This window comes from Phaeodactylibacter xiamenensis, from assembly GCF_965229835.1.
Taxonomy (GTDB): domain Bacteria; phylum Bacteroidota; class Bacteroidia; order Chitinophagales; family Saprospiraceae; genus Phaeodactylibacter; species Phaeodactylibacter xiamenensis.
In genome coordinates this window covers 5,392,789-5,854,161 of the sequence record NZ_OZ245931.1, presented here as the reverse complement: position 1 = coordinate 5,854,161, position 461,373 = coordinate 5,392,789, and the positions used below count along the sequence as shown (strand labels likewise).

Annotated in this window: 339 protein-coding genes, 6 tRNA genes, 3 pseudogenes and 1 CRISPR repeat array (2 of these 349 cut by a window edge); of the genes and pseudogenes, 143 read left to right on the top strand and 205 right to left on the bottom strand. The window is 51.1% G+C overall.

The window, feature by feature from the left end:
• From ACO08I_RS22215 to ACO08I_RS22180, 8 genes are all read left to right on the top strand, one after another.
• Positions 1-1,831, top strand: partial view of an ArnT family glycosyltransferase gene (locus tag ACO08I_RS22215; protein WP_421947146.1) — the 3' portion only. 260 nt of this gene lie to the left of the window's left edge; the window shows 1,831 of its 2,091 coding nt (coding positions 261-2,091); the start codon falls outside the window, past its left edge; it ends in the stop codon at positions 1,829-1,831.
• Positions 1,832-1,842: 11 nt separating this feature from the next.
• The gene (locus ACO08I_RS22210) at positions 1,843-3,243 is read left to right on the top strand and encodes a hypothetical protein (protein WP_421947145.1); all 1,401 of its coding nucleotides are present in this window, start codon (positions 1,843-1,845) and stop codon (positions 3,241-3,243) included.
• Positions 3,244-3,341: 98 nt separating this feature from the next.
• Positions 3,342-3,815, top strand: coding sequence for a MarR family winged helix-turn-helix transcriptional regulator (locus ACO08I_RS22205; protein ID WP_421947144.1), 474 nt, complete (start codon positions 3,342-3,344; stop codon positions 3,813-3,815).
• Between the two features lie 86 nt (positions 3,816-3,901).
• Positions 3,902-5,065, top strand: coding sequence for a homogentisate 1,2-dioxygenase (locus ACO08I_RS22200; RefSeq protein WP_421947143.1), 1,164 nt, complete (start codon positions 3,902-3,904; stop codon positions 5,063-5,065).
• A complete protein-coding gene (locus ACO08I_RS22195) occupies positions 5,044-5,196 on the top strand; it encodes a GxxExxY protein (RefSeq protein WP_421947142.1) in 153 nt (50 codons plus the stop codon). Before ACO08I_RS22200 ends, ACO08I_RS22195 begins: the two co-directional genes overlap by 22 nt.
• 16 nt (positions 5,197-5,212) lie before the next feature.
• Complete coding sequence (hppD, locus tag ACO08I_RS22190) at positions 5,213-6,337, top strand: 4-hydroxyphenylpyruvate dioxygenase (protein WP_421947141.1); 1,125 nt, start codon at positions 5,213-5,215, stop codon at positions 6,335-6,337.
• Between the two features lie 365 nt (positions 6,338-6,702).
• The gene (locus ACO08I_RS22185; RefSeq protein ID WP_282784508.1) at positions 6,703-7,083 is read left to right on the top strand and encodes a hypothetical protein; all 381 of its coding nucleotides are present in this window, start codon (positions 6,703-6,705) and stop codon (positions 7,081-7,083) included.
• Entirely contained in the window at positions 7,080-7,469 is a 390-nt protein-coding gene (locus tag ACO08I_RS22180; RefSeq protein ID WP_044216208.1) for a type II toxin-antitoxin system VapC family toxin, read from the top strand. The genes ACO08I_RS22185 and ACO08I_RS22180 overlap by 4 nt, the downstream gene beginning before the upstream one ends.
• A 180-nt stretch (positions 7,470-7,649) precedes the next feature.
• Here the strand turns inward: ACO08I_RS22180 and ACO08I_RS22175 are convergent, their stop codons facing one another.
• On the bottom strand, positions 7,650-7,955 hold the full coding sequence (locus tag ACO08I_RS22175) for a LytTR family DNA-binding domain-containing protein (protein WP_282784510.1): 306 nt from the start codon (positions 7,953-7,955) through the stop codon (positions 7,650-7,652).
• Between the two features lie 102 nt (positions 7,956-8,057).
• Between ACO08I_RS22175 and ACO08I_RS22170 the strand changes: the two genes are divergently transcribed.
• Positions 8,058-8,828 carry a tetratricopeptide repeat protein gene (locus ACO08I_RS22170; protein ID WP_421947140.1) on the top strand — a complete coding sequence of 257 codons (771 nt, stop codon included), beginning with the start codon at positions 8,058-8,060 and terminating at the stop codon, positions 8,826-8,828.
• A 123-nt stretch (positions 8,829-8,951) separates the two neighbouring features.
• Entirely contained in the window at positions 8,952-9,839 is an 888-nt protein-coding gene (locus ACO08I_RS22165) for an ester cyclase (protein WP_421947139.1), read from the top strand.
• Positions 9,840-9,997: 158 nt separating this feature from the next.
• Here the strand turns inward: ACO08I_RS22165 and ACO08I_RS22160 are convergent, their stop codons facing one another.
• Positions 9,998-10,654: a hypothetical protein gene (locus tag ACO08I_RS22160; RefSeq protein ID WP_421947138.1), complete on the bottom strand. Its 657-nt coding sequence runs from the start codon at positions 10,652-10,654 to the stop codon at positions 9,998-10,000.
• A gap of 118 nt (positions 10,655-10,772) precedes the next feature.
• Between ACO08I_RS22160 and ACO08I_RS22155 the strand changes: the two genes are divergently transcribed.
• The 4 genes and pseudogenes from ACO08I_RS22155 to ACO08I_RS22140 all read left to right on the top strand — a co-directional run bounded on the left by ACO08I_RS22155 (position 10,773) and on the right by ACO08I_RS22140 (position 16,369).
• Complete coding sequence (locus ACO08I_RS22155; RefSeq protein WP_282775265.1) at positions 10,773-11,114, top strand: hypothetical protein; 342 nt, start codon at positions 10,773-10,775, stop codon at positions 11,112-11,114.
• Positions 11,115-11,335: 221 nt separating this feature from the next.
• Entirely contained in the window at positions 11,336-14,242 is a 2,907-nt protein-coding gene (locus tag ACO08I_RS22150) for a T9SS type A sorting domain-containing protein (protein WP_421947137.1), read from the top strand.
• Positions 14,243-14,308: 66 nt separating this feature from the next.
• A pseudogene (locus ACO08I_RS22145) lies at positions 14,309-15,208 on the top strand (YCF48-related protein); the annotation flags it as partial.
• A gap of 72 nt (positions 15,209-15,280) precedes the next feature.
• On the top strand, positions 15,281-16,369 hold the full coding sequence (locus ACO08I_RS22140; protein WP_421949748.1) for a T9SS type A sorting domain-containing protein: 1,089 nt from the start codon (positions 15,281-15,283) through the stop codon (positions 16,367-16,369).
• 647 nt (positions 16,370-17,016) lie between these two features.
• Here ACO08I_RS22140 and ACO08I_RS22135 read toward each other — a convergent pair.
• A complete protein-coding gene (locus ACO08I_RS22135; RefSeq protein ID WP_421947136.1) occupies positions 17,017-18,693 on the bottom strand; it encodes a gliding motility-associated C-terminal domain-containing protein in 1,677 nt (558 codons plus the stop codon).
• A gap of 253 nt (positions 18,694-18,946) precedes the next feature.
• On the opposite strand from ACO08I_RS22135, the gene ACO08I_RS22130 reads away from it, so the two are divergent.
• Positions 18,947-20,251 (top strand): flavin-containing monooxygenase, encoded by a 1,305-nt coding sequence (locus ACO08I_RS22130; protein WP_421947135.1) that lies wholly within the window; start codon positions 18,947-18,949, stop codon positions 20,249-20,251.
• Here the strand turns inward: ACO08I_RS22130 and ACO08I_RS22125 are convergent.
• A complete protein-coding gene (locus ACO08I_RS22125) occupies positions 20,211-20,762 on the bottom strand; it encodes a hypothetical protein (RefSeq protein ID WP_421947134.1) in 552 nt (183 codons plus the stop codon). The genes ACO08I_RS22130 and ACO08I_RS22125 overlap by 41 nt on opposite strands.
• 28 nt (positions 20,763-20,790) lie before the next feature.
• On the opposite strand from ACO08I_RS22125, the gene ACO08I_RS22120 reads away from it, so the two are divergent.
• Both ACO08I_RS22120 and ACO08I_RS22115 read left to right on the top strand, forming a co-directional pair.
• Positions 20,791-23,769: a M1 family metallopeptidase gene (locus ACO08I_RS22120; protein WP_421947133.1), complete on the top strand. Its 2,979-nt coding sequence runs from the start codon at positions 20,791-20,793 to the stop codon at positions 23,767-23,769.
• 23 nt (positions 23,770-23,792) lie between these two features.
• Complete coding sequence (locus tag ACO08I_RS22115; RefSeq protein WP_421947132.1) at positions 23,793-26,825, top strand: M1 family metallopeptidase; 3,033 nt, start codon at positions 23,793-23,795, stop codon at positions 26,823-26,825.
• A 227-nt stretch (positions 26,826-27,052) separates the two neighbouring features.
• On the opposite strand, the gene ACO08I_RS22110 is transcribed toward ACO08I_RS22115, so the two are convergent.
• Positions 27,053-28,642 carry a PspC domain-containing protein gene (locus ACO08I_RS22110; protein ID WP_421947131.1) on the bottom strand — a complete coding sequence of 530 codons (1,590 nt, stop codon included), beginning with the start codon at positions 28,640-28,642 and terminating at the stop codon, positions 27,053-27,055.
• Entirely contained in the window at positions 28,635-28,997 is a 363-nt protein-coding gene (locus tag ACO08I_RS22105) for a PadR family transcriptional regulator (RefSeq protein ID WP_044216239.1), read from the bottom strand. Before ACO08I_RS22105 ends, ACO08I_RS22110 begins: the two co-directional genes overlap by 8 nt.
• A 204-nt stretch (positions 28,998-29,201) precedes the next feature.
• Here ACO08I_RS22105 and ACO08I_RS22100 point away from each other — a divergent pair, with 204 nt between their 5' ends.
• The 3 genes from ACO08I_RS22100 (at position 29,202) to ACO08I_RS22090 (ending at position 31,838) form a co-directional block, all read left to right on the top strand.
• Complete coding sequence (locus ACO08I_RS22100; RefSeq protein WP_282780464.1) at positions 29,202-30,335, top strand: T9SS type A sorting domain-containing protein; 1,134 nt, start codon at positions 29,202-29,204, stop codon at positions 30,333-30,335.
• Between the two features lie 79 nt (positions 30,336-30,414).
• Entirely contained in the window at positions 30,415-30,915 is a 501-nt protein-coding gene (locus ACO08I_RS22095; protein WP_421947130.1) for a hypothetical protein, read from the top strand.
• Positions 30,916-30,923: 8 nt separating this feature from the next.
• Positions 30,924-31,838, top strand: a complete 915-nt coding sequence (locus ACO08I_RS22090; protein ID WP_421947129.1) for a hypothetical protein — start codon at positions 30,924-30,926, stop codon at positions 31,836-31,838.
• A gap of 5 nt (positions 31,839-31,843) precedes the next feature.
• Here the strand turns inward: ACO08I_RS22090 and ACO08I_RS22085 are convergent, their stop codons facing one another.
• Together ACO08I_RS22085 and ACO08I_RS22080 are read right to left on the bottom strand one after the other, a co-directional pair.
• Positions 31,844-32,809 carry a D-2-hydroxyacid dehydrogenase gene (locus tag ACO08I_RS22085; protein ID WP_282780470.1) on the bottom strand — a complete coding sequence of 322 codons (966 nt, stop codon included), beginning with the start codon at positions 32,807-32,809 and terminating at the stop codon, positions 31,844-31,846.
• 320 nt (positions 32,810-33,129) lie between these two features.
• Entirely contained in the window at positions 33,130-33,600 is a 471-nt protein-coding gene (locus ACO08I_RS22080) for a hypothetical protein (RefSeq protein WP_044216244.1), read from the bottom strand.
• A gap of 247 nt (positions 33,601-33,847) precedes the next feature.
• Between ACO08I_RS22080 and ACO08I_RS22075 the strand changes: the two genes are divergently transcribed.
• Positions 33,848-34,441, top strand: coding sequence for a CvpA family protein (locus ACO08I_RS22075; protein ID WP_282780490.1), 594 nt, complete (start codon positions 33,848-33,850; stop codon positions 34,439-34,441).
• On the opposite strand, the gene ACO08I_RS22070 is transcribed toward ACO08I_RS22075, so the two are convergent.
• From ACO08I_RS22070 to ACO08I_RS22050, 5 genes are all read right to left on the bottom strand, one after another.
• A complete protein-coding gene (locus ACO08I_RS22070; RefSeq protein ID WP_044216246.1) occupies positions 34,438-35,256 on the bottom strand; it encodes a mechanosensitive ion channel family protein in 819 nt (272 codons plus the stop codon). The genes ACO08I_RS22075 and ACO08I_RS22070 overlap by 4 nt on opposite strands.
• 62 nt (positions 35,257-35,318) lie before the next feature.
• Positions 35,319-35,708 carry a hypothetical protein gene (locus tag ACO08I_RS22065; RefSeq protein ID WP_421947128.1) on the bottom strand — a complete coding sequence of 130 codons (390 nt, stop codon included), beginning with the start codon at positions 35,706-35,708 and terminating at the stop codon, positions 35,319-35,321.
• 50 nt (positions 35,709-35,758) lie between these two features.
• Positions 35,759-36,505: a tetratricopeptide repeat protein gene (locus ACO08I_RS22060; RefSeq protein WP_044216250.1), complete on the bottom strand. Its 747-nt coding sequence runs from the start codon at positions 36,503-36,505 to the stop codon at positions 35,759-35,761.
• A 149-nt stretch (positions 36,506-36,654) separates the two neighbouring features.
• Positions 36,655-37,161: a hypothetical protein gene (locus ACO08I_RS22055; protein ID WP_044216251.1), complete on the bottom strand. Its 507-nt coding sequence runs from the start codon at positions 37,159-37,161 to the stop codon at positions 36,655-36,657.
• A 33-nt stretch (positions 37,162-37,194) separates the two neighbouring features.
• Entirely contained in the window at positions 37,195-37,581 is a 387-nt protein-coding gene (locus ACO08I_RS22050; RefSeq protein ID WP_160213627.1) for a ribonuclease P protein component, read from the bottom strand.
• A gap of 160 nt (positions 37,582-37,741) precedes the next feature.
• Here ACO08I_RS22050 and ACO08I_RS22045 point away from each other — a divergent pair, with 160 nt between their 5' ends.
• From ACO08I_RS22045 to ACO08I_RS22035, 3 genes are all read left to right on the top strand, one after another.
• Positions 37,742-37,984 carry a DUF3276 family protein gene (locus tag ACO08I_RS22045; protein WP_282780475.1) on the top strand — a complete coding sequence of 81 codons (243 nt, stop codon included), beginning with the start codon at positions 37,742-37,744 and terminating at the stop codon, positions 37,982-37,984.
• An 88-nt stretch (positions 37,985-38,072) separates the two neighbouring features.
• Positions 38,073-38,771: a RadC family protein gene (radC, locus tag ACO08I_RS22040; protein ID WP_044216254.1), complete on the top strand. Its 699-nt coding sequence runs from the start codon at positions 38,073-38,075 to the stop codon at positions 38,769-38,771.
• A gap of 68 nt (positions 38,772-38,839) precedes the next feature.
• Entirely contained in the window at positions 38,840-40,609 is a 1,770-nt protein-coding gene (locus tag ACO08I_RS22035; protein ID WP_044216256.1) for an ABC transporter ATP-binding protein, read from the top strand.
• Here ACO08I_RS22035 and ACO08I_RS22030 read toward each other — a convergent pair whose 3' ends face one another.
• Entirely contained in the window at positions 40,610-41,560 is a 951-nt protein-coding gene (locus ACO08I_RS22030; protein ID WP_282780479.1) for a succinylglutamate desuccinylase/aspartoacylase family protein, read from the bottom strand. It lies immediately after the preceding gene.
• 121 nt (positions 41,561-41,681) lie between these two features.
• A complete protein-coding gene (locus ACO08I_RS22025; RefSeq protein WP_282780481.1) occupies positions 41,682-42,149 on the bottom strand; it encodes a GNAT family N-acetyltransferase in 468 nt (155 codons plus the stop codon).
• Positions 42,150-42,709: 560 nt separating this feature from the next.
• On the opposite strand from ACO08I_RS22025, the gene ACO08I_RS22020 reads away from it, so the two are divergent.
• From ACO08I_RS22020 to ACO08I_RS22005, 4 genes are all read left to right on the top strand, one after another.
• Positions 42,710-44,494, top strand: coding sequence for a S8 family serine peptidase (locus tag ACO08I_RS22020; protein ID WP_421947127.1), 1,785 nt, complete (start codon positions 42,710-42,712; stop codon positions 44,492-44,494).
• Positions 44,495-44,640: 146 nt separating this feature from the next.
• Positions 44,641-45,687, top strand: coding sequence for a rhodanese-related sulfurtransferase (locus ACO08I_RS22015; protein WP_421947126.1), 1,047 nt, complete (start codon positions 44,641-44,643; stop codon positions 45,685-45,687).
• Positions 45,688-45,756: 69 nt separating this feature from the next.
• On the top strand, positions 45,757-47,457 hold the full coding sequence (locus ACO08I_RS22010; protein WP_421947125.1) for a mechanosensitive ion channel family protein: 1,701 nt from the start codon (positions 45,757-45,759) through the stop codon (positions 47,455-47,457).
• Between the two features lie 84 nt (positions 47,458-47,541).
• On the top strand, positions 47,542-48,696 hold the full coding sequence (locus tag ACO08I_RS22005) for an LLM class flavin-dependent oxidoreductase (RefSeq protein ID WP_421947124.1): 1,155 nt from the start codon (positions 47,542-47,544) through the stop codon (positions 48,694-48,696).
• A gap of 60 nt (positions 48,697-48,756) precedes the next feature.
• Here the strand turns inward: ACO08I_RS22005 and ACO08I_RS22000 are convergent, their stop codons facing one another.
• Positions 48,757-49,470 (bottom strand): KilA-N domain-containing protein, encoded by a 714-nt coding sequence (locus ACO08I_RS22000; protein WP_421947123.1) that lies wholly within the window; start codon positions 49,468-49,470, stop codon positions 48,757-48,759.
• Positions 49,471-49,859: 389 nt separating this feature from the next.
• On the opposite strand from ACO08I_RS22000, the gene ACO08I_RS21995 reads away from it, so the two are divergent.
• Positions 49,860-51,407: an SLC5 family protein gene (locus ACO08I_RS21995; protein ID WP_421947122.1), complete on the top strand. Its 1,548-nt coding sequence runs from the start codon at positions 49,860-49,862 to the stop codon at positions 51,405-51,407.
• Positions 51,408-51,757: 350 nt separating this feature from the next.
• On the opposite strand, the gene ACO08I_RS21990 is transcribed toward ACO08I_RS21995, so the two are convergent.
• Entirely contained in the window at positions 51,758-51,985 is a 228-nt protein-coding gene (locus tag ACO08I_RS21990) for a hypothetical protein (RefSeq protein WP_421947121.1), read from the bottom strand.
• The gene (locus ACO08I_RS21985; protein WP_421947120.1) at positions 51,963-52,187 is read right to left on the bottom strand and encodes a hypothetical protein; all 225 of its coding nucleotides are present in this window, start codon (positions 52,185-52,187) and stop codon (positions 51,963-51,965) included. The genes ACO08I_RS21990 and ACO08I_RS21985 overlap by 23 nt, the downstream gene beginning before the upstream one ends.
• A 155-nt stretch (positions 52,188-52,342) precedes the next feature.
• Here ACO08I_RS21985 and ACO08I_RS21980 point away from each other — a divergent pair, with 155 nt between their 5' ends.
• Entirely contained in the window at positions 52,343-57,217 is a 4,875-nt protein-coding gene (locus ACO08I_RS21980) for a PKD domain-containing protein (RefSeq protein WP_421947119.1), read from the top strand.
• Positions 57,218-57,414: 197 nt separating this feature from the next.
• Here the strand turns inward: ACO08I_RS21980 and ACO08I_RS21975 are convergent, their stop codons facing one another.
• Positions 57,415-58,335: an oxidoreductase gene (locus ACO08I_RS21975; RefSeq protein WP_421947118.1), complete on the bottom strand. Its 921-nt coding sequence runs from the start codon at positions 58,333-58,335 to the stop codon at positions 57,415-57,417.
• Between the two features lie 113 nt (positions 58,336-58,448).
• Here ACO08I_RS21975 and ACO08I_RS21970 point away from each other — a divergent pair, with 113 nt between their 5' ends.
• A complete protein-coding gene (locus ACO08I_RS21970; RefSeq protein WP_421947117.1) occupies positions 58,449-59,216 on the top strand; it encodes a DUF3667 domain-containing protein in 768 nt (255 codons plus the stop codon).
• A 31-nt stretch (positions 59,217-59,247) separates the two neighbouring features.
• Here ACO08I_RS21970 and ACO08I_RS21965 read toward each other — a convergent pair whose 3' ends face one another.
• Complete coding sequence (locus tag ACO08I_RS21965; RefSeq protein ID WP_421947116.1) at positions 59,248-59,697, bottom strand: hemerythrin domain-containing protein; 450 nt, start codon at positions 59,695-59,697, stop codon at positions 59,248-59,250.
• A 103-nt stretch (positions 59,698-59,800) separates the two neighbouring features.
• Here ACO08I_RS21965 and ACO08I_RS21960 point away from each other — a divergent pair, with 103 nt between their 5' ends.
• On the top strand, positions 59,801-60,616 hold the full coding sequence (locus ACO08I_RS21960; protein WP_421947115.1) for an alpha/beta hydrolase: 816 nt from the start codon (positions 59,801-59,803) through the stop codon (positions 60,614-60,616).
• Between the two features lie 66 nt (positions 60,617-60,682).
• Here the strand turns inward: ACO08I_RS21960 and ACO08I_RS21955 are convergent, their stop codons facing one another.
• Positions 60,683-64,159, bottom strand: a complete 3,477-nt coding sequence (locus ACO08I_RS21955; RefSeq protein WP_421947114.1) for a M12 family metallo-peptidase — start codon at positions 64,157-64,159, stop codon at positions 60,683-60,685.
• A gap of 446 nt (positions 64,160-64,605) precedes the next feature.
• Here ACO08I_RS21955 and ACO08I_RS21950 point away from each other — a divergent pair.
• Positions 64,606-64,677 (top strand) — tRNA-Gln (locus ACO08I_RS21950).
• A gap of 175 nt (positions 64,678-64,852) precedes the next feature.
• Complete coding sequence (locus ACO08I_RS21945) at positions 64,853-66,010, top strand: phage integrase SAM-like domain-containing protein (protein ID WP_421947113.1); 1,158 nt, start codon at positions 64,853-64,855, stop codon at positions 66,008-66,010.
• A 237-nt stretch (positions 66,011-66,247) separates the two neighbouring features.
• On the opposite strand, the gene ACO08I_RS21940 is transcribed toward ACO08I_RS21945, so the two are convergent.
• From ACO08I_RS21940 to ACO08I_RS21930, 3 genes and pseudogenes are all read right to left on the bottom strand, one after another.
• Positions 66,248-69,355 (bottom strand): type I restriction endonuclease subunit R, encoded by a 3,108-nt coding sequence (locus tag ACO08I_RS21940; protein WP_421947112.1) that lies wholly within the window; start codon positions 69,353-69,355, stop codon positions 66,248-66,250.
• A gap of 114 nt (positions 69,356-69,469) precedes the next feature.
• Positions 69,470-69,850, bottom strand: coding sequence for a GxxExxY protein (locus ACO08I_RS21935; RefSeq protein WP_044216282.1), 381 nt, complete (start codon positions 69,848-69,850; stop codon positions 69,470-69,472).
• Between the two features lie 71 nt (positions 69,851-69,921).
• Positions 69,922-70,947: pseudogene (locus ACO08I_RS21930) on the bottom strand (restriction endonuclease subunit S); the annotation flags it as partial.
• 64 nt (positions 70,948-71,011) lie between these two features.
• Here ACO08I_RS21930 and ACO08I_RS21925 point away from each other — a divergent pair.
• Positions 71,012-72,229, top strand: a complete 1,218-nt coding sequence (locus ACO08I_RS21925) for an ISL3 family transposase (RefSeq protein ID WP_282777646.1) — start codon at positions 71,012-71,014, stop codon at positions 72,227-72,229.
• Here the strand turns inward: ACO08I_RS21925 and ACO08I_RS21920 are convergent.
• From ACO08I_RS21920 to ACO08I_RS21760, 33 genes are all read right to left on the bottom strand, one after another.
• Entirely contained in the window at positions 72,226-72,483 is a 258-nt protein-coding gene (locus ACO08I_RS21920; protein WP_421947111.1) for a hypothetical protein, read from the bottom strand. The genes ACO08I_RS21925 and ACO08I_RS21920 overlap by 4 nt on opposite strands.
• Complete coding sequence (locus ACO08I_RS21915; protein ID WP_421947110.1) at positions 72,480-73,481, bottom strand: virulence RhuM family protein; 1,002 nt, start codon at positions 73,479-73,481, stop codon at positions 72,480-72,482. Before ACO08I_RS21915 ends, ACO08I_RS21920 begins: the two co-directional genes overlap by 4 nt.
• Entirely contained in the window at positions 73,478-75,025 is a 1,548-nt protein-coding gene (locus ACO08I_RS21910; protein ID WP_421947109.1) for a type I restriction-modification system subunit M, read from the bottom strand. Before ACO08I_RS21910 ends, ACO08I_RS21915 begins: the two co-directional genes overlap by 4 nt.
• Positions 75,026-76,485: 1,460 nt before the next feature.
• Positions 76,486-77,505, bottom strand: coding sequence for a phosphoadenosine phosphosulfate reductase family protein (locus ACO08I_RS21905; RefSeq protein ID WP_421947108.1), 1,020 nt, complete (start codon positions 77,503-77,505; stop codon positions 76,486-76,488).
• A gap of 32 nt (positions 77,506-77,537) precedes the next feature.
• Positions 77,538-81,557 carry a zeta toxin family protein gene (locus tag ACO08I_RS21900; protein ID WP_421947107.1) on the bottom strand — a complete coding sequence of 1,340 codons (4,020 nt, stop codon included), beginning with the start codon at positions 81,555-81,557 and terminating at the stop codon, positions 77,538-77,540.
• A 13-nt stretch (positions 81,558-81,570) separates the two neighbouring features.
• The gene (locus ACO08I_RS21895) at positions 81,571-85,707 is read right to left on the bottom strand and encodes a helicase-related protein (RefSeq protein ID WP_421947106.1); all 4,137 of its coding nucleotides are present in this window, start codon (positions 85,705-85,707) and stop codon (positions 81,571-81,573) included.
• A 1-nt stretch (position 85,708) separates the two neighbouring features.
• Positions 85,709-89,791 (bottom strand): GNAT family N-acetyltransferase, encoded by a 4,083-nt coding sequence (locus tag ACO08I_RS21890; protein WP_421947105.1) that lies wholly within the window; start codon positions 89,789-89,791, stop codon positions 85,709-85,711.
• Between the two features lie 10 nt (positions 89,792-89,801).
• Entirely contained in the window at positions 89,802-90,041 is a 240-nt protein-coding gene (locus tag ACO08I_RS21885) for a hypothetical protein (protein WP_421947104.1), read from the bottom strand.
• On the bottom strand, positions 90,041-90,853 hold the full coding sequence (locus ACO08I_RS21880) for an Eco57I restriction-modification methylase domain-containing protein (RefSeq protein ID WP_421947103.1): 813 nt from the start codon (positions 90,851-90,853) through the stop codon (positions 90,041-90,043). Before ACO08I_RS21880 ends, ACO08I_RS21885 begins: the two co-directional genes overlap by 1 nt.
• A 3-nt stretch (positions 90,854-90,856) precedes the next feature.
• Positions 90,857-91,084: a hypothetical protein gene (locus ACO08I_RS21875; RefSeq protein WP_421947102.1), complete on the bottom strand. Its 228-nt coding sequence runs from the start codon at positions 91,082-91,084 to the stop codon at positions 90,857-90,859.
• Positions 91,085-91,168: 84 nt separating this feature from the next.
• Entirely contained in the window at positions 91,169-91,363 is a 195-nt protein-coding gene (locus ACO08I_RS21870) for a hypothetical protein (protein ID WP_421947101.1), read from the bottom strand.
• A 104-nt stretch (positions 91,364-91,467) separates the two neighbouring features.
• On the bottom strand, positions 91,468-91,842 hold the full coding sequence (locus ACO08I_RS21865) for a hypothetical protein (RefSeq protein WP_421947100.1): 375 nt from the start codon (positions 91,840-91,842) through the stop codon (positions 91,468-91,470).
• Between the two features lie 76 nt (positions 91,843-91,918).
• Positions 91,919-93,466, bottom strand: coding sequence for a S8 family peptidase (locus ACO08I_RS21860; protein WP_421947099.1), 1,548 nt, complete (start codon positions 93,464-93,466; stop codon positions 91,919-91,921).
• Between the two features lie 3 nt (positions 93,467-93,469).
• Positions 93,470-94,924 (bottom strand): sulfatase-like hydrolase/transferase, encoded by a 1,455-nt coding sequence (locus tag ACO08I_RS21855; RefSeq protein WP_421947098.1) that lies wholly within the window; start codon positions 94,922-94,924, stop codon positions 93,470-93,472.
• Positions 94,925-94,934: 10 nt separating this feature from the next.
• Positions 94,935-97,118 carry a hypothetical protein gene (locus ACO08I_RS21850; protein WP_421947097.1) on the bottom strand — a complete coding sequence of 728 codons (2,184 nt, stop codon included), beginning with the start codon at positions 97,116-97,118 and terminating at the stop codon, positions 94,935-94,937.
• Positions 97,119-97,153: 35 nt separating this feature from the next.
• Positions 97,154-98,338, bottom strand: a complete 1,185-nt coding sequence (locus ACO08I_RS21845; protein WP_421947096.1) for a hypothetical protein — start codon at positions 98,336-98,338, stop codon at positions 97,154-97,156.
• Between the two features lie 36 nt (positions 98,339-98,374).
• A complete protein-coding gene (locus ACO08I_RS21840) occupies positions 98,375-99,013 on the bottom strand; it encodes a hypothetical protein (protein WP_421947095.1) in 639 nt (212 codons plus the stop codon).
• A gap of 56 nt (positions 99,014-99,069) precedes the next feature.
• Positions 99,070-100,434, bottom strand: coding sequence for a hypothetical protein (locus ACO08I_RS21835; RefSeq protein ID WP_421947094.1), 1,365 nt, complete (start codon positions 100,432-100,434; stop codon positions 99,070-99,072).
• Entirely contained in the window at positions 100,418-100,702 is a 285-nt protein-coding gene (locus ACO08I_RS21830) for a hypothetical protein (protein ID WP_421947093.1), read from the bottom strand. The genes ACO08I_RS21835 and ACO08I_RS21830 overlap by 17 nt, the downstream gene beginning before the upstream one ends.
• A gap of 11 nt (positions 100,703-100,713) precedes the next feature.
• Positions 100,714-100,986 carry a hypothetical protein gene (locus tag ACO08I_RS21825; RefSeq protein WP_282783432.1) on the bottom strand — a complete coding sequence of 91 codons (273 nt, stop codon included), beginning with the start codon at positions 100,984-100,986 and terminating at the stop codon, positions 100,714-100,716.
• Entirely contained in the window at positions 100,986-101,348 is a 363-nt protein-coding gene (locus ACO08I_RS21820) for a hypothetical protein (protein ID WP_282783430.1), read from the bottom strand. The genes ACO08I_RS21825 and ACO08I_RS21820 overlap by 1 nt, the downstream gene beginning before the upstream one ends.
• 4 nt (positions 101,349-101,352) lie before the next feature.
• A complete protein-coding gene (locus tag ACO08I_RS21815) occupies positions 101,353-101,883 on the bottom strand; it encodes a hypothetical protein (protein ID WP_421947092.1) in 531 nt (176 codons plus the stop codon).
• A complete protein-coding gene (locus ACO08I_RS21810) occupies positions 101,880-102,449 on the bottom strand; it encodes an N-acetylmuramoyl-L-alanine amidase (protein WP_421947091.1) in 570 nt (189 codons plus the stop codon). The genes ACO08I_RS21815 and ACO08I_RS21810 overlap by 4 nt, the downstream gene beginning before the upstream one ends.
• Positions 102,446-103,123 (bottom strand): glycoside hydrolase family 19 protein, encoded by a 678-nt coding sequence (locus ACO08I_RS21805; protein ID WP_421947090.1) that lies wholly within the window; start codon positions 103,121-103,123, stop codon positions 102,446-102,448. The genes ACO08I_RS21810 and ACO08I_RS21805 overlap by 4 nt, the downstream gene beginning before the upstream one ends.
• 33 nt (positions 103,124-103,156) lie before the next feature.
• Positions 103,157-103,297, bottom strand: a complete 141-nt coding sequence (locus tag ACO08I_RS21800; protein ID WP_282783422.1) for a hypothetical protein — start codon at positions 103,295-103,297, stop codon at positions 103,157-103,159.
• 116 nt (positions 103,298-103,413) lie between these two features.
• On the bottom strand, positions 103,414-103,968 hold the full coding sequence (locus ACO08I_RS21795; RefSeq protein WP_421947089.1) for a hypothetical protein: 555 nt from the start codon (positions 103,966-103,968) through the stop codon (positions 103,414-103,416).
• Positions 103,968-104,525, bottom strand: coding sequence for a hypothetical protein (locus ACO08I_RS21790; RefSeq protein ID WP_421947088.1), 558 nt, complete (start codon positions 104,523-104,525; stop codon positions 103,968-103,970). The genes ACO08I_RS21795 and ACO08I_RS21790 overlap by 1 nt, the downstream gene beginning before the upstream one ends.
• 16 nt (positions 104,526-104,541) lie before the next feature.
• Positions 104,542-104,928 (bottom strand): hypothetical protein, encoded by a 387-nt coding sequence (locus ACO08I_RS21785; protein ID WP_421947087.1) that lies wholly within the window; start codon positions 104,926-104,928, stop codon positions 104,542-104,544.
• Positions 104,928-105,068, bottom strand: a complete 141-nt coding sequence (locus ACO08I_RS21780; RefSeq protein ID WP_282783414.1) for a hypothetical protein — start codon at positions 105,066-105,068, stop codon at positions 104,928-104,930. Before ACO08I_RS21780 ends, ACO08I_RS21785 begins: the two co-directional genes overlap by 1 nt.
• Before the next feature lie 155 nt (positions 105,069-105,223).
• Positions 105,224-105,505: a hypothetical protein gene (locus ACO08I_RS21775; RefSeq protein WP_282783412.1), complete on the bottom strand. Its 282-nt coding sequence runs from the start codon at positions 105,503-105,505 to the stop codon at positions 105,224-105,226.
• A 2-nt stretch (positions 105,506-105,507) separates the two neighbouring features.
• Complete coding sequence (locus ACO08I_RS21770; protein WP_282783410.1) at positions 105,508-105,804, bottom strand: hypothetical protein; 297 nt, start codon at positions 105,802-105,804, stop codon at positions 105,508-105,510.
• A gap of 15 nt (positions 105,805-105,819) precedes the next feature.
• The gene (locus ACO08I_RS21765; RefSeq protein WP_282783408.1) at positions 105,820-106,476 is read right to left on the bottom strand and encodes a hypothetical protein; all 657 of its coding nucleotides are present in this window, start codon (positions 106,474-106,476) and stop codon (positions 105,820-105,822) included.
• A 556-nt stretch (positions 106,477-107,032) separates the two neighbouring features.
• Complete coding sequence (locus ACO08I_RS21760) at positions 107,033-108,430, bottom strand: HYR domain-containing protein (RefSeq protein ID WP_421947086.1); 1,398 nt, start codon at positions 108,428-108,430, stop codon at positions 107,033-107,035.
• Positions 108,431-108,592: 162 nt separating this feature from the next.
• Here ACO08I_RS21760 and ACO08I_RS21755 point away from each other — a divergent pair, with 162 nt between their 5' ends.
• The 4 genes from ACO08I_RS21755 (at position 108,593) to ACO08I_RS21740 (ending at position 115,030) form a co-directional block, all read left to right on the top strand.
• Entirely contained in the window at positions 108,593-109,717 is a 1,125-nt protein-coding gene (locus ACO08I_RS21755) for an IS701 family transposase (RefSeq protein WP_421947085.1), read from the top strand.
• Positions 109,718-110,163: 446 nt separating this feature from the next.
• Positions 110,164-111,663, top strand: coding sequence for an IS5 family transposase (locus tag ACO08I_RS21750; protein ID WP_421947084.1), 1,500 nt, complete (start codon positions 110,164-110,166; stop codon positions 111,661-111,663).
• Positions 111,664-112,677: 1,014 nt separating this feature from the next.
• Positions 112,678-113,880 carry a transposase gene (locus ACO08I_RS21745; protein ID WP_421947083.1) on the top strand — a complete coding sequence of 401 codons (1,203 nt, stop codon included), beginning with the start codon at positions 112,678-112,680 and terminating at the stop codon, positions 113,878-113,880.
• Positions 113,813-115,030 (top strand): ISL3 family transposase, encoded by a 1,218-nt coding sequence (locus tag ACO08I_RS21740; protein WP_421947082.1) that lies wholly within the window; start codon positions 113,813-113,815, stop codon positions 115,028-115,030. The genes ACO08I_RS21745 and ACO08I_RS21740 overlap by 68 nt, the downstream gene beginning before the upstream one ends.
• Before the next feature lie 79 nt (positions 115,031-115,109).
• Here ACO08I_RS21740 and ACO08I_RS21735 read toward each other — a convergent pair whose 3' ends face one another.
• The 14 genes from ACO08I_RS21735 to ACO08I_RS21670 form a co-directional block, all read right to left on the bottom strand.
• The gene (locus tag ACO08I_RS21735; protein WP_421947081.1) at positions 115,110-115,802 is read right to left on the bottom strand and encodes a hypothetical protein; all 693 of its coding nucleotides are present in this window, start codon (positions 115,800-115,802) and stop codon (positions 115,110-115,112) included.
• 516 nt (positions 115,803-116,318) lie between these two features.
• A CRISPR array of direct repeats spans positions 116,319-120,358; the repeat unit is 30 nt; unit sequence GTTTCAATTCCAATCTGGTGCGATTAAGCG.
• Between the two features lie 212 nt (positions 120,359-120,570).
• Positions 120,571-120,834, bottom strand: a complete 264-nt coding sequence (gene cas2, locus ACO08I_RS21730) for a CRISPR-associated endonuclease Cas2 (protein ID WP_421947080.1) — start codon at positions 120,832-120,834, stop codon at positions 120,571-120,573.
• Complete coding sequence (gene cas1b / locus ACO08I_RS21725) at positions 120,834-121,844, bottom strand: type I-B CRISPR-associated endonuclease Cas1b (protein WP_282780316.1); 1,011 nt, start codon at positions 121,842-121,844, stop codon at positions 120,834-120,836. Before cas1b ends, cas2 begins: the two co-directional genes overlap by 1 nt.
• Before the next feature lie 11 nt (positions 121,845-121,855).
• Positions 121,856-122,350: a CRISPR-associated protein Cas4 gene (cas4, locus tag ACO08I_RS21720; RefSeq protein WP_421947079.1), complete on the bottom strand. Its 495-nt coding sequence runs from the start codon at positions 122,348-122,350 to the stop codon at positions 121,856-121,858.
• Complete coding sequence (cas3, locus tag ACO08I_RS21715; protein WP_421947078.1) at positions 122,347-124,722, bottom strand: CRISPR-associated helicase Cas3'; 2,376 nt, start codon at positions 124,720-124,722, stop codon at positions 122,347-122,349. Before cas3 ends, cas4 begins: the two co-directional genes overlap by 4 nt.
• Positions 124,715-125,608 (bottom strand): type I-PGING CRISPR-associated protein Cas7/Csp1, encoded by an 894-nt coding sequence (cas7p, locus tag ACO08I_RS21710; protein WP_282783953.1) that lies wholly within the window; start codon positions 125,606-125,608, stop codon positions 124,715-124,717. The genes cas3 and cas7p overlap by 8 nt, the downstream gene beginning before the upstream one ends.
• A 33-nt stretch (positions 125,609-125,641) precedes the next feature.
• Positions 125,642-127,168 (bottom strand): hypothetical protein, encoded by a 1,527-nt coding sequence (locus tag ACO08I_RS21705; protein WP_282783951.1) that lies wholly within the window; start codon positions 127,166-127,168, stop codon positions 125,642-125,644.
• Positions 127,158-127,973, bottom strand: coding sequence for a hypothetical protein (locus ACO08I_RS21700; RefSeq protein WP_282783949.1), 816 nt, complete (start codon positions 127,971-127,973; stop codon positions 127,158-127,160). The genes ACO08I_RS21705 and ACO08I_RS21700 overlap by 11 nt, the downstream gene beginning before the upstream one ends.
• Before the next feature lie 35 nt (positions 127,974-128,008).
• A complete protein-coding gene (gene cas6, locus ACO08I_RS21695; RefSeq protein WP_282783947.1) occupies positions 128,009-128,665 on the bottom strand; it encodes a CRISPR-associated endoribonuclease Cas6 in 657 nt (218 codons plus the stop codon).
• A gap of 209 nt (positions 128,666-128,874) precedes the next feature.
• On the bottom strand, positions 128,875-129,078 hold the full coding sequence (locus ACO08I_RS21690; RefSeq protein ID WP_282775755.1) for a DUF433 domain-containing protein: 204 nt from the start codon (positions 129,076-129,078) through the stop codon (positions 128,875-128,877).
• A 120-nt stretch (positions 129,079-129,198) separates the two neighbouring features.
• A complete protein-coding gene (locus ACO08I_RS21685) occupies positions 129,199-129,663 on the bottom strand; it encodes a type II toxin-antitoxin system VapC family toxin (protein ID WP_421947077.1) in 465 nt (154 codons plus the stop codon).
• The gene (locus ACO08I_RS21680) at positions 129,653-129,910 is read right to left on the bottom strand and encodes a DUF6364 family protein (RefSeq protein WP_421947076.1); all 258 of its coding nucleotides are present in this window, start codon (positions 129,908-129,910) and stop codon (positions 129,653-129,655) included. The genes ACO08I_RS21685 and ACO08I_RS21680 overlap by 11 nt, the downstream gene beginning before the upstream one ends.
• 121 nt (positions 129,911-130,031) lie before the next feature.
• Positions 130,032-131,000: a helix-turn-helix transcriptional regulator gene (locus ACO08I_RS21675; RefSeq protein WP_282780293.1), complete on the bottom strand. Its 969-nt coding sequence runs from the start codon at positions 130,998-131,000 to the stop codon at positions 130,032-130,034.
• Positions 131,001-131,423: 423 nt separating this feature from the next.
• Positions 131,424-144,761 (bottom strand): SdrD B-like domain-containing protein, encoded by a 13,338-nt coding sequence (locus tag ACO08I_RS21670; RefSeq protein ID WP_421947075.1) that lies wholly within the window; start codon positions 144,759-144,761, stop codon positions 131,424-131,426.
• Positions 144,762-145,392: 631 nt separating this feature from the next.
• On the opposite strand from ACO08I_RS21670, the gene ACO08I_RS21665 reads away from it, so the two are divergent.
• Entirely contained in the window at positions 145,393-147,084 is a 1,692-nt protein-coding gene (locus ACO08I_RS21665; protein ID WP_421947074.1) for a tetratricopeptide repeat protein, read from the top strand.
• A 661-nt stretch (positions 147,085-147,745) separates the two neighbouring features.
• On the opposite strand, the gene ACO08I_RS21660 is transcribed toward ACO08I_RS21665, so the two are convergent.
• The 6 genes from ACO08I_RS21660 to ACO08I_RS21635 all read right to left on the bottom strand — a co-directional run bounded on the left by ACO08I_RS21660 (position 147,746) and on the right by ACO08I_RS21635 (position 152,946).
• Complete coding sequence (locus ACO08I_RS21660; RefSeq protein ID WP_421947073.1) at positions 147,746-148,114, bottom strand: T9SS type A sorting domain-containing protein; 369 nt, start codon at positions 148,112-148,114, stop codon at positions 147,746-147,748.
• Positions 148,115-148,119: 5 nt separating this feature from the next.
• On the bottom strand, positions 148,120-148,584 hold the full coding sequence (locus ACO08I_RS21655) for a hypothetical protein (protein ID WP_421947072.1): 465 nt from the start codon (positions 148,582-148,584) through the stop codon (positions 148,120-148,122).
• 367 nt (positions 148,585-148,951) lie between these two features.
• On the bottom strand, positions 148,952-149,386 hold the full coding sequence (locus ACO08I_RS21650) for an NUDIX domain-containing protein (protein WP_421947071.1): 435 nt from the start codon (positions 149,384-149,386) through the stop codon (positions 148,952-148,954).
• A gap of 503 nt (positions 149,387-149,889) precedes the next feature.
• Complete coding sequence (locus ACO08I_RS21645; protein WP_421947070.1) at positions 149,890-151,584, bottom strand: tetratricopeptide repeat protein; 1,695 nt, start codon at positions 151,582-151,584, stop codon at positions 149,890-149,892.
• A gap of 604 nt (positions 151,585-152,188) precedes the next feature.
• Positions 152,189-152,671 carry a hypothetical protein gene (locus ACO08I_RS21640; RefSeq protein ID WP_282778563.1) on the bottom strand — a complete coding sequence of 161 codons (483 nt, stop codon included), beginning with the start codon at positions 152,669-152,671 and terminating at the stop codon, positions 152,189-152,191.
• The gene (locus tag ACO08I_RS21635) at positions 152,668-152,946 is read right to left on the bottom strand and encodes a hypothetical protein (protein ID WP_421947069.1); all 279 of its coding nucleotides are present in this window, start codon (positions 152,944-152,946) and stop codon (positions 152,668-152,670) included. The genes ACO08I_RS21640 and ACO08I_RS21635 overlap by 4 nt, the downstream gene beginning before the upstream one ends.
• Before the next feature lie 72 nt (positions 152,947-153,018).
• Here ACO08I_RS21635 and ACO08I_RS21630 point away from each other — a divergent pair, with 72 nt between their 5' ends.
• From ACO08I_RS21630 to ACO08I_RS21605, 6 genes are all read left to right on the top strand, one after another.
• The gene (locus tag ACO08I_RS21630) at positions 153,019-153,285 is read left to right on the top strand and encodes a hypothetical protein (protein ID WP_282778567.1); all 267 of its coding nucleotides are present in this window, start codon (positions 153,019-153,021) and stop codon (positions 153,283-153,285) included.
• Positions 153,260-153,625 (top strand): hypothetical protein, encoded by a 366-nt coding sequence (locus ACO08I_RS21625; RefSeq protein WP_421947068.1) that lies wholly within the window; start codon positions 153,260-153,262, stop codon positions 153,623-153,625. Before ACO08I_RS21630 ends, ACO08I_RS21625 begins: the two co-directional genes overlap by 26 nt.
• Positions 153,588-154,199 carry a hypothetical protein gene (locus tag ACO08I_RS21620; protein ID WP_421947067.1) on the top strand — a complete coding sequence of 204 codons (612 nt, stop codon included), beginning with the start codon at positions 153,588-153,590 and terminating at the stop codon, positions 154,197-154,199. The genes ACO08I_RS21625 and ACO08I_RS21620 overlap by 38 nt, the downstream gene beginning before the upstream one ends.
• Positions 154,162-154,770, top strand: a complete 609-nt coding sequence (locus tag ACO08I_RS21615; RefSeq protein WP_282778573.1) for an ATP-binding protein — start codon at positions 154,162-154,164, stop codon at positions 154,768-154,770. Before ACO08I_RS21620 ends, ACO08I_RS21615 begins: the two co-directional genes overlap by 38 nt.
• Before the next feature lie 225 nt (positions 154,771-154,995).
• Entirely contained in the window at positions 154,996-156,270 is a 1,275-nt protein-coding gene (locus tag ACO08I_RS21610) for an AAA family ATPase (protein ID WP_421947066.1), read from the top strand.
• The gene (locus ACO08I_RS21605) at positions 156,263-156,817 is read left to right on the top strand and encodes an RloB family protein (RefSeq protein ID WP_421947065.1); all 555 of its coding nucleotides are present in this window, start codon (positions 156,263-156,265) and stop codon (positions 156,815-156,817) included. The genes ACO08I_RS21610 and ACO08I_RS21605 overlap by 8 nt, the downstream gene beginning before the upstream one ends.
• Positions 156,818-156,874: 57 nt before the next feature.
• Here the strand turns inward: ACO08I_RS21605 and ACO08I_RS21600 are convergent, their stop codons facing one another.
• The 15 genes from ACO08I_RS21600 to ACO08I_RS21530 all read right to left on the bottom strand — a co-directional run bounded on the left by ACO08I_RS21600 (position 156,875) and on the right by ACO08I_RS21530 (position 164,161).
• The gene (locus ACO08I_RS21600; protein WP_421947064.1) at positions 156,875-157,402 is read right to left on the bottom strand and encodes a hypothetical protein; all 528 of its coding nucleotides are present in this window, start codon (positions 157,400-157,402) and stop codon (positions 156,875-156,877) included.
• 26 nt (positions 157,403-157,428) lie between these two features.
• Positions 157,429-157,722 carry a hypothetical protein gene (locus ACO08I_RS21595; RefSeq protein ID WP_282773957.1) on the bottom strand — a complete coding sequence of 98 codons (294 nt, stop codon included), beginning with the start codon at positions 157,720-157,722 and terminating at the stop codon, positions 157,429-157,431.
• A 2-nt stretch (positions 157,723-157,724) separates the two neighbouring features.
• On the bottom strand, positions 157,725-157,910 hold the full coding sequence (locus ACO08I_RS21590) for a hypothetical protein (RefSeq protein ID WP_282773959.1): 186 nt from the start codon (positions 157,908-157,910) through the stop codon (positions 157,725-157,727).
• Positions 157,907-158,209 carry a hypothetical protein gene (locus tag ACO08I_RS21585; RefSeq protein WP_421947063.1) on the bottom strand — a complete coding sequence of 101 codons (303 nt, stop codon included), beginning with the start codon at positions 158,207-158,209 and terminating at the stop codon, positions 157,907-157,909. The genes ACO08I_RS21590 and ACO08I_RS21585 overlap by 4 nt, the downstream gene beginning before the upstream one ends.
• Positions 158,206-158,739, bottom strand: a complete 534-nt coding sequence (locus ACO08I_RS21580; RefSeq protein WP_421947062.1) for a hypothetical protein — start codon at positions 158,737-158,739, stop codon at positions 158,206-158,208. The genes ACO08I_RS21585 and ACO08I_RS21580 overlap by 4 nt, the downstream gene beginning before the upstream one ends.
• Complete coding sequence (locus tag ACO08I_RS21575; RefSeq protein WP_421947061.1) at positions 158,732-159,184, bottom strand: hypothetical protein; 453 nt, start codon at positions 159,182-159,184, stop codon at positions 158,732-158,734. The genes ACO08I_RS21580 and ACO08I_RS21575 overlap by 8 nt, the downstream gene beginning before the upstream one ends.
• Positions 159,185-159,287: 103 nt before the next feature.
• On the bottom strand, positions 159,288-159,770 hold the full coding sequence (locus ACO08I_RS21570; RefSeq protein ID WP_421947060.1) for a hypothetical protein: 483 nt from the start codon (positions 159,768-159,770) through the stop codon (positions 159,288-159,290).
• Between the two features lie 6 nt (positions 159,771-159,776).
• Positions 159,777-160,541, bottom strand: coding sequence for a hypothetical protein (locus ACO08I_RS21565; protein WP_421947059.1), 765 nt, complete (start codon positions 160,539-160,541; stop codon positions 159,777-159,779).
• 28 nt (positions 160,542-160,569) lie between these two features.
• The gene (locus ACO08I_RS21560; protein ID WP_282773970.1) at positions 160,570-160,716 is read right to left on the bottom strand and encodes a hypothetical protein; all 147 of its coding nucleotides are present in this window, start codon (positions 160,714-160,716) and stop codon (positions 160,570-160,572) included.
• Positions 160,713-160,946 (bottom strand): hypothetical protein, encoded by a 234-nt coding sequence (locus ACO08I_RS21555; protein ID WP_421947058.1) that lies wholly within the window; start codon positions 160,944-160,946, stop codon positions 160,713-160,715. Before ACO08I_RS21555 ends, ACO08I_RS21560 begins: the two co-directional genes overlap by 4 nt.
• A gap of 24 nt (positions 160,947-160,970) precedes the next feature.
• Complete coding sequence (locus tag ACO08I_RS21550; protein ID WP_421947057.1) at positions 160,971-161,261, bottom strand: hypothetical protein; 291 nt, start codon at positions 161,259-161,261, stop codon at positions 160,971-160,973.
• Between the two features lie 18 nt (positions 161,262-161,279).
• Positions 161,280-162,476 (bottom strand): hypothetical protein, encoded by a 1,197-nt coding sequence (locus tag ACO08I_RS21545; protein WP_421947056.1) that lies wholly within the window; start codon positions 162,474-162,476, stop codon positions 161,280-161,282.
• Between the two features lie 209 nt (positions 162,477-162,685).
• Positions 162,686-163,132, bottom strand: coding sequence for a hypothetical protein (locus tag ACO08I_RS21540; RefSeq protein WP_421947055.1), 447 nt, complete (start codon positions 163,130-163,132; stop codon positions 162,686-162,688).
• Between the two features lie 325 nt (positions 163,133-163,457).
• Entirely contained in the window at positions 163,458-163,760 is a 303-nt protein-coding gene (locus ACO08I_RS21535) for a hypothetical protein (protein ID WP_282773980.1), read from the bottom strand.
• The gene (locus tag ACO08I_RS21530; RefSeq protein ID WP_421947054.1) at positions 163,757-164,161 is read right to left on the bottom strand and encodes a hypothetical protein; all 405 of its coding nucleotides are present in this window, start codon (positions 164,159-164,161) and stop codon (positions 163,757-163,759) included. The genes ACO08I_RS21535 and ACO08I_RS21530 overlap by 4 nt, the downstream gene beginning before the upstream one ends.
• A gap of 266 nt (positions 164,162-164,427) precedes the next feature.
• Here ACO08I_RS21530 and ACO08I_RS21525 point away from each other — a divergent pair, with 266 nt between their 5' ends.
• Complete coding sequence (locus ACO08I_RS21525) at positions 164,428-164,823, top strand: helix-turn-helix domain-containing protein (RefSeq protein WP_421947053.1); 396 nt, start codon at positions 164,428-164,430, stop codon at positions 164,821-164,823.
• A gap of 135 nt (positions 164,824-164,958) precedes the next feature.
• Positions 164,959-165,480, top strand: a complete 522-nt coding sequence (locus ACO08I_RS21520) for a hypothetical protein (protein ID WP_421947052.1) — start codon at positions 164,959-164,961, stop codon at positions 165,478-165,480.
• 39 nt (positions 165,481-165,519) lie between these two features.
• Here the strand turns inward: ACO08I_RS21520 and ACO08I_RS21515 are convergent, their stop codons facing one another.
• From ACO08I_RS21515 to ACO08I_RS21505, 3 genes are all read right to left on the bottom strand, one after another.
• Entirely contained in the window at positions 165,520-168,393 is a 2,874-nt protein-coding gene (locus ACO08I_RS21515) for a T9SS type A sorting domain-containing protein (RefSeq protein WP_421947051.1), read from the bottom strand.
• Between the two features lie 55 nt (positions 168,394-168,448).
• A complete protein-coding gene (locus ACO08I_RS21510) occupies positions 168,449-175,303 on the bottom strand; it encodes a LamG-like jellyroll fold domain-containing protein (RefSeq protein WP_421947050.1) in 6,855 nt (2,284 codons plus the stop codon).
• A 125-nt stretch (positions 175,304-175,428) separates the two neighbouring features.
• The gene (locus tag ACO08I_RS21505; protein ID WP_421947049.1) at positions 175,429-176,340 is read right to left on the bottom strand and encodes a hypothetical protein; all 912 of its coding nucleotides are present in this window, start codon (positions 176,338-176,340) and stop codon (positions 175,429-175,431) included.
• Between the two features lie 1,947 nt (positions 176,341-178,287).
• Here ACO08I_RS21505 and ACO08I_RS21500 point away from each other — a divergent pair.
• Positions 178,288-182,433, top strand: a complete 4,146-nt coding sequence (locus tag ACO08I_RS21500; RefSeq protein WP_421947048.1) for an ATP-binding protein — start codon at positions 178,288-178,290, stop codon at positions 182,431-182,433.
• An 87-nt stretch (positions 182,434-182,520) separates the two neighbouring features.
• Here ACO08I_RS21500 and ACO08I_RS21495 read toward each other — a convergent pair whose 3' ends face one another.
• The 5 genes from ACO08I_RS21495 to ACO08I_RS21475 all read right to left on the bottom strand — a co-directional run bounded on the left by ACO08I_RS21495 (position 182,521) and on the right by ACO08I_RS21475 (position 189,774).
• Entirely contained in the window at positions 182,521-184,332 is a 1,812-nt protein-coding gene (locus tag ACO08I_RS21495; RefSeq protein WP_421947047.1) for a hypothetical protein, read from the bottom strand.
• A gap of 38 nt (positions 184,333-184,370) precedes the next feature.
• Entirely contained in the window at positions 184,371-185,540 is a 1,170-nt protein-coding gene (locus ACO08I_RS21490) for a DUF4249 domain-containing protein (RefSeq protein WP_421947046.1), read from the bottom strand.
• Positions 185,530-188,298, bottom strand: coding sequence for a TonB-dependent receptor (locus tag ACO08I_RS21485; RefSeq protein WP_421947045.1), 2,769 nt, complete (start codon positions 188,296-188,298; stop codon positions 185,530-185,532). Before ACO08I_RS21485 ends, ACO08I_RS21490 begins: the two co-directional genes overlap by 11 nt.
• The gene (locus ACO08I_RS21480; RefSeq protein WP_421947044.1) at positions 188,285-188,989 is read right to left on the bottom strand and encodes a hypothetical protein; all 705 of its coding nucleotides are present in this window, start codon (positions 188,987-188,989) and stop codon (positions 188,285-188,287) included. The genes ACO08I_RS21485 and ACO08I_RS21480 overlap by 14 nt, the downstream gene beginning before the upstream one ends.
• An 86-nt stretch (positions 188,990-189,075) precedes the next feature.
• Positions 189,076-189,774, bottom strand: a complete 699-nt coding sequence (locus ACO08I_RS21475) for a TIGR02117 family protein (RefSeq protein WP_421947043.1) — start codon at positions 189,772-189,774, stop codon at positions 189,076-189,078.
• Positions 189,775-190,095: 321 nt separating this feature from the next.
• Here ACO08I_RS21475 and ACO08I_RS21470 point away from each other — a divergent pair, with 321 nt between their 5' ends.
• The 7 genes from ACO08I_RS21470 to ccsA all read left to right on the top strand — a co-directional run bounded on the left by ACO08I_RS21470 (position 190,096) and on the right by ccsA (position 208,029).
• The gene (locus tag ACO08I_RS21470) at positions 190,096-190,965 is read left to right on the top strand and encodes a hypothetical protein (protein WP_282782897.1); all 870 of its coding nucleotides are present in this window, start codon (positions 190,096-190,098) and stop codon (positions 190,963-190,965) included.
• An 18-nt stretch (positions 190,966-190,983) separates the two neighbouring features.
• Positions 190,984-192,312, top strand: coding sequence for an NAD(P)-binding domain-containing protein (locus ACO08I_RS21465; protein ID WP_282782895.1), 1,329 nt, complete (start codon positions 190,984-190,986; stop codon positions 192,310-192,312).
• Positions 192,313-192,353: 41 nt separating this feature from the next.
• Entirely contained in the window at positions 192,354-194,192 is a 1,839-nt protein-coding gene (locus ACO08I_RS21460) for a cytochrome c family protein (protein WP_421947042.1), read from the top strand.
• A gap of 230 nt (positions 194,193-194,422) precedes the next feature.
• Positions 194,423-202,282 (top strand): hypothetical protein, encoded by a 7,860-nt coding sequence (locus ACO08I_RS21455; protein ID WP_421947041.1) that lies wholly within the window; start codon positions 194,423-194,425, stop codon positions 202,280-202,282.
• Between the two features lie 51 nt (positions 202,283-202,333).
• Positions 202,334-203,971, top strand: a complete 1,638-nt coding sequence (locus ACO08I_RS21450) for a hypothetical protein (RefSeq protein WP_282775722.1) — start codon at positions 202,334-202,336, stop codon at positions 203,969-203,971.
• A 118-nt stretch (positions 203,972-204,089) separates the two neighbouring features.
• On the top strand, positions 204,090-204,887 hold the full coding sequence (locus ACO08I_RS21445; RefSeq protein WP_052456577.1) for a GW dipeptide domain-containing protein: 798 nt from the start codon (positions 204,090-204,092) through the stop codon (positions 204,885-204,887).
• A 19-nt stretch (positions 204,888-204,906) separates the two neighbouring features.
• Positions 204,907-208,029 carry a cytochrome c biogenesis protein gene (gene ccsA / locus ACO08I_RS21440; protein WP_282775723.1) on the top strand — a complete coding sequence of 1,041 codons (3,123 nt, stop codon included), beginning with the start codon at positions 204,907-204,909 and terminating at the stop codon, positions 208,027-208,029.
• 94 nt (positions 208,030-208,123) lie between these two features.
• Here the strand turns inward: ccsA and ACO08I_RS21435 are convergent, their stop codons facing one another.
• From ACO08I_RS21435 to ACO08I_RS21415, 5 genes are all read right to left on the bottom strand, one after another.
• A complete protein-coding gene (locus ACO08I_RS21435) occupies positions 208,124-208,972 on the bottom strand; it encodes an NmrA family NAD(P)-binding protein (RefSeq protein ID WP_421947040.1) in 849 nt (282 codons plus the stop codon).
• A 471-nt stretch (positions 208,973-209,443) separates the two neighbouring features.
• A complete protein-coding gene (locus tag ACO08I_RS21430; protein ID WP_421947039.1) occupies positions 209,444-209,932 on the bottom strand; it encodes a DUF1772 domain-containing protein in 489 nt (162 codons plus the stop codon).
• Positions 209,933-209,945: 13 nt separating this feature from the next.
• The gene (locus ACO08I_RS21425; protein WP_421947038.1) at positions 209,946-210,302 is read right to left on the bottom strand and encodes a hypothetical protein; all 357 of its coding nucleotides are present in this window, start codon (positions 210,300-210,302) and stop codon (positions 209,946-209,948) included.
• Positions 210,303-210,398: 96 nt separating this feature from the next.
• Positions 210,399-211,388 (bottom strand): AraC family transcriptional regulator ligand-binding domain-containing protein, encoded by a 990-nt coding sequence (locus tag ACO08I_RS21420; RefSeq protein ID WP_421947037.1) that lies wholly within the window; start codon positions 211,386-211,388, stop codon positions 210,399-210,401.
• Positions 211,389-211,624: 236 nt separating this feature from the next.
• A complete protein-coding gene (locus ACO08I_RS21415) occupies positions 211,625-211,804 on the bottom strand; it encodes a hypothetical protein (protein ID WP_421947036.1) in 180 nt (59 codons plus the stop codon).
• A 487-nt stretch (positions 211,805-212,291) separates the two neighbouring features.
• On the opposite strand from ACO08I_RS21415, the gene ACO08I_RS21410 reads away from it, so the two are divergent.
• The gene (locus ACO08I_RS21410; protein WP_282775195.1) at positions 212,292-213,389 is read left to right on the top strand and encodes a DUF2911 domain-containing protein; all 1,098 of its coding nucleotides are present in this window, start codon (positions 212,292-212,294) and stop codon (positions 213,387-213,389) included.
• A 140-nt stretch (positions 213,390-213,529) separates the two neighbouring features.
• Here the strand turns inward: ACO08I_RS21410 and ACO08I_RS21405 are convergent, their stop codons facing one another.
• The 5 genes from ACO08I_RS21405 to ACO08I_RS21385 all read right to left on the bottom strand — a co-directional run bounded on the left by ACO08I_RS21405 (position 213,530) and on the right by ACO08I_RS21385 (position 216,682).
• The gene (locus tag ACO08I_RS21405) at positions 213,530-213,904 is read right to left on the bottom strand and encodes a DUF805 domain-containing protein (RefSeq protein ID WP_282775196.1); all 375 of its coding nucleotides are present in this window, start codon (positions 213,902-213,904) and stop codon (positions 213,530-213,532) included.
• 132 nt (positions 213,905-214,036) lie between these two features.
• Positions 214,037-214,702, bottom strand: coding sequence for a response regulator (locus ACO08I_RS21400; protein WP_421947035.1), 666 nt, complete (start codon positions 214,700-214,702; stop codon positions 214,037-214,039).
• Positions 214,699-215,493 carry a sensor histidine kinase gene (locus ACO08I_RS21395; RefSeq protein ID WP_421947034.1) on the bottom strand — a complete coding sequence of 265 codons (795 nt, stop codon included), beginning with the start codon at positions 215,491-215,493 and terminating at the stop codon, positions 214,699-214,701. The genes ACO08I_RS21400 and ACO08I_RS21395 overlap by 4 nt, the downstream gene beginning before the upstream one ends.
• A complete protein-coding gene (locus ACO08I_RS21390) occupies positions 215,460-216,128 on the bottom strand; it encodes a hypothetical protein (RefSeq protein WP_421947033.1) in 669 nt (222 codons plus the stop codon). Before ACO08I_RS21390 ends, ACO08I_RS21395 begins: the two co-directional genes overlap by 34 nt.
• Before the next feature lie 65 nt (positions 216,129-216,193).
• Positions 216,194-216,682, bottom strand: a complete 489-nt coding sequence (locus tag ACO08I_RS21385; RefSeq protein ID WP_282775200.1) for a hypothetical protein — start codon at positions 216,680-216,682, stop codon at positions 216,194-216,196.
• 213 nt (positions 216,683-216,895) lie between these two features.
• Here ACO08I_RS21385 and ACO08I_RS21380 point away from each other — a divergent pair, with 213 nt between their 5' ends.
• The 3 genes from ACO08I_RS21380 to ACO08I_RS21370 all read left to right on the top strand — a co-directional run bounded on the left by ACO08I_RS21380 (position 216,896) and on the right by ACO08I_RS21370 (position 219,710).
• On the top strand, positions 216,896-217,684 hold the full coding sequence (locus ACO08I_RS21380) for a hypothetical protein (protein WP_282775201.1): 789 nt from the start codon (positions 216,896-216,898) through the stop codon (positions 217,682-217,684).
• Between the two features lie 115 nt (positions 217,685-217,799).
• On the top strand, positions 217,800-219,092 hold the full coding sequence (locus ACO08I_RS21375) for a T9SS type A sorting domain-containing protein (RefSeq protein WP_421947032.1): 1,293 nt from the start codon (positions 217,800-217,802) through the stop codon (positions 219,090-219,092).
• A gap of 171 nt (positions 219,093-219,263) precedes the next feature.
• On the top strand, positions 219,264-219,710 hold the full coding sequence (locus ACO08I_RS21370; RefSeq protein ID WP_282775203.1) for a GIY-YIG nuclease family protein: 447 nt from the start codon (positions 219,264-219,266) through the stop codon (positions 219,708-219,710).
• Here ACO08I_RS21370 and ACO08I_RS21365 read toward each other — a convergent pair.
• Both ACO08I_RS21365 and katG read right to left on the bottom strand, forming a co-directional pair.
• Positions 219,707-220,402 (bottom strand): DUF4386 domain-containing protein, encoded by a 696-nt coding sequence (locus ACO08I_RS21365; RefSeq protein ID WP_421947031.1) that lies wholly within the window; start codon positions 220,400-220,402, stop codon positions 219,707-219,709. The two genes, ACO08I_RS21370 and ACO08I_RS21365, sit on opposite strands and share 4 nt — an antisense overlap.
• 150 nt (positions 220,403-220,552) lie before the next feature.
• Positions 220,553-222,805 carry a catalase/peroxidase HPI gene (gene katG / locus ACO08I_RS21360; protein ID WP_421947030.1) on the bottom strand — a complete coding sequence of 751 codons (2,253 nt, stop codon included), beginning with the start codon at positions 222,803-222,805 and terminating at the stop codon, positions 220,553-220,555.
• A 215-nt stretch (positions 222,806-223,020) separates the two neighbouring features.
• Between katG and ACO08I_RS21355 the strand changes: the two genes are divergently transcribed.
• From ACO08I_RS21355 to ACO08I_RS21340, 4 genes and pseudogenes are all read left to right on the top strand, one after another.
• Entirely contained in the window at positions 223,021-224,106 is a 1,086-nt protein-coding gene (locus ACO08I_RS21355; protein ID WP_421947029.1) for a flavin monoamine oxidase family protein, read from the top strand.
• A 407-nt stretch (positions 224,107-224,513) separates the two neighbouring features.
• Positions 224,514-228,869, top strand: coding sequence for a BspA family leucine-rich repeat surface protein (locus ACO08I_RS21350; protein ID WP_421947028.1), 4,356 nt, complete (start codon positions 224,514-224,516; stop codon positions 228,867-228,869).
• 210 nt (positions 228,870-229,079) lie between these two features.
• Positions 229,080-229,187, top strand: a pseudogene (locus tag ACO08I_RS21345) (hypothetical protein); the annotation flags it as partial.
• 53 nt (positions 229,188-229,240) lie between these two features.
• Complete coding sequence (locus tag ACO08I_RS21340) at positions 229,241-230,053, top strand: 3-keto-disaccharide hydrolase (protein WP_421947027.1); 813 nt, start codon at positions 229,241-229,243, stop codon at positions 230,051-230,053.
• 203 nt (positions 230,054-230,256) lie between these two features.
• On the opposite strand, the gene ACO08I_RS21335 is transcribed toward ACO08I_RS21340, so the two are convergent.
• Entirely contained in the window at positions 230,257-230,817 is a 561-nt protein-coding gene (locus ACO08I_RS21335) for a hypothetical protein (protein ID WP_282783185.1), read from the bottom strand.
• Positions 230,818-230,963: 146 nt separating this feature from the next.
• Positions 230,964-231,509, bottom strand: coding sequence for a hypothetical protein (locus tag ACO08I_RS21330; protein ID WP_282783184.1), 546 nt, complete (start codon positions 231,507-231,509; stop codon positions 230,964-230,966).
• Between the two features lie 128 nt (positions 231,510-231,637).
• Here ACO08I_RS21330 and ACO08I_RS21325 point away from each other — a divergent pair, with 128 nt between their 5' ends.
• The gene (locus tag ACO08I_RS21325; RefSeq protein WP_421947026.1) at positions 231,638-232,408 is read left to right on the top strand and encodes a DUF6090 family protein; all 771 of its coding nucleotides are present in this window, start codon (positions 231,638-231,640) and stop codon (positions 232,406-232,408) included.
• A gap of 52 nt (positions 232,409-232,460) precedes the next feature.
• On the top strand, positions 232,461-232,970 hold the full coding sequence (locus ACO08I_RS21320; RefSeq protein ID WP_421947025.1) for a DUF3124 domain-containing protein: 510 nt from the start codon (positions 232,461-232,463) through the stop codon (positions 232,968-232,970).
• A gap of 16 nt (positions 232,971-232,986) precedes the next feature.
• Here ACO08I_RS21320 and ACO08I_RS21315 read toward each other — a convergent pair whose 3' ends face one another.
• Positions 232,987-234,066, bottom strand: a complete 1,080-nt coding sequence (locus ACO08I_RS21315) for a glycoside hydrolase family 43 protein (protein ID WP_421947024.1) — start codon at positions 234,064-234,066, stop codon at positions 232,987-232,989.
• A gap of 168 nt (positions 234,067-234,234) precedes the next feature.
• Here ACO08I_RS21315 and ACO08I_RS21310 point away from each other — a divergent pair, with 168 nt between their 5' ends.
• Positions 234,235-234,735: a hypothetical protein gene (locus tag ACO08I_RS21310; protein WP_421947023.1), complete on the top strand. Its 501-nt coding sequence runs from the start codon at positions 234,235-234,237 to the stop codon at positions 234,733-234,735.
• A 132-nt stretch (positions 234,736-234,867) separates the two neighbouring features.
• Positions 234,868-236,004: a hypothetical protein gene (locus ACO08I_RS21305; RefSeq protein ID WP_421947022.1), complete on the top strand. Its 1,137-nt coding sequence runs from the start codon at positions 234,868-234,870 to the stop codon at positions 236,002-236,004.
• A gap of 275 nt (positions 236,005-236,279) precedes the next feature.
• On the opposite strand, the gene ACO08I_RS21300 is transcribed toward ACO08I_RS21305, so the two are convergent.
• Positions 236,280-237,548 carry a serine hydrolase domain-containing protein gene (locus ACO08I_RS21300; RefSeq protein WP_421947021.1) on the bottom strand — a complete coding sequence of 423 codons (1,269 nt, stop codon included), beginning with the start codon at positions 237,546-237,548 and terminating at the stop codon, positions 236,280-236,282.
• Between the two features lie 106 nt (positions 237,549-237,654).
• Here ACO08I_RS21300 and ACO08I_RS21295 point away from each other — a divergent pair, with 106 nt between their 5' ends.
• A complete protein-coding gene (locus ACO08I_RS21295) occupies positions 237,655-238,824 on the top strand; it encodes a hypothetical protein (protein ID WP_282777925.1) in 1,170 nt (389 codons plus the stop codon).
• Positions 238,825-238,954: 130 nt separating this feature from the next.
• Positions 238,955-239,467 (top strand): hypothetical protein, encoded by a 513-nt coding sequence (locus tag ACO08I_RS21290; RefSeq protein ID WP_421947020.1) that lies wholly within the window; start codon positions 238,955-238,957, stop codon positions 239,465-239,467.
• Here the strand turns inward: ACO08I_RS21290 and ACO08I_RS21285 are convergent.
• The 4 genes from ACO08I_RS21285 to ACO08I_RS21270 all read right to left on the bottom strand — a co-directional run bounded on the left by ACO08I_RS21285 (position 239,464) and on the right by ACO08I_RS21270 (position 242,197).
• Positions 239,464-240,609 carry an adenylate/guanylate cyclase domain-containing protein gene (locus ACO08I_RS21285; RefSeq protein WP_421947019.1) on the bottom strand — a complete coding sequence of 382 codons (1,146 nt, stop codon included), beginning with the start codon at positions 240,607-240,609 and terminating at the stop codon, positions 239,464-239,466. The genes ACO08I_RS21290 and ACO08I_RS21285 overlap by 4 nt on opposite strands.
• Before the next feature lie 95 nt (positions 240,610-240,704).
• Complete coding sequence (locus ACO08I_RS21280; protein ID WP_282783636.1) at positions 240,705-241,091, bottom strand: hypothetical protein; 387 nt, start codon at positions 241,089-241,091, stop codon at positions 240,705-240,707.
• Positions 241,092-241,108: 17 nt separating this feature from the next.
• A complete protein-coding gene (locus ACO08I_RS21275) occupies positions 241,109-241,309 on the bottom strand; it encodes a hypothetical protein (RefSeq protein ID WP_421947018.1) in 201 nt (66 codons plus the stop codon).
• Positions 241,310-241,456: 147 nt separating this feature from the next.
• Entirely contained in the window at positions 241,457-242,197 is a 741-nt protein-coding gene (locus ACO08I_RS21270; RefSeq protein WP_282783632.1) for a DUF3667 domain-containing protein, read from the bottom strand.
• A gap of 483 nt (positions 242,198-242,680) precedes the next feature.
• Here ACO08I_RS21270 and purL point away from each other — a divergent pair, with 483 nt between their 5' ends.
• A complete protein-coding gene (purL, locus tag ACO08I_RS21265) occupies positions 242,681-246,346 on the top strand; it encodes a phosphoribosylformylglycinamidine synthase (protein ID WP_421947017.1) in 3,666 nt (1,221 codons plus the stop codon).
• Positions 246,347-246,595: 249 nt separating this feature from the next.
• Here purL and mscL read toward each other — a convergent pair whose 3' ends face one another.
• On the bottom strand, positions 246,596-247,045 hold the full coding sequence (gene mscL / locus ACO08I_RS21260; RefSeq protein WP_421947016.1) for a large conductance mechanosensitive channel protein MscL: 450 nt from the start codon (positions 247,043-247,045) through the stop codon (positions 246,596-246,598).
• 480 nt (positions 247,046-247,525) lie between these two features.
• On the opposite strand from mscL, the gene ACO08I_RS21255 reads away from it, so the two are divergent.
• The 14 genes from ACO08I_RS21255 to ACO08I_RS21190 all read left to right on the top strand — a co-directional run bounded on the left by ACO08I_RS21255 (position 247,526) and on the right by ACO08I_RS21190 (position 266,996).
• Positions 247,526-248,872, top strand: a complete 1,347-nt coding sequence (locus ACO08I_RS21255) for an ATP-binding protein (protein ID WP_421947015.1) — start codon at positions 247,526-247,528, stop codon at positions 248,870-248,872.
• 124 nt (positions 248,873-248,996) lie between these two features.
• On the top strand, positions 248,997-249,425 hold the full coding sequence (locus ACO08I_RS21250; protein ID WP_282776930.1) for a hypothetical protein: 429 nt from the start codon (positions 248,997-248,999) through the stop codon (positions 249,423-249,425).
• Positions 249,426-249,670: 245 nt separating this feature from the next.
• Positions 249,671-251,950: a TonB-dependent receptor gene (locus ACO08I_RS21245; protein WP_421947014.1), complete on the top strand. Its 2,280-nt coding sequence runs from the start codon at positions 249,671-249,673 to the stop codon at positions 251,948-251,950.
• Positions 251,951-252,028: 78 nt separating this feature from the next.
• Positions 252,029-252,697: a hypothetical protein gene (locus ACO08I_RS21240; RefSeq protein ID WP_282776927.1), complete on the top strand. Its 669-nt coding sequence runs from the start codon at positions 252,029-252,031 to the stop codon at positions 252,695-252,697.
• Between the two features lie 266 nt (positions 252,698-252,963).
• Positions 252,964-253,713: a LytR/AlgR family response regulator transcription factor gene (locus ACO08I_RS21235; RefSeq protein WP_421947013.1), complete on the top strand. Its 750-nt coding sequence runs from the start codon at positions 252,964-252,966 to the stop codon at positions 253,711-253,713.
• A 29-nt stretch (positions 253,714-253,742) separates the two neighbouring features.
• On the top strand, positions 253,743-255,740 hold the full coding sequence (locus ACO08I_RS21230) for a tetratricopeptide repeat-containing sensor histidine kinase (RefSeq protein WP_421947012.1): 1,998 nt from the start codon (positions 253,743-253,745) through the stop codon (positions 255,738-255,740).
• A gap of 250 nt (positions 255,741-255,990) precedes the next feature.
• Entirely contained in the window at positions 255,991-256,401 is a 411-nt protein-coding gene (locus ACO08I_RS21225; protein WP_282776921.1) for a response regulator, read from the top strand.
• Positions 256,402-256,621: 220 nt separating this feature from the next.
• Positions 256,622-256,921, top strand: coding sequence for a hypothetical protein (locus tag ACO08I_RS21220; protein WP_421947011.1), 300 nt, complete (start codon positions 256,622-256,624; stop codon positions 256,919-256,921).
• 22 nt (positions 256,922-256,943) lie between these two features.
• Complete coding sequence (locus tag ACO08I_RS21215; RefSeq protein WP_421946841.1) at positions 256,944-257,264, top strand: transposase; 321 nt, start codon at positions 256,944-256,946, stop codon at positions 257,262-257,264.
• The gene (locus tag ACO08I_RS21210; RefSeq protein ID WP_421947010.1) at positions 257,264-258,271 is read left to right on the top strand and encodes a transposase; all 1,008 of its coding nucleotides are present in this window, start codon (positions 257,264-257,266) and stop codon (positions 258,269-258,271) included. Before ACO08I_RS21215 ends, ACO08I_RS21210 begins: the two co-directional genes overlap by 1 nt.
• 198 nt (positions 258,272-258,469) lie before the next feature.
• Positions 258,470-261,226: a thiol-activated cytolysin C-terminal domain-containing protein gene (locus ACO08I_RS21205; protein WP_421947009.1), complete on the top strand. Its 2,757-nt coding sequence runs from the start codon at positions 258,470-258,472 to the stop codon at positions 261,224-261,226.
• 128 nt (positions 261,227-261,354) lie between these two features.
• Positions 261,355-263,268 carry a discoidin domain-containing protein gene (locus ACO08I_RS21200; RefSeq protein ID WP_421947008.1) on the top strand — a complete coding sequence of 638 codons (1,914 nt, stop codon included), beginning with the start codon at positions 261,355-261,357 and terminating at the stop codon, positions 263,266-263,268.
• Positions 263,269-263,461: 193 nt separating this feature from the next.
• Positions 263,462-265,426, top strand: coding sequence for a TonB-dependent receptor plug domain-containing protein (locus ACO08I_RS21195; RefSeq protein WP_421947007.1), 1,965 nt, complete (start codon positions 263,462-263,464; stop codon positions 265,424-265,426).
• A 217-nt stretch (positions 265,427-265,643) separates the two neighbouring features.
• Complete coding sequence (locus ACO08I_RS21190) at positions 265,644-266,996, top strand: OmpA family protein (RefSeq protein ID WP_421947006.1); 1,353 nt, start codon at positions 265,644-265,646, stop codon at positions 266,994-266,996.
• A 214-nt stretch (positions 266,997-267,210) separates the two neighbouring features.
• On the opposite strand, the gene ACO08I_RS21185 is transcribed toward ACO08I_RS21190, so the two are convergent.
• From ACO08I_RS21185 to ACO08I_RS21165, 5 genes are all read right to left on the bottom strand, one after another.
• A complete protein-coding gene (locus tag ACO08I_RS21185) occupies positions 267,211-268,467 on the bottom strand; it encodes a cation:proton antiporter (protein ID WP_421947005.1) in 1,257 nt (418 codons plus the stop codon).
• A gap of 160 nt (positions 268,468-268,627) precedes the next feature.
• A complete protein-coding gene (locus tag ACO08I_RS21180; protein WP_421947004.1) occupies positions 268,628-269,491 on the bottom strand; it encodes a helix-turn-helix domain-containing protein in 864 nt (287 codons plus the stop codon).
• Positions 269,492-269,512: 21 nt separating this feature from the next.
• Positions 269,513-270,307 carry a hypothetical protein gene (locus ACO08I_RS21175; protein ID WP_421947003.1) on the bottom strand — a complete coding sequence of 265 codons (795 nt, stop codon included), beginning with the start codon at positions 270,305-270,307 and terminating at the stop codon, positions 269,513-269,515.
• Positions 270,308-270,311: 4 nt separating this feature from the next.
• Positions 270,312-271,097: a hypothetical protein gene (locus ACO08I_RS21170; RefSeq protein ID WP_421947002.1), complete on the bottom strand. Its 786-nt coding sequence runs from the start codon at positions 271,095-271,097 to the stop codon at positions 270,312-270,314.
• 74 nt (positions 271,098-271,171) lie between these two features.
• On the bottom strand, positions 271,172-272,263 hold the full coding sequence (locus ACO08I_RS21165) for a T9SS type A sorting domain-containing protein (protein WP_421947001.1): 1,092 nt from the start codon (positions 272,261-272,263) through the stop codon (positions 271,172-271,174).
• Positions 272,264-272,848: 585 nt separating this feature from the next.
• Between ACO08I_RS21165 and ACO08I_RS21160 the strand changes: the two genes are divergently transcribed.
• Positions 272,849-275,806 carry an aminotransferase class III-fold pyridoxal phosphate-dependent enzyme gene (locus tag ACO08I_RS21160; RefSeq protein WP_421947000.1) on the top strand — a complete coding sequence of 986 codons (2,958 nt, stop codon included), beginning with the start codon at positions 272,849-272,851 and terminating at the stop codon, positions 275,804-275,806.
• A 235-nt stretch (positions 275,807-276,041) separates the two neighbouring features.
• Complete coding sequence (locus ACO08I_RS21155; RefSeq protein ID WP_421946999.1) at positions 276,042-276,995, top strand: c-type cytochrome; 954 nt, start codon at positions 276,042-276,044, stop codon at positions 276,993-276,995.
• 41 nt (positions 276,996-277,036) lie between these two features.
• Here ACO08I_RS21155 and ACO08I_RS21150 read toward each other — a convergent pair whose 3' ends face one another.
• Positions 277,037-277,687 carry a response regulator gene (locus ACO08I_RS21150; protein WP_421946998.1) on the bottom strand — a complete coding sequence of 217 codons (651 nt, stop codon included), beginning with the start codon at positions 277,685-277,687 and terminating at the stop codon, positions 277,037-277,039.
• A complete protein-coding gene (locus ACO08I_RS21145) occupies positions 277,684-279,654 on the bottom strand; it encodes an ATP-binding protein (RefSeq protein ID WP_421946997.1) in 1,971 nt (656 codons plus the stop codon). The genes ACO08I_RS21150 and ACO08I_RS21145 overlap by 4 nt, the downstream gene beginning before the upstream one ends.
• 84 nt (positions 279,655-279,738) lie before the next feature.
• On the opposite strand from ACO08I_RS21145, the gene ACO08I_RS21140 reads away from it, so the two are divergent.
• The 11 genes from ACO08I_RS21140 to ACO08I_RS21090 all read left to right on the top strand — a co-directional run bounded on the left by ACO08I_RS21140 (position 279,739) and on the right by ACO08I_RS21090 (position 313,084).
• Positions 279,739-280,479 (top strand): hypothetical protein, encoded by a 741-nt coding sequence (locus ACO08I_RS21140; RefSeq protein ID WP_282782548.1) that lies wholly within the window; start codon positions 279,739-279,741, stop codon positions 280,477-280,479.
• Positions 280,480-280,510: 31 nt separating this feature from the next.
• On the top strand, positions 280,511-281,599 hold the full coding sequence (locus tag ACO08I_RS21135) for an endonuclease (RefSeq protein WP_421946996.1): 1,089 nt from the start codon (positions 280,511-280,513) through the stop codon (positions 281,597-281,599).
• A 626-nt stretch (positions 281,600-282,225) separates the two neighbouring features.
• Complete coding sequence (locus tag ACO08I_RS21130; protein ID WP_421946995.1) at positions 282,226-284,085, top strand: sensor histidine kinase; 1,860 nt, start codon at positions 282,226-282,228, stop codon at positions 284,083-284,085.
• Positions 284,051-284,767, top strand: coding sequence for a LytR/AlgR family response regulator transcription factor (locus ACO08I_RS21125; protein WP_282782542.1), 717 nt, complete (start codon positions 284,051-284,053; stop codon positions 284,765-284,767). Before ACO08I_RS21130 ends, ACO08I_RS21125 begins: the two co-directional genes overlap by 35 nt.
• Before the next feature lie 462 nt (positions 284,768-285,229).
• On the top strand, positions 285,230-286,132 hold the full coding sequence (locus tag ACO08I_RS21120) for a hypothetical protein (protein ID WP_421946994.1): 903 nt from the start codon (positions 285,230-285,232) through the stop codon (positions 286,130-286,132).
• Between the two features lie 242 nt (positions 286,133-286,374).
• Positions 286,375-287,004 carry a fibrobacter succinogenes major paralogous domain-containing protein gene (locus tag ACO08I_RS21115; RefSeq protein WP_421946993.1) on the top strand — a complete coding sequence of 210 codons (630 nt, stop codon included), beginning with the start codon at positions 286,375-286,377 and terminating at the stop codon, positions 287,002-287,004.
• 654 nt (positions 287,005-287,658) lie between these two features.
• Positions 287,659-302,478: a hemopexin repeat-containing protein gene (locus ACO08I_RS21110; protein ID WP_421946992.1), complete on the top strand. Its 14,820-nt coding sequence runs from the start codon at positions 287,659-287,661 to the stop codon at positions 302,476-302,478.
• A gap of 132 nt (positions 302,479-302,610) precedes the next feature.
• Positions 302,611-304,587: a hypothetical protein gene (locus ACO08I_RS21105; RefSeq protein WP_421946991.1), complete on the top strand. Its 1,977-nt coding sequence runs from the start codon at positions 302,611-302,613 to the stop codon at positions 304,585-304,587.
• Between the two features lie 37 nt (positions 304,588-304,624).
• Complete coding sequence (locus ACO08I_RS21100) at positions 304,625-308,467, top strand: hypothetical protein (protein WP_421946990.1); 3,843 nt, start codon at positions 304,625-304,627, stop codon at positions 308,465-308,467.
• Between the two features lie 153 nt (positions 308,468-308,620).
• Positions 308,621-309,940 carry a DEAD/DEAH box helicase gene (locus ACO08I_RS21095; RefSeq protein ID WP_421946989.1) on the top strand — a complete coding sequence of 440 codons (1,320 nt, stop codon included), beginning with the start codon at positions 308,621-308,623 and terminating at the stop codon, positions 309,938-309,940.
• A 345-nt stretch (positions 309,941-310,285) separates the two neighbouring features.
• The gene (locus ACO08I_RS21090) at positions 310,286-313,084 is read left to right on the top strand and encodes a hypothetical protein (protein ID WP_421946988.1); all 2,799 of its coding nucleotides are present in this window, start codon (positions 310,286-310,288) and stop codon (positions 313,082-313,084) included.
• A 105-nt stretch (positions 313,085-313,189) separates the two neighbouring features.
• On the opposite strand, the gene ACO08I_RS21085 is transcribed toward ACO08I_RS21090, so the two are convergent.
• The 13 genes from ACO08I_RS21085 to ACO08I_RS21025 all read right to left on the bottom strand — a co-directional run bounded on the left by ACO08I_RS21085 (position 313,190) and on the right by ACO08I_RS21025 (position 332,536).
• Positions 313,190-313,543, bottom strand: a complete 354-nt coding sequence (locus ACO08I_RS21085; protein ID WP_421946987.1) for a hypothetical protein — start codon at positions 313,541-313,543, stop codon at positions 313,190-313,192.
• A gap of 599 nt (positions 313,544-314,142) precedes the next feature.
• Positions 314,143-314,463: a hypothetical protein gene (locus ACO08I_RS21080; RefSeq protein WP_282783084.1), complete on the bottom strand. Its 321-nt coding sequence runs from the start codon at positions 314,461-314,463 to the stop codon at positions 314,143-314,145.
• Positions 314,464-314,541: 78 nt separating this feature from the next.
• Positions 314,542-316,023 carry a redoxin domain-containing protein gene (locus ACO08I_RS21075; RefSeq protein ID WP_282783083.1) on the bottom strand — a complete coding sequence of 494 codons (1,482 nt, stop codon included), beginning with the start codon at positions 316,021-316,023 and terminating at the stop codon, positions 314,542-314,544.
• A 70-nt stretch (positions 316,024-316,093) separates the two neighbouring features.
• Positions 316,094-317,695, bottom strand: coding sequence for a hypothetical protein (locus ACO08I_RS21070; protein ID WP_282783082.1), 1,602 nt, complete (start codon positions 317,693-317,695; stop codon positions 316,094-316,096).
• 150 nt (positions 317,696-317,845) lie between these two features.
• On the bottom strand, positions 317,846-320,116 hold the full coding sequence (locus tag ACO08I_RS21065; protein ID WP_282783081.1) for a family 16 glycosylhydrolase: 2,271 nt from the start codon (positions 320,114-320,116) through the stop codon (positions 317,846-317,848).
• Between the two features lie 190 nt (positions 320,117-320,306).
• On the bottom strand, positions 320,307-324,485 hold the full coding sequence (locus ACO08I_RS21060) for a two-component regulator propeller domain-containing protein (RefSeq protein WP_282783079.1): 4,179 nt from the start codon (positions 324,483-324,485) through the stop codon (positions 320,307-320,309).
• Between the two features lie 163 nt (positions 324,486-324,648).
• Positions 324,649-326,187: an MFS transporter gene (locus ACO08I_RS21055; protein ID WP_421946986.1), complete on the bottom strand. Its 1,539-nt coding sequence runs from the start codon at positions 326,185-326,187 to the stop codon at positions 324,649-324,651.
• Positions 326,188-326,213: 26 nt separating this feature from the next.
• Positions 326,214-326,570 (bottom strand): MerR family transcriptional regulator, encoded by a 357-nt coding sequence (locus ACO08I_RS21050; protein WP_421946985.1) that lies wholly within the window; start codon positions 326,568-326,570, stop codon positions 326,214-326,216.
• A 45-nt stretch (positions 326,571-326,615) separates the two neighbouring features.
• The gene (gatB, locus tag ACO08I_RS21045) at positions 326,616-328,061 is read right to left on the bottom strand and encodes an Asp-tRNA(Asn)/Glu-tRNA(Gln) amidotransferase subunit GatB (RefSeq protein ID WP_421946984.1); all 1,446 of its coding nucleotides are present in this window, start codon (positions 328,059-328,061) and stop codon (positions 326,616-326,618) included.
• A gap of 41 nt (positions 328,062-328,102) precedes the next feature.
• Positions 328,103-329,167 carry a DUF3667 domain-containing protein gene (locus ACO08I_RS21040; RefSeq protein WP_421946983.1) on the bottom strand — a complete coding sequence of 355 codons (1,065 nt, stop codon included), beginning with the start codon at positions 329,165-329,167 and terminating at the stop codon, positions 328,103-328,105.
• A 355-nt stretch (positions 329,168-329,522) separates the two neighbouring features.
• A complete protein-coding gene (locus tag ACO08I_RS21035; RefSeq protein ID WP_282775654.1) occupies positions 329,523-330,332 on the bottom strand; it encodes an alpha/beta fold hydrolase in 810 nt (269 codons plus the stop codon).
• 8 nt (positions 330,333-330,340) lie between these two features.
• On the bottom strand, positions 330,341-331,537 hold the full coding sequence (locus ACO08I_RS21030) for a CapA family protein (protein WP_282775655.1): 1,197 nt from the start codon (positions 331,535-331,537) through the stop codon (positions 330,341-330,343).
• A 21-nt stretch (positions 331,538-331,558) separates the two neighbouring features.
• Positions 331,559-332,536, bottom strand: coding sequence for a M23 family metallopeptidase (locus ACO08I_RS21025; protein ID WP_282775656.1), 978 nt, complete (start codon positions 332,534-332,536; stop codon positions 331,559-331,561).
• 555 nt (positions 332,537-333,091) lie between these two features.
• Here ACO08I_RS21025 and alaS point away from each other — a divergent pair.
• Entirely contained in the window at positions 333,092-335,719 is a 2,628-nt protein-coding gene (alaS, locus tag ACO08I_RS21020; RefSeq protein ID WP_421946982.1) for an alanine--tRNA ligase, read from the top strand.
• Between the two features lie 107 nt (positions 335,720-335,826).
• Here the strand turns inward: alaS and ACO08I_RS21015 are convergent, their stop codons facing one another.
• The 3 genes from ACO08I_RS21015 to ACO08I_RS21005 all read right to left on the bottom strand — a co-directional run bounded on the left by ACO08I_RS21015 (position 335,827) and on the right by ACO08I_RS21005 (position 337,702).
• A complete protein-coding gene (locus ACO08I_RS21015; protein WP_282775658.1) occupies positions 335,827-336,243 on the bottom strand; it encodes an HPP family protein in 417 nt (138 codons plus the stop codon).
• Positions 336,240-336,620 (bottom strand): hypothetical protein, encoded by a 381-nt coding sequence (locus tag ACO08I_RS21010; RefSeq protein ID WP_152604901.1) that lies wholly within the window; start codon positions 336,618-336,620, stop codon positions 336,240-336,242. Before ACO08I_RS21010 ends, ACO08I_RS21015 begins: the two co-directional genes overlap by 4 nt.
• Positions 336,621-336,778: 158 nt before the next feature.
• The gene (locus tag ACO08I_RS21005; RefSeq protein WP_421946981.1) at positions 336,779-337,702 is read right to left on the bottom strand and encodes a universal stress protein; all 924 of its coding nucleotides are present in this window, start codon (positions 337,700-337,702) and stop codon (positions 336,779-336,781) included.
• A gap of 147 nt (positions 337,703-337,849) precedes the next feature.
• Between ACO08I_RS21005 and ACO08I_RS21000 the strand changes: the two genes are divergently transcribed.
• Positions 337,850-338,479 carry a trimeric intracellular cation channel family protein gene (locus tag ACO08I_RS21000; RefSeq protein WP_282775659.1) on the top strand — a complete coding sequence of 210 codons (630 nt, stop codon included), beginning with the start codon at positions 337,850-337,852 and terminating at the stop codon, positions 338,477-338,479.
• Between the two features lie 14 nt (positions 338,480-338,493).
• Here the strand turns inward: ACO08I_RS21000 and lspA are convergent, their stop codons facing one another.
• Both lspA and ACO08I_RS20990 read right to left on the bottom strand, forming a co-directional pair.
• Positions 338,494-338,994 carry a signal peptidase II gene (gene lspA / locus ACO08I_RS20995; RefSeq protein WP_282775660.1) on the bottom strand — a complete coding sequence of 167 codons (501 nt, stop codon included), beginning with the start codon at positions 338,992-338,994 and terminating at the stop codon, positions 338,494-338,496.
• Entirely contained in the window at positions 338,994-339,464 is a 471-nt protein-coding gene (locus ACO08I_RS20990) for a nucleoside deaminase (protein ID WP_282775661.1), read from the bottom strand. Before ACO08I_RS20990 ends, lspA begins: the two co-directional genes overlap by 1 nt.
• A gap of 81 nt (positions 339,465-339,545) precedes the next feature.
• Between ACO08I_RS20990 and ACO08I_RS20985 the strand changes: the two genes are divergently transcribed.
• From ACO08I_RS20985 to ACO08I_RS20965, 5 genes are all read left to right on the top strand, one after another.
• Positions 339,546-340,946: a DUF819 domain-containing protein gene (locus ACO08I_RS20985; protein ID WP_044216471.1), complete on the top strand. Its 1,401-nt coding sequence runs from the start codon at positions 339,546-339,548 to the stop codon at positions 340,944-340,946.
• A gap of 263 nt (positions 340,947-341,209) precedes the next feature.
• Positions 341,210-341,318, top strand: a tRNA-Asp gene (locus ACO08I_RS20980).
• Between the two features lie 42 nt (positions 341,319-341,360).
• Positions 341,361-341,469: transfer RNA gene (locus ACO08I_RS20975), tRNA-Asp, on the top strand.
• Between the two features lie 42 nt (positions 341,470-341,511).
• A tRNA-Asp gene (locus tag ACO08I_RS20970) sits at positions 341,512-341,620 on the top strand.
• Positions 341,621-341,662: 42 nt separating this feature from the next.
• Positions 341,663-341,771: transfer RNA gene (locus ACO08I_RS20965), tRNA-Asp, on the top strand.
• A 109-nt stretch (positions 341,772-341,880) separates the two neighbouring features.
• On the opposite strand, the gene nqrF is transcribed toward ACO08I_RS20965, so the two are convergent.
• The 14 genes from nqrF to ACO08I_RS20895 all read right to left on the bottom strand — a co-directional run bounded on the left by nqrF (position 341,881) and on the right by ACO08I_RS20895 (position 358,405).
• A complete protein-coding gene (gene nqrF, locus ACO08I_RS20960) occupies positions 341,881-343,197 on the bottom strand; it encodes an NADH:ubiquinone reductase (Na(+)-transporting) subunit F (protein ID WP_282782853.1) in 1,317 nt (438 codons plus the stop codon).
• A 106-nt stretch (positions 343,198-343,303) separates the two neighbouring features.
• A complete protein-coding gene (gene nqrE, locus ACO08I_RS20955; RefSeq protein WP_282782855.1) occupies positions 343,304-343,915 on the bottom strand; it encodes an NADH:ubiquinone reductase (Na(+)-transporting) subunit E in 612 nt (203 codons plus the stop codon).
• 33 nt (positions 343,916-343,948) lie between these two features.
• Positions 343,949-344,659 (bottom strand): NADH:ubiquinone reductase (Na(+)-transporting) subunit D, encoded by a 711-nt coding sequence (locus ACO08I_RS20950; RefSeq protein ID WP_044148960.1) that lies wholly within the window; start codon positions 344,657-344,659, stop codon positions 343,949-343,951.
• Positions 344,660-344,715: 56 nt separating this feature from the next.
• Positions 344,716-345,450 carry an NADH:ubiquinone reductase (Na(+)-transporting) subunit C gene (gene nqrC / locus ACO08I_RS20945; protein WP_282782858.1) on the bottom strand — a complete coding sequence of 245 codons (735 nt, stop codon included), beginning with the start codon at positions 345,448-345,450 and terminating at the stop codon, positions 344,716-344,718.
• A 30-nt stretch (positions 345,451-345,480) separates the two neighbouring features.
• The gene (locus ACO08I_RS20940; RefSeq protein WP_282782860.1) at positions 345,481-346,806 is read right to left on the bottom strand and encodes an NADH:ubiquinone reductase (Na(+)-transporting) subunit B; all 1,326 of its coding nucleotides are present in this window, start codon (positions 346,804-346,806) and stop codon (positions 345,481-345,483) included.
• Positions 346,807-346,849: 43 nt separating this feature from the next.
• Positions 346,850-348,505 carry a Na(+)-translocating NADH-quinone reductase subunit A gene (locus ACO08I_RS20935; RefSeq protein ID WP_052515728.1) on the bottom strand — a complete coding sequence of 552 codons (1,656 nt, stop codon included), beginning with the start codon at positions 348,503-348,505 and terminating at the stop codon, positions 346,850-346,852.
• A gap of 265 nt (positions 348,506-348,770) precedes the next feature.
• The gene (gene pnuC / locus ACO08I_RS20930; protein ID WP_421946980.1) at positions 348,771-349,403 is read right to left on the bottom strand and encodes a nicotinamide riboside transporter PnuC; all 633 of its coding nucleotides are present in this window, start codon (positions 349,401-349,403) and stop codon (positions 348,771-348,773) included.
• Between the two features lie 82 nt (positions 349,404-349,485).
• On the bottom strand, positions 349,486-351,954 hold the full coding sequence (locus ACO08I_RS20925) for an OmpA family protein (RefSeq protein WP_044216481.1): 2,469 nt from the start codon (positions 351,952-351,954) through the stop codon (positions 349,486-349,488).
• 190 nt (positions 351,955-352,144) lie between these two features.
• Complete coding sequence (locus ACO08I_RS20920) at positions 352,145-353,293, bottom strand: PorP/SprF family type IX secretion system membrane protein (protein ID WP_421946979.1); 1,149 nt, start codon at positions 353,291-353,293, stop codon at positions 352,145-352,147.
• A 249-nt stretch (positions 353,294-353,542) separates the two neighbouring features.
• Complete coding sequence (locus ACO08I_RS20915; protein WP_421946978.1) at positions 353,543-354,544, bottom strand: glycosyltransferase family 9 protein; 1,002 nt, start codon at positions 354,542-354,544, stop codon at positions 353,543-353,545.
• Positions 354,541-355,302 (bottom strand): DUF6503 family protein, encoded by a 762-nt coding sequence (locus ACO08I_RS20910; protein WP_044216488.1) that lies wholly within the window; start codon positions 355,300-355,302, stop codon positions 354,541-354,543. Before ACO08I_RS20910 ends, ACO08I_RS20915 begins: the two co-directional genes overlap by 4 nt.
• A 95-nt stretch (positions 355,303-355,397) precedes the next feature.
• Positions 355,398-355,646, bottom strand: coding sequence for a UPF0175 family protein (locus ACO08I_RS20905; RefSeq protein WP_282782868.1), 249 nt, complete (start codon positions 355,644-355,646; stop codon positions 355,398-355,400).
• A 154-nt stretch (positions 355,647-355,800) separates the two neighbouring features.
• On the bottom strand, positions 355,801-356,991 hold the full coding sequence (locus tag ACO08I_RS20900; RefSeq protein WP_421946977.1) for an ATP-binding protein: 1,191 nt from the start codon (positions 356,989-356,991) through the stop codon (positions 355,801-355,803).
• Positions 356,992-357,082: 91 nt separating this feature from the next.
• The gene (locus ACO08I_RS20895; protein WP_282782871.1) at positions 357,083-358,405 is read right to left on the bottom strand and encodes an alkaline phosphatase D family protein; all 1,323 of its coding nucleotides are present in this window, start codon (positions 358,403-358,405) and stop codon (positions 357,083-357,085) included.
• 138 nt (positions 358,406-358,543) lie between these two features.
• Between ACO08I_RS20895 and ACO08I_RS20890 the strand changes: the two genes are divergently transcribed.
• A complete protein-coding gene (locus ACO08I_RS20890; protein ID WP_421946976.1) occupies positions 358,544-360,865 on the top strand; it encodes a DUF7594 domain-containing protein in 2,322 nt (773 codons plus the stop codon).
• The gene (locus tag ACO08I_RS20885) at positions 360,814-360,996 is read left to right on the top strand and encodes a T9SS type A sorting domain-containing protein (RefSeq protein ID WP_421946975.1); all 183 of its coding nucleotides are present in this window, start codon (positions 360,814-360,816) and stop codon (positions 360,994-360,996) included. Before ACO08I_RS20890 ends, ACO08I_RS20885 begins: the two co-directional genes overlap by 52 nt.
• Positions 360,997-361,371: 375 nt before the next feature.
• Here the strand turns inward: ACO08I_RS20885 and ACO08I_RS20880 are convergent, their stop codons facing one another.
• Together ACO08I_RS20880 and ACO08I_RS20875 are read right to left on the bottom strand one after the other, a co-directional pair.
• On the bottom strand, positions 361,372-361,911 hold the full coding sequence (locus ACO08I_RS20880) for a helix-turn-helix transcriptional regulator (RefSeq protein WP_282782874.1): 540 nt from the start codon (positions 361,909-361,911) through the stop codon (positions 361,372-361,374).
• Entirely contained in the window at positions 361,898-362,368 is a 471-nt protein-coding gene (locus tag ACO08I_RS20875; RefSeq protein WP_421946974.1) for a hypothetical protein, read from the bottom strand. Before ACO08I_RS20875 ends, ACO08I_RS20880 begins: the two co-directional genes overlap by 14 nt.
• An 88-nt stretch (positions 362,369-362,456) precedes the next feature.
• Here ACO08I_RS20875 and ACO08I_RS20870 point away from each other — a divergent pair, with 88 nt between their 5' ends.
• Positions 362,457-363,533, top strand: coding sequence for an NADH:flavin oxidoreductase (locus ACO08I_RS20870; RefSeq protein ID WP_421946973.1), 1,077 nt, complete (start codon positions 362,457-362,459; stop codon positions 363,531-363,533).
• 5 nt (positions 363,534-363,538) lie between these two features.
• Here ACO08I_RS20870 and ACO08I_RS20865 read toward each other — a convergent pair whose 3' ends face one another.
• The 16 genes from ACO08I_RS20865 to ACO08I_RS20790 all read right to left on the bottom strand — a co-directional run bounded on the left by ACO08I_RS20865 (position 363,539) and on the right by ACO08I_RS20790 (position 384,629).
• Entirely contained in the window at positions 363,539-364,537 is a 999-nt protein-coding gene (locus ACO08I_RS20865; protein ID WP_421946972.1) for a T9SS type A sorting domain-containing protein, read from the bottom strand.
• A gap of 53 nt (positions 364,538-364,590) precedes the next feature.
• Positions 364,591-365,655, bottom strand: a complete 1,065-nt coding sequence (locus tag ACO08I_RS20860; RefSeq protein ID WP_421946971.1) for a T9SS type A sorting domain-containing protein — start codon at positions 365,653-365,655, stop codon at positions 364,591-364,593.
• A 73-nt stretch (positions 365,656-365,728) separates the two neighbouring features.
• Positions 365,729-366,706 carry a T9SS type A sorting domain-containing protein gene (locus ACO08I_RS20855; RefSeq protein ID WP_421946970.1) on the bottom strand — a complete coding sequence of 326 codons (978 nt, stop codon included), beginning with the start codon at positions 366,704-366,706 and terminating at the stop codon, positions 365,729-365,731.
• 52 nt (positions 366,707-366,758) lie between these two features.
• Positions 366,759-367,820: a T9SS type A sorting domain-containing protein gene (locus ACO08I_RS20850; protein WP_421946969.1), complete on the bottom strand. Its 1,062-nt coding sequence runs from the start codon at positions 367,818-367,820 to the stop codon at positions 366,759-366,761.
• A 73-nt stretch (positions 367,821-367,893) separates the two neighbouring features.
• Positions 367,894-368,901, bottom strand: coding sequence for a T9SS type A sorting domain-containing protein (locus ACO08I_RS20845; RefSeq protein ID WP_421946968.1), 1,008 nt, complete (start codon positions 368,899-368,901; stop codon positions 367,894-367,896).
• Positions 368,902-369,013: 112 nt separating this feature from the next.
• Positions 369,014-371,695, bottom strand: coding sequence for a hypothetical protein (locus ACO08I_RS20840; protein WP_421946967.1), 2,682 nt, complete (start codon positions 371,693-371,695; stop codon positions 369,014-369,016).
• Between the two features lie 291 nt (positions 371,696-371,986).
• Entirely contained in the window at positions 371,987-374,635 is a 2,649-nt protein-coding gene (locus tag ACO08I_RS20835; RefSeq protein WP_421946966.1) for a carboxypeptidase-like regulatory domain-containing protein, read from the bottom strand.
• 8 nt (positions 374,636-374,643) lie between these two features.
• A complete protein-coding gene (locus tag ACO08I_RS20830; RefSeq protein ID WP_421946965.1) occupies positions 374,644-375,612 on the bottom strand; it encodes a FecR domain-containing protein in 969 nt (322 codons plus the stop codon).
• Positions 375,613-375,617: 5 nt separating this feature from the next.
• On the bottom strand, positions 375,618-376,091 hold the full coding sequence (locus ACO08I_RS20825) for a putative metallopeptidase (protein WP_282780771.1): 474 nt from the start codon (positions 376,089-376,091) through the stop codon (positions 375,618-375,620).
• A 276-nt stretch (positions 376,092-376,367) separates the two neighbouring features.
• On the bottom strand, positions 376,368-380,249 hold the full coding sequence (locus tag ACO08I_RS20820; protein ID WP_421946964.1) for an AsmA-like C-terminal region-containing protein: 3,882 nt from the start codon (positions 380,247-380,249) through the stop codon (positions 376,368-376,370).
• Positions 380,250-380,351: 102 nt separating this feature from the next.
• Entirely contained in the window at positions 380,352-380,834 is a 483-nt protein-coding gene (locus tag ACO08I_RS20815) for a biotin/lipoyl-containing protein (RefSeq protein ID WP_044216508.1), read from the bottom strand.
• Between the two features lie 22 nt (positions 380,835-380,856).
• Positions 380,857-381,258 (bottom strand): hypothetical protein, encoded by a 402-nt coding sequence (locus tag ACO08I_RS20810; RefSeq protein ID WP_282780773.1) that lies wholly within the window; start codon positions 381,256-381,258, stop codon positions 380,857-380,859.
• Positions 381,255-381,509, bottom strand: coding sequence for an AtpZ/AtpI family protein (locus ACO08I_RS20805; protein WP_044216510.1), 255 nt, complete (start codon positions 381,507-381,509; stop codon positions 381,255-381,257). The genes ACO08I_RS20810 and ACO08I_RS20805 overlap by 4 nt, the downstream gene beginning before the upstream one ends.
• Positions 381,496-381,981 (bottom strand): bactofilin family protein, encoded by a 486-nt coding sequence (locus ACO08I_RS20800; protein ID WP_282780776.1) that lies wholly within the window; start codon positions 381,979-381,981, stop codon positions 381,496-381,498. The genes ACO08I_RS20805 and ACO08I_RS20800 overlap by 14 nt, the downstream gene beginning before the upstream one ends.
• A 195-nt stretch (positions 381,982-382,176) precedes the next feature.
• A complete protein-coding gene (locus tag ACO08I_RS20795; RefSeq protein ID WP_044216512.1) occupies positions 382,177-383,229 on the bottom strand; it encodes a PorP/SprF family type IX secretion system membrane protein in 1,053 nt (350 codons plus the stop codon).
• Between the two features lie 302 nt (positions 383,230-383,531).
• Positions 383,532-384,629 carry a trypsin-like peptidase domain-containing protein gene (locus tag ACO08I_RS20790; RefSeq protein ID WP_421946963.1) on the bottom strand — a complete coding sequence of 366 codons (1,098 nt, stop codon included), beginning with the start codon at positions 384,627-384,629 and terminating at the stop codon, positions 383,532-383,534.
• A 93-nt stretch (positions 384,630-384,722) separates the two neighbouring features.
• Between ACO08I_RS20790 and ACO08I_RS20785 the strand changes: the two genes are divergently transcribed.
• A complete protein-coding gene (locus ACO08I_RS20785) occupies positions 384,723-385,517 on the top strand; it encodes an Fpg/Nei family DNA glycosylase (protein ID WP_421946962.1) in 795 nt (264 codons plus the stop codon).
• Between the two features lie 35 nt (positions 385,518-385,552).
• Here ACO08I_RS20785 and ACO08I_RS20780 read toward each other — a convergent pair whose 3' ends face one another.
• A complete protein-coding gene (locus ACO08I_RS20780; RefSeq protein WP_421946961.1) occupies positions 385,553-385,765 on the bottom strand; it encodes a hypothetical protein in 213 nt (70 codons plus the stop codon).
• 119 nt (positions 385,766-385,884) lie between these two features.
• On the opposite strand from ACO08I_RS20780, the gene ACO08I_RS20775 reads away from it, so the two are divergent.
• Complete coding sequence (locus ACO08I_RS20775; protein ID WP_421946960.1) at positions 385,885-386,463, top strand: T9SS type A sorting domain-containing protein; 579 nt, start codon at positions 385,885-385,887, stop codon at positions 386,461-386,463.
• Positions 386,464-386,507: 44 nt separating this feature from the next.
• Positions 386,508-388,022, top strand: a complete 1,515-nt coding sequence (locus tag ACO08I_RS20770) for a T9SS type A sorting domain-containing protein (protein ID WP_421946959.1) — start codon at positions 386,508-386,510, stop codon at positions 388,020-388,022.
• A 216-nt stretch (positions 388,023-388,238) separates the two neighbouring features.
• Here ACO08I_RS20770 and ACO08I_RS20765 read toward each other — a convergent pair whose 3' ends face one another.
• Positions 388,239-390,089 carry a hypothetical protein gene (locus ACO08I_RS20765; RefSeq protein ID WP_282775242.1) on the bottom strand — a complete coding sequence of 617 codons (1,851 nt, stop codon included), beginning with the start codon at positions 390,087-390,089 and terminating at the stop codon, positions 388,239-388,241.
• A gap of 54 nt (positions 390,090-390,143) precedes the next feature.
• Entirely contained in the window at positions 390,144-392,549 is a 2,406-nt protein-coding gene (locus ACO08I_RS20760; protein WP_044216522.1) for an amino acid permease, read from the bottom strand.
• 300 nt (positions 392,550-392,849) lie between these two features.
• Here ACO08I_RS20760 and ACO08I_RS20755 point away from each other — a divergent pair, with 300 nt between their 5' ends.
• The 4 genes from ACO08I_RS20755 to ACO08I_RS20740 all read left to right on the top strand — a co-directional run bounded on the left by ACO08I_RS20755 (position 392,850) and on the right by ACO08I_RS20740 (position 398,190).
• Positions 392,850-394,259, top strand: coding sequence for a hypothetical protein (locus tag ACO08I_RS20755; RefSeq protein ID WP_282775243.1), 1,410 nt, complete (start codon positions 392,850-392,852; stop codon positions 394,257-394,259).
• A 124-nt stretch (positions 394,260-394,383) separates the two neighbouring features.
• Positions 394,384-397,401, top strand: a complete 3,018-nt coding sequence (locus tag ACO08I_RS20750) for a fibronectin type III domain-containing protein (protein ID WP_421946958.1) — start codon at positions 394,384-394,386, stop codon at positions 397,399-397,401.
• 109 nt (positions 397,402-397,510) lie between these two features.
• On the top strand, positions 397,511-397,825 hold the full coding sequence (locus ACO08I_RS20745) for a response regulator (protein ID WP_421949729.1): 315 nt from the start codon (positions 397,511-397,513) through the stop codon (positions 397,823-397,825).
• An 80-nt stretch (positions 397,826-397,905) separates the two neighbouring features.
• Positions 397,906-398,190 carry a LuxR C-terminal-related transcriptional regulator gene (locus ACO08I_RS20740; RefSeq protein WP_421946957.1) on the top strand — a complete coding sequence of 95 codons (285 nt, stop codon included), beginning with the start codon at positions 397,906-397,908 and terminating at the stop codon, positions 398,188-398,190.
• On the opposite strand, the gene ACO08I_RS20735 is transcribed toward ACO08I_RS20740, so the two are convergent.
• Complete coding sequence (locus ACO08I_RS20735; protein WP_421946956.1) at positions 398,127-399,989, bottom strand: sensor histidine kinase; 1,863 nt, start codon at positions 399,987-399,989, stop codon at positions 398,127-398,129. The two genes, ACO08I_RS20740 and ACO08I_RS20735, sit on opposite strands and share 64 nt — an antisense overlap.
• Positions 399,990-400,095: 106 nt before the next feature.
• On the opposite strand from ACO08I_RS20735, the gene ACO08I_RS20730 reads away from it, so the two are divergent.
• The 3 genes from ACO08I_RS20730 (at position 400,096) to ACO08I_RS20720 (ending at position 407,169) form a co-directional block, all read left to right on the top strand.
• Complete coding sequence (locus ACO08I_RS20730; protein WP_282775247.1) at positions 400,096-405,819, top strand: fibronectin type III domain-containing protein; 5,724 nt, start codon at positions 400,096-400,098, stop codon at positions 405,817-405,819.
• A gap of 77 nt (positions 405,820-405,896) precedes the next feature.
• Positions 405,897-406,436 (top strand): carboxypeptidase-like regulatory domain-containing protein, encoded by a 540-nt coding sequence (locus ACO08I_RS20725; protein WP_282775248.1) that lies wholly within the window; start codon positions 405,897-405,899, stop codon positions 406,434-406,436.
• A gap of 88 nt (positions 406,437-406,524) precedes the next feature.
• The gene (locus ACO08I_RS20720) at positions 406,525-407,169 is read left to right on the top strand and encodes a hypothetical protein (RefSeq protein WP_421946955.1); all 645 of its coding nucleotides are present in this window, start codon (positions 406,525-406,527) and stop codon (positions 407,167-407,169) included.
• A 21-nt stretch (positions 407,170-407,190) separates the two neighbouring features.
• Here the strand turns inward: ACO08I_RS20720 and ACO08I_RS20715 are convergent, their stop codons facing one another.
• Entirely contained in the window at positions 407,191-409,818 is a 2,628-nt protein-coding gene (locus ACO08I_RS20715; protein ID WP_421946954.1) for an OmpA family protein, read from the bottom strand.
• Between the two features lie 259 nt (positions 409,819-410,077).
• Here ACO08I_RS20715 and aspS point away from each other — a divergent pair, with 259 nt between their 5' ends.
• The 3 genes from aspS (at position 410,078) to ACO08I_RS20700 (ending at position 414,520) form a co-directional block, all read left to right on the top strand.
• Positions 410,078-411,847: an aspartate--tRNA ligase gene (gene aspS, locus ACO08I_RS20710; RefSeq protein WP_282783786.1), complete on the top strand. Its 1,770-nt coding sequence runs from the start codon at positions 410,078-410,080 to the stop codon at positions 411,845-411,847.
• A gap of 21 nt (positions 411,848-411,868) precedes the next feature.
• Complete coding sequence (locus ACO08I_RS20705; protein ID WP_421946953.1) at positions 411,869-413,398, top strand: aldehyde dehydrogenase family protein; 1,530 nt, start codon at positions 411,869-411,871, stop codon at positions 413,396-413,398.
• 216 nt (positions 413,399-413,614) lie between these two features.
• Positions 413,615-414,520, top strand: coding sequence for a hypothetical protein (locus ACO08I_RS20700; RefSeq protein ID WP_282783782.1), 906 nt, complete (start codon positions 413,615-413,617; stop codon positions 414,518-414,520).
• A 458-nt stretch (positions 414,521-414,978) separates the two neighbouring features.
• Here ACO08I_RS20700 and ACO08I_RS20695 read toward each other — a convergent pair whose 3' ends face one another.
• The 4 genes from ACO08I_RS20695 to purH are packed head-to-tail and all read right to left on the bottom strand — an operon-like array spanning position 414,979 to position 420,010.
• Positions 414,979-416,388 carry a hypothetical protein gene (locus tag ACO08I_RS20695; RefSeq protein WP_282783780.1) on the bottom strand — a complete coding sequence of 470 codons (1,410 nt, stop codon included), beginning with the start codon at positions 416,386-416,388 and terminating at the stop codon, positions 414,979-414,981.
• 3 nt (positions 416,389-416,391) lie between these two features.
• Positions 416,392-417,759, bottom strand: coding sequence for a hypothetical protein (locus ACO08I_RS20690; RefSeq protein WP_421946952.1), 1,368 nt, complete (start codon positions 417,757-417,759; stop codon positions 416,392-416,394).
• The gene (locus ACO08I_RS20685; RefSeq protein WP_421946951.1) at positions 417,740-418,474 is read right to left on the bottom strand and encodes a type III pantothenate kinase; all 735 of its coding nucleotides are present in this window, start codon (positions 418,472-418,474) and stop codon (positions 417,740-417,742) included. The genes ACO08I_RS20690 and ACO08I_RS20685 overlap by 20 nt, the downstream gene beginning before the upstream one ends.
• Before the next feature lie 6 nt (positions 418,475-418,480).
• Positions 418,481-420,010, bottom strand: coding sequence for a bifunctional phosphoribosylaminoimidazolecarboxamide formyltransferase/IMP cyclohydrolase (gene purH, locus ACO08I_RS20680; protein ID WP_421946950.1), 1,530 nt, complete (start codon positions 420,008-420,010; stop codon positions 418,481-418,483).
• A gap of 336 nt (positions 420,011-420,346) precedes the next feature.
• On the opposite strand from purH, the gene ACO08I_RS20675 reads away from it, so the two are divergent.
• Complete coding sequence (locus tag ACO08I_RS20675) at positions 420,347-421,024, top strand: carboxypeptidase regulatory-like domain-containing protein (protein WP_421946949.1); 678 nt, start codon at positions 420,347-420,349, stop codon at positions 421,022-421,024.
• Positions 421,025-421,029: 5 nt separating this feature from the next.
• Here the strand turns inward: ACO08I_RS20675 and ACO08I_RS20670 are convergent, their stop codons facing one another.
• The 4 genes from ACO08I_RS20670 to ACO08I_RS20655 form a co-directional block, all read right to left on the bottom strand.
• Positions 421,030-421,929, bottom strand: a complete 900-nt coding sequence (locus ACO08I_RS20670; protein WP_282783627.1) for an aminotransferase class IV — start codon at positions 421,927-421,929, stop codon at positions 421,030-421,032.
• A gap of 9 nt (positions 421,930-421,938) precedes the next feature.
• A complete protein-coding gene (locus ACO08I_RS20665) occupies positions 421,939-423,840 on the bottom strand; it encodes a tetratricopeptide repeat protein (RefSeq protein ID WP_421946948.1) in 1,902 nt (633 codons plus the stop codon).
• A gap of 263 nt (positions 423,841-424,103) precedes the next feature.
• A complete protein-coding gene (locus tag ACO08I_RS20660; protein WP_282783622.1) occupies positions 424,104-424,847 on the bottom strand; it encodes a hypothetical protein in 744 nt (247 codons plus the stop codon).
• Positions 424,848-424,938: 91 nt separating this feature from the next.
• The gene (locus ACO08I_RS20655; protein WP_044216558.1) at positions 424,939-425,277 is read right to left on the bottom strand and encodes a YegP family protein; all 339 of its coding nucleotides are present in this window, start codon (positions 425,275-425,277) and stop codon (positions 424,939-424,941) included.
• A 243-nt stretch (positions 425,278-425,520) separates the two neighbouring features.
• On the opposite strand from ACO08I_RS20655, the gene ACO08I_RS20650 reads away from it, so the two are divergent.
• Entirely contained in the window at positions 425,521-426,249 is a 729-nt protein-coding gene (locus tag ACO08I_RS20650) for a hypothetical protein (RefSeq protein WP_282783621.1), read from the top strand.
• Positions 426,250-426,323: 74 nt separating this feature from the next.
• Complete coding sequence (locus ACO08I_RS20645; RefSeq protein ID WP_282783619.1) at positions 426,324-426,698, top strand: rhodanese-like domain-containing protein; 375 nt, start codon at positions 426,324-426,326, stop codon at positions 426,696-426,698.
• Positions 426,699-426,737: 39 nt separating this feature from the next.
• Here the strand turns inward: ACO08I_RS20645 and ACO08I_RS20640 are convergent, their stop codons facing one another.
• The gene (locus ACO08I_RS20640) at positions 426,738-427,421 is read right to left on the bottom strand and encodes a head GIN domain-containing protein (RefSeq protein ID WP_421946947.1); all 684 of its coding nucleotides are present in this window, start codon (positions 427,419-427,421) and stop codon (positions 426,738-426,740) included.
• Positions 427,422-427,575: 154 nt separating this feature from the next.
• Between ACO08I_RS20640 and ACO08I_RS20635 the strand changes: the two genes are divergently transcribed.
• The 4 genes from ACO08I_RS20635 to ACO08I_RS20620 all read left to right on the top strand — a co-directional run bounded on the left by ACO08I_RS20635 (position 427,576) and on the right by ACO08I_RS20620 (position 432,709).
• Positions 427,576-428,829, top strand: a complete 1,254-nt coding sequence (locus ACO08I_RS20635; protein WP_282783615.1) for a hypothetical protein — start codon at positions 427,576-427,578, stop codon at positions 428,827-428,829.
• A 114-nt stretch (positions 428,830-428,943) separates the two neighbouring features.
• The gene (locus ACO08I_RS20630; protein ID WP_421946946.1) at positions 428,944-430,500 is read left to right on the top strand and encodes a glycine--tRNA ligase; all 1,557 of its coding nucleotides are present in this window, start codon (positions 428,944-428,946) and stop codon (positions 430,498-430,500) included.
• A gap of 95 nt (positions 430,501-430,595) precedes the next feature.
• Complete coding sequence (locus ACO08I_RS20625) at positions 430,596-431,699, top strand: aminopeptidase (protein WP_421946945.1); 1,104 nt, start codon at positions 430,596-430,598, stop codon at positions 431,697-431,699.
• Between the two features lie 278 nt (positions 431,700-431,977).
• Positions 431,978-432,709, top strand: coding sequence for a hypothetical protein (locus ACO08I_RS20620; RefSeq protein WP_044216565.1), 732 nt, complete (start codon positions 431,978-431,980; stop codon positions 432,707-432,709).
• A 129-nt stretch (positions 432,710-432,838) separates the two neighbouring features.
• On the opposite strand, the gene ACO08I_RS20615 is transcribed toward ACO08I_RS20620, so the two are convergent.
• The 4 genes from ACO08I_RS20615 to ACO08I_RS20600 form a co-directional block, all read right to left on the bottom strand.
• Entirely contained in the window at positions 432,839-434,242 is a 1,404-nt protein-coding gene (locus ACO08I_RS20615; RefSeq protein ID WP_421946944.1) for an MBL fold metallo-hydrolase RNA specificity domain-containing protein, read from the bottom strand.
• Between the two features lie 66 nt (positions 434,243-434,308).
• Positions 434,309-435,481, bottom strand: a complete 1,173-nt coding sequence (locus ACO08I_RS20610; protein ID WP_421946943.1) for a hypothetical protein — start codon at positions 435,479-435,481, stop codon at positions 434,309-434,311.
• The gene (locus ACO08I_RS20605) at positions 435,465-436,025 is read right to left on the bottom strand and encodes a hypothetical protein (protein WP_421946942.1); all 561 of its coding nucleotides are present in this window, start codon (positions 436,023-436,025) and stop codon (positions 435,465-435,467) included. The genes ACO08I_RS20610 and ACO08I_RS20605 overlap by 17 nt, the downstream gene beginning before the upstream one ends.
• A gap of 74 nt (positions 436,026-436,099) precedes the next feature.
• A complete protein-coding gene (locus ACO08I_RS20600; RefSeq protein ID WP_421946941.1) occupies positions 436,100-436,690 on the bottom strand; it encodes an RNA polymerase sigma factor in 591 nt (196 codons plus the stop codon).
• A 120-nt stretch (positions 436,691-436,810) separates the two neighbouring features.
• Here ACO08I_RS20600 and ACO08I_RS20595 point away from each other — a divergent pair, with 120 nt between their 5' ends.
• The 5 genes from ACO08I_RS20595 to pbpC are packed head-to-tail and all read left to right on the top strand — an operon-like array spanning position 436,811 to position 442,142.
• The gene (locus ACO08I_RS20595) at positions 436,811-437,449 is read left to right on the top strand and encodes a viroplasmin family protein (RefSeq protein ID WP_421946940.1); all 639 of its coding nucleotides are present in this window, start codon (positions 436,811-436,813) and stop codon (positions 437,447-437,449) included.
• A gap of 42 nt (positions 437,450-437,491) precedes the next feature.
• The gene (locus ACO08I_RS20590) at positions 437,492-438,517 is read left to right on the top strand and encodes a hypothetical protein (protein ID WP_421946939.1); all 1,026 of its coding nucleotides are present in this window, start codon (positions 437,492-437,494) and stop codon (positions 438,515-438,517) included.
• Between the two features lie 34 nt (positions 438,518-438,551).
• Positions 438,552-439,283 carry a YqjF family protein gene (locus ACO08I_RS20585; RefSeq protein ID WP_282783598.1) on the top strand — a complete coding sequence of 244 codons (732 nt, stop codon included), beginning with the start codon at positions 438,552-438,554 and terminating at the stop codon, positions 439,281-439,283.
• Positions 439,284-439,339: 56 nt separating this feature from the next.
• Complete coding sequence (locus tag ACO08I_RS20580; protein WP_282783595.1) at positions 439,340-439,795, top strand: hypothetical protein; 456 nt, start codon at positions 439,340-439,342, stop codon at positions 439,793-439,795.
• 25 nt (positions 439,796-439,820) lie between these two features.
• Positions 439,821-442,142, top strand: a complete 2,322-nt coding sequence (gene pbpC / locus ACO08I_RS20575) for a penicillin-binding protein 1C (RefSeq protein WP_421946938.1) — start codon at positions 439,821-439,823, stop codon at positions 442,140-442,142.
• On the opposite strand, the gene ACO08I_RS20570 is transcribed toward pbpC, so the two are convergent.
• Positions 442,143-443,300 carry an NAD(P)/FAD-dependent oxidoreductase gene (locus ACO08I_RS20570; RefSeq protein WP_421946937.1) on the bottom strand — a complete coding sequence of 386 codons (1,158 nt, stop codon included), beginning with the start codon at positions 443,298-443,300 and terminating at the stop codon, positions 442,143-442,145.
• Between the two features lie 95 nt (positions 443,301-443,395).
• Between ACO08I_RS20570 and ACO08I_RS20565 the strand changes: the two genes are divergently transcribed.
• Entirely contained in the window at positions 443,396-443,836 is a 441-nt protein-coding gene (locus ACO08I_RS20565) for a DUF4293 domain-containing protein (RefSeq protein ID WP_044216578.1), read from the top strand.
• A gap of 312 nt (positions 443,837-444,148) precedes the next feature.
• Here the strand turns inward: ACO08I_RS20565 and ACO08I_RS20560 are convergent, their stop codons facing one another.
• The 7 genes from ACO08I_RS20560 to ACO08I_RS20530 form a co-directional block, all read right to left on the bottom strand.
• Positions 444,149-444,625: an ExbD/TolR family protein gene (locus ACO08I_RS20560; protein WP_044216579.1), complete on the bottom strand. Its 477-nt coding sequence runs from the start codon at positions 444,623-444,625 to the stop codon at positions 444,149-444,151.
• A 99-nt stretch (positions 444,626-444,724) separates the two neighbouring features.
• Positions 444,725-445,279, bottom strand: a complete 555-nt coding sequence (locus ACO08I_RS20555; RefSeq protein WP_044216580.1) for an ExbD/TolR family protein — start codon at positions 445,277-445,279, stop codon at positions 444,725-444,727.
• A 9-nt stretch (positions 445,280-445,288) separates the two neighbouring features.
• Positions 445,289-445,774, bottom strand: a complete 486-nt coding sequence (locus tag ACO08I_RS20550) for a hypothetical protein (protein WP_044216581.1) — start codon at positions 445,772-445,774, stop codon at positions 445,289-445,291.
• A 15-nt stretch (positions 445,775-445,789) separates the two neighbouring features.
• Positions 445,790-446,629 carry a MotA/TolQ/ExbB proton channel family protein gene (locus ACO08I_RS20545; RefSeq protein ID WP_044216582.1) on the bottom strand — a complete coding sequence of 280 codons (840 nt, stop codon included), beginning with the start codon at positions 446,627-446,629 and terminating at the stop codon, positions 445,790-445,792.
• Between the two features lie 107 nt (positions 446,630-446,736).
• A tRNA-Ser gene (locus ACO08I_RS20540) sits at positions 446,737-446,824 on the bottom strand.
• A 147-nt stretch (positions 446,825-446,971) separates the two neighbouring features.
• The gene (locus ACO08I_RS20535) at positions 446,972-447,766 is read right to left on the bottom strand and encodes a TatD family hydrolase (protein ID WP_282783585.1); all 795 of its coding nucleotides are present in this window, start codon (positions 447,764-447,766) and stop codon (positions 446,972-446,974) included.
• Between the two features lie 163 nt (positions 447,767-447,929).
• The gene (locus ACO08I_RS20530) at positions 447,930-448,958 is read right to left on the bottom strand and encodes a tetratricopeptide repeat protein (protein ID WP_282783583.1); all 1,029 of its coding nucleotides are present in this window, start codon (positions 448,956-448,958) and stop codon (positions 447,930-447,932) included.
• 106 nt (positions 448,959-449,064) lie between these two features.
• On the opposite strand from ACO08I_RS20530, the gene ACO08I_RS20525 reads away from it, so the two are divergent.
• Positions 449,065-450,678, top strand: coding sequence for a T9SS type A sorting domain-containing protein (locus tag ACO08I_RS20525; RefSeq protein WP_282783581.1), 1,614 nt, complete (start codon positions 449,065-449,067; stop codon positions 450,676-450,678).
• Between the two features lies 1 nt (position 450,679).
• Here ACO08I_RS20525 and tsaB read toward each other — a convergent pair whose 3' ends face one another.
• A complete protein-coding gene (gene tsaB, locus ACO08I_RS20520) occupies positions 450,680-451,414 on the bottom strand; it encodes a tRNA (adenosine(37)-N6)-threonylcarbamoyltransferase complex dimerization subunit type 1 TsaB (RefSeq protein WP_282783579.1) in 735 nt (244 codons plus the stop codon).
• 165 nt (positions 451,415-451,579) lie between these two features.
• Between tsaB and prfA the strand changes: the two genes are divergently transcribed.
• From prfA to ACO08I_RS20480, 8 genes are all read left to right on the top strand, one after another.
• Entirely contained in the window at positions 451,580-452,656 is a 1,077-nt protein-coding gene (gene prfA, locus ACO08I_RS20515; RefSeq protein WP_282783577.1) for a peptide chain release factor 1, read from the top strand.
• An 81-nt stretch (positions 452,657-452,737) separates the two neighbouring features.
• Positions 452,738-453,793: an Rpn family recombination-promoting nuclease/putative transposase gene (locus tag ACO08I_RS20510; RefSeq protein WP_421946936.1), complete on the top strand. Its 1,056-nt coding sequence runs from the start codon at positions 452,738-452,740 to the stop codon at positions 453,791-453,793.
• A gap of 624 nt (positions 453,794-454,417) precedes the next feature.
• The gene (locus tag ACO08I_RS20505) at positions 454,418-454,972 is read left to right on the top strand and encodes a hypothetical protein (RefSeq protein WP_421946935.1); all 555 of its coding nucleotides are present in this window, start codon (positions 454,418-454,420) and stop codon (positions 454,970-454,972) included.
• A gap of 274 nt (positions 454,973-455,246) precedes the next feature.
• On the top strand, positions 455,247-455,474 hold the full coding sequence (locus ACO08I_RS20500; protein WP_421946934.1) for a hypothetical protein: 228 nt from the start codon (positions 455,247-455,249) through the stop codon (positions 455,472-455,474).
• 783 nt (positions 455,475-456,257) lie between these two features.
• A complete protein-coding gene (locus ACO08I_RS20495) occupies positions 456,258-456,806 on the top strand; it encodes a hypothetical protein (protein WP_421946933.1) in 549 nt (182 codons plus the stop codon).
• 76 nt (positions 456,807-456,882) lie between these two features.
• Positions 456,883-457,974, top strand: a complete 1,092-nt coding sequence (locus ACO08I_RS20490; RefSeq protein WP_421946932.1) for an Rpn family recombination-promoting nuclease/putative transposase — start codon at positions 456,883-456,885, stop codon at positions 457,972-457,974.
• Between the two features lie 627 nt (positions 457,975-458,601).
• Positions 458,602-459,150 carry a hypothetical protein gene (locus ACO08I_RS20485; protein WP_421946931.1) on the top strand — a complete coding sequence of 183 codons (549 nt, stop codon included), beginning with the start codon at positions 458,602-458,604 and terminating at the stop codon, positions 459,148-459,150.
• Between the two features lie 396 nt (positions 459,151-459,546).
• On the top strand, positions 459,547-461,373 hold the beginning of the coding sequence (locus tag ACO08I_RS20480; RefSeq protein ID WP_421946930.1) for a choice-of-anchor I family protein. The gene runs 5,982 nt beyond the window's last position; 1,827 of the gene's 7,809 nt are visible here — the first part of the coding sequence; its start codon is at positions 459,547-459,549; its stop codon lies beyond the right edge, outside the window.

Sequence of the window (461,373 nt, the reverse complement as noted above, 5' to 3'; positions counted from 1 at the left end):
CCTCGCCACATTGGGCATTCTGGCTTTTCAGAAAATCATGGCCCGGCTGGAGTTGCCCGGTTGGTGGCAGTTAGTAGCGCTGCTCACACTGATTTTCAACCCTGTCTTTTTTGAACTGTCGCTCACCTTTATGACGGATGTGCCTTTCCTGAGCCTGATGGCGATGAGCCTTTATGCCTATCTGAGGGCGTTTGAAAAAGACCAATGGCGATGGTGGGCTGCCGCCACGCTGTTCAGCAGCCTTGCCATCCTGTTGCGCCAACCCGCTTTGCTTCTCCCCCTTGCGATGGGCATTGCAGGATTCCTGGGCAGGCCCGGCTGGCGGCGACTTGGACTGGCATTCCTGAGCATCGCCATTGTGTACCTGTTCCTGCAGGGCTATATCCTCTGGCAGCAGAGTACGCCTTCCGGTCTTCCCGGTGCTTTCAGTCAGCCCGGTAGTATACGGCACCTGCTTACCCCGGAGCATGTGGCAGGCAGCATGCAGAATTATGGCGGCTTGTACCTGATGTATGCAGGCTTTATGCTGCTCCCGGTATTGTTGCTCAGCCCCTGCCGCCCCCGTCCAAAAAGCGCATGGGCCCTCACGGGGCTGCTGAGTGCTGCCGGTTTAGCCCTCATTGCTCTATCCTGGGACGAGGGGCTGCTTGGCAACACGCTCCACCACCGTGGATTAGGGACGATCCCTTTGCAGGGCGTCCATCATGACGAGCATTGGCCATCCCTTCCTTCCTGGCTGGGTTTGCCGGCAAAGTTACTGGGAGTGACCGGCCTGCTCCTTCTCATCAGCCATGGAAGTATTCGGACAATCCAATTGATGCAGCAGTTCCTCCCGTCTCGAAATAACGGATGGCTGGGATTAAATCCCGCACAGACCCTGCGCCTTGGGCTTTGTGGCTTCCTGCTGCCTTATGTTTTGTTCCTGCTGGTTAATTATGTACACTTTGACCGGTATCTGCTGCCTGTACTCTTGAGCGGACTGCTGATTATACGCCCCGTGGGGCACGCTCGCCCACAAAAGAGACTGGCGGCAGCTGCCGTTTTGTTGCTGCTTTGGTATTGTTTCTCCATCGCTGGTACTCATGATTATTTTGCGTGGAACCGGGCCAGGTGGGCCGCGCTGAATGAAGCGCTGGAAAGCGGCATCCCCCCTGAAAAGATTGATGGAGGATTTGAATTTAATGGCTGGTACCGGACGGGGCCTCTGCGGTCCAAACTGCCCTATGCTCAAAGCTGGTGGTTTGTCGGAGAGGATACCTACGTAGTCAGCTTTGGGCCTTACCACAATTACACCCCGGTTGCGGTTTATCCGTTTCAGCGCATTCTACCGCCCGGAAAGGATACCATCTTCCTTTTGCAAAGGCCGGAATGGATAGCCCGTGACACAATGGTTTACGAAATGGAGCCAGACGGATGGCCGGAAGAGCCCGGCTTTGTCCAGCTAAGAAGTGCTGAAAAAACAAGCCTTTACCCGGATAGTTACAACGGGACATTTGCCTATCGTATGGCACCGGGGCAGGAGTATGGGCTTACGCACCGGGTGTTTCCTGTAGCACCCTTTGACGAGTTCGAATACCGCTTACAGGCCAGGCAGGATAGAGGCACGACCAGGCTCATTTTTTCAGCCCCCGATGCCGGTCAGTTCCACTTCACTCATCAAATCCACCCTTCTTCAGCAACCGGGAAAGGCTGGCAGCGCCATGAAGGAAGCTTTCGCATCCCCCCTTCTTTCCCTTCTGACACCCTTGCCTTCTATTTCTGGAAACGCCCACAGGATACTATCTTTATCGACGACTTTCAGGTCATTTGGAAAAAAAGCTCACCCCGCTAAAAGTCAACCTCATGCGAATTACCCTTATGCTGCTTTTTTTTAGCCTTTTGCTTAGCAGTTGCAACAAAGCCCTTTATCCTGACCGTAGCCACTTCCTTCGGGATGGGGAACTAGCTCCTACTATAGACCTTAGTACTTACAAAAGTGTGCAGGAAAGGCCCGGCCAAAATCCAGACCTTTGCATAGCGGTGGCCATCTCCGGCGGAGGATCAAGAGCCGCAAACTTCGGAGTTGGCATTATGCTTGGGCTGGAAGACTTTGAAGGCATGCGGTATCAGAACCTGCTCAAGGAAGTCGACTACCTGTCTACCGTTTCCGGAGGAGGCTTTGCCGGCGGGTCTTATGTGGCCGCCCTCTACGACCACAACCGGCTGCGCCCCGATGCCCCTTTTGTTTTTGAAGATTATGTGAAGTGGCGTGTACGGGAAGCCCTGGCCTATTCCTACGTGGGCACTCTAGTCCGCGCCAATTTCAACCCCCGCCTTTGGTTTACACATGTAGACGACGGTGATGCTCTCGAGCGCGCCATTGACGATCAGGTGCTGGGCTATAAAAGCCGCCGGAAAGACCTGGGCTCTGATGCGCCAAGTATTCGGCTGGGAGATATGTTTATTCCTAAAGATTCAGATCTACCGGTACGCCTGCCGATGCACATCACCAATAGTTCTACCGTCAATACCATGCAAATTTTTCCCTTCACGCCTGATGTGCTGGAAGAATACGGCGTGGTAGGTTACACACACCGGATGCAAAAGGAGGTCAATGAGTTCCCGGCTTCCTACATCGTGCCCTTATCGGTCGGCATTAAGTCGAGTGGCAGTTTTCCCGTTTTGATTTCCAATACCACTCTGGTCAGCAGCTACAGCTCAGAGCGCCCTTTTTTGCACCTGTTTGATGGAGCGATGACCGACAACACCGGTTACTACTCCGCCTTGCAGGTGCTGAAACAGGAGACTACCCGGCATAAAATATTGATCGTAATCGATGCCGATGCAGTTGGCAACCGGTATACCTTCTCCGAAAAAGAAGGTGCCTTGTTCTCTCTTGGTGTAGCTGCCCGCCTGCCCTCCAGTGGGCTTGATGCCCGCCGTGCCACGCTTGTACGGGATATTATGGATGCCTGTATGCCCGCTAAAATTGAGCCGGTTTTCTTTGGTTTCAATGTGCTTCTTGAAGGCAATGAAGCAGAGCCACCCACTGTTATCAAAATCCAGGACGAGCAGGAGCGGATGATCCGGGTCTTGAAGTCAGGCGCGGAAGTATCCGACCGCGATAAGCAAATCCTGTATGAATTACTCACCTACATCGGCACAAAGTATACGATCGAGCCCGCTGAGCAGGAGCTGCTGCTGCTGGGCGGGCAGTTGATTGTCCGCCTCAGACAGAAGCAACTGGAGGCGGCGCTTCGGTAAACTTCCGGTCAAACTGTGCCAACCGGGACAGAAAAAGAGCAGAAAGCTTTGAATTAGTTCGTACAACAATTATTTTTACAGAAACTAATTTCACAGCCGTGCCAGAGACACAAACACAGCCAAATTCGATCACTGAACGCCCCGACATGCCCGGCTTTACGCTGGAGCGCACTGCCAAGCGGATGAAGCAGTTTTTTCAGCAAACGCTGGCTGCTGCCGGTACTGAAATCACCATTGACCAATGGGTGGTGCTGCAGACGCTCAACCAGCAAAATGGCCTGAGCCAGCTGGAGATTGCCCGGGCGACCTTCAAGGACCCGCCCACCATCACACGGATTATCGACTTACTGTGTCAGAAAGGGCTTACCGAGCGCATCACGGACCCGGATGACCGGCGGCGGTTCCGCATTCAGCTTACCGATGGTGGCTATCAAAAAATCGACGAGGTGCTGCCTATCATCCACCGTGCCCGGGGCAAAGCCTGGGCAAAGCTCGAAAACGGGCAGATCGATCAGTTGATGGGCATGCTCAATACCGTATTCAACAACCTCAGCTCTGAGGATACCAAATAGAACCAATTGTAGCTCAGCAAAGCGGGTGCGGCAGTTTGCCCGCCCGGCTTTGCCCACTTTTGCCAAAACCAAAAAAACTGAATTTTATGCATTACCACAGCTTAGGACAAGTACCGCCCAAGCGGCATACGCAGTTCCGGAAGCCTAACGGGGAGCTCTACCATGAGGAGCTTTTCTCCACCGAAGGCTTTAGTGACCTGCACTCTCTGCTCTACCATGTGAATGCGCCCACTCAAATCGTTCAGGTGGGCGAGCCTTACTCCGTAGCGCCTAAAGTAGTGGCGGACAAGCAGCTCAAGCACCGTAGCCTGAAGGGGTTCGAGGTGGCGCCGGAAGAGGACTACCTCAAGAGCCGTAAGCCGGTACTCGTCAATAACGATTGCAAGATCATCCTGGCTGCGCCCCGCCAAAGCATGACGGATTACTTTTTCAAAAATGCGGATGCGGACGAGTGTATTTTCATCCACAAAGGTACAGGCCGGCTGAAGACCATGTACGGCGTGGTGGAATTTGAGTATGGCGACTATGTGGTAGTTCCAAGGGGCACCGTTTACCAACTCGAATTTGATCAGGAGGACAACCGCCTCTTTATCGTGGAGTCCTACAGCCCCATCATTACGCCCAAGCGTTACCGCAATGACTATGGCCAACTGATGGAGCATGCCCCCTTCTGCGAGCGGGACATCCGCAAACCAGAGTTGCTGGAAACCCACGATGAGCAGGGCGAGTTCCTGTTTTACATCAAAAAGCAGGATCAGGTTTATCCGTACACTTATCTCAATCACCCATTCGACCTGGTTGGCTGGGATGGCTATGTGTACCCTTATGCCTTCAGTATTCACAACTTTGAGCCTATCACAGGGCGGGTACATCAGCCGCCGCCCGTGCATCAGACTTTTGCGGCGCGCAATTTTGTCATTTGTTCTTTTGTGCCCCGGTTGTATGACTATCATCCGCTGGCCATCCCTGCTCCTTACAATCACAGCAATATTGACAGCGATGAGGTGCTCTACTACGTAGATGGGGACTTCATGAGCCGTAAGCATGTGGAGAAAGGCATGATCACCCTCCACCCCGGTGGCATTCCGCACGGGCCACACCCGGGCACTGTTGAGAAGAGTATCGGCAAACAGGGCACCCATGAGTTGGCAGTGATGGTGGACACTTTTAAGCCGTTGCAGCTGACTGAGCATGCAGTGGGTATTGAGGACCGGGATTATTATAAGAGTTGGCTGCCGGAAGAGGCTTAACTCCAGAACACGAAGCCCAACTCCTAAACTACCTGAGGGCCACCGAAATAGAGGTAGGGTTACTTCTCAACTTCGGAGAAGAGCCCAAACACCGGCGTCTGATCATGACAAACGACAAAAAAATATTTTAACAAAAAACTAAAATTCATGGATGCACTAACCAAACCAACCACTGAGACGATTCAGGACACCTTCCCCATCAACGGGACGGACTACATAGAATTTTACGTAGGCAATGCCAAGCAGGCTGCCCATTACTACCAAACGGCTTTCGGCTTCAAACTGATTGCCTACCGCGGGCCGGAGACTGGCGTGAAAGATACCGCCTCCTACGTGCTGCAGCAAGATAAAATCCGCTTTGTGCTTACCGCTGCCCTAACGCCCGATCATGAGGTAGCCAGGCATGTGCTCAAGCATGGAGATGGGGTAAAAGTCCTGGCGCTGTGGGTGGACGATGCCGAAGAAGCCCACCGTATCGCGGTAGAACGCGGTGCTAAATCCTTCGCAGCGCCTCAGCGCATCGAGGATAAAAACGGGCATGTCGTTACGGCCTCCATTTATACCTACGGGGAGACCATTCACACTTTTGTGGAACGCAGCAGCTATGCCGGCCCATTTCTGCCAGGATTTGTAGCCATGGAAAGCCCAATGGAAGTTAAGCCGATTGGGCTAAAATACGTCGACCACTGTGTAGGCAACGTCGAGCTCGGGCAGATGAACGAATGGGTAAAGTTTTACCAGGATGTAATGGGCTTCAAACTGCTCGTCACCTTCGACGATAAGGACATTTCCACCAAGTACACTGCTCTGATGAGCAAGGTGGTCTCCAATGGGAATGGCTACATCAAATTTCCCATCAATGAACCCGCTCAGGGGCTGAAGAAATCTCAGATTGAAGAGTACCTGGATTACTACCGCAGTGCCGGCGTACAGCATATCGCCATCGCCACAGATGACATCATCCATACGGTAGACGAACTGCGCCGCCGGGGCGTAGACTTCCTGCGTGTGCCGGACACTTATTACGAAACGGTACTGGATCGGGTAGGTGAAATCAACGAAAGCCTGCAGGAACTCAAGCGCCTGAATATCCTCATTGACCGGGATGACGAAGGCTACCTGCTGCAAATCTTCACCAAGCCAGTGCAGGACCGCCCAACGGTATTCTACGAAATCATTCAGCGGGAAGGGGCCCGTTCTTTCGGCAAGGGCAACTTCAAGGCCTTATTTGAAGCCATCGAGCGGGAACAGGAGTTAAGGGGGACGTTGTAGGCTGTTAGATCGTGGTGATTTCCAAAATCACCACGATCTTTACTCTCTTGGGAGCGACTAATACTAGCTCGTCCCTCCCGCTGCGTGATGGCTTTGTGGGCGGCGATTTGCATTTCGTTGAGCTGGGTGGTGCCCAGCTTTTCTAGCATGGTTTGTGGGTCTTTTTGTTTGGACATGGGGCTGAGGTAGGGAAAAAGTAGACGGGAGTCGATTGAAAAAGCGCCCACCCACATCCTAATGTAGCCTTACCCTCGGGGGATTATCCGAAAGCGATCGGCCATAAAGCCCGGGAAGGGAAAGGCAAAGGTTATACCAACGACATAATAGCTTGCTCCAGTATCACACATCTTAATTTCCCAGAGACGATGAATATTTGGATCAACGACCCACCATTTATCCCCAATGATCGCTGGGTTGAGCGTATATTTCAAATTTTGGTTCACTTAATGAACTGTTTTGAACCAAAAGCGGTTAATCCAACAAAATACAGTCTTATGAAATCCCTGACCATCCACAATCTGGATACTGAGGTGTCAAATGCGATTGAAGATATTGCCAGGCGCACGGGCTTAAGCCAAAACAAAGTAATAAAAAAACTCCTTAGAGAGGCCTTAAACCTTGAAGACACTAAAGAGCCCCGACAGGATTTTGCAGAATTTTGTGGGTTGTGGTCAGGCGGAGAAGCCGAATCTTTCAGTAAGGCGGTCGGTACCTTCGATCAAATTGACGAAGAAATGTGGCAATGAGAAAAATCGTTTTAGACACTAATGCCTATAGCCACCTGATGGAGGGAGACAAGCAAGTACTGGAAGCTTTGAATGAAGCCGACAAAATTTACTTACCTGTTTTTGTAGTGGCGGAGTTGTTGTTTGGATTCAAAAATGGAACCAGAGAAGCATGGAATCGGGATACCCTGAAAAAATTTGAATCCAAAAGTATTGTTGAACGGTATTTCCCCACAGATGAAACTATTGAAATATTTAGCGATGTTTTCTCATCCCTAAAAAAGGCAGGCAACCCAATTCCCATTCATGATATCTGGATAGCTGCTATCGCTATCGAAACGGGCAGTGTTATTGTTACTTACGACAAACATTTTCTGCAAATAACTCAAGCAAGGGTTTGGAGCTGATTCGCATACGCCGATTACCAGATCAAACCTTACTATATAAAATTAAGCTTGATCTTATGCATTAGAAAGGCCTATTTCAGGAAACTTGAGCAAAACACAGTCCCCGAGAGCCGGCTTTACAGGCAGTTATAGTCTGACAACAGGGGCAGCACATCCCTTCACGCTGCAAGCTCTCACCTCCTAATTCAACAGCCGCTTCATAAGCGCCTCGCGCCAATTGCTCCCAAGTGGCAGTCGCTTGTCACCGATAATCAGCTCGCTTTCTACCACCTCCTCAATATGGCGCAAATTGACCAGGTAGGATCGGTGCGTACGCTGGAACCACTCAGCAGGCAGCAGCGCTTCGAAGTTTTTCAAAGCCATCGTCAGCTGAAGGTCCTTGGTGAACGCGATGTCGGTCATTTGCGCAAGCAGTTCCAGGCGCTGCTCTGGCTCGGTAGTGGCGCTGTAAGCTTGCTCCAAACATGCACCAAGGACCGTTCCCACTTAGCGAAGGGGAAGTTGCATTTTATCAAAGCACCGGGTAACCTTTTCGGAGCTTATAAAATAGACAGTCGATCAATCATTTCAACACTAAAATTCATTATCGTGAAAACCACATTCTTTTTTATCGCCCTGTTTTTGGGTAATATGATGATCCTGAACGCGCAGGAACTACTCCTGCCCGTGTCCACTCCATCGGAAACGGCGAAAGCCGAGTACGTAAAGGCATTAAGAGCAGCTGAGGACGCCAACATACCCGTCTTTTTCGAAAGGCTGAACGCCGCTGTAAAAACAGACCCCAACTTCTTCATGGCTCATGCTTACATAGCCCTGGCACAAACCTCCTTTGGGCAGTACGAAAATGCAGTCCCAAGTATCAAATCCGCCCTCGCAGTTGATGCGGAAGGCCTAAATAAAGGGGAGCGTATTATCCGGCAGGCTCTGCAAACGCTTGAAAAAGATCCCAAAGCGGACATCGCCGAATCTATGGCCTCGCTGACGGAAGCTTACCCGGAAACCGCACAGGCCTATGAACTCGCTGCAGTGTCTGCTTCCTGGATCAGCAAAGACGCTCAGGCTGCCAAGGAGTACAATCTCCGCTTGCTTGAACTGCGCCCCGGTCACGGTGGCACTTACAATGCCCTGGGGTACTCCTACATGGCACTCGGAGAAATGAGTGAGGCCAAAGCTGCTTTCGACAAATACCTTGAAGTATCGCCCGATGAACCCAATGCCTGGGACAGCATGGGCGAGTATTACATGGTCGCCAAGGACTATGCCAAATCGGCGGAATACTACGATAAAGCCGCTAAAATGGGTATGGAACTTGCTAAAGAACGGGCTGAGAAGGCACGGGCAGCCATCACTAAAAACTAATAAATGCCTATACGGTGCAGGGCAGGGCGGAATGATCCTGTCCGGCACCAACCCTTGAATATCAAGTTTATCTTATCAAATTATGCGTTGATCAACGCTACCCATCTTGTAAAACCACCAACCATGAAAAAACCACCCTTCTTTTTAGCCCTATTACTAAGTTGCCCATTGCTGTTAAGCGCACAGACCGCCTCCAATGAGGCCGATATGCACACCTTCGCACGCCAGTTTATGGCCGCCTATAACTCAGGTGATCATACTGCGCTGGAAGAAATGTACACGACAGATGCCATACGCATTGATACCGATGGCGAAACGACCAAAGGGGCGAAACAGATCGCTGCTGAACACGCAGAACAGCTACGGGGCAACAACGTCACCCTGCTGATCCGGCAAAACAGCCTCCACTGGTCCGATGCCGAGCACGCCTGGGTAGCCACAGGCACCTATGAAGTGTACGGCAAATCTGTGGTGTACGATATCGACATTGATTTCGCGGGCCACTATAGCAACACCATGCTGGAACAAAATGGGGAATGGAAAATCGCCAAAAGCGTGCTACAGCCGCTGGCACACAAAGACCCCAAAGTGGCCGCCAATATCAAGTTGTACACCGAGACCTGGGATGCCATCATCAACGAAGGCAGGTTCGAGCTTTTCAATGAGGAGCATTTCATGCCCGATGTAATCATGCATGCAGAGCCGGAAAACGTAGTCGGCATTGAAGGTATGAAGGGTTATTACAAGTCGCTGCTATCGGCTTTCTCTGATGGCCAATTCACCGTCAACAACATCTTTGGAGAGGGTGACCAACTGACCAAGCACTGGACCTTCCGGGGCAGGCACACGGGCGACTTTTTTGGCGTTCCGGCCTCGGGCAACGAAGTTGTCATGACCGGCAGCACCATCGTCCGCATGAGCCCCGATGGGCGGATTGCCGAGGAGCGGGACTTCATGGATAACCTGTCGATACTTTCGCAAATGGGCTTGGTCTTATCACCAGAAAAGTGATCCGATGAAGCTAACGGATACCAACGGGCGGCCTATCACCAAGCTGCCCGTTAGTGCTCCGCCACCATTTTATTGCCCAATAGAAAGCGGTCAGTCTGCTTACCGGCTTAAGCTAAGGGAGGAGCAAAATTGCATGCGCAACCGCATAGCCAATCAAATTACTCCCCCTCCGTCAACGGCGTAATCATAATATGCGCCCGGTGCGTGCCCGGGTTCATAATCCAGGGGTGGTGGGGCTCCACAGGGCGCTCTGGTAGTCCGGTGGAAGCAGCGGTGGCGAAAGGCATATAGACCACGTAGCGGTACTGCGCCTGATTCACCTCTCCCGTAGCCGGATCGTACTGCGCTTCGGGGCCATAGTAGATGTGCAGGGTAGCTCCTGTCTCTCCCATGTCAAGTTCGCCCGCCTTCACTTCCTTCTCGCGGATATCGAAGATTTCGTTGGCATTTTTGCCTTCGGCACGGAGTTCGCGGCCACGCGCCATAAAAGGCTCAAGGCTGCGGTGGTAGCAGGCGGCATTGAAGCCCTCCTGATTGGGGTTATCAACCAGGCAGATGAATTCGTTCGTCCCTTCCTTAAAGGTGACAAACTCTCCCGCCATATTGTAACCGATGACTTTAGCGCCTTCGCGGCTGGCTTCGGGGGCGGCCATCAGGGCAGTGGCCATCAGGGCTTCATCTGTGTCAATAGGCTGGTAGGTTACCGGGGACTCTTCCGGTTGAGTTGCGGTGGCTGCTTCCGTTTCCTGCGATTCCGGGGCATTACAGGCAAACAGCAAGCCCGACAGGGCAAATAGACAGATTAAGTTTTTCATGGCTTTGATTTTAGCTGATTTCCCTGAAGATAAGGGTTTTGAGGATAATAGGGGCTGATCTTTGGCGTCTTTTCCAAATCGTGCTACCTTGCGGCGTAGAAAGCAAAAACCGAACGGAATGGCAACACCGGAAGACCTGCAAGGCACCAAGGAACTGATCCTGCGCGATTTCGAGCTGCAGGAAGGCGACGAGCCTATTGCAACCGAAGAAGACCTCCTCCGCCTGCTGGCCGATCAGATCGCCGGGATGATTGAGTACAACCTGGAAGTGCTGCTCAGCAACCTCTACCGCCTCGATGTGCAGGAAACCAAAGTCAACTATGCCCTCTCCCCCCACTGTCCGGAACCTGCCAACGTTGCCCTGGCCCGCCTCGTATTGGAGCGCCAAAAGCAGCGGGCCTATACCAAAAAGCACTTTCAGCAGCCGGATTTGGGGGATTTGGATGGGCTGGAGTTGTGAGCCTCTTGCATGGAGCGGGACAAGCCCAACCTAGCATCTATTGGAAAGCAAGATCATAACCAAATTTACATCTGACTTCGAAGCTAAAGCACAAATGTTAATTAACCTAAACTTATTCCGCCGGAATTGGCACTATCCTGTTTTTTGCCTAGATTGTAACCATAACGCGTTCCAGCCACTTGCTCGAATGCGCCTTCTGTAACTAAACACCGTGTTATATTATGAAAAACTTATTTTTCCTTTTATCCCCCCCCCCTGCACTAGCTGTACATCAGAGCAGGGGTATGTTGGTAACTCTATTGCTTAGCGCTATGATGTTTTCCTTACAAGCACAAACAGTTTGTGACGATATTATGGTGAGAGTCAGTGCACCTATACAAATTGACTGTTACACCGTAAAAATTCCAGTTTTCTTTGGAGGTGGGAACAATTTTGATGCCTGTGATATGTTTGTTGAGGGCAATGTAACGGGTGCAAATGCTACCATTGACCGAGTAGAGTATCATCCTTCATTTAGCTCCTCTTTTGTAAATCTGTCTTCATTCTCCATTGAAGGTCCGTCCTCGTCAACCACGTATTTAAGTAATGTTAGTGCACCGCCTATTTTTGAAATCTATGTAACTACAGACCCCGGAGAATCGTTCACGCTAGAGTTTGATGAAATTTCATTTGACCTGGATGCAAATTGCTCTGGCACCCCATGTATGTTAGATGTAGAAATCGCAAGTGGTCATCCCGATGTATCTTATGACATCAACTCACCTGTAATGAGCGGTCCAACTTCTGCAGCGTGTGATATCAGCGCCAGCCGCGATATCGATATCTTTCTTGATTACAGCAGCCCGATCGCCGCGACACCTGGCGAATTGGTCGAAATACCAATCAAAGTCAGAGATAATGACAACCCCACTGCTGCGATGCTTAAATTGGAACGGCTTGACCTCGAGATTGCATATACTGATGTATATGGTGGGCTAGCATTTGAAATCGTAGAACCATTGACGACATTATCAAACACTTCTTTCAACTTTGGAGAAGACCTAAATACAGTGAGGGTAAATCTTAGTCCAACAATAGGAAATAGCTTCACGATTCCGCTAGACGGTACTAGTGGTGAAGGGCAATTCGGAATTCTTGAAGTGCAGCTACAAGAAGAACCTTTCGCGGATGGAGAAGCTATTTTTGCCTTTGAATACGCCCGGTTTAAGGAATACGATGCGGGCGGTGCCGGAGCTTGCTGCAGCCCCTCCACTCAAGGTGACGGTACAGTAACCTTCGATGCCGATGAAGGCTTCCCCTGTCAGGACAATGACCCGGAAGTGCTCATTTCCATTCAGGAGCCTACAGCCCTTGAAAACGGGGACCTATCTTTTCCCATTTTCCTGGAGGCTGCTACTGGCGTTCAGGATATCGTCTCCTTGACAGAATTATTGGTAGAGTTAGAACTGGATGCTGATGGAGGGCTGACTATTGATTCCGATACAGAAAACACGGTGGACCCTAATTATTGTCTGTCTACTTCTTGTTCAGCATTGGGCGGAGAATATCCTCAAAACGGAGACTGTATTGAAGTGAGGACAGGAGGTACAGAAGTATCTTTTGCCTTTTGTACCGGCCCGACAACAGCTGGGTACCCGGTCAGGCTTTTTAACCTTATTGTCAGCGGCGGTTCCTGTGGATGTGTAAACGATATCCGTATCAAGAGAGCACGGTGGGACTTTCCCGAAACAACAAATAGTAAATGTGTCTTGTCTATTGATAAATCGATTTTTGACAACAACCAAACCTTTTGTGCACCGAGCCACCAAATTGAGATCGGGTGTACATCCACTGTACCTGTACCTGGGAAAGTGAATTTATGCCAGTTGTCCCCTTCCAGCCCTGAATATGACTGTACTTCATCTCCACCCTGTAATGACGAAGTCTCAAGCTACGATTTCGGATGGTTCACATCTCCTGCTTGCAGTACTTCTGGCGACTATCAGCTCGCGGCCTGCAAGAATGACTTTTTAAGGTGCGGGGTATCAACTTTCGATATCTTTTTAATTACTCGCCACATCCTTGGATTGGCTCCTATTTCTGACCCTAAAACGCTAATTGCAGCTGATGTCAATGGGAGCGGCAGCATTTCTGTAACGGATCAAATTGCGATACGGAAAGTTATTCTGGGCATTGAAACTCAATTTAACCCCAACGTCCCAGCTTGGCGCTTTATCACTTGCGGCTATTCTTTTACCAATCCCAGCTCGCCCTGGAGCCAATTGCCTGATGCCTCTGTCTTTGACTATGTTGCTCCAAGTTTGGACGAGCCTTGCTTTGAAGCGATTAAAATGGGGGATGTCAATTGTTTTAACTTGCTTAATTGCGGAGATGAAGAGGTAGACGGTGAAATGGTTTTATTCCTGGGTGAGGAGACTACGGGCCTAAACCCTGGTGAAACAAGGGTTTATTTGGAGCCTGACTCCTTCAGAAATGTCGCTGCATTTCAGTTTGCCTTGCAGTTTGACGGTACTAAATTTGACTACGATACCCTGGCTCCACGAGACCTGGCCTATTCAGATGGAGACAACATCGGGCAATCTGAGGGGGGCAATAGCCTGCTCAGGTATGCCTGGTACGATGAGAGCGGCTACAGCAAAACACTCTTAGCCGGAGACGATGTTATTGCCTTATCCTTTGATAAACTCGTAAGCGGCAGTGCAGATTTATCCGGGTTTAGCCTTGATACTGCTGCACTACAGCCCATTGCTTATATGGCAGATGGGACGAAGCAAAAGATCACGCTTTCCATCCGTTCCGGGGGGAAGCTGGGCAACGGTTTCTTGCAGCAATCGGATAACACTCCTCTGGAAGAAAGCAACGAACAGAAATCAGCATTAGATGCACAAGTGTTGGTTGCCCCTAACCCCTTCAGTCAAAAGCTGCTGATCGACCTTGGGAGTACTCCTTCAGGCGCACAAGCCTCAGTTACTATTTTCAACAGTATTGGCCAGCAGGTCTGGCAATGGCAGGGCCTAACGGTTGGTGTTTTGGAAAGTTCTACCGCTTCCTGGCCGGATGGTGTGTACTACTATCAAGTAAAGATAGGTGAAGACATGACTTCTGGTAAGGTTATTAAAGGCCAATAAGACTTTAATATAGTTTAATTACCCAGCCCTTCAATATATGCAGGGCTGGGTATATATCCTTTTATTATGCGTACCATATTCCTCATTTTACTGATAATAGCCAGCATAAACAAGGGCAAAAGCCAATGCTGGGAAATCATTTACGATGGAGGTAATGATAATATTGTTTTTACAAACCTTGAAGTCTTAAATGACTCCGTATTTTGGGTAGTTGCCGGACTTGTAGAACAAGGGCAAAGCCTAGGGCTAAGAACAGAAGACAAAGGGGACTCCTGGAGCATCGTGACTTGGCCAAGCTCCATTTCTCACCCAAGTTCCATTGAACTCATTGATCATAACTCCGCTTTTATTGGGTCCTTTAAAAATAGCGTATATAAAACAGAAGACAAGGGCTGGTCATGGGGTGATGTAGATCTCCCTCCAGAGGGAGGTGGGACCCAAATCCGTTATATTGTTTTTAACAACGAAAATGAGGGCTGGCTCACTGTTGACAAAGGCTCTATTTTTCATACTCAAGATGGAGGGTCAAATTGGGTAGAAAAAGGAAACAATGTAGAAGATGGAATTCCTTTTTTTAGAGGTTTTCAGGCTCTAACAGATAGTGTAGCCTTTTTTTTTGGCTACCATGCATTCAGCAGCGCTAATTCAGCCCGAGTGTGGAAAACTATCAACAAGGGGGATACTTGGAATATTCTGAATTTAGGACTACCTACGAATGAAATAGGTTTCTTTTTCCTCAATCAAGACACAGGGTGGGTCGCAAGCCAAAACAACACCATTTATAAAACAATGGATGGGGGGGACACTTGGTCAGAATATACAGTTACGGACAACTCTGAAACTTATGGTTCTGCAATCCAATTCACTACCAATAGTATAGGCTGGGCAGGCGGAGCAATTTTAGATTCTCCAAACTTTTACAATGCATTTATTTCTTATAGCGAAGACGGGGGCGAAACCTGGGCAAGGCAACATTTAGCAATTGATACCTCTTATGTTCTTGACTATGAAAACGAAAATAGAATAAGAGAACTCCAAATGGTCAACGACACATTGGGTTATGCCATATCCAGCAGAGGCCGCATCTACCGATACCGGGGGCGCGCTGCCGAATGCGGGCCTGCCCCCGTATTGCTCGGCACTAACGTCTTGTCCCCCAGTTTCTCCTGGGCTGCCGCCGAAGGCTGCTTCGATGGGTACTATTTCCAAATAGGCAGCAGCCCAGGGGAGGATGACCTCCTGCCTCCAATTGATGTCAGGCTCGACACCTTTTTCCACGCTACGGCACCGCTCCCTGAAAACACCACCGCATACGCCACTGTGCGCCCCTATAACCACCAATTTGGGCCAGCACAAAGCTGCGAGTCTACCGTTTTCCTAACCCCGGACTGCCCTCCAGCCCCTATCGTCATCGATACCGGCTACTGTGCAGGCAGTCCATTGCTTTGGGGGGACAGCCTCATTAATGCGCCCGGCACCTATACCTTCCCGGCACAGGCGCTGACGGGATGCGACAGCACCACCGTACTCAAAGTAGAAGCCTATGCCCCTGATACCAGCTTAATCGATACTTTTTTCTGTAGTGGCAGCGATGGGCTGCTTTGGGGGGACAGCCTGTTGCCACAGCCAGGGGCATACACCTTTGCCTACCTCAATGCACAGGGCTGTGACAGCACCCTGCAAGTCATGCTCCAAGCCCGGAACAATAGCTATGTTGAGCTGGACACTGCCCTTGTGCCAGGAGCTTCCCTTATGGGCAACACCTTCTATACAGACACCACTTTCACGCAGCTACACCCTGCCGCTAACGGCTGCGACAGTCTCACCACCATCCACATAGAGATCATCTCCAATACCAGAGCTGCAGCCCAGCCTTCGCCCTGGCGTTGTTACCCTAACCCTGCCCGGGGCCTCCTCTGGGCGGAAGGCCCTTCACCCAATGCCCGGCTTCAGTTATGGTCTGCCGGAGGGCAGCGGACTGGGCTTCCCAAGCAAAGCCTCCCTGCACCTGAGAGGGCAGGGCGGTACAGGTATGCTTACAACATCTCCCATTTGCCGCCGGGGCTGTACTGGCTGCAGATCACCTGGGAGGGTGGGACAGCTTTGGAGAAGGTGGTGAAGATGTAATAGCCTGGTACGACCAGGGCGCTGACCTGGCTAGTGCGACTAGACCGAAATAGTTGACAGTCTTTTCACGCTTGAGCGCTTACTAGCGTTGGGCGTTAACTGTCAAGTATCTACGGCTCAATCCACTAGAAATATATTATATAGATTGCCCGTTATTTAATACTTGACAGACCACTAAATGCTCCGGGGCGTTGTAGGGCTCAAATGCCTTTAGCTTGCCCTGGCCCGCCTCGTACTGCAGGCCGCCTACATCAAAAAACACTTTCAGCAGCCGGATTTGGGGAATTTGGATGGGATGGAGTTGTAATTATACTGACGATTAAGTGGTTTGCCACAGCAAACCTACTCAATGCTTGCCCGTGTCTCCTCACTTGTGGGCTTTGGCCACTGGAGACTATACTTAAAGGCAGGAGGGTCAGCATTTACGCTGGGAAGTGGCTTGCGCCTGTCCTGACAAGCTACGCTTCGTCACGGGCTGATGTCGCAAATCCAAGATCCCAGACGATGAATGTCTGGACTGTAAGCCCCAGACGATGATGTCTGGATCAACGACCCCAGACGATGAATGTCTGGATCAAAGACCCGACATTTATCGTTCCCCGTGCTGGCCGTTAGCGCCAGTAGGTGACCACTTCGTATTGCGTATATCACCGTACCAACGTCACATCCCCCTGCAAAGTCTGCAACGTTTCCTGCCGCTCTACCTGATACTGCATGAGGTAGAAATAGACCTCCGTAGGCGCAGGCTCCCCGTCCTGTTCGCCATTCCAGGGCAGGGTGGCGTCTGAAGTCTCATAGACCAGATTGCCCCAACGGTTGTAAATGCGCAGCAGGAAGTTCAGGAAGACCGGTTCTTCGCAGTCGCTCAGCGGACCGAAGGTATCGTTGGTATTGTCGCCGTTTGGGGTGAAGGTGTTGGGCAGCGCAATCATACAGATACTGGTGTCACAGTCTATGGTCGCAATGGCCATGGTATCCGCAACCGTCTCACATGCTGTGCTGATAGTCAGGGCGTACAGGCTGTCCAGGCCCACTTCGATCTCCGTGGCCGTATCGCCCGTAGACCAGGCGTAGTCTGCATTGGGGAATTCCGGGACGGAAAGCGTTGCCGGTTCATCTTCGCAAAGGGTCAGGGTGTCCTGCTCAAAGGCGAATTCGAGTGGCTGTGTAGCAAAAATATGGTCGGAAAAATTGGGCAGGCCGGAATAGGGGATATCCTCACTCCCCGGCAGCATATAAACATCCGGCATAAACAGCGGCTCGGGCGTATCCGGGCATTCCAGAACAGACAGGGTTGGCCCGCCGCCCAGGAAAAAGTCGCGCTCCAGCAGGTAAAGATTCCCATCTACAGCCATTTGCATATGCCCGGTCAGGCGGTTCTCCGGCAGGTTAGCGATTATTAAACGGCTGTTGGCTACCTCTTCTGACTCCAGATCATACTGTGCTAGTACCCGGCCGGAAGGTGTATTCTCCACAAAGTATAGGAAGCGGCTGTTGGGCGAAAAGGAGGCGGCGTTCAGACTAAAGTCCGGCATAGGCGTCAGGTCGATGATGTTCGCCGTATCAAGCTGCCCCGTGGCATTATCGAAGGGGAAGACGGTGCCCGCGCAATGCAGCCACTGCCCGTTGGGCGAGATATCGAGCTGTCCGCTAATGGTGCCGTCAAACGGGAAGGAAAGCGTATCCGTAACACCTTCATTCGTGACCGGGAAGACCAGCAGCCGGTTGTCCTCCGGGGCCGCATCCACGATCGCCACCCAATAATCTGAACCGTTCTGATGGATGGTGCCTGTAAGCCCCTCGAAGGCAGGCACGTGCACCCGTTGGTCGACCACGGTGACGCCGCCCAGCCCATTATTGAGCGCCATATCTACCTCAAAGTAGGACAAGCCCCGCCCCTGCGGCTGCCCCGGCACACTACCGCCAATGTTAAACTCCACTTCTTCCATTGTGAACAGGTAGTACACCTCATCCTCCCCCGGTTTTGGCAGTATCAGGGCGGACTGCATCGCACTAAATCCACCGCCCTCAGTGCCACCCATGTCATACATGATCTCGTCATTACGGTTCCAGATTTTCCCGGAGGTCTGCCCAGATTGCTCCGGGTCCCGGCCACCACCATTGGTGTAGAAGAGCACATTGCCCTCCGCATCCGAGACAATAGCGCAGCCTTCAAAGGTTTCCATTGCGCCACCAGGCACCTGTACCGGGGTTCCTCCGGAAAAGTCCAGCCCGGCAGCTGCACCGAAGTACCAAACGGTACCTGCATTCTGGGCAGAGAGCAACAGTGGGGACAACAGAAAAAAGCAGAGTAGTTGTTTCATAGTCATTTTCGCGTTTATGGCCACAAAGCTACGGTATATTCCCGTTGCACTCCTCGAATTCTGCTTATATTAGTAACGAGTGAATAATAAGTTCCGCATTTTGACCGAGGAGATTTTGCTTCAAGACAAGGCGGAAAACGTAGGCGTCCATACGGACGGCGAGGCTTTTCAACGAAGTATTGGAACAAAAGACCCCGTCATAAATCGAGAAGTTATTATTTAATCGTTACTTAACCGTCAAAAATCAGGCACTATGCCAAAAAGTGTAGCGATTATCGGGGCGGGCTGTTCGGGCCTGGCTGCCATCAAAAACATGCAGGATGCCGGTCTGACGGATATCGTCTGTTACGAGAAGAACGATCAAATCGGCGGCAACTGGGTCTTCACCGCCGGAGAGTCCCACTCCAGCGTTTGCGAAACCACCCATATCATTTCTTCAAAAGAACTTTCTGCTTTTGAGGGTTTCCCTATGCCCGATCACTATCCGGACTATCCTTCGCACAAGCAGGTGCTGGCTTATTTTCAGGATTATGCAAGGGCATTCGGGCTGGAACAGTACATACAATTCAATACGGCTGTTGAACAAGCGGTTGAGCTTCCTAACCACCGGTGGCAACTCACCCTTAGCAATGGTACCGAACGCACCTTTGACTACCTCCTGGTCGCCAACGGACACCACTCCGTACCCCGCTGGCCCGACATACCGGGTACTTTTACCGGAGAGTATATGCATTCGCACAGCTTCAAGACCAATAGGCCCTTTGCGGGAAAGCGGGTGCTGGTCATCGGGGCTGGCAACTCGGGTTGCGACTGTGCAGTGGAAGCCAGCCGGGTCGCCGAATCTACGGCCATCAGCCTGCGCCGCCCCACTTACATCATCCCTAAATTTCTCATGGGGAAGCCCACCGATACGTATAACGCTTTGCTACAGCGTATTCCAGGTTTCCTTCGGGCGCCCATACAAAAGCTCAGCCTTCAATTACAAATTGGGAAATATGAGCGCTACGGGCTGAAGACCCCCGAATACCCGATCACAGCCGCTCACCCCACCCTCAACTCGGAACTTCTTTACCGCATCCGGCACGGGCGGGTAAGCCCCAAAGCCGGTGTGGAGCGCTTTGAAGGCCAAACGGTCCACTTTTCTGATGGCAGCAGCGCGGAATTTGATACGGTCATTGCCGCAACTGGATACAAAATTGCCTTCCCCTTTTTCGAGCCGGGGCTGTTTGACTTTGAAGATGCCTACCGCATTCCGCTCTACCTGCGCATGATGGCGCCCGGGCACCCCAACGTCTTTTTCATTGGGCTGGTGCAGCCGCAAGGGTGCATCTGGCCCTTGTCTGACTTACAGGCCCAACTGGCGGCCTTGCACATCACAGGCAGGTGGCCGTTGCCGGACAATCTGGAACAACTGGCAGAAGCCGAGTGTGATGAAATCGAGCAGGAGTTCAAACAAGCCCGGCGGCACAGCCTGGAGGTTCATTTCCACCCCTTTGCCGAAAAAATCCGGGCGCAAATCAGAGCCGCCGCAGGTAAGCGACCTGCCGTACCTGTATAGGAAAAGAGTTGACCTCGGGGATGTCCTCCCCTTCGAAGGTTTGGTTGCCGGTAGTACGGATGGCTTCGAGTTTCCCGGAGATGATTTCGTAGGTCATCACGCCCTCTTTGACTTCGGCTGTGCTCAGCAATAAGCTGCCCATCACATCAAACCGGCTGTACATTTTGCCATTGAGCAGATATACATCCATTTCAATGGTATTCTGTTCATCGATTTTATACCAGCCCATTTCCGGGCGGACCGGCTTGAGCAGGTAGTCCCGAAGCCCTTCCGCTTTATCCGCTCCGTAGATGATACTGTAGGTGTAAAAGGAGTCTCTGGGCAGAATGTGCAGTTCCATCGGCAACTCCTGCTGCTTGCCCTGCAGGCTGTAGATTTCCAATGTGCCTCCCCATTTCCCAATCCATTCCTGAGGCAGCCCCAGGCTATCTGACGTATCCTGAGCGGCAAGCGGCTGACAAAACGCGAGGAACAATAAAACAGTACTGATTGATTTCGCTATCTTCATCATTCATTATTTAATGCCCACAAGATAACGTATGCGTCTCAACTTCCTGATCCCAATCCTGCTCGTTGGTACTTTTAGCAGTGCTGCTCAAGCCCCCTACTTCCAACAGCAGGCCGACTACCGTATTGATGTACGCCTCGATGATCAGGCGCATGTACTGCAGGGGCACCTCAACCTCATTTACCACAATAATGCCCCCGAGGCCCTCGACACCCTCTACTTCCACCTCTGGCCTAATGCTTACCGCAATCAGCAAACCGCTTACGCGAAGCAGGCCCGGCGCATGGGCGAGACGGATTTCCACTTTGCCCGTAAAGATCAGCTCGGCGGCATAGACTCCCTCAGCTTCACTGCGGATGGCGAGGCCGTAACCTGGAGCTACCACCCCGAGCATATTGATATTGCCATTCTGGTGCTTCCCCAGTCGCTGCCCCCGGATGCGCAAGTGGAAATTAACACTCCATTCCGGGTGGACTTGCCCTATATCTTCTCCCGCCTCGGCCATGTGAACCAAAGCTACTCCATCACACAGTGGTACCCCAAGCCTGCGGTGTATGACAACGAAGGCTGGCACCCCATGCCCTACCTCGACATGGGCGAGTTTTATTCGGAATTTGGCAACTACGAAGTCAGCATCACGCTGCCGGAAAACTATCAGGTGGGCGCCACCGGCACTTTGCAAAATGAGGCCGAGCGCAAACGCCTGCTCGCACTCAGCCGGCAGCCGCTTCCTGAGGACGCAAACGGGGCTTTTCCACCTTCCGCTAAAGCCTTCAAAACCCTGATGTACACGGCCGAAAATGTGCACGACTTCGCCTGGTTTGCCGATAAGCGCTTTCAGGTGCGCCACGATACGGCTACCCTGCCTTCCGGCAAAACCGTGGAGGCCTGGGCATTTTTCGCAGCCGAAGATCAGGACTACTGGGACAAAGGGGCCTTTTACGTCAAGCGGGCACTGGAGTTTTATTCTGAGAAAGTCGGGGAGTACCCCTATCCGCAAGCTACGGCCGTGCAGAAGACTACCCTGGGCGCGGGCGGCGGCATGGAATACCCTATGGTCACCAATATTGGCGGGGTGGGCAGTGCCGAGTCGCTGGACATGGTCATCACGCATGAGGTGGGGCACAACTGGTTCTATGGCATCCTCGCCTCCAATGAGCGCGACCACGCCTGGATGGATGAGGGGCTGAATAGTTATTATGAAGAGCGGTACCGACAGGCGTTTTACCCTCAACCGGAAAGGCAGCTACCCCGGCTGTTGATGGGCAACTCCGGTATTCCTGAAGAAGAGCTGCCCTATCTGATTCAGGCCCGGCGCGGGCAGGATCAGGCTCCCGATACTCCCGCAGAGGCATTCAATCCGGTCAATTACTACATTGGGGCCTACCAAAAGCCGGCACAGAGCTTTCGGCTGCTGGAAGGTTTTCTCGGCAAGCCCACCTTCGATCAGGCCATGCAAGCCTACTATAAAACCTGGCAATTCCGGCATCCGAAGCCTGGAGATTTACGAAAAGTGTTGGAAGCCGAGAGCCAAACCGAACTAAGCTGGCTGTTCGACGGGCTGATTGGCTCCAATGCAAAGGTGCGCTATAAGATAAAAAGCATCTCCTCCACCGGTCGGTCTATCAGCCTGACTGTGCGGAACAATGGGCAAAGTGCACCGCCCCTGCCCATAGGGTTAGGCACGCGGCGGGAAAGCATCAGTCAGATTATCTGGAAAGAAGGATTCACCGGTACCAAGACTTTCAGGTTGCCCAACCGCGGTCAGGGCCTGATGCTCGACCCGGAACGGCGCATCCCCATGCACAACCGCAGGCGTACTGCTAACTTTGCCCGGCCATTCCACTTCAAGTGGCTGGCAGGTGTACCCGATGATGAGCGCCCTACGCTTTTCTGGAGCCCCCTGCCGGGGTATAACTATTACGACCAGAGTATGGCGGGGCTGTTGTTACATAATGTCTCCCCACTCGCCCAGAAGCTGGAGTGGATGGTGATGCCATTTTACAGTACTAAAGGCCAAACAATTGTGGGCCTACTTGGATTACGGTATAACTTTTTTCACTTGAACAACAAATGGCTACAACGTACCTCCTTTGCAATCAATGCACGTCAGTTTGGCCATCAGCCAGCAAATGAATTCATAGGCGTACCCATGTACCAGCGCCTGGCTATATCCGCAAGCCTCAACAGTAAACCACTGGGCAAACGCGGTCTTACGCTCAATTTCAAACCTGAAATTATCTTTCTGGATACAGAAGCCTCACAAATCGATCCTGATTTTGGCTGGTTTGCTCCAGGTCACACTACCGGAAGCGGCTTTTACAGGTTCAGCTTCGAGGCCGTGCAGAAACAGGCTGTCCGTCCATTCAGGCTTTCAGTAATTCACGATGGTGACTGGCGTACCAACCGGCTACACCTCTCCTTTGAGCAAACCCTGCCCTACTGCCCCACCGCAGCGGTTGATTACCGTTTTTTTGCAGGGTACCGCTGGTCCGAGACGACAAGCCCTTTCCTGTCTCTGAACCTCATACCTGCCGCTGGGAACGACTTCTTTTACGATGAGCTCTACATTGACCGGCAAAATTATGCACGGCAGGTCATTCAACAAACCTATACCCGGGAAGGTGGATTCCGGTCCATACCTCCACCGAGATTCTTCCGGTCCACCCCTCCAACACGATTCCACTCGTTTGGACAGAGCAACCACTACATTCTAAGCCTCAATCTGAAAGCCGGACTGCCCCGTAAAATGACATTCGGTATCCCCATCAAGCCTTACTTTGACATCGGAATTTATGATTCGGAAGGGGAAACGGCTGAGCCGCTCGTCTGGAGTGGTGGTGTTATGCTGGATATTGCCGATGAGACCCTGGCGATCTACTGCCCGCTTGTTTTTTCGAGCAACTACAACGAAGCCCTCCAAAGATTGAATTTTGGAGCGCGCATCTCCTTCCAGATTAATTTACTGCGGCTCAACCCCATGAACCTTTCAGGAATTGACCTATTTTAGCAGTCCACTTGAATACTGAAGCTATGAAAAAAATAATCGTGCTCTTCGCCCTGCTGTGGTGTACTCTGCTGCAAGCACAGGCCCCCTACTTCCAACAGCAGGCCGACTACCGCATTGATGTACGCCTCGATGATCAGGCGCATGTACTGCAGGGGCACCTCAACCTCATTTACCACAATAATGCCCCCGAGGCCCTCGACACCCTCTACTTCCACCTCTGGCCTAATGCTTACCGCAATCAGCAAACCGCTTACGCAAAGCAGGCTCGGCGCATGGGCGAGACGGACTTCCACTTTGCCCGTAAAGATCAGCTCGGCGGCATAGACTCCCTCAGCTTCACTGCGGATGGCGAGGCCGTAACCTGGAGCTACCACCCCGAGCATATTGATATTGCCATTCTGGTGCTTCCCCAGTCGCTGCCCCCGGATGCGCAGGTGGAAATTAACACTCCATTCCGGGTGGACTTGCCCTATATCTTCTCCCGCCTCGGCCATGTGAACCAAAGCTACTCCATCACACAGTGGTACCCCAAGCCTGCGGTGTATGACAACGAAGGCTGGCACCCCATGCCCTACCTCGACATGGGCGAGTTTTATTCGGAATTTGGCAACTACGAAGTCAGCATCACGCTGCCGGAAAACTATCAGGTGGGCGCCACCGGCACTTTGCAAAATGAGGCCGAGCGCGAACGCCTGCTCGCACTCAGCCGGCAGCCGCTTCCTGAGGACGCAAACGCGGCTTTCCCACCTTCCGCTAAAGCCTTCAAAACCCTGATGTACACGGCCGAAAATGTGCACGACTTCGCCTGGTTTGCCGATAAGCGCTTTCAGGTGCGCCACGATACGGCTACCCTGCCTTCCGGCAAAACCGTGGAGGCCTGGGCATTTTTCGCAGCCGAAGATCAGGACTACTGGGACAAAGGGGCCTTTTACGTCAAGCGGGCACTGGAGTTTTACTCCGAAAAGGTTGGGGAATACCCCTATCCGCAGGCTACGGCCGTGCAGACTACCCTGGGCGCGGGCGGCGGCATGGAGTACCCTATGGTCACCAATATTGGCGGGGTGGGCAGTGCCGAGTCGCTGGACATGGTCATCACGCATGAGGTAGGGCACAACTGGTTCTACGGTATCCTGGCCTCCAATGAGCGCGACCACGCCTGGATGGATGAGGGGCTGAATAGTTATTATGAAGAGCGGTATGCACAAGACTATTATTCAGATAGCGATGGCGACGGCGTCATTGACTACCTGTTGCGCAGCACCCCCATGAATGAGCGGGAGTTTGGTTACCTTTTTCAGGCCCGCCGACACCTGCATCAACCTCCGGAAACCCACTCCAATGCGTTCAAGCCTATCAACTACCTCGTAAGCGCGTACATTTTGCCACCACTGGCTCTGGATTTGCTGGAAGGCTACGTAGGCACTCAAGCCCTGGACAGCGCTATGCATGCTTACTACCAAAAGTGGCAGTTCCGGCATCCGCAGCCCGGGGATTTGCAGCAGTCTTTGGAAGATGCCCTGGAGCAAGACCTGGACTGGCTATTTGAAGGGCTGATAGGAAGCAAAGGGCACATCGACTATGCCATTACGAAGGTTGAAAATCAAAGTCAGTCGTACCGGGTGGAAGTCGCCAACCGTGGCATTATTGAAAGCCCGGTTGCGCTGTCCATTGTAAAGGGTGATACGGTGGTGGCCACGACATGGTCCAAAGGCTTTAGCGGCAAGCGTATGCTGCGCATTGATAAAACAGCCGGCGATTTGCTGGTCATTGATGCGGAGCGGCATGCCCCGGAGCTCTACCGCCGCAACAACTACTACCGGCTGGATGGCCCGCTGAAAGGGATTCGACGCCCGGATTTCACCTTCCTTCCCGCAGCCACCAATGACACCCGGGGCAATATCCTCCGGAGCCCCGCCCTGGGCTGGAACAACTATGACAAGCTCATGGCGGGCCTCGTGCTGAGCAACCACACCCTGCCCGAACAGCGGCTGGAATGGCGGGCAGCGCCCATGTATGGCTTTGGTAGCCGTGACCTGACTGGCCTGGGGGCGCTACATTACAATTTTTATCCCCGAAAGCAGGGGGTAGTCCACCGCATCCGTTTAGGCCTTACCGGGCAGCGTTTCAATTCCAATATCATCTCCCGCTTTAATGAGCAGGAGCATATCGGTTACGATCGTCTTCAGCCTTACCTGCGCTTTGATTTTGCGCCTGACCCCACAGACAACACCTACGCCCGCCTTCAATTGCGCGGTATTTGGTTGCGGTCGGAGACCCTGGACTTCCGAAGCCCTACCGAACCGCTGGCAAGAGACTATGAGACGCAGTGGCTGCAGGAGGCCCGGTTCACCTATGAGCAACGCCGGAAAATCAATCCCTATCAGTGGTCTGCTGCTTTGGAGCATCAGGCCTTTGAGAATGTCTTAGGAGCCGATGACCGCTATGTGAAAGCCGCTTTTGAGATCGACTGGAACTTCAATTACAGTAAGCGGGAGGCGGTGCACCTCCGTGTGTTTGCCGGCTACTTTTTGTACAGCACCTTCCGGGAATCGCAGGTGGTTAGCCCGGTCGCTTTCAACCTATCCTCCAACGGTACCAACGACTACCGCTTCGATGACCTTTACCTGGGCAGGACCGAAACGTCCGGTATTTGGTCACAGCAGATTAGCCGCAGAGACGGTGGGTTTAAGGTGCCGCTGCCTCACAATCCAGGACTGGGCCGCAGCAATAACTTCATCCTTGCCGCCAATTTCAAAGCAGACCTGCCCAGTCAGGCGATGCTGGGGATCCCACTCAAGCCCTATCTGGATATCGGCTACTTTAGTGACCAGCATTCCATTGGGGGCGACCCTTCTTTTTCCGATCAGTTCATGTGGAACGGAGGCCTGATGCTGGAACTGTTTGACGAGCGCCTGGCGGTCTATTTCCCGCTCATTAGCTCTAAGAATATCGCTGATCAGCTTGAGGAGCGGGGGGATTACTTTACCCGCATTGGTTTCCAGCTGGACCTGCAGCGGATGAACCCCTGGAAGCTGCTGGACCGGCAGGAGTTGTAGCAAAAATACCCATTGCATCCCTTCACGGGGCAATGGGTACTCGGTTTCAGTCGGGTGACTTTATACTCCCCCCGGGCACAATAAGTGATTTTTGACTTTTTCTTTTTGCGCCCTGCGGCGTTAAAAATGCTCGCCGTCCGTAAGGATGCCTGTGCTTTTTGCCTTGCAGGGCATAAAAATAAAGTCGTCAAAATTTCACCTCTCGTGACCGAGGGGAGTATAGCTTGTTATTCTTCTGTGCAATCCAGGCACTGCAGCCCCTCTTCGGTCATTTGCCAGGTGCTGCCGGGGTTATCGTAGATGCGGGGGCGATAGTTTACTTTGTCGGCATCATCGATGTAGAAGCGGGTTTCCCCATCAAAGCGGATGAATTTGCCCACCGGTATTTCCACTATAGCCCGCACGCCCTGCACGCGCCACTTGGTACCACGCGGAATATGGAAGTAGGTCGGTACGGTCAGTGCATCAGCCGTTACCCGCTCCTGGTAGTTGATGGCAGCAGCGAGTTCTTCGGCCATCGCCAGGTTGGTGCCCCGGGACTCCAGCCGCTCTTCCAGCACAAAGCCTTCGCTCTCGCCCTTCCGGATTTCAATGTCCACATTATCGCTGATCAAGGCATCGTGGTAAAAGAAAAGTTCGCCATCAATATTGAATTCATCATTGCCCGGCACCGTTTCATCAATCCGGAAATTGAGGGTATCGGTGGTGATGGAGGTGAGCTCCACGCGGCGGTCCAGGTGAGCTTCGTTGCTGAAATCACGTGCCATAAAGGCCATGACCCCGAAAAAGCTGACAATATTCAGCACCCAGAATGCGGTAAGCCCGATTTGCCAGGGCCGGCTCATACGGGTTCCGTACAAGGTGCGCAGTATGGAAAGCCCGGCACTAAGGAGCACCACACCGATAATCATCAGGATGTTGAAGGCGCCCAGCATCGTCACCATAGGCCACTCCGGCGCAAAGTAATCCACATAAGGCCAGAAGAAGACGCCGCCGGTAAACATGGCGATCCAGGAAGCCAGCAAACCCAGTGCAATCAGCGCACCAAACAGGATAAGCAAAGGCTTCCAAAGGTTACTGATCAACTTAATCAGTATGGCTACAACTTTACCAATGAAAGAGACGATTTGCCGTAATACCTCACCTAGCGTTCCACCACCGGTTGCGCCTTTTTTTTTACCGCCAAACTCATTGCCAAATTCAGAGACCTTACTGGAGATATGCTCAATCTCTTCCTCTATGATGCGGCCGATATTGGAAACATTGATCGGTTCTCCGCGCATAGCAAGGCGGTCACTGGCCGTTTCCGCTTTCGGCAAAATGGCCCAGAGAATAATATAAGCTGGTATGCCAAATCCTCCGGAAATCGTTACGACAATGAATACCAGCCGGATCCAAAGCGGGTCACTGATACCAAAGTAGGCGGCGATACCAGAACACACCCCACCGATGACTTCATCCTCGGGGTTGCGGAACAGGCGGCGACCTGTCCGGTAATCATGCGTGCGGCGGTGCGCCCGCTCGGGGCCTTCTTCTGACAGGGTTTCATCGATAGGCTCTGCGCCGAAGTCTTCGGGCGTGCCCATGATGACTATAGCATCCCTGACATCCTTCAGCGTGACAATCTGCCGTTGCCCCATGCCTTCCTGAAAAAGCTCTGCCATGCGGGCTTCGATATCCTGAGTGATTTCTTCGTACCCGTCAGATTGCCTGAAGTGGGCGTGTATGGTATCGAGGTACCGGGTAAGGTGTTCGAGGGCATCCTCATCAATAGTAAATGGTACACCGCCCAGGTTGATTTGCTGTACCTTATTCATCGTGGTTGAAGTTTTGCGTGGAATGATCGACCGCCTGCACCAGGGAGCCCCAGGTCTGCAGTAATTCGGCAAGGAATGTACGGCCGGTTTCGGTAATGGAGTAGTATTTGCGGGGCGGGCCCATATTGGACTCCCGCCAGTTGTACTCCAGCAGCCCCTGATCTTTCAGGCGGCTGAGCAGCGGATAGAGTGTCCCCTCCACGACGATGAGTTCTGAAGCTTTAAGCTCGGCGATGATGTCGGAAGGGTATGCCTCCTTCTTCGCTGCGATCGCCAGAACGCAAAGCTCCAGAACGCCACGCCGCATCTGTCGGACCAGCTGCTGTCGGGTTTTATTCAGATCTTTAGCTTTCATGTCCACAAATATACAACCTAACCAGGTACTATGCAACACAAGGTACCTGCTAACACCTAGTATCTTCTATGAACGACTACTGCTTATCGATGAAATAAATAGCCCTTTCCGACCGGGCGGCCAAAAATCAGGGCCGGCGGCCGCTTTCGGCGTATTGCTTTAATGCTTACCTTTGCAGTTCCGGACCACTAAGAAATCATCCTTATGAAGCATTCTGTACTATCCACTATACTTGCTGTTTTTAGTTGTATTGGACTGGCCGCACAGCCCGTCATACAAAACGGCACCTTCCCACAGGTTGGGGACTCCCTGCGTGTCTTTGTAGACAATCTGCCTTCCGGCATTGACCTGGAGGACGCTGCGGCTAACCAAAGCTGGAATTTCACCACGCTGCAATCCGCTTTTGTCAACACCACTCCTGTAGTGACGGTGCAGCAGGCAGATGGCTACTTTGGCTTCCCCGGAGCAGACTATGCGGTGGTGGGAGATAATGCCAACTTTTTCTACCGGACCACCGCCGGTAAAGTGGAACTGCTGGGCTTTTACGGAGAAGACCCTGCTGGGCTGGGCATCGAAGGCATTTTCCGCTACGAGCCCCCCCTCATTGAACGGCGGGCACCTCTGCAGTACCTGGATGTCAATACGTCAGGCACCAATATCAGCTTTGCTTTCTCTGCCGATGATTTGCCGGATCAGATAACGGACTTACTGCCCATTTCTCCGGACTCCATTCGTATACGCCTTAATTCCGAGCGCACCGAAGAAGCAGATGCCTGGGGTACTTTGACCATTCCCGGAGGCATCTATGATGTACTGCGTGAGAAGCGGACAGAAGAACAGCAGATCCGCCTGGATGCCAAGATTGGTTTCTTCAACTGGTTTGACATTACGGATATTGCGCTTGAATTACTACAGCTGGAAGCGCTTGAGCCCCGCACCACGATCAGCTATCGCTTCTTCAGCAATGAAGCGGTAGAGCCCATTGCTGAAGTACAAACGCTAAACGAAGGAGCCACCATTAGCAGCGTCACTTATAAGGCGGGAACGATCTCCAGCCTGCGCCCGGTAGAAACCGCTCTGCCTGGCGTCTACGCCTACCCCAACCCGGCGATTGTGAATGTCCGTTTTGAGTTTGCCAACCTGCCAGCCGACAACTACACTGTGAGTATCTTCAACATTCTGGGTGTGAAGGAATGGTCCCGGCGTTATTACGTAGACGGCGGGCGCACGGAGAAAGTGGATATTTCTGCATTGCGCAAAGGCACCTATTTTTACAGCATCGCGGATAGCCGCGGCAAGACACTCGTTACAAAACGGCTAATCGTTGTACGCCCCTAGACTTTAGCCTTTTTGTATACTTTTGCCCCACCCTGAAATACCTCCGGGGCAGAGAAGCAACTTGAAACCAGCAAAGCTCATGAATAGATACCTCTTAACTGTTTTACTACTGACGAGCCTGCTTTACAGCTGCAGCAGCGATACAGCAAGTGAAACAGATTCCGCTACAGCGAACAACACTACTGCGCCACCTGCCGAAACCACCCAGGCGCCTACCTACCCCAGCATACCCGCTGATACGATCAGGGCTCTTTTTAATGAGTGCGACTACATTGATTATGTATTCTACTATACCAACTTCAGTGTCAGCCAAAAGGAGAAGCGGGACATTCAGACAGCGATTACCTACATCGCTTCCGAAACACCGCAAATCAACCCCAGCTGCCAGGCAGTCGGGCGGGTGTTCTACCAGGTAGATGGTGAGAACCGGTTGGAAGCAGACTTATATTTCAACCCTAATCAGGGCTGTATCTATTACCTCTTTTTCCAGGATGGGAAGCCCGCTTATGCCAACCGCATTATGCCTGCCGGGATCGATTTTTATACCAAAATATTCCAAAGCGCGCAATCGGCGCAGTAAACCCGCTTATGGACCAGGAACAGTATGCCGTTATTGACCTCGGCACCAACACTTTCCACCTGCTCATCGCGCAGCCTGGTACCCGTACACCCATAAAGGAAGTTTACCGGGAGCGCCAATTTGTACAGCTGGCAGAAGAAGGGATTGCCACAATTGGCGCTGCCCCTTACCAACGGGCGCTGCAGACCCTCCACCACTTCCGTGCCGTACTGGATCAGCATCAGGTCCCCGTTGAGCAGGTCAAAGCCTTTGGCACGGCTGCGCTGCGCACGGCCAGCAACGGGCCGGACCTGGTTCAAAAAATAAAAGCAACCACCGGCATTACCGTCACTACGATCAGTGGGGATGAGGAAGCCAGGCTGATCCACAAAGGCGTTCAGCTGGCAGTGCCTGATGTGGAGGACCGCCTGTTGATCATGGATATCGGTGGAGGCAGTGTGGAGTTCATTATTGCCGAGCAGGACCGCGTACTGTGGGCGCAAAGCTTCCCTATTGGTGTGGCTGTCCTGTACCGCGATTTTCACCGGAGTGAACCGATCAGCTCTTCCGAGCGCGAGCAGCTACGCTCCTTTTTGCAGGGAAAACTTCAGCCGCTACGCACTCATTTGTCTGAGTGGCCTACCCCTTTCCTCGTGGGGGCCTCCGGCACTTTTGATGTACTGGAACAGTTTGTGGGGCAACGCCCGGAGACCGGCTACAGCAGCCGGGTTTCAAAGGGGGCGGTTCAGCCCTTTTACGAGCAGGTAACTGGTATGACTCTGGAAGAACGTTATGCCCTGCCGGGGATGCCTAAAGCCCGCGCTGCCATGCTCAGCGTTGCGCTCATCTTGGTAGATGAGGTAATAAAAATGGCGAATACAGAGGACATTATTATCTCTGCATTCGCCATGAAGGAGGGGATGCTCAGTGAACTAATGCAATAGCAGCCTTACTTATCATCTCCAAAGAAGGCCAGAATTTTATCCGCCAGCTCCAGCCCGATATTGGCCCGTGCTTCCAGGGTGGAAGCGCCGATGTGAGGGGAGCAGGAAATTTTAGGGTGTTCCATCAGTTCCTGCCGGGGCATGGGCTCATTTTCAAAAACATCAAGGCCGGCACCGCTTAGTTTGCCACTGTTGAGTGCATCAAGCAGGGCATCTTCATCAATAGCACCGCCGCGTGCGGTATTGATGAGTACAGCCCCGTCCTTCATCTGGGCAATTTCCTCTGCGCCGATGATTGCCTTACCGCCTTTGAAAGGCACATGGATGGTTAGGTAGTCTGAGTTAGCCAGCACTTCCTCCCACTCGTAGGTATCAAGGCGGACAGAGAGGCGGACATTCCCGGAATTGTAAACATTAATACCAATATCGGCTTCATCTACAACAAGGTCCACTGGCATAACCTTCATGCCCAGCCCGACTCCAATACGTGCCACTTCCCGGCCAATCCGGCCAAAGCCGACGATTCCAAGCGTGCGGTTATTCAGTTGCAGGCCGTGGGAACAAGCCTCTTTCATTTCCTTAAATTCACTGCCTCCACGCTGCTTCATTTCCCGGTGTGCCAAATGCAGGTTGCGGCTAATGGAAAACATATGTGCGAAAACCAGTTCTGCGACAGACTTGGAAGAAGCCGCAGGAGTGTCCATAACAGTAATGCCTTTCTCACGGGCATATTCTACATCTATGTTGCTCAGTCCAACCCCTGCCCGGGCAATAATTTTGAGATTCGGGCACTGATCGATGAGGGCCTGCCGGATTTCCGTAGCACTACGCACAATCACAACATCGTAGTCAGGCATCACTTTTGGCAATTGATCGGCTTCTACTTTTTTGACGTCCACCGTGTAGCCGGCTTCATGCAATAGAGTTATGCCATCCTGGTGCAGCCCATCCGTAGCCAATATCTTTACCATGTATTTTCAACATTTAGGTGATTGAAATAGGGTTGTTACCTAAGGGGATCCACGCTGATGAAAGCATTGGCCCCCATTGAAACCAAAATCACCCGAAAACGGGGGTGGTTTTGGACACCCCGCCCGGGCTTAGAATACACCGAATAATAGGTCTTTTTAGGGAAAACAACTAGTGTTTGCCCTAAATTCTGCCTTACAGCATCCAATCTGCTAAGGCTATTGGGCAATTTAACCACAGCAGCACCCTCTCCGGCGCCGGAGAGGGTGCTGCAAGAAGTATTTTTGCTGATTCCTTGAGGCACCACGCAACGGGAGCCCGGTTAATTATCGACCTTTTCGCTGTAGATGGGGAAGTTCGCCCCGGTATAATGGCTGAATTTTTTTCCGGAGGTTACCGGAAAGGAGTACTTTTTCATAAAGGTTTTGAGGACGGCTGCCAGTTCAAGCTCATCCACATTACGGCTGTCCGGGCGCAACAGGTAGCCCAAATGGTCAATACTGCCATCGGTATTCCAGAAGGCATGCAGCCAGATTTTCACGCCTTTAAGGTCAATATCCAGCTTATCAGCATGCTTTTGCAGTTCCTGCATCATGGACATCCAATGGTTAAAAGCGTTTTGTGTGTCATAATTAGCTACTTCAAGGAGTGTTTGCTGGTATTCCTGTTTGGCAACTTCGTACCCTTCTTCATTTTGCCCTAAGCGGAACACCGCTGGCAAATCAGCAGATTGCGCCGTGGCTGCAGCAACCCAAAGAGAGGATACCAGGAGAAATGAGCATAGCAATTTCATACGGTAAGTAATTTTTTGGCGCCCCGTCAAACCGGAACTCCATTTGTTTAAGTTTTTGAATTATGATTACTTTGAGACATAGTGTAAAGTTAGCAATATATAACAGTCGAAAGGCTTTTCAACCTGTTAAAATCACTTCAGCACCTTCCCTCTGACCAGGCATCAGGCGCAGTATTTTATCGATTTTGGCAGGGTTGTGGTCTAAAAAACAGGCACGCAAACCAGATAATGCCTTTATTTGCAGCTTATGGTAATTGATGTCATATTCGCGGTATTTGCCCTTTGGGGGTTTTACCTTGGGTTCTCCCGGGGTATCATCAAAACGGTCTTTACGATCCTTTCGGTCGTATTTGGCCTGATGATCGCATTCCGTTTCGGGCCGGATATGACGAAGTTCCTGGAGTCTGCCGTTAATGACAACGCGCTGATGTTCCTGGCTGGTTTTCTGCTCACTTTTGTGCTGACGATGGTCATCATCCGCCTGTTTGCCAGTTTTCTGGAAGGCGCCCTCGAGTCTGCCAATATCAACTTTATCAATCAGGCGGTTGGGGGTGTTGTCATGGCCGGGCTTATGGTATTACTGTACAGTGTGCTCCTTTGGTTTGGTGACCGTTCCCACCTCATCAATGAGGATGCCAAGCAGGAATCCATGACCTACACTTACCTTGAGGAATATCCGGAAATCGTGTGGTACTACGGAGGCAAAGCCAAGCCTATTTTAGAAGATTTCTGGGACCACTCTGTGGATTTCATGGACCGTCTGGAAGACGCCAAAGTGCAGCGGGAGGAAAGCGACCCGGTCATTTATGACTTGCCAGACGAGGACGAACCAAGGCGTTAAGAGCCAATCTTCCCCATTTCCACCCCTTCGGAGTAAGCTACGCTGATATTGTGGCTGTGAAATGCAGCTTTGATCCGGCGGTAAACCTCAAACTTAACTTCCCAAAAATCATCCGGCACCACATACGGCCGTACGGCCACGACAATACTATGGCTGTCGTATGCTTCAATGCCTACCTCCGGCGCGGGGTCTTCCAGCACTTTTGGTATGGATAGTAACTGCTCCATGATAATCTGTTCCACCCGTGGGAAGCTCTCGCTGTAGGGCATCGTCACACTCAGCTCAATACGGATGTAGCCCTTTCGGGAGTAGTTGGTCACAATATTGTCCACCACCTGCGCATTGGGGATGATGAGGGTTTTGCGGCCCGGCGTCACCATGAGCGTATTGAAAATCTGGATTTCCTCTACCTTCCCGAATTTGTCGTCCACCTCAATCCAGTCTGCTACTTTATAAGGTTTAAACAGCAGGATGATAATGCCCGCTGCGAAGTTGGACAGGCTTCCCTGCAGCGCCAGTCCTACAGCAAAACCAGCCGCTGCAAGAACAGCAAGGAAGGAAGCCAGTTCCACTCCTATTAGACCAGCAGCCGAAAACACAATCAGTACTTTCAGGGAAACACCCGCGAGTGAAGTCAGGAAAGGGATCAGGCTTTTACTCAGGCCAGCCTTTTCCATAGCCAGTGCGAGGCCTTTTGTCATACGGTTGACCAGCTTGAAGCCGATCCAAAGCACCAGGCCCGCCAGTGCGACCTTAGGGAGGTAACCAATGAGCAGGCGCCCGCCTTCTTCCAAATAAGCAGCAATCTTTTCCATAGGAGCTCAAATTAAAGCCCCAAAAATAGTTGTGCGATTTGGAAAATCAGTATTCCCGGCAACTAATCTTCCTTAAATTCTATGGAAATGGATTCGGGTACTGTATCGCCACTGATTTGCACCAGATAAGTGTAAGCGCCGCTGTCATAGGCAGTCGCCCCCACGTAGTCAATAGGTTGAAGAACCAAGGTATCTCCCTCCACAATGGCTTCCAGGTAGGCGTAACTGTAAATAAAATCGAAGGGAAGATAGGCTGTGGTTGCCCCCGGAGCGATGTTTTCAAACACCTGACTACCACCACCTCCGGGGATCACTTTCAAGGCTGTAATGACAAAATCACTGATATTGGTGATGCGCAAGGCGACACCATCGTGCCCTGGCAGCACGCTGTCTTCCGATGTATCGCAGGCTGTGATGGTTGCCAAAAGGGCGAACGCTAGCACTTTTTTCATCTTCAGGTTCTTTTACTGGCAAAGAAGAAAGATAAAAAAAATCAGGACTGCTACTTCAGTTTGGACAACATTTCCCGTGCATTGGCATTATCGGGGTTAATTTCCAGAGAGCGCTGATAACATTCTCTGGCTTTAGCTTCCAGCCCGTTTTGGTAGTAGGCCTCTGCCAGGCTGTCGAAGGCATTGGCGGAACCGGGGTGTTGCTCTGCATTGTAGGCCATTACCTGCAGTGCCTCTTCCTTATGCCCTTCACTCAGGAAAAAGTACCCGATTTGATTGACTTCCCATTCTCCAAGGTAAGCCTCTCCGGAATCGACGAGGTCATTAAAATGCTTAATGGCAGCTTTGGCACCTTCCTGCTGCAGGGTTTCCCGTACAACACGGGCGCCATCGGGCAAAGATGGCAGCAACTCAAGCAATTCCATCTCCCAGGTCACTTCTGTTCCGGGAAGGTTGAGGGCTTTTTTGGTCCGCATCGCTTTTTCGAAATCCTTTATCGGGATGTGGAACCGGTACTTGCCCCCTTCGCGCATCACCGAAAAGGCTTGCTGAAGCTCAGGAGAAAGAGCGGAAATACGCTGATAATCCGGCACTCCAATCTGATAGGTGGAAACGAGCACCTGCCCGTTGGAAGCAAGGAGCTGATTATGCGTCAGTGCTCCGTGCCCGGAGGTCAGAGCAGGGCCACTGCCCGGTTTAAGTTCGTCATATACCCAGCCGTTGGGCGTTTGTTGCTGGGCATGCAGCCCAAGGCTCAGGAAAAAAAACAGGCATAGGGGGGATAGCCAATTCTTCATCGTGTTGCTTTTTGGTGTTGGTTCTGAAAATGACTGGATTTGCCAGACATATTATAAATTTTCCTATAAAAATAGACTAATTATACAGCCTTCGCCATTTTTTGTTCAACTTTAACATACAGAACCACACAAAAGACTTTCACTCAATGTTAGGCGCGTGGATCTACACTGAAGCGCAAATCCAGCAAACGCAAGCGGTAGCGCCTGCCTATACGTACTTTCCTGTACCGCACTAATTTGGCAAGGGCATACCCCAATCCCGCAGAAATGACTGTGACAGCAGCATCCCTTCCACTGTAACTTGTTTCGGGGTTGCCATCGGTAGCATAGCCCAAAAGTGCGAACCCCGACCAGGAGCCTCCGAATATCATAAGTGATGTACCCACTGCTTTTCCCCATCCCCGGGCAAAGCGCAACTCCGCGATATCATGAACATTCACATACCGGTCGCCAAAAACGATCAGGCTGTCTTCTACCCTGATGTCTTCAATATAGCCTTCTCTGAAGGACTCCTCTCCTGCCAGCCGGTAGTCAATGACGGACCCAATGTGGATTTTCTCCGTTTTCGGGCTTCCGTATTTCTCAATCTGCAGTACCTTCTGTGCGGACAGGGCACCGGTGGAGCAGAGTATTAACATCAGGGTAAACAGACGCATATCAAAGAGTTCAGTTTATCAAAAGAACATTTATCAGGCACTTGGGTTGGCTGGCCGCTGTTTTTTAAGAAACCGCCGGATCATAATCTGAACGGACTGCTCAATATGTGCGAAAGGTAAAGGCTCCCGGGCCACGTAGAGCAGTACGAAGTCATAACCTGCCGTATCTGATGGCAGCTTTTGATAGAGCCGGTGCTTGTTGAGCCGCCAGGCTTCCCTGACCTGCCGCCGGATGCGGTTGCGGTCCGTGGCTTTAGGGAATTTGCGCTTAGGCACACTAACGGTCACACGGACCGGCAATTCGCCTCTTTCCTCGCTTTCGCGAAAAATCAGGCGCACGGGGTACTGTGCAAAAGAGGGCGACTTTCCGGAAAACAGCCGTTCAATGGCTTTTCGGCTCTTGAGTCGCTCGGCTTTCAAAAATTTTTTTTTCGGTTTCATTGCCTGTAATTACTGGGTTTTTCCGGGTTTATTAAAATTTTTTTTCGCTCCGGTTATGGAATTTGTGCTTTTCTCCGACAAATAAGTAGAAGCCCTGCTGAAACGGGCTGCATTTTTCACCCATTAAACCAAACCACTTATGGAAAAGCAAGTATTATTTACGGAAACTGTTAAAGGCGAAGGCCGTACGTATTTCTTCGACATGAAAGAAGCCAGCAACGGCAAGCCCTACCTTTGCATCACTGAGGCCTCCAAGAATAAGGAAGGGGAGTTTCAGCGCAACCGTACCTTCGTATTCGAAGAGGACTTTGAAAAGTTCGCTTCTGCCGTAGCCAATACCATGAAGGCTTACGCCGGGCTGGAAGGCGCAAAGGCAGCGTAAGCAAGAGAGCTCCCTTACGCGAACAACTCTGTTAACACTCAGTGCCCTGCTTCCTATTTTTGAAGCAGGGCCATCAAAAACACCCCAAATGACTTACCCTCCTCAAAACCTATCGATCAAAAGCTGGGCTGAAGCGGACCGCCCGCGCGAAAAATTGCTGCATCAGGGCAAATCAGCGCTGTCTGATGCTGAATTACTTGCCATTCTCATTGGCTCAGGTACCCGGGAAGACTCCGCCGTTAACCTTGCCAAAAAGGTACTAAAGTCCGTTGGCCACAACCTCAATGACCTGGGGCGCCGCAGTATTGCCGAGCTATGTACCTTCAGAGGCATTGGCGAAGCAAAAGCCGTTACAATCGCTGCCGCCCTGGAACTCGGCCGCCGCCGGCAGCTTTCGCGTATTGCGGATAAGCCGCAGGTAAACTGCAGCCGCGATGCGTTTGATGCCATTGCCCCGATTCTGGTCGATTTGCAGCATGAAGAATTCTGGATCCTTAACCTCAACCGGGCCAACCGGGTCATGGGCCGCAGCCGCATCAGCACCGGTGGCATGGCAGGCACGGTGGTGGATGCCAAAATTCTGTTTCGCAAAGCGCTTCATGCGGAGGCCAGTGCCATCATCCTTTGCCACAATCACCCCTCTGGCAACCTGTTCCCCAGCCAGGCCGATCTGGACCTCACTAAAAAATTAGTAAAGGCCGGACGGGCGGTAGATATCCCAGTATTGGACCACCTTATTGTTTCGGAACGCGGCTACTACAGCTTTGCTGATGAAGGTAAACTCTAACCCGCTGCAACTTATCGCCTACTGCCGTGTTTCTAAGACTATCCTGAAAATAATGTGACAACACCGGAATGGCATCAAGTGATAAGAATAAGGTAGACTACAAATTACTGGGCAGGGTCTTTGCAATGGCGAAGCCCTACCGGTCGGTTTTCATTACCGCAGCAACCCTCGCGGTGCTCCTGGCTCCAATATCAACGGCACGCCCTTACCTGATTAAAGTGATGGTAGATGATTATATCTTCGCCAGCGATATCCCGGGCCTTTCCAGGATGGCCATGGTCCTGGTGGGGCTGTTATTCCTGGACTCCCTGTGCCGGTACTGGTTCATCTATTCAACTAACTTGCTCGGGCAGTCCGTCATTCGGGACCTCAGGGTTAAGGTCTTCCGGCATATTACCAAGCTCCGGTTAACTTACTTTGACCGTACGCCAATCGGGACGTCAACCACAAGGACGATCAACGATATTGAAGCCATCAACACCGTATTTTCTCAGGGGTCCATCACCATTATCGCGGACTTGCTAACGCTGGTGACCGTACTTGGTGTGATGTTTTACACCAGCTGGAAACTGACACTAATCTGCCTGACAACGATGCCCTTTCTGATTCTGGCAAGCTACATCTTCAAAGAGAAAGTCAAAAAGTCTTATCAGCGGGTCCGCTCCCATATATCTGCCATGAATGCCTTTCTGCAGGAACGCATCTCAGGAATGCGGATCGTGCAAATCTTCAACTCGGAACGGGAAGAGATGGGCAAATTTAAAACCATCAACCGGGACTATACTCAGGCTAACCTGGACAGCATCCTGTATTATGCTGTATTCTTCCCGGTGGTGGAGATTATCTCAGCGGCCTCCCTTGGCCTGATGGTATGGTGGGGCGCTCAGGATGCCCTGAAAGCCAGTGGCGTCACTTTGGGAGCGCTGATTGCCTTTCCGGTTTACCTCGACATGCTGTTCCGCCCTATTCGTACAGTAGCCAACAACTTCAACAACCTGCAAATGGGCCTCGTCGCTTCGGAGCGGGTCTTCAACCTCATTGATCAGGATGACCGGATTGAGGATCAGGGGGAAATCAAACCTGAGAAACTGAAAGGCCATATTGAGTTCGAAAAGGTGCATTTTGCCTATCAATTGCCAGAGTACGTGCTTAAGGATATCAGCTTCGAAGTAAAGCCGGGAGAGACGCTCGCTATTGTTGGCAGCACTGGCTCCGGTAAGTCTACAATTATTAATATCCTCAACCGGTTTTATGAGATACAAAAAGGGCGAATCAAAGTTGATGGCACGCCCATTGAGGATTTTGACCTGGAGGCGTATCGCAAGCGTATCGCCATTGTCCTGCAGGATGTATTCCTTTTTTCCGGTTCCGTTATGGAGAATATCACGCTCAGGGATGACCGTTTCTCCCGGGAAGAAGTCGTTAATGCTGCAAAGCTCATCGGTGCGCATGAATTCATAGAAAAGCTGCCGGGTGGATATGACTACAAAGTAATGGAGCGGGGCGCCACGCTCTCTATGGGCCAACGGCAACTCATATCATTTGTCAGGGCGCTGGTTTTTGACCCGGATATTCTCATTCTGGACGAAGCCACTTCCTCTATTGACCCGGAAACAGAGTCTGTCATTCAATACGCCATCGAAAAGCTGATAGCCAGACGGACCTCTATCATTATTGCGCATCGCTTATCGACGATACGGCACGCCAATAACATTATGGTGCTCAGCCGGGGAGAGGTTCAAGAGTTTGGGCCGCACGAAAGCCTGCTGCAAATCGAAGATGGCAAATACCGGAATCTGTACGAGATGCAGTTTCTGCAGGTCGCCGAAGGAGAATAACTATTGGAAAACAGCCTGTGATACTGCCCTGATCAGGAAGAAACCATCCTCTCCCTGCTTTTGATAGAGTGGCATTAGGATCAGCCCGTCTTCAATCGCTTCGATAGGCCCGTTGCGGTCGAACGCAAGAATTTCACCCTGCTTTACCTTCTGGAAATTTTTGTAATCCGGAACCATACGGAAATGGTCCTCCGGCTCAATGGAGTGGGTGGTGATCAGTTCAGATACTTTCGGTAAGCCCCGGGCGTACTCTATGAGCAAAGCATCGTGCCGGTTCTCCACATCCTCAGAGCGCACGCAGCCGATGGTACGCATACAATTGATGATCGCTGCAATAGCCCGGTTTACTGATAAGGTTTCTTCATGCTGGCCGGACTCAAAACAAACGGTAGTGGTTTCCACGCCTATGTTCTCCGTATTAAAGTAGTGAAGGGTCGTGCCCTGAATACCTTCCAGCAATCCTGTGATAACCGGGGCATGCAGTTCAACAGCAATATTTACACTTTTAGGGTCGTCGGTAGCGATAGAAAAAATCCCCCCGTAGGCTGTGGTGGTGTGGAGGTCGAGGACGATAACTTCATCGGGCTGATAGTCCTGAATTTCCTCCATAACAGCTGTATGCAGCTCCAGAATTTCGAGCTCTTCGTGCCGGAGCTTACTGACCGGGGTATTGAGCACATACTCCACGACTTCAGGACGCCACTGACGATTGAGGTCCCGGTTAAGAAAGCGGACACCATTCTCAATCGCCCGCAGGTTGCCTTTAAACCCAACGATGCGGCCCCGGAAACGGAAGTCAGGGTTTGATTCGGGCTCCAGTTCCAGTAATTTGAAAAGAATACTAAGCGCCTGAATGCCTGCCGGCTCATTGCCGTGCATGCCGCCGAAACAAATCAAAAGCGGCCCTTTTTCCTGCCCGGTATGCCTGCCTATTAATCGCTTTTCCTTCATTGCTTCTTGGTCTCGTATTCGTTTGCCGGCACCCACCGGGCCCAATCACCCGCCCGGCAAACCTGTTTTGGCAATATACGAGAGTTCGCTAAAAAAAGGAAGGCTTAGGCTGATTGCTATTTCAGGAAGCTACAGCAGGTGAAGATTTGGGGTTGGGGAGCCGGAGTTCCAGGTATTGCGCTTTAAAGCCAAGCTTCTGATAGATGGCAAGTGCCGGATTGTCGGATTTGACATGCATAGCGATATCACCGTCAGCATATTTTACGCCCTGATCAATCAGCTGCTTCACAAAAGCTTCCTGTCTTCGGTAACTGGCTTCAACGGTCACAAAAACAAAAATATTTTTGGGATTATAGGCTTCCATGCCGGTGCGATTAGCAATAATGGCCCCGATGATCTGCTTGTTGTGCCGGGCTACCAGTACAAAACCACCAAAGGAAGGTTTGAGCTTCATAGCATACTCTATCGCTTCCCGGATACTGTCACACTCACTATGCCCCTCCTGCTCCGTAAGGAATCGGATCACCTGGCTTTTCTCCATTGGGCTCATACCTGAAAAGGCGTCGTACAACTGATACTGATAATCCATTTTAAATCGTCTTTTCGCTCTCTCAAAGCAGTAAATAAATAACTGTTGAACCTGTTTTCCCGGAGCCGACCGATGCATAACGCAAAGATCAGGCGATAGATTGTCAACCGTTAACGAGTGTTGGTCCTACCAGGGTTGCTGACCTGACTACGGGGAAGTCCCTGTTAGAGACCATTGGAAATAGGTTCCGCTACAAAAGGGATTATAGTCTTGCCTGAAAGTTTTTGGGGAAGTGTTTGCAAGCCACTTGGCCTACATCACTAATCAGTGCTCTGTTTGGGGCTCCGTTGAGGAGCAGATAGCGTAGATAGTTAGGAATGTTCAGGGTTACCTTAATTTGACAGAGGTCTTTATCTGCCATTTCGCTGCCTAAGTTCACAGACCTTTGCGGAAAAACAGCAATAACCGGTGTCGAATCAGTTAAACAGAGTGTTGATCATAAAGTGAAGTTTTGTCGCTCTAAGAACGAACAATAGACAAGTTAAAGATTATCTTTAGGATTTCAAATTTTCAGCTTGCTTCTTTCTGATTTTCAGCAGAGTATCAAAACAAACAATAATATGAAAGCGATTTTAAGCCTTCTTGTCCCTACCCTCAGCCTTTTCCTGCTGCTCCCGGCCTCCCCTCCTACTCGATGGCAAGACAAGGTGGAGCCTGCGCTGATGACAGACCTGGAACGCGATGGCTATGCTTCCTTCATTGTATTGTTTGAGCAGCAGGCAGAGGTATCCGCCGCCCGTCAGCAAGGCAGCAAGGTGCAAATGGGAACTTATGTATTTGAGCAAACCCGGGCCGTAGCCACTGCTGCACAAAAAACCGCCATCGGCCTCCTCCGGTCACAGCAGTCCCCTTACCGTAGCTTTTACATTGTTAATGCCATTCAGGCTAAAGGGAGCTTGTCGCTCGTGAAGGCTCTTGCTGCACTGCCGGAAGTCAGGGCCATTCAGCCGAATCCTACAGTAGCGGTGGACCTTTTGCCCGAAGAGCGCGAACAACAAGCCCTCGATTTCCGCGAGGGGGTGGAATGGGGCATTGCCGCCATCGGTGCTGATCAGGTGTGGGATATGGGCTTCACCGGGCAGGGTGTAGTCATTGGAGGACAAGACACCGGGTATGAATGGGACCACCCCGCTATCAAAGAGAGCTACCGCGGTTGGGACGACACGCTTTCCCAGGCCGACCACAACTACAACTGGCACGATGCCATACACGAAATCGACTCCATGAACGGCCCGCCCTACATCGCTGAAGCCAACCCCTGTGGGTTGAGCAGCCTTGTGCCCTGCGATGACCACAACCACGGTACTCACACGATGGGTACGATGACCGGTACCGTTAGCGATGAAGGCAAAAGCATAGGCGTGGCGCCCGGTGCCAAATGGATAGCCTGCCGCAATATGGAGCGTGGATACGGCAGCCCGGCTTCCTACATTGAATGCTTTGAGTGGTTCCTGGCCCCCACGGACCTGAATGGAGAAAATCCGGACCCTTCCAAAGCACCGCACGTTATTGCCAACTCTTGGAGCTGTCCCGAGATTGAAGGCTGTACGCCTGCCAATTTTGAGACCATGCAGATTGCCGTGGACAACCTCAAGGCTGCCGGTGTAGTTGTGGTGGTTTCTGCGGGCAACAGCGGCAGCCAGTGCCATACGGTAAGCACCCCCGCTGCTATTTTTGAGAACAGCTTTACCGTTGGTGCTACCCGGCAAACAGATACGATTGCCAATTTCAGCAGCCGGGGCACGGTCACGGTGGATAGCAGCAACCGGCTGAAACCTAATATCGCTGCACCGGGCGTAGGTATTCGCTCCAGCATCAGGAACGGAGGCTTTGCCACCTTCTCAGGTACAAGCATGGCAGGCCCGCACGTAGCCGGCGCCGTTGCCCTGCTGATTTCTGCCAACCCTGAACTGGCCGGTCAGGTGGAAGCTATTGAAGACCTACTGGAAAGTACAGCCCGCCCCATGCTCAGCGATCAGGACTGCGGTGGCGTATCCGGTATGGAAGTACCCAATGCGGTCTACGGTTATGGCCGGATGAACATTCTGGCTGCTGTGCAGGAAACGGTGAGTACTTCCAGCAGGGAAACGCTAACAACGGCACTGACTTTGCAAGCTGCCCCCAACCCGGCACGGGAAATAGTATTGCTGACGAGTAGCATCGCCCCCAAAGTCCCGGCCACGGTACAGTGGATGGATGCCCGGGGCCAGCTGGTTAAAACCATGAACTGGCCTGCACAAGCTTCCCAACTGGAGGTGGACCTCCGGCATTTGCCAAAAGGCGTCTACATCGTACAGGCCCGGATTGGTGCACAACTTTACATCACCCGGGTCGTGAAACAATAAGGCTTGGCAGGGTGTGCAGAAAGTTATTACCTTTGCACCCGCGAAAAGTCAGGTATAGCCTGATCTTTTGCATAGTATGGTTAGCAGCCGGGAGCAATCCCAGCAAGCCTGCAACTTGTGATTCGTTAACGTACTAACAAAACAACATGCCGATATTACACAACCGCGTCAACAACGACGAGCTGAAACGCCGTATGCTGGAAAGTGACGAGGCGCGCGTCACCCTTTCTTTTTACCAATACCACAACCTGGAGGACCCGAAGCAGTTCCGCAATGAGCTATTTCTGCGCTGGAATAAGCTGGATGTTTTTGGCCGGATCTACGTGGCGAAAGAGGGCATCAACGGGCAAATTTCCGTGCCCGAATCCAAATTTGAAGCCTTCAAAACGGATATGTACAGCATTCCCTGGCTGAATGGCGTCCGTCTGAATATTGCTGTAGACGATGACGGCAAGTCCTTCTACAAGCTAAAGATCAAGGTGCGCGACAAGATCGTAGCCGATGGGCTGGACGACGAAAGCTTTGATGTAACCAAGCGCGGCAGCCACCTGAGCGCCGAGGAGGTCAATACGCTGATGGACGACCCGGATACGGTGGTGGTGGACATGCGCAACCACTACGAGAGCGAAGTGGGCTACTTTGAAGGTGCGATCCGCCCGGATGTGGAGACCTTCCGAGAAGCCCTGCCTCTGGTGGAGGATATGCTGGAGGACCAAAAAGACAAGCCGATCATCATGTACTGCACTGGTGGCATCCGCTGTGAGAAGGCGAGTGCATATTACCTGCACAGAGGCTTCAAAAAAGTGCACATGATCGATGGCGGCATCATTGAATATGCCCGGCAGTGCGATCAGAAGGGGTTACCGAAGAAATTCATCGGCAAAAATTTTGTCTTTGATGAACGTATGGGCGAGCGCATCACCAATGATGTGATCTCCCGCTGCCATCAGTGCGGCGCGCCCTGCGACACGCATGTCAACTGTGCGAATGACGCCTGCCATATCCTGTTCATTCAGTGCCCGGCCTGCGCCGAAAAGTATGATGCCTGCTGCTCAAAAGCCTGCAACGACTTTAAAGCGTTACCCGAAGCGGAGCAGGAAGCCCTAAAAGGCAAGGTGGAGTTCAATGGTACTAAGTTTGGGAAAGGCCGGTACAAAGCCCTGCGCAAAGATGAGCCGCTGGATGTAAGCTAAGCTGGCAAACATCTGCCTGCTTCATACCTTCTACAGGAAATAGCGGACCGCTATCCCAAAATGACTGGTATGAAGACCCTCAATAAGCTACTATTTATTCTTGCACTCCTGCCAGGTACTTCCCTCACAGGCAGTGCCCAGATTCCTGTGGACAGTACGCAAGCCAAAACCGATTACCAGAAAGCCCGGCCTCAAATTAAGGGGTACAACAGCGCCTTTTACCTGCTCAGCGATCTCAATACCGGTCTGCCCGAGCGGCCGCCCGGCGTGAATTTACAGACCCCCAGAGCCTGCCTGGAGCACTTTGTCCGGGCCTGCCGGGAAGAGGCATTCCACAAAGCCGCTCATGCATTAAACTTCAACATGATGCCGGCGGCACAGCAGCAGGAGGTGGCAGAAGCCCGGGCCCGGGAGCTGTTTTACATTCTGTCAAAAAGCGTACGCATCGACTGGGACTTGCTATCTGATCGCCCGGACGGTCAGATTAATCAGGGAATAACTGCTCAGCAATCTATAACCGGTCAACCTCTGCGCAGTATCAACTTTGGCAGCCTTGACCTGAACGGGCAGACCCTGCCCCTGCGTATTCAGCGGGTGCGGGTAGAGGAGCAGTCTCCGGTATGGGTGGTCTCTGCCAATACTGTTGAAAACATCATACCGCTGTACAAAGCCTATGGCCCCAGCCCTTTGGCTCAGCGCATCCCGGCCTGGGCCAAAACGGAAATAATGGGTATTGCCTGGTGGAAGATCATCGGCCTGGCAATATTGATTACTCTGTGCCTTTTGATTGCCCGGCTGAGCCAGTACCTGATCAACAAAGCAGTGAAGCGCTCTGAACAACCATGGGTAAACGAGCTGGGGGAAAAGATGGGGCAGCCTGTAGCTCTGGCCATCAGCGCTTTGCTATTTTATGCCGGCATGAAACAGGTCCTGTCCATTTCCGGCACTTGGTCACCTTATCTCTACGCCCTGTTGCTAATTATTGTGATCGGCTCCGTCACCTGGCTTTTGATGCGCTCTATTGACTACCTCATGGACCGGGTGGCAGAACGGAAGGTCGGGGACATCACTAATGAGGAAAACCTGGAGTCCAAGCGGTACCTTACCATGATCTCTGTTGCGCGAAAGGTAATTGCGTTCGTTGTGATTGTCCTTGGCATTGGCGCGATAGTTTCTCAGTTCCCTTCTCTGCAAAACCTCGGTTTGTCCCTGTTCGCTTCCGCAGGTATCGCGACAGTCATTCTGGGTATTGCTGCGCAGGCAACCCTGGGCAACATCATTGCAGGCCTGCAGATTGCCATCACCAAGCCCGTACGTATTGGGGACTGGGTATTATTTGAGGGGGAGTACGGAGCCGTGGAAGACATCCGCTTTACCTATCTGGTCATCAACACCTGGGACAAGCGCCGCGTGGTGGTCCCGCTCCGGTACTTCATCACCCACCCTTTTGAAAACTGGACCATGTACGATGCACATTTGCTCAAACCCATTGTGCTGCATGCCGATTATAAGATTGATGTCAACCTCGTGCGTAATAAGTTTGCCGAGCTGTTGCGCGCTGCCGACGCCTATGATGAAACACTGCCCCCTAAGGTGCAGGTGGTAGACAGCTCCAAAGAGTCGATTGTAATCCGGGCTTTGTGCAGCGCCAGAAATGCCCCAATTGCCTGGGACTTGCACTGCCAGTTGCGGGAGGATATGGTCGCTTACATTGCCAGACTGGAAGCAGGAAAGTATCTGGCGAAGGAGCGGGTGAAGCTACAGCACTGAAGCCATTTTTTATCTCCATCTTAATTAGGCTCCTCTTGCCAGAACAACAAAAATGCTTAATTTGATGGCTCACAAATAAAGCCAATGAGTATCAACGTCCGTTCCCGCCACCTCGAAGGCGCTGAGGTCGCCTGGTTCGCCCCGCTTTGCAATGGGGATGATGAGTTTTTGAGCCGGCACGACTTCCGCTACAAAAGCAACTGGAGCAATACCTCCAACGTGTTGCTAACCGCCGACCGGCTTGGCTACCGCAACATCCTCTGCCCTTCTTCCTATCAGGTGGGGCAGGATGTGTGGACTTTCGCCAGCGCGGTTGCCCCGCTTACGCAGCAAATTAATATCCTGACGGCCATCCGCTGCGGAGAGCTGCACCCGCCCATGCTGGCCCGCTCCATCGCTACGCTGGACCACATCCTGCGCGGCAGGCTCACCATCAATATCATTTCCTCCAATATGCCGGGAGAAGAGCTGGAATCCGCAGCCCGCTATCAGCGCTCGCGGGAGGTGATTGAAATCCTGAAGCAGTGCTGGACGCAGGACCATATCGACTTTAAAGGCGAGTTTTACAACATCCAGCTGCCGACCACCGATCCGGTAAAGCCCTATCAGCAAAACGGCGGCCCTCTACTCTACTTCGGCGGCTACTCCCCGCCCGGTGTGGACCTCTGCGCGGAGCACTGCGATGTCTATCTCATGTGGCCGGAAACAGAAGACAAGCTTCAGCAGCTCATGCAAAACATGAGTGACAAAGCTGCTGGTTATGATCGGGAAGTCGACTTTGGGTTACGCGTGCACGTCATCGTTCGGGAAACAGAGGCTGAAGCCCGCGCTGCCGCCCGCCGCCTTATGACTTACGTAGACGACCAACGGGGCGAAGAAATCCGCCTCCGCGCCCAGGACGGCAAATCCTATGGCGTCTCCCGCCAAACCGCCGTGCGCGAGCAAGCCGATGACGAAGGCTTTGTGGAAGACCACCTTTGGACGGGGATTGGCCGGGCGCGTTCCGGTTGCGGCGCGGCTATCGTGGGTGATCCTGATCAGGTACTGGCTAAGATTCAGCGGTACATGGATATGGGTATCCGCGCTTTCATTTTCTCCGGCTACCCGCATTTGGATGAGTGTAATCTGTTCGGGCGCTACGTTTTGCCGCGAATTAAAACGTTTTCTATGCCTGTAATGCAGGGGCGGCAGCCGGTGGGGATGCCGGAGACGCCGCTGGGGGCGGGGGAGCGGAGGTGAGTTTGGATAGTAAGCTGTTGCGCGAATTATTGTAATATTGTGATTGAATGGTAAAGTGCCTCAGCCGATCACCGCCTTGAGAATTTCTTCATGGTAGGTCCTGACTTTACCATAGCGTTCATCATGAGCAGTACCGGTTGGGATGTTTTTCTGGCGGCTTAAAGCCGTGGCTGTTTTTCCCCAAGCCTTAGCCTGATGTAACGGGCAAGGGACTTTATGCAGGTTGCAATAGCCGGCTATCGTGTAGTAATGATCATCGACGCTGACAATCTTTGCCTCCAACTGATCGAGCCGCTCAGCAGTTTGATCCAGCTCATCACGCACTTCTTCGTTGATTTGTTCTTGTTTTTCCCACTGCTCAGCCAGTAATCTAAGCGTTGCTGCGAAGCCGGAAGGGGGAATATCCTGTAGCCGCGTCTCACCACGAGTCAGTAATTCCTGAATGCGGTCATAAACCCAAAGCTCAAATCTGGGACTAAGCCAAGAGGCAAATTTGAGAGCGAGCTTTTCATCCATCCAAGTGCCTTGGAGCCCTTCGGTAACATCCCCGCCCTTGACAACCCGTAACACTTCGCGTTTTTGACCGATATTCACATCTGAATATCGCTCCTCTAGAATCTGAATGTACTGCTTTGTTTCTTTAAGGCGCAGGAAGTTCCCGACTGGCTTTCCAAACGGTCTTGCCATCTGTGTGGCGTTAACCATTTTATTTCCATCAGCAAACTCGAAGCTGATATCCTGGCCTTCGTAGTCGAATATAGTAATGCCGCTCATGTAGTAAATATAGCGAATCTGTGGAATAAACAAGGAAGACCTGAACCTCGTATCCTGTCTGGAAGCTAAATATGTTACATCCTTTAGACAAGGTGCGGTAAAAGTGCCGACCTTCTCGTTTTATTTAAAGAAAGAACGGAAATCTTTACATTTGAGATGGGCTGTGTAAAGAAAATCCACTTTTCTTTACACAGCTGGATATACCGACGACGAAGTAGTTTGGGACCAACCATGACTTCGTGCCTGCCCGCCGTGCTTAGGCAGGCGGGTCGGCATACCTGTGCGTACCGGCATACTCGTGCGTCGGGTTTGTGCATTACGCCCAAACCTCTCCGTTCCGAGTACATCTGAAAAAACAGAACCTAAATAAGAGTAACAACTACGCCCCCGTGATCGACCTCCTAATCGTCTTGGCCTACTTCACCCTCATTTTCCTGGCAGCGCTCAGCGGCCGTACCGGGGCAGATGTCACCACCGAGGAATACTTCCTCAGCAACCGTAATCTCCGCTGGCCCTCCGTCGCGCTCTCCACCATCGCCACCAACATCAATGGCTATCAGTTTTTGGGCATGATGGGCTCGGCTTACCTGTACGGACTGGCGCAGGCGAGTTTGGAGATCAACGCCATTCAGGGCATACTCATGGCTGCCTTCATCTTTGTGCCTATGTACCTGAGTGAGCGGGTGGTGACCATCACGCAGTTTATCAAAAAGCGGCTGGGGGAGCGGGTGGCACTGTTTTACACCGGGGCTAATATTGCGCTGTTTTCCACCATTACCCTGGGGGCGGCGCTGTTTTGGGGGGCGTACGCGGCAGATTTGGTGTTTGCGGAGTACATGAGTTACCTGCATCCGGACCGTATCACGCGGATTGCGATACTGGTCATTGGGCTGGGCGTTTTCTCCGCCACTTACACCTATCTGGGTGGGCTGAACGCGGTAGTCAAAACCGACATCATTCAATTTACCATACTGCTGCTGGGTGGTTTTGTGGTGCTCTTTGTGGCTATTCATCATTTGGGCGGCTGGCGACAATTGTATGTCAAAACACCGGAACTTATGCACCTGCACCTCCCAGCTGACCATGAGAAGCTCCCCTGGACGCACATCTTCGGCCTCTTTCTGCTCAACATCAACTACTGGTGCGCTAATCAAACCGTCATGCAGCGCTCCCTGGCCGCCAAAAACCTGAAGCAAGCCCAAATCGGCCTGATGGTGGGCGGGCTGACCAAGTACGTGATGGCGGTGCTGATCGTTATTCCGGGGATCGCCCTGGTGGGCATACTGGGGGAGAATGGCCTGGCAGAGCCTGACCTGGCCTTCCCTTATTTGGTGAAAACCTACCTGCCGGTGGGCGTAAAAGGCATTATTCTCTGCGCCCTCTTTGCCTCCCTCATGAGTACGGTGGACTCTACGTTCAATTCCCTCGCCACGCTATGGTCGATTGATATCTACAAGACTTACATCAAGAAAGATGCCACCGATTTAGAGGTGGTCAATGCCGGGCGGCGGGTCATCCTCGTCACCCTTTTTACCGGCGTGTTGATGGGATTGGTGCTGCTTTACGTCAAGTTCGAAAACCCACAGGCTGCCTTCACCCACACGCTAAACGAGCTGCGATACTACATCAACTGTGGCATCGTGGTACTCATCTGTGGAGCGGCTTTCCTGCTGCTGCCCAACCACCGGTTTGCGCTGATTGCCTTTTTGAGCACGATTCCGCTGCACCTTATCTTCCAGTACTTCTTTCCGGAGATGAACTACTTCGTGCGGGCGGGTTGGGTGATCATCATTGCTTTTGCGCTGCTCAGCCTGGGCAGCTGGCGGGGTGGCTGGCGCTCCTGGCGGGAATTGCTGCATCCCGGCTCGCGCCGCATCCGGTTGATTGGCTGGGGGTTGCTGGGGTCTTTGGTGGTGTTGCATGTGGTGTTTCATTAGATTTGGGGAAACACATAGGCACATAGTTTAGCGGTTTTTGATTGAATGGGTTTGAAAAGAATACTCCTTGAAGCTGCCGCTGATTGGAAATACATAGGCATATAGGGTACATAGTTTTGCAGCCTCCGCATGGATAATGCACGCCTATGTGTGCTATGTGCCTTTGTGTTAATTGACAAAGCACACTGTGTTCTGCTCTGCTCCCTAGCTCGTAACCCATTACTTTCCTCCATGACAGGCGACGCTGCCGCTGATTGGAAACACATAGGCACATAGGGGTATATAGTTTGATGTACGCCTATGTGTGCTATGTGCCCTATGTGTTAAATAAGAAAGCCCCGACAAAGCTGCTAACCACCATCCCGGCCTGCCATCTCCGCCCGCACTACATTCAAACGTGCCTGAATGCTTTGCCCGCTTTTCATAATTACAGCAATAATGAGCAGAGGGATAGCCGTATAGACCAGCCCAAACCCATTCTTGACCAGCCCGTAAATCATTACCCCGGCTAGCAGCCTGTCGGAGAGGCGCTCAATGGTCTGCGAACGGCAAATATTATTCTGCACTTCGTTGCTCATCAGTCACGTAGCTCAGGCTATGTTCCTTCTTCGCGCCTTGTTCAGAACAATATTTGCTCGCTCTCGCCGCATCAGCACATCTCCGACAGGCTGCTAGGAAGCCGATAAGCACATTGCCTGTGAGGCTTTGTCTTTTCAGCTTATTTTCCTCTGCACGCAGGGCTTCCAAAGTCCACTGAGCGTAGTCCATTTTGTTTGTCATAATACTGTGTTTTTGTCAACGATTGGGCAGTAAGACGTAATTCCAGAACCTTTAAGAACCAATAATTTTTTGGCTCGTTACCTAAATGCTAATATTAAGCATCCGTTTTGAAACTTGGCACAAAATACATTTGTAATCTTTCAACAGACCCTGGCATGAAATACCTCTACCTTCTTACTGTACTTTTGTTCTCCTTTGCCTTGTGCGCACAGACTTCCTACAATGCTCCTGAATTCGGAGACTTGGAAATCAATGATTGCAATGGTATTCTCTACGACTCCGGTGGCCCCGATGCGCCTTACACCGATGATAATGAAGCCTACATTTACATCAATGGAACCTCCGGTGAGGCACTGTCCCTTACTTTCACTCAATTTGATGTAGAGGGTCACTTTGACTTTCTTACCATCTATGATGGCTCTTCGATAAACAGCCCTTTGGTGGGCACCTATACTGGTTTGAACCTACCTAACAATGGTAACCCTATATTGCTTTCGGGCAACAGCTGCCTGCTGGTATTCACCAGTGATTTCACCATTACCGGCGCAGGGTTTGCCATGAATTTCGATTGCATCGACTTTACGGAGCCTCCTGTGGCAGCAGCGGCCTTCCCTGCACTGAGCTGTACCGGCACCGTCGCCTTTGCGGATGCCTCTACCTTTTTCCCGACCAGTTGGACATGGGACTTTGGGGATGGCAACACCTCCACCGAGCAGAACCCCATCCATACCTACGATGAGCCCGGCACCTATGATGTGCAGCTGGAGGTTTGTAATGAAAACGGCTGCGACACCTTCTCTGCCAGTCAGGCGATCACCTTCGATCCGGAAAGCTTTGCCTGCACCAATGGCATCAGTATGCCCACCCATGGACTGGAAACTACTACGCTGTGCAATGGCGTTTTGTACGACGATGGCGGCCCCGATGGCAACTACACCGAAGGCAGCAACGGGCAGTTCCTGATTGCACCTCCGGGGGCGACGAGCATCACAGTTACTTTTACAGCTTTTGACTTAGGCGCTTCTCCCACCAATAATGATCAATTATCACTATTTGCGGTGAACAACGACATCTACACACCGCTGGCTACCTACTTAGGTGACAACCTGCCCAACAACGGGCAGCCCATTACTTTTCAGACCCAGGCGCTGGGACTCTTCTTTTTTGCCGACCACCAGGGCAATTTCCCTGGATTTGAAATGATCTGGGAAGCCAATGGTATCGCTAATCCGCCTACTGCTTCCTTTACCGCTAATGCCACGGAAGTACCGTTCGGTACGGCCATTCAGTTTACGGACAGCAGTACCGAAAACCCCGGCGCATGGTTCTGGGATTTTGGTGATGGGAACACCTCAAATGAGCAAAACCCGAGTTATGTTTACCCGGAAGCCGGCACCTATAGCGTTGTCCTGACCGTAACCAACTGTAATGGCTCAGACACAAGCGTGCCCCTGGAAATCACTGTGCAGGAGCCGCCCGCCCTGACGGTTGACCCGGGCAGCTTCCTCATTGAGTTGGAGGCCGGCAGCAGTACCACCGAGATACTCAACCTCTGTAATGTGGGGCAAGGTGACTTGGTTGCCGCATTGAGCGGTCAGAGTGAGGACAACCAAACGGGCTACGTATTGGATTTTACCACCTCTGCGGCGGGGGGAGGATTCGGCTGGCAGCTATTTGACGAAGATAACGTCGTGGTCGCCGAAAACAGCCAGACCTACGCGGCTAATTCAACCTACAGCGAAACCATCAGTGGTCTAGATGCTGGTGTTTTTTATTATTTCGGGATTACGGGAGTACCCGAAGACGTGATCGCTTTCCAATCATTTACGCTTAGCGATTTGGGAACGGGTACTGTTTGGTTCTCTGGTTTTGTAGCGTTTGTCCCTGACGAATTGTATTACTTTCCCTCGCTTACTACGGGGACTGGTGGTAGTCCGGAATGGCTGTCACTCGGTGAAATCAGCAATTCGCTCGCGGCAACTGCCTGTGAAGAGGTAATGATCACCTTCGATGCGACGGAACTGGTGGACGGCACCTACGAAGGGTCGATCATCATCAATAGCAATGACCCGGATCAGCCATCCGTTACCATCCCGGTGACGCTGATTGTGAATGGGACACCAGAACTGAGTATTTCCACCAACGATCTCGACTTTGGAGAAGTCCAGGTCGGCGCTACCTCTACGCTGAGCTTTTCTTTGGAGAATACAGGCACCGCACCAACCGAGATAAGCGGGTTGGAATCGGCTCTCGCTGACTTTGAAGTGCTTGGCTCTGAGAGCCTTACCCTCGCCCCATTTGCAGCACAGACCATCAGCGTTTCCTTCACGCCGGGCGAGCTGGGTGCTTTAACCGAAACCCTGACGCTTGCCAATAATGCCGGAGATGACCTCCTGGTTAACCTTACCGGCACGGGCATAGCTGCTCCGAGCCTGACCGTCAACCCTACTGCGTTCACGGTTGAGCTAATTGAAGGGCAGGATACCACTTTGACCGTAGATGTAGGGAACATTGGAGAAGCGCCCCTTGATTTTACGATCAATACACAGTCCGGCAATACCGGTTTTGTATTCAACTTCACCACCGACAACTGGGGCGAGGAGTTTTCCTGGGTCCTCATGGACAGTGGAAACAACACGGTTCAAAATTCTGAAGGCATCGTATATCAGTCGAATACAGCGTACAGCGTAGAACTGTCCGGGCTATTGGCGGATGAATCCTACACGCTTCAGCTGCTGGATAGCTGGGGAGATGGTGCACTGCCTAATTACAGTGTGGTTGACCTGATTTCCGGGCAGGAAGTGGCCTCTGGTACCTTCATTGGGGACGGCTTACTGCAGGAACTGGTTCCTCTTGGCAGCCCGGCCGCAGCTGATTTCTCAGGTATTTCGCCCACAAGCGGTACTGTAGCGGTCAATGAGAGCACTGCGCTACAGATTGATCTGGACGCCACAGGACTCGCCACCGGAGTTTACAATCTGGTGTACGAGCTGGAAACCAATGACCCGCTTCAGCCTATGGTGCCCATCAATGTGACGCTCTTTGTCATTGCTCCGGTGACTGCTGGCATTGAAGTGCCCGCATTCATCTGCGGCGCACTGCCGGTGCAGTTTACGGATGCCAGTACGAATCAGCCTACAAGCTGGACCTGGAACTTTGGGGACGGTACGACTTCCAATGAACAAAACCCGATGCATACGTACACCGAGAGCGGCACCTATACCATCACCCTTGAAGCCTGCAATGCGCTGGGCTGTGATGTGGCTACGCTGGTCAGCTTCCTGGAGGTAGACCTCGGCTGCTTCTCTCAGAATATACCACAGCATGGCAATGAAACCATCACGGTTTGCTCCGGCAATCTTTACGACTCAGGTGGCCCTGATGCCCCTTATCTGGAAGGCAGCTTTGGCAGTGTAACTATTGCTCCGCCGGGTGCTACCTCTGTGAGCATAACTTTCAGCTCATTTAACTATCAGGAGCATGCTGATTTTGTTTCTGTCTACGACGGTCCACTTAACGGAGGAACACTTATCGGTACATTTACCGGAACAGAACTTGCAGGTCAAACTTTTACCGCGGCATCTGGTGTACTCACCGTGCAGGAACATACCGACCACTTTACCAACCTGAGTGGATTTGAAGCCTCCTTTACCTGTTCTGCCACGCCACCACAGCGGCCTAAGCCTCAGTTTTCGCTGGCAGACACTATTGTTTGCGCCAATGAGCCCATCGTGTTTATTGACGAGAGCCTGCAACTTCCCACTTCCTGGTTCTGGGAGTTTGGTGATGGCGGCGTCTCAAATGAGCAAAACCCTGTCTATTTCTACCCAGAGAGCGGAACATATACCGTAACGCTCACCGCCTGCAATGCAGAAGGCTGCAATACGATTGTGCAGAATATTTCCATAACGGTAGACCCCGGCTGTGTGATTGAAAATATGCCTGTAAATGGGCAGCAAGTGATCCAGGGGTGTTTCGGAAGCTTGTATGATTCAGGTGGGCCAGACAGCAACTACGTAGACAACAATACGGGAATAACAACGATCATTAGCCCGGTCGGCCCTATCACTTTAGAGTTTGTAGCTTTCAATTATGAGAATGGGTTCGACGGTGTAGCTGTTTTTGATGGTGCCGATACTGATGCTCCTCTGCTGGGTTTCTTCACAGGCAATGAGCTACCGGGTCCCATCACCTCCAGCGGTACGGCGATTACCATCGTGGAGAATACAGACTTTACTATAAATGAGAGTGGCTTCCAGATTAACTACAGCTGCCAGGGTACACTGAATTTATCCGGCTCTCGGATTACCGTTGCCAATGCAGAAATGTGCGATGGGGTGCGCTCCTTCGGCATTAATTCCACGGCAGACGTAGACAGCTGGAGCTGGGACTTTGGAGATGGGCACACTTCCACGGAGGCCAATCCGGAGCATACACTCGGGCACAACGGCATTCACCACATCGAGGTAACGATTTGTAACGGGGAAGGCTGTGAAACACTCGAGACCATGATCTACTCCAATAAGCTCACTCCTGAAATTGATGCCCCGGATACGGTGGCACCAGGCCAGGAAGTCCACTTCCATGGTCTAACCGAAGAAGCCACCCACTGGCACTGGGACTTTGGCAACGGAGAGACTGCCGATCATGCGACGCCAATGACCATCTACGAGGAACCGGGATGGCACGAGGTACAGATCAGCCTCATAAATATGGATGTCCATGAGACTTGTGATGCCAGTCATACCCACTCCATTTATGTAGATGCTAATCTGACCAACACCAGAAATGCCACGGTACAAGATTTCACGGTATTCCCTAACCCTACCACCGGGCAGCTCAATATTCGTGGCCTGGAGGCGCTGGGAGATGGCTATGAAATCCGTATCCACTCTGCAGTCGGGCAATTGGTGAAGGCACAGCCCTTGACGCCGGCGCTATCCATAGCAGAGCTCCCTTCAGGTATTTACGTCCTGGAAGTAGTCAACGGACAGGAGGTAATTGGCCGACAGAAGGTAATTAAAGAGTAAAAGGCAAGAGATCGGCTTGATAAGAGGCAGCATCCTGTTGGGGTGCTGTCTTTTTTTAGGAGGGGCTTCTTTTTCAAAACGTCAGTTAAGTTTCCACGGCAAAAACTTAACTAAACAGGATTTCAGTTAAGAGAAACACCTCAAAACTTAACTCAACACTTTTTCAGTTAAGCTCTGGGCGGACAGCCCTCTCCTGCCTATACCGCTTGAGACAGGAAAGACACTCCCGTCAGCTCCTCCGAAGCCACCCACAGAGCAGACCAGTCAGCCGGCTGCCCGATGGAAGGGGGCAATTCAACAAGTTTGGGCGGGCCAGCGATTTCCCCCCACTTACCGGGGCCGTAGTAATGATCGGATTCTACGGTCTCTCCGACAGCAGCGTAGAGTTGAGGACGAGCATTTTGATCGGGGGTGGGCAGCAAAGGCAGGAGTACCTTTTCGGCGATAAACTGGAAAACGGCGTTGCTCTTCACATTGCGCCCCAGATTAGTGGAAGCACCGCCGGGATGGGCTGCCACGGCGATGGTCTGACCTTCCGGCAGGCGGCGGTTGAGCTCCAGGGTGAACATTAGGTTCGCCAGCTTACTTTGCCCGTAGGCTTTCCAAGGCTGATAGTTGTTGGGATCCTTGAACGAAGAGATATCCATCTGACCATTACGGGCCGCCAAACTGGAGACATTGACGATGCGGCTTCCGGGAGTGCCCAGCAATACCGGAAGCAGGTGGCCCGTCAGCGCAAAGTGGCCAAGGTGGTTGACACCAATTTGCTTTTCGAAACCATCCTCAGTAGTGCCGTAGGGCGTGGCCATGATGCCGGCATTATTCATCAGGACATCGAGCTGGTCATAGTTTGCTTTGAAGTTTTTGGCGAAAGCCTGTACCGACTCCAGGCTGCCCAGGTCCAGCAGCATAAGGCGGGCAGGTGTCGTTTGTACTGCTTCCACCTCCTTCAGGGCAGCAGCGCCCCGCTCTTCTGACCGGCAGGCGAGTATGACTGCTGCACCATTCTGAGCCAGCGCTTTGGCGGAAGCGAGCCCCAGCCCACTGTTGGCTCCGGTGATGATGACGACTTTGCCTTTGAGGTTGGGCATATCGGAGAGTGTCCAGTTCTTTTTCATGGTGCTTGATTTAACGGTTAAAAGGCAGACAGCGATTGATTGTTGAGTTTTTACTTCGATTATTAGTGTAGCGCCTTCCAGAGGCTCAATTATTTAGTATTTTTCGGGTAAAAATGCTAACCTGCCGTAACTGTGGGCACCCCGTCATTGTAGAAGGACGATTCTGCCATCATTGTGGAGCAAAAATTGTCCAGGAAAGGCTGACACTCTGGGTTTTTTTTGCACAGCTTGGCCAAACAGTTTTTAATGCTGACTCCAGCCTCTGGCGAACGGTTGGGCATTTGTGCTATGCGCCGGGAAGGGTGTGCAGGGGCTATATCGAAGGTGTTCGGAAGCGCTACCTCAGGCCAGTAGCTTACCTGTTCTTTGTCGCCAGCCTTTACGGATTAACGCTTTTACTGGCGGATGGGGATATCCGCTACTTCCATGAGGATTTTGCGCTGGGGTTTACCGACTACAATGATGCCACCGGACTAACAATAGAAGAGCGGGCACGGCAACTGCGGCCTCTGGCTCTGATATTTATTTTGCTTTCGATACCAATTTTATCACTCATCAGCCGGTTGATCTACCGGCGGGCAGGGTTTAATTTAGCAGAGCACCTGGTAATCAATGCCTATTATATGGGGCAACTCCTTTTCCTGAACTTAGTGCTCAACTTTTTGAAGGTACCTTTCCCTTCACTTGAGGAGAACACGATTTTTTATTACCTGTTTATGATTGTATTTCTGGGCTACGCCTGGGTGCTGCAGGTTCCGACTTTTCAGCTTCGTGGGGTTTGGACGGTTATCAGCCCGTTGTTATTCCTGCTGATCATGCTTTTTATTTTGGGGCTGTTTTATGGGTTTGGCGCTGAACTGCTATTATCAAGAGCAGGCTAGCCTGGACGTGCGATGATTGTCTGCTAAAGTATCAGGCTTCCAGCGGTGGCAGTTGGGATAGCACGGTCTCCGGGACTTCCCGCTGTATGGCAGCAAACCAGACTCTTTCCTCAAAACGAATGTGCTGCTCCAAAAGTCGGCCGAGTTCATCTAAATCATCGGGCGTGGCTGTATCAGAGAGCTGTTGGATTTGCGCCGAAATTTGCCGGTGTTCCGCCTGCACCTGATCGCTCATAGCCTGCAGCTGTTCGTGGCAGGCGCGGGTGGCGGGGATCAGCACGGTGGCTTCCCAGTCAAAATGCCGGCTCAGCCGTTCTTCCAGCTCCTTTTTGGCGAAAGCCACCTTGCCCGGAACATCTGTGGGCAGGCCTTTATAATCTGGCACATCGCTCTTCAGCAACTGTGCCAGTATCAGCCCTTTGTGGTGCTGTCTTGACAAAGGAATTAATGCGGGGTGGCGTTTGAGTGGTTTTCGGTCCATGCAGGGAAAATACAAATTTTCTTACCTTTCGAGGTAGAACCTTAAGCCGCTGAGCTTTGATTTTCCAAGTATTGGCGACTCAATCGACCAAAGAAGTATGCTAATGTACCTGCTTTACGGTGCCGGGATTTACCTTTTGATTTGCATTGTCTTTTATACCATGCAGGACTACTTCTTTTTCCGGCCGGAAATACTGCCCGGAAACTTTAAGTATGAGTATCCATTCCCGTTTGACGAAGTGCACTTTGAAATGGAGGATGGCGGCTACATCAACGGGCTGCACTTCCGGGTGCCCAATGCCAAGGGCGTCGTCTTTTACCTCAAGGGGAATTCCCGGAGTTTGAAAGGCTGGGGTAAGTTTGCCAAAGACTTCCTCGGCAAGGGCTATGACTTTTTTATGATTGACTACCGGGGGTTCGGTAAGAGTGCCGGTAAGCGGACGGAAGCGACCCTGTACAACGATGCACAGACGGTTTACAAATGGCTTAGTGAGCGCTATCCTGAGGACCAAATTGTGCTTTACGGCAGATCCCTCGGCAGTGGCATTGCAGCGCGGATTGCGGCCTGGAATAAGCCACGTCTGCTCATTCTGGACTCACCTTACTATTCATTTCTGTACCAGGTGCGGCAGTATGGGTTCTGGTTGCCCCTGAAGTGGGTGTTGCGATACCAAATCCGGACTGACTTTTTCATCAAAAAGGTCACCTGCCCTATTTTCATCCTGCATGGTACGAGTGACCGGCTGATCCATTTCCGCCAAGGCAAAATGCTGCACGAAGATGCGCCCAACAGCGAGCTCATTGCATTGGAGGGGGGCGGGCACAACAACCTGCCCGACTTCCCCGAGTACCATGAGGCCCTTTACGAAATCCTCCACGATGAAGATCGCTACGCCCGGCTCGTGCCCCCCTCAAAATGAAAAACGCACTCGCTCACGAAGAACGAGTGCATTTCCAAACAAACGTGCTAAGACCAGGCCGCAGAATTAACGGCTGATCACTAACCTTTGACTAACAGGCTGTTGCCCCTCTGAGTAGATAGTCACCAACAATACCTGATTATTGCCCCACTCATTGGTATTCAGGGTGAGCTGACCGGCATCACGCATCATATAGGTACCAAGCGTTTGCCCCATCATATTGCGCACCACTACGGTGGAGGCGACAGTTGGGTGATTTAGAGAAACCGTCACCTGATCCCGGGCTGGATTAGGGAACAAGCTAAACTGAATATCCGTATCGAAAATCTCAGCACCGGGAGCGCCCATCGGGAGGCTGCCCGCCAGCGTGACGGAAGAACCGTTGGTGAAGCCGGAGTTTTCGTTGCTGCAAAGCGCTTTTACCCGCCATTGCACCGTACTGCCCGCTGGCAGGTTATCGTCGGTATAGGTGACTGCTGGAATATCTATGGAAGTCGGGCTGAAGCCAATTGGCCGGTATTGCAGGCGGTAGGCGTTCGCGTTGGGTACAGGGTCCCATTCAAAGGTTGCACTCGTAGCCGAGTTCGCAAAGGCATTAAGTCCCGTTGGGTCAGAGCAGCCTTCATCCAGATCGCAGATGTCGTTGTTGTTGGCATCGATCAGCGTACCGGCACAGTTACAATCCGCGCCGATCACATCATTCTCCGTACAGTTATCGCCATCATCACAAGGCGTGCCAATGAGATCATCATCCATTCCGGGGCATTGATCGTCGCCATCACAGACCCCATCGTTGTCTGAATCCGGGCAGGCGTCATCAGTGGTGGTAAAGTTTTCAACTGATGAATAGGGAGAATCTTCGCTACTGCAGAGCGCCTTCACCCTCCACAGGTAGGTCGTGCTTGCGCTCAGCGTAGTCAGCTGCTCGCTGTTGCCACTGATGAAGAGCGTGACAACGCTATTCATAGGCATTCCCTGCTCAAGGTACTGCAACTGATATTCGTTAGCACCGGATACCGGGCTCCAGCTCAGCAATGCGGTATTGGCGGTCAGGTTGGTGACCTGAAGGTTGGTTGGAGCCACACAGTCGTCAACTTCATCCAAATCACAGATGTCGTTGTTGTTGGCATCAATCAACGTACCGGCACAGTTACAATCTGCACCATACACATCATTTTCCGTACAATCATCCCCATCATCGCAGGGCGTACCGATGAGGCTGTCATCCATTCCGGGGCACTGATCGTCGCTGTCACAAACCCCATCGTTATCTGAATCCGGGCAGGCATCATCCGTGGTGGAAAAGTTTTCAACCGATGAATAGGGAGAATCCTCGTTGCTGCAGAGTGCCTTCACTCTCCACAGGTAGGTAGTACTGGAAGCAAGTGCAGTCAGCTGCTCACTGTTGCCACTGATGTAGAGGGTAACGACGCTATTCATGGGCATCCCCTGCTGCAGGTACTGTAATTCGTACTGATTAGCGCCGGACACCGGGCTCCAGCTAAGCAATGCGGTATTAGCGGTTAGGTTAGTGGCCTGAAGGTTGGTTGGGGCTGTACAGGGCGGTGTGGCGGGCAGGCAAAAAGCGGTAGTCTCCTGGCTATCGAAGCTACCCCCACTGGCTAACACGGTATTTGTGGCGTTGTCGGTGAGCACGTAGCTGCCGTTACCATGCCCGCAGCAAATACCGTCGCCATAGGAATCGAATATATTGAAGCTGAAGCATCCATCTGTCAGACAGATTTGCTCGTTCACGGTGGTATTTTGCTGACCGCTGTAACTGCCTCCTGATGCCAGGACATTATTGCTGTTGTCCGTTACTGTCCAGGTGGTTTCAGCCGGATAGCCATCCAGCGTGATTGAAAGTGTAAGGGTATTGTCGCCCGTCGAGAAACTGGAAGTAGCCTCGTTATTGGCAGGCTCATCGTCCGCCCCACCGTTAGGTGAGCTGGTGGATACGGTAAAGGTATGGCTGCCGTTAGAGAAATTGACCGCAGGGAGAGTGACTTCTGCCGCCTGATTGCTGCTCAGGCTCCCCGTCCAGTTGTAGTTTTGGGCAGGGTTGCCATCCAGCGAATAGTTGATTGATACCGAGGTTAAAGTTTCGGAACCATAATTATACAGGGAAACAACCGGGCTTACCGAATTGCCACAGACGACTCCTTTGGGCATTTCCACAGATGCAATGCCGGCATCGGTGGTACTGACTGCACTGCAGGGGTCCAGACAGGAAGCGTTGTAGACCTCGCTCCTAATCAGGTCGCCAGGCTGCGGGCCAAAATTTTCTGTAAAGGAAACACCTACACTCCCCAGCAGGTGGCAGTAGCTCATGATAGTGCCCTCATCAGGCGTTTGCCCGTTATCATAACAGCCGCTTGGTGTGTAGCCTGCTGCCGGGCCACAGTTGTCAATAGGCGTATTATCTCCATTCCAGGCACAGTCGTGCGTATGAGGAGAGCCCAGGTTGTGCCCGATTTCGTGGGTCACTACATTGACGGTCCAGCTATAGGTAGGTACGGTACTGTAACTGGAGTGAATATCGCTATAGGCTACACCGAATGTGGAGCTGCAGATTACATCAAGGTAGGCAATTCCGCCGCCGCCCTCATACCCAACAAGGTGAGCCAGGTCCGCACCATTGTAATCGCCGTTGAGGTGCTGCCGGAACTGCACCAGGTAATCCAAGGTAGTAGGTCCCGTATAAGGGTCGGTCGTATCCCAGACAAAAATTTCATTAACGACCAGGTTGATACTTTCATCAGCGTACAGGGTACTGACCTGGCTAAAGACTCCGGAGACGTAGTTTGCAGCCTGCGTTACCCCTCCTTTGCCATCGTGGATATCCTTATCTACCTCCACGTACATCTTCACGCAGTTATTCGGATTGGGTGAACGGGTGCCCCCCGGCTCTCCCCCACCAGGGCGGTAACCGGGCAATTCTTCGGCATAGCAACCTTTCAGAGGGGGCTCCGCCAGTGCCTCAGAAGGGTAAAGGATGTGGATACCCGCTGCATTTTCCACCTGCCCGAGGTTGTACTGTTGCCCCCGGAATTCAATGACTCCCAGGATTTCGTCAGGCAGGATCAACAGCATGGCCAGGGAGTGGGGTTCTCCATTGACAATGCCCCGGTAATGCAGCCCCGGATCAAAAGGTACTGCCCGGTTCGGGTCAGAAGCTTTCCGCAGTTTGAAATCGGGAGACAGGTATTCAGCCTGGTACAATTCGAGCAACAGGGGCTGCCCGTTATGGTCTTCCAACCGGAGTTTCAGTTCCTGCGGTTCGTCCCGCCTGACCTGATGCAGGTTTTTTCGGTGCAGTGAAAAGTAAGCCGCCTCTTCGACTTGCTCTTTGACCCTTGCTGCCCAGGGGCCGCCGGGGACCTGGGGCAAAAGCAGTGGTATTTCGGGTACGACCGCAAATGAGGCTTCACGGCGGGCGACCTCATCAGCGATAGGGTGGTTGTGATTTTGCGCAACAACAGAAGTGTACGACAACAAAGCGCTGAGCAATGCCCAGCAAAGGGTAAGGGAGATTCTGTGCATCTTTGTTTTGTTTAGGTTAAGTAGATTTCAAGGCTTGCCTGCCGGAACTTCGTCACACACGGCCCAAGCCTTTCATCCATTATATTAAGCTATACCAGATTGATAAATTTTGCAAGCCAATCTCTGAAAAAAAGCAATCTCAGAAGCTCATTTACGATAATTCGGGCTTCCCGTGCACATTATACCCTGCCGGGGATTGCAGGATAGAGCCTGCACAGAGGCCATCAGATATACGGCTCCACTGCCAATCAGGTTTCACCCTGTCACAATTTTACCGTTTTCTATGGGAACTTCATTTCAATCTCCTCCGTTATACTCATCACAAGTGGAAATGCGGTATCAAATGATTCACTAAAAAAATTTCACGTTTTTTCTTGCACATCAATTTGAAGCCGATTATCTTTGCAATCGCAATTGAGAAAAACACTTCTCAAGCTGGTTTTTAAAGACCCATGGTGTAATTGGCAACACAGCAGATTTTGGTTCTGTCGTTCTAGGTTCGAGTCCTAGTGGGTCTACTAAAACAAAACAAATCGATTTACGAAAAAGCCAGATTCCTCGGGGGTCTGGCTTTTTTATTGCCTCGAAGCCCTACCCACTTATTGTTTCAACTTGCACCTTCTTGTTTTATTTTTCGATTTTTTGGCTTATATTTCACACCTATTTCACACATCTCAGTTAAATCAAGTAGGCGTGAATATCAAGAACGTTCTCAACGGCCAGATTAAATCTGATGGTACAACCACCATACGGATATACGTTTCCCAGGGCCCCAAAAGGAGGTATCTTCCCACCGGGATGTCTATTGACCCAAAATATTGGGATAAGAAAAAAGGAGAGGTTAAAAAGAATTATGCCCTTTCCAGTAAGTACAACAGACAATTATTGATCCAAAAGCGCAAGATAGAAACCTTCCTTCTCGATGGCGGCAATCTCGACCTGTATGGAAAAAAGGAAGAGAAAGGCAGTATAATCGACTTCATGGAAGCCTATGCCAAAAGTAACAACGGGCTGCGCCCCACGACAGTCAAAATGTACAATACGGCAGTAAGGAAGTTTCGGGAATACGCACAGGATCGAGGGAAAGATGATTTGCTTTGGTCTGAAATCACTCAGGACTTCTATTACGACTTTTCCGAATGGGTCCTTTCTGCTGGAGTGACCAATAGCGCCTTAGCGAAACACCTGAAAGTGCTCAAAAAAATAATGCGCCTCGGAAAAGAGAAGGGGCTGCACGATAATGATGCCCATCAACAAAGGTGGTTCAAGGTGCAGGAAAATCAAAAACTGAACAAGATCTACCTCAACCAGGAAGAAATGCACAAGATTGAGGCACTGGATTTATCTTCCATGCCTTCCCTGAAAAAAGAGCGCGACCGGTTTCTTCTTGCCTATTACTTCCTGATGCGCTATTCAGATGTTGCGGCATTATCCAGAGCCAACTTCTTCGAGCAGGATGGAGATGTGTACCTAAACTACACCAGCCAAAAAGAAAATATAACGGCTACCGTTCCTGTAAAGAAGTCAGCCTGGGCTATCTGTCAGGAATACGATTTCAACTTCAGTTTTACGGCAAACCAGGTCGCTAACCGGATACTCAAACAAGTTGCCAGCATGGCTGGCATTACTCAACTGGTCAGACAAGGGGCAAGAACGGAGCCCAAGTGCCAGTTCGTGACCTTCCACACCGCCCGCAGATCAGGAGCAACTAACCTCCGGCTCATGGGAGCTTCTTTAAAGACCATTGCCGATATCGGCGGGTGGAAAAAACTCAATACCGTGGAGCGGTACCTTCGGGCCAGCGGGATGGATAGTGCGAAGCTGGCTAAGAAGCTTGGGTTTTTTGATTGAGTTTTGGAGGTGATGGGATGGCCGTAGATTTATGGCATGGTTTGGCTTTTGTATATTGGATAAGTACTCCGGTACCATTGGTTCTTCGTCAATTTAGGTGGAGTTCATAAGCACCCGCTTTCGCAATAGCTAAAAGCTTGCCCGTCCATACATTTGGCGCTTGATCATCTTTAAACGATTCACCTGCCCCTCTACTTGACCGTTGTGTATATTCCGGAGACCGGAATACACATTAATTCATATCTCCCCGCCAATCCCCTTAAACTTCTCCACAAAGGCAGCCACTTTCTGGAAGACACGCTGCTTGAGGGTCAGGTATTGAGGGTTCAGGGGGCTCATTCTCGGTAGGAGTGCGTTGAGCTCTGTCCCGTTTTCACTGGCATAGCTGCGCCTCAGGGAGGTGGCAATGTAACGCCTGGCTGCCTCTACATTCAGGTTTTCCTCAGTTATCAGCTCGGTGGCTTCACTTTTCTGCCTTTCCTGTGCGTAGGTAAAGAACGATTCCATGATGCCCGCCTTGTCCGGAATGGAGTCCAGGTTGGTTTCATTGATGTAGTCTACAATGAGGCTTTCCTTTGCTCTGTTGCCTATGCTTGCGCGGATGATGCGCCGGATTTCATCCACTAACGAAGCTTTGTCTTTCGTTTTCTTGTTGTGCTCAAAAATCAGCTCCAGGATATAATCCAGGTTGATCTCTTGTGATTTGAGCAAGTCAACCTCAAATACGACATCATCCCAGTCGATGCCCGATTCTTCAGTTTCTTTTCCTTTTTTCTCCCGGCGCAGCCAGTCGCGGATATCGTTGTAGGTGGATCGGTAGTCTTGTACGGTACGCTCAGGCAAGGTTTCTATCGTTTGCATGATGGCGATGTCCTCATCGGTCACGAAGTAGGTTTCCTTGAAGGCTTCAATGGCTTCCGTATCGTTGAGGTCAATGTCTTGCAGTGCGTTTAGGTGGGTGAACTCATCGTAATTCTGAAGGATGTTTTCTACCCGTAGATACTCTCCGAAGAGCTTGACAAACTCTTTTTTATCGCTTTCCCTGATGATTTCGTCCGGGTCGGGGAATTTTTCATTCAACTCGTTAACCACTTCTATATACCCCCGGCGGGCTTTGCCGGTAGCGATATCTGTAAAGCCTTCCAGATACTCTTTGTAGCTCTTCTCAAGCACTACATTTTTGGTATTCCGGTCTCCAAACAGCGTAATAGCATCGATGGTGGCTTTTTCTAAATCCCGGAAGGTGACGATATTGCCGAAGGTTTTGGTGGCATCGTATATTCGGTTGGTGCGTGAGAAGGCTTGCATCAAGCCATGATACCGCAGGTTTTTGTCTACAAAAAGGGTATTTAGCGTAGGAGCATCAAAGCCGGTGAGGAACATGCCGACGACAATCAGCAAGTCTACTTCCTTGTTCTTTACCCGCTTGGCGAGGTCCCGATAGTAGTTTTGAAACTCTTTGCTTTCCACACCAAAGCTGGTCTTGAACAGGGCATTGTAGTCTTGAATAGCCGCCGTCAAGAACTCTTTGGCACTCAGCTCCATGGCAGAGGGCTCAAAGGTTTCGTCTGCTATTTCCCCTATGGCTCTTTGCTCTTCGTTGGCGGCGAAGGAGAAGATGGTGGCTATTTTCAGTGGCTTGTCGCTATCGGCCTGCAGCTTGTTTAAAGTCTCATAGTAGCTTTTTGCGGCATCTACACTATTGACGGCAAACATGGCATTGAAGCCTTTGTTGCCCCCTTGCGTCCGGTGGGTTTTTATCCTGAAATTTTGCAGGATGTGCTCCGAAATCTCTTTGATCCGCGTGGGGTGCAGCAAGGCGGTTTTATTCTCCGCTGCCGTCAGTTTCTTTTCATCCAATTCTGTTTCAATGCCTTTGAACTTCGGCCGTACATCATTGTAGTCGACTTTAAACTTGAGCACTTTTTCGTCTCTGATGGCGTCCGTAATGACATAAGAGTGCAGTTCGCGCCCAAATACGCTGGCTGTGGTATCCGCACCCAGTGCATTTTGCGGAAAAATGGGCGTACCGGTAAACCCAAACTGATAGTACTTTTTGAACTTTTTCTTCAGGTTCTTTTGGGCTTCGCCAAACTGTGAACGGTGGGCTTCATCAAAAATGAAAACGACTTGCTGCTGGTATACCGGCAGATCGCGCTCGCTCTTCATCAGGTTGTTCAGCTTCTGAATGGTCGTGACGATGATCTTATTGTCGTCTTTGTTAAGGTTTCTTTTTAAGCCCGCTGTGCTATCGGACCCATTCACGCTATCCGGAGAAAAGCGCTGGTACTCTTTCATAGTCTGATAATCCAAATCTTTACGGTCTACCACAAAGAATACCTTATCAATAAAATCCAGCCCGGTAGCCAGCCTGGCGGCTTTAAAGCTGGTCAGCGTTTTGCCCGATCCGGTCGTATGCCAGATGTAGCCGCCCCCTTCTGTGGTTGCCCATTTTTTGGCTTCATAGGCACTCCTGATCTTCCATAAAATCCGCTCGGTAGCGGCAATCTGATAAGGGCGCATGATCAGCAGGACATCATTGACATCAAAAACGGAGTAATGCAGCAACACCTGCAGCAGCGTATTTTTCTGGAAAAAGGTAGCCGTGAAATCCTTCAAATCCCTGATCAGCTTATTGTCTGCCTTTGCCCAGTTCATGGTAAAGTCATAGCTGTTCTTATTGCGCTCCACGGTGTTGGCGAAGTACCGGCTGTCGGTGCCGTTGGAGATCACAAACAACTGCAGGTATTTGAAGAGGGAGTTTTCCTTGTTGAAACTCTCTTTGGTATAGCGGTGTACCTGATTGAACGCTTCCCGGATAGCCACGCCCCGCTTTTTTAGCTCGACTTGTACCAAAGGCAAGCCATTGACCAGTATCGTGACATCATACCGGTTGGCGTGGGTGCCCCGTTGTTCAAACTGTGAGATCACCTGCACCTTATTGCGGGCAATCTGCTGTTTGTCTACGAGGTATATGTTCTGTATATGCCCGTCATCGAAGACAAAGTCATGTATATAATTATCGTGTATTTTCCTGGTCTTATCAATCAGGTTTTCCCCGGGCCGGTCCAAATACTCCTCCACGAAACGAGCCCATTCAATATCCGTAAAGGCCATATCGTTCAACTCCTGCAGCAGGGCCCTGACGTTGGCCAGCATGGCTTCAGCGGTATTAAGTTTGGGCAGGTGTTCATAACCCTGATTGACCAGGTCCTGTATGAGCTCCCGTTCCAGTGAGGCTTCTGATTGATACGTTACAGGGGCTTCATGCACTTCTGAGTACTTGGTGTAGTGCTCAAGTACGATAAAGTGGTTGGATTCTGCTATGGTGTTGTAGTTTGGCATATTTTGTTGGTTAACTACGAAAGACACGGCGTGTTTGTTTCTTTACCACGAAAGACACGGAATGCAGGGCGTGTTTGTTTCTTTACCACGAAAGACACGGAATACACGAAAAACCTACAGGGCGAGTCTGACGATGTCTGCTTTAGGGTAGCTTCCAAAGTTGACAAGTAACCCTAATTTCATGTTCGTTGCTTTGAGATAATTGAGGAGTTGCGCCTGGTGTTCCGGAGCGATTTGCCTCACGGCTTTTAGTTCTACGATGATTTTTCCGTAACAAATCAGGTCGGGCCGGTATCTTTGTTGCAGCGCCTCACCTTTATAGGACAATTGCAGCTCTGCCTGGGCGATGAAAGGAATTTGACGCGAGGTCAGTTCTCTTTCCAAGCACTCCTGATAAACCGTCTCCAGGAATCCGCAGCCCATTTCCCGATAGACTTCAAATATGGCACCCTGTATTGCATAACCTTCTGCTTTGTATATGATTCGGTCACTCATAACGTGTTAGATTACTACCTCTAATAAGGCAAAATGGACGAACAAAGAAGTACCCTACTTTTGTGCGCCTTTTAATTTTCGTGCCTTTCGTGCCTTTCGTGGTCTGTGTTCGGGAAGCTCAACAACAAATCCCGATAATATTCATACTGCTTCTCCCGCAGCTCAATCTCCCTCGGCAACCCCTCGCTGATGGAAGTGGTCAACGTATCGAACTTGTCAAGGATGGAGACGATGCGGGCTTGTTCTTCTGGCGAAGGAATGGGGATTTTCAACTTTTTAAGCTTACCTACTGCAAGACCTGGCTGTGCAGATTGGGAAGCATATTGGTTCAAATTCATAACAGTGAGCATATGAAACGCCCAATCAATATTAATGTCGTCTTTTGCAGTTACTACTACTGCATGTTCTGTAGCATAAAACATACCTTTAAACCGTTGTACATTTCCACACAACGCACCTTGACGACCGATCATTAGATGTTCGCCGTTGTGGCTATGCTTGGCAACATAACCGCGAATGCCATTTCCTCCAAAACATGGAAAAGAATTTACGTTATCAAAAGAAGGGGATATTTTGCTAGAAGGAATGTGTTGACCAGCACGCATGTCAAATACCTCCCCCAACGCCTTCCACACCACACCTTCCGTGTTTTCCGTGCCTTCCGTGGTCTCAAAGCTCAACAACGCCTCCCGATAATACGCATACTGCTTCTGCCGCGCCGTCAGCTCCGCCGTCAGTTCCGCCGTCAGTTCCGCCGTCAGCTCGGTGAACGTATCGAGGATGCGGACGATTTCCTGCTGTATTTGTAGGGACCGCTCGGGGTCGTTTGGGCAGGGGATGGGGATTTCTACCTTACTTAACCCCTTTGAATTAATGGCTGAAATTTTACCCGAAGATATATGTCTTCTTATTTGGTCGTGAAACTCCCTAGTACGTGAAAAGAAAGCAATATACTTAGGGTTTAATGGGCTTCTATAGGAGAAGCAAGCATCGTGGATAACAACACCTTCTTCACCTAACCAAGCAGTTCCCATTCCGATATCTTCAATTGTTTCACCCGCAGCAACGATAACGACATCACCCTTTTCAGCAATTCTTAATTTTTTGCTTTCTACTAATTCGGCTCTTCGCCATTAATAGTGGGTTTCGTATTTTTAGCAGATGAAAGACACCGAACTATTTGCAGCAGCCTTAGCGCTAAAATCACCTTGGTATATCAAGAAAATTGACTTTCGAGATACAGCACAGGGAGAAAAGGAACTCCATATCGAAGTAGACCACCATAAGCGGGTCAAATTTGAGTACGAGGGCGAGCTGTGCCCTGTGCACGATCATCAATTGCGGAGTTGGCGGCATCTGCGTTTTTTCCAACATGACTGCTATCTGCACGCACGTGTGCCGCGGGTGAAGACGGAGTCAGGAGAGGTACGCCTGGTAGCTGTGCCCTGGGCTGAGCCGGGCAGCTCCTTTACCCTTTTGTTTGAGCTTGACGTTCTAAAGCTTATGGATAAAGGCATGAGCGCCTCTGCAGTTGGCCGCCACTACAGCTTTGATTCCCGTATAGCTAGCCGTATAGTGGGCCGCCATGTAAGCAACGCTTTGGCTACTCAGGAGCTAAGAACGGTCAAGGACCTGTCTGTCGATGAGACCTCACGAAAGAAAGGGCACAACTACCTGACCATCCTATGTGACCGGCAAGCTAAAAAGGTAGTAGGCGTATCTCGGGGCAAAGACCAAAAAGCTGTAGGCCAAGCACTTATCGATATGGAAGCACGTGGCGCAGACAGGGCTACAGTACGGTCAGTGACTCTAGATATGTCACGCTCCTATATCGCGGCCTGTGAGTCCTACCTTCCACAAGCCGAGATGGTTTTTGACCGCTTTCATTTAGTCAAAAAGCTTAATGAAGCTATTGATACTATTCGAAGAGCAGAACAAAAGCAGTTTAAGGAGGCGCTCAAGCACAGCCGGTATTTATGGCTGCGCAATGCCAGCAAGTTATCTCAAAAGCAGCAACAACGCCTGGACTTGTTAAAAGAAGCATTCCCCAATCTAGGCCAGGCCTACCGGCTCAAAGAGCTATTCCGGGAAGTTTTCGATGCGGCTCAGTTCACCAAGCGCCTCAAGCCGCTCAATGAGTGGATAAAGATGGCTTGGGACAGCGGGATCAAGCCCATCCAGGAGTTTGTCAATATGCTCCATGACCATTGGTACGGTATTAAGACCTACTTCAAAAGATTGGCAAATAATGCTTTCGCTGAAGGGGTGAACCTAAAGATTCAGGAAATAAAGAGAATTGCCAGAGGCTATCGGAACCCACACAATTTCATCCTGATGATCTATTTCAAACTCGGAGGACTTGATTTGAAAATCCACTAAATATGGCGAAGAGCCACTAATTCTTCACTAAGAAACGACTTGCTCTGATCTGCCCAAATGCCATAATGCGTGTACATTTCACCATAATGAATACAAGGGGTTCCCTCTAAGATCATATCTTTTTTTACAAAGCGCTTTCCTCGCTGAAATTCGCCAATCTCTCCTAAAGCCTTCCACTCAACCTCCCCTCCCTCTAGTAGTTTTTCTATAAACGGCAGCCGCCGGTCGTCCTTTATATTTGGTGTTTTGCTCATTTCTTTTTACTTCCTTTTTTAGCTTTTTGCTCCAGATCAGAGATGGTATTCAGGTATGCTTTTTCCACCTCACTCAGCGTTTTGGCTTTATACTTTTTGTATTCTGCCTTCGCCTTTTCCTTAGCCTGCGCACTGGATACTTTGCCGGCATTATCTAAAACTTTGCGCCCCGCAGAGGCCAGGATGGTATCTAACTCGCGTACATAGTCAGCCATGCGCATTTCCCGTTCTTCTATGGCGTTCAACTCTGCCAGATCGAAGTAGGCAGCCACGAGGTTGTTAAGCACACGCAGCTCTTTCTCTTCCAGGAAATTTTTGGCAATCATGGCTTCGGCCTGCGTGGGTTGGCTGCCCTTAAAGTTGGTCAGGCCCACGAAGGGTTTATTGCTATCCACCCGCAGATAGATGACCTCGCTAGCCGTATTGCCATGCGCAGCGTAGTGCAGTTTGTTCTGTACGATTTTAAAAAAGATGATGCTTTCCTGGCTTTTGGGGTCGTAGTCGGTAGCCGTAGCGTACAGATCCAGCACCTGCCGGTACATGACCTTTTCGCTGGAACGAATATCGCGGATCCGGTCCAGCAGTTCTTTCCAGTAGTTGCCACCGCCCAGATTTTTCAGGCGGTCGTCGTCCATGGTGAAGCCTTTTATGATGTACTCTTTCAGTCGAGCAGTAGCCCACTGCCGGAAGCGCGTGGCAATTTTTGAATTGATCCTATACCCCAGGGCTATAATCATATCCAGATTGTAATAATCCAGATTGCGTGTTACCTCCCTGTCCCCCTCTTTTTGAACTGTTCGGATTTTCCGAACAGTTGCTTCAGGGGTCAGTTCTTCGTCTGTATAGATATTTTTAATGTGTTCACTTATGGTTGATTTGGCTGCCTGGTACAGTTCAGCGAGCTGTTTTTGCGTTAGCCAGACATCTTCATTCTCCAAATGTACCGAAAGCTCAGAAAGCCCGTCCGCACTTTTATAGATGATTACTTCCTTGCTCATGCCTCAATCTCCTTTACGATCGCATCAATATCTGCCCGCAGCACATTGATCTTGCCCACCGTAGCGGCAATTTCCTTGTTGAGTTCATCGATGTCAATTTGCTCCCGGGTGTCTTTGGGCTCTACGTAAGAGCTGACGGAGAGGTTGTAGTCGTTTTCGGCAATTTTGCTGTTGTCTATAGTGGTGGCGACATGTGCAACCTCTTCTTTGGTATCGAACATACCCATAATCTGCTTAATGTGGCCATTAGTCAGCACATTATTGTTGGTCTGTTTCTTAAAGAACTCTTCACCGGTGGCATCGATGAACTGGGTTTTGGTATCCGTCTTATGTTTGGATAGCACCAAAATATTCACGGCAATGGAAGTGCCGTAGAAGAGGTTAGGCGCGAGCGCGATCACCGACTCCACATAGTTGTTATCGACCAGGTACTTCCTGATTTTCTGTTCCGCCCCACCCCGGTAAAAGATGCCGGGGAAACAGACGAGGGCAGCCCTGCCTTTACTGGAGAGGTAGCTCAGGGCATGCAGCACAAAGGCGAAATCTGCTTTGGACTTGGGCGCTAAAACGCCAGCCGGGGCAAAACGGTCGTCATTGATCAGGGTAGGGTCGTCGCTACCAATCCACCTTACGGAGTAGGGCGGGTTAGACACGATAGCATCAAAAGGCTTTTCATCGTGCAGTTTAGGCTCTGTAAGCGTATTGCCCAACTCAATATGGAACTTATCGTAGTTGACATTATGCAAAAACATGTTCATACGCGCCAGGTTGTAGGTCGTATGATTGATCTCCTGCCCGAAAAACCCCTCTTCAATGATGTGATTGTCGAAGTGCTTTTTGGCTTGCAGGAGCAAGGAGCCGGAACCCACTGCAGGGTCATATATTTTATTGACCTTTTCCTGTTTGTGCATCGCCAGCTGTGCGATGAGCTTGGAGACATGCTGAGGCGTGAAAAACTCGCCACCGGACTTCCCGGCATTAGCCGCGTAGTTGGAGATCAGAAACTCGTAAGCATCTCCAAAAAGGTCAATCTCATTGTCCTCAAAATTTCCAAACTTCAACCCTGCTACCCCCTTAAGGACGGCAGCCAGTCGGCTGTTTTTGTTTTCCACCGTATTGCCCAGTCGACTGCTCGTCGTATCAAAATCTGCAAACAGCCCTTTGATGTCCTGTTCGGATGGATACCCGCTAGCCGAGCTTTCGATGGCTCCAAAAATAGCTTTCAGGTCCGTATTGAGATCAGGATTGGTATTCGCGTTTTTGGCCACATTCACAAAAAGCTGGCTGGGATAGATGAAATACCCTTTGGTCTTAATGGCATCCTCCTTGATTTCCGGAGTGATGACACTATCGGGCAATTCAGGATAATTCACACTATCATCACCCCCTTCGATATAGCTGGTAAAGTTTTCACTGATAAAGCGGTAGAAGAGCGTGCCCAGTACGAACTGCTTAAAATCCCAACCATCTACAGAGCCCCGCACGTCGTTAGCGATCTTCCAGATTTGGTTTTGTAGTTCTTGTCTTTGATTAATGCTTGTCATGATGTGTTTTGTGGCTCTGCTTTTTCCTGCTATTGCTAGAGGAGGACTAGTTATTTTTGAATACCGACATTTAAACACTGTTGTTTATTTGTATGCCTTCAGCCCTAAATATCCATAATTCCGGAGAGACTTTAAAGGGGACCTATACCAAATTGTCGTATGAGCGGTCCTCAAAGGAAGCATACATGATCGGCTAAACCGGGAAATCAGCGCCCGCTTACCTGTGTACTTGCCTATGCACGGAGCTGTCTGTCGCAATACCAGAGCGTGAAGGCTTGGTATTCAGGTGGTTTTTACTCTTAATTGTTGTAGTCAGTATTTGTTGAATCTAAGAGCATATAAAAGCCGACGTGTATAAAAAGCAAGATTTTTTATACACGTGAACAGTGATCTGTATGAATTATTGGCTTTCCTATAGTCGATGTATTGGCTGATTGCAGGAAAATGTCCTTTTAGAGCGCTCTATCAGGGAAAGGACAATGTCACTCATATTGTAGTATTTTTAATATTTATAAGACAAAGAGAATACCAATTGGGAACTACCCGCCCAATCGAATAGAATAATATTTTGCTTTGTATGTAAAAAATAAACTAAACAGGCTTTTAAAAAGGCTTTTTCGGAGCAATAGACTGCGCTTTACTGTCACAAAAAATAATAAGTCACATGATACCCTCTTGTAATTCTTTTATTTTTGATTTGAAAGAAAGGGAATGAGGTACATTTCGTGTAGTGTGTGTCCGTTTGTATCTTCTCTTTCTTTCAATCCAAATATACTTTAGATGGACTAATGAATGCATTAGCCTTGTGAGACTTTCGGTTCCAACTTCAATACTTCGACAATTTTCATAAGGTGCATTTATATTGAGTTTAGTTTTTCCAGATTATGTAGCTAAGGAACCGTTAGTCTCACTAAATACTTCGACGATCCAAGATAAAATCAGTAGAACCCCTAGAACTCAACCAACTGATTGTCATTTAATTCTGCCTTTATAACTCTAGTATAGTTAGTTCACTTGTTTAGTTGTCATGGGTATGTTTAGGTTTGTAGGAAGAAAATAAAATTGTTTGTACGGCAATTTCTCTCAACACTATCGAGCTGGTTCCCCCAGTGTGTTTATTCTTCCAGTCTCCCAGTTGAACCGATACATGCTCATGACGTTTTTAATTCAAGGCAAAAGCACATAGCGCTCCAATCAGACTTTTTTCTTTACATCCTTTTCAAGCAGTAGCCTTTGTCTACTACTTTTTGCATCATTCGCTTGTTTGGTCTTCCAGTACATCAAACCTGTAGTTAGCGTAAAACTAGAACGCAGCCAGGTTATCGTAGTCCGGCAAAAGCAGCCATCAAACGTACTAAAGAAGCGGATCCAGATCAAAATCAGGAATACCCCCCCGTCCATGGTTACAAGGGGTACCAGTTGGTCGAAGCGATACATGCATTTATGCAATAATCAGGCCTTCACACCGCCCCCGCCATCTCCGCCCCAAATGCTCCGGCTGGCAGTTCCCACTGGTCCGGGAAAATGGGGCTGGTGAATTCGCCCATAGCTTCTGTTTTCCAGCGCTGTAGCATATCGGGCGGGATAAAGCTGCGCCCTCTGCGCGCTTTTTCCCGGATACGCATGCCGTGGTAAAGGGTATGCCCGAGGTCGTTTTCGATGGCTTCCATGTAATCGATCTTCCAGGGGGCAATCTGTTGTATGGCAGCCCAGGTGTTGGGGGAAGAGAAAATGCAGGTTTGGCAGGAACAGCGCGGCCAGCCCAGCATATAGCATGGGTGTGGCTGTACGTTGTACTTTTCGTAGAGCGCCCAGACTTGCTTTTCCCGGAAATCGATCACGGGGCGCCACTGTATAGCGGTTCTCTTTTTGGTATTTGCCCGGTACTTTTCATAGGCTTTGTAGGTTGCCCGGCCTGGGCTTTCTTCCCGCCGCTCCCCGGTACAGATGATGAGCTGCCCGCCTTCCGGATAACTGTGCGCAATGACCCTGGACAGGACATCAATTTTGGCCACTGAACTGCACCACCGGGTGCGCAGGTCGGCGGCCACTGCGGGGAACTTCCGGCGAGTGGAGCTGCCGGGGCGGCTGGCCAGCACTACAGCACTTCCATCCTGCTGTTCGTAGCGGACATCCTGCAGCCCTTCGTTTGTCCGGTACATCTCGCGCAGAATACCGCCTTCGCGCCAGGAAAAGACCAGCGGCAGCTCAAAGGCGGCGGCAAAGGCTTTGCAGTAGCTGGGCGTGCAGGGCCAGTCGAACAGGTGCTCCCCGCGCCCGTCTACTTCGTGGTGGTGCAGGATGATCCGCTCTTTGGGGATGCCCAGGTCCAGCAGGTACAAGACCATAGCGACGCTGTCCTTGCCGCCGGAAAAGGCGACAAGGATTTCGGTAGCTTCATCGTAAAGTAGTTCCGCAACGGCTTCGGGCACAGTAGGCGGTGCCTCCTCCGGCTCGAACAAAGGGAGCTGATAGTTCATCGTGTTTTCATAGCGTATTGCAGGTGCTCCAATCACAGACCCAGCAGCTCAAAAATAGCTGGCGACTTTGGCTTGCGGGCTTTGACGGTAGGACCCGTTTCAGTGGTGTCTACACCGATCAGGTCGTAGCCGCCGGGGTTTTCTGTCCACCGCAGCAAGTTCTCGTAGGTCGGTTTCAGCCGCTTTTTGTTGGCGCCCAGGATATCCTGCAAGGCCCCCAGCTCGCTTTGGAGCAATGGCTGTATCATCTGCCCAAGCTTTTTGACCTGTGCTTCGCTGAGCTTTACGCCATCTTCTTCAGCGCTTTTGAGCTGCTTTTTGATGTAGGCCAGATAGTACTTGTGGGCTTTCTTTTCGGCCAGGTCTGCAAACTCGGCCCGGAAGGCTGACCGGGCAGTTGCGGTCATCGGCTTTTTCTGGGCCCGCCGCAGGTCTTTGATCTCCGCCTCTACTGCAGCGATAGGGCTGGGCTTGGATGGAGACGGTTTAGCCTTTGGCTTAGTGCCCACCTGCTTTTTAGGCATAGGGGCAGCCTTCTGTTTGGGCTCGCTTTTGGCTGGCTTTGATGCCTCCATCTTCTTCTCCGTCAGGTACTGTTTGAGCGCCTTAGGGTCTTTCAGCACCGGGTCGATCTTCTTCATGGCCTCCTGATCGCCTTTGTCTGCCTGATTGGCCAGGAGCATCAGCGCGCCCAGCTTTTCGGCATCGTCTTTGCCTTCCTTGTAAAGGGTGTGGTTGGCTTTGGCGATCTTCTTCACCCGCTCGGTCTTAGCTTGTATTTCCACCGGCGAGCCTTTATAGACGACATTCCAGTGGTAGGCGCGGTAGCCGGCCTGTGGCTTTTTGTAGTAGTCATCGAATTCCAGGACTTCGCCCAGCTTCCCGGCATTGACCTTATCTTTGAAATCTTCCAGGCTTTTCTGGTCCGGGAAGACGACCATCGTGCCGATCACATCTGTTAAGCCCTTTTTGCCGGCCAGCCGCTTTCTTCGGAGCTTGTTGATGATAGAGTATGGCGTTTTGGTACGGCTGAGGATATCCGTCTCGCCCTCTGCATGCTTTTTGAGGATCTCCACAAACTCATTTCGGGCAGTATCGTAATCCTTTCGGAAGTCGATGATCTTTTCGATCTCATCGGCCAGCTTAACTTCTTCCACGGTTGTCCCGTCGCCTGGCGTGTAGGGGTCGGGGTCGTCCACGTTCAGTACGCCGTCCCCATCGTAATCCCCGAATACGCCCCGGTATTTTTCCAGCGCTTTGGGCAATGGCCGGTCATTGGGCTTGGGCGCGGTTTGGTGCTTCTCCTTCAGGTGTTTTTCGAGAGTAGTGTTTTCGATGCACTTGCGCTTGAAGCTTGCCGCATTCATCACGTAGACCAGATGCCCTTTATCGTCGAAGATCAGGTATTCCCCTTTCTGGGCGGTTACCGTTATGCTTTCCTTACCGGTGCCTTTGAGCTGCACGGGCAGGTCCTTGTCTACCTTCAGGGCGTACTCCTGGCAGTGGTTGAGAATAGGCATCAGCTTGGAGGTGTCCGCAGCGGTACGCCAGGAAAAGGAAGGCTTAGTGCCTGCTGAAGGCTCAGCGCCTGTGCTTTTTCTCAAATTGGAAAGATCGTCCGGGTTATGCAATACCTTGCCGATAGTAACGATGCCCTCATCGTACTCATACCCTCCGCCCCGGATTTCGGTTTTCAGGTCATCCACAGACTGTATTACAGGAACCGGGCCGCCCTCTTGTTTGAGCCTGTCCAGCCATTTTGCGGCTTTGAAGTCCAATTCTACCGCCCACTGGCCTAAATCCTTCGCTGTTTTAACGACAAGGCCCTTGTTGAACTCGATTGACAGTGTATCGTATTCATAGTAATCTTCTTCCTTGTCTACGAAACTAAGCACCCCGTAGGCTTTGATGCTTTCCGGTGGCGTGTACTCCGGGTAATCAATTTCCTCCTCAATAGACACCACACCATCCCATGACCAGCCCGGTTGCTGCACTTCTTTCAATAAGTCTTTTTCAGACTCGAAAGAGAGTTCGTTGTCTTCCATCCACTGTTCAATATCGAGCGAAGCCATCACTGCTATGCCTTCGTCTTTATTGGACAGGGCTTTTTCTTTGGACAGGTAGAGGTCAGCATCTTCCAGATCATACTGCCCCGGCTCTTCCGGCTGGTCCATGACCAGAAAGACTTCCATGGAAGGAGGTGGTGTGAACCCTTTAGGCTTTTGGGCCGTGCTGCCTTTTGGCAAATGCACGCTGACGTAAGCCTCCGCATACTCTGACGCTTTTTTTGCTGTAAGCCCCATATCCTTCGCGCCCTGTTCCAGCTTGTCCATCAGCGCTTCGTAGTCCTTTTGCTTCATGCCTTTGACCTGGGCTTTGCTGAGCCCCGGATGGGCTTTGTCCATGGCGGCGTAGTAGTCTTTTTTGTAGACCTTTTTGGCTTTTTTGCCGGGCTTGGCTTTGCTTGTTTTTTGGGACGGCTGATCGTCCAGCTTGCTGTAGTCCCGGTCATCGGGGATTTCTGCCCCGCCCTTTTCCAGCACTTTTTGAGTTTTGCCGTCGATCAGCACGTAGCCGTCTACCATGCCTTTGAGCTCTTCAAAAGCCGTTAGCCCATTCTGTACGCCCTCTTCGATGACAAAGCGGGGGACGTAGCGCCCGGACTTCTGATAGCGCCCCATTGCCCGTTCCAGGCTGGTGGCTTTATCGACTTTCAGGAACATGATGAATACCCGGTAGCCTTCCTTTTTGAGCACTTCGATGAGGGGCTTATACTTTTTGGACTTGTTCATGGTGCCATCGTAAATGACATCATAGCTACAGCCGAACTTGCCTACTTTGCCGAGCAGGGTTTTGACGATATCCTGCGTTTCGCTGTGGGTCTGAGAAGCATTCCACCCTTCGTATTCCGGTAGTTTGGCTCGGATGTCGTCTGCATCAACTTTGAAGATGGCCGGGTTGTCCATCCAGTCTTTGTTATTGCGGATGTAGGTCGACTTGCCGGAGCCCGGCAGCCCACCGGTCAGTATGGCGATGGGGGCTTCGCGGCGGATGCAGGTGTTGCCTTCAACTTCTTCCTTGATGATCTTATCGTGCAGCTTTTTCCGCTCATCGGTGTACTCCCCGTACTCCGAGTGCAGGTCTTTGGTCTGCGGCAGCTTTTCCAGGTGCGCCTCCAGGGCATCCAGGGCTTGGCTGTCAATACGGCGGTTGCCCTTTTCATCCACCGGGGGCATGGTTTCGGGGCGCTCTTCAAAGAAGCCACGGGGGCGTGCGCGGATCTCCGCTTCAGTTGGCGCGTGGGTATGGTAGTAAGGCTCGCCGTCGTTTTTCCAAAGCTTGGCCTCCCGGTCGTAGTATTCCAGGAAGGTGAGCTTGTGCCCATCGTCTCTTTGGTGGCGGGTGGAAATGGCAAAGGGGACATCATCGACAACCATATAGACTTTATGCTCTCTGCCTTTTACATCGACGATTTTGTCGCCCTTCATGTAGGGCAGTGAATCGGGGAGCTTTGTGATTTCGCTATCCCGCTTCTGTATGTATTGCCGGAACTCACGGTTGACATTGGCCAGCCCCTCTTTTTCCTCCGGGTTGGGCGTCTTGGCTTTCACCCACTGCGGTGCGCGGGCGAGCAGTTCCTGTATTCTTTTATCCTGCCCGGGGAATTCGATATCGCCTTCGCCTACTTTTTCGTAAGTGGCAAGCTTGCCCTCAGCAGGTTTGGGCAGCATAATGTAATACCGCCCGGCTACGTACCGTTCGGGGTGGTCCCAGTCCACCCGCACTTCTTCCCCTTCCTTGACCCAGTTCCAGCGCAGGGTGCCCCCATAGCCTTGCTGGGCCGGGTAGTCCCTTTTCAATGCCGCGAGGATCTGCTCGTCGTAGTCCTCCCACTCAGCGAGGGCTTCCCTGTAGTCTTCAGAACCGGGCGCCGCGATATCGAGTATTTCCTCGAAGTCCCGCATGGCTTCAAAGTTTTCCTGGTATTTCTGGGGCAGGCTTTCGGTGTCCATGCCCATCGTTTTGATGTACGCTTGTGCCTTAGATTTCATAGCTGTTCAAGTTTTAGGCTGCGAGCTGCAGCAGTTTTAGTTTTTTGCGTTTTCTGGCTTTGGCCAGCAGGATCCTTGTCTTAGCATTAGCCATTTGCGGCAACTCTTTTTGCACGCCGCCCATCTGCCGGGCTTGCAGGCGTTTTTGCTGAGTTGCGTTGTTCGGGGACAGCTCTGCCTCAAGGGCCAGCTCTACATAGGAGCTTTGTTTGACCAGGTAGTAAAGCTTCCCATTGCTGCCCCGGTAAGCCTTCTCAACACGGGCTTTTTTACCGGCATAGCCTACGGTTTCTCCTGCCCGGTACAGGGCATCCGCCGCTTCACCGGCGATGCTTTCCTGGGGCTCTTCCACCCGTAGCTCATCGAGCAGGTAATTGAGCTGTGCAAACTGTGCCACCCGCGCTTCGATAGAAGCCGCAGCGATGCCCTCGGCTTCCTTTTTCAGCCTGATCTCTTCGGCTCTTTCCTGCAGGCGCTCTGCTTTGAGCAAGCCCTCCTTTTCTTTTTTCTTCTGTTCTTTTTCTGCCTGGAGCTGCTCAACCGCTTGTTTGATGGCCTCTTCGGAGTCGTCCAGCCCTTTCGGCTTTAGGATTTCCACCACGGCCCGGTTGTACTTTGCTACGCTCTTTTTCCAGTTGGAGTACCAATAGGGGGGCGTTACCCCGGCAGGCTTGATCCAGGCATCTTCGTAGGGGTTGCGGTAGTAATGGCTGATTTTATAGCCCCGCTCTACCTCTTCGCGCAGCGTTTCTACCAGCCGCCCGTCTTTGAGCTTTTTGGCGCGCAGGATATAGGAAACCTGCCGCCGCATCTCGTCGGGGTCTTGCGCTGCGCCCTCCGGCAGGCCGCGGTAGTAGCTTACCGCCTCTGCAACCTCTTCCAAACGGTTGAATGCCTGATAGCGGTCGTTGCGCAGCCCTTCCAGGGTGGTGAGCTGGGAGTCAATGGCAACGATCTCGTCTTCCAGTTCCAGGCTGCGCTCTTTGGCTTCCAGCTCCGCGATACGGAAGGGGTCTTTGATCAGGACGTACTTAAGCTCTGACGGGTCAAAGTCGCGGGTGTCCAGCGTGCTCTGGTTGTTGTCAAAGTCCCAAATGGCGTTGATGCGGGCAGTTTTCTCTTCCAGCTTTTGGAACATGAAGATGTCCATGCTGTCCTCCATGAGCGGGTTGACGATGCGCACGCTGCGGTGGATATTGCCCTGCCGCCAAAGCCGGCCTTCGAGCTGATTGACGTCCGTGGGGTTCCAGGGCAGCTCCAGGATGTAAAGGCAGGAAGCGTAGCGCTGAAGGTTGATGCCCTCGCGTATGGTGGCGCTGCCGATGAGCACTTTGCAGCGGAACTCGTGGGGGATGTCTTCATAATCGCGTGTTACCGGGTTGAAACGGCGGCCCAGGAAGGCATTCTGTACCGTCTGCTTGTCCTTGAAGCCCATCTTTTTCATGCGGCTTTCACTGACGATGATGCCCACCTCGTGCGGCTGGAAGCCTACTTTTTCGATCAGGTAATCGCGCAGCAGGGGGAAGAACTCTACGCCCATATTGCTGTAGATGATCTGCCCGGACATAGGCGAGCCCTGCTGCTCATGGTAGGCTTTCACGCTGCGGATGCAGCCGGTGATAAACTCCAGCTTTGCTGAGCTTTCTATGAAGGCTTTGGGGGAGCCGGGGTTTTTAGTCTCCTCATCGCACTCCAAAATGTAGGGAGAGAAGGCTACTTTTCTGGCCATGCCTGCCGCACGGAGCATGCGCACGCCGCCCCCGTTGTCGTCTGAGTCCACCTTGGCATTTTGGCAAGCCTCATTGACGCTAATCTGCCCGGCAGCGTAGGCCAGGATGCTGTCCATACGTTCCTTTTGGTAAGCGTTGAATGGCAGTACCGTTTCAATCGTCTCGTTCCCGCCGAGCCTGATCTCCATGCCGTTGACCACCTTGCGGCGCAGGGGCAGGACGATCTTGTTGGGCCGCTTGAGGTTTTTGGTCGACTGCTTGTACAGGAAGAACCGCCGGATGATGGACTGTAGGGCATCGAGGTTGGAAAAGCCCACGAACACGTCCTTGAACTCCGGGTTGAGGGCAATGGTGAAGACCAGCTCATTGGACGTATTGACAAACTGGTCGAAGAACTGCTTGAGGTTCTTCAGCTGCAGCTCCTGCAAATAGCGCAGCCCCACCAGGCTGATCATGGAGTAAATTTCCATGGGCGAGTTGGTAAAGGGCGTGGCGGTCAGCAGCAGGACGTTGCCGGTGGGGTTCACCTTTTGGACGTACTGTGCGACCATAAAGGTTTTGAGCCCCATAGCCGAGGGCTCCCCGGAGCTGATATCGTAGCGCTTGATGCGCTTTTCGTTGTCCAGGTTCTCCTCCTCCTCGGCCTTTACGGTGGTGAAGATCTTCTTGGCGCTGTGCGCTTCGTCCACCACCATCATGTCGAGCCCCATGCGGTCGATATTGGCCCGGGCGCCCATCTGCGATACGCCGATCAGCCCCCCGACCTTGTTTTTGAGGCGCTCGTAGGCTTTATCGGCCGCTTTGCCCGTTGCAAGGTGGTCTTCCTGGTCAAGAATAGACATCAGCTCCCCGAAGAAGTTCAGTTCCTGCATATCGTCCAGCCCCACCCGCTTGAAGCCCTGATAGGTCAGGAAAGTGATGGAGCCTTCGGGCATGGGCCCCTCCTCCGGGATATTTTCAAGGTACGCTTCGCTGAGGTTGTACAGGTCATTTTGGGGGATGTGCGGGAGTATGCCCCTGCACTCGCCCATAAACTGTTTGTAGACCTGATTGGGCAGTACAAAGAAGGGCCGCTTGCACCAGCCGTTTTCGAGGAACTGGGCGGCGATGAAAATAGCGCACCAGGTCTTGCCCAGCCCCACGCCGTAGGCCAGGCAGCCCGCGCCCCTGATCTGGGCAAAAGCAACGGCCTCCCGCTTTTCCGGGCGGATGTCCATTTCCATGCCGTTATAGATGCGGGCCATGGTAAAGCCGATGGGCACCTGGTCTAAATCTACCGGCACTTCGCTATTGTAGCGCTCATTCCAGATGCGCTCAATGGCTTGCCGGTCTTCATCGGTGATGGCTTTGGCAAGGAAGTCCGAGAACAGGCGGATGCCCTCTTGCTGGGCAGCGGACTTGTTGCGCTTGAACTCCTGCACGTCTTCGTCTTTCCCGCGCTTGCGGCTTTCCAGGTAGAGCTCCTTGATGGAACGCCAGGTCAGCCCGCGCCGGATGCCCAGCTCCCGGGCATTCTCGCTCATCCACAGCACGAACGCGCCCTGCAGGGAAATTGGCTCTTTGAGCTCCTGCTGTATGCCTCTTTGCAAAGCACGGCTGTAGTCGATCTGCCCGTTTTGCCGGATTTTGGCTTTGAGCCGGACTTCGCCTTTCAGGTGCCTGATGGTGTATTTTTTGGCCAGGTTGCTGACCGGCTTAATGATCAGGCGGTCTTCCATCCGCTCAGCATCGAGGCGCTTGCGGCGCAGCGCAACCCGGTTCCATACCTGGTCAAGGGCGGCAGACTGCTGCTCAAAGATGGTTTTGACATCTTTCATGCTTTCAATCTTGGGCCGGTCCTGGCCAAGCATCTCGCGGCGCTCAGCGATATTGCCGGACAGGTAGATGAAGGCTGGCAGGAAACCATCGTCAAACCAGTACACGAGCTCTTGTTTGGCCCACTCCAGGGGCACTACTTTTTTGGACAGAGCAGCCGGGTTGTAGTATTTCTTCCACCCGCCTTCCATAGCACGCCCCAGCACCTTCGTTTGGTACCAGACAAAGACTTCCTTTTGGGCATCCGTCAGGTGTTTGTTGTACCGCTGGTCGATCTCGTCAAAGGTGATTAAATCCAGCTCACCGGCTTTGGCCTGATTGCGGGCGCTTTGCTCTTTTTTGGAAACTTTCAGGGCGCGGCGGACATTGCCGGTTTGCACTACTTTGAGCCTTGCCGCATCTGTATCGGTATGCTCGCTGGATATATGGGGCGAGAGCATGTCTGCAGCCTCATAAGCTATGCCCGGGATGCGCATCACGTCTTCCATCGTGCCCCGGTACTTCGTGACGTTGTCAGAGAAGCGCCCGGTGGCCTGGTAGGGCGTGCCAAGTATCTTTTCCGGGTTCTGGACATACCAGTTGTCGTTAATGATTGCTTCTATCATGCTATGCCAGTTTTAGGAGTTGGAGCTTCTTTTTCTTTTTGGCTTTCGCCAACAGCAGTTTGGTGGAGGCCTCTTTGGGCGAAGGTTTCAGGCTGACCGCTATATGCCCCCATGTTTCCCAGTCAATAGGGTCGAATTGAGAAATCCAGGAGTCGGTGACTTCAAAGCCTTCTGACCTTAGCCTTGCTCTAAGTTGCTCAAAAGCATCTCTGACTTGCACGTGCCGTTTTTCATCGGAATTCCGCTCATGAAACTCCAGTTGGAAACGGTCAGGAGCTTCGGGGCCAGGCACATGAACAAATTCTACAGTATTTACGACGTAGCGCTCAAAGGGCTTCTTTACGGGCTCAACGGGTTTCTCTTTGGCGAACATCTCCCGGCTGAGTTGCTGCAAATACTTGTAACCTTCTTCGCTGCGCTCATACTCATAGGATTGAAGCTGGCTCCTGCCGCGCCGGATTAGCTCTGCCCGGCTGACGTCATCAAGGGGGCTGCCATATTCATATACTGCCCGCTGCCATATTTCATGAGCTACGGCTTGAGAAATGCCAAATTCGTCCATGAATATCTCTTCGTAAGAAGTCATGACAGGGGGAGGGAGGATATCGCCTATATAGTTGATTTTGTAGTAAGCACGCCCGCAAGTGAGGGTGTGTGAGCCCGTCAAAATTTCGATAGATGGCTTCCCGTTTTCTAATGCCCCGCCCTTCAGTTTATTGACAATCTCTTGTAACGGGCCATCAATTTCGTAATATACCCCGCCGTACCTTCGGGCGGCTTCGCAAACGGCTTTGTAATAGTCCTGCATGTAGGGGTTGCTGCCGGACGTGGCTTGCAGGCTTGAAATCCGGAAACCGCCTCCGGGCATCCGGCATTTGTTCTCTCTTCCGCCGTGGTCAGTAAGCTTCACTTGTATGCCGTGGGACACAATAATTTCTGTCTTTCTTGGTATTCCGCTTTCCATAGGTAGTTGGTTAACTGGGCCGTAGCCCAGGCGGTTATTTAGTGATCCATTATTGCCGCTGCCTTCTTCCTGCCGGGCTGTGCCGTAGCCATAAAAATGCCCTTGGGGGTCAGCCTCCAGCATATATTGCCGGACTGCCTCTACCTGGCTGATGGCCTCTTTGTGGGTTTTAAAAGGGCCAAGAGCCAGCCTTGGCTTTTGCCCCTGGCCGTGCACGGAAACAAAGTAATCGCCGGGGCGGGTATCAGGAGTTATGTCATCGCCATATCGCTCATCTTTTGGCAAATCAACTTTTCCGTTGAAATAGGCTTTAAAGGCTTCCTTACTGTCGATCTGCTTCAGCTCGCTCAGCATTTGGCGGGCTTCTTCCACCTTTTCGGGCGAGGTTATCCGGGGCAGGGTGTCTTCATAATACCGGAACGGGGCAGCAGCGTAATCTTTGTGCAGCCGCATCAGGAGAGAACGTGCTTCCTCCCGCAGGGCTTCGCCCTCTTCTTCCAGGCTGGAGAGCCTTTCGTTTTCTGTTCCGATCATTCCGTTGGCCTCCATTTCCACATAGTCCATTATGTAGTCGCGGATATGGTAGCCGGTACCGTTATATTTACCATAATCAGGCAGGCCGGGGTTTAGGCCTTCCAGCGTTTCATCGAGTGCCGCTTTTAGGTCTTTTACAGTGAACTGCCCTTCAAATATCATGGGGGCCAGCGCGTGTACCATTTGTTTTTTGACCACTTCGTCTACCATCAGCCCCCTGGGCTCGCTATCCAGGTATCTCTGCAAAATATCCCATGCTTCCGATTGGAGCAATGCGCCAAACTTTTCGGTGAGCATATCCAAAAAATAGCGGTAAACGCGGTAGGTTTCTATAGCCTCCTCAGCCGGTTGCAGGCCAGTCTCATATTTATAGCTTTTGTTGTCCCCAAACCGAACGATGTAGGCAGGTGTTACCACATCTTCATTATGCCCGTCAGTGACTGGCTTTATGATTTCGCCCTGCTTGCCGTTTTTGTCGATGACCTTATCGCCTGCTTTGTACTTTCTTTGCGCAGGCTTTGGCGGCTGCTCGCTTTCTATTAAATCATCTGCTTTTTTAAGCAGCCGTTTAGCCCTTTCCGACAATGGTTTTTTGGGCTTCAGCTCAGCCCCATCCTCTTCCGCGAGCTGGTAAACGAGTTCATAGTCTTGGCTGTAATCCTTGTCGGTTGGTTTGATCAGCCGTGTGGCTTCGCCGTTGTACGGGTTGAGGTGGGCAATGCTCAGGTAGTCGCCGTTTTTGCGTTTTCGGCGGTCGGCGTAGACCGTGCTGCCGCCCATGTTGCCGACAAAGAGCCAGTCCGGGTAGCGGCTTTTGGGCAGTTTGGGGGCATTGGCATACGCTTCGATCAGCCGGGCTTCCTCTGCCGGTATGTGATCAATTACATAAGCCTGAAATGCTTCTTCAGGGGTAACGTTTTCATCAGAAAACAGCGCTGCACCCGTGTTGCGCCGGACGCTCTCATTGAAAGCCTTGATGGCGGTTTTAAACTTGCGCTGCCCCTGGGACATCAGGCGGCTCAGGTAGATCGCCCTTGGGTGCCATTCTTTTTCTGAGAACAGAGCGCCCTGATTGATAAACTGGTCGAAAGGGAGCCCGCTGGCTTTCATCTCGTTTAGGTACAGAATGGCATCGTTGATGTGGGGTATCAGGTTAGCGCTGCCGGGCAAAGTGCTGTTGCTGACCAGTACGGGCATGGCGTACACCACCACCCGCCGGGCTTGCTTGATGCCGTCACGCTCGGCGGCTTTCAGTGCCGCCTTTTCCAGCACTACGCCCGCCAGGACTGACTCTACGAGTTCTTTTCCGGCGTTTGTGAAGTAGCCCTCGTCATAATATTCGGGGACGGACTGCTCCGTGATGATGTTGCACTGTAGCAGGGCTTCGAGCATCTGTTTTTGGGCCGTCCGGTCGGCGTAGAAATCGCTCATGCGGTCGTGCTGGTCGAGCATAGCCGGGATGCGGGTTTGACACAGCGGGTTTTCCCTAAGGCTGTTGCTGCGCTCGATGGTTTTGTCCACCGCCCGCTTGCCCTTCATCGTGCTTTGGTTGTACTTGGCCAGCTCCCGGGTCTGAAAAGCCGGGAAGCCGTAGTCGATCCGCACGAGCAAAGGCTGCCGGAATTGATAGGCATCGTTGTTGATGCTGAAATCGTCGCCCGTGGGCAGGTAAATCAGTTTGCCGTTCTGGCAGTCTATCCTTTCGGTTTTGCCCGTAGTTGAAAAACCAAAGGCTTCCAGTTCTTCGCACAGCGCATCCACGTAGGCTTTATAGTTCTCCGGGTGCCGGCTTGCCGCAAGCTTGGTGCTCATGGTGCGGTTGTTGCCGGAGACGACAATCCACTTGCCGCCAATCTGCTGCCCGGCGACGATGGGGCTGCCCGATGGTGTCCGGCTCGTAGTCAGCAGGCGGTAAGGGTCAAGCCTGCGGGCATTGTCCCGCACCCGCTCCTGTGCCGCTACGTCGTCCTCGTAGTTGCGGTCGTTTACGTTCTGCCCCTGCTCGTTTACCGGGTAGCCGGGAGTAGGCGCAAAGGTCTGCTCATTGTGGGAAGCCAGCACGCTGTCCAGCTCCACAATAGCGAACCGGGCATCGCGCTTCTCGCCGTTGGGCATGGAAAGCACAATGGTTTTGCCTAAGGCCTCAGCTGCTGTTGCTCTGCTCTTCAGCTTCGCTTCCGGCAATTTATTTTGGATGGCAGGCAGTAAGCGGTATAGCCGCGTTTCCATTGGCTTTTTACTTCCTAGTTTATAGGAAATAACCCCTTCTGATTCAAGCTTTGCTAAAATAGCAGAGGATGCCTCGTTGGGTGCTGTCACGAATAAGTCAACCCCTTTCGAGTAAATATATCTTAGCGCGAGTGTTATCAAGACCGTGCCAACGCCCTGGCCCTGTTTGTCTTTCGCCACACCAACAGAAAACAGGTGGCCCGTTATATCTTCCTTTCCCTTCCAATCAGGGAATGCGCCGCCCTGGCTGAAACCTGAGACATAGGTTCCCTCGTCTGCACCCTGCTGTATAACAAAGTCAAAGCCAGTGATTTCCCCTTCTTTCAGAAGGTGATAGTCTTTATATAGGTAGCGCATTGGCAACTGATTAGTGTTCCATTAGATTATCATTAAAGTCGCGCTCGATGTGGTCAATCGCCTCGGCAATGGTCATGCCTTCCTCTGCCACGTAGTTGACCACGAGCTGCACGATTTTCTCCCGCCCGCCGGGCTTGTTGATGAAGGTGCACACCTTTGGCGTGAAGGTGCCGGTCTCGTCTTCCTCGCACTGGTCCAGCTGCTCGTTGATGGCGATTTTCAGGTCATTGAGTAAGTCTTGTGCGTCCATTATGCTGCGTTTTTGGTGAAACAAACGATGTCGCTCAGTACGTCGGTGCGGTCGAATACGCCGTTGGGCAGGCGGTAGGCATCCGAGAGGGTGGCGCGGGCCGCAATTTCCTCCTTTACCTGGCTGTTGCCCCGCTGAAGAAAGGGCACGCCGCCGTTGGCCACTTCTGAGCCGATGATGTAGATCAGGATGCCGCCGGGCTTGAGCAAGTCGAGCCCGCGCCGGATGAAGTATTCGTCGTAGGCATGGGCTTTGGTGTACTGCTTTTCGCCCATGTTCATGTACTTGCCGCCCGATAGCCCCCGTATAGAGCCGTAGGGCGGGTTGCCGATGATGAGGTCATAGACGGGCTTTACATTGCTGCGCACGCTTTCGTTAATGCGCTCATTGATAAACTGCTGCTCGAAGACGCCCTGAACAGCCCGGGCTTCGGGATAAAGGATACGGAGAATAGCATAGCTGTACTGCTGCGGCTCGATGGCAGTCACCACGGCATCCCGTTCCAGGTATTGCCGGGCGGGCACCTGAGCAAGGAATACCCCATTGCCCGCTGCCGGTTCCAGGACTTCGCCTCCGTTGAAACCAAGTTTTAGTGCCAAGCCCCACATCTTTTTGACTATAGGTATGGGAGTGAAAAACTCGTAGAGGATCCCCGCGTTCGATTCTTCCAAAAACTGGTCTAGCCCGCCGTAGCCGGAATACTGGCTAAGCATGGCTTTCTCATCTGCTGAATATGCAGTTGGGTTTATGCCTTTTTGGTCAATCAAGGCTTCGATCTGTCGGTTGAGCTCGTAGGCTTGCCGGTTGGTCATAATTTATTTCTTTGCTCCGATTTCACTAGTGCCCAGCAGGTTGATGAGGATCAGTAGGATAAATAGCCCTATCAAAATCCGGCCTGCAAGCAGGTGCCCCCGCCGGTACAGTATTATTCCCGCAACGGGCAAGCCCAAAAAGAAGGCGTATGCCCATTTGAGCCAGTTGTCCTGGTTAGGCAGCAGGTTTTCCCGTACCCAGCTTTTCCCCTCTGTTTTTGGTAATGCCATATCAGTCTCCTGTTGGTGGCCCGAAATTTCATTTATACTGACGATTAAGTGGTTTGCCACAGCAAACCTACTCAATGTCAGCATTTACGCTGGAAAGTGGCTTGCTCCGATGTCGCAAGCCACTTCGTATTGCGTATAACTGGCCATGATGTCTTTTTGAGTGGCCGCAATGCGTTTTTGAGTGGCCGGGCTTGGCTCTTTCCCCATCATGCCCACCGTTTTACCCACATTGCCCACCGTTTTACCCACATTGCCCACCGTTTTGCCCACATTCCCCATATTTTTTCAATTTTTTACCCACATACTTGCTTTTGATCAGGCAGAGCCCATGCCCTGCCTGACCGTTTGAAGCTTCGCCCACCCTGCTGAGGGCAAGCGCATAATTACTGTGGGGCTGTGCCTGTTGCATTAGGCTTGCGCTGCTCAGCCAGGCGGTCAATAGCTACGCTGAAATTGAGCAGGTGCTTGATGGCACCGCGCAGGTCAGTATTCCCGACCTTCTCAATCAGGATGGCGTCAATCTCAGCAAGCTCCTCATCGCTGAGGTCGTCCCATTCCTTGCCGAGCTGCCCGGCTTTATTGATAAATTGTACCAGGCTCGCCCCCGCAGCAGGGCCCAGGCGGACCAGGTCTACCAGGTCTTCTCCATTGACTTTGCGGTCATCGAGGTAGATGGCCTCATAGAGTTTCCAGAAGTCTTCAGAGGCTTCTGCACCGGCCCGGAAGGCATCGATGCCAAATTGATTTTGAGTATTCATAGCTTTATTTCAGGTTTAATAATAGCTGCCGTTCCGCCCGGGGGCTTCCCGGCAGCCGGATTGAACAACACATGTCTTAATCGGTGCTCTGTACGCTTACGTGCATCGGGCTGCCCTCCAGGTAGCACTTGGCTTCTATGCTGTAGGCTGCAAAGCCCTCGCGCTTGGCGAACATTTTGGCAAAGTGCATGCACGCCCAGCCGCCTTCCTGATGGTCGGCAGGCGGGGCCAGGAGGACACCGCGCCGACCGTCGGGCCAGTGGCTGCGCAGAAATGCAATAAGCTCCTGCTCTACCTGTGCCGCTGTTTTATCAGTCTCCAGATACACCCGGACATCACGCAGGTAGAGGCTTTTCCATTCGTAGGCTGAAGCTTGCGGCTTGTCAAGGTCGATAAGCTGGGGCGCTGCCGCCAGGGTCCCCGCTGCTGCTGCCTTTGCCCTGTCCATCACCGCCCACTTGACATGGAAAGCCTCGCCGGGCGCTGTTTGAAAAGCCAGGCGGCGCAGCGGCATTTCCGGCTCCGGGACAGGGTTGTCCGGCTCATCGCCTGGCTCGTCTGGCTCGTCTGGCTCATCCGGTTCGTCCCCGGGCAGATCGTCTTCGGCAAACTTGTCCATGCGGATAAGCCCGCGCCCGTAGTCCTTGTCTTTGCCGGGCGTGCCCAGGTCGGTAGCGCCGGAAGTAAGGACATACTCCAGGTCTGCCATATTCTCAATTTCCGGGAACACCCCAAGGAGCAGGGCTGTGCAGCCTACTGCAAAAGGCGTGGAATAGCTGGTGCCGCTGCCGGTGCGCATTTCATTCTCGCCCGGCCCAGCGCCCAGGTTGGACACGCCATAGCTCATAAAGTCCACGCCTTCCCCACGGCTGCTGAAGGGCGCTACCTGGTCATTGCGGTCTACTGCCCCAATGGCGAATAAGGCCTCGCCCAACTGATCAGGCGTGATATTGCCCGGAAAGTTGACGCCCCCCTGCCCGGAATTACCCGCAGCTGCAAAACTAAAGTGCCCGCGCTCCCGGAAGGCTTTGAATAAGTCCTCCACCTCCTGATTGCGGCTCCGCCCCCCATAGCTGTTGCTGATAATGACAGATTGGCCTTGTGCTTTGAGCTGATCGGCAATAGCCAATGCATGCTCCAGCCCACTGCTGATCCAGGCGTACATGCCGGAGCCGCCCCGGTTGAGCAGCTTCTCGCCCGACCAGCTCCACCAGTTGTCCGGCACGCCCGGATAGCGCAGGGCACCTACCGGGTTCTCATTGAAGCCTACCACCTGGCTGGCACAAAAGGAAAAATGCCCGTGCTCGTCCCAGGGGTTATTATCGGTGGTGTGGTCACGCCCCAGGTCACGGAAGTTTTTGGCGATGTACTTGTTGCGGCTCTTGGCACCGGTGTCCAGCACAATGATGTGCACTTTTCGGCGGATACCATGCTTTTTCAGCACCTGCTTGACGAACACCCCGATCTGAGCTTTCTCAATAGGGTAATTGGTATTCGTCGTGGCATAGAACTGGCTGGCCGGCAGTACCGGCTCGGGCGGCAGCACCACGTCGTAGCCTTCTTCCAGTTGGCGTTTGTAATGTTCCCGGGCTTGCTTTTGGAGCAAGCGGTGAAAGTGTTTCATAGCTTAATTTTTCGGATTTCGGTAATAGAAATAGTCAGGGTCGTAGAAGGTCTCGGGCACGGCCCACTTCTGTATGGTATTCCAGCCCGATGGCGGGCTGATGGCGTTGTTGTTGCTGCGGTTGACCACGTCGCCCTGATAGCTTTGGGCGAAGTTGAGCATGGCTGAGCGTATGGCCGGCTGTGCGCTGCTCAGGTCGGTAAATTCGTTGGGGTCCGTAACGACGTTGTAAAGGTTGGTGCCCGCCCCGCAGTTGTTGCACAGCTTGTAATCGCCGTTGATGACTGCCCAGCTGGCAGAAGTGGAATTATTCACCGGCTGGTACTGCTTGAGGAACATCCGGGCGGGGATGCCATTGCCCTGCACCAGCGGGTAGATGTCGGCCCCGTCCAGGCTGGCTTCGATATCGGAAATGTCCCGCCCGGCAAGCTTGAGCAAGGTGGGGTGGAAATCTTCGATTTGTACCGGAGTGACGATATCCAGGTGTGTTGTAACAGTATTTTTATGGTACCAAATGGCAGGCACGCAAATGCCGCCTTCCGTCAGGTCGCCCTTTTCGCCCCGGAACGGGGTGTTGTCCCCGGCGTAGTCCACGTCCCCGCCGTTGTCGCTGGCAAAAATAATGATGGTATTGTCTTCTATGCCCAGGCTGCGCACCTTATTGACGATGCGGCTGACGGCATAATCCAGCTGCTTCATCATTACCCAGTAGCGCTTTTGGGTAGTGGTCAGCGTAGCGGGCGCATTAGCCAGGCTGTCGGCGGGTATCTGCAGGCGTGCTGCCCCGCTGCCGTAGGGCGCGACGTGGGGCGCCGTGAAGGGCACGAACAAAAAGAAGGGGCTGGAGCTGCAATCCGCCCAGCTGTCGAGGTAGTCTTCGCATTTTTCAGCGATGACGTCCGTGAAGTATTTATTGGCGCCGGGGTGCCGGGAGGGCGCATAATGGCTCCCGTTCTCCTTGCAGTCCTCGGCATTCTCATACGACCAGTCGTAGTAGTCCAGTAAGCCGTAGCTGCTGCCGAACTGGTAGTCGAAGCCCCGGGCGTGGGGCAGGCATTCGGGGTACATATGCCCGAGGTGCCATTTGCCGATAATGGCGGTCTGATAGCCCGCTTCCTTGAGCAGGCGGGGCAGCATGTACCGGTTTTCGCTCTGCGGCAGGCAGTAGTCGTCATACCGCCCAATGACCACCTGCCAGAGCCCCTGCCGCAGGGGGTGGCGCCCGGTCATCAGCGCACTGCGGGTGGGCGTGCAGCCGGGGTAAGTGTAGAAGCGCTCGAAGTACACGCCTGCTTCTGCCAGAGAATCGATGCTGGGCGTATCGTACTTGGCCTTGTTGTAGCTCAGGTCCCCATTGCCCAGGTCGTCCGCCATCATAAAGATGATATTCGGGGCGTCCTGGGACAGGGCGGGCAGCGCTGCCAGTAAGCATAAGCTAAGGGTATAGAGCAGGTGCATTTGTTTTGGGTTATAGTGATTGAAAATAGTCGCCCCATTCATCATCCAGCTGCGCCAGCTTGGAGGGGCCGGCTACCCCCAGCAGGAAAATGGAGACTTCGGTTGCAGAGAACTGCCCGGCTGTACCGCCGGTATTGTTGGCCAGGATGAACAAGTCCTGATTGGGCAGCAGCCCGGTCGTCACGCTGGTATTGTCGGTGCCGTCCAGTGTTTTATTGCGGTAAGCCGACAGCGTTGTCCAATCGTCCCTCGACCAGAAATACCGGCCCGACAGCCCGCTTGGCGTGACCAGCAGGTACTCGTGGTCGCCGGTCGTCTCGGAGTGGGAATTAATGCGCACCAGCGTCTGGTTGCTGGCGTTATTTTGTATCAGGACCTGCTGGTCATTGTCCACGGTTGCGTCCAGCCTTGCCCCGCATGCCGCAGAAGCAGCCGGCCAGGTCTCGTTCAGGTGCATGTAGATCTGTCCCCTATCCGCTGAGAAGTTCAGGCTGGCGCTATCGGCATTCAAATTAAGGTTGGTGTTCAGGTAGCTGCTCGTGCCGTTGCCCTTGAAGCCTTCATTCGCCGTAAAGGTTGGCGAATTGACTTCTGTACAGTTGTAATTGCCGTCCGGGTCCTTCCAGTTGATTTTAGCAAAATCCCGCCCGCCATCAGTGGCAAAGACATAGAGCACATCAAGGCTGTCCCATACGCCAATGGCCTTCAAGTCTTCGACAAAAGCATTGCCGGAGTCCCGCACCGTCTGGCTGGGCAGCGTATAGCCCTGCGTGGTGGCATAATCCAGTATCGCCTGATAATCGGCATCGTAGCCCGGCCCGCCACCGCCACAGGAAGACGGGCAGCTGCCGCCGCAGTCCACGCCGGTTTCGTCCCCGTTCTGTACGCCGTCCGAGCAGGTCGGCACGCCTATGAGGCTATTGCCCAGGCTGCCGTAGGTCCAGTAGTACTGCCCATCGTACCAGAAGTCCTGGATCAGGCTGCTTTTCAGATTTATGCTGCCGATGGGCATGCTGTCCAGCACATACAGGAACTCTTCCGGGAAAGTCACCGTATCGTTGAGCCCGACTTCGGTAAACATCAGGGAATACTCCGCTGCCACGCCGGATGCCGGGTTGGAAGGCACGACCTCCCAGCGGTCGCGGGTGCCCATATTGACTTTGAACAGCCCCTCTTCCTGCCCGCCGAAGTCGTAGCGCAAGGTGAGGCTGTCGTTGGGGACCTGCACGGCCGGGTAGCCGCTGCCACCGCCCGGCGTGACCGTAGCAAATTCTAAGGCAGTGCCGCCTGCGTTTACGCGCACATACTTGCTGCCCTCCCCGCTCAGGGAAGCGGGCGTATCGCTCAGCCCGGTGAAGGCGCTGGCCCCGCCACCGGCTACGGCAGCAAATTCCAGCCCGTTTTCTGTGGCATTCACGCGCACATACTGCCCGCTCTGCCCCGTATAGCTGCCCGGCGTATCCGACAGGGCGGCAAAAGAAGTGTTGCCGCCCGTGCCAGAATCCGTGATCAAATAGCCGTTGGCGTCAAAGGCCAGGTAACCGGCGGCGGTGCCGGTGAATGCCGTGCTGGACGTGTACTGGTTGAGCCGGGCCTGCCCGCTGGCGAGCAGCTCCAGCTTGACTGTGGCGTCGGTGCCAAACTTCAGCTTGCCGGCCGCCAGGTTGTTGATAAATGAAAAGTCGTTGTCTGCGCTGCTCAGGTAGCCCACCCGCCCCAGCAGGCTCGTATTGCGCCCCCGGTAGAACTCCAGCAGGGGCGTCGCGCACTGATCGGTACTGCAGCTGTCGCTGAGGCGCATGGTCATATTCGGGCTGTACAAATGGAAGCTCGCGCCAATGGTCGTGCTGCTGAAGTCGCCAATGCCAATACTGCCCCGGTGGTAGTTATTGGAGGTATTATCGGCAGCCAGGCTGGTGGAGTTTTGTACCTGCCAGATACCGCCGCCGCTGCCGGAAGGGGCATAGACCTCCCACCGGCTGCCTATGGGCGCTGTAGCGTCATAGACGTACACTACGCTGTTGACGGTGTCAAAAGCGATAGAGCAGCCGTATTCCTGGTTCTGCGTCTGCATGCTCAGGATGTTGTCGGGGTCGCCGGTGGTCTTGCACACCCCAGCGCCCCCGGCCAGGGCCTGCCCCTTTACCTGGAGGGCCGAAAAGCAAGCCAGCAGAACGAAGGCATAAAACTTCATGGATGAGTGTTGCCCGGTTAAGAAATATTCTTGTGCTAAAATGCGCGGCGCACCTTGGTGCCGGCCGGCAGCCCCATGGTATTGCCTGCGGAGGTGTAGAAGTACTCCCCGATGGCTACGCCCTGCACGCCTGCATCGGCATGGTCATCGGCTTCCACCGCCGCGAATTCGGTATTGATGATATTGGCGCCGTTACTGCCGTTGGAGGTGATCTGTATACCGTCCCCTTCGATGAAACTGACGGTGCCCCCGTCGATGGCGTCCACGTCTGAAAGGCTCACCGCGGCGGTGCCCGTAGCCACGCCGATCGAGATGGTCTGTGCCTCGTTATTGGCATCGCCGTCAATGGTCACGGTGCCGCCATCGGTCAGGCTCAGGTCGTTGCCGGAGATGGACAGGTCCTGCGTATCGGTATTGTCCAGGTAGGCGCTCAGGTCGACCGGGGTCGCATCCTGAGTCAGGCTCAGGGTGTTGCCGGCCAGGCTGAGGTCCTGCACCTCATCCGTAGCATTTGAGGGGCTGCTGTTGGTGATCGTAAAGTTGGGGTACGTGCCGGATACGCTGATGCCGGTGCCCCCGGTAACGCCCACTGTTTGGTCGGGCGCGGTGTTGGTGATCTGTATATTGCCGGACCCGTCATCGGCGATGTCAATGGCGGTGCCTTCCACCACGTCTACGCTGCCGCCCCCGTCGCTGAGGGTGAAACGCCCGGTCGCCCCATCGGGGAAGGTATTGGACAGCGTCTGCAGCTCGTCCGTGCCGTTAGAGGTAGCTGTATTGGTAATGGTGAAGTTGCCGTTGCCGTCATCGGTAATGCTGATGCCCGTACCGGCAGTTACCCCTTGCACAGGCGCGATGTCGATAATAGGCACAGAGATGTCCCCGATGTCGGTATCGGTCTTTTCATCGTACAGGTCAAAGACCAGGTCGGTGCCGGATACCCGTGGGTTGTCCAGGCGGGTGTCGGTATCCACCACATCAGACAAGGGCACGGCGGTCCACCGGTTGCCGGAAGTAGCTGTGGAGTCATAGAGGTAGAGGGCCTGATTGGTATTGTCCCAGGCCATCACGCACTCGTAGCGCGCGTCCTGCTGCTGCATGGAAGGGATGTTGTCCGGGTCGCCGTCGACCACGCAGACCCCGGAACCGCCGGTAATGCTTTGTGCAAAAGCCATTTGAGCGAAGAGCAGTAGCACGGCAATAGAAAATAGCTGTTTCATAGTTTGATTCAGGTTGATATTGTCAGGATGAAAAAATCAATATGCCCGGATGATGAGCATACCCCAGGGGGCGCCCATGGTGTTGCCCAGCTGAGCTTTGTAGGCCCCGCCGAGGGGCACGCCATTGCCTGCTGCATCCGGGTGGTTGAGGTAATAATCGTAAAATCCGTAGGGCGCTGCTTTGGTGCCGTCACCCCGGAAAGCCCCGCTAAAATGAAGGTTGCCGGGGGGCTGTGGGGTGCCCGTTACCCGTGCGTTGTAGGTATCGATAGCCGCCTGCAGCTGCGCGGTACTGCCCGTGCTGCCGAAGGGGTTTTGCGGCACCGTCTCCCGCCCGTTTGGATCAAATGCCAGCACCTGCCCGATTGGCGGGCCATTGGTAGCCGTATATTCATTGGTGATTTCGGTAACAGTCAGATCCGCACTGAAAAAAGTGGCGTTCTCTACCGCAACCACCTGGTACAACTGCTCTGTGCCCGTGAATAACCGGAAAGTGTCTGCAATTGCCAGGGGCAGGTAGCCAAACCCGGTCTGGTCTGCATGGAAGCTGACCGTTGCCGTGTAGGTCGAATCGTCTACAACGGACCAGGCAGGGATTCCATTGGAGACGAGGCGGAACTGTGCCTGGGCAGTGAAGCCCAGGCATAGCAATAGCGCTGTTGCGAAGTGTTTCATAGCTTTATATCTGTTTCATTCCCGGCCTGGCATGGCCTTGCCGGGGTGTTTTTTCCTTACCGGAGCTCCACGTAAAACCCAGCTGAGCCGAAGCCATTCAGCCCCGGGATGGTTATCGTGGTGATGTTGCCGGATACCGACTGTGTATGTACTGTTGCAGTAAGCTGCTGGTCGATCAGCGCACCGGCAGCGCTATAGAGCTGTACCAAAAAGCGGCGCCCGTAGCCGTTTGCAGTATTGTCCACCCGTAGCGTCATTTCCTGGCTGGCATTCAGGGTAGTGTTATTGCCGTAGACGGTCAGGGTACTGAGGTGGGCGCCCGCTTGTGCAGCGAGTGTATATTCTCCCGGTGCCGGGTTGCTCAAGGCTGAAGGGATGCCGCCCAGCCGCCCGGCTTCCACCGTTAAGGCTCCGGCGCTTAGGCTGTCCCTTTCAAAAGCGCTGCCACCGCCCGCCTGCCCGGTTATGGTATATGGGTCGGCAGCAGTGCCTGAACCGGAGATGGTGATGTTAGCCCCGGCGTTCAGTTTCGTCTCCGAGCCATCGGCGATATCATTGGCAACTGCAATAACATACGGGTTGGCAGTAGTGCCTGAGCCCGTAAGGGTGATATTAGCTCCGGCATTCAGTTTCGTTTCTGAGCCATCGATAGAGGGGCTGATGGCATTAATGATGTAAGGGTCCGGTCTTGTGCCCGAGCCGGTAACGGTGATGTTGGCACCGGCGTCCAGAATGGTTTCTGAACCATCTGCAACATCATTGTCCGCTTCAATAAGGTACGGGTCAGTGGCTGTGCCTGAACCGGTGATCGTGACATTTGCCCCGGCGCTGAGCTTGGTCTCTGAGCCATCGGGCGCCTGTACCGCTGCATTGATAATGTAGGGGTCGGCTGTGGTGCCAGAGCCAGTAACGGTGATATTAGTACCAGCATCCAGGATAGTTTCTGAGCCATCGGGTGCCTGTACGGCGGCATTGATAATGTAGGGGTCGGCGGTAGTGCCCGAGCCGGTGACCGTGATATTCGTTCCGGCATCCAGTTTGGTTTCTGAGCCATCCGCAGTGCCCCCACCAGCTGCGATTACATAAGGGTCAGCCGCTGTGCCCGAGCCGGTGACCGTGACATTCGCACCAGCGCTCACCTTAGTCTCAGAGCCATCAGCAGAAGAGCCGCTGGCGGCGATAACATAAGGGGACGCAGCGGTCCCGGAGCCGGTAACCGCCACATTAGGCCCTGCGCTGAGCCTGGTCTCAGAACCGTCCGGGGCAACCGACAGGTTCAGCCGCCGGGTGATTTCCTGGAGCAGCGCCCGGAGCGTGACTGGCTCGTCCAGCCCTTCTACGAAAAACCACTGGTCTTCGTAAGCCCGCTGGTTGCGGCCGCTGATCTTTAGGCCTGTGATCTGGTCAATTGTTTTGCTCATCCTTTTTGTCTTTTATCGATTGGTGGTGCCGCTCCTGGTCCTGAGACAGCCCCTGCCGGTGCCATTCTTCTTTACGGCGCTCGTCGTTGCGTATTGAAATCACTTTGTACACATGGTAGGCAATGGAACTGGCGACCATGCAGACGGACATTACCGCCCCAAAAACGACCTCGTGGTTCTCAAAGAGCCAGTACAGGGCGGTGCCTGAAAACCCCAGCTTTGTGCTGCCATAGGCAAAGAATTCATGTATTTTCATTCTGCTAACCATTCCGGGCCTGTTTACTTTCTGGCTGCGATAAATGCAATCACCCCAACCAGTACTACGAATGCAATCACGATGCCCCCAAGGAGGATCTCCAGGGTGTAATCCTCCTGCTGGAAATCCGCCGGGCTCAGCCATTCAGGCAGGTTCTCCCACCTGGCGCGCATCGGCGTGGTGACCGCTTCAACAGCGGTGTTGTAAAACGTAAATACCGAATCCACCGCACCGGCTACCGCGCTAATCGGGTCAGCTGCCATACCGCCCCCGCTTGCTACTATCTGCTCCTCCATCAGGCTCGTATTACCATGATCAAAACCACCAGTGCAGCGAGCAGCATCAGGCCGCCACCAAGGATCACAGGCGCATACTTTTTCAACTCCTCATCCTGCCGCCCCCGGTCGTCCAGAGGGTCGAGCAGGGCTTCCACCGAACTGCCCGCTCCCGGGCAGGGGTCATAGCCATAGCTGAGTATGATCAGGGCATCATCCACATAGTTGCCCGAGCACAGGAACTCCTCCCGCGAGAAGCTAATGTTGTTATTGCACAGCTTCCGGCACTGCCGCTCTATATCGGGCTGCTGTCCAAACCAGCTCCGGCAGCGATTGCGGCACTCCTGCGCCCGGCACCATTTCCCGCCTATGCAAAATGCCATGCCTTTATGCTTTTTTCATGATCACCGCCATCAGGGCAATGAGCAGGATGAACAATAGCAGGTAGCCCATTTTAATGCGGCAGAGCCAATCCGGGAGCACATCCGCACAACCGAAGTAGGCCCCCAATGGGCTCCCTAATCGGAACCCCGGCCTGGAAGGCAGATTGATCTGTACGTCAGGCTTTCCATCCCCATCTTCATCAGAAAAACCGCTGCCTGAATCCATGTCAAATACCGCCCGATAGGCATCCTCGATCTCGCTCAGAATCTCATCCGTGCTGAGTTCTCTGCCTTCAATTTTCTTCACCATCACGGCATCCTCTGATGCACCGTCAAGCCTGCGCAGGAAAACGTACGCAGGGTAAATGTCTACTCCGAACTGCCCGGGCTGCACAACGCAGTCCGACAGATTATCGAGCGCACATGACATGCCCGGCCAGCTTTGGTCTGTATAGAGGCTTTCTCTCAGGGCATCCTGAAAGGCGTTACTGGCATCGTGTTCGCGCTCGTAATAGAATAAGACCGGGAATATCATGCTGCGGTGTTTCGTACGCGGTTTTCAATTTCTTTCACATCCAGGTTGCTCCCCGGGCAGCTTTTCGAGCTGTGCTCGTTATGCCCGGTAATGCGCAACTGCCGGCCAAGCCGGCCCTGCAGGTATCGTATCAGCTTCACCGCTGCGCCGACCTGCTCCGGGGGCGGCTGCTGTATGTCGTAATTGCCCGTCAGGCAGATGCCCACACTGCGGGTGTTCTCTCCGCTCGTGTGGTTACTAACGGTCTTCAAAAGCTGGGACTGCTCGATGCTGCCATCCTTGCCGATCACGTAATGGTAACCGATGCCAGCCCAGCCGTTTTCCTCCACGTGGTACCGGGCGTATGCCTTCGCATTGCCCGATGTTGTCAGGCTGTGGTGAATGACTACGCTATCAATCTGTGACAAGTCGCGGATATCGTAAGTCTTCCACCAGTGGCGCTTCAGCCGGTACACTACATTCGTGATTGGTATGCCGTAAGCCTTTGGGCGTACGATCTGGCCAATCAGGTAGAGCATGAGCAGCGCCACCATAGCAATCATCAGGTATTTCTGCCAGGGCTTCATACCGCTTTGCGGACCTGGGCTTGTAGCAATACTGCATAATCCCGGATCAAATCTGCCCGGTCGGTGCCATTGACTACCCGGCGGGCATTGTAATAGTCCGTTTGTACCAGGTTGATGTAGCGGCTCAGGGCCCGGCGGGTGAATTCCCCCTTTATCATGCCGTACACCAGGATATCCGCTGCGTAGCGGGGCTCCAGTGCAAGGTCAGGGCTGCCTACCAGGTCAATGCCCAGGAAGTTGCTCATCTTTTGGTAATTGCTCTTCCAGGTCAGCTGTACAAAGCCACGCCCGTAATAGCCCGATGCCCAGTACCGGTCTTGTAACTGCCGCAGCCACGTTTGGCTGCTGCCGGCCCGGCGCTCCCGCACCGGCTTGAGCTTGCTTTCATGCCAAGCAGTAGCCAGGATGTAAACCAGCTTTCTGTAGTCCCCATCACCGTATTCCCGGAAAGCCCGGAGAATCTGCTCCACGCTGTCCCGCTGTGCACTGCCCAGCTTTTGCCAGGCCGCCTCTGCCGCGTCTATCCAGATGTCATTGCGCATGAATAGCTTGTTGTCGAGCTGCCGCGCCTTTGCTATTGCTGATGTGGACACCAGCAGCAGGATGAGCACGAACACTCCGATGATGGTATGTTTTTTCCAGTTCTTCATAACCCAAAGCAGCCGCGCTTCCATAGGCCGGGCAGCTGCCCCTATCCGGCGCTTTTGTTACAGCGGGCCTAGCTCCCCGCCCGCTTTCTGCTTGCCGCCGCACCCGCAGTCCTCTTTGCGGGCTGCGAAGTAGATCACTGCCCCAATCAGGGCCAGCCCGATCAGGATAGCAGGGCCGTATTTCCAGATGAATGCCATAGTGTTGTCCTATTTTTCCACCGAACGGCGGTAGCTTAAAAATTGTAAAGCCAGCCCAATCAGGGCAATGGCGATCGTTATGATGGCCGCATACTTTTTGATAAATGCCATGACGGTTATTTTAAGGCCGCGCGGACATATAGCCGGTAGCGGCCCAGGTTGGCCAGGAACGTATTGTTCACGTTGCGCTTGCGGGCATCAACGAAGTACGTTTTCCCACCGGTAACCGGGAAAAAGCCAGACTTGACCGCTGCGTCCAGCGCACTGCCGGAAAGATTACCGGTGCCTTCACTGCCCGCGACAACGCTATTGTCAGACAGGTCGAGCACCCGGATATCCAGTGGGTCGCCACTACCATTTGGGTCGGCAGCTTCCACCACAGCCATCGCTTCCAGCGTGTAATTGCCGTCCAGCCCGAGTTCTTCGAGCGTGGGCACGTACACGCCCCGTATGCCGCTGACCCCCGGGTTTGTGCTGATCCAGGCTTCACCGGCGAGCGTAAAAATGTAGCTCGGTGCCGGGGCATACTGCGTATGGATAGCCAGTGCCATCTGTTTGCCGGCCGCAGCCCCTAGGGCTTTGATATAGTCTATCAAGCTGGCCACTTTGCCGTTAGACAATTGAACCTGGCTGATGTAGCCGCCGTTGGCTTGTTGCTTGATCCTTTGCATCACGCTGCTTTTTTCAAAATTTGGATAAGCAGGCTCTTGCTTTGCATGACAGCGTTATCTGTCCCGGCAGCTGTTACCAGCCGGATGTCATGCGCATAAGCTTGCCCGGGCACAATAGCGAAAGCCGCCGGGCTTTTCACGATTACGTCCTGGGAAGAAGAAGTCAGGGTTGCAGCTACTTCGCTTGCCGCGACCGCTTTGCCCGACGCCGTTACCAGGCGTACCCGGACCTCTTTATCGGGGTTATTGGTACGGGCATTGACGATCAGGACCGCCTTCATCTCGTAGTTCCCGGCATCGAAGCCAAGCTCTTCGAGGGTGGGCACATGCAGTACCTTAGTAGGCGGCTGGGCCTCAGAAAAGGCGTAAGTGTCAGCGGTAACAGCAGCGCTGCCTACGCTGTCACTGATGTGCAGGGCGTCTACTATCTCGCCAGGGTTGCCCGTGGCTGAGGCGCTCAGCGTCTTCACGTAGTCGACCAGGCCGACCACTTTGCCATCAGACAGCTGCACCTGCGGTTCATATCCACCTGGGACTTTGCTCTGGATGGTATCCATTTTTCGTTGTAGTTGATCAGCACCGCATATACCCGGCTACCGGAATTTCCCAATGCGGGAGTGCTGAGGTTGAAGTAATGTAAGCCTTGATCTCCCTTTCGAAGTGCTTCACGTAACTGCTGCGGGGCTCTACGCCGATAGCCTTGAAAAAGCCATCTACGAAATGCCGCCGGGCTTCATCATCAGGGTCGAGCCCTAAGTATTGCTGCCGGGCCGCACCGTATGCCCCCCAGTCCGTTGACAGGAAGCTGCCTGACCATCCGATGAAATCTAAAGGCACAGAAACACAGCCGCTTCCAGTAGCCGGGGCGCCCTCCCCTCCCCTTTCACGGCGGTAAAAGATCAGGCCCAGCCCAAGCAAGGCAATGGTTACTGCGATAACGATGCCTACAGTCTTGCTCATCAGGTCAGGATTTTCGCATAAACAGCCATCACCAGGATGCCTGCCAGCAGGAGCACCAGCCCCAATATGACAGCGCTTTCCACATCGAATGCGATGTTGACGGTAATGCCGTTTTGGATCAGTTCAAGGATATCGCCCATCAGGCTTTGATTTTAAATTAAGGGCTGCCCGGATTATTACCTGGCTTTCTTCGCTTCTACTTTGTCAGCGACGTACATCGCTGTCAGGGTCCCCAGCACGACAGCCAGGAAGACCGGCACGAATGCCTTTAAAATGGTATTTGCGCTCATTTCGCTTAGATTTTGATGATTTTGAATTTGATCAGCAGGATCCCAATCAGCGTAACCCCGATAGCAATGCCTGCGATCTTCCAGTTTTGCTTGCTCTCTGCCCGCTCATCCTTAGTCAGCGTATTAGGCACTGGGCCAGATATAGAATTATCCAGCTTAGCCTGGGCAATGAGCCTGTCGTCGCTAGTCGTGCTCCCGCTTTGGTAGGCATAAGCACTGTTGCTGTTGTTGTTCAGCGCGTCAAGGTGCTGGTTTTTCAAGGCGACCTCCTGTTGCAATCTGTCCATGCCTATTTTTTCAGTATGACGATGAGCAGGATCGCCACGACGACGACCACTGCCAGGATGATATAGATTGAAGGGCCAGAAGATGGTTGCTGTGGGGGTGGCTGTACCACCGTAGCGCCCTGGGGGCACTTTTCCGGGTTGAACAAGCAGGCAACACTTACTGCTGTATCGGCAAGGTCCTTGTAATTATTCCCCAGCCAATTGAGCAAGCCCCTGCTCCGGCCCGTGCCCGGGGCTGGGCTTACCGCATCAGGATTTTGAAGGTCCAGTGCACCGCTTGTATCAATGATATAGCTCATTCTTCCGGCTCTCGGTTATTGCTTACGGCCCAGCTCTGCTACCTGGTAAAAGCCCCAGGTGACCGTGATACCAGGCTCCTGCATGTACACGAAGGCAGTCCGGTTGGTAATGATGATGTCGTTGGCGAAGGTGTTGATGTTGAGCTGGTATTGCCCTTCATGCACGCCCATGTCCGGGAAGATCGTCTTCAGCAAGCGGGGCTTGGAGCCCTTGCTCGCATCATAGATTTCAATCGGGCGGGCATACTGCTCAAGCGCGTTGGTAGCGCAGCAGTTGCTGTTCTCATTGGCATGCTCCGTGATGCGCATTTTCAGCATGTCCAAATAGGAGCTGTTGTGCACCATATCGTTCAGCAGGAACTGATAATGAGAGGTCAGGCCAGTGATTTCTACATCCGGGCCTATAAATTGGTTATAGCCCAGCTGATAGCCCTGGGAGCCGTCGAACAGGATAACCTGCTGAGGCTCTTCGGCCTCTTTGGTAGAGACCTTAACAGCGAAGTAGGGGTCAGTCTGTACAGACTGGATTACCCGCGTGTCAGCGCGCTCGCTGACGTTGACCGTCGGGCGGCCGATCATATTGCTTTGCGCCTCAACGGTCTTCTGCTGGACAGCGCCGTTGGCCGGAGCAGCAGCGGCAAGGTTTGCCGGGAGTTTCGTGCGTCGAACCATTTTTCTTGTGGTTGGTGAACAGTCGATTATTGACGTAATAATGAGACCACAATATCACCATACGGGCACCGCACCTGCAATACTTTCACGGCAACGGTAGCCGTGCAGGTACCGTCCGCCCTGCGGTGCGCAGTAGAGGGCATACGAGCGCGGGGAGGGATGTCGGTGTGACACAGGTTTTCTCAATGCTACCTTTGTATCTCATCCGGCGCAACTGTTTGTGCAAACCTTTACAGCATGCCTGCTCGCGCATTTGGTTCATAACCAAACAGCAAGGAGATTTACCACACCTCGTAGGATGCCTGTCTCCGCCGTTGATTAAGCCTCATTGTTCTTTGCCCCATATCAAAGATTTAATCAATCAGTATGAGGAAACTGCCACCATTTACTTTAGCCCCTGCCCATAGCAAACCTGGCTTAGTGTGCCGAAATAACTAGATAAACTCATTTCAACAACATGAAGCCAGACTCTACTTTTTTTACAAAGTTACCACCCTGCCAAGCCTGTCTCAGTCCGCTCGCGCTATATTCTCCATACTTGACTTGCCTGGGCTTCTTACAGCCCTGTGGAATTACGCCTGCATGCTATGCAAACAAAAAGCCCCACACCAAATACCGGTGCGGGGCGCTTTAAATGAGCACAAACTGTTACGTAATCAGTCAGGAGCAAAAGCGGGGCGTAAAAGCACCTTACGCCCCGCATGCTAATACTCGTAGTAAAACATCTTACAATCGCTATTCCACGATTACCATGCGCTTCGTCGCGCTGTGCGTACCGGTGCTGACCGTGTACTGCACTACGCCTGTCGCCATCGCAATCTGCATCAGCCCATGCTTCGCCTTTTGGCAGGGTGACCGAACTATATACGTAGTCACAGATTTCCAGCGGGCTGCTGCTATCAACTACTTCGGAACCATCTGTGACACCATCCCCATCGGTATCCGCTTCTAACGGATTGGTACTGTATGTATCTGCCTCCTCGGCATTCGTAAGCCCGTCGCCGTCACAGTCCGTATCAGGCCCGGAAACGGTGACCGTTACCTCACAGTTGTTGCTGTTGCCACTGCCGTCCGTTGCCGTCAGGGATACGGATACCTCACCGATATCCGAGCAGCTAAAGGAGGTCTGCGACAGTTGCAGCATCGGTGTGCCACAGTTGTCTGTGGTTCCTGTATCAACGTCCGAAACGTCAATCGAAGCAATGCCCATTTCATCTAGTTCGACTGACAGGTCAGTGCAGGACATCACTGATAAAAGCGTATCTTCCACCGTCACCGTGCACGTGCACGTAGCTGTATTGCCAGCGGGGTCCTCTACCGTCAGGGTCACCGTGTTGTCACCAAAGTCCGAGCAGCTGAAGCTCGTCACGTCAAGGGAGCGGGACTCTATGCTGCAGTTGTCGTTGCTGCCATCGTCTATGTCATCAACTGTGACCGATGCCGTGCCCGATGCGTCAAGGTACACCGTATGGTCCGTACACAATGCGTCAGGGTCTATATTGTCTTCCACTGTCACGGTTGAATTGCAAAAGTCTTCATTCCCGCACTCGTCAGTGACAGTGAGGGTAACCGTCATCTCACCAATGTCATTACAGGTAAAAGAGTACTCTGAGAGTTCAAAAGTCAAATTTGCTGAATCTGTAATATCATCTGTAGTTGCAATCGATGCATTTCCGACGGCATCCAAAGATACTGTAACGTCGTTGCAAAGTGACGTGGGAGCAACCGTATCTTTATAAGAGTTATCCGAAACTTGAGGACCGGAACCCACCCACAAAGTAACAGTTAAGTCCCCGTCAATAAGTGACGAAACATCAGCAGAAATAGACTGTAAGCTGCTAGATACAGTCCCAATAACGACTACCGGATCCCCTCCATCGCTATCCGTAATGACTGCACAATAATGATCACCTATTGTCGCTCCGGACAAAGAGAGAGAAATGTCATCTTCCATATCACTATTTATACAATCATCATCAAAACTGACACTATATGCCGAAACCTGAGATAACGTGCTTTTTTCAGTAACATCATCACTGACCTTTCGCACGCGAAAGATTTGGAAAATTGATTAATAATGTTGGGGCAGTTATCTTGCAGCTCAAAGGAGCGCAAGATGAAAGACCCAAAGTTACTTGACTTGTATTCGGACTATCTGCTGGCATCGTTTCGCATGGCGACAGCCACCGGCTTGTCCGAGCTGACCGATCAGGCACTGAGCCATGACAAGATCAGCCGTTTTTTAGGGCAGGAAGCCTTCACGGCAAAGGACTATTGGCGTTGCATAAAGCCTTTGGTACGTAAAGTGGAGCACCCGGACGCGGTCATCAAGATAGATGACACGATCGAGGAGAAGCCGCACTCTACGGAGAATGAAGTGGTCACTTGGCACTGGGACCACTCCAAGAAGCCGAAAGCGGGGCACACCAAAGGGATCAACATCCTGAATTTCCTTTACCAGAGCCCACAGGGCATAGAGCTGCCTGTTGCTTTTGAGATCGTGCGCAAGTCGCAAGAATACGTGGATGCCAAAAGCGGGCAGGTAAAGAAGCGCAGCCCCCGCAGCAAGAACGAGATGCTGCGCGACCAGCTTTTTGCACTTGTCAAATACAACCGCGTGCCCTTCCGCTATGTGGTATGGGACACTTGGTTTGCTGCCAAGGAGAACTTCGAGTTCGTGCATTATGAGCTGGGCAGGCATTTCATCAGTGCCTTGAAGAGCAACCGCAAGGTCGCCCTTAGCATGGAAGACAAGCTGGAAGGCAAGTTCCACCGAGTCGACGGGCTAGAACTGCAAGCAGGCCAGGCCATTACTGTTTACCTCAAAGGGCTGGATTTCCAAGTCCAGTTGGTCAAGCAGGTCTTTATAAACCAAGACGGCTCAACTGGAGACTTGTACCTGGTCACCAACGATCTGGAGCTAAGCGGCCCAGCTATCTGCACAACCTACGGGACACGCTGGGGAGTGGAGGTATTCCACAAATCGCTCAAACAAAACGTGGGGCTGGAAAAGTCCCCCACCAAGCACGAGACATCCCAGTGCAACCATGTTTTTGCTGCCATGATTGCCTGGACCAAACTGGAACTGCTGGCTGCAAAAGAGCAGACCAACCACTTTGCCCTCAAAACCAAAATTTATGTCAAAGCCCTCAGGGCGGCTTTCCAAGAGGTGCACAGGCTCAAAGCCTATGTCCCTAAAATTGGACCGCCGGATGGGCTAGCCACCCCTCTTTTGGGGTAAGGCCTTGATTAACTTGTTCATGCGAGTGCTTTTTCAGTGCCACGCACTGGGCGGGCTTGCTGTGCCAAGCACCCTGAGTACTGCTAATTTTTTCAATTGTCATAACCTTTCGCGTGCGAAAGGTCAGATCATCATTCCCGTTCTCAGAAATGGATACTTCGCAATTGACCTTAACAGGTTTATCTAGGGCATCCTCAAAAAGTCTGACAGCCTCTGCATCCCTTTGCTAGCAAAGCGTTGCAAGTATCATAAATTGCCAAGTAAAGGCCAAAAGTGCAAGGAAAAAGCCCTATTTTGGCAAAAATCCTTGCACTTCGATGATCACCTATACACCAGCCAGCGAGCGTACATTGTCACTGTTTAAGACCCCTTTCGAGCAGAAGCTCGACCCTTCCAACCGATGGGTAAGGATGGCAGGGGTAATGCCCCCATGACGAAACATTCGTTTGTCAGGGTCAGAGACATGGGACGAGATGGCCCAGGTGTTCTTCAAGCACATGAGCGAAGGGCACGGCCGTGCGAGCATAGACCTGCGCATCATCCTCGGGGCACTGCTGGTCAAGCATATAGAAGGCATCTCCGACGAAGACACGATACAGTATATCCAAGAGAACATCTATGCCCAGTACTTTGTGGGCCTGCCTAGTTTCCAGACGGGCCCGGTGTTCGTGCCGAGCCTTTTCGTGGAGGTGCGCAAGCGGCTCGGGAAGGAAGGTGCCAGGCAGTTGAACGATTTAGTGCTGCGCCAAGCTAAGCGTGCCAAGGCAATCAAGCACCGAAAGAAGCCGTCCAAGGGCGGCGGCCAAGGCCCTGTGCCCCCTGCCGGCACAAGCGCCGAGGAAGAGGTTAGCGGGACAGGGGCAGAAGCCAAGGTGCCGAACAAGGGGACCCTGAAAGTAGATGCCACGGTGGCTCCGCAGCATGTGGGCTATCCGACCGACACCCGGCTTTTGGCCGAAGCGCGACAGTATAGCGAAGAGCTCATTGACAAGCTCTACAAAGGCGGGCTGTGGCAAAAGAAGCCGCGGACTTACCGCCGCCAAGCCCGCAAGGAGTATTTGGCTTTTTCTAAAAAGCGCGCACCGAAAAAGCAGACGGTCAGGCAGGCCCGCGGCAAGCAGCTGCGCTACCTGCGGCGTAACCTGAAGACTATGCACAAGATGCTGGACATGCTGGAAGCAAAAGGCATCGCACCCAGCTGGCAGCACCGGGACTGGCAGCGGCTGTGGGTCATACAAGAACTGTACCGGCAGCAGGATATCATGCACCGCGACGGGCGGCGGCGCATAGACAACCGTATCGTGAATATCGCTCAGCCCTACGTGCGCCCCATCCAGCGGGGCAAGGCGGGCAAAAAGACCGAGTTTGGCGCAAAACTCAATATGTCAGAGACGGAAGGCTTCGTCAGGGCCGACCAAATCAGTTTTGACAACTTCAACGAGGGTGGCTTCCTTATGAGCCAGGTAGAGGCTTATAAAGCCTTGTTTGGCTATTATCCCGAACTGGTACTTGCAGACCGGATATACCTGACCAGAAAAAACCGCAAGGCGCTAAAAGACAAGGGTATACGCAATAGCGGCCTGCCGCTGGGCCGTCGGCCGGCCATGACCCGCAATGAGAAGCAAAAACGCAAAAAAGAACAAAACAAAAGATCAGAAATAGAAGGCAAGTTTGGGCAAGCAAAATCAAAATATGGGCTCGATGATATTAAAACAAAGAGGCAAGACACCTCCATGGCCTGTATAGCCCTGATCCTTATGGCGCTTAATGCCATCAAGCTCGGAAGGGTTTTTTTATGCCCTTTTTATGGGCGTGCCGCAGCCTTGACAAGCAACCTTGGCCGACGATTAATATTAAATCTTACACAGGGCTGCAACCAGGTGCTTTCCAGAACCCAAAACTTAATAATACTTCATCGGCTAGTGCCTGCGGCGCTGACTTTTTGAGGATGCCCTATCTACTTTTCCACTTCCAATTAGCTTGCCATAAGAATGAATAGGCCCAAAACCTATCGAAGAAAAACCAAGTAGCGTACTGATAGCTCCTACTAAGACTTTGTTTAGTAGATTCTTTCTCATGTTCACTTTAATGATTTGTTATCAGATATATATCTTAAAAGAAATATTCAGAGCCTTAAAACCTCATTTCAATTGACAGTTTTTTAAGCGTCTACGCAATAGTAGCATCAGTGAATTGCAGAATCCGAAAAATGTGGAATTTGGTAATAAATTGAGTACCAAATCAGAAAATCGATAATCGCTAAACCCTAATAAACAGAACTTTGCAACATTAATCCACTTGAAACGACAACCCACCTAAACAGGATCATAAAAGTTGGCTGGTTTAGTCTGATGGGCAAGTTGAGAGCCTCAAATGATAAGCCCTCCTATTACTAAATCAAAAGAGCTGTCTCCCCAAAAGGAAGATCAGCTCTTAAGAATAAACAGTACATAAACATATATACTTAACTCCCTCCAACAAAGTAAGAAACCGCCCGGTTTCGGGCGGTTTCCCTTTGTTAGGGAGAACTGCACAAAAGAGAGGCGCATGTACTCACTAGAAACCTAGATAAAAGTGTTGTTACAAACTGTTCGTACTATTAGTACCCCGTACGTCTTCTGTTTAAATTACAATGCTAAAATTAAGTAAGATAGAGTGCAGAAACCGAATAAACAACCGATACATTTCCACTACTTGATCTTTTCACCTCTATATCAATTCCACAACAATCAAACAAAAAACATTGATAACCAAACACTTGAAAACCAACCTCTAAAAACCTTTACGTTGAATATATCAATAGTCCGTGGGGAAAATGACGCATAGCCATAAAAAAGGGGAAAGTTGTAATTTGGGAGTTCCTACACACTCAAACCAACTTTGCCCCTATGAGCGTCAAAGCACTCACGGAACAAATATTACGAAAAATTTCTACAAATAACCGTTGGCAATACCGATTTATGCTGCACTTGTTTCCATTATGGCTAGCCGTTCGAGGCCGGTACAGCTTCACCAACCTTTCGCGCTGGGGCGAATACGGGGAAGATACCTACCGTCAGAACTTCGCCCGCCCCTTCGGCTGGCTGGAGTTCAATGCCGAGCTGGCTTTACAGCAGCTTGGGCAGCACTTGGCTATTGCTTTTGCCCCTTGCTTTGTACCAAAGAGCGGCAAGCATACAGCGGGCATAGGCTACTTCTACTCTGGCTGCGCCGGCCGCGAGCTGCGCGGCCTGGAGTTCCCGGGTGTAGCTGCTGTGGATCTAACGGACAAAGCAGCCCTCCATCTCGAAGCCGTCCAGACAATAGGCCTGAAAGAGGGGGAATCGCAGCTTGCTTTCTATGCACGTATCCTTTGCGAGCGTAAAGAAGCCCTGCTGAGGCTCTCCAGGTATGTCGCTGCGAATGCCTATTTCGCCAGGAAGCCCTTCGTGGATAGGCTGCTTGGCGAAGGGTTCCAACTGATCACCCGCCTGCGCAAGGATGCAAAGCTGCGCTACCTTTATAATGGGCCAAGGCTGAAAAGAAGAAGGGGGCGCCCTAAAACATATGACGGCCGGATCAATCCTTATGCCCTTCGCGAAGACCATTTCACGCCATGCGCACAAGCAGAAGACGGTTCGTGGGTTGCTTACCAGTCCACTGTAAATGTACAGTCTTGGAAGCGCAACGCTAAAGTTGTCATCGTACATCACTTGGACGATCAGGGGCAAGTAAAATCCGCGAAGATTTATGCCTGCACCGATACGGGCATGGATGGCGCAGAGTTACTGCACGCTTACCAGTGCCGCTTTCAGATTGAGTTCCTGTACAGGGATGGCAAGCAACATGCAGGGCTTGCCCACTGCCAGGCACGCAGTCCGCAAAAGCTGCACTTCCATATCAACACGGCCCTCACAGCCGTATCGCTTGCTAAAGCAGCATACTGCCTCAGCACCCCGCCACAGGAACACAAAGCGTTTTCTATGGCAGACGTTAAAACCCAGTATGCCAACGATTTATTGCTGGACCGATTTATTGCCACGTTCGGCATCGGCGCACAGCTTTCAAAAATTAATGGCTCTTCGCCATTAATAGTGGGTTTCGTATTTTTAGCAGATGAAAGACACCGAACTATTTGCAGCAGCCTTAGCGCTAAAATCACCTTGGTATATCAAGAAAATTGACTTTCGAGATACAGCACAGGGAGAAAAGGAACTCCATATCGAAGTAGACCACCATAAGCGGGTCAAATTTGAGTACGAGGGCGAGCTGTGCCCTGTGCACGATCATCAATTGCGGAGTTGGCGGCATCTGCGTTTTTTCCAACATGACTGCTATCTGCACGCACGTGTGCCGCGGGTGAAGACGGAGTCAGGAGAGGTACGCCTGGTAGCTGTGCCCTGGGCTGAGCCGGGCAGCTCCTTTACCCTTTTGTTTGAGCTTGACGTTCTAAAGCTTATGGATAAAGGCATGAGCGCCTCTGCAGTTGGCCGCCACTACAGCTTTGATTCCCGTATAGCTAGCCGTATAGTGGGCCGCCATGTAAGCAACGCTTTGGCTACTCAGGAGCTAAGAACGGTCAAGGACCTGTCTGTCGATGAGACCTCACGAAAGAAAGGGCACAACTACCTGACCATCCTATGTGACCGGCAAGCTAAAAAGGTAGTAGGCGTATCTCGGGGCAAAGACCAAAAAGCTGTAAGCCATGCACTTATCGATATGGAAGCACGTGGCGCAGACAGGGCTACAGTACGGTCAGTGACTCTAGATATGTCACGCTCCTATATCGCGGCCTGTGAGTCCTACCTTCCACAAGCCGAGATGGTTTTTGACCGCTTTCATTTAGTCAAAAAGCTTAATGAAGCTATTGATACTATTCGAAGAGCAGAACAAAAGCAGTTTAAGGAGGCGCTCAAGCACAGCCGGTATTTATGGCTGCGCAATGCCAGCAAGTTATCTCAAAAGCAGCAACAACGCCTGGACTTGTTAAAAGAAGCATTCCCCAATCTAGGCCAGGCCTACCGGCTCAAAGAGCTATTCCGGGAAGTTTTCGATGCGGCTCAGTTCACCAAGCGCCTCAAGCCGCTCAATGAGTGGATAAAGATGGCTTGGGACAGCGGGATCAAGCCCATCCAGGAGTTTGTCAATATGCTCCATGACCATTGGTACGGTATTAAGACCTACTTCAAAAGATTGGCAAATAATGCTTTCGCTGAAGGGGTGAACCTAAAGATTCAGGAAATAAAGAGAATTGCCAGAGGCTATCGGAACCCACACAATTTCATCCTGATGATCTATTTCAAACTCGGAGGACTTGATTTGAAAATCCACTAAATATGGCGAAGAGCCAAATTAATTCCATCCGCGAGCGCTTCCGGGCTATAGGCAAAATTGCAGCCTGATTTGCCACGGACTATTGTTTAGCATAAGCTAGTTTTAAATTTTCTAAGGCAGAGCTGGTATCTTCAAGCTCATCATAGATCATGAAATTCAGGCTGTAAGCCCACATGGCAGCTTGGTGATCACCACTTCGTTGAGCTTCTATCAACAGACTATCTGAAGTTGCAAAAGCTTTTTTAAATTCACCTTTTTCAAGAGCATTTAATGCCAGTAAATAGTAAATATTGTGCAATGGTGTCTGATATATCCTCCCACAATTGGCCGCTCTTTCAAAAAGGGAATCTGCTATATGCAAATTGCGATTTTTATGGTGGTGATAGCCCATTTCGTAATAGGCACCACAAACTATGTCGTATATTTCTAATTCAATAGCCTTGTCTTGATGAGCCAAAAGCCACTCCCAATGAGTTAATGCTTCTTTACCCATCCCTGAATAGGCAAAATATACCCCTGCATTGTACTTACTAATTAAAACCTTTTCCCAATCTCCAGCTCTTTTATAAAACCTCCATGACCTGACTGCCATTTGTCCACTGATAGGCCCCATAGCCTCAAGAAAATAAAACTTAGCTAAGTGATCTGCTATATCCCCTAACAAACCATAATCATCTGTCTGGTTTTCAAACTCCAGAAGTAGTTCAAGAGTGATAATTGCAGAGTCTTGCTGTTCCGTATTGAAGAAGCTTTCGGCTTCGTCCAGTTTCATATGCATGTAGCATTCAAGATCAGACTTATCCCCGGCTGTTGTATAGTTCAACAAACTATCTTGCCCAACTAAATCCTTAATAAGAAAGGACATTACAAGCAGCAAAAAAAATATTGATATTTTTTTTGCTTATCAAATAGTCTGCTTTAATCATACCTTAGGCTCAAGTAGTAAATGCAAGAGGTTAGTGTTGGTCTAAATTTAGCCCCAATATTTGATTGAGAGTGGTTTTGTTCCATGAATAGACAAAACTAGAAGATGGGCCGGAAGTTTGTATTTTTGGTTTTCCACAACTAAAAACTCAAACCATCCGCCCCATGTCAAAGATAAAGAAAGGATCAGCACAAGCGCAGTAAAAAGAAAGATAAATATCGTGTGCCCAATTGGGCTGAGTATAACTGACCACTTCGTATTGCGTATAAAAATGGCAAAAGATGTAATCTCAAAAAAGTGGTAAAGCCTTCTGTTGACTGTCTCAAGAAGCACAAGTCTACCAACCGCTATGTCCAAGATATTGTTTCAATTCCAATCTGGTGCGATTAAGCGGGGTGGAAAAAGCAAAAAGGGACAAGCAAAAAGCAAAGTTTCAATTCCAATCTGGTGCGATTAAGCGGTAGATGTAGCGGGTGTCTAGCATTAGGCTGATTGGTTTCAATTCCAATCTGGTGCGATTAAGCGACGGACGCCGGGCCTTTGCCGTATTCAATCGCTTGTTTCAATTCCAATCTGGTGCGATTAAGCGGAAGGGGAGGCCGCCAAATTCGCGCAGGCCTTCAAGTTTCAATTCCAATCTGGTGCGATTAAGCGCACAGCGCAAACAGAAGAACAGAAAGAAAAAACGCGTTTCAATTCCAATCTGGTGCGATTAAGCGCGGCAGCGTTAAGGATGACTTGGTCGACCTTGTACGTTTCAATTCCAATCTGGTGCGATTAAGCGGAACGGAAGGAAATTTCTTTTGAAGAGTTTTTAGAGGTTTCAATTCCAATCTGGTGCGATTAAGCGCTCTAAACAAGGCAGAACAATCTCGTGCCTGCTAGTTTCAATTCCAATCTGGTGCGATTAAGCGGACAACCCCGATAAATACCGCAACCTGATCTTAGGGTTTCAATTCCAATCTGGTGCGATTAAGCGAAGGTCAACGTCATCTTCGACAGTCCGGAATTCAAGTTTCAATTCCAATCTGGTGCGATTAAGCGCAAACGCCCGGTTCGTAAAAAACTCAGCAGTAGCAAGTTTCAATTCCAATCTGGTGCGATTAAGCGCCTTGTGGCATCCCACCCTACCGTCAACGCTCAAGTGTTTCAATTCCAATCTGGTGCGATTAAGCGCGATAATATCAATCTCATTTGTGGTGCTCAAATCCCGTTTCAATTCCAATCTGGTGCGATTAAGCGGTACCTGGTGTTTGCAGGTCCAATGCGTTGTCGATTCGTTTCAATTCCAATCTGGTGCGATTAAGCGTAGCTTTGCTTCTGTCATTGTTTTGTTGTTTTAGAAGTTTCAATTCCAATCTGGTGCGATTAAGCGATCGTTGAACTTTGTGCAGGCTCCATAGGCTCTGCGTTTCAATTCCAATCTGGTGCGATTAAGCGCCCGATCAGGGCTTCTTTAGCTACCCTCCTACTGTGTTTCAATTCCAATCTGGTGCGATTAAGCGGCAATTGGTTCTGACCAGCAGGGCGCTACATGGTAGTTTCAATTCCAATCTGGTGCGATTAAGCGTTCAAGTTCGCCTGGCGCAGCTGCTTCCCTACCACGTTTCAATTCCAATCTGGTGCGATTAAGCGAATCGACCCAAACAACGATCCGATCCGGGTCAATATCGTTTCAATTCCAATCTGGTGCGATTAAGCGGCGGTACAACCCGAAACGCCCCCGGCGACAAAACCCGTTTCAATTCCAATCTGGTGCGATTAAGCGCATTGCTCGTTATTTAAGTATGTAAATAATTCCGCCGTTTCAATTCCAATCTGGTGCGATTAAGCGATAGAGGCAGGGCAATCCAATAGTGTGGGTCAGTCGTTTCAATTCCAATCTGGTGCGATTAAGCGCCCTGAATTAATTGAAAAGGGAACGGTTTGTCCTCGTTTCAATTCCAATCTGGTGCGATTAAGCGTGTACGGCAACAAACGAAAAGAGGAAGAAAAAAAGGTTTCAATTCCAATCTGGTGCGATTAAGCGGTAAAAGCAGAACTGCAAAATAACGGTACCTTCTAGTTTCAATTCCAATCTGGTGCGATTAAGCGCCTCATTTCCCTGCTCCTGCTCACTTTTGAGCTTAAGTTTCAATTCCAATCTGGTGCGATTAAGCGCAGCAAAGGGTATTTCTTTGCAGGGGTTGCGACTAGTTTCAATTCCAATCTGGTGCGATTAAGCGCAGTAAGCCACGAAGCGCCAACCGTGCGAAGTGCAAGTTTCAATTCCAATCTGGTGCGATTAAGCGCCGCGCGCTAAACGTGCTTGCAGGAGCTGTAACAGGTTTCAATTCCAATCTGGTGCGATTAAGCGGCATCAGCGCTAAGATTGAATTTCTTAGATTCCTTGGTTTCAATTCCAATCTGGTGCGATTAAGCGCGACATTACTGTGCAGACGTTCGCAGCGCCTACAATGTTTCAATTCCAATCTGGTGCGATTAAGCGCACTAGCGACTGATAAGGGTTAAGCCTTGATGTTGCGTTTCAATTCCAATCTGGTGCGATTAAGCGGGGCCACCTGGATAATTGATAACGCCGCAGTGACAAGTTTCAATTCCAATCTGGTGCGATTAAGCGCGGTGGGCCGGGCTGCAAAACCGGGCCCGCTTGTCCGTTTCAATTCCAATCTGGTGCGATTAAGCGTCATAAAGGTCTTTGCTGGTCTGGCTCAAAATAGCCGTTTCAATTCCAATCTGGTGCGATTAAGCGCGGGCGCACAACATCAAATAAGCGCCTTGTTAAGATGTTTCAATTCCAATCTGGTGCGATTAAGCGCTCAATCAGCGGCGATTCCCTATTAAGATTTTCGAGTTTCAATTCCAATCTGGTGCGATTAAGCGTATTCAGCGCTTGCTCGCTATCGAGTTACTTAATCAGGTTTCAATTCCAATCTGGTGCGATTAAGCGGGCAGTACAGGGATTTAGCATGGGCTGATGAGGCAGGGTTTCAATTCCAATCTGGTGCGATTAAGCGATTGAATTCTTTTCTATTTGGCCTCTTCATCGTTCGAGTTTCAATTCCAATCTGGTGCGATTAAGCGAACCAGTAAATTTGCCCGGCATTGGTACGCCCGAGGAGTTTCAATTCCAATCTGGTGCGATTAAGCGTAATTGACGGTGGATATGGTTGGGTAATCATAGACGAGTTTCAATTCCAATCTGGTGCGATTAAGCGCAAATGACATGCGCTCTTCTGTATTCTATTTTGTAGGTTTCAATTCCAATCTGGTGCGATTAAGCGGAGAAATACTGCCATTGTGTTGGGCTGATCGGGAAGTTTCAATTCCAATCTGGTGCGATTAAGCGTCCTTAATGTCAGCATCAAGCCTGTCCCACATCTCGGTTTCAATTCCAATCTGGTGCGATTAAGCGGCACTTACTCTGTTGATGAGTTCGATATGAATGACCGTTTCAATTCCAATCTGGTGCGATTAAGCGAAAGCCGAAAAGAGCAACGTTATTGGTGGAAGGTCTAGTTTCAATTCCAATCTGGTGCGATTAAGCGTGGCAGTTGGCAGCACAGTTCAGGTAATTTTGACAGGTTTCAATTCCAATCTGGTGCGATTAAGCGTCGCGTTGGCTTGGATAAGCTCACCGTCCATGCGGGTTTCAATTCCAATCTGGTGCGATTAAGCGACGGAGCGCGTAGGCGAAGAACTGAGCGTCACAGAGTTTCAATTCCAATCTGGTGCGATTAAGCGACCGCGCGCTGAATGTGCTTGCAGGAGCTGTGACAGGTTTCAATTCCAATCTGGTGCGATTAAGCGCAGGAGAGACAGGTAGTACGTACACTATAACAGCAGGTTTCAATTCCAATCTGGTGCGATTAAGCGGGCGCCACGGAGTGGTTTGCGCTAGGGTTCTTCGCTGTTTCAATTCCAATCTGGTGCGATTAAGCGAGTTGCTTGATGTCGCAAGGCAGGTTTTACCTGATGAGTTTCAATTCCAATCTGGTGCGATTAAGCGGACAGCTCGTGTTGGTTCTCGGCTGATGATGTTGGGTTTCAATTCCAATCTGGTGCGATTAAGCGCTATACGAACGACAGCAAAGGCAGTTGGCAGATTGGGTTTCAATTCCAATCTGGTGCGATTAAGCGTTAACGACCCGATAGGCGCTATCGAAGACCTATGGGGTTTCAATTCCAATCTGGTGCGATTAAGCGGGTGGCGGACGTGTTTCTGGATGGCGCAGTGAACCAGTTTCAATTCCAATCTGGTGCGATTAAGCGTAGACATCGCAAAGGATGGGCTCCAATTGCAAAACGGGTTTCAATTCCAATCTGGTGCGATTAAGCGGACAACAGCCGTGATGGTTTTGTATATTGCGACAGTTTCAATTCCAATCTGGTGCGATTAAGCGGGCCGGTAAAGCCTATGTGTAAGTAACTAAAGATTAACTAATTGTCAAAGAACGTTGAGCCTTTTTGGCTCCGGTTTCTCGTCGGCCGCCGGTAAACTGATTTTGCCGCGAGGTCGACGACTGGCTTAACATATTGATGGCCAATATTTTGAGTGTTTCAACGGGCATCTGTTTCATACTGTACGCATCTGCAGGCAATGGGTCGACGCGCGCTACAAAAACTGGTCGATCTCATTTTTCTCCAGCCCGATCACCTGCTTGTCCAGCCACCGCTCGTTCCTACTGCTAAAGATAATGATACTGTCGTAAGATTCATCCATAACCTGCCGGGCTTCGAAGATCATTTCCTTGAGCTTGAGCTCGCTGATGGCGCCTTCAAAGACGGAGTTCTGAATCCAGTTGAGGTAGCGGCGGCACAGCTTCAGCATTTTGCCGACCCGCTTTTGATGAACATCGTAGACCAGGATTACATACATTACCACCAGATTTTGAAGGGTTCAAACTGAGGCTCCATTTTGAGCAAGTGCTTTGCTAGTTTGTAGCAGTCCAGGCGGAGTAAGTGCCGGTAGCTGACCTTGCGCTCCAGTTTCCGGTGCTGTATCGTCTGTTGCAGGCGTTCTTCCCAGGCTTGTACCACCTTTTTCCGGCCCGCTGGCGATAGAAAGCAGGCATTGTCTACCCAATCGAAGTGTTCTGGGCGGATTTCCCTGCGGTTGCATAACCGGAAGATTAGCCGGTCTACCAGAATGGGCTTGAAAATTTCGGAAATATCCAAGGCCAGGCTGAAACGGCGGGTGCCTGGTTCGTGCAAATAACTCAGGGTAGGGTTGAGCTGTGAATTGTAGATGGCATCAAGGCATACAGTATAGCAAAGTGAATTGCCAAAACTAATCAGTGCGTTGAGCTCGTCTGCTGGTGGCCGCTTGCGTCTTCCCTTCCATTCAAAAGTATCAATGATGCTATCAAATGACTGGTAGTACGTTTGCCGGGCATTGCCTTCCAACCCCATCAAATGCCCCACATCCTTTGCATTTGGCAACTCTGCTTTCAGTTGCTCGACCTGCCTGATAATGTCGCGGAGCTCCCGGCCGCGGTTTCCGTAATACTTTAAATTTTTGAGGATGTTAAACATACTGGCTTCTACGAAGGCCTTCGCTATGCCCAGGCGCTGCGAAGTCTCACGGTAGGCATCAGCCTGAGCTATAAGAAGCTGGCCAGCGAGTAAATGTTCTTTGGGGGCAAAACTCCCGGTGTAGTGTTGATAATAGTCAAAAAAGTGCACCGGGATGTGATTGCGGCCCAAAAAATTGTACAAGGCACTATTGGTATCCAAACTACCAAAAATATAAAGCGCACTTACGCCTTCTACCGGTAGGTACCTTGGCTTCAGGTCCGATCGTTCCTCGGTTGGCTGAGGTTCAAACTTCAAGGTATTCTCACGCCGGCTCATGCGCCCGGGATTGAACAGGTAATACGCTTTCTTCATAGCCATACGGTTTATACAAAACAAAAGTCCCGGTACGCACAATTTTGGCAGTAGGCTTTTTTGACCAAAGCCGGGCAGTGATCTTGCTTCACAATTCGTTCGATTTCAGCTTCCCAGCCTTGGATATCTTGCCGGATTTCATCGGTAAGCCTTACTGTTCTGCTACGCCGTTGTTTTGGATATTCAAGTATTCCCTGTACGCCATCAATACCTGCTTTTTCCAATACATACAGATAGTACTGGACTTGTGCCACATGGGCGTGCTCTAGTTTAGAGCTTTTCTTGACTTCCCGCACCAACTTTTCGCGTGGGTCGAAGTGGTCAATTTTCAGAAACCCCAGGTTGAGCTCCCGCCAGCGGGAAGCGCGGTGGGCGTAGGACTGCTTTCCAATAAGCTTGCCTTCGCCCACCGCAGCGCTGTTGTCCTCCTGCCGCATGCCCCGGTGGTGCAGCCACAGCTTTCGGTGGCAGAGGTGGTAGTAGGTGACGTGGGAGGCGGAGATCATGGGTCAATTTGATTGGTCACATCGCTTATAAAGTGATCGTCGTACAAAAAGGCAAGCCCTAGTTTTGAGCTGTAATCAGAAGTATAACATACGGTCATTTCTTCATCATACTTTTCTAACCAAATAGGTAATTTACTAATGCGGGAACCCTCTTTCTTCCTAAGTTCTTTCTCAATCAAATACTGAGGCACACTTACCCCGTATCTTAGGTCAAAATTCTGTAAGTCTGAATAATCAGACAGATCCTGAGGAGGTTCAATATAAACTACCTGTTGTGGAGGGATATGCCTGCTTGACCAATTTGCTCCCACGTGCCCCTCGTCTTCGTCGGCTCTGGTATCCGGGAGTATCAACCAATTGGCTCGTATCAATTGCTGATAACTTCTCTGGTTGGCCGCAGCATGACTATCTAGCTCTGGAGCTTCCGGATACAGTTCATTCACATAGTCTACAAAGTTTTCAGGGGTAATTTCTTTGGGTTCTGAATATTGCTCCTTCAGCTGTTTCTCTGTTTCCTGAAAGGGCTTTAGAGGAATCCACCCTTTATCTTTTCTACTGTACTCCCCATAAGGAGCGGGGTAGACTAAACCCTTTTTCAGCGGTGTAATAACGTAGCATAGGCCTTCTTTTTGGAAGTCAAAGCGCGCCAATCGTCCTATCCGCTGAGCCAACCTGTCCCACGGGCATAAATCAGACAGCATAATAGTGGAACTGATATTGACACTCATTTCTCCAATCTGTGTCATTATGGCTATGCCTTTGACTGGAACTTGATCGCTATTTTCCCAGGCTTTCTTTCCCAGTTTATCGATTAAGCCTTCTTCTATTTTCTTTTTATCTTCTTCAGTAAACCTACTGTGATAAACCACAATAGGAAAGTCCTTTTCCTTCACGTGATCTTTTAACCAACGGTAGTATTGTAATGCCCGGGCAACGGTGTTAGCATAGATAATACCCTCTCCCAAATCAATCATTTTTTGAAGGACCAACTCCTTCTGACTATTTGAATCGCCTATGTAATGCAGCATTTTTTGCGTTTTTCTGGCATCCGCCTTTGCCACCGCTATTGGATAATCTACTTGATATAGGCTTCTGGCAGAGTCAGGTACAGTCGCACTCATGATCAATACAGGTACTTTCAATACACGTAAAGCCTGAATTAAAACTACCATATTAGCCTGCACAAACGGATCATAAAAGTCTGCTTCATCAAATACTACTGCGCTATTCGCCAAAAAGAAAAAGGTGCAGTGATGGGCCTCCCTCGTACCAGTAAGGCTGATTAGCAAGTGGTCTATGGTACAAACAGTGACCGGCGTTGCCAAGTATTTAGCCATTCGATGTGCTTCAAAAGCCTCCTTGTAAGCCTGTCCGTATTTTAAATCGCCAAATTGATTATACCAGGCACTGGAGTGGTATAATCCAGTTTCGCCTAATTGTTCTGCTGCACCTATTGCTAAGGCATTACTCGTAAAACGGGTGGGCATGGCGATAACCAATCGGTCCGCTCGCCCCTTTGTCGTTTGTTCTTCTGCCCATAGTAGCGCTGCATGGGTTTTGCCACTGCCGGTTGGCGCTCTTAGGATGCTGATTGGCTGATCTGAAACTTGAAGTGCTGCCTCCTGCACAGGGCGAAGGGAGGGAAATCGCTTTACTTTTGGAAAAGATGATAGCTCATAGTGCGCATCATTTCCTTCTCCTTCTTTTCGACTGGCTCGTGTGTCAGCAAGTTGCAACAGTGCTCTAATTGCTGAAAACTCATAGCGCTTCTGAAGAATCTGCTGTACGTCTTTATCGCTAACCTCATCCGAAAGCGCCTCAATTTCATTCCAGTACTTAATGAATGGACCGATGGATGAATGCGATTTTCTACCATCATCTTTCCATCTGTGTTTGTATTTGAAAGATAGCTTACCGTGATGGGCCGCAATCGCTGTACGGAGTTTTTCTGAAAGCTCAACCCTATTCTTTTCAATAAAAAACAGAGATGCTATCTCATGGCGAAGGCTAGCATTGAATATGTGCTTACCCGCAAGCTTGCGGCTAGCCCTCATTTCTTGCTCGTATCTCCTATAATCTGCGGAGGAATATTTATCTATTGGCAACTTATTGCTTGCCCTCCAATCCAGGTAAGCCTGATGATCTTTTTGACATGCCTCTTGCCAAATCGAATATGCCTTCCCCCAGTCATGAAACTTCGCTGCTTTCAGCAGGTCTTCTGTAAGTGTATCGCCACAGAGCATGGCATACTTTTTCGCTAGAAAGGGGAGACGCTCTACAATGTAGGCAGCCTCCTCCTTCACGTGCCTGGTGTGATCAGGTAGTGTTATTCCTGAGGGTTTAGCAAGTGGTGTTTGCTTTTTCTTACTCATAATTCGGACGATAAAGCTGGTCCAAGGTCAGTGCCTCAGCCGCTTTTTGATAAGCCTCAGCAACTGAAAGTCCATCTGTTGAAGTATCATCGCCCAGAAACACTTTTGCTTCGCGTGCCTTGAGTTCTTTTAAGATATTCTGCCTTTCCGCATCGGTAGTTTCTGGCTGAAAAAACCTAGACGCTTTTCGGCTAAGCTTGTTGTCGAGTACGATTAAGACTTTATTGGGCTCTCCACTCACTGCATTTCTGGCTTGGTTTGCATAATCAGTCATGGAAGCTGTAGCATCCAAAAAAAGCTTGACGCGCCGGTGGTGCTCCTTATCGTCAATAAAAGATTTGTATTGAGTACCAACATGGCTTTCATCCTTGTAAGAATATTCCTTGACCACGCCTATTGCCCCTACATCAAGATGAAAGCTCTGTACCATTTCATCCTGAGTGCTGAATTCATTGGTCGCCAATGCCTGGCGTTGCAAAGCATCAGCTGCTTCATTCATTTTCAAACGGACGAGAAGGTCACGACCAATAGAACTGGGCTTAATCGCTACTGCAGGGGTAGCAGATACAGGAGCGGTTCTTCTGCCTGAATAATCACCTTTACTGGTACTAAGAAAACCGCCAAGATCGCTTCTCAAATCTTTATCAATTTGAGTAGAGGGGCCATCTCCATTTGCGACATAAGTATCTCCTTTATCAGGATGATCTTCATTAAGACGCTCTATGGCACTGAACAGTACATGCCTCTGCATCTGACCAGAAATATAAACTCGGCCATCAGGGCGGCGCTTAACAGAAGAAGCATTGCCTAAGAGTTTTTCGCCTCGATTGGCAGCATGGTCGCTCATAGGAGCGATAGACGTCACTAGTATAGATTTGATTTTCATGGTTATTTAACTGTTTTTCAAGTGATCAATTAATTATCCTAAGTCAGCTTCAGTGCTAACTTCCTCCTGTGTTTCATCAGAAGTTATAGTATTTGTGGACGGAAATGGGCTTAGCCTCATAAAAGCTGTAATTAGGTGCTTAGCATCTTCCAGCCTGATTTTCTCATTCATTGCAGCCAGCAGAAAAGGCTGAGCATCGGACGGAATGTCATTCATGGTCAACCTTCCCACTTGAGCATTAAGTCGAGCGATCAATTCGGCATTAGTCTTTGCACTTTGTACAATGCTTTCAAGTTGCAATAGCACCCTGTGCTTATATTCCTTCAGGCCTCTTGATGCCCTGCCTTTACGTTTATCATCTTCATCTTCAGCTTTAGCCGAGAGATAGGCGGCCCGGTTTATAGCTTGCCCATACACGACGGCCGCATTAATGATATCATCTTTGTATTTTTGATTATCCATGAAATATGTTTTTAAGAGGGTGAAAAATTCAGCTGGATATGTCGCTCGGTAAGCCAAAAAGTTCTGGAAACTTGCTCGGGTAAAGAAGCGGAGAAACTGATCGAAGTGCATCAGGAATAGCTTCCATTTTGTATCTCCATACTTTTTACCGTCATCAACTCCGATAAGGCTTACTCTGGTGAGATGCTGTAGTACATTGTGTAGTTCACCTTCAAGAGTTAACTTAACTAAATGGTGCCCAAAGGATTCCTGAGAGGTAGCAGAATCAGACATGCTGAAAATCGGTCGCCCAGCCAGCCACTGTAGCGTTTGCTCAGCCTCTTGACGCTGAATTTGCTGCTTTTCCACCCATTTGCCAATAGCCGCAATTAGTGGTACTGCACCAAGACTCATTGACCTGGGGGCTTCATGATAGTTACCTTGAAATATTGGTGGTCGGTAGAAATTTTTGCCGTCATATTTGCTACTCAGTGAATCGCTGCCTTCTCCACCCCGCTGAAGCTTTTGAAAAACGTGTATAAATTGCAGAATGGGATAAGAGCCAGTTTTCTCATCATAAAAGGGTATATCAGGAAATAAACCTGTATTACCATTATGATAAGCCGCAGGTTTTAAATTTGTCAGAGCAGCATACGCTGTAAATGCTGCTTTAAGCAAATCAACCTTAGGATTTGACATCGATGCTTTTCCTGCATTCATTTTGGCGATCATTGGAGCAAAAGACCGTTTCAACTCATAATTTTTTGTCAACTGCCCCTTTTCCAATAATTGGATAATTCCTTTGGCCTCTTTAACGATCCCTGCTGCATTATTCCCCGTTATGATATGAGGGGCGCTATAATATCCGTTTGCCGAAACTTGACCTGACTTCTTACCAGGATCTACTTCTTTAGCTGGTAGGTATATGAAATGAGCCTTGTCAGCTTTTATAGTAGGCCTTAGCATGAACCGGTTCAAGCTTTCACTAAGTGCCTGAGTAATTATCCTCCCCAAATCCTCCTCCTCCATAATAGGAGTGGGATGTATATCGAGGTATCGGATTGCAGCTGCCAATCCGTATCGTGGAATAGGATGCCAGCTATTAAAGTTATGATTCATGATTCGTCCATTTTATGTCAACCCAACCATCATTAGAGCCCAGGTACAATGGAGCGGAAGGAGTAGTTAATGCTTCTTCTAATAATTGTGCCAAGTGTTTCGTACACTTTACTCTAAATATGTAGCACTGATTTGGCACTATATATCCCCTAACCTTAGGACTTACATAGTATTGAGGGAAATGGGGTTTTAAACTTGTCGTTTTCACATTGCCCTCTGTAAGCTGCCGCAACTCCTGAAGCGAAAGCGTTACGAAATCTTTTTTATCTCCGAAGGTGATTGCAGGCTGCAACTCTTTCCCATCTTCCCCCCTGAGCTTTTTCCGGGATATAGAAATCATACCTTCTAAGCTATTATCATAGCTTCGGCTGCCTCCTACGAATGAATCGCCCTGTGTTCTCAGGTGCATCGACCAGAGATCATCGTAGGTCATAGGCTGCTCGTCAGCCTTTTCCAGAGCCAAGGATAAGTGGTATTGGAGAAAGCTAAAGTATCCACTATCAGAAGTTTTCGGCTTACCCATGAGCCAATCCGAATTTTTATATTCTTTTTGTTTACCATGCTTTTTCTTTGCTGCTTTGTGAAGCGCTTTGAAGATGGTTTTTCTGGTTTTGTCTTCGAAATGCCAACCTAAAGCATTTTCTAGCATTCCATAAACCATATCTATGGTCGGAACAAGCTCAGACCTGAAATAAGACCCTGGCTGAGCAGAAACCATTGATAGAGGGGCTAGAGCTGCTATTTTTAGAGTAGCGTTTTGCTCTAACTCGGGAGGTTCTGTGAAGAATGATAAGTCTATTTGCATCGGTATATCTGTTTTGAATTACTGAAGGACGTTTTTTACCGCAATGCCCCAAACCCAATTCCAGTACTGTTCCCCACACCTACTTCCCATGCAAACTGCACCGCCCGCGGATCGCCACTCACCACTACCGGGCAAAGCGTACCTTTAATATTGATACCCTTATAGCTCACCAGTTTCGTCCTGGGGTTTTCGTATGCGCTATCAAAGGAGACTTCAATATCCTTTGGCAAGCCAGCTCGTTGCAATTTGTGCTGCATCGTTTCCGTCAGATATTGGTTTGCAACCGCATCCTTAGGGAAAAAGTACTTTTGCTTACCATCTTCCAAACGGCGTTTAATAAGCACAGGGCTTTGCACCATAAAACGATGGGTTCTTCCAAAGTCAGGTGTACGCTGTATCGTCACCCTTTCAACCTCCATACCCCAGCGCAGATGCCACCCTTCCTGAACTCCCGCTATTAGACTTGATAATAGGTCGGCACTAGGGGCACTGATATAAAAAGTGCTACCTCCTGGAAAATCCAAGGCTCCTCGACGCACTTGGGCATGCTCTAGCCACGATAAAGAATAAAGAGAAATCTCATCGTGGAGTGCATTTTCGCCCAACCATTTGTGGAAAGCCCCAACCAAAGCGGGCTGATAGTTAAAAGGAACCGGCGCTGTATTCGCCGTCAAGTGAAAATATATCCGCATAAACCATCATTTTTATCAATCATGTTCAGTGGCAAAGCTACAACCACCCCTGGGGCAGCTGTCACCCCAGCTAAATATTTTTCCTTAGAAATGTGCTATCGGTAAGTACAGATGGAGCGTCAGGAACGCTACTGTAGCATTATTGTACGGTGAATATACGACATTGTTTCAAATAGAGACGAGTATAGCGCTATTAAACGCAGCAGACATTATGCACATTCCTGAGCAGCATAGGCCAGTACCGCGAGGATGTCTTCCTCTTCCAGGTAGGGGAAGGCTTCCAGTACCTCCTGATTGCTCATGCCCGCAGCAAGGTAGCTCAATACGTCGGCTACTGTCATGCGCAGTCCTCGTATGCAAGGTTGCCCGCTTCGCTTCCCTGCTTCCAGCGTGATTCTGTCTTTGTACTCCATGGCTTGTCGCATCTTAGAATATTCAGCAGTATACTACAAAAAACATACGATGTAAAGCGAGTGGCAATCTATAATCCAACAATTCAATATCCTGCTTCGAGTCTACCGCACAGTGTGAAATTATGGCGAGGCTATTACAAATATTCCCCTGGCTTTACGCTTCGCCCCCCCTATAGTCTTCAGGTAATGCTCCGGAGTGAGCACCGCAATTTCCGAACGGACATAATCCTTTACATTTCTGGTCAAAATGGCTTCGAGCCCGGGGATAGTTATAGCACAAGAGTACTGAATAGAGTCTTCGAAGTCTTTGAAATCATTCTTTAAAGCCTGTAGGATTTCTTTTTCTGTCGTCCCTACGATTTCAGTCATCTCCGTTAACGCTTCTATGACCTGCAAGGTGTTTTTGTGCCCCAAGAACTTTCTGATGATATAATAAATGTTGTTGATGCTGGCTGCTGATAAATAGAGCTGTATGGCTCCTCGCTCATTGAGTTCAAAAATTTCACTTGCCGGATTTGCAAAGGGCGACCGATCGGTAAAGAAATCAAGCACAACATCGGCGTCGATAAATATCTTATTTGCCATACGCTTTAAGTAGTTCTTCGGTGAGGGTTTGCTTATAATCTATCTCCTGATCTGCTTTGATAATGCCCCTCAATCTTTTTACCCTGGGCGACAGTTCATCGGGCTTTACCGGAGCTCTTCGCTCAGCGGTAATGAATTTAAAGTAATTCTCAACAAGCTCCGATAAACTCTGCCCCTTATCTTTTGCGTACTCTTTTGCAATTTTTATGACTTCTTTTTCAATCGTCAGGGTTAACTTAGTATTCATAATACCTCTGTTTTTACGCACGTGCTCAAACTTGAAAAATCAACACGTGTTTGTTTAGCTTAGGTCAAAAATTGAGCATCCAAATTTCAGTCAGGAAAAGTTGTAGTGGCCCCCTTGCCATCTAAAACCGCATCCGCTCCCGCTCCCGTTCCAAATGCCGCTTCAGCTCTACTGGCGCGACAACCTCAATGACCTGATGGTGAAAGCCTAGTATAAAATTGGTTAGGCCTTTAAATTGATGGTTAACACGAGCCTGGAAGTCATAGCGGTTATCTTGTTCTGCATCTTCCTGAATGAAGGCCTTGGTCAGCGGGTATCGCTCCACTAATTCGTTGTAGGCACCGACCTTTAGGCGTAAATGCACCATTTTCTGATGATCATCTACAATCCGGAAAGGGTCTGTAGCCAGGACCTTGTGCTCAGCTTCATTAGACCACGGCGTGTCAGTCATCCGTATGCGGCGTATCCTGGAGATACGAAAGTGGCGTAACATGCTCTTGTCTACATCATAGGCCTGTACGGTATCTTCTTCGATCCGGGCATAGAAGGGTTCCACTCTTCGATCACTTATGGCATTGCTATTGGAAGAGCGATAGGAAAGCAGGACCACTTGCACTTTTTGCTCGCGGGCTTGTTCCAGCAGTTGGAACTTAGTGAGGTAGGGACGCCGCCAGTGCTCGGGACCTGGGGTGGTGGCTGCCCCTGGGGTGTCTGCTGCCCCTGGGTAATCCTGACGGTTGCCAAAAATACTGGAGAGGCGCTTTTGGAGCTGCATAATTTTTTCGGAGGGGCTGTCCATGTTATTGAGTGCCCTAAGCAATAGCAACTGTTCCGACTCATTAAGTTGCAGCAGGGCTTTGAGGTCTTCAAAGGGTTTATCTGCCGCGAAAGCGTAGCGGTAGTTGGAGTCATAATCGAGATCAAAGCCGGTATTCCGGATCGCTTCAAAATCGTTTTTTATGGTGTCGGCAGAGACCTCATAAAGGTCAGCTAATTCCCGTTTTGTGTATCGGTACGGTTGCTCCTGAACCGCACGGAGTACTTTTAGCAATCTGCTTTTAGTGCTATATTCATGACCTTTTGATGCCATTGTAAGACCATTTTGATGTCAATAGATTTCGTGGCAACTAAAGTAATTAAAATGAAAATAAACCAGGCAGCAGTTGGTTAAGGGCTTAAATTAAGCTGCCGTGAATGCGCTACAAGCGATCCTGGCGAAATAAGACACATGTTGCTTTTGCCGCAGGAGGTTAAATCTTTAAAGAGGGGTACGTCACCACCTTCCCATAATTTAATCGGGATCGGGGACCACCTATACTTAGGCGTAGAGGCTTCTTCCAGCTCTGCAGAACATGCATGCATGCTATGCAAACAAAAAGCCCCACACCAAATACCGGTGCGGGGCGCTTTGAATGAGCACAAACTGTTACGTAATCAGTCAGGAGCAAAAGCGGGGCGTAAAAGCACCTTACGCCCCGCATGCTAATGCTCGTAGTAAAACATCTTACAATCGCTATTCCACGATGACCATCCGCTTCGTCGCGCTGTGCGTACCGGTGCTGACCGTGTACTGCACTACGCCTGTCGCCGCCAGCTCAGAAGACTTAACCGTGATGTGGTTGTAGCCTTTAGAGCCGTCGTGGCGGTACAGCTTCAGCACCTTGCCGGTTACGTCGCTGATGGTGACCGTCACCTGTGCTGCCTCTGGCAGGTTGAAGCCGATCACAGTCTCGCCCTTGAATGGGTTCGGCTGGTTCTGGTACAGCTCGAAGCCTGCGCCCGCTACAGTACCGGTGCTGAACTCGATCGCTACGTCCTGGAAGCTGCCGTCTTTGCCGTAAGCTTCTGCCTTCGTAACTGCTGAGCTTACGCCCAGTACTTCGCTCAGCATCACGTCGCTGTTTGCGCGCAATACCAGTGTGAACAGCTCAATGCCCGTTGGCGCCTTCGCGGAAGCTCCGGACGCCCAGTGCCAGCTTGTCGTGATCATGCCTTCGCCCAGGTAAGACAGGCCGAAGTTGTCTTCAGTAGCTACACCGCTTACGATGTCTACCAGCTCTACGCCGTTGCTCAGCGTCAGCGTCGCCTGGTAGCCCTCGATGCGTGCCAGCTCAGCAGCTGTGAAGCTTACGCGGTACTCATTGCCCGCCTTCAGCTCCTGCTCGTCTGTCTGCAGTGCAAAAGTGCCTTCGTAGCTGCGCTCGTCAACTACTGCAAAGCTGTTTGCTGCCGCATCACCGTTCACATCACCAATCTTCACGGCTACGAAGTCCGCATCCATGATGCTTGTCGCAGGCAGGTCGTTGATGTTGATCACTTCAGGGAACTGCTCTGCCCATGGGTTAGATGGGTCTGGGAAGACGTAAGCCGTCTCCACAAAGCGCCAGCTGGTGTTGTTAGCGAACTCTGTATCGATAGACAGGATCAGCTTGCGCAGCTGGATCAGGTCCAGAGTTGTGATAGAGCCAGAGTTGTTAACGTCCGCTGCGATACGCTGGTATGGCGTGCTCAGCGGGCCAACGCCCAGGATGTGCTTGCTGATCAGTACCAGGTCGAACGTAGACACACCGTTGAGGTAGTCGCCGTCGCGCTGTGGCGTGATCGTGTAGTCAAGGCCTGATGTCAGGTTCGTGAATACGTAAGCGCCATCGTTCTGAGTCGTCATCGCTGTAGAAGCCTGGCCGGAAAGGCTGACCTGTACATCTTCTACCGGCTCGTTGTCCTCGGTATTGACTGCACCGGCTGCCATTGGTGCTGCTGCACCGCATACGCCCATGTTGTCCTGTACCAGGATGTAAGTCTCGCAGAAGTCGCTGTTGCCAGCTGCGTCGTACGCCCAGATCTCGATCACCAGCGTGCCTTCGTCGTCGCAAGTCAGCACAAGGCCGGCCTGGTCAGGGTTGTTAGGCTCGCCTACGCGGTTGATAGAGTACTTGATTGGCTCAGAGCAGTCGCCCGCCTGAGTGGAGAAGTCGACAAAGTCGCTCGCCCAGATCTCAGCCATGCCTGCGCCCGGGTCCGGCAGGTTGTCGCCGTCCTCGTCTACTGGCATCAGCTCGATCGCAATGCCGTTCAGGCAGAATGGCGCTGGCGCCTTGCAGTCGATGATGTCGAATGGCAGGATCGCAAGGTCTGAGTTGCCACAGCCGTCCAGTACGTGCACTTCGAACGCGTGGCTGCCGATTGGCAGGCCGTTCACTGTGATCGTGTAGTCTGGGTAAGAACCAGATACCACGCCTGTCAGCTCCACAAGGTCGCCGCTCAGGAATGGGTCAAGGAACACCTTGATCGTCAGGCCGTCTGGCGTACAGTCCTCATCGATGCTGAACGGATAAGTCACGTTCGCATCACAGTTCACGTTGTCCAGTGAGCAGAATGCGTCTGCCTGCGTGAAGCTGATCTCAGGAGCGGTGTCGTCGTATACCTTGATGATCTGAGTGTACTGGTAGTAGCCAGTCTCGTCATACTCGAAGCTGTAGTAGTCGTTCGATACGCCACAGAAGTTGATGCCTGGTACGTTGTTGTCAGGTGTCTCGTCTGTGTCCTGGTCGAAGTAGATCTTGCCGTTCGGGCGTGCAAGCAGCCAGAAGCCGTTGCCGTTGTTCGCAATACGGTCGCCATCGCCTGGAACACCGTTGCAGTCCTCGTCGCGGCCCACGATGTAAGGGTCGCTCTCGCCGTCGTACTGGCACCAGTTGATCACCTTCCACGTACGGAAGATCTTGTAGCACTCGTCGCCGGATGCAGAGAACTGCTCGTCGTTGCTTGTCACTGCAAGCAGGTCGCAGCCAAGCTCGTTGTACTCAACGGTGTCTGGCGTTGGCGTGCCACAGTTCGCCTCAGCGTCCTCTGGGAAGTAGATCTCGTAGTTGTGCACCTCATTGATCGTGATCACCTGCACACAGCTGTTCGTGCTGCTCAGGCCGTTCACGTCAGTGACGCGGAAGATACGAGTGATGGAGCCGTAGCCGCACTCCAGGTCAGCGTTCGATGCTACCTGCTGTACAGATGCTACGCCGCAGTTGTCTGCGCCCGTCGCCATGCCGAACAGGTCTTCCAGCTGGCCTGCGTCAGATGCGTCGAAGCCGTATGGCAGATCGTCGCAATCCACAACTACGTTGTCTGGCGCGTCACAGAATGGGTTGATCTTGTCCTCTGGCGTAACGCTCAGCCAGCAGGAGTTCTGGTTGCCGTACTGGTCGGTCACAACCAGTGTGATATCAGATGTAACGCCTACGTCACAGCAGAAGAAGTCGACGAAATCGCCGGTTACGCTGTTCTGCGTGCCGCAAGTGTAAGTGATCGGGTTGAAGTTGTTGCGGAAGATCGCGATAGATACATCACCGCAGTTGTCCCATGAGCCTTCGTCCACGTCAGATGCGAACACCCGTGCAAGCGCTGGCTGGCCAGGCACGATGTTGCCGCCGCCGATGCTTACGTTCAGCTGGTCGTCGCATACTGCCACCGGCTCGATATCGTCGATCACAGAGAATGGGCAGTAAAGCTCTGTCTCATTGCCGCAGTCGTCTTCTGCCACATAGCGGAAGAAGTGGCCGCCGAATGGGATAGAGGATACAAAACGGTTCGCGCCGGGCTGGATTGTGCGCACCACTACGGTGTCGGTCACAAACTGTCCGGTTGGCAGGCCGTACTGGTTGATCACCTCTTCCTCTGTTGTCGTCACGATCTCGGTGTATACCGTTACGTTAGAGCAGTTGTCGCTCACGCCTGGCATAGGCACTTCGAAAGATGCACCGCAAGAGAATGGGCTTGTAGAGTAAGCGATTGGCGTGCCCGCTGGGCAAGACACCTCTGGCGCTGTGTAGTCGCCTACTTTGATCAGCTGGTTAGCGATCAATGAGCTGCCTGGGTCGCACCAGTCAAAGATAGTCCACTCACGGCGGAACTTGAAGCGGCCTTCGCACTCGTCTACTGTCGGCAGGTCTTCGTAAGAAGCGCCGATGTTGCAGTAAGATGGAGCGATGTCAAAGATGCCGAACGCTGTGAAGATGAACGGATAGCCCGTCAGCTCTGGGCTTGGGTTGCCGTTCGCAAGCGCTGGGTAGTCCTCGTCGCACTCTACTACTGCTGTGAAGCTTGGGAAGTTCACGTCGTCAAGCGTTGGCTTGCGGACCGTGATCTCCTGCTGGCACTCGTCTGTCAGCCCCTGGTCGTCAGTAGCCGTGAACGTGCGCGTGATCACTACGTCGCCACAGTCACCTGAAGAAGTGAAGCTGTCCGTTGCGGTGATGTCTACGTTGTTGTCGCAGTTGTCCGTCGCACTTGGCGCGCCTACCCACTGGTAAGTGCCCTGGATGAATGCCGTCTCCTGTGCTACAGAACCTGCGTCGCCGCCGTAGATCTGGCCGAAGTCGTCACAGAACAGCGGGATAGACAGCTGCTCAGTAGTCGATGGCAGGGCAGAGAACGTCGTGTCATACTGGATCGTCCAGTCTGGCAGCATCGTTTCTGTAAAGTTCCATGCGCCTACAAGGCCGTTGCCGTCGCTGAAGATCGTGTGCTCGTAGGAGCCAGTCACGTCTGAGCCAAAGCTGGAAACCAGAACGAAGTAAGTCTCGTACGCACGCAGTGGCAGCGTTACTCGCACTTGTGGGTCGAACAAGCCGCCGATTGGGCCTGCGTTGCCAAGGATGTTGTCGTCCGCTGCGTAAAGGATATTCTCACATGGGCTGTCCGCGTCGAAGCTGCCCTGGTACAGTGCAGTGAAGCCGTCGCCCCATGAGGTGTTCAGATAAATCGTGTAGATATCATCGGCGCTCACCTGGAACTCGATGATGTCGTAGTACTGCCCGCCTGCAACTGGGCCTGCTCCGTCAAGGAAGCAAGAGTAGTCCGCAAGCTCAAGCTGTGCGTCAGTCGTCTCCAGGGCGCCCTGGATCTTCTGTACAGGCTCAGAGATTGTCGCTACGTCTGTGTCGTCTGGGCAATCAACAACTGGTGCTGTCTTGTCTTCGCCGGTAACAAAGCCCCAGCAGGGCTCGAAGCCTGATACAACCGGGCCTGCGGGTGCGAAGCCAAAGTTGCTGATTTCTGCAGTACTAGGCACAGCTGGCCCAAACGGGTTGAAGCCATCGTCATCTACTGCGAATACCAGTACCCATCCTGCTTCTACATCTTCGCTGAAAGAGCCGGAAGCTGGGTTCGTTACATCAGCAACAACATTACCATTCAGGTCAATCATAAAGAAGTCAAAGAATGGGTCTGCACCGTTGTAGTCGTAATCAAAGGAAAGCGTACCTTCTCCGGGCATAGCGATAGAAGCCTGAGCGACTCCACCAGCCAGTGTTTCCAGTGTCAGTGTGTTGGAAGAGAAAGTTACATCAGCAAAGCCTGCGCCAAAGAAACCGGTGTTATCAATGATCACGTCCCAGTTGCCTGCTGCGAAGTCACTGGTAAAGCCGTCGATTGGCTGAGCCTGGTTCGCAAGCTCAATCTCATAGATGAACTGGCCATGGCCGTCCAGGATATTACCGTTCGCAGGGTTGTCGTCGTTTACGATGGTAACCGTAAAGTCAGACTCCTCGAAGCAGCCAAAGTTGCCTTCGAGTACCATGTCCGCAGTGATTACGCGTGAGCAGTTGTCGTCAAGCGTAACGTTAATGTCGTCGTTGCAAGCCAGGTTCTCCTGTGGTGCAGGCGCCTGAGTTACGTTGATAGAGAAGGACTCCGTGCGGCTGTTGCCAGCTGCATCAGTCGCTGCAGTTGTAATTGTGTGCACGCCAGGGCCGCCCATGAATACATAGCCGCCTGGAGTTGTTGTCACAGTACCTGTACCTGAAGAAACCGTTACAGTTGGGTCAAGGTCGCCATCGCAGTTGTCGATCGCTGTAACCTGGAAAATCTGGGAAGCAACAGCGGCTTCAATACATGGGTCCAGTGCGATGTTGATGTTCTGCGATGGGTACACGATGATTGGGGCCGAATTGTCCTCTTCAGCATTCACCGTGATCGTAGCCGTAGCCTCGGTGGTATTGCCGCCGCCATCGGTGTACGTGCCCACGATGGTGTACACGCCCGGGCTCAGGCTCAGGCTCCACGCGAAGTAGCCGTTCGCAGGGTCCGACAGCGCTGCGTCGAATGGGGGCGCTGGCGCTCCGTTCACCGTGAAGCTGGCTGTGCCAAAGTCTTCATCGCAGTCGTCTTCCAGCTGTACCGCAAAGCTTACCGCTGCTTCGCCTTCGCAGTTCGGCACCTGGTAGGCCAGGTTGCCGGGCATTGTCATTACCGCCGGCGTGTCCGGGCCTTGCACCACTTCTACAGCATGGTCTATTGTTACCCCTTCGTAGCTGGTAACAATCAGGTAGCTGCCCGCGCTCAGGTTGCCCGTGGCTTCGAAGTACGCATAGCCCTCGTTCACCAGGATGTAGGTGATCTCCAGTGGCGCACCGCTGATGCTGATCAGCCCGTCGGGCACATCGCCCGCCTGCAGCTCGCAGTCATAAATATGGCCCGCGAAGACGATAAAGCCGTCCTCAGCACAGTCTTCGATCACGAACTGCCCGTTGCCGGACACGTCCACGATCGGCGCAGGGCTCTGCGCCTGCGTGAGGGTGATATCAAAGCTGTACTGGCTCGTATTGCCGTAGTCGTCTGTAGCCTCGTAGACTACTGTGTATACTCCTGGCGCCAGCACATCGCCCGGCTGCGGGCCACTGATCTGCACCAGCTCTACATCCAGGTCGCAATCGTCAATCACCGACATCTGCCAGTTCACAGGCATGCCGTCTTCGCAGCCCGGGATCTGCACCTGCATGTCGCCAGGGCCGTAGATCTCTGGGGCGCGGTTGTCCACGACCGTAATCTCGTAGGACAGCTCCGTGCTGTTGCCCGCCTCGTCTGTGGCCGTCAGCACCACTGTGTTCGTGCCTATGCCTGCATGGACGCTCACCGCATAACCGGCCGTCGGGCCGCTACTCCAACTGAGCGCATTAATCAGCAATTGGCGCAGGTTAGCGTCATTAGCAATTTCTGTAGCTCCATTAGTACCATTGAACGAGAAAACACGGCCAGACTGATATTCCCAGCCTGCCATTCCCACAGCTGTAAAGTCATAGCCATCATAAGAGGCTGACATATCATAAAAGACAGTAGCCCCAGCTTTTGCCGTAAATAAGGAAACCGTACCGCTCGCATCCGAGGGAGTAAATACAAAAGAGCTTGACACACCATCATTTACTAATGGCTCACTATTCACGCTGGTGTAAGTGACATCTGTTTCCCCTAAATAGTCATAACCGTTTATCTCAGCTAAATCTACCGGAAAAATAGGCAGTAAAGCATCCCATGATCCACTGCCTGTATTATATGCTGCATTCCATACTGACCACTCAGACGTGACCAGGCCTCCGCCATTCTCAACGTAAGCAGTTAAATTAGCAGCTGCATCTGCCGAAAGTGGGTTATTCCAGTTAAAGTTCGCTTGTAAAAAGACCACATCGTAGGCAGATAAGTCCTCTGTACCGTCCATTTCCCAGAACTCTTCCCCTATTGCAACCGAGAGTCTACCGGTAGACTCTAGTTGCGCTGCCATCAAATTATCATTAGATGCATCGCCTGAAGAAAGTAAATATACTGATGTGACCGTACTGCCCTGGCTTGAAAGGGGCGCTACCGCCGCCCACGGGCTTACGCCTGCCACATCGCTCTCTATGCTCACGCTCAGCGCAATCGCATCTCCCGCTGCACAGTTGTCAGACACCTCTGCCAGCCACTCCAGCTGTACGCCGCACTCCCCTTCAGGGGCTGTGTACGATACGTCATCCACCGGTACTCCCGCAATCGTGCTCACTGCCAGTGCAGGCGCCTCGCTGTCCTGATTGGATAGCACCACAAAATCTTCCACCTCCAGCGGGAAGCAGCCCACGCCGTAGCCGCAGCTCAGCGTATCCAATAGCTCTACCCGGAGGCTGTAGCTGCCTTCGCCAAGCCCGCTCACGCTGAAGCTATTCGCCAGCGTCGTGTCCGCTGCGACCAATATATCACTGCCAGCCTGCTCCAGGTACACCGCGTAGCGCCCCGCACAGCCTGATTCTTCCAGCTCAAACAGTACGCTGCCGTCTGTGCCCCCGGGGCATGCAGGGCCCGCAGCGCTTATGACCGATGCCATAGGCACAGGGTTGCAGTCTGCGTACAGTGGCCCGGTGATGGACACCACATTGCTCGTGCTGATGTTCTCCGTGATCGCAAGGCGGTACTCCTCGCCGTTCTGCAGCGTGCCGTGGGCGATCGTCACGCTCGTTTCTGTCATGTTCACGTAGTCCAGCACCGGGTTGCCCGCGCTGTCTTCTATGTCTACCGTGTACGTCACGCCAGGCTCCCCGCTGACCGGCGACCACTCCAAAGTGATCGAGCCGTCGCAGTTGCAGCTGTACGTGTACGGCACTTCGTAGCCACCGTCCACTGTGTAGTTCTTCTCCCCTACGCCCAGCGTCACGCACTCCGTGGAACCGCTCGCCGTAATATCGGAGTCCAGCTCTGCTGAGCCGGCCTGATAGCCCGCATACGACCACAGGTTCGGCAAAGTGCCGGCCCATTCGGCACGCCCTTCGTAGTCCAGCACGTAGCCGCCCGCCGGGAGCCCGGTGAACAAAAAGCGCCCTTCGATGTCCGACACCACTGTGTCCACGCCGTTGCCCGCGCAGTCCAGCAGCCGCACTTCCGTGTAGCCTAAGCCCGGCTCGCCGGGGCTCTGCAGACCGTCACGGTCGAAGTCCTTCCACGCACGGTCGCCGATTTCGGCACATACCAGCGGCAGGTTGTTGTTCAGCACCAGGTCGCCCGGTGAAAGCACAAACTCCATGTAGAATGGGTTCGCACCGCAGGATGCGTCTTCCATGAAGCCGCTCATCGCTTCCTCTGAGCTGCCCACGATTGTAATGCCAGGCTCAGGGTCCAGCTGCCCGCTGTCCGTGCAGTCCGTGCTGATACCATAGCCGCTTGGTGTTGTTAGTGTCATCGTATAGACCCCGCTTGCGTCCACAAACCACTGATAGAAGCCCGTAGAGCCGTCCGCGACCATCGTCACATTGCCCGGGCCCGTTACCTCAATGGCCGCTCCGCTTATGATCTCGCCCGTATTCTCACAGTAGATAAAGCCCTGTGGGTCCAGCATCTCGCCGCCAATGTCCGGGTCGTTCACGTCCGGGATAAAGTCGCCGTCCGCATCAAGGAAAACGCCCGCGTTGAGGTCATAGACGTTCTCCGCGCCGGCCTCCAAAGTAAAGCAACGCTCCCCTTCCAGGGAGTAGTCAGAGTCCAGGCTGTCGATCGTGTTGAACTCTACATTGGGGATGGTCAGCACGTAGTCTTCCGCATTGTCCAGCCCCTCGAAGCTGACCTCCATGCAGTAGTCGCCCGCCAGCACCAGCTCGAAGAGGTAGTAGCCGTCAGCGTCCGCGGCCTGCACCTCGTCAACAGGATTTCCGTTGAGGTCCGTGCCGAACAGGCGCACCTGTACGCCAGGCAGCACTTCTTCAGAAGAAGGCATGGAGCTTATGCCCGGAAGGCCAGGCTGCTGCTGCAGGAACAAACCGTTGCGGTCGTTGTCCAGCCACACAAAGCCCCCAAGGTCCGAACCGCAGAAATCACTGAATATCTCATCGCTGCCCCAGGCTTCTGTCGCCTCAAGGCCTTCCATTTCTCCTTCAAGCACCGCTAACGGTATGCCATCACCGTTCACTTCACCGGGGATACGGCCTCCACTCAGGTCGGCAGGGGTAAGGCCATCACTGGCCTCTACCGCATCAAAACAGCCGTCGCCGTCTGAATCAAGGTCCAGATAGTTAGGAGTGCCATCACCGTCAATATCGAAGGCAACAGTATCCGATGATTCGTCCGCATCCGGGATCCCGTCGTTGTCGCTGTCCAGGTCGAAGAAGTCAGGGATGAGGTCGCCATCTGTGTCCACCAGCTCGTCGCCTTCCAGCTCGTTGTCCAGCCCATCGCCATCGCAGTCAGCAGCATTCCATTCCTGGCCTTTTGGCAGCGTGACAGAAGCAAACTCATACTCGCAAAGCTCCAGCGGGCTTGTACCGTCGGCAACTTCCTGCCCGTCAGGAACACCATCGCCATCTGTATCCTCATTGTAGGGGTCCGTGCCTAAATCGAGCTCATCCCCGTTCAGGATCAGGTCCCCGTCACAGTCGCCACCTGCCCAGATCGCATTGTCCGCATCGTAGCCCGTATAGCCTTCCCATTTAACCGGGTCGCAGGGGTCTAGCGGGTCCGTCTGCCCTTCGTCTTCCAGCGCATCGTCTGTGCCGTCACCATCCGTATCTTCGTTGTAGGGGTCCGTGCCTAAGCCGAGCTCCTCACCGTTCGGGATCAGGTCGTCGTCACAGTCGCCCGCTGCCCAGATCCCATTGTCTGCATCGTAGCCTGTGTACCCAGCGTCTTGTGTAGGGTCGCAGGAGTCCAGCGGGTCGGTATTATCTCCGTCTTCGGAGCCGTCTTCGATGCCGTCCCCGTCGGTATCCGCATTATAGGGGTCTGTACCCATTTCGTGCTCCAGGCTGTTGATCAGCCCATCGCCATCACAATCATCATCGCCCCAGATATCATTATCCGCATCGTAGCCCGTATAACCAGCGTCTTGAGCAGGGTCGCAGGGGTCCAGCGGGTCGGTATTGTCTCCGTCCTCGGAGCCGTCTTCGATGCCGTCTCCATCTGTATCCGCATTATAAGGATCGGTGCCCAGGCCGAGCTCTTCGCCGTTGGACAGCCCATCGTCGTCACAGTCGCCCGCAGCCCAGATTGCATTGTCCGCATCGTAGCCCGTATAGCCTTCCCATTTAACCGGGTCGCAGGGGTCCAGCGGGTCCGTCTGCCCTTCGTCTTCCAGCGCATCGTCTGTGCCGTCCCCGTCCGTATCCTCGTTGTAGGGGTCGGTGCCTAAATCGAGCTCCTCCCCGTTCGGGATCAGGTCGTCGTCACAGTCCCCAGCAGCCCAAATCGCATTGTCTGCATCGTAGCCCGTGTACCCAGCGTCTTGTGCAGGGTCACAGGGGTCAAGAAAATCAGTGTCATCTGAATATTCAGAGCCATCTGTTACCCCATCACCATCTGTGTCAGGATTATTAGGATCAGAGCCAAACTCCTGCTCTGCTAAATCAACCAATCCATCTTCATCTGTGTCTATCGAAGCCAACACACTTCCTGCCCACTGATAAGTACAGGACGTACCTATGTTCGTGCCCGTCGTAATCCCGCTGAATATGCCCATGTCATCTGGGCCATCCTCCTCTGCAACCGAATATGGAGCTACCTGCTCATAGGTCCAAAGATCGCCTGCGCTCCAGCCTGCCGAAGCTACTCCCTCGTTGTTCGCGCCTACCCAGTTGATCGCCTGATAACGCAACTCGATCAAAAAATCGCTGGGGTCAGTCGCATAGTTGGCTCCGCGACGCAATATGATCTGTGCCGTATTTCGGTCTGATGTGGTACCGAATGCAGGAGGTTCGTCATAAGGTGCTACTTCATAGTACGTAACTACTACATAACCCTCTGCCGCATTCTGATAATAATAAATATCGCCCCCATCACTTGGGTCCCAGTCATCGTACATCGCTGCGACAATAGGACCATCCTCGTAGCCGGCAAGGCCTGTAGCATCATAACTGTCGCTACTGTGCCCAAAGGTGACATAACCATTCGTACCTATACTGAACTCCTCGTAAGTCTCACCCCCTATCGTAATCCCATTCGGGAACGCTGTTGTCAGCGATACCACCTCATAATCGTCATCACTGTCAGATATTGACAAACGGTTCGATTCGGCTGTCGCATCAGCGCCTCCTTCTATATCGCAACTGGAAACGCACACCTCATCGTCCTGCCACTCGTCCGTGATAGACAGACCGATAGCCCCTTCCCCAATAGCTGCTACAGCCAGCGGCACACCATTTTCATCAACACTGCCCAAAAAGCGGCCGTCGTTGTCCAGTGCCGAAGAGCTGACTATCCCGCTGGCTTCCACCGCATCAAAACAGCCATCACCATCGGAGTCTGTGTCGATATAGTTAGGCACACCATTTCCATCAATATCAAAAGCAACCTCCTCCGCAGCTTCATCTACATCCAAAACCCCATCATTGTCACTGTCGTAGTCAAGATGGTCTGGCACACCGTCATCATCGGTATCAGTTAAGCAACGCGGGCTGTCACCATTTATCTGACTAATTTTGGATGCGATGAACTTAATGGCTGTGTTTCCTATAAATTCCTCTGCAGCTAAATAAGTCAGTGTATCGCCAGCTTTCAATGTGAGAGTTGCTACATTACTTACATCAGCAAGCCCATCATTAGTGGATACACCATATGCATTTTGAATGCCGTACTGTTTTACTCCATTGAGATAAATGAATACGTGGTCATCTCCATAGTCCAAATCGAATTGATAGACTCCCTCTTCAACTGGTTGTACAACTTTGTTGAATTGTATTGCATGATCTAAATTCCCATCAGTTGAAATATTAGAACCTATATAATTGCTAATATCAGGATTGGTCGATAAGCTTACTGCATCCCCGCCAAAATCAACTGAAAAGGCATTAGACTGCCCAGCAAACTCATTGTACTCAAAGGTAGCGATAGCGGTATAAGCTGACCCTGGAAAGCTTGAAGATCCATTCAATAAAGACCAACTATCTTGATCAGGGGCATCATATAATATCCCCGAAAACCCTGTTATGCTGGTCGGACTAGCCGCATTGCATGGCTGCGTTTCTACTATATCCAATATCCCGTCATTATCACTATCAGGCACACTATATGGATTCGTTCCTGCTGTCACCTCTGACCCATTGTCAACACCATCCCCATCACAGTCCGCCATAGACCATGTGGTATTATCTACATTATACAGTAGATAGTCAGCCCCCACATCAGGTAAACAAGGGTCTGACTTAAAGTTAGGAGGCATTTGATTCGTCTCAATGTAATCCGGGAAACCATCACCGTCCTCATCTGCATATTCCAGGCCGCTGCCTGCAAATTGATAGGTGCAGGTAGACCCTGTATTGGACCCATTCACAATACCCGCAAAAGTGCCATCGGTAGCATCAGTAGCTTCGAAAGTACCATTAATATTAATGACCGGGCTGGAATACGGAGAGACCAATGCATAGCCTGTTGTAAAACCAGGGCTATACCCTGCTGCTACTGGGTTCTTGCCTACCCAGTTAATCTCCTGGTACCGCAATTCTATAATAAAGTCGCTGTCGTCATTCGCATAGTTGGCACCCTGACGCAAAATAATCTGAAAAGTATTCCGGTCTGATGAAGTGCCATAAGCGAGATTACTAGTACCCGGAGCTACTTCATTGTACGTAATTACCGCATAACCTTCCTGGCTATTTTGATAAAAATAAATATCTCCCCCGAAAGCAGGCTCGATTCCATCATGCTGAGCTGAAATTATCGGCCCCTCGTCATAGATAGGCAGCCCACCGGACCAGACATCTTCATATGGGAAGAAAAAAGTGACTGTACCATTTGCATTGATATATATCGAATTAAACACCGGCCCTACATCAAGCCCATTCGGGAAGGCCGTTGTAACCGGTACAGAAACAGAATAACTGCCACCATCTGAGATTGAGGCGAGCCGGTTTTCCTCTGCAGTTGCATTAGCCCCGCCCTCTAAGGCACATTGCCCAAACAAATTATTGCCAGCTGTAGTGCCTAGCAATAAAAGCAGAACCAATAAAGTTACTCCTTTTAAAAATAAGTCCGTCTCCCCAAGCAGTGGGATCAATCGCTTACCACCGCCGCTCGGGTGCCAAATAATATGCCTTAGCCAGGCATTTTTCTTCCTTTTGTCAAATCTTTGCATGAGATTGTGATATTTGTTGATATGGGTAAAGTTGCCCTGCAGCATTTCATGTACCGAATAAAACACCGATACATTTCCACTACTTGATCTTTTAACCTCTATATCAATTCCACAACAATCAAACAAAAAACATTGATAACCAAACACTTGCCAATCAACCCGTAAAAACCTTTACGTTGAACACATTCTACTTTTTCATAATTATTTATCAGAAATGAATTATATTGACCAAAGGCAAATCCGATTTTTCAGGCACGAATACCTATATACCTTTCAATCAATATTCTTTAAATCTTTGAGCACAACGATTTATCATATGTCCTGTTTCACAAGTACTCAAGAACACGCAAGACTAGAACAACCACAACTTTTTACTGAAAAAATAATGTCAGCCTGGGCTTCACAGATACAGCCCTCAACCTAAAAGACGATGCCGGCATAATTGCCGTACTATATACGCAATACGAAGTGGTTTGCGACATCGGAGCAAACCACTTCCCAGCGTAAATGCTGACATTGAGTAGGTTTGCTGTGGCAAACCACTTAATCGTCAGTATAGTAACTCAGGTACAATAAAGCAGGCAAGCTAATCCGCAGTTAGGTTGTCCTCAACAACAATAGAGCCACAGATATGCACAAAAGAACAAGAACAAATTTTACGGTTTTCCGCATTACTATCCTTTCATTGCTTTTATTTAACTCCTGCTATATTGAACTTTTTGCCTGGTGCAATATAGGCTTCGCTCATCCAGAACAAGATACCACGCCTTATTATCAGGAGGTCAGTGAGCTGATCGCTCTTTCTGATAGCTTAGCCCTCCTATCTCCCATGAAAGCATTGGAATACGGGGTGAAAGCTATCTACCTTGCAGAACAGGCGCCGATAGATACCAACAACCTAGTAAAAGCATTAAATCAGGGAGGCGTGGCCGCTTTTTATGCCGGCTATATTGGAGAAGCGACTAACTACTTTACAAGGGAGATGGGATTGCTCGATTTGAATAAGCCCAGTGAACAGTTGGCCAATATCTATAACAACCTGGGCGGGGTTTACCAATATGGCAAAAACGAAATGGACTCCGCTATCCTTTACAACAAAAGAGCAATCGAGGTCATACAGAAGCTGGCACAAACAGATACATCCAAGACTTATTATCTACACCTATCTCACGCTTATAGCAACGTGGGCACCATATACCTTGACCACAATGACTACTCTAATGCAGAATATCATTTTGATCTTTGCCTCCAACTGCCCTTAGACACCTCTGTATACCAAAGAGGGCTAATTATCAGCCAACTTGGCCTGGCCCGGGTGTACCTTAATACCAACCATAAGGAACGCGCTTTTCAAATTATAGAAGCAAGCGAACAATACTGCCAAAAATGGAGAGACTTAACACTTATACCAGCGGTTGACTATATTAAAGGGCAGTGGCATGAACAGGCAGGCAACACTGCTAATGCTATTCAATATTACCAAAAAGCCCTTCATCAGGTAAAAACAGAGAATACCCATACTTCTATCAATGAAATTGCCCGCGCCTTGTCTGAGCTCTATCAAAAAGAAGGACAAGAAGAAGAAGCTCTGAGATACCTCCAAATGGCACTATCTGCCGAAGAGAAAATCGATAAGCAGCGATCCTCTCAGGACCTCACAAAAATGGAAATACACCTACAGCTTAAAAAATGGAAGAAGGAAATAGAGCAGGAAGTTCAAAATAAACAGAAGCAATACCTCTGGCTGATTACTTTTATAGGCTCTCTGGCATTATTCAGTACAACATTATTACTGCTTGGCCAAAAACAAAAAAGAAGATCCCGCTTACTGTACCTTGAAAGCCAAATCCAGCAGGAACAAATGTCCCTGGAAAAAGAAAAACTGCTCCAGTCTGTTGAAGAGATAGAGCAGCAGCTCGCTGTTCAACTAATCGAGCGAATGGCAAGGAATGAGCTCATTGAAGCAACAATCCAAAAGCTGCTCCAACTTTACCGGATGCCTAAGCTTAGCTCCAGATCCCCCCTTCAGGAGCTGGCTAATAGCCTGAGGGACGTTCAGGACTACTCCATTTGGGAGGAATTTGAATTACTCTACTCCAAATCACACAGTGATTTCTTCCAGAACCTAAATAGCATAGAAGGCTTAACATCCAATGACCGGCGCCTCTGTATCTTACTCCATATGAATATGACATCTAAGGAAATATCTGCTCTAACCGGACAAAGCGTTAAAGCCGTAGAAGTAGCAAGAACCCGGCTCAGGAAGAAGCTAGGCCTTACCAATACCAATGTGGGATTGACAGAATTTCTAGCCAAGCTATAGTAGGCTCTTTTAACAATTTACTTTTGGTTTCAGGTCACCTTCCATATACATAACCAGGCTTAGCTTGTACCCATCGGGCAGAGCGCTCGCTGCCTAAAAGGACGATCACATCGCAAATATAGTGTACAAAGCAATGGACATGTCTTTCTAGCTCCCTGCCCAGCCCATCTATAACGATGTTGGGCAACAAGAGAGAAAGAGGCCTGCCTTGCGGCATACTTTCGATGCGATGGTTTACAGCCCCATCTACAGCAGGCATGCTTTCAAAAAGCGATGATTAGTTTGAGTATTGTGCCGGATCTGCCTATGTTAGCCACGAAAGGCTTTCGTCCGTCCCGCTTATTGCCGGATAGCCCAAACGACATCGGTATTACAGCCAGTTTCCGTATATCAAAATCCCCTTTTGCTACAAGCTTCATTAAAATTCCCCCTCACAGCGGACACCCTTGCCCTTCGCTAACGGTTCCCAGCCTTCTGGGCCCGCTCAGGTCTTACATCTTAAAATGACAGGCATGCATAACTCACAAAAAGCCCCACACCAAATACCGGTGCGGGGCGCTTTGAATTAGCACAAAACTGTCTCACAATCACGAGTAAAAGCAGGGCGTGAAAATACAACACGCCCCGCTAAATTATACTCCCAACACAAATCGTGTGACTGCTATTCCACGATTATCATATGCTTCGTAGCGCTGTGCGTACCGGTGCTGACCGTGTACTGCACTACGCCTGTCGCCGCCAGCTCAGAAGACTTAACCGTGATGTGGTTGTAGCCTTTAGAGCCATCCTGGCGGTACAGTTTCAGTACCTTGCCGGTTACGTCGCTGATGGTGATCGTCACCTGTGCTGCCTCTGGCAGGTTGAAGCCGATCACCGTCTCGCCCTTGAATGGGTTCGGCTGGTTCTGGTACAGCTCAAAGCCTGCGCCCGCTACAGTACCGGTGCTGAACTCGATCGCTACGTCCTGGAAGCTGCCGTCTTTGCCGTAAGCTTCTGCCTTCGTAACTGCTGAGCTTACGCCCAGTACCATGCATCTTATGCCCCAAATTCAATAATTTTAGCCCCTCCATTGAATACCTCAACATATAACCTACGGGTATCGCCCTGAGAGGTGTAGATAGCTACTCTATTACCAACCCCGGACTCTTCGAAATCCAATATCCTTGACCACCCTCTAAGCCCATGAGAGTTCATCCAGGTCTCTATTGTAAAAGTATTATCATCGAAATAGGCGCCTGCCTGTACAATTACACGGTCGTCTGAACCATCAAAATGCAGTGCATTACCTGGACCATCATCCGGTTCAGGCATACTAATTTGCTCAAACAAATTATTACCAGCTATAGTGCCTAGCAATAAAAGAAGAGCTAATAAAGTTACTTCTTTCAAAAATAAGGTCGCTTTCCCAAGTGGTGAGATCAACCGCTTACCCCCACCGCTCGGGTGCCAAATAATTCGCCTTAGCCAGGCGTTCCTTTTACTTTGGTCAAGTCTGTGCATGAGATGATTGTTTGGTTTAGCATTCAGAAAAATCTTGGGACGCTGATTCGAAAACAAATATTCAATTTACCCTAACCTCTTTCTGATTCACCAACTAATACAGTTCCACTACAACAACAAAAAAAGACCATATCAAAAGCACTACATTATCCACAAACCATTAATAATCAATACCTAGCATCTTTAAGTGTGCTCGCGTAACATTTAGTCTCAGCAAGCCTCTCGATATACCATGGGGGTGCTAAAAGTGTGCATACAAGGCTGAGCACAGAGGAGTACTTCATCCAATCTCTTGCCGCACAACTATAAACTAATGGCTGGCAACATGAAATGCTGTAAAAAAGCATGTATTCATTGCAGGTCAAAATCACTTCAAAAGCCCTCCCAGCAGGTGGCTTGCATGATGTAGAGCATCCTCATCAGAAAACAAGCCCAGACCAAAGCTTTCATAACTAAAACTAAGATCTTCTACCGTGGCATCAGTTTTACATTCGCAGATGAGTATAAGGACCGTCACCTGATTCAGAACTTTTATAGTCTTAGCAATGCTTACACCAACATTACTTACCGCTATGCCCAACTCCTCTTTCATCTCACGCTTTAAACAGCGCTCTATCGTCTCTCTCTTCTTTAGCTTCCCACCGGGTAGGTCCCATTGCCCTCTTTCGTTCTTTAACAAAACAATTTTGCCATCTATACGGCATATCCCTTTGACAGAAACCGGATACCTTGGGGCGAACCAATCTGTAGGGACTACTTGGCCTATTGTCTTCATATAAATTGGGGCTAATAGCTGTAGCATATCACTTTGATTTTGGGTAAAGAAATGAAAAATTAATCTGCCGGCAAGGTAGTCAGTAATCAAGACATCCTATACAATGCCCTATGATACAAATCCACTACACAGCCAACTCTAACGACACTACATCTCCACTGATTTATGAGCAAACAACTAACTATCAAACTATTACACCCCAAGCATCTATAAAAAATCTTATGCGACAAGTATACTTGATTAACTACATATATACTTGGTTATATCATCCTTTATTAGATAGCGCGAATCTGTTGCTCTTCGCCGCAATACAACAACATAGGGTAAACTCAGGGAATCTACAATCAACACACTTGCAAAGTATAGATGAAAGCCTACCGAGCTGCCTGTTCTGAAACGGCAGAATGGAGAGGAGCAACTTATGAAACCACCGAAATCAGGGCTACGAGACCTTACTCAGCTTAAACTATAGAAGTATACCACCACAAAATCAAATCTATATAGCCCTTTAGGGGCTGTGCTTACGCACTTTACTCCACTAATAACATCAGGTACTCAGACAGATCGACATCTGTATTCGTCAACCCAAGCTTACGCCTTAGCCGGGTCCTGGCCACTTCCACTGCTTTTGTGCTTTGCCCGGTTAGAGCAGATATTTCCTTAGTAGCCATATTCATTCGCAGGAATACACACAACCTACGCTCATTGGAGGTCAGCCCAAGACCTGCAAGGGCTTCAAAAAAGTCGCTATTTGAGTGCTTATAAAGTAACTCAAACTCCTCCCAAAGGGAATGATCCTGAATATTACGTAAGCTATTAGAGATAGCCTGAAGTGACTTGCGGCTACTTACAGTTGGCACCTGTCGGTAAACCTCCATCAGTTTTTGAAGCGTCTCATTTACCATCTCGTTAGCGGACATCCTTTCCAGAAGGTTTAGAGCCAGTTTCTGTTTTGTGTCCTCTACCTCGGTAGCAAGTCGTTCCCGCTCTGTTTCCAACTGCCTCTTTACTAACTCCGATTCTAAATATTCTAGCTGTGCGAGTCTTTGCTTTCGGACAATAGCGATATAAAGGCTTAGAAGTATGAGCCCACCTAAAAAAGCCAGGCCCAAAACAATAAGATAGCTGACTCGACTTCGGTCCATCTGTGAGGTTACCTCCTCTTCCCACTTTTTATACTTCTCCTCCAGCTCCATTTTTGACAGTGCCAAAGCTGCTTCCCCTCGACGCATTTTCTCCTTTGCATGCTGCACCAGTTGCAGATACTCATATGCATCCTCTTGCCTGTTCATTCTACAGGCGAGATCAGATAGGGCTAAAGCAATTTTGTCTACGGAGGTCCACACCTCTGCTGATTGTGCCTCTGCGAGTGCCCGTTCATAAAACAGGTAAGCGGAGTCTAACTCATTTACCCTTTCCAGTAATTTACCCTTATAAAATAAAGCAGCGCTATACAACACCCAATCTTCTTCTGCTCGAGTAGCTGATAATACCTCACTAAGCAGGCTATCAGCGCCCAACGTTTTGCCCATACTCGACCACAAATCGACCAAGCTGATTTTAGTAGCTGCCCTAACCCGATCGTACCCTTTTTTTTGGGAGAGGGCTGTCAAGCTTCGATCGAGATAGAAAATAGCTTGCTCGTAAGCTTCTTCTTCCACATACATCTGCCCCATATTACTGTAAATCGCGGCTAGTTCTTTTGCATATAAGACCGAATATTCTTCAGTCTCAGCTGCTTCCCGAAATGCATCAATGGCACGCTTGTAGTAAACTAAGGCAGAATCTGGCTGAAATCCACTATAACGATATACCGCAGCCAAGTCATTATACACCCTGCCCAGCATTTCCTTATCTCCTCCTTCATTTGATAATAGGTTTTTACACCCAATCAGAGACTCCGCAGCGCCACCCAAGTTTCCTACATAATAGCTGGCCATCCCTTTCTTCATCAAAGCTAACGGCAATAATTGGTTGTCACTAGCCCGGCGGGCAAGAACCTCCGCTTTAACCGAATATTCCAACGCAAGCATCGGCGAGGATTGCATATTACTATCTGCAGCTGCCAATAGCAGTTGTGCTTCTTCCACAACATTAAACCGCCCACCTTTTCTTCCATCCATCTGATCGTTGCCCCGTGCTTGACAAGCGCAAAACAGCAGAACAAACAGCACCTTTAGTCTAAGGTAATACAGTAAAATTGATACAAGTAACTTTATTCCCATAAGCGAACAACTTCTTTTTCAAGAGTTGTCCATAGCGTTTTGAATCGCTAATATACAGAAAATACCAAAGTTCCATTTCCATAATAACAGATTGCATGTGGTGGTCGAAAGGTTGATCATGCGGAAAGGACCTTCACCAAGTATTCATGATCTCACCCAGCTTTCTTACGTTTAGCGTTCAATCTTATTGTGACCGTTTTCTTTTGACATAGTTCATTGAGTACGAAATGTACGAAACTAACAGGCTTACCCAAGGCATTACCAATCTTTACCCACTGACAGAACACTCCCCGAAAGCTTTCGTATCGATCAATAAAACACTAAATTCCTGGTTTTGGATATTAACACTTCTGCAGTAACTTTATTTAAATAGTATGTGCTCTCTTAAAAAAGCGTGGTATAGCCTATCTATTTGTTAACAAAGCCTTGCAAACGTTATAAAGCACAAGATGATCACCTATACACCGGTTAAGGGCTTCTTACAGCCCTGCGCTTACGGAACATGCCTGCATGTCATACAAACAAAAAGCCCCGGGCAGTCGTTGCCCCGGGGCCGTCCTCATGCCACCGAAAAAGGTGCACGGAAGAAAATCAGGTATTCTTGCTATTCTTCTTCCTCAGCTTGCCGGCCTTGCTCCCGGCTTTTGAGGAGCTCTCGGTATTGTTTTACGATCGCCCGGTGCGCCGGGCTGTTTTCCTTTAGCTGTTTGTTCGGGTCTTTGGGCTCTTCCTGGCTGCGCTTGATCAGGAACACGTCTTCCCCTTCTGCTACTGAATGCCGCAGCAGGTACTTTGTGCCGCGGTAGCTCATATTCTCATACCCGACCAGCTGTTCTTTCTTTTTTGCCGGCGGCAGCGCCCTTTCCCTTACATCTGCCGGGAGGTTTTGCAGGTAAGCAATAGCCAGGCTCACCAGGTCGTGCATTTGCGTGGCGGGGGAAACCGCCATGCGGGGCAGCTCGAATACTTCGCCATCGATGCTGATCCTGGCTTGCTCAATGAACATCCGCGCATGCGGGTCCACATTCCGCCCATCCGGGAAAAAAGCCCGGTTGTAACCGGCCCGTAGTTGTTCAGCTTTCGTCATGTTGTTCCGTCTTTTTTGATGTAAGCATTTCCGTTCAGCCTTTTGAGGCGCAGGCCCGCCCAGGCTGACCTTTCCGTCTTCTTTCGTGCCTCCCCGTGCCGGGCGGCAATCTCCTCAGCCGCTGCCATGATAAGGCTGTCATCCATTTCGACCCGCGAGATGATGCGGAACGGGATCTCCTGCTGTACGGTGCCCCAAAAGTCTTTGACCTGTATCGTCCCGTCCACCCTTTTTCCGGTAGGTGAGATCTTTTTTTCCTTAAAGGAGAGTGCCATATACTGCCTGGTTTTGCATGCAAGATATAAACAAATTAGTTACATTGCATAAAATTAATAACTTATTCGTGTATGCTTTTCAAGTTGTACGGCACGGCCTTGTGCCAAACGGTACTAAACGAGCTGGGCGGGGATGCGATGTCGGTACCTGCTCTGGTGCGGTCAATCGCGGGCAAGGAGCTGAGCAACCGGGAAAAGCACAACCTGGAAAGGCGCATACGCCGGGCCCTGGAAAGCCTCGAAGGCGAAGGGCTGGTGCGAAAGGACTGGATCATAGAGCCGCGCCCGTTGCAGGTATTTAAACTCACAGAACATGCTCAAAGGACTACAAATGCTTAATGCCCTCAAGGGGCTGACGGGTGACCCCAGAAAGATGGTACAGCAGGTGGTGCAGATGATTACCCCGCCTATGCTGGGCTTTCTGGAAAAGTACAACAAGCCCAAAAGCGAAGGCGGGCTGCTCAACCGGGAGGACGTGAACTGCATCTTCGCCATCATGCCGATGCGCACTGAAGTAGACGGCACAGAGGTGGAGGTGATGGTGCCCCATATCCTTACGGTCGGCTACGAAGCCAAGCTGGCCCGCTACACGGTCAATGCAAAGTACAGCCTGGACGAACTACTCAAAAAAGCAGAACAAGATGGAGCCCTCAGCGAAGGAAGAGACGAAGAAGAATAGCCCGGTAACAAAAGCCGAAGAGGCAGGCAGCCAAATGCCGCCGCCGGAGGATTTCTTCGCGATGAAAAGCGAGATAGATGATGATATGCGGGACTTCCTTGCGCACATGAAGCGGGAAAAGGAAGTCGTCGATGTCCCGGACATTGAAATGCCCGGAGAAGAAGCCGATCCGGAAACCGGGGAGCCCATTTCTGATGAAGACAAAGGCCACCTGCGCGACCTGAATTACACCCAGGAGCAGAAATTCTGGGCAGAGCTGATGCTCATTCAGCTGGACAAGTCCATGGCATGGATTGGCGGGCTGATCGCAAAGGAAGATCCGGCCAAGTACCGGATGCGCAAAGCCAAGTCTGAAGAAGACGACTACGAAGTCGCCCTGACTGCTGCGCTCATCAACAAATACCATGTGAAATTTAGCCTGGAGTTCGCCCTGGCCTTCCTGCTCCTGGGCAAATACGGTATGATGGCCACCAAAGTACAGGCGGACGTCCGGGCGAAGAAGAAAGCAGCAGCAGAAGCAGCCAAAAAACAGCAAGATGCAGAGAGACGCGCAAATCACGATAGTGATCGGTAGGAACGGTACCGGAAAGTCTACCTTCTGTGAGAAGATCGTGAAAGGCATCGGGGCAAGGGCCCTGGCGGTCACCTACAACGGCATGCCCAAAATCTGGCGCCCTTATCCGGAAGTAGATATCACGCATAAGAAAAAGATGACTTTTCCGAAAGGGATCCGGCAGGTGATTGCCGGCCGGTACGAGGAAGGGCGGAACAAAAACCGCGTGTTCGAGCACATCTACATTAACTACCGGGACGGGATGATTATTTTCGATGACTGCCGGGGCTACATCAATAGCGCTGTGGATAGCAACCAATACTTCCGGCAATTATTGCTGGACTTCCGGCACCGGATGCTGGATATCATCTTTGTGGTGCACTCCCCTGCCGATGTGCCGCCCCGGGTCTGGGGCTTTACCTCCACCGTATGGGTGGGCGCGACGGATGCCCTGGTCAACAAAAGCCAGGTGCGCACCTCCAGTGCCGACCGCATCATCGAGACGCAGGAGGAGGTCAACCGGATCTTCCGGGCGGCTAAAGCCCGGGGGGATAATACGCATTATGGGCTGTTTAGGCGGGTGGATTTGTAAAAAAGTTTTCATTTGGTTTTTGGGGGGGGCTATATGCCTCGGGTGGTTGTTCGGGGCATTTTTATGAATAAGTCCGTAGTTAAGGCAGACGAATTATCTTAAACGCGAATACTTAACATTAACGCTTTTGATACGTCGAAAGAAAACTGCTGACAATCAAGTTTCAGCACAACAAATTATGGATATATCCGTATTATTTGTAGAATTGCTACAAATATACAACTTATGATACTAGAAATAAGGCTTGCTAATTTCTTTTCCATCCGAGATGAGGTAACACTAGACTTGCGGGCTGCATCAATCAATTCAAAAAAAGCGAAGGCTTTAAAAGGGAATCAGTTTTCCATTAATGACAACCAGATCTTGAAGTCTGTAGCCATTTATGGCGCTAATGCGTCGGGAAAGTCGAATATTGTTAAGGCTATCAGGTTTTGTTGTCGAATGATTTTCCAGTCCCACTCCCATAATGAGGATGTGACATTCAACTTTTCACCATACAAATTCGATGGTTACGAAGACAAGCCTAGTAGTTTTTTTATTCGTTTTTTGATTGACCATAGAGAGTATGAGTATGCTTTCGCTTTAACCAGAAATGAAATCATCAAAGAATCTCTTCACTATTACAAAGTTGGAAAGAGAAAGACAAGGACTCGGATATTTGAGCGGGATGAGCATGCAGGAAAGACAAAAAGGGAGAAATACAAATTTTCCACCCTTATAAAGCGGCCGTTTGATGTGGCGGAAAATACTTCTAAAAAGACACTCTATATTTCCAGAGCAAGTCAAATGGACAGAGAACTTGGCAAAGAGATATTCAGGTATTTCAACGAAAAATTCATTCTTCAATACTTCATTCTTAACAATGAGATATTAAAACACCGGCTCTCTGTTGACAAAGCATTCTTACTGAGCGCACTTCAAATTGCGGATAGCGATATTGTGGATATTGATTACGAGGTCGAAAAAGTCCGTGCCAAAGGTGTTAGTATTTCACTTTCTGATTCTAATGAATCTATTACTCAGACAGGGGAGCAGGAAATTGAAAAAATAAAGCTTGTCACCTATCATAAACATTCTCCAAAGACCCCCTTTGATTTTGAAACAGAAGAATCAGATGGAACAAAGAAGCTATTATATGTTTTGCTCAATGTAATTGACATCATTCAAAACGGAAAAATTCTTTTAATTGACGAGATTGAGTCAAGCCTTCATTCCAGTATAGTTGAATTCATAGTAGACCTTTTTCACAAGAGCGAAAACAGTCAAATAATTTTTTCGACGCATAATACTAACCTGATTGACTTAAACAAAGTGCGGAAAGACCAGATTTACTTCGTCGATAAAGATGAAACAGGGAATAGCACCTTGTACTCCCTGTATGATTTCAAGGATTTCAGAGAAAACATGGACGCTGAAAAAGGATACCTTCAGGGAAGGTTTGATGCAATTCCATATTTAAGTGACCCGTCTTCTTTAATAATAGAGCTCGAAAATGGCTAGATCAAAAAGAACTAGAGGGAACCGTAAAATGAACCCTACACTTTTTGTCTTTTGTGAGGGAGAGACGGAAGAAAGCTATGTTGCCTTTCTTAGAAGTAAATACAGAGTCCCTATTCAGATAAAAACCAAAATTGCCGGCAATAGAATAACTCAAAGGCTGGTCAAATCCTACATGAAGGGTGAAACACAGACTCCTAAAGACAAGATTTTCCTTTTGTATGATTTAGACGTACAGGGAGTACTGGAGCGGTTAAAAAAGATTGACAAAGCTGAACTTTTAATCTCAAACCCCTGCATTGAGCTATGGTTTCTACTCCACTATCAAAATCAAACTGCAACTCTGGACTCTGACCACTGTCTGCGTATTTTGAAGAACCATATTCCCAAATATCGAAAAGGAGCCCAAAAAGATACAGTGATGTCCGACCTTTGCGAGAAGGCAGATGCTGCAATTGAACGAGCTAATGAACTGAGCAGTCCGGATAACCCTTCTACGACAGTTCAGTCATTTGTACAATTGCTCAAAGATCTAAAGAGAAATAAGTAATCAGGGCATCCTCAAAATGCCAGGCAGCCACCGCCACCCGGCATGAAGAAAGAGGGTTTATTTCCCAGGATTTAGTTCACTTAGTTTCTTCTCAAGCTCGTCTATAACCCTGCTATATGGTCTGCCTTTGTGCATCCATAGATAGAAAAAGACGTCTTCTGCATCCATTTCATTCCTTTGGGCCATTTCCAATGCAACTACATATTTTTTCAAAGCTGAAATGTTTTGAACATACTTCAAGTCGCTTAATGGTATTTCATCCATAATCAGCTCCCAGCACATCCAATCGTCTTTATCATCTTTATTAGGATGAAAAGGGTTTACCTGGTCTCTTAGCCACCTATCAAATGGTGTTAACCAGGCGTGATTCCCGGTATCTTCCGGATTTTCATCTGCGTAAGCCATCATTGCATGTTCTAAAGACGGGTGATAGTCGGACGCTTCTTTCCACGTCCACTCCGCGCCGTAATCCAATTGGTCGTCTTCATTCTGGTTTCGGCTGAACATCTTCACATGGCCGTTGGGCCAGGTGGCTACTGCATAGAGATTGCCGAGTTCTACGTCTATTCCGTTGATCTTTGGCATGGTTGTGATTTTGGTATTGAATTGAATTATAAGTTGATTTTCTTGCTGTCGAGGTACCGCCGGATGCATTTGCCCCTGATCTCATTGACCATTATTTCCTTCTCCATTCTGTCCCAAAAGTCATTCTCCTGGATTTGATTGATCTGCTTCCAATACTCCGTATCTCGTATCGCTTTCCAGTCCGCTATCGTTAAATTTATTGATAGCTCAAACTGTCTTTTTTCAAGGCGGGCGATGTATTCAAATACTTCAAAGCTTTTCTCAATGCGCCGATTGAACAACATGATTGCATGGCCGTAATGGTCAATTCCCTTTTCCATTCCTACAGCTTAATCTCATCCGGATAGTCAATCGCCCGCTGCCGGCCACGGCGGTGCTTCTCCCGGTACTTGCGTATTTCGCGCCGGTCGGCTATCCACATGCGGATAAGGGCTGGGGCAGCTACGATTAGGAAGGCGATCAGCCCCAGGGCAATCCAGAATTTATCAAACTCGGTTAAGTGTTTCATATCTCAATGTTTTCCAGTGGTTCCCATGAATATCCCCGGTGCTTGCTGAAGTAATGCAGGCGTTGTTTGCTGTCCTGTATGATTACACCATCCTCGTGAGCTTGTAAGTACACTACTGGCAAAGCAATCAGGGCCAGGCCGGGGTGCTGTTTGTCCCACTCTTTTTCCTGCTGCTTTTGCTTCCTGCGGTAGCGGATCCCCCAGCGCACCAACACAGACAGGGCGATGATGATGAAGACCGGCATGCCTATGATGATGAAGGCGATGAAAACCGGGTGCATTTGATCTAAAAGGCTCATTTTTCTTGCTTTAATGCGTTATCGAAATACCATTCTGCATCTTCCTTGGCAATCTTAATGTGATGGTCTGTCTCTATGGCGTCCTGATGCTCTTGCACCATATCTAAGAAGCGCTCGAAGCCCTGGCAGAAGACCAAAAAGGAGCGGATTCGCTTACCTTCTGTTTTCAACTCTACCATATCCTCACGTGTGTCGCTATGGCGGAAGTAGAGCGCGTGGACTTTGATGTTCCCTTTTAGGAATTCTTTATTGCCGGACTTTTCCAGCAGGAGGGCTTCGGCTTGTGCACGGCTGCGCACCGTACAATCTTCGCCCTCTTCGCTGTAGATGTAGCTGTTGTCGATTTGTACGGCAGCGTTCTTCAGGGCTTCCCGATGCCTCCAGGCTTCGATGTAGTTGTACGCAATCACGTACGCAACCATTCCAATGCCGAGCAGTATGACTGTACCGGGTATGCCCCAGCGTACGGTCGTGTAAACGATGCCGGACAGGAAAAGGACAAGGACAAGGGCTTCGATCTGCTTAACCATGTCTTTCGTTTTTGACGGACACGCGGACATCGACGTTGATGTCCGCTTTGCTTGTCCGCGTGGTGGCGTAATCCTTGTCCGCTTGTCCTTGTCCGCCTGTCCTTGTCCCTGTCCTTGTCCTTGTCCGCATGGCTTGTCCGGCGGTGTCCCTGACCGCGGCGGACAAGGACAGGAGGACAGAGATAAAGGCTGTCCAAAGGACAAGGACAAGGAACCATACGGCTTGTCCTACTTTCAGGAAGACGTACAGGACAATGGCTGCGCCTGCTTCGCCGATCCGTACGGCAATGGGGTATATTTTGAACCGTTGGCGCTCTACATTCCAAACAACCTCGTACGGGCGACGGGCGGGCGGAGGTGCATCGGCTACCTGTGGCAGTTCTTCCCAGGTGGCCTCCTCCGTGACGGGTTCATAGGCGCTGTATTTTGAGTTTTGTTCGTGCATTTTGAGTGGTTTTGAGTGATTTTGAGTGGGGTGCCACTCAGGAACTGAGTGCATAACCCTTTGACTATCAATTTAAATTCACTCGATTGAGTGTTTTTGAGTGCTACTCCCCGGCAACCCCTCCCCCGGATAGAGCGGTGGAGAAGGCTGCGCAATAGAGGCTGACGGTCGTTTCTCCATACCCGCGGACCTTTTTCCCGTTTACATGGCTTAATGCACGGCTGATTTCGGGTATGGTCAGGCCCTGGCTCCAAAAGGATTTTATACGTAAAGCCTTGCGGTGGTCAAGCTTCCGTACGTTCAGCTCTTCGATGTCCCCCGGGGTCAGCTCCTTGTCCTTGTCCGTTGTCCTTGTCCGTGCGCTGTCCACCTTCCATGCGGCACTTGTCTGCTTGTCCCTGAACTCGTTGTCCGGCACCCACAGTTGTCCGCCTGTCCACGTGTACTCGGCTAAGTTGATGTCCGCCTGTCCTTGTCCGCTTGTCCTTGTCCTTGTCTTTGTCCGCCTGTCCGGCAAGGTGTGCTTGTCCGGGCGGTACCGCAGGAGCAGCATGTCCGCGAGTAAGTCTTTGAGTGTCCTTAGCATGTCCGTCTAGTTTTTAGTGATGAGTTCGTTGAAGCTGTAAATCACAAATGCAGTCGTGGTCCCGACCAGAATACTCTTCACCCAATGCAGCCCGGTACTTTCTTCCAGGGGGGCGGAGCTGAGGACGAAGAAAATCACATCCAAAATGGCAAAGGCCAGCAGGTAGCTTACGTCATATCCGAAAATGGAAATCCGGGCTTTGATGCCCCGGCGCAGGGTCATCAATAGTGCCGTGATGCTCACTGTGACGGCGAATAGCCAACCACTGACCGTCCGGGCGGAGCTGCCCTCCGGAAAGGCGCTCACGTCCATGCCGATGATCGCCAAATGCTCCACCTGGTACAGCAGAATGAAGACGAAGGCGAAGTACACCAATATGGTGACGGGCTTGCCCCCGGCCTGAGGGCCTGCCTCCGGGCTGGGCAGCGCTTTCGGCTGTACGGGCTGTACGGTTTGTTTGCCGTATGGTGTCCGTGTAGTTTCCTGGTGTTTGGGTTCTCCGGTGCTGCTGTTATTCGTGATATTGATCTGAATATTGAGCTGCCCGGCTACCTGTTGGGCCCCTTCCACCACCTCATCCGATCTGCGGGGGTGTGGCTGGGCGTATTCCAGTACGATTTCCTGCACCACCTCCTCCGGGATCAGGTCGTCTTTGCTATAGCGGTGCCCCATGCGGTTCAATTTCCGCCGCAAGGTGGACCATTCCAGAGCAAGGCTTTCCGCCAGGGTCTCGCCGGTAAAGTTGTAAGTAGTCATGTCCTGATTTTCCATGGCAATTCCTTAAAGGATTTTGAGATTTCTAGTCGTTTTCTTCCAAAAAATGACCGGCAATCCGGTCTATCCAGTAGTTCAGCTTTTCGAGCTTTTTCCTTAAAGCGTATACCGCACGTCCGGCCCAGGTAAAGGAGAAGTAGATGAGGTAGCAGGCCAGCTTCTTTTTCTTCATAGGCGTTCAATCGCTACCGCTTTTTTTGCCCGGCTTGCTTTTGGCTTTTCGCTATTGGCGGTTGGCATCGCGTAGAAATCGGGAGGCCCAACGGTAGTGCTCCGGCTGCAGCTCATAAAAAGTGCGAGGAGGCATAGCATAAGAATGCCGATGGCAAAGTCTCTGCCGATGTTGTTGGCTTCTTGGCGCATCCGCTGTGCAGTAGTGCGCCTTTGGGTCTTCTTTCTCATAGTTTTGGTAGTTTTAGATTCCTGTTATTCGCCGCTTTTCCAACAGCCGTCTTCGTGGAAGTAGGTGTCTACAACTTCTGCCAGATTGTTGTAATCGTAAATCCTGCCGTGGTGGATGTCATATTCTGTAGCTAGTGCCCGGCACCTTTTTAAAGACGTTCTGTGAAAAGTGATTAGTGGCCCATTTTCCCAATCGTTGTTCCAGTGCGCCAACGTTTTTTTGTAGCCGCCTGGCTTTGGCTTGAATACCAGTTTGTAGTGCGCCATCCCTCTGGCGTCCTTCCGGCTTTTTTGCATTGTGGCTGAATTATTCATTGCGGTATAAGTTTGTTGCTAAAGAATGTCGCCCAGGGTGGCTATGCCTTGGCCCCGGCGGCCGTTTGCCCGGCGCTGTCCGGGTTTGCGGTAAGTTTTACGCTTGGGGGGCGGGTATTTCTCTGGCTGGTCAATCCAGCCCTTGGTCCGGATGAACCCGTTGGGGTTGCCGGGGTCAAAAAATGTGTGCGGTTCAGGCAATTCGCCGTGCTCCCGGTGCCAATACAGCTGGGCGAGCTTCATTCTCTCCCAATAAACCCCGGAGATTTTCGGAAAAAGATCTGCCGGGGCCGTGCCGTAAAGCTTCCCTATGGTGATCAAAATAGTCCGGCGGTAGTCTTTTGACCAGGCTTCGCCGGGATAGAGCCAGGTCCGAGCGGAATTCAGCAACACTTTCGCATGCTTCCTGAGCGCCCAGGCTCTTTCCAGGTCAATATCTTCACCGCCGGCCGGAACTTCTGTCCCTGTTTCTTGCTTAGCTGGCCCGAATCTGCGTGGTTCGTTCCTGCTTCCCGGTTCTTGTCCATCTGCTATCGAGCCGATAGGCTCACCGCATCGAGGTTCCTGCCGTTCTGGTGGTTCAGGTGCAGACTTTTCCGCCAAACCGCAGGTTTTTCCGCCTACTAGTTCTTGTGGTTCTTGTTTAGTACTTGCACTTGTAGGCGGAAAAATTTTCCGCGAAGCAACTTTAAGGGCCGTGGTTTCGGTACTTTTTTTCGAGTTGCTGATCCGGAACCGGACCTTGGTTTTTGCAACTTCTGTCCATAGAAAATCAGGGTTAATTGCTACCTCAAAATCTGCCTGCCTGCCATGGTGTATCTCGTAGACCGGTTTGCCGTTGGCATCTTCCTTTAAAGGGAGGAAGAACCCGGCTCGCTGAAGGACTTTTCGGTAGTTCCGGATACTGCGGTCGGTCCTGCCCGTAATGTCGCCCAGGAACGGATTATTGATATTGAGCAGGGGCATATCCTGTACCTTCTCCACTTTCCGGTCGCCACCAAACTGCCAAAGGCTAAATTTCCTGGCATACAGGCGTACCAGCTCTTTGGCCAGGAAGATGTGCGGCATCTTAATCTTTTGGCTCGTTACTACCTGTGATTCGTTGTACTGCTCAAATAGGCTCTCCATCAAACGGTGCGACTTTGGGAGGTCTATCCGGTAGGTAGCCTTCCCGTTTTCGGCTTTGCTGTTATGGGAAATAGCTAATGCAGGCATCTTTTAAGTTTTTTTGAAAGAAGGGCAGCCAGGGCAACAAGGCCCTGCGCTGCCTTCTGTACCGCAATGAATCTGCAGTGGTTCGTGCTGTCCAGGGGGGTCGAACCCCTTGATGGCGACCGTCTCGCCAGAAGCAAAAAGAAGGGCCGGCTAAATATGCAGGAAGCGGCTCATGTGCTTGGTAAATAAAAAGTGCCGGCCCTGTTTTCTTAGCCAGCCTTCCGGTGGCAGCTATGCACACCTCCGGCCGGCTGGCGCTCTCCAAAATGGTTGTTGTAGTAAGTGATAAGGGCGTTGAGGAGCAGCATTCTGGTCTTGCAGCCTTTGCCGTTCTTGGTGTCAGGCATGGCAGCTACCCGTTTGCGCAAAAATGCCGCGTTGCTGGGCTGGGCGATATGCTCCAGCTGGTCGATGTCAGATTTCAGCGTATGGTAGTTCATGATCCACCGGTAGGTTTCGTTGTCATTAGGCAGATGGATGCAAAGGAAGCGCATGGCTTTGCTAGCTTCTTCCGCCAGGAGTTCCAGGTGCGTCTGCATGATGTTTTTGGCTTTCACATCAAGGGAGGCAAGGTCTTTGCCCCGAAAGCGCAGCGTTATTCTGATCTCGCCCGGTATCAGGCTTAGCTGATCGTCAAAATGGATAGTGGGTTTCATGCGCTGAAGATTGTATTTGCTATTGAGCCTTTGAAGCATTCCGGCTACCATGTACGAGGGGGTATTAGGGTATCCGCTAGTATGATTAAGGGCAGGCTGGAAGTAGCCCGGCACATTAGCCAGGCCTTAATCCAACTTCAAATAATCAAAAGCCCCTAAGGGTAAAATTTGCAGTCAAAAGCTGCCCGGCAAAAAGGTAGACGCCGGGCAGCATGGGAAAAGTGAAAGTGTTCATAGTACGTGATCTTCTCATGACCGGGAAGCCTGCCGCCTATGGTCCGAGCACCGGAACTGCTGATACGGCGGCAGGCAGGTAACCCCATGATTAAAATACTTCCTGGCCCCGAAGGGCTTCCAGGTCTTCCCTGTTGTAGAGAGGCGGGCGCGTATTGCGCCGCCGGACAAAGCCCTGGTCGGAAAGTTCTTTGAGCTTGCGCGAACAAGTCTTTTTGGGCGGGATGCCCAATACCTTGGCGGCTTCCATCGCCTTTAGCCATGCCGCCTCCTTGGTTTGTGCTGTGGCTGCCTGTTTTTCCAAAGCCTCAGTTTGCCTTTCCATTGCAAGCGTATGCTTCTCAAGGGCAATGGACAGCCTTTTCATTGTTTCCAGTGTCTGTGCATCAATCATGCTGCAAGGGATTCAACGGTTTCAAGAATAAGGTTCTCTCCGGTTTCGATTTTGTACAAGATACTAGCCTGCCGCAGAGTCAGTTTGTCTGCTCCGGCACCAGCTTTGAGGAATTCAAGTACATCGATATCCAATAGCCGGGACCAGGCAACGATCTCGTTAGCCCGCATTTCGCCCCAGCGGTCTTTACTGCCAAGGGCGAGCACCTGAGTAACGCGGTATTCGGTATAATCGCGGTCGTAATCGTTCTCGAAGTACCGGGTAGTCTTTGCCAGGCGTACGAGTACGTTGTCAATCAGCTTTGCCAATTTCGTACGGTCGTGAATCTCGTTGAGGTCGGCTTTGTAGTCTGGGTCGCTGAGTAAATCCTCAGCCACTTGCCTTATTTCAGCTTTATTCATACCTTGGTGTATTGAAATTAAGTTTTCACCGAACACACTCAACAAAAGATGAACCACTTACAACCTATCTGTCCTCCTTTCAATCTCCGTACATAATTGCAGGCAATAGTTGATTGCTCAAACAAATAGCGTTTTGTTTGACGGTTCTTTTTCTTTTGCTGAGGTGCTTTTAGCATTTGTATGACACAAATATATCTCATTTTAAGTGAGAAATCAAAGGTTTAACCTGTTTTTAACCGGTTAAATTTCACATTTTTTATCATCTCATGTTTATAGGGAAGAATATCAGGTATTTAAGAAGCCTTAATCAGCACACCCAAAAATCACTTGCTGATAAACTAGGCAAAACTCCTACTTCGGTTGGTGAGTACGAGAAAGGTAAAAACCTTCCTCCGATAGACGTAATAATCAAGATATGTGAAATTTACGATGTGTCTTTGGACCAGCTCGTACACAAAGACCTTCAAGCAGAACCGTACGTTCCTGAGCGGTCCAACGATAGCAGGGCCGAATACAAAAACGACGTCCTCCTCAACAAGATGCTGGCTATAAAAGTCCTGGAACTTATAGAGGTCATACAAAGAGAATCCCCGGAAGACTACCAGGGTCTCCGCCTCGAAACATTCAGTGAGACGATCAAAGAAACATTTGATGTAAAATAATATGTTTTAAAAAGCTTGGGTTTGAATACGTATTGTTTTATTTTTCCGGTCTAACTTATTCATCTTGATTTCTCATGAACAAAAGACAGGAAAAGCTGAATCAGATAGACGCTGAGATACGTACGAACCAATCGAATGCTGACCGTACCTTTTTGCTGGCCAGAGCGCTTAAAGTATTGGGCGAAGTACTTAAGAAGCGGAAGAAGAATGGGGATGATCAAGAGGAGGTACAGCAGAAGAAAAAACACTCCCTTTAACTGTGGCGGATTTGGTATCTTTAAGTCATACCTAGAGATGGCGAAGTTTGTTTCCTATCCTCAAAGGGGTATGGTGCAAATGACAGAAAAAGGGGCCAAAGCTTTAGAAAGGGGCGAATTACCATTGGAGGAGCTTCATAATGATCCGGATTTTATCAAACACCGTGAATCCGTTAAAAGTAAGAAAGAGAATGAGGTCGAACTCGATAAGGTAAACGTTGAGAATGCCTCACCGCAAGATTTGATTGATTCAGGGTTCTCGGACATAGAGATCGAAGTTAAAACAGACTTAGCTTTAACAAATCTACAGCCCGGCCACTTACCGATAAAGGAGTCGAGGGGGAATAATGGATGCAAAACGAGTGAATATTGGAGCAGTGCAGGTACTACCAGTTTTTGATTTCCTGGTAGTACCTGCATTTTTAGCACCTCTGAAATCTTACCTGCTAATCATCAACCGCTTTGCATCCGGGTACCCATCAATTTTTAACCAGTAAATGCCTGCGGGCAGCCCGTCCACATCCAGTTGATGCTGTGTATCTCCATGAGGCAGTGCCCATGCCCTCACAGCCCGCCCCAGCCCGTCCATCAGGCGGGCCTGCGCCGGTGCTTCCAGCGGGGCGCCCAGTGATAAAGTAACTGACCGGGAGGCCGGGTTGGGCCAAAGCGCCAGCTGCCCGGTGCCAGAAGCACCAGTAAGCTCCATGGCAGGGCTGCCCCCAAATTCAGTGCTATTGGAAGCCCCTATGGTGCTCACCGGGCCAATAACGGCGGTAGCCGCTCCGCCAGGCGTGCTCGTGAAAGCCCCAAAGCCCACTTCCACGCACTCCTCCAGGTGGTCCTGCATCTGTGTGATCAACTGCCAGCCACTCCCGCCGGGGATGCGGTAGAAAGCCTGTAGCAGGCCGTTGTGCCGCCGCATGCCCAGCGTTACCGGGGTTGCTACCGCCTGAAAGGGCGTAAAGCTCTTGCCGCCGTTCGGCTGCAGGCGGCTCTCCCAGCGCAGCAAAGGCGTCAGGTTGGTGAACAGCCCGGCCATGGGCGACCCGGCCGCGCTGCTGTTGCGCATGAATATGCCCGCATACGTACCCGGGCCCACCGACTGTACCTCCGCGCGGATGCCGGACCCTTCGCACAGCTCCTGCACTACGCCCGCCAGCTGGTCCGTATTTCCGGAAATGGGGTTGTAGCCCGGGCTGTTGAGGGTGAAATGCCCTTTGGACGGGTCGCCCGTGGCACAGGGGTCGTAAGCATAACTGCTGCTGCCCGGCACCATGCCGATATCGGCTGTGCCCCAGGGCGGCGGGATGCTCTCGCTGATGAGCACTTCCACCTGCGCCGTGCAGCTGCTGCTGTTGCCATGTATATCAGAAGCCGTCAGCTCTATACTCTGTATACCCAGATCGCTGCAGTCAAAAGCCGTTTGGCTGATCATCAGCGTGCTGTAGTCCAGCCCGCAGTTGTCGCTGCTGTTGGCAAAGTCCAGCACCTCGTCGGCCAGCAGCTCCCCGGTGCCGTCGTAGCTCAGGGCTACTTCTACATCAAGGCAGGCCAGCTGCGGCGCTTCCTCGTCCGTTACAATAAAGGTGTAGGTGAAATCCTCCGCGTTGCCATAATCATCGGTGGCAACGACTTCCAGCTCATAGGTGCCCTGAGGCACGGTGAGGTAGAGGGCATACTGCCCGGTGGCCGCATCAATCAGAACCGTTTCCAGCTGCCCGGCCGAAGGGCCGTCCTGGTTTTCCAGGGTAGCCTCTACCGTCACGCCCGAGCAGTCTTCTATGGAAAAAGCCCGCCAGATGGCTGAGTAGTGGCAATCGCCGGGGTCCGTGCCCACTTCCAGCACGCCTTTGCTCGTGAGCGTGTCCCCATTGCTATCCAGCACGTGCAGGGGCGGCGCTTCAAAGTCCGGGAAGCAGGGGTCGAAGGGCGCCGGGTCCAGCGTATTGCATAGCCCGTCCTGATCGCTGTCGATATCGTAGCACAGCTGCGTGGACACCGTGTCCTGCAGCACCTCCGGGTAATCGCAGTCCGCTGCCAGGAAGGTGTACGGGTGCGCCCCCCGGAAGGCCGTGTCCTGTGGCGTGATGCCCAGCTGCCCGGCTTCGTCCAGCTCAAAGAAGAAGGGGGAGAAATCGAGTACCAGCGGCTCGTCCGGGCTGCCCAGCTGCCCGTTGCCGCCAAAACTGAGCGTGACAGGCAAGGCAAAGAGGGCTTCGTGGGCTGCGCTGTAGTAGCGCACCTCCATTTCCCCTTCCGGCATGGCATGGTACACGGTGGCAAAGTAGTACGCCTGCCCGTTGACCAGCTCCGGGGCCGCTGTGCCGCTCAGCTGGCCGTTGATGAAGAAGGCCAGGCGGTCGGCTTCATCGCCCAATGACAGCCAGGGGGTATACTGCGCCCGGGCAGAGAGGTTCATGCTGAACGGCTGTTGCAAAAGAGGAGTGCTCCAGCTTGCGGGCAACTGTGGCTGGCTGCCTGCCGTAGCCAGTACAGGTGTCAGGCTGTAGTCCAGGCAGGGGCCGCCATAGGCCGCCTCAAAGCCGGGCAGGCTCAGCAGCTCAAAGCCGGCCTGCGGCTCCGCGCTCTGTATTGGGATATCCTCCCACTGCGGCCCGGCGTAGGCTTCCTCAACGGTGACGCTGAGTGCTGCGGTGGCAAAGTAAGCGTTGGCTGTCTGCTCGGTGGCGCGCACTGTGACTGTGGTGGAACCAAACCAGGCGGGGTCCGTTGGGATCAGCGTCAGCTCTGCCCCGTTAAAAAAAGTCAGGACGTGCGGGTTGAAATCCGCCGACCAGGTAATACCGTCGTTGTCCTGCCGCTCCAGGAACGGCAGGAGGCCCAGGGGCGCGAAGGGCACGCCCTGTAAGGTCTGTTGTGCCGGCAATGCCTGAAGCCCGATGGGCGCATCACCGTCCGTGAAGACTTCAATTTCGTAGGGCGCATCAAAACTGCCGCTCACGCCCTGATGCACGAAAGCGTAGGGCTGCTGCGCGATGTAAATAGCATCTGTGGCCGCATGGTAGACCCGCACCTGCAGCTCCTCCCCCGTAGCGGTATTGGAGAAAACCGTAGACAGGTGGAAGACCTGATCTCCGATAGCTACCGGCGTGCTCACGCCCCGCAGTTCCCCGCCAGCGAAGAAAGCGATGAGGTCATTGGCATTGGCCGTCAGCGCTCCATCGATGACCAGGGCAGCATTGATGCTTGCCGAGTAGTCGTAGCCCCCGGGCTCCGGTGCTGCCCAGTCGGGCGGGCCTGCGGATGCCCTAAAGGCCGCCGCCATCAGCAGCGTGATCAATAAATATCGCATGGATTATATTTTGAGCCGTTGAGGGTGCCGGCCTCCGGCACCCTCAGCAGGCTTGTTAAGGCTGTAGATTCAATTTCGCAGACTGTACCTGGCCATTACCGTGCAGGGTAACGAAGTACAGCCCGGCAGCCAGGTTATTAGGCCGCCATTCCAGCAAGTTGCCTCCGGCAGCAGCTTCTGTCTCGATACGTGCCACTTCCCGGCCGGTCGCATCTGTGACGACTACTATAATATCGGCAGCGGCCGGTGCCTCAAAGCTCAGGTACACCCGCTCTGTAGCCGGGTTGGGGAAGAGCTCGAAGCGGGGCGCCGTGCCGGTAAGGGCCGCAGCGTCCGTCACGCTCTGCAGCGTCAGCGGCTCCGGCAGGTTGACCGTGCCCAGGATGTCGTTCGCAATGAAGACAAAAGACTCTTCCACGGCCTTGATTTCACCGTCTGCACCGTCGTAGTACTTGAAGGTGGCCGTGCCGCCCTCGGCGTTGCCGTAGACGGTCATAAAGAGCAGGTAAGCATCCACCGCCTCTACGTAGATCGGCTGCGCGCTGCCGCGCACCTCACCGTTGATGAAGGCGCCGACCTCGTCCCCTTCATGCAGCAGGTTGCCTGTTTCGGCATCCGTGACCACTGCGATCAGGTTCATGCTGTGCTCATAACCGTGCGGGTCCACTTCCCACTGCGAAGCGCTGCGGCCTTCGATACCATCCTGATTGCGGAAGGCTTCCTCATTAGGCCCGTTGAAGTTCTCCGGGTAGGTGAGCGTGCCCGCCTCGCCCAAGTTGATCAGGTAGCCGTTCGGCGAGCTCATGAAGTCCAGGTTGCCCACCCAGCCTATGCCGGCAACGTACTGCGCAAAGCCAGCCTGGCTTTTGATGATATCGCCATTGAGCGGGCTGAGCGATGCCAGGGCCTGATTGACCGGCATGCCCGCCTGCGGCAGGTAGCCGATCCAGTTCCAGCCCGCGGACAAGCTCATGGGCGTAGCCGGGTCTATCGGGTTGCCCAGGATCACCAGGCTGTCGAAAGCGGTGCCGTTGTACTGGTACATCGTCAGGTGGGACAGCGCCGTAAGCGAGCCGGCCCAGACACTGCCGCCGTTGAAGTACTGGCTGAAGCTTGTCTGCCCCTTGATGGTGGCATCTTCCGGGCGCGTCAGGCTCGAAAGGGCCGCATTGATGCTCGGGTCTGGCAGCTCCAGGTTGTAGGAGATCCAGTTCCAGCCCGGGAAGATCGGGATCTTGCGCAGCAGCAGGTTGTTCGTGTGGATGGCCTGCGGCACGATGGGCGAACCGATGAGGTCGTCGGCTACAAAATCGAAGCTTTCGTTTGTGCTGCCGTAGAGCAGACATTCCATAGCGTCCCAAATCTGGAAAGTCACCGTCTCCCCGACCAGGTTGTTGCTGTAAACTGTCAGAAAAGCAAGATATTCTTCTACTTCCGGCACGTACTCCACAGCTGCCATGCCGCGCAGCTCGCCGCCGACAAAAGCGCCTATCAGGTCGAGTTTATCAGTCGAGATTTCCCCCTCAATATCGAGTTGAAGTGTCATCGTCATGGAATAAGCCCAGTCCATAGGGTTGACTTCCCATTCAGGCTGTGGGCATACAACCTGAACCTTGATATCCAGGGGTTCATCCCCTTCGGCGGTCATCATAGGCAGAATGTGCTCGTAGCTGCCGGGGACTAGGTCTGAGGGAAAAGTAAAAGTGACCGTCTCGAAGGAGCCCGGAGCTACTGTGCCGGAAAGAGGGCTGGCTTCCACCCATGCTGGCAGGTCAGTAAGTGTAAAATTAGCGGCGGCTCCCCCCTGATTGCGGATGTCGCGGGTGATTACCAGTACATCGCCTTCCGGGATGACCTCCCTAATTTGATTGACCTCCCAGTACAAAGTGGAGCGGTTGACAAAAAACTCCCAGCTGACGGGTTCTTCCAGCATATTGCCAACCTGGTCTTCCACACCTTCCACAACTACGCGCAGAATCTGGTTTTCAATAAATTGGTTGGGCACATTAGGGACCACAATGATTTTATCTTCGCTACAGCTGATCACCGCATCGATAAGCTCGCCGGTTGCGGTATTGTACAAGCCGATGTTATTGTTGTTGAAAACATCTGCCTGTATGAGCAGGTCGCAGCGAATAGGCTCATTGAAGGTGATACTGATCTCGTCTCCCGGCGAAAGGACGCCGTCGGCAGGCTGAGGCAAGCCGAAGAGGCGGGGAGGGGTACGTTCTATTTTGCCTTTTACCACCTTTGAAATACCTGGGTTTTGTGCCCCGAAGCACTGAGTGACTGCCCGGGCTTCATAAAGCCCGTCCTGTAGCCCTTGCGTATTCCAGGGGACGATAGTGAATACATCTCCCAGCTCTTCTTTCTCCAGCTCGGCGATGTTGATCCACGATCCATCGCCCTGAGAGCGGCGGTACTGCACGCGGATGAGTTCCAGGTCGGGATCGCTGGTATCATATCCATTAGCAGTGATGTTGAGGATGTTCCCACTTTCCGGTGTGAGCACCCAATCTTGCAACGGGAAGCCCAAGTCCACTTCACTGCAAGGCTCCAGGAAGTAAACATCGAGTTCCACTTCTTTATAAAAACGTTCGTCTACGCCTTCGCGTGGAATCCCCAGCCAGATAGCGCGCTCGAATTCACATCCGGACCGGAGTGCAATACGCAGATTCTCGTAGGTATACTCCACTGGGCCGCGCTCTACAGAGATGGTAACCGTTAGCGAACCATCGGGGGGGATTTGGTAGATCAGTTCGCTGGCATTGATTTCGACGCCATTGGCTTTTACGATAGCCCCGTCGGGATTGCTTTCCGGAACGAGCTCCAAGATGTAAAACCCAGCATCCCCTGAAGGAGCAGTGTTGCCAAGCGTGAGTTCAAAAATAGCAGCTTCGTTAGCTGTAACATTTGTTGCTACAAAGCTATTACTGGTAAGTTGCACCTCTTCGCGGGGCTGCGTATTGGGCTCCCAGGGGCAGGCTGACTGGCCGCTGACTACTTCAAATACAGAGGTGCCGTAAGCTGGGTCTGTTTTGATGTTGACGGTAAAGTTGTCCAGCCCATCATCATCAGTGAGTACAAAACCTGTGGTCCGCTCGGTAGAGGTAGTGCTAGAAGTGGTGGAAGTGGCTTCTGTAGACCAGGACATCGCCAGCCCTGCTACCACACCAATACCATTAACATTGACACCAAACTCTGTTGAGAATCCGTTGCTGAAATCCTGCGTCCAGGAATGGGTAATGGTTTTGGTCACTTCGGATGTTTGTGATTCTTCGTAAACTACTCCGGCATCAAAAGTGATATTACGGTCGAATATGGCTTCCTCCTTGAGTTGAGTATTCAGGTCGATGATCCCCTGCCATCGTTCAGCGCTCACTGTATCGCCAATATTTAGTAGGCTGGGGATGACGAGGTCTGTAATTTGACGCTCAGAGTAAATAAATGTTGTGGCAAACCCATCGGGAAATATATAAAGCCCTTTATCCAGAAGGTAGCTACAGGATGTAGTGTCATAAATAAGTTCATCGGTGATACCATAGATAAAGTTCATAGCGCCACCGACATATACGTCTCCGCCCATATCGCTGCCTACAATAAATTCATTGTCATCTGTGGCAATATTCTTCGTTATCGTCAGGCAGGTTTCCATTTCGTTGGAAGTGTAGGAGGTGGTACTCGCCTCCAGCTGATACCCCAGATCTGCAGTGACATCTACCTGCAGGGAGGTGGCGAAAAACGGAGTCCCCACCGATGTCTCGATATCAGGGCCCAGGGATACAGTCACGCCTGCCTCCGTATTCATGGTACTGGCTGCTTCAAAACTCCAGTTTTGGCAGGTGGTCTCTCCGGTTTCCAGAAAAGAATAGCTGCCATCGCCCGGCGGGTCTCTCAAAATGATGGTCGGTAGTTCAGGCGCGGTGGAAGTGAATGTTGTTTCCCGTGGCCGCCTGCCCAGTACAACAGCACTCTGGGCTTTGGTATCCTGTTCGTCGTTTGCCTCGGCAGTTACCTGAAGGGTTTTGAGAAAGGGCGGCACAATATTAGGCGCATCAGCCCGGAACCGGTGCACAAGGCTCCCTTCCGTCATGAGAGTGTCGAACTGGGTAAGGTTGGCAATTCCGTTGTTGATGGTAATCAGAGCGGTATCGAGGTAGCATACGCCCCCATCGTAAGCCTCAAACACCCGTATGGTGGTTTTGGCAGGTTGCAGCTGATTGAGCATGGGGTCGCCGCAGGAGTTGGTATCCAGTTGTGTCATTGTTACCTGAGGGGGCGCCAGATAGATGAAATCAACGGTATCGCTTTTCATACGCAAATCAAGTGTGCGCCCGCCCTGATTCTGAAAGTAATCATAGATAACCGGATTGGAATGCTCAATCACAGCTATAGTGAGGGAGTCCGGGGGTACATTGGAGAAGGTGAATTTTCCATTCGGGTTTTCCAGGCGCTGGGTCTCTTCGTAGCAGCCGTCGAGGGAAGACAGTTTAACGCGGACGATGCTGCCATCGGGAATGATAGACCGGCGGCATTTGCCTCCTGCTAATTGCCCTGTGACCGTTCGCTTGGTCTGATCCTGGAAAAGTATACCGGATACCGGCACATTCAGGTTTTCCAGTTCCCAGAAGGCTGGGAAAAAGGTGTGGTCTTCAAATACAGGAGTAAGCACCACATCCGCACCGGGCTCGAAGTCTGCCACGAATTTGCCATTTTCATCGGTCAGGATTTTGGGTGCATTCGACTGTCCGTTAACGAGGATCTCAATGCCTTCAGGAAAACAGGTGGTACCCTCATAACGGACAAAGCCACTAACAGGAATAGTACTTTGGTCCACGAAGTCAATCTCGTCCACGCTTGTATTGCTGGGGTTGAGAGTAACAAGGCGGCTGGCAGGGGTGAATTCATGCGCAATGGTCTCCATAATGGAAGAAACGGTAGACCAGGTAGCACCAAAAATGGTGCCTTGCCCTGTAAATGCAGGCCCGGTGTCTTCCAGCTGCATGCCTTCGCCTTCGTTGAGCCCAAACATTGACTTCAGGAAGAGGTTATTCACATCTGTGCCGATATTGGCATACTCCTGTATTTGCGGAAGCGTAAGAGTGGAGTCGAAGAAAACTACTTCGTCGATCAGGCCGGTAAAAAAACTTCGGTGGCTACTGGCCCCATCGGCTTTGGCGCCGATCTTCCAGGGAAGCCCTGCCCAATCTGTGGCCACGCCGCTGAAACTGTGGGTACCCATTAGGTTGCCGTTTTTGTAGACTTCGGTGGTCAGGGTGCTGCCGTCTTGTATGAGGTTGACGGCGATGTGATGGAAGCCCATTTCCAGCGGGCCGAAAGCGTGGGAAGTTTCGTTGAGCACAAGCTCAAGCTGCCCTGCATTGAGACAGAGGGCAAACAGGTTGTTGCCGCCTGCATCTGCTTTGCTGAGTACCGCCTGATTGCCGCTGAAGTCGAAAGCCTTAACCGTTGTGGTAATGGCAGAGGTGTCTTTGATATCAAAATCTGTCAGGTCAGCATAACTGCCATTGACGCCATTGAATTCGAGGGACTGATTCAGATAGAAGCTTTTGGAAGGACGGGCCGTAAACGTTTGCCCGCTGCCGTAGTTGATCCCGGCAATTTCGTAGAAGCCACTTGCATTAGTAACTCCGGAATTGACCACTTCCGGGCGGTCATCCGACCATTCTGCACCGCAAAAGTAAAAGCGGGCTTTCAGTGCGCTCTGATCAAATGCTTTGGCCCCAACGCCCTCATCAAATTTCCAGTAGCCGGTCAACCCTGGCGCATTGCCTTGCACTGTGCGGTTCATGAACATTTGGATCTCCGTTTGAGCCAGTTGCCGGTCGAAGAAGCGCACCTCGTCAATACGCCCGTTAAAAAAACCAGTATCATCGGCCTTTTTGCCCAGGAACAGCGGGATGCTATCCGCCTGTATAGTACCTACGGCCGTTTCGATCAGTTCTCCATCCACATAAAGCAGCAGAGATGCGCCATTGTAGCTTGCTGCCACGTAGTGCCATTCGTCCTCGTTTTCGCTCAGGAAGGCGTAGTCCAGCTCGGTGACATCACCGGCATCCCGGCCGATGCCGAAGCGGATACCTTTACCGGAAGAGGCAGGAAGGGTGTGCAGCCACCAGTTTTTGCCGATGGTGCTGCCGAAGTCTATGATGCCTGCATTATCGTTGCCGTCCCCCAGCTTCACCCATGCAGATACCGTGAATTCGTGACGGGGGAAAGCCGGGTTGTATTCGGCGAATGCCATATCGTCTGCCCCGTTGAAGGCAATTGAATGGCCCAGGGTAGGCGTGAGGGTGACTATAGCTCCCGGTACCGCGTTGCCGCTGAAGGTTTCCACCTTGCCCGTTACCACGCCATTGGGATTGAGAAAGCCGAGAGAAGAACCGCGTTTCCCCTCTCCAAACGTATTGACTCCACTAACCTCATAGGTATAAAATTTTCCAGCGAGGACGTTAAAGTCCAGAAAGGAGAAGGTTTCTCCGTCTACTGTAGCCAACAGGGAGCCATTGCGGTAGATTTTGTAGCTGGATGGGGCAGGGCTCAATGGGTCAGGTGCCCAATCAATTTGTACCCGGTCTTCGAGGTCGCCCTCACTGGCCATGACGGCAGGCGCGGCGGGAGGGAGCAGAAAGCGGGACCAAAAACCATAGGAGCCTTTGTTTAATTGCCCGAAGTAATTGTCCACCACGGGCTGCCCGACAGTTATATCAGCCCGGCTGGTTGTACTGAAAGCATTGCTGGCGCTGCCGTAGGTAAAAAAGGCGCGCCCGATAAGGAAGTTGTCATCACTGACCGTCTCGCAGTTGGGGCTGTTCTGCCCGTATGCGTTGGTAAGACCGATGACAGACAACAAGCTCACCCAGAGAAGTTGTTGTAGTATGTTTTTCATGAGTAAAGATTCTTTGATTATTGAAAATCTATTCCTCCTTCTTTGCAAAAAGTAAGCAGAGAAGGAGAAACAGATTTTCTGCGAGTAAGACTCTTTGAGATTATTGAAGTTGCAGGTGACCAGGCTTAACGCGGACCGATGACGATGAAGTCGAAGTTGGCATCAAGAGAAGCAGTGTTAAAAAAACGGGTAGTTACTGTAAAACTACTTGTTGTGGTGCCCGCCGTACCGATAAGGATAGTGCTTCCGCTCCCGGAGGTCACAACAGGCGTTGGCATAGCACTAAACGCAGGAAATGATATCGAATACGCACCAGTCCCCTGTTTAGAAACACTAAAGCCTGAACCAGCTTTAACAGTACCATTAGCATTAACAGACCCCCTAATAATTCGAAGCCCTTCCTCTGCCACTGGGACTGGTTTACCATTATTAGCGGTGATGTTCCCACCGGCACTGATGTTCCCACCGGCACTGATGTTCTGATTGGCACTGATACTCTTGGATGTGTTAATATTGGTAGTTATGTTCTCAAAGTCTACTTCTATGCCCGTTACGGTGCCTGTGATTTCCAGATTGCCTTCCAACTTGGTATTGCCCACCACGTGCAGTTGCTGACCGGCACCCGGGGTAGTCGTACCGACGCCCACCGGACCTGTGGAGGGGAAAGTGTTGTCCTGCCCAACCACGGATAAAGCGTAGGGGGAAGAAGTGAGCTGTGCCCGGGGCATGAGTTCTGGCCCACCTGGCAAGGTAATGCCCAGATGGTAAGTGGTATTGAAGGGGATGTCCAAAGGGGTGTTTTCGCCCAAGAGCACACTGTACACGCCGCTGACAACATTAACCGTCTCGGTTGTCTCCCAAATGGCGGTGCCGCCGGCATCCGTTTCATAGAGCTTGAAGATGATGTCGTACTCCCCGTTGTCGACTGCAGTGCCGTCAAAATTTTGTACAGTGCCTTGCACGCTGAGTGCAATTTGTGCTTGAACGGTAGCACTTCCTGCGAAAAGTAAACAGAGAATGAAGTATAGGTTTTTCATAAGATTAGATGATTGTTTGGTTTAGCATTCAGAAAAATCTTGGAATCTTGATTCGAAAGCTAATATTCAACTTGCCCGCTCTTTTTTCTTAACTGTTAACCAACACAAATCCACTACAACCCCAAAAAAAACCATATCAAAAGCACTACATCAGCCAAAAACCACTGACAATCATTGCTTTGCGCCGTTAAAGGCGTAATCGCAATATTTAGCTTCAGCGAGCCTCTGTATATACCATGAGTTGTGCTACAAACTGTGCATACCGGTCTGGGCACAAAAAAGCACTTTATTCAGTCCCTTGTCGCACAACCACAAAGTAATGGCTGGAAACATGAAATGCTGTAAATAAGAATGTACCCATTGCAGGTTAAAATCACTTCAAAAGCCCTTCCAACAGGTGGCTCGTGTGATGCAGAGCTTAGCTTCCTCATCAGAAAACAAGCCTATATCAAAGCTTTCATAACTAGAACGTAACTACTTAGGTGATTTTGCAAAATAGCGAACATCCACAAGTGAACTCAACGCCGCGAGTCGTTCCTTCGCAGCTACGCTGCTACAGAAAGCCACACCTAAATAGTCACCAAGAGTGTTTAATAGAAAAGTGGCACCTATTGGCTCTATGCGTTGATTGCCAAGAGCTTTCGAAAAAAGAAGAATGTTAGATTGCGAAGTATTCTGAATTTAATAACCCGATGGACTTACTTCCTAAGGTTTAAAATAGTTTATATCAAGATTTTTTCTGTAGCCTTCCCATAAACAGGAAGTATTTTCAGCTAACAAAGCCATTAACTTAACTGTAGGTTTAAACCAAAAGATTTTGGAAGCAGCAGCTTCACAGTTATTTCACAGACTTTTTTAAACATCTTCCAAAATACTGTTTATCAGTCTATTAACCACATACACCAAGTCCTAGTGGGTCTACAAGAAAAACCCCTGAATATCAAAGTATTCAGGGGTTTTCTACTTTCAATACATTCCCTATTTATACACCATACGAAGTGGTCACCTACTGGCGCTGTCAGCCAGCACGGGGGAACGATAAATGTCGGGTCGTTGATCCAGACATTTATCGTCTGGGGCTTACAGTCCAGACATTCATCGTCTGGAATCTTGGATTTGCGACATCGGCCACTGACGAAGCGCAGCTTGTCAGGACAGTCCGCTGATGAAGTTAAGCTTATCAGGGCAAGTGCAAGCCACTTCCCAGCGTCAATGCTGACCCGCCTGCCTTTAAGTGGCCAAAGCCACAGGGGGCGAGACACGGACAGGCATTGAGTAGGTTTGCTGCTCCGATCTTTATCGGAGACCACTTAATCGTCAGTATACAAATCGTTGACAAAAAACCTTTAGTGCTCCTCGGACCAGCGTCTACTCCTTTCACGAAACGCCAACGCCTATCTAGCTCTCCCCCACCCACCTGGCGGAGCAAGAAGCGCCTAAGTCAGGGGGCGGAAGCGACAGGCAATACATCTGACCAACCTCGGTTGGAGCGGTCATTTCCAGTTCGTATCATCTGTGTGGTGGGGTTGAACGCAGTAATTGCCCTTAACCGAGCGACATAACAAGTTTACCTATGACGTAGACAAGTGGAAAAAAGGAAAGGCAGGCTGTGCATACTACAGCTTTTTTGAGGTCAACCTTAGTTTCTGTTTTTGGCTGTGCATCGAAAGTCAGGGTTTGCGTTTTCATCTGTATTATAGTTTAGGTGATCAATAAATTTGTTGAAGCAAAGATGGGGGCAGGCGAAGGCCAAAATCCGGACATTATTGGACAAAACCCGGACATAAAGCAACAAACCATTAAAAACCAAACACTTAGTAGGAACACCAATGGGTAAAAAAACTGGAAATACGCTCAACAAAATTGGAAAACAGCCTGCTCCCTTCCTACTTTAGTCTATATTTGAGGAGCGATTCAAATCTAACATAGGCAAATAACACGATGAAGATGCGAGAGCGCATCCTGTTCCTACTCTTGATCATTTGGGGCTGTGCAATACCAGGTGCTGTTGCACAACAGGTGCAGGCTTTGCCCAAGTTGGAGCGCTCCTACCTCAACACCTTCTACAAAGAAAATGACCCATCCTCTAAAAAGTGTTTCGAAGGCACTTTGATGGATGGGAATGGCCGGCTATGGCTCAAGCCCTGCGGCGTTGACATCCTGATCAACTCTATTGGTTTGTTCCAGTTTGACGGATATAGCTTTCAGCCTATTGAAGCATTCAAAGAAGATGGAAGCATACTAGACATCCCATGGGTCAGAGCAGTTGAAGAAAGCGGGCGTATTCTGGGTACTGAAAGTCAAAACGGCTTTTTCGTAATGGACCCCGATACCCGGATAAGCAAAACAAATTTATTCACGTACAACGCTTTACAAATCCTTCGTACGCTTGCCGTATCCACAGAATATGGAAAATCCCATGTTCTGGGCATGAAACAAGACAGTACCCTTGCATTATTCCAACTGGAGGACGATCAGCTCACCCCTATTTCTTCTTTCAGGCACCCAATAACCTCCGGGAGGCTGGATAGCTACTTTATGCGAAATGAAGAAGAGGAAATCTGGATTGGCTCACCCGACTTCGAAATCATTAGGTTTGATACTGAACGGTTAGAAAAAAAGGTCTATACACTTGAGGATTTTAAGACGAAGGGGCCTATCTCTGTCCCCGTTAGCAAAGACAATTGGCCACGTCCCAGGATATTTTTTAATGCTCAGGGAGATGCCTACCTCTTGTTGCCCGCAGGAGAAGGACTACAATTATTGAAATATGATCCTGTGCAGGACCACTTTGCTACTACCTCTGATCAGTTTCCTGATACCTGGCAGGTACAAGATATCTTTCCGGATCAGGCAGGGCAAATTTGCCTGCTGTTCATGGACCGCTCCGGAGATTATCATGCGCTCCTTTCCACCAACAGCGGTGCGTGGTTTGATTATTCAGATGTGATCGCGGGCCAGAAGGAAATTAGAAGCCTAGCAAGCCAAAATTTCATGCAACAGGTTTTCATGATCACAGGCAAAGGCTTGGTCACCGCAGGGATCCGAAACCAAAAGTTGATCCAGCAAACGCTACAGGGTAAATGGATCAGCTCCATGGCTCAGCTCCCAGACCGACGTGTACTCATTAATACCATAAGGGACGGCTGGTTCACATATAATCAGGAGACAGTTGAAACCACTGCGTTCAAGGGTCCGGACTGCCACATTACCCCTCCTCCGTTTGGCAAAGGGATGAGGCAGCAAATTATTCCTGATGACAAAGGGCGTTTATGGCTACTTTCTCATAGCCATCTTGTGCGCTTTGACCCCCGCACCCAAAGTTGTAAAACCTACCCTTTGAAAACCCGGTCAGCTCTTTTTGCGTTGGTACGGGACGACCTTGCAATTATACAATATAACCGGGCTGAGATTTTCTTTTTGGATTTAAAGACGAATAAAGAAGTATCCTTTGGTCCGGGGGTTCAGCGAAGTTTTCAGGGCTTTGTCCGGGATATCCTGGTAGCCGGCAATGGAATAGTTTGGATCCCCACCAATAATGGTTTGTGGAGAATAGATCTCGAAAAGGAACAAAGCGAAAAGCTGAGTACCGAACAAGGTTTTTCGGACTTCCGCTTTACTTCCATTTGGGAAGACCAACGGGGGCGGTTGTGGCTGGGTACGCTTCTTGGAGGTTTGAACCTCTATGACCCAAAATCAAAAACGATCAAGGTGATCAATAAAGGTCAGGGCCTTTCCAGCAATACCGTCATGAGTATTATTGAGGACGAGGAAGGAGATATTTGGGTGGGTACAGAATATGGAATTAATCTGGTTTCAAAAGAAGGGGTAGTCCTCAATAGCTTCCACAAGGAAGATGGGCTTACTTCTGACGTCTTTGAGCGTTTTGACCCTTTTAAGGATGAAGATGGCAAGTTATGGTTTGGCAGCCGGGAAGGGGCCAGCATTCTTGATCCTGTTGCCTTAAAGAATGAACTCCAATCCGAAGAAGAGGTCAAGATTTATTTGACGGAGATCGGCTATTACGATACGGAATTGAACGCCGAAGTCGTCCGGCACCGGAATCTGGCCCATTTGGGCGTATTGGAGATCGCACCCGAGCACCCCCACCTGCGCCTCAGGTTTGGGCTTTCCAGCTATCTAAGGCCGGAGGATAACCGGTATGCCTATATGATTGAAGGCAAAGACAAAGACTGGCGCTACCTGGGCACTCAGCCGGAACTCAACATCAGCCGCTTGCCTCCCGGAAAATACCGGTTGCTGATTAAGGGGGCTGATTTCAGGAATAACTGGACCACCAACCCTATTGCCATAGATATCCACGCCCGGGAATTCTTTTACAAGCAAGCCTGGTTCTATTTGCTGCTTGCCCTTCCATTTATAGCCTTTGGTCTGCTTTGGGCCCGCAACAAACAGCAGGAGTCCAGGCGGCTGGAACGCGAGGTGAGGCTACGCACCCGGCAGATTCGTAAGGATAAAAAGCTCATCGAGCAGCAAGCTGAAGAACTGAAACAGCTGGATGAGCTGAAGTCCCGGTTTTTTACTAACATTTCGCATGAACTACGCACGCCGGTGACGCTCATCAAAGCACCACTGGAACATCTAATTCAAGCCCAGGGTTCCTCCCTGACACAATCTATAAAAGAGGGCCTGCAAAAAGTACTCAACAACGCTGGCAAGCTAAGCCGGCTGATCGAAGAATTGCTCGAACTCTCCAGACTGGAAGCCAAAAAGGCCGAACTAAAGGAAGTGCCTACCCCCCTTGCCGCATTTTGCCGTCAACTGTTTGCAGCCTATGAGTCCGGCGCCCATTTGAAGCATATCGAATACCAGTTGGAATGCGAACTGGAAGAAGATGCCCTCTACCTGATTGACCGTAACCGGTTTGAGAAAATCATCAATAACTTACTGTCCAATGCGCTCAAGTTTACGCCTAAAAACGGGGCCATTACGATGCGGAGCCGGCAAGCTGCCGGGAACCTTGTCATTGAGGTTACCGATAGCGGACGGGGCATCCCCGGAGAGGACCTTCCACATATATTCGATCGGTACTTCCAAACCCGGAAGACAGAAATAGCGACCGAGGGCGGCACTGGCATTGGCCTGGCGTTATCTCAGGAGATGGCAGAACTGATGAATGGGGCGATCACTGTAGATAGTAAATGGGGCGAGGGAGCCTCCTTTGTATTAACTTTTCCAGCAAAGCGGGCTGAGGGCGAAAAAGCGGCACACCCACTTCTTTCCAAACCAATACCAGTACGTTCGTTCCCGGAAACGGTCGAACGCCCAGCCTCCCTCAACGGAAGCGGGCACCCGAAAGTCCTGATTGTGGAGGACAATCCCGATATGCAGCAGTTGCTCCTGGAGCTTCTTTCTGATACCTACCACTGCCAGGTGGCCAACCATGGCGCAGAAGCCTGGTCCTGGCTGGAGTCGAAGAGCGCTGAAGTCCAGGATATTGAGTTAATCGTCTCTGATGTTATGATGCCGGAGATGGACGGCTATACCCTTCTGGAAAAAATAAAAGCCCATGCAGACTGGCAACAATTGCCCGTCATTATGCTCACTGCACGGTCTGCCGAAGAAGACAAGCTACAGGCCCTGCGCATGGGGGTGGACGACTACCTGCTCAAGCCCTTCTCTCCGGACGAGCTCAAAGCCAGGATGGAAAACCTCATCCGCAACTACCAAACCCGGCAGGCTGTCCCCGAGCCGGATCCTGCACCACTGGCCCAGCCGGATTTTGAATTCCAGACCAAATCAACTTCTGCCGGCCAGGACTGGCTAAAGGAGGTGGAAACAGCGGCTAAAGCAGCGCTTGAAAAAGGGATTAAGCTCAACACCCTCCTGCTGGCTGAGCAAGTCTTCCTTAGCGAAAGGCAATTCGCCCGCAGGCTCAAAAAACTTACCGGCCTGACACCCAATAACTACATTCAGGAGGCCCGGCTTCAGCTTGCCCGGCAACTCCTCGAACGGCAGGTGTACACTACCGTCAATGAAGTCGCACAGGCGGCCGGCTACAGCTCAGGCAGCTACCTGACTAAGGTGTACGATCAGCGCTTTGGGAAGAAGCCGGGGGATTATTTTCAATAGGGTGACACTTCACATTTCCTCCGTTAGCAAACAATAGATTTACTATAAAAATGATGATTAAACTTTTCTGAAAGCTATACCACTACCCTACCGCTCCTGCAACACCTCAAAAGTAGCGTAGCCCAAACAGGGCGCCCCTGATGGGGTAAATCCCTGCACCACAACTTCGTACACGCCCGGGTGGTCAGGAGCGATGACCGTGATGCGCTCCTCCGGCTGCCCGGAACTCAATTGCAGGTCAGGCTTCCAGTACAGCACAGGCCGAAAGTCAGGCAAGTGCCTTTTTCCTGAATCCACGACTTGTTCAAATGGTTGAGGAATAGCGTAAGCCGTAAAAGCCGTAAAGGCTACCTGTTCGCTCCATTGATAGCCCGCAAAGTCGTCCGTTTGGGTCTTAATAGCCACAATTGCTTCCACGGTAAAGTCCCCAATGATGTAGTCGGAATGAAATACTTCAACGGCCTCCACTACGGCCGGATCTATTTCCAGCAGTGCTTCGATATCGTACACCGGGACATTATCCAGCAAAACCAACGGATGGTCCACCCATTCCTGATCTTCCGGATTGAAAACACTAAGCCGGGTTGCACCACCACTTTTCCGCAGTGTCACACCAGTGGTAATTTCATTGAACACCTCCGCCATTGTCGGCACTTCAATATAATCCGCCAAAACGATGCGGCGGTCAGGGGCAAGAATATTGGTGGAGGCCATATCTAAAAGCTCCGGTCGAAATACGGTCGCGGTTTCATGACCGGAGTAAGCCCGGGCTAACTGTTGATGCAGGTTTAACCCGGACAATAACTGATGAAGACTGGAGTCAAACTGCAGGGGGACCGCAGTTATCGGCGGAAGATTGGTATCAAAATCATTGCGAATAAAGATCTTATGATTCGCTTCAGGCGTCCCCACAAACACATCCTTTTGCTGCTTCATAGCCTGCAAACTGAGCGTAAATGCCCCCGACTCATCGGTCATCCCCATGTGGACCATAGGCTCCTGCTGCAAAACAGCTGCCGTTAGGGGTATACCGGAAGCCCGTTCTTCCTGGCCATTCTGAATAAAGCCACTGATAGTCAGCCCACGGGTTTCCGGGAGCCATTCCAACTGCTCCCCATCAAGGACTGGGGGCGTTGCTGCCCATTCCTCAATGGCTGCATCACTGCCCGGGACTGGAAATGCAAAGGATTGGCAGTAGGGGTCCTGCGCACAGGAAGCCTGCAGCCACGCATTGCGGCGCATCACCTGCGGAGCAGGCTGATTACCTAATCCTTTCAAGCGGACAGTTACAGACAGGGAGACGGTCAGTTGCTCCGGGCTGCTGATGCTAAAGCCCACAGATTGGCGGGGGGGCACTTGCTCCTGAGCTAAGCTGATCCGGATTTGTTGCCCGGTATCGTAGCGCACCTCTCCAGGGTAAGACAGGCGCGCTTCCTGCTCAATGACAGCCGGGTCCTCTGCAATAATCCGTGCATTTTCAATGTAAGGATTGGCGATAACAAGCTGCTGGTAGTGGAAGCGATCGGAGGAAAAATTACGCATATACCGCGTATAGGCTTTTAAAAAGTAGTATTTGCCGGGTACATCTTCGGGAATGTAAATAGAGCCGGCGGTAGTGTTGTTCTTCAACAGGTGCTTTTGCTGGATAATCGCCTTCCCTGATTCATCAAAGACTTCCAGGTACAGCACCTGGCTCATGGACCGTTTCAGCTCACCATCCAGAAAACACCAGGCTTTGAACCAGAGGGTCTCCCCTGCCAGACATACATTACGGTCGAGATGCAGCACGACCTGCTCCTGCGGCAGCAACCTTCCCCCACAGGGCACCTGAGCAGGCAACGGAGGCTTCCCCATAAATAATACGCAGGCAAACAATAGTATGGTGATGAACGGTTTCATAGGCTGTAATGCAATTGAGTAATAAAAATGCAGCAGATTTAGTCTTGCCAAAAGCCCGGGCGGTCTGTCGTACCGCCAAGTTTCCGGCAGTCAAAGCATTCATCATTGGCCAAAGCCCGGTCTCCCGCTTCGTCCTCATAAACATAAATAGGCCAATTGGCCGGATGGATCAGCCCAATGAGGCCCAGGGACATATAATCCGGGCTGCAATAGGAAAAATCCAGTTCCAGTTCACTGGGGTGATCTATAAAGACCCTGCGCTCATCCTGTCCCGCCACCATGAAGAAGCCCAAAACGGTTTCGCCAGGGTCAGTGATGCTGTAAACATTGCCCCGGATCTGAAAAGGCTGACTGTTGTACAGCGATTCCTGGTTCTCAATCTGCTGTTGCAGGTTGCTCCAAAACGTATAAGCTTCGGCGCCGAGGGTAAACTGCCGGACCAGCAGGCTGTAGCGGATGGAAAGTTCCCGCTGATCTGCTCTCGCAAAGTGCAGGGGCAATTGTTCCACAACGGGCTGGGAAAGCATAGCTGTATTGAAGGTAAAGACCTCATTGATCTGATCGGTCCGCCAACAGGTCTGCAGCTCAGTGGGATCCGGATAGGGCTGAAAACCGCCAGCGTACAGATAGTTGATCGTGAAATCAGCCTGATACTTGTAGGTGGCTTGCAGGGACCACATCAGATAGTTCTCCGGCTGCCCGGCTGGCTCTGTCGTAACGTGGAACTGATAGCCGGGCACTTCAGGTTCTTCTATGCTCAGGTACTGGTATTCCAAATCTGCCCCTACCGAATCGATGGCAATCGGTTCAGGCATCATCTGATAGTCTGATTCATACTGCCGCCCGTCCTGCAGCTGAATACTGATTTTGTAACGGTTGCCCGGTGCACCCTGAATGCCACCTGGTGATGTGCGGTATTGCCCGGGTTCGAGTTCCACCAGGACTTCCTGCTCCCCGCTCTCCGCCTGGATCGTGACCACCGCCTCTTCAACTGCTTCCTGGTCACTGTCCAGTATACCCGAAGAGCGGGTCAGGTTTACGGTGTAAGGCCCCGGCAGGGTCGTAATGCCTCCATCCACGATCAGCACCGGGTCGAAATCCTCCAGCTCTGGGAGGAAGCTTTCCTCGCAGGCCGTAGTCAGAAAGGCGGCAAACACCAGCAGGTACAGCCCAAACCGGCATCGTCTGTTGGCTGCTCTAGTTGTCATAATTTCCGAATTTGAACTGGTAACTAATGGAGACGATGGGGTTCGCAAAAATCGAAAGCCGGTACCCTCTCAGGTTATTGTTGTTGTACCGGAAGTATTCGTTATACACATTGTCCCGCCCCAGCAGGTTGTACACCGAAACGACCCATGCGCTGTGCAGGAGCTTCTCTTTCCTGAGATTGCCCTCAAATTTGACCGACAGGTCTACCCGGAAGTAGTCCGGAATACGGTACTGGTTGCGCTCACTGAAATTGATGATCCGGAAGCCGCCCTGTGTGTAGGTATTCGTTGGGTAGGTGATAGGGCGCCCCGATTGGTAAACCATATTGGCAGACAAACTGAACCGGCGGATGAATTTGTAATTGAGGACAACGTTGGCCACGTGCGGGCGGTCGAAGTTACTGGGGTAGCGCCTTCCGAAGTTGATAGAGCTGGCATCGTCCTCCCCCCGGACTAAAACCCTGGACCGGGAATAGGTGTAATTGACCCATCCGTTTAAGCGTCCCCGGGGCTTCTTAAAGGTCAGCTCCAACCCCCAGGCATCCAAATCGCCCTGCAGAATATCCCGCTCCGGAAATTCATTGACCAGCAAATTTGCGCCGTCCCGGTATTCCACCAGCTCGCGGACCTGTTTGGTGTAGAACTCTGTGGACCAATTGTATTTCTTATCTGCAAAACTCCCATATAGCCCAAAGGAGGCTTGCTGCCCTGACATCGGCTCGGTATGGTAATCGATCAGCTTCCAGCGGTCTGTAGGCGCCAGGGCAATGGTGTTGGACAGCAGAAACAGATATTGGTGCAGGGTGTTGTAGGATGCCTTCACAGAGAGGTTGGGCAGGATGGAGTACTTGAGCCCTACCCGGTAATCCAGATTATGATGGGTAACGATGGACTCCCCCTGCTGAAACTGCAGCGTGTCCGTCACCGTTTCTTCCGTGATGGTTGCGCCTTCCTGGTATTGGAACACCTCCTGTGGCCCAAGGTAATGGTACTGATTGTAGCGGAGCCCACCGGTCAGGGTGATGCGTGCGGTAGGCTGCCACTCCTCACTTACGTAAATCCCGGATTCGAGCCCCTTTTCCACATCAAACTCGATAGGTTCAATCAGGCTCCGGTCGTCGGAAGGGAGGAAAGTGCCCCGGTCATTATTGTACAGAATGGCGTTGGCACCGAAGGTCAGTTCGTGCCGGGGGTTAATGCGCCAGGCCCAGTCCATGCGAGCCTCCTGATGCAGGAGCTCACTATTCTGCCGGTAAGCCTCGAAGGGAATTCCCCGCTCGGCCACGCCCAGCTGCATGCGGCTGTTGATGACGGCCAGGTTCATATTGATCTTCTCATTGAAGAAGTGGTTCCATGACAGGGAGCCGCCCAGGTTACTGTTGTCGAAATTAGTGGTGCCAGCGAAGTTGATGTCATCAAAGCTGTAGTAACCGAAGGCCTGAATCCTGCTTTTGGAAGACAGCTGCTGAGAAAACTTCACGATGCCATCGGCAAAGTTGACGCGGGTCCGGTTGAAGTCATCGTTCTGAATCCGCTTCAAAATCCAGTTGGAGTAGGTGGACCGGACCGCCACCATGATGGAGCTCTTGTCCTTCTGAACCGGCCCTTCGAACAAAATATTCCCGGTAATCGGGCTGATACCACCCCGGACTTTGTATTTTTCCTTATCTCCTTCCAGGGCGGTGATATCGAAAATGGAAGCCAGCCGCCCGCCGAATTTGGCTGGAATATTGCTTTTGGAAATGGAGAACTCGCTGATCGCGTCTGAATTGAAGGCAGAGAAAAAGCCCAGCAAATGCGAGGTATTGTAAATGGGGACTTTGTCGATGTAGAACAGGTTCTGATCTGCCGGGCTGCCCCTAACGTTAAAGCCAGCAGTGCCTTCCCCCACAGACTGAACGCCCGCCAGCAGGCTCGCCACTTTCAGGATATCCTTTTCGCCAAGTACCAGGGGGATTTCCTCTATGCCTTTGGTGGTTAGCCGCTCGAAGCCCATCTTCGTGCTCTGCACCCCATCAAATTTATTAGAGGTCACCGTTACGCCTTTGAGCAGGTTGGTTTTGCCTTCCAGCCGAAAGTTATACGTCCCATCAGACAGCAGGTTGAGCTTAAACTGTCCCTCCGTATGGTTGAGCTGACTTACGGTGAAGGTGTAGGTCCCCTTTTTCAGGACCAACTCATAAGCGCCGTTCTCGTCAGTAGCCACACCGGTGCCCAGCTCCTCAATCAAAATGGTAGCCCCAGGCAACGCCCCTTCACCTGATAAGCTTTGGACTTCGCCCCGAAGGATCACTTTTTGCTTTCCGGCCCCTTTCCTTGCCTCACCGACCTCAACGACCTGCCCAACGTACTGATTGGTCGTCTCCGCCAGCTCCTGCAATCGATCGGGCAGGGTATCAGCCAGGCCTGCAGGGGACGCTACTTTGGGATAAATCGCTGTTGACAATTCTATAATAATCTCCATGTCCCTGCTAATAAAGATATGCCCCATTCTGTCATGAGTAATATTACACCCGGGCAGCCCGCTTTGCAAAAAGGACAGTAAAGGGACCTCCTGGGCCAGTGCCGGAGACTGAAAGTCAGCGACATCCGCTTCCTCGTAAAAAAGGCGCACCGGGTGGGCTTCCTCCACTTTACTGACAAACGCCGGCCAGTCCAGCCCATTGTAAGCAGGACCTATGGGCCACTTCGCCTCCTGGCAGAGGCCGGAAGACCAAACCAGGCCCAAAAGAAAAACGAGCAATTTAGAGCTTGGCATGGCAGAATTTAAGAAGTTGGACAAACTGGGCATCTGTTATTTTTTTCCATCCCGGCAGTTGCTGCTTCATGTACTTCCGGACCTGAGATTTATGCGCCGGGAAGGCGGACAGAAAGTCTTTGCGCTTAGTAATGTGGTGTACCTGCCCCTCCTTGAGCAGGTAAAAATCGGCCTTTAGGCCAGTATATTTCCCGTAGGGTTTGCTGCTGGAAGGAGCGGTAAGTACCTTTTGCTGATAGCGGTAAAAGGCCAGCTCCGCTTCGAATATTTTTTCGAGGTAGCCAGGAGCTTCTGTTCCGGGGAGGACGAGGCGTTGATTAACAAAGCGGTGAGCCCCAATGCGAAAGGAATCAAGCAGCAGGGGCGAAACCACTGCTTTCTGGTAAGTACCGTTAGGCCGGTCATACTGAATAGCCAGCTGCTGCCGTTCCAGGTCATACTTGAGCTTCGACGCAGCATAAGGGCGCCCGCCCAGGTAAACCATGCCCGGCTGCCAGGCATCGGTGTAAAAATAGGGATGCCCTTCCGGCTTGAGGTTAACAGGCTGATAGGGCCTGCCGTTAATTAGCTGATCATCGGGCCCGTATTGCTGTTCCACGCAAGCTAAAAATTCATCAAGGGCTGTGCTTTGCCCCATGGTATTCGCCAGTGGCCATACCATAATGGTCAGTAGTAGTACGCAGTAGTCCATCGACTAAAGGTATAAAAAAGCACAGGACTACTTAAAATGAGATTTTTTTTATTGGTTAGCCGGATGACAATCAGGTATTGCATGCGTTAAGCCGGCAACGGTTCCGGCAGGGCTTTTTTGAGCTGGTAAAAGATTCCGGCGCCCCCGTGCGACCAGATGGGTGCCCGCACTCCAATCCTAATCAGCCCCCGGTTGATCCAGAAGTTACAAGTACCGAAGGCATGGTAGTAACCCCGGGTCTCGTAGAAGTTGTCATTAGCCGTGTAGCCTTTGCCCGGCAGGTGGACAACCTTGCCATCTTTCTCCTCAAAGTAGCTGCAAATATAGTCGCACAGCTGCAGGTACTGCGCATTGCTCAGGTGAATGCGCTCCAGGCGTTTTTGGTCTTTGGGCAGCTCAGGGTGGGAAGTGATGTGCATGAGGGTAGGCGTAGGGATCAGCATGGCCCGTGCCGCCACGCTGGGCTTCAGGTTGGCCCATTCGTCGACCTCCAGGTAAAACCCGCGGTCGCCCCAGCCGATGCCGAGGTAACTGTTTGCGGTGAAAGGTATTTCGTAATGGCGGTCGTCCAAGACCTTTTTCCAGTTAAAAACGGAAGAAATACTGGGCACGATATAGTCCACGTGCACCCCATTGGACACCACAAAAATTTCCACGTCCCGCTTGATATTCCGGAACCGCCGGTTGACGGGGATGGTGAAGCACAAGAGGCCGATGAGGCTGTACAGGGTAACGAAAATAAGAAATCCTAATACCGCCCACCCCAAAATGGTCAGTACCACCATGGCTTGATATTTTTTGCAAAGAAAGGGGGAATTCTGATGTGCAGTGAGCGGGGGAGGCTAATTTTTTGTTAAGCTTTTGGCTTGAAGCGGCATCTGCAATCAAAAAGGAGACCAGTGGTGTCTGACAGCCTCATTCAGAGGGTAAATATTCCCGTTCAGCAATAAAAAGCCCCTTCCGTTGACAATTTTCTGACAAAACAGCTATATTTGGAAAACCGAATAACACTAAATTCGGTAAAAGCCTCAAACACCCCACAACTTTAAGTCATCACACGTTAATCAGTAGATGCTTTACAAGTTGTGGCAAACAGGTATGCACTTATGCCATCAGTCACACACCGGATTTATGTCTATTCTATGGCGGGTATCGTACTGTTAACAGCAGTTATGCTCTCCTATTATGGCATATCCTATTACTCCACAAGCCTGGAAGAGCGGTTTTACCATACCGCTCATGACTACTTCAAGCCCAGCGGCATTTTTGGCCATGGTTTAGGGATTTTGGGTACATTGCTCATCTTCATTGGTGTTACCTCGTATATTTTCCGAAAGCGATACAAGTTTATGGCCCGCTGGGGGCGTCTCAAGCACTGGCTGGAGTTTCATATTTTCCTTTGCAGCCTTGGTCCTGTAATGATCCTGTTCCACACTGCATTCAAATTTGGAGGTATTGTATCTATTGCATTTTGGAGCATGGTCGCGGTTGTGGCAAGTGGTGTGGCCGGCCGTTTCATTTACATACAAATCCCTCGCACCATAGAAGGGCGGGCGCTGAGCCTGGGAGAAGTCAAAGCAATGAAAACCAATATTGGTACTATCCTAAAAGAGCAGTACCATCTCGAAGCGCAAAGCTATACGGTCATTTTGGAGGCCGTGGAGGTCAAGCCTTATCAAGATAACGGCAACCTGGCAAGCAGCATTATACATAAACACCGTGAAGACTACCGAACGCTGCGAAAAGTCAGGCATTTGCTCAAACAAAACCAGCTATCGCGCCTGGATATCAGAAAGGTAACGAAGCTGGTCCGCAATGAAATTTCACTCAACAACAGAATTGAGCGGCTGCATACCATGCAAAAGCTCTTCAAATACTGGCATGTGGCGCATTTGCCCTTTGCCCTGATTATGCTGGTGATTGTGCTGCTGCATATCGGTATCACACTTGCTTTTGGCTACACATGGATTTTATAACCATCAATTGCCGCAACTATGCTACTCGAACAAATCATCATCTATGGCTTCGTCCTGCTTTTCTGCGGGGTGATTGTGTTGGTGTATTTGCGAAAGCTAAAGCAGGCCTCTCAGGAAGTTGAGGCCAAAATTGAAGTAGCAAAGCAGGAAGGTATACATGAGCCGGTCTCCTTACACCCCCGCATCGACCTCGACACCTGCATCAAAAGCGGTGCTTGTGTAACCGTATGCCCGGAGCAGGATATCCTTGGTATCCTCAATGGCGGAGGGACACTGATTAATGCCTCCAACTGTGTGGGCCACGGTGCCTGCTTTCATGCCTGCCCGGTAGAAGCTATATCCCTGGTTATCGGTACAGAGAAGCGCGGCGTCGACCTTCCTCATGTCAGCGAAACTTACGAAACGAATGTCCCTGGGATTTACATTGCCGGCGAGCTTGGTGGTATGGGGCTCATCAAGAACAGCGTGGAGCAGGGTATAATGGCCGTAGAAAACATCATGAAAAAGGGCTTTGAAAAACACGGGCAGGCCCTGGACCTGGTAATCGTAGGAGCAGGTCCCGCCGGTATTTCTGCTTCTCTTACTGCAAAAAAACACGGGCTCAACTTTGTTACCCTTGAACAAGATACGCTTGGTGGTACAGTTTTTACCTTCCCCCGGTCTAAAATAGTGATGACCTCACCGATGGATCTTCCACTATATGGAAGGGTTAAGCTGTTCGATACAAGCAAACAAGAGCTCCTGGATATTTGGAATGAGGCGCTTTCTAAAAACAGCCTCACCATCCGCGAGAAAACCAAAGTGGAGTCGATTGTACCAGAAAAAAGTCACTTCAGGGTAAATACTCAATCTGGCGAAACGCTACTTACCCAAAATGTACTTCTCGCTATTGGGCGCAGAGGCACCCCCCGAAAGCTTGGCATCCCCGGAGAGGTCTCGGAGAAAGTAGCTTATCGACTGCTTGAACCAGAGCTAATCAGCGGAAAGAAAATCATAGTAGTGGGCGGGGGCGACTCAGCTATAGAATCGGCGCTGCTGCTAATGGGCCAAAATGAAGTAACTCTTTCTTACAGAAAAGACAAGTTTAGCCGCCTCAAACCCAAAAACCGGGAAAAAATTCTGGCCGCGATCCAAAATAAGGAGCTTTCCATTCAGTACAACACCAACCTGACCGAAATAAAGCCACAACAGGTCAGCCTTTCTCATAGCATCACCGACGCACAGCTGGAGTTAGAGAATGACCTCGTTTACATTTTTGCTGGTGGAGAATTGCCGACGCAGTTCTTACAGAAAGCCGGCGTCAAAATCACAAAAAGATTTGGTTACACCATGAAAAAACATCGATGAGCGTATAAACAACCCAATTGCTGCCTGCAGGCAGCAGCACAATGAATACGAAACTACTGCATATCACCCTGATTTGGGGCATCACACTTGGCTCCTTAGCCGGTCTTCAGGCACAACTTTCGCCCGGAGCCCTGACCCAGTCGCATGCCGATCTGGAAGGGATCACCAATTGTACGCAGTGCCATACCTTGGGCAAAAAAGTCTCTAACGAAAAGTGCCTGGCCTGCCATGAAGAAATTGCAGTACGGATCAGTCAGAAACAAGGGTACCACGCAGCGCCCTCGGTACGTCAGCAAGAATGCGCAGATTGCCACAGCGAGCACCATGGTCGCAATTTTGATCTGGTCCGATTTGATGAAGATGCCTTTGACCACAGCCTGACGGGGTATGAACTCACGGGTGCGCATCAGCGCACAGACTGCGGGGCATGCCATCGTCCAGACTTCATCGATGACCCTGAATTGCGCCGCCGGGAAGATACCTACCTGGGACTCTCTCAGGGATGCGCCGAATGCCACGAGGATTATCACCAGGGTACCCTATCCAGTACAGAGTGTACACAATGCCATACCACAACGGCATTCACACCGGCAGAAAAATTTGACCACAACCAGACGCTTTTCCCACTCAAAGGGCAGCATCAGCAAACCGATTGTGCCGCTTGTCACGAAGAAACAATCCTTAACGGGGAACCCTTCCAGGTTTTTACCGGACTGGAATTCCACAACTGCAATAGCTGCCACGAAGATGTGCACGAGCGCAACCTTGGCAGCAATTGTAAGGAGTGCCATAATGAACAATCCTTTACTTCCCGCTCTGAGCTAAAGCGTTTTAACCATAATCAGACCCCCTTTCCGCTTAAGGGAGCGCACCAGCAAACCGATTGTGCCGGGTGCCATGAACTGGACCGCTCTCCGACGTCCCTCTTCCAGGATAAACTTGGAGTGGCAACCAATGCGTGCAATCAGTGCCATGAGGATGTACACGAGGACCGGTTCGGGACTGATTGTGCCGCCTGCCATAATGAAAGATCATTCAGTTCGGTGGATGAAGGTGAGTTCGACCACAGCCTCACCGCTTTCCACCTCAAAGGCAAGCACCAGAAAGTCGACTGCCGCGAATGCCATACCGGAAGCTTCATTGAGCCGGTACCGCACGAGGATTGTGCCGCCTGCCATGACGACTATCACGAGGGTGCCTTCACGCCTCGGGAGCCCAATAGCGAGGAAAGGGACTGCCGCGAATGCCATTCAGAGGAAGGTTTTAACCTTACGATATATACTCTTGAAGCACATAATCAAAGCCGCTTCCCATTGGATGGCGCCCACCTTGCTACGCCTTGTGTTGACTGTCATCTTCAGGAAGATCAATGGGTGTTCAGGAACCTTGGCGAGACTTGTGTTGACTGTCATGAAGATGTGCATAGGGGGTTCATTGCAGAAACCTTCTATCCGGGCCAGGATTGCCAGGTCTGCCATTCCACTCAAAGCTGGGAGGGCAACCATTTTGACCACCGCCAAACCGGATTTGAGCTCACCGGCGCCCATGCCCGTCAGGGCTGTATGGATTGCCATACTGCTGATGAATCGAGCCTGAACAGATATGCCGGTTTTCAAAATACCTCTGGTGAATGCCAGGCTTGTCATGACAGTATACACAACAACCAGTTTGCCAAAGATGGCGCTACAGACTGTTTACGCTGCCACGGGTTCGAAAGCTGGAATATCGAATTTTTCAACCACGATAACACCGAATTTCCTTTAGAAGGCCGCCATGCAGAGCTTGCTTGCCAGGACTGCCACAAAACCATTGGGGACGATGGAGTGACTTTTATTCAATATCAATTTAAAAGCTTCGAATGCGTAGATTGCCATCAATAATACCGCTATTGCTTTGGTGGGGGCTTACGCTTCAGGCACAATCCCCTCACGGTCCTGAATTCAGGGTCAATTGCTCGGAGTGCCACTCCTCTGAAAATTGGCGTATTGATGCTGACACACTTAGGTTCAACCATGACACCACAGCATTCCCTCTGGCGGGTCAACACCAATACACAGATTGCCGGGCCTGCCACATAACCCTGGTTTTTGAGGAAGCCCACACACAATGTATGGATTGCCACACGGATATCCACAGGATGACCGTAGGCAACGACTGCGCCCGCTGCCACACTCCAGCCAACTGGCTCGTGGACAATATTACAGAACTCCACCAGGAAAATGGGTTTCCCCTTCTGGGTGCACACGCTTCCATCAGTTGTACAGACTGTCATACCTCCGCTACAACCCTGGAGTTCAACCGGATCGGAAATGACTGTATCAACTGCCATATCGATGACTTTAATGCAACCACGAACCCTAATCATCAGGATGCCGGATTTTCTACCGATTGTGCGGCATGCCACCGCCCGGATGCCTTTGATTGGGGAGGAGCTGACAATATAGACCACAGCTTTTTCCCGCTCACAGCAGGGCACGATATTTCGGATTGCACACAGTGCCATACGTCTGGGGATTTCTCCTCCACTTCACCCGAGTGTGTATCCTGCCATCTGAATGATTTTGAAAATACGCTGGAACCCCGTCATGAGCCTGCCGGCTTCTCCAATGACTGCACCCAATGTCACACTACTGATGTGGGTTGGATGCCCGCTAATTACGCAGACCATGATGCATTACATTTTCCTATTTATTCCGGATCCCACGAAGGGGAATGGATGAAATGTACCGACTGTCACGACAACAACAGTGACTATTCCTCTTTTACCTGCATCAACTGCCACATCAACCCCGAAACCGATGAGGAACACAACGGGGTCGGCGGCTATATTTATGAGAATACTGCATGCCTGGCCTGCCACCCTACCGGTGACGAGGATAACAGCTTTGATCATAATGAGTCCGGATTCCCACTAACCGGAGCACATATCACTACGGACTGCATACAATGCCATTCAGATGGCTACGCAGGCACCCCCACAGATTGTGCCAGTTGCCATACCACCGAGTTCAATGCTACGGCCAACCCGGACCACAACGCCCTCGGCCTGTCTAGCGACTGTGCAGCCTGCCATACTACCCAGACCGGATGGAGCCCCGCTGCTTTTGATGGCCACGACAGCTACTATGCCCTCAATGGCGCTCATGCCGCTATCGCCAACGATTGTGCAGCTTGCCACAACGGCGATTACAACAATACGCCCAATACTTGCGCCGGCTGCCATATCAATGATTATAACCAAGCCTCTGATCCTGACCACCAAGCCGCCCAATTCCCGACCGACTGTGCTAGCTGCCACTCCGAAAGTACATGGGCACCTTCCTCTTTCGACCACGACGCCCACTACCCGCTGACCGGAGCCCACCAGGCCATTGAAGACGACTGCGTGGCCTGCCACAACGGCGATTACGACAACACCCCGAACACCTGCAACGGGTGCCACGCACAAGACTATTCCGCTACCGTCAACCCTGACCACCAAGCGCTCGGGCTGCCTACAGACTGTGCCGAATGCCATTCTACGCAGCCCGAATGGGTGCCCGCTAGCTTTGATATCCACGACCAGTACTATCCCCTCAATGGCGCTCATGCCGCTATCGCTAATGATTGTGCGGCTTGCCACAATGGGGACTACAGCAATACCCCCAACACCTGCTTCGGATGCCACAGCGAGGATTACAACAATACCACGGACCCTGGGCATGCTGCCGCTCAGTTCCCCACTGACTGCACCACCTGCCACTCCGAGGATGCCTGGGCACCTTCTACCCTGGAGCACGATGCCCAGTACTTCCCCATCTACTCCAGTGCACACGAGGGCGAATGGAATACCTGTACCGAATGCCATACCAACCCTGCCAATTATGCAGAGTTCTCATGTATTGGCTGCCATACCAACCCGGAGACCGATGACGAGCATCAGGGCGTCGGCGGATATGTGTACGAAAATACCGCATGCCTCGCCTGCCACCCTATGGGCGATGCCGACAACGTCTTTGACCACAATACCACCGCTTTCCCACTAGACGGCGCGCACCTGGCCGCCAATTGCCTTGACTGCCACAACAGCGGCTACGCAGGCACCCCCACAGATTGTGCCAGTTGCCATACCACCGAGTTCAATGCTACGGCCAACCCGGACCACAACGCCCTCGGCCTGTCCAGCGACTGTGCAGCCTGCCATACTACCCAGACCGGATGGAGCCCCGCTGCTTTTGATGGCCACGACAGCTACTATGCCCTCAATGGCGCTCATGCCGCTATCGCCAACGATTGTGCAGCTTGCCACAACGGCGATTACAACAATACGCCCAATACTTGCGCCGGCTGCCATATCAATGATTATAACCAAGCCTCTGATCCTGACCACCAAGCCGCCCAATTCCCGACCGACTGTGCTAGCTGCCACTCCGAAAGTACATGGGCACCTTCCTCTTTCGACCACGACGCCCACTACCCGCTGACCGGAGCCCACCAGGCCATTGAAGACGACTGCGTGGCCTGCCACAACGGCGATTACGACAACACCCCGAACACCTGCAACGGGTGCCATGCACAAGACTATTCCGCTACCGTCAACCCTGACCACCAAGCGCTCGGGCTGCCTACAGACTGTGCCGAATGCCATTCTACGCAGCCCGACTGGGTGCCCGCTAGCTTTGATATCCACGACCAGTACTATCCCCTCAATGGCGCTCATGCCGCTATCGCTAATGATTGTGCGGCTTGCCACAATGGGGACTACAGCAATACCCCCAACACCTGCTTCGGATGCCACAGCGAGGATTACAACAATACCACGGACCCTGGGCATGCTGCCGCTCAGTTCCCCACTGACTGCACCACCTGCCACTCCGAGGATGCCTGGGCACCTTCTACCCTGGAGCACGATGCCCAGTACTTCCCCATCTACTCCGGTGCACACGAGGGCGAATGGAATACCTGTACCGAATGCCATACCAACCCTGCCAATTATGCAGAGTTCTCATGTATTGGCTGCCATACCAACCCGGAGACCGATGACGAGCATCAGGGCGTCGGCGGATATGTGTACGAAAATACCGCATGCCTCGCCTGCCACCCTATGGGCGATGCCGACAACGTCTTTGACCACAATACCACCGCTTTCCCACTAGACGGCGCGCACCTGGCCGCCAATTGCCTTGACTGCCACAGCAGCGGCTACGCAGGCACCCCCACAGATTGTGCCAGTTGCCATACCACCGAGTTCAATGCTACGGCCAACCCGGACCACAACGCCCTCGGCCTGTCCAGCGACTGTGCAGCCTGCCATACTACCCAGACCGGATGGAGCCCCGCTGCTTTTGATGGCCACGACAGCTACTATGCCCTCAATGGCGCTCATGCCGCTATCGCCAACGATTGTGCAGCTTGCCACAACGGCGATTACAACAATACGCCCAATACTTGCGCCGGCTGCCATATCAATGATTATAACCAAGCCTCTGATCCTGACCACCAAGCCGCCCAATTCCCGACCGACTGTGCTAGCTGCCACTCCGAAAGCACATGGGCACCTTCCTCTTTCGACCACGACGCCCACTACCCGCTGACCGGAGCCCACCAGGCCATTGAAGACGACTGCGTGGCCTGCCACAACGGCGATTACGACAACACCCCGAACACCTGCAACGGGTGCCACGCACAAGACTATTCCGCTACCGTCAACCCTGACCACCAAGCGCTCGGGCTGCCTACAGACTGTGCCGAATGCCATTCTACGCAGCCCGACTGGGTGCCCGCTAGCTTTGATATCCACGACCAGTACTATCCCCTCAATGGCGCTCATGCCGCTATCGCTAATGATTGTGCGGCTTGCCACAATGGGGACTACAGCAATACCCCCAACACCTGCTTCGGATGCCACAGCGAGGATTACAACAATACCACGGACCCTGGGCATGCTGCCGCTCAGTTCCCCACTGACTGCACCACCTGCCACTCCGAGGATGCCTGGGCACCTTCTACCCTGGAGCACGATGCCCAGTACTTCCCCATCTACTCCGGTGCACACGAGGGCGAATGGAATACCTGTACCGAATGCCATACCAACCCTGCCAATTATGCAGAGTTCTCATGTATTGGCTGCCATACCAACCCGGAGACCGATGACGAGCATCAGGGCGTCGGCGGATATGTGTACGAAAATACCGCATGCCTCGCCTGCCACCCTATGGGCGATGCCGACAACGTCTTTGACCACAATACCACCGCTTTCCCACTAGACGGCGCGCACCTGGCCGCCAATTGCCTTGACTGCCACAGCAGCGGCTACGCAGGCACCCCCACAGATTGTGCCAGTTGCCATACCACCGAGTTCAATGCTACGGCCAACCCGGACCACAACGCCCTCGGCCTGTCCAGCGACTGTGCAGCCTGCCATACTACCCAGACCGGATGGAGCCCCGCTGCTTTTGATGGCCACGACAGCTACTATGCCCTCAATGGCGCTCATGCCGCTATCGCCAACGATTGTGCAGCTTGCCACAACGGCGATTACAACAATACGCCCAATACTTGCGCCGGCTGCCATATCAATGATTATAACCAAGCCTCTGATCCTGACCACCAAGCCGCCCAATTCCCGACCGACTGTGCTAGCTGCCACTCCGAAAGCACATGGGCACCTTCCTCTTTCGATCACGACGCCCACTATCCGCTGACCGGTGCGCACCAGGCCATTGAAGACGACTGCGTGGCCTGCCACAACGGCGATTACGACAACACCCCGAACACCTGCAACGGGTGCCATGCACAAGACTATTCCGCTACCGTCAACCCTGACCACCAAGCGCTCGGCCTGCCTACAGACTGTGCCGAATGCCATTCTACGCAGCCCGACTGGGTGCCCGCTAGCTTTGGCATCCACGACCAGTACTATCCCCTCAATGGCGCTCATGCCGCTATCGCTAATGATTGTGCGGCTTGCCACAATGGGGACTACAGCAATACCCCCAACACCTGCTTCGGATGCCACAGCGAGGATTATAACAATACCGAAAATCCGGACCATATTGTAGCTCAATTCGCCACAGATTGCCTGGAGTGCCATACTGAAAATGATTGGACCGCTTCCTCATTTGACCACGATGGCCCCTACTTCCCTATCTACAGTGGTGCTCATGAAGGAGAGTGGAACACCTGCATGGAATGCCACACCAATCCTTCATCTTTCGCTGAATTTAGCTGTCTAGGCTGCCATACAAATCCGGAGACCGATGACCATCACCAAGGTGTGGGCGGCTATGTTTATGAAAACACCGCCTGCCTGGCCTGCCACCCTACAGGAGATGCCGCAAATGTCTTTGACCATAACGCTACTGCCTTCCCACTGACGGGCGCACACCTAAGTACCACTTGCGTGGAATGCCACACTAACGGATATGCAGGTACCCCGACAGACTGTAACGCCTGCCACCTTCAGGATTACGCCTCCACAGCAAATCCGGATCATACTGCGCTTGGGTTCCCTATGGACTGTGCTTCCTGCCATACCACTGCTCCTGACTGGGCCCCGGCTTCCTTTGATATACACGACCAGTATTATCCGCTGACTGGCGCGCATGCCGCCATCGCTAACAACTGCGTGGACTGCCATAACGGTGATTTCAACAACACCCCCAATACCTGTTTTGGGTGCCATAGCGATGACTATAATGCCACCAGCAGCCCCAGCCACGCTGCAGCCAGCTTCCCTACGGACTGCCAGCAGTGCCATACCGAAAATGCGTGGGTGCCTTCTTCTTTCGACCACGATCAGTACTATCCCCTCTCGGGCGCGCATGCCGCTATTGCCAGTAATTGCAACGACTGCCATAACGGCGATTACAATAATACCCCTAATACCTGCGACGGGTGCCATATCGATGATTACAACGCCGCCACTGTCCCCAATCACGTTAACGCTCAGCTCCCACTTGATTGCGAAAGCTGCCATGCGCTGACTGCATGGGTACCCGCTACTTTCGACCACGACCAGTACTTCCCAATGACCGGCGCTCACCTGCCGATTGAAAACGACTGCTTTGCCTGCCACCAGGGCAATTACAACAATACCCCGAACACTTGTGATGCCTGCCATGCTGATGACTACAACCAGAGCAACAACCCCAACCACCTCGCGCTTGGGTTCCCTATGGACTGTGCCTCATGCCATACCACTGCTCCTGACTGGGCCCCGGCTTCCTTTGATATACACGACCAGTATTATCCGCTGACTGGCGCGCATGCCGCCATCGCCAACAACTGCGTGGACTGCCATAACGGTGATTTCAACAACACCCCCAATACCTGTTTTGGGTGCCATAGCGATGACTATAATGCCACCAGCAGCCCCAGCCACGCTGCAGCCAGCTTCCCTACGGACTGCCAGCAGTGCCATACCGAAAATGCGTGGGTGCCTTCTTCTTTCGACCACGATCAGTACTATCCCCTCTCGGGCGCGCATGCCGCTATTGCCAGTAATTGCAACGACTGCCATAACGGCGATTACAATAATACCCCTAATACCTGCGACGGGTGCCATATCGATGATTACAACGCCGCCACTGTCCCCAATCACGTTAACGCTCAGCTCCCACTTGATTGCGAAAGCTGCCATGCGCTGACTGCATGGGTACCCGCTACTTTCGACCACGACCAGTACTTCCCAATGACCGGCGCTCACCTGCCGATTGAAAACGACTGCTTTGCCTGCCACCAGGGCAATTACAACAATACCCCGAACACTTGTGATGCCTGCCATGCTGATGACTACAACCAGAGCAACAACCCCAACCACCTCGCGCTTGGGTTCCCTATGGACTGTGCCTCCTGCCATACCACTGCTCCTGACTGGGCCCCGGCTTCCTTTGATATACACGACCAGTATTATCCGCTGACTGGCGCGCATGCCGCCATCGCCAACAACTGCGTGGACTGCCATAATGGTGATTTCAACAACACCCCCAATACCTGCTTTGGGTGCCATAGCGATGACTATAATGCCACCAGCAGCCCCAGCCACGCTGCAGCCAGCTTCCCTACGGACTGCCAGCAGTGCCATACCGAAAATGCGTGGGTGCCTTCTTCTTTCGACCACGATCAGTACTATCCCCTCTCGGGCGCGCATGCCGCTATTGCCAGTAATTGCAACGACTGCCATAACGGCGATTACAATAATACCCCTAATACCTGCTTCGGGTGCCATAGCGATGACTATAACGCCGTCACCAGCCCAAATCATGTAGCAGCTAATTTCTCAACTGACTGCCAGCAGTGCCACACGGAAGGTGCATGGATCCCTTCCTCTTTCGACCACGACCAGTACTATCCGCTTGTGGGCGCGCATGCCGCTATTGCCTTCAACTGCAACGACTGCCATAACGGCGATTACAATAATACCCCCAATACCTGCTTCGGGTGCCATAGCGATGACTATAACGCCGTCACCAGCCCAAATCATGTAGCAGCTAATTTCTCAACTGACTGCCAGCAGTGCCACACGGAAGGTGCATGGATCCCTTCCTCTTTCGACCACGACCAGTACTATCCGCTTGTGGGCGCGCATGCCGCTATTGCCTTCAACTGCAACGACTGCCACAACGGCGATTACAATAATACCCCCAATACCTGCTTCGGGTGCCATAGCGATGACTATAACGCTACGAATAACCCCAATCACGCCATAGCAAACTTCCCTACGGATTGTGAAGCCTGCCATGGTCAGAACACTTGGATACCTTCTACTTTTGATCACGACGCTATGTACTTCCCCATTTACAGTGGCAAGCACGACGAAGAGTGGAATAGCTGTACAGACTGTCATACCACCCCAGGCAATTATGCCATTTTCGACTGTATCAACTGCCATAATAATGCAGCTGACCTGGCGGATGAGCATGATGAGGTACCGGGGTATGTATTTGAGAATAATGCCTGTTTCGCCTGTCATCCTACCGGAGAGGACTAACGGAGGCAGAGGAATAGTTAATTCATAACATCAGCAGAGACTATCAGCATAATGAGGAGCCTGTTTAACATAGTACTTTGGCTTTTCCTGTTGGCTACATCGCTACAGGGGCAGGTTGCTGATACCGGTGCGGCCTGGGTCAATGGCAAAGTTTCTTTTCTTTCTTCACGCAACGTATATGTAAAGTTTTCTTCTACCAAAGGTATTACTGTAGGGGACACCCTTTACATCAATCGGGAAAGCCAATACCTCCCGGCAATGCAAACGGATAATAAATCTTCGACCTCTGCCGTTTGCACGCCTTTTGCAGGCTTTTCCTTTCAAAAGGAAGATTTGATTTATGCAAAAATCCCGGTTGATGAATCACTTCCCCCGCCCTCAGTTGCGCCTGCTGAAACCACTGTACCGAAAGATGAGGCCGTTAATGGGATTACACCGGTACTAGTACCAGAGGAAGACCAGGAACAGGAAGAGCCTGGCAGAAGCCTCGAAAAAATCAGGGCCCGGCTTTCCGCTGCTTCTTACAGTAGTAGGTCTGAATACCGTGAATTGCACCGGATGCGCTATGCTTTCTCTTTTCGGGGTGACCACTTAAAGGATTCCCGGTTTTCAACTGAGCAATACATCACATTCAGGCATACGCTGGGAGAGTGGGAAGAGGTACAAGATAATTTATCTAATGCCCTCAAGGTATATGCCCTTTCTGTCCGCTATGATTTTGACTCCACCTCCAACCTAACGCTAGGCCGCCGGATCAACCCGAATATGTCTAGCGTAGGTGCCATTGACGGACTGCAATATGAGCAGCAAATCGGCGCTTTTACCTTGGGTGGGATCGCAGGCTTCAGACCAGATTATTCCGACTACAGCTTCAACCCTTCCCTACTAGAAGCGGGGGGCTATCTGGCGCTGACCGCGCCCGGCAAACAACAAAGCCACCGGACAACCGTTGGCTTTTTGGAACAGACCAATCAGGGGCAAACGGACCGGCGGTTTCTTTATTTTCAGCACCGCAGTACGCCCTTTGAAGGCTTTAACTTGTTCTCCTCGGTGGAAGCCGATCTCTACGAAAACCTGAACAGTGAAGTCCAAAACAAACTGCGCCTGACCAGTTTATACCTGTCTATGCGCTACCGGGTGAACAAAAAAATCAGGCTTTCCCTGTCCTACGATAACCGGCGCAACGTCATTTACTACGAATCTTACAAAAGCTTTATCGACCAGCTTATCCAGGATGAAACACGGCAGGGGCTGCGGTTTAGTATCAATCTGCGGCCGGCGAAACTTCTCACGCTGGGTGTCAATACCGGATGGAGATTTCAGAGGAGTGACCGAAATCAATCCAAAAACCTGAGAGCATTCCTAACTTGGTCGAAAATACCGAGGCTCAACATGCGGGCATCTCTTTCGGCCACCCTCTTACAGACCAACTACATCAAGAGCCAGATTTACGATTTGCGCCTTTCCAGGCCAATCATTAAGAAACGCCTTGATGGAGATGTGTACTTCCGAACGGTACATTACGAGTACCAGAATACAGGCTCACAGGTGGACCAAAAAATTGCAGGCGCAAGCCTTTCGCTGCGCATCCGTAAGCAGTTGAGCTTGCTGATCTTTTATGAAGGTACTTTTATTGAACAGGAACAACCCTATCAACGCATTAATACAAAAATTATTCAGCGGTTTTGAGTGTAGGACACAGCTATTGAAGATACGGCCTTACTAAACAAACAAAAACACCATTAGCCAGCTAATCCCATAGCAGAACCTAAGGTTACTCAGCTGCGCGATTCTAAACATTAGACTTATGATTTCTCTAAATTACAGAAGATTACTGAGCATTTGCCTTTCCGGCTTCCTGATCGGCATCCTGGCCGCCTGCGGAGGCCAACCAAAAGTTATCGAAAGTGAACCGTCCGATACCCCTGAAGGCACAACTTCGAATACCATCCCGGCACTGCAGGAAGCGACTGAAACGCCATCTAACCCGGCAGAAGCCACCCATCAGGTGATCGTCAATGAGGTATTGAATACAGACCGGTATACCTACCTGAACGTAGAAGAAGAGGGGGAACAATACTGGGTTGCCGTATCTAAACAAGAGATCATAGAAGGTGAAACCTATTTCTTCAAAGGAGGCCTCCTCAAAAAGCAGTTCTTCAGCCAGGAATTTAACCGGGTTTTCGAAACGCTTTACCTCGTCTCCAAATTCTGGAAAGCGCCTTCGGATAGCGAAGCCGTACTGGATGAAGCCTTTGCACAGATGAATGCGGCGGCGGCCACCGATCTTGAAGTACGCCCTGAGGACATAAAGCCCGCAGCAGGTGCTGTCTCCATTGCGGACCTTATAGCCCAAAAGGAAAAATACAACAACCAGAAAATAAAAGTTACAGGCAAGTGTGTAAAGGTCAACCCCATGATTATGAACCGCAACTGGGTGCACCTGCAGGATGGGTCAGGCGAAGGGCTGGACCTGACTATCACCACAACCGAGAATATCCCCCTGGGCGCCATCATCACACTGGAAGGGACCATTGCCATGAACAAAGACTTTGGTGCCGGCTATCAGTATGATATTATTATGGAAGGTGCTGTGCTCCGGTAACCCAAAACTATCCCTGGTCATGAAACTATTAAAGCTAATTTCCAACCGGCTGTTTTCCACTTCAGCAGCAGGGTTGTATATGATTCTTTTCGCCATTGCTATTGGAGCAGCCACCTTTATTGAGAATGACTTTGGCACGAGTGCCGCCCAAAAAGTCGTTTTCAAATCCTGGTGGCTGGAATTGCTGATGCTTATGTTTGGCATCACTATTCTGGTCAATATTTTTCGATACCGCCTCGTTCAGCAGAAAAAATGGGCCGTGCTTTCCTTTCACGCTGCAATCGTCATTATATTCATGGGTGCAGCAGTCACCCGTTATTTTGGCTTTGAAGGCATGATGCATATCCGGGAGGGCAGCAGTTCAAATACCTTCCTCAGCGCGGAGACCTACCTGATTTTTGAAGCCCGTCAGCAAGGCCGCCAATACCGGTTTGAAGAACCTGTACTGTTTGCCAGTTTAGGCCCTAACCATTTTCAGGAGTCCTACCAGCTCGGGGCGACGACCATTGATGTAGAGGTGACTGATTTCATGCCTAACCCCAAAGAGTTTCTGCTGAATGACGAAGCGGGTGTTCCCACCCTGCAAATCGTTATTGGCGGCGCAAACGGCCGTGAAGAATACTACATTCAGGAAGGGCAACGCAGCCGTATTCGCGGCACCTTATTCAATTTCACAAAGGTTGAGGATCCACAGGCCTTCAATGTTAAGGTAGAAAACGGTCAGCCCTACTTCAAAGCCCCCACCCTTTTCACTCAAATGGTCATGGCTACTCAACAGCGAGACACTTTGCAAGCCGGGCATTATCATCCCCTTAAGCTCCGCAGCCTTTACGCCAGCGCACGGGAAAGCTTCGTCTTTGGCCAGTTTACCCCAACGGGGCACCTTAAGCTGGCCTCCGCAAACCAAAAAATGGAAAGCAACAGCACCGCCGGCATTCAAATCCGGGTGAGCGATGGAAAACAGACGCAGGAGCAATACATCTTTGGAAGCAAGGGTGTGGAAGGCCGCCCGCGTACCTTCCTGCTTGGCGACCTCGAGTTGTCCGTTGCCTACGGTTCCAGGCGCATTCAGCTTCCTTTTGCATTACAGCTGCGAGACTTCATCATTGAAAAGTACCCGGGTACCAACAGTGCCTCTTCCTATGCCAGTGAAGTGACCCTGCTGGACGAACGCAACAGTATTCAGGAGGATCAGCGGATTTACATGAATCATATCCTGAATTACGATGGTTACCGGTTTTTCCAGTCCTCCTTCGACCCGGATGAACTGGGTACTTACCTGAGTGTCAATCACGATTGGTGGGGCACCTGGATTTCATACCTGGGGTATGCCGTCCTCACCATTGGCATGGTACTTACCTTCTTTAGCAGGAAGAGCCGCTTTCAGCAACTGGCCCGCAACCTGAAGCAAATGCAAAGCAAACCATCCTCAGCCCTGGTCCTGTTGCCTTTAATGCTTGCCTCCAATCTGGCTATGGCCTCCCCTGCCCCCAACTATGTACTGGGCCCTCCGGTTTCCACTATGCATGCCGAAAAATTCGGACGCCTGGTTATGCAGGACCACAGAGGGCGAATGAAACCTATGAATACCTATGCCAGTGAGATTTTGCGCAAGCTATCCCGCAAAGAAACCATCTACGGGCTTAGTGCAGAACAGGCTATCATAAGCATGACGGCCAGCCCGAAAGACTGGTACCACCTGCCGCTCATCAAAATGGGGCGGCACGATAAAACGAAAGCGCTCATCCCGGTGGAAGGCAAACTTGCCGCCTACCGGGATTTCTTTGATCAAAATGGTAATTATATCCTGCAGGAGCACGTTCGCGAAGCTTACAATACGCCTAAGAAGGACCGTGGCGTCTTCGAAAAGGAAATGATGAAACTGGATGAGCGGGTCAACATCTGCAACATGGTATTTTCGGGCAGCTTCTTCAAAGTCTTTCCGGTACCTGGTGACCCCAATAACCTTTGGGAATCGCCCAATGATGCCCACCGGCACGGACAACAGGAGACCTCGTTCGGAAAGAAATTCTATGACGCCTATGTCCCCACCATCCAAACAGCCTTACATGATGGCGACTGGGACCTGGCCAACCGCCTAGTTGATGAGTTGCGCCAATTTCAATACAAAAATGGCGCTGCCGTGATACCCTCCGAACAAAAGATCAGTGCAGAAATACTACTGAACCGGTTAAACGTATTTAGCCATTTAGGAAAGGTATACGCCCTGCTCGGCCTGGCTTTTCTGGGACTGCTTTTTGCAAGAGTATTCAAACCCGGGTTGGGTTTAAAATGGCCGGTCCGGATCGCGATAGGTATATTCCTAGCTGCTTTTGCAATGCATACCTTTGGGCTGGGGCTCCGGTGGTATGTTTCCGGCCGCGCACCCTGGAGCAATGGGTACGAGTCTATGATTTATATTGCTTTTACCACAGTACTGGCTGGTATTCTTTTCGGGCGTAAATCACTGGGCAGTCTGGCCGCCACCTCTATACTGGCTTCCACCATCCTGATGGTAGCTGGTTTGAGCTGGCTCGACCCGGAAATCACCCCACTGGTCCCGGTACTGAAATCCTATTGGCTGACCATCCACGTATCGCTTGAAGCGGGCAGCTATGGCTTTCTCATGCTCGGTGCATTAATCGGGTTAATCAACCTGGTGTTCATTATATTCCGTACGCCAAAAAACGCCAAAAACGTGAACCGGATGATTCGGGAGATGACTCAAATCAGCGAAATGACGCTCATTGGAGGCTTGGTAATGGTCAGTGTAGGCACTTATCTCGGAGGCGTATGGGCGAATGAATCCTGGGGGCGCTACTGGGGGTGGGATGCCAAAGAAACCTGGGCGCTGGTCACAATACTCGTCTATTCCTTCATTCTCCACATGCGGTTCATTCCCGGATTCAGAGGGGCCTATGCCTTCAACGTTGCATCTTTGTTTGGATGGGCTTCCGTCATCATGACCTACTTTGGGGTGAATTATTATTTATCCGGGCTGCATTCCTATGCAGCAGGCGATCCTGTACCAATTCCACCTTTTGTTTATTATACCGTATTCTGCCTTACGGTGATCAGCCTGCTTGCACTTTGGCGAAATTGGCAATACAACAATGCGGAGGTGAAGGTCGATAACCATTAATGCGGGTTGCACTTCGGAATACAGGCTGGTCCATAAGGTTGAGGAGTTGATTTGCAAGGCTGAAAATAACCCTTCAGCCTTGCATTTCCACGTATTAAACCGATTGTGGGACAGTTTCCCCCCAAATCCCACCTGCCGCAGTTTTTTGCGCATAAGCGGTAAAGTCGGTCGCCGGTCGCCCGAGCACGCGCTCCACATCGCGGGTGACGTCCTGATTGGCCGGTACACTGAGCACTTCGCGGAAAAGGTAATCGATCAGCCAAACGTAGTCGCCAGGCAGGCCCGCAGCCTCCATCGATGCCTTATAGTCCTGTAGGGAAACCGCGCGGTAGACGATGGACTTGCCGGTAGCTGCTTCAATTTCCCGTACTGCGGCCCGGAAGGTCAGTGCCCGCGGACCGGTAATTTCATAGGTTTGTCCGTTATGGGCATCGTTTATAAGGGATTCGACCACCACTTCGGCGATGTCGCCGGTATCCACAAACGGGATTTTAGCATCAGGCATGGGCAGGGCAACATAACCGGCAAGGATGGGCTCCATCAGGAAGCTTTCGCTGAAGTTTTGGCTGAACCAGGAAGCGCGCACCAGGGTGTAGTCCATACCGGATTGGGCCACTACCTGCTCGCAGCGTTCCGCTTCCTGCTCCCCTTTGCCAGAGAGAAGGACGGCTTTTTGCACGCCCGCCTGTTTGGCCATTTCCGTCAGCTTTTCGATGGCTTGCAGGGCACCAGGCACAGCCAGGTCAGGGTAGAAAACGATGTAGACCTTGGCCATGCCTTCCAAAGCTTCTGCCCAGGTATCGGGCTTGCTCCAGTCGAATACGGGGTTGCTGTTACGGCCGCCGATGCGGACCTTTTGACCGCGCTTTTGCAGGCCTTCAACGACCTTGCGCCCGGTCTTGCCGGTGCCGCCAATGACGAGGATGTTACTTGGATTTTTCATAAGAGTTGGGTTTGGATGAGTGGGGTATCAAGGGGGGGGGCGCCATGTACGGGAAGGGTTCACGCAAAGGGCGCGAAGGGACTCGCAAAGGCCACAGCGCATTACGTGATGGGCCCCTAAAGCCGTTGGAATGGTATCCGTTTGCGTTAGGTAGCGGATCTGGTATGGATCGTTCCTGCTTGACACTACTCATTATGGTGAAAAATTGAATTATTTGATTTCAAAGGAAGTCAACACTAGTCGACTGCTACGCCTCAATAGCTGGGCAACCGAAAACAATCATCAAAGGCGTTCTTCCGTCAGCTAGGGTAATATGCGACTTCTACGAAGTCGATCTGCTGCGATGTTAGCCAGGTTAGAAGGGTGTGACTTCTACGAAGTCGATATACGATACGGCGTGGTTACCAGGGTATAAATGCGTGCCTTTTATGCGGCCTTGCAGCATATACAACGAACTGCCTTGCTTGTCTTTTAAACTTTAAAAAGTACTAACAGCGACAAGGCAAAAGCCAGTACCGAGCAGACCATCCGCAGCTGATGCAGGCGGTTCCACTTTTGCTCGTAGTGTTGCCGGAAATCGGCGGCTTCCTGTTGGCTCAGCTCGGCCAAATCGAGGATGTCCAGGGCGTCATTGAGGGGGACATTGCCCAGGGCGGTTACACCGAAAGTGCCGGCCAGGTAGGTCAATGTTCCTCCGAGCAGCAGGCCGAATGCCCAGCCACTGCCCGCCTGCTGAAAGGTGCTGATGCCCAAAGCCAGGGGGCTCCCAAAAAAGATCAGGAAAAAGGCCGGGTTCAGGATCGCCCGGTTGATGGACTGCATGGTTTCCAGGTAAACCGGGTCCGGAATTTTTCGGGTGCCGGGAATGACGGATACTGACCAGGCGTAGAACAGGCCTGCTGACAGTCCGGTAAGGGCCACTGCGGTAAACAGGGTAAAGGATTTGATTGAAAAGTCCATGTTGAATAGGGTTTTAGAGGTTTAGTGTATCTATCCAAAGCTTCAGCGTCCGGTATTCCAGGTCGGTCAGCCGGGGGGCGTTGCCTTTGGGCATGCGCCTTAAGACAAACACCTGCTTGTAAATACGAGCGGCATGCCGGTTCATATTCTTCAGCGTGAATACCCGGAATGGGTTTTGCTTGCGGTGGCAGGTATTGCACTTCGCATCCAGAATGGCGAAAGCTTCGGCTTTAAGGTCATTGGCGGAAAAGCCTGTTGTTCCACCCACCGGGTAAAGGGCAGGTGAAACGGGCAGGCTTGAAGCCGGGAAAATCAGGGTTGCCATAAAGAGCAGCCCGGAAAAGAACAGTGGGGTGATTGGCTTTTTCATTTTGCTATTGATTAATTACAGCAGCAAAATTGGGGCAAAAAGGGAGGGTACGCTTGACCCTGCCTGCCAATCTTATGACACTTTGAGCCAACTGGGTTATAAGTTATTCCGATAGGCCACCGGAGACTGCCCCGTCCAGCGTTTGAAGGCCCGGCTGAAGGCGCTTTGTTCGGAAAAGCCGGTCTCGAATGCGATTTCACCAATGGAGTGGGCGGTGTCCCGCAGCAGCTCGCGGGCTACCTTTTCCTGCGTATTGCGCACCATTTCCCGAAAGGACAGCCCGCTTTCAGACAGGCGGCGGGTAAGGGTCCGGCTGCTCATGCCCATATGCTCCCCGATTTGGAGGATACCCGGGATGCCGCCGGGCAGGGCGTCCTTGATGAGGGCTTCAACATCAGCAGCCACCTTTAAAGGGCTAACCTCGATCCCCTTGGCCTCCTCCTCCACCCTTTCCACCAGGAAACGGTTGATACTGACATCGGCTTTGGCGGTGCGGCGGTTGAGGTCGGCGGTACGATAGGCAATGTAGTTGTGGGACTGACCAAATTTTACCGGACATTGAAAGGCTGCTTCATGACTGCTCAGGTCAGCAGGCGCTTGGTGCTGAAAGGCTACTTCTACCGGATGGATATCCGTCTCGGTCATAGCTTGCAGTACCACCACCGTTGCCGCGAAGGTCGCCTCATTGGACAAAGCTACGCCCCGGCGGTAGGGCTCGCGCAGCAAATGCACCCGGGACACCTCCCCGGCGGCTTCCACTTTGAAAACGTAGGTATTGGACAACAGCTTGAAGTAACGCTCACTGCGCTCGTAAATTTCGCCGGCCTTGGCGCAGGTCTTCCAGGACAAGCCCAGCACGCCGTAGTCGTCCATCTTCATCTGCTGCCCTACCCTTACGGAAAAGCCAGGTCCCAGGGCGTTATCAAGCTGCTCGTGCAGGGCAAAGAACAACTCAGCGGGCACGGCTTGTATGTTATCGAGTGTTGCCATTGGCACCGGCAGATCGTCAAAGGCACTACGGTCGATGCCCTCGCTCAGCGCGTGGTTGATCATTTTGCGGTACAGGCTGACGGAGATGTATTGCATGGACGAGGTGTGGTTGGAAGCTAAAATAGTAATAATCCGGTTGTGCTCATTCGATATCTGCCACTTACGCCTCCGGTAAAGCCCCGTAGTAGGTAATGTTGATGTTTTTGACTTCGGAGATGGGGATCATGAAGTAGTCGCCGGGCATGTTGTAATAGCGGGCATCTGTGTCTTTGGAAAGACCATTATGTTAGAGCCTTCCTCCACCCGCAGAAGCGCGCCTAATGCAATATTCATTATTCCGCACCCTGAATATTTCGATGAACAGACTTGATGCGCACAATTTTGACCTTGCCACCATTGATCTCAATGGAATCCTCCTTATGCCCCCGGTTGGTGATGATGTTCATCAACTTTTCCAGAAGGGTGGAATCGTTCTGTATCCGTTTGATGGTAGAGCCTTTTGGTGCATCCATATTTTGCAGGATTTTGAATCTGTTTGGCCTTATTGAACGTAAAAACAGGTAATAGATTGATTAAAAGCAGTTGCTCAGTAAAGCACTATTAACCCGGTATCCCCAGCTTATAAGTTCGTTTGGATTCAGGTTTGATATCATTAAAAAATAGCTCCATTTTAAATTCCTGCTCAGTTAGTTCATCCAGTCCAAATCTGGTGAATCGGTAGAAATAATGTTTCCCACCCTCCCCAAAACCATGAAAAACAAAGAAATCACACCCTGCCAGCAGAACCAGGCGCTCAAAAAGGAATTTTCTGAGCTGGGGCTGGACCTGGAGCCGGTCATGACTTGAACCGGAGCATATGCCCCGACACCCTGGGCAGACCGTATCCGAGCCGATAAGGCAGGGAATGGACAAATCGTTGGGGAAGTCCTGCAGCACTAACCTAAGTCACACATAATTCCCTACTTTTACCCTATAAATTCATCAAATCTAAATCAACCAATGAAGCTTAACATCCTTCTGTTTATTTTTTTAATGCTGGGTGCCAGCATGGGGTTAGATGCTCAGGAACTCAAATTCTCCGGTATGGACCCAAGCCCTATGGATGCGGCGCACTATCCGCGCGCTGCCGCCTTCCAAAACTATCTGGATGCAGATGACCCCGACCGGGTTCAGCAAATCAAGGTGTTGTACTGCCGCCCTCAGAAGAAAGGCCGTGAAATCTTTGGCGATCTTGTGCCCTGGGGACAAGACTGGCGCCTGGGAGCCAATGAAGCTACAGAGGTGACCTTTTTCCAGCCTGTGGAAATTGGCGGCACCTACATCCCGGCCGGCACCTATACTATGTTTGCACAGCCTTATCCACAGCAGTGGATCATCAAAATCTCTCAGGAGCGCTTCATCGGTGGTGCTGAAAACCGCGACATTACTAAAGACATCGCTGCGGTATCTGTACCCACCACTTCAGTAGCTGATGTGCGTGAATACTTCACCATAGGCTTTCAAAAAATTGACGATTACAACGTAAATATGGTTTTGGAATGGGACCAAACCCGTGCCGCGTTGCCCATCAACCTCAATCCACCGATCATGTCAGGCGAAGACACCAGCCCGATGGATTTGGTGCAGTATCCTAATATGTCCCGCCTACGCAACTACGTGGAAGAAGCGGAGCTCGCAGCTAATGAACCTTTGGTCCGCGCTGTATATTCCCGCCCCCAAATGAAAGGCCGGACCATCTTTGGCGACTTATTGAAATACGGAAGCATGTGGCGGGTAGGCGCTAACGAAACTACAGAGCTGACTTTCTTCAGGAATGTGACCATTGGGGGTACCGATATTGAGGCGGGCCGTTACGGGCTCTTTGCCACCGTCAATAAAGACAACTGGGAACTCATCATCCATAAGAATGTACAGTCCTGGGGCCCACCTAATCACAATGAGGAGGATAATGTCGTGAAGGTCGTGGTACCTACCGAGAAAACACCGGAAACATTGGAAGCCCTTTCCATGACTTTCGTTGAGAAAGACGATAATCAGATTGAATTGGTGATCGGATGGGAAAACACCATGGCGCGCCTTCCTATTACTATTAAATAGGAATAAGCACGGATTATAGTGTTGCACCATAAAGCCGCTATGCAAGCGGTTAAAGCATGGGCGGAAGCTCACCATTTGAGATAGGTGCGCAAAAAAAATACGGGACCGTTTTTTGATTCGGCCCCGTATTCTTTTGCCTGTCAGCTAACCAGATGATCAACTAAATCGCTTTCCGGATTTTTAGGATCGGGCCCGTATTCATTAGAGCCGGCTTCACCTTCCGTCACAGCCAGAATCAGGTTGTAAATTGGGATGAGCAGAAACCATCCGCTTTTGCCCACATCATGCATACGGCGCACACCTACAGCGATGGAGGGAATCAAGACAGCCAGGCTATAGCCTGTACCCAGGTAACCAAATCCACTTTCGTAGTTGTAAGTGCCGATCGCACCGTCTACAAAGCCAACAACAAAGCTGACCAGCATGTTAATAAGTACGAACATCCAGTATTCTTTTCGGCGCGCGCGGCCTTCAAAGACGGCATAATTCTGGAGTACTTTAAGATAATACTGCATTTGTAACAGGTTTTTTAAGGCAATAACTGGGACCAAATAGCAGGCATACAGCTTGCCTGATTAACAATGTGATCAAAGATAGCAGATCGTACGGTATTTTTTCCGCTTAATTTTGATTTGTGCAAAAGGAGCTCAAAAACGGAAGCGTTTGATTTCCACCAGCCCTTCCTGTAATGCAACAACCACGAGCCCGGCCGTATTACGGCATTGCAATTTGGACAGGAGATTGTTTCGGTGCCCCTCCACCGTGCGCGTGGAGATGAAGAGCTGCTCAGCGATTTCCGGTGTGGTCCGTTCTTCACAAATGAGTTGCAGTACTTCTTTTTCGCGGGCAGTAAGGTTGGGGAGGAAAGGCTTGTTGAGTTTTGTCCGCGTAGGTTTCACCATATTTTCGCGGATGATCGCCAGGACTTCATCATTGTAGAAAAACCCTTTTTCGGCCACTTCCCGCACGGTGGTTTGCATCAATTCGGGCGTGGCATTTTTAGGCAAATACGCAGCAGCCCCAAGCTCCAGCATGCTTAGCACAAAGGATTTGGAAAAGTATGTGGACAGCACAATGAACTTAAGGCCAGGGTATTGTTCCCGAAGCACCTTTGCCGCATCTACTCCGTTCAGTACCGGCATGTTCAAGTCTAATAACAGCACATCAGGCGGAACCGGAGCACAGGCTAACTGATCCAGCATAGCTTGTCCGTTGTCCGCTTCAAAGAGTATCTCCGTACCGTCCATTTCTTCCAGTATAAGGGCAATACCTCTGCGGAAGAGCGCTTCGTCGTCTGCCAGGGCAATCTTCATGACCATGTTTTTTGTGCCGTGAAGACGGTTCCGTTTCCAGGCGTGCTATCCAATTGGTAATCAGCTTGTATGGTACGCATACGGCTTTCTATGTTTTTTAGCCCCATCCCTTTTTGCTGCTCCCGGGCATTGGGGTCAAAGCCGATGCCGTTGTCCTGGTAAAACAACGCCAGCGAATGGGGCTTTATAGCAAGGGATATTTTGACGGTAGTAGCCTGACTGTACTTGTAGGTATTCGACAGTAACTCCTGTACCACCCGGAAGAAATTGAGTGCGACTAATGGGTCAAGCTGAATACCACTTTCTGAAAATTCGTACTCCAGCATTACCGGTGACGATTGCCGGTACTGATCGCACAACTCTTCCAGCGCCATGAGCAGCCCGAATTTTTCCAAGGTTGGTGGCAGCAAATCGTGGGCAATACGCCGGGTGGTCTCTGTGGTCGTACGAACCAGCCCAAAAAGGTCTTGAAAAGACTGCCGTGCCTCGGGCGTTGTGCCCTGCTTTTTTAGTTGGTGCAAGCCCAGGTTGATCACATTGAGTTTGGAGCCAACCTCATCGTGCAGTTCCCGGGCCAAACGCTGCCGTTCGTCTTCCTGGGTTTTGATACTGGCAAGCAGTAACTGCTCCCGGTGTTCGATCTCCAGCTCCTGGGCAAGGAGTTGCTGGGCCTGGAATTTGCGCTGAGAGAAATAAAAGAACAATACGAAGGCCAGCGCCAGCAATAACATCAAGAAAACACCGATAAAAATAGTAGTTAATATTTCGGTCTGCGCCGGAGTGGTATCCATAAGCTTATGAAGATCAGGAGGTGAAAAACCACCAGAAGCAGCGCGTTAATAACCCAGAGCCCATGTTGCTGCACACTTGCAACCCCGTATTCCCTGAGCAACCTGGAAAACATAAATATAAACAAGGTGCCCGAATAATACAGCAATACAGCGAAATTGATGAAGGTAACGGCCTGTGCAACGGCTTTCGTCAGGTCTATTTTCCCAAAGGCCAGGAAAAAGTACCGGATGGCAAAGCCAATCAGCAATACCTGTACCAGGGTTTTGGCATTGGAGTTGAATCCGGTCAGCGGCTCCAGGAAAACAGAGTTGAGCACGAGCAGTATGCCCATCACTCCCACCCCACCAAAAAAGAACTGCTGAGTTTTGGAGGTGTGCCCATAAACCAGGTTGAAAAACCATCCCCAGGCCAGCAACTCCCACAGAGTGTAGATATGCAACAGGAAGAGGTTATTCTCCCCCTGATAAAACAACCATCGGGAAGCCAGGTCTGTAGCCAGGCTCCCCAATAGAAAGAAGTGTACACTACGGACTTTCACCGGCAGACGCCTGTACAACAACAGTACCAGAATCACATTGACCACCAAAATGACAAGGTATACCTTACCAAAAAGAAGTGCCAGATCCTGATACATGTTTAGGTTTTTTGGGCTTAGAGATGCGATGTTAGCATCTCTTAAGGCGTTCCGCGCACGGTGCTCTACTCATCACAAAGCGGCGGGCAGGGTGTAGCAAAATCATAGAAGGTGCCCTCCAGGAAAATATTGCCCTTGCCCGGTTCTACGTCAGATAAGATCAAATCAATCGTATCCCGTGCCCCATTCGCACCCGGCAACAATCCAAGGACCGCGTAAACCTGCTGCCCGCCAAAGTGGCGGAAGATTTCGGCTATCTCGTTCCGCTCCAGCTTAAAATAAAGGGGGATGGCGACCACACCAGTCGTATCCAAAACTGTACGGCCATTAATTTTTGCGTTGGGATCGCTCAGTACCCTTTGATAGCGTTCCATATAAGTAGCAATCATCTGCACGGCCTCCCTACTGGGAATACTATCGCTGCCGTCTGCTATATTCAGGGAAGAAGTCGCCTCTACGATATCTGTATTGCCTTTTGATGGCAGCTGTTGGTAGGCCAGCACACCGGCAGCCAGTAGGAAAAGCAGGGTCCAAAGGTTGGGTTTTAAGTTCATTGGTGTTTCGTTTTGATAAAATGTACCTGTGTAAGATAACACTAAATAGCGCTCCGTCAGCGCCCGCTGCCACAAACCACGTATTTCTACCTGCTTCTTCCCGTGGTTCTGCCCGGTTTTCCATCTCCCGTAGAACGGCGCTTCCCTGCTCCCGTGGGCCCGCCTAACTTTGTCGCATGATTTTTTTCTTTCATTTCAAACTCAAAAAAACTAATGAAAACGATCACAAACCCTTCCAACGCCAACCACTTGATCAACAACAGGCCCCTCTTCCTCGTACAGACGGGCCCGAAAGCCATTGCCATGGCACTCGCTTTCTTCTTTTCCTTTCTGGGATTCGCTTCCTCTGCCGCGGCTCAGATTCAAAGGAGCGGCTTCGCAGGCAACGGCGAGCCTATTAAGGTTACGGATTTCAATAACGCCAGTGGCGGTGTGTATACCCTGGACCTGAATTTACTGACGAACACCTACAACACCAAAGCCAACATGAAAGCCACAGTGGACCTGGACGCCAGGAAGATCAACGTCCGGGAATACAGCCATTTTGCTTCCAACCAAAAAAACGACCCGGTTATGGGCAATGGCAGCAGTCAGGTGACCACCCAATCTGAAGCTTATTGCAAGTACAAACTCTACCTGCGCGGCAATACCCTTTACGCAGAGCAGATTATGAACCCCGGCGGACCGGCTGCCAAGCTTAGAGTAGAGCCTTCTTCCTGGACTCCACCGCGTGTTGATGGGACTAATGTTACGCAGGTCGTCTACTCCGGCCCGAGGAGCGGGTACTTCCAGCAATTGTGCGGCAAGGACTGGGTGGAATACAAAACCGGCAAAGTGGGCACTCACGCTTCATTCAAAGAAACGCACCGGGACGAATGGTCTGTCTACCTCCAGAAAAGTGATGGTGCACGCATACAGCTGGACCTGCACACCAGGCAAATGAGAGTCAACAACAGCGTCGCTGCAAATATCTCCACTGCCAGAGCAGGAGGTTTACAGTAAACCTTTCTTCTGGTTACACCTGGCACAACGCCCTTTTACTCATAGCAGGCGTTGTGCCAAATTCTCCCAGACAGGGAGACAATCCAAATCATTTTTCAGATCAAAACCTTTTACTATGAAAGCTTTGTACTCAATTGCTTTGCTCATTTTTGGTACGGCTATCGCCCTGTTTGGGCAACAGCGGCAAAACCTGCTCCAAAACCCAGGCGCATTACAAGGTAACCTCGACGGATGGGAAATCATCGAAAATGGCGGTGATGGCTGGGGCCTCAATATTTATGGTATGAATGGCACCAGCTGTTTTGCCACCTCCTACGCGAGGTGCAGCAAATCACAGCTTATTGACCTTCTCGAAGTTGGCTATTCCGAAGAGTGGCTGGACCGCGCACCTATTGTGCTGTTTTCAGACTGGTACAGGACCCTTAGCTTTGACCACGATATTTATTTCCTAAACGTAGAACTGCTGGATGCCAACGATAATTTGATGGCTACTTATTCCACCGGAGACCTGACCACTACCGCTAACTGGCAACAAGTGAAAGGGCACTTTTTGAATTACGGGCCGGGGCTTAGGAAAATACGGTTCACACATGGCGGGGAGGATACTGAAAGCTGGGCTGGCCAGTTTGGTGCCGCTATTGATGGCTCCTACCTTTCTATTGGCAACCACGCTTACTATAGTGGTGGCTCTACAGGTACGTTGGCGGGCTGGGAGGTCATCAGCAATGGTGGCGATGGCTGGGCTATCAATGGCTTACCGGGCGTTTTCACTACTTCGTATAGTTGGTGCTCCAAAAGCCAAACCATCGACCTCTGGGAATACTACTCCGCTGAGCTCCTCGATTTACAACCTAAAATTGATGGCTGGAACTTTGTCAAAGGCCATGAACCCAACTATCAGGATGAGGCTCAAACCATTATCAGATTGCTGGATAATGAAATGAATATTCTGGCCGAATACAACTCGGATATCGTAGAACTATCTGAAAACTGGGAATATTATGGCGCTACGTTCACAGCCTACGGTACCGGGCTCAGGTACGTCTATTTCGAACACGGGGGAAGAGATGCAGAATTCTGGGAGGGCAACTATGGTGCTCAGTTTGATGATACAGAAGTACTGATCGATTTTAACACCCTTACTTCCAGTCAGGACATAGTTACGGCACCTGCCCGGTTCTCGGTCTTCCCGAACCCGACCCGGGGGCACATCACCGTTGAGTTTGAAATTGGGACCGGCGAAGGGTATTTATCGGTGTTCAACCTCTACGGCCAGCCCTTAAGGCAGGTCACGGTTAACGGACAGGGCTCGGTACAGCTAAGCCTGCAGGAATTGCCCCGGGGCACTTACCTCCTCCACCTTCAGAGCGAATCAGGCATAAAAACCCAAAAGCTGATCCTGAACTAAACCCCATTTTCAGGGCATTTAATTGAATCGGAGCACCCCAAATGCTGGCTAAAACCAGGGTTTGGGGTGCTTCTTTTGGCAGTATCATCTACAATCACTAAAAAATACAAATTCGAACACAAAAAATTTCAACAAATATGTATTTTAGCCCCGGAAAGAAAAAACCCGGCGATGAAGCAACTCCTCTATTCCCTTTTTGGCTACCGGTTTATTTACCTCGGCATGTCCACCCGTAATCCGGGGCGGATTAAAATTGGTATTGCGCGCGATGTAGACCTTCGGTGGAAAGCCATTGGCCGGAGCATGAAAGGGCGGCAATTCCCTATCTTCTCCCTGCCCTGCTTCTTCGCAGATTGGTTTGAAGCACATTTACACCGGGTGATGAAGCGCTTCAACCGGCCCGTAAAAGGCTCCGGAGGCAGCGAGTTTTTTTCCTACCTCCACCCGCTGAGCTGGATTGGCTGGGTGTATGTCCTTTGCTGCATTCTCTGGGCCTTTGCGGTCAGCCACCTGCTGATTTACGGCGCGCTGACAGGCCTTTGGTGCTGGTGGCGGGATATTGAGTTCTGGGCCTTTCAGCGGGAAGTGCTGGACTTCCTTCGGTTCTGGATTTCTTAACGCTCCCGCACTCCCCTGGCCAGCAAATACCCCATCAGGGATACCTCTCCGAGCGCTGCCGCGCCGCCCACCAGAAGCGCCAGCCATGCATCATGGCCAGGGAAGAGGAAAACGCCAAATGTTTCCATCAGGTAAGTCAGTCCTGCCAGGCTCATCAACACCCCAAAAGCTTTAGGGATTAAATCAGACCGGTAGATCAATATGCCAAGCAGGAGACAGTGCAGGCCGAACAGTGCACCTGCAATCAGATAACCGGCCCGGTGGGCATCCATAAACAGCAGGGACCAATCATACAGCTGCTCCGGGCTGTGCGACAGCGCCCAGTCTGTTGATTCCAGCACGTGCTGCGCCATGTAATGATTGAGGAGGTTGAGGCTGGCAATAGCAGGGTGGGCCAACAGCCGTAGGGCGGCAGCTACCATAGAAAGGGTTTGGCTGACTGGCTTGAACAACTGATAAAACAGTACGGCAATAACGGCATCTGCGGTGAAGGCGATCAGGTCGGTTGCCAGCCCAAGCCGGAACAAACCGCCTTGCTCCAGGATATTCAGTGCTGTTTGGGCGGCATCGCCGGGCACCACTATGGTACCCCGCACATAGCCCTGACTAAAGCCTGCGCAAATGATCACAACAAGGTAAAGAAGCCCGGTCAGGCGGGCCCGCTGTTTGGGAGTAGTTGGGTGATTACTCATTTTACTTCGGTTTTGATTGCTGAAGCAAAATTAGCGGGATACCCTCCCGGCAGCGCCCCGGTATATAATCCCGAACGGATTGCCCAAAATGACGAACAGGCAGCCCGTCACCGGACTACCTGCTCGTAGCTTACTGTATCTGAAAGACCTTTATTGCTTCAACTCGAAGCGGTCTGCGTTCATCACCTTGTTCCAGGCTGCGATGAAGTCGTGCACAAAGCGCTCTTCTCCATCCTGGCAACCGTAAACTTCCGCGATGGCGCGAAGCTCCGTGTTGGAACCAAAAATGAGATCCACACGCGTGCCGGTCCACTTCACCTCGTTGGTCTTGCGGTCACGGCCCTCAAATACGGTCTCATCTTCGGAAACCGCTTTCCACTTGGTGCTCAGGTCCAGGACATTCACGAAGAAGTCATTGGAAAGCGTGCCCGGGCGGGCGGTAAATACGCCGCGCTGAGACTGATCGTAATTGGTATCCAATACGCGCATACCGCCTACCAGTGCAGTCATTTCCGGCGTAGTAAGGGCAAGCAGCTGTGCCTTGTCCACCAGCATTTCCTCTGCAGAAACTGAGTACTGTGTCTTCATGTAGTTGCGGAAACCGTCAGCTGCAGGCTCCAGCGGATCAAAGGATGATGCGTCGGTCTGCTCCTGCGTGGCATCAGTACGGCCCGGTGTGAATGGCACAGTTACGTCGTACCCCGCCTTCTTAGCCGCTTCTTCGATAGCGGCGCAGCCACCGAGTACGATGAGATCCGCCATGGAGACCATTTTGCCACCCATTGCGCCACCGTTGAACTCCTTCTGAATGCCTTCCATGGTTTCCAGGACTTTCGCCAGCTGCGTTGGGTTGTTGACTTCCCAGTCTTTCTGCGGCGCCAGACGAATGCGTGCACCATTGGCACCGCCCCGCTTGTCGGAATTACGGAAAGTAGAAGCGGAGCCCCAAGCTGTGGACACCAATTGCGAAGTGGTGAGGCCGGAAGCCAAAATCATGCGCTTCAGCTTCGTGATGTCTTCCTCCCCGATCAGCTTGTGGGTCACCGGTGGTACCGGGTCCTGCCAGATCAATTCTTCCGCAGGCACTTCTGGTCCCAGGTAGCGAGCCTTTGGCCCCATATCGCGGTGAGTCAGTTTAAACCATGCACGGGCGAAAGCATCAGCAAATTCGTCCGGGTTTTCGTAGAAGCGGCGGGAGATTTTCTCGTAAGCCGGGTCCATGCGCAGCGCAAGGTCTGTAGTCAGCATGAATGGCGCGTGCTTTTTCTCCGGGTTGTGCGCATCAGGCACGGTGCCTGCACCTGCGCCACCCTTTGGCTGCCACTGATGAGCACCTGCCGGGCTCTTGGTCAGCTCCCAGTCGTACTTGAAGAGGTTCTCGAAGTACTTATTGCTCCACTGCGTTGGTGTGTCTGTCCATGCACCTTCCAGGCCGGAAGTGATGGTGTGCTCACCATTACCTTCGCCAAGTGTGTTTTTCCAACCGGTGCTCATCTCTTCGATGCTTGCCCCTGCAGGCTCTGCGCCAACGTACTTTTCAGGATCGCCGGCACCATGGGTCTTACCGAAAGTGTGGCCACCAGCAATCAGTGCTACGGTCTCCTCGTCATTCATTGCCATACGGCCGAAAGTCTCGCGGATATCGTGTGCCGAAGCGATTGGATCAGGATTGCCGTTAGGCCCTTCCGGGTTCACATAAATCAAACCCATTTGTACGGCAGCAAGTGGATTTTCCAGCTCACGGTCGCCTGTGTAGCGCTTGTCGTCCAGCCATTCGCCTTCTGGTCCCCAGTAAATATCTTCTTCCGGTTCCCAGACATCTTCGCGACCACCGGCAAAGCCGAAGGTCTTAAAGCCCATAGACTCCAGTGCCACATTACCGGTCAGGATCATGAGGTCAGCCCAGGAGATTTTCTTACCGTACTTCTGCTTGATGGGCCACAGAAGAAGGCGGGCTTTGTCCAGGTTGGCGTTGTCCGGCCAGCTGTTCAGTGGCGCGAAACGCTGTGTACCCGCACCTGCACCACCCCGTCCGTCGGCGATACGGTAAGTACCCGCACTATGCCAGGCCATACGGATGAAGAAAGGCCCGTAGTGGCCCCAGTCCGCTGGCCACCAATCCTGAGAATCGGTCATCAGCTCATGAAGGTCTTTTTTCAGCGCCTCATAGTCCAGGCTTTGGAACTCCTTTGCATAGTCGAAATCCTTGCCCATTGGGTTGGACAATTCGGAATGCTGGCGGAGGATGGTCAAATTAAGGCTATTGGGCCACCAATCGCGGTTGGAAGCGCCCGCACCAGCGCCGTGCTCAAGCCTGCCGTTCATAAACGGGCAGCGGCTGGATTGATTCACATCCCAGACCTTACCGTTATTCGGCTTGCTTTGCTCTGTATTTTTTTCCATGGTGAATGGTTATTTGGTTGCTTAAAAATGTAAAGATAGGATAAACAATATTTATTGCATTTATAGGCACATAGACAATAGCTATACAATAAACAGGCAGGCGATAAGGAATATTGTCAGAAAAGTGTAACAAATAAGTGCCGGAGCAGTTCATCCAAACCTCCCCTTTTCATCCAAAACCTGGCCCGGGGTGTTTGTCCAAAAGAAGATAAAAAATGATGCAAGAAACAGATGTGCTAATCATAGGAGGCGGGCTGACCGGGCTGACGCTAAACTACTTACTAAGAAAGGCAGGCTACGCTGCACTAATCCTTGAGGCCCGCGACCGGCTGGGCGGCAGGATATGGACAAAGACCACTACTGAAGGCGTAAAAATTGACATGGGCGCTACCTGGCTGGGCCAAAAGCACACTCACCTGGTACAGCTGCTGCAGGAATTGAAGCTCCCGGTTTTTCAGCAGCGCCTGGGGGCTAAGGCGCTATTTGAGCAGCATCAGCAGGATACGGCACAGTTTATCCCCCTTCCCCCGAACAACGACCCCAGCTACCGGATACAGGGAGGCACTTCCGCACTGATACAAGCACTTGCCCGGCATCTTCCGGATGAGGCTGTGCTTTTGGATACACCGGGTGAAAAGATTCATGCAAAAGCAGATGGGGTTTATACCTTTAGTGGAGCATTAACGATCAAATCCAAAGTCGTCGTTTCCACCCTTCCGCCTAATTTGCTGAGCCACCGTATAGAACTACAGCCTGCCCTGCCGGATGCCTTAATCCACCTCATGCAACAAACTCATACGTGGATGGGCGAGTCCATCAAAGCCGGGGTAGCTTATGCACAACCTTTCTGGAGAGAGTATGGGCATACCGGGACTGCCTTTAGCCATACGGGGCCGTTCACGGAGCTTTATGACCATACAGATGCTGAGGAGGAGCACTTTGCTTTAAAGGGTTTTCTTAGGAATGACATGGCAAACCTGAGTGCTCCGGACCGAAAACGGCTGGTTGAAGGGCAACTTTTGAAGTTCTTTAGACAGCGTGCCATGGAGTATGCTTCCTACGAAGAGACCGTTTGGCCAATGGAGCCTTATACCTATGCCCCTTACGAACACGCAGTCCTCCCGCACCAAAACAACGGGCACGCTATGTACCGAAAGCCTTATTGGAATGGCCGGCTTTTTCTTGCAGGCTCGGAAACGGCAGATGCCTTCCCGGGGTATATGGAAGGCGCAGTCAGGAGCGCGGAATGGGTTTATAAGATATTAAATGCATCACCTGTACTTTTACCGTTACCGCAATAAAAACAGTACTTCTATCCGCGATTCCTGATCCCTAATTTTCTTTCTGCCAACCTGCACATTCTGCAATATTTTGATTCAGACCCCTGTAGTTATCTTGCTAAACCAGGCACCTTTGCGCTCGCCTAAGCCTAATTCATTCTGCATGACCAACTCAACAAAAGGCGATCCTCCTCTTTGACAATCCAGAGATGGCAAAGTAAAAAACGCTATTCCTCTAATCGTTTTATTATCTACAAATTATCAACAAACCCACACAATTCATTAATAAACAACGAATTAACCCTCAAAAGTCTTTACAGATTTTTTAGCGTGACCACCATTTGTTTTTCTACGTTTACGTCTCCTCCAAGCCATTTGTGAACTGTCCGTATTATTTTTTTCAAACAAATCATACAAAAACAAATTCAATGATCACCTCAACCAAGCAGTGGGTCTTACTATGTGCCTGCATCCTATCGACTATGGCAGCGCACCGAGGAAGTGCCCAATCCTTCACCAAGGATCCTTTTATCATCAAAATTGATACCCGGGGGACTAGCGAGTCCATTACAGGGAACCCCGATGAAACCGAACTTCAACCGCTTCTTTGGACAACGAATACCAATAGCAATGACAAGACTGTAGGAATAGACTGGGAGAACGATGGCACGATTGATACCACCTTTGAGACAACCTCACAGACTCCTCCTGTAGGCCACCAATACGATACGCCAGGCGTTTATGAGGTTGCATTATACGGAGATGGATTGGTCTCGTTTTCAATAAGAAATGCTCACAATCAACTTATGAGCGTAGAAGATTGGGGAGAAATGACCTGGGGCTCGGCTTCCAGTATGTTTGAAAAGGCATACCATTTAACGTCTATTGACCTGGTTAACACTCCTACGTTTATTGCTGATAGTTTTGGATTTAATTGTAGTAGTATGTTTAAAGACTGTAGCTCTTTACAGATTGATTCTTTAAATCACTGGGATATGTCTGAAGTAACTAGTACTTCTGATATGTTTCGGGGAAGCTCCTTCAATGGGGCGATTGGAGACTGGGATGTTAGCAAGGTTGAGCGTATGTCCGGAATGTTTAGAAGTACGACGGCGTTCAATCAGGATATCGGCAGCTGGGACGTGTCATCCGTCACCGCTATGCTATACATGTTTCAATTCGCCAAGGCGTTCAATCAGGATATTGGCAACTGGGATGTTAGCAACGTCACCGATATGTCAGGTATGTTTCAAAGCGCCGAGGCGTTCAATCAGGATATTGGCAGCTGGAATGTCAGCAAGGTCACTAATATTACAAGTATGTTTAAAGATGCCAAACTGTTCAATCAGGATATTGGCAGCTGGGATGTCAGTAAAGTGACCAACATGATTAGTGTGTTTGAAAATGCAGCGGCATTCAACCAGGATATCAGCAGCTGGAATGTCAGCAAGGTCACCAAAATGCCATTTATGTTTAGCGGCGCCAAATTGTTCAATCAAGACCTCAGTAACTGGGATGTATCCAAGGTTACGGATATAGGGTTTATGTTCAATAAGGCAGAGGCGTTCAATCAGGATATCAGCAGCTGGGATGTCAGCAGCGTAGAGAAAATGTCTTCCATGTTTAAAGAAGCGAAGGCGTTCAACCAAAATATCGGCAGTTGGAACGTAGCATCAGTTAAGACGATGGAAGGCTTATTTGAAAAGGCAGAGGCGTTCAATCAAAACTTAGGCAACTGGGATATTAGCTCGGTAACGAATATGGCATCTATGCTTTCCAATTGTGATAGTATGAGCACGGCCAATTATGACTCTACCCTTATCGGTTGGGCCAGCCTGCAGATGGTCCCGCAGAATATTACTTTAGGTGCTAATGGACTGACCTACTGCGAGTCCAAGGATACAAGACAGACGCTGATCGAACAGCACAACTGGACTTTTTCCGGTGATAGCGATGGATGCCCCCCTACCTTCGACGGCACGCCTATGGTCATCAAAATTGATACCCGTGGGACTAGCCAGTCTAGTACCGGAAACAGCAGCGATGCGAGTATTGAACGTATCTTTTTTGACCGTGAATACAATAGTGCCCCAGCTTATGTAGGTGTTGACTGGGAAAATGACGGGGAGGTCGATGAGTTCTTCTATTCTTCTTCAAGTAGTTCCTTTGACGGCTTCCTCGCCCATGAATATGAGATGCCCGGGGTTTACGAAATAGCCTTGTATGCTGATGTATCCGCCCAGTTCTATATCGAGGACTGCAAATATGAGCTGCTGAGTGTGGAGCAGTGGGGCAGCTTCCCTCTAAGTACTGCAGAGGTTATGTTTAAAGACGCCAAGCACCTCCTTTCAGTTGATGAAGGTAACGCCCCCGTCCTGGACAGCGTAGGAAGTATGGAACAAATGTTCATAGGTTGTACTTCTCTCGAAGTGAGCTCTTTGAACGGCTGGGATGTTTCTAATATTACCAATATGAAAGAAATGTTCAAGGGAGCAGCGGCTTTCAATGGGGATATGAGCCAATGGGATGTGAGCAGTGTGACCAATATGGAGGGGATGTTCGAAGATGCCGAATCTTTTAATCAGGATATTGGCAGCTGGGATGTCAGCAGTGTGACCAATATGAGTGATATGTTCGGCGGAGCCAACTCTTTTAATCAGGATATTGGCAGCTGGGATGTCAGCAGTGTGACCACTATGAGTGGTATGTTTGACGATGCCGAATCTTTTAATCAGGATATTGGCAGCTGGGATGTCAGCAGTGTGACCACTATGAGTCGTATGTTTGACGATGCCGAATCTTTTAATCAGGATATTGGCAGCTGGGATGTCAGCAGCGTGACCAACATGAGAACTATGTTCGGCGGAGCCAACTCTTTTAATCAGGATATTGGCAGCTGGGATGTCAGCAGTGTGACCAATATGGGTAGTATGTTCTCTAGCTGCTACGAGTTTAATCAGGATATTGGCAGCTGGGATGTCAGCAGTGTGACCAAAATGGATGGTATGTTTTCTAACTGCTCCGAGTTCAATCAGGATATTGGTAGCTGGGATGTCAGCAGTGTGACCGGCATGAGTGGTATGTTTAGTTACTCCTCCTTTAATCAGGATATCAGCAGCTGGGATGTCTCGTCCGTTACAGATATGTCATATATGTTTCGTGATGCCTATGCATTCAATCAACCTCTTAACAGCTGGGATGTCAGCCATGTGACCAACATGAGTCATATGTTTGCCTCGAATCCTTTTTATGGCAATTATGTATTCAATCAGGATATCAGCAGCTGGGATGTCAGCAGTGTGACCAAAATGGATAATATGTTCAACGATGCCGAATCTTTTAATCAGGATATCAGCAGCTGGGATGTCTCGTCTGTTACGGATATGGCTCAAGTGTTTCTTAACTGTGAAAACTTCAATCAAAATCTTGGAAGTTGGGAGGTCTCAAATGTGGAGAGCATGTCGGGGATGTTTTCCGGCACCAGTATGAGTACGGCTAACTATGACTCCACACTCATTGGCTGGGCCAGCCTGCCTACCCTGCAGCAGAATGTTACCTTAGGTGCCGACAGCCTGACCTATTGCGATTCCGAAGATGCCAGGCAAACACTTACCAGCCAGTACTCCTGGAGTTTCGTAGGCGATAGTGAACTATGCGCTATTCCCCCGGATGCCATATGCAAAGACTTTACGGTAGACATCAGCCCGCAGTGCGACCCCTATCTGCCAGACCCCGAAGTATTCAATGACAACTCCACCGACCCCAACCCCGGGCAGGCAGAGACCTTTACCTTTTCTCTGCTTGAGGGCACTGCAACCTTTGACCTTGGCGACCATGACGTCAACCTGATCGTTACGGACATAGATGGGCTCTCTGACACCTGCCAGGCCACTCTCCATGTCGTTGACTCTATGCTCATACCTGAACCCTACAGTGAGCTTGACCTCGGTAATCAGGGCGCTAACGGCAGCTCCTACAGCTTCGATGCCTGCATAACACGCGAATATTCTATCTCTACCGGTGCCGTCCTGTCAGATGGTGCCACAAGTGACAATATGGCGACTATAACCCGCGAGCTTTGTGGCTCGGGTGCTTATATTGCCGCTCAAATCAGTAGTGTGGAGGGCGGTTATGCAGGGGTTTTCCTCCGTACAGGCACAGAGGCGAACGATGCTGTAGCAGGTATCTTTAAGGGTAGCGGCTCTATACATCAGACCCTGACCAGGAGCATGGATAATGCACCTGGCAATTTAAGTTTCGTTATACCTAATAACCCGAGCAATACCGGATGGGTGGCTATTCTGCGAGATGGAGACTATCTGCGGTTTTACAATAGCAGCAACGGCAGGAACTGGCAAAAGATTGGCAGCCCGGCCTATCTTCCGGGGGACTGTGTACAAGCGGGCATTGCGGTTTATGGAGTGACGGCCCAGGCGGATGTCTCCGCTGTAGTTAGCAAGATTAAAGCGGGGGAAAACTATGGAGCCGGGCTGAGCGACGGCTCTGCGCCTGTATTCGCTTCCCCACAGCAGGATCATGCCCCCAAGGCTATACTCGTGCCCAACCCAGCCACCCATCAGGTGCAGCTACAGTTGCCACAGCCGCTCAATACACCGGCTGATATCAGCGTGACCAATCAGCTCGGACAGCCTTTGCTTCGGCAGCAAGCTCCTGCTGGAGCCATCACTGTCGATCTCAATCTTGATCAGCTACCGGCAGGTTTGTACTATGTGAACCTCAATACAGGACACCGTATCATCAACCTCCCGATGGTCAAGCAGTAAAATAATCCAATGTGCCTTCTGGCGCCCTGGCTTACCCAACTGGATAAGCTGGGGCGCCCCTGTTTTGGGAAAGACGGAATCCGTTTACTTCTATTGATCAGCACTAAATATCCCGATCCTTTCACCTACGTCCCCTGCAAACGCGCAGTCTTCCCCCACCAAAACAATGAGCACGCCATGTACCGAAAGCCTTATTGAAACGGCCGGCTTTTTCTTGCAGGCTCGGAAACAGCAGATGCCTTCCCGGGGTATATGGAAGGCGCAGTCAGGAGCGCGGAATGGGTTTATCAGGCGTTGAGCAAATCACCTGCGCTTTAGTACCGGAATAAATGATGAATCCTGTTAAATTCAGCATTCAAAAACAACAGCTCATGGAAAGCAAGTATCTGTTCTGGTTAATTGCAGGGGGGCTCATCATAGGCTTCTTGAGTGCCTGTTCTCCTGCACTAAACAAGGAGACTGCCGGCGCCTCAGCTAAGGAACGCCCCGGTATTAATATGCAGCCTTTGGAGGGTGCAGAAGTACTATTTGACGGATCAAGAGCCATGCTGGAGGAGAAGTGGACGTACTGGGAAGGCCCGCGCTTTTCAGCAGAGCTGCCCATCAAGTGGCAGATCGTCGAGGACCCGGTTGATAAAGGCACGGCACTGAACAGCAACGACCCTGCTTCAAAAGGCGGCCTGTACGGTTCGGCTGATATTGTAACGAAAAAGAAGTACCGGGATTTCCGCCTGCATGTAGAATTCCTGGTGCCCAGTGAGGGGGGCAATAGTGGCGTTTATCTTCAAAACCGGTATGAAATCCAAATCCTGGATGGGGACAGTACAAAGCATGGCATGGCCACGGTCATTAACGAGACGGAATCCCCTTACGCCTTTTATAACGGAACTGGTCAGTGGAATGCCTATGATATCACCTTCCGAGCTGCCCGGTTTGAAAATGGCAAACTCACGGAGCAACCGCTGGTCAGCCTGTATTTCAACGGGCAAAAAGTCCACCAAAACGTCCCCATCAATAAAGTCTGGGGCGGAAAGTTCTCCGGATTAGACGGCGGAAACAATAAAGGCTTTGGCATTACGGATACTCCCGGTGGCATCAAACTACAGGCAGAAGGGCACGATGTCTTGTACCGGAATATCTGGATTAAGGAACTGGAGCTGGACAGGGCGGATACAGACTTTTAGTGTTGCAAGCATTGCTAACCCGGTTAATCGATTACAGGCCCAGGTATATACCTGCCTATACCGGTAGTTTTACCTACAGCCTCTGAAGAGGCAACCAGGCTACATTATCCAGGAATAGAAAAACATTTCGCAAAGTATTAAGCACTGATTTTTCAAAATCTAAATATGCATATCGCCCTTACATTCTTTTGATCTGTGGACAGTTAGCCCTTCCGCTTTAATTTGCGGGCTTTTCTAAATGCTTTAACTCCAAGTATTGTAAGCAGAGTGGGGAGCATCCATACAATGAGCAATAAACACCCCATCCCTGCTTCCCAACATACTAGTACGGCACCTACAATTGAAACAGGTATGGAGACTAAAGCGAGAATGACAAGAACGACACCCAGCGCCCGAAAAAGCTTCACTTCGCGAGACACCTTGACTTTTTGTTTTTCCTTAAGTTGCTGCCGTTCATTAAGCCTTTCCCTATACAAATTCGTTCCTTTCCAAATCACCTGCCTGCCAGAAGCATAATGCGCCTCAGCCAGCATAGAGGTCGGTATAACATATTTCTTGGTTTCATCGTCACAATCGGTATACTTCAATACTTTTGAGTTCACTTTGGTGATCTTGACGAGTATTTGTTCTCCGGACATCAAAATGACGGTATCACAATCTATAAAGTCCTTTGCAGGGTTTACTGCTCCGAAGAGCACCGTAGTGGCAGAAAAAATTGCAAACCCAGCGATTAAAAGTCTAAGGGTAATACTTTCTGATTTCATATCTCAAGAAATTTGATGACACCCTATAGAATAACCCGAGTGAAAGAATAATTCAATGATAAACCTCATCTGCTCCATTCATCCGAGTTTAGTAATGTTGGGTTTGTACAGGGCATGAATTAGCATTTTTGCCAGATCAAAGAACGCTAGCCCGTCTGCTCCCGCTTAGCCTTAAGAAGCAGCATCTTACTCCACATGATTAAAAGAACCGGCAGAACCAGAACAAACGCTGATACAAATAACCCAATTAAAAAAATAAGAAAAGGCACGCCTGACATAAAAACCAAATAAAATAAAAAATAGGCCGAACTTGGGGCAAGAGGTGCGATCAACAATCCCAAAACGAGCAGGGTAATGCCCAACAGCCGATATAAACCTACTGGTTTTGACCTTGAGGCTTTCCGCACTCTTCGGGACTTGAAATCGATATGTTTCCCGGAAGCATAACGGACCTCAGCCAGGATCGCCGTTTCAATCGTGTATGTCTTTGACGCATCCCTGCAATCGGTCACCCTTAATCGTCCAAAGCCCCGTTGGATTTTGCTTGCCAGGACTTGTCCGCCTGTATTCATAATTATGGTATCACAGGGGTTACCCTCTTTATAGCCTGTAGCGCTGGCTACGGATTGGATGTTTGCTAAAGCGAAGAATAATAGAAGGGCTGCTGATGGCAAACAGGTAATTAATCTCATTATGGCCTGGGGTTTGGTAGCTGCCTGAAATATAACGATACTTCAACTAAGGGGCAAATGCCAGCTTTATCATTACTTCGGGCTTTGGGCTATCTTTACAGAAAATGTAAAGGCCAGAACTCAAGACTATGATCAAGTTTTTCCGGAAAATACGACAACAGTTAATTGCTGAAAAGCGCGTCAGACAATATTTGCTATATGCCCTGGGGGAAATCGTATTGGTGGTCGCTGGCATCCTCATCGCCCTGGCCATAAATAACGGCAATGAGCAGCGACTGACCCGGGACAAGGAACAAGTGTACCTGAAGGGATTGCAGGAAGAGTTTAAGGTTAGTCAATACAAGCTTAAAAACCTCATCGCCCTCAATCAGCAAAACGCTGAAGGGGCCCGCACCTTACTCGGCTTTATGTCCGACTCTACGACACTCACGGATGAGGCTGCCTTCTCCAAGCTGATTTACAGCACCCTCGCTTACGATATCGCCTTCAACCCCAACAATTCGCTACTGAACGAGATGATCAACTCCGGCAGTCTCCGCGACTTATCCAACCCCGAACTGCGCCGCCGCCTAACCAACTGGATGGCCACCGTGGAGGATGTCGCCCGGCAGGAACAAGACCAGGAACAGGAACGCAAGCGTATTCTCAATACCTTCCTAAGCGATCGCTACAGTATCCGGACGGTTTTGGAGCAAGCTGGCCAGACAGCCGATGGGCTCGACTTGTCACCATCCGCCCAGCCACATTCTAATCTGGCTTTACTGCAATCTAAGTCTTTTGAGAACCACCTGCTCCTCTTTCTGCTGGCCTGCGCAGGCACCACAGACACGCATTACCTGCCCCTGATGGAAGAGCTGGAGGCCATTTTGAAGTTGATCGACAGGGAGATTGAAAACTAGCTTTTTAGCTAAAAGCAGTAGCTTCACCACTACAAATCAAATGCCGCAGACCATGAAAACCGGTTTCATTTTAGCCATCTTGCTTATCTTGGCTTCCTGCACCCCCAGGGAAGAAATCAGCTCTATCGATCCCGTCAATTGGGAAAAGCGGAAAATTGAAATCCCAAACCCTGATTCTCTGGCTTCAGGCACGACTTATTTATCGGTCTATTCCCAGATTTACAGTCAGACCGAGCACCGCACCCATGACCTTACGGCGACCATCAGCTTGCGCAATGTAAACCTAAAGGATACGGTGTATATCGAGGAGGCGGTGTACTACGATACCCATGGCACCCCAATCCGAAACTATTTTGCCAGGCCTATTTTTATTGCCCCTATGGAAACCGTTGAAATCGTCATTGACGAAATCGACCGAGAAGGAGGCACGGGTGCAAATTTTCTGTTCGACTGGCGGACTCCACCAAACTGTAATGCCCCCTTTTTTGAGGCGGTAATGATTTCCACATCAGGACAGCAGGGCATTTCCTTTGCCACAAAGGGCGTAAAGCTGCAGTATTAACATCAAAACGATCAGATTAACGGTAAGGTAACGGATTGGCTTTAACACCACGTCGGGTCATCTCCACCGGGAGTAGCAAGCCCTGCTCATCAAACTTTAATTCATCAATACAAACCTCCCGGTGATGGGGGTTATCAGTACCCAGCGGACGGCGGTGGTAGACCATATAGTAGCGGTCCTGCTCCGGCAGAATAATGACCGAATGGTGCCCCGCCCCGGTAGCAATAGCCGTATCCTGCTGCAGCACTTTGCCAATCCGCGCAAACGGACCGAATGGGGAATCTCCAATGGCATACGCCACACTGTAGTCGGGCCCCATCCAGCCGCCTTCCGACCACATGAAGTAGTACCGCCCGTTCCGTTTGAACATAAAAGGCCCTTCCACATACTGGTCCGGTGTAATTTCCTTGTACACCTCGCCATCTTCAAAAGGTACCGCACGCAACAGGTCATCGCTCAGCCTCACGATATTGCAGTGCCGCCATCCGCCATAGATGAGGTACGCCTGGCCGTCATCATCTTTGAATACGAAAGGGTCTATCGGTTGTGCTCCATGCTCAAAAGTACTAATCAGAGGCTTGCCCAAAGCATCCTTGAAGGGCCCCGAAGGCTGATCAGCCACCGCCACGCCTATGCCGCCCAATTCGGCTTCGCTTTGGATATCGTTAGCCGAAAAGAAAAGATAGTATTGCCCATTCGCCTCAGTGATGGCTGGCGCCCAAATCGCGTAGGAGGCCCAGTCTGCCCATTCAATATCGAACACCCTCGGGTGGCGCTCCCAGTGGACCAGGTCCCGGGAAGAAAAGGCATCAAAAAAAGTCTGCTCCACGTACTGCTCATTGATGGCGTTTTTGCGCAGGGCCAGTTGTGCCGGAGTCGTTTTGGAGGGCCGCCGCTGCTGCGGATAGTGATCGGAAAAAGTGGGGTAAATCCAATACTGCTGTCCAAAGATAATCCCTTCCGGATCGGCGTACCAACCGGGGAAAACAGGGTTTGTAGCAGAAGATTTTTCTTTATGCTCTGCAAATTTAGGCGAGCAGGCAACGCAAAACCACAAGGGTAGAAGCCAGATAGCAAAGACGATTTTTGATGACATAAAGGCAGTGATTTTTGATGACCGATAGTCCCGCAAATAATCATTTTTCCGGCAAAAAACGGCACACTTGCATCTCATTTTCAAATAACAGGACGGATAAAAATAACGGCAGGTAGTTTATACAAAGAATTTCCTACCTTTAAGCTATAGATTTACCCAATTGACTGCATGCGACCACTAACCTCATGGCTATTGCTGTTCCTGATCACCTTCCAGTGGATGGCCGGGCATTTAGTGGTGGAAACCCTCCACGTTATAGAAGTGCAGCGCAAAATGGACCAGCGTGAGGCACAATTGGCGGAGGCTCTCAAAGCCAGCACCGGTGCCTCCTATCAGGTCGCTATCATTGAAGAAGATTTCCATCCGGCTTTGATTGGCTACAGCAGTCAGTTCATTTTAACAGAAGAAATCGGAGGCGAAACCATACACTACAAAATCGCGGCAGACTCCACTCGATTGATAGAGTACCTGCAGGCTATGCCCCCAGTTTCAGAAGACTCGAACAGCGAACGGGCTTTGCTCGACCAGCTGTTTTCCAAATTCAGGGTAGACCCGCCGCTGCACCCTCTGCCATCGGTGCCGGTCGCCACTGCCCGGGGTTCGTTTTTCTTTCAGCAGCCAGCCTCCACGGCCAGCCTATCGCTCCCTGACCCTCCTCCCAGAGCCTGATTTCCTCACCTGAAATCAATTGGCCAATTTAAATCTTTGGAGCACACGGACTCCCTGAACGCGATTCAGGAGGGTTGACTGTTACTTAGAGACCTGTCTGTACCGTGCCTGCCCATCTAAAACTTATTCTCAATGAATACCCATTATAAAAGTATTTTGACCCTAATGCTATTCGCCAGCCTAAGTACTCTGCAATTGCGGGGACAAGGCTGCGTGGCCATCCGCCACTTCTCTTCCTGTGGCGGCAACAATCTTTCCTCCAACCTCCTGTCTGCTGGTGAATGGCAGATCGGGATGAACTACCGCTACTTCAAATCCTTCCGCCACTTTCGGGGCACGCACGAGGAGCCCGACCGGGTTTCGAATGAGACGGAAGTCATCAACCATGCCCACGCCTGGGACTTTTCGGTCAACTACAGCCTGAGCAACCGAATGTACGCCACGGCCATCCTCCCATTTGTGGTCAACACCCGTTCTTCCTTATACGAACATGGCCGGGAGGAGCGCAATACGACCTTTTCCCGCGGCCTTGCTGATGTGCGGCTGGGCCTGGGTTACTGGCTCTTCGACCCTGCGCGCAGCCCCAAAGGCAACCTCGCACTCGGGTTGGGCGTGAAGCTACCCACGGGCGACTATAATGCAACGGACATTTTTTACAACGTCGGACCGGAAGGCACCCCTCAGGTCCGTCCCGTAGACCAGTCTAGCCAACCTGGCGATGGCGGTTTTGGCCTGACAGTAGACTTGCAGTTCTTCCAGCAGCTGTCTCCCACACTTTTTGCTTACGCTGGTGCTTTTTACCTGGCCAATCCCAGGGAGACGAATGGCGTTCGCACATTTCGGGAAACGCTTAGCCCGATTCTGCAAAATGAATCCATCATGTCGGTACCGGACCAATACGGGCTGCGGGGCGGATTCAGCTACAATACCCCTGTGCCTGCTTTGAGCGTATCCATTGGTGCCCGTTACGAAGCCGTGCCGGTAGAGGACCTCATCGGCGGCAGTGGGGGGTTCCGGCGGCCCGGAGAAGTGCTGTCGCTGGAGCCCGGGCTGACCCTCATGAACAGCCGGACGACGGTCAGCCTTTCTGTACCAGTCGCTATGCTCCGCAACCGCCCTCAGAGCCTTACCGACCTGGAAACTGAGCAGGCCACCGGGCAGCCCCGAAACGGTGATGCCGCATTCGCGGATTACCTGATCAATTTCAGTGTGGCGTACCGGATTGCGCCGGACGACGCAAAAGCACCGGCACCTTTTAATCTGGATTAAAGCGGCAGGCTAGCCAAGCCGCCTGCTGCTGCAGCGCCTAACGAACCCTATTGCCGGGCCGGCCTTCTGGCTGGCCCTTTTTTATTTAACTTTAAAGCGACTACGCAGTGTTCGTCCACTACAACCTCTGGGACTGCGACCCGCCCGCGCCTCCTAATCTGATTACCGTGCAGCAAGATGGGAATGCTGTTGAAGCTGTTGCTCAGATCACCAGGGAATTTGGTCGTGGCCTTTGCTTTGCCGGAGCAAAAAAACCGCAAATAAAGCTTACGCCCTTACTCCAGCGCCTGATACACCAGCGCCCTAAGCTTCGCGTGGTCGTCCAGCCCTCGGGCAGGGATGACTTGCGTGAAGTAGACCACCACGAGTTCCTCCACCGGGTCAACCCAATAATGGGAATGGTATGCACCACCCCAGCCGTAATCGCCCAAGGAGCCGAGCGTGCCGCGGGCACCAAGATCGGTAGCCACCTTAAAACCGAGCCCAAAGCCCTGCCCATCCGGTCCGTAAGGGATGTCGCGCATGTGGTCAACTGTCATTAGCTCAACTGACTTGCGGGACAGGATACGCTGCCCATTGTAAGTGCCGCCATTGAGCATCATTTGCAGGAAGCGGGCGTAGTCCATAGCGGTACTGAGCAGCCCTGCTCCACCGGAAAAGCTGGTCCGGGGACCTTCGACGTAGTGGCCTTGTCCACGCATGTGCCCGGGAGTGGGCGCGCGTTCCAGATTGTCCGCTTCTTTGGAATACACCGTAGCCAGGCGGCTGACTTTCTCCTCAGGCAGGTAAAAATGAGTATCTTCCATGCCCAGGGGCTCAAAGATGCGAGTGGTGAGAAACGCGTCCAAAGGCTGTCCGGAGACCACCTCAATCAGCACGCCGAGGATATCCGTATTGTAGCCGTATACAAAACGCTCACCAGGCTGTGCATTAAAGGGCAAAGCGGCCATCCGTCGTATCGTCTCCCGCACCGGCTCCTCCCGGTCCGCGAAGTACCAACCCTGAATGCCGGCGGCTTCCCAGACCTCTTCTGCCGGTCCGTAGCCATAACCGATACCTGCCGTGTGGGTCAGCAAGTCACGGATGGTGATCGGGCGCTCAGCTTTTACCACTTCGTACCCGCCTTCTTCCTTCGCCACCGCCACAGTGGTCTCCATATATTCCGGCAGGTATTTACCCACCGGGTCACCGATCAGCAGGCGTCCTTCTTCCTGCAACATCATAACCCCAACGCTGACAATCGCCTTGGTTTGGGAAGCGATACGGAAGATGGCATCCTTAGGCATGGGGTCGCCTTTTTCCATATCTCGCTGCCCAAAAGCCTTAAAGTAGGGCACCTGCCCCTTTCGGGCCACAAGAACCACCGCGCCAGGCAATTGCCCGTTATCCACATAATCCTGAAAAGTGCGGTCCAGATGCGCTAACCGGCCGGAGGAAAAACTGACGCTTTCAGGGACGACTTGCTGCAGCGCTTGCCCACTTATCAAGGTGGGTAGAATAATTAAACAGGTCAGCAGCAGAAAGTGGGAATGCATGTGCTTCATGGCAGTTGGTTTTCGTTGATATTTAGTCACTCAAAATACAAAGCTCCAGGCTTTTGCCAAAAGGAAAGCGTTTTCTGACTATTTTAATATTTTATCAACCGAACGAATGATGGCTTACCCAAAATACCTGTTCAGGCTTGTTGCGCTGTCCTGTACCTTACTGCCCGGCTTCGGGACAGAGGCTCAAAACCTCGTCCCTAATCCAGGCTTTGAATCGTACTTCGAGGATCCGGAACTGAGCGTCAATGGTGTCAATGCTACCGCAGACTGGTTCAAATTTGAATACACCACGGAATTCTTTCACAGGACCTACCCTCCAATTGCGGGTGTGCCCTTCAATCAGCGCGGCTATCAGGAACCCTTCGAAGGGAATGGCTACGCAGGGATGATCGTTTACCCCTGGAATGTCAGAGAGTTCCTTGCCGTTCAATTAACAGAACCGCTGGAGGGCGGACAGGTCTACACGCTAAGCTTTCAGGTCAGCCTTTCCGAGCAGTCAGGCTATATGACCGATGACTTTGGGGCTATGCTGTTGCAGGAGCGCCCGGAGCAGGATAGCTTAAGCAAATATTACTACGTAGTTAAAAACCAGGAAGGACGGGTATTATCCGATACGTCCGGATGGATGGAAATCCGCGGGCAGTACCTTGCTCAGGGCGGCGAACAATACCTGCTCATTGGTAATTTATACGGCCAGACCCAGACCACCTTTCAGGAAACGGCAGTTGAGGATAGCCGGTTCTGGGCTTACTACTTTGTGGACCAGGTGGAACTGACCCGCTGCGGCGAAACAGGAGGTATGCTTACCCAACTACCCCTACAGGACACTATCATTTGCGACAGCGGCAATGCCCGGCTCGAAGCCCTGCCCGATGCCGATAGCTACCAGTGGGTTGGGCAGGATGTGCAGCAGCAATTCCAAACCCGGATGCCCGGGCAGTACGTCGTTAACAACTTCTACGGCTGCGATATCATTCAACAAACATTCGAGGTGCAAACGGATGGTTGTTTTTGCGACCTGATTATGCCCTCACCTCTTCGGCTTTCTGCCCCACTGATCCCCATTCCTTCCCGAAATATAGAAGACTACACCCTGGAGCTGTTTACTTCTTCTGGTCAAAAGGTATGGTCCGGCAGCGCGGCCAGTCTTGACCAGGCGCAATGGCCCCGGGCAGCCGGTGCTTACTTCTGGCGTGCGCGTCTCCAATGCTTCCGGGAATTGGATATGCAACCGTTCCAGCGCACGGTGAGCGGTCGGATTATTGTCGTCGATTAGTCTACACTAAACGGAAAAGCAGGCATAGCCCATTGAAAGCAATATTCATTTCTCAACTTAGACTAAATAAAAGAGTTTGTAAATTTGGGCTCTGTTGAAACATACACTAACACATAAATGCCCTTCTCAGATGGACAAACGCAAGCTCAGCAACACCTTTCGGGTTTACCACCGTTACCTCGGCTTCTTTCTGGCTGGCATAATGGCCGTCTATGCCATTAGCGGCGTGGTGCTGATTTTCCGCAAAACGGACTTCCTCAAAAAAGAAACCGTAATTGAAAAACAGCTCCCTCCGGCCACCACCACTGCTGAACTCGGAAAGGCGCTCAATATTAAGAACCTCAAGGTCGAAAAAACAGAGGGCAGCCTGGTCTACTTTGAGAATGGCACCTTTGATCAGTCTACTGGCATGGCTCAGTATACCGTAAAAAAATTACCGCTGGTGCTGGATAAAATGACGGGCCTACACAAAGCCACTACGAACAGCCCTTTGTATTTTCTCAATATTTTCTTCGGAGTATCCTTGCTGTTTTTTGTGATTTCCGCATTCTGGATGTTCATGCCAGGTACCGATATCTTCAAAAAGGGGCTTTATTTCACCGCCGGGGGCATCATCCTGACGCTGATCATGCTGATGCTTTAAAGCAGCGCCACCGCCGGTATCCATCGGGAGGTGACCCGTGAAGCCTCCGGTACTGTCCGCTGAACGGTAAAGAGGTGAGCAGAAGCGGACCGCCCCCTGAGCGTCGCCTCACCCAGCCTTTTCACCTGATCAGCAGGCGTTAGCTTCACCTGCTGCAGCATTTCCTCAGAAAGGAGCAGGTCTACGCCGTAGCTGTTGCACAGCCCCTGAATGCGGGCGGTGGCATTGAGCACATCGCCGGAAAACAGGATTTCCTTTTTGATCATCCCTATCTCACCCGTGGTCACCCTGCCTAAATGTATGCCGGCTTTGAAGGCAGGTACTACCCCAAAACTTTGCTTAAACCACAGGGCTTTGGACCGCAGGCTGTCCCGCATGGCGAAGAAGCAATCTAGTGGCCGGTTGTCCTTTTGCCCCTGCCGGTACGGCCAGGAAAGAATGATTTCGTCCCCAACGTACTGGTAGATTTCACCGCCGTGGTCGATGATGGCTTCCGAAAAACAATCGTAATAGGCCTTCAGCAGGTGGAAGTATCTTTGATGCCCAAGCTGCTCCGCAATCGTCGTGGAAGACTTCATATCCAGGAACATGAATACCCGGTCTTCCTCTACTGGACGGTGGTAGCGCCCGGTGAAGAAGTTATTCAGGACATTTTGCCCCATAAACTCACTGATTTCAGCGTAAAACAGGGACAGCAGCAGGCTTGCGCCCAATTGCACGCCTGTGCTCAGGTGGGTGATGCTCGTGAGATAATCCAGGTACCGTACCCACACTTCCCGCCCCAGGATACTTGTTCCCATCTCCAGGCTCGCCGCCACCGGGAAAGTCACCAAGATCACAAACGAAAAAATACCGGCATAGGCCATCAGCTTAAGAAACAAGCGCCGGGCAAAGTGCAGGTGCCCCAGCCAGGGGTCCAGGAAGCGCAGCTCCAGATAGCCCGTGAAAAAGCCAGCTACGGTCACCGCAAAGCTAGCCACTACAAATATGCGCCAGTCCATCTGTATGACGGTGGAAGGCAGGGTGTCGATGCCGGCTGTAGCCGCATGCTCAATCAGCAGGAACACCCAACCGGCAAAAAGCCAGATCAGCCCAAAGGGCAGCAGGCGGGTGAGGAAGCGTTTTGTCCGGGGTGGTATCATGGTATGCTTTTTACTTGAATAATGGCACAATGATACCGCCCCCCGGGCTTGCAATCGTTCGGCTTTACATTTTGGGACGGATTTTCAGAGCTGTCTTATTGATCTTCTCTGTCTCTGTTAACGCGCTCCAGCATTTCCACATCGGCCAAATCCTGAAGCCTGCCTGTACTTTTTTTATTTCTTATAAGATCTTGCAGACCAATAAATTTTATCGTTCCCGATTCATCCTGAAATACTTCATGCTTAATGAATGCATCATTAAAGTCTACTCCATCTATAGACGTCAGTATGTCTATCCGGTTAGGAGGATATCCTAACTGAATAATTTGATCTGATTTTTCAAAATCCGATACTGAAACAGCTAAAGATTCAAAACCAAAATCTAACAATACATTCTTAATTTTCCGGGGCTGTCCATATCCAAAGATCAATATCCTGAGTAAACCTTGGGTAACCATAATAGGCTGTCGCGTACCCGCCAACTACCAAATATTTAACTTCATGCTTTTCTAACAACCCGATAAACTCTTTGAAATCCTTGTTCAGTATCATGGCTCCACTTCATATATTTTGTTCTTAATTGCTCCAGGTGAACCAACCTTTCCAATTTACTGAGACTTCTGAAATAATCAATATTCCCTCTGTCGCTTCCTTTATGTACGATATTAATTCTTTTGGGCGCCATTTCGTAGTTTTTCATACAATTTACAGCTTTCTGCTCAAAACGGCTTCCTCTAACCCATAACTTCATCAACTGATCTCACTGTAATTAACTGATCTTTAAATCTTAAAAAAGTAAACTACAAGCCCCTCAATTCACGGAGCCACATCTCTGGACCTTTCCTTTCTAAATTCCAGTCATTGCATCAATCAACATGCCGATCAGGATGGCTGCCGCAAATGAAGTTACCGTTCCTATCGTGTAGGCTAAGATGCCTTTGAGGTAGTTAATTTTCTTTCGTTTATTATAAAAGCGGGCGATGGCCCATCCGGCATAAACATAGGCAATCAACGCGCCTAAGCTAAGCAACCTTAGCCCCACAAGACTTTCACCGATCCCAAATACAGCGAGAATCAGCATCCCCACTCCAAGCACATAAAACAGCAGAATCAGGACTTCAAAGTAGTTGTAGCCGGCCTTTCGGAAAAACAGCCGAACCCAGAAGGCAATGACAAACGCCATCATTATATTGGCATAGCCATAATTTTTCTGCATCCATACCAGTATATCCCTAACGGCAGACTCTCCGGCTGCCTTTGCATTGGCCTCCGCGTAGTCTGTTTCAAAATTCAGCAATTGCTGGGCAAGCGTATAAAGCAGCGAACAAACGATGACAAAAATGACGGGCTTCATCAACTTGCTGCGGTCTTCCCGGATGTACCGGCGCACGCTTTCCCCGGGCCGGAGGAGCAGTTCCCGAACGGTGTACAGTATACCTTTGTCAAAGTTGAGCACGCTGCTTATTTCGGACAGCAGGTAGCGCCCGTCAATCCGTTTCAGTTTGCTCGGGTGCCCGCAGGCGGAGCAAAATTCACCGGAGAGCTCATGGTTGCAGCGCTTGCACTTGGCGGTCTGAGTCATGGTCATTAGAGGTGTTTCGGGTTTGGACCTTTGAGTATACGCAATACGAAGTGGTCACCGACGATGAATGTCGGGATCTTGGATTTGCGACATCGGCCACTGACGAAGCGTAGCTTGTCAGGACAAGCGCAAGCCACTTCTCAGCGTAAATGCTGACATTGAGTAGGTTTGCTGTGGCAAACCACTTAATCGTCAGTATAATACAAACTCAATATCGTAAGAAAAAGCAAATAAAAAAGCCCTTCACTTCGCAATGGCTGCGGCCCGGAGAGAAATCCCAACTCCCCACCACAAAACCTTGGGAATTTAACCCGAACAAGCGACCTTTGTAGTCTGACGGAAATGAGTTAGACCGTTCTTTATTTAGGCTTTTGCGATATTTTAACGCAACTTCCAAGTCTTCAGTTGCTTATAAAATTTCGCAAAACCTCAAACGGTCTAACTCATTTTGTTTCCGTCTCTTTGCGCAAATGTTAAATCCATAAGCTGATGATCCACTTCTTCGGAGACCCCCAACGAATCCTTTTTGCCGTTCAGGCTACAGCCACACTCACCGACAGCGATGTGACCAAGCTCACATGGCTCTTTGGTAATCAGTCTAAGCTGGAAGGACCGGCTATTGAAGGACAATTCATTGGGCCGCGGGCGGCAATGGTCTCTCCCTGGAGTACCAACGCCGTGGAGATCACCCAAAATATGGGCATCAGCGGCATCCGGAGAATAGAGCAGTACACGCCTTTTTCGGCAACTGCGCCCTTCGACCCTATGCTGAAGCAACGCTTCGACAGGCTCGATCAGCAGCTGTTCACCATAAATATCCAACCGGAGCCTATCCGCCCCATTGAGGATATCGCAGCTTATAATACCGCCGAAGGATTAGCGCTCAGCGAGGAAGAAGTCGCTTATCTGGAAGAAGTGGCGGAGCGCATTGGCCGCAAGCTGACCGACTCGGAGGTCTTCGGCTTTTCGCAAATCAACAGCGAGCACTGCCGCCACAAGATTTTCAACGGCACCTTCGTGATCGACGGGCAGGAACAGCCGGACTCCCTGTTCGCTATGATCCGGAAGACTTCCAAAGCCCACCCCAACAGCATCGTCTCAGCCTACAAGGACAACGTAGCCTTCCTAAAGGGCCCACAGCTCCGCCAATTTGCGCCCGAGCGCCCGGACGAACCTTCCAGCTATAGCAAAAAAGACGTGGATACTGTGGTCTCGCTCAAAGCCGAAACCCACAACTTCCCGACCACGGTGGAGCCTTTCAACGGGGCGGCCACTGGCAGCGGAGGGGAAATCCGGGACCGTATGGCAGGTGGCATCGGCTCGCTGCCCCTGGCCGGAACAGCGGTGTACATGACCGCCTACTCCCGCCTGATGGAGAACCGCCCCTGGGAAAAAGCCATGCCCGAGCGGAAATGGCTCTACCAAACGCCTATGGATATCCTGATCAAAGCTTCTAACGGGGCTTCTGATTTTGGTAACAAGTTTGGGCAACCCCTGATTGCCGGCTCTCTGCTCACCTTCGAGCACGCTGAGCACGCCCGCCAACTGGGCTTTGACAAAGTCATCATGCTGGCCGGGGGCGTGGGCTCGGGCATCCTCGATCAGGCCCTGAAACAAACGCCCCGGAAAGGCGATAAAATCGTGCTGCTGGGTGGCGATAACTACCGCATTGGTATGGGTGGCGCCGCCGTTTCCTCAGCCGATACCGGTGCTTTCGACACGGGTATCACCCTGAATGCCGTGCAGCGTTCCAACCCGGAAATGCAAAAGCGCGTTGCCAATACCATACGCAACCTCGTGGAAAGCGTTAAGAACCCCATCATTGCCATTCACGACCACGGCGCAGGGGGCCACCTCAACTGCTTTTCCGAATTGGTGGAAGAAACCGGCGGCCGTATCGACCTTGACGCCCTGCCCATAGGCGACCCCACTCTCTCGGCTAAGGAAATCCTTGGCAATGAGTCTCAGGAACGCATGGGTCTGATCGTTGCTGCAGAGGATATCCTGCTTTTGCAAAAAATCGCAGAGCGGGAGCGCGCCCCCATGTACGTGGTCGGTGAAGTGACCGGCGATATGCGCTTCTCGGCCGTTTCCGCATCCAGAGCTGAGAAACCGCTGGACCTCGACCTGGCGGACCTCTTTGGCAGCTCTCCGAAGACCATCATGGAAGATCAGACCGTGGAGCGGCAGTACGAGGCCGTAGACTATGACCCTGACAGGATTCAGGAATACCTGGAGCAGGTACTCCGCCTGGAAGCCGTGGCCTGCAAAGACTGGCTGACCAATAAGGTAGACCGCTGTGTGGGAGGCCTGGTGGCCAAACAACAGTGCGCCGGCCCACTGCAACTACCCCTAAACAACTGCGGCGTTATGGCGCTGGGGTACGACACTCCACACGGCGTCGCTACTTCCATCGGGCACGCTCCGGTCAATGCCCTGATCGACCCGAAAGCCGGTTCCAGAAATGCCATTGCTGAAGCACTGACCAATATCGTCTGGGCACCGCTGGAGGAAGGGCTGAAGTCCGTTTCCCTTTCTGCCAACTGGATGTGGCCCTGCCGCAACGAGGGGGAAGACGCCCGCCTGTACGAAGCGGTGCAGGCCGTGTCTGACTTTTGCATAGAACTTGGCATCAACGTGCCTACGGGCAAAGACTCCCTTTCCATGAAACAGAAGTACCCGGATGGGGATGTACTGGCGCCGGGTACGGTGATCATTTCCGGGGTAGGCGTTTGCTCGGATATCAATAAGGTTGTTGAGCCGGTATTCCAAAAGGACGCTGGCCCGGTGTACTACCTCAACCTTTCGCAGGATGACTTCCACCTCGGCGGCAGCTCCTTTGCGCAGGCCCGCAATAAGATCGGCTCAAAAGGGCCCGACGTAAAGGATGCTCAAAAGCTGGCGAATACCTTCAATGCACTACAGGACTTGATAAAAAGCGGAGCCGTCGTTGCCGGGCATGACGTAGCCTCCGGCGGTCTGATCACCACTCTGCTGGAAATGTGCTTCGCCGACAATAGCCTTGCCACCGACCTTGACCTAAGTGTACTCGGGGAGCCCGATACCGTCAAGGTTTTGTTTGCAGAAAATGCCGGTGTAGTCTTGCAGCTCAGAGATGAAGAAAGTGCCGCCGCGCTTGCCGACTTCCCCATCCCCTGCCACCGCATCGGCACAGTAACGGCCGGAGATGCTTTGCGCATCCAAAATGGTGAGGAGCAGCACACCTTCGACATCCCCAAACTCCGGGACGCCTGGTACGAAACCTCCTGGCTGCTCGACCAAAAGCAAACGGCCAACGGGCTGGCTGATTCGCGCTACGCCAATTACAAAAAACAGCCGCTACAGTACCAATTCCCCAGCCATTTCAGCGGCCAACTGCCGGAGCTAAAAGAGAATGCCCACAAACCCAAAGCCGCCATCCTGCGCGAAAAGGGTAGCAACTCCGAACGCGAGCTGGCTCACGCGCTGTACCTGGCTGGCTTTGAAGTCCGGGACGTGCACATGACCGACCTGATGACTGGCAGGGAGACGCTGGAAGACATCCAATTCCTGGGCGCCGTAGGCGGCTTCTCTAATTCCGATGTACTGGGCTCTGCCAAAGGCTGGGCGGGCACCTTCAAGTACAACGAGCTGGCCAAAAAGGCATTGGAAGACTTCTTCGCACGCGAGGATGTGCTCTCGGTGGGCATTTGCAACGGCTGTCAGCTATTCATGGAGCTCGGGCTCATCTACCCGGAACAGGATCCGCACCCGCTGATGGACTTTAATGATTCCCACAAGCACGAAAGCGGTTTCACTTCCGTAAAAATTGGCAATAACAACTCTGTGATGCTGTCCAATCTGGAGGGTAGTACCCTGGGCGTTTGGATTTCTCACGGCGAGGGTAAATTTGACCTAAAGGGCGCTGAAACCGATTACAACATCATTGCGAAGTACGGGTACGAAGCCTATCCCGCCAACCCAAACGGCAGTGCCTATAACACCGCCATGCTCGTCAGTGCCGATGGCCGCCACCTGGCTACGATGCCGCACATTGAGCGCTCCATCTTCCCCTGGAACTGGGCGCACTACCCCGCTGGCCGTCAGGATGAGGTGTCACCCTGGATTCAGGCGTTTGTAAATGCGCGGGAGTGGCTGGTGAACCGGGCGGGGTAAGTAGCTTCTCTGTTTAGGAATGCCTGGTTACCGGTACCAAAAGGTCTCGTTTTCACCCAGCAGGTCCGGAAGTTTCCTATGCGGAGCTAGCAGCCTGTCGGAGATGTGCTGATGCGGCGAGAGCGAGCAAATATTGTTCTGAACAAGGCGCGAAGAAGGAACATAGCCTGAGCTACGTGACTGATGAGCAACGAAGTGCAGAATAATATTTGCCGTTCGCAGACCATTGAGCGCCTCTCAGACAGGCTGCTAGTCCTTTGCTTTTCCTTTAAGCAAAGTATTTTGCTCTTCCAGCAGCTGCGTCACCCGGTTCAGCAGCTCAATATCCCGTGGAGTAGCTACGGTGGTATCTGAGGTATCCTGCGCCCTGCCTTTGAGGCGGTTCATAAACTTGACCACGCCAAAAACAACCAGGCTGATGATCAGAAAATCGACGGACACCTCGATCAGCTTTCCGTAACCAACTACGATGGCCTCGGTCTGGACGGCTCCATCCGCGTACACGGCTTCCTGCAGCACCCACTTTTTGTCCTCCAGGTTGACCCCATTAGTCAGTACAGACAATGGAGGCAGAAAGATCTGCTTTACAATCGTATCTACCACCTGGTTGAAAGCCGTTCCAATGATGACACCGATGGCAATATCAATCATATTGCCTTTGACTGCGAACTCCTTAAATTCATCGAGGATTTTTTTCATGAAATTTGTTTTATGAGTTGAATACACAAGTAATAACAGCCCTAAGTGACGGAGAAAAAATAAAGGATATAATAGAGTTTATTAACGCAAATTTTGTATGTCTCTGAATGGTCTTTTTCACCAGCTCTGCATCTCGTCCTCACCTTCGTAGCTTAGGCTACGAGGTTCCGGGCGTTCTTTGATCTGGCAAAAAATACTCATCCATACCCTATACAAAACTTGCCTTAATAAACTCTAATTTTGATTCGCTAAAATTTTCTAAACAACTGACCAAAGGAAGGTTGTGTGGGAATTTTAACGAATCCTAAAGAAAATTATATCCTTTATTTCCGTCAAACTACTAAGGTGCTGTGGATCATAGCAGGGGCAGCACACACTGTAGATTCGCCAGTTCGCCCCACGCCTTTTTGTCATAAATAAGGGGTTATTCATTACAACTTTTGTTACAAATAAGGGGTTATTCATTACAAAACTGGATTTATGATCAAAAAGCGCCAGGCATTACAAGATTTGATCCTATGGGCAGAAAGCCCGAACCGAAAGCCGTTGCTCATCCGTGGAGCCCGACAGGTAGGCAAGTCGACTCTCGTGCGCATGCTTGCAAGCAACTTTGATCATTTCATTGAACTTAACGCTGAAAAGCCCGGTATACAGGCATTGTTCCATCGGCACCTGGAGGTAAACGAGTTGATAGAGGCTCTTTTTTTCGAGCGCAACATTTCCGGTGCAGGTTCAAAAATACTACTCTTCATTGATGAGATTCAGGAAAGCCCGCAAGCTATTCGGCTGCTACGCTATTTTTACGAAGAGCATCCGGATATTCATGTTGTTGCTGCCGGGTCGTTGCTCGATTTCTCTTTGGGTGAAGTCAGGAGTTTCCCGGTTGGCCGGGTCAGTTACTATTATCTTCACCCGCTCAATTTTGAGGAGTTCCTGCAATGGAAAGGCGAGGATCGGGCACTGCAGGCATTACAGCACATCCCCGTTCCGGATTTTGCACACGAAAAGTTGCGCATCCTGTTCCATGAATATGCTCTGCTTGGCGGGATGCCCGAAGTGGTACAGCGTTACACCGATGGCGCACCGCTGTCCGGTCTTGCGCCCCTCTATGCTGGTCTTTGGCAGGCTTACCTGGACGATATCGAGAAATACGCCGGTAACAATACGCAACGGCAGGTCCTGCGGCACATCATCCGGTCTGCGCCAATGGAGCATGACCGGATTAAGTTTGCAGGGTTTGGCCATTCCAACTATGGCTCAAGGGAAGTGGGCGAAGCCCTCCGAAACCTCGAACTGGCAAGAGTGATTCGCTTGATTTATCCCACCACACAGCTTGCGCCACCTGTCATCACGGACTTAAAAAAACGCCCCCGGCTTCAGTTCATTGATACGGGGTTGCTGAATCATACCCTCCAGATCCAATCGCAGTTTCTGGGCCTGACAGACTTAAAAAGCCTTTACCGGGGATTTATCGTGCAGCACTTACTGAGTCAGGAGTTGATTGCACTTCACAACAACCAGGATTTCAAGCCCCATTTCTGGGTAAGAGAAAAAGCCAACGCTAATGCCGAGGTGGACCTGGTTTATCCCTATGAGGGGCAGCTCCTGCCGATTGAGGTAAAAGCCGGGCCACAGGGGAGGCTGCGGTCCCTGCATCAGTTTGTGGAGCGCGGCCAACCGCCCTTTGCCATCCGTTTTTTGAACAACACCGTATCTGTGGAGAACGCCCGGACACCCGCCGGATACGAATACCGCTTGATCAACCTCCCTTACTACCTCATGAGTCAGCTGGAAGGGTACTTAAAATGGGCCGCCAATCGTCAATAGCGGAGGTTGAAAAGCCCTAAAACGACCGCATCTACCGCTTTCGCAAAAGAATCTCCCCTGTTTTTAATCCGCCTGCCGGTAAATCGCCGTACCTTGACTAAAAGAGACACACTCCTTTAGTCGCATGAAAAAAGCCACCACATATCTCCTGCTCGTCGTGCTTAGCGTCAATATTTTTGGCGCAGGCACCGGAGCCCTGATACACTGGCTAGCGCACGCCCTTGAAGGAGAAGAAGTCCACTGGCACACGCATCACCACGGTGCAGGCCATGCCCATCATCATGCAGAGGCACACCATGCAGGCCACCATCATACGCATCATGGGGCCATTACCTTTTTACTGGATACCTTTAGCGCATTTGATCAGGAGGCTTCCGAGCAGTGCCTCCTCCACCTCAACTGGCTCATGCTGAGCCTTACCGGACTGCTAAGCACAATGCATTATGCTTCTGCTCCCGAGACAAGCCTCAGTGCCCTATCGGTCGGCATGCTTTTGCTTTATCAGTCCGTCCACCCGCTTATACCCTGCCCGCCTCCCAGAATCCTGAACTAACTCATTCCGTCCATTTATTCTATTTCATGAAGGTGCCGAAGCAATTGCTCTGCTTTGCAGTCAGATCGGCTTGGCTTAAACTACCGTAGTGCAGTAAAAACAGCCTGTCTTTTCTTGAAGATGGGTGTGGTACTGTGAGGTCCCCTTCATGCCTGTATTCTAAAGCCTGGAAAACCCGGGCCCAATTCCTTACGCAACAGGACATGCACTACGCAACCTCCTGTTGCCTGTCAAAAATTATAATTGTGAAACAGACACAACTACTCATAAAACTCACTTTTGCCCTGCTATTCAGTCTCAGTACAGCCTCGCTTTGGGGTCAGTCCAATGGCAATATTAGCGGCACCATACAATCCGATGCTGAAGGGCCGCTGGTAGCCGTCAACGTCGCCGTAAGGGGCACTTCCCAGGGCGCGACCACCAACGAATCCGGACAATTTACCATTGCCAACCTGTCGCCGGGCACCTACACCCTCGACATAAGTTCTGTGGGGTACAAGCGCCACAGCGAGCCCGTCGTAGTAGCAGCCGGGCAAACAGCAAAGGTCGACATCACCCTCCGGCAGACGGCAACCTCCCTAAGCGAAATCTACGTCCGTGGCGAAGCCCTCAACCGGGAAAACAATACCATTACCGTTGACATCATCGGGCAGGAGGAAATCCAAAGCCTGAATATCGAACAGCCCCTGCGGCTGATTGAGCAGGTGCCGGGCGTTGACCTCGTCGCTTACCGGCAGGGAGGCGTAGCCGATCAGTTCTCCATCCGCGGATTCGGCGGCGGCGGGCACGCCGGTGAGGCTGGTGTGGAAATCGATGGCATCTCGCTAAACGAAGCAGAGGGCCACTCCGATGGTTATGCCGACCTGAACGTCCTCATTCCGCTCAACCTGAAGTCGATGAAGGTCTATAAGGGCCCTTCATCCGTACTGTTCGGCCGGTTTGCACAGGGCGGCACTTTGGCATTAGAGACCCGCAAAGGCGGCAACTATCAGGACGTAAGCGTTACCGGCGGTTCTTTTAACACCTTTGATGCGCAGGTTGCCATCGGCAAAGGCATCCCGCTCGGTGCGTCCGATCACCAACTACAGACCAACCTCGCCTTCCAGCTTTTCCGCACCGATGGGTATTCCGAAAACTCGGAAACGCTGCGCGGCAACCTCACGGGCCGGTTTTCTTATGATCTGAGCGATAAAACGGACATCGCCCTGTCCCTGCGCGGCCACAGCAGCGAGTGGAATGCCCCGGGCTACATTTCCGAAACTCAGTTTGAGGATGATGACCGGCGGAACCTGCAGGACCCAAATGGGGAAAACGACGGTGGCAATAAGCAGTTTTACACCCAGCGCCTTGATCTCAACCACAGCTTTAGCGACAACCTTCGCCTGCTGGTGTTTGGGTATGCGGTGCAGCAGGAATTTACCCGTTTTGCTAAGTTTGGCTTCCAGCCCGGCGGGCAGTCGGAGCGGTTCAACACCCGCGATGTGTATGCCTCCGGTGCCAGCCTGAATGGCTACAGTGAGTTCTCCGGTATTTCCATCAACTGGATTGCCGGCCTGGAGTACTACAGCGAACAAACGGAGCGGATGCGCTGGGCCACCGAAGACCGGGTGCGTCAGGCGCAGACACAGGACCGCTTGTTTACGATTCAGTCCGTATCGGCTTATGCACAGGGAGAATTTGACATCAGCCCTTACTTCCGTCCTTCCATAGGGCTGCGGTATGACACTTACTTCGGCAGCTTTGAAGCGAATGACCCCGGGCAAGATGCAGTGGATGACCAAATTGACGGTCTGTACAACGTTAGCCCGAAGGTAGGCGTTCGCTCCACCTTGTATGAAGGGTTCGACCTGCGGGCGAGTGTTTCCAATGGCTTTTCGCTGCCCAATAGCGCTTTGAAATATGAAGCCGGGCTCGACCTCGGGCCAGTACAGCTGTGGCAGTATGAAGTAGGCGCCACCTACCTGCCTAATCACTGGCTGGAGTTGGATGTTGCCGGTTTCATCCTGGACTCTTCCAACGAAATCGTAGAGAACCCACCCGGCTCTCTGGAGTTTTTCAATGCCGGAGCAACCCGCCGCATGGGGGTAGAATCCAAAATAGCGCTGACGCCCCTGCCCGGGCTGCGCCTGGCGGGTACCTTCTCCTACATTGAGACGGAGATCACCAACAATCCGGAGGACAATCTGGAAGGCAAAGGCCTGACTGGCGTGCCTCAGACCATCGGTACGCTGGATGTTTCCTATGTCACCTCATCCGGGCTTGGCAGCCGTTTCCGGTTCCGGGATGTGGGGCGGTACTTCATTTCGCCGGATAACGAAGCTTCCTACGAGGGCTATACGGTATCCCACCTTTCCTTCTTCTACAATTTCAACAAGCAGTCTTCGAGGGAAGGGCGGATTTTCATGGAAATCCAAAACCTGTTTAATGCCCGCTACGCAGAGTCTGTATTTGGCAGCGTGGATGCCCGGTCTTTTGCTCCGGCTCCACTGCGGAATTACAGTGTAGGCGTCCGGTACGGCTTCTAAAACGCACTACCCTAGCTGAGGCGGCCCTTCCGGTAAGCCTCAGCCCTTTTCTTTTACAAAAATTCAAACCTTGCAGATATGAAAAACCCTAAGAGTACAATCGTCGCTGCCCTGATTTTGGCAGCCCTTTCCTTTTTCATCGTTTACTGTACCCATTCTCATGCGGAAGACGGGCACACCCATGCTCACGACGGAACAGCACATACGCATGATCATGGTGCAGGTACCCACACCCACGGGCATGGAGGCGACGGGCACACCCACCCCAATGCAGATGGCAGCCCGGCTTTCCGCTACCTGGCGATGAACGGAGAGTTTCGGATGAACCCCAACGACTCCCTAACGGAAAATGACCCACGCAACCCCAGCCGCCTCGTGCTGAAAACCAGTGAGGACAAAGGCTCGCTCTCCCGTATGGCTTTCTACGCCCATGACGATATGGAGCAAAAGCTGGCGGAGTGCGGCTATCAGTACATCGGCAGCCGGCCAGACCCGCATTACTTCCCGGAGCAGTCTAAGACATCCATCTGGGATGTGTTCCAAAAAGTAGAAGACTACGACGGAGACTGTGCGGCATTTAAGTACGTCCTCTCCCGTTCACCGCACGGCGACCCGATCCATATGCACCTGCGCTATGGGGATGACGTAGAAGCCTTACTGGCGATGAGCAATGATGAAAAGGACAATCAGTTTAACCCCTGGTGGTCGACTTACTGCGATATTGAGCGGACGACTTCGTGTGATTAAGGATAATACCTATCGGGCTTAGTGCTACAGGTGTGTATAACAAATTGCACAAAACACAAAGGCAACCCTCTGCATTTAAGCCCTATGGCTGCTGGGGTAGAGCTTCCCGCTCTGCTCCAGCTTATCCAGGACAGGCAAACGGCAAATGCTGGCAAGCTATTCAAAAAGTGCAATTTGTTATGCACACGTGCTACAGTAGTGCCTGTAGCATTAAGCTTTTAAAGATTATATTTGTTGCGTAGCCTCATTAGTAAACAAACAGCACTATGAAGGAGCGCATCCCAAAAATCCTGATGGTAGAAGATGACATGATCATTGCAGCGGATATATCCATGCAATTAACCAAACTGGGCTATGAAGTCATTGGGATCAGCACACGGGCAGAGGATGCCCTAAAAACACTGGAAAGCAACCGGCCGGATATCATTCTGATGGATATCGTACTGTCTGGAAAGATGAATGGGATAGAAGCCGCTAAAGTCGTCCTTGAAAAATTTCAGGTACCGGTCATCTTTCTGACCTCTAACGCTGATGATGCCTCTTTCCAGGAAGCGCTTACCGCAAAGCCCTATGCGTTTATCACCAAACCCTTCCAAAAATCCCATCTGGAACGCACCATCAAATTAGCTCTGCAGCGCATAGCGGTGGAAGAGGAATCCGCTCCTGCGCCTGAAGCCAGCGATCATGTCTCCGCTATGGAGGACCGGCTTTTTATCCGGTCTAAAGGGGAAATGGTCAAGGTGTTGCTCAAAGAAATCCTGTACGCAGAGGCAGACAGGAACTACTGTAAGGTGTTTACGGAAAACGAGAGCTATTTGCTGTCTGTCCCGCTGCGGAATATTGAAGCCCAGCTTCCGGCTGATCAATTTATCCGTGTCCATAGGTCTTTTGTCGTCAACCTCCAAAAAATTGATGCGATCAGCGAATACCACGAATACCTGACCATCCAATCCAGTCAGATCCCCATTGCCCGAAGGGCCAAGGAGGAGGTAGTAAAGCGGCTGAGAATGGTGTAACTTAGCGCAAGAAAAAGACTGCTTGAATCATGAAAACGCTAGTAAAGCACTTACGCAACCCGCTGCTTTTGGTTTTATCCTCGCTTTGCGTTTTGGGGAATTTGTACGCATCATATCTTACCTACGAAATGCCCAAAGCCGACACCACGCTGCAGGCTGAAGGTCCCGCACCAGAATTAGTTGCTTTTCTCGATAGCATTCGGCAGCGTTTAGCCACCCTACCTTCTGAACAGGAGAGGCTGGACTCTTTGTACAAATGGGTAAATGATTATAAAGACCTTGATCCTTTAATATCACTGGAACTCGCCCTTTTAGGGCAGCAACAATCCCAGGAGATGTCTGATCGGGAATGGGAAATGGAATTTGATTTTCAAATTGCCCGCAATTATACTAACCTGGCGAAGTACGACAGCGCTTTGGTTGTTTATGATAAAATCATTAATGATGCCAAAGAAAGTGGTGACCAGGCTGATCAAGCTTTAGCGTTTAACCGTAAAGGGTTTGTAATGGCCAACCAGGGAAATTACGCGGAGGCAGTACAGTCCTATTTGGAGGGCCTGGACCTCTATGAAGCTTTGCAGGACCAAACAGGCGTAGCGGAATCCTTTATAAGCCTGTCAGATATGCTGGGCTATCTAGGCCGGTATGAAGAAGGGGTAAGCTATGCAAAAAGAGCCTTGTTGCTCTTTGAACAACAAAAGGATACGGCCAATATGCTCCACGCTTATCAAAGTATTGCCGACAATTACCTGGGAACAGAGGAGTATAAAGAGGCGCTCATTTATATTGAAAAGGCACTAAAACTGGCAGAAGCAGCTGATCTAAGCCCTCTTGAAACCGCCAGCCTGCTCAACTCTAAGGGGAATGTCCTGAAATGGCTTGAGCGATATGATGAGTCCCTTGAGGCGTACAAAAAAAGCAATCAAACCTGTACGGAATTGAACCACCCAGGTGGAATGAGCGCTACCCTAGCCAATATTGCGGATATCTACAGAAGACAAGGAGATTATCAAAATGCATTGCCCTATCAGGAAAAATCCTATGCCTTGACTATAGAGTATGGGTTTAATATGAATATCCTTGAGAACATCGACAATCTCAGTACCATATACCGGGAGCTGGGGGATTTTGAAAAGGCGCTGAAATACCGGGAACAACTCCAAATGATGAAGGATAGCATCGTATCCGTAGAGAAGGACCAGATCGCCCGGGAGCTGACCACCAAATACGAAACAGAGAAAAAAGAAACCCAGATCTCACTCCAGGAACAACAGTTGGCACAAAAAAGTAAAATCCAAAACCTGACCTTCGGCGCTTTGGCTCTGCTGGCGGGGCTACTGTTTACCTTGTTTTACAACTTCAGGAAAAACAAGAGAATCACCGCGCAATTAGGAGTAAAAAACCAGGAAAACGAACTCCTCCTGAAAGAGATTCACCACCGCGTAAAAAACAATCTGCAGACGGTCTCCAGCTTGCTCAGCCTGCAATCCGAAAGCATCAGCGACAAAAGTGCTTTTGACGCGGTACAGGAGAGTAAAAACCGCGTTGCTTCCATGGCGCTGCTCCACCAAAAGCTCTATCAGGGCGAAAACCTCGCCGCTATTGAAATGCGCGATTACTTCGAAACCATCGGCAGCACCATCATCGACAGCTTTGGGAAAAAGGCGGAAAACATTGCATTGGACATTGATATGTCAGAACTGGAACTCGATGTAGACACGGCAGTCCCCATTGGGCTCATCACCAATGAGTTGATTACGAACTCCATCAAACATGCTTTCCCGGATCAGGAGAAAGGGCAGATTCGTATCACCCTGCAACCAGGCGAAAATGGCTTGCTAAAACTGCTTATCGCAGATAACGGGCACCCCACGGCAGCCGAGGCTGTTTCAAAAAAAGACAGTGGGTTTGGAAGCCTTCTCATTCAGTTGCTGACCACTCAACTGGGAGGAACACTGGAAACGTCTACCGAGCACGGCACCTCTACGGTGATTCGGTTCCCGCTGCAGCAAAAATCAGCAGCCTGATCGTGAATTGAACACAGTTGCCGGCAAACCCTTGACGATACTATTTTCCTGTACATAAGCCCTGCGGTTTATCCTGACTTCCTCTAAGTCGTCTCTTTTCGGAGAGCACCTACCCTATTCCCCTACCTTTCGGACAGCGAGACTTACCATCCGGACAGCCGCGTTTAATCCTTTTCCCATTCCGTCTACCTTACTTCTTTTGAATCTAAGCAGCTTACATAGTAAGCACCCGTCCGGAAAATGAATAGCCATGCCCATATACCCGCCTCCTAAGGTACTGATCCTCGAAAGCCGAATGATTATAGCGGCTGATGTATCCCTTCAACTCTCAAAATTAGGATACGACGTCATAGGGATCAATACAAGGAAGGAAAACGCGCTCAAAACCATTGCCCGTCATCGGCCGGATATCATTTTAATGAACATAGCAACCCGGAGTATGACAGGCGGACTAAGCACTGCCCGGGCCATTAAGGAGACTTTCCGCGTTCCCATTGTGTTTCTGAGCGCCCATACGGACAGAGCACTACTACAACGGCTTATTCATTTAAACCCTTACGCACTCATCACCAAGCCCTTTGAAGTAAAAGACCTGCAAAGAGGCATGGAAACAACGCTCAGCCGAATGGTGGCGGAAGGGTTATGGCCTGCACCGCTGTAACTATATCGGCCCCAGGAAATGGCGCTGCGCCGCCCGGCTTTCCCGGAAAACCATTCGGACAGTCAGCAGAACCGTTCGGACGGTAGCGCCAGATACCGTTGTAGGACTGGCTAAATTTGAATCAAGCTTTACGGCTTATTACCGATTGATAGGCATACGTTTCGTTGTCCAGCATTATCAAGAGGTATGGCTTCTTCTTAAACCTTTAAACGGATTAATCATGAGAAAAATACTTTTGTCAACCGTCCTCGTTTTTTGCTTTGGGCTGGTTTATGGGCAAATAACGAATGTTGCATTGAATAAGCCCGCCAGGCAATCGAGCCAGTACGGTACTAAAGCCAAAAATGGCGCTCAGTTTGCCAATGATGGTATTGTTCAAAACGAAGGCCAGGGAGATCTCCTTCAACATACTGATAAGGACACAAACCCCTGGTGGGAGGTAGATTTGCAAGGAACCTATGAAATCACTTCCATTCGGTTGTACTGTAACAGCCCCCTAAATACTCTGACAAAAGTCTAAAAACTTTTTTAGAGATTTAGATATGGAAAAGCAAGAAAACAGAGGCCGGAAATTCAGCAAAAAGGAGAAGCTGGAGATTCTGGATGAAGCTAAAGCTTATGGGGTCAAAGTAACTTTGGCGAAGTATGATGTGTACCCTGCAACGTACTATTACTGGAAAAAGCAGTATCAAGCTGATGGTGCTGATGGCTTAGACCATAGCGTAGCTAAGGCCAACCGGAGCCGGATACGAGAGCTGGAAAACGAACTGGTCCATTACAAGCTCATGCTTGCAGAAGAGCAGTTGAGAAGCCGGTTAAAGGATGAGCTATTGAAAAAAAAGTACCCAGAGTTGAGAAAGTAATGTTAGCAAAACAATACATGTCGCTGGGTTTGATGCGGGAGGAAGTGTTAACGATAACGGGGCTTACCCGCCATGATTTATACTATCAGCCAACGGGCCGAAAAGTAGGCAAGCAAGCCACCCATTGGACACTGTTCAAAGACCCAGTAACTCAACTCTTAACGCGTCGTAGTAACGAGGAAGTAGTCACCGGTATTATCTCTATTTTGGCTGATAAAGATTTGCCAAATTGGTATCGTTTGGTGAGTGCTACTTTACAAGTTCGAGGTTGGTATATCAACCATAAAAAAGTGTACCGGCTGGAACAGGAAAATGGCCTTTTGTGTAAGGCCAGAAAACGTAAAGGGCGTAATTTTGTCCAGTACCGCAGAGTATGCCCGCAAGGCCCATTAAGGATCATTGAAATGGATATCAAGTACGTCTGGGTAGCTGGAAAGTCCTGCTACGCCTACGTCCTGACGATATTGGATACTTTTACTCGCTTTGCCTTACATTGGGCTGTAGGCTACGTCATGAAGCAAGAACAGATCAAGGATGCCTGGGATCAGGTCATCGTGAAATACTTGCAGCCAGCGGACTTGCTCAAAGCTCAAATCAGCGTCGAAATACGCAATGATAATGGCAAGCAATTTTGCAGTAAAATGGTCCAACAATACTTTCGGGACAATCACCTTAATCAGGTTTTTACGCATCCTTACACGCCCGAGGAAAATGGCCACGTAGAGAGCTTTCACAAGACCTTAGGCAGCTCTTTGAAAGGAGCCTATTTCCACACGCTCAAAGACTTGGAAAACCGGTTGAATAAGTTCTACCAGACTTACAATAATCATCGCCAGCATAGCTCTATAGCGATGCTCAGTCCGAGTATGTTTTGGGCACTCTGGGAGGATAACCAAATCGAAATGGAAACCTTCGATAAAAAGAAAGCTCGGTTCAAATTGAGGCTAAGTCTTCAGGATGTTTTATCTTGGAAAGAGATACACCGCTATGACTGTTCCTTCGGGTAATCAGAACCAGCAGGTGTTCCTCGCAATAATGAGGTTCCCTCGATGGGGCCTCATTATTAAAAACGTAATGGTAGGCCTACGCATTACTACCTTCGGTACAATCGTCACCGTTGGTGTTCTCGCAGAGCAAAGATATTACCATCACGAATGATTATTATTCACTAATAGAATTTTGTCCGATTCTTAGGGGGCTGAACCATGTACAACAGAACGAATTGCTGTGCGGAACGATTGAATAATTTCACCATTTTGGTATCCGACGTTCCTTTTACTGAAAACGCTGGTGGAACAACATTTGTCGCTAAGCAGGCCGCTCCCAAAGTAGATGAAACTTATTCTGGAAATGCAACGGGACGTTATGTCCGACTTTTTACAAACCAGACTGACTACATGTCTATCCCCGAGATAGAAATATTTGGGGAAAAGGAAGAAGAGTTCGCAGAGAAAGGCACTGTTACACTTCATAGTACTGGTGATTACGATCTTCTAGTCTTCGTAGGAGAGCCAGGTAAGGAAGGAGAAGAAGTCGGCAGGCTACTTGTAGGTAACCGCTTAACTTTACCAGATATGGCTAGAGGTACATACCTCAGGTTTAAGCCTTATGGAACAGACGACAATGTAAGGACTGAAGAAGTTTTTTTATGGAATATTGACAACCATGACTATTTTATCTATGCACAAGCGGCTACAGACCCAAGAGAAAATGCTTTTCCGATAGGAGCTAATTTATACGGTATTAATTTAGCTACTCTCAACCCAAGAAATATTGCAAGCAGTAGACAGGGGAAAATTTTTGAGAGCCTGGAGTCTTCCTCAGTAGATTACACTACACTCGATGGAGCAAATGGGGAATATATCAAAGAAGGGTTTGAATACACCAAGTATAACAAGGGCTTAGGGTCTAAAAGTGAAAAAATGCGGTATAAAGCCGAAAGTGTCAAAAACTCCTGGTCACTTAATGTGGATTTATCAGCTTCTAAGCATATAAAAGGAGTAGAAGTGGACGGAGGAGTTGGTGTAGGATATAAAGAATTCGATGAAACACATAAGAACCAAAAAGAAGTTTACCTGGAGAGAAGTGAATGGAAAAGCAAATACAGAATTACTTGTGACTCTTCACTAGCAGACCTGGATGAGAGATTCATGGTCAGTGTCAGAAATCTGCCTTTAGAATATGATGCAGCAGCAAAAAAAGAGTATGAAAAATTTGTTAACGATTATGGCACACACTTTTTATCAGAAGTTATTTATGGTGGCTTCTATAATTCTTTCCTTGCGATGTCAGAAAATTCTTTTAATAGCTTACAGGGCAATGGTTTAGATGTTAAAGCTGATTTGGGGGTTAGTGCAGGAGGAACTACCGAGACGACTGACATAAATAAATCGCCCTCAAGAAATAAAGAGATCAAGACAAGTTCTAATAACAGTAAAGGAGCGAAACTAAGTGTGTCGTATAGTAAAACACACGAAAAAGCATTGGAAGAACATTTTAGTGGGATGGAAGGCGGCTATGAGTACGCCGGAGGAGACGGGAGTTTCGACAGCTGGAGTCTAAATGAAGATGAAGTTGTTCCTGTCATAATAAAGCCGCAGTTAATTTCTGTCTTGATTAGCCCTGAAGTTTTTAAAGATGATACTGATCCTGACCAATTGTACACAATCAAAGGAAACTTAGAAAAGTACCTGATAGAATACATTGGCAAAATGCCAAAGAAAATGCCTATCGAAGCTCCACCTGTGGCATACACACTCGAAATTGACGAGGTTACAATTTCAAAATATAAAGACGATGGTGATGCCACCAAAAAAGCAGATATATCGATCAAGGCTTATTCCGGCGCACTAAGCCGATTACGGGGAAATCAGCCAACAATTGATTACAGCAATGGAGAGGTGGAGAAGCAATTGGTACGCGAAGCGAATATAAATCCCGGACAAAAATTAGGAAAGCCACTATCCCCTGCAGGTATTCCAAAAATTGGATTAGTCGTAAAACCAGGCAATCCTGAGAAGCGGGTATTCAAGATTGCAGGTACATTTAAAGAATATGACAGCAACTTTGGTGGCACTCCCGAAGAGTGGGTAGCTTCCGGCTACATCAACACCGACTTGACAGATGCAAAACCTTCACGTACCGGCGAACTTAGGCTCCTCCATTCGGCTAAACGCTGGGGGTCTCAACAACAATTCGATGTCATTGTAAAATATACCTTGACCCGAGATGGTGATATTTTTGACATTCCGGAAGGGGCACAAGTAATCCAGTCCAACCAAACAGAACAAATTTCGGCCGGTGAATTAGTTACTGACCCGGCATTGGATACTAAAAAGATCACCCTCAGGCATAAAGGCGCATACGTTGCTAAATATACCATAGAGTATACAGCAGCTGGCACTAAGAAGACTATCCACACAGGCGAAGTAACCAGCGGTAATGAAGACACTTATAGCATCCCTGCTGACGCTACTAATGTATCCATAAAAGCCGAAGGCGCAACGGGTTTGGTTTGGGAACCATGGGTGACTCACTTCAAACAGAATTATCCAAGAATCGAGGCTAGAACCATAGAGTCATACGGTACTACCCTAAATCAATCCTATAAAGAACTTAACGAAAAGGGTGGAATAATATCACAGGGTAACACGCCTCCACCGCCTGCTGATACCAAAAGAATCACATTCAAAAACAAGGGAGCCTTTGTTGCTCGCTATAGTTTGGAGTATATTTTACAAGGAAGATTGGTTAGTGAAAACACCGGCAGTATTACCAGTGGCAGAGAGAAGTCCTACGATATTCCACGGGTTGCCACCAATGTTAAGATTAAGGGAGAAGGTGCAACAGGTCTAGCGTGGGAGCCTTGGCGTAAGCATATTGAAAAAACTTACCCAACGGCTATCACCAAAACAATTGAGTCAAAAGGTACCACGCTCAATCAATCCGCCAGAGAATATTAATACCCATCTAAAACAAGACCTCCCTGAAGTATGACTTCGGGGAGGCGATTTCTACAGGTAGCTTTAAATAGTCAAGAGGTGCTATGTTAGCATCTCTAGGTATTAGGCACGCACCTTAAACCTAAGAAATGAAAAAAATAAAATATTCCGTATTCACCATAGGTCTTCTTTTTACCGCTTTCCTTTTTATAAATGGGCGGGATGCTTACACCAAAAGTTTTGAAATCACAGAAGAGCCCGGGGAAGCCAAAGTAACGGCACTTGCCGGTAAAAGGTCCCTTATTGAGACAGCAGGCCTTTTCAAAAAAGATGACTTTTGCTGGAAGGAAACCTACGGCAGAGGCGTTGGCACCATTCCCAAAATATGCCCTAACGGCATGGAAAACGATGCTGGCCTTTGTTATACCCTTTGCAAAGAGGGGTATTACGGTGTAGGCCCGGTCTGTTGGAAGTCCTGCCCTGAAGGTTTCAGGGATGACGGCGCTTTTTGTTTCAAACCGGAATCTTACGGCCGGGGCGGTGGATATATCTGGAAAATCGGTGATAGGCCATTCAGTGCGTCCGGCCAGTTTAAGCGGTGCGAAGAGGCGCACGGTAAAGGCAACTGCGAAATTTACGGGGCAATCGTTTACCCCAAATGTAAAGAGGGCTTTTACGCTGCCGGGTGTTGTGTATGCTCACCGGTTTGCCCGGAGGGTTTTACGGATATCGGGGTCTCTTGTGCTAAGCCATCGTATGGCCGGGGCGTTGGTATTATTCCTACTATTTGTGAAGACGGCAAGGAAAACAATGCCGGCCTTTGCTACAAACTATGCAGGGATGGGTTTAAAGGCGTAGGCCCGGTCTGTTGGGAAGTGACCTGCCCCTATGTCAATGGTACAGAATGGACCAATTGTGGAGCAGGCTGTGCCCAATCTACTAATACCTGTGCAACAGCCATCATAGACATGACCGTATCTCCTCTGGTTGCGGTTTTAAGCATCGCGGGTATGACCGTCTCAGGAGGAGGCTCCGGCGTAGTCAAAGCTGTGGCATCAACCGGGAAGACGCTTAAATATACGGCGAAGGCAACCAAGGGCGTATCGAAAATCACACAGGCTGCTATTGAGAGAGATCTGATGGCCAAAGCCAGAGAACAACTTAATGGTCAGCCAATGCCTGAACACCAAAAGAAGGGTATAGAAGAATATGCCGCAATGGCCTACGATGCCGCAAGGACCTATGATTTTGATTGGCGGGATTTTGCAGGGGTTGACCCCACTGGTCTTACTTCAGTCGCTGCGGCTTATGCAAACCCGCTTTGCAAAGACATAAAGTCAACACCTTCATACATATCCAATGTAAAGGAAGTGAAGTTTCACAGTCAAGGCAGCCTTACCCCGGACCAGGTGAGGAGTATGGCCCGGCAAAATGAGTGGACTATAGCTACCGCGGCTGAGGTGCATGATGCCTGGACCTACAAAGGGCTCGATGTGTATGCTTTTGGAATGATGGCGGATGGCAGCTTTGCCGTACCCGTACAAAAAGATCACTCCAATTTTAAAAAAGGCCCTAATATTGGAGCCGTAGGAGGCAATCAAGGGTTCTTCTACATCGATAATATGGTCAATATTGCGCTAAACAAACCCGCAATACAATCGAGCCAATACGGGACCAAAGCAAAAAATGGCGCTCAACTTGCCAATGATGGCATTGTCCAGGACCAAGGTCAGGGAGGTTTCCTTCAGCATACCAACAATGATACAAACCCCTGGTGGGAGGTAGATTTACAAGGCCATTATGAAATTACTTCCATCCGGTTGTACAACAGAACGAATTGCTGTCCCGAACGATTGAATGATTTCACCATTTTGGTGTCTGATACTCCTTTTACAGGAAACGCCGGCGGAACAACCTTCATCGCCAAACAGGCCGCTCCCAAAGTAATTGAATCTTATTCTGGAAAGGCAAGGGGGCGCTACGTCCGGTTTTTTACGAATCAGACCAATTACATGTCTATCCCTGAAATAGAAATATTCGGGACGCCTGTAGAAGGTAATTAAAGTAGTCGTTGAGGATGAGCATTCGACAAACACCTAAAACCCTGAATGCCGATTATCATCGGTACCACACAGTCGATTTAGCTCAATACACAGCCTTAACAGTACCATTATGCAAATAAAGGGCGTGTCAAATTAAAAAAATGGCACGCCTCTTTTCAGCACCTACTGACCTGTAATAAACCCAGCTACAAGCATGAGAACCTTCTTCTTACCCACCGGCTTCTTCCTCTTTTGTGCGGTTTCCCTAAATGCACAAATCACAGACTCTATCCGAAACACCGTTGATACCTTCCTGAACAGACTGGAACAATCCGTACTGGAGTACGAGCAAAACGTGGACATTGCCGCTTCCACCAGTACGATCACCGCCCAAGACATTCAAAACCGGGGATACGACAACCTGGACGAGCTGATCAGCTCCGTGCAGGGTATGTACCTTACCCATGACTGGAAAAGTACGGAGTATGGGATGAGAGGCGCCGCCCCCGGTGAATCCAACAACCGGCGCGTGTTGATCCTGATAGATAATATTCCCCTGAATGACCCCATGACGGGCCGTGCCCCCTCTGGTTATGAGTTGCGCGGTATTCCCATGGAGAATATTGAAAGCGTGACGGTCATCCGGTCCCCGGTGGGCGTCTTATACGGCAACAATGCGATGCTTGGCGTGATAAAGATCAAGACCAAAGCAGCCAGAAAAGGGCTTGGTGCATTCATCGACGCCGGTAGCTTTGGAAAATATGATGCGGGCTTATCCCTGGGACAAAAGTGGCGCAACACCTCTTTTGCGCTTTCCACCCGGGTGGGGGCCGTTGCAGGGCAGGATATTTATATTCCCGGATATGGCGATATCGTCCCTGCGGGCGATCAGATGGATTACGCGGCCCTGCAATTCAAACTGAATCACCGAAATTTTTCGATCAAAGCCGGCTACCACCAAAGAACAGGAGCCATTGCCTACGCAGAAGACCCGGTAGATGCCCCGGATTTGGTTTCGATTGCCTTTTTCGAGGATGGAGCGTTCACGGAGCAAACGCTGTATGCCGATATGAGCTATGAGGGAGACATTAAGGAAAACCAATCCGTCTACGCACGCCTGTTTTTCAACCATGACCGGGACGAGCAGCAGCTCAATTACGTTTGGAACACTGACGATATTACGGAAAGAAACAGGGTGCTGGAAAGCACATGGGCGGGGGCAGAGTACCAACACCTGTTCAAATTTCAGCCGGACCACCAACTCCTGCTCGGGACAGAATTTTGGTATGTCCCTACAGCGAATTATACGGCCACTGTACTGAATGAACCGGATGCCAATCTCGATTTCAGTTACTGGACCCTCGGTGTTTTCGCCCACGACAGCTATCAAATCAGTGAGCAAGTAGCCCTAAACGGCGGCCTGCGGGCAGATATCAACTCCCGCACGGACCCGGTTTTCTCCCCGCAGCTGGCCCTGCTTTATACCCCCACGGGAAAAACCACCCTGCGTGCCGGATATAGCCGGGGCTACCGGCTTCCCAGCCTTATAGAAGCCAATGTGGCACAAGAACTTCAACCCCTGCCCAACCCCGACCTGATCCCGGAGGCTTCCAACAGCCTGGAGGTGGCGTGGAAACAGCAGGTAAGTAAGGATTTAAACCTGGACGTTTCGCTTTACTACCAGCGCCTCGAAGATTTGATACCCAGTGATCCCTTCGTGCCGCAATTTATAAATGCCGGCACCCTGGAGGCGATGGGGCTGGAAGCCGGGGTGTCGGTTGATTTGCCGGAAGGCATTCAAACCTATTTGTACTACAATTTTCAATTTGATAATGCAATGAGGGTGAATGCCCCTTCTCCCTTATGCAAATTTGGCGTTACCGTTCCCTTCCTAAAGCACTTCACGCTTTTTGCCGAAGGGCAATACGAAGGAAGCAGGCTCACTTTTGATGGCAACTATACTCTGCCCTTTTTCCTGATGAATTCCAACCTGATGTTCAACCCCCAAGCGGACCCCGCGAACAAAAAAACCAAATGGTTAGCCCCATTAAGCCTTTCCTTTAGAGTGTATAACCTATTTGACCAATTCTATACGCACCCTTCCAGACGAGCCTTCCTGCCGCAGTTTGTAGGGCAAAATGGCCGTATCTGGCAGGCGAAACTCGCGCTGCAATTTTAGTGTATGTTTGGAGGTGCACTTCGGCTGATAACCAAAGCCTTGTGAATCCCGGTAAAACCGGGAACGTCATGGAAAAATACTTATTTGACCCGCCAAACGCGCATTTTTCCATTTAGTCACAACCACAACTCTTTGATTATCAACTCTTGTTTGCTCCAAACATACACTTAGGAAGCTTGTCGTTAGCATTTATTCAGAGGCATTATAACTTATTCTTATGAAGCGTTTTATTGTTTGTCTGTTATGTGGATTTATCTTCTCTGGTGTTTTTGCTCAGCGCAGTGAGTCCGTAAAAGGATGGTCTGTTGGTACCGAGAAGGGCTACGCGCAAATTGCAGGTGAAGTAAAGCCGGGCAGTGGGTTCGGTTTTGGCGTATATGGAGATTGGGCGTTCAACAATTTTCTGTCCACCCGTTTGTTCCTGGGAATGGGGGAGGCGCGCGGCTTGGATGAGACGACAAACACAAACTGGCTCAACCACCCGGTTTGGAACGGCTCTGTGGATCCTGACATCAACTACAATAATGCCACTTCCAATTCGATATATGCGAACTACAGAATGATGTACATGGAAGCCAGCCTGCAGGCCGTTTTTACGTATACCCAACTCCCATTTTTCAAAAATAACAGCCCCTTTGACGGGTTCCTCACAGCCGGGGTAGGTGTTATGCGTTATAATACCCGTATTGATGCGGCCAGAGAGGACGGCCTGATTTACGATTTTACTTTTATAGACATCACACCGGCTTCCACCAAAGCTGAAATCATTGCCAATGTGAGTACCTTCGGAGATGGCAACTATGAAACCCAAAACCATCCGGAGCCTCAAATCACCCCTCTGTATCAATTAGGAGCGGGCTTCAAATGGCGCGTAAGAAAAAACATCGCCCTTTCCCTGACGCACCGTGTTTCCCTTGCGGGCACGGATGACCTGGATTCTTACCAATGGGACGAAAACAACAGGTTAAACGGGGTGAATGATATCCATCACTTTTCTACGATTGGCGTGAGTTATACTTTTCGTAAACGGGCAAAACAACAATCGCCGGAACCCTTCCCGCTGACAACGGAGCTAGAACAGGAGGTCGTCCCGGAGCCGAAGCCCGAACCAGAAATTGCAGTAACACCCAAGCCTGAACCCAAACCCAAAATCGTGGAGGAGCCTAAGCCTGTCCTCCCCACCAAACCCTCAGTGGACCTCGTAGAACTAACCACGGATGAAGCAGAAGTAGTCAACAGAGCCTTTGAAAATACAGAATTCGAGACAGACAAGGCGGTAATCAGGCCGCGCTCGTTTGAATCGCTCAATGAACTGGCCCTACTCCTGTCAGAACACCCCAACTGGAAACTCAGAATCACCGGACACACCGACAATACGGGTACCGCCGAATGGAATATGGATTTGTCCAGGCGCAGAGCGGAAGCCGTCCGAGAATACCTGGCCAATCGCGATATTGATACGGAGCGGTTTATTGTGGCATGGTTCGGGGAGGAACAACCCATTGCTGATAATTCAACCGCAGAGGGGCGGCAGCGGAACCGACGGGTAGCCTACGAAATTGTTGAGTAAAACCCGTTCATTTAAAAGGTGGCTAATTAAGCGAAGATTGATAACCTTATAAAAGACCGGATAGTGCTTCGCCTGCTGTATTTTATTCAGCACAAAAAACGATGGGATTGGTGCGAGGACCGGCCCTCCTCTATCAGTTCGATCCCACCAATACGATAAGAGACCAGCAAAGGGTTTTATGCTAAAGTTGTCAGGGGCTCCCCCTCCTCTATACTTAAGGTTTAGCCGATGGCAATAATATCTTAACTATCCTCGGTAGCGTAAGCCCTTGTACCAATATGGAAAATATAACCAACCCGTAGGTCAGAAGCAATAGGGTACTGCCTGACATGTTTTCGGTAAGCGAGTAAGCCAATGCCAGGGAAATCCCCCCTCTTAAGCCGCCCCAGGTCAGGACGGCTGCGGTATCCACCCAGCTGTGGGCATCGTGGCGCAGAAAGGAATACGGAATAACAACCGCTATAAACCGGGCAACCAGCACCAGCACAATAACGGATAGCATTAACCATATCTCCGCCATGCTGTCCGGTGACATCAGGTGGATGGCCAGCCCGAGAAATACGAATAGTATGCCGTTGAGGCTATCGTCCAGAATCTCCCAGAAACCAGCCAGCACTTTTCTCGTCCCGGCTTCAAAGTCCGGTCGCTTAATTTGGTGACCGATATAAAGTCCGGCCACAACCATCGCCAACGGCCCTGAAGTTTCCAGCGCTTGTGCCAGGCTGTAACCCCCGAATACGATGGCCAGACTAACTATCGTCGTAAGGTGCGGATCCTGATCCACCATTTTCATTGCCCTAAATCCCAAAAAGCCCAGCAGGGCACCCAAAGACAGGCCCAAAAAGACCTCCCTTAACAATAACTGCCCCAGTTCCAGCATTAAGGGCGACTCTCCGCCTGATGAACTCATTTCGGAAAGCAACAGTATACCTGTGAACACAATCACCCCAACACCATCATTGAAAAGCGATTCCCCTTCAATCTTTAGCTGAAGCGAAGGACTGACGTTACTATCTTTGAGCAATGCCAAAACGGCTACCGGATCAGTGGGAGAAATAAGCGCCCCAAACAACAAACAGTCGAAGAAGGATAAAGGCACTCCAAGCCCGGCAGCAATACCGTACAGCCCTACCCCTATTATGACTGTAGACAGCAGCACGCCAAGGGTGGCAAACCAAAAGACCGGCCAGCGCTCTGCTTCCAGCCCTCTGATGTCGACATGTAAGGCTCCGGCAAACAGAAGGAAGCCCAACAAAATATCCAGCATGAAGTGGTTGAAGTCCACTTGCGTCACCGTATTGCTCAGAAATCCATAAGCGGCAGGCCACAACGGTTTGGCAACCAGTACCAGCACTGCCAGCCCGAGCGACAACAGCAGCTGGGCTATAGTAAGCGGCAACTTTATCCAGCGGTAATTGATAAAGCTAATCACCGCAGCGGTGAAGAACAGGAAGCTAAAAGACTCGTACATAGGTACGAAGATAGCATTTTAGTCGGGCAATCGCTTTCGCAAAACACCATAGAGGAAGGTACCGGTCATCGCTGCCAGCAGGAGCCCGTTCGCTGCTTTCGGATAAACGCTATCGCTGTAAAGGGTGATTTTTCTCATTGGTAGTACCGGTAGCTTGCCTCTAGCTCAACTTGCGCCCCGACCGGAAGGCAGAAGGCGAGGCGCCCACCCGCTTCTTAAAGAAACCACTGAAGTGCAGGGGCTCTTCAAACCCCAGCCGGTACCCCACCTCCTTGATGGCCAGATCGGTATGCAGCAGCAGGCGCTTGGCTTCCAGTACGAGCCGGTCCTGAATGGCTTCCTTGGCGGGTTTGCCGGTCAGCTCTTTTACGGTTTGGCTGAGGTGCTTGGGCGTAATGTGCAGTTGCCCGGCGTACTCGCTCACCTTGTGCCAACTGGCGTACTGCTGATCAATGAGCTGTTTGAAATCGCGCAAAATACAGATGCTGCCGTTTTCTTCATCCAACTGGGCCGTGTCCAGTTGGGTGGTGTTGTTGCAATAGATTAGGAAGAGCTGTAGCAAAGCGCCCAGCGCACGCTCCCGGTAGGTCAAATCCGGGCTCAGGCAGTTCTCCATCTGACTGATGATATCCAGCAGCCGGTTAAAAGTAGCCGGATCCAGTTGCAACGGAGGCGTGTCGCCAAAGGCTTTGAAGAGATTGATGTTGGAAATGAAGCTTTCGGGGATATTATTTTCTGCCAGGAAGTCCCTGGAAAAAGTGAATACCCAGCCTTCCGGCCGTGCTTCCGCCAACACCTTATGCACCTGCCCCGGGCTGACAAAGTGGACTTCCCGTTCCTGAAAAGGATACGCCTGATAATCGACCAAATGCTGCCCGGCGGCATGCTCAATCAACAGCACCGTATAGTAATCGTGCCGGTGCGGCTCATCGGCTTGCCCGGCGGCGCGGTCGTAGAGGCGGCCCATGTGCTCCAGGTAGAAGGGGTGCCGGGGGGCTCGGTGTTGAATAATCGCAGATTTCAATGCTTAAAAAAAGTATTTCCCCTAAAAATGCGTCCTCAGGGAGAAGAATAATTGAATGTTTTGCCGAAAGGTAAACGTCTTAAAGCTATGCGTTGCTGAAAGCGACCAGACCTCTTCATCATTCGCATCATATAGCGTGGGATTTTGATAGATTGTCCCGTTATGGATTTGAGCAATAGCGTTGCCGTGTACCTCGATCCCAACACTAAACCGCCTGGAAAGTTGATAAAATGCATTTCCTGTAAGACCAATGCCAAAGCCGTACTCCGGTGGAAACTCAAAAATAACCTCTAACATACCATTTGGATTTTGCTGCCTGTCATAGAACTTCGTAGTTCCTTCAAATCTATTTCCCGGCGTCAGCAAAAGCGGTGTTTCCACCTGCATACCGAAAGAAAACCTACCTTCAGGAATTGCCAACAATTGATAACCTGGGCTAAGGTATATCGTCATAACGTTCACTCCAACATCCAAAGTCCTGGCATAAGAAAGGCTACTACTTGCATTAACTGCAGCCTGTTGAATACTACGCCCTGTGAGCCGCCTCTGCAGGCCTAACCGGCAAAAATAAACCTGCCCGCTTTTCGTGGTCCGGTAATAAGATAAATCCAGCGCAAAAACCCTGGCCGAAATCTCATTGTCTCTTGCAATGCTAAAGTTATCAATTTTAAGATTCTCCTCCCGGATGTCCTCAAAATAGGCGCCATCCATTCTGAGTGCAAAAGCATTGCGTGAGGACTGAACAGCCACTTCTTGCGCTAAGACTGTAACGCTGCAGGCTGTACTAACTAAAAGGATCAAAATTCTTCCAAACATGCTTTCAATTTGAGTTAGAGGACAGGGACACCTGAATTCCAAGTGATATCCGGTTACTGATTAAGACACTCGAGGAAGTCCGCTCTCTTGTTATTTCAATTTGGGATAATAAATTACCGTTTTCATCAAAGCGTTGTGGTCGCTCAAAAACATCTCCTTCCTGCCAGTCATACCTCAGATAGGGTTCTATCTCAAAGCCTATTCCCACCCGCTCAAAAAACCAGTAGTAACAATTCAGATTGGCCATTACGCCTAATCTTCCAGTCGCCGGGATTCTAAAATTATCCTCAAGAACAGAGCTTAGATCCCCATCGGAATCAAAAAAATCTCTGCGATCAAACTGCAGAAATTCGGGCAAATGAGCATAACTCAGCGCCATCCCCCCTGAGAGCCTGATTTGTTGTTTTTGAATGAATGCCTTTTGCAATCCACAAGTGATCCTAAAGCCCGTATTTCTATTGCTTTGGGTGCTCACAGAATATCCATTTGCACCATTGTCGGATAACCGTGTGCGGCGCTGAAATATAGATGAGTGTATAACTCCTAACCTAAAATCCAGCCAAAAGTCATTGCTCAACTGTTTACGCACTATCAAATCAACATCGATCAGTTTATTTATTTGCTCTTCTCTAGGGTTGGCAATTAAAGAATCTAATTCAACTATCTCGTCTTCTGAATAAGTAGAAAACTGATTACTCTTTACGCCAAAATACAAGCCTTGCCCAAATACATTTAATCCTGGCAAAACCAGCAGTAAGAGCAGTATTATACGTTCTCGTTTTTTAGTCATATTTGAAAATTTTAAAGGCTGAATAGACCATGTATTATGCGCCTATTCAGCCACCATTCAAGAGTTTTAAATGCTTACTGTTTAATTATCCGCTTCGTTATCAGACCTTTATTGGTCTGTATTGCTATTAAATAATAGCCTCGTGCAGGCAGGTAGGACAAGTCCAGATCAATTGTCCCACCCGATCTCCCATCTACAGGAATTTGTTTCAGCAATTGCCCGTTTGCGGTGAAAACCCGAATACCCTGAATAGAAAGAGAATTCTCCTCTACCACTAATGAGGCACGATTGGTAACTATCGTAGGTGTAACAGAAATTAGGGCATTTAGGTATTCGGCATCATAGGTACTGTTAATGCAATCCTCCTCATCCGTAATCAAAATATCAAACAGAAAGGCATTCCCAACTAGGACATCAAAGGGACCGTCAAGTATGGATATTACGAATCCTTTTCCCTCATTTCCTTCGCATTCTTCATCGTTAATTACTTGCTTACTGATTTCTACGATCTCACTTGGGTTTGAACTTGTAAGTTCAGCTCCTAAAAAAGGATCAAACTCAAAATCCACGAAGGTCGTAGCATCACCCGCTTCAGGTTCGTCGAATTCATGAAAAACATCAAGAATCCAAAGCTCAACCTCTTCTCCCGGATCCAATCCAACTACCGAAACCGTACCCATTATTGGTTCCTCATCATTTTCAGCAGTGACAACTTCAGGAGCAAAAAAGTCAATACCCTGCCAATTCACGACACCTGTACCAGATTTGCAAGCACACCGGTGGTCTCCTAAATCCTCAACGAAAGCATTAGGATAAATAGTCCAGTCATGCAATAACTCAGAGGTGATAAAAGTAGTTTTGCCTTCCAGCACTGAAGCAGCCCTTCTTACATTTAACCCCTTGAGAAACCTCAAATCAAATTCAACAGCCTGCAAAATTGACGGATTATTGATAAGAGTATCTAATGTAAATATTCCGATTTCTTCTTCTAAGCCCAACCTGCCAATAACGTCAATGACGCCTGTGCCTTCCTTAACAATCTGTACCATTACGTGATTTCCAAAAGTAAGATTAGAACTAAACAGGTCCGCTTTGGATCTGATCAAGCTATCTGCCGATGGCGTGGAAAGCACCATCGCAGTTTCAGGAAGAATTACCCCCTCCAAAGCTATCTCTGTTTCAACTGTATCAAAAGTAAATAACTAAATTTTGTAGCTGCTCAAATCAATAGAGTCCTCTGTTGGATTGTAAATTTCTAAGGCATAGTTAGTGATCGGAGCGAAGTTATTATTTGGATCGTTTAAGGTTAAACTAGATTCACCAAATACTACTTCGGAAACAAACAGTTCGCTACAATCCTGCCCTTTCAAAAGAGAGAAAGAGAGAAAGAGAGAAAGATAAAATTTTAAAATTCATAATATGAAATTTAGAGAGTTAAAAATCAAATGCAAAAATACTATGATTAAAAAAGAAGTATTTAAGCAATAAAATTTTAGTTTTCGCGTTATTATACAAATATACCTTAAATATACATTTAAGTCAATGTTTCGAAGCAGTTATTTCTGTTTTCATACTCCTTGACACCATGGGCTATACCGACCAATAAAAAACTGGCCTCATTCCTAGACTCCACACACTGCCTTCACCAACAATGCTTCCTGGTGCTAATCCTCATCTAAACTTAATTTCAATTTAGTTCGCTTTCTCCCCCACACTCCCGACTTTTGGGCCAGAACAAACGGTAACGCCCTATGCCAACTCTTGCTGATGCCACCAAAATACTAGAAGCACACTACCAACTCCATGCTCAGCCCCGGCAGCTGGAAGGCGAGCAAGACGCCACCTTTGAAGTCAGGTCCACCGGGGGCGGCACCTACTGCCTGAAAATCACGCATGCATCCCCTGCACTGGTCGACCTGCAACTGCAAATGATGCAGCGGCTGGCATCTGCCGGGCTACCCTACGCTACGCCCAAGCCTATCCTCAACAACGAGGGAACGCATACCTGTCCCCTACCCGATGGCGCCACCGCCTACCTGACTAACTGGATTCCCGGCACGCTTTACGCGAAAGCAAAACTGAAGTATGCTGTATTGCGCGAAAGCCTGGGGCGTGCACTGGGGCAGCTTACCCTGGCATTGCAGGGCTTCGACCATCCGGCCGCCCACCGGGAAATGCGCTGGGATAACAACCAACTGCCCTGGGTAGCAGAGCACCTGGAGCGCTTTGACGCGGCACAGCGAGCAATCGTTGAACAGGGGCTGGGGTATTTTCAGAAATATGCCGCACCGGCTCTCCCCCACCTCCGCCACTCCGTCAATTACAACGATGCCAATGACTACAACCTGATGACCGAACGGGATAGGGACGGGCACTACCGCATCGCTGGGCTGTTCGACTTTGGGGATGCCGTACATACTGCTACCATCAATGAGCTGGCCGTTGCCCTGGCGTACGCTATGATGGAACAACCCGACCCCGCTGGTGCCGCCGTAGAGGTCATCCGTGGGTACCATAAGGCTTTTCCGCTGGAGGAAGCGGAAGTGGCCGCCCTGCCCGCCCTGGTTTGGGCGAGGCTGCTCATCAGCGTAACCGTTTCCACCCTCAATCAACAGGCTGCTCCGGACCGGGCGTACCTGCAAGTCAGTAACCAAGCTGCCTGGGCCTTACTGCAACGGCTTCAGGGCATCCCATATAACCTGCTGCATTACCACTTCCGCCACGCTTGCGGATGGGAGCCCTGTCCACAGGCTACGGTCTTTCAGGATTGGATACGGGAAGAACAACCTGAATTCGCCCCAGTCTCCCCTATTCCCGAACAGTGGCGGCAGATGGACCTCGGCGTGGGCAGCCTGGAGCTGGGCAACAACCGAAACTTTGAGGACGAGTACCGCTTCGAGCGCCACATACAGCGGATCATGGAAGATGATGGCGTCGACTTTGGGCTGGGCGGCTACGGGGAGGTTCGCCCTTTCTACACCACCGATGCCTATCAGGTGGAAGGCAACAGCGGTCCGCGCTGGCGTACCGTCCACCTGGGGCTGGATGTGTGGGCGGCCGCGGGAACGCCCGTCTTTGCCCCTCTCGATGGACGGGTACACAGCTTTGCGGACAATGCAGCGGAACGCGACTACGGCCCCGCCATCATCCTGGAGCATACCCCACGGGAAGGGCTGACTTTTTATACCCTCTACGGCCACCTCTGCCGGGAATCTTTAGCCCAACTTGAAGTCGGCATGCCCATCCAAAAAGGGCAACGGATTGCGACTTACGGAGTGCGGGAAGTCAACGGCAACTGGCCGCCCCACCTGCACTTTCAGGTGCTGCTGGATACGCTGGGTAAGCAAGGCGACTTCCCTGGTGTTGGCTTTCCCGATGAATGGCCGGTCTGGCGCAGCCTTTGCCCCAACCCGGAATTGCTACTAAATTTGCCGGAAGGCAGTACACAGCCCAAACGAGTGCAGTGGGACGGAAAGACCATCCAACAGAAACGGCAGGCCCATATCGGGCCCAACCTGAGCCTGTCCTACCAACAGCCCCTGCACATGGTGCGCGCCTTCCGCCACTACCTCTACGCTGCCGATGGGCGGCGCTACCTGGATACGGTCAACAACGTGCCCCACGTCGGGCATCAGCACCCCAAAGTGGTGGAAGCCGTACAGCAACAGGCGGCCGTCCTTAACACCAATACCCGCTACCTGCACACCGAGCTGGCCCGCTACGCCGAGGAGCTTACCGCCACTCTGCCCGGGCCACTTTCGGTGGTCTATTTTGTCACCTCCGGCAGTGAGGCCAACGAACTGGCGCTGCGCATGGCACGTACAGCCACGGGGCGCCACGATATCCTGGCGATGGACGGTGCCTACCACGGGCATACGGCTGCCTGCATCGATATCAGTGCGTACAAATTCAATGGAAAAGGCGGCAGCGGGCAACCTCCGCGCACCCACCTTATGCCGCTTTTTGACCAATCGGAACAGCCTCTTGAGCAGGCCAAAGCCCGCCTGGAGGAACTTTCCCAACATAACATCCACCCCGCCGCCTTCATCAGCGAAAGCATCCTCAGCTGCGGAGGGCAATTGGTCCCACCTCCGGGGTATTTTCAAACCGTGTTCGAAGCCATCCGCAGCATTGGCGGGTTGTGCATTATGGATGAAGTGCAAACCGGCTTCGGCAGGGCCGGCGAAGCGTTCTGGGCATTTGAGCTGCAGGGCGTGGTCCCGGATATCGTAGTGCTGGGCAAACCTATGGGTAATGGGTTCCCAATCGGGGCGGTGGTCTGCACCCCGGCTGTAGCAGAGGCCTTTGATACCGGTATGGAGTTTTTCAGCACCTTCGGGGGCAATCCGGTCGCTTGTGCAGCGGGGCGGGCGGTCCTGCAAGTTATTCAGGAAGAAGCCCTACAGGAAAAGGCACATCATACCGGACAGTACCTGATGGAACAACTCCGCCAACTCCAACAACGGCACGACATCATCGCTGAGGTGCGGGGCCACGGGCTATTCCTCGGCGTGGAGCTTTCGCAAAACGGGCAGCCTAAAGCCCGGGAAGGAGCATACATCATCAACCGTATGCGGGCAATGGGCGTACTGATGAGCACCGACGGGCCTCAGCATAACGTGCTTAAAATTAAGCCGCCTTTGTCTTTCGGGATGAAGGAAGCGGATCAGCTCTCAGAGCGGTTGGATACGATCCTAAAGGAATTGTAAAGGGCCTCATTACAGGTTGTAACAAAAATTCTTTACCCTACAATAGCCTGAATTCGCCCCGCTTTTAGTACTTTTAAATCCCTCTTGATACGATTGCCCAAATCATTGGCAACTCCTGCTTACAAGCAAACACTCTTCCATTTCCACTTTCGCAGCTTTCCTTGCATACCTGCGGGTCACCTTTGGGCGGCCGCGTAAATTCAGCATTGGATTTGATCACCTAAACCACCATATCATGAAAAAAGCATTGAAAATCCTCGGAATGGTCCTTCTGGGCCTGATTGTCATTGTGCTGCTGGGTGCAGCTTACATCAACTTCTCCCCTATCCCCAAGCACGAAGCGGAAGTACCGGCTATCACCATTAAGGCGGATTCGGCTCAATTGGCACGTGGGGAGCACCTGGTCAACGTCTCCTGTGCCCTTTGCCACAAAGGCAAGAATACCAACCAAATGGAAGGTGGGCTCTGGCGGGAAAAAGACTTTGGCGAGGTCTACACCCCCAACCTGACCCTCCACCCGGATTCTAAACTCTCGCAGTATTCCGATGGGGAACTGGCACTGATGCTCCGCACCGGCCTCAAAAAGAATGGCGAAGTGGCTTTCTTCATGCCCCGGTATATGCATTTGTCCGATGAAGATCTTAATGCCGTTATCGCATTCCTGAGATCAGAAAACCCGCTCACCCGCCCTTCCGACAAGCAGTGGCCGGAGCGCAAGCCCAATTATCTGGCAAAGCTGTTGACTAAGGTAGCGATCAAGCCCACCCCTTACCCTGAAACGGTAGCAGCAGTGGACTTTAACGACCCGGTGGCCCACGGCCGCTATCTGACCCACAACCTGGCCTGCTACCATTGCCACTCCGGCAGTTTTGACGGTATCAACGAGGTCGAACCAACAGCCTCGGCAGGGTATTTTGGGGGCGGCAACCCCATCCTGAAAAAAGACGGAAGTGCTAAAGTCCTTTCCTCCAACCTGACCCCACACCCGGACCATGGCTTGGGCAAATACAGCCCGGAGCTGTTTGCAAAGGCCGTACGCACAGGCAAGCGGCACGATGGCAGCAACCTCGACCATTCGATGCCGTTGTTCACCAACCTGACCGATGCGGAAGTCAACGCCATGTATGCATACCTGCAAACGGTACCGGTCATTGATAATGCCATTGAGCCGGGAGCAGTTGTGAAGTAAAAAAACGGGAGCGCAAGGGCCCGGTGCAATACCCGGGCCTGCTACCTTTTCCCTTCCAGCAAATGATATTCCAGTGCCGTCCGGACAAGCCCGGCGGTATTCCGTGCGCCCAGCTTGGTCAGGAGATTGCGGCGGTGGGTTTCTACCGTACCGAAGCCGATGCTAAGCTGATCGGCAATCTCACCGGTTGTAAACTCTTCGACAATGAGCTGCAGCACCTGTTTTTCCCGCCTCGAAAGCCTGGGGAAAGGGGAAGCCGGCGCAGGCTGTGCTTTACTCTCGGAAAGCAATTGAGCCACATCAGTGCTCAGGTAATTTCGCCCGTCCATTACCTCACGTACGGCCAGGAGGAGTTCATCCTGACCGGCATTTTTCAGCAGGTAGCCATTAGCCCCCTGCTGCAGCATTTCTTTGATTAGGCTGGCTTCCCGGAGCATAGAGAGCGCCAGTATGCGGACAGTGGAATTGGTTTTGCGGATTTCCCGGCAGACCTCCACCCCGTTCATTTCCGGCATATTGATATCGAGCAGGATGAGATCGATTGCCTGTTTTTGCAATTGCACCAGGGCATTCCTGCCGTGCCGGGCCACCGCCACACAAGCCATATCTTCAGCATCGGACAACATGAGCTGCAAACCATCGAGTACAAGCTGATGGTCATCAACAATCAGTATACGGATTGGAGCCTTCATAACACAGCAGGTTTTAAAGGTTGGGCAACCGGCATTTGAAAGGTGATGGTGGTGCCCTCCCGGGGTACGCTGTCAACATCCAGCGTGCCCTGCAGAAACTGTGCACGCGAGTGGAGCCCTTTCAGCCCTAGTGTTTCCGCTGAGCTGTATTCGGGAGGTTTGAAGCCCCGCCCGTCGTCTTCCAGAATGAGCGTCAGCTGATCGCCATGCAGTAGAATCTGGAGCAGGACAGACTGCGCGTGAGCGTGCCGGAGGATGTTATTGGTGCCTTCCTGCAGCATGCGGTAAAGCGTCACCTGTTGCCTTTCCGGGATATCGGTGAGGTTGCCCCGGATTTCCAGGTCCACCCTGAGCCCACTTTGGCGGAGTTGCCCGGCGAGGTCCTCCACGGCCCCTTTAAGCCCGTACAGCGCCAGGCTTCGGGGCATCAGGTTATGGGAAATACGGCGCACCTCCACGCAGGATTCATCAATGAGGGCCTGGGTTTTGGCTTTTAGCCCATCGGACAACACTCCGTTGGCATATTGCCCAAAGTGGGCTTTCACGGAAGTGAGCAAGCCGCCCAGCCCATCGTGCAGATCCTGAGCAATGCGCGCCCGTTCCTGTTCCTGCCCATCGAGCATGGCATCGAAAGCGAGTATTTTTTGCTGTTGTTCCAGTTGCTGAATGCGCTGTTCCTGCAATTGGGCCGACTGTGCCGCCAGCCGCTGTTGGGTACGCAGGCGGAAGACCAACCCGAAACCTATGGATACGCCAAGCAGTACAAGCAAAGCCACCAGCCCAATGAGCCCGTTGCGCTGTTGCGTTTTCTGCCGGATTTCCAGGTTTTGGATGCGAAGGGCCTGTTCTTTTTTATCCGTCTCGTAAGCCACCTGAAGCTCACGCAAATGAGCTTCCGCCTCAGCGGTATTCAGGCTGTCCGAAAGCTGCCGGAACTGCTCCAAAGCGGTTAAGGCAGCCGCTGTCTCTCCCCGGGCTTTATACAGCTGATACAGCCGCTGTTGCACCATGCCCCGGCGCAGGTGAGCCCCTGCGGCTTCGTAGTGGCGGAGTGCCTTTTCGTAGGCTTGCAGCGCGGCAGCATGCTGCTGGTTTTGCTCAAAATATTGCCCCAGGTTTTCCTGGCTCCAACCTGCCATAAAAAGGTTCCCACCGGTCAGATAATGCTCGTAGGCACGGTCAATGCGGGCAAGGGTGGCGGTATCATCGGTCAGAAACAGTCGGGCCATGCTGTAGTGCCCGGGATGCTCCAGGATTTCTGAGGCGGAATGGTTGTCCTGCTGCAACGCTTCCCACTGCTGTTGCACCCTGGCAAAATCAGCAAACCGGTCGGTCATAAAGTACTTTTCTGCCAGATGGTAAAGCACAAACCCCTGATCCATACGGCTATCACCGGATTGGGTAACCTGCAGGGCTTTGACCAGGTACGCCTCGGCTTCCCGGGATTGCCCCTGCCCCTCGTAGAGCTCGCTGAGCCCGAAATAAACATGCCAGTTTTCATACGCATTCCCGCCCTCAGTAAAGTCCTGCTCAGCAGCGGTGAAGTAGTAAAAGGCGGAATCCTGCCGGCCGGTGCGTTTATAAACCAAAGCCAGGTTTTGGCGGGCAGAGCCCAGTAATGCACGCTTGCCATTGGTAGCAGCCAAACGGGCGGCCTGATGGAACAGGGCAACCGCTGCGGCTTCCCTCCCTTGACGATGGCCCAGCATACCGCGGATGAGCAGCGCACGGATCTCACCGCTGTGGTTTTTCAGCTGCTGAGCCAGCGCCTCCGACTGCCGGGCATATAACAGGCTACTGTCGGGTTGCCGCAGGCGGTAGTAATTGGACAACTCCAGCATGAGTTGCAGGCGCACGCTATCTGCCGTTGCCGCTTGCAATTGCTTTTGCAGGTCAGCCGTGCCAGACTGCGCCAGGGCTGTGTAGCAAAGGTTGAGCAAGACAAACAGAAAGAAAAGGTTTCGCATAATCGGTCCATTAAGCAGCGCTTCGAAACGGCAAAACGCCCTCCAAATTACGCAGATTCATGTCTTGCGCAAAATCGGTGGCCCATGGCTTGGACTTTGCCGAAAGGCTCGCCTATCTTTGCGGCACATTTTACTGCTATGCAACTGAAACGGATACAAGAATACTTTGATCAATACCAGGGCTACCTGAAGTCCCGCCCGGCCCAAACCGAGCGACTGCCGATCTGGGAGTCCCAGCAGATATTCCAGGACAACTGGGATATGGATACAGAAGACTGGCCCGGGATGTACGACCGAAGCCTCCAAAACTCCACCACCAAACGCCTGTGGAAGCGGGAAGCCTACGAACCCAAGCGTATGATGCTGGAGCTGATGCGCATGCAGCCCGATTTTACCCGGCATATGTTTATTGACCTCTTCAATGAGGAGAAGAGCCTGGAGGGGCGCGCCAGCCGTTTTGTATACTACTGCGATATGCTGCTGCAGGAATACAAGGACAACAACCCGCGCTCCATTGACAACAACCACTACCACGACGATAACTACCAGATGGTGTCGCTCTATCTGGCTTTTCGGTACCCCGACCGGTATGCTTACTATGAGGCGGATGCTTTCCGGAGCATGCTGGAAAAACTGGGCAGCACCCAACTGCCCGAAACCAACGACCTGGAGCGCTATGCCAAAGTCACGCAAACCCTCTACAAACTGATGGTAAAGGAGGAAGGCTTACTCGGCCTGCACCAAAAAAGGTTGCAAGCCGGGCTACACTATACGGATGAAAGCCGCCTCGTCGTCTGGGATTTTTGCAAATTTGTGGCTGGATAACCCGACTGCTTGCCTACTGAAAACTGCAACTATGCTACGATATTTATGCCTTGCCTTACTGTCTCTTTGCTCCACCCTGAGCCAGGCTCAGCTGCACCACCCTGTCCTTCCCAATCTGGAAGGCGGCGCCCTGATACAAGCCCTGCAAGACCAGTACCGCCCCAATGGCCTGCTGGATTATGGCAATGCCCGCGATACTATGTACCGGAATGTAGACGCCCGAAATGACACCCTCTACTGCGTTTACACCGGCTACTCCGTTTATTTGCCGCCCGGGGAAGACCCCACCACAGCAGCTTTTGAGAATGGCACCGGCATTAACACCGAGCATACCTATCCGCGGGCAAAGGGCGCAGAAGCGCCTACTCCGGAAGCCGATATGCACCACTTGTTCCCCACCCGTGCAGCGGTAAATGCGGCACGGGGCAATTTCCCTTTTGCCGATATCCCACCAAACCAGGTCAATAGCTGGTACTATCTCGATCAGCAACAGAGCAATACACCGGGCAATAATATCGCGCTATACAGCCGCGTAGGCGATCAGGTCTTTGAGCCCCGCGACGACCATAAGGGGGATGTGGCCCGGGCGATGTTCTACTTTTATACAGTCTACCAGCAGGAAGCCAATGCGGCCGATCCGGATTTCTTTGAACAACAACGGGTCACTTTGTGCCAATGGCATTATTCCGACCCGGTGAGCGAAAAGGAGTGGAACAGGACCCACGCCATTGCCCCTTATCAGGAGGGCAAAGCGAATCCTTTTGTATTAGACTGCACCGTTGCGGACCGTTGCTACTGCGAGGGCGTTATTCCGCCCTGTACGCCTCCGGTGAGTACTGATGCAGCACCTTCCATTACGCTCGATGCCCGCATCTATCCTCAGCCTGCACATGGGCAGGCCCAACTACAGATCACCTTACCTGAAGCAGGCAGGCTTTCCGTCAGGCTGTTCGGAGCACAGGGGCAGGAATTGCGCTCCCTTCCTGCCACCGTCTGTTCGGCCGGCACTCACGACATTAATCTTGAGCTACCGGCCATGCCCGGTCTGTATTTTTGCCGTTTGGAATGGGAAGCAGGAAGCAGGAAAGCTGTAAAAACGCTTAAAGTCATCACTTTCTAAGTAATTGTACGTCGCAGACCGGCCCTAATAGCAATTCACGGGGACCAGGCAGGCATTTGATCAACTTTTCTGCCTCGTTAAATTGGTGCAGAGGTAAAACCTCCCTCCTGACTGCTCAAAAAAGTTATCCGTTCTTTTTTACATTTTTTTGTTACCTTTAAGTATTGTTGAGGAATGATTGAGATTAATGCAAGTATATCTTGCCTTATCCTATATGAAACTCTCCTCTAAGAACTATCTATCTACTATCTGGTCTCAAAGCCGACCAACCTATTTCCCGATACCGACCATTATTGACGTCCTACTATCAGACATAATCCCTGTGAAGCACCATGTTGTTTAGTTGAGAACACCTTATTTTCACTTTTTATTGGTACTAATTATCCAGCTGCTGCATATTAAAAATCACAAACTTCTGTTCAACTCCTGCTGCCAGGCCTGAGCTTCAGATTGCAGAAATGCAGCCTGCCGGTGCAAGTGGACTAAGCCGGAGGATAGCAGCTGTTCCCCTTGAACTTTGCACACCAGACAAATAGGCACAATCACATTTTTTCACATCGGTTTTTGTGGAAAATGTAATGTTATTGCATCTACCTTGTACAGTACCTATGCACACCCATTTGACTATGAACGATTTTTCCAGGTTTCTGCGAATAGGGGGGCTATTGAGTGTGATACTACTAGGCTTGCCTTTCGAATCAACATCTAAAACCCCTCGGACGGTCTTACCAGGGATCAGCTACGAGGAAGCAGTGGCACAAATCGAAGCGTTTAACCTCGATAGTGCCCTTGTTTTGCTGGACCAGGTTATCCTTGAGCTCGAAGCCTCCGGTGAGCTGCAATCTGATTTTGGCACGCAGGTTCGCCTGAAAAGAGCGGAAGCACTGGAGAAGGCAGATCAGGATGAAGCTGCCATACAACAACTCCTGGCTGTAGACCTTGACAGCAGAACCCGGAAGCAATGGGCAGCTTATACCAACGCCCAGTTGTCTTTAGCGCGCCTGCATGAAAAGCACGAGCGCCCGGAGCATTGCTACAAGGCCCTTCAGCATGCTCAGATAGCCATCAAAGACCAGCAGCTGGATAGCCTATACCCTCGCTTTGCAATCCGGATGTCTTCTTACCACCGGATTTTCGGGCAGCCTGAAACCGCCCTGTTTTACGCGAAGGAGGTCATTCGTACTGCATCGGATTTTGGGCAAACTGAATTTCTGGGCAACGGTCATATGCTAACCGCCATGCTCCTGAAAGACCAGTACTTCGAGATTTCAGCCCAGCATTACCTGAAAGCAGCTGATATTTTTAAAAGCCTCAACAACTACATTGGGCACTCTGCCATGCTCTGCAACCTGGCCTCACTATACAAAGACCATCAACAATTGGACCTGGCGCTGAAATACAGCGATGCCTACCGAAAAGCAAAGGATGAAATGTCCCAAAAGGGGATTACCGACTTCTGGATGCTTTCCAGCTATTACGAAATCCGATCAGAGATCATGAGTGCCATGCAGCGCTATGATTCCGCGCATTACTACCTCCTACTCGCCTTCGAAAGCCGTTTGAAACTCATCGAGGAAGAAAACCGGGCACAGGTAGTAGCCATTGAGGCGGAGTTCCACGATCAGCAAAAGGCGGAGAAAATCAGGGATCAGGCAGAAATGCTGAGAAATGAATCTGTAAAGCGCCGGTTGGGTATTGGTATTGCCCTGCTTTCGCTGATCTTTACCGGTATCCTTTTGTTTTTCTACCTCAAACTCCGCGACGCCAATAAAAAGATGCGGCAGCAGGCCGTACTTATCGGCCAGAAAAACCTGGACCTGGGCAGGAACCTCGAAAAACAAATTATGCTGCAGGGGGAAATCCACCACCGGGTAAAGAACAACCTGCAAGTCATCATTAGCCTGTTAGACCTCCAAAGAGAAGAAATCCAGGACCCTAAAACGCTTGACCGGCTGGAGTCCATGTCCAACCGCATTTACAGTATGGCTGCTGTGCATGAGATGTTGTACAGCAAAGAGGGGGCGGAAACCATTAGTTTTCCAGCCTATACCCAACAGCTCTGCGAGCATTTTAGCCAGATCGCTCCTGAAGGCCAAACCCCGGTTTTCAATCTGGACATGGACGCGCCCCCTCTTAATCTTGAAACGCTGATGCCGTTGGGCATTATTATGAACGAACTGATGACCAACAGCCTGAAATATGGCACTATCCCTAATCATCAGTTAGAAATCCATATTTATTTGCAACCCTGTGCGGATGGGTTTTGTCTGGAATACCGGGACAACGGTCCGGGCTTCCCGATCGGTACTATGGGAGAGCGGGATGGCGGCCTGGGGTCCTATCTGTTAAAAAGTATGGTCCGCCAACTCAACGGGCAGCTGACCACACACAACGACAATGGTGCCGTTCATAAGATATTCTTTAAAGAAAAGAACCAACGAGAACTAAGCCATGAGTTTATATCGGATACTAATAGTCGAGGATGAAGTCCTGATTGCGGATACTATAGAGCGCCACTTGTTAAAAGAAGGGTATACTGTAACCGGAAAGGCCATTTCCTACGAGGAAGCTATTGAAGCCTTTCAGAAGCAGGAACCAGACTTAGCACTACTGGACATCCGGCTCAATGGCAGCAAGACCGGAATTGCAGTTGCCCGGTGGCTAATAGAGCAGCGAAAGGCTGTCCCTTTTATTTACCTGACCTCTCAGCTGGACCGGCAAAGCCTGGACGCGGCAAAAGCGACCTACCCATCGGGATACCTCTCCAAGCCGGTGCAGGCCCAAAGCCTGATAACGACTATTGAAATTGCCCTCCACAATCATAGTGCGCAGGAAAAGCAGAAAACCACCATTCGGCTCTACAACGGCAAGCAGTATTTTCAGGTCCCCGTAGACGATATTCTTTATCTCCGGGCCGACCATATTTATGTCAAAATCGCTTTGGCAGGCGAAGACGAAGTGGTGCAACGGGCCACCCTTAAAGAGATGATCGACCAACTGCCGGAGGGGCAGTTCGTACAGACACACCGCAGTTATGCTGTGAATATTCAGCAGGTTACAAGTTGGGATATGGAAAATTTATTTTTCCATGATGCTGCCGTCCCTGTCAGCCGGGGGCGCCGCCGGGAGGTATTTGCCCTCCTTGAAAATCGTAACCAGGAGTCCTGATATTTACATTTCGCAATTTCAATCGGGAGTGGGCACTGAACTGTGTCTGCGTCAAAAGCAGATACAAGAGTATGTCAAAACAAACTAAAAAAGAGCGGTCGGTGATTTCGCGTCCTACCGCCAAACGGTAACTAAGGCCCCAAGGCAAGGGATTGACAGGAGAAAAAGGTCTTTTAAAGCCTTTGATTGCTAGCTTCATAGAAGGAGCTCTGCCCGCCGCCTCAACAGCTGTCAGGATTGGCGAAGGCAGGAAAATCACAATACCAAAGCACCCCCTTTAACATTGAAGCCAAAACTTACCAAGACCCAATTTTACCACCCCACATTGCTACCATTCAGAACACGAGAGCTACCATTCAGAACATTTTAGGCTTTTTTTTACCTGCATAAGTCCGCACCAAATTATCTTTCAAATGAAGAAAAAGCAAAAAAATTAAACTCTTCCATCTAAAACAGATACAAATGGCACTTCCTGAAAAACCAGCCCTGCCCTTTTTTATTTTACTCGCATTGAGTATTGGATGGTCTTCCTGCGGCGGATCAACCAGTAAAGCTGCCGAGGCATCTAATGACATAGCCGCTGCAGTCACGCCCCAGCCCAAAGCGGAGCCGGTTGATGAAGACACCACAGCTGCTGAGGAACCAACCGACACCTCTGCCGCCACCGCAGGAACAGAATCCGCCCCCGACATGCCGGACGCTACCGACACCTCCAACAACGCCAACAAATCCGATGGACAGATGGCGGTACGTACCGTCAATGAGGAAAGGCTGGGTATTATCCTCGATTTGATTTCTCAAGACCTGGAGGCCCAAGAGCTGGAGTACATCAGCAGTAAGGGACAGGACTGCTCCGGCATCTACCATAAGATCAAAGACCTGATACAAAAGAAAATGTCGGTACTTGGCGACAAGACTAAGTTTCATTATCCGTCTTTTACTGAGGACCGGAATTCCCGTCAGATCGCACAGTGGTATTATGACCACAACAACTTTCACATCGTGCAGAATGCCATTGCCGACCGTAACCTGATCACGCCAGGCACCGTTGTTTTCTTTGGCCGAACCGAGGAAAAGTACAGTAATATCACCATCGACCTGCTGACCAACCCCGGCAAGTTCGTCCACGATGGCACCAATGGTAAGATCATGCACATCGCCATCGTAACAAAAGTAGAAAAAGACGACGCCGGCAACGTGGTCAAATACGACATGATGCACGGCCGGAACTCCCGCAACTTTGCCTCCCGCACCACGGCCAACTACGACGGGCCAGGCGGCTATGGCAAAGCTTATGCCAAGTTCCCCTTCGGCAACTGGAATCAGCAATTGGTAGCCTTGGCGCATATTGAAACGCCGAAGTAAAAGCTTACTGCAATTCTCCCCACACAAGGGAAAACACCTAAAACCCGGTGGCCGGTCCGTAATGATTCGGGCTGGCCATTTTAAGCTTTAGCCAGCCTGTCAGAAAATCCAATCTGAATGGTTGCTGATCACAATATCTAATCCGGCCAATCAGTTAAAAGCCTGGATAAGAGCCAGGTAACGCCCGGCACCTTTAAAGCCCGATTCACCTTAGTTATAACCACATCAAACATCATTTCCCAATGAAACGATCACACTTCACTTTGACCACAGCGCTTGTACTGGTTTTCACCCTTTCCCTAGCCGCCCAGACCGGGAAGGTCAAAGACAGCGAAGGGCATTCCTACGAGACCGTAAAGATTGGTGCTCAGGTTTGGATGGCTGAAAACCTCAATACCGAAAAAGCCTCCTGCGAAGGCAGCGCCAAAATGACCTTTGCCAACGGCAGCGAGCGGGGAAAAGACGCCACCTTTCAAGACGGGACCCCTCACTTTGCTTACTACCAGAACAGGCCCGAGCTGGAGTTCGGTGCGCTGTACAATCAAAGCGCCATTCTGCAGTGCGAGGTTTGCCCGGCTGGCTACCGTATCCCGACCAAAGCAGAGTGGGAAGCACTCGCCCAGCACCTCGGTGGTGTCGATAAAGCCGGTGCACAGCTCAGGCGCGGCGGCAGCTCCGGCTTCAATGCCGATATGATGGGCCACCTGGATACGAGCGGCTCTGCGCTCGAAGGCAAGGCTGTTTCCTGGTGGGGCATGGCTGAAGATGGCTCCGCTGCCTATACCGTCGAACTGAAGGCAGATGGCACGCTTACGCTATACGAAGAGGGGAATGAGAAGTGGGGGAATTATGTGCGGTGTTTGAAGGAGTAAAAAGCCTTCGCCGAAAGCGGATGAAAATCACCTTCCATAAGTAAAAAAACAGGTTTGCCTGCTGCCAGGTAAACCTGTTTTTTGTTGGTCACTGATCCTGACACGCTCAAAACACTGTGTGCCAAACACCAATTAAGACATCCTCATTGTTACCATTCAGAACACGAGGGCTACCATTCAGAACATTTTAGGCTTTTTTTTATCGGAAAAGAACAGGCGGAAGTATCTTTCTGAAGAAGTTACAACCCAATATTAAACTCCGCACCTAACCCCTAATTGAAATGATATTGCCTAAAAAACTCAACCCTCGAAACTTTCAGACTAATCAACAGAACTGGTTGGGAAAGTTCATTCCTGGTTCCAGTAACAGGTATTTCACTTGTCTGGTAGAGACGACAAGTGGTTGCTTTTCGAATGAAACTTGTATCCCCCCTACCAAGCTCAATCATGATCCAGAACGAAAGTGGGTGGTCCCAGCCCAAGGCTTTTTTGATCTGCATTCCCTTTATAACAGAGCCAGTATCCCCATTTGAGAAACGCTATACTTTTCTGAGCATACAAAGACCGCTCAGGATCTTGAAAAAACCCTCCGAAGGAATGACCATTAGACATGGTCTACCCTCCTAATGCTTACACCTTTCATACCCGCAAAAAATGAGCAATAACAATCTACCTTCCTACCAAGACTTATTTGGACAACTGAACTTCAAAAAAGGCACTGATGCCAGGTCCGTTTATTCCCCTGCAGCGTATTTGGCTGATTTGCTTCAATTGATAGATGATACGTTTCAAAACCCTGACCTTGACATCAGAAGGCCCGATATCAAAAAAATCCTGCTCAATGAGGAGAATACATTTGATATGGTGCCGTATCTCGATATTGTTAACGAAATCCTGGAGCGCCTGGTCGTTGACATAAAAGGCGCAATCCCCCCCGGTGAAGAGTGGACGAGCGACCAGATCAAGCGAAAAGCCTATGATATTTTAAAGGAAGCGGCCTACCCAATGAACCTTCCTTTTGATTTGGAGCATGAGCAATTGTATCAGCACCTGGATTTTTTGAATATAGAATTAGAGGAGTTGTTTCATGCTTTTGCGGCGGAGGGTAGCATGGCATCCCAACACGATACCTCCTATCTCAATACTGAAGGCTACCCCTTTAAAGTCACAAAAGCCTCCTATGAGTTTTTATTTGAGAACGGAAAAGGAGCCGGGCAGGAATCTATAGAGAACCTGTACAATCTTACCGCAGAAGAGTCCGCTGAGGATTTAAAAGTGGTTTCGAGGTTTTTGGCAGCTACAGGAATCTCTTCTGAGGATTTACTAAGCCTTCTGTATGGTAACCTCAGCCCTACGGCTAAAAACGAAAGCGGTAAAACGGAGCTTGACGCTGCCGGAGCATTTTATCAAAATCTGCACATAGAGGAAGGTTGTTTTACCCTGGATGAGGCAGAAGAGCGAATTGTATTTAAAGGATCAGGCGCTGAGGGGGATCACGATTGGCCCGGCTGGTTACGCCGGGTACACTTTTTGATCAGTGTGTCCAACGTTACGGGGTACAGTATTCAAGAGGTTGAGTTGATTGCCCGTTCTTCGAGTGGCTGGGGCTATGCCGCAAAGATGGTTGCTAAAAGGCTTGCTTATCTAAAAGCCTTTACCAAGCGCTATGATGTAGCTGCTGATGAGGCTGTTGCTTTACTGGGCTGGCCTTTGAATACTATTGGGATAGGAGATGAACATCTACCAATGGATCTGTTCAACCGTATTTTCAATCATCATTCCAGCTCCATTCATAAAGCTTACATAGCAGGTTCAGAATTCGTACCACCCGCTTTTGCAGGATATAAAGCACTGCGCCCTGTACCGGGGAGTTTACTGGATGAAGGCAATAAAGACCTTAGTACACACCTATCCAAGGCTTTAGGCATTAGCAAAAAAGATTTTGAAACGATAGTAACGCGCTATGAGGACCGGCAAAACATATACGTAGAACACGAAACATGTCTGCTATTTGAAGAAGGCTCAGATCCTATGCGGGCCTATTTATTGCTCTATAGAATCGTCAAGCTCAGTGAGCTGTTTGAGATAAGCATCGAGGACTTCCTGGACATGCTGGATATCCTTAATGGAGACCCTCACATCTCCATGTTTAGTAAATTTGGTTCTATGCACGGTGCTGAAGGCGGCTTCCTTCTGAGTACTCATATGTTGCTTGAGCCAGGGGCCTGGGGAGGGGTTGATGGCTGGGATCAGAGCGCTTGGTTGGTCCTGCTAATGAGCGAAATCACCCAATGGGCAGAAAAGCATGAATTTAGCGTAAGCGATTTAAGGTTTATACTCCGGGGAGAAAAAAGAGAAAAGCAGACCAACGGGTCTCAGCAATTGCTCATGGAGCAGCAAGCTGAGAAAAACAATCAGGGCGAAAAATTATCTGCCCACGACAAAGCGAAGATTGCGGTCTACAATGCTTTATACCAGAAATTCAAATTAGTTGTTCCGGGTCCGGCTATGTTCCTGGGGAAGCCTGTAGACCAGCGTACCGCCAACCTTTTGGCACGAGCGTTGAAAAAACACCCGGACTTAGTCGTTGCCGGGCATCCTGATATTTTACATTTTGAAAAAGAGGTGGCGCAGGATTTCGCGCACGCAATGATACACAGCCTACCTAAGGTCACGGCTCATGACTTTAAGGGGTTGGGCATTTCTGAGCTTTTGCTGGATCAACTATATGAGCAACTCGTGGTGCTGCGCTACCTGGAAACGGATGGACGCCTTATTCCAGCAAACTTCCCGGAAAAAGCTGAAGACTTTGTCATTGCTTCTGACCTCAGTCAGCTTCAAGAGGCGACCTTCTTTTTTCTGAACCATAATTACAATAAAGCTGAGGAAAAGGGACAAAGCCCCGTAGAATTAAATTTCGCTATCAGTGATATGGGCCAGGCTCCTTTCAGCGAACTACAGAAGCTGGAGCTGCACAAAAGATTGGTTTACAACGGGTACACAACCGAAGCAGGCAATGTGACTGAACCTTCTTTCTTTGGTGATGAGGAAAACCTTGCTCAATTTAACCTGAGCCTTAACTTCGAGGTATTGGCTCCCGAAATACATCAAAAAATCCTCGAGAAGATTGAAGCTTTTGAAAAAGAAGAGCTGGTCCTGAGGAAGGATGTATTCGACGAGCTGGGCCTGGAAGAGGAGGAGTTGGATGAGTTGATGGAAAACTTGCAGTTCAACGATTACCTGGACACCGGGCATGTCATCGTTGATAAAGAAGGTATTTTTGAACTGGTTGCCGATGATCTGAAAATCGCTTTACCTTTTTATCCATATCGGCACAAAATACTCGCCGCGATTCAGGAATATGTCCTTGATTACAAGCATCAATTCATCCGTATAAAGAAGGAAGACCTGGGCGATCTGGCCGAGGAACTGACTGGCAGGCTATTGCTGAAAGACTTGATCGAAGGTGGTTATCTACCCGAAAGTCAGGTCTTAGGAGATGATGAGGACCGTTTCTTCTCCAAAGATGAAAATGTATCCGATTTTGAGTTAAGCCCCTATTTCAATAGTTACTACAAACAGGCTGTCTTTAGAAAGCTCGCGGAAATTGCAAAAACGGTAAGTACACTTCGTTTTGCCCCCCAATCTGTAACGGATTTAGACTACAGCCCTGAGCAGTTTTCAGCCATTAAGCACTTGCTGGAAAAATACAACTTCACGAAAAATGGGCACATCCTTACTAACGAGCTGGGGTACTTTCTTAACGAAAACAACCGGCTTGACCTTGACCTTGAGGGATATGAGCAGGAAGGGGAAAACGTATTCAGCATTCTTCATCAGATCGCCAAATCTGTACAAAACTGGACTGCTCACGTGTCTTCAGCGCTCCAAAGCCAGGCTACTCAACAAGAAGAACTGATCTACGAGCAACTTCAGGAAAGCCTTGGACTGGACCTTCCTGTTGTAAGGGTAATACTGGAAGAGATGGTCGGGCGTGAATTTGTAGCTGTTCACTTCCTCGTTCCTGTCTTGGAGAGCGTCAACACTCTGGGCAAGGTGCAAAAAATACCCGTAGACCATTATTTTAACCTTACCTACCAGCGTATTGAGCAATTCGCTCACCTGTGCAACCACCTTAACCTGACTGCGGAAGAGGCACGGGCGGCCTTTATAGATCAGGGGCTAGTAGACAAATTCCGGGAGGGCTTTGTCTTTAATGAGCAGATCTGGAGCTGGGGAGACGGCCCTATTGAAATATTGCCCTTCCCCAACGGCCCTATTTATGTTTTTAAATATGACTGGACAGACAGAAAAACTTATTATAAAGCTTTCGACCCTGATACTTACGAAGAAATCGTCGGTAAGCAACCGCTGTCCGGACTATCTGAAAATCTGGCGGAGGTTGAAAAAATAGATGCCGCCTTTGTCGATACCCATCAAATCGGATGGTTGATTGCAGGCAGTGCCTGTTATTACTTTGATCATGAAGAAGAGGATTGGGTGCTCAAAAAAGAGAAGAAAATAGGGGTTGTTAATAATCCATTTGAAGACCCCGATCAGATTGATGCAGCTATCACCAACGAAAAAAACCAATTATTCCTTTTTGTAGGCGATCAGTACATTCGCTACAGCAACCCAACACCGGCCGACATTCAAGAGATGGACGAGGGGTACCCTAAGCCCATTAAAGGGAATTGGGCAGCGGAATTCGGTGTGGATGAACTGCCCGAAGCTTTTCACGATGGGGTCGACGCTGCTTTCAGGGATCAGGAAGGCGTGGTCTACTTCTTCAAAGGCGAACATTATGTTTCTTCTAAGGATTTTTCCCAGGCATTGCTCATAAATGATCGGTGGGGGCAGCTAAAGCATACTTACGAGGGAGAAGCCGTACAGGCCTCTTTTATGCTGGACGGCAAGTTTGTGCTCTTCAGCGGGCCGTTGGTAATGAGGTACTCCGGCAATATTGAGAACCCCAATACGATTATAGATGAAGGCTTTCCTAAGCTAATCACCAATTACGTCAAGAATTTACCGGCTCCATTCCATCAGGGGATCGATGCTGCACTGCAAATTTCCAGTGGAGGGGGCTACTTATTTAAAGATGAGCTGTTCGTTGAAGTTGATGCCCACTTAAATCTTGTTCCTGATTCAAACGGCGTAACGGTACGAAATAACGGTAATTTTTGGGGTATAGTCGATCATCCTTTTGAAAACAACCCTACTCCTTCTCCGTTGGTGAGCGCAGCCCTTTTAGGTTTAGATGGCATGGCTTACGTGTTTAGTCGGGACCAATATTTCCGATATTCCGGTGAGCAATACGGTACAGTAGACGAAGGCTACCCCAAGAAAATCGAAGGAGACTGGGGAGGCTTAACCACCGTTGACGCGGCTTTTGTCATGGACGGGAAGACGTACCTATTTGGCGCCTACACCGAGCAAAATTCCACTTCTGCCGGAACCCCCTCTATAGATAAGACCGGCTATGTTTGTTACACGACGAATGACTATTCGCTACTAGAAGAAGGCTATCCAAAGCCAGTAGATGACAACTGGTGGAACCTTCCGTTTGAACTGCTGGAACAGTACCCGACATTTGAAAAGCCGGATGCAGTATTCATCGGAAAGGACGAGAAGACCTATTTGTTTTCCGGGCAGCACTATGTCTACTTTGAGCACAACGAACGGTGGTGGTCAGAGCCTGAGGAAATCAAGAAGAAATGGCGGGGGCTTCCGGAAGACTTTACCAATATTGAAGCTGCGTTCACAGGAAAAGACAGTAAAACTTACCTTTTCGTGGGCGACCAGTTTGTCCGGTATGCCAACGAGGACTTTTCTAAAATTGACGAAGGCTATCCAAGATCAACGGCTACATCCTGGGGCCGGGTGGTCAATAACTTCCAGCGTAAGGAAATAGTAGACGCTGCACTGTTTATGGTGGCAGAAGTGCCGGAAACAACTCCAGACTCCGACACTGAAGACTCAAAGACCGATAAGCTGGCTGGCACCGCGAAGAAAAACGAAGCACCAAAAATGAAGCAGGTAGCGTACAGTTACCTGTTCTCGGGCAGCCAATACATACGCTATACCGATCAAAACTATGCTTTCGTTGACGAAGGGTATCCCAAAAACCTGGACCAACTGAAATCAGAACCCCGTTTTAACCAGATTCAGCATTCTTTGGTAGAAGGTTTTGACTCCATCTGTGCTGACCACCGTTCGCTTTACATCTTTAAAGAAGGGAAGCTCATCACCAATGTCGACCAACCCTACCAGCATTACACCGACATGCATAAAGGCCCGATTTTATCGGCCATCATGGATAGCGGCAAGCTATATTTAGAAAACAGTGACGGCTGGGGAGTCTATCCGTATAACGATGTACAAAGCGAAACTAAGCCTGAGCTGCTTAACGGTATTCCTGCCGAATTCCAATCCGGATTAGACGCTGTGCTGCAAGGTACAGATGGCAACACCTATTTTTTCAAGGGCGACCGCTGTTACAACCGCCTGCTTGAAAAAGCCTATCCATTGGCTGACGAATGGGGAAGACCAGAGATTAATGTACAATTAGACGAAGGCATTGATGCCATTCTTGTCGGTAAAGATCAAAAACTATATGTATTCTCAGGTGGTCAATACCAGACTTATAAGCTTCCGTTAGAAGATAAAGGCCCTGAGCTTTCTGACAAGCTTTATGCAGAAAGCTACCCACATTCTATTGCCGAAGATTTTGGACTGGAAAGCGTAGTACTAGCCTACGCGGATGGGGAATACACGCACTTCTTTGGCAAACCCGATGAAAATGGTGTACAGCTACACCTGGTAATCACAGGCGAGGAATATGACATTGAGTCCAGTAGGGCATACTACGAAACAGATATCTCGTGGTGGAATATACCGGAGGAGTACATATCTGAAGGGTTCGACACCATTGAGGCCGTTTTGTTTGAGGAGGACAATATGTACCTTATCAACAACAATGAATTTATACAATACAATAAGGCGGAAGACTACTGGAGCTTCCCTAAACCTCTTCAGCGGATTTATCCGGAGCTGCCGGAACCCAATGAAGATTTCGGCACTGTACGAACAGCCTTCACTGCCAATAATCAAAGGACTTACTTCTTTTCCAAGCATACTTTCTTGTCAATCAATAAGGAGGGGCAAAAAGAGGGAGCGCCCTTGAAAATTAAGGAATACTGGGGCAAGATCAAGAACAACCTGCAAGAGCGGAAGGGGCTGGAGGCGGCTTTTGTCTTTGACAACAACACCTATCTGTTCTCCGGGGATCAGTATGTCCGCTACTCTGGCTTTGATTATGAGTTTATCGATCCGGACTACCCGAAGCCCATTTTGGGCAACCTTCGTATGGAGCCAGGCTTTAAACTGTTGCCGGAACTGTTTGAAGAAGTGCTTGAAGAAATGTTTGTAGATGGAGCAGGTCAGTTTGACGAAGTCATTTCTAACGGGCGGAACCTCTATATATTCATTGGCGACGACTTGCACGTATTTGCGAATGACAAAACTGCAGAACTAGACCTCAGCCAACTCACAAAAGCCAAAAACCACCTATTGTCCGGAAAAAAAGTGGATGCGGCAATTCATAGTGGTGATAAGGAAATGATCTTATTTAGCGGTGATCAGTTTTACTTCTATACTGATGAAAAAGGCGAGCTGACACTAAAAGAAGGGTACCCTAAGGATATATATCCTAACCTTGAGCAAGACTATGGATTCGCTATACCTAATTCGTTCAGAGACGGAATAGATGCAGGTTGCAGCCTAAATGATTATTCGGTTTGCTTTTTCAAAGGGAAAGACTTCTGGTTCTCAGAAACGGGCTCCTCCACTCCGATACCAATCAAGGATAATTGGGGAAAAATCCACAATAACTTCCAGGAAGCCCCTACAGGCGTGGATGCTGTGATGCACGGATTGGATGGCTTTATCTACGCATTTAAAGGCGACCAATTCGTCCGGTATAGCGACTTCAACAACGAATATGTAGATACAGGATACCCCAAGCCACTTGAGGGGCACTGGGGAGGGATGGCATATCATATGCCGCCTGAGCAAATAAAAGTAGATAGTGCTTTTAGCTTTGAGCAGAAGTCTTATCTATGCTTTAATGGCTCCGGTATGGTGCAGTTCGTCAGGTTTAGCGACCCGACATACCAACGCATGGATGACCTTTACCCAAGAGGGGCCTGGTACCACTGGAGAAGCCGGGCAGATTATTACTTAATCGACATTAAGACCATTGCTGACTTCAAAGCACTCTCGGATCAGTTTGCGGACAAGTCTTATACCCTCACCGACTTTGTCAATGCAGTGACCGGGCTCAAAGAACAGCCCTATGCCGCCCTTGCGGAGACCTTCGGTGAAGACCTAGACAAAGTGCAATGGTTAAAGCGCAATAATGCCTTCCTCACCGTACAAGGCCGCTACGAGACGCGATTCAATATGGAAGCGGTGCTGAAGATGTACGAAATCTTTAGGCTGTGCGCCAAAGTCGGGCACAGCCCCGAAGCGCTCTACGAGTCTTTATGGCTGAAGCTCTTCGATACCATGAACGACCTGGATAAATTTAACGATGTCTTACCATTTGTAAGTCCGGAAGTTATTGAGACAACTGCCCATTTCCTGCAAACCGTAAATTCTGAAGCCGACTGGAATACCCTGAAGCGACAGATGCACGATGAGATGAACCTGAAGAAAAGGGATGCATTGGTCGGTTATGTTCTTGCTCATCAAAACAAAGAAGCACTGAGCGAATGGCTTAAAGAACAGCAAACCCTTGCTCAACAGTCAGGTGGCAGCCCCGTACCTGCAGGGCAGAAATACATCGGTGCTCCAAACATCAACACCCGCGACCTATACGGCGAGCTTTTGATTGACATCGAAATGGGCAATGAGATGCGGACCTCAAAGGTCAAAGAAGCCATCGCAGCCACGCAACTGTTTATTCACCGGTATTTGGTACACCTGGAAGACCCCAATACAAAAGACGAGGAATTCCTGGTGCGGCAGGAACTCAAGAACCGTTGGGTTTGGCTTAAAAACTACCGGGTATGGGAAGCTAACCGGAAAGTATTCTTATACCCCGAGAACTATATCAGGCCAGAACTGCGTGATACCAAAACGCCTGCCTTCCAAAAGCTGGAAGAAGACCTCCTGCAAGGGGAAATGTCTGAGGAGTTGGTCTCCAAAGCATTCAAAAACTACCTGGATGAATATACAGAAGTTTCCCGGCTGACCATCGCCGGTGGCTACGTCTACAACAACCTGTATACACCTGATGACCTCGAGACCATCCTGTTTGGGCGCACCAAGACAGACCCCATGCGCTACTACTACCGCGAAGCGACTTTTGTAGGTGGTGCAACAGAACACGCCGCATGGAAAGCCTGGACACCGATGGAGATTCAGATCAATGCTGCACGGGTTTACCCGGTGTACGCCTTTGGACGGATCTTCGTCTTTTGGGCGACCCTGGAGCAAACCTCCAAGTCTTCCAACACAGGGGCTGTACAAGTCAAAAGCGCCGGTGAGGATACACAAGAGGTCCGCAATAGCACAGAAACGGAGTATCTGCTCCAGATACACTATTCTTTCTATGATCTAAACAAGCAATGGAAAGCACCTCAGTTGCTGAAGGTCAAAAACTCCAGTGGGATGGGAGGGCAGCCCGTTTCCATTATTTCTAACAATATCCCGATTGTTGCTTTCCGGCTACATGTGCAGAACGCTGAACAGTTGGATGGCAATCAGCACGAAAATATTGAAATCAGCTGTGAGTATGCACAGGAATATACCGTATTCAAAGGCTTCACCAATGAGCACCCTGACCTCCCTGGCTTTAAGTTTCCCCATCCGGTCTTCCCGAAATTTGAGAAAGAGCGGAAGACACATATCACTACTTTTCATTTAACCCCAGAGCTTTATGTTCATCAGGTTTCAGAAAAGTCAGGGAGCTTACCGCAAATCACTCCGGAATCACATTTTTATCGTGTAATCCACGAAGATGAACCGATGACACAAGACAGAATGGTCGCCCTGGGTACTCCTGTTAGTTTCAAGTCTAAGGGCTGGTTCACCTTTGATCATAAGGGAGGAAGCTTCCTGGTAAAACCCGTAGTGGGCGAAGAGACAGAACCTGCAGCCATTCCGGTCAAACAGGTTAAGGATTACCACAGTAAACTGCCTAATACCTGGACCAACCTGGACGCAGCATTTGAGATTGGTGGTATCACTTATCTATTCAGGGGTGGGAAATACACTAGCTCTGATGACTTCAGCAAGATTAAAGATATTAGCCTGGACTGGGGGCGCAAGCAAGTTGATTTCCCGTCCGTAGACACTATATTCCAGTATAAAACCAGCAATGGCAAGGATAGCATGGTATTGTTCAGTGGCAACAGTTACCAGTTGCTCAGTGAATCTGCAACGAGCCCACTGTCCGGAAATTCTTATTATTTCCCATCGCTGGGCAAAGTAGAGGCTGCGGTGCGCTTCGGCGGGAAAAACTTCTTCTTCCAAAATAATAATTACCTCATTTCGGATAGCCTGCAGACGCCACGGTCTGTTCAGCAGGATTGGAAGGTCAACTCTTCCATAACCCATGTCCGGGGCGTCATCCGGCACAACAATGAAGTCATTGTTGTAGGCAAAGATCAATTCATCCGCTACGGTAAAGATGACCTGAACACCCCCATAGCCACACCACAAACCACCAACTTAGGCAATCTTCTGCAGGCTCTCGGGTACCAGGGCAGCCTGACTAACCCGCAAAAAGGCAAGGAAGTAAAGTCTGTGGCACATACGCAGGATGGGCAGATTGTCATCCAAACCGATAAGATACAGTACCTGAAGGATGGGAAGCTTGCAGATACCTATAAACCCGCTGATACGATACCGAAGGTACCCGTGAGTATTGCAGGGATTGAACACACCACCCTTATCAAAGCGAACAACGTCAACCCCAGCCTGCTGCAAAATTCTGAAGGCAGTGGAAACCTTATTGCCGATACGCCAAAGTGGCCGTTTCAATCTTTGGGGGTTTTCTACGCTTCAGGTAATGATAGTTCCATCTGGATTGAGTGCGGAGACCGGATCGTAGTAACTGGAAGTAAAGACGCAAAAGCCTTTTTGACGACCTCTGATGAAACAAAGCGTGCTGAAGAAATCAGGGCCTCTCTGATTGAGCAGCATAGCAGAAATCAAATGTTGACTGCTCATTTTGAGTGGGCCGGTACGACCTACCTTTTTTATGATAAATTACTTATTGAAAAACCCCAGAACGGAGCAGTCGTCGCTCATATTCTATCCGCTCCGGTCACCGGGGCTCTGATCGCCGGTGACAATAAGCTCAGGCTGTTCAGTTCAGAAAGCTATTGGCCACCTATGGACCTTTCAGAGCTGGATGGCACGAAGGTCAGACAATACATGCTTGCGACTTCAAAAATCTTTGGCAGTAGCAATGAAATGTTTTCCGTTTCCCACGATTGGGGCAATAGCAAACCTGTCACTGCTGCCTTTGCTCACAATGGGCAACTTTATCTAATCAAACAAGATGAATACGCCACGTTTTCTGATGTGAGCAATGACACGAAGACGGGAACTTACCAGGGTGACACAACAAAGCTTAGCGAGTTCAATGACAAGTTGCCTGCTTCCTGGAAACAGATAGACGGTGCGTTCTTCTGGCCATTAGGTAGCTCTAATCCCAAACTGCACCTGATTTCCGGTCAGCAAATTGTCGGAGAGGAGGTAACCAGCGTCCAAAACTGGCTAAAGCAACAGAGCAGCAATGGCAATGATGGCCCATCTCGTGTTGATGCCGCTTACGCCAGTGATCAGGAGGGTATTGTTTTGCTCAGTGGAGACCAGGTCTATTTCTACGGCTTAACCAATGACCCACAAAACCCATGGGCCCTTGGTGAAAATTATCCGGTTACAGACCCTGATGCCAGCGGTATTTCGGCGGCAAGCTACCAGGGCGGCAGCACCTATTTTTTCAAGGGCAATCAATTTGCAGCCGTCAATGGCTTTTCAAAAGATGTGATAAGGCCGAACCGGTCTGTGGCCAGTGAATTCCCTAATATGCACCCTGACTTCAAGGGCAATTTCTCAGCGGTACTTAATGCATCATCCAATTGGATATTTTTCAAGGGGAATCAATATGTAGCCTACGATGACAACAATTTACCAACGACATCAAAGTCTCGGGTTTACGACAATTACGACATCATCCGCCTTACGGCGAGCACCGCTGTAGAGTTGAACACACGCTTATTTGCCGGCGGGATGAACGCCTTACTGAACCGGCAAACGCAGGAGCTGGATGAGTTGCCTCGCTTTAGTGGAGAGGATTCCAACTGGACCACCATCAAGTTTAGAAAAGACAAAGTGGACCGGTATCCGGTTAGTTCCCACTTAGATTTCACCAGTGCCAACGGTATCTACTACAAAGAGATCTTCTTTCACGCCCCTTATTTACTGGCTCAGCACCTCAATGGCAGCCAGAAATTTGAAGAAGCCAAACGCTGGTACGAGTACATCTATGACCCTACAGAAGCAGAGCATTACTGGCAGTACCTGCCATTCGTAGGGCTTGACATTCAGGCGCTGGTCGATGGGCTCCTTAGCCTGAAGGAAGATTTACAAGACCAATTGGCTAGTGATCTTCAGGAACGAATTGACTTAATTGCTAAAAAGCTGGAAACCCTAATCCCGGCTTTTACTGGTAAGCGATTGCCTACTGACAGTGAGAAAGCACTCATGGACGATTTGCACTGGATATCAGAGCATAAGTCTGATGACAGAAAGTTTAATCCTTACTACGTCATTGATGAGCTAAATGAGCTATCCGGTTTAGAGCCTGAAGCGGAACAGCAAAAACAATCTTTAGTAGAGTTACTCGAGCTTGTGGGCCCGATACGCTATCGTTGGGAGCAACTACGGGACAGTACAGATGCCCAGATCAAAGCTTACCTTGACGATCCTTTTGATCCGCATACACTGGCCAACCTTCGGCCCGTTGCCTATCGCAAAGCTATCGTCATGGCTTACGTTGACAATCTGCTGGACTGGGGAGATATGCTATTCCGACAGTACACCCGGGAAAGCATTAACGAAGCACGGATGCTTTATGTGCTGGCCTATGACCTGCTGGGGCAAAAACCCGCGAATATGGGCAGGCTAAAGCTCGAAGCTGCCATGGCTTATGCCGATGGGACAGAAGGCCTGGACAATGCCAACACTTCTGACTATGACTTCCTTCTGGGTATCAAAGGGATTGGCCGGACTTCACAGGAATTAGGGCTGGCTGGTCAGGGTTTGAGCCACGGCGCCAGTGATTCGGTGATGAGCGTAGCCGCCAACCCTTACTTCTACGTACCTGACAACTTCCTTTTCCTTGAATATTGGGACCGGGTGGAAGACCGGCTATACAAGATACGCCACTCACTGAATATACTAGGCGTCAAGCAGCCACTGCCACTCTTCCAGCCACCTATAGACCCTATGGCCCTGGTCCGGGCAGTAGCCGGAGGCATGCCACTCAGTGCAGCAATCAGCGGACTCCACCTGCCCGTACCACATTATAGGTTCCGCTTCATGCTGGACAGAGCTAAGGAGTTGGTGGGCCAGGTTACTCAATTTGGTGACGCCCTTCTGGCAGCGTTGGAAAAGAAAGATGCCGAGGAGTTGACCTTGTTGCAAAACCGGCAGGAAGGCATCATCCTTAAAATGAACCGGCAGATACGTCAGACTCAGTTAGAAGATGCGATTTTGAACACCAAAGTACTGGAAGAAACGAAAAACAGTACTCAGATACGCCTCGAGCACTTCGAGGAACTGATTGATGAAGGGTTCTTCCTGGGAGAACAGATACAAATGGGCATTATCGCGGCAGGTGCAGCGATGATGGGCATCTCAGCGATCATCAAAACAGCGTCCAGCCTGCCTCGTGCAGCCCCGGAAGCCTACGTAGGCCCATTCATAGCCGGAGTCTCCCACGGTGGTGGCAAAGTGGGTGATATCATAGAAGCGATTGGAGAAGGCTTGGAGACCGGTGGCGATGCCGTCAGTATGCTGGCTGAAATCCCGGCCATTATTGCCAATCAGCAACGCCAGGAAATGGACTGGGAAATGGAAAAAGCGCTGGCGTTGAGTGAACTGGTACAGTTAGATTACCAAATTGAGGGTGCCCGCCTGCAGGAGCAAATTGCCCGGTACGAAATCGACCTGCTTGAGAAAGAAATTGAGCACCAGGAAGAAACCGCTAAATTCATGCGGGACAAATTCACCAATGCTCAGCTGTATCAGTGGCAGATCGGGCGCTTGTCCGGCTTGTATTACCAGACCTATAAGCTGGCCTACGATGTTGCAAAGCAGGCCGAGCGGGCCTATCAGTTTGAACGGGCTGCATCAGAAAGTGACACCAGCTTCATTCAGCCCAATTACTGGGACAGCCGCCGCAAGGGCTTACTTGCTGGTGAAAGCCTGCAGCTTGACCTCAATCGTATGGAGCATGCCTTTATGCAGAGTGATCAACGCCGGTTGGAAGTAAGGAAGCCGATCTCTCTGCTGGAGCATAACCCATTGGCGTTCCTTGACCTTAAGACCAAGCGCAGTTGCGAGTTCTTCCTCAATGAAGCACTCTTTGCCTACGATTTCCCCGGCCACTACTGCCGTCAAATCAAGTCTGTCTCGGTTACCTTTGACATACAGTCTAACTTGCACCGTACCGTTTTCGCTACCCTCACACAGCTAAGCCATCATACGGTGACGAAGCCAGATAGCAAGGCCGTGAAGTTCATGCTGGATCCAAAGGGGCAGCCACCACAAAGTATCCGTAGCAACTGGCGCGACGGCCAGCAGATTGCCATATCCCGGATACAGGAAGACAATGGCATTCTGGACAGCTTCCCCGATCAGGAGCGCTACGAGCACTTCGAAGGTACAGGAGCCGTATCCCGCTGGCGGTTGGAAATCAATGGCAGTCCCGGCGACAGCCTGGACATTGCCAATCTGGAAGATGTCATCATCAACGTAGAGTACACGGCCCTGCAGGGCGGACAGGCTTACGCAGATTCCATCAAAGGTCTGTTGAAGCCTTACCCAACCACTACCCTGCTTGACCTGAGCCTGGTGAGCGGTGACAACTGGCTGGACTTCCTGGATGGGGACACGGATACCCTGACCCTGCCGCTTACCCGTGACCTTTTCCCCAATATGTCGGGCGGTAAGGTCAGCAGCATCTACCTCTTCGTGGAGGCGGATGGTGACAGCCGGGGGAACGTTCAACTCAATCAGGATGAGGAACTGACCCTGAAGCACCAGCATATCCTGAAACCAGGTAGCCTCAACATCGGCCGCAATGGCTCCACCTGGCAGCTTACCTATTCGGGCGACCGGAGCGAGCTACAGAATATTAGCCTGGTGGTGGGGTATCGGGCTAAGGTGGGCTGATGCGTTAAGCCAACTGATCCAAAGCAGGTCCGCCCATGCAAAAGCGGGCCTGCACCAGGTGCATTCGACCAATGATTTTCCATTAACTCAACAGTCTTTCCAAGACTCCTGAGGCTTAAAAAAGTATAACCTATGTCTACAATTCATAACCGCCCCAGAAGAAGTTCAGTCGCTCATCAAAGTGGTGGGCGCACTGCTGATACGAGTATCCGTAATGGCCGCCGACGGGCACAGAGTGTGGCGGTGACCCGGCGGGAACAGCTTCCGGTTAAGGCGAGAACAGAGACCCTTGGCGATCGTGCACAAGGAGGAAATACCTCCGGCGCAACTAAGCTTAGAATAGGTTTAGAAGGGTCCGAAGGAAGAGACTACTTTTTTAAACCTGAAGAAGCCAAGCTAGCCTCAAGACTCAACCCAGTGATGGCAGCTGGAATTCCTGACGAAAACCCTCGATTAGGGGAACGAAGTGTAGCAACGTATAAAATTGGGGAGCTTCTGTTTGGTGATAAAGTCCCTTTGCCAGTTTCCTTTTTGGATGATATAGATGGTCAAAGGGGACAAGTTATAGCTAGGGCACCTGGGGAAAACGCCGCTGAAATATTTAGGAAACCATACAGTGCTGATAACCTTAACTTGAAGTTTGTAAACGATCTTTTTAACCTTCAGGTAATTGACTATATCACAGGACAGACTGATCGCAATCTTACCAACCTATTCGTAGAAGATCAAGATGGAAAATTCACCGGTATAAAGGGTATTGACAGTGATACCTCTTTTGGATCAAATCCACTTGCTACATTACAAAATGCACGTCGTTTTCAAAACGGAAATTTATTCCCAAAAGATATTAAAATCCCCCAAAGCTATGTCGATCTATTAAAATCAAAAAAAGAAGAGCTTATAAAGCAATGGACAGGTATGCTATCCAGTCAAGAATCAGATATGGCGAAAGAAAGATTAGAAAAATTGATAGAAGATAATGATAAAAAGGGGTATCCAGAAATAGAAGAAATGCCAGAGACCGTCAAAGGTTTTCAAGAACTTGGTCCCTATTTGAAGCGGTTTGCTGACAGGAACTTTGAATCTGAAGACTTAGGCAAAAAAAGACAAGACTTAAATGAAGTTTCTGGAGAAACCCCTGAAAAAAAAGCCCCACAGGTAAAAGCTGTACTAGAAGAACTAGCAAATGAAATAAATATCAAATATTCAACCCCTGATATTGAAGATCAGTATTTTCGGAATTTGGACGCAATAGCAAGGATGTTGAATATTGGCGAGCAACATGGAAACACTGATTCAGTCCAAATTATTGGAAATCATTTTGAAAAAATAAACGACGGGATTGCAAACCTTGAGTCTTTACTTAATGAAAGAGCAAGTAAATTAAAACTTAAAAAACCAGCTGAGGCCAATTCAATCCAAGAGATGCTAAAGAAGCTTCCTGGTATTAAAAATGAACTTTCAAAAGAAAGTGAGAAGCTTCAAGCCAGAATTTCAGCTCTTCAAGCCAAGGCTTTTGATGCTGAAAAGATTGAACTCTCCTCCCGGCTCCAAGGGGAAAAATCTAGCGCCCGCGAAACACTCTTCGCCAGTTTCCTAAGCGGTCTCCCTCCTCTCAAACAGGCACAAACTGAAGATGAAGCCCAGGTCAGGCTCTATGAACAAACCACTGCTGAACTCAATGAACTGGCGCAGGCTTACTACAAGGCTAGAAATCAGGTAAATACACCTGCCATACAAAGAACAGTTACTGGTCAAACCAGATTGGAAATCGCCAGGAATGAAGCACTTCAAGCATTCCACAATTACAAGCCTCCGGTAAATTTAACCCCCGGTTACTTAGAAAAACTTGATGCTTTCAAAGATGGGATTTATCAGCATGGTCCTATCCCAAGACCACAGTCCGCTTTCAATCCCAAGGTAGGAATCCATGGGCAATCAGTCAGAGCTCAGACAGCTGCCGGGCGATCTAGATTGGCGCCAATGCCTGGCGCCCCATCACAAGTTGAGCAGCAAGCTCAATCAAGACCGGCTGCTGAAGTTGCTCCCAGGCCCAGCACTCAGCTACGACCGCTAAGGGCTCCTGGTGCACCAGGTAGACCTCAATAAAGCGATCTCCTGAGTATTTGAAATAAAAAATACAGTTATGTCCAAAACCAGCCGTTCCCGTTCCAATTCCAGCCGTTCCCGGACCAACGCCAGGCCGGACAGCCATTCGCGTAGCCGTAGCCGCTCCAGCCTCAGCAACAGCCGTGACCGCAGTTCCTCAAATACAAGTACGCGGGACCGGTCAGCAACCACTCGCGATACCAATTCAAACCCTACCTCCCGCACTGAGGCCCGGCAACGGTCGAATTCCGCTCCCCCTTCGCGTGCCACTAGCCGCACTGAACAGCGACAGCGTGCCCAATCCGCCAGTGAGGCTGACACTTCTGAGAACGCTTCACAACAGAATAGCAATCAAACGGGATCTGTTAGTGGCAAACAATCTGTAGGTAGCACTACAGCCCAAACCCCACTTTCTCCAGCGGAAAAGGAAGCACAGGTCAAAAAAACAATCGGCGACCTACTCAACAACGACCAGTTGAAACTCAAAAGATGGGTCAAAGATGGAGAAGAGGTTAAGCTGACGCCGGATGCTATTGAAAATATGGACGCCGCTACCCGCGAGCGCCTGCTCGCCGACCTGATGCACGTCAACCAGGCGTACAAAGACGGGCAATTCAAGCTCACTGGTGACAAAGCGGATGATGCAGACCAGCAGGCACTGGAAGCGTCCCTGGGCAGCTGGCTCAACCAGCTCGACAGCACCCTCGCACAGGCTAATGCCGAACAACTGATCGACCTGAGCCAGTTCCCTAAACCGGATTTCGCCACCGCAGACACTACGCGAAAAGGCTTTATGCAAGCCGTAAGGGATGGTATCCTTTCCCGTCTGGGAGCAACGCCCCGCCTTGACGCGGTCACAACATCTTCAACTGATGCTATTTCAAATGATCAAAAGAAGGGTGATGATGATTCAAACACACCCGCCAGTGATAATGATACGGACGATCCCAATCCCCCAACTGATACAGCCAACACAAACCCTCCCACTCCAGAGCGCCTGACGGATATTAAAAAGCAGCAGGCTCAACTTCGGATGGATAGAGAAAAGGCAGCAGCAACCGAAGCTCAGTTAGGAAAAGAACGCCAAGAACTTGTCGACCAGCTATTCGACAAATGGAAAAGCGAAAATGGTAAAGAAGATATTGGTCCCGGGGAAGTGTTGCCCGAGTTTAGCAATAATTGGTTCGACCTTAAAAAGTCCCTCGCCTACAATCAGGAAGGACAACCCTCTGATGATTACCAGATGAACCTGGCCGTGATGGAAAAAATGGTCAATTATCGAAAAGACACAGTAGACGGTATTGTTGATTCAGCAATAGAGGAAGTTGCCTGGAAAAATGGGCTTGACACAGATGCTATACAGGCACTCGCACCGGGCAGCGTATCGCCTACTTCTGACTACGATATAACGTTCGCTATACCCTCCAGACCAGAATTAGAGGCGGAGGTTGTCAAGGCGTTCCATCAAAAATTCGGAGAAGCGTTCCCGGGGCTTTCCTCCGGGGTTCTGTTTGACACTAATGTCTATACCAATGGTTTCATGACCCCGGGCACTGAGCAAGATGAAGCCTACATCGATAAATTTAATCCTGGAGGGAAAACAGCCGACCTTCCAGTTGGTGAAAGGGCATTGGTTGCAGAAGGTAAAGAACGTAAACGCCAAACTCAGATGGCACTTTCTTTGGTATCTGTGGCCCAGGCGTTATCCTCTGATGACTGGGATACTTACATGAAGGATACCCTCGAAAACGTCTCCCAATCCTTAACTGACCAGGGCGTAAGACCAGCGGTGGCAGAGGAAAAGGTTCGGGATTTAATGGCCATCTTTCAGAAAGCAGAACGGATCTACCTTGAAACTGAGGCTGCCATCCGTGAGAAGAAAGAACTTAATGCAAAAATAAACCCAGACCAGGCTTCCGATCACCTTGAGGCAAACAGTAAAGATGAGCTGTACATGGAAGCATTGGACGAAGCTAGTCAGCAAATTGAAAAATTGCAGGCCAATTCAGCTAAACTCCAGAGCGCTGCTACCACACCACAGGAAAGAGTACGTTTGCTGGCAGACCGCGCAGCTTTGATCACCCGCTTCGAGGAGACTCAGGGCAAAGCACTCATTTATGCCAACGAGAGCTATTTCAGTGGTGGCGCAGCGATTCATGTTGTGAAAGGTATGCAGGGCGGACAGGAAGTAAAACTAGGCCGACAGCAGCGTATGCAGTCCATACTGATGAACGTAGGCTACCAAATTGACCATTTCAATAAACTCGCAGCAGAAGGAAATGAAGGGAGAGCAATACTCAATACTGCTAAGTACGGGCAACGCATAGCAGACTTAGCCATGAACCCAGCCAATGGCATCGTGCTATCTGATCGAAGCACTAAAACTTTACAGCTCGCAAGGGAAATCATTTCCGAAGTCAAAAAAGATGATGTCAACTTCCCTTCCCCCTCTGAAAAGGAACAGGAAGCGCTGCGCAGATGGAACGATGCTTTCCCTGAAACCCCACCGGCTGATATCATCCGGGAAACGTACAAAGAAGTAGGCCAGAAGAGCCTCGCTCCGTTTATTGCGGATAAGATAAGCCAGCAGCAGCAGGAAATGGCTAAACTAACTCTCCGCAGCGCAGTAATTCAGCGGAAGCTGCGCAAGAACCCCAATATGGCAGATGCAGAAAAGCAGGAACTGCGGCAACGGTTAAAAGAGACCAATAAAGAAATTGCTTACAACAGGTTCAATCTATGGAACCAGGGCCTCCAAAGCAGCGGGCAGACCGTTGCCCCAAAGAAAGACAGCCCATTAGGAAACGAGCCATCTCCAGCACAGGTAATGAAGATGTTTAAAGTAGCAGACCTCTTTGCCCGTGCTGCCGAGGATGCCCGAAAACAACGCCCGGAAGCAGAACGCTCAGAATTAGTAGGCTACAAAACGGCGGATGAAGAGCCGCTAATGATTTCTATAAATAAACGAAGGCAATCTTACCGGGATGAGATGCAACGGCAGAAAGTCCCACTTGAAGATCAGCTTACCGATGACGAGGTGGCAGCCATTGTCATGTATTCCTCACGCTATTTCCAGGTGCTGAATGATACCAGCCGGTTCAGTGGGGTATCGGCACTCAACGCCAATCCTATGGACAAGGCGAATTGGAAAATGCCGGACGAAGTAAACATCAAACAAAAAGACGATGAAATCAATGCTTTGACAGACGACCAAAAAGCAGCCAACGCCGAACGCCTGTCTGATGCTCAGCAACTGGAATCTAATGTCAACAAATGGCGGGGAGTACTCGTCGATGCTATTAATAAACTTAATAAAAACCCTCAATTCAAAACGGAGGGCTATGATCCTAAAGCTACGGTTTTTCGGTTTGACGGTAAGGGGGATTACATTGACAAACGCATCAATGACCAAGCATGGAATGATAAAGCAGCCATCAGTACCGCAAGAGAGGTAGATGGTGCGCTACAGGGTGCAGATAAAATGTTCACCCTCAATATTATTGATGATTCAGTTGGTGCTGATATAGCGAACTTCTCGCACTATGGCCCACAGGAAAAGGAAAAGCTATTGATACCAGGGTCCGAATTCAAAATTAAGGCGAGCCTGAAGAGACCGGAAGGTGTAGAGGCTAAAGATTGGATTAACGGGCTTGTAAATGCTCAGGGGGAGCCTAGTAAGGGCCTTGAGGATGTAATGAACGGGCTCACTAAAGACGATCGGATGCGATTTAAACAGCACATCATAAATGTCAAAGCCGGATATGCTAAATCTCTACAGGGCGCCGAACAGGAGCAAGATCCTGAAAAAAGAAAGAAGCTTCTGGATCAGCTTAGGCAAATGGAAACTATTATCTGGTCAGTAGGTACAAACCAGCCATAGTTTTCCAAAAAACACCATTCATCACAGTATAAGCTCTACACCATGCAGTAATTGCCCACCATTGAAGGCAAGGGGCTTGCCCAAGCAAAAGCCACTCCCATCAGCATCTGCAGGAAGACGCTAACCCACCCACTTTTTCCCTACCTTCGCCCCATGTCCAAAGAAAAAGACCAACAAGCCATGCTGGAAAAGCTGGGGATCAGCCAGCTCAACCCTATGCAGGTGGCCGCCCATAAAGCCATCGCCGAAGGACCGGAGCTGATTCTGGTCGCCCCAACCGGTACCGGTAAGACCCTGGCCTTCCTGCTGCCCGTCATCGAGCAACTGGACCCAGAACTGGAGGAAGTACAGGCGCTCATCCTCGTGCCCTCCCGGGAGCTGGCCATCCAAATCGAGCAAATTGCCCGGGATATGGGGAGCGGGTTTAAGATCAATGCCGTGTACGGAGGACGGGCGGGCTACAAGGACAAGCAGGACCTGAAGCACCCGCCGGCCATTCTGGTGGGCACTCCGGGGCGGATTGTCGATCATATTGAACGGGAAAACCTGGCGACGGCGCACATTAAAACCCTGGTGCTGGATGAATTTGATAAGTCGCTGGAGACCGGCTTTGAAAAGCAAATGCGGGCTATTATTGAAAGCATACCCTCACTGGACCGGAAAATCCTGACTTCGGCTACGCAGAGCGTAAGTATCCCGGATTTTGTTGGGCTAAAAGCGCCGACCCGGCTACAGTTTGAAGCGGAAGACACCTCGCAGCTGGCACTCAAGGCGGTTGCCGCAGGGGAAGTGGATGAATACGGTACCCTGGCACTGCTGTTGGCTGAAGTTGGGGCCGGCAGAGGCATCGTATTTTGCAGCCTGAAGGATACCCTGCAACAGGTGAGCGTATTTCTGGACCGGAAAAAGATAGCCCACACCTGCTTCTACGGCGGCATGGACCAACTGGACCGTGAGCAGGCCCTTATTCAGTTCCGAAACGGTACGCACCGCATCCTCTTGTCTACCGACCTGGCGTCACGCGGTATCGATATCCCGGAGCTGGATTACATCATCCACTTTGAATTTCCCTTTGATGAAGCCTCCTTCATTCACCGCAATGGACGCACGGCACGGATGCACAGCGAGGGCGCAGCCTACCTGATCAAGCCCCAAAACCGGGATTTGCCCCACTACGCCCGCGAAGCCAAAATGATTACACTCACTGTCGACGGTAAGCTTACGCCCAGCGAATGGGCGACCCTCTACATGCTGGGCGGCCGAAAAGATAAAATCTCCAAGGGGGATATAGCCGGATTGTTCCTCAAGGAGGGCGGACTGAAACCGGACCAACTGGGTGCTATTGAGCTCAAGCGGGACTGCGCTTACATCGCCGTGCACCGTAGTGAGGCAGATAAGATCCTCAAGGTGCTGGACAACAAAAAACTGAAGAAGAAAAAGATCCGGCTGCATTTGCTGGAGCAGAAGAAGTAAGCGCCTGTTTTCCACTGTTCGGCAGCAAAGCTCCTCCTGCCTAAAATAGAATCGGATAGCTCAGGTAAAAGGTTGAGGCATTCAACAAACGCCCTTCCCTAGACACCTGCATTGCTACCATTCAGAACACGAGAGCTACCATTCAGAACATTCCGCCTCTAAAATTTGGAGTGAAAGGGCCTTCACACCTACCTTGAAGGTAAATCAGTATAACTCCATAAGATCAAGCAAATAACACAACGACGACAGTTAAGTAAGGGGGAATAACTTACTTATCTATTTTCGGAGCCAGGCCGCTAGCTGTGACCTGGCTTTTTAACTCCACTCCTAATCCAAGCGAACCCCATGTTTACAACATTCCGCTACCTCATGGTGGCTGTTTTATCCTTTGTATCCGTTTTTGCGATTGCCCAAGCCAACGAAGTCTGCCATGATAACGATTGCTCCCCTTCTTTACAAGCCATCGCACTGAATGCGCCGGAAAATGGCAGCATTACGCCCCAGCGAACTGAGGATTTCAAAAATGCTTACCTGAAAGTAAAGCAGTACCTAAATTCAGTAGCCAGCGACAGCGATTGGCAGCGGAAATACGCCAACAGCGAACTGGGCGGCCGAAGCTGCCTGCGCTTGTACCAACTGGAAAGCTATTTTGGCGATGAGTATGATAAAAACCCGGACTTCAGGGCTTTCATACAGGAGCAAGAGCCAGATGTCAAAGCGTTTAAGGAACGTTGTTTTGAGAGTTCCCGGCGGGCGCTCAACCTCATCCGGCGAATGGAATCGCACTGCCCTGAGGAAAAAGACCGTACCGAGAATTTGGAGGGGACTACACTCACCGCCCTTCCTAATACCTTCATGAAGCTCGGTAAAGAATTGGGCTACTTCGATGAAGAGGGCAACCTGCTCAAACCATTTACGCAGCCTGCTGCAGAACCTGACCCCCAGGAAGCGATCAAACAGCAAAGCAAACGGAAACAGATACAACACCTGGAGGAACAGGTGGCACAACTGCCTGTTGGGCCCGAAACCCAAAATAAAATCGACGACGCCAAATCAGGGTTGGAGAAAGCAAAACCCAGACTGGGCTTACTCAAAGGGGCACTTGCGTTGATGGGCTCCCGGCTGGGGACCTTTCTGCCTGGACCGATAGGGCTGGTCGGTAAAGCCAAAACCCTGAACGATATACTTGGCGTATTAAGCAATTTCAAACCTAAGCTCCCTTTCCCGGGGCTCTTGTCCAAAATCGGCGACCTCTTCCAGCGGGGTAAGAAACTGGGCGAAAAGGCGAGAGCATTGGCTGATCGTTCCAAAAAACTCAAAGACCGGTTTGATCAGGTGCAAGATAAGGCAGCAAAAGCCCAGCAAAAACTACAGCGGCAGGAGGATAAAGCCGAGACATTGGAAAATCAACTCGCTGACCTGAAGCAAAAAAAAGAGGAACTGACAAGAAAGCTGGAGGATAAACCACGCAGTATTCTCGAGGAGCTCCATGATCAGGTTGCTAAGGCAAAAGACGAAGCTGGTAAGCTGGTCGAAGAAGCGAAGAAAGTCAACCAAAAGAAAGACGAGCTGCTGGACGAAATTGCAGAACTGGAACAGCAGAAAAAAGAAATAGAGGATCAACTTGATGCACTGGAGCAGGAAACCGAACAGGTAAAGCAAGAAACCGAACAGCTGGAGGAGGAAGTACAGGCTGCACAACAGGAAGTGGAGCAGGCAAAAGCAAAAGAGGCAAAGCTGGAAAACCTACAGGAGCAAATGGAGGACCTCAAGCCGGAAGACGTCCTTGCTCAGGAACTGAAACTCTGCCGGTCTGACTTCGAGCAAATGCTGGCTGACCTTACCGGAGTCGAGCAAACGCAGGGTAAGTTAAGAACCAAACTGGGCAAACTGCTCTCCAAGCCAGGCAGACTTTTGGATAAAGCTAAAGACCTCAAGCTCTTCCAAAACAGGCTCAAGCTGGGCAAAGAGGGTATTCCGGTAGCCGAAAAAACACTCAGCAAACTGGAAGATCTTTCCCAAAAAGCGACCCTCATCGGGGATATTGCTCAAATTCTGACCGGCAAGGAAACCCGCCTGCAGCAACGGGTCAATGATATCGATGGCAAAATCAGTAACGCCCGTACCTTTTACGATACCCGGATTAAAGACCTGGACCAGCTTCAGAACGACCTGCTCCAACTGGTGGCAGAAAAAACGGGGCTGAACGATAAACTTGATCAGGCTGGCAGCAATATTGCCGGGCTGGAAAATCAAGTCAATGACTTCCTGAACCGCTACCGGCTATTCGATGAAGAAACGGACTGCCTTAGCCTCGAAGAACTCCGGGAAAAACTCCGGGACATTGAACAAGAACAGCAGACCACCGAACCAGAAATCGACGAAGCCCTGGAAGACCTGGAAGCAGCTGAAGAGGAAGCGGAGCAGGTCGAAGAAGCGACCGAAGCCCTAGAACAAGAGATTGAAGAGGAGGCAGAGGTGAAAGAGGAGGAAAAGACCTTACAGGAAGAATACGACACAGATACCCAGCTCGAGCCCGTCACCAAAGAAGAATGGTCTGAAAGCTTTCAGGTGGAGCGCCCCTACTGGGATGCTGTTTTCCACCCCGATGACGAAGTGGTGGAGGGCTATAAAGGCCGCTACTTTGAAGTCCGCCTCAAGGATGCCGACCAAGCCGTAAAACTGCTCTTTGGCGCCGGCGAGTACTTCCTGAGCCGCAATGACTTCCGGGAACGCTACGGGCTAACTGTAGGCACTTTCGTATCAGAAGCCTTGCTTGCGCTGAAAAAAACAGACCGCGAGAAAATCAAAGTCTTTATTCAGGGCAGTGCAGACATCGTAGGGCAGGCTACCTTCAGCGGAAACCTGGACGAAGGCTATTTTTATGATGCCATTACTGTGCTGCCACAGAAGCCAGGAGGTGAGCAATTTCTTGGCACCCCGGAAACCCGGGCAACACCGGCCAGGAACTTCCGAAACGAACACCTCCCCAACCTCCGGGGCCGCTTCCTGAAAGAAATGATTACGGTCTACTCTAAAAAGCTTGAGCCCATACTGCTGGAGGGCAGCGTGAAAGCGGTGAAGGATGAGGCGGACCGGAATGCGGTTATTTACTTGTTCTTGCCGGAGGAGATGCTGGACTAAATCTACACCAGAAGTAAAAGCCTCCCTTAGACATTAGGGCAGATACGTATGCCCTACCATCTGAACTGATTTTACGAGGACCATCAAAGCGCTTCACCAACTATCTCATAACCGAAGCCCCACTAACACCCCAAAACCTAATGGGTACAGCCGATGCGTACAGCTCATTGAACTTGGGGATATCTTAACCGGCGTTTGCGCCTGCATCGTCAATCCAACTGTCCAGCGCTCAGACAGGGGCTTCAGTAAGGCTATATCTACTCGCCCCAACCAGCTTCTGGGTATTTCACCCGCCGGGGCAAGGGTTTGCAGTACACCTTCCTGATTCAAATAGTTGCCGTCCACGTTCAGCCACTGGGAATAGCCGCCACTTGCCTCTAGAGCGAAGGTAACCGCTTTCAGGTTCCAGGTTTTGCCCAACCCAACCCCAACTTCTACCCGCTCGTACTGATTGTACAATTCTTAAAGGGTCGTTTGGGCGCAAACCGGATTGTCGCATCGGCTCTCATTTTCTTCGGTATGTTTGACACCTACGGCGTCAATTAAAAATATTGATTGCTGTTTTTTTTTACTAATAGTCGACCCCTATTGGGGGTCGTACATCAGTAAAAACGAGCTTAAATCTTGGAATCGACCCCAGCGGGGTCGCACTTATCGATCGAAAGATTTACCTAAAAAATTCACGTCAGCTGCGACAATTTGGTTTACGCCCGGTCGTTTCCGTTTCTGTACGGATCTGATCCTCTTTGGTACACTGCCAGAATGCCAGGGCAAGGAAGAGCCCCAGCAGCAGTTTATAACTTTGCATTGGTTTCGATTTTAGCATTTGGAGCCTGTTGGGACTTTAGTAATCGGTCTGCCCATAAGGGTCCGTACCGGGACAAACTGCACTTTTTCGCTTGTACTTCGCCACAAAAACCCTCATCCGTACGGACTCAGGTTTCCGTACCTCGACCAACCAAAAAATTGCTAGTTTTCGACTAGAAGACCAAAATCCCAACACGCTCTTACACAATCCCAATTCGCGCCGCCGCCGTTTTGGGGTTATCGGATTCAAGTTATTCTACAGAGTAGACTAGCTCCTGCACTTCTGTTCTGACCAGCCTCCGGGTTGACTCGATGCGGTCACTGACGCAGATTTCACTCATCCCGGGATACACCGCTTCCCAAGCTTGGCCTTCGTCTTTATCCATATCTTCCCGGGAGTCGTAATTGTCTACGGTGCTGACCTGGCAGGGCAGGCCGTCTCCATTTTTGACGTACGGGTAGAATAGGCCGAGGGTCTGGTCGGGCGTGACGGCACAGTTGCTTGTTTCACCGCCGGCATTATTGCAGCCGATGGCCGGTGGTGAGGATGCCAGCTGTGGCGCCGAGGCCAAGTTGGAAGATGCGGCGGCTAGAAGGAGGGGGTGGTGTTGTTGGTTTTCTCATGATAGGAAGATTTGGTTTTTTGAGTGTTATTTGTCTACTATGGAGCTTATCAGTTCAAGCAACTGTGAGAAGCTCAGCTTTTTCGCCATGAAACGTTTTTCGTGATCGAGCAAAAAGAAAGCTGGGTAGTACCATACATCGTACTTTTGGAGTATGCTAGATTCGCCTGCCATTGCATATTCGGCTTCCCTTTCCCTAGAAATATATACATTTATCCACTGTGCGCCCAGATTCGAATTGATGACTTGTAGCCAATCACCTCGGGTGCCTTCAGTTTCGGAGGCTACTGTATATACTTCAATTCCTTCTGAGGCCCATTCTGCCCGATAAATGGAGTCCATGACAGGAAGGGTCTCCAGGCAATGAGAACAGACCGGATCCCAAAAACTCAAGACAGTGTACTTGGCTTCCACAGCCGAAAGCGCTCGTATCTTCCCTTCTGAGTCTGGCAGCTTGATGTCCGCAGCAGGCGCACCTTGGGTGGTGCCCATAAGCAAGTACGCATAGTCGGTAAGCTGCTTTCTTATTTCAGGCGTCAGCCACGGGTAAGTCTTTGGTGCCACATAATTTTCAAAAAGATGGATGTATACGGCAGATTCCCATTTGAACCTATGGCTGAGACAGCCATACAGCAACTTATCTAAAATCAGGTATTCCATCGTTTCGTTCGCAACAGCTGTGCTCATCATCCAGTCTATTTGTTTGATGACCGAATCGGCATGCCATTCTACCACTTCATACAAGTAACGGTCTAGTTTACTATTGAAAAAAGGCGTATAAGCCAAACGACCATCCCAAAAATCGACTCCGTCCCAAAAATGAGCTTTGCGGTAGTACTTTACGGCGCTCGAATCCGCTGCATTTTCTGGATTGCGAAGCCGTTCTGGGAGGATAGGCTCCTGCATGGCATTCAGCAGCGTACTCAAGAACGAACTCGGATGCTGCTGCATCATAACTGATCGGAATTTCCGGATGTCTTTGTCAATTGCGCGAAGTTGGCTAATGTAAAGTGCTGAATCGGTTTGGGCTTCAGCCGTAGCCAATCCTCCCTGCGCTTCAAGAATTTCTCGTTCCTTGACCGACATGTACTCTTTATACTCCAGCAACAGCTCGTTTTCTGGCGAATTGAGGAATTCAAAGTTTAAGGCTTTACCCTGCTGGTCGAACTCGGCAATAATGGTGAAGCGAGGGTATCCACTGCTGATCAAGAAATCGAAATATTCCTCCCGCCCTTCAATGAAAATTACATAAATACCACCGTTCAGCTTTTCCGTACCAGTGAATTTAGCTTCGCTGTTTTCATCAACGGAAGCAGTGGTGTCAATCCTGAATTCATCTCCGAAAAAGTGCCCTAAAACAATAAAACAATTTTTGTAAGGCTTGCACTTTACAGTGATCTCATAAGCGGTATCAGCTTGACAAACAATGGGGTCGACTGTTGCACTTAACTGTACAAAGCCCGCTATAGTAAAGGCTAAAAGCAAAATGCCCGACAGGTATTTTTTCATAGCGTGGTTTTTAAAAATCACTAACGGCAAGGAAATTTGTGTCTAACGAGCAGATAAAGCATGCCGTTACTCATTTGTATTTATCGCCAAAATCGGGCCAAGAGACAAATTCGCCGCAGACCGGTTTGGTGAATGCGCTGACTACGCCAGTAAGACCGGTAACGTCTACGATAGACACTATGCTTAGCACATCCTGTGCTATGGTCAACTGATTGGTAGAAGCCATTTCGGCCAACTGGATATTGGCCCAATAGGCCTTGAGGTATCGTGCCGTGGCTGGATGGAAATTATCGTCAATTTTTTTATTAATTGCAGTGCTAGTCACCTCTGAGAAATCCTCTGCGTACGCTGTGTAGAAATCCATAGCGGAGGTGTATACCGCTTGCGTCACTTCGTGTGCATCCTTTACTGTGCTGTAAGTTTCTCTAGCCAGCTTCCCGTTTTTGGAGTTGTAGGCTTTTTTTACTACTGTAACGCCCTTTTTGCCCGTTTCGACTACCTTGTCCATTTTGTTCACCGCAGAGATTAAGGCCTTTCCTACCTTCGTTGAGGAAGTCAGGGTTTTACCGGCAAACTTCACGGTCTCCCCAGCTGCTTTTGTACTCGCTGTGGCAGGAGAGGCCATGCCTAGTGTAGCAATGTTTACCGCTACCATGGCCACTGAGAACACTTGGTCAAAAGTTGAGCTTGCGCATTCCGTATCATCTTTGGCACAGCCAGCGCCACAGTTTTTCCAGCCCGGGTCGCAGTCTTGCCAACATACCGGCCCCACCCCGTGATAACCTGTATTGCACTTCGGATAGCACAGCCCGGCAGGCCCGCCCGTTTCATCCCGAATAGTACCTGGTGGGCACGTGCTCAATTCACCGACACCCCGGCCGTAGGAATGCTTGGTACAAGACACGCCGATATCGGCGCCTAAGTGCGGCGGGCAGTCCGGAGAACAAACGCAGCAACCGACAGCATGATAGCCCGATTTGCACTTGGGGTAGCACATGCCCCCATTCATCTCTTCATTGCGTTTGCAGGTAATCGTAGCGCTGGTAACTTGAAGCTCCCATAACCAGAAGGCTCTATTGTCACACCAAGCTGCAGTGCCTACGCCCCGCTGCCAAAACCCCTTCGGGCACTTGACATCCGGAAGCCGGCCGGCCCCACGGCCATAAGGTGCCGGTTTGGCGCAAAAGGCTCCATCGTCACGGAAGCCACTCGGGCAGTCCTGCCAGCATACGGGCCCCACACCATGGTAGCCTGTATTGCACTTCGGGTAACAAAGCCCGGCCGGCCCACCAGTTTTATCCTTTTCCAGAGAGCTATTCGCACAGTCGCTTGGAATTTCTCCCACCCCTCTAGGGTAGCTGCGCCGATAGCAGTACGGCAGACGTTCTTTCTCTACCTCGTACTTTATCCATTTCATGACCGCCGTAATGTCCTGCGGGTGCATATCCGGCACATATTCATAGATGGTGTCGCCGGAAACTTCATAGGTCACCTCTGGGACAACGGCAGGCTCAGCCGTCGGCTTAGTCCCTGGATTGACGGTTGCCTCCGTTTCTTGCTCAGTGGGCACTGGAACCCTAACTGGTGTTTCCGCCCGCTGGTCTTTAAGCGTACCGCAACTGGAAACAATAAGTGCTAACAAGACGATGATTAAATTTTCTCGTAGTCGCATGTTGATGTTTTTCGTTAATTTGATAAAGGTTTAGTACAGCTGCAAAGATGGCATAGCCACTCGCACCCGTTTCTCAAAAAGCTGGACAGGATTCGCAAAAGGCAAAAAGGAAGCAAAATCGCCAATCCAGCAGTATGGGGAGGAATCTGATCATTCCATTTTACTAATGGCTTTTACATAGCGGAGCGACTGCCCGCTCAGGCGCACGAAATACAAGCCCGCTGGCTGGGTGCTTAAATCCAACGCTACCGGCTGCCCCTCAGCGAAGACCTCCCGCCGGAGCACAGATCTTCCCTGTACATCCAGCACCTCCAGATCGTAGGTGCTGCCCACCGGAAAGATATCTTTAGTCTCTACGTAGAACCAGTCCAAAGAGGGGTTAGGATAGACTGTAATGGTCTCGGTAATGCCGACTTCCGCGCTGGTGCTTGTGCTCAGGTCACTCCAGGCCATCACATCATCAAAATACCAGTATTCGGTATCGCTGGTGTAGCTGGGCCCCCAGTGATTATGCGTGAACCTTAGCCGCTCATAGACGCCGCCAGGTCTCCCGCTGAAATCGAAAACCAGTTGAACCCAGGTATTGACATCCTCAGGACCATACTCCACAAATATTCTGTATCTATCCACACCCGGGGGCAAGTCGACATCGTCCAACATGAAACTGACCGCCCCGGTATCGCTGCAAAATACTTTTCGAGTCATCACAGGATAGAGGTCCAGCGGGATTTCCGGCACGTCAGCTTCTACCCCCGCCCAGCGCGGAGCGATAGCTGGCTTATACACCAGGCCAACGCTGTCGCTCATGTTGATTCCGGAAGGAGAAGGATTGGGAACCTCCTCAAATACAGCATCATTATGCGGAACGAATTCCAAATCCCGGGTATCAAAGTCTACATATAGATACGATTCCGTTATATCAACCGGAAGTTCATAGGTCTTGGTGCCACAGGAGGTCGCAACCGCTACGCTGATGAGGCCGGAACTCGTCCCGAAGTCAACCTGTATAGAGGGAGTGCCTTGCCCGGAGAGGATGCTCGCATCAGCGGGGATCGACCAGGTAAAGGTATCGCCTGCATCCTCCTCAATAGAATACGTCTGGTTGTTCGTATTGGGGGGCACGTACGATTGGCCGCTCATGGGATAGGTCCGCAGCGCTACGGTCAGGGTGTCGCTGAAGGTCTCGCCACAGGTGCTGTTGAAAGCGACGACCACTTCTCCCGGATCGCAGCCCCAGTCCACCACAATCTCGTTACCGTCTTGTCCGGAGACAATGCTGGCACTCGCTGGTACTTCCCAGGTAAAGGCGCCAGCACTTGCTTGCGGAAAGGCGTATGTAATACCCATTTGATTCTCAGTGACAGTTTCCGGACCCGATAGAGTAGGCGTCACAAAGTCGGGCACGGTGTAAACCAGGTTCGCGCTGTCACAAGGAGTTTGTAACTCGAGGGAAACATCGCCGGGAGTACAGCCCCAGTCCACGGTGATTGCATGAGTGCCCTGCCCAGAGGTAATGGTTGCATCCGCAGGTACTATCCAGTTATAATTAGCGCCGTCAATGTCAGGGGCCTGATAGGAGCGCCCTGCCGCCTCTACCGTGGGTTGCTGGCCCTCGATCCTTATTCTATCCGGCCGGTTATACACCCGTACGTAATCCACCTCCAGGGTCTGCGGCAGCACGGCAGGGTCCACATCTCCCGGCCAGTTTCCGCCCAGGGCTAGGTTAATGATGAGGTAAAAATCTTCCTGGAAAGGCGCCCAGGGGCCAATATCATCGGGTGTGAGCTGATGGTATTGGATACCATCTATGAACCATGTGATGGAATCCGGCTCCCATTCCATGGCGTAGACGTGGAAATTGTCGGCCAGTATCTGGCCCGCAGGCAGGTCATAATATCCAGATTCATTGTCGTACGGCATACCGGTATGAACGTTGCCCACAAGCTGACCCGGATTGCTTCCGATCATCTCCATGATATCCATTTCCCCACTTCTGGGCCAGATGCCATAGACCGATTCGGTCGGGAGCATCCAGAAGGCGGGCCAAACCCCCTGCCCCTGCGGAAGCCTCATCCGGGCCTCAAAGCGGCCGTAGCGGAAGTCAGCTTTTCCCTGGCTTATGATCTTGGCGGAAGTAAAGTCACTAAAAGCAATGCTATCCTCCCGCCCGGTAATGACCAGCAAGCCATTTTCTACCTTGATGTTTTCGGGCGCGTCAGTATAGAACTGCCACTCATTGTTTCCCCAGCCACATAAATCCGGACAACCGTCTCCGAGGTCGTAGCTCCAATTATTGGTGTCCAGGGCCGTGCCGTCAAATTCGTCGGCCCAGATGAGTTCCATGCAGGGCTGCGCCTGTATCTGCGCGGGGATGCTGGTCAATAAACAGCTGAATAGTAAAAACCTAATTATTCGGTCCATGCGGTTCATAGCTCAGTTGTTGTTTGGAAGATAGAAAAGAAAGATGGTGTGATTTGAGTAGTAAAATGCTTTGCTGCAATATCGGCCGTGCAGTGAAAGCACTCCTTCACTTATTCCCCATAGGACAGGAAATCTTAGCACCTATTTTGCACAGGCCATCTTAAAAACCAAGTAAATAATTGATAAACAACTACTTGCGTATATCACTAGGGGGATAACCAAATTCCTCTGAAAAAACCCGGCTGAAGTAGTTAGGGTCACTGAAACCTACGTTGTAGGCCACTTCTGAAACGTTGAGATCGCTGTTCTCCAAAAGTGTAGCCGCCCGTTGCAGGCGAATGAGCCGGATAAATTGGCTAGGGGTCTTTCCCATCAACGCCTTGAGTTTCCGGTTGACCTGGGTGTTGCTGAGGTTGGCAGCCCGGCAGAGGTCGTTAACCCCTAGTTGGGAATCGTCAATGCGCTCCTGGACGGTATGGATAAGCTTTTGCAAGAAGGCCTCATCCGGATTGGGGGCTTGTTGTTGAGCAATATTCTGGATGAGATGCTTGTCGCCGGAATAGCGGTCTTTCAGGGCTTGCCGAAGCTCGCGCAGTTTTTCCAGCCGGATGAAGAGTTCTTCCTTTTCAAAGGGCTTCGTCAGATAGGCGTCCGCCCCGCCCCGAAGGCCCGCGAGCCGATCCTCTTTACTTGAACGGGCAGTCAGCAGAATAATCGGGATATGGCTGGTCCGTTCGTCCTGCTTCAGCTGCTCGCAGACTTCGTAACCATCTTTTTCCGGCATCATAACGTCGCTGATCACAATATCCGGGACCAATTCCTGTACCCGCTCTATGCCGGTCTGTCCATTGCGCTCAATATGAATATGGTACTGGCTCTGCAGCAGGCCCGAGATGTAGGTGGCCACGTCTGCGTTGTCTTCGATGAGGACGAGGATGGGCCGGTCCCCTTCCTTTTCGCTTGCCAGCGAAGGCGGTGAAGGATGGAGTGTCCCTACAGGCACCGTAGGATCGACCTTTTCGGGCGCATAGGGCATCAGGGGAGCCTGATGGCTAATAGGCAAGCAAACCGTAAAAATGGTCCCCTTACCGGCTTGGCTAACCACAGCAATCTCTCCGTTCATTAACCCAACCAGATCCCGGGTGAGAGACAAGCCAATGCCTGTACCCTCTCCCTTTCGTGTGGAGGAGGTATCTACCTGGTAGAAGCGGTCAAAGATATGAGCCAAATGGGCTTCGGCTATCCCAATACCGGTATCCTGCACCTTGAGTTGGAGCGAATCCTGGCCTTTGACCGTTCGCCGGGCCGCGTGAAGCACTACCTTTCCTTCTTTTGGTGTGAACTTCAGTGCGTTGGAAAGCAGGTTGTACACGATATGCTGGATTTTAGCTTCGTCATAGTCCATCACTAATTCCTCAACTTCGGGATAAAACAGCAGACGAATCTCTTTTTCCTCAGCCATGGAGAAGAAGGATTCCGTCAGATACTGAAGGAAAGGGATGATGTCACCCTGCAACAGGTCCAGCTGTAGCTTGCCCGACTCTAGCTTGGAGAGGTCCAGCATCTGATTGATCAGGCGGAGGAGGTTTTGGCTATTACGGCGGATCAGTTCGCGCTGCTGGCCATGCCCCCGGATCTGCTCGGCCATCCCAAGGATTACCGTCAGCGGGGTGCGAAACTCATGGGTGATGTTCGCGTAGAGCCGCGCCTTGGCTTCGTCCAGTTCCTGAAGCTGCAACGTCTGAGCCTCGGCAGCCTCAGCCCGCAGGTTGACCTCACGCAAATGGGCTCGGGCGCGTTCCGCACGGATCAGGCGGCGGCGCTGCAACCGATCGGTCGCAAAAAGGGCACCCACGATCAACACTCCATAGGCGATGAAGGCCCAAGGCGTTCGCCACCAGGGTGCAAGGATAACAACCTCCAGTCGGGCAGCTTCAGCACTCCAAACCCCATCCGGATTAGCGGCCTGCACCTGGAAGGTGTACTGTCCGGGCGGCAGGTTGGGATAAATGGCGGTGCGTTGTGTCCCCACCGCGCGCCACTCCGTCTCATAGGGCGTAAGTTTATACCGGAAGCTATTGTCTGCCGGGCGCTCAAAGTGCAGCCCGGCGAATTCAAATGTAAGGTCATTCTCATCGTGAGAAAAGATAGCTTCTCTGCCTTCAATCTGGTAGTGGTTGGCGTGGGCACCCGGACGCACCTCAAACATCTGATCAAATATCTCTAAACTGTGGATAACGGGCCGGGGCGCCACGGAGTCAACAAAAATCCGGCTGGGATCAACCTGAAGAATACCCCCATTCCCTCCAAATAAAAGTTTGCCGTTGAGCAAAGCAATTGCGGCCTGTGGATAAAACGTGTAGATGGGCGGTGCCTGAGTAGGCTTAAACGTCCGGATAACGGTGTTACCTTTCTCCATCCAGGCGATGCCTTTATTCGTCGCTATCCACAACCGGCCCTCCTGATCGGTGATAAGGCTTCGGATCAGGCTCCCCGGCAATCCATCTTCCCTGGTGAATACCGTATAGTCTTGAGTGACCGCGTTAAACTTTATCAGCCCCAGACTATTGGAGCCCAGCCATAGCTCATCAGGCCCAAGATTCAAAATAGTCTCAATATTATAGCCGGTTAGCACTGCTTCTGTCTTACGGGACTGAACATTAAGCCGGAATAATCCGCTGGGCGTCCCCAACCAGACCATATCCTGCTGGTCAGGTACAATGTCCAGCACCTCCTGAAAGGGCGCGGACAATTGCCGGGGAAGATCTGTGGTGAGGTCTGATTGCGCATCCCAGTAAAAAAGCCCTTTTGGGGTGCCTACCCAAATCGTACCCGCCTCATCCTCATGGATAACATTAACCGGAAAACTAAGCTGGGGGTCAGGCCTGGCGAGGATAAGAGAACGCTCCTTCTCAAGGTCTACCTGAACAAGACCGCGTTCATTGGTACCCACCCAGAGCTCACCAGGGCCTGGCTTATGCAGCGAGAGCCCCATTGAGGACAGCCCACCCTTGTCCGGTAATTTCTGCCCGAGTTCAAACAGTTGGCGCTCCCCCTTAGCACTGTTGAGACGCTCCAGCCCGGCCCAGGTGCCCGCCCAGATTTGGCCCTGTTCATCCAGCAAGAGCGCCTCTACATGCAGATCATGCAATTTAGGCTGCCCGTTCTCACCATGCCCAATAACCTCAAAAGCCTCAGGCTGGGGACGGATATGATTTAGGCCATTCCAGGTACTTACCCAAAGCCCCTTTTGGGCATCTTCGAAAAGAGACCAGACAGCCAGGTCAGTAAGGCCGCCATTTGCTCCTGCCCCCTGGCTAAAATGGGTGATGGCCCCGGTCTTGAGGTTATAGCAATCCAGCCCACCCAGAAAATTTCCAATCCAAAGGTTCCCATGGGTATCTTCATGAAGAAAGCGCACCCCACCGGGATCCGGGCTATTTCGCCCATTACGCAGGGACTGTTCAAAAAGGCGACGCCCGTTCGGATGATCCTCCGCCGGATAAAAACGATCTGTTTTCCGATCCAGAAATTGTACGCCCCCTGCCCAGGTAGCTACCCAAAATACGCCTGCCTGATCTTCATACAAGCTGATGATCTCATTGTGCGCCAGGCTGTATGGATCATCCGGGTCGTGCAAATACCGGATAAAGCCATCATGATCCGGGTCATACCGGTTCAGCCCACCATAATTGAGCTCCCAGTCAAAGGGAGACCCCATCCCTATCCAGAAGTCACCGGACCTGTCAAGATAAAGCCGGCTGGGATTGTTGGCAGTCAGGCTGTAAGGGTCCTCCGCCCGGGGAAGATACCTTACAAAAGCATCCGTTTCAGGGTCATAGCGGCTCAAACCACCCAGTCCCTTGCCCATCGCTACCCACAGCCGCCCCTGAGCATCCTCCTGCATATCTATTACCATAAGGCCCGAAAGGCTCGTCGTGTCTTCAGGATCATGATGATAATGATGAAAGGAATCTGTTCGGGGATCGTAGCGGTTTAGGCCATTCCAGGTGCCAACCCATAGGGTGCCGACCTGATCTACATAAATTTTTTCTACGGTATTATCAGACAGGGAGCGGCTGTCTTCCGGATCATGCTGGTAAAGGCGCAGGGTATAGCCATCGTAACGATGGAGCCCCTCCTGAGTACCAATCCAGATATACCCCATAGTATCCTGGGCAACAGAAATGACTTTATCAGCCGCCAGGCCATTTGCCGGCGTAAAGTGCTCTATGGAAACCCGGGCTTTCGTTCCTGATGAGTAAGGTACCTGAGCCTCCGCTTGCTTTTGGACAAACAACAAAACGAGTGCTACCCAAAGCTTGATGGATAAACAGGGGTTTCTCGTTTTGAATGATGTGGAATCCATAAAGGTGTTTTAACTCCAATCCACATCAAAGATACAAAGTCCTTTAGCCCTATTTTTACTTAAATTGGAAAGGTTGGTTTACCGAAAGTCTTATTATCTGGACAAGAAGCTTTAATACCCATTCTGACCTGCATCACAGGAAGCAAAGGCAGATGAACACCTCCTACTCCTCATCCTCCACCCGCAACGACAGTACCCCCGCCAAAATCATACTCGCCCCACCCACAATCAGGGCATAAATCGCCAGCCCGTCGAAGAAGTAGCCTACGATAAAGCCGAGGATGGTCGCCGCCACAATCTGCGGAATGACAATGAAGAAATTGAAAACCCCCATGTAGTAGCCCATCTTGTCGGCAGGCAGGGCACCAGCCAGCATAGCGTAGGGCATCGACAAAATGCTCGCCCAGGCAATACCAATACCGATCATAGGCAGCAGGAGCAGGTCCGGGTTGCCCAGAAAGTAAATGGAAATGAGGCTGAGCCCGCCAATCACCAGACAGACCATATGCGTGAAGCGCCGGCTGGTGCGTTTGGCAAGCCAGGGCAGTCCAATGGCTACTACCGCAGCAATACCATTGTAGACGGCAAACAGCAAACTTACCCAGTCTGCGCCTTCATTGTAGGCTGCGGAGGTCGCATCGGTAGCGCCGTAAATGTGGCGGGTCACAGCCGAGGTGGTGTAAATCCACATGGAGAACAGGGCAAACCAGGAGAAAAACTGCACGACCGCCAATTGTTTCATAGCGGTGGGCATACGCAGCAGGTCACTCATGATGGTCACGAAGCCGTTCTGGTAATTGCCCTTACGCATCATCCCACCGGCAGCCAGCCAAAGCAAGCCCACGGCTACCAGCATGGCCGCCAGGACATATAGCTCTTTGTTCAAATCAGCCTGTACCAAACCGATAACCGAAATAATACCCAGACCCGCCGCAATGCCGCCCGCCCGGTTCATCATACCGCCCCGCTGCTGCAGTTCGCCCGACGAAAGCGCTTCGATAGGCACTTCGTCTTCTCCGGTATCGTCAAACTGTTTCAGCTGCTCCGGCGGGTATTCATGGGAGCGGAAGACCGTCCACAGTACGGCCAACAGGAAGACCATAGCGCCCAGGTAGAAGGACCACTTTACGGAATCGGCAATTTCACCCTCAGCGGCAATATTGCTCACTCCGAACCAATTGGTCAGCACCCAGGGCAGCATGGAGGCAATGACCGCACCAGTCCCGATGAAAAAGCTCTGCATCGCGAAACCGGTGGTGCGCTGCTCTGAAGGCAGGTTGTCCCCCACAAACGCCCGGAAAGGCTCCATGCTGATGTTGATGGAAGCGTCCATGATCCACAACATACCGGCTGCCGCCCACAGGGTTGGCGAATTGGGCATAAAGCATAAGGCAATGGAGGCCAGAATAGCACCAACGAGGAAGTAAGGCCGGCGGCGCCCCAAGGTCGGATGCCAGGTACGGTCGCTGAAGTACCCTACAACAGGCTGTACCAAAAGCCCGGTAAGCGGTGCCGCAATCCAGAGGATGGGAATCTGCTCTACATCAGCCCCAAGCGTTTCAAAAATCCGGCTGGTGTTCGCATTCTGAAGCGCAAATCCAAATTGGATGCCCAGGAAGCCGAAGCTCATGTTCCAGATTTGCCAGAAGGTTAGGCGGGGTTTGGAAAGGCCCTTAGCTGCCGGTGTGGTTGTTGATGCCATATGTTTTTTGTTCGTTGGTTGCTGTTTTAAGCCTTGGGCAGGGATTCCAGTATGCCTTTCAGCCCTTTGCGCACTCGTTTCAACCGCTTGATCATCTCTGCTTTTTCTTCCTCCCTCTTCAGGTGGCGGCGGATTTCCTGCCGGGCGCCATCAATGGTGAAGCCTCGTTCCTTAACCAGCTCATAGATCAGCTGCAACTGCTCCAGGTTTTGGGGTGTAAAACGGCGCTCGCCTTTACTGTTCTTGTGCGGCTTCAGAAAATCAAACTCCCCTTCCCAAAACCGGATCAATGACTTCGTCACCTCAAACAGCTCCGCCACTTCACCGATAGTGTAGTAGCGCTTCATGTGGTCCGGATCATCAAAAATGGGCAGCTTTTTCATGGAAGTCGTTTAACAAAGTCACCGTTTCAAGGTAAGAAAAAAGCTTTACTTACTCAGCTTTTCCCGCAGCAACTGATTCGTCATCTTGGGATCGGCCTTGCCGCGGGAGGCTTTCATCACCTCTCCCATAAAGAAGCCAATCAATGCCTTTTTGCCTTTTCTATAACGGGCTGCCTCGTCCGGATTGCCGGCGATCACCTGATCGATAATGCCTTCCAGGGCGTTGGCATCGGAGTTTTGGAGGAGGTTGAGGGATTGGGCCAGCTCAAGGGGCGCTGTTTCAGGAGATTCCAGCATCGCCGGGAACAATTGCTGATAGGCTGCGGTATTCGACACCTTGCCTTCTTCTATCAGTGCCAGCAGGCGGGCCAGTTGATCAACGCCGAGTGGGAAAGCCGACAGCTCAATACCGGCTTCATTGCAGTAAGGCAATACCTTGTTGATCATCAGATTGGCAGCAGCCTTGTACAAATCGGTGTGCTGCGCCAGTTCCAGGAAAAAGAGGGCAGGCTGTTGTTCCTCCGTGAGCAGGTTGACATCGTAAGCCGGAAGCCCGTACTTCTCAGACAGGCGTTCCCGCAGCTGCCAGGGCAAAGCAGGCAGCTCCTGATGATAGCGCCTCAGGTCATCGGCATCCACTATGATGGGTGGCAGGTCAGGCTCCGGGAAGTAGCGATAGTCGTGCGCATTTTCCTTGTCCCTCAGGGGGGAAGTCCGCCCTGTATCCGGATCAAAATTCAGGGTTTCCTGCCGCACTTCGCCTCCGCTTTCGATCAGGTCAATCTGCCGCTTCACTTCGTATTGGATGGCACGGCGGGCATAGCGCATGGAGTTGAGGTTCTTAATCTCACAGCGCTCCCCAAATGCCTGCTGCCCCTTTGGGCGCACCGAGACATTCACATCACAGCGCAGAGAGCCTTGTTCCATATTCCCATCCGATACCCCAAGATAGCGCACCAACTGCCGCATCGCGGTCATGTAGGCATCCACTTCTTCTGCGGAACGTAGATCAGGCTCCGAGACGATTTCCAGCAAAGGCACGCCGGCCCGGTTGAGGTCAATCTGAGAATAGGGTCCATCGGTTTCGTGTATGGACTTGCCGGCATCTTCCTCCATGTGGATGTGGTGGATGCGGATGGCCTTCTCTCCGGCTTCCGTCGTAATCTTCAATTGCCCGCCTATACAAATGGGCTTGCGGTCCTGCGTGATCTGATAGCCTTTCGGCAAATCGGCATAGAAGTAGTTCTTGCGGTCAAAGGCATTGACCATATTGATCTTGGAGCCCAGCGCAAGCCCAAGTTTGATGGCGTATTCCACCTGCTTTTTATTTAGACGGGGCAGGGTGCCGGGATGCCCCAGGGAAACAGGGCTGATGTGCGTATTCGCAGGCGCCCCAAAGGCGGTGGCGTCTCCGCAGAAAGCTTTGCTTGCGGTATCCAGTTGTACGTGGACTTCCAGACCGATGACGGTCTCGTACTGATCGTAAGGCATATCTAGACGGATTCTTTGCCTGTAAATGTACGACGGTAAGCTCAGAACGTCAAAGTCGTCAGCACTGCAGTAAGGATTAGGAAGAAAGTAAATAACGTCAGATAAGCGAAATTGATAATACAAAACTTGGTAAAGGTCTTGATCCTGCCCTGCCGGTAAAACCGCCGCATGGCCTTGTACAAGTATAGCATGATACCCAGCATCCCCAGTGGAATGGCTACTTCACCGGACTCAAAATAGCCCGGAAACCAATAGGCCAGCATCAATAACAACGATACCAGAAGGAAGGCAAAAGCATGGTAATGAAAACTAAAGACCAGGTGCTCCACATAGTAGTGCCCCCGCCGGATGTAGAGCAGCTTCAGGATCAGGGCAAGCGCGGGCATCATCAGCGCCACCATCCAGATCAGCTTACCCAGTGCAAAACGGGTAAAATCGCCGCCTTCCCGGTTGAGCTTGGCAATTTGCCGAACCTGCAATTGATGCCAAAACCCTTCCACACCATAAGCGCCCGGCAGGCTATCCAGCGGCACTTCAATCAAATCCTGCTTGGAAACGGGTAGATTAACGGATTCGAAAGTCCCGAATTTATTACTATTGGTAAAATATACCAGATTAAAACTGTCTTTGCGAGGGTCTTCCAGCTTAGCCTCCAGGGTATCTAAAGCCTCCTTTAGCTGCGGCACTTGAGCGTATTGGGCTTCCAGGTTTGCCCGTACAGTATCCAGGTCGGTGCGGAAATCACTGTAAAAGGCCTCATACCGCGTCTCATTGGCCATATCGTCCATCTGATCTTCCAGCTGCCCAAACGCCAGGTAGCCCAGTACCGCAAAGTGGATCACCGCCATTACAAAAAACAAACGGGTGGGCGGCACATAGCGTTTCTGCTGCCCCCGGAAGTAGGCTTCGGTAAGCTTACCGGGAATAAAAAGCGCTCCCAGGGTCTTGAAGATTTTAGAATCGATATTGAGTATGGATTCAAAGAAATCACCGATCAATTGCCAAAAGGTCACCTTCCCATCGGTGTATTTCTGACTGCAATGACTACAGTACTCCCCATGCTCCGGTAGCGGGTAGTAACAGTTGGGGCAGTATCGTTGAGACATGGCAAGGTGGTTATACACTTAACGGCCCCGGCTACGTAACGTGCCGGATTTGTTTTATTTTATTGAATCTAAGCTCAATGGATGACCAGGATGCATCAAATCTATCAAATTTGGCTGATTACTCTTAAAAGATTCCAGTCTAGAGTTAATTGGAAATTATATACTCTCTCTTTAATGCCATAAAGATACGATCACCTCACATGCCTGATACGATTTGATACGAAAATATTCGATTTTGATACGATCTGGCACCCAACAAAGTGGTCGCCTACTAGCGTTGACAGCCAGCACGGGGAACGATAGATATTCGCCCGGAGGCTTAACCCACAATAAAAATAGGCAATCCCTCCCAGAATCAGGCATGCTTTTCGATGAAGGCCTTCAAATATCCGGTCACTGTTTTCGGCTGCTCAATGACAACGGCATGCCCTGCCCCGGGAATTTCCGTGTAGGTGGCGTTGGGGATATGCGCTTCCATGATGCGGCTGTAGGCCGGGGTCTTGAGCACATCGCTACCGGCTCCGATGAGTAAAGTCGGGCAGGAAATCGCGCCGAGCGACTCCGGCGACATGTGAAAGCCCAAAAAGGCATCGCACAAGCGCACAAAGCTGGTAAAAAAGTCGTCCGGCAACTTACCAAATTCCGCCTTCCGGCTATCGAAAAAGGTGCCGGTACGTTCTAAAAAATCCCCACTGTAAGAACAGGTTGCCACAGCATCGTAGAGCAATCCGCGGTCCACCTCAGCCAGGTCGCGCCAAAGCCGGACCTGACGCTTAAGCAGCGCATCAGACCAGGGCACGGATGCAATAACAGAAAGGGACTGCACCCGCTCCGGAAAGGCTTTCGCAAACAGTAGCCCTACCTCGCCTCCGTAGGACGTTCCAATAAGATGGCAGCGCTCCAGCTCCAATGCATCCAGCAAAGCCTTTAAGTCGGCAAGGTGGCCTGCCATTGACCAGTCTTCCGGAAACACTTTACTGCTGTACAATTGCCCCCGGAAGTCATGCAACAGGCAGGGATATATTTTGGAAAGCGGGCCCGATTGCCCCTTCCATGACCGCAGGTTCATCAGAATCCCGTTGAGGAAGACCAGCGGGGCACCGTCTCCATCGGGCTGCCAGTCATAGGCCAGCCGGCTGCCATCAGACAGGGGCAGGTTTTCCATACCGGGCATTATTGTTTTTTGCTCAGCGTGCCGTCTTCACCCAGAATCAGAGGCGACTCGGGGAAGTCTGCGGCGTTGAGGCGCTGCAGGGTCTTGATCGCCCGGTTTTGGGCGTCTACTTTAGGGCCGTGGTTGTAGCTTTGGTAGACCGGCGTAACTTTGCCGCCCACAAACTTCCCTTCCGCATCCACCTCGACTTGCACCAGAGGGGCAATCCCGGCTTCTCCCCGAAGGTTGAAGCGGCCATAGGTGCAAAAGTTACCGAGGCTGTAGCAAATCAGACGGTCATTGTACAGCTCCATCGCACGGGTCACATGAGGCCCATGCCCAAAGATGATATCCGCACCGGCATCCACCATAGCGTGGGCAAATTCGTATACGTTGCCGCGGTTCTCACCGTAGTAGGTCTCGCGGGCGCGTGGAACATGCTGATGCTTGGCGCCTTCCGCTCCCCCATGGAAGGAAACGATGACCACATCGCATTCGGCTTCGAGTTTGCCCACGATTTCCCGGGCTTTGGCGTAGTTGTGAATGCTTACCGTGCCTGAGTTGGGCGCAAAAGCCGCCATGCCCACCTTGAGCCCGTTCCGCTCAATGATAGCGTACTCGTCTGAGCCAGCCAGACCAGCATAGGCAATACCCACCTCATCCAGTACTGCCTTGGTGCGATTACGGCCCGTCAGCCCAAAGTCGCCGGAGTGGTTATTGGCAATACTGAGGAAGTCGAAACCCGCCTTTTGAAAGTGCTTCGCGTAGCTCTCCGGAGAGCGGAACACATAACAGGCATCCGGGTTGTTGCAGCGCTTGGCGGTGCCGCCCTCATCCAGGATAGTGCCCTCCAGGTTGCCGAAGGTGACATCTGCATCCCTGAGCAAATCTTCCACGTGCGCCAGCATCGTTGCGCCGCCCTGTGGGGGCAGATAGGAGGCTGACGGATAATTGGTACCGAGCATCATATCCCCTACCCCAACAAAGGTATAGGTGGATGGCGCAACGGGTGCCTGCACAGCCTGTGCGGTATCCGCCGGTATCGTATCCTGAACCACCTTGGCCAGGGTAGCCCTGCTTTCTGCATTCGTATTCGCTTCTGCCTGACAGCTGCTCAGCATCAAAAAAGCGAGCAGTGTCATAATCTGATGTGGTGCAAAGCAAAAAAGACCTCCTGAACGGAAGCCTTTTTTGCGGCCAGATGATAATCGTGCCATTAAGTATATTTTCCTGATTGTTTAATCAAATGATTGGTTTGGCATTTCCGCCGCACGGACCAGCTCCTGATACTCCTCAGGCGTCAATCCATCCATACAATAGTGAATAGGGTTGACTTTTTCGCCATTCACCGTAACTTCATAGTGGCAGTGAGGCGCTGTAGATGCGCCTGTATTGCCCACCAGACCGATCTGATCACCGCGTACCACCATATCGCCCTCCTTGACATCAATGCGCTTCATGTGCGCATAGAGGGTTTGATATCCGTAGCCGTGGTCAATGATCACCCGGTTGCCGTATCCGGTGCCCCGCCCGGCTTTGATCACTTTACCTGCACCGGTAGCCTGAATTGGAGTACCTTTTGGTGCTGTAAAGTCGATACCATAGTGCATCTTGGGTATTTTGTAGATCGGATGGATGCGCCGTCCAAAACCAGAAAGCAAGCCAACCTTGCGTGCCAGCTTATCAGAACGGACAGGCTTGATAGAAGGAATAGCGGCAAGCATTTTTTCCTTCTCTTTAGCCATATTAAGGATAGTATCGAGGGAGCGGGACTGAAGGTCGAGCTGACGCTTCAGCATGTCCACATCCTGAGAAACTTCAGCCATAAGATCTCCTGTAGAAAACTGACGAAGGTTCTCGTACTTATCGTGACCGCCAACGCCGCCTTCCCAGACCCCCTCATCGATAGGGTCCATTCCGAAGACCATGCGGTGCGCATAAGCATCGCGCTCCTGTACGCCATTGAGGACAGTACGAAGCTGTCCCAATTCTTCCTGCAGTTCCTTGTAATTTTCCTCCATGAACTTGATCTCCTGCCGGAGCGCCCGTTCCTGTGGGGAAGGCAGCCATTTATCAGCTGCTACTTTGAGGAAAAATGCAGCAACAACGACTGCACAAGTAAACCCAAGCCATCTCAACACTTTCTGCGTCGTCGTCTCCTCTACTTTTTCGTATCGGAGCGTCTGCGTGTTGTAAACAAATTTTTCTTTTCCCATGCGTGTTATGTCTTAGCCAAATGAAACCAAAAGTCAGTTGTCAAATCCAATGCCATGCCGGCACTTTTTTGAGTAAATAGTTACTGAAATTTAGGTTCCCCCCGCAAGCACACTTTGTGTTCCCTCCAAAAGTGGCTTAACGTAGCTTGTGTTCGTTCTCAGTTCCCGGTTCAGCTTTTACCGGGCAGCGCCAAATGTAACTGCCACTTTTGGCATTACAAAACGTAGCGAACTACTTTTGCACTTTTTGTAATCAAAAAACGAAACCTTGACCCATGTGTTTACAAAATAATGAAACTCAATCCATGCAAAATACATGTCTCGAAGGGTAAATGGGGTTGAGTGTATATAGCAAATTGGGTAATCAGAGGATTGTTCATCCTGTTCATGGGTAGGATTCGGTTTTACCGATTCACAAATATGCGCAAACAACTTAGGAAATCATCATTATTTAAGAATATTTAACATTTCCTTTTCCTGCAATAAATAGCCGTTCGGAGCTTTCCAAAACTGCAGACTTACTGCTATCTTCGCCCCTTCAAAAGCAAGAAATACATGACCGCACAAGAGATCAGACAGGCTTTTCTGGATTTTTTTGAATCGAAAGGGCATAAAATTGTCCCTTCAGCTCCTATCGTCAGCAAGGATGACCCGACCCTGATGTTTACTAATGCCGGGATGAATCAGTTCAAAGATTACTTCCTGGGCAACCAAACGCCCGAAGTGCCGCGTATTGCGGATACGCAAAAGTGCATGCGGGTATCCGGTAAGCACAACGACCTCGAAGATGTGGGCCGCGATGGTACCCACCACACGATGTTCGAAATGCTGGGCAACTGGTCCTTCGGCGATTATTTCAAAAAGGAAGCCATCGCCTGGTCATGGGAACTGCTAACCGAGGTCTACAACATCCCCAAAGAGAACCTCTACGCCACCGTCTTTGGGGGCGACGAGGAAGAGGGGCTCCCTGCCGATGAAGAGGCCAAGTCTTTCTGGCTGGAATACCTGCCGGAGGACCACATCCTCTACGGCAATAAAAAAGATAACTTCTGGGAGATGGGCGATACAGGTCCCTGTGGCCCCTGCTCCGAAATCCACATCGATCTGCGCAGCGATGCCCGCAAGGCAGAAGTACCGGGCCGGGACCTGGTGAATATGGACCACCCGGAAGTCATCGAAATCTGGAACAACGTCTTCATTCAGTTCAACCGTAAGGCGGATAGCTCACTGGAAAAGCTGAAAGCCTCTCATGTCGATACCGGCATGGGCTTTGAGCGCCTCTGCATGGTGCTGCAGGGCAAGACCGTCACCTACGATACAGATGTCTTCACCCCCATCATCCGCAAAATCGAAGAATTGACCGGCAAAAAATACGGTGGCAGCTTTACCCCGGACGCCAAATCAGACATGGCGATGCGGGTGGTGGCCGATCACCTGCGGGCTGTGGCCTTCACTATTGCCGATGGGCAGTTGCCAAGCAATACCGGGGCGGGCTACGTTATCCGGCGTATCCTCCGCCGGGCGGTACGGTACTACTATTCCTTCCTCGATGTAAATGCCCCAATGATCCATCAGCTGCTGCCGGTAATGGTGGCCGAAATGGGCAATTTCTTCCCTGAACTCAAAGCGCAGCAGGGGCAGATCGCCAAGATCATTGAAGCAGAAGAAAAGACCTTCCTGAATACCCTCGAAAAAGGCATTAGCCGCTTCGAAAGCATTGAACCCAAAGACGGCGTCATTCAGGGAGAAGATGCCTTCAGCCTTTACGATACCTACGGTTTTCCCATCGACCTTACCCGCCTGATGGCCGAAGAGCGGATGCTGAAAGTGGATGAAGCAGGCTTCGAAGCCGCACTCGCAGCCCAAAAAGCCCGCGCCCGTGCTGATGCTCACAAAAAAGTAGGCGACTGGCATATCGTCCGCGATGGCGAAGAAGTGGAGTTTGTAGGTTATGACCACCTGATGGTAGAGGGCGCTCACGTTCTCAAATACCGAACTGTCGATATCAAGCAGAAGAAACAATTCCAGGTGGTCCTGAACCGTACCCCTTTCTACGCAGAGAGCGGCGGACAGGCAGGGGATACCGGCCTGCTCTTCTTCGGGGAAGAGAAGGTGCCGGTCATTGATACCCAAAAGGAAAACGAGCTGATCATTCACATCGTCAAAGCCTTCCCGGAAAATATAGAAGCGCCGGTACGTGCCGAGGTGAATACAGTCAGGCGGCAGGCTACCGCGAGCAACCACTCCGCCGTACACCTTATGCACGCTGCCCTGCACGAAATCCTGGGCGAGCATGCACTGCAGAAAGGGCAGAACGTAGACGACAAACGCCTGCGCTTCGACTTTTCCCATTTCCAAAGTATGACAGCCGGGGAAGTACAGCAGGTGGAAGACCGCGTCAATGCGCAAATACGCCGCAACATTCAGCTGGAAGAAGAACGCGAGGTGCCTATCGAAGAAGCCAAAGCCTCCGGTGCGCTAATGCTATTCGGTGAAAAGTATGGAGATAACGTCCGCATCATCACCTTCGACCGCGATTTCTCCCGCGAGCTTTGCGGAGGTACGCATGTAGCTGCCACTGGTGAGATCGGCCTCTTCAAAATATTGTCTGAAAGCGCCGTTGCTGCCGGGGTACGCCGTATCGAAGCGGTTACAGCCGACCACGCGGCGACCTACATCCAAAAGGAACTGGACGCCCTGCAGGACGTGCGCCAACTGCTGAAAAGCCCAAAGGATGCCGCCAAAAGTGTGGCCGCCCTTCAGGATGAAAACAAAGCCCTAAAAAAAGAGGTGGAGCGCCTGCGCACCGAACAAGCCAATGCCCTCAAAGGCGGGCTGAAGGAAAAGGTGGAAACCATTGGCGATGTCAATTTCCTCAGCGCCAAACTGCCACTTGATGATGCCAATGCGATAAAAACCCTCGCCTACCAACTGGAGGAGGAGCTGGGCAATGCCTTCATCATTTTTGGAGCAGTAGCCAACGGCAAGCCACAGCTCACCATTGTAATCAGCAAATCATTGACGGAAAGCCACGGCCTGCATGCCGGGAATATGATCCGGGAACTGGCCAAGGCTATCAAAGGTGGCGGAGGCGGACAGCCGTTCTTTGCTTCTGCGGGCGGTAAAGATGCCAATGGTTTGGACAAAGCACTGGCCAATGCCAGGGATTTGGTATTAGGTTAGGAAAGGCTGGAGGGCTAAGACTATGTTGGGAATATACCCGATAGAAAAGGGCAGCCACCAATCAATGGCAGCCGCCCCTCATCCTAGTCGCAAAAGCCAATTTAATCTTAGATACCGGCGAAATGTTTCACCAGGTCGCGCGTCGTGATAATGCCTACCACCTTGGTGCCTTCCACTACCGGGAGGCACTGAATGCGGTGGCGCGCAAATAATTCTGCGGCTTTTTGAATGGAATTAGCCGGCGTTAAATAGACCGGGGTGCTCGTCATCAGGTCAGCAACGGTCAGAGATTGATCAAGGGGAATCGAGCCGTCGGGGCTGTTAAAAAGCCGTCGGCTAAAACCACGCATCACATCATTAGCGCTGATGATACCAATCAGCTTGCCATCCTCATCGGTGACAGGCAGGTGGTGGATGTCCATTTCTGCAAAAAGGCGGGCTATTTCGGCAAAGGCCTGCCCGGGCTTCGCAAAAAGAACATTTCTGGTCATAATATCGCTTACTGCGACCGTTGATGTGATCATACGTTGTGCTTTTCGTTGTAGTGACTTTCAGAGGAGGCACCTTTACGGTTTTGTTCCCGCAGTGCCCAGTGGTCTGTAGAGGTAGTTTGCATCCACAGATTACCGGATTTGCGGAAGACCTGTACGTTGAGGCCGAAACGGTCCGCCATAAGCTGCTCGAAGGAAGCCACGGTCATAGATGGGTCGATTTCGAAATCCTCTTTATTATGTACCTCCCGCACAAACTTAAGCTTCAGGTCCGCATCAATCCGCTCTTTGACCGGCGAGCCCTGACCAGACTCGTGCGCCTGTTTGTAAAATTCAATTTTCAACCCCGGGAAAGTCCGGTGGAATTCGGCCTGAATATCACGTATAGTTTTGCTATCAGAAATGATCATGGCATTGACTTTTGCTGCACAGCCGGGCTGCGCCTGATTTGGTTGAATTTGGCTGAGGCTGAGGGAAAGGGCCGCCAAAATCTGATTTTGGCGGCCTCCCGAAAAACTAACCTCACTAAATAGATTCTTAATACCTGGTTAGGGTATGGTATGGTATCTTACTTGACCACAAGGGTCGGGATGTGCTCATTAATAGCCAGCAGCTTTTCTGTGACGCTACCGAGCAGGAGCAATTCGACTTTGGAGTGCCCTTTGGCGCCCATGACGATCATATCCGCCTCCTCTGCTGTAGCAAACTCCATCAGGTACTGGGCGATGCCCGGTGCTTCCTGCATGATGAGTTCGATGCGGATTTGCTCTTTTTGGTCCGGGAAATGCGTGTTCAGAAAAGCTTCGAAGGCTTCTTCGTGGTCTTTCCGCAGCATTTTTTCGAACTGTGCCCGGGTGCGCTGAATTTTGTATACGCTGAGGTTGGGCATCTCGTAGATGTTGACCGCAACAATTTCAGCGGGTGTTTCCAGGCTTTCGTTCAGGGCCAGCGCATTGCGCATAGCGTTGATGGAATGCGGCGAGAAGTCAATCGGTACCAGGATACGCTTGAGCTGTACCTTGGAACGATCGGGTACGATCAGGGTGTTGCCAGGTGCGCGGCGGGCCAGGTTCTTGGCCAAAATCCCGTGCCGGCTCACTCCGCTCTTCTGCCCGATAATGACCAAGTCAGCGTTCACATCCTTGGCATCTTCCAGCAGTTGCTCTAATGGGGAGCCTTCCTTGACATCGAATTCCACATGCATGCCTTCGTGCGTGCTCATCCGGGCACGAATCTCCCGGTCCATCTTTGTCACTACCTCATCGTTGATCTCGTAATTGCTGATCATGCCCTCCGCTTCGCGGCCCAGCATAGAATTCAGCACATCAAACCGAGGCAGCACATGCAGGAAATAAATCGCCCCGGTAGGCACCTGACCTGTCAGAAAGTCAAGGTACTCCAGGGTTTTGCTGTCCGTACTTCCCAGCTCCAGGGCAAGCATCCCCTGCCGAATCTGGAAAGGTTCTATTTTTTGGCTTTTGCTTGTACTCATTGTGGCTTGGCTTAAGGACATCATAATGGTTAGGTATTTTCACTACCCCAAATGTAGACTTCACCCACCTTAGTTGCGATGATAATAATCAAAGCCACATGATGACTTTTATCAAATGGCTGTACATTTGCCGCAAAGGCATCAAGCATGGACCTGATTTACGCACTGGATATCGTGGGGACTTTTGTCTTTGCCATTAGCGGAATGCTGACGGCAGCCAATAAGCGGTTTGACCTGTTTGGCGGGTTTGTCATCGCTTTTATCACCGCGGTAGGTGGCGGCAGTGTGCGGGATATGCTTATCGGGGCAACGCCGGTGGGATGGATGCAGGACCTCAACTACCTTATCGCCATCGGTTGCGGGGCTTCCTTTGGTTATCTTTTCCAGCCGTATATCTACAAGCTTAGGCGTACGATGTTTCTATTCGACACCATCGGGATTGGCTTGTTTACCATTTTAGGGCTGACCAAAACGCTTGACTTTGGTATATCGCCGGTCATCGCGGTGATGATGGGCACGGTGTCTGCCGTATTCGGCGGGGTCATCCGTGATACGCTTTGCAATGTGGAGCCGCTGATTTTCAGAAGTGAGATTTACGCCACGGCTTGTCTGGCAGGTGCAGTGCTTTTCCTCATCCTCCGGCAGACCGGTCTGCCCTACGACTACAGCGTGATGAGCACCGTACTGTTCATCATTGCCCTTCGCATCGTAGCGGTCCGCTATCACTGGGGCTTGCCGGAAGCGGGACGGACGTCTAACCCTTCTGAAGACAGCTGAAAAGAAAAGGCCTTCTACTTTTCCGAAGGCCGCCGGAACAACTCCGGCAGCATCAGCCCCAGCCCCACCATAATAGAGACATCGGCAAAATTAAAAATGCCGGTGCGCAGGTTGGGGAAGCCCATATTCATAAAATCGACGACCTGATTGTAAAGGAGCCGGTCGTACACATTACTGATGCCACCGCCCAGGATAAAGGCAAAGGCCAGGATTTGCAGCTTGCTCAGGTTTGGGGAGAACAGTGTATACCCCAGCAGCCCGATCAGAAGCAGAACAGGCAGGACTTTCAGGCCCCAATAGCGGAGCTGCTCCGACATATCAGCACCAAGGCTGAGGAAAGCCCCCCGGTTCTCTACAAAGGAGAGGCGGAAGAAATCACCCAGGTAGGAAATCTGCCCGGCGCCCATGAGTTGCTCCCGGGCCATGCTTTTGGTAACCTGATCGAGCACGATATTGGCAATCACTACGCCCAGCACGAGCGCTATCCGTTTGCCATCTACAGTGAAGTTCATCATTAGTATTCGGTTTTATCAGTTTTGCGGGCCCAAAGCTCCATAGCTTCCAGGCTTTCATTGCGCATGCACTGCTGTGTGGGAATACGGCGCTCTTCCATGGGCCGGTTAAGCTCTTCGTAAATCATTCCGTCATCAAAGCCTACTGCGCTTGCATCGTGCCGCGTACAGGCATAGACCATACGGGCAGGGCGCGCCCAATAGATGGCACCCAGGCACATGGGGCAGGGCTCGCAGGAAGTGTACAGGGTACAGCCGTCAAGCTGAAAACTGCCCAGGTGCGCACAGGCATCCCGGATTGCCACCACCTCAGCATGAGCAGTAGGGTCTGCATCAGCCAGCACCCGGTTTTGCCCCCTGCCGATAATGACGCCATCTTTTACCACAACCGCACCAAAGGGGCCACCCAGGCCTTGCTCAACCCCTGCCTTGGCCAGTGCTATGGCGACGCTCATAAAGTCCTGATCCTCCATACCGGATTTTTGCCTGCAAGATACGATTTACGCAGGGAGATGGAAATTGGTATATTTAGGCCAACGAACATCCAACGAAAAATGACACAACCTTTCTTTACCAACGATGCGGTGATTCTCGGGCTGCTCATTAGTGTGCTGGCCCTGGTTTTTGTGACTTCTGCCAGCGAAAAACCGGGCTGGAAGAAATTCTATACCTACGTGCCCCCGCTTTTGCTGTGTTACTTCCTCCCAGCCTTGCTACACTGGCCACTTGGGCTGATTGCTCCTTCGTGGTATGATCTTGGGGCTATGGCAGAGCACTTCCGTGACAGCGGTATTGCCCCCAACCTCACAGAAAATGCCAGCTGGAGCACCCTCAAACAGATTATTACCGATCAAAATATCCCGAAGGAAGACCTGAAAAAGTTCGTGGTCAAATCACAGCTTTACTTTGTAGCTTCCCGCTATCTGCTGCCAGCCAGTCTGGTGCTGTTGTGCCTGGGTATTGACTTCAAGGGCATTTTGAACCTTGGCCCAAAGGCACTTATCATGTTTGTAGCAGCTACCTTTGGCATTATACTCGGCGGCCCTATTGCACTGCTGCTCATCGTTAATGTCTTCCCTGACCTCATCCCGGTCACGAACGACGAGCTCTGGCGGGGATTGTCTACGGTAGCAGGTAGCTGGATCGGCGGTGGTGCCAACCAAACGGCCATGAAAGAGATTTTTGATGTAAAAGACAACCTCTTTGCTTCCATGATTGTGGTGGACGTTGTGGTAGCCAATATCTGGATGGGCTTCCTGCTCTACGGGGCCAGCATTTCGGATAAGCTGGACCGCCGCCTCAAAGCAGACAATAGCGCTATCACCGACCTCAAGCAGCGCGTTTCTGACTATCAGGCGAGTGTGGCAAAGATTCCTTCCACTACGGAGACCTTTGTGTTGCTCGCAGTAAGCTTCGGAGGAGTCGCCCTGGCACACTGGGGCGCTGATGTAATCGTACCCTGGGTCAGCCAATTCAAAGCAGCGCTGGAAGCCGCCCGGATGAACTCCCTCATGTCAGGATTCTTCTGGCTGATTGTTATTGCCACTACCATGGGCCTGGTGTTATCCTTTTCCAATGCCAGAAAACTGGAGGGCGTTGGGGCTTCACGCTGGGGTAGTGTGTTCATCTACATCCTGGTAGCAACTATAGGTATGAAAATGAACCTGGGCGAGGTGCTTCAAAACCTGGGGCTTTTTGCTATCGGTATCGTTTGGATGCTCATTCACGTATCGACGCTGCTCATAACGGCCAAAATCATCCGGGCTCCTTTCTTCTTCGTAGCGGTGGGCAGTCAGGCGAACGTGGGCGGTGCCGCTTCTGCGCCAATTGTAGCTTCTGCCTTCAGCCCGGCTCTTGCCCCTGTGGGTGTACTAATGGCGGTGCTGGGGTATGCGTTGGGTACTTACGGAGCTTTGATCTGTGCCTTTTTAATGCAATCCGTAGCCGTGGGCTAGCCACAACCGTCCAGCTTTACATTTTATGCAACGAAAAGACACTTTTACCTTATAAAACACCAAAGCTCGTCCTCTTCTTTTGAAATTTTCAAAAACCCACCACATATCGCGGGCTTTATTGGCATATTACCAATAAAGCCCGCTTAATTTTGATTCCGTTCTATTTATTTTTATTTTTTCTTATCAAATTTGCAATAAAACAAAGCTTGCCTTAGATTTGTATTATCAAAAGCAGCAAAAGCGTTGCAAATTTTCAAAAATACTGTGAGGTGGCGAAACTGGCAGCCGCGCCCTCCCGTCTCGGGGGTGGAGATTATGGGATTAGCCTCCGGGCAAAACCACTCCGTGCAGGTTCGAATCCTGCCCTTACAGCAATTCAGGCGCTAAATGCAGCGCTTTGGTTTTTCTCAATACTGTGAGGTGGCGAAACTGGCAGCCGCGCCCTCCCGTCTCGGGGGTGGAGATTATGGGACTAGCCTCCGGGCAAAACCACTCCGTGCAGGTTCGAGTCCTGCCCTTACAGCAATTCAGGCGCTAAACGCAGCGCTTTGGTTTTTCTCAATACTGTGAGGTGGCGAAACTGGCAGCCGCGCCCTCCCGTCTCGGGGGTGGAGATTATGGGACTAGCCTCCGGGCAAAACCACTCCGTGCAGGTTCGAATCCTGCCCTTACAGCAATTCAGGCGCTAAATGCAGCGCTTTGGTTTTTCTCAATACTGTGAGGTGGCGAAACTGGCAGCCGCGCCCTCCCGTCTCGGGGGTGGAGATTATGGGACTAGCCTCCGGGCAAAACCACTCCGTGCAGGTTCGAGTCCTGCCCTTACAGCAATATCTTCATCTGTCATTCCCCTTTACCTAAATTTACAACAGGCACTTAACGCAAAAAAGCCGCTCCCTTTGGAAGCGGCTTTATTTTTTATCGTGGTGCCTTCGGTTTAGCTTCCGAAGTCGTCAAATGCGATGTTCTCCTCAGGTACGCCGAGGTCATCAAGCATTTTCATTGCAGCCTGCAGCATGAGTGGCGGGCCACAAAGGTAGTACTCAATTTCTTCCGGCTCCGGATGGTCCTTCAGGTAGTTATCATATAGCACCTGGTGGATGAAGCCGAGGTAGCCGTCACCTGATTTATCGTTAATGTCTTCTTTGACTTTCCACTTATCTACCTCGTTAGCCACTTTAGTATCAGAAAGGGCGATATGGTAGCTGAAGTTATCATACTCCTGCTCAATTTCGCGGAAGTCCTGCGTGTAGAAGAGCTCGCGCTTGGAACGGCCACCGTACCAGTAAGATACTTTACGGTCTTTTGTCTTTAGCGTGTGGAAAAGGTGGAAGATGTGCGACCGCAGCGGTGCCATTCCTGCACCACCACCGATGTAGACCATTTCCTTTTTAGTTGGCTTGATAAAGAACTCGCCGTAAGGACCAGATACCACTACTTTATCACCGGGCTTTTGATTGAAAACGTAAGAAGAACAGACGCCCGGGTTAACCTGCATCCAGGTATTATTCTTGCGGTCCCATGGTGGTGTCGCGATACGGATGTTCAGCATCACGATGTTACCTTCTGCCGGGTGGTTAGCCATAGAGTAGGCGCGGAATTGCTCCTCATCATTTTTCATTTTGAGGTCCCACATCTTGAAGTTGTCCCACTCTTCCTGATACTCGTCAGGCGCTTTATCAGTCATCCTTGGGTGAGCGGTGATATCAAAATTCTTGAAATCCACCTCTACCTTAGGAACATCAATTTGAATGTATCCACCTGATTCGAAATCAAGTGTTTCTCCTTCAGGAAGGCGAACGACGAACTCCTTAATAAAAGAAGCAACGTTGTAGTTAGAGACCACTTCACATTCCCACTTCTTAATACCAAAGATTTCTTCAGGGATGCGGATACGCATATCCTGACGGACCTTCACCTGACATGCAAGGCGCTTGTTTTCAGCTACTTCCCGGCGGGTAAGGTGGTTAAGTTCAGTAGGCAGGACATCTCCCCCACCTTCGTCTATGTGGCATTCACACATGGCACAAGTGCCACCTCCACCGCAAGCGGAAGGCAGGAATATGCTTTTATCAGACAGGGCGCCCAACAGGGACGATCCTGGCTTTACCAGCATTGGATTCTCTTCATCGCCATTCACGATGATCTTAACGTCACCCTGGGGGACAAGACGCTTGCGCGCAGCGATCAACATGAAAGACAGTGCCAGAATCACAAGGCTGAACACAACTACAGCAAATACGATCGTGGTCATTCTATCTTAGGTTTTGTATCTGTTAAATTGAACTCCTGACAGTCCTAAAGATAACTACAGCTTTTGAAAGTTGTTGTCATCGTACCGTCAGTCCAGCCAAAGGGTTTTAGCCATTGGTGGTGAACGCCGCCGGGTCAATCCCCATAAGGCTCATGAAAGCGATGCCCATCAGCCCGGTCAGGATGAAAGCCATCCCCAGACCGCGCAGCGCAGGCGGCACATTGGAGTAGCGGATTTTCTCACGGATGGCAGCAATCGCGATGATCGCCAGGAACCAGCCGAAGCCACCGCCCAAACCGAATGCAACTGCATTTGACAGGGTGTACTCCCGGGACACCATAAAGAGCGAACCACCAAGGATGGCACAGTTTACAGTAATCAGCGGAAGGAAAATACCCAGGGCACTGTAAAGAGAAGGTGAATACTTCTCCACCACCATCTCCACTAACTGCACCATAGAGGCGATTACAGCAATAAAGAGAATGAACCGCAGGAAAGTGAGGTCAACGCCCAGCAATCCGGACTCACTCAATAAGTACTCACTGATCAGCCAGTTGATCGGCATGGTGATACCCAGTACGAAAATCACGGCCAGTCCAAGACCAAACGCCGTTTGCACACTCTTTGACACGGCCAGGTAAGAACACATGCCCAGGAAGTAAGCCAGGACCAGGTTCTCGATGAAAGCCGCTTTAATGAAAGTATTTAGAAATTCCATTGTTACTCTTTGTTGAGGATTTGCGTTTGGTTATTAGGATACGTCAACGAGCTTGGTATTGTAGCTGCGCTGAATCCAGATCATGATGCCGATGATAAACATAGCCGAAGCCGGCAGTACCATCAGGTTGTTGTTGGCGTACCAGCCAAACAGCATGCTGTCTGTCGTATTCACCAGGTAATCAGCAGTTGGGCCAATAATTTTCAGCTCAATCGGGCTACCGGCAAACAGGCTGCCTTTGCCGAACAGTTCACGCACCACACCTACTGCCACCAGAATCACACCGTAGCCCAGGCCATTGCCCACACCATCGAGGAAAGAACGCCAGGGCTTGTTTGCCATGGAGAAAGCTTCCAGGCGGCCCATTACGATACAGTTGGTGATGATCAGACCGATATAAACAGACAATTGCTTATAGACCGGATAGTTCAGGTACTTCAGGGTCAGTTCCACCACCGTTACCAGCGAGGCGATAATGACCAGCTGAACAATCATACGTACCGACTTGGGAATGTAGTTCCGCAGCAGGGAAGTGAACAAGCTGGAAAAAGCAGTAACGAAAATTACCGCAATGGCCATCACGAGTGAAGGGTAAACCAGAGAGGTTACCGCCAGGGCAGAACAAATGCCCAGTACCTGCACGGTGATTGGGTTGTTGTCGTTGAGTGGGTCGGTGAGCAGCTTGCGCTCTTTTTTGCCAAACTGAAATACCGACTCTTTCTCTTTTACAGCAGTCTCAGCCATTGTTTTCTTGTTTTTATGTGAGGCGGTGAGCAACAGCCCACCGGTTTAGATTTTAGTTAATTGAGCAGGAAGCTCTGTTGCTTTACCTTATCTATGTAAGGCTGATAGTACTGCAGGCCACGGTAGAGCATTTCACTCACGCCATCCGCAGTAACCGTAGCACCGGAGATGCCATCTACTTCGTGCTTAGGGTCACGTGCACCACCTTTACGCACTTTGATAGAAACATAGTCTCCATCTGATTCGTAAATTTCCTTGCCCTCAAATTGCTTAGCAAACGAAGGGTTGTCTTTAATTTCCGCACCCAGGCCAGGCGTTTCACCCTTATGGTCGAAGGTAGCTCCTGCAATGGTATTCAGGTCGCTCTTCAGGGCAACACTTCCCCAGATTTCGTCCCATAGCCCATTGCCGCGAACCGAAAGGATATAGAACTTCTGCCCATCCTGCTCGTAAACGTAAACAGGCAGGCGGCGTTCCGCTTCCGGCTTTTTACGTTCTTTAGCCATATCGATACTTTCGGCTTTTACGCCCTCGATGATGTTGCCTTCCATATCTACCACCGGCTGATTCATCTGAGCAAAAAGCTCCAGTACCTGCTCATCAGTCAGGTCTGCTACTTTTTGTCCGTTGGGGAGATAATCCTGTACGGCGGTCAGGATAGCACGCTTGTTAAAAATATCTTCATTCGTGGCAGACTGCTCTTTGGTTGCCTCCCGAAGACCGGTGAGACTGACTGCTACAGCTGCGGTAAGAATGAGGATGAATATGACTACATATTTTGTTGACTCCATGAGTACTTATTCTTTTGATTTATGGAAACATTAGGCTTGTGCCGGAGCTGTTGCGGGTGCCGGCGCATCTGGTGTTTCTGACTTCATTGTGGCTTTGATTCGTTTTGCACGGCGGTTGATATTGGCCTGCAGTACATAGTGGTCAATCAGTGGTGCAAAGACATTCATGAACAGAATCGCCAGCATCCATCCTTCCGGGTAAGCCGGGTTGAGCACACGTACGATCATACCCACAAAACCGATGAGAAAACCGTAAATCCACTTGCCTGTCGCTGTAGACGAAGCCGTAACCGGATCAGTTGCCATAAAAGCCATAGCAAACAGGAAGCTGCCCATGTAGAACTGATAGTACCAGGGGACTTCCATAAATTCGGTTGCACCCCATGCGTTGAGCAATAACGCCATTACCGCTGCGCCAAAAACCATAGAAACCATGATCTTCCAGTCTGCAATTTTGGTAATGATCAGGAACAGCGCTCCCACGATAATAAGCGGCTTAGAGCTTTCGCCAATAGAACCCGGGATCGTACCCCAGAGCATTTGCCCAGTCGTATAGGTCTGTGTTACAGCATCCCAGCCTTCTTTAGAGGCAATAGCCAGTGGCGTTGCCCCCGTGTAGCCATCCACTACAGCTGAACCTCCGGCACCAAAGGTGGCGAGCCCGAGGCTTGCGAAGATGTTGTCAAAAAAGCCATACACTGCACCGTAGGCCTGACCGAAGTAACCGCCTTCGGCAGCCTTCTCGATACCTGCAATCCACACCTCATCACCTGAGATGTAGGTTGGGTAAGCGAAAAAGACGAATACACGCGCCAGCAGGGCTATGTTGAGAATATTCATACCCGTACCACCGAAAGCTTCTTTGCCAATCCATACGGCAAAAGCTACGGATACTGCCAGGATCCACAGTGGAATATCCGGTGGCATAATGAGCGGAATCAGTGCACCGGAGACGAGGAAACCCTCTTCAATACCGTGCCCTTTCTTGTAGGCATAATAGAATTCAATACCCAGGCCTACTACGTGCGTCACTACGAAGATCGGGATGATCTTGATCAAACCGTAGATCAGCTTGAGGTGAACGCCCTGCAGGAAGCCGGTGTACTCACCCAGTGCCACAAAGTGCTGATGCCCGATATTGTACGTGCCAAACAGGTAGAGCACCTGCAATGCCAGTACAACGTGAACCATCTGCCGCTTCAGGTCCATACCATCGCGGATGTGTACCCCGTCCTTTGTTGTAAAGTTGGGCGTAAAGGCAAAAGTGAAGAAGCCGTCATAAACCGTGTGTAAAAGTGGAGACTTTTCCTTGTCCGGCTCGATTTGCTTAAGTGCTTTTAATAATGCGTTTTTCATATCTCTATTATCGTGAGATTTTCAATTCAAGTTTAACTAATGCTTAGGCTTGCTCGCGCATAGTGTCCAGCCCCTGACGCAGAATCTGCTGCACCGGCTGCTTGGATACACAAACAAACTCACAAAGCGCTACATCCTCTTCCACGAGTTCAGGCAGCCCCAGACCTTCCATCTTCTCAAAGTCACCGATGAGAATCGACTTCATGAGCTCCTGAGGGTAAAGGTCCATTGGCAATACACTCTCGTAATTACCGGTTACTACAAAGGCGCGGCGCTCACCGTGGGTGTTGGTCTCCGCCTTGAACTTCATATCCGGCACCAGTGCCGATGGGAAAGTAGTGGAAATACTTGGCGTATTGAAACTCGGCAGCAACCAACCGAAGAGAGCGTAGTCATCTCCCTCTTCCACGACCGTGATTTGGTCATCATAGAAATCGAGGAAACCGTTGAGTTCCTTGCGCTTACCAGAAAGCACATCACCGGAGATAAAACGCACATGGTCGTTCGCCAGGTTATCCTTCAGCAGGTCTTCAATTTTGGCACCCACTTTAGTCTTGACGTAAAGCGGCTTTTTAAGCTCTGCCCCAGTCAGCGCCACCACGCGTTCTGCGTTGTAACGTTGCTCAGTGAAGATTTTGCCCAGCGTGAGCACCTCCTGTACACCCAGCGTCCAAACCTTAGCACTAAGGCTGATCGGCTTGGTGTGGTGGATTTGCACACCTACGTTACCGGCAGGGTGCTTACCATGGAACCAGCGTTGCTTCACGCCTCTGGCTTCTGTAAAAGCTTTGGCAGGAGCAGTATCACCGCCTGCATTCAGGCCGAGATAGACACTTCCGCTCGTCAGCTTAGCCAATACATCAAGACCCTTCTGAAAAGCAGCTTCCTGCCCCTCAACAATAAAGTCGAGATTCGGCGCAAGCGGAGCCGTATCAAAAGTCGAGATGTAAATATCCCGGGGCACCTCGTTGTAATCCGCAACCACATTGAACGGGCGCTGACGGAAGAGCGTCCAGGCACCCGCATCCAGCAGATACTCTACCAGCTGATCACGGTTGCTGTTGTCCAGATCAAAAGCAGACAGCTCCCGGTACTGCTGCTCCTTGTCTGCAAGAATAGTCACTGCAGTAATGGCACGCTTGGCGCCACGCTCAATAGCAATCACCTCACCGCTGACCGGTGCCACCCACTTCATTTCGGGGCGGTTCTTATCGAAAAACAAGTGATCGCCTGCCTTAACCTCTGCACCTTCTTCCACTACCATTTTAGGAATTGGAGAGATACCCAGAAAGTTGGTAGGCTGCACAGCGAAAGTCATCGCTTGTACAGATTCGTCAAGCTTAAGCTCAGCTTCACCTTCCAGCGCGATGTCATGACCACGGCGCAGGTACGTCACCGGAGTATCTTCGTCCAGGAAGGCAGGCTTTTTAGGCTTAAACAAGCGGCCAAGGAAACCATCATTTCCAGTACCAACTTCACCGCTATCCTCGTCAATGCCCAGCTGCTTGGCTTCAATAGCCAGCAAGTTGTTGGACACCTGAATGATGAGGAAGAAGAAAATCAGCACAGCGATAGCGATCAGGGAATAGGTCAGCACGGAACCAAATCCATTACCTCCGGACCCTGCCTGCGCCCAGCTAGTTGTGTAGGCGCCCATCGCCAGAATGAGCAGAATGCCTTTGCTTACTGTTTGTTTCATTCTTATTTATTCATTAATGAGGTAGTTTTTTCTACCCTAAAATTACTTACAGGCTTTTCAAAAACACCGCAAATATAGGAACCTTTTACCATAAAGAAGAAGCTGACATTTGCTTTAGTTTATTTAAGGCAATTATTTAGATTTGTTCTAAATAAATTAGCTATCCCCTTTATTATCAACAGGTTACAAATTGACTCGCAGCAGTCTTTCTGCCAGCAAGAGCCACATATCTTCCTGTGTGATCAAAAACACTAAATCTTTTGCCCTATAGACTTATCGAGTTTTCGATTTGTTCATGGCTGTGCTGTTTCTCCCAGGATTTTTGCCAGCTTGCCCAGGCTACAACAGCGATTGCCGTATAAACAACCATCAGCAGACTAAACAAATAGGCTTCCCGGCTGAAATACAATCCTATATATATGGTGTCGATCACCACCCAATATGCCCAATTGTCGAGGTAACGCTGAACGAGCAATAGAGTGGCAAGTATCGAAAACACCGTGGTAAAGGCGTCCCAGTATGTCGCTGCGGCAGGGGTATACTGATCAAAGAAGTAACCAAAAGCAATCGAGAGCAGAGTCCCGCCTGCCAGATATGGCAGATGCTCCTTCCAGGATAAGCGCAGAATGGGGGCCTTTGTGCTCCCCTCGCCTCCGTAACGCCAGTTGTAAATCCCGACAAAACCCATAACAACGTAGAATACCTGCAAAATGGCATCCAGGTAAAGCTCGTAAAAAGCATAGGATGCATACGCCCACAAGCTACAGCTGATGATGCCCCAAAACCAGCACCAAACCTTCTCCCGTGCGGCCAATACGATATAGAAGAGGGCTGTTATAGTCGCTGCCCAGTCTACCCAGCTCAGTACGCCTGCTTCCTTCATTATGTCTTGCATCATCCCACAAAGGTAAAATAAAAGTGGCAGGCACCACACCATCGGGTACCTGCCACTCTTAAAGCAAAAGCTTGTTGCGTTACTTTTATTTCACCAGCTCAAACTTATATTGAACGGTCTTCATGAGGGGAGTGCCGTTTTCATCAGACTCCGCCAGGAAAATATCAATATCGATGACTTCAGATTCGTCTTTTTCCGAGCTATCAAAAATGATCTCGAGCCGGCCTTTCTCACCAGGCTCAAAGGTTTCACCAGTGAGGTCATTGACCACTTTGGTGCAGTCGCAGGCAGAGATCAGATCAATAGTAAAAGGCGCATCACCAGCGTTGTAGAATACAAAAGTGTACTCTTTTTGCTCGCCTTTGCGTACCTGACCGAAATCCACAAACTCCTTCACAAACTTCATCTCAGGCTTGCCGCCAGGCAAACTGCCGCGGTCCGGTGCTTCCTTGGTAGTTTCTTTCTTCTGTATCCGCTTAATTGTAATGAAGGTCGGGCCTTCCAGAATTTTAAACTCGGTACGACGGTTTAATTCATACGCTCTTTCCTTTTGCTCTTGGGTTTCCAAAGCATCAATGAACTCCGGAGTCAGCACATCCCCTTCGTTCAGGAAATCTGCTAAGGCAGCGGCTCGTGCGTTAACGGTTTGCGGTTGGCTCTCGCCATAGCCTTTGGCCACGATACGGTCGCGGTCTATCCCTTCACGGACCAGCCAGCGGCGGGCAGATTCAGCACGGCGCTGGGAAAGGTCTTTGTTGTAATCGTCGCCCCCCTGACTGTCTGTATGAGAACTCAGCTCAATGACCATTTCCGGATAGTCATTCAGAATTTCAAGAACAGCGCGCAGGTCGCTTTCCGCCTCCTCCCGAATCCGGTCACTATCAAAGTCGTACAGAATGTTCTCCAAAACAATGGGCTCATTGATATCGAGTGTGTCGAATTCAGGCTCCGGCGGAGGCACAGGCTTAGGCTCCAGGTAGAAGCGGTGCTCCAGTGAAGTGGATTCTTTAACGCCAACCGTATTCAGCGTCACCGTATCCGGATAGTAATCAGGGTGGGTGCCGATCAGCATATAGGGGGTCTCCAAAGCCAGGTCAAAACCTACGACGTTACTTTTATCGCCGGAGTTTTGAGCATTTGGGGTGCCCATCTTATCGTTTGTCGTGGGGACCAGGTAGACGGTGCTACTTGTCAGCGGTTTTTTATCCGCCGTAAATGTGCCAACCATCAGGTCGACCACAATACGGGCAATATTTACCGTGTAGATATCGTCACAGCAGGTACGGCCATAAGCGGAACGTCCGCCGGCACGGTTGGAGGTCAGTACACCAAAGTAGCCTTCTTCATCCAGCGTGAAGCCATAGTCATCTACGCTCGTGTTATAGCCACGGCCCATATTCAGGACCGGGCTCCACTTCTCCCCATCCCATGTGGAGTAGAAATGATCAAATCCGCCCAGGCCAGGGTGGCCGGTGGAGGCAAAGTAGAGGGTCCCTTCCCGGTAGTAAGGTGTTTCTTCATCGCCAGGAGTATTGATGACATCCCCCATGTTGACCGGGGCGCTGTATTCGCCTTCGCCAATGAGGGTAGCGTAGTACAGGTCAAAGCCACCGTAGCCGCCTTCCATATCCGAAGCGAAGAAAAGGACACGCTTGCCGTAAAGTTCTCCCGGTGTAGGGTGCTTTGCAATGTAATCGCCGTTCACACCTTTCAGTTCCTGTGCGCCTGACCAGGAGTCGCCTCCGCCTTTGCTAAAGTAGATTTTACTTTCGGAGACGGTGTTGCCCTGCAGCTTGGCACGGGTGAAGTACATGGTGCTGCCGTCCGGGGACAGGCGTACGTTGCTGTTGTGGAAACCGGGGCGGTTGATTTCGCCACCCAGTTCCTGAGGCTTCGACCAATCGGTATCATCCAGGGTAGAGCGGTAAATCATGGCGTAGGTCTCTTCCATGTTCTCCTCATCCACGTAGATGACATCATCTGCATCAAAAGTGGCGAAGTAAATTTCCTTACCATTGCTGCTTAGGGTTGGCGTGTATTCAGACACCTTGTCGTTAAGGTCACGGCCCGCATTTTCCACCGTCACGCCTTTGAGATTTTGGGGAAGCTCCAGGGCCAGCTCAGCGCCGGAGATTTCGTTCTTTGCCAGAGTTTCCAGGCTATCTCCGGGATTAGATGCGAGGAACAGCTGAAATTCCTCAATTGCTTCTGTATATTTTTCGTTCATCTTCAGCAACTGCCCGTAGGTATAGCGGTACTTAGTGAATTCCTCTTCCTTGTCACGGCGCAGCAAACGGCTGAACCAACGCTCTGCCGAGCGGTAGTCGCGCACCTTGAACTGCAGGATGGCAATCGTATCAATCAGTGCACGCTCATCACTGTCCTCATAGGCATCCTCGTAGTATTCCAGCGCATTCACGTAGTCCAGGTTCGCCCAGGACTTGCGGGCTGCGATGAGGTTCTGTTCTACAGATGATTTGGTCAGGGGCTGGGCCTGCAGCACTTGAAGGCCAGAAAAAAGAATCAGCCCGAGAATTAAATATGCGTTTTTCATAGACTTTCCGGATAGTTTGTCCAATTGCTTTTTGTTTGGTAAACGCTAAAGCCGGTTGCAGCTTTTTTAATAAAACGTTAAATGATATACCGACGATAAAGTAGTTTGCCACCGCAAACCGACTTGATGTCGGCATAAACGCTGGAAAGTAGCCTGCTACGATGTCGCAAACCACTTTGTCAAGCGTATATTAGAATTTCGGGCAGAGGATCGCCGGCTTGATTTCCGGTTCTTTGTAAATCTTGAAGATGTAGAAGGCTGCAATTTCAAATGCGCCCTGAAAGTCTGTCGCAGTACGGTATGCAGACACGTTCAGGTCAAATGCAGCAGCGACCCGCAGGTCTTTGTAGTCCAGCCCGGCGAGGATTTTCGCAGCATCACCGACCCGGTAGCCTAAGCCCATGTGGACTTTGATCTGGTCCTCCGGCTTAAGGTCATACCCTGCCCAGGCCTGCAGATTCACTTCATGCTGCCCGCGCATCGTTTGCCACATTACGGTAGGGGCTGCGGACCATTTATTATTCAAAGCCCATTCATACCGGGCGTGAGTGGTAATCAGCATAGGCTGGCGGTCGCTGCTTTCGGTACTGTTGTTGCCAGGAGTGGGATTAGGGAAAGGTCCCGTGCCACCGCCGCCGGCAGCACCGAAGGTATAATTTGGCACATTGAGGTGCCCAAAGGCGACCCCTGCTTCGAAGTTATCAAAATCATCAATCTTCTGCTTGAACAGCAAGCCTGCGCGGATATCGAGGTAAGAATTGGATATGTCGTTATCGCTGGCATTCATATTACCACCTCCACCGCTACTGCCAGTGCCGCCCGAGCCGATTGCAGGATCCTGCGCCTCCATGGTGGAACCGTACTCTGCAAAAGTACCATTGGCTGCATCCCAACTAGACCCTAAAAAAATATCACTGGACCGCAAGCTCCGCGTAATGCTCCCAATCTGCACGCCCAGCGTCAGCACAGACTCTCCTTTCTTATCCAGTCCCAGGTGATATGCACCAGACAAACCATTGGAGCGGGTCGTGAAGCGGATTGAGCCGGAACGGTCCTGCAAAATATAGGCGCCTACGCCCACCCAGTCCTGATCACGGAACCCCCGAATGATGGGAGCGTCAACATAACCACCAGGCGTGTTGTACCCCCGGTCGCCGACAGCCCACCACTGCCCGCGGTAGATGCCACCCACACGCACTGTGCCCAGAAAGGCACCGGTATTCGCCGGGTTGAGCGACAACGGAGACATATTAAATAAGGTATAGTGTAGGTCTTGTGCTTGCAAACTTCCGAGAACGGCAAAGAATAGTAAGAAGTGTAGAGTTCTGACTAGCTTCATAGAGTATTAGTGTTTTTAGAACGTCGCACCATCGGGTGTACCTTCAGCATCTGGGAATACGGAGCCCGTTTTTTGGTCAATTTTGAGGCCCTGTGCCCGCCTGTGCTGCCTGATGAGCAGTACAAACTTGCACTCAAAGACCGAAAGATAATTGATTTCTGGAACAAATTGATAAAATCCCCGGCAAGATAGGTGTTAAGTAGCGTTACTTAGCTCCTGGCCCGCATGGATTTGACCGGATGCCAGACATTAGGCCATTTTTTCCAAACCTGCCTGTACCGCCTGTAGCGGAAGGTCTTCCATACAGCGGAAGTGCCCTTTGGGGCAGCGCTGATAGCCGATTTTGGAGCAGGGGCGGCACTTTAGGCCTTCCACCTGTACGGTGGTGTTGCGCCCCTCCCCTTCCGGGAAAAACGGGTACATCCCAAATTCGGGGATGGTGTTGCCCCAAATCGAAACAATGGGCTTGCGAAAAGCCGCAGCAATGTGCATCAGGCCGGTGTCGTGGGTAATGACCCGGCTGGCTTGCCGGACCACCGAGGCGGATTGGTTAAGGTTAAATTTGCCGCAAGTGTTGAGCACGTGCCCGCCACCGGCATCCGCTATGGCCTGCCCCTCCTCAGCCTCAGCCGGGCCGCCGAGCAAAACGACCGGCCCGGTGAGCATTTGACAAAGCTCAATGAGCCGATGAGTGGGCAGCCGCTTGGTGTTATGGGCAGCGCCAATGACAAGAGCGGTGTAAGCCGGGGCATCAGCTACCGGCCCCAGGACGTTGGTGGAAAGCAGTGCGCCCATTGCCACTTCGTCTTCCTCCGGTATGAAATAATCCAAGCCCTGACCATCGTAGGCCGCCCCCAGAGGCGCCGCTGTAGCCATGTAACGGTGTACGATATGCGTGTCCGGAAGGCGGTCGACCTTCAGGTTGACAATCAGCCACTTTTCCAGATTGATTTTATCGAATGTGTAGGCTTTGGCCCGGAGTGCCCATTTGACCTGCCGGCTGCGAAGGTTGTTGTGAAGGTCGAGGACATAGTCGTAGTTTTCGGCCTGTAGTTCTGCTTTGACCTCGCTCACCTTTTTATCAATGGTGTAAACCTTGTCCACATACGGGTTGTGCGCCAGTATACCCCGGAAGGAACGCTTGGTCAGGTAATGCACCTCGGCATTCAGCTGCTGCTTCACCGCCCGTATCACCGGCGTGGTCAGCACAATATCCCCAATGGAAGAAAAACGGACGATCAGTACTTTCATCGGGACAAAGTTAGGTTTTCCGTTTCGATCAGGGAAACCTGTTCCATTTGCCCGGCCTCAAACAGGGAGTCAAACACGGCGACCTCCATGCTGTGGGGCACCGGTTTGTAGTTGCGGTAGTCGGCAACACGCAGCCCTTCCACCATGCGGATATTGTAGGCTTCCCGGAAACGGGCACCCCCTCCATTCACCTGATAGTTGTAGGCGAGGTAGTCCATTGTATGCCGGTCGCGGTGAAACCAATAAATGTACTCATCCTGATAATCTTCGCCTCCCCCTTCGGCCCGGAAAGTGACTCTGATTTTGTGGTAAGGCTCGTTCTTGAGGGTTGCCGTGCCCAGGTATTCAGTTTGCACGGCCGGGTCGTTCAGCGCATAGGGCAACAGCGCGAAGTAAAGCACAGAGTTGACCGAGCCCGCGTAAGCAGCGCTGTCTTTGGCAGAAAGCGGCACCCGTTCGCCGTTGATTTCCCGGTATAGCCCATCGTTGGTGAGCACATCCCGGTAGGCGGTGCCGGTGGTATCGGCCCACTGCCGTTCGTACTGAAAGCGACCGCCGGAGCGCTGACTGACGTAATGCCGCCCCCGGAAATCAAAGGTGATGGTGCTGCTGTCCACCCTACTGCTGCCGTGAGCGGTGCGGGCTTGGTTGATGAGGGTGGTGGGGTTGGGAGCATCATTGGCATCAGGCTGATTGGGCGTGGGGCTACAGCCTGCTATTCCCAAAAACAAAAAAAAGTATAGCCAGATTAGTCGCATAGTAAAGGGCTTGGGTTCAGGGAAAAGAACACCGTGAAACCGTGGAAGTATTATTGCCCTTCGATAATTTTTTGAGATGGGTAGGAGTTTTCGATTTACCGTAGCTGTTTCATCTCCTCAATAGCCTTGAGATCCTCTTCCAATTGTTCCTCACCGTACTTGATATACACCCCTCTTCTAGCCAGCTCGCGCTGAAAACTTATTTGATCCAGCCCGGCAAAATTTCGGGCTTGTCCCATACTTAGCCTTTCAAGGTCGTACAAATGCACAGCCAGTTCAATACGGAAGTCTTGCTCAGTATATGCAGCGGCTCTAAGCAATTCATCTGAAATTACGATGCTCATAAGCTAATATTTTACTAATATGAAAACAGTACCCTTTACCGTTTGGTTCCCAGCTTCGTAGCGCTGCTCACCATCTTCTTATGCCCCTGTCAGGTCGCGACTCCAAAGTCGCCGCCTGACTTAAAACACGTCACTACCGCTGACCAGGCACCCATCACCGGCAAAACCCAAACAGCCATAGCGGTATGCGGCTATCCTCTCCGGTTTCAATGCCATCGAGCGCCAGGTAAGCATTTGGGACCTCCCGGATCTGCGACTTCTTTTTTCCAGCGCCGCCCACTTCCAGGGTCACCGTATCGTCTATGAGGAAATCCCCGCGCTTAGGCAAAGACAAATGATGCCTGCCCTGAAGCTGGGTAAAGAGAAAAGTTTCGCGCAAGCTACCCTGATCCACCTGCGGTGCAATAGCGTAGGCTATGTTCGTATTTTGCAGGAATATTTTTTCCGGCTTCTGCAGGGTACTGATGCTGTGTCCGGCAGGATAAAGCGTATTAATAAGGCGGGCTCTTTGCAAATGATGCAGGTATTGCACCAGCGTATTACGGTGCACGCCTATTTTATCGCTCAACTTAGAAACGTTGGGCTTGAATGGCACATTGGATGCCAAAATGTAAAACAACTGATAAATCTTCCGGGCATTCCGGGGGTCGTAGCCGGGTATGAAATCAAGGTCGCTTTCGATGACAAGCCTAACAGACTGCTCCAGCCTTTCCTTATAAAAGGCCTCCCCTTCCAGAAAGAATGGATAATAACCATACTCCAGATATCCCCCAAAATATTCAAAGGGTGGTGTGCGCTTTACGATCTCAGCAGCCAGCTCACGGTGATGCTGCAACAAATCCTTCAGGTCAATAATCCCGTACTTTTCGCCTGCCTTTAGCTGCAAATACTCGCGAAAGGACAAGCCATGCAACTCATAAAGCAGAGCGCGGCGGCTGAGGTCCACCTCCTGTTTCAACAATTCCACGATAGAGGAACCGGTAAATACGATACGCAGCTCCGGATAAGTATCGTACAGGTTCTTAATTTCCCGCGCCCATGAGGGGTATTTGTGTACCTCATCCAGGTACAATACCCGCCCGCCTGTCTTAAAAAAGGCATCCGCCAGGTCGGTCAGCCGGTTGTCTGTGAAGTAAATATCATCCAGGGTAGCATAAAGGGCCGTTCGGTCCATACCGTGCGCCATCTTCATACGCTGCAAAAGCAGGGTGGTCTTCCCCACACCTCTTGCACCAAGCAGTGAAATCAAACGCCAATCCCATTTGATTTCGCGAAGCAAGTCCCGCTGAAAGTCCAGCTGTACACTACCCAGTAATCGATCTGATTTTTCTCTAAGTCTGTCCATTTTGCTGTTTTAATACAGCAAAAATACACAAAAGTGCTGTTTCATTTCAGCACTTTTGCGCATTTTAACGACTCAACAGCCCCTCCAAGCCCTATTCTGACTCCAGCTCCTGCGACCACAGCTCCTCGCCGGCCGTATTATACACAGTGATCGTCAGCTTGCGCTCCTTGCGGGGGCCTTCGAAGCGCAGGATGCCAAAGTTGCGCTCGGTCACCAGGGTGCCTTCCACGCGGAGTTTGTTTTCCTCTTCCACATTGCGGGCTGCTCCGGAGGTCAGGGGAGAGACCGTGATATCCGCCACTCGGTAGCCGGCGCTGTTGCGGTATTGGCTCATTTCCGTATGATGACGGTCGCCGGTCAGGAAGACCACGTTACGGATGCCTTCTTCTGCAATGCGGCGCAGCAGGTAGGCGCGTTCTTCAGCATGATGATGGCTGTAGTTCTCGTGCACGGCAGCGGTATTCAGCACCTGCCCGCCAATGCAAACCAGCTTGAAGGGCGCACGGCTTTTCGCCAGAGCGTCGATCAGCCATTCCAGTTGCTCCTCCCCCATGATGGTGGCCTTGCCGGACTTACGGTAATTCGGGCTTCGGAAGTAGCGGTCGTCCAGCAGAAAGAAGTCCATATCGTGGTACTGAAAGTAGGAGGTGATACCGCCGTCCGTGTCCGGCAGCCCGTAGGAAGGATTGCCCCAAAATAGCTTGAAGGCCTCCAGGGTTTTGTCTTTGTGGATAAAGCTGCGGTCAGAATCATTAGGCCCAAAGTCGTGGTCATCCCAAATGGCATAATGATGCGTAGACGCCAGCAGGGGCTGCAGCTCAGGCAGGCTGCGGGTATGGGTATGCCGGTGGAAAATGCCGGTCATGGTGTACCAGTCTGCTTCCCGCAGATAGGTGTTGTCGCCCAGCCACACCATGGCATCCGGGCGCTTCTCGTGGATGGCCTCGAAAATCTCATAGTCGCCTCCGTAGCCATTGCCTGGCCGGTCGTAGCGTGGTTCATTGACGTAAAAGCAGCTGCCTATAGCCACATCAAAGGCAGGCGGGTCAGTGCGGTACTGCCACAGTGGTTGGGCAGAAAAGGTGAGCGGGTAAGGGCGGCGCACCGTCTTGCCATTGATTTTTAGCTCGTACTCGTAGTCTATCCCCGGCTCTACCTCATCAGCAATGAGGCGGGCGGTGAAGGCTTCGGCAGCGTTGGTTTGATAAGTAGCGGTATTGTGCCGGTCTTTGGCATCTTCCGCAGGCCAGTAGTCAAATTGCACCTCTGCCGCTTCGGTGGTCTGTACCCAAAGCAGGACTTCCTTCATTTCATTATAGCCCAGCATGGGGCCGGATTGAAGCAGCTCCGCCTGCGCAAGGGCGGTCAGGGCGGTGCTCAGCAGCAGGAAAATGGCAAGGAGTGTATTCTTCATTTTTCTTTTTGCGCAAAAATAGCAGATTGCAGGTAAATGGGGTGTTAATTCCTGCAAGAAGGAAGCCATGCCGCTCGTGGTTACCTAGGTTTTGACTATATTTATAGCCCTGTATTTCAACATCAACAAATAGGCACAATGAAAAGTATAGACCCTGGCTTGCCACAAACCGCGCAATTCCGTTTTATTTCCAATTCCTGCACTTTACTCCTTCTCGTGGGGCTTATGAGCCTGCCCGCCGTTGGCACTGCCCAATCCTCCGGCCTGGTTTGGCTGGACGGTGATGCCCTGAGTTACACTCCCTTTACGATGGAGGGGCAAACCGATGCGGTGAATATTATCCCGGACTTTTCTCATGCCGGCTACAAGGGGGGTGGTGTGGCCCTGCCTGAGGTCCCGGTGGTCATTACCCTGTCGCCCTCGGGCGAAGACGATGATACACAAGCTATTCAGGGCGCCATTGATGAGGTGGAGGCCATGGAGCCGGACAGTAATGGTTTTCGGGGTGCGGTCCTCCTGCTGTCGGGCTGCTATGAGGTAGATCAATTGTTTATTGAGGAGAGCGGCGTCGTGCTCCGTGGAGAGGGGCAAGGCCTGGACGGCACCGTTTTGCACGCCAATTTGCCCGTACAGCACGATTTCATCACCATCCGGGGCACGGGCAGCGGCTTTGACCGGATTAGTGCCACCCGTCAGGACATTACCACTCCGTATGTACCCCTGGGGGCTTACCATTTTGAAGTCGAGGATGCCTCGGCTTATGCTGTGGGCGACACCATTGCCCTAAGGCGAACGCCCAACCCATTCTGGATCGAAGACATCGGTATGGAAGAAATTGGCTGGACGACCTCCTCCTACTCGATTTTCCACGAGCGGGTCATCACCGGGATTACCGGAAATACCCTTACCATTAATATCCCTATCGTTGATGTGATTGAAGAACAGTACGGGGGCGGAGAAATCTACAAAGCCTCCGTGCCGGGGCGCATCAGGCAGTGTGGAGTGGAAAACCTGAGAATACGGTCTTACTATGCGCCCGACAACCCCTACGATGAGGACCATGCCTGGATTGGGGTAAAGCTCGAGCGGGTAACCGATTCCTGGGTCAAAAATGTTACCGGGCAGTTTTTGGGCTACGGTACCGTCTCAATAACCAGCGAATCCAACTTCAATACCATTCAGGATTGTGCCTGTATAGACCCCAGGTCGGAAATCAGCGGTGGGCGGCGGTACGCTTTCAACATCGGCGACGGGCTGGGAAATCTGTTCCAGCGCAACTACACCATGCAGGGGCGGCATGATTTTGTGACCGGCTCCCGGGTGACTGGCCCTAACGTATTCCTGGACAACTACAGCACCGAGACCTATAGCGATATTGGGCCGCACCACCGCTGGGCTACCGGGCTGCTGTTTGATAATGTCCGGGGCGGTGCCATACGCGTGCAAAACCGGGGCACCTCCGGCACTGGCCATGGCTGGGCGGGGAATACCACGATGTTCTGGAATGTCCTTTCCTACACCGAAGAAGTGAAGGTGGAAAGCCCGCCCGGTGGCAAAAACTGGGGTATAGGCTGCCGGGGCCTCGAACAAAGCGGGGATGGGTACTGGGAACATTGGAACAACCCGGTGCTGCCCAGAAGCCTGTACCTGCAACAACTCGAAGACCGGCTGGGAACAGAGGCTGTGGAAAACATTACCACCCCCGCGCAACGCAACGGCGACCTCTATGCCATGCTCGAAAACTGGGCCGGTGGCGGTGGGTTCGAACAGCCGGACTACGATGCAGCCCTCTACATCAGCGAGGATGCCTACGTTCGGGGAGATCAGCATTCCGATACGAATTTTGGGGCGGAAGACTACCTCGTCATCAAAAACAACGGAGAGGGGCACAGGAATGACCGGCGCACCTTCCTCAAGTTCGACCTGAGCAGCCTGACCGCGCCCATCTACGACGTAAGGCTGCGGCTCAATGTAGCGAATGATGCGCCGGGGCCCACCCTGGATGCCCTGCATTATGTACCCGACGACAGCTGGACCGAAGGGACGATTACCTACAATAACCAACCGGCAGCAGGGGCCTTCATCGATACCATGCCGGTCCCACCCCACGGTGCCTGGGTCGAATACGACATTACCGACCTGGTGAATACCGAAATCGCCGGCGATGGACTACTCAGCTTACGCCTTACCTCATTCTTTGAAGGGGCGACCCTTCATGCCTATTCCGCAAAGGAAGAAAGCGGCCAAACTGACGAGCCACACCTGGCGTATAACCTTGCGCCCGGCGGGACGCCCGCCATCGACTACTGTGCGGAGACACCTGTGCATACAAAGGATGATTTTGAGGAAGTGCCAAGCCCGCAACACGGTTTCATGCTCTCCCTAACCCGGTCCGGAACCAGCTGCGGGTGTTCTTTGATGCCCCGTCACCGGCTGTCGAGGTACAGGTTTTCCGCCTGACTGGCGAACGGGTCCTAACGGTAGTAAAAGATCAGGGCGTATCTGATTTACACCTTCCTGTGGCGGATTTGCCTAATGGCATTTACCTGTTAAGGGTGGGCCGGGAAACTCAGAAGTTTATTAAACTTTAATCATGAAGGCTGTGGGGAATTTCAAGTCAGGCCGCGACTGTGGCCCCGATAGCTATACGGGGGCGGCCTGACAGGCGGCTTTGAAGGCCCTTTTCAGGCGGCAGTTTCAAAATTGCTGCCTGAATCGAGGGGCGTAATCGCCAGATCAACGCACAGTTACCATAGCTTAGACTATGTTTGGAGTGGGTTCGTCATAAAAAACAAGGAGTTGTGGTTCTGGCTAAATCTTTTTTTGCGCGTTTGGCGGGTGTTTACATCCAGACATTTATCGTCAGGGCCAAACAAGCTAAAAAAGATGACACCAGAGCCTGCCCCGCATTTCTGTGGGGTTCATAAGTCCTTGGTTTGCAATAGGATCAAGCTCCAAACATAGTCTTAGCCCGCAAAGCTCATTGGGTTTTTAACTTTTGCCCCTTCATTCACTCTCGTCTCATCATCAATTTTAATGGTGTACTCCTGTTTTTTGACGACTAAACGCCACCATTCCAAAGCTGATATGAGCCCCCCACTATGTTTTTCTAAACGATAGGCTAATTCGATATTAGGTTCCTCGTGGCCATTGATTATTCTGCTTAATCTTGTATAATGAATGGCTAAATCTTCTGCTAATCTTTTCTTTGTCAACTTCAAAATCCGTGCATACTCTTCCAGATGCTTACCAAATGATTTTTGCTCAGAGAAGGGAGCGTCTCGAATATAATCCTCCATCAGGATTTTCAGCCGCATGAGATCAGAGAATATTCGGTCTGTTTCAGTTTGTTCCTGCATCATTTTCAACCGGAACATTTTCAGCTGCTCGTTGGCTTCCTTCCTTTCCGCCTCTGTCAAATCCTCCGGAATCAACATCGAACCCGCAATCTCTTCAACGGAATATTGCTTGCTGAGTTCTTTGAATAATCGCTCATACTTCTTCATCTTCCAAGAATTTTCCTACCAATACTTTTGAATTGTTTCCAAAGATTGCAAGCTGCCTGCCCACCTGTACAAACCCATAATTTTTCTGATAATAATCAATCAGGTAAGTTTTAGGAAGCAATGAAACAAAACCTCCATACCCCTTACGGAAAGAGGCTCTACAGACGAATGCGAGCAGGCAACCTGGAATATTTTTTATCCCTTTACCTCTATGCTTTTTGGAGGCCTCGAGCAGATTAATGTGCAATCTGAATTCTTCCCGGATATCAGCAACCGAAACCAGCCCTAAAATTTCCTTTTTCCCTTTGATCATCAATTTGTAAACCAGAGCACCTTGTTCCTCATTCCATGCAAAAGTGAAGTTACTATTGCCTTTAAGCTTTTCTACCTCTGCCTCACTAAGTTTTTCGATCAGGCCCTTGTAGCGTTCATTAGTCTCTTCATTCACTAAAACCATTACCAGAAACCATTGGTTTTACTAAAAATACAAAAAACATTTATTTTTTTTGTAAAAACCTTCAAAATAAAACAACCGCGAAGTATCCATGCCTAATTCTGTTTCCCTCAGCTCGCCCCTCACCTTCCCCTGCGGCAAAACCATGAAAAACCGGTTTATGCTGGCCCCCATGACCAACAAGCAAAGCCACGAAGACGGTACACTATCCGATGACGAGTACCACTGGCTGACGATGCGGGCCAAAGGGCAGTTTGGGCTGGTCATGACCTGTGCTTCCAACGTACAGTTCAATGGCAAATGCTGGTCCGGGCAATTGGGCATTTACGATGATAAGCACCTGGAAGGGCACCAACGGCTGGCTACAGGCATACAGGCGCACGGCAGCCTGGCCGTCGTCCAACTCCACCATGGTGGGATGCGCTGCCCGGCAGAGCTCATTGGAGCGGAACCAGTCGCGCCCTCTGACAGCCCGGAGGAAGGCGCCCGGAGGCTGAGCCTGCACGAAGTCAAACAGCTCCGCAACGATTTCATCGCAGCTGCCCGCCGCGCGCAACAGGCCGGGTACGATGGTGTGGAAGTCCACGGCGCCCATGGCTACATCCTCACCCAATTCCTGAGCCCGGAACACAACCGACGACAGGACCGCTACGGTGGCGACTTAGACAACCGCGCCCGACTGCTCTTTGAGATTGTCCGGGGCATAAGGGCAGCCTGCGGAAAAGGCTTCCTGCTGGGCGTCCGACTTTCGCCCGAGCGCTTTGGTATGGAGCCCGCTGAGATCAAAACACTCAGTCAGCAACTGATCGATAGCGGCGCTATTGACTTTCTGGACCTTTCGCTCTGGGACGTCTTCAAGCCCAGCGGTTTTTCAGATCAGTCCCTCCTCGCCTACTTCGCCGATCTCGACCGCCAGTCGGTACGCCTCACCGCCGCCGGTAAAATACATGGTGCATCGGAAGCCAGCCAAACCCTGGAGGGCGGTATGGATTTCGTGGCCATCGGCAAGTCAGCCATTCTCCACCACGACTTCCCGGCGCAGGTCCTCCGCAACCCGGATTTCCGACCTGTTTCTACGCCGGTAAGCAAAGCCCACCTCGAGCGGGAAGGGCTGGGGCCGGCGTTTATTGATTATATGGAGCGATGGGAGGGGTTTGTGGAAGGGTAAATGTCTCACTCCTTCACAAACTTCCGCACCACCTGCTCCGACCCTGCCTGCAAACGTACTACATACACTCCACTTGGCCAGTCCGCCACATTGACCTGCCAACTTTGCAGGACCGGGCCCAAATTCAAAGCTTCGGTATGAAGGGTTTGACCGGACAGGTTCTCGATTTGAAGCTTGCCTTGGGTGGATTGGGGAAACTGAAACTGTAGGTTAAGAGTAGAATTGGATGGGTTTGGAAAAATAACTAAATCATTGAGCAGCGGAAATAGATCGCTATTTGAGACCACTAAATCTGGAGTAACCTGGATTGTCATATACCGGGTTAGAGACTCAGCCATCTCACCATTTAGCCACCCATTCATTTTCACAGCTAGGGCATAAAGCCCTTCCTCGATTGGCTTGTCCCAGTATATACAACAACGGATTTCATTTGTAGCTTCCGGAAAGCTGTAGCCTTCTTCTGTAGCAGGAACGAATTCATAGCTTATTGAATCAAGGCTCCCAAAAGGGAGCTCCGAACCAAGTATTTCATGATAAACCACACCATTTTCATCTTGCTCCAACCAATTGAAACTTAAAAGGCCATGAGGGGCATCATTCATATGCGCTTCTCCCAATTTGGAATAAACCAATTCCGAAAGAATAAACTCCTTTTCCCCGGAGTTTTCAATATTAGCTATTCCAGGAGCCCAGTTACCTATATTATCAACTGTAAGGGTGTAAAATCCGGAGTCAGGATATTCATGATATCCAGTATGATTAGAGACATAATTCCCATCTCCATCATTTCGAAGCAACATTGGGAAAAGTGTGTCTTGAGTACCATCTCCCCAATCAATGATTGGGTCTTCGATGTAAGTGTCTTGGGCTGCAATGTGAACGTTGACGTTTACTGCTTTGTAACCCAAAGAAGCTCGATTGAGTTCACCATCAATTATTTGCTGAGCGCCTAAAATATTGGTTAGAATCAAACAAATACAAGTAGTTGAAATTAATATTTTCATTGTTCTTGCTTTATGATCGCTTTTAATTGTCTTAAGCTCTAAATTCTGGCACATCACTCCACCACAAACCTCCGCACCACTTGCTCCGACCCTGTCTGCAAGCGCAATAAATAAACCCCAGATGGCCAGTCAGCAACATCTATCTGTTCTGTTCTGACTGCAGAGCTGCCTTCCACTTCAAGGCGGCGCATCACTTTACCTTCCAGATTGAGGATTGCAACTTCCACGGACTGTCCAGGCGCTGCAAAATCTATATTGACCATAGAAGCTGCCGGATTAGGGTAGATACTGACTACAGCTGGTAAAGATTGAGCCCCCGGTAAGGAGGATAGAATTAACTCTTCGGTTACCAGCATCGTCATCGCGCGCATCGTAGTGGACAGGAAAAAGGTATCAACCCCTCCATTAATATCTCTCTTTCGCCTTTCCCGGACGACTATCCCAACGGCATAACGGCCAGGAGCGATCGGGTCGTCCCATATCATAGCTGCTCCTACCGGAGGGGCCATGTAAATGCTATCGCTTGATTCAGGTATGCTATAACCTTCAGCAGGAAAAGGAGCCAACTCCCCGTTGTATAAATCTGTAGCGAAAGATTCATCTGATTCCACATCAATATTAAATACTACGTTCCCATTAATGTCATTTATATTTCCTTGTTGAGTGAAAAACCTAGGTGTCGTATTTATTGCAAGCCCACCTGTACTCTGAGGATATAAAGCTACAGTATCATATAACTCCAAATTTCTTATGCCAGACTCTTCAATGTTAACGATATCATCGACTAAGAAGCTGTCTCGAAATCCCATAATATAAACTCCTGTTGTATCATACTTATGCATCCCACGGTATATATCCAAATAATAATTTTGACCTTCATAATAACCCAGTGGTAGACTATTAAATAAGAGAATTGAGTCCAAAGAGCTGCCATCGCCCCAATCGTACATGATTAAAGGCTTGGAGCCCCCCTGACGCCATACCCAGGCTTCAATTGTAGCGTTATCGATCCAAAATTCTTTATACACTTCTGCCCCATATATCCGTTGTGCATACAGTTGCTCTGCCTGAATTGAAGTCAGGAGCACCATTATTGAGAAAATGAAATACTTTAGCATACTCTTTTTATTTTTTACATGGGCAATGACAAAGATTTATTTGCCTATTGCCCATGCAGATGGTGATCAATATCTAGATTTTGATAAATCTCTCCACGAACGCTTCTACCCTTACTTGATATATGCCAGAGGGTAAGTTGCCTATGGATACTTCTGTCTCAAAATGGTTTAAAGCCTTAGTCATTACCAGCTTACCGGCCATATCATATATGTATGCTTCGCGTTGGTGTGACTTTACATCCTTCGGTAAGCTAATCGTCAATAAATCAGTGGCTGGGTTTGGAAAAATAACCAAATCCTTGAGCAGCGGAAATAGATCGCTATTTGAGACCACTAAATCTGGTGTAACCTGGATTGTCATATACCGGGTTAGAGACTCTGCCATTTCACCATTTAGCCAACCATTCATTTTCACAGCTAGGGCATAAAGCCCTTCCTCGATTGGCTTGTCCCAGTATATACAACAACGGATTTCATTTGTAGCTTCCGGAAAGCTGTAGCCTTCTTCTGTAGCAGGAACGAATTCATAGCTTATTGAATCAAGGCTCCCAAAAGGGAGCTCCGAACCAAGTATTTCATGATAAACCACACCATTTTCATCTTGCTCCAACCAATTGAAACTTAAAAGGCCATGAGGGGCATCATTCATATGCGCTTCTCCCAATTTGGAATAAACCAATTCCGAAAGAATAAACTCCTTTTCCCCGGAGTTTTCAATATTAGCTATTCCAGGAGCCCAGTTACCTATATTATCAACTGTAAGGGTGTAAAATCCGGAGTCAGGATATTCATGATATCCAGTATGATTAGAGACATAATTCCCATCTCCATCATTTCGAAGCAACATTGGGAAAAGTGTGTCTTGAGTACCATCTCCCCAATCAATGATTGGGTCTTCGATGTAAGTGTCTTGGGCTGCAATGTGAACGTTGACGTTTACTGCTTTGTAACCCAAAGAAGCTCGATTGAGTTCACCATCAATTATTTGCTGAGCGCCTAAAATATTGGTTAGAATCAAACAAATACAAGTAGTTGAAATTAATATTTTCATTTTTTTGCTTTATGATCGCTTTTAATTGTCTTAAGCTCCAAATTCTGGCGCATCACTCCACCACAAACCTCCGCACCACCTGCTCCGACCCTGTCTGCAAGCGCAATAAATAAACCCCAGATGGCCAGTCAGCAACATCTATCTGTTCTGTTCTGACTGCAGAGCTGCCCTCCACTTCGAGGTGGCGCATCATTTTACCTTCCAGGTTTAGGATAGTAACTTCTACGGGCTGTCCAGGCGCTGCAAAATCTATATTGACCATAGAAGCTGCCGGATTGGGATAGATACTGACCACTGCCGGTAAGAATTCAGTTCCCGGCAAAGAGGATAGAATTAACTCTTCGGTCACCAGCATCGTCATCGCGCGCATGGTGGTGGACATGAAAAAGGTATCCAAAACTCCATTTAACTCCCTCTGCCGCCTTTCCCGGACTACTATCCCTACTGCATAACGGCCAGGAGCGATCGGGTCGTCCCATATCATAGCAGCTCCTATCGGAGGGGCCATGTAAATGCTGTCGCTCGCCTCCGGTACACTATAGCCCTCAGAGGGGAAATCGGCTAACTCACCATTAAAGTATTCTACATGAAAATCTACTGTTTCCAAATTAATTGGAAAGACAACATTACCTTCTGTAACTCTAATATTTCCTTGTTGCGTAAAAAACCTGGGCGTTTGATTTGCAGCCAAGCTGCCCGTTTCCTGTGGGTATAGTGCCACGGTATCTCTTAGCTCAAGTTGTTTATTGCCCGAGTCTTCAATGTTTACAATATCGCTTACCAAAAAACTGTCACGAAAACCCATTATGTAGACCCCTGCAGTATCAAAATCATGACCGCCATAATAGATATCCAGATAATAGTTTTGCCCTTCGAAGAAGCCGAGTGGTAAGCTATTCTCCAAGTGAATAGAGTCCAGTGGGCTGCCATCGCCCCAGTCATACAGAATGAAAGGCTTAGAGCCGCCCTGCCGCCATACCCAGGCTTCAATTTTCACGTTATCGATAAATATTTCTTTATAGACCTCTGCACCGTAGATGCGCTGGGCATCTAGCTGCTCTGTCTGAATTAAAGATAAAAGCCCTACTATCGAGAGAATGAAATATTTTAGCATGCTATTTTAAATTTTGGCTTGGGCAATGGCAGGTTAAGTCCTCGCCATTGCCCAAGGATATGGTGATCAATGTCTAAATTTTGATGAATCTGCCCACGAACTCTTCTACCCTTACTTGATATAAGCCAGAGGGTAAGTTGCCTATGGATACTTCTGTCTCAAAATGGTTTAAAACCTTAGTCATTACCAGCTTGCCAGCCATATCATATATATGTGCTTCGCGTTGGTGTGGCTTTATATCTTTCGGTAAGCTAATCGTCAACAAATCAGTGGCTGGGTTTGGGAAAAGAGTCAATTGATCAATAGGGATAGGCTGCAAAATATTATTTACCAAAAGAGAGCTATCAATTTCGACCATCATTAGCCGGTTGGTCGTACTCAAGAAGGTTGAATCGTGCCATGCAAAATTTAAGAACTCACTCGCTTTCAGATTAAATGCATAAATTCCAGTGGTTATTGGCCTATCCCAATATACAGTAGCGCCATAGTTGGCTAGCGAATCAGTATATTCAGGAAAAGTGTAGCCTTCACTGGGAAAAGGGGCTAATTCAAATAGCCATTTCTCACGGTGGAAAAGAATGTCTGTTTGGTGGAGGTTGTAAAAAAACACCATCCTCCCTTCATTTTGAAGGCTTCCCGCTGGAATCCCCAACGGTTCAGGGGCATCATTGTAATCAAATAGACTATCCCCATGAAATACATTCAAACTGTCTACCAGATGAATCGATTTATTCCCCGATTCCTCAATGTTAACAACGCCATCTACTAAAAAGGAATCCCTGAAACTAATTTCATATATTCCGGGCTCTTCGTAGACATGAATCCCAAAGTAGGTTTCCAGATTCAGCCCAATACTGAGAAATTCTACGGCTGGTGGTGAGATCACCTCCGTTGTGCCATCTCCCCAATCCAGCATAATGCTGTCTTTAACATCTCCTTTACGGAAAATTCGCACATTTACAGTGACTGTTTGGTTTGAAACCTTCTTAGTCATATCTGCAGCCCAGATACCCTGAGCCATAACAAAAGTGCCTTCAAAAAAGAGAAACAAACCACAAGTAAGGATAATTAGGTATTTCATAACTTACTAATAATTTACAGCTTGAATTTGAATATAAATGAAGCCTATTGGAGTTTTGGACTACTGTGAAAAGTAGGCTAAAACTCCAGCAGACTTCATAACAATGACGAAATCAATACTTAATGAAAGGCGCTGAATGATGGGGTGTTACAAAGTAATAAGCCCCGGCAGGTATATCCGGTAAGTTAATTGAAATTAGTTCTCCTCTTCTGACCATACCAACCGATATAGTAACCCCTCGGGAATCAATTATCCTAAAAGGCACATTCAATTCTTCTCTTGAAGGGAAGGTTATCGTAAACTGCCCGTTATTAGGATTCGGGAAAACAATCAGCTCGTCTTCAACGACTCTTTTGTAATCGTCCACTGAGACTAGATTATTCATCCTTAACCTGCCAATAAAACCATCCAAGCCTCCAAAAAGCTCGTCTTGCTTATAGACATTTGGTGGGCTAGAAGGAAACCTCCAAGGAAAAGAAACAGTGCTTTCAGATTGTCCCACAAAGTAAAAATCATCCGATTTCATTGTTGCCGTCCTAATAAAATCTGCCCCATTACCACCAAAGAATGTAGAATAAACCAAATTATACCCTTGGTCAAAAGAAGCAATATAGCACTCTCCTTGGCCTTTATTAACTGCAATGCCTCCACTTTCCTGAAAGTATGCCTGAGCACTGCCTTGGGGAGGGCATATTGGGAATTCGTTTGAAGAAATGGAAGGCGCAGTGCAATAATCACTAGATGGCTGAGGAAGATAATTTGTAAATCCTGTAATAAACAAGTTTCCATTATCTTTAAATGTACAAGACTCTCCTAAATAAAATAGGTTAGAGAAAGTAACCGGATTGAATCCTCCGAACCCTGAGGACCACTGCAAATCTCTATTTTTGAAAACAGCAATAAAATTCCCATATCCGAGGTTTTGGTGATATCCGCCGCTTGTAGTAGAGGGGAGCGTACTACAATCCTCTGATGAGCCAATAATTGCTACTTTATCAGAATTAGGGTCAATTGCTAGATTATTACGACCTGCAATGCTTACGCCATCGCTAGAATGCCCTCCAAAAAAAGTAGACCAGCTAATTGCTCCGTTATTATCAAATTCAGCAATAAAAGCATCTTCGATTTCGCCAACTGTCCCACCGCCATTATTAAAAGAAAATTGATCTGCTCCACTGGGTTTACAGCCAGGGAAACCTCCTCCAACACCTGGCACAGCGCAATTACTCGTATGATATGTTTTTGTCCTTGTAACACCACAAATATAAAAGCTGCCAGTATTTTGATCTACTACAATATCACTGGCGATATCATAATTTGTCCCCCCGAAATAAGTAGACCAGACCAACTCCAATGTTTGCTCGTCCAGCTCTAGAATAACTGCGTCTCTACTATCGCCAACTGCACTATTATTTGAAGATTGGTTATAAGCTCCTGCGAGGTTCTCCGTTGGGAAGTTAGTGCTTCCAGAGCTGCCAACCACGAATATTCTGTCTTCAAATTTGTCTACACCTAAAAATCTATCCCTTAGTGTCCCACCGTATACTTTGACACTTCCAAGTATCCCATTTTCTTTATTGAATGAGGCTGCAAAACCGTCTAAATCTGTCTGATTCGGTAAAATATTATCCTCAGGAAAATCAGATGAGCTCGTTTCTCCAACGATAATGATCTTATCATTAATGCCAACTATATCCCTTCCAAAATCAAAATCATTTCCCCCTAGAAAAGATAAGAACTGAAGAACTGCTTTGTCACTAAATTTTGCAGCAAAGCAATCTTCAAACTCACCACTTAAATCAACAATCAAACTACCTTCTACTAAGGGAAAATCTAAATCTCCCGCATATCCTGTCACAAAAATGGTGCCTTCCTCGTCTACAAAAATTGAGGATATATCGTCCCTTGCAGCACCTCCAAAATGGGTAACCCAATCTTCTTGGGCACTCCCCGAAACCACTTCCTCTCGCCGCAACTCCACAACCAGCACCTTCGTACTATCATAGCTCCCCGTACTGCTAAAGCTCACCTGGCTGCCCGTAATACTGTATTCCGGCTTCCAGGCCGTGGATACCTCCTGGCCAAGGCTGTCTATCTGAAAGGCACTCGGGGCGGGCAAATTAAAATCACCAACTGAGGTGCCCACAAACAGGCTCTGCCCTTTTAAATAAAGCGAGTCCTGCCCACGAAAATCTAGCGTTAGGTCATTGGGGTCCCCGCCCGGCTCTATGACAAAGTAGTACACTATGCCGCTCTCATCAGCAAACATTTGCAGGTGGATGCCGTCATATAAGTCTGTTACCGCTACCCGGCCGTACTGGCCGACCCGTGCCCGTCCCTCCGGGATGTGCCCCAGATAGTAGTTCCGGTAGTTGTCCAGTTTGTCCAGCCCGGCTGCGCTCATCAGGGCCTTCTTGCTGTCAAAAAACGTAATGTCAACGCGGTGCAGGGTGTCTGGGGTAGCGCTGCTCGTATCTACACTGGCGGTTACCAAGCTCAGCTCTTTATCTTGCACATATAAGGGCGGATAACTGCCCGTACTGTAAAAGCGTATGCCCTTTACCGAAGCACCAGAAGTATCTGTCAGCTGCCCCCGCTGCTCTGTGAATGCCAAGGCTGGCGAAGCAGCCCCATCTCCAGGAGGTATGGTTAGCTGTTTTTTAGCATACCGCACCAACATGTATTCTGTAGAGCCGTTTGACAGCCCGTTTTTGCCTAGAACAGACAAACCGCCTTCACCATCTAATGCAATAGAGGTCGCTTCATCGTCTTTGCTGTGCAGCCTTTTTTTCATAGGTAATATATTTATCGGTTAAGAAAATAAAGCATCAAGTGTGCCAGATTCAGGGCATAAAGCCTCCGTCTTTCCGAAGCACAAGTCTTCAAAAAGCAGCAACAGGCATATCTATCGGGCAACCGAATAAACGCGAGCGCAGAACTGATGCGGAAGTAAAACACCCACTTCAGAGAAGGGAGCGAATGGGCTCATTCGGATTTTTGGAAAGATACGCAAATGATAGCAAAGGTGCAATGTTAACAAGGAGAAAGGGGGTATGAATTCCGGCATGTCTTTAATTTCGTACGCTCACCACGCCCACCGCCCCCAAACACTCCACGTCCGCCCCAGCAGCTGCAGCTCATTACCCAGCACGGCAGTCCGGTTGGGCAGGTTAGGTGCCGGCAGGTCGATGCCGTAAAACTGCTGCCGGTAGAGGGTATTGGGCGCATCGGCAAGGTTGTAGACGGAGGCACCGAAGGTCAGTTCGCTGCCCTTCAGGGGAATAGTGTAGGCGGCGCTGAGGTCCAGCCGGTGGTAGGCAGCAATGCGCTGATAGTAATCCGGTGCACCCTGCTCCCGCTCGTTGCGGAAGCCGTCCAGGGAGGTGTCCAGAAAGGGGGCACCGCTGGCGTGGACATAGGTAGCGCTCAATGCCCAGCCATTAACCCGATACTCATGGTACCAGCTCAACTGATGTGGGCGGTCTTCCTGTGTGGGGAACCATTCATTTTGAAAGGCGGCGGGATAGCGTTGCAGGGAGCGGCTTAGGGTATAGGACAGCCAGCTGCTGTACCGGTCGCCGGCCTTGCGGAGGAGTACTTCTGCCCCGTAGTCCCGGCCGTCTCCGCTGAACAACCGGAATTCCCGGTTGCGGGGGCCAGGGTCGCCCGCGGTGCCCAGCCCACTGATCAGAGCAGCATGCTGCAGGCTGCCTTCGGTGTATTTGAAAAACCCGCCGACTTCCCAGCTTAGGACGCCCCCCGTAAACTGCAGCCCAAGGGTAGCCTGATTGGCATGGGCAACGGGCACCGCGGCTTCATTCGCCAGTTCCCAAACGGCTACGCTGCGCCCAAAGCGGTTCTCATGGTAGTAGCGCCGCAGAAACTGATGGTAACGGCTCAGGGAGGCATTGGCCGACCATTGGTCTGACCACCGGTAGCGGGCGCGCAGGCGGGGAGACAGATAGGGTTGCTGTGTACGGTCGTACCAGGTCAGATGGCTCGCCCAGCTCCAGTCCCAGCGGCCTGACTCGTACTGACCGCCGGCGTAAAGCGCATACTGTGTCCCGGAAGAGGCACGGGAACGAATGGGCAGATCGTCGTTTTCCAAATCCAGGGTGGTGGCGTTGTGCTCCATTCGATAGCCCAGCGTGTAGGTGGCCCCGGATTGGGGCTGCCAGGTGTTTTTCCAGTTGAGGTGCAGTCCGGTCAGGTCGTTGTACCGCAGATTATCGGTGCCAAATGCACGGACCGTATCCTCCAGCACCCTCCGAAAACTGGTAGTGGTACGTTCGGCCTCTTCGTACCGGCTCCCGCCAATGGTCAGTGCAGATGACCAGCGATCGTCCCATTCGTGCTGTAGCCTGCCACTCCAGGCCTGATTTTGCCAGGTGGAATTTTCGGCCACGAGGCTTTGGCTGAGGATGACCTCTTCGCGTAAGCGTTGCCGGAAATCAAAGCCGTACTCATAATCGTAGGTATCGCTGCTGCTGAAAGCGTTGGCTTCCAGGGTGGTCTTTTCGGACACCTGCCACCGCCATTTCACAAACGCATCATGGAACCGAAAAGCAGGCTGCACTCTGATCAGCCGGTCCAAAAGGGGCGATTCATCCTCTCTGCCGGGCAGGTCCAGCTGCTGGCTGAAGGCCTGAAAAAGGCTTGAAGTGCCCAGGTTGCTATGGGTCATGCGCCCGCCGCCTGTAAGGCTCATCCGGTCGCCAAGTGGCACCGCTATATTGCCCTGCAGCATCAGGTTGGAAAGGGTGGCGCTGCCTGTCGTTTGATCGGGAAGATCTTCCGGGCTGGCCATTTCCACAATGCTCGCGGTGCGGCCGCCATATTCTGCCGGGAAACTGTTTTTGTACAAACGCACCGATTCCAGCAAATTCCCATCCACACTGCTGAAGATGCCGAAGAAGTGGTCGATGTCGTAAAGGATCATCCCATCCCAGACGATGAGGTTTTCATCGGGCATGCCGCCCCGCACCTGCAGCCCGGAGGAAAAATCATTGTGCGCCCCTACTCCGGGCAACAGTTGCAATTGCCGGAAAGGGTCCAGTTGACTGCCCAGCCCAGGAAGCTGTGCCCCGGGCCGGATGGTGTAGAACTGATCCCCCCCGTTGGCAGACAAGCCCGGAGGCATTTCCACGACCACGATCTCCGGAATCCGTACCTGAGCTGGTTTTAGGGAAAGATCGGGCAGCGGCAGACCCGGCGTATAGGTGACGCGTTTGCTTTCGTAGCCGATATAGCGCACCTCCAGCACAATCGGCGTATCGACCTCCGGAAGAGACAACCGGAAGGCGCCCTGAGTATCCGAACAATCCCCTATCTCCTGCCCCACCCAGTGGATGCTGGCAAAAGGCAATGGTTCCTGCGTCGCTGCATCGCGGATGACACCTGAGAGCAGATTGGACTCCACAGGCTCAGATGAATTAGGCGCTTTGGGCCTTACTAAGATCTTGTCTGCTGCCAGCGTGCGGTATTCCATACCCGAGGCCTCAAGCACGCGGTAAAGCGCCTGCACCACGGGCTCGCCCTCCAACTGCAGGCTAAGGGTATGCGGCGCTACCGCTGCGGCATCGTAGGCGATAGAGAGGCCATACTTCTGTTCAAAAACCTGAAAAACTTCCGACAATGGCTGGTCCCGGAAGTCCTCCGTTACCCGTTGCTGCGCGATGAGCGCGGCCGGTAGGAGGGATAGCCACAAAACACACAGCCAAAGCCGTTTCTGCATACAATCATTTACGAGTTATCCGAAATAATGACCTTCCCGTCATTCAACTCAAAGGCCAGGCCCATCGGCCAGCAGATGGCCTCGAGTGCAGCATTCAGGTCGCCGCTTTCAAAGAAACCGGTATATTCCCGGTCGGCTAGTTCCTTTGGCAGCTTCACCTTGACTTCAAACTGCCGCTCCAGTTCCTCAAATACCATTTGGAGGTTGGTGGCCTCAAAGTAGTGCATGCCCGCGCGCCAGGCGGCTTCCTTGTCCTTGTCAAAAGTATCTGTATTCAGCACATTGCCCATCGCGACTATTCTTTCGCCAGGCGCAAGCATTTGTGATCGGCTGCCAGCGGAAACATATACGGAGCCGGTGTAACAAGCTGCTGCAAAACGCCCCTTCCTGGCCTCCACGTTAAAGCTTGTACCCAACACACGGACCGTACCGTAGGGTGTTTTCACAATAAAGGGCGTCCCTTTCTTTACATCAAAAAAGCCTTCGCCATTCAATTCGACATGCCGGGCACGCAGCCACTCCTGAGGCTCGTAGGAGATGGAGGACTGTGCATTGAGCGTCACCGTTGAACCATCGGGCAGTTCATAGATGTCCTGGTCAGCAGTAGTGGTCACAAGTCGTATTTCCGGAGGCTCGGGCAAGGCCCACCAGCCTGCCAGTATCAACAGCGTAGCCACGACTGCCGCCAGTATACTCATCCGCCTACGCTGCCAGAGGGGTACCACCTTAGCTTCGTCACGGGTGGCGCGATCAATTGTGGACCATAACTTATCCACCTGCGCCTGCGTGGGCGCCTGCGTGTCAAATTCCATAGCAAGCACCAGGTCCCGGGCCTTTTCGACTTCCGGCTTCGCTTCCGGGTGCTCTTCAAGCCATTCCGACCAATCGGCATCATGGTCGCCCCGGCGCACCCAGTGGATAAAGTCCGTCTCCTGGGCCAGGGCCACTGCATCGTAATTGACGTATTGTGCTTTCATGTTTTTTAGTTTTGTCCGAACAGTTCGTCCAGATAAGCAGCCCGGGTAACATTCCGGTAGTTGTAACGGCAGCTGCCATCCCCACTCTGCATGATGCTGAGGCAAAAGCCCGCTGTATCCTTCGCGTCGTCGTGCGGCCTGCCCAGGTAACAGTGCCCCAGCTCGTGGAAGATCAGGTGCTCCCGCTCCAGGTCACCGGCAGCCGACCAGGTCGTAGCCCTGATTTCAATGATGCTGATGCCCGAAGTGTACTGGGTACATAAACCCACCTGCCCGGCAGCCAGTTCATCCGAAAAAACGGCACCAATCTGCTCGGCAGCCAGCTGAATATGCAGCCCCCGCAGCGCCCCTTCGGCTTCAAAGCGTTCAAAGTAAGGCTGAAAGGCCGCATCCACAGTGATTGCAGGCGTTGCCTCCTCCGCTTTTTGGCAGCCAGCCAGCACCGATAAAAATACGATAATTGCAGGGATTCGCTTCATGACAGTCTTTCGGTTTGTAAAATAAGGCAGGAGGGCGGGGAGTTGTACTCAAAAAACGGAGGTTTTTTTACTTTTTTCTCACCGGGTGCAGTAAGCCAAGCCATTGCCAGGGCATTCACCCGGTGTGCTGTGCCTGGTCAGAGGGCATACATGCCATGCGAGGAGCCATAAACTTCTGTCGGGGAGCTTCCCTCCCGGTTCTTTCTCCCGGGCAAAGCTGGGTCAGAGCTCCTGGAAAAGTCACGGATTAAGCTCCACACCAGCGTAGCGGAGCGTTCACTCCCTCGACAACACCCACTTCACCCGCAACCCCTCACCCCGGTCATCCGGGATCAGGCGAAGCAGAATATTGGGGCCACTGAGCCCTTCTTCAATTTGCTCCAAAGCGGCACGGTTGAGGTCGCGGCGGAACAGGTTCGCCATAGGGATTTCCAGAAGCATATCCGTGCGTCGTTGATCGCTTAGGTCGTACTGGCCCGAAACGGCGAAAGTCAGCACAGAAGAGCGGACTTCCATACGCTCAATGCCCAGCAGCTGCCCATTGAGCTGAAAGCGGTTCTCCAGGGTGGCAAAGTCGATGTGGCTCAGATCACGGCGGGCAAAGAGCAAGTTGCGTACAGAATCTAAAGCAGGCAGCTCCAAAAGGGCGCCATCGGTGAGGTAAAGGTCGAAGTGCCCGCGCAGGCTGTTGGTATCCAATTCGTAATTGGCATTGGCACGGGCCTGAAATTTGATGCCGGCGGTGAGCTTTCCCTCAAGGTTCTGATGCCGTAGCGCCGACTGCCCGAAGTTGTCAAAAGCACGGAAGGCTTTGCGCACATCGGTGTTTTGAAGGTCGGCTTGCAGGTTGAGCACCGGCGCGTTCTCTTCCATACCGGTCACCTCGCCGGAAAGACGGAAGGTGCCGTCTGCCAAATCCATGGTAGCCTCATTGAAGGCAACCCTGCCCTTACCCATCTCCACCCGCCCGCCAACGGCCCGGGCAAAGAAGTCCCGGTAATTGACGGTATCCAATTGTATACGGAAATCGGCCTCAATATTTTCCAGCCCGGCATTGACCAACCGGGTGATAACGGTTGGCGACTCGGCTTGTTCAGCCTGTTTGACCTGGAATTTTTCCGGCGCTTTGAACCGGTCCAGGTTGAAACGGGGGCTCTGCACCTCAAAGCTGGCCTTCAGCGTACGGTCGGGCAGAAAAAGGAAAGGCAGGAAGTTGCAGATGGTACCATGCCCGCTGATTTTGTTCTGATTGAGCAGCAGGCCTACCTCTTCCAGGTGCAGATCAGCCCCATCAAAGGAGAACCGGGTGTCTACCGCTTTGAAGTCGTAGCCCCGGGGCACGAAGGTAAATTGCCCGTTGGTAATCTGCCCATGCCCTTTGAGGTCCGCCTTCAGGAGCGCCTCCTGCACATCCACATGCCGGTGGGGCTGCCCAGCGTAGTCGAATTGCACACTCGCCCGCCCGCCCCGGAAACGGAGCTGAGCAGAGGAGAACATGCGGTCCAGCTCTTCAAGTGGCATATCCACCGCTGCCTGAGCCTCAAGGAAGGGGTCGTGCAATTGGGTCAGCCGGGCGCGGGCGTGCATGGGCGTATTCCCAAAAAGCTCAGCTTGTACCGTATCCAGCACCACACAGCTGCCCCCTTCTTCACAAGCCCCGATAAAACGGCTTTCGAAATATACGTTTGACAGCCGCAGGGACTGATACTGCAAAGTGTCTGTCCGGACCTGCAGCGCTCCTTCTATGCGTTGCAGCGCGCGCGCAATCGTACGGCCAACGGTGTTGCCTTCCTCCTGCACTTCCGGGTTTTGCCTGATAAAATTAAAAGCATTGAGGTCTATCCCCCGGCTGTCTACCTCAAGTTTGGCGCGCAGGCGGGGGGTGTTTTGACCAAAAACAAAGGGCAGTACATCATCGATCCGGCCACGGACCTGCCCCCGGTTGCCATTGACCTTTACCTGCAGGGAGTCCAGGTAAACGTGAGACGCATCAAAGTGAACCGCAGCGTTAACGCCCCCGAATTTATAGCCTTGTGGCAAATAGTCAAAGGCGGCATCCTGAAGCTGAACCCGCCCGTTAAGGCCAGCTTGCAGTACGGCCTGATTGAGGCTGCCGTAACTGCGCAGGCTGCCTTCGTAAGACAGTTGCAGTTGATAATGGCCCGCTTTAAGCGACAGTAACTTTTGAGGCATGAGCGGCTGCAGGTCACTCAGAGGCGCATCGGCCTGAAGCTGAAAGCGGAGCCGCGGGTCACTCAGGTTGGAAAGATGAGCATTACCCCTAAGCGGCACGGCACCGAAGGCGGTTAGCTGAAGGCGGTCTATCTCGACACAGGCTTGCCCACCGGCACACCATCGGCGCAAAGTAGCCTCAAAGACGATATCTGTGGCCCGAAGCTGCCGGTAGTGGAGCGCCTGCGCCTGTACCGCTACCCTGCCCTGCAGACGGGAGGCAAGCTCCTGAATGGTCTGCCCCAGGCGTTGCCCGGGGGGTGCCTGAGTTGCCGGTTGCGTACTCCCGGAAGCCGGCCACTCGCCTATCCATTGCTCCAAATGGATTGTTGGCAGCTGTAACTGCATATCCGCCCATAAACGGGCGGGCTTCTGAAAAGCCAGTCGGAGCAAATCGTGTACACGGCCCGAAAAGGCCACTTGCTGATCGTCAAATACCAGCGTGCCACCCCTTAAGTCCAAATCCCGGGAATCAAACCGGAAGCTGGTATACAGATCCTCAACTGGTGTATTGAGCGACCGATGCCAGAAAGTAGCTTTCCGCAATTCCCCATACCCCCTTAGCTGTACCTGTGGGTTCGCCACAGTGGAGTCCATCAGGGCAGTGGCATTGCCTTCCAGCTCAAAGCCCAGCTCCAGATACCCGGCTTTGATATCCCAATCAAGGTCTGATAAGTAGGGCTTGAGGCGCTTTAATGGTGTGTTCAAACTACCGTTTAGGGTGATTTCGGGCGACTGTAGGTTGTGGTTGATGTAGCTGAACTGTACCGGAAGCTGACCGAACAGGAGTGCAGCATCAACTTCCACCCTAAGGCAACCGGTTTGGGGCGTGATGAGGCGGGCCGTATCACAGTCATTCTGAAAATGGGCGCGCAGCTGCACTTCCGTAAAGTCCATATTAGCCGCCGAGAGCGTCAGCCCCCTTGCCTCAACGCGGACATCCAGAGGCGTGGGCTGCCCCGGAATGGTAGGCCCGTGAACAATGACTTCCACCGGCAGGTCGCCCTGAATATCAAACCGCTCTGTAGCCTGCCTTATGTTTTGGGCTACAATTTGCTGCCCATCGGACAGACTGATGCCGGGCGTTCGGATTTCGAGGTGCAGCAAACCCGGCTTTCCAGGCTCAAGATAGCCCTGCACCTGTATGTCATTATCCAAAACTGACACTCGGGAGCGTTCCATCAGGTGCCACCGTCGGCTCATGTGGGGAATGCCCACCTCCAGATCAAGGGCAACTGCCTGGTTTTCTAAAAACGGCCCGTTGCGGGGCTTGAAGGTAAGACCGTGGGAAAAGGCCTTACCCTGCAAATGCGCGAGCAGCAGCGTGTCTTGCTGTTCAAAATCCAGGGTACTTTCTTCCAGCACAAAGCGATGCTGCTTGTGCAGGCTGTCGTCTTCGTAGCTAAAAAACACGCCATTCAGGCTTAGGTCATTCAACTGCTGTAGAGTTCGCCTTTGCGCACTGTCCAGCAGAGGGCCGGACGGGGATTTTTGCTTAAGAAAGTCCAGGTTGGTATACCCGGAAGTATCCTTGTACAGCTGAATGCGGGCACTGTCTACGCTAACGGAGCGGACTACCACTTGTTGCTGCAACAGGTGCAGGGGACGGAAAACAAGGTCGAGTTCCCGAACCCGGAGCAGCTCCCGGTGGTGCTGTTCAAAAGCGGTGTCCCGCAGGGTAAGGTTGTAGAGAGATAAAGAGAGAAATGGGAAGTGATCGAAGTACCGGAACTGATAATGGTCGAAGCTGGTCTGAACGCCCAGTTCCTGTTCGGACACCTGCTGAATTATGCGTGGCACCCGTTCCTGATCAGACACAGCGAGGTAGTACACCAGCCCAGTGAAGAGCAGGAACAATACCACACTACTCCCCAGGAAGACCAGGAAGTAGTGTAGTACAGTGCGTGTGCTTCGGGATACCGGCATACAACGTTTTTTGAGCTAGAAAAGAAGGCTCAGAATATAAACGCAGAATAGCCGCTATTTGCTCGGTAAGACTACAGAAGCTTGTGGGTTAGCCTCAAATACTTACTCCATTTCGATCAGCAGGTGGTTTTTCTCCACTGCTTCGCCTTTAGAGACATTGACTTTTTTGACCACGCCTGTGCCCGGAGCCTTGATGACGTTCTCCATCTTCATCGCTTCCAGTATCAGCAGCGGCGTGCCTTCTTCCACTTCCTGCCCTGCCTCTATACTTACTTCCAGGACCAGTCCGGGCATAGGTGCGTTGATGTCTTTCACGACCTGATGCGTGACCACGGACAAACCCAGCCGCTTCACCAGCTGATCGTACTCATCTTCGAGTTTGACTTCGTAGATGACGCCGTTGATCTTCAGTTCGAAAACTTTTTCGTTGTAGTTCGTGCCCAGCACTTCAGCATTGTAAGACAGGTTGTCCTGAATAATGTGGAAGTTGCCGTCTGCGGTAGGGATAATATCCAGTTCACCCTTGATTTCGTCAAAGGTGTGTTTTTCATTGACGGTGGCGCGGAAGGTTTTGCCGTTGACCATATTTCTTGTTTGTTGGTTTTAGTTATTCTTTTTGGTCTGTTTGTGTGTTCAATCGGCCTAATTTCATCATAATATAAGTCTCGAATATAGTGTATATCAGGTACATCAGGAAGAAAGGGATGATAAAAAAGCGCGAATCCGGCTGCATAAGTTGATTGTACCCCAAAATGAACAGGATCGCGATAAATATTTTACCGATAGTAACGCCCAGAGACACATTTGTGAAGTCGTGCTTATTATCACTAAAGGCGGCTTTGCGACCGGCGTAGTACATCACCACACTCAGCAGTACGAAGATACCGAGGCTAATCCAGGCAATGGGCTGTACATCGGCAAACTGAGGGAAGGTATTGATACCGAAGGCTGTAGCGGCAGCGATGAGGGTAACGATTGCCAGTTGGAGATAAAACGCTTTTGCAGTCACTGATCTTTGTTGTTTTGGAAAAGAATGTCCTTAAGGGTGAGGTAAAGCGCTGCAAAGATAGAGAGTAAAGCCAAAAGGACCGTCAGATAGGGACGTTCGGTTTGCAACCGGGCATCAAGTTTCTGCCCGGCGAACGTCCCTATCAGGATGATAACGCCCATTTGGATGGCCATTCCAGAGTACTTGAGGTAGGCATCCACCTGTTTACGGGGGGCATCTTCACGGTCCTGGTCTTTTTTAGGATTGGGCACCTGCTGCCTTGTTTTCTTTTACGTTGCTGGCGGATTTACGGTCAGCAGTTTTACCATCAGGTCTAACGCCGGAGCCGTTTCTGCGGGCGGTACCTGCTCCCATAGAGCACGTGACATTAAAGGTTGCGCCAGACTGCACAATCAGCTTCTCTGTAGATACTTCACCGCTGACTACCGCAGATTCACGGACATTCAGGAGCTCACTCACTTCGAGGGTACCTTCAAATTTACCTTCCACTACCGCATTCTGACAGCGGATTTCGCCTTCAACATAGCCTGTAGGCCCAATGATAACCTTGGCGTCACAGACCAGCTTGCCTTTGATCGTGCCATCAATGCGGATGTCACTTTCTGACTTTACGGTACCTTCCACAACCGTACCTTTGACCAGGCTGTTGAGCCCGCTTGAAACGGTTGATGCACTATTGCTTTTCGTATTGGTGTTTTCTTTCTTGTTATTACCTCCGAACATAGTCCTGCTGTTTAAAGCGTGATATAATTAGTTAATGGGATAAAACCGGGGGCAGATGAAGGGTTTATTATCGTAGGTCAACAACGAAGATAACGCCGATGACCGGGTTTTGCAAAGCTTTACAAATAAAATCGCCCCAGGCTTAGGCAGCACGGGGCGATTTTACTGGCATGCAAGAGTCAGGCAACTGTCCGGTTAGAAGTTCGGACAGTATACCCCACGGCGTTCGATACCGCAGATTTTATACGCCAGGGCGAACTCGAAGCCGCCGTTGGCGTTACTCGCCTCCCGCAGAGGCGATACATTAATATCATAGCTGAAGCCGAGGCTGAAGTTTTCGTAATCGAAACGGGTGGAAAGAATAGCTGCGTCGTTCAGCACACCGCTCTCGATTTTATTGGAAACGCGCGTCCACAATCCGAACTGGAAAGACTGATTGGAACTGCCATTGCCTAACAGGAATTTAAAGCTTGTACCCGCATTCACCTGGAAAGAAGGCCCCTGACTCATTACAATCACGCCTGGCACCAGGCCAAACCGGCGCCCCATCATAAACTCACCACCAGCGTGGAAAGTAAAGCGGCTGTAGAGCAGGTCCTCGTCATCAGAGTTGAACGACTGATTGGAACGGTTGAGGTGGTGGAAGGCACCGCCAAAATAAAGGCTGTTGTTCTCATCAAAAACGCTGAACCACAGCAGACCGGCAGCCAGGTCCGCAAAGATGAAGTTGTCCCGGTCAAAGACCAGCTCTTCTCCGGACGGAGCAGTGCCATCAAAACCACCGAAACCATCGTGTTGCAGCCCCCAGCGTAGCTGAAGGAAGTCGATACTGCGCTGAGCTACCCCCGCTTCAGCCCCTACCACAAGGTAGTTGGCCTGTTTGCGGTAACCGCCCATGCGCTTGCTGTAGGAGGCAGAAAGCTTACCCGTCAGGGTAGAAAAGTTAGCTTCGCCCGCTTCATCGCCCCAGAAAGTACCACCGATACCGAAGTAATCGTAGCGGCCCACGGGGATACGCTGATCGTAAGAAAAGGAATACGTATTGTAAGCATTGGACCTCAGGACACTTGCCCACTGATTGCGGTAGTTGGCAACCATTCGGATATTGCAGTTCATCACACCAGTCATAGCCGGGTTCAGATTGAGCGGCGAGAGGTAGAACTGTGAGAAGTGGATATCCTGTGCGCTAATGGAAAGTGCGCCCAAGGCCAGCATACAAGTGACGAGAATCGACTTGAAATTTTTCATACAGGCGGTTATTTGTAAAATTGCTTCAATGAGTCAAAGTGATTGAATCGTAGATCTTTGTGATCGCTTTGTTTAAACTGGTGTTTTCGGTTCCTTAATTCCAGAAGCTGGAGTAGGGCTGTTAAAGCGGCGCTTTTGGGACAACCGCGTAGATGTATTTGCTAATGAATCACAATAATAGCGAATGTTAAGCAAAGGTTGAACATTTTTTCTGTTAAATGACTGCTAACGTCAAAGTCCGGTCAGAAAACAGCTAACAATAACCCTAACGTTGATTAATGGCCTTTCCGTTTGGTCAGGGCCTAATTTTCTTCCTCTTTCCGCCATATGGCTCCGTATTTCTCGACCAGCACGTTATCGTAATAGTCGGCCCGCTCAAAGAGGTGGCGGAACAATTTCATACCGGTGCTCAGGTTGAGGTAGCGGTCGAAAATCAGCAGCGAGAGCACCACATCCTGGTCTTTGATGCTAAAGGACAGGCCCTCGGTTTCGTAATTTTCGCGCAGCAGAAACTCATAGATGGGCTTGATATCCGTCTTTGGCAGGGCACACAAATAAGCGTCGCCCATAATGAGCCCTGTATCTTCGTGATAGGTGATATTGATCCGGGCGCTGCCCTCAATGATTTCCCAGTTGTTGGGCCCACGGCGGGACAGACGGACGTCCTGCCCGATTTCCACCAGTAACTCCTCAATGCTTTCAGCCACGCCCACAGGTTCGTACACTTCCGCAAACGATGGCAGGTATACCTTCGCCCCACAGTGCGGGCAATACTGATCGTTTTCCACTTCCTGTTCTGCCACCACGTTATCACAGGCTTCACAACGCGCTTTCACACCCGGCAGGGCTGCCTGATAATCCAACAGCGCCTGCTTCAGGTAGCGGACCGGCAGGGAAAATCCGATGTTGTCCCCCTGTTCCACGCCCAGCGTATTGATCCCGACAATGGTCCCCTGCCGGTCAATCAGCGGGCCACCGCTATTCCCGGGGTTGAGGGCCGCATCGTGCTGCAGGTAACGCACATTTTCCACCTCCCGGTTGGCATTGGAAATGATGCCCTGCGTGATCGAAAACTCCAGCCCAAAGGGGTGCCCGATGGACACGACAACATCCCCCTCCGTCAGCTCCTCATCATTGCCCAGGGTCACCGATTCAGGCGCCACCTCAAAGGGGTCCTGCATACGCAAAAAAGCCAGATCATACTTGGGGTCGGCGTAGACCACCGTAGCCAGTTGCTTGGGGAGGCGGTCGCCCCGGACCACCACCTCGCGATTGTCCTGCACGATGTGGTTATTGGTCACCACCAGCTGCTTATCAGGCAGCAGGAAGCCCGTGCCCGTGCTGTACGGCGTGGCAATCTGAATAATGGAGTCCCGGTACCGGTCAATAATCGCTTTCATAGAGTGGTCTGAGCTACACTTCTGCCTGTGAAGGTACAAAATCGCAACAATTGCCCGCTTTTTGGAGTTCCGAATTTTCAAAGCCATAAAAACATGCCGGAATTACCAGAAGTCAACGCCAAGAAAAACCACTTCGACCAGGTGGCTCTCCACCAGAAAATTGAGGCGGTCGACCTGATTGATACGAGCTACATCCTCAAGGAGATCAGTGGGCCGGCTTTCGCCGAAAAGCTGACGGGCCGCACCTTCACCGGGTCCTACCGCCGGGGCAAGTACTTTTTCGCAGAAATGGACAATGGCGACCATGTCCTCTTCCACTTTGGCATGAGCGGCCGCTTCCGTTATTACGATGACCCCGCCGACCAGCCCAAATACGAGCGTTTTGCCTTCGATTTTGAAGAGGGTGGCCGCCTCGGCTTCGACTGTCCCCGCAAACTGGCGCGCATTCATTATGTGGAGGACCTCGACGCCTTTATTGCCAAAAAGAACCTGGGAGAAGATGCCCTTGTCCTCAAAGAAGCCGACTTTTTAGAAATGGCTAAAGGCCGCAAGGGCACCATCAAAGGCTTCCTGCTCAACCAAAAGTACCTGGCTGGCATGGGCAACCTCTACGTGGATGAGGTGTGCTGGCAGCAGGGCATCCACCCGGCTTCCGTTATGGGCTTACTGAGTGAAGAAGAGCAGCGGGCGATGTTCCAAAATATGCAGGCCATTCTCCAGAAAGCTGTCGCCCTCGATGCCGTCTACCCGGATTACCCCGAAGAGTGGCTATGGAACCACCGCGATAAAGGCGGCACCTGCCCCAAAGACGGTACTGAACTGCAGCGCGACAAAGTGGCGGGGCGCTCGACCTATTACTGCCCGCAGTGCCAGGAGTTGCGGAGCTAAGGTTTAAGGGCTTCAGGGCAGGCTCACCGGGTGCACTAATCCAAGCCACTGCCGGGGCATTCACCCGGTGTGCTTTTCGTTTTGCCGTAGTCAGCACGCCGGGCGAAGGGAGAGCGCCCGGCGAGGAAGCCAAGCCAAGCCATTGCCGGGGCATTCACCCGGTGCGCTATGCCTATGCTTATGGTGAGGGCGACGGGCGAAGACCCGACATTGTTTTTCTCCACCCAATTCCGTATCTTACCATCCATTCACTAACCGCTAAAAACGGACCTCATGTTTATACACACACATTCCATCCGCCGAAGCCAAAAGGCGAAGGAGGACACACACATTCTGCGCACGACATTCTGTTAAGCTTCTTTTTTTCATGCTCATGATATCAGGCTTCCATGCCGCAACTGGACAAACCTACGTCACTTATGGTTTGTACGGAAAGTATGATGAAGACCCCAAGAGCTATTTCCTGCGCGTACAGTTCAATTTTATAGCTGCAGATGCACCTAACGAAGATGCTGCATGGTGGGAAGTAGGGGGGTATGACCTGTCCAATATGCCAAAACCTTTGGTTGAAGCGTTGTATAATTTTACCACGCACTGCAACGAAGCGGGCTTTCTCGCGGTGGAACTCTTGCGGCGCAATGGGGTAGAAGCAGCGGTGCAGTGCAACAGCCCGAGCCCGGCAATGGCTCAACAAAACAGCGGAGGGCCCCAGGCAAAGGAACTGCACCACAGGCAGGACCGTATAAGTGCTGCCTTTTTCCCTAACCCCACACAAGGCACCCTTCAGGTAGTCCTTCCGGAAGGGGCTGATCAAGCCTCCCTGATACTTTACAACCTACAGGGGCAGCCTGCTTTCCAGTCCCTGCTTACCGGGCAATATACCACCTTGCAACTGCCGGTGCCAGCGGGCATCTACTGGGCACGCCTGCAAATAGCCGGGCAGTAGCCGGTGCACCACAAAATCATTGTATCACGCTAAACAAGCTTGCCATGAAGCTAGTAACCAAAGCACTTTTATTGCTGCTGCTGGGGGCTGTAGGCCTTCGTGCACAGTCTTTTAATATTGCTGAAGATTTAGGGTATCAAAGTAACAAGTTTGAAAGCGTGATTGTCCATAACGATACAATTGTTGGTGTGGGTATCGCAAAGAATGACTCCCTCCGGCAGGGGGTTCTTATTGCCACTTTTGATTCGTCAGGGCAACAACTTAGCAGTACTTTGTTGCTTGATAATGAGGGGAGTAATTTATTTATGCGGCCTCATATTGGCGGTATCGCACCTGCGAATAATGGAGGGTATATAGTTCTTCCGCATACTGATCGTCTTAATGCCATTTTCATTAAGCTAGATAAGAACTTAAATGAAGAATTTCGCCATGAATATATCGACATTGATGATGTCAGCAATTTCGCCTATCTTGACCCTATACCCTTAGACGAGGGCTATTTGCTGTACGGGAGCATAGACAGGGACAATGGGGTGCCCGACCCCTTTGTGCGCATTGTGGACGAGCATGGGCAAACCGTGCGGCTTAATTTCTACGGGAATTATGAGGATAAGGACATCTACCAGGATGCACAGCTTTTAGGGGATTCTATTTTAGTAGCTGGGGGTCAGCGGCAGGTTAGCCTGGGCTATAGCAAAAACTTTTTCCACCGCATCCGCATATCCGATGGTGCCTTACTGGATAGCTGGGAGTCTTCAGTAAACGCGGACATGGGATGGCTGCGGCAATTGGTTGCCCTGGAAGATGGGGATATTATCACCTTTGGGCAGCAGCCGCTGGAAATTATCGACTGGAATACTTACATCGTACAGCCGATGCTGACCCGCCTCAATAGCAACTATGAGGTCGTTTGGCAGCGGCCGGTCTGGAGATCAGGTTACCATTCCCCAGGTCATGGTTTGTATGATATCAAGCAAGTGTCAGACGGCTACTTCGTAGGGGCTGGCCACGTAAGGAGCGTTGTAGATAATGACCCAACTACAGTAGGCTGGCTTTTTAAGTTTACAGCTTTTGGTGATTCGCTTTGGTCGCGCTATTACCTCCCACCATTTGACACTATTGGCAATACACTCCTTAATGGCAGTTTTTTCTCTTTCGGAGAGCTGTCCAGCGGTAATTTAGTCAGTGGTGGCAGTGCAAGCGGCGATGGCCCTCAGCGCCGCTGCTGGATCATCAAAACAGATGCCAATGGGTGTCAGGGGGAGACGCCCTGTGAGGTGCTTACGGGTTTGGCAGAGGCGGAGCCGATGGGGGAGCAGGGTATGCGGGTGTTCCCCAACCCTGCCTCCCGCCACCTTACCGTTGCCTGGCCGGGCGGAGCGCCCACGGGTACTGGCTACTTCACCCTCTATAATATGCAGGGGCAGGCCGTATGGGCGGCAGCAATGCCCTGTGCACCAGAGGTGCCATTACAGCTACCGGAGTTGCCGCCGGGCGTCTATGCCCTGCGCGTGGAAGTGGAGGGGCAGGCTTGGGTGGAAAGGGTGGTGGTTCGGTGATGAGCTGAGGTTTTGGTGTTGTGGTACTCTGGTGCTTTGGCTTTATGGTGTTCCCGGCTTCCCGGGCCTGTACGTAGGGACTGGTCAATCCGTACGGGTAGATATTGGCGCGCCCGGCTTACCTTATTGTAAGCCTCACCGGGTGCACTAAGCCAAGCCATTGCCAGGGCGCGCTGTACGTGTGCTTATGGTCTGCAGACCGGGCAAGAGCCGCAATCACTCACAGGTATTTCCATTCTGGCCACAAAACATCCCTTCCGGCAAGCCAGAGTTTACAAAGGTGGTGTTGGAGGCCTCCATTGAACCTGTACTTTCGATTTTTACCTGCCTGATACTTTCAATTACACTCCCAGGCTTAAGCACCACCCGGCCGGCAACCTGTAGCGCCTCTATGCGGCCCTCCGGGCAGTCCGTATGCAGTTTGCCGCTTTCTAAAATGAGCTCTCCACCATTTTCTACCGTAATTGAAGCCCCGGCCGGCAGGCTTAACTGACACTGCACCGTCAGGCGGGCATCAGCGGAAATGACCAGGCCGGAACGCAACGCCTGCGGAGCTTCCCACACGATGTCCGCACCCTGGGGAATCACCATATCTTCTGCTGTCGGGCGGCAGGGCACCGGATCAATGGTAAACCCGCCATTCCCATCCGGGAAGCGCTCAAAGTCCGGTTCCAATGCTGCAAAAAAGTGGTGCATCTTTCCAATTTGGCACTCTGTGAGGGCACAACGCTCCTGAAAATTGCACCCCAGGCGGTTGTAATCGGACTTCCAGGGGGTATCCGCGCAGCCATCGCCTCCGTCAGCATGTTTTTTGTGCGCCTGTAGCGGGCTAAGGTGATCTACCGAAAGGACATGAAAAATCTCCCCAAGCATCCCTTCCCCCAGGCCGGCTTCCGAACCGGGATAATCCACTTCGCAGGTTTGCTGCCCCGGCGTGATGCCATGTTGCCAGATATTGTACACCCCAAATAAAGCCTGGGCGGGATAGTCGGGTACCTGCCCTCGCTGACAGCCCATAGAGGAAGTCAGTCCGCCCCCACAGGGCCAGTAGCAGTCGTTCTCATCCGGTATACGGGGGTCACCGGGCGGCTCGGGCATCCATTTGCCACCGGTAATAAAAACATGGAAGGCATCCTGGGTTTCCGGAGCAATCAATGCATCATAATCCGGGTGTGAGGGGTCTGGCGATTTCAAATAGCGGTCATCCACCTGATACCAGTACTGATACCCCCCGGGCTTACAGCCGGAGAAGCCTATGCCCCAGCCTTTGTTATCGGGGTGGAAGAAGACGTCTTTTCCCGGTGTGCCGGTATTGAGCAGCCGGATCCGGGCATCTTTCATATGCGGAGAGCCATCTGTGGGGTCATCACAAAGGTTACTGAGCACCCCGTTGGGGCCATCAGGATCATCAAACCAGGAGCGGATGATATCAATGTGTTCTGCTGTGAAGTTGCCAGGGTCGTCCGGGTGGCGCACCCACTGCCCCAGGCTATCCGGGTGCTCTTTCTGGAAAATATGCACAATGGTTTGCATATAACGCACCTGGGTAAGCTCAGGGTAATCCGGATCCGGAGCATAATTAACGGATTGGTCGCAGGAAGCCTCGGCCTCTTCCGGTGGCCAGCAGTTCGGATACGGGCCGCCTGTCGTACCCGGAGGGCCGGGGCAAACCGAGCATTGCTCACGGGTGCGCCCGGCACGGCGATTGCGGAATCGGCACTGATCAAGGGCTGTAAAGGACGCCGTGAGCGAAAGCCACGTCTCGCGCGGCGTAGCCTGTATGGGCACCTTTTTAAAAGTATAGGCCCCGCCATCCAAAGCCGACACCTCAACTTCTGCGGCTTTCAACAAATACGCTCCCTCGACCCGGAGCAGGCCCTGCTCAGGATGTTCGGTAAAGGTGACTTCTATATCACCATAGAATAGGTCATCGGTCCAGTCGAGCGTCTCCTGATCCTCGCAAAATGCACGCTTGGCCAGCTTCACCTCCACGATAGGGCAATCAGAAACGGCAGGCTGCAGCCACAGCCAAAAACCAACTAATGCAGATAGGGCAGGAAAAATCATAAGCTTTTAATTATGAGTCATTAAACGCTTTATGCACACAGGAGATTGCACCCCTTACTTTATCCGGATTTGAGCGGCCGCATTGACAAAGAGCGTATTCCCAATCTCCTCGTACCCTTTAAACAACTCTGCACCCTGATGCTTCACCGGCCCGTCCCGGAAACCAATGATGGTGAGATCGGCATCCTTAGATTTTTCGGAGATGATCGTCTTGGGATCGATGTCCGGCTTGCGCGGAATGACCTCGATGTTATGCCTGGAAATCGGCAGTTGCCCGGCTTCAATCAGGGTAGACAGGCGTTCACGCTCTGCCTCGACGTTGTCTTCCGGATAGAGGGCAAATATCTTGATCTGCCCACGGCTCCACTCCCGGTGCCCCAGGATGATGTAGCCCAGCAGTATCATCAGGTTGGCATTCTCATAGTCGTTAGACGTAATCCAGATGTGAATGCCTTGCTTTAGCCCGTAGCCCCGTTCCGAACTTCCAAGAATGACCAAATCAAAGTCCACCGATTTGATGAGCTTGAAGTTATCCACGATGTCCTCCAGGTTATCGGGCTTTACTTTGCTGAATTCCACAAGCAGCAGGTTATTATCCGTACCGGAAATGCCAGGTAGCTGAATGACCTGCGCCACCGCCGAGGTATAGGACGGGCTTGTCAGGGTATCAATATAAATATTGCTGTCGGTGGCCTCTGCCATTTTGATCAGGCGGGCCTTTGAGGCGCTCGCCTCCTGATAGGTGCTGCGGGACAGGTAGCCGTTAATTTTGTGGATATAGGTTCCGAAACCATAACGCTGTGCAATCCACCGGAGCATATCAAAGGCCGCAAGCCGGTCAAAGGAGTGCTCAGAAATACAAACGGCAGATGGGCGCCAGCTACCGGTCTGCTCCTTGTCGGCTTTCTGCAAAAACACCTGCAACTGCCGGCTGATCTGGAAAATCACCCCCTGGAAAATAATCGCAATATTTTTCTTGTCCGGATTGAAGCGGCTGACCAGCAGGTAAATGCCCACCATGAACAGCAGCGCCATGATGGCATAACCCGCATTCATGAAAAACATCAGTCCAAAACAGGCAATGGCCCCAAACAGAGAAATGTACCAGCGGGACCGGAACGTAGGGCGGTAGGATGGGTCAGCAGCAAAGTGCTGCAGGAAGGAAATCAGGCACAGGGAACCATAAGTCACCATAAAAAACATGGAGATGATTTCCGCCACGGCATCCAGCCCGCCCATCATGATGAAGACAAAAGCCACCACTACAGTCACCACAGTAGCATTGAAAGGTTCATCATTCTTCCCCCTCCCCCGTGACAGCCAGAAATTCACAAACTTGGAAGGGATGAGCTGATCTCGGGCAATGGCCTGTAAGGTACGCGGGGCCACCAGAATAGACCCGATAGCCGAGGAAATCGTAGCTGCTGCCAGGCCGACGGGAACCAGCCACCAGCCCTGCCAGGCAATTTCGCCCATTACCAGCCGGCTAGTGTCCGCCAGTTGCTCGGGGCTGGCAGATACCGCCAGCTTGTAGGCAATAAAAACGTAGACCACCATGCCCGTCAGCGTCCCCGCAAGCGTACCTAAAGGAATGGAACGCCCCGGATTCTGCAGGTCGCCGGAAAGCCCCACTCCTGCCGTCATACCGGTAAATGCCGGGAAAATAATAGCGAAAACGGAAAAGAAGCTCAGTGCGACAATAGGTGGGATATTCTCCTCCTGCGCGGGCGGCTCGGCCGGGGCCGCTCTCAACTCCGGCACATTGGGATTTGCCGGGGCGGAGCTCACAGCTGTATCCAACTGGAAAGGCAACGTGGCAGAATCAATCGCCGGCTGTACCGGATTGACCTCTACCTCCTGATAAGACTGCACATTGGCAAACGGGTCGAGTGGTGTGGTTTTACCATATTCGGTTTGCCCGGCAAAGAACGCAATCAGCGCGATGCCTAGCGTAGCGACCACAAAATATAGCATCTTCACCCCCAGATCGGCACCTTTTGAAAGCACCACAATAGTCAGCAGAATCAGTGCCGGAATACTGACAGTCTGTTTCTTATCCAGCAGCCACTCCACCGCAGGCGAAAAGTGATAGGTTTCCCTAAGGTATTCAAACAAAGGGGTGAAAGCTTCTGCGAAAGCGATGATGTAGAACGCCACGCTAATGCCCTGAGAAAAGTATAAAGCGATACCGATAGACGAACCGATCACCAGGCCAAAAGAACGGGAGATGATGTAGTACTCTCCCCCACCCTCTACTTTTTGGTTGGTCGCAATCTCGGCAATCGCCATAGCCGTGGGTATGGTCACGGCGTGCCCGATGAGGATAATAGCGATCGTACCCAGCAGCCCCACCTGCCCCACTGCAAAACCAAAGCGCAAAAACATGACTGCACCGAGAATAGTGGAGATGGCCGTGAAGAATACAGGGGCAGTGCCGAATTTGCGGGCGTTGGTGCTCATTGGGTGTGTACTTTGAGGAGTAATACTGACGATTAAGTGGTTTGCCACAGCAAACCTACTCAATGCTTGCCCGTATCCCTTCGCCTTTGGGCTTTGACCACCTTAAAGGCAGGAGGGTCAGCATTTACGCTGAGAAGTGGCTTGCGCCTGTCCTGATAAGCTGCGCTTCGTCACGGGCTGATATCGTAAACCACTTCGTATTGCGTAAATATACTTCTTGTCGGGTAGTTTGACAAGTTTGTTCAGTGCTGTAGACGCCTGAACAGGCAATCGTCACACAAAAGGCATTATATTTGCCGCATGCAGCAGCCTACCTTTTTTCAGTTTGAATCTGCGACGCCCCGCCGGCTGGGGTACCTTGGCATGTTCGGTCTTTTGGTACTCGCGGCCCTGTTTTACCGGGAGCGGGCGTGGATGCTGGATATTGCCTTTCAGACCTTCCTGATGATCAACGATGGCACGGTGCAGGTCATGGTCAACCGGTTTGGGTCGGCCCTGGTGCAGTTACTGCCACTGAGTGCCATCAAACTGGGGGCTCCGGTGGAGGTGATTTCTTTTTTATATTCCATTTCTTTCCCGCTGTTGTTCCTGGGTTTCTACACCATAACGGTTCGGGTGCTTCGCAACGACTTTCTGGGCTGGGCCATCGTACTACTCTACACCCTCATCGTGTACGATGCCTTTTACTGGGCCACTTCTGAGCAACAGCAGGGACTGGGCGCGGTGCTGGTCTTTTTTGCCTACTGGCTGCGCTACCCCCGGCAGGATAAGCCCTGGATGTGGGCATTGAGCGCATTTTCGGTCGTGGCGCTGGCTTATTATCACCCGCTGATCTTTATCTCCTTTTACTTCCTGTGGGCGTACTTCGGGCTGCACTTTCGTGCAAAAATCAACGGTTGGGCTTACTGGGCACTGGCCGGATTTATGGCAGTCGTGCAGGGTGTAAAATCCTGGCTTTCCGCCAACTGGTACGACAATGCAAAGTACAGCTCCTTTTCGGACAACCTGGCCGCCTACTTCCCGAACTACTTTGACTTCCCGGCACACAGCAAATTCCTTTATAACGCCCTCACCATCTGGTATGGATTCCCCGTTTTACTGTTGGTGGTCACCGGTTTTTACCTGTACCGCCGCCACTGGCTCAAGCTCGGGCTGATATGGCTGACCTGCTTTGGCTACCTTATGTTATTGCACATTGGCTCGCCGGAGTCCGAACACCGCTTTTACGTAGAGGTGAACTATATGGCCCTAAGTATTTTTGTCGGAGTGCCTTTCCTTTTTGAGGTCGCTCCGCTGCTCAAAGGGCGCAAGCTGGCTTATCTCCTTGGAGGCATCCTTGCCCTGCGCCTTGGCACCATCGCTATCCACCACCAACCCTTTGAAGCCCGCTGGCGATGGGTGGAACAAGCCGTAGCTGCCCCCGAATCCGGCAACCGGTTCTACCGCACAGAAGCAGAAGCGCCAATGGATACCCTGCTGATGTCCTGGGGTATCCCTTACGAAAGCCTGCTGATTTCCAACGCCCGGACCGAGGGGCAAAACGTGCGCACCCTGCTCGTCCACCCGGATATGAAAGCCTTTGAAGAACCCCTTGAGCAAGACACGGTTTTCATTACGCCTTTCAAGACCTATCCCGTGCGGGAATTAAATACATCCTATTTCCCAATTGGCCGGGGCTCCTACAAAAGTTTGCCAGGCGACATACGATAACACAATGTTCACTACAGGCTGCTGCTCCTGTTGAAATGCTACGATTTTTGTGTAACCTCTGAACAAATAGCCATTATTGGCAATAGATACGTTCAGCAACTTCAAAACACAAAAACAGATAAGCATGAAAAAAAGACTTCTACCGCTCTTCGCCTTGTTATTTTTCTCCCTGGGCGTACAAGCCCAGCGCAATTGCGGCGCCACCGAATACATGGAGCTACAGCAGCAAACCTATCCCAAATTCGAAGAGAACAGACAGCAAATTGAAAAACATACCAACCGGATGCTGGCACAGCCCGGGCTGAGGTCTGTCAACGGGACCATTACCATACCAGTGGTGGTGCATGTGGTCTACAACAACCAAAGCGAAAACATCAGTATGGCGCAGATTCAAAGCCAGATTGATGTACTGAACGAGGACTTCCGCCGGCTCAATCCTGACGCTTCTGATACCCCCGGTGACTTCCAGCCGGTGGCTGCAGATTCAGAAATTGAATTCTGCCTGGCAACGGTAGACCCGCAAGGCAACCCGACAGATGGCGTCACGCGGACACAAACTTCCAATTCCTCATTTGGTACTAACAACACTGTAAAATTTTCCAGCAGTGGTGGCAAAGATGCCTGGCCCGCTGATCAGTACATGAACGTCTGGGTATGCGACATTAGTGGCGGTATTTTGGGATACGCGCAGTTCCCCGGTGGCCCGGCAAGCACTGATGGTATCGTTGTGGACTATCAGTACTTTGGTACAATTGGTACAGCTACTGCCCCCTTCGACCTGGGCCGTACTGCCACACATGAAGTCGGCCACTACCTCAACCTCCGCCACATCTGGGGCGATGGAAACTGTAATGTAGACGATCAGGTGGGAGATACGCCCCGGGCTGGTGGCCCCAATTACACCGGTGGTGCCTGTAATTACCCCGGCCCCAACAGCTGTAATGAAGGTGCCGGCGACCTGCCTGATATGTTTCAGAACTACATGGACTATTCCGATGATGGCTGTATGAATTTGTTTACGCTCGGCCAGAAAGCCCGGATGCGCGCTCTGTTTGAGCCGGGCGGCTTCCGCGCAAGCCTGCTCAACTCATCCGTCTGCGGACCAGTCACACCACCTACCTGCGATGATGGCATTCAGAACGGGGACGAAGAGGGCGTGGACTGCGGAGGCTCCTTCTGCGATGCCTGCCCCTGCAATACCGCTGGCCTGACGCTGTCCATAACGCTTGACAACTATCCGGAAGAGACTTCCTGGTCCATCACCAATGCTTCCAATTCCATCGTCGCGTCCGGAGGCAACTACGGCAACCTGCCCGATGGCGCCACGGTGACCGAAAATATCAACCTGAGTGGAGGCAACTATACCTTCACCATCAACGACACTTATGGCGATGGCATATGCTGTCAGTATGGCAACGGCTCCTACACCCTGACCGATAGCGATGGGGCGGTGATTGCCTCCGGTGGTGGATTTGGCAGCTCAGAAAGCACTGACTTCTGTACCGATGCGCCTGCGGCCACTTGCGATGATGGCATCCAAAACGGAGCGGAGACCGGTATAGACTGTGGCGGGCCTGACTGCCCTGCCTGTCCGACCTGCAATGATGGCATTCAAAATGGTGCAGAAACCGGCATCGATTGCGGTGGGCCCGATTGCGCCCCCTGCATACAGAGCTGTGACGACCCCGTCAACCTTGCTGTATCGAATATTACGGCTACAAGTGCTACGCTTTCATGGGCACCACAGCCCAATGCGAATCTCTACCGTATCCGCTACCTGCCTGATGGTGGCAGTTTAACCACTCTGACTTCCGCATCAAATAGTATAACGCTTACCGGGCTCACGCCGGACATCAACCATCAGTGGCAGGTGCGCACCGAGTGCAATAACGGCAACTCCGCTTACATCACAGGCACGTCATTTATCACACAGGCAAATGCATGCCCTGATAGCGATGACGATGGCATTTGCGATGCTGATGACCAATGCCCGGGCTTCGATGACAACCTTATCGGTACAGCTTGTGATGATGGGGACGACTGTACTGAAAATGATACTTACAGCAACGATTGCAATTGCGCTGGCACGCTCATTGATGCGAACAATAACGACATTTGCGATTTGGACGAAGCCGGCTGCACCACTCCTCTCAACCTGCAGGCCAGCGATCTCACCAACAGCAGTGCACTCCTGAGCTGGAGTGTTGTCCCTGCCGCAGGCACCTACGAGTTACAATACCTGGAACAGGGGGCCCCTTTAAGCAACCTCGTCAGCATAAATGTCGGCAGCAGTAGCTCAATAGTTGCCGGGCTTGATGCAGGCACCACCTACCTTTGGCGGGTGCGGGCACTTTGCAGCGGAGAAAATGCTCCATGGTCTTCTGTGGAGACATTCACCACCTTGTCCGGTGCATGCCCGGATGACGATAACGATGGGATCTGCAATGCAGACGATCAATGCCCTGCCTTTGATGACAACCTCATCGGCACAGCCTGTGACGACGGGGACGACTGCACCGAGAATGACACCTACGGCAATGATTGCAACTGCTCGGGAACCCTGATCGACACCAACAATAATAACATCTGCGACCTCAATGAAGCCTGTACAGACCCTGTCAACCTCAATGCAGTAGCCTTCTCCAATACCACTGCCCAATTCTCATGGGATGCGGTGCCGGCTGCGAATGCCTACCGTTTACAGTTCCGGCCGATTGGCGGCAACCCGGTTTCTCTGGATATCCCGGACAATACGTATGTGGCAAACGGGCTGCCCCCTGCTTCTACCGTACAATGGCGGGTACGGGCACTTTGCGACAACGAGAATTCCGGATTTGTAGTGGGCCCGGCGGTTACCTTAAGCGATCCTACACGGACCCGTGCTGCAGAGACCGGCTTCGAACTCTTCCCAAACCCGACTTCCGGCAACTTTACGCTCGCACTGAAGGATTGGGATGGGCGTCCGGGTGCGGTCCTCATCCGCAGTGCGGTAGGGCAAGTCCTTTATCAGGCGGCCGCCGCTCATTCGCAGCTCAACATCGACCTGCGGGCACTGAATATCCCGGCGGGCGTGCTCTTCATTACAGTTGAACAGGATGGCCGGGCCCCGATGACCAAGCGGCTGCTGTATAATGGACAGTAGCCTCTGCTAAGCAGGCTCAGAGTCCTCCATCTGCAAACGGCAGGTGGGGGACTTTTTTTTCTCCATTTAGTTGGCTACCTTTAAGGTAGAACCAGTCTTGTCTACTCAAGTGCGCCCACTTTACCGTGTTATCATTTTTGACGATCACCCGCTTATTCACGAGGGGCTTAAACAGTTGCTCGGAGGCGAAGAAGCGTTTACCATCCAAAGTTGTGCCAGCAGCGCTGAAGAACTTGAAAAAGCCCTTGCCCAGACCGCTGACCTTTTGATGCTGGACTTGAATATCCGCGGAAAAAGTAGCCTGAAATGGGTGGAACACATCCGGCTTCAGCAACCTGGAATCAAAATCCTGGCCTTCTCTTCCTACCATGCCCCGGGCGTAGTACGTAGAGCCTCAACCAAGGTGTTGATGGCTACCTCCTGAAGGACACCACTAAAGCCGAACTGCTGCAGGCCTTTAAAACCCTGCTTCGGGGCGAGTTATACCTCAGCCCGCGCATCCAAATGCCGGGGCGGCCCCAGGACCCAATCTTCCAGGATACTTTCACCCGGTTCAGCAACCTGACTTCACGGGAGCAAGAGGTAGCCAAAGCTATTCTGCAGGGCCTGAGTAGTCAGGAGATCGCAAACCGCTTGTTCATTAGCCTGCATACTGTGCAAACCCATCGAAAAAATCTATTCAGAAAGCTGGATGTTCACTCTGCAGCGGAACTGATCCGCCTGCTTCATGATACAATAGATACAGGGAATACAAACCGGAAGCAACCCCCACCGGAATCTGCCGGGTAGTAGTCAAAGGTTCCGCCGAGCAATGCCGCCCGGTCTTTGATGTGTGCCAGCCCAAGCCCCATATTCACCTCGTCCACTGACAAGCCCTTGCCATCATCGCAGTAGTGCAGGGTACACGCATCGGTGAATTCCAAAGACAGCCTGATCCGGGTTGCCCCCGCGTGTTTGAGTGTATTGCTTAGCAGTTCCTGGACCACCAAAAAGACGGAGTAATACTGTAGCCGGCTTAGGGTCCGGGCCTGTTCCGCTTCCGGCAATTGCGTGCTTACCTCAAGCCCTGCCTGATCAGCCACCTGCCCGGTCAGGGCTTCAATGGCCATGATGAGCCCTTCCTCTTCAAGCAGTGCAGGAGAAATAGCGTGGGTGAAGTTTCGGATGCTCTCGGATATTCGTGTCAGATCTTCTAAAACAGGCTCCACTTGCGTAAGCTGGCCAGAAGGCTCACCTGACAGCCGCATTTTTAGTAACGCCAGTTGGATACTAATGCCATCGTGCAGCTCCTGCGACAGGCGCTTGCGCTCTTTGTACTGCCCCAACAGCAGCGCGTTGGCGGCCTTAAGCTGAGAACGGGACAGCGCCTCACTAAGCTGCGTATTCTGAATAAATGTACGCCTAAGGTAATGCCCGAACAAGCCCCCTAGTGTAAGCAGATCCAGAAGCATGAACAAAAGCGTCAGCTCCATGCTCCAGGGAGTATTGAGCGACCCTAACTGCTCAATTTCAAAAAGAGCCAGCGCGATGAGCGAAAACATAAACGCTAACAGAAAAAGTAAAGCGCCTCCCCTGCCCTCACGGCGATAGGTGCCTATGCACGCTATGATAACTCCAAGGTTGATCAGCAACAACAACAGTAACCCACTGCGCCCCAGCCATATCTTGAAAAACCCTCCTAAAACCGGATAGCTCAGTACTCCAGGCATGAAAACCAGTAAGAGCGCCACCTGCGCCAACTGAAACAAACGGTGCAAAAGGGGTGCACCGTCCCGTAAACCCAGATACCGCCTGGCCATTTCCAGCAAGCTCACGTGAAAGAAGATCAGGAACAAATACCCCAGCCCGTTCCAGTAAGGATGGTTGGGCCACAGGTACATCGCACCGTAGCCTGTGATGATGAATACCATCAGCAGGCCCGAGGTGATGTACAGCGCGAAGCTCAGCAGCAGCCCCTGCCGGGCCACCAGGCCCAATACCACCATCACCACAGCCAGGCAGGTGAGTGCACCAAGGAAGAGGACCATCAAAAAGCGGCTACTCCGGTCGCCCTCTTCAAAAGCAGCAGGCTCCCACAGCTGGGGCTGAATGGTAATGGTTTCTTCCCTTTTGTCATAACAGATGTACAAAACCCCTTCCTGCAGTGCCTCAAGGGTAACCGGGAAAAGGTAGGTGGGATGGCCGATCATGCGGTTCCCAAATGGCAAATAATCTCCCATTGTGGGCGAAGCAAGCGGAGGGCTCTCAGCCGGGTCCCAGAAAAAGGCTATCCGGTTGGTGCGCACCTCTTTGCTCTGTACAAGCAATGAAAGAGGCGTAGTGCCTGAATTGCTAATGTACACTTTGACCCACAACAAGTCTTTCCCAGCGAAAAAAGCGCCATCGGTGCTCGAAAGGCTGCCCCACCCATGATCAGGAAGGTGCTTCAGCCCCTCCACCCCAAGCTCCGTATCGGGCGTGCGATAGAGCTGCCCCCACTCAAGCAGTTCTATCTGCCTGAAACCCGGAGTAAGCCGAAGGGTGTCCTGCCCCAACAATACATTGGAGACAATCAGGAGCAGTGGTGTGAAAAAAATAATATGCTTCACCGGGGCTTGAGTTAGCGGGTAAAAATACCCTGCAGAGGGGATATGCACACAAAATTCAGTCCTCTAATTTTGATTTTTGAAATAATGACCTGAAAACCCTGGTATCATGAAGTGCACAAATATCCTGTTTTTGCTAGCTTTTCTTTTCCCCGTTTCCTGGCTGTCGGCTCAGGCTACCTCCACCCTTTACTGGGCGGATAACAGCTCTTCCCTGAGTTCCATTTCCCCGACTAATGGCACCCCTGATGTACTGGACTTTGAATTTGTGAGCCCCAGCGGACCCGCTCAGGTTACGTTTGACGAAGTAAGCAACGCGCTGTACTTTGTAGACCTTGAACGTATAATACGCCTGGACTGGACGAATGCCAGTGCCGTTGAAATACTGGCGCAGCCTGCTGGCTCCAGTCTCATAAGAGGGCTGGCGGTGGACGGTCCTAACAATACATTGTATTGGAGCGAAGGCAACACCGTCATGAAAAGTGCGCTCGATGGCAGCAACCCTCAGGTCTTCTTCGAAAGTCCGAATACTAATGACCTGTTAGGCAATTTTGCGATTGACCTGGTGAATCAGCAGCTTTTTGTGTTAACCTTTTCAAATGGGTTTTTCAGTATTGACATCGCCTCTGCCGCAGCAACGTTTGTGAGTATGCCCGGATTTCACAGAACAATCGAGTTCGACCCCGGCCAAAGCCAGGTGTACCTTTTCGGAGGAGCCGGGATTATTCGCTGCGATACGGATGGGAGTAACCTTACAACGCTGGTTCCCGGTTCCTTCTTACTTGGAGGCATGGCCCTCGATCTGGTGAACAACCAGTTATTCTGGACCGATACAAGCGGCGGCATCATGCGCGCCGCTCTTGATGGCACCAATCCCATTACCTTCCGGGGATCCGGATTTGAGGCTCAGGGCAGGCTACATATTAGGGCATCGAATGGTATCCTATTTTGGTTTTCCAGATCCTTTGGCCCCCAAACGGACCGCCTTCGAATTGTACGCTCACCGGTTGCTCCTACAGAAGGAGAGGGCTGGGATAGTGTGGCGAACGATGGGGCATCCGGGACCAAAGCGGTCGTTGTTGATGGGCAGGAAAACTTCATTTACAGTACCAATGGCGCCTTCATTCTAAAATCTACTAACCTGGATGGTTCTCCGGTTCAATCCTATGCCAATTCTGGCTTGGTGTATTCATGGATTTGCTGTAGTGAAGACTTCAATAACTACGGCAACTACTGGTTCAACCCGGGTTTCCCTTTAAACATTGAGGGTATGGCCATTGATGCTGCTGCTCAGGAATTGTACTGGACGTCAGATTTTCAAAATACCCAGTATATTTTCAAATTAGACCTCACCAACTATGTCGGGCAGGGCAAGGTAGATACCATCATTGCTGCGGGGCCTAATTCTCCGCTGAATAGTATTTATCCATTTGACGAAATCGCTGTAGACCCTGCCAACGGAGACCTTTACTGGACCACTAATGCGGCCATTCTGACCTCGAAAGTCAACGGTATTGATGCACAGGTCCTTATGGATTGGGCGTCCTCTCCCCTTACGCTCCCTCCAAACAGCAATTATGGCAGAGCTATTGCTCTTGATGCCACCAATCAAAAAATGTACTTCACCGATGCGGGCAACATCCTTCGCGCCAACCTCGATGGCTCAGGGCTGGAAACCATCGTGGACGAAGCATCAGATATTATCGAAATTGAGCTCGACGTAACCGCCCAACTCCTCTACTGGTCTAACGCAGAGGGGCAGCTCAACTCGGCTACATTTGATGGGGATAATATTTCGATCGTTTCTGATGGCACATTGGCAGATGGCATCGGGGATCTTGGGATTTTCAATACCGCCTCCACCAATCCGCCACTTCCCACCGTGACCATTTCCGGAACGAACTGTAGCCCGGTAGGCTATGCCATTGATGGGGTGTACACCTATGACGAGGATTTGACACTCGCGACTGGAGTTACCATCTTCACCCATGAAAACCAGTTGCTGCATTTGCGCAAAGATCATCTGCTCAACATCAATGGCTGGCATATCCTATTTGCTGATGGTAGTGGCTTATTTTACTCCAATCCCAATCAGACGGAATGGCCACCAACCGATGGATGGATACTGAACGGTAATGGCCCGGATTTTTGTAATGAGCTTCCTACGCTAACCGGCTACGTCATCCCCTCCTGCACTGCTACCTTAACAGCTGGCTCCGATACCCAATCTGCTTGCGCGCTGGAGGAAATCATTGAAGTCTCCTATAATACCACCGGAGTGACTGGCCTTACCGAAACCGCCAACCTGGTAACCGGTATGTTTGGGCTGCCCGATGGGGTAAGTGCCGTTTGGAGCGACGACCAGCTAACGATCTATGGAGCACCTACGGAAACAGGGATATTCAATTATGCTATTCCGCTTTGGGGCTGTACCGACCTGACGGTTGCCGGCACGATTACCGTAGACCCCTGCGGTGGCCTGCAGGCCGGCTGTACTGACCCGACAGTACAACTGGGAAATGACGGTACGGTAGAAATCACCCCCGCACAGGTGGAGGAAGGCACCATTGCCTTAGACGGCATCGCCAGCCTTTCCCTCGATCAAAGCTCATTCGACTGCTCCCACATCGGCAGCGACAACCCGGTGGTATTAACTGTCACCGACTTAGACGGAGACGAAAGCACCTGTGCGGCGAACGTAACCATCCTGGACGAAACGCCTCCCGAAGCGGTTTGCCAGGATATTATCATTTCCACAGATGCCACAGGCAACGCCACCATTAGCCCTTCCGATTTAGACAATGGGTCTACTGATGCCTGTACCTCCGACCTTGGCTTCACCGTAGATATGGCAACCTTTGATTGTGCCGATACGGAGGTGATGGTTACGCTGACTGTGACTGATGATTCGGACAATCAGAGTACCTGCATGGCTACCGTTACTGTTCAGGATCAGGTGGCGCCAACAGCTGTCTGTCAGGATATTGCCGTTCAGTTGGATGCATCGGGCAACGGCAGCTTTATGCCTCAGCAAGCCGATGATGGCTCTGCGGATAACTGTTCCGACAACCTGACTTTTGAAGCCAGTCAGAGTAGTTTTGACTGTGCGGATCTTGGGGATGTGCCTATTATGCTGTTCGTCAGTGATGGCAGCCCTCATTCCGGTTCGGGTAGCTGTATGGCTACCGTAACGGTACAGGACCTGATCCCTCCACAGGCTGTTTGCACCCCTGCCACCGTTAGCCTGGATGAGAACGGACAGGGCACGCTCCCTACTTTCGCCATTGACGGCGGCTCTACGGACAACTGCAGTACCCTTCAAATTGCAGCAAGCAAAAACAACTTCGACTGTGCCGGCCTGGGAGCACAGGACGTCATCCTCACTGTGACCGATGGCAGCAACAATACAGACAACTGTACTGCGAGTGTTACCGTAGTGGACGAATTGCCTCCTGTAGCCCTGTGCCAGGACCTGATACCGCTCACCCTGGACATCAGCGGGCAGGCGACACTCGAAGCCACAGATGTAGACGATGGCTCCTTTGATAATTGCGGCATTACCCTCCGTTATCTCGACCGTACGACCTTCTCGTGTGAGGATGGGACATCACAGAATGTACTGCTTACGGTGGAAGATGAATCTGGCAATTCGGCAACCTGCTGGACTACCGTATCCCTTAACGACATTACTCCTCCTACCGCACTTTGCCAGGACATCACTGTTGCTGTAGATGCAAATGGCCAGGCCGTTCTTGATGGCAGTAGCCTGGACGCCGGATCAACGGATAATTGCGGCATCGCATACTTCGAAGCCTCCCCTGCCGGACTAACCTGTAATGACATCGGATTCAACACCGTAATTCTGACCGTGAGAGATGAAACCTACGACAATTTTGCCAATTGTGTTGCTACGGTGACCGTTGTGGATGACACACCTCCTGAGGCGATTTGTATCCCTTCCAATACTTTTGCATTGGAGATTGACCCTGCCGGTGCCACACCCACTACACTCCATGCTGCTGATATTGATAACGGCTCCTTTGACGCATGTGGCATTCAGGTACTTTCTGTGTCCCCTGCTATGTTTACCTGTGCAGATGTTGGGGCCGCCGATGTTACCCTAACCGTCACTGACCAGTCCGGGCTCAGTAGTTCCTGTACCACTTCGATTTCCATTGTAAACGCACTCATCGGGGAAGCCTGTGACGACGGTGATGATTGCACGCAAAATGACGTCTACGATGCAAATTGCAACTGTGCGGGCGAACTGATTGATGAGGACAACAACGGCGTTTGCGATCTAAATGAGTGCACAAAACCTGTCGACCTGCAAGTTAGCAATATCACTTCAAACACAGCAGAGCTATCCTGGACAGAGGTGGGGGCGGCAGAAGAGTACCTGATCCGTTACCGCGTCAATGGCGGCCCTGCTAATAATGCCCTGTCTGCCAGCAACAGCTTTACGCTCAACAACCTGCCGGGAAGCGCTACAATAGATTGGCGGGTACGGTCGATCTGCCTGACCGGGCAATCCGCTTTTGAAAATGGGCCGGCGTTTGAAACGCTGTCAGATGACTGCCCCGATGCCGATGGAGATGGCATTTGTGATGCAGAGGATACCTGCCCTGATTTTGACGACACCCTCATCGGCCAACCCTGCGATGACGGCGACCCCTGTACCATCAATGACACCTATAGCAGCGACTGCGACTGCCTCGGTGCATTACTGGACGAAAACTTCAATGGAGAATGCGACTTAGAGGAGCCCGAATGCGGCGCGCCCCAAAACCTCGCTGTCTCTAATGTAGGGCCCAACCAGGCAACCCTATCCTGGGAAGCCGTAATTGGTGCGGTGGAATACCGCCTGGGCTATGCACCGAACGGACAGGGCGGCTTTGTGCTTTCTTTCCCCTCAAATACACACACTTTAACCGGTCTTTCACCGGAAACACTACACTTTTGGCAAATCCGGGCAAAATGCGATGGCGTTAATTCTCCAAATACGCCTGGCCCGGCGTTCACGACTGCTGCCGACGGTTGTCCCGATGCGGACCAGGACGGCATTTGCGATGCGGATGACCAGTGCCCGGGTACCGACGACAACATCATTGGTACGTCTTGCAATGACTTTGACAACTGCACACAGAATGATGTCTACACTGCTGACTGTACATGTACAGGGACCCTGATTGACAATAACAACAACGGCATCTGTGACCTCGATGAGCTCTGCGATGCCCCCGGCAACCTGAGCAGCACCGCCCTCTCCCCCACCTCAGGGACGGTTTCCTGGGCTCCTGTACCCGGAGCCGTAGCTTACAAGCTGCAGTATTTGAGCCAGAGCACAGGAGTCGGGCAGCAGACCCTCTCCGGCAACAGCTACACTTTTGAAGGCTTCCCCGGAGGTGACCTTATACAGTGGCGGGTACGGACCATATGCGCCAATAGTAACTCCAGTTGGGAAGTAGGTCCTGCCCTGCAATTGCCCGCTGCCTTCCAGGGTACGCCCGAAGCAGGCAGGGGGACTCCAAAAAACCAAACCCAATTACCCGACTGGCACGCTATTGAGCAGCAGCTTCAGGAGTTAAGCTTTGAAGTTTTCCCTAATCCGGCCCGCCATCAGGCTACCTTGGTCTTGTCAAACCCCTTACCGGAAGCAGAGGTGGTGGCCTACAGCCTGCTTGGGCAAGAACTGATGCGACAAAACCTGCGCGGCCAGCAGGTGCTGCAACTTAAGTTGGGCAGCTGGGCCATCAGGCATACCGCTGTTGTCATAGCGGTCTTTGAACCCGGGCAGCCGCCTAAAACACAAAAGCTGCTTTTGGCAGAATAGAGGCACAGCACGGTGGAGCCTGCTCCGGAACTAAACCACGGTCAGTTCCGTTTTTATAGCGTAAAGCAAACCAATCAATGAGCAAGCTCCGCCATTTTTTCCAACGTCTGGGCTGGCTGAAACCGGATGCCCCGGAAGAAGCCGCCGCCCCCAAGTCCTTTTGGGAGGAGCTCAAATCGGAATTGCGCAAGCGACTCGTAGGGTATTCCGCAACTCTTATCTTCGGAGCGATTGGGCTCATCTTTTTTCTGATGGGCGGATACATCGTTTATGATTGGATTCAGGATACTAAAGACCGCAGGCGCAACTTCCATGAAGTATGCATCGATGGATATGTGCTTGACACCTATGAAGGTACTGCTGTTGAAAATGCTATGGTTTTCATTGAGGGCAATTCGGAGTGGACAGATCAATCCAATACCAGTGGCTATTTTCGTATTTGTATCAACATCCCGAAAACTCAGGCAACCGTCAACCTAACGATTGAAAAAGCAGGTTACATCAGGCAGTATTACCATCAGGTATCCGTGCCAGATAACCCCCATACCGAGAAAAATATTCAGCATTTCAACCTGACAAATGTTAAAAATGTGGAGGACGAGCCCTTCCCGCACTAAAACTGCGTTCTTTTATTGACATTACATTTGATTTCCAGTATCTTATGCCGCATCACCTAAAAACCTCCATGCAAAACTGAACGTCCCAATGACTCCGAAAAAATCACTGCTCACAGTTACAGCCCTTCTTCTGGCCGCCTGGATTGTGTTTTCTGCCCTCAATCCGGGAGACACTTCGTATGTCATCATCGCAAAGTTTGATGGCATCTATGGCAACCCTGCCGGCGCTCAGGTCTATATCACTCAAGAGCGTGAACTAATCTCCAAATTCAACAAAAACCACGATTTCCATTCTTGCCAGCTGGGGCACGGGGGCACATTAAATACGGAATTCAGGGGAGTACCGAACCGGGAGACCTTTATTTACATCCTTAAAGAAGGTTTCGTGCCAGCCCGTTACTCTTTTATGCCTGGCGATCCGTTGACAGATCAGGAGATCGGGGAGGTAGCCCTGGTAAGTTACCCGGCGAAGCAGCAGCCTGCAATAACAGACCGCCCGCAAGTGCCATGCAGCGGGCAACTGGCTGACAACCCAAAACTGGCAGAGGTACAATACCTCGAAAATTTCCGCCCGGTAACTGACTTTCACTGTGAGGACAATAGCCACACCATTGTCTTTCAGGGAAAGCTTATTCAGTCCGGGCAACTAGTGCATCAGCAAGACTTCTCCATCATTTACCCGCCTCATCAACAGATGGGCGTGCTGCAGACGGGAACAGGCCGGGGGAAATAATCAATTCCCCCGCTCCGTCAATTAATCTTTATCATCCGGTAGCAACAGGCGTATCTCCACCCGGCGGTTTTTAGCTCGCCCGGCTTCCGTATCGTTTTTCCCCACCGGCATACCAGAGCCTCTCCCGACTGGCCTCAGGCGTTCTTCAGGCAGTCCAAGATTCCGCAAATGGCTGGACACTGACTCCGCCCGCTCTTTTGAAAGGCGCAGGTTGTAAGGCTCCGCCCCTTCCTGATCGGTATGACCGGATATTTCCAGTACCCACGTACGGTCCTTCACCAATTCAAACAATTGCTGAAGGTTGAAATAGGAGGTAGAATCCAATTGTGCACCGTTTGTAGGGAAATAAACTTCTATAGGTGCCGCTTTGCCCTCCTGTACCATAGCCTTGAGGGTCACAACATCCATCGTGTCATTTAACCGGACCACCTCTTTGCCTGCGGGTAGTTCAGCAACTGCAGACTTGGGGAAAATGCCCGGACGGTTCACCTCAAACTTCACCTGTGCCACAGAATCCGGCAGCACATACTGGAACCGGCCATTAGGCTGGGCTGACACCTCGGCAATCACCACGTTCGATTTGGCATCCCGAATTACGATTTTGGTATCACTGGTAATAGGGTATTCGCTGGTCACTGCTCCGATCACCGTCTTCTGGCGCTGGGGCCGTGCAGCTTCCGGGATGCCCGTAGCGTAGAGGTCGCTGTGGTAACTCCACCTCAAATCATCGGAGGAGAGATAGCCAATACTTCCGGAAGGGCTTAGCGAAAGATTGTACCCCCAGTCGTGGTAAATAGAGTTAATTTCTTTCCCCAAATTGACAGGCTTCGTCCAGTTGCGCCAGGTGTCATCCAGCCGGCGGCACATAAAGACATCCGTCTCGCCAAGGCCACCGTGCCCGCTGGAGCTAAAGTAAAAGGTCTTCCCATCAGCATGCAGGAAAGGGGAGCGCTCCTGTTCATCAGTATTGATAGCAGGGCCGATGGGAAAAGGATGCCCGAACCGCCCGTCTTTTTGCCTTAAGGCGACGAAGATGTCAATATCCGAGGGGCGGTACAGATTCTCCAGGGCTTCTTTGGAGGCTGCAAAGATGAGCGCATTCCCATCCGGTGAAAGCACAGCCCTGCCCAGCCATGGAAAGGCATTCACCTCGCTCTTCAGGGAATCAGCAGGGCTCCAGCCATCAATTGTACGGTGGCTGGTGAATAGCTTACCGTTCCGGAAAAGCAGCATGGTGTTCCCATCGGCAGTGATGGACAATGGTGCTTCATTCTGCTCAGTGGAAAGAGAGGCAACTACTTTAGGCTGCTGCCATTTTCCAGATTCATAGTCGTAGGTGGACTCCAGGATTTCAGTGCCCATTTCAGCATCAGGGCTGGAATAGTACAGGACTTCACCCGATACATCAATCACTGGTGAACGTTCATTGCGGCCGGTATTCAGCTCGTCGATTGGGTAAAGGTGCAGACTATCTGCAGGCCGGCTCAGTATAGCGGTAGCATCTTCCACCCAGCGCTCTTTGGTGGTATAGTATACAAAGTTAGCCAGGCAGCCGGACGGGCGCTCATCCGGGAACTGAGGGCCGCAGGCGCTGATGAGGCGGATCGCGGACGCCCATGCCTTATCACGGCGCAATTGCTCCACCACCCGTTGCATCAGCACGTATGCACGCTGTGCCGGTGCCCCGCGGTTGATGACTTCAATGAGTCCGTCTATGTCATCGGGCGCAAGGCCCCATCGCATCTGATTATTGACTTTGGTAAAACTACGGACCTCCTGAAGGCGGGCGGCCTGTACCTCCGTCAACGCGCTTTGATCAATACCGGACAGCTGGCGGGCCACCGCCTCTGATGCAAAATCATTGATCATGGAGAGCGGATAATCATTCAGGAAATTGAGTAAAGCCCCAATACCGGGTGCTTTGGCAGCCTCTACAAAGGCATCGAGATAGCACTCAGCGGCAATCCAATGGCTGGGATGGTCTTCTGCCATTTTTTTCAAATCTCCCAATTCATAGGCTTTGAGGAAGGACCGGAGCAACTGCCCTTTGATACGGTTTTCAAAACCCAGATGGTTTTTGCGCAGCAAGTCACCGTGCCGGTTAACCAAAGCGGTGAGGGTTTCGTAAGACAGTGCATTAAGGCGTTCCATTTCTGCATTTACAATAAAGCTCCGGACACCTTCTGCCCGGCGCTGATTGAAGCGGGACAGGATCGGCACCTCATCCATAAACTGATCGTATGCCAGAATTTCACTTTGCTCCTTTAACAGATCCAGTGCCATTTTAACCAAATCTGACTGTGCACGGCGGAGGGTATTGGGGCTCACACCTAGCTTGTGCTGCTTGCGCTGTTTTTTGGAGGGCAGCGACTGGTAAATGGAATCCGCAGCACTGACATAACTCAGCGCCGGCTGTATGTCAGGCAGGGAAAGCGTCTCCTCGGAAGTCAGCAAAAGGCCCATTTCCAAATGCGCAGCAGCGCCCCACTTAGCATGGGGAAGGTGTTGCTCAAAAGCTGCTGCTGCCTTGTCGTAGGCTTTGGTCTTGACGTACTTGCGCCCTTTTTTGACTTGACCGAAAAGTGGGAAAGCAAGCAGGCCACAGAGCACTATAAAGACTGCGGGCCTGAGGGGGGGTAGATATCGCATGTTTACCGGGGTTGTTCAATGATTTTCAAATATATGATTTTTTCGTAAAATCCTGACTTCCGATACATGGTCTTTGTCCAAATACCACAAAGGCCCCTAAAAGGAATATACCCTCTTACTACCGCCACAAAATCACCAGAATACTATAATTTCCAATAGGACAGCCCCTGCAAATTCCCTACTTTTGTGGCTTCTTAGCGACGGAGAAGAAATTTCCGTCACACTGCTTAAGCATCCCTGAACTCAAAACAAACAACGCATGTACCGTACTCATACCTGCGGAGAGCTCCGCATATCGCATGTTGGCCAGGAAGTGACCCTTAGCGGGTGGGCGCAAACCGTGCGCGACAAAGGCTATATGGTTTTCATTGACCTGCGCGACCGCTATGGCGTGACGCAACTGCTGTTCAATGAAGATATCTCTTCTCCTGAATTGCTGGCAAAAGCCCGGGAAGTAGGCCGCGAATTCGTGCTGCAAGCCAAGGGCAAAGTAGCCGAGCGGACTTCCAAAAATGATAAGATCCCAACGGGTGAAGTGGAGATTGAAGTCACCGAACTGACCATTCTGAATGCGTCAAAGGTGCCTCCCTTTACCATTGAGGCTGAAAGCGACGGAGGCGATGACCTGCGTATGAAGTACCGTTACCTCGACCTGCGCCGCGGTCCCGTACAGGAAAATATCATGTTCCGCAGCCGCCTGGCGATTGAGACCCGCAAGCACCTGTCGGATGAGGGCTTCCTGGAAATTGAGACGCCATTCCTCATCAAGAGCACGCCGGAGGGGGCACGCGACTTTGTAGTGCCTTCCCGTATGAACCCCGGGCAGTTCTACGCGCTGCCACAAAGCCCGCAGACCTTCAAGCAAATTCTGATGGTTTCTGGTTTTGACAAGTACTTCCAGATTGTGAAGTGCTTCCGGGATGAGGACCTGCGTGCCGACCGGCAGCCGGAGTTTACGCAGATTGACTGCGAAATGGCTTTTGTAACCCAGGAGCAGGTGCTCAACACCTTCGAAGGACTGACCCGCCACCTTTTTAAAACCCTTAAGGGTATTGAACTGCCTGAATTCCCACGCATGTCCTACGACGAGGCAATGACCCGGTTTGGCTCGGACAAGCCGGACCTGCGCTTCGGCATGGAATTCACAGAGCTGAATGATGTTGCACAAAATAAAGGCTTCAAGGTTTTTGACAGCGTTGAGCTGATCGTGGGCATCGTGGCTGAAGGCTGCGCCGAATACTCCCGCAAGCAGGTGGACGAGCTCACGAAGTGGATGCAGCGCCCGCAGATCGGCGCAAAGGGGCTGGTTTACGTCAAGTACAATGAAGATGGTACTTTCAAGTCTTCTGTAGATAAATTTTTCTCCGCCGAAGACCTCAAAGCCTGGGCGGACAAAATGGGTGCCAAGCCTGGCGATCTGATGCTCGTCCTGGCCGGCGAAACTGACAAAACCCGCAAGCAGCTCAACGAACTCCGCCTGGAAATGGGCCGCCGCCTCGGCCTGATGAAGGAGGGCGACTTCAAACCGCTTTGGGTAGTCGACTTCCCTCTCCTGGAATGGGATGAAGAAACCGAACGCTTCTACGCCATGCACCACCCCTTCACTTCTCCGAAGAAGGAGGATGTGGCACGCATGCTGGATGGAGACCATGAGACCATGAAGGCCCTGCGCGCCGATGCTTATGACCTGGTCATCAATGGGTCAGAAATTGGTGGAGGCTCTATCCGTATCCACGACCGGAAGCTGCAGGAGCGCAACTTTAAACTCCTCGGCTTCACAGACGAAGAGGCAGAAGCGCAGTTTGGCTTCCTTATGGGGGCCTTCGAATACGGTGCGCCGCCCCACGGTGGCATTGCCTTCGGTTTTGACCGCCTGTGCGCCGTGATGAACGGGCAGAGTTCTATCCGGGACTTCATCGCTTTCCCCAAAAATAACATGGGCCGCGATATGATGATCGATGCCCCCGCTCCGGTGCACACAGAGCAGCTTGATGAGTTGTACCTGGCGCAAAAGCAGATTGAAGAATAAGATAAAAACCAAATTATACCTATGGATACCAAATTCCTCCAAGAACTTGGACTGCATACTGAAAACGCCGGTACCAGCACCGGTCAAAACTCGATGGACTCCGGTCAGTACATTGAGTCCTACTCTCCCGTGGATGGCAAGCTCATCGGCAAGGTGAGCCAAACCACCCGCGAAGAGTACGAACAAGTAATGGCTACGGCTCAGGAAGCCTTCAAAACCTGGCGTATGATGCCTGCTCCGGCCCGGGGCGAGGTGGTACGGCAGTATGGGCTGAAACTGCGCGAACATAAAGACGCACTCGGCCGCCTTGTTTCCTACGAAATGGGCAAAAGCCTGCAGGAAGGCTGGGGAGAAGTACAGGAGATGATCGACATCTGTGACTTTGCCGTAGGGCAGTCCCGTCAGCTGTATGGCCTGACGATGCACTCCGAGCGCCCTAGCCACCGCATGTACGAGCAGTACCACCCGCTGGGTATTGTAGGCATTATTTCGGCCTTCAACTTCCCGGTAGCGGTATGGTCCTGGAATTCCATGATCGCCCTCATCTGTGGTGATGTGACGGTTTGGAAAGCGTCTGAAAAGTCTCCCCTATGCTCCGTAGCCTGCCAAAACCTGCTGCGCGATGTGCTGAAGGAGAACAACGTGCCCGAGGGCGTAAGCTGCATCATCAACGGCGACTATAAGGTGGGCGAGTTTATGACCAAAGACCATCGCGTACCCCTCATTTCGGCGACCGGCAGCACCCGTATGGGTAAAATTGTGGCGGCGGAAGTGGGCAGCCGTCTGGGTAAAACCATCCTGGAGCTGGGTGGCAATAACGCCATCATCGTTACGCCAAGCGCTGACACCAACGTTGTACTCACCGGTGCCCTCTTCGGCGCGGTAGGCACAGCCGGGCAGCGTTGTACCTCCACCCGCCGCCTGATTGTACACGAGAGCCTCTTCGACGAGGTGAAGGAGAAAATGACCAAAGCCTACGGCCAACTGCGCATCGGCAACCCATTGGATGAAAACAACCACGTGGGCCCGCTGATTGATAAGGATGCTGTGCAGAACTACCTGAATGCGATCGAAGCAGTTCAGAAAGAGGGCGGTAAACTCCTTGTGGAAGGTGGCGTACTCGAAGGCCCCGGATATGAAAGCGGCTGCTATGTGAAGCCTTGCATTGTGGAAGCAGAGCACGACTACAAAACGGTACATACCGAAACCTTTGCCCCTATCCTCTACCTCATCAGGTACAAGGATATGGATGAGGCGATTGCTTACCACAATGAGGTACCGCAGGGCTTGTCATCGGCCATTATGACCAATAACCTGCGGGAAGCAGAGCGTTTCCTTTCCCATGCCGGTTCTGACTGTGGTATTGCCAACGTCAACATCGGTACAAGCGGTGCGGAAATCGGTGGCGCTTTCGGTGGCGAAAAGGAAACCGGCGGTGGCCGCGAAAGTGGCTCCGATGCCTGGAAGGCCTACATGCGCCGTCAGACCAATACCATCAACTACAGCACGGAGGTGCCGTTGGCGCAGGGTATTAAGTTTGACCTGGACTAACAATAACGGAACGCCCGGCCCTTTTTAGGGGCGGGTAAATTGGATATACTATTACGCCCGGTGGAGGTAGCTCTGCCGGGCGTTTTTTTTTTGGAAGAGGCTAGCCCCAAACAAAAAGATCAAAAAAATTATTGCCGGCATGAGTACAGCAGGAGGAAGTCCTGCCTTATTGGAGTGTAAGACATCGAAAACAATACATCACCAAACATCAAACTTATGACATCCCGAATTTTGAAAATCACCGCTCTGCTTTTTTTCGCGGCGACACTTTTTGTAGCCTGTGATAAAGAAGCCACGACCGACAGCTTCGGCGAAATTGAAACGCAGGAAGCTTTCATGCAAATGGAAGAAGCCGGCCACCTGGGCTCCAACGGCTGTTTCCAGCTGGTTTTCCCCGTTACCCTTGTTTTTGAAGATGGCACCACCGCTGCTGTCGATAGCCGCATCGCCATCCGTCAGGCGATCCGGGCATGGATTCAGGATAATGGCCGCCCGACTCAGCGCCCGCAGTTCGCATACCCTTTTGATGTAACACTGAGAGACGGTACGGTGCAGACCATTGCCTCCGATGAGGACCTGCGCGAACTGGTTCAGGGCTGTCGACCAAATGGGCCGCACGACCGCACCCCTTGCTACGATTTGGTCTTCCCGGTTACGCTCGTCTACCCGGACGGCACAGAGGCAGAAGCCGCAGGCCCGCTGGCACTCCGGCAATTGCTGCATCAGTGGAAGCAAGACAACCCGGACAGCAACGAGCGCCCTACCCTTGGCTTCCCGATTCAGGTGACCCTGTCTGTCAACGACTCCCTCGTCACGGTAAACAGCCAGGAAGAACTGATGGCCCTGCGTGAGGACTGTGCGCCTGGCAACTTCGGCCCTTGCTTCACCATCAACTATCCGGTGACCATCGCACTGCCAGACGGTACAACGGCTGAAGCGGATAGCCCTCAGGCGGCTCGCCAAATTTTCCAGGACTGGCGCGAGAACAATCCTGGCCCACCGACCGCAGGTGAACGCCCCGGCTTCGTTTTCCCAATCGAAGTGACCCTTCTAGAAGATGACTCGGTAGTAAGTGTCGAAAGCCCGGAGGAACTGCGCGCGCTTTGGAATGACTGCCACTAAAAAAATCACATAACTCATTTCCGGAAAGCCGGGTGCCTAGTGGTTCAAGTCATAGATCTCTGATACTTAAGTTGAAGTTGTTTTTCGACTAATCAAGGCGAAGGTTCGCGACTTTAGCCCGAGCTAAAGTCGCGGTTCTTCAACGAAGAGTAGGCGGAAAAGAACGAAACTTGGGGTATCCAGGATTTATGGCTTGAGGCACTAAAGGGTGCCCGGCTTTTTTGCATGTGTTGTCAGCGATACAACGGAAGTAGCGGTAAACTCTTTTCCCCAACTTATCAATTCGTCACATCCGCCTTGGGGAAATGGCAACCGGGAGGAGGGATTTGTCGGGGTGCAGGCTTGTTTTGGGAGGCTTCAGCAGGGCAATTATTCAGGCTCACGCTTGAAATGAAATGGCCCGGCACGCTTCTTAGCGTACCGGGCCATTTTATCTCTTAGGTTCTTGCGAGTGTTTATTAATCCTTAAAGCGTACAGTAACTGTTTCGCCGATACCGCAGCCTACGGACACCTGCTGCCCTTCGGAAACGTTACGCATGAAGCCTTCCTGCTTTTCTGGCATGGCACCGTAGTACTGGCTCAGGCGCTTGTCGGCATCATCAGCTACCTCACCGTCCACGGACTTAGCATAGCGGTACTTTTCCATAGCTGCCAGGATCGCCAGGCGAGAGGTCCAGTCATCGCAATTACGGCCCAGTTTGGCGTAGCAGTCACCAATCAGGAGGTAAGGCCGGCCCCAGCCATTGGTAAGGCTTGCCGCTTTGCGGGCAGCAGAAAGTGCACCACCAGCATTATTCTTACGGTACAGCTTGATAGACGCGATACTATAGTAAATCTGGGCTTTGCCCTCGTCGTCCATTTCCTGGTCAGAGTTGAGGCATTCTTCGTACCGGGCCAGTGCCTGATCATAGTTGCCTTCTTTTTGCAGCTGTGTGGCATCGTAGCAGGCATTGCGCTCCCGGCGTGCCGTCTCCAGCGAGTCATTAACAGCTTTAGCAAGCTGCTCGTAGTTGGACTTCATTTCCTGCATGAAAGTCTCAGTGGAATCACAGCCTTGCTGACGCAGCTTTACGTATACGTACTTCACGACTTCCAGATCGGTAGGGTTCTCCTCATACTGTGGCATAAGCTTTTTCTTGAAATAGCCACAGTCAAACACCTGGTCCTCTACTTCCTTGAAGGCGTTGTCCATACGTGCTTTTGAGGCTGCGTAGTACTCTCCGTAGGTATCGTTGTTTTCCTGGTTATACTCGGCAATCGCCTCCAGTTTGCTGTACATTTCCTGTGCTTCCGGCTGCTCAATCTTGCCTGACTTGAAGAAATAAGCCAGGATTTGCCCCATAGGTTCCAGAAGAATATACTCTGCATCATTGCCGCCCTGTTCCACAGCAGCCTTCAGTACATCGTAGGTAGATTGGCGGAAGCCATATTCCGGCATATAAAACATGTCAAAGCCTTTACGTCCAAGCAGGAACGCTTCGTTCTTGTAGCATTCAATCTGCTGGTCATAAAGGTTCAGGATGCGCTCAGCAATTGCTTTCTTTTCTTCTGCATCCGTTGTCTTTTTATATTTGACTTTGAGCAAGTCAATACCATCGGAGAAGTGAGAAGGGCGCTGGCCATCCGCTGCAGGTGCCAGTTTGTAAGCCTTTTCCCAGTTTTCATAGGCAATCTGGAACTCTGTTTCAGACAATGCCTCAAGATCAGCTACAGTTTTGCCTTTAACGACTCCACGGTAAAGTACGTGAGCATTCGTTGCTTCTTCCTCAAAGGGTTTACCATTCCAGGTCTCGCACTGCGCCCCTGCAGCGGTTGCAAAAAGCACAGAAAGCGAAAGGGCGATCAGTGAAATACGTAACTCTTTCATAGTTTAATTAAATTTTCGTTTGAAGAACCAAGTGTTATCATTTAATGTAAATCCAAGTGTCATATTGATGTAGGTTTCCCGAAGGGCTTGCTGTAGCCCAAACTGACCAGCCTCCACTGTAAAGTTAACAAAGGAGGTCCGCTGACGGGGCAGGATGATCGGGAAGCCAAAACCGAGGCTTAACCCGTAATCCAGCAGCTGATCGCCTTCAAAGGAACGGGGATCATTGCCGTAGAAGGCCCCAACCCGGTATCGTATACGCTCCCAATAGCTATCGTAAGAGAGGTAATCCGGGATGTACTCCCCTCCTACTCGTACCTGCCACGAATTAGACAAATCGGTATTGGATTGTGCGTCGTTGCGGTAATTGCTCCACTGCGCAAGGCCCATTTCCACCCCCAGCCGTACTTTGTTGAGGCGCTCGTAGGTCACACCAGCGGTAAACTCAGCCGGCAGCTGACCTGTCCCTTCTACCGCAACCTCGTTGAATAAGGTATCCACAAGGTTAACGAAGCCGAAATTGGAGTTAAACCTTTGCCCAAAGCGATAAGCTTCGGTATTGAACGAGTTGGCGGTGTTGCCGTGCAAACCAAAAATCAGCCGGCGGCCCGTTGGTTTCAGCTCGCCGTTCTCATCGGCTTTTTTGAAGACAAGGGTGTACTGCAGGCCAAGCCGCCAGAACAGCCCGGTCATGGTGTACTCATCCAGAAATTCGGTAGTATAGCTCAGTGGAAGATCATTAAATTCCACCCGGCGGCTGTTTTCCAGGGTACCCCAGTTGTAGCCCAGCGTCAGCCCTCCCGACAGGCCGCCGTAGCGAATGCCATTGCTCCAGCTCAGGCGATAGGTCTCTCCCTTGCCTCTTAGAAAATTCGTACTCAACCCGGCTGAACCGGCTTCCTGTGTCGTTTCCACATTATACCCCACTGTAGTATAGGGCTGCAATATAAATGCCATGCCCAACCCGAGCTTGGTATCCTTTCGGTCCAACACTTCGTTGATCGGGTTGATCAGCGGGAAAGCCAGGGCAAGGTAGGTCAGGTTTCCGCTCCAAAACGGAGCAGAAGCATCCTCTGTAGTGAGTGTACTGTACCTGGCGTCAATGCCAATTTCAAAAGCCGTAGCGTCAAGTCGTGACAGTGCCGCCGGGTTCAAAGGGTTAATATGATAAGGATCGTGGTAAGCGGCCGTAAGCCCTCCCATACCACCTTGTGCCGGCATATACTGAGCGTTGAAATCCCCCAGCCCAAACCGGGAGTAAGGAGAATTGATCTTCGGATCTGCTTCCACAGCAACGTCCTGTCCCAACACCACAAAGGCACTGCTGCATAAACAGGCCAACACAATTATTCTACTCCAGACGCTTGACATTATATTCCAGAATTTTATTTAGCCCCAGCAGGACCAAATGATGGTTCACAAATATCTCGCTTTTGAGCTTATTCGCCAAAAAAATGGCATCTCCCCCTGTCAGTAAGGCCTTTACAGGCCCTAAATTAGCCTCTGACCACTGCCGGTAGCCTTCTATTTCGAACAAAATACCTTGCTGTGCGCCATTACGCATGGCTTTTTCGGTAGATCGCCCGATCAGCGCCGTTGCTTCACCCCGCTTTACCTCAGGCAACCGGGCTGTAAACCGGTGCATAGCCTGTAGCCGCATAGATAAGCCCGGTGCAATATTCCCACCGAGGTACACCCCTTCCGCGCTCAGCCAGTCGTAGGTAATGCAGGTACCTGCATCCACAATCAGGCAATGCTGTTGGGGAAATAATGTATACGCACCCACTACAGCGGCCAGGCGGTCTTTGCCCAGAGTTTCGGGTGTATCATACTCATGGCTAACAGGTATAGGAGTTGTAGGGTGTAGCTCAAAAAAGCGAAAATGATGCTGTAACTGCTCCTGCACATCCAAATGCACAGCACCGGCTACATTAGATAAGATGATATTTTGAACGGCTTGGTTGGTTGCGTACTCAAAAAAGTTGGGCACACTTCCGTTGGGCCATTCTTCGTGCTGAACCAAAACACCATCGTTAAAAACGGCAGCTTTGGTCCTGGTATTGCCTATGTCGATGGCTAAATTCAAACGGGATTAGTGTTTAAAGTGGCGTACGCCGGTAAATACCATAGACATACCGTTGGCATCGCAATACTCAATGCTGTCTTTATCCCGAATAGAACCGCCCGGTTGCACCACTGCTGTAACCCCGGCTTCACAGGCGATTTCCACGCTGTCTGCAAAGGGGAAAAAAGCATCGGAAGCCATTACTGCTCCGTCCAGTTCAAAACCGAAATGCCTGGCTTTGTCGATCGCCTGCTTCAGCGCATCTACCCGGGAGGTTTGCCCGCAGCCCATGCCCAGCAATTGCTGCCCGCGTGCCAGTACGATGGTATTCGATTTGAGGTGTTTGGCACATTTCAGTGCGAAGATCAGGTCTTCCTTTTCCGCTGCTGTCGGTGCCTTTTGGGTTACCGTTTCCAGTTCCTCTGCGGTTTCCATCTTCAGGTTAGTGTCCTGCTCGATAACGCCATTGAGCAAACTCTTGAAGCTACGCTCGTGCGCATAAAACGCCTTGATGCGGAGCAAAATGCGTTTTTTCTTTTTTGAAAGAAATTCCTGTGCCTCTGGTGCAAAATCTGGTGCGATGAGTACTTCGTAGAAAATCTTGTCAATTTCCTGCGCGGTCGCCAGATCTACCGTCGTATTGGCAATCAGGATCCCCCCAAATGCGGAAACGTTGTCCGCAGCAAGGGCATCCGTCCAGGCCTGAAGGAGCGTGGGCCGTGTCGCTACACCGCATGAATTGGTGTGCTTGAGGATCGCAAAGGTAGGGTCCGCATCCTGAAATTCGCGCATCAGCCCCACTGCCGCATCGATATCCACCAGGTTATTGAAGGACAGGGCCTTCCCGCCCAGGATGTCGAACATATCCTCCAGTTTCCCGTAGAAAGTGCCCGCCTGATGTGGGTTTTCGCCGTAGCGAAGGGCCTGTGCCTCTGATATGCTTTGCTTGAAGGCAGCCTCAGCGGCTTCTCCCTGATTAAAGTAATTGAAAATAGCCGTATCGTAGTGAGAGGAAACGCCAAAGGAACGCAGGGCCAGCGCCTTGCGGTCAGGCAATTCCGTTACACCGTCTTTTTCCTTAAGCAGCTTTTCCAGCATGCCATATTCTGCCTTGGAAGGCACTACGACCACATCTTTGTAGTTCTTAGCCGCTGCCCGGATCAGCGAAATACCACCGATGTCAATCTTCTCGATGATCGCTGCCTCGTCGTCTGTATTGGCCACCGTTTCCTCAAAGGGGTACAAGTCTACGATTACCAGATCAATTTCCGGTATGTCATATTGTTTTAGTTGTTCCTGATGGTTCTCCTCGCGACGGGCCAGGATACCGCCAAAAACTTTGGGGTGCAGCGTTTTTACCCGCCCATCAAGGATGGAAGGATAGGAAGTCAGGTCTTCCACCGCATTCACGGTAGCACCAAGCGACTCCAGGAATTGCTGTGTGCCGCCAGTGGAATAGATTTGAACGCCCAAACGTTTGAGCTCTTCCACGATAGGCTCCAGGCCATCTTTATGGTAAACGGAAATGAGTGCAGATTGTATTTTTTTGCTTGCCATGGCAGAGGTTTGTTGAACAGGCTGCAAAGGTAGGGATTCAGCCCGAGATAGCAAAGGCGAAAGCCCGTCGCCTTATGGCAATCAGGAACCTGACATAAGCCCTTTTTTCGGTTGGTTTACGGCCGGCATTGCCCATAACTTTGAATTGTACGAAACAACAAGCTATGAAAACAAGCGCGCTTGCTCTGACACAGGGTTAACAAGCCGTGCTGCCATCTAAATGGGTGGCAGCATGCTTCCCCAGGAAATCAAGAACTCTTCATACAAAGCAATTTTAGGTACGCCGGGGCGTCATGTCCCGGCTTTTTTATTCATTAAAAACTTGAAGCTATGAAAATGAAATGTACATTCATCCTGACTTGCCTGCTGCTCTTTGGCAGCTCGCTGCTTCTGGCCCAAACCGCCCTTGTCGGCCAAATCAACGATGCAGAAGGGCAGCCGCTTTATGGTGCGAATATTGCGCTTTTCAAACATAATATTCTGATAACGGGTACGGCCTCTGAAGATGGCGGGCATATTGAACTTTCCGGCCTGGATCCGGGAACTTACGATATTCAGGTATCTTACCTCGGGCACCAAACCGAAAGCGTCCGTGGTTTCAAGATGTACGCTGGAAAGCAGAACTGGCTTTATGCTGAATTAATACCGGAAGCTGTAAACATGGATGAGGTAATAGTTAGCGCGAATGGCCCCTTTTATGCTTCAGGTTGTACATATCGGTGTGGCTCTATAATCAGGAACCAGAAGGACGCCGAACCCGAAGTTGATGCTCCCATCTCGTTGCCGGACATCCAATATTTCCCTAACCCTGCAACCGAAGTGGTTACCGTGGAATTGACACAGCCACTGAAAACACTGCAAGTCTACACTGCATCAGGGCAGATAGTGGAACAATACCACAATTTACCTCCCTCTCCATTTAGGCTACGGGTCGATCAATGGCCAACAGGCACCTACTTACTTCGATGCATCGATAAAAACAATCAGCTGACTTTACCGCTAATCGTTGAGTGAGCCAGCTAAAACGGTAAAGGCTCTCCCCCCGACCGGGTCATCGCCCGGAAGTAGCCCTTGATTTGTTCCAACAGGTCTTCTTCCATGCGGCTTCGGATGGCACGCCCATCGATTTCGGCGACTTTGGTGAGCTCGCCCATCGTGCCCGTGGTAAAAACCTGATCAGCGGTGTAGAATTCGGTAAGCGACAGGTTTTTCTCCACGATGGGGATGCCTTGCTCCCGGCACAGGTTGATCACATGCTGACGGGTGATGCCCGGCAGGCAGCTGTCGGCGTGAGGGGTGTAGACCACGCCTTTGCGGATACAGAATACATTCACCCCATTGGCCTCCGAGACGAAACCATCCTTGTCGAGCATCAGCCCGGCATCTGCGCCGGCATGGTTGGCTTCGATCTTGGCCAGGATGTTATTGATGAGATTGTTGTGGTGGATTTTAGAATCCAGCGACATAGCAGAGTTCCGGCGGACTGAAGAGGTGACCAGCGTAATTTCCGGGGGGTATACGGGTGGTTTCCACTCTGCCACAATAATCAGGGTGGGCCCAAACTGATTGAGGCGGGGATCCATACCTGAAGTGATTTTTTTGCCCCGGGTCAGGGTCAGGCGGATGTGAGTTTCGTCCCGCATGCCATTGGCCTGAAGGGTTTTAAAAAGTGCGGCTTTGATTTCCTCATTAGAGGGCACTTCCCGGAAAGCCATAGCGTGGGCGGAATTCTGAAGGCGCTCCAGGTGCTCATCCAGGGAGAAGATCCGGCCATCGTACACCCGAATGCCTTCCCATACCGCATCACCACCTTGTACAGCGCTGTCAAAAACAGAGATTTTCGCCTCTTCCCTGGGGTACAGCTCCCCGTCGATGTAAATCAGGAGGTGCTCATTTCTCGGATCGTATTGTTGTAACATGTTTTCAGATCATTTTGGCAGGTAAACTAAAAAGCGGGTGCCTTCGCCGAGTACAGACTCCAGCTCTATTTTGCCGCGGTGGCGCGCCACAATTTTCTGACAAATAGCCAGGCCCAGGCCGGTACCCTTGTATTTGTTTTTCTCCAGGCGGTGAAAGATCTGAAAAACTTTAGACTTGAAGGCTTCATCAATACCAATTCCATTATCCTCTACCGCAATCTGATGCATATCGCCCTTATCCTGATAACGGATCCAGACCCTTTTCTCAGGTTTGTTATTGAACTTCATAGCATTCGCGATCAGATTTTGGAAAAGCTGAGAAAGCAGCGCCCGGTTGCCGTTGATCACTGGCAATTCAGCCACTTGTATATGGGCTTGGGTATCCTCTATCTCTGCATCCAGAATTTCCAGTACATTCCTGACTACTGTATTCAGATTAAGCGGCTCTAAGGCAAGAGACTCCGTATTGCTGACCTTTGCGTAAGAAAGCAACCCATCGAGCAACAAGCTCATGTGTTTAGTCCCCTTGACAATAAAATTGATGTACTCCCTGCTCTGATTATCCAGATCGTTGGGGAAACGCCGGGCCAGCAAAGTTGTGAAGGACCCTATCGTGCGGAGCGGCTCCCGAAGATCATGAGATACCACATATGCGAATTCCCTCAGGGAGTCATTGGAGTTCCGCAGGTCTTCATTCTGAGTCGCCAACACTTTATTGACGCGTTCGATTTCGCTCGCTTTTTCCTTTAGCTTACGGTCTGTTCGCTGCAGGCGCTGATTTTTAACATACATTAAGCGGATAAAGAAAATGAGTAACGCTACAATAGCTACAGACAGCCAGATTAACAGCCGGTTACTACGCTGCTGCCTGAGCAAAAGCCCGGTTTTCTCCAGTTGTGACCGGTACTGCTCCTGTACATCAAAGAGAACCCGGGCTTGTTTCTCTCCGGTGATTTTTTCGTCTGCTATTTGATAATTGATGGCGTAGAAATAGGCACTGTCGAACTGTTCCAGGGCAGCATAATTCAGGCTCAGCTTTTTGAGCGCCTCGGCCTCCAGGTCATTCGCATCAATCACACGGCTAATCTCTACTGATTCATACAAGGAATCTATTGCAGCGGCATACGCCCCTTCAAGAGCTTTCACCGAGGCAATTTCCAGCAGGTTTTCAGCGAGCTGGTTTTGGTTTCCGATTTCGCGGTTTATGGAAGCGGCATCCAGGAAATAATTTAAAGCTTCATTCAGCTGATTTTTGCTCAGCATAATCTGCCCGAGGTGTTCGTAGCAGAAGGCTTCCGCATCAGGCTTTTGTATTTGCCGGGCCAAATCAAGTGCCTGCAGCCCGTAGTGCTGCGCTTCTTTAAGATCATCCTGCAGGGCAGCTACTTCCGCGAGGCTTGCCAAAGAATACACCATACCACTACTGTCCTGTAGCTCCTGCCGGAGATTCAGTGACCGCTTGTAGTATAAGCCAGCTTCCTGAAAGTTATTTTGCCAGCTAAAAACATTACCAATGTTGTTATAGGAACGGGCCAATCCCAGCTTGTCATTAATTCCTTCCCGGATTTCCAATGCTTTGAAGAATGCCTTCGAGGCTTCTGCCACCTTGCCCTGATACCAATACACAATACCTTCCACGTGAAGGGCATCAGCTATGGCTCTTTGGTTGTTGAGCTGTTCCGCGATTTCCAGGGAGCTCCGCGCATAGCTGTGCGCAGTGGCAGGTCGGTCTGACTTATAATGGAAAGCCAGTTCCTTGAGCCAGAAGGCATGTCGTTCTCCTGTTTTAGCCTGATCGAGAGAGTCAAGCAGAGACTGTTCCGTTATGCTGCCGGGCTGAGCCGTTACACTCATAGTGAGGAACAAAAGAATGCCTGCAATTGTGGCAATATAACTTTTTCGATGCTGCATATTTATGAGCAAGCCATTCCTGGGCGCGCTTATAAGGGTTAATTTAGGTAACTAGTGCCGGCTGATGGGTTTACAACTGCCTAAACCTTTAGTTTTCCAGCCTCCCTGCCGAGCCCGGGCAGCGTGTGCTTGGTATTTACAACTTGGTTCTGACCTGTGCGCCTGTCCCTTTTAGCCATTAGCTCTACACAACCGACAAGGTAAGCATTTTACACAAAAAAAACACAATACCTCTGTGATAGAAGGCAGATAAGACCCTGCGGCTAAACCTCTCTTGCTTTTAGTGCTACATCAAACAGCGTATGGTAATAAGGAGCACAATGCTTTGCCAGCGCTTCCAGTTTCGGGGGTAATTCATAGGTACGTTCCTCGTAAGCCTGGAACCCGGTTGAAGTATGTACCCGGCTGTACCAGTAGCTGGCCCAAACCCCGTCTTCCGGACGCGGTCCGGGAGCCCATTTCAGCATACCCTTATCAAATGCCAGCCCCAGCCGGTCACATAGCTGCCGCAGCACCCCTTCCGGGTCCAGGAGCAACTGACGGGCATCAACCACTGCCCTTAGCGCCCCCATAGCCTGTAACTTTTGAAACAGATGATACTGCTGTTCCACTCCGATATCATCAATGCCCGGATTAGGGATGACTTTGGCGTAAGAGGCAATGATGGCTCTGGGGTCCCGAATAAGCATGATATTATCCATGTGCTGCAAGAAGGACTCATCCATAGCGACCAGATGGTGGGTCATTTGCTTAAAAAAGGCCACCGGTGTGGTATAATGCCCCAAGAGCACCTGCTTTACTACCTCCTCTCCTTCATTCAGCTGGCTGCTGAGGATTTCTGATGCGCCAGGGTGTACAACCTCCGTTTGTCCATGCTTCAGGAAATGCGCGTAGAGAGGCTCGTCGACCACCGTCGTGTCTGCTCTTTGCCGGAAGGCGTACATCAGAGCAGTACTAATATTGCGGGGGCTGGACCATGCGTTGATGCGTTGTACAATAGCTGACATATATCAGGGATCTGATGAAGCGCTAAAATAAGAAAAGCTCCTGCAAACCGGTTGCTGCAGGAGCTTTTCAAAACTATAAAAAGTATTGAGGCTAGCTCTCAACCGTAAGGTCTTCGATTGTCGCTTCCGGAGCGTTGGTTTTTACAGACTCAATCCCCTTTTCCATACCCGACTTTGCTGCGTACATCTGGCTGCTGCCAATGATTTGCTTATTGCCGGCGAGCAGGTTGAAGTGGAATTTGCCATTGCTGGCTTCCTTGCGCTCAAAGAGCTCATCTTTAGCAGCGTTTTTCTTTACGCTCTCAATGCCGTTCTTAGCGCCAGACTTGTTGGCATAGCCCTGGCTGGAGAGAATAATCTGCCCGTTTTTTGCTTTAAGGCGGAAATAGTATTTCTCGTTATTCTCGCTCTGAAAAATCTCGAATTTCATAGAGGTCTTTGGTTTGGTAGTGTTTTGAATAAAGTGAAATTAATCTTTTTGGTTGGGGATTGCCTAAAAGAAGACGCGCTTTTTACGGTAAAGTCACTACATAACGCACTAAAATTATCTCTTTTTCACGTTTACAGCAAGTTTTTATGGCAATTTGCCGTTCAGGCACTGCATACTAAATGCATGGGCCCAACTCTTAGGCCCTCCCTGATGTTCGCATTTTGAAACCTAAACGGAGCTCCAATGCTAAGAACCATCCTGCTTTGCACTTTACTGAACACCGGGATTGTAGCGCTACAAGCGCAGGCAGACGAACCCGGCCGCTATCCTTTATATATGCAGATTGGTGGCCACTTTTCAGTGCTCAACCCATTAGAAGGCTTCCGGCAGGTGCTGGACATGAACGGCATCGGAGGGGGTGGGCAGGTCCTTTTTCAAATGGGCCCCGGACGGCCCGTCTTTGCAGGGCTTGACTTCAGCCTGGTGCGCTTTGATGAGGAGACCGTAGGGTTTACCACCACTCAAAACGGCTTTCCGGAAAACTATGAGCTGCGCACCCGTACCAATATGCTGCTGGGGCATGTGCTCCTCCGTTTCAAACCCTTCACCAACTTTTTCCTGCAGCCATATGCTGATGGGCTAATCGGGTTGAAACGCCCGTACACCCGCACGCAATACGTACAGCTTTTTGATGAAGGCGAAGAGGATTTGATTGAGGCTTACCCGGAACTCAATGACAATACATTCAGTGCAGGGCTGGGCGCTGGGTTGCAAGCCCGGTTGACTTCCTGGCCTGACTTGCTGCTTGATGCCCGCTGTACGTACCTCATGGGGGGAAGCGCGCGTTACCTGGTACGAATGGACGATCCGCCTGCCGTTATCGATGACCCTATTGAGGTTTTCGAAGAACGTATCACCGCAACCACCACGCTGCAGATTCAAATTGGCCTTACCCTGCAGTTTGGCCTTTAAGGTGCCTGGTGATCTGTATTACTGAGCCCGCAGCAACAAACTCCTATCTTTACCACCAATAAAACTGACATCCAATGTACAAAACACTTTTTATCGCACTGCTTTCCGTTTTCACCCTGAATGCCTGTCAAAGCCAAAACACTGCAGAGGAGCAATACGTCCTTCCCCAAAAGGAATATCAGGAGAAAATGGCTGCTATCGGGGATTTACAATTGCTGGACGTCCGCACGCCGGATGAATACAACGCCGGACATATTGAAGGCGCAGAACTGATCAATTTCTTTGATGAGGATTTCGTACAGCAGGTTGAATCCCGGTTTGATAAGGATGAGCCGCTAATGCTTTACTGCCGCTCCGGCAACCGAAGCGCTAAGGCCACTGCTAAGCTCAAAGCTGTGGGCTTTAAGGAAATTTATGACCTGAAAGGGGGCTATAAAAACTGGGAGTAAGAAAACCGGGGGGCACTGCCCCCCATTCCACCGTTTTCATTACAGCTTCCGGATACCGCCGGAAATAAGAGACCGGACATTTTTAATTTCCGGTTCGCCACTGTAATCAATACTGCCACCGGTATTAGCGCTGGCATCGAGCCGCTTGTGGGCAACGACTTCTGCCATGCCACCGGTATTGGACTTCACGTAAGTGCGCATACACTGCAATTCCAGCCCTTCATACATACCGCCGGTGGAAACCGTCACTTCCTGGTCTTCTGTCTGCCCCGAAACCGTGAGCACACCGCCTTCAGAAGCAGAAGCCTCGATAGCGTTCACATCTACCTCAGCAAACAGCTGCCCGCCACTTGAAGCCCGCAGGTTGAGCTCATCTCCGGTGATAGGGCCTGAGGTACGAACAGACGCTCCCGCACTGGAACGAATAGCCCGCAGGTGATTATAGGTCAGTGTGATTTCGACCCGGTCGAAGTCCTTGAACAAGCCTTCGATAAGCTGTATTTTCAGGGTCTTACCTTTGACATAAAGCGTAATATCATCTACATCAATACCATCGGTCTCAATCAGGGCGGAAGGCGTATCTCCCTTTACCAGTGTAACCGAAATGTCACCGGTTACCGATAACGCGTCGAAGTGGTCCAGCTTTCTGGTCTCTTGTGCATTGGAGACTACGGCAAAGCCGAGGAGGAGGAGTAAAACAACTGCTCTTAGAATGGTATTCATAATTTCTGTTTTTTTACGTTCAGCTATTTGATGACTTTAGGCAACTTGTTCCCCTATTCTGCGTAGTATATTTTCTGGTTCTTCTGTTTTAGGAGAACCTGATTGCACTTTCGTAAGTTCTTAAAACCGATTCCCAAAACTAACCTGATAACCTATGAACCGTTATTCGCTCGTACTTATCCTGGCCATCGGGCTTTGGAGTGGCTGCAATAAAGACGATGATGAACAGGATTGCACCCCACCGGAATATACCTGGAATACGCCCACCTTTGAAAGTCAGGGCAGCTGGCTTTGGGTAACGGATACCTCTGGTGCTGTTATTGCCCGTACGGAGGCAGAAAGCCAAAGCAATGTGCTGTTAATGGCAGAGCAATGCGCAGGCCACCCCAACCTCAATCTGTTGGAAATCTCCTCCACCGCAGCACCGGACAACACTAACCGCACCGTTTTCAACCTGATCTCTGTTTTGAATGCACCGGACAGATTGAGTTGGGATACGCTACCCTCGCCCCGCCCCGAACAATGGGAGGTAGCGGTAAGTGGCGTCAGCAGCCTGGACGAACTCCTCTGGCCAGCGCAAAGCAAAGAGATATTCGCCGGCGATATCTTCATCGATCCGGCTGCCGACTTACTGAGTTTTGCGCTTCAGGTTCCGGAAGGGGCGCCAGCTTATGCCACCCTGCAGGCCAATGGGGAGGCAACGCCCCGCTATCTTTGGGCACCAGCTGCCGGGCCGGATGCCTTCAGTTTTGACTATGACGCCCTGCCTGCTCCGGTACAGGCAGGCCCTATCGGGCTGCCCAATGCCGGCAACTGGCGGTACCGGATCTTTGGCCTTGCTCCAAATGGGGAAGCCGTACTTGATTATTCCTCAATGCCGGACCTGGTCAGTGGCAGCTTCGATCCGCTCCTTCCTGCCAGCCTGCCCGATGGATTCCGGCTGCTCGTTCAGGAAGAAAACACCTTTGAGGGGCTGCCTTTTGCAGCAAACCGCTACAACAAGATCGTCAGTACCCTTCCAGGCAGTATCACCGCTTCCACTACAGCATTCAGCATGGAGCGGGCAGGCGATACCCTCAGCGTGAGTACCACCGGCGATACGCCCGACCTTTACGTACTGCGCATTATTGACTACCAGGGCGCAGGCCCGTGGCTCAACTGGACCATCTACGGCACTGCCCGGGAATTTGAGCGGCTCGTTCTCCCGCAGTGGCCGGAAGTTTTCGCTGCCAACCGCTCTGTATTACTGGGCAACGGACGGCAAACAGTCGCCTTGCTCAGCGCACGCTCCTATGACTCCCGCCCCACTTATGGGCAGATATTGGAAGCCATTGCACAACAACAAACCCACTGGGAAGCTGAACAGGGAATGCTCGAACGGACTCGCGCTTTCCAATTCCAACCGTAAATCTCCGTATTTTCCGGGCATTCAGTTCCGGATAAGTGATGTTTTTACGACCTTAGCGGGCTCGAAAACGGGCGGTGCGACAGCGTACAGCCTTGTATAATTAATCAGGAAACTATGGCACAGCAAAACGATCTGTTCAAAAAACTGGTAGCCCACTGCAAAGAGTATGGCTTTATTTACCAGTCCAGCGAAATATACGATGGCCTGAGCGCCGTATATGATTACGGCCCCTATGGTGTTGAGCTCAAAAATAACCTCAAGGATTATTGGTGGAAAAGCATGGTACAGATGCACGACAACATCGTCGGGCTGGATTCTGCCATTTTCATGCACCCCAAGACCTGGAAAGCTTCCGGCCATGTGGATGCCTTCAATGATCCACTGATCGACAATAAAGATAGCAAGCGCCGTTTCCGGGCTGATGTGCTCATCGAGGAGCACATGGAAAAAATCGAGGGCAAGATCGATAAAGAAATCACCAAAGCCCGCAAACGCTTCGGTGACGATTTTGACGAAGCGATGTACCGGGAAACCAACCCGCGTGTATCCGGCTACGTTAAGGAGCTGTCGGAGATTGAAGCCCGCCTGGGTGCCGCTATGTCCAACAGCGACCTGGCCGACCTGAAGCAAATGATAGAGGACCTGGACATCACAGACCCGGATACCGGCTCCCGCAACTGGACGGAGGTACGGCAGTTCAACCTGATGTTCTCCACGCAGCTGGGCAACATCGCTGGTGCGGAAGGCAAGCTTTACCTGCGCCCGGAAACCGCACAGGGTATCTTTGTCAACTTCCTCAACGTACAGAAGACGACCCGGCAGAAGCTACCTTTCGGTATTGCCCAGATTGGCAAGGCATTCCGAAATGAGATCGTTGCCCGGCAGTTTATTTTCCGTATGCGGGAATTCGAACAGATGGAGATGCAGTACTTCATCAAGCCCGGCGAGCAGATGAAGTGGTACGAATACTGGAAAGAAACCCGCCTCAAGTGGCACCTTGCCCTGGGCACGCCTAAGGAAATGCTGCGCTTCCATGATCACGGCGAGAATCTTGCGCACTATGCAGATGCCGCTGCGGATATTCAGTTCAACTTCCCATTCGGGTTCAAGGAGCTGGAAGGCATCCACAGCCGGACGGACTTCGACCTGGGCGCTCATCAGGAGCTTTCCGGCAAAAAGCTACAGTTCTTCGACCCCGAAACCAAGGAAAGCTACGTGCCTTATGTGCTGGAGACTTCTATTGGCTGCGACCGGATGTTCCTGGCTACCATGTCGCAAGCCCTTCAGGAAGAGACCGTAACAGGCGCCAACGGAAAGGAGAGCACCCGGGAAGTGCTGAAGCTACACCCTGCTCTTTCGCCCATCAAGTGTGCCATTTTGCCGCTTAAGCGCAATGACGAACGCCTGGTGAATATGGCGCAGGATATTTTCAACAATCTCCGCTTGTCCTTCAACGTGCAATACGACGATACGGGCAGTATTGGCAAACTGTACCGCCGTCAGGATGCGATTGGTACACCTTTTTGTGTAACCGTGGATTTTGAAGCCCTCGATGATCAGACCGTGACCCTCCGCGACCGGGACACCCTGGAACAGGAACGCGTACATGTGGATCAGCTGGAGGAGATTATCCGCAAGCGGGTAGACATGAAACAATTGCTGGTGCAATAGCACCCCTTCTCAGAAACAGGCGGGGCAGCCTTCCGGGCGCCCCGTCCCCTTTCTATACCGGCCCACCCTCCGGCCGCTAACCAAACCTACAAGCTATGGAAAACATCCTTCAAAAGTATGCCCACCTGTTGGTCCACTATTGCCTGAGCACTAAGCCGGGAGATAAGATGTACCTGCGCAGTACCACGCTGGCGGAGCCTCTTGTGCGTGAAGTCTACCGGGAAGCGGTCAGGGCAGGTGCCGTTGTGGAAACAGACCTCTCTTTCCGCGAACAAAGCCGGATTCTGCTGGAAGAAGCCGGAGAAGATCAGTTACGGTACATTTCTCCGCTTTACCAGAAAGCAATGGAGGAATTCGACACCTACCTGTACATCATCGCACCTTACAACCTGCGGGAAGACCAAAACGTAGATCCGGACAAGCGCAAAATCCGGCAGGAAGCCCATGCACCGGTGATGAAAAAGTACTTCGAACGCACTGCCACGCTGGATATGCGCCGCAGCCTTTGCCAGTATCCTACCCTCGCTAATGCGCAGGAAGCAGGAATGTCTTTGGAGGAATACGAAAAATTTGTCTTTACCGCCTGCCGTCTCTATGATGAGGACCCCATCCAAAGCTGGACAGAAGTCCGGGAGCAGCAGCAGCAAATCGTGGACCTGCTCAACGACCGGGAAGAAGTACATTACAAAGGTGACGGTGTGGACATCCGGTTTAAAATCGACAAGACCCGCCGCTGGATCAACTCTGACGGCCGCACGAATATGCCTTCCGGAGAAGTGTACACCTCCCCGCTTGAGGACTCCGTTAACGGGGTGATCCGCTTTTCGTACCCTGCTCTGTACATGGGCCACGAAGTGGAAGGCGCCACGTTGTACGTCAAAGACGGCTACGTGGAGAAATGGGAAGCCACCCGGGGCAAGGATTTTCTGGACCAGATTTTTCAGATCGAAGGCGCCAGGCGTTTTGGAGAAGCTGCCATCGGGACCAACTACCGTATTCAGCAGATGACAAAGAACATCCTGTTTGACGAAAAAATCGGAGGTACGGTGCACATGGCTATCGGTCAATCGTACCTGCAGGCTGGCGGCAAAAACCAGTCCACCGTACATTGGGATATGATCACCGATATGACCAAAGAGGGTGAAATTTATGCCGATGGAGAGAAAATTTACGAGAAAGGCAAGTTTTTATTCCTCTGAAGTTAAACTAAACCGGGTATTCATTTGTGAAAGAGTACAGCAGGTTAAACGGTGCGTTTTGCCGTTAAAAGTCTGTTAGATTGTAGGTTTTATTGAAATTTCAGCCTTTCAAAATTTAATGGATTTGAATTTTCTGTATAACTTGCGAATGGAAATGCTTTTTGCCCAAGCCAAATGAATGAGAACGAAAAGCCCTGGTCATCAAGCAAATTATGCATCAGAACGAGAAAACTCGACGAAACACAATTAAATAAACCAACATTTAATCTCCTTAAACCGTGAACAATAATATTGCATTTCTAGAATTAAAGTACGGCAACATTTACGGAGGATATCCCAATTTCTACGCCATTAGTGAAATCTGCCTGCTGGTATTTGAACAAGACACCAACCGAATTTTCATAGAGACCTTCATCAACAACGCCAATGTTGACTTCGTGAGCGTCTACTCTAAAGTAGATGAACTGGGGCATACAGTCGGTCGCGTTAAGGAGGTGGTGAATATGCGCACACACCGTCGTAAACCATTCCGTGAAGATTTCCGATTGGAAGAAAAGGAACTGGCCGGAGCCTTCAATCAGCTCCGCCCCTCCCGGATGCCAATCAAGAACTTCCTGATCAAAAACCTGCGTAAGTACCGCTTCCGTGACCTCATCACCTTCGATGGGCGCCGGGATGTTTTCCTGTGCGAGCGCTCCGGAGGCCGGTTTGACCGCTACAACATCATTGACCTGCAGAAAGAGCTCAATAAAGAGACTGATTACCTGTTCTCCCTCAACAAGCTCTCCAAGGTCATTAATTTTGAGCATGACCGTAGCTACCTGCGTTCTCACAACCTGGAATATTGGCTGCACCCCATCGCAGACCGTCAGATTGTACCTAAATCTGCCGCTTACGATGCCGCTCGCCTGCTGATGATCCACAATGAGTACCGGGACCACCATGATGACTTCATGATGAAAGGTGCCCTCCTGCTCAATAAAATTCAGCAGAACAAGCAACCTGAATAATTGCCGCACTGACACCTTCTACGCTTTTGGGGTAGAACAAGCTCAGCGCATCGTTACATAAAATCAGCCCCGCAGTACTTCATTGGGTTTACTGCGGGGCTTGCTGTTTTTTACGTTAGGCAGGGCTTCTTAAATCCGATATTCCTGGTGCAACTCAGGAATCTCTACCTGATCAAAGCCGTTTTCACTTAAGAAGCCCCTGAAAGCTTCCTGCCGGTCCAGTGTACCATGCACCAGGAACAGCTGCCGGAGTTTAGGCCTTTGATTCCGCAAAAAGTCCAGAATCTCATGCCGGTCGGCATGGGCAGAGAACGAGTCCATGACCTCTATATCGGCATTCACGGGGCGTTCCTGGCCAAATACCCGTACTTCCTTCGCGCCATCGCGCAACCGCCCGCCAGGGGTATGAGGCGCACAATAGCCCACTATAAGAAACGTATTGCGCTGATCTACAACATGGTGGTAAAGGTGGTGCTTAACCCGGCCGGCATTCATCATACCCGACGAACTGATGATGATGCAGGGCGCATCAGAGTTGTTCAGCTCCTTGGAAACAGATGCTTTGCGTACGTACTGCAACCCATTGAAACCAAACGGATCATCATCTTCCAGCAGGTACTCATTCAATTCATTGTCGTAGCACTCCGGATGGGCACCAAAGATGGTGGTGGCGTTAACCGCAAGAGGGCTATCCACATAGACCGGTATTCGCGGCAGTTCGCCGGCAGATGCCAACTGATCCAGCATGTAAACAATCTCCTGTGTACGGCCGATACTGAAAGCCGGGATAATCAGTTTGCCTTGTTTCTCCACGCAAGTCCGCTCAATGATCCGCTGAAAACGCTTGATTTCGTTAGGTGCGTTTTCGTGGTCTTTGTTGCCGTAGGTAGACTCGCAAATGAGGTAGTCAACCTCAGGCATGGGTATTGGGTCCCGCAGGATAGGACGGTTGGGGCGCCCGATATCTCCGGTAAACCCAATGGAGGTTTTACGCCCCAGCTGATCGATACGCAGGGTGACAGAAGCACTACCCAGGATATGACCGGCATCACGGAAAAGGACTTCTACCCCATCGTGTATGGTAAACCAGCGGTTATAGCCATGCCCTTCGAAGAGATTCCATGCCTGTTCTGCATCCCTGGGCGTATACAAAGGCTCCACAAAGCCATCCGTACGCCCTTTTTTGCGAAGCCGCTTATTGTGGTACTCTGCATCATACTCCTGGATTTTGGCACTGTCCAAAAGCATGATCGCGCAAAGGCTGCGGGTAGCGTGCGTACAATAAATATTCCCCCGGAAACCATCTTTGACCAGCTTGGGGATACGCCCGCTGTGATCAATATGAGCATGAGAAAGAATCAGACAGTCAATCTCAGCAGGGTCAAAAGGCCACTGTGCATTGAAATCTTTCATGTCGTCATCACTCCCCTGATACAGACCACAGTCCAGCAAAATCGTATACCCGTCGTCTAGCGTAATAAGGTGAGCACTACCCGTCACTTCCTGAGCAGCTCCGCAGAATTTTATCTTCATGGCTTGGATTGAATTCAGATTTTCAATTTGTCTGCCATCAAGATAGTAAAATCCCGGGAAGGTCTGTCAATCTGCTTCTATCGTCAGCCCACCGTAATCCAGTGAAGCCTCCACGCGCCCAATATTACTTTGCCGCTGCTGACCGAAATAGCCAGACACCGTATGCCGGTCGCTGGTCTCGATTTCCTCAATCAGGTGCAGGGTGTAGGGGTAGCGAATACCAGCGTGGCGGGCTGTAGCCCGGAGCTGGCAATTGATCAAGGGGTCAAGAACTAACCTAAAGTCAGTAAATCGGCCTTCAAGCTTAACAGTCCGGAACTGATCGGGCAGATCCGTAATACGGACCCTGCTGCTGTCTGCTTCAATTGTTGCGGTGTGGCGGAGCCGGTTCACGTAAAGGCGGGAAAGTGAGGTGCTTACCTCTACCTCCCGGACCCGATCGAGCGAAATTTCATCATACCGCCCCTGATTGGTAAAAATACCGCCACCATCAACGTAGTAGTTGTCGTAGCGCGTTTCACTCTCCAGCCGGCCGATATTCCGGAACTTCAGGATGGCAGAGCGGCTCCGGATTTTCACCCAATCTCCGGAAGTCAGGCTACCCTCAACATTAACCAAATCGGCATTCAGTCGGGTGATTTGTTCGAGGTTGAGGGTGCCGTCTTTCTGGTTGAGGGTGACTTCGCCCTCAAGGTTGGCACCAAATACGTCTCCGCTAAGTACTTCTGCAGATACGTTGCCGGTAATGTTTTTCACCGTAACAGCCCCGTGCTTGTTCAGTAGGGAAATCGCCGCCGGTTGAGGCAAAAACACCCGGATGGACACGGAATAATCAGCCGTTTGCAAGCTTGGAAAAGGCCACCAGGCCTGCTCAGCCGGTGCAATATTGGTTTGAATATTCACCAACCGCTGCTGTATGTTCACCTCCGTTTCAATACGGTCAAAAACCTGGGCAGCGGCAGCTTCATGCTCCGCTTCCACTTCCGTAAGGGCTTCCACCCGGATACGGTTGTGTGCCCACCCTTCCACACTGACCGGGCCGTATTTATTGGAAATATTGACCAGTACAGTGGGGTAGACCTGATATTCTTTCTTGATCAGCCTGGAAAAGGTCTCACAGTCACAGGGAGACTGACCGTACAAGAGCCCTGTGAACAGCGAGGCCAGCAGGACCAGGGCAGCGCTGCATGTAGCGCGGCTACGCTGCTCCGTTGCCGGAAGCTTAAAGAACCCGGTCATCCGTATCGGCTTTCTTCGGTGAAGTGGATTCAAAATCTGGGTCTGCCATCTGAATGCGGTTCAATACCCGCTCCAGGATGTACACCTTGGCCCGGTAGTTCTCCAGCAGGTCCTTTACGATATCCTCTGCCTTGCCGGGAGGGGCAGCCTGAAGTTCCCTGCGCAATTCAGCAATTGTAGCGTCCAGGTGTTCCAAATCCTGCTGCACAGCACCAGCCTGCTCGTAGCTGACCAGTTGTTGATACTTCTGTTGTATTTCCTGCTGATAGGCAGCTTCCTGAGCGGCATACTGCGCTCCAATATCATCAATGCTTACGACCGAGTGGGGCATTGGCGGGTTGAGGTACCCACCTAGCGCCACCCCGCAAAAAAGCAGCCCGATGACAGCAGCAGCAATACCCGCTACCCGCCAAAGCATGAGGCGGCGGTGCTTTCGGCGGTCAAGGTCCTGCCGGATTCCCCCCCATACCTTTAGTTCGGGCACATCGCTATCGAAAGCGTCCCGGTTATCGTGAATGAATTGTTCAAATTGATCGCGGTGCATAGTCTACTTGTCTTAAAACGGGCTTTGCCCGCTTTACCCTGTGATGAAAAATGTGGCACTCCGAAATATACCTTTCAGCTCATTTCACTGATAATGCTTCGGAGTTTCTTTTTGGCACGGCTGTACTGCGATTTGGAAGTAGCTTCGGAGACATCGAGGATTTCAGCAATTTCCTTGTGGTCATACCCTTCCATAGCATAAAGAGTAAAGACCACCCGGTACCCATCGGGCAATTGCTGTACCCCACGCTTCAACAGCTCAACGCTGAGGCTAAGGTCATCAGTCGTAATACCGGCCTGATCGGGCTCGTCTGCCACAAACCGGTCTTCCAGTTCCTCCAGCTTTAAACGGTTGCGCTTAAGATGATTGATGCAGTTGTTTACCACAATGCGCTTGATCCAGGCCCCAACAGAAGATTGGTACCTGAAGGTATGCAGCTTGGTAAATACATCAACAAAGGAGTTCTGTAACAAATCCTCAGCATCATGCTCGTGCCGGAGCATACGCAGGCACACATTGTACATGGCACGGGAATAGAGCCGGTAAAGCTCAAATTGAGCACGGCGATTGCCGCGTTTGCACTTCTCGACAATATCCTGATGTGTACTTGCGTAATCCAATTTCAGGTGTTTGTAATCAACAGCGGGTGACTTTAATGCATGCATGACTTTCAGTTGATCGTCTGTGTTTTTAAATGACCTGAAAGGTCGGTAAAGGTTGCACGAAAATCCGGAATTCGGAAATTCTCCCCGATGTGCCTTATCTTGGCGGCGAAACGAATTGACATGGCGAACAAGAAGAAGTACTACACAGTTTGGGAAGGTATGACGCCCGGGGTTTACGATTCCTGGGCGGCCTGTCAGGCACAAATCAAAGGGTTCCCGAATGCGCGGTATAAATCCTTTAAAAGCCGGGAGGAAGCAGAAGCTGCTTTCAGGGGTAATTTTGCAGACCACATTTCCAGCGGCAGCCCTTCCACCCGCAAAGCCAAGCCAATAGTTACGGAGGAGGCCCGGAAAGAAATCATTTGGGATAGCCTCAGCGTGGATGCTGCCTGCAGCGGCAACCCGGGTGTCATGGAATATCAGGGCGTTGACACCAAGACCGAGGCACAGATTTTCCACAAAAAATTCAGCCTGGGCACTAACAATATCGGCGAATTCCTGGCTATCGTGCATGCCCTGGCCTTACTTCAGCAACAAGGCAAAGACACACCAATTTATACCGACTCCAGAACGGCTATGGGCTGGGTCAAACGCAAAAAAGCCAACACCAAACTGGTCAAAAATGCCAAAACCAAGCTGCTGCACGAGCTCATCGCCCGGGCAGAAATCTGGCTGCGCAATAACACCTACAGCAACCCTGTTATGAAGTGGGATACGGAGCGCTGGGGTGAAATCCCTGCCGACTTCGGGCGGAAGTAAGCAGCGTTGAACAACCTTTAAGCCATAATGAGCTGTCATTTTATGAATTACTGGTGGGCCATCTTCATGCCGGGGTTGCTGCTCCTGAGTTGTCAACCGGTGCCCGAGGCGGAAAGTACTTTTGAGCCCTCTCCCGGCAAAGTGGTGCGCCTGCTGGATAGCATTCAGTCCGCTCAGCAGCTTCAAACGGATAAAAAAGAAGGCTTTTTCGAAAAAATCAGTACCCTTGATATCCGGCTGCAAATGGGTATCTCCCTAGATAGCACGATTGCAGCGCCTGTACTCCGACAAAACTACAAAAGCTTCCTGGCCAGGCAGGCGATGCCCCTAAAGACTACAGACCGGGCACTGCTAAAAGCCACCTTCGAGCAAGCTTACGCCTTCTGTGATTCGCTCAACCCTGCTTTGTTGCCCGATACAGTGCTCCTGGGCAAGATGGAAACCGACATCTTCGGCCCCTCCGTCTACTTTACCCGCGAACGCGCCATTTTCATACCCAAAAATGAGCTGTACGAGGGCAACCAGGCCCTACTCCCGGTCGTACTGCATGAGTTGTTCCACATTATCTCCCGCTATAATCCGGCTTTACGTACCGAATTATACGCGTTGATCGGTTATCAAAAACTCGACGCCCCGCTGCACTTCCCCGCCCCGCTGCTGAAACGGCGCCTGCTTAACCCCGATGGCATTGACCATAACTATGCTATTGAGCTGCCTGACAGTACCGGGGAGGCCAAACGCTACATTTCCGTCATCACCGCAGATACGGCTGGCCCCTATCCCGGTAAACGCTATTTTGATTATATCGACTTTCGCCTGTATCCGCTGCTGCCCACAGACATAGGTTACACCGTACAGCCGAACGGCGTGCCACCGGAAGCTGCGCCCGGTTTTTTCGGGCAGATTGGCGATAATACGGGGTACATTATCCATCCTGACGAAATTCTGGCAGATAACTTCGTACTGCTCGTTTTGCGAAAAACTGGTCCAAAAAACTACGCTGCCCGCCCGCTGTCGGAGGGGGGAGAAACCCTGCTAAGACAAATGGAGGCCGTACTTAAGCGCTAAGCAACATGTTTTGCAGCCAGAGCGTTTTTAAAATATGGCACGAACCTTTCTCACCGCCCACTGGCGCAACCTGATTATGGCCAACTACCTGGTCGACCCCACCCTGCTCCAACCCTATGTCCCACCTGGTACTGAGCTGGACACCTGGAATGGGCGCTGTTACGCCAGTTTAGTCGGCTTTTTATTTGACCGTACCCGGGTACTTGGGCTGCCCATTCCTTTTCATCAACGGTTTGAAGAGGTCAACCTGCGGTTTTATGTCCGTTACAATGATGCAGGCGAGTGGAAGCGTGGCGTGGTCTTCGTCAGTGAAATTGTTCCAAAGCGGGCTATCACCTGGGTGGCCAATGGGTTGTACGGCGAGCGTTATGCAGCTATGCCTATGCGGCATATTTGGGAAGAAGGCCCGAAGCAGCAGCGCTACCGGTACGAGTGGCGGCGTGCTGGCCATTGGAACCATTTGGAAGTCAGGACACAGGGGGCACCTCAGCCTTTGTCAGAGGGTAGCGAGGAGCAATTTATTGCAGAGCATTACTGGGGTTATGCCCGATGGGGCACAAAGGGGACGACCGAATATCAAGTCGTGCACCCTTCCTGGGAACTCCGCCCTGTAGTCAGTTATGATATTCATTGCGATGCGGCCGCCCTTTACGGTGATGCTTTTGCGGCCCCGCTCTCCGAACGGCCCTCTTCGGTTTTTCTCGCGATCGGTTCAGCAGTAGCCGTAAAAGCCGGGCAGCGTCTGATTCTGGACAAAAACACTTAATTTCAGGTTCAAAAATACGGCAGCCCTACTGCCAACGTTAACAATCAAAACAACGGATGAAAGCTACACTTACAATTCTCGCCCTCCTTGCCCTCCCCTTCCTGGCTGTTGCCCAGGATAAGGCTGACCTAGCCCAATGCATTCAGGCCACACTCGAATATCCGGAGATTGCGGAGGTCCTTGAGGCAGAGTGGACCAATCAGGAGAAAGTCTACCTGCGCCACAGTGCCATTACCATGACGAACCCGCCCCACTTTACCCGCTTGTTTAAGCAACTGCAGGATACTGACCTGGGTGGGATGGACTTTGAGGTCCATCTCATACAGCCCGGTGAAGAAGGCTTTATGCCCAGTGAAGCCAGAGACCATGGCATTATTGATATCAGCGGAGCGTTCCGGGGTGACCGCATGAGTATTACGCTTTTTGCATGGTTCCCCAACAATCCCCGGAAGAAGCTGAGCGAGGCCTATGTGCTGGAGCGTTATGAAGACGGCTGGAAAGTTGTTGACTAAAAAGCTATCCCTCAAACAATGGGCCTTGCTTCTGGCAGGTCTGATCTTCCTCCTTTGGTATGCCTTTTGCCTGCCCCGGCCTCTCTTTGATGCGCCGCTGAGCGTGGTTTTGGAAGACCGGAACGGGCAACTGCTCAGCGCCCGAATTGCCGCGGACGAACAGTGGCGGTTCCCTCCTCCGGATACTATCCCTAAGCGCTTCGAGACTGCACTGCTTACCTTTGAGGACCAACGGTTCTACAGTCATCCGGGTATTGACCCGGCTGGCCTTGGGCGCGCTATCGTGCAAAATCTGCGTGCGGGACGGATCGTCAGTGGTGGCTCCACACTCAGTATGCAGGTCATCCGGATGGCGCAGGGCAATCCACCCCGGACTTTTTTGAGAAAAATTCAGGAGATGCTCCTCGCTACCCGTCTGGAGCTCCGGTTTTCCAAGTCCGAGATCCTCCGGCACTACGCTACGCATGCCCCCTTTGGCGGAAATGTAGTTGGGCTTGAAGCCGCTTCCTGGCGCTACTTTGGCAAGCCCCCCACCCTGCTGTCCTGGGCAGAGGCAGCTATGCTCGCCGTACTCCCCAATCAGCCCGGGCTCATACACCCCAGCCGCAACCGGAAAGCCCTGTTTCAAAAGCGCAACCGCCTGCTCACCCGATTGGGAGCAGCAGGCCATCTCGACACCCTGACCCTGGAATTGGCACTGGATGAACCGTTGCCGGAAGCCCCCCTGCCACTACCCCAACACGCTCCACACCTTTTAGGTAGCGCGATGAACAACGGGCAATCCGGCCGCCTGCAAACCACCCTTGACGCCCAGTTACAACAGCAAACTACCCAACTGCTGCAGGCACATCAGGCGCAGCTGGCAGGCAATCAGATACACAATCTCGCAGCTCTGATCCTGGATGTCGAGACCGGTGATGTACTGGCGTACGTAGGTAATGTCCTTGGTGCCGGAACAGTACACGACGAGTGGGTGGATATTATCCCGGCACCGAGAAGCACAGGCAGTATCCTCAAGCCTTTTTTGTATGCCTTTGCCTTGCAGGAGGGGCTCATTACCCCGCAGCGGCTGCTTTCTGATATCCCCATGCGGCTCAGTGGGTATCAGCCGGAAAATTATCATGAAGATTTTGATGGCGTGGTTGCCGCTGAGCGGGCCCTTGCCCGCTCCCTCAATGTACCGATGGTGGAATTGCTCTCTGCCTATGGATTAGAGAAATTCCACTACCGCCTGGAGCAGATTGGTATGACGACGCTGGTACATCCGCCGGGGCACTATGGCCTCCCGCTTGTATTAGGAGGTGCGGAAGGATCCCTTTGGGAAATCACAGGTATCTATGCCAGTATGGCCCGGATGCTTAGCCATACCCACGATTACAATGGGCAGTACAGCCCGGCCGATTTCCGCCCTGCGCGTTACCTGCCCGTTATTGATCCACAAGTGCCTCTGCAGGATGCCCCTCAACCCATGAGTGCCGGTGCTGCCTGGCTGACCTTTCAGGCGATGCAGCAGGTGGAACGCCCCGCCAGTGAAGGTGGGTGGAAAGTTTTTGAATCCAGCCGGCGGATTGCCTGGAAAACCGGCACCAGTTTTGGATTTCGGGATGCCTGGGCCATTGGCGCAACGCCCCGGTTTGCGGTAGGAGTCTGGGCAGGAAATGCCGATGGTGAAGGGCGTCCCGGCCTGGTAGGCGTGAAAGCCGCAGCTCCGGTACTGTTCGATCTTTTTAAGCTGCTGCCTGCGTCGGGGGATTGGTTCCTCACGCCTTATGACGACCTCAAACCAACAGTTATTTGCCGGGAAAGCGGTTATCAGGCCGGACCGGTTTGCCCAAAGGATACCATACAAGTTCCCCGAACAGCAACCGGACTTCAGCCCTGCCCTTTTCATGAAGTCATACACCTGGATGAGAGCGGTCAATTCAGGGTAAATGCAGATTGCTATCCGCCTGAGCTGATGCAGCCCGCCCCCTGGTTCGTCCTCCCCCCCACCGAAGCTCATTACTATGCCCGACGCAACCCTGCTCATAAACCGCTCCCGCCTTACCTCAAAGGTTGCGGTGAGTTGGCGGATAGCCCTATGGAACTGATCTACCCGAAATATCCGACCCGCATCCTTGTCCCCCGCGACCTGGATGGCAGCCGGTCCCGTACAGTATTCACGGTAGCGCACCGGCAGCCTGAGACGGAAATCTACTGGCATCTGAACGAGACCTTCATTGGGCATACTACCCAGTTTCACAGTATGGAGCTTGATCCGCCTCCCGGAAAGCATTTACTGACGCTCGTAGATGAGGAGGGGCACCGGCTGGAACAGCACTTTGAGATTATTGCGAAACCGGAGTAATTACCTTAGCAACTCATCGATTCCTTCCTCTCCAATAAGGGTACCAATGGCCACCCCCATGCCCCCCAGGCGCACTGCCGCCACCACGCGGTCAGAAAGATGCCGGATGACCGGCCGTTTGCGGCGGCCAACGCCCAGTATCCCACTCCACCAATGAGCTACTCCAACGTCCTGCCCGGGAAGGATAATCTCCCGCAGCAAACGGACCAAGGCAGACCGGATGAGCGGTGTGGTGCCGAATTCAGAGGTCGCCTCGGCTTCGGTATCGAGATTGCGGCCGCCTCCGAGTAATATCCGGTTGTCAATATTACGGAAGTAAAAATAGCCCCGGTCGTAATGAAAGGCACCCCGGATCTTCAGCACTTTGACAGGCTCTGTGATCAACACCTGATTGCGGGCAGGCCGGACTTTCAAATCAGGTAATAGCTGCCGGGCAAAGCCATTGGTGCAAACCAGGACCTGCCGGGCACTGACGGACCAGCCCAGGGTGGTTTCCACTTCCACTTTTGTGCCTGCATCGTGCACGGCTTCTACACCCAGGCCTGTATAGATGAAAATGTCAGCCGCCCGGGCCTTTTCGAGTAATGCTCTGACCATTTCGCCAGTATGCAGTTGTCCTTCTGCCTGATTTTTGATCAGGTAGCGTACGCCTTTTAGCCCAAAATCCGCAGCAGCTTCGTGCGTCCTTTGATAGGTTTCTGCCAGCCCGGTAATGGATTTTAGTCTTTGATTGAAAGCAGTGATTTGATCGGCACAAGTCTCGTACCGTTCCGCTTCTTCCGCACGGAAGAGCTCGAATCCACCCAGTGGCTCATACCGGATAGCCGCGTCACCAAGGAGTGCCCTAAGCCGTTGCAGCCCTTTCCAGCGCCGCTCCACCAAGGCCCAGACCTCGTCTTCCGGGCTTTCGGTCATATCATCGAGCAGCTCTGAGACACTGCCAAAACAAGCAAACCCGGCATTACGGGTACTTGCGCCCACCGGCAACGGCCCGCGTTCCAGTATGAGGATTTTGGCATTTGGTGCTTTTTCCCGGGCGCGCAGCGCAGCGCTTAGTCCTACAATACCAGCACCAATGATGATGATATCAATATCCGAAAAGAAGGAGGCATGCTCCCAGTAGCTGAGCTGATAACGTAAAGAAGTGAGTTGTGGCAATTGATCAATCTTTTTGACGGACAGCTAATATACAACCTGCTGATGAGAGTCTTTCAAATGATCCTTATCTTCGCGCTAAACAACCGAAACAGACTATGATTCAAAGAATTCAATCTATCTTCTTGTTTTTGGCAGGAGGGGCTTCACTGGGACTGTTTGGGCTCCCTTTTGCCACAACACCAAAGGCGATTGAAAGCTCAATGATTTTTGGAGATGCCCTGTATAACGTCAATGATCAGGTGGGGCTTTCTGTACTTTTTGGCCTGGCCGGGGCGTTAGCAATCATTGCCATTTTTCTATTCCGCAACCGGGGACTACAGTCTAAGGTGAGCCTTTCTGCGCTCATCCTGAATATCGGCGGGTTAGTATTTGCCCTTTACTACCTCACTCAAAACCTGACAGAAGCAGGTAAGGCAGCGATTGAGTTTGCCCTTGGAGCTACGTTTCCAATTATTGCGGTGTTTTTTTGCTTCCTGGCCTATCGGTTTATCAAAAAAGACGACAAGCTTGTTAAGTCGATGGACCGCTTACGGTAGTGTACTATCCCTTTTAAAAAATCAAAGCGCCTTTCACCGAGAATAATCCGGTAAAAGGCGCTTTTTTATAGAGGAAACGAAATAGATTATACCGACGATAAAGTGGTTTGCCACAGCAACCGACTTGATGTCGGCATAAACGCTGGGAAATGGCTTGCGCTTGCCCTGACAAGCTGCGCTTCGTCAGTGGCCGATGTCGCAAATCCAAGATTCCAGACGATGAATGTCTGGATCAACGACCCGACATTTATCGTTCCCCATGCTGACCATCAGCGCCAGTAGGTGACCACTTCGTATTGCGTATAAAAGAGTCTATTGTTTCGCGTTCGGATCTTTTTTAGCGGAGTAGTTCACTTTCAACTGACCCGACTTACGAAGCTGAGTCTTAACGTCTGTAACGATACCCATAGTTACTTCACCATCCACCCGGAGGGAAGAAGTGATCTGACCGTGACGTGCTTCCGGCACTTTGATTTTGTGCTTTTCCAGAAACAGTGGGATATCAGAAATGGTAGCGAACTTATCGCCGAGCTGCAGCCTTGGCTTTGTACCATAAGTGCTTTCGTACTTCTGCGTTGGCCGGCCGATATACAGGTAGTTAACCAGTGATTTTTCCTCCAGCTTTGTCAGCTCCGATGCATAAGGCGTAGAAACCTTTACCATCAGCTCTGCATCTCTCAGTACGGTTACCACCATAAAGAAGAAAAGCAGCATGAAGATAATATCCGGGAGCGAAGCTGTAGAAACTTCTGGTTTAGATTTTCCTCTCTTCTTAGAAAACTTAGCCATAGTTAATCAATTTTAACTGCCCGAAGGCAAAGGGTGAAAGAAATAGGGCGGCAGTTTTTCGACTTAGGGGGACAAGCTTGGCACCTATCCCCATACCGTCTACTCCTCACCGAAGGCTGTTGGTTCAGCTTCCGAGAGTACAAAAGGTATCTCTTCCCGAATTGCTTTCTTATACGCAAAGGGCATATCCTCGCTGTACGGAACACCGTATCTGCGCTGACTGAGCTCATCCCACAGCTCAGAGTAAGCTGCTTTCAACTCGTTATAAACGGTCAGGTAGGCATCGTAAGATGTACCCCGGTCGTTTTTGAGTGAAATAATGGCTTTCGTTGGCTTTTCAGCCAGATTCTCTAATTTGCTGGGATTGCTAATGAACTCTTTCGCACGTCCACGTAGTTCTTCAATGCGTGCCGGCTCACCACGAACCAAAAGCTGATCCTGTGCATTAACCAGTACCGAAAAGACATTCCGCTTTTTCAGCTTGGTAATATCAGGCTCCTCTTCTGACCAGGGTGGTAGTTTAACTGTAATCCCCTTGTCCTCAACGATAGTTGTCGTGACGAGGAAGAAGATCAGGAGCAGGAAGGCAATATCGGCCATTGAGCCTGCATTGATCTCATTACTCATCCGATCTCTGGTGCTCGTTTTTGCCATAATGCCTTATTATTTGAACAGGTTAGTAATCTCAGACACAACGAAGGCTGCTGCTGCCACTACTACCAAAACGATAGTTGTGGAGATACCGCCACTGATGAATTTGAGGTTCCCTTCGGTGAACTCAGCACCACCTTGTTCGAACTTGTCGATGGCACCCTGAATATATGGACTTATGTCTGTGTCCGTCATGGAATAGGAGACAAAGAAGACAACCAGCAGCGCAACAAAGCCCAAAATCCCTTTCATAGAGCTTTTGAAGCTTGTGACGACCTGAGCCAGACCGAAGATGACCATAGCGGCGGCTGCAATAACAGCCAGTGCCATGGCACCGTACAGACCAAAGTCGAAGATGGTGGTTTCCATCTGCTTCTCTTCCGCCATCGCTGTAAATTCACCCATATTGGAAACTACAGAGATCAGGAAGATCACGGTTATCAGAACTCCTAAACCGAAGGCCAGTGTCTGACCATTTTTGGTTAGAAATTTATACATAATAGTTGGTTTCTCTTACTGCTTGAAAATGTTATTTGACGCCATGATGTCTACCAGTGCGATAGATGCATCCTCCATCTTATTAACGATACCGTCAATCTTGGAAACGATATAGTTGTAAAAGATTTGCAGGATAATCGCAGTGATCAGACCGAATACAGTCGTCAAAAGAGCTACCTTAATACCACCAGCAACTACTGAAGGAGAAAGGTCACCTACCGCTTCGATACGGTCGAATGCCTGAATCATACCGATTACCGTACCCATAAAGCCAAGCATCGGTGCGATTGCGATGAAAAGAGAAATCCAAACCAGACCACGCTCAAGCAAGCCCATCTGAACACTACCGTAAGAAACGATAGCTTTTTCAACTGCCTCAGCGCCGTCATCAGCATTTTTAAGACCCTCATAAAGGATACTTGCTGTTGGTCCCTGAGTGGACTTGCATACTTCCATTGCGCCCTGTACGTCACCAGACTTCAGGTGCTCATCAATACGAGCGAGCAGCTTGTCAGTATTAGTGGTTGCGATGTTCAGTGTGATGATACGCTCAATACAGAACGCAAGACCGAGGATCAGACACACGAGTACGAAGCTCATAAAGCGCCAGTCACCATCGATGAAGTACTTCTTCAGCACTTGATAGCCGCTCTGCTCAGCGCCAGCCTCTTCTTCACCTGCATCAACAGCAGGAGATTCAGGCTCGATGGGGTCTACCTCTGCCTCTGCAGCAGTGGTAGTGTCTTCCATTTGCTCAGTTGCAGTAGTGTCGGTATCGCCATCCTGAGCATACACGAAATTCCCGGAGAAAACTGCTAAGCCGAGTACCAGCAGCAGTGCTATTAATTTTCGCATAGTCAATAAGGTTTTTTCGATTGTTTTTTAAAAGTTAGTCAAACCAGTTAAAGTTGGAAATCGTACAAAATCTGCTCCGGAAATCCCAGCTACAGATATTGCGCTTGCGGAGAGAGAGGGATTCGAACCCTCGATACTGGGTTACAGTATACACGCTTTCCAGGCGTGCCTCTTCAGCCACTCGAGCACCTCTCCGTTCAATATTCCATCGCCGCTTATACCAGCGGCGCACGAGCAAATATAATTATTAAGCGTCTTTTGCCAATATCAAGGCACACAAAAATTGTAAAAAGATATTACAAATCCTAATTCGCGCTTATGCAAACTGCTTTATCCCTAAATTTATAACAGGGACTGGGACGTAAGTTCCTCTACCCTAAACAGGGCTTCTGCATTCGCAGTGGTCTGACGGGCAACCTCCGAAAAGGGCACCTGCTGCACAGCTGCGATCTTCTCCGCTACCAAACGTACATACGCGCTTTCATTGCGTTTCCCCCGCTTTGGCACGGGTGCCAGGTAGGGCGCATCCGTTTCCAGTACCAGGTGCTCCAGGCTGATCTCTTGCACCACTTTATCTAACCCACCATTCTTAAATGTCACGACGCCCCCAATGCCCAGATAAAAATCTAAATCAATAATGCGGCGGGCTTCTTCCAGCGTACCGGTAAAACAGTGGAAAATCCCTCGAAGCCGCTCGTCTTTTTGCTCGTCCAGGATTTCCAGCACTTCTGCCGTAGCATCACGGGAATGAATCACAATCGGGATATCAAGGGCTTTCGCCCATTGGATTTGCTGACGGAAAGCGTCTTGCTGCTGACGAAAATGGGTTTTGTCCCAGTACAGGTCTATGCCTATTTCGCCAATCGCGCAGAACGGTCGCTCTCCAAGCCATTTTTCCACTACCGCCAGTTCCTCCTTATAGTTTTCTTTGATAGAACAAGGGTGAATGCCCATCATCGCAAAACATTGCCCCGGATAGTCTTCTTCCATCTTCAGCATACCCTCAATAGAAGCATGGTCTATATTAGGTAGAAAAAAGCGGTCAACCCCGCTCTCCATGGCCCGCTCCACCATCTCTGCCCGGTCGGCATCAAATTTTCGGGAGTATAAATGCGCATGTGTGTCTATCAGCCTCATATATGCATTTTATGTTCTGGCAACGCTGCAAAGGTAGAGATTCAAAATGAAGGTTTTTTGGTGGGAAGCAGGAAGATTTATTTAAGGCTGATGCCTACACATTATATATGGTATAACAGACTGTAATTTACATTACGTACTACCCCCCCCTGTGAAGCTTTGCCTAACCTGCTTCCTTTAACCCATCTAATCGTTGCTGCGCCTGCTCATAGTCAGGTGCCATGCGCAGGGCCTGCTCGTAGTCCGCTTTAGCGTCAGCAGCCTTACCCTGCATTTCCCGGCTCAGGCCACGGAAGTAGTAAGCCCGGATATGCGTTGGCGATGTTTTGACGGTCAGGTCGAATTGTTGCTCCGCTTTGGCCACCGAGTCCATATCAAGATACAAAAGGCCTGAATTGAAGTAAGCCTCATCGTACTGCGGGTCAATCGTAATGATCTTACGGTACAATTCAACGGCGCCTTCCAAATCACTCGTTGCAGTCAGGTAATCCGCTTTGGCATGCAGCGCAGTGATATCGTTTGGTGCGATACGGGTGGCATTATCAAAATAACGCAAAGCCAGCGGATCGCCCAAACCGGCATAAAGCTGCCCCAGGTTGATCCAGCCATCAATAATATTGGCATCGAGCTCCACTGCCTTTTGATAACTGTTGATAGCACGCACCGTATCCTGCCGTTCCTCGAAGTTCATCCCGAACATAAAATAGGCTTCTGCATTCTGCGGGTCAATCTTAAGCACGCGGTCGATGGCCTTCATGGACTCTTCGTACTGAGTAAGAATGAGGTGGTATTCGCTCAGCTTCAGCAGTGTGGGGATGTCTTCCGGGAAGCGCTCTGCTGCACGCTTAAGAATTTCAACAGCCTGACGTGACTTGAAATAGTCCAGGTAAGCATCCGCCAGCTTGTGGTAGTAAACGGGCTGCGTGGTGTCCAGCTGAATGGCTTTGGTATAGTCGCGGATGGCTTCATCGTAGCCGCGGTTTTCATAAAACACATCGCCCCGCTGCACATATAGCCCGGGGTCAGTCTGATCAGCAGCGATCGCCTGCGTCAGGCCATCGATCGTCGGGTTGCCCGTCTGCCCGAGCTCAGGCTCACCACTTTGGCCCTGCTCTTGTGAGCTGCCGCCACAGGCGTTTATCGCCAGCGCTGCCAACAGTGTGAGAAAGGGGAAAAACAATTTAGCTTTCATAGAGTATGTAACGTTGATTACAATTAAGATGCGCGAAGTTAGTTATTTTACCGGTTCTTCAAGAACGGATGGTGCATCCGCAGTTGTCACGAAAACTTCATTCCGCATGAAAACGCTCTGCCTTCTCCTTCTGTTTGGCCCGGTGCTGGCCTTTTCCCAAACCTGGCCCCTGCTCCGGACTGTGGATGGGGACAACTTTGAGTCCGTGGACGCCCTGCTGCCCCTGCAGAACGGGGAGACTATCATCGCCGGGACTTACTTTGGCTCTTCTGCTTTCCCGGATGGCACACCAAGCTCCGGAAAAGCAGACCTGTTTTTGGCAGGTTACGATGCAAATGGCGATCTGAACTGGTTTCTGGAAGGCGGCGATCAGGAAAACGAAACGGTAAGTGGGCTGGCCGAACTCCCGAATGGCGATATCGCAATAGCCGGCAGCTACTGGTTCAACCTCCCGCTAGGCGATACGATCCTTACTACCGGTAGCAGCGTGCGATCCTTATTTGTGGCTAGGTTCACACCACAAGGCCATCTGGTTTGGGCAAAGCGCCTGAGTGGTGACGGGCTGAAAGACATCGCCGATGTGGGAGTCCTGCCCGACAGCTCAATCGTCATCGCAGGTTTTTTCAGAAATACGCTGGAGCTTGGAGACAGCACGCTTGTGACCGAAGCCGAACCGGGCAGCACCTCTCTTTTTGTTGCGGCCTATGCTCCCGATGGCCACCTGCGTTGGGTAAGTCAGGCTGGCGGAGCAGATGACCTGCGCATCACGGCTATGGCGGTCGGCCCGGAAGGCCAAATCGGCGTAGGCGGTAATTTCAATGGCGTTTCTGAACTGGCCGGAACTACGCTCGATGCCGGCTTTTTCAATCAGGATGTGTTTCTCGCAGCCTTCTCCCCTACCGGCATACCGCTCTGGGCACGTGACCTGGGGGGCGTAATCGACGACAACCTTCAGGACATTGCCATTGACACGGCCGGAAACCTCTACGCTACCGGCAACATTATCGGCGTCATGAACCTGTCTGAGGAGATCAGCATCGAAAGTAGCAATGGCAACGACGACTGCTTCCTGGTCAAATACAGTGCTGATGGCACACCACTCTGGGGCAGGGCCCTCGGCGGCCCCGATGTGCAGGACGGACTAAGTATTGCGGTACAACGCGACTTCGTGGTCATTGGTGGTGGCTTTCAGGGCAGTATTGGCTGGGATGGGCTGAGTGCTGACGTGGGCGAGGACGGCATCATCTGGGGGCTGATTGCCGCCTTTACACCTGATGGCGATGCCCGGTGGCTGCGTACACTGCCTACCAGTGACTTTGGCCTGATCGAGTGCCTGGCTTTCTCCGATGATCAGCAATTATATGCCGGCGGCAGTTTTGGAAATACAGGCGCTTTCAACGGTGAAACGATCCCGAGCGATGGCCCTAATAGTGGATTCTGGGGTCGGCTGAGCGACCTTTTATCTCCGATCCCAATGGACGCAGAAGCGGAGGCCACCCCGATCGTGGCATTCCCCAACCCTACGAAAGGCGAGGTACAGTTGACAAATATCCCTATAGAGGCTACGGTTTCCATCTTCAACGCCATGGGGCAGTGTGTTCAGCCCTCCGCTTCCGCAAACAGACCGGTCGACCTCTTCGGTTTGCCGGAAGGCTGGTATGTACTGCGGGTAAAAAATGAACTTGGGGCAGTCCGCACGTTAAGGGTACTAAAGCAGTAAGTTAAAGCAATTTCTTTTTCGACTTGGTGACATTCGGCGGTTTGAGGTAGAAAGGCCTGTAGTAGGCCACATCTTCAAACTGTTCAGCTTCGTACCGCTGTAAGGCAAGTGGGATCAAGTGTGCAGCCGAACAAACCACCGGGCTGTAGATGACCCCTGATGCCGGGAGTACCTTTTTGCATTTTTCTGCCCCGTTACCGGAAAGGATCAATGGGATGCCATTGTCCAGCTCCTCCTGAAAGGTCTCCGCTGCCACGATAAGAGGGGCGGCTTCAGTGAGCCGTTCATTGGTGGCATCAAAGCGAGCGGTGTAGACCTCCATACGGCGGGCATCAATCATGGGCAGATAGAGCCCTTCTTCCCGCTCCGCGTTCAGACTGGCCAGGGCGAGGGACTGCAAAGTGTCTACCGCAATCAGAGGCTTATCCAGCGTGTAGCAGATGCCTTTGGCAGTTGAAGTACCTACACGCAGGGATGTATAGGACCCCGGCCCGCTGCTCACACTAACCGCATCCAATTCTGACAGGGAGAAGCGGGCCTGTCCGAGCACCGATTGGATCAGGAGGGTAATCTGCGCCGCGTGCTGCCGTACACCATCTGCCGTTTGTATGCTGAGCAATTGCAACCCATCGCTGACTGCAATAGAGCAGATATCTGTCGCCGTTTCTATGTGGAGTATTCTAGCCATATTGAGGTGCAAAAGTAAGAAAGCCCGGGCTGGGAACTTAAATTCCACTCCTTTTTGTTTTCTCTGTGCGGTACAGGTGTTAACTTTGCCGTCCAAATTGAAGCAGAATGAACCTCATCAACAGCATTCCGTATCAGTTCATGTAGCGTAGTGTACCGCACTACCCCCTCTCCTTTTTTTCTTTTCCACCCTCTTTAACAAACGACAAGAATCATGCTGGATAAGCTCGAAGCCATAAAAGACCGTTACCTCTACCTGGAAGAACAGATGGCCGACCCGGACGTCATTTCCGATATGGACCGCTACACCAAAATCGGTAAGGAATATAAAGACCTCAAGCCCATCGTGGAAGCCCACGACGCCTATGCGGAGTTGCTCGGCAATATCGATACCGCCCAGGAAATGATCAAAGAAGAAGATAGCGAAATGCGGGAAATGGCTAAGATGGAGCTGGAAGAGCTCCTGCCACAAAGGGAAGAAATGGAAGAGAAAATCAAAATGCTCCTCATCCCAAAAGACCCGGAAGACACCAAGGATGTGATCTTCGAGATCCGCTCCGGTACCGGGGGGGACGAAGCCAGCCTGTTTGCCGGCGATCTCTACCGTATGTATTCCCGTTATTTTGACACCAAAGGGCTCAAGACAGAAACCGTTAGTGTTAACGAAGGTACCGTGGGCGGCTACAACAAAATCGTCCTGGAAGTCAGCGGAGAAGATGTGTACGGTTTGCTGAAGTTCGAATCCGGTGCCCACCGGGTACAGCGCATTCCCCAAACAGAGTCTCAGGGCCGGGTACATACTTCTGCGGCCACTGTGGTCGTGATGCCCAAGCTGGAAATGGAAGATGTAGACATCAACAAAGCCGACCTGAAAATCGACACCTACCGGTCCAGTGGCGCGGGCGGGCAGCACGTCAACAAGACAGAATCTGCAGTACGGATTACCCACTTGCCTACCGGTATTGTCTCGGAAAGCCAGGACGGGCGCTCGCAGATCAAGAACCGCGAAATTGCCCTGAACCGCCTGTATGTAAAGATTATGGAAGTCCGCCGGCAGGAGTACGAATCAGAGCAGGCCGCCAAGCGGAAATCTCTCGTTGGCTCGGGCGACCGGGCGGGTAAAATCCGTACCTACAACTACCCGCAAAACCGCGTCACCGACCACCGCCTCGAAGGGGAGCACAAGAACTTCCCACTGCAGACCATCATTGAGGGCGACCTCGACCCCATCATCGAGCAGCTGAAGGTGACGGAAAATGCCGAGCGCATGAAGGAAGGGGCGGATGCATAAATCAATTAAATACATTTTGAGTTAAAATCTATTTTATTTAAACAAATTTTGTATTTTTGGGGCAGACGTAATCTCTGTACCATGCCCCAAAATCTAAATGTCCATCAGCCGGACGACCGTTTCTTTAAGTCGGCTATGAGCGACCCGGAGGTGGTCAAAGCTTATCTTCAGCATTTCTATCCTAATATTGCAGCTATTGCAGATCTTGCAAGCTTGAAGCTGGAAAACAGTGTCAGTCTGCGCCCCAACCTGAAGCGGTTCGAGGCGGACGTCATTTACCGCTGCCGGTTTCAGAGAGAGGCAGATGACCACTTCTATTTCTGTTTGCTATTTGAGCATAAGTCCAAGCCCGATAAGTACATTACTGTGCAGGTCGGCTCATACATCATGGAGCTCCTGTCCAGCATGGTGAAAAAGCAAGGCCGGGAATTGGAGCCCGTGCTTCCCCTCATTTTTTATAACGGTAAGGAAAAATGGATACCGCAAACGCTGAGCGAGCTATTTCAGGGGCATCCGCATTACGCTGTTTTGGAACCCTATATCCCTAATTTCCGTTTTTTATTTCAGGATGCTACGCGCCTTAGCCCGGAGGAGCTATTGCGGCTCGACCTGAGCTATTTCCGCAGCGTACTGATGACTATGGCTTTCCGCCACCGGCAGCACTTGATATTCAAGTACCTTCAGCTTATCTTTGAAGGGACGGACGGGAAAGAAAAAGTCAGCGCAGTGACAACCTACATCCTGGGGGTGGCAGAGCGTTCGGAAGAAGAGTTCTTAAAGCAGATCCAAGACACAACATTCACGATAAAACCAGAAGTCATGAGTACTTTGGAGCAAATTTTGGAGAGAGGCCGAAAAGAAGGATTAGAGAAAGGCATGGACAGGGGGGCATACAAAAATAGCATTTTCAACCTGCTCAAAACTGCGGTACATTTCCCAGACTGGACTGCCGCGAAATTATCAGACTTCACAGAGCTGAGCCTGGAGGTGGTGACCACTTTTCTGTCTGTCCAATCAGAGGGAGATGCCGCCTCATTGAATAAATACGTTCGCGAAGACTTGCTTACAGATATCCCCCTGAGCGGCGAAGAGGAGGATAAACTGCACAGGCTGATCGGCCAGTTGGTGGATGGATAAAGCGTTGAAGAAAAGCTTTGCCAACGCATCTTCTACACCCAATCTTATAGCACAACCTATAGCGCCTCCTCCGGAGTCTGGCGCAGACACCTTCAGCTACTCAAAGGAAGTGTAGCCTGCCTAATGAGCCGGACAAAACGGACAAACGACTTCGTAGAAGTCACATCCTAGTCTCTCAGGGCCCCTATGGCAGCCCGACTTCGTAGAAGTCGCATGTACAACCAAGCCAGGGCCAACGCTCTATCTACCCCTCACCACAAGCCCAAAACAACAATGTTTTAACGCTGCAACCTTGACATTACCACGGCCAAGTCGTATATTACCAATCCATTGCACGAATCACTGCGCGCAGCAACAAAACCAGCGCTCCCTGTGTGACCGCCACACTTACTTGAACAAAAAACATAACCGCCCTGCTAAAGCCTTGAGCAATAGCAGTACCATTAGTATTGGCATTAAACAGATATGCCCGGGACAGCCGGTAGCTGAATCCCATGTCTGTGCTATGCTCCGCCGGGCGCTTCCGACAGCGCAACTGGCTATAGTGCCGTGACACGGGGTGCCCGAAAGGCGGGGGTGGATCCAAGTCAATTCCTATTTTTTAACACATAAAAACCTTCACCTATGAAAAACAAATTCCTACTCCTCACCTGGCTGCTCGCCGTGCCCCTGCTGTGGGGCGGGTGCGACAAGCCACTCTTCAAGCCCGACAGAGGTTCCATCGCACAGCCCAATGAGCTGCCGCCCATCACCACCACCGGAGAAGGCACCTTCGCCTGCAAAATCAATGGGGTGAACTGGCAGCGCTGTGGGGGCGGGTTCCTTCAGAGTAGTATACTTGGTAACTGGTCTCCGAATTATAAGATTTTTCAGATTTCTGGGATGAGACGAAGCTGTGAGGGCTTTGATGATTCGGTTTATATTACTGCATACGTTGACAGTGCGGGGATTTATGAACTGCATCATGCATCATATAGTAACCATGACCTTGCCTGTTTGGATATGTGGCCTGATAGGTATAGCTTATTAGAAGATGCTAACAATTGGGTAGAAATTCTCAACCTCGACACTCAGGAATTAATTGTCTCCGGCACCTTTCAGTGCACCTTGGTGCATGAGGGATGCGGCGATACGCTTTTTATCACCGATGGCCGATTCGACTACGATTGGGCCAATTAATTAACCTATTTCAACCAATATCACATGCGACTATACTCGGAACGGAGAGGTTTGGGCCTAAGGCACAAACCCGACGCACGCGTATATGCCGACACGAAGTCATGTTTGGAACCAAATTACTTCGTCGTCGGTATAACCGCTATTTTCAACAACCTGCTGTTTGGAATATTCATCCTGGCAGCGCCTGCGCTCTGCGCGCAACAGACCATAGATACGTCCCCCCCCCGGATATTACACGCCGGACTGGGTCTTTGCTAACCTCGATTTAAGTGGGTTGTCTACCGGCTTGCTGCAAGAACACGGCACGCCCTTCACGCGCCTCAGCGCCTTCAATGGCGACCCGGACAGCACCACCGTTTCCACGCCCCTCCGCTGCCGCCTCGTGCAGGCTACCTTGCTCAGCGCCACCGTCAATGCCAACGCGCAGGTGGATACGGCCGCGCTTCCTGCGGAGTCTGGCTCTGATACCTTCAGTTACTTAAAACACTGGCAGTATTCCTAATAACCCGGACAAAACGGTCAAACGACTTCGTAGAAGTCACATCCTAATCTCTCAGGCCCCCAAGGCAGCCCGACTTCATAGAACCTGTCTACCCGGCGCAGACAGGTAGAGCCACATCCTAATCTCTCAGGCCCCCCTATGGCAGCCCGACTTCGTAGAAGTCACATCTTGATCTTTCAGGTACCCAAAGCAGCTCGACTTCGTAGAAGTCGCATGTTTCCCAACCAAGCCAGGGCCAACGCTCTATCTACCCCTCACCACAAGCCCAAAACAACAATGTTTTAACGCTGCAACCTTGACATTACCACGGCCAAGTCGTATATTACCAATCCATTGCACGAATCACTGCGCGCAGCAACAAAAACCGGCGCTCCCTGTGTGACCGCCACACTTATACCGACGATTAAGTGGTTTGCCGAGGCAAACCCACTCAATGCTTGCCCGTGTCTCATCGCCTTTAGGCTTTGACCACCTTAAAGGCAGGAGGGTCGGCATATACGCCTTGAAGCGGTATGCCATGGAGTAGCATACCACTTTGCAATGCGTATACTTGAACAAAAAACATAACCGCCCTGCTAAAGCCTTGAGCTATAGCAGTATCATTAGTATTGGCATTAAACAGATATGCCCGGGACAGCCGGTAGCTGAATCCCCTGTCTGTGCTATACTCCGCCGGGCGCTTCCGACAGCGCTACTGGCTACAGCGCCGTGACACGGGGTGCCCGAAGGGCGGGGGTGGATCCAAGTCAATTTCTATTTTTTAACACATAAAAACCTTCACCTATGAAAAACAAATTCCTACTCCTCACCTGGCTGCTTGCGGTGCCCCTGCTGTGGGCCGGGTGCGACAAGCCACTCTTCAAGACCGACGAAACCTCCATCGCACAGCCCGATGAGCTGCCGCCCATCACCACCACCGGCGAGGGCACCTTCGCCTGCAAAATCAATGGGGTGAACTGGCAGCGCTGTGGGGGCGGGTTCCTTCAGAGTAGCATACTTGGAAACTGGTCTCCGAATTATAAGATTTTTTCTTTACAAGGACTTCGAAGTTGTGAAGGCTTTGACGATGCAGTATACATAAACGCGTTCATCGATTCAATAGGGTTGTACCCTCTAGAAGCAGGTCAATATGATGATTTCAACTTGGAGTGCCAAGACGTTTTGGACCAATATTTTCTTTTAGAAACTGCTGATAACTGGGTAGAAATCCTCAACCTGGATACCGACGACTTTATTGTCTCCGGTACCTTTCAGTGCACCCTGGTGCATGAGGGATGCGGCGACACGCTCTTTATCACCGATGGCCGTTTCGACTATGACTGGGCCAATTGATTGAATTTATTTGTTTAATTTATTTTGGTTTTAATACAAGGCTATTTATCTTTAGGGTGTGCTTAATCTCTGTACTATGCCCCAAAATCTGAATGTCCATCAACCCGATGACCGCTTCTTCAAGTCGGCTATGAGCGACCCGGAGGTGGTCAAAGCTTATCTTCAGCATTTCTATCCTAATATTGCTGCTATTGCAGATCTTGCAAGCTTGAAGCTGGAAAACAGTGTCAGTCTGCGCCCCAACCTGAAGCGATTCGAGGCGGACGTCATTTACCGCTGCCGGTTTCAGGGAGAGGCAGATGACCACTTCTATTTCTGTTTGCTATTTGAGCATAAGTCCAAGCCCGATAAGTACATTGCAGTGCAGGTCGGCTCATACATCATGGAGCTCCTGTCCAGCATGGTGAAAAAGCAAGGCCGGGAATTGGAGCCCGTGCTTCCCCTCATTTTTTATAACGGTAAGGAAAAATGGATGCCGCAAACGCTGAGCGAGCTATTTCAGGGGCATCCGCATTACGCTGTTTTGGAACCCTATATCCCTAATTTCCGTTTTTTATTTCAGGATGCTACGCGCCTTAGCCCGGAGGAGCTATTGCGGCTCGACCTGAGCTATTTCCGCAGCGTACTGATGTCGATGGCTTTCCGGCACCGGCAGCACTTGATATTCAAGTACCTTCAGCTTATCTTTGAAGGGACGGACGGGAAAGAAAAAGTCAGCGCAGTGACGACCTACATCCTGGGGGTGGCAGAGCGTTCGGAAGAAGAGTTCTTAAAGCAGATCCAAGACACAACATTCACGATAAAACCAGAAGTCATGAGTACTTTGGAGCAAATTTTGGAGAGAGGCCGAAAAGAAGGGCTGGAGAAGGGCATAGAAAAGGGCATAGAAAAGGGCATAGAAAAAGGTATGGACAGGGGGGTATACAAAAATAGTATCTTCAACCTGCTCAAAACCGCTGTGCACTTCCCAGACTGGCCCGCTAAAAAATTAGCAGACTTCACAGAGCTGAGCATGGAGGTTGTTGCTACCTTCCTGTCTGTCAAATCGCAGGGGGATTCGGCAGTACTGAGCAGGTACGTCCGTCAGGATTTGCTTGCCAACATCCCACTGAGCGCGGAAGATGAGGAAAAGCTGGACCGGCTTGTTGTACAGTTGGCGGGTGGATAAAGCCATGAAGAAAAGCTCTGCCGATGCATCTTCAGTACCCAATCTTATAGCACAACCTATAGCGCCTCCTCCGGAGTCTGGCGCAGACACCTTCAGCTACTCAAAGGACGGGGAGGCTGCCTAATGAGCCGGACAAAACGGTCGAATGACTTCGTAGAAGTCACATCCTAGTCTCTCAGGGCCCTCATGGCAGCCCGACTTCGTAGAAGTCGCATGTACAACCCAGTCAGAACCAACGCTCCACCTACCCCCCACCCAAGCCCTGAAAACAACAATGTTTTCACCCCTTATCTTGACATTACCAAGGCTAAGCAGTATATTACCAATCAATTGCACGAATCACTGCGCGCAGCAACAAAAACCGGCGCTCCCTGTGTGACCGCCAAACTTACTTGAACAAAAAAACATATCCGCACCACTAAAGCCTTGCGCTATAGCGGTACCGATTGGCATTAAACAGGCATGCCCGAACAGCCGCCCAGCCGGCAGTTGAAGGCACCGCCCGTCCTATCCCCGCCGGGCGCTTCCGACAGCGCTACTGGCTACAGCGCCGTGACACGGGGTGCCCGAAAGGCGGGGGTGGATCCAAGTCAATTCCTATTTTTTAACACATAAAAACCTTCACCTATGAAAAACAAATTCCTACTCCTCACCTGGCTGCTTGCCGTGCCCCTGCTGTGGGGCGGGTGCGACAAGCCACTCTTCAAGCCCGACAGAGGTTCCATCGCACAGCCCGATGAGCTGCCGCCCATCACCACTACCGGAGAAGGCAACTTCGCCTGCAAAATCAATGGGGTGAACTGGCAGCGCTGTGGGGGCGGGTTCCTTCAGAGTAGCATCATTGGAGAGTGGCACCCGGTTTATAAGATTTTTTCTTTACAAGGACTTCGAAGTTGTGAAGGCTTTGACGATGCAGTATACATAAACGCGTTCATCGATTCAATAGGGTTGTACCCTCTAGAAGCAGGTCAATATGATGATTTCAACTTGGAGTGCCAAGACGTTTTGGACCAATATTTTCTTTTAGAAACTGCCGATAACTGGGTAGAAATCCTCAACCTGGATACCGACGACTTTATTGTCTCCGGTACCTTTCAGTGCACCCTGGTGCATGAGGGATGCGGCGATACGCTTTTTATCACCGATGGCCGATTCGACTACGATTGGGCCAATTAATTAACCTATTTTAATCTTTATCACATGCGACTATACTCGGAACGGAGAGGTTTGGGCCTAAGGCACAAACCCGACGCACGCGTATATGCCGACACGAAGTCATGTTTGGAACCAAATTACTTCGTCGTCGGTATAACCGCTATTTTCAACAACCTGCTGTTTGGAATATTCATCCTGGCAGCGCCTGCGCTCTGCGCGCAACGAGTTAGCCATAAAAAGCCTCCATCCTAAAAATGCCTGTTCTCACCTCACAGCCCTAACCAAACCCCAAACCCGATTTCGACTTTCCCACCCGCATCAAAATTAACGCTTACTTAATCCACAGTTAACCCTCCCTGCATTTGCCTGCCGTAGCTTTACGCTTCCAAAATACATTCCAAAACCAAAACTTCTTTCATGCAGTACGATTACCACTTTGGAAAGAGCCTGAGCACTCTGTTGCTCTGCCTGCTTTCCGTTGTATCTTTTGCGCAAGACGATCAGGAACTGTTTCAGGGCTTCGAAGGCTCCGCCAATGATACCTGGAATTATACCATTAATCCCGCTACCTATGACATCGATGACGATGCGTGGGCAGTGTCTGGACCAACAGCAAATATTGGCCCGGCAAGCGGCATGAATTTCTGGTACATGCGCGACCTGGAGAACGACAACGGAGGCAACGCTGATTTCCATACAATGGACTTTGACGCAGTGGATGTTTCCGCTTTTTCCGTCAATGCACTCACCTTTAAGTACAACACCATTGGCTATGAGTCCGGAGACTCTATTGGCTACATTGTGGAAACGGAGCCCGGCATGGGCTTTGACATGGCCAACTACGTGGACCTCTCCCGCAACACCGGTGGCTGGGAAACCGTTTTCGTCAATCTGCCGGTGGGTATCTCTACCGTTCGCCTGCGCCTGATGGCTAAGCAAAACGGTGCCGATGACTACGCTGGCTTCGACGATGTGTCCCTCTTCAGCAGCACCGAAGACTTCCTGCCGCCGCTCGCACTTGGTGCAGAACTCCTCAGCGACACGAGCATCCGCATCACCTACAGTGAGCCAATGGATGTGGCTAGTGTGGAAAACCCCATGAACTACACCACCAATGGCACCATTTCTGACATCACCTACACGGAGCCAGGAGGTAATGAATTCCCATTCGTAACCATCACTTACGACATGCCTTTTGCCGATGGGCAGGCCTTTGATATCTCTATTGGACTGGTGACCGATGCAGCGGGCAACTTCCTGCTGGAAGCCTTCGCTTTCGACTGGATCATCAACCGTACCACACCTAATCTGGTGATTACGGAAATCATGTACAACCCTCCCGGTAGCAGCGACGACCTGGAGTTTGTCGAAATCCTGAATGCCGGTACCGATCCGGCTATCATCGGCGGACTGACTTTCAGCTCAGAGTTCCGCTTCACTTTCCCGGAGCAAACGCTGGCACCTGGTGAAGTCGTCCTCGTCGCCTTTGACGAAGCCGCTGCCGAAGCTTTCTATGGCCTTGATTTTTACGACTGGGGCTTTGACGACATTACCAACGGAGACGAAGAACTGCTGATCAGCAATTTCCTTGGAGACACTATAGACTTTGTCAACTACCTCGATGATGCCCCCTGGCCTACTGAAGCAGATGGCGACGGCCCTTCTATCGAACTCCTCGACCCCACACTAGACAATAACGATGGCGCTAACTGGTACGCCAACACAGAAGCCTTCAACGGCACCGATATCCTGGCAACACCGGGCGTGTACATGCCTGCCATTGAGCCGGTTGTATCTTTTGAAGTGCCTAATGTAGTGGTGAATGAAGCAGACGGCACCGTCAGTTTCAACCTTGGCATCACCAACGCCAATGGCCTGCCTACGGAAGCGGTAATCAGCGTAGTAAGCGCCTCCACAGCCGTGGCAGGTGAAGATTTCAACCTAAATACCACCAACGTTACTTTCCCTGCCAACAGCACCGACCCTCAAAGTGTAGAGGTGGAGCTGATTGACAACAGTACGGTAGGTGGCCGCTACCTTATCCTCGCTATTGAGTCGCTGACCAATGCCACGACTGGCAGCGAGACGGAGCTCATCGTGCTGATTCAGGACAATGAGCTGACGGCACCTGTGGCCCCGGCAGACCCTGCGATCAGCCTCAGCCACGTAGGCAGCTTTAACTCAGGCACGGTGGCCGAGATCGTGGCGCACGACCCGGCTTCACAGCGCCTCTTCCTCACCAAC

Coding starts and splice junctions, on each gene's coding strand:
- ACO08I_RS22210 (WP_421947145.1), top strand. CDS start 1,843: ATGCGAATTACCCTTATGCTGCTTTTTTTTAGCCTTTTGCTTAGCAGT.
- ACO08I_RS22200 (WP_421947143.1), top strand. CDS start 3,902: ATGCATTACCACAGCTTAGGACAAGTACCGCCCAAGCGGCATACGCAG.
- hppD (WP_421947141.1), top strand. CDS start 5,213: ATGGATGCACTAACCAAACCAACCACTGAGACGATTCAGGACACCTTC.
- ACO08I_RS22185 (WP_282784508.1), top strand. CDS start 6,703: ATGAATATTTGGATCAACGACCCACCATTTATCCCCAATGATCGCTGG.
- ACO08I_RS22180 (WP_044216208.1), top strand. CDS start 7,080: ATGAGAAAAATCGTTTTAGACACTAATGCCTATAGCCACCTGATGGAG.
- ACO08I_RS22165 (WP_421947139.1), top strand. CDS start 8,952: ATGAAAAAACCACCCTTCTTTTTAGCCCTATTACTAAGTTGCCCATTG.
- ACO08I_RS22160 (WP_421947138.1), bottom strand. CDS start 10,654: ATGAAAAACTTAATCTGTCTATTTGCCCTGTCGGGCTTGCTGTTTGCC.
- ACO08I_RS22155 (WP_282775265.1), top strand. CDS start 10,773: ATGGCAACACCGGAAGACCTGCAAGGCACCAAGGAACTGATCCTGCGC.
- ACO08I_RS22150 (WP_421947137.1), top strand. CDS start 11,336: ATGAAAAACTTATTTTTCCTTTTATCCCCCCCCCCTGCACTAGCTGTA.
- ACO08I_RS22140 (WP_421949748.1), top strand. CDS start 15,281: ATGGTCAACGACACATTGGGTTATGCCATATCCAGCAGAGGCCGCATC.
- ACO08I_RS22135 (WP_421947136.1), bottom strand. CDS start 18,693: ATGAAACAACTACTCTGCTTTTTTCTGTTGTCCCCACTGTTGCTCTCT.
- ACO08I_RS22130 (WP_421947135.1), top strand. CDS start 18,947: ATGCCAAAAAGTGTAGCGATTATCGGGGCGGGCTGTTCGGGCCTGGCT.
- ACO08I_RS22125 (WP_421947134.1), bottom strand. CDS start 20,762: ATGATGAAGATAGCGAAATCAATCAGTACTGTTTTATTGTTCCTCGCG.
- ACO08I_RS22120 (WP_421947133.1), top strand. CDS start 20,791: ATGCGTCTCAACTTCCTGATCCCAATCCTGCTCGTTGGTACTTTTAGC.
- ACO08I_RS22115 (WP_421947132.1), top strand. CDS start 23,793: ATGAAAAAAATAATCGTGCTCTTCGCCCTGCTGTGGTGTACTCTGCTG.
- ACO08I_RS22110 (WP_421947131.1), bottom strand. CDS start 28,642: ATGAATAAGGTACAGCAAATCAACCTGGGCGGTGTACCATTTACTATT.
- ACO08I_RS22105 (WP_044216239.1), bottom strand. CDS start 28,997: ATGAAAGCTAAAGATCTGAATAAAACCCGACAGCAGCTGGTCCGACAG.
- ACO08I_RS22100 (WP_282780464.1), top strand. CDS start 29,202: ATGAAGCATTCTGTACTATCCACTATACTTGCTGTTTTTAGTTGTATT.
- ACO08I_RS22095 (WP_421947130.1), top strand. CDS start 30,415: ATGAATAGATACCTCTTAACTGTTTTACTACTGACGAGCCTGCTTTAC.
- ACO08I_RS22090 (WP_421947129.1), top strand. CDS start 30,924: ATGGACCAGGAACAGTATGCCGTTATTGACCTCGGCACCAACACTTTC.
- ACO08I_RS22085 (WP_282780470.1), bottom strand. CDS start 32,809: ATGGTAAAGATATTGGCTACGGATGGGCTGCACCAGGATGGCATAACT.
- ACO08I_RS22080 (WP_044216244.1), bottom strand. CDS start 33,600: ATGAAATTGCTATGCTCATTTCTCCTGGTATCCTCTCTTTGGGTTGCT.
- ACO08I_RS22075 (WP_282780490.1), top strand. CDS start 33,848: ATGGTAATTGATGTCATATTCGCGGTATTTGCCCTTTGGGGGTTTTAC.
- ACO08I_RS22070 (WP_044216246.1), bottom strand. CDS start 35,256: ATGGAAAAGATTGCTGCTTATTTGGAAGAAGGCGGGCGCCTGCTCATT.
- ACO08I_RS22065 (WP_421947128.1), bottom strand. CDS start 35,708: ATGAAAAAAGTGCTAGCGTTCGCCCTTTTGGCAACCATCACAGCCTGC.
- ACO08I_RS22060 (WP_044216250.1), bottom strand. CDS start 36,505: ATGAAGAATTGGCTATCCCCCCTATGCCTGTTTTTTTTCCTGAGCCTT.
- ACO08I_RS22055 (WP_044216251.1), bottom strand. CDS start 37,161: ATGCGTCTGTTTACCCTGATGTTAATACTCTGCTCCACCGGTGCCCTG.
- ACO08I_RS22045 (WP_282780475.1), top strand. CDS start 37,742: ATGGAAAAGCAAGTATTATTTACGGAAACTGTTAAAGGCGAAGGCCGT.
- radC (WP_044216254.1), top strand. CDS start 38,073: ATGACTTACCCTCCTCAAAACCTATCGATCAAAAGCTGGGCTGAAGCG.
- ACO08I_RS22035 (WP_044216256.1), top strand. CDS start 38,840: ATGGCATCAAGTGATAAGAATAAGGTAGACTACAAATTACTGGGCAGG.
- ACO08I_RS22030 (WP_282780479.1), bottom strand. CDS start 41,560: ATGAAGGAAAAGCGATTAATAGGCAGGCATACCGGGCAGGAAAAAGGG.
- ACO08I_RS22025 (WP_282780481.1), bottom strand. CDS start 42,149: ATGGATTATCAGTATCAGTTGTACGACGCCTTTTCAGGTATGAGCCCA.
- ACO08I_RS22020 (WP_421947127.1), top strand. CDS start 42,710: ATGAAAGCGATTTTAAGCCTTCTTGTCCCTACCCTCAGCCTTTTCCTG.
- ACO08I_RS22015 (WP_421947126.1), top strand. CDS start 44,641: ATGCCGATATTACACAACCGCGTCAACAACGACGAGCTGAAACGCCGT.
- ACO08I_RS22010 (WP_421947125.1), top strand. CDS start 45,757: ATGAAGACCCTCAATAAGCTACTATTTATTCTTGCACTCCTGCCAGGT.
- ACO08I_RS22005 (WP_421947124.1), top strand. CDS start 47,542: ATGAGTATCAACGTCCGTTCCCGCCACCTCGAAGGCGCTGAGGTCGCC.
- ACO08I_RS22000 (WP_421947123.1), bottom strand. CDS start 49,470: ATGAGCGGCATTACTATATTCGACTACGAAGGCCAGGATATCAGCTTC.
- ACO08I_RS21990 (WP_421947121.1), bottom strand. CDS start 51,985: ATGAGCAACGAAGTGCAGAATAATATTTGCCGTTCGCAGACCATTGAG.
- ACO08I_RS21985 (WP_421947120.1), bottom strand. CDS start 52,187: ATGACAAACAAAATGGACTACGCTCAGTGGACTTTGGAAGCCCTGCGT.
- ACO08I_RS21980 (WP_421947119.1), top strand. CDS start 52,343: ATGAAATACCTCTACCTTCTTACTGTACTTTTGTTCTCCTTTGCCTTG.
- ACO08I_RS21975 (WP_421947118.1), bottom strand. CDS start 58,335: ATGAAAAAGAACTGGACACTCTCCGATATGCCCAACCTCAAAGGCAAA.
- ACO08I_RS21970 (WP_421947117.1), top strand. CDS start 58,449: ATGCTAACCTGCCGTAACTGTGGGCACCCCGTCATTGTAGAAGGACGA.
- ACO08I_RS21965 (WP_421947116.1), bottom strand. CDS start 59,697: ATGGACCGAAAACCACTCAAACGCCACCCCGCATTAATTCCTTTGTCA.
- ACO08I_RS21960 (WP_421947115.1), top strand. CDS start 59,801: ATGTACCTGCTTTACGGTGCCGGGATTTACCTTTTGATTTGCATTGTC.
- ACO08I_RS21955 (WP_421947114.1), bottom strand. CDS start 64,159: ATGCACAGAATCTCCCTTACCCTTTGCTGGGCATTGCTCAGCGCTTTG.
- ACO08I_RS21940 (WP_421947112.1), bottom strand. CDS start 69,355: ATGCCAAACTACAACACCATAGCAGAATCCAACCACTTTATCGTACTT.
- ACO08I_RS21935 (WP_044216282.1), bottom strand. CDS start 69,850: ATGAGTGACCGAATCATATACAAAGCAGAAGGTTATGCAATACAGGGT.
- ACO08I_RS21925 (WP_282777646.1), top strand. CDS start 71,012: ATGAAAGACACCGAACTATTTGCAGCAGCCTTAGCGCTAAAATCACCT.
- ACO08I_RS21920 (WP_421947111.1), bottom strand. CDS start 72,483: ATGAGCAAAACACCAAATATAAAGGACGACCGGCGGCTGCCGTTTATA.
- ACO08I_RS21915 (WP_421947110.1), bottom strand. CDS start 73,481: ATGAGCAAGGAAGTAATCATCTATAAAAGTGCGGACGGGCTTTCTGAG.
- ACO08I_RS21910 (WP_421947109.1), bottom strand. CDS start 75,025: ATGACAAGCATTAATCAAAGACAAGAACTACAAAACCAAATCTGGAAG.
- ACO08I_RS21905 (WP_421947108.1), bottom strand. CDS start 77,505: ATGAACTATCAGCTCCCTTTGTTCGAGCCGGAGGAGGCACCGCCTACT.
- ACO08I_RS21900 (WP_421947107.1), bottom strand. CDS start 81,557: ATGAAATCTAAGGCACAAGCGTACATCAAAACGATGGGCATGGACACC.
- ACO08I_RS21895 (WP_421947106.1), bottom strand. CDS start 85,707: ATGATAGAAGCAATCATTAACGACAACTGGTATGTCCAGAACCCGGAA.
- ACO08I_RS21890 (WP_421947105.1), bottom strand. CDS start 89,791: ATGCGCTACCTATATAAAGACTATCACCTTCTGAAAGAAGGGGAAATC.
- ACO08I_RS21885 (WP_421947104.1), bottom strand. CDS start 90,041: ATGGACGCACAAGACTTACTCAATGACCTGAAAATCGCCATCAACGAG.
- ACO08I_RS21880 (WP_421947103.1), bottom strand. CDS start 90,853: ATGACCAACCGGCAAGCCTACGAGCTCAACCGACAGATCGAAGCCTTG.
- ACO08I_RS21875 (WP_421947102.1), bottom strand. CDS start 91,084: ATGGCATTACCAAAAACAGAGGGGAAAAGCTGGGTACGGGAAAACCTG.
- ACO08I_RS21870 (WP_421947101.1), bottom strand. CDS start 91,363: ATGGGGAATGTGGGCAAAACGGTGGGCAATGTGGGTAAAACGGTGGGC.
- ACO08I_RS21865 (WP_421947100.1), bottom strand. CDS start 91,842: ATGAATACTCAAAATCAATTTGGCATCGATGCCTTCCGGGCCGGTGCA.
- ACO08I_RS21860 (WP_421947099.1), bottom strand. CDS start 93,466: ATGAAACACTTTCACCGCTTGCTCCAAAAGCAAGCCCGGGAACATTAC.
- ACO08I_RS21855 (WP_421947098.1), bottom strand. CDS start 94,924: ATGCACCTGCTCTATACCCTTAGCTTATGCTTACTGGCAGCGCTGCCC.
- ACO08I_RS21850 (WP_421947097.1), bottom strand. CDS start 97,118: ATGAAGTTTTATGCCTTCGTTCTGCTGGCTTGCTTTTCGGCCCTCCAG.
- ACO08I_RS21845 (WP_421947096.1), bottom strand. CDS start 98,338: ATGAAACAGCTATTTTCTATTGCCGTGCTACTGCTCTTCGCTCAAATG.
- ACO08I_RS21840 (WP_421947095.1), bottom strand. CDS start 99,013: ATGAAACACTTCGCAACAGCGCTATTGCTATGCCTGGGCTTCACTGCC.
- ACO08I_RS21835 (WP_421947094.1), bottom strand. CDS start 100,434: ATGAGCAAAACAATTGACCAGATCACAGGCCTAAAGATCAGCGGCCGC.
- ACO08I_RS21830 (WP_421947093.1), bottom strand. CDS start 100,702: ATGGTTAGCAGAATGAAAATACATGAATTCTTTGCCTATGGCAGCACA.
- ACO08I_RS21825 (WP_282783432.1), bottom strand. CDS start 100,986: ATGGAGGAGCAGATAGTAGCAAGCGGGGGCGGTATGGCAGCTGACCCG.
- ACO08I_RS21820 (WP_282783430.1), bottom strand. CDS start 101,348: ATGGCATTTTGCATAGGCGGGAAATGGTGCCGGGCGCAGGAGTGCCGC.
- ACO08I_RS21815 (WP_421947092.1), bottom strand. CDS start 101,883: ATGATATTCCCGGTCTTATTCTATTACGAGCGCGAACACGATGCCAGT.
- ACO08I_RS21810 (WP_421947091.1), bottom strand. CDS start 102,449: ATGAAGCCCTGGCAGAAATACCTGATGATTGCTATGGTGGCGCTGCTC.
- ACO08I_RS21805 (WP_421947090.1), bottom strand. CDS start 103,123: ATGGAAGCGCGGCTGCTTTGGGTTATGAAGAACTGGAAAAAACATACC.
- ACO08I_RS21800 (WP_282783422.1), bottom strand. CDS start 103,297: ATGGCATTCATCTGGAAATACGGCCCTGCTATCCTGATCGGGCTGGCC.
- ACO08I_RS21795 (WP_421947089.1), bottom strand. CDS start 103,968: ATGCAAAGGATCAAGCAACAAGCCAACGGCGGCTACATCAGCCAGGTT.
- ACO08I_RS21790 (WP_421947088.1), bottom strand. CDS start 104,525: ATGGATACCATCCAGAGCAAAGTCCCAGGTGGATATGAACCGCAGGTG.
- ACO08I_RS21785 (WP_421947087.1), bottom strand. CDS start 104,928: ATGAGCAAGACTGTAGGCATCGTTATCGCAGTAACCATTGCCTTGCTT.
- ACO08I_RS21780 (WP_282783414.1), bottom strand. CDS start 105,068: ATGGGCGATATCCTTGAACTGATCCAAAACGGCATTACCGTCAACATC.
- ACO08I_RS21775 (WP_282783412.1), bottom strand. CDS start 105,505: ATGGACAGATTGCAACAGGAGGTCGCCTTGAAAAACCAGCACCTTGAC.
- ACO08I_RS21770 (WP_282783410.1), bottom strand. CDS start 105,804: ATGAGCTATATCATTGATACAAGCGGTGCACTGGACCTTCAAAATCCT.
- ACO08I_RS21765 (WP_282783408.1), bottom strand. CDS start 106,476: ATGGTTCGACGCACGAAACTCCCGGCAAACCTTGCCGCTGCTGCTCCG.
- ACO08I_RS21760 (WP_421947086.1), bottom strand. CDS start 108,430: ATGGAAGATGACATTTCTCTCTCTTTGTCCGGAGCGACAATAGGTGAT.
- ACO08I_RS21755 (WP_421947085.1), top strand. CDS start 108,593: ATGAAAGACCCAAAGTTACTTGACTTGTATTCGGACTATCTGCTGGCA.
- ACO08I_RS21745 (WP_421947083.1), top strand. CDS start 112,678: ATGCTGCACTTGTTTCCATTATGGCTAGCCGTTCGAGGCCGGTACAGC.
- ACO08I_RS21740 (WP_421947082.1), top strand. CDS start 113,813: ATGAAAGACACCGAACTATTTGCAGCAGCCTTAGCGCTAAAATCACCT.
- ACO08I_RS21735 (WP_421947081.1), bottom strand. CDS start 115,802: ATGAAACTGGACGAAGCCGAAAGCTTCTTCAATACGGAACAGCAAGAC.
- cas2 (WP_421947080.1), bottom strand. CDS start 120,834: ATGTATGTAATCCTGGTCTACGATGTTCATCAAAAGCGGGTCGGCAAA.
- cas1b (WP_282780316.1), bottom strand. CDS start 121,844: ATGAAGAAAGCGTATTACCTGTTCAATCCCGGGCGCATGAGCCGGCGT.
- cas4 (WP_421947079.1), bottom strand. CDS start 122,350: ATGATCTCCGCCTCCCACGTCACCTACTACCACCTCTGCCACCGAAAG.
- cas3 (WP_421947078.1), bottom strand. CDS start 124,722: ATGAGTAAGAAAAAGCAAACACCACTTGCTAAACCCTCAGGAATAACA.
- cas7p (WP_282783953.1), bottom strand. CDS start 125,608: ATGAAAATCAAATCTATACTAGTGACGTCTATCGCTCCTATGAGCGAC.
- ACO08I_RS21705 (WP_282783951.1), bottom strand. CDS start 127,168: ATGAATCATAACTTTAATAGCTGGCATCCTATTCCACGATACGGATTG.
- ACO08I_RS21700 (WP_282783949.1), bottom strand. CDS start 127,973: ATGCAAATAGACTTATCATTCTTCACAGAACCTCCCGAGTTAGAGCAA.
- cas6 (WP_282783947.1), bottom strand. CDS start 128,665: ATGCGGATATATTTTCACTTGACGGCGAATACAGCGCCGGTTCCTTTT.
- ACO08I_RS21690 (WP_282775755.1), bottom strand. CDS start 129,078: ATGGAGTACAAAGACAGAATCACGCTGGAAGCAGGGAAGCGAAGCGGG.
- ACO08I_RS21685 (WP_421947077.1), bottom strand. CDS start 129,663: ATGGCAAATAAGATATTTATCGACGCCGATGTTGTGCTTGATTTCTTT.
- ACO08I_RS21680 (WP_421947076.1), bottom strand. CDS start 129,910: ATGAATACTAAGTTAACCCTGACGATTGAAAAAGAAGTCATAAAAATT.
- ACO08I_RS21675 (WP_282780293.1), bottom strand. CDS start 131,000: ATGGCATCAAAAGGTCATGAATATAGCACTAAAAGCAGATTGCTAAAA.
- ACO08I_RS21670 (WP_421947075.1), bottom strand. CDS start 144,761: ATGCAAAGATTTGACAAAAGGAAGAAAAATGCCTGGCTAAGGCATATT.
- ACO08I_RS21665 (WP_421947074.1), top strand. CDS start 145,393: ATGCACAAAAGAACAAGAACAAATTTTACGGTTTTCCGCATTACTATC.
- ACO08I_RS21660 (WP_421947073.1), bottom strand. CDS start 148,114: ATGGTACTGGGCGTAAGCTCAGCAGTTACGAAGGCAGAAGCTTACGGC.
- ACO08I_RS21655 (WP_421947072.1), bottom strand. CDS start 148,584: ATGCACAGACTTGACCAAAGTAAAAGGAACGCCTGGCTAAGGCGAATT.
- ACO08I_RS21650 (WP_421947071.1), bottom strand. CDS start 149,386: ATGCTACAGCTATTAGCCCCAATTTATATGAAGACAATAGGCCAAGTA.
- ACO08I_RS21645 (WP_421947070.1), bottom strand. CDS start 151,584: ATGGGAATAAAGTTACTTGTATCAATTTTACTGTATTACCTTAGACTA.
- ACO08I_RS21640 (WP_282778563.1), bottom strand. CDS start 152,671: ATGACGAAAGCTGAACAACTACGGGCCGGTTACAACCGGGCTTTTTTC.
- ACO08I_RS21635 (WP_421947069.1), bottom strand. CDS start 152,946: ATGGCACTCTCCTTTAAGGAAAAAAAGATCTCACCTACCGGAAAAAGG.
- ACO08I_RS21630 (WP_282778567.1), top strand. CDS start 153,019: ATGCTTTTCAAGTTGTACGGCACGGCCTTGTGCCAAACGGTACTAAAC.
- ACO08I_RS21625 (WP_421947068.1), top strand. CDS start 153,260: ATGCTCAAAGGACTACAAATGCTTAATGCCCTCAAGGGGCTGACGGGT.
- ACO08I_RS21620 (WP_421947067.1), top strand. CDS start 153,588: ATGGAGCCCTCAGCGAAGGAAGAGACGAAGAAGAATAGCCCGGTAACA.
- ACO08I_RS21615 (WP_282778573.1), top strand. CDS start 154,162: ATGCAGAGAGACGCGCAAATCACGATAGTGATCGGTAGGAACGGTACC.
- ACO08I_RS21610 (WP_421947066.1), top strand. CDS start 154,996: ATGATACTAGAAATAAGGCTTGCTAATTTCTTTTCCATCCGAGATGAG.
- ACO08I_RS21605 (WP_421947065.1), top strand. CDS start 156,263: ATGGCTAGATCAAAAAGAACTAGAGGGAACCGTAAAATGAACCCTACA.
- ACO08I_RS21600 (WP_421947064.1), bottom strand. CDS start 157,402: ATGCCAAAGATCAACGGAATAGACGTAGAACTCGGCAATCTCTATGCA.
- ACO08I_RS21595 (WP_282773957.1), bottom strand. CDS start 157,722: ATGGAAAAGGGAATTGACCATTACGGCCATGCAATCATGTTGTTCAAT.
- ACO08I_RS21590 (WP_282773959.1), bottom strand. CDS start 157,910: ATGAAACACTTAACCGAGTTTGATAAATTCTGGATTGCCCTGGGGCTG.
- ACO08I_RS21585 (WP_421947063.1), bottom strand. CDS start 158,209: ATGAGCCTTTTAGATCAAATGCACCCGGTTTTCATCGCCTTCATCATC.
- ACO08I_RS21580 (WP_421947062.1), bottom strand. CDS start 158,739: ATGGTTAAGCAGATCGAAGCCCTTGTCCTTGTCCTTTTCCTGTCCGGC.
- ACO08I_RS21575 (WP_421947061.1), bottom strand. CDS start 159,184: ATGCACGAACAAAACTCAAAATACAGCGCCTATGAACCCGTCACGGAG.
- ACO08I_RS21570 (WP_421947060.1), bottom strand. CDS start 159,770: ATGCTAAGGACACTCAAAGACTTACTCGCGGACATGCTGCTCCTGCGG.
- ACO08I_RS21565 (WP_421947059.1), bottom strand. CDS start 160,541: ATGGAAAATCAGGACATGACTACTTACAACTTTACCGGCGAGACCCTG.
- ACO08I_RS21560 (WP_282773970.1), bottom strand. CDS start 160,716: ATGAAGAAAAAGAAGCTGGCCTGCTACCTCATCTACTTCTCCTTTACC.
- ACO08I_RS21555 (WP_421947058.1), bottom strand. CDS start 160,946: ATGAGAAAGAAGACCCAAAGGCGCACTACTGCACAGCGGATGCGCCAA.
- ACO08I_RS21550 (WP_421947057.1), bottom strand. CDS start 161,261: ATGAATAATTCAGCCACAATGCAAAAAAGCCGGAAGGACGCCAGAGGG.
- ACO08I_RS21545 (WP_421947056.1), bottom strand. CDS start 162,476: ATGCCTGCATTAGCTATTTCCCATAACAGCAAAGCCGAAAACGGGAAG.
- ACO08I_RS21540 (WP_421947055.1), bottom strand. CDS start 163,132: ATGAAACCCACTATCCATTTTGACGATCAGCTAAGCCTGATACCGGGC.
- ACO08I_RS21535 (WP_282773980.1), bottom strand. CDS start 163,760: ATGATTGATGCACAGACACTGGAAACAATGAAAAGGCTGTCCATTGCC.
- ACO08I_RS21530 (WP_421947054.1), bottom strand. CDS start 164,161: ATGAATAAAGCTGAAATAAGGCAAGTGGCTGAGGATTTACTCAGCGAC.
- ACO08I_RS21525 (WP_421947053.1), top strand. CDS start 164,428: ATGTTTATAGGGAAGAATATCAGGTATTTAAGAAGCCTTAATCAGCAC.
- ACO08I_RS21520 (WP_421947052.1), top strand. CDS start 164,959: ATGCTGACCGTACCTTTTTGCTGGCCAGAGCGCTTAAAGTATTGGGCG.
- ACO08I_RS21515 (WP_421947051.1), bottom strand. CDS start 168,393: ATGCGATATTTATTGATCACGCTGCTGATGGCGGCGGCCTTTAGGGCA.
- ACO08I_RS21510 (WP_421947050.1), bottom strand. CDS start 175,303: ATGAAAAACATACTACAACAACTTCTCTGGGTGAGCTTGTTGTCTGTC.
- ACO08I_RS21505 (WP_421947049.1), bottom strand. CDS start 176,340: ATGAAAAACCTATACTTCATTCTCTGTTTACTTTTCGCAGGAAGTGCT.
- ACO08I_RS21500 (WP_421947048.1), top strand. CDS start 178,288: ATGCGAGAGCGCATCCTGTTCCTACTCTTGATCATTTGGGGCTGTGCA.
- ACO08I_RS21495 (WP_421947047.1), bottom strand. CDS start 184,332: ATGAAACCGTTCATCACCATACTATTGTTTGCCTGCGTATTATTTATG.
- ACO08I_RS21490 (WP_421947046.1), bottom strand. CDS start 185,540: ATGACAACTAGAGCAGCCAACAGACGATGCCGGTTTGGGCTGTACCTG.
- ACO08I_RS21485 (WP_421947045.1), bottom strand. CDS start 188,298: ATGCCAAGCTCTAAATTGCTCGTTTTTCTTTTGGGCCTGGTTTGGTCT.
- ACO08I_RS21480 (WP_421947044.1), bottom strand. CDS start 188,989: ATGGACTACTGCGTACTACTACTGACCATTATGGTATGGCCACTGGCG.
- ACO08I_RS21475 (WP_421947043.1), bottom strand. CDS start 189,774: ATGGTGGTACTGACCATTTTGGGGTGGGCGGTATTAGGATTTCTTATT.
- ACO08I_RS21470 (WP_282782897.1), top strand. CDS start 190,096: ATGCCATCAGTCACACACCGGATTTATGTCTATTCTATGGCGGGTATC.
- ACO08I_RS21465 (WP_282782895.1), top strand. CDS start 190,984: ATGCTACTCGAACAAATCATCATCTATGGCTTCGTCCTGCTTTTCTGC.
- ACO08I_RS21460 (WP_421947042.1), top strand. CDS start 192,354: ATGAATACGAAACTACTGCATATCACCCTGATTTGGGGCATCACACTT.
- ACO08I_RS21455 (WP_421947041.1), top strand. CDS start 194,423: ATGGATTGCCACACGGATATCCACAGGATGACCGTAGGCAACGACTGC.
- ACO08I_RS21450 (WP_282775722.1), top strand. CDS start 202,334: ATGAGGAGCCTGTTTAACATAGTACTTTGGCTTTTCCTGTTGGCTACA.
- ACO08I_RS21445 (WP_052456577.1), top strand. CDS start 204,090: ATGATTTCTCTAAATTACAGAAGATTACTGAGCATTTGCCTTTCCGGC.
- ccsA (WP_282775723.1), top strand. CDS start 204,907: ATGAAACTATTAAAGCTAATTTCCAACCGGCTGTTTTCCACTTCAGCA.
- ACO08I_RS21435 (WP_421947040.1), bottom strand. CDS start 208,972: ATGAAAAATCCAAGTAACATCCTCGTCATTGGCGGCACCGGCAAGACC.
- ACO08I_RS21430 (WP_421947039.1), bottom strand. CDS start 209,932: ATGGACTTTTCAATCAAATCCTTTACCCTGTTTACCGCAGTGGCCCTT.
- ACO08I_RS21425 (WP_421947038.1), bottom strand. CDS start 210,302: ATGAAAAAGCCAATCACCCCACTGTTCTTTTCCGGGCTGCTCTTTATG.
- ACO08I_RS21420 (WP_421947037.1), bottom strand. CDS start 211,388: ATGCAATACATCTCCGTCAGCCTGTACCGCAAAATGATCAACCACGCG.
- ACO08I_RS21415 (WP_421947036.1), bottom strand. CDS start 211,804: ATGGATGCACCAAAAGGCTCTACCATCAAACGGATACAGAACGATTCC.
- ACO08I_RS21410 (WP_282775195.1), top strand. CDS start 212,292: ATGAAGCTTAACATCCTTCTGTTTATTTTTTTAATGCTGGGTGCCAGC.
- ACO08I_RS21405 (WP_282775196.1), bottom strand. CDS start 213,904: ATGCAGTATTATCTTAAAGTACTCCAGAATTATGCCGTCTTTGAAGGC.
- ACO08I_RS21400 (WP_421947035.1), bottom strand. CDS start 214,702: ATGAAGATTGCCCTGGCAGACGACGAAGCGCTCTTCCGCAGAGGTATT.
- ACO08I_RS21395 (WP_421947034.1), bottom strand. CDS start 215,493: ATGGATACCACTCCGGCGCAGACCGAAATATTAACTACTATTTTTATC.
- ACO08I_RS21390 (WP_421947033.1), bottom strand. CDS start 216,128: ATGTATCAGGATCTGGCACTTCTTTTTGGTAAGGTATACCTTGTCATT.
- ACO08I_RS21385 (WP_282775200.1), bottom strand. CDS start 216,682: ATGAACTTAAAACCCAACCTTTGGACCCTGCTTTTCCTACTGGCTGCC.
- ACO08I_RS21380 (WP_282775201.1), top strand. CDS start 216,896: ATGAAAACGATCACAAACCCTTCCAACGCCAACCACTTGATCAACAAC.
- ACO08I_RS21375 (WP_421947032.1), top strand. CDS start 217,800: ATGAAAGCTTTGTACTCAATTGCTTTGCTCATTTTTGGTACGGCTATC.
- ACO08I_RS21370 (WP_282775203.1), top strand. CDS start 219,264: ATGAAGCAACTCCTCTATTCCCTTTTTGGCTACCGGTTTATTTACCTC.
- ACO08I_RS21365 (WP_421947031.1), bottom strand. CDS start 220,402: ATGAGTAATCACCCAACTACTCCCAAACAGCGGGCCCGCCTGACCGGG.
- katG (WP_421947030.1), bottom strand. CDS start 222,805: ATGGAAAAAAATACAGAGCAAAGCAAGCCGAATAACGGTAAGGTCTGG.
- ACO08I_RS21355 (WP_421947029.1), top strand. CDS start 223,021: ATGATGCAAGAAACAGATGTGCTAATCATAGGAGGCGGGCTGACCGGG.
- ACO08I_RS21350 (WP_421947028.1), top strand. CDS start 224,514: ATGATCACCTCAACCAAGCAGTGGGTCTTACTATGTGCCTGCATCCTA.
- ACO08I_RS21340 (WP_421947027.1), top strand. CDS start 229,241: ATGGAAAGCAAGTATCTGTTCTGGTTAATTGCAGGGGGGCTCATCATA.
- ACO08I_RS21335 (WP_282783185.1), bottom strand. CDS start 230,817: ATGAAATCAGAAAGTATTACCCTTAGACTTTTAATCGCTGGGTTTGCA.
- ACO08I_RS21330 (WP_282783184.1), bottom strand. CDS start 231,509: ATGAGATTAATTACCTGTTTGCCATCAGCAGCCCTTCTATTATTCTTC.
- ACO08I_RS21325 (WP_421947026.1), top strand. CDS start 231,638: ATGATCAAGTTTTTCCGGAAAATACGACAACAGTTAATTGCTGAAAAG.
- ACO08I_RS21320 (WP_421947025.1), top strand. CDS start 232,461: ATGAAAACCGGTTTCATTTTAGCCATCTTGCTTATCTTGGCTTCCTGC.
- ACO08I_RS21315 (WP_421947024.1), bottom strand. CDS start 234,066: ATGTCATCAAAAATCGTCTTTGCTATCTGGCTTCTACCCTTGTGGTTT.
- ACO08I_RS21310 (WP_421947023.1), top strand. CDS start 234,235: ATGCGACCACTAACCTCATGGCTATTGCTGTTCCTGATCACCTTCCAG.
- ACO08I_RS21305 (WP_421947022.1), top strand. CDS start 234,868: ATGAATACCCATTATAAAAGTATTTTGACCCTAATGCTATTCGCCAGC.
- ACO08I_RS21300 (WP_421947021.1), bottom strand. CDS start 237,548: ATGAAGCACATGCATTCCCACTTTCTGCTGCTGACCTGTTTAATTATT.
- ACO08I_RS21295 (WP_282777925.1), top strand. CDS start 237,655: ATGATGGCTTACCCAAAATACCTGTTCAGGCTTGTTGCGCTGTCCTGT.
- ACO08I_RS21290 (WP_421947020.1), top strand. CDS start 238,955: ATGGACAAACGCAAGCTCAGCAACACCTTTCGGGTTTACCACCGTTAC.
- ACO08I_RS21285 (WP_421947019.1), bottom strand. CDS start 240,609: ATGATACCACCCCGGACAAAACGCTTCCTCACCCGCCTGCTGCCCTTT.
- ACO08I_RS21275 (WP_421947018.1), bottom strand. CDS start 241,309: ATGAAAAACTACGAAATGGCGCCCAAAAGAATTAATATCGTACATAAA.
- ACO08I_RS21270 (WP_282783632.1), bottom strand. CDS start 242,197: ATGACCATGACTCAGACCGCCAAGTGCAAGCGCTGCAACCATGAGCTC.
- purL (WP_421947017.1), top strand. CDS start 242,681: ATGATCCACTTCTTCGGAGACCCCCAACGAATCCTTTTTGCCGTTCAG.
- mscL (WP_421947016.1), bottom strand. CDS start 247,045: ATGAAAAAAATCCTCGATGAATTTAAGGAGTTCGCAGTCAAAGGCAAT.
- ACO08I_RS21255 (WP_421947015.1), top strand. CDS start 247,526: ATGATCAAAAAGCGCCAGGCATTACAAGATTTGATCCTATGGGCAGAA.
- ACO08I_RS21250 (WP_282776930.1), top strand. CDS start 248,997: ATGAAAAAAGCCACCACATATCTCCTGCTCGTCGTGCTTAGCGTCAAT.
- ACO08I_RS21240 (WP_282776927.1), top strand. CDS start 252,029: ATGAAAAACCCTAAGAGTACAATCGTCGCTGCCCTGATTTTGGCAGCC.
- ACO08I_RS21235 (WP_421947013.1), top strand. CDS start 252,964: ATGAAGGAGCGCATCCCAAAAATCCTGATGGTAGAAGATGACATGATC.
- ACO08I_RS21230 (WP_421947012.1), top strand. CDS start 253,743: ATGAAAACGCTAGTAAAGCACTTACGCAACCCGCTGCTTTTGGTTTTA.
- ACO08I_RS21225 (WP_282776921.1), top strand. CDS start 255,991: ATGCCCATATACCCGCCTCCTAAGGTACTGATCCTCGAAAGCCGAATG.
- ACO08I_RS21220 (WP_421947011.1), top strand. CDS start 256,622: ATGAGAAAAATACTTTTGTCAACCGTCCTCGTTTTTTGCTTTGGGCTG.
- ACO08I_RS21215 (WP_421946841.1), top strand. CDS start 256,944: ATGGAAAAGCAAGAAAACAGAGGCCGGAAATTCAGCAAAAAGGAGAAG.
- ACO08I_RS21210 (WP_421947010.1), top strand. CDS start 257,264: ATGTTAGCAAAACAATACATGTCGCTGGGTTTGATGCGGGAGGAAGTG.
- ACO08I_RS21205 (WP_421947009.1), top strand. CDS start 258,470: ATGTACAACAGAACGAATTGCTGTGCGGAACGATTGAATAATTTCACC.
- ACO08I_RS21200 (WP_421947008.1), top strand. CDS start 261,355: ATGAAAAAAATAAAATATTCCGTATTCACCATAGGTCTTCTTTTTACC.
- ACO08I_RS21195 (WP_421947007.1), top strand. CDS start 263,462: ATGAGAACCTTCTTCTTACCCACCGGCTTCTTCCTCTTTTGTGCGGTT.
- ACO08I_RS21190 (WP_421947006.1), top strand. CDS start 265,644: ATGAAGCGTTTTATTGTTTGTCTGTTATGTGGATTTATCTTCTCTGGT.
- ACO08I_RS21185 (WP_421947005.1), bottom strand. CDS start 268,467: ATGTACGAGTCTTTTAGCTTCCTGTTCTTCACCGCTGCGGTGATTAGC.
- ACO08I_RS21175 (WP_421947003.1), bottom strand. CDS start 270,307: ATGTTTGGAAGAATTTTGATCCTTTTAGTTAGTACAGCCTGCAGCGTT.
- ACO08I_RS21170 (WP_421947002.1), bottom strand. CDS start 271,097: ATGACTAAAAAACGAGAACGTATAATACTGCTCTTACTGCTGGTTTTG.
- ACO08I_RS21160 (WP_421947000.1), top strand. CDS start 272,849: ATGCCAACTCTTGCTGATGCCACCAAAATACTAGAAGCACACTACCAA.
- ACO08I_RS21155 (WP_421946999.1), top strand. CDS start 276,042: ATGAAAAAAGCATTGAAAATCCTCGGAATGGTCCTTCTGGGCCTGATT.
- ACO08I_RS21150 (WP_421946998.1), bottom strand. CDS start 277,687: ATGAAGGCTCCAATCCGTATACTGATTGTTGATGACCATCAGCTTGTA.
- ACO08I_RS21145 (WP_421946997.1), bottom strand. CDS start 279,654: ATGCGAAACCTTTTCTTTCTGTTTGTCTTGCTCAACCTTTGCTACACA.
- ACO08I_RS21140 (WP_282782548.1), top strand. CDS start 279,739: ATGGCTTGGACTTTGCCGAAAGGCTCGCCTATCTTTGCGGCACATTTT.
- ACO08I_RS21135 (WP_421946996.1), top strand. CDS start 280,511: ATGCTACGATATTTATGCCTTGCCTTACTGTCTCTTTGCTCCACCCTG.
- ACO08I_RS21130 (WP_421946995.1), top strand. CDS start 282,226: ATGAACGATTTTTCCAGGTTTCTGCGAATAGGGGGGCTATTGAGTGTG.
- ACO08I_RS21125 (WP_282782542.1), top strand. CDS start 284,051: ATGAGTTTATATCGGATACTAATAGTCGAGGATGAAGTCCTGATTGCG.
- ACO08I_RS21120 (WP_421946994.1), top strand. CDS start 285,230: ATGGCACTTCCTGAAAAACCAGCCCTGCCCTTTTTTATTTTACTCGCA.
- ACO08I_RS21115 (WP_421946993.1), top strand. CDS start 286,375: ATGAAACGATCACACTTCACTTTGACCACAGCGCTTGTACTGGTTTTC.
- ACO08I_RS21110 (WP_421946992.1), top strand. CDS start 287,659: ATGAGCAATAACAATCTACCTTCCTACCAAGACTTATTTGGACAACTG.
- ACO08I_RS21105 (WP_421946991.1), top strand. CDS start 302,611: ATGTCTACAATTCATAACCGCCCCAGAAGAAGTTCAGTCGCTCATCAA.
- ACO08I_RS21100 (WP_421946990.1), top strand. CDS start 304,625: ATGTCCAAAACCAGCCGTTCCCGTTCCAATTCCAGCCGTTCCCGGACC.
- ACO08I_RS21095 (WP_421946989.1), top strand. CDS start 308,621: ATGTCCAAAGAAAAAGACCAACAAGCCATGCTGGAAAAGCTGGGGATC.
- ACO08I_RS21090 (WP_421946988.1), top strand. CDS start 310,286: ATGTTTACAACATTCCGCTACCTCATGGTGGCTGTTTTATCCTTTGTA.
- ACO08I_RS21075 (WP_282783083.1), bottom strand. CDS start 316,023: ATGAAAAAATACCTGTCGGGCATTTTGCTTTTAGCCTTTACTATAGCG.
- ACO08I_RS21070 (WP_282783082.1), bottom strand. CDS start 317,695: ATGCGACTACGAGAAAATTTAATCATCGTCTTGTTAGCACTTATTGTT.
- ACO08I_RS21065 (WP_282783081.1), bottom strand. CDS start 320,116: ATGGACCGAATAATTAGGTTTTTACTATTCAGCTGTTTATTGACCAGC.
- ACO08I_RS21060 (WP_282783079.1), bottom strand. CDS start 324,485: ATGGATTCCACATCATTCAAAACGAGAAACCCCTGTTTATCCATCAAG.
- ACO08I_RS21055 (WP_421946986.1), bottom strand. CDS start 326,187: ATGGCATCAACAACCACACCGGCAGCTAAGGGCCTTTCCAAACCCCGC.
- ACO08I_RS21050 (WP_421946985.1), bottom strand. CDS start 326,570: ATGAAAAAGCTGCCCATTTTTGATGATCCGGACCACATGAAGCGCTAC.
- gatB (WP_421946984.1), bottom strand. CDS start 328,061: ATGCCTTACGATCAGTACGAGACCGTCATCGGTCTGGAAGTCCACGTA.
- ACO08I_RS21040 (WP_421946983.1), bottom strand. CDS start 329,167: ATGTCTCAACGATACTGCCCCAACTGTTACTACCCGCTACCGGAGCAT.
- ACO08I_RS21035 (WP_282775654.1), bottom strand. CDS start 330,332: ATGGAAAACCTGCCCCTGTCTGATGGCAGCCGGCTGGCCTATGACTGG.
- ACO08I_RS21030 (WP_282775655.1), bottom strand. CDS start 331,537: ATGGCACGATTATCATCTGGCCGCAAAAAAGGCTTCCGTTCAGGAGGT.
- ACO08I_RS21025 (WP_282775656.1), bottom strand. CDS start 332,536: ATGGGAAAAGAAAAATTTGTTTACAACACGCAGACGCTCCGATACGAA.
- alaS (WP_421946982.1), top strand. CDS start 333,092: ATGACCGCACAAGAGATCAGACAGGCTTTTCTGGATTTTTTTGAATCG.
- ACO08I_RS21015 (WP_282775658.1), bottom strand. CDS start 336,243: ATGATCACATCAACGGTCGCAGTAAGCGATATTATGACCAGAAATGTT.
- ACO08I_RS21010 (WP_152604901.1), bottom strand. CDS start 336,620: ATGATCATTTCTGATAGCAAAACTATACGTGATATTCAGGCCGAATTC.
- ACO08I_RS21005 (WP_421946981.1), bottom strand. CDS start 337,702: ATGAGTACAAGCAAAAGCCAAAAAATAGAACCTTTCCAGATTCGGCAG.
- ACO08I_RS21000 (WP_282775659.1), top strand. CDS start 337,850: ATGGACCTGATTTACGCACTGGATATCGTGGGGACTTTTGTCTTTGCC.
- lspA (WP_282775660.1), bottom strand. CDS start 338,994: ATGATGAACTTCACTGTAGATGGCAAACGGATAGCGCTCGTGCTGGGC.
- ACO08I_RS20990 (WP_282775661.1), bottom strand. CDS start 339,464: ATGGAGGATCAGGACTTTATGAGCGTCGCCATAGCACTGGCCAAGGCA.
- ACO08I_RS20985 (WP_044216471.1), top strand. CDS start 339,546: ATGACACAACCTTTCTTTACCAACGATGCGGTGATTCTCGGGCTGCTC.
- nqrF (WP_282782853.1), bottom strand. CDS start 343,197: ATGACCACGATCGTATTTGCTGTAGTTGTGTTCAGCCTTGTGATTCTG.
- nqrE (WP_282782855.1), bottom strand. CDS start 343,915: ATGGAATTTCTAAATACTTTCATTAAAGCGGCTTTCATCGAGAACCTG.
- ACO08I_RS20950 (WP_044148960.1), bottom strand. CDS start 344,659: ATGGCTGAGACTGCTGTAAAAGAGAAAGAGTCGGTATTTCAGTTTGGC.
- nqrC (WP_282782858.1), bottom strand. CDS start 345,450: ATGGAGTCAACAAAATATGTAGTCATATTCATCCTCATTCTTACCGCA.
- ACO08I_RS20940 (WP_282782860.1), bottom strand. CDS start 346,806: ATGAAAAACGCATTATTAAAAGCACTTAAGCAAATCGAGCCGGACAAG.
- ACO08I_RS20935 (WP_052515728.1), bottom strand. CDS start 348,505: ATGAAACAAACAGTAAGCAAAGGCATTCTGCTCATTCTGGCGATGGGC.
- pnuC (WP_421946980.1), bottom strand. CDS start 349,403: ATGATGCAAGACATAATGAAGGAAGCAGGCGTACTGAGCTGGGTAGAC.
- ACO08I_RS20925 (WP_044216481.1), bottom strand. CDS start 351,954: ATGAAAAACGCATATTTAATTCTCGGGCTGATTCTTTTTTCTGGCCTT.
- ACO08I_RS20920 (WP_421946979.1), bottom strand. CDS start 353,293: ATGAAGCTAGTCAGAACTCTACACTTCTTACTATTCTTTGCCGTTCTC.
- ACO08I_RS20915 (WP_421946978.1), bottom strand. CDS start 354,544: ATGAAAGTACTGATCGTCCGTTTTTCTTCCATTGGGGATATTGTGCTG.
- ACO08I_RS20910 (WP_044216488.1), bottom strand. CDS start 355,302: ATGCGACTAATCTGGCTATACTTTTTTTTGTTTTTGGGAATAGCAGGC.
- ACO08I_RS20905 (WP_282782868.1), bottom strand. CDS start 355,646: ATGAGCATCGTAATTTCAGATGAATTGCTTAGAGCCGCTGCATATACT.
- ACO08I_RS20900 (WP_421946977.1), bottom strand. CDS start 356,991: ATGGACAGACTTAGAGAAAAATCAGATCGATTACTGGGTAGTGTACAG.
- ACO08I_RS20895 (WP_282782871.1), bottom strand. CDS start 358,405: ATGAAGAATACACTCCTTGCCATTTTCCTGCTGCTGAGCACCGCCCTG.
- ACO08I_RS20890 (WP_421946976.1), top strand. CDS start 358,544: ATGAAAAGTATAGACCCTGGCTTGCCACAAACCGCGCAATTCCGTTTT.
- ACO08I_RS20880 (WP_282782874.1), bottom strand. CDS start 361,911: ATGAAGAAGTATGAGCGATTATTCAAAGAACTCAGCAAGCAATATTCC.
- ACO08I_RS20875 (WP_421946974.1), bottom strand. CDS start 362,368: ATGGTTTTAGTGAATGAAGAGACTAATGAACGCTACAAGGGCCTGATC.
- ACO08I_RS20870 (WP_421946973.1), top strand. CDS start 362,457: ATGCCTAATTCTGTTTCCCTCAGCTCGCCCCTCACCTTCCCCTGCGGC.
- ACO08I_RS20865 (WP_421946972.1), bottom strand. CDS start 364,537: ATGAAAATATTAATTTCAACTACTTGTATTTGTTTGATTCTAACCAAT.
- ACO08I_RS20860 (WP_421946971.1), bottom strand. CDS start 365,655: ATGCTAAAGTATTTCATTTTCTCAATAATGGTGCTCCTGACTTCAATT.
- ACO08I_RS20855 (WP_421946970.1), bottom strand. CDS start 366,706: ATGAAAATATTAATTTCAACTACTTGTATTTGTTTGATTCTAACCAAT.
- ACO08I_RS20850 (WP_421946969.1), bottom strand. CDS start 367,820: ATGCTAAAATATTTCATTCTCTCGATAGTAGGGCTTTTATCTTTAATT.
- ACO08I_RS20845 (WP_421946968.1), bottom strand. CDS start 368,901: ATGAAATACCTAATTATCCTTACTTGTGGTTTGTTTCTCTTTTTTGAA.
- ACO08I_RS20840 (WP_421946967.1), bottom strand. CDS start 371,695: ATGAAAAAAAGGCTGCACAGCAAAGACGATGAAGCGACCTCTATTGCA.
- ACO08I_RS20835 (WP_421946966.1), bottom strand. CDS start 374,635: ATGCAGAAACGGCTTTGGCTGTGTGTTTTGTGGCTATCCCTCCTACCG.
- ACO08I_RS20830 (WP_421946965.1), bottom strand. CDS start 375,612: ATGAAAGCACAATACGTCAATTACGATGCAGTGGCCCTGGCCCAGGAG.
- ACO08I_RS20825 (WP_282780771.1), bottom strand. CDS start 376,091: ATGAAGCGAATCCCTGCAATTATCGTATTTTTATCGGTGCTGGCTGGC.
- ACO08I_RS20820 (WP_421946964.1), bottom strand. CDS start 380,249: ATGCCGGTATCCCGAAGCACACGCACTGTACTACACTACTTCCTGGTC.
- ACO08I_RS20815 (WP_044216508.1), bottom strand. CDS start 380,834: ATGGTCAACGGCAAAACCTTCCGCGCCACCGTCAATGAAAAACACACC.
- ACO08I_RS20800 (WP_282780776.1), bottom strand. CDS start 381,981: ATGTTCGGAGGTAATAACAAGAAAGAAAACACCAATACGAAAAGCAAT.
- ACO08I_RS20795 (WP_044216512.1), bottom strand. CDS start 383,229: ATGAAAAATTTCAAGTCGATTCTCGTCACTTGTATGCTGGCCTTGGGC.
- ACO08I_RS20790 (WP_421946963.1), bottom strand. CDS start 384,629: ATGAAAGCGATTATTGACCGGTACCGGGACTCCATTATTCAGATTGCC.
- ACO08I_RS20785 (WP_421946962.1), top strand. CDS start 384,723: ATGCCGGAATTACCAGAAGTCAACGCCAAGAAAAACCACTTCGACCAG.
- ACO08I_RS20780 (WP_421946961.1), bottom strand. CDS start 385,765: ATGGATGGTAAGATACGGAATTGGGTGGAGAAAAACAATGTCGGGTCT.
- ACO08I_RS20775 (WP_421946960.1), top strand. CDS start 385,885: ATGCTCATGATATCAGGCTTCCATGCCGCAACTGGACAAACCTACGTC.
- ACO08I_RS20770 (WP_421946959.1), top strand. CDS start 386,508: ATGAAGCTAGTAACCAAAGCACTTTTATTGCTGCTGCTGGGGGCTGTA.
- ACO08I_RS20765 (WP_282775242.1), bottom strand. CDS start 390,089: ATGATTTTTCCTGCCCTATCTGCATTAGTTGGTTTTTGGCTGTGGCTG.
- ACO08I_RS20760 (WP_044216522.1), bottom strand. CDS start 392,549: ATGAGCACCAACGCCCGCAAATTCGGCACTGCCCCTGTATTCTTCACG.
- ACO08I_RS20755 (WP_282775243.1), top strand. CDS start 392,850: ATGCAGCAGCCTACCTTTTTTCAGTTTGAATCTGCGACGCCCCGCCGG.
- ACO08I_RS20750 (WP_421946958.1), top strand. CDS start 394,384: ATGAAAAAAAGACTTCTACCGCTCTTCGCCTTGTTATTTTTCTCCCTG.
- ACO08I_RS20740 (WP_421946957.1), top strand. CDS start 397,906: ATGCCGGGGCGGCCCCAGGACCCAATCTTCCAGGATACTTTCACCCGG.
- ACO08I_RS20730 (WP_282775247.1), top strand. CDS start 400,096: ATGAAGTGCACAAATATCCTGTTTTTGCTAGCTTTTCTTTTCCCCGTT.
- ACO08I_RS20725 (WP_282775248.1), top strand. CDS start 405,897: ATGAGCAAGCTCCGCCATTTTTTCCAACGTCTGGGCTGGCTGAAACCG.
- ACO08I_RS20720 (WP_421946955.1), top strand. CDS start 406,525: ATGACTCCGAAAAAATCACTGCTCACAGTTACAGCCCTTCTTCTGGCC.
- ACO08I_RS20715 (WP_421946954.1), bottom strand. CDS start 409,818: ATGCGATATCTACCCCCCCTCAGGCCCGCAGTCTTTATAGTGCTCTGT.
- aspS (WP_282783786.1), top strand. CDS start 410,078: ATGTACCGTACTCATACCTGCGGAGAGCTCCGCATATCGCATGTTGGC.
- ACO08I_RS20705 (WP_421946953.1), top strand. CDS start 411,869: ATGGATACCAAATTCCTCCAAGAACTTGGACTGCATACTGAAAACGCC.
- ACO08I_RS20700 (WP_282783782.1), top strand. CDS start 413,615: ATGACATCCCGAATTTTGAAAATCACCGCTCTGCTTTTTTTCGCGGCG.
- ACO08I_RS20695 (WP_282783780.1), bottom strand. CDS start 416,388: ATGAAAGAGTTACGTATTTCACTGATCGCCCTTTCGCTTTCTGTGCTT.
- ACO08I_RS20690 (WP_421946952.1), bottom strand. CDS start 417,759: ATGTCAAGCGTCTGGAGTAGAATAATTGTGTTGGCCTGTTTATGCAGC.
- purH (WP_421946950.1), bottom strand. CDS start 420,010: ATGGCAAGCAAAAAAATACAATCTGCACTCATTTCCGTTTACCATAAA.
- ACO08I_RS20675 (WP_421946949.1), top strand. CDS start 420,347: ATGAAATGTACATTCATCCTGACTTGCCTGCTGCTCTTTGGCAGCTCG.
- ACO08I_RS20670 (WP_282783627.1), bottom strand. CDS start 421,929: ATGTTACAACAATACGATCCGAGAAATGAGCACCTCCTGATTTACATC.
- ACO08I_RS20665 (WP_421946948.1), bottom strand. CDS start 423,840: ATGCAGCATCGAAAAAGTTATATTGCCACAATTGCAGGCATTCTTTTG.
- ACO08I_RS20660 (WP_282783622.1), bottom strand. CDS start 424,847: ATGTCAGCTATTGTACAACGCATCAACGCATGGTCCAGCCCCCGCAAT.
- ACO08I_RS20655 (WP_044216558.1), bottom strand. CDS start 425,277: ATGAAATTCGAGATTTTTCAGAGCGAGAATAACGAGAAATACTATTTC.
- ACO08I_RS20650 (WP_282783621.1), top strand. CDS start 425,521: ATGCTAAGAACCATCCTGCTTTGCACTTTACTGAACACCGGGATTGTA.
- ACO08I_RS20645 (WP_282783619.1), top strand. CDS start 426,324: ATGTACAAAACACTTTTTATCGCACTGCTTTCCGTTTTCACCCTGAAT.
- ACO08I_RS20640 (WP_421946947.1), bottom strand. CDS start 427,421: ATGAATACCATTCTAAGAGCAGTTGTTTTACTCCTCCTCCTCGGCTTT.
- ACO08I_RS20635 (WP_282783615.1), top strand. CDS start 427,576: ATGAACCGTTATTCGCTCGTACTTATCCTGGCCATCGGGCTTTGGAGT.
- ACO08I_RS20630 (WP_421946946.1), top strand. CDS start 428,944: ATGGCACAGCAAAACGATCTGTTCAAAAAACTGGTAGCCCACTGCAAA.
- ACO08I_RS20625 (WP_421946945.1), top strand. CDS start 430,596: ATGGAAAACATCCTTCAAAAGTATGCCCACCTGTTGGTCCACTATTGC.
- ACO08I_RS20615 (WP_421946944.1), bottom strand. CDS start 434,242: ATGAAGATAAAATTCTGCGGAGCTGCTCAGGAAGTGACGGGTAGTGCT.
- ACO08I_RS20610 (WP_421946943.1), bottom strand. CDS start 435,481: ATGACCGGGTTCTTTAAGCTTCCGGCAACGGAGCAGCGTAGCCGCGCT.
- ACO08I_RS20605 (WP_421946942.1), bottom strand. CDS start 436,025: ATGCACCGCGATCAATTTGAACAATTCATTCACGATAACCGGGACGCT.
- ACO08I_RS20600 (WP_421946941.1), bottom strand. CDS start 436,690: ATGCATGCATTAAAGTCACCCGCTGTTGATTACAAACACCTGAAATTG.
- ACO08I_RS20595 (WP_421946940.1), top strand. CDS start 436,811: ATGGCGAACAAGAAGAAGTACTACACAGTTTGGGAAGGTATGACGCCC.
- ACO08I_RS20590 (WP_421946939.1), top strand. CDS start 437,492: ATGAATTACTGGTGGGCCATCTTCATGCCGGGGTTGCTGCTCCTGAGT.
- ACO08I_RS20585 (WP_282783598.1), top strand. CDS start 438,552: ATGGCACGAACCTTTCTCACCGCCCACTGGCGCAACCTGATTATGGCC.
- ACO08I_RS20580 (WP_282783595.1), top strand. CDS start 439,340: ATGAAAGCTACACTTACAATTCTCGCCCTCCTTGCCCTCCCCTTCCTG.
- ACO08I_RS20565 (WP_044216578.1), top strand. CDS start 443,396: ATGATTCAAAGAATTCAATCTATCTTCTTGTTTTTGGCAGGAGGGGCT.
- ACO08I_RS20560 (WP_044216579.1), bottom strand. CDS start 444,625: ATGGCTAAGTTTTCTAAGAAGAGAGGAAAATCTAAACCAGAAGTTTCT.
- ACO08I_RS20555 (WP_044216580.1), bottom strand. CDS start 445,279: ATGGCAAAAACGAGCACCAGAGATCGGATGAGTAATGAGATCAATGCA.
- ACO08I_RS20550 (WP_044216581.1), bottom strand. CDS start 445,774: ATGTATAAATTTCTAACCAAAAATGGTCAGACACTGGCCTTCGGTTTA.
- ACO08I_RS20545 (WP_044216582.1), bottom strand. CDS start 446,629: ATGCGAAAATTAATAGCACTGCTGCTGGTACTCGGCTTAGCAGTTTTC.
- ACO08I_RS20535 (WP_282783585.1), bottom strand. CDS start 447,766: ATGAGGCTGATAGACACACATGCGCATTTATACTCCCGAAAATTTGAT.
- ACO08I_RS20530 (WP_282783583.1), bottom strand. CDS start 448,958: ATGAAAGCTAAATTGTTTTTCCCCTTTCTCACACTGTTGGCAGCGCTG.
- ACO08I_RS20525 (WP_282783581.1), top strand. CDS start 449,065: ATGAAAACGCTCTGCCTTCTCCTTCTGTTTGGCCCGGTGCTGGCCTTT.
- prfA (WP_282783577.1), top strand. CDS start 451,580: ATGCTGGATAAGCTCGAAGCCATAAAAGACCGTTACCTCTACCTGGAA.
- ACO08I_RS20510 (WP_421946936.1), top strand. CDS start 452,738: ATGCCCCAAAATCTAAATGTCCATCAGCCGGACGACCGTTTCTTTAAG.
- ACO08I_RS20505 (WP_421946935.1), top strand. CDS start 454,418: ATGAAAAACAAATTCCTACTCCTCACCTGGCTGCTCGCCGTGCCCCTG.
- ACO08I_RS20495 (WP_421946933.1), top strand. CDS start 456,258: ATGAAAAACAAATTCCTACTCCTCACCTGGCTGCTTGCGGTGCCCCTG.
- ACO08I_RS20490 (WP_421946932.1), top strand. CDS start 456,883: ATGCCCCAAAATCTGAATGTCCATCAACCCGATGACCGCTTCTTCAAG.
- ACO08I_RS20485 (WP_421946931.1), top strand. CDS start 458,602: ATGAAAAACAAATTCCTACTCCTCACCTGGCTGCTTGCCGTGCCCCTG.